The 459,594-nt window shown below is 73.4% G+C and carries 414 protein-coding genes, 4 tRNA genes, 9 pseudogenes and 1 riboswitch (1 of these 428 only partly in view); of the genes and pseudogenes, 247 read left to right on the top strand and 180 right to left on the bottom strand.

The window, feature by feature from the left end; all coding sequences use genetic code 11:
• Together CKY47_RS09985 and mug are read left to right on the top strand one after the other, a co-directional pair.
• Positions 1–729: the final stretch of a bifunctional metallophosphatase/5'-nucleotidase gene (locus tag CKY47_RS09985; RefSeq protein WP_306745403.1), read on the top strand. It extends 1,083 nt beyond the left edge of the window; 729 of the gene's 1,812 nt are visible here — the last part of the coding sequence; its start codon lies beyond the left edge, outside the window; the stop codon is at positions 727–729.
• Positions 726–1,241: a G/U mismatch-specific DNA glycosylase gene (gene mug, locus CKY47_RS09980; RefSeq protein ID WP_306745402.1), complete on the top strand. Its 516-nt coding sequence runs from the start codon at positions 726–728 to the stop codon at positions 1,239–1,241. Before CKY47_RS09985 ends, mug begins: the two co-directional genes overlap by 4 nt.
• Here the strand turns inward: mug and CKY47_RS09975 are convergent.
• The gene (locus CKY47_RS09975; protein WP_306745401.1) at positions 1,218–1,940 is read right to left on the bottom strand and encodes a DUF742 domain-containing protein; all 723 of its coding nucleotides are present in this window, start codon (positions 1,938–1,940) and stop codon (positions 1,218–1,220) included. The two genes, mug and CKY47_RS09975, sit on opposite strands and share 24 nt — an antisense overlap.
• 119 nt (positions 1,941–2,059) lie before the next feature.
• On the opposite strand from CKY47_RS09975, the gene CKY47_RS09970 reads away from it, so the two are divergent.
• The 9 genes from CKY47_RS09970 to CKY47_RS09930 all read left to right on the top strand — a co-directional run bounded on the left by CKY47_RS09970 (position 2,060) and on the right by CKY47_RS09930 (position 15,159).
• Complete coding sequence (locus tag CKY47_RS09970) at positions 2,060–2,281, top strand: RNA-binding S4 domain-containing protein (protein WP_306745400.1); 222 nt, start codon at positions 2,060–2,062, stop codon at positions 2,279–2,281.
• A 716-nt stretch (positions 2,282–2,997) separates the two neighbouring features.
• Complete coding sequence (locus tag CKY47_RS09965) at positions 2,998–4,482, top strand: sugar transferase (protein WP_306745399.1); 1,485 nt, start codon at positions 2,998–3,000, stop codon at positions 4,480–4,482.
• A 1-nt stretch (position 4,483) separates the two neighbouring features.
• A complete protein-coding gene (locus CKY47_RS09960) occupies positions 4,484–5,578 on the top strand; it encodes a Gfo/Idh/MocA family protein (protein WP_306745398.1) in 1,095 nt (364 codons plus the stop codon).
• A 34-nt stretch (positions 5,579–5,612) separates the two neighbouring features.
• On the top strand, positions 5,613–6,614 hold the full coding sequence (locus CKY47_RS09955; protein WP_306745397.1) for an SDR family NAD(P)-dependent oxidoreductase: 1,002 nt from the start codon (positions 5,613–5,615) through the stop codon (positions 6,612–6,614).
• Positions 6,611–7,768, top strand: a complete 1,158-nt coding sequence (locus CKY47_RS09950; protein ID WP_306745396.1) for a DegT/DnrJ/EryC1/StrS family aminotransferase — start codon at positions 6,611–6,613, stop codon at positions 7,766–7,768. The genes CKY47_RS09955 and CKY47_RS09950 overlap by 4 nt, the downstream gene beginning before the upstream one ends.
• A gap of 239 nt (positions 7,769–8,007) precedes the next feature.
• Complete coding sequence (locus CKY47_RS09945) at positions 8,008–12,855, top strand: DUF4082 domain-containing protein (protein ID WP_306745395.1); 4,848 nt, start codon at positions 8,008–8,010, stop codon at positions 12,853–12,855.
• A complete protein-coding gene (locus tag CKY47_RS09940; RefSeq protein WP_306745394.1) occupies positions 12,852–13,511 on the top strand; it encodes a NeuD/PglB/VioB family sugar acetyltransferase in 660 nt (219 codons plus the stop codon). Before CKY47_RS09945 ends, CKY47_RS09940 begins: the two co-directional genes overlap by 4 nt.
• On the top strand, positions 13,508–14,602 hold the full coding sequence (locus CKY47_RS09935) for a DegT/DnrJ/EryC1/StrS family aminotransferase (RefSeq protein WP_371320645.1): 1,095 nt from the start codon (positions 13,508–13,510) through the stop codon (positions 14,600–14,602). Before CKY47_RS09940 ends, CKY47_RS09935 begins: the two co-directional genes overlap by 4 nt.
• Positions 14,599–15,159 carry an acyltransferase gene (locus tag CKY47_RS09930; protein ID WP_306745393.1) on the top strand — a complete coding sequence of 187 codons (561 nt, stop codon included), beginning with the start codon at positions 14,599–14,601 and terminating at the stop codon, positions 15,157–15,159. The genes CKY47_RS09935 and CKY47_RS09930 overlap by 4 nt, the downstream gene beginning before the upstream one ends.
• A 128-nt stretch (positions 15,160–15,287) precedes the next feature.
• Here CKY47_RS09930 and CKY47_RS09925 read toward each other — a convergent pair whose 3' ends face one another.
• Complete coding sequence (locus tag CKY47_RS09925; protein ID WP_306745392.1) at positions 15,288–16,625, bottom strand: O-antigen ligase family protein; 1,338 nt, start codon at positions 16,623–16,625, stop codon at positions 15,288–15,290.
• A 1-nt stretch (position 16,626) separates the two neighbouring features.
• The gene (locus CKY47_RS09920) at positions 16,627–17,754 is read right to left on the bottom strand and encodes a YveK family protein (RefSeq protein WP_306745391.1); all 1,128 of its coding nucleotides are present in this window, start codon (positions 17,752–17,754) and stop codon (positions 16,627–16,629) included.
• A 108-nt stretch (positions 17,755–17,862) separates the two neighbouring features.
• On the opposite strand from CKY47_RS09920, the gene CKY47_RS09915 reads away from it, so the two are divergent.
• Positions 17,863–18,795 (top strand): TolB family protein, encoded by a 933-nt coding sequence (locus CKY47_RS09915; protein WP_306745390.1) that lies wholly within the window; start codon positions 17,863–17,865, stop codon positions 18,793–18,795.
• Between the two features lie 21 nt (positions 18,796–18,816).
• On the opposite strand, the gene CKY47_RS09910 is transcribed toward CKY47_RS09915, so the two are convergent.
• The 3 genes from CKY47_RS09910 to CKY47_RS09900 are packed head-to-tail and all read right to left on the bottom strand — an operon-like array spanning position 18,817 to position 22,507.
• The gene (locus tag CKY47_RS09910; protein WP_306745389.1) at positions 18,817–20,034 is read right to left on the bottom strand and encodes a rhamnosyltransferase WsaF family glycosyltransferase; all 1,218 of its coding nucleotides are present in this window, start codon (positions 20,032–20,034) and stop codon (positions 18,817–18,819) included.
• Positions 20,031–21,473: a lipopolysaccharide biosynthesis protein gene (locus CKY47_RS09905; RefSeq protein WP_306745388.1), complete on the bottom strand. Its 1,443-nt coding sequence runs from the start codon at positions 21,471–21,473 to the stop codon at positions 20,031–20,033. Before CKY47_RS09905 ends, CKY47_RS09910 begins: the two co-directional genes overlap by 4 nt.
• Positions 21,458–22,507: a glycosyltransferase gene (locus tag CKY47_RS09900; protein WP_306745387.1), complete on the bottom strand. Its 1,050-nt coding sequence runs from the start codon at positions 22,505–22,507 to the stop codon at positions 21,458–21,460. The genes CKY47_RS09905 and CKY47_RS09900 overlap by 16 nt, the downstream gene beginning before the upstream one ends.
• Before the next feature lie 83 nt (positions 22,508–22,590).
• Here CKY47_RS09900 and CKY47_RS09895 point away from each other — a divergent pair, with 83 nt between their 5' ends.
• From CKY47_RS09895 to CKY47_RS09885, 3 genes are all read left to right on the top strand, one after another.
• Positions 22,591–23,451 carry a glycosyltransferase gene (locus CKY47_RS09895; protein ID WP_306745386.1) on the top strand — a complete coding sequence of 287 codons (861 nt, stop codon included), beginning with the start codon at positions 22,591–22,593 and terminating at the stop codon, positions 23,449–23,451.
• Positions 23,452–23,486: 35 nt separating this feature from the next.
• A complete protein-coding gene (locus tag CKY47_RS09890) occupies positions 23,487–24,746 on the top strand; it encodes a hypothetical protein (protein WP_306745385.1) in 1,260 nt (419 codons plus the stop codon).
• Between the two features lie 70 nt (positions 24,747–24,816).
• Positions 24,817–26,160, top strand: coding sequence for a YVTN family beta-propeller repeat protein (locus CKY47_RS09885; protein ID WP_306745384.1), 1,344 nt, complete (start codon positions 24,817–24,819; stop codon positions 26,158–26,160).
• A gap of 146 nt (positions 26,161–26,306) precedes the next feature.
• Here the strand turns inward: CKY47_RS09885 and CKY47_RS09880 are convergent, their stop codons facing one another.
• The gene (locus CKY47_RS09880; protein WP_306745383.1) at positions 26,307–27,524 is read right to left on the bottom strand and encodes an MFS transporter; all 1,218 of its coding nucleotides are present in this window, start codon (positions 27,522–27,524) and stop codon (positions 26,307–26,309) included.
• Positions 27,525–27,632: 108 nt separating this feature from the next.
• On the opposite strand from CKY47_RS09880, the gene CKY47_RS09875 reads away from it, so the two are divergent.
• From CKY47_RS09875 to CKY47_RS09860, 4 genes are all read left to right on the top strand, one after another.
• Complete coding sequence (locus CKY47_RS09875; protein ID WP_306745382.1) at positions 27,633–28,415, top strand: WecB/TagA/CpsF family glycosyltransferase; 783 nt, start codon at positions 27,633–27,635, stop codon at positions 28,413–28,415.
• Between the two features lie 2 nt (positions 28,416–28,417).
• Complete coding sequence (locus tag CKY47_RS09870; protein ID WP_306745381.1) at positions 28,418–30,469, top strand: glycosyltransferase; 2,052 nt, start codon at positions 28,418–28,420, stop codon at positions 30,467–30,469.
• Between the two features lie 105 nt (positions 30,470–30,574).
• Entirely contained in the window at positions 30,575–32,197 is a 1,623-nt protein-coding gene (locus CKY47_RS09865) for a serine/threonine-protein kinase (RefSeq protein WP_306745380.1), read from the top strand.
• Positions 32,198–32,215: 18 nt separating this feature from the next.
• Positions 32,216–32,356: a hypothetical protein gene (locus CKY47_RS09860; RefSeq protein ID WP_306745379.1), complete on the top strand. Its 141-nt coding sequence runs from the start codon at positions 32,216–32,218 to the stop codon at positions 32,354–32,356.
• On the opposite strand, the gene CKY47_RS09855 is transcribed toward CKY47_RS09860, so the two are convergent.
• Complete coding sequence (locus CKY47_RS09855) at positions 32,343–33,128, bottom strand: enoyl-CoA hydratase/isomerase family protein (protein WP_306745378.1); 786 nt, start codon at positions 33,126–33,128, stop codon at positions 32,343–32,345. The genes CKY47_RS09860 and CKY47_RS09855 overlap by 14 nt on opposite strands.
• Positions 33,129–33,204: 76 nt before the next feature.
• Between CKY47_RS09855 and CKY47_RS09850 the strand changes: the two genes are divergently transcribed.
• The 4 genes from CKY47_RS09850 (at position 33,205) to CKY47_RS09835 (ending at position 36,311) form a co-directional block, all read left to right on the top strand.
• Positions 33,205–33,672, top strand: a complete 468-nt coding sequence (locus CKY47_RS09850) for a GNAT family N-acetyltransferase (protein ID WP_306745377.1) — start codon at positions 33,205–33,207, stop codon at positions 33,670–33,672.
• A gap of 156 nt (positions 33,673–33,828) precedes the next feature.
• A complete protein-coding gene (locus tag CKY47_RS09845) occupies positions 33,829–34,320 on the top strand; it encodes a LuxR C-terminal-related transcriptional regulator (RefSeq protein ID WP_306745376.1) in 492 nt (163 codons plus the stop codon).
• A 272-nt stretch (positions 34,321–34,592) separates the two neighbouring features.
• Positions 34,593–35,837 (top strand): ABC transporter substrate-binding protein, encoded by a 1,245-nt coding sequence (locus CKY47_RS09840; protein ID WP_306745375.1) that lies wholly within the window; start codon positions 34,593–34,595, stop codon positions 35,835–35,837.
• A gap of 36 nt (positions 35,838–35,873) precedes the next feature.
• Entirely contained in the window at positions 35,874–36,311 is a 438-nt protein-coding gene (locus CKY47_RS09835) for an SRPBCC family protein (RefSeq protein WP_306745374.1), read from the top strand.
• Between the two features lie 78 nt (positions 36,312–36,389).
• Here the strand turns inward: CKY47_RS09835 and CKY47_RS09830 are convergent, their stop codons facing one another.
• Genes CKY47_RS09830 through CKY47_RS09820 form a run of 3 tightly spaced genes read right to left on the bottom strand, consistent with a single transcriptional unit; the run spans position 36,390 to position 41,362 of the window.
• Complete coding sequence (locus tag CKY47_RS09830; protein WP_306745373.1) at positions 36,390–37,967, bottom strand: phytoene desaturase family protein; 1,578 nt, start codon at positions 37,965–37,967, stop codon at positions 36,390–36,392.
• Positions 37,964–39,001 (bottom strand): NAD-dependent epimerase/dehydratase family protein, encoded by a 1,038-nt coding sequence (locus CKY47_RS09825; RefSeq protein WP_306745372.1) that lies wholly within the window; start codon positions 38,999–39,001, stop codon positions 37,964–37,966. The genes CKY47_RS09830 and CKY47_RS09825 overlap by 4 nt, the downstream gene beginning before the upstream one ends.
• A gap of 15 nt (positions 39,002–39,016) precedes the next feature.
• Positions 39,017–41,362 (bottom strand): Tex family protein, encoded by a 2,346-nt coding sequence (locus tag CKY47_RS09820; protein WP_306745371.1) that lies wholly within the window; start codon positions 41,360–41,362, stop codon positions 39,017–39,019.
• Positions 41,363–41,486: 124 nt separating this feature from the next.
• Here CKY47_RS09820 and CKY47_RS09815 point away from each other — a divergent pair, with 124 nt between their 5' ends.
• From CKY47_RS09815 to CKY47_RS09785, 7 genes are all read left to right on the top strand, one after another.
• Positions 41,487–42,371 carry an alpha/beta fold hydrolase gene (locus CKY47_RS09815; protein WP_306745370.1) on the top strand — a complete coding sequence of 295 codons (885 nt, stop codon included), beginning with the start codon at positions 41,487–41,489 and terminating at the stop codon, positions 42,369–42,371.
• Positions 42,372–42,483: 112 nt separating this feature from the next.
• Entirely contained in the window at positions 42,484–43,284 is an 801-nt protein-coding gene (locus CKY47_RS09810; RefSeq protein WP_306745369.1) for an esterase/lipase family protein, read from the top strand.
• Positions 43,285–43,506: 222 nt separating this feature from the next.
• Positions 43,507–44,547, top strand: a complete 1,041-nt coding sequence (locus tag CKY47_RS09805) for a HEAT repeat domain-containing protein (RefSeq protein WP_306745368.1) — start codon at positions 43,507–43,509, stop codon at positions 44,545–44,547.
• Positions 44,548–44,651: 104 nt separating this feature from the next.
• Positions 44,652–45,584 carry a hypothetical protein gene (locus CKY47_RS09800; protein WP_306745367.1) on the top strand — a complete coding sequence of 311 codons (933 nt, stop codon included), beginning with the start codon at positions 44,652–44,654 and terminating at the stop codon, positions 45,582–45,584.
• A gap of 30 nt (positions 45,585–45,614) precedes the next feature.
• Complete coding sequence (locus CKY47_RS09795) at positions 45,615–46,232, top strand: phosphatase PAP2 family protein (RefSeq protein WP_306745366.1); 618 nt, start codon at positions 45,615–45,617, stop codon at positions 46,230–46,232.
• 46 nt (positions 46,233–46,278) lie between these two features.
• Positions 46,279–47,064: an enoyl-CoA hydratase/isomerase family protein gene (locus CKY47_RS09790; RefSeq protein ID WP_306745365.1), complete on the top strand. Its 786-nt coding sequence runs from the start codon at positions 46,279–46,281 to the stop codon at positions 47,062–47,064.
• Between the two features lie 10 nt (positions 47,065–47,074).
• Positions 47,075–47,245 (top strand): hypothetical protein, encoded by a 171-nt coding sequence (locus CKY47_RS09785; protein ID WP_306745364.1) that lies wholly within the window; start codon positions 47,075–47,077, stop codon positions 47,243–47,245.
• A 38-nt stretch (positions 47,246–47,283) separates the two neighbouring features.
• Here CKY47_RS09785 and CKY47_RS09780 read toward each other — a convergent pair whose 3' ends face one another.
• From CKY47_RS09780 to CKY47_RS09770, 3 genes are read right to left on the bottom strand one after another with little or no spacing between them, the layout of a single operon-like run.
• Entirely contained in the window at positions 47,284–47,574 is a 291-nt protein-coding gene (locus tag CKY47_RS09780; protein WP_306745363.1) for a DUF4235 domain-containing protein, read from the bottom strand.
• Positions 47,571–48,245, bottom strand: coding sequence for a DUF3618 domain-containing protein (locus CKY47_RS09775; protein WP_306745362.1), 675 nt, complete (start codon positions 48,243–48,245; stop codon positions 47,571–47,573). The genes CKY47_RS09780 and CKY47_RS09775 overlap by 4 nt, the downstream gene beginning before the upstream one ends.
• On the bottom strand, positions 48,242–48,646 hold the full coding sequence (locus CKY47_RS09770) for a phage holin family protein (RefSeq protein WP_306745361.1): 405 nt from the start codon (positions 48,644–48,646) through the stop codon (positions 48,242–48,244). The genes CKY47_RS09775 and CKY47_RS09770 overlap by 4 nt, the downstream gene beginning before the upstream one ends.
• 82 nt (positions 48,647–48,728) lie before the next feature.
• Between CKY47_RS09770 and CKY47_RS09765 the strand changes: the two genes are divergently transcribed.
• On the top strand, positions 48,729–49,658 hold the full coding sequence (locus CKY47_RS09765; RefSeq protein ID WP_306745360.1) for a YihY/virulence factor BrkB family protein: 930 nt from the start codon (positions 48,729–48,731) through the stop codon (positions 49,656–49,658).
• 98 nt (positions 49,659–49,756) lie between these two features.
• On the opposite strand, the gene trxA is transcribed toward CKY47_RS09765, so the two are convergent.
• Positions 49,757–50,131 carry a thioredoxin gene (trxA, locus tag CKY47_RS09760; protein ID WP_306745359.1) on the bottom strand — a complete coding sequence of 125 codons (375 nt, stop codon included), beginning with the start codon at positions 50,129–50,131 and terminating at the stop codon, positions 49,757–49,759.
• A gap of 145 nt (positions 50,132–50,276) precedes the next feature.
• Between trxA and CKY47_RS09755 the strand changes: the two genes are divergently transcribed.
• The 8 genes from CKY47_RS09755 to CKY47_RS09720 all read left to right on the top strand — a co-directional run bounded on the left by CKY47_RS09755 (position 50,277) and on the right by CKY47_RS09720 (position 57,566).
• On the top strand, positions 50,277–51,179 hold the full coding sequence (locus tag CKY47_RS09755; RefSeq protein WP_371320644.1) for an ABC transporter substrate-binding protein: 903 nt from the start codon (positions 50,277–50,279) through the stop codon (positions 51,177–51,179).
• Complete coding sequence (locus tag CKY47_RS09750) at positions 51,169–52,014, top strand: amino acid ABC transporter permease (protein ID WP_306745358.1); 846 nt, start codon at positions 51,169–51,171, stop codon at positions 52,012–52,014. The genes CKY47_RS09755 and CKY47_RS09750 overlap by 11 nt, the downstream gene beginning before the upstream one ends.
• Positions 52,015–52,028: 14 nt before the next feature.
• Entirely contained in the window at positions 52,029–52,802 is a 774-nt protein-coding gene (locus CKY47_RS09745) for an amino acid ABC transporter ATP-binding protein (protein ID WP_306745357.1), read from the top strand.
• Positions 52,803–52,808: 6 nt separating this feature from the next.
• Positions 52,809–54,551, top strand: a complete 1,743-nt coding sequence (locus tag CKY47_RS09740) for an aminotransferase class V-fold PLP-dependent enzyme (protein WP_306745551.1) — start codon at positions 52,809–52,811, stop codon at positions 54,549–54,551.
• A 150-nt stretch (positions 54,552–54,701) separates the two neighbouring features.
• The gene (locus CKY47_RS09735; RefSeq protein ID WP_306745356.1) at positions 54,702–55,094 is read left to right on the top strand and encodes a pyridoxamine 5'-phosphate oxidase family protein; all 393 of its coding nucleotides are present in this window, start codon (positions 54,702–54,704) and stop codon (positions 55,092–55,094) included.
• Positions 55,091–56,269 (top strand): precorrin-6y C5,15-methyltransferase (decarboxylating) subunit CbiE, encoded by a 1,179-nt coding sequence (cbiE, locus tag CKY47_RS09730; protein ID WP_306745355.1) that lies wholly within the window; start codon positions 55,091–55,093, stop codon positions 56,267–56,269. The genes CKY47_RS09735 and cbiE overlap by 4 nt, the downstream gene beginning before the upstream one ends.
• Complete coding sequence (cobM, locus tag CKY47_RS09725) at positions 56,266–57,009, top strand: precorrin-4 C(11)-methyltransferase (protein ID WP_306745354.1); 744 nt, start codon at positions 56,266–56,268, stop codon at positions 57,007–57,009. Before cbiE ends, cobM begins: the two co-directional genes overlap by 4 nt.
• 14 nt (positions 57,010–57,023) lie before the next feature.
• Positions 57,024–57,566, top strand: coding sequence for a class I SAM-dependent methyltransferase (locus CKY47_RS09720; RefSeq protein ID WP_306745353.1), 543 nt, complete (start codon positions 57,024–57,026; stop codon positions 57,564–57,566).
• A gap of 73 nt (positions 57,567–57,639) precedes the next feature.
• Here the strand turns inward: CKY47_RS09720 and CKY47_RS09715 are convergent, their stop codons facing one another.
• Positions 57,640–58,695, bottom strand: coding sequence for a cobalt-precorrin-5B (C(1))-methyltransferase (locus CKY47_RS09715; protein ID WP_306745352.1), 1,056 nt, complete (start codon positions 58,693–58,695; stop codon positions 57,640–57,642).
• A 20-nt stretch (positions 58,696–58,715) separates the two neighbouring features.
• Between CKY47_RS09715 and CKY47_RS09710 the strand changes: the two genes are divergently transcribed.
• Positions 58,716–59,423, top strand: coding sequence for a cobalt-precorrin-6A reductase (locus tag CKY47_RS09710; protein WP_306745351.1), 708 nt, complete (start codon positions 58,716–58,718; stop codon positions 59,421–59,423).
• Here CKY47_RS09710 and CKY47_RS09705 read toward each other — a convergent pair.
• From CKY47_RS09705 to CKY47_RS09695, 3 genes are read right to left on the bottom strand one after another with little or no spacing between them, the layout of a single operon-like run.
• Positions 59,398–60,867, bottom strand: a complete 1,470-nt coding sequence (locus CKY47_RS09705) for a precorrin-2 C(20)-methyltransferase (RefSeq protein ID WP_306745350.1) — start codon at positions 60,865–60,867, stop codon at positions 59,398–59,400. The genes CKY47_RS09710 and CKY47_RS09705 overlap by 26 nt on opposite strands.
• Entirely contained in the window at positions 60,864–61,490 is a 627-nt protein-coding gene (locus CKY47_RS09700; protein WP_306745349.1) for a precorrin-8X methylmutase, read from the bottom strand. The genes CKY47_RS09705 and CKY47_RS09700 overlap by 4 nt, the downstream gene beginning before the upstream one ends.
• Positions 61,487–62,494: a ferredoxin-like domain-containing protein gene (locus CKY47_RS09695; protein ID WP_306745348.1), complete on the bottom strand. Its 1,008-nt coding sequence runs from the start codon at positions 62,492–62,494 to the stop codon at positions 61,487–61,489. Before CKY47_RS09695 ends, CKY47_RS09700 begins: the two co-directional genes overlap by 4 nt.
• A gap of 8 nt (positions 62,495–62,502) precedes the next feature.
• Positions 62,503–62,636, top strand: a riboswitch (cobalamin riboswitch).
• A 35-nt stretch (positions 62,637–62,671) separates the two neighbouring features.
• Here CKY47_RS09695 and cobN point away from each other — a divergent pair.
• The 6 genes from cobN to CKY47_RS09665 all read left to right on the top strand — a co-directional run bounded on the left by cobN (position 62,672) and on the right by CKY47_RS09665 (position 72,206).
• A complete protein-coding gene (cobN, locus tag CKY47_RS09690) occupies positions 62,672–66,235 on the top strand; it encodes a cobaltochelatase subunit CobN (RefSeq protein ID WP_306745347.1) in 3,564 nt (1,187 codons plus the stop codon).
• A gap of 341 nt (positions 66,236–66,576) precedes the next feature.
• The gene (locus CKY47_RS09685; RefSeq protein WP_306745346.1) at positions 66,577–67,863 is read left to right on the top strand and encodes an ABC transporter substrate-binding protein; all 1,287 of its coding nucleotides are present in this window, start codon (positions 66,577–66,579) and stop codon (positions 67,861–67,863) included.
• The gene (locus tag CKY47_RS09680; RefSeq protein WP_306745345.1) at positions 67,863–68,867 is read left to right on the top strand and encodes a carbohydrate ABC transporter permease; all 1,005 of its coding nucleotides are present in this window, start codon (positions 67,863–67,865) and stop codon (positions 68,865–68,867) included. The genes CKY47_RS09685 and CKY47_RS09680 overlap by 1 nt, the downstream gene beginning before the upstream one ends.
• Positions 68,867–69,745 carry a carbohydrate ABC transporter permease gene (locus tag CKY47_RS09675; RefSeq protein WP_306745344.1) on the top strand — a complete coding sequence of 293 codons (879 nt, stop codon included), beginning with the start codon at positions 68,867–68,869 and terminating at the stop codon, positions 69,743–69,745. Before CKY47_RS09680 ends, CKY47_RS09675 begins: the two co-directional genes overlap by 1 nt.
• 11 nt (positions 69,746–69,756) lie before the next feature.
• Positions 69,757–71,178, top strand: coding sequence for a glycoside hydrolase family 1 protein (locus CKY47_RS09670; protein WP_306745550.1), 1,422 nt, complete (start codon positions 69,757–69,759; stop codon positions 71,176–71,178).
• Positions 71,175–72,206 carry a LacI family DNA-binding transcriptional regulator gene (locus CKY47_RS09665; RefSeq protein ID WP_306745343.1) on the top strand — a complete coding sequence of 344 codons (1,032 nt, stop codon included), beginning with the start codon at positions 71,175–71,177 and terminating at the stop codon, positions 72,204–72,206. The genes CKY47_RS09670 and CKY47_RS09665 overlap by 4 nt, the downstream gene beginning before the upstream one ends.
• Before the next feature lie 452 nt (positions 72,207–72,658).
• Here the strand turns inward: CKY47_RS09665 and CKY47_RS09660 are convergent, their stop codons facing one another.
• Entirely contained in the window at positions 72,659–73,066 is a 408-nt protein-coding gene (locus CKY47_RS09660; RefSeq protein WP_306745342.1) for a LapA family protein, read from the bottom strand.
• Positions 73,067–73,103: 37 nt separating this feature from the next.
• A complete protein-coding gene (locus tag CKY47_RS09655; protein ID WP_306745341.1) occupies positions 73,104–75,848 on the bottom strand; it encodes an nSTAND1 domain-containing NTPase in 2,745 nt (914 codons plus the stop codon).
• Positions 75,849–76,052: 204 nt separating this feature from the next.
• On the opposite strand from CKY47_RS09655, the gene CKY47_RS09650 reads away from it, so the two are divergent.
• Positions 76,053–76,556 carry an AAA family ATPase gene (locus CKY47_RS09650; protein WP_306745340.1) on the top strand — a complete coding sequence of 168 codons (504 nt, stop codon included), beginning with the start codon at positions 76,053–76,055 and terminating at the stop codon, positions 76,554–76,556.
• Here CKY47_RS09650 and CKY47_RS09645 read toward each other — a convergent pair.
• Positions 76,537–77,724 carry an ROK family transcriptional regulator gene (locus CKY47_RS09645; RefSeq protein WP_371320643.1) on the bottom strand — a complete coding sequence of 396 codons (1,188 nt, stop codon included), beginning with the start codon at positions 77,722–77,724 and terminating at the stop codon, positions 76,537–76,539. The genes CKY47_RS09650 and CKY47_RS09645 overlap by 20 nt on opposite strands.
• A 62-nt stretch (positions 77,725–77,786) precedes the next feature.
• Here CKY47_RS09645 and xylA point away from each other — a divergent pair, with 62 nt between their 5' ends.
• A complete protein-coding gene (xylA, locus tag CKY47_RS09640; RefSeq protein WP_306745339.1) occupies positions 77,787–78,926 on the top strand; it encodes a xylose isomerase in 1,140 nt (379 codons plus the stop codon).
• Positions 78,926–80,305 (top strand): xylulokinase, encoded by a 1,380-nt coding sequence (xylB, locus tag CKY47_RS09635; protein WP_306745338.1) that lies wholly within the window; start codon positions 78,926–78,928, stop codon positions 80,303–80,305. The genes xylA and xylB overlap by 1 nt, the downstream gene beginning before the upstream one ends.
• A gap of 33 nt (positions 80,306–80,338) precedes the next feature.
• Here the strand turns inward: xylB and CKY47_RS09630 are convergent, their stop codons facing one another.
• Positions 80,339–81,127 carry a ZIP family metal transporter gene (locus CKY47_RS09630; protein ID WP_306745548.1) on the bottom strand — a complete coding sequence of 263 codons (789 nt, stop codon included), beginning with the start codon at positions 81,125–81,127 and terminating at the stop codon, positions 80,339–80,341.
• Here CKY47_RS09630 and CKY47_RS09625 point away from each other — a divergent pair.
• Entirely contained in the window at positions 81,126–82,133 is a 1,008-nt protein-coding gene (locus CKY47_RS09625) for an NAD-dependent epimerase/dehydratase family protein (protein ID WP_306745337.1), read from the top strand. The genes CKY47_RS09630 and CKY47_RS09625 overlap by 2 nt on opposite strands.
• 224 nt (positions 82,134–82,357) lie before the next feature.
• Here the strand turns inward: CKY47_RS09625 and CKY47_RS09620 are convergent, their stop codons facing one another.
• The gene (locus CKY47_RS09620) at positions 82,358–82,636 is read right to left on the bottom strand and encodes a DUF6480 family protein (RefSeq protein WP_306745336.1); all 279 of its coding nucleotides are present in this window, start codon (positions 82,634–82,636) and stop codon (positions 82,358–82,360) included.
• Positions 82,637–82,697: 61 nt separating this feature from the next.
• Between CKY47_RS09620 and CKY47_RS09615 the strand changes: the two genes are divergently transcribed.
• Genes CKY47_RS09615 through CKY47_RS09600 form a run of 4 tightly spaced genes read left to right on the top strand, consistent with a single transcriptional unit; the run spans position 82,698 to position 84,760 of the window.
• On the top strand, positions 82,698–83,273 hold the full coding sequence (locus CKY47_RS09615) for a nucleotidyltransferase (RefSeq protein WP_306745335.1): 576 nt from the start codon (positions 82,698–82,700) through the stop codon (positions 83,271–83,273).
• Positions 83,270–83,524, top strand: coding sequence for a BON domain-containing protein (locus CKY47_RS09610; protein WP_306745334.1), 255 nt, complete (start codon positions 83,270–83,272; stop codon positions 83,522–83,524). Before CKY47_RS09615 ends, CKY47_RS09610 begins: the two co-directional genes overlap by 4 nt.
• On the top strand, positions 83,521–84,249 hold the full coding sequence (locus tag CKY47_RS09605; RefSeq protein WP_306745333.1) for a metallophosphoesterase family protein: 729 nt from the start codon (positions 83,521–83,523) through the stop codon (positions 84,247–84,249). Before CKY47_RS09610 ends, CKY47_RS09605 begins: the two co-directional genes overlap by 4 nt.
• Before the next feature lie 4 nt (positions 84,250–84,253).
• The gene (locus CKY47_RS09600; protein ID WP_306745332.1) at positions 84,254–84,760 is read left to right on the top strand and encodes a hypothetical protein; all 507 of its coding nucleotides are present in this window, start codon (positions 84,254–84,256) and stop codon (positions 84,758–84,760) included.
• 281 nt (positions 84,761–85,041) lie between these two features.
• On the opposite strand, the gene CKY47_RS09595 is transcribed toward CKY47_RS09600, so the two are convergent.
• Positions 85,042–85,560 (bottom strand): SRPBCC family protein, encoded by a 519-nt coding sequence (locus tag CKY47_RS09595; RefSeq protein ID WP_306745331.1) that lies wholly within the window; start codon positions 85,558–85,560, stop codon positions 85,042–85,044.
• 161 nt (positions 85,561–85,721) lie between these two features.
• On the opposite strand from CKY47_RS09595, the gene CKY47_RS09590 reads away from it, so the two are divergent.
• From CKY47_RS09590 to CKY47_RS09545, 10 genes are read left to right on the top strand one after another with little or no spacing between them, the layout of a single operon-like run.
• On the top strand, positions 85,722–86,237 hold the full coding sequence (locus tag CKY47_RS09590; RefSeq protein ID WP_306745330.1) for a D-glycero-alpha-D-manno-heptose-1,7-bisphosphate 7-phosphatase: 516 nt from the start codon (positions 85,722–85,724) through the stop codon (positions 86,235–86,237).
• On the top strand, positions 86,234–87,226 hold the full coding sequence (locus CKY47_RS09585; RefSeq protein WP_306745329.1) for a glycosyltransferase family 9 protein: 993 nt from the start codon (positions 86,234–86,236) through the stop codon (positions 87,224–87,226). Before CKY47_RS09590 ends, CKY47_RS09585 begins: the two co-directional genes overlap by 4 nt.
• Positions 87,223–88,101 carry a glycosyltransferase gene (locus tag CKY47_RS09580; protein WP_306745328.1) on the top strand — a complete coding sequence of 293 codons (879 nt, stop codon included), beginning with the start codon at positions 87,223–87,225 and terminating at the stop codon, positions 88,099–88,101. Before CKY47_RS09585 ends, CKY47_RS09580 begins: the two co-directional genes overlap by 4 nt.
• Positions 88,098–89,348, top strand: coding sequence for a glycosyltransferase (locus CKY47_RS09575; RefSeq protein WP_306745327.1), 1,251 nt, complete (start codon positions 88,098–88,100; stop codon positions 89,346–89,348). The genes CKY47_RS09580 and CKY47_RS09575 overlap by 4 nt, the downstream gene beginning before the upstream one ends.
• Positions 89,345–89,920 carry a D-sedoheptulose-7-phosphate isomerase gene (locus tag CKY47_RS09570; RefSeq protein ID WP_306745326.1) on the top strand — a complete coding sequence of 192 codons (576 nt, stop codon included), beginning with the start codon at positions 89,345–89,347 and terminating at the stop codon, positions 89,918–89,920. Before CKY47_RS09575 ends, CKY47_RS09570 begins: the two co-directional genes overlap by 4 nt.
• Positions 89,917–91,245: a D-glycero-beta-D-manno-heptose 1-phosphate adenylyltransferase gene (gene rfaE2 / locus CKY47_RS09565; RefSeq protein ID WP_306745325.1), complete on the top strand. Its 1,329-nt coding sequence runs from the start codon at positions 89,917–89,919 to the stop codon at positions 91,243–91,245. Before CKY47_RS09570 ends, rfaE2 begins: the two co-directional genes overlap by 4 nt.
• Entirely contained in the window at positions 91,246–91,929 is a 684-nt protein-coding gene (locus tag CKY47_RS09560) for an SDR family oxidoreductase (RefSeq protein ID WP_306745324.1), read from the top strand.
• A complete protein-coding gene (locus tag CKY47_RS09555) occupies positions 91,920–92,459 on the top strand; it encodes a cytochrome P450 family protein (RefSeq protein WP_306745323.1) in 540 nt (179 codons plus the stop codon). The genes CKY47_RS09560 and CKY47_RS09555 overlap by 10 nt, the downstream gene beginning before the upstream one ends.
• On the top strand, positions 92,423–93,076 hold the full coding sequence (locus CKY47_RS09550; RefSeq protein WP_306745322.1) for a cytochrome P450: 654 nt from the start codon (positions 92,423–92,425) through the stop codon (positions 93,074–93,076). Before CKY47_RS09555 ends, CKY47_RS09550 begins: the two co-directional genes overlap by 37 nt.
• Before the next feature lie 39 nt (positions 93,077–93,115).
• Entirely contained in the window at positions 93,116–93,622 is a 507-nt protein-coding gene (locus tag CKY47_RS09545; protein WP_306745321.1) for a DUF6328 family protein, read from the top strand.
• 45 nt (positions 93,623–93,667) lie between these two features.
• Here CKY47_RS09545 and CKY47_RS09540 read toward each other — a convergent pair whose 3' ends face one another.
• Positions 93,668–94,840 carry a zinc-dependent alcohol dehydrogenase gene (locus CKY47_RS09540; protein ID WP_306745320.1) on the bottom strand — a complete coding sequence of 391 codons (1,173 nt, stop codon included), beginning with the start codon at positions 94,838–94,840 and terminating at the stop codon, positions 93,668–93,670.
• Positions 94,841–94,926: 86 nt separating this feature from the next.
• On the opposite strand from CKY47_RS09540, the gene CKY47_RS09535 reads away from it, so the two are divergent.
• Positions 94,927–95,748 carry an SDR family oxidoreductase gene (locus CKY47_RS09535; protein ID WP_306745319.1) on the top strand — a complete coding sequence of 274 codons (822 nt, stop codon included), beginning with the start codon at positions 94,927–94,929 and terminating at the stop codon, positions 95,746–95,748.
• Here CKY47_RS09535 and CKY47_RS09530 read toward each other — a convergent pair.
• Positions 95,745–96,140, bottom strand: coding sequence for a ChaB family protein (locus CKY47_RS09530; protein WP_306745318.1), 396 nt, complete (start codon positions 96,138–96,140; stop codon positions 95,745–95,747). The genes CKY47_RS09535 and CKY47_RS09530 overlap by 4 nt on opposite strands.
• Positions 96,141–96,200: 60 nt before the next feature.
• Between CKY47_RS09530 and CKY47_RS09525 the strand changes: the two genes are divergently transcribed.
• The gene (locus CKY47_RS09525) at positions 96,201–97,565 is read left to right on the top strand and encodes an aldehyde dehydrogenase family protein (protein ID WP_371320650.1); all 1,365 of its coding nucleotides are present in this window, start codon (positions 96,201–96,203) and stop codon (positions 97,563–97,565) included.
• Here the strand turns inward: CKY47_RS09525 and CKY47_RS09520 are convergent.
• Both CKY47_RS09520 and CKY47_RS09515 read right to left on the bottom strand, forming a co-directional pair.
• The gene (locus CKY47_RS09520; RefSeq protein WP_306745316.1) at positions 97,562–98,164 is read right to left on the bottom strand and encodes a response regulator transcription factor; all 603 of its coding nucleotides are present in this window, start codon (positions 98,162–98,164) and stop codon (positions 97,562–97,564) included. The two genes, CKY47_RS09525 and CKY47_RS09520, sit on opposite strands and share 4 nt — an antisense overlap.
• Positions 98,161–99,288: a sensor histidine kinase gene (locus CKY47_RS09515; protein WP_306745315.1), complete on the bottom strand. Its 1,128-nt coding sequence runs from the start codon at positions 99,286–99,288 to the stop codon at positions 98,161–98,163. Before CKY47_RS09515 ends, CKY47_RS09520 begins: the two co-directional genes overlap by 4 nt.
• A 108-nt stretch (positions 99,289–99,396) precedes the next feature.
• Here CKY47_RS09515 and CKY47_RS09510 point away from each other — a divergent pair, with 108 nt between their 5' ends.
• Both CKY47_RS09510 and CKY47_RS09505 read left to right on the top strand, forming a co-directional pair.
• Positions 99,397–100,308, top strand: a complete 912-nt coding sequence (locus CKY47_RS09510) for an ABC transporter ATP-binding protein (RefSeq protein ID WP_306745314.1) — start codon at positions 99,397–99,399, stop codon at positions 100,306–100,308.
• On the top strand, positions 100,305–101,054 hold the full coding sequence (locus tag CKY47_RS09505; RefSeq protein ID WP_306745313.1) for an ABC transporter permease: 750 nt from the start codon (positions 100,305–100,307) through the stop codon (positions 101,052–101,054). Before CKY47_RS09510 ends, CKY47_RS09505 begins: the two co-directional genes overlap by 4 nt.
• A gap of 166 nt (positions 101,055–101,220) precedes the next feature.
• Here the strand turns inward: CKY47_RS09505 and CKY47_RS09500 are convergent, their stop codons facing one another.
• The 5 genes from CKY47_RS09500 to CKY47_RS09480 are packed head-to-tail and all read right to left on the bottom strand — an operon-like array spanning position 101,221 to position 106,938.
• Positions 101,221–102,504, bottom strand: coding sequence for a UDP-glucose dehydrogenase family protein (locus CKY47_RS09500; RefSeq protein WP_306745312.1), 1,284 nt, complete (start codon positions 102,502–102,504; stop codon positions 101,221–101,223).
• Entirely contained in the window at positions 102,462–103,352 is an 891-nt protein-coding gene (locus CKY47_RS09495; RefSeq protein WP_306745311.1) for a glycosyltransferase family 9 protein, read from the bottom strand. The genes CKY47_RS09500 and CKY47_RS09495 overlap by 43 nt, the downstream gene beginning before the upstream one ends.
• Positions 103,349–104,353, bottom strand: coding sequence for a glycosyltransferase family 2 protein (locus CKY47_RS09490; RefSeq protein ID WP_306745310.1), 1,005 nt, complete (start codon positions 104,351–104,353; stop codon positions 103,349–103,351). Before CKY47_RS09490 ends, CKY47_RS09495 begins: the two co-directional genes overlap by 4 nt.
• Complete coding sequence (locus CKY47_RS09485; protein WP_306745309.1) at positions 104,350–105,963, bottom strand: carbamoyltransferase family protein; 1,614 nt, start codon at positions 105,961–105,963, stop codon at positions 104,350–104,352. Before CKY47_RS09485 ends, CKY47_RS09490 begins: the two co-directional genes overlap by 4 nt.
• Before the next feature lie 45 nt (positions 105,964–106,008).
• Positions 106,009–106,938: an NAD-dependent epimerase/dehydratase family protein gene (locus CKY47_RS09480; protein ID WP_306745308.1), complete on the bottom strand. Its 930-nt coding sequence runs from the start codon at positions 106,936–106,938 to the stop codon at positions 106,009–106,011.
• 216 nt (positions 106,939–107,154) lie between these two features.
• Here CKY47_RS09480 and CKY47_RS09475 point away from each other — a divergent pair, with 216 nt between their 5' ends.
• Positions 107,155–107,973: an aldo/keto reductase gene (locus tag CKY47_RS09475; RefSeq protein ID WP_306745307.1), complete on the top strand. Its 819-nt coding sequence runs from the start codon at positions 107,155–107,157 to the stop codon at positions 107,971–107,973.
• Positions 107,974–108,026: 53 nt separating this feature from the next.
• Here CKY47_RS09475 and CKY47_RS36870 read toward each other — a convergent pair.
• A pseudogene (locus CKY47_RS36870) lies at positions 108,027–108,212 on the bottom strand (DUF2087 domain-containing protein); the annotation flags it as partial.
• A gap of 341 nt (positions 108,213–108,553) precedes the next feature.
• On the opposite strand from CKY47_RS36870, the gene CKY47_RS09470 reads away from it, so the two are divergent.
• A complete protein-coding gene (locus CKY47_RS09470) occupies positions 108,554–109,354 on the top strand; it encodes a hypothetical protein (protein ID WP_306745306.1) in 801 nt (266 codons plus the stop codon).
• A gap of 351 nt (positions 109,355–109,705) precedes the next feature.
• Here CKY47_RS09470 and CKY47_RS09465 read toward each other — a convergent pair whose 3' ends face one another.
• The 3 genes from CKY47_RS09465 to CKY47_RS09455 form a co-directional block, all read right to left on the bottom strand.
• Entirely contained in the window at positions 109,706–110,929 is a 1,224-nt protein-coding gene (locus tag CKY47_RS09465) for an ABC transporter substrate-binding protein (RefSeq protein ID WP_306745305.1), read from the bottom strand.
• An 86-nt stretch (positions 110,930–111,015) separates the two neighbouring features.
• On the bottom strand, positions 111,016–111,234 hold the full coding sequence (locus CKY47_RS09460) for a hypothetical protein (protein WP_306745304.1): 219 nt from the start codon (positions 111,232–111,234) through the stop codon (positions 111,016–111,018).
• A gap of 332 nt (positions 111,235–111,566) precedes the next feature.
• Positions 111,567–112,709, bottom strand: a complete 1,143-nt coding sequence (locus CKY47_RS09455; protein WP_306745303.1) for an epoxide hydrolase family protein — start codon at positions 112,707–112,709, stop codon at positions 111,567–111,569.
• Between the two features lie 63 nt (positions 112,710–112,772).
• Here CKY47_RS09455 and CKY47_RS09450 point away from each other — a divergent pair, with 63 nt between their 5' ends.
• The gene (locus CKY47_RS09450) at positions 112,773–113,732 is read left to right on the top strand and encodes a helix-turn-helix transcriptional regulator (protein WP_306745302.1); all 960 of its coding nucleotides are present in this window, start codon (positions 112,773–112,775) and stop codon (positions 113,730–113,732) included.
• Positions 113,733–113,766: 34 nt separating this feature from the next.
• Here CKY47_RS09450 and CKY47_RS09445 read toward each other — a convergent pair whose 3' ends face one another.
• Positions 113,767–116,127, bottom strand: a complete 2,361-nt coding sequence (locus CKY47_RS09445) for a glycoside hydrolase family 65 protein (RefSeq protein ID WP_306745301.1) — start codon at positions 116,125–116,127, stop codon at positions 113,767–113,769.
• The gene (locus CKY47_RS09440; protein WP_306745300.1) at positions 116,124–116,840 is read right to left on the bottom strand and encodes an HAD family hydrolase; all 717 of its coding nucleotides are present in this window, start codon (positions 116,838–116,840) and stop codon (positions 116,124–116,126) included. The genes CKY47_RS09445 and CKY47_RS09440 overlap by 4 nt, the downstream gene beginning before the upstream one ends.
• Positions 116,841–117,130: 290 nt before the next feature.
• On the opposite strand from CKY47_RS09440, the pseudogene CKY47_RS09435 reads away from it, so the two are divergent.
• Positions 117,131–117,460, top strand: a pseudogene (locus CKY47_RS09435) (NAD(P)/FAD-dependent oxidoreductase); the annotation flags it as partial.
• A gap of 8 nt (positions 117,461–117,468) precedes the next feature.
• On the opposite strand, the gene CKY47_RS09430 reads toward CKY47_RS09435, so the two are convergent.
• From CKY47_RS09430 to CKY47_RS09420, 3 genes are read right to left on the bottom strand one after another with little or no spacing between them, the layout of a single operon-like run.
• Entirely contained in the window at positions 117,469–117,789 is a 321-nt protein-coding gene (locus tag CKY47_RS09430) for a DUF3140 domain-containing protein (protein WP_306745299.1), read from the bottom strand.
• A gap of 60 nt (positions 117,790–117,849) precedes the next feature.
• A complete protein-coding gene (locus CKY47_RS09425; protein ID WP_306745298.1) occupies positions 117,850–118,488 on the bottom strand; it encodes an SRPBCC family protein in 639 nt (212 codons plus the stop codon).
• Entirely contained in the window at positions 118,485–118,832 is a 348-nt protein-coding gene (locus CKY47_RS09420) for an ArsR/SmtB family transcription factor (protein WP_306745297.1), read from the bottom strand. Before CKY47_RS09420 ends, CKY47_RS09425 begins: the two co-directional genes overlap by 4 nt.
• Before the next feature lie 117 nt (positions 118,833–118,949).
• Between CKY47_RS09420 and CKY47_RS09415 the strand changes: the two genes are divergently transcribed.
• The 3 genes from CKY47_RS09415 to CKY47_RS09405 all read left to right on the top strand — a co-directional run bounded on the left by CKY47_RS09415 (position 118,950) and on the right by CKY47_RS09405 (position 121,366).
• Positions 118,950–119,603, top strand: coding sequence for a hypothetical protein (locus CKY47_RS09415; protein ID WP_306745296.1), 654 nt, complete (start codon positions 118,950–118,952; stop codon positions 119,601–119,603).
• Between the two features lie 443 nt (positions 119,604–120,046).
• Entirely contained in the window at positions 120,047–120,796 is a 750-nt protein-coding gene (locus CKY47_RS09410) for an OmpA family protein (protein WP_306745295.1), read from the top strand.
• A 9-nt stretch (positions 120,797–120,805) separates the two neighbouring features.
• Positions 120,806–121,366, top strand: coding sequence for a sunset domain-containing protein (locus CKY47_RS09405; protein ID WP_306745294.1), 561 nt, complete (start codon positions 120,806–120,808; stop codon positions 121,364–121,366).
• Positions 121,367–121,416: 50 nt separating this feature from the next.
• Here the strand turns inward: CKY47_RS09405 and CKY47_RS09400 are convergent, their stop codons facing one another.
• Entirely contained in the window at positions 121,417–122,295 is an 879-nt protein-coding gene (locus tag CKY47_RS09400) for a MerR family transcriptional regulator (protein WP_306745293.1), read from the bottom strand.
• 93 nt (positions 122,296–122,388) lie between these two features.
• On the opposite strand from CKY47_RS09400, the gene CKY47_RS09395 reads away from it, so the two are divergent.
• The 5 genes from CKY47_RS09395 to CKY47_RS09375 all read left to right on the top strand — a co-directional run bounded on the left by CKY47_RS09395 (position 122,389) and on the right by CKY47_RS09375 (position 124,920).
• Positions 122,389–122,796, top strand: a complete 408-nt coding sequence (locus CKY47_RS09395; RefSeq protein WP_306745292.1) for a chemotaxis protein CheB — start codon at positions 122,389–122,391, stop codon at positions 122,794–122,796.
• On the top strand, positions 122,700–123,335 hold the full coding sequence (locus tag CKY47_RS09390; protein ID WP_306745291.1) for a chemotaxis protein CheB: 636 nt from the start codon (positions 122,700–122,702) through the stop codon (positions 123,333–123,335). The genes CKY47_RS09395 and CKY47_RS09390 overlap by 97 nt, the downstream gene beginning before the upstream one ends.
• Positions 123,332–124,060 (top strand): ATP-binding protein, encoded by a 729-nt coding sequence (locus CKY47_RS09385; protein WP_306745290.1) that lies wholly within the window; start codon positions 123,332–123,334, stop codon positions 124,058–124,060. Before CKY47_RS09390 ends, CKY47_RS09385 begins: the two co-directional genes overlap by 4 nt.
• A 219-nt stretch (positions 124,061–124,279) precedes the next feature.
• Positions 124,280–124,543, top strand: coding sequence for a hypothetical protein (locus tag CKY47_RS09380; RefSeq protein WP_306745289.1), 264 nt, complete (start codon positions 124,280–124,282; stop codon positions 124,541–124,543).
• The gene (locus CKY47_RS09375; RefSeq protein WP_306745288.1) at positions 124,540–124,920 is read left to right on the top strand and encodes a nitrogen regulation protein NR(II); all 381 of its coding nucleotides are present in this window, start codon (positions 124,540–124,542) and stop codon (positions 124,918–124,920) included. The genes CKY47_RS09380 and CKY47_RS09375 overlap by 4 nt, the downstream gene beginning before the upstream one ends.
• Here the strand turns inward: CKY47_RS09375 and CKY47_RS09370 are convergent.
• The gene (locus CKY47_RS09370; RefSeq protein ID WP_306745287.1) at positions 124,898–125,884 is read right to left on the bottom strand and encodes a C40 family peptidase; all 987 of its coding nucleotides are present in this window, start codon (positions 125,882–125,884) and stop codon (positions 124,898–124,900) included. The genes CKY47_RS09375 and CKY47_RS09370 overlap by 23 nt on opposite strands.
• 262 nt (positions 125,885–126,146) lie before the next feature.
• Positions 126,147–127,019, bottom strand: coding sequence for a PfkB family carbohydrate kinase (locus tag CKY47_RS09365; RefSeq protein WP_306745286.1), 873 nt, complete (start codon positions 127,017–127,019; stop codon positions 126,147–126,149).
• Between the two features lie 233 nt (positions 127,020–127,252).
• Here CKY47_RS09365 and CKY47_RS09360 point away from each other — a divergent pair, with 233 nt between their 5' ends.
• A complete protein-coding gene (locus CKY47_RS09360; RefSeq protein ID WP_306745285.1) occupies positions 127,253–128,440 on the top strand; it encodes a lytic polysaccharide monooxygenase in 1,188 nt (395 codons plus the stop codon).
• The gene (locus tag CKY47_RS09355) at positions 128,425–128,988 is read left to right on the top strand and encodes a hypothetical protein (RefSeq protein WP_306745284.1); all 564 of its coding nucleotides are present in this window, start codon (positions 128,425–128,427) and stop codon (positions 128,986–128,988) included. The genes CKY47_RS09360 and CKY47_RS09355 overlap by 16 nt, the downstream gene beginning before the upstream one ends.
• An 18-nt stretch (positions 128,989–129,006) precedes the next feature.
• On the opposite strand, the gene CKY47_RS09350 is transcribed toward CKY47_RS09355, so the two are convergent.
• The 4 genes from CKY47_RS09350 to CKY47_RS09335 form a co-directional block, all read right to left on the bottom strand.
• A complete protein-coding gene (locus tag CKY47_RS09350; RefSeq protein WP_306745283.1) occupies positions 129,007–130,050 on the bottom strand; it encodes a LacI family DNA-binding transcriptional regulator in 1,044 nt (347 codons plus the stop codon).
• Between the two features lie 219 nt (positions 130,051–130,269).
• Entirely contained in the window at positions 130,270–131,088 is an 819-nt protein-coding gene (locus CKY47_RS09345; protein ID WP_306745282.1) for a carbohydrate ABC transporter permease, read from the bottom strand.
• Positions 131,085–131,939, bottom strand: coding sequence for a carbohydrate ABC transporter permease (locus CKY47_RS09340; RefSeq protein ID WP_306745281.1), 855 nt, complete (start codon positions 131,937–131,939; stop codon positions 131,085–131,087). The genes CKY47_RS09345 and CKY47_RS09340 overlap by 4 nt, the downstream gene beginning before the upstream one ends.
• Complete coding sequence (locus CKY47_RS09335; protein ID WP_306745280.1) at positions 131,939–133,213, bottom strand: extracellular solute-binding protein; 1,275 nt, start codon at positions 133,211–133,213, stop codon at positions 131,939–131,941. The genes CKY47_RS09340 and CKY47_RS09335 overlap by 1 nt, the downstream gene beginning before the upstream one ends.
• 212 nt (positions 133,214–133,425) lie before the next feature.
• On the opposite strand from CKY47_RS09335, the gene CKY47_RS09330 reads away from it, so the two are divergent.
• Together CKY47_RS09330 and CKY47_RS09325 are read left to right on the top strand one after the other, a co-directional pair.
• The gene (locus CKY47_RS09330; RefSeq protein ID WP_306745279.1) at positions 133,426–134,415 is read left to right on the top strand and encodes a LacI family DNA-binding transcriptional regulator; all 990 of its coding nucleotides are present in this window, start codon (positions 133,426–133,428) and stop codon (positions 134,413–134,415) included.
• Positions 134,409–136,727 carry a beta-xylosidase/alpha-l-arabinosidase gene (locus CKY47_RS09325; protein ID WP_306745278.1) on the top strand — a complete coding sequence of 773 codons (2,319 nt, stop codon included), beginning with the start codon at positions 134,409–134,411 and terminating at the stop codon, positions 136,725–136,727. The genes CKY47_RS09330 and CKY47_RS09325 overlap by 7 nt, the downstream gene beginning before the upstream one ends.
• 157 nt (positions 136,728–136,884) lie before the next feature.
• Here CKY47_RS09325 and CKY47_RS09320 read toward each other — a convergent pair whose 3' ends face one another.
• On the bottom strand, positions 136,885–137,853 hold the full coding sequence (locus CKY47_RS09320) for an acetylxylan esterase (protein ID WP_306745277.1): 969 nt from the start codon (positions 137,851–137,853) through the stop codon (positions 136,885–136,887).
• Between the two features lie 107 nt (positions 137,854–137,960).
• Between CKY47_RS09320 and CKY47_RS09315 the strand changes: the two genes are divergently transcribed.
• The 7 genes from CKY47_RS09315 (at position 137,961) to CKY47_RS09285 (ending at position 145,141) form a co-directional block, all read left to right on the top strand.
• The gene (locus CKY47_RS09315) at positions 137,961–138,983 is read left to right on the top strand and encodes a LacI family DNA-binding transcriptional regulator (RefSeq protein WP_306745276.1); all 1,023 of its coding nucleotides are present in this window, start codon (positions 137,961–137,963) and stop codon (positions 138,981–138,983) included.
• A 268-nt stretch (positions 138,984–139,251) separates the two neighbouring features.
• The gene (locus CKY47_RS09310; RefSeq protein WP_306745275.1) at positions 139,252–140,877 is read left to right on the top strand and encodes a cellulase family glycosylhydrolase; all 1,626 of its coding nucleotides are present in this window, start codon (positions 139,252–139,254) and stop codon (positions 140,875–140,877) included.
• A gap of 9 nt (positions 140,878–140,886) precedes the next feature.
• On the top strand, positions 140,887–141,987 hold the full coding sequence (locus CKY47_RS09305; protein WP_306745274.1) for a cellulose binding domain-containing protein: 1,101 nt from the start codon (positions 140,887–140,889) through the stop codon (positions 141,985–141,987).
• A gap of 158 nt (positions 141,988–142,145) precedes the next feature.
• Positions 142,146–143,009, top strand: coding sequence for a hypothetical protein (locus CKY47_RS09300; protein ID WP_306745273.1), 864 nt, complete (start codon positions 142,146–142,148; stop codon positions 143,007–143,009).
• A 97-nt stretch (positions 143,010–143,106) separates the two neighbouring features.
• Positions 143,107–143,511: a YciI family protein gene (locus tag CKY47_RS09295; protein WP_306745272.1), complete on the top strand. Its 405-nt coding sequence runs from the start codon at positions 143,107–143,109 to the stop codon at positions 143,509–143,511.
• A 14-nt stretch (positions 143,512–143,525) separates the two neighbouring features.
• Positions 143,526–144,725 (top strand): RNA polymerase sigma factor, encoded by a 1,200-nt coding sequence (locus CKY47_RS09290; protein ID WP_306745271.1) that lies wholly within the window; start codon positions 143,526–143,528, stop codon positions 144,723–144,725.
• 11 nt (positions 144,726–144,736) lie between these two features.
• Positions 144,737–145,141 carry a DnaJ family domain-containing protein gene (locus CKY47_RS09285; RefSeq protein WP_306745270.1) on the top strand — a complete coding sequence of 135 codons (405 nt, stop codon included), beginning with the start codon at positions 144,737–144,739 and terminating at the stop codon, positions 145,139–145,141.
• 14 nt (positions 145,142–145,155) lie between these two features.
• Here the strand turns inward: CKY47_RS09285 and CKY47_RS09280 are convergent, their stop codons facing one another.
• Positions 145,156–145,419, bottom strand: coding sequence for a helix-turn-helix domain-containing protein (locus tag CKY47_RS09280; protein ID WP_306745269.1), 264 nt, complete (start codon positions 145,417–145,419; stop codon positions 145,156–145,158).
• Positions 145,420–146,184: 765 nt separating this feature from the next.
• Between CKY47_RS09280 and CKY47_RS09275 the strand changes: the two genes are divergently transcribed.
• The 6 genes from CKY47_RS09275 to CKY47_RS09250 all read left to right on the top strand — a co-directional run bounded on the left by CKY47_RS09275 (position 146,185) and on the right by CKY47_RS09250 (position 153,422).
• A complete protein-coding gene (locus tag CKY47_RS09275; protein WP_306745268.1) occupies positions 146,185–148,176 on the top strand; it encodes a pectinesterase family protein in 1,992 nt (663 codons plus the stop codon).
• Complete coding sequence (locus CKY47_RS09270) at positions 148,173–149,048, top strand: carbohydrate ABC transporter permease (RefSeq protein ID WP_306745267.1); 876 nt, start codon at positions 148,173–148,175, stop codon at positions 149,046–149,048. The genes CKY47_RS09275 and CKY47_RS09270 overlap by 4 nt, the downstream gene beginning before the upstream one ends.
• On the top strand, positions 149,045–149,956 hold the full coding sequence (locus CKY47_RS09265; RefSeq protein WP_306745266.1) for a carbohydrate ABC transporter permease: 912 nt from the start codon (positions 149,045–149,047) through the stop codon (positions 149,954–149,956). The genes CKY47_RS09270 and CKY47_RS09265 overlap by 4 nt, the downstream gene beginning before the upstream one ends.
• Before the next feature lie 8 nt (positions 149,957–149,964).
• On the top strand, positions 149,965–151,251 hold the full coding sequence (locus CKY47_RS09260; protein WP_306745265.1) for an ABC transporter substrate-binding protein: 1,287 nt from the start codon (positions 149,965–149,967) through the stop codon (positions 151,249–151,251).
• A complete protein-coding gene (locus CKY47_RS09255) occupies positions 151,248–152,399 on the top strand; it encodes an enolase C-terminal domain-like protein (RefSeq protein ID WP_306745264.1) in 1,152 nt (383 codons plus the stop codon). The genes CKY47_RS09260 and CKY47_RS09255 overlap by 4 nt, the downstream gene beginning before the upstream one ends.
• 84 nt (positions 152,400–152,483) lie before the next feature.
• On the top strand, positions 152,484–153,422 hold the full coding sequence (locus CKY47_RS09250; RefSeq protein WP_306745263.1) for a pectate lyase family protein: 939 nt from the start codon (positions 152,484–152,486) through the stop codon (positions 153,420–153,422).
• Between the two features lie 101 nt (positions 153,423–153,523).
• On the opposite strand, the gene CKY47_RS09245 is transcribed toward CKY47_RS09250, so the two are convergent.
• The 4 genes from CKY47_RS09245 to CKY47_RS09230 form a co-directional block, all read right to left on the bottom strand.
• Positions 153,524–154,426, bottom strand: a complete 903-nt coding sequence (locus CKY47_RS09245) for an HNH endonuclease signature motif containing protein (RefSeq protein WP_306745262.1) — start codon at positions 154,424–154,426, stop codon at positions 153,524–153,526.
• Positions 154,423–154,653: a hypothetical protein gene (locus tag CKY47_RS09240; protein ID WP_306745261.1), complete on the bottom strand. Its 231-nt coding sequence runs from the start codon at positions 154,651–154,653 to the stop codon at positions 154,423–154,425. Before CKY47_RS09240 ends, CKY47_RS09245 begins: the two co-directional genes overlap by 4 nt.
• Before the next feature lie 150 nt (positions 154,654–154,803).
• Complete coding sequence (locus CKY47_RS09235) at positions 154,804–156,306, bottom strand: ricin-type beta-trefoil lectin domain protein (protein WP_306745260.1); 1,503 nt, start codon at positions 156,304–156,306, stop codon at positions 154,804–154,806.
• A 305-nt stretch (positions 156,307–156,611) separates the two neighbouring features.
• The gene (locus CKY47_RS09230; RefSeq protein ID WP_306745259.1) at positions 156,612–160,550 is read right to left on the bottom strand and encodes a discoidin domain-containing protein; all 3,939 of its coding nucleotides are present in this window, start codon (positions 160,548–160,550) and stop codon (positions 156,612–156,614) included.
• Positions 160,551–160,834: 284 nt separating this feature from the next.
• Here CKY47_RS09230 and CKY47_RS09225 point away from each other — a divergent pair, with 284 nt between their 5' ends.
• Positions 160,835–163,282: a tetratricopeptide repeat protein gene (locus tag CKY47_RS09225; protein ID WP_306745258.1), complete on the top strand. Its 2,448-nt coding sequence runs from the start codon at positions 160,835–160,837 to the stop codon at positions 163,280–163,282.
• Positions 163,283–163,343: 61 nt separating this feature from the next.
• Here the strand turns inward: CKY47_RS09225 and yjfF are convergent, their stop codons facing one another.
• From yjfF to CKY47_RS09205, 4 genes are all read right to left on the bottom strand, one after another.
• Positions 163,344–164,354 carry a galactofuranose ABC transporter, permease protein YjfF gene (yjfF, locus tag CKY47_RS09220; RefSeq protein ID WP_306745257.1) on the bottom strand — a complete coding sequence of 337 codons (1,011 nt, stop codon included), beginning with the start codon at positions 164,352–164,354 and terminating at the stop codon, positions 163,344–163,346.
• Entirely contained in the window at positions 164,351–165,319 is a 969-nt protein-coding gene (locus tag CKY47_RS09215; RefSeq protein WP_306745256.1) for an ABC transporter permease, read from the bottom strand. Before CKY47_RS09215 ends, yjfF begins: the two co-directional genes overlap by 4 nt.
• A complete protein-coding gene (locus CKY47_RS09210; RefSeq protein ID WP_306745547.1) occupies positions 165,316–166,845 on the bottom strand; it encodes a sugar ABC transporter ATP-binding protein in 1,530 nt (509 codons plus the stop codon). Before CKY47_RS09210 ends, CKY47_RS09215 begins: the two co-directional genes overlap by 4 nt.
• A gap of 110 nt (positions 166,846–166,955) precedes the next feature.
• Entirely contained in the window at positions 166,956–167,927 is a 972-nt protein-coding gene (locus CKY47_RS09205; protein ID WP_306745255.1) for an ABC transporter substrate-binding protein, read from the bottom strand.
• A gap of 327 nt (positions 167,928–168,254) precedes the next feature.
• Here CKY47_RS09205 and CKY47_RS09200 point away from each other — a divergent pair, with 327 nt between their 5' ends.
• From CKY47_RS09200 to CKY47_RS09125, 16 genes are all read left to right on the top strand, one after another.
• Positions 168,255–170,546 (top strand): immunoglobulin-like domain-containing protein, encoded by a 2,292-nt coding sequence (locus CKY47_RS09200; RefSeq protein ID WP_306745254.1) that lies wholly within the window; start codon positions 168,255–168,257, stop codon positions 170,544–170,546.
• 94 nt (positions 170,547–170,640) lie between these two features.
• On the top strand, positions 170,641–173,178 hold the full coding sequence (locus CKY47_RS09195; protein WP_306745253.1) for an alpha-L-arabinofuranosidase family protein: 2,538 nt from the start codon (positions 170,641–170,643) through the stop codon (positions 173,176–173,178).
• Positions 173,179–173,300: 122 nt separating this feature from the next.
• The gene (locus tag CKY47_RS09190) at positions 173,301–174,767 is read left to right on the top strand and encodes a family 43 glycosylhydrolase (protein WP_306745252.1); all 1,467 of its coding nucleotides are present in this window, start codon (positions 173,301–173,303) and stop codon (positions 174,765–174,767) included.
• Between the two features lie 154 nt (positions 174,768–174,921).
• Positions 174,922–175,905 (top strand): LacI family DNA-binding transcriptional regulator, encoded by a 984-nt coding sequence (locus CKY47_RS09185; protein ID WP_306745251.1) that lies wholly within the window; start codon positions 174,922–174,924, stop codon positions 175,903–175,905.
• A 291-nt stretch (positions 175,906–176,196) separates the two neighbouring features.
• A complete protein-coding gene (gene araB / locus CKY47_RS09180; RefSeq protein ID WP_306745250.1) occupies positions 176,197–177,867 on the top strand; it encodes a ribulokinase in 1,671 nt (556 codons plus the stop codon).
• Positions 177,864–178,520, top strand: a complete 657-nt coding sequence (locus CKY47_RS09175; protein WP_306745249.1) for an L-ribulose-5-phosphate 4-epimerase — start codon at positions 177,864–177,866, stop codon at positions 178,518–178,520. The genes araB and CKY47_RS09175 overlap by 4 nt, the downstream gene beginning before the upstream one ends.
• 20 nt (positions 178,521–178,540) lie before the next feature.
• On the top strand, positions 178,541–180,049 hold the full coding sequence (araA, locus tag CKY47_RS09170; RefSeq protein WP_306745248.1) for an L-arabinose isomerase: 1,509 nt from the start codon (positions 178,541–178,543) through the stop codon (positions 180,047–180,049).
• Positions 180,050–180,099: 50 nt separating this feature from the next.
• Entirely contained in the window at positions 180,100–181,212 is a 1,113-nt protein-coding gene (gene chvE, locus CKY47_RS09165; RefSeq protein ID WP_306745247.1) for a multiple monosaccharide ABC transporter substrate-binding protein, read from the top strand.
• A gap of 8 nt (positions 181,213–181,220) precedes the next feature.
• Positions 181,221–182,747, top strand: a complete 1,527-nt coding sequence (gene mmsA / locus CKY47_RS09160) for a multiple monosaccharide ABC transporter ATP-binding protein (protein ID WP_306745246.1) — start codon at positions 181,221–181,223, stop codon at positions 182,745–182,747.
• Entirely contained in the window at positions 182,744–183,958 is a 1,215-nt protein-coding gene (gene mmsB / locus CKY47_RS09155) for a multiple monosaccharide ABC transporter permease (protein WP_306745245.1), read from the top strand. The genes mmsA and mmsB overlap by 4 nt, the downstream gene beginning before the upstream one ends.
• A gap of 51 nt (positions 183,959–184,009) precedes the next feature.
• Positions 184,010–185,227, top strand: a complete 1,218-nt coding sequence (locus CKY47_RS09150) for a C39 family peptidase (protein WP_306745244.1) — start codon at positions 184,010–184,012, stop codon at positions 185,225–185,227.
• Between the two features lie 183 nt (positions 185,228–185,410).
• Entirely contained in the window at positions 185,411–186,514 is a 1,104-nt protein-coding gene (locus CKY47_RS09145) for a hypothetical protein (RefSeq protein ID WP_306745243.1), read from the top strand.
• Between the two features lie 135 nt (positions 186,515–186,649).
• Positions 186,650–187,423, top strand: coding sequence for a DeoR/GlpR family DNA-binding transcription regulator (locus CKY47_RS09140; protein WP_306745242.1), 774 nt, complete (start codon positions 186,650–186,652; stop codon positions 187,421–187,423).
• A gap of 700 nt (positions 187,424–188,123) precedes the next feature.
• Positions 188,124–189,422: an ABC transporter substrate-binding protein gene (locus tag CKY47_RS09135; RefSeq protein ID WP_306745241.1), complete on the top strand. Its 1,299-nt coding sequence runs from the start codon at positions 188,124–188,126 to the stop codon at positions 189,420–189,422.
• Complete coding sequence (locus CKY47_RS09130; protein ID WP_306745240.1) at positions 189,419–190,351, top strand: carbohydrate ABC transporter permease; 933 nt, start codon at positions 189,419–189,421, stop codon at positions 190,349–190,351. The genes CKY47_RS09135 and CKY47_RS09130 overlap by 4 nt, the downstream gene beginning before the upstream one ends.
• Entirely contained in the window at positions 190,348–191,163 is an 816-nt protein-coding gene (locus CKY47_RS09125; protein ID WP_306745239.1) for a carbohydrate ABC transporter permease, read from the top strand. Before CKY47_RS09130 ends, CKY47_RS09125 begins: the two co-directional genes overlap by 4 nt.
• Positions 191,164–191,229: 66 nt before the next feature.
• Here the strand turns inward: CKY47_RS09125 and CKY47_RS09120 are convergent, their stop codons facing one another.
• Both CKY47_RS09120 and CKY47_RS09115 read right to left on the bottom strand, forming a co-directional pair.
• The gene (locus CKY47_RS09120) at positions 191,230–193,986 is read right to left on the bottom strand and encodes a GH92 family glycosyl hydrolase (RefSeq protein WP_306745238.1); all 2,757 of its coding nucleotides are present in this window, start codon (positions 193,984–193,986) and stop codon (positions 191,230–191,232) included.
• A 211-nt stretch (positions 193,987–194,197) separates the two neighbouring features.
• Positions 194,198–195,061: a LysR family transcriptional regulator ArgP gene (locus CKY47_RS09115; RefSeq protein ID WP_306745237.1), complete on the bottom strand. Its 864-nt coding sequence runs from the start codon at positions 195,059–195,061 to the stop codon at positions 194,198–194,200.
• Between the two features lie 72 nt (positions 195,062–195,133).
• Between CKY47_RS09115 and CKY47_RS09110 the strand changes: the two genes are divergently transcribed.
• Positions 195,134–195,715, top strand: a complete 582-nt coding sequence (locus CKY47_RS09110; RefSeq protein WP_306745546.1) for a LysE/ArgO family amino acid transporter — start codon at positions 195,134–195,136, stop codon at positions 195,713–195,715.
• Here the strand turns inward: CKY47_RS09110 and CKY47_RS09105 are convergent, their stop codons facing one another.
• Complete coding sequence (locus tag CKY47_RS09105) at positions 195,716–195,856, bottom strand: hypothetical protein (protein WP_306745236.1); 141 nt, start codon at positions 195,854–195,856, stop codon at positions 195,716–195,718.
• Positions 195,857–195,950: 94 nt separating this feature from the next.
• Here CKY47_RS09105 and CKY47_RS09100 point away from each other — a divergent pair, with 94 nt between their 5' ends.
• The gene (locus CKY47_RS09100; protein WP_306745235.1) at positions 195,951–196,334 is read left to right on the top strand and encodes an MmcQ/YjbR family DNA-binding protein; all 384 of its coding nucleotides are present in this window, start codon (positions 195,951–195,953) and stop codon (positions 196,332–196,334) included.
• A gap of 12 nt (positions 196,335–196,346) precedes the next feature.
• On the opposite strand, the gene CKY47_RS09095 is transcribed toward CKY47_RS09100, so the two are convergent.
• The 3 genes from CKY47_RS09095 to CKY47_RS09085 form a co-directional block, all read right to left on the bottom strand.
• Positions 196,347–197,552: a hypothetical protein gene (locus CKY47_RS09095; protein ID WP_306745234.1), complete on the bottom strand. Its 1,206-nt coding sequence runs from the start codon at positions 197,550–197,552 to the stop codon at positions 196,347–196,349.
• Entirely contained in the window at positions 197,552–199,063 is a 1,512-nt protein-coding gene (locus CKY47_RS09090) for an alkaline phosphatase D family protein (RefSeq protein WP_306745233.1), read from the bottom strand. The genes CKY47_RS09095 and CKY47_RS09090 overlap by 1 nt, the downstream gene beginning before the upstream one ends.
• Positions 199,064–199,489: 426 nt before the next feature.
• A complete protein-coding gene (locus CKY47_RS09085) occupies positions 199,490–200,488 on the bottom strand; it encodes a LacI family DNA-binding transcriptional regulator (protein ID WP_306745232.1) in 999 nt (332 codons plus the stop codon).
• A gap of 138 nt (positions 200,489–200,626) precedes the next feature.
• Between CKY47_RS09085 and CKY47_RS09080 the strand changes: the two genes are divergently transcribed.
• Both CKY47_RS09080 and CKY47_RS09075 read left to right on the top strand, forming a co-directional pair.
• Positions 200,627–203,350, top strand: coding sequence for an AbfB domain-containing protein (locus CKY47_RS09080; protein ID WP_306745231.1), 2,724 nt, complete (start codon positions 200,627–200,629; stop codon positions 203,348–203,350).
• A 46-nt stretch (positions 203,351–203,396) separates the two neighbouring features.
• A complete protein-coding gene (locus CKY47_RS09075; protein ID WP_306745230.1) occupies positions 203,397–203,684 on the top strand; it encodes a hypothetical protein in 288 nt (95 codons plus the stop codon).
• A 72-nt stretch (positions 203,685–203,756) separates the two neighbouring features.
• On the opposite strand, the gene CKY47_RS09070 is transcribed toward CKY47_RS09075, so the two are convergent.
• The 3 genes from CKY47_RS09070 to CKY47_RS09060 all read right to left on the bottom strand — a co-directional run bounded on the left by CKY47_RS09070 (position 203,757) and on the right by CKY47_RS09060 (position 206,596).
• Positions 203,757–204,986: a S8 family peptidase gene (locus tag CKY47_RS09070; RefSeq protein WP_306745229.1), complete on the bottom strand. Its 1,230-nt coding sequence runs from the start codon at positions 204,984–204,986 to the stop codon at positions 203,757–203,759.
• A 273-nt stretch (positions 204,987–205,259) separates the two neighbouring features.
• The gene (locus CKY47_RS09065) at positions 205,260–205,694 is read right to left on the bottom strand and encodes a hypothetical protein (RefSeq protein ID WP_306745228.1); all 435 of its coding nucleotides are present in this window, start codon (positions 205,692–205,694) and stop codon (positions 205,260–205,262) included.
• A 290-nt stretch (positions 205,695–205,984) separates the two neighbouring features.
• Complete coding sequence (locus CKY47_RS09060) at positions 205,985–206,596, bottom strand: Pycsar system effector family protein (protein ID WP_306745227.1); 612 nt, start codon at positions 206,594–206,596, stop codon at positions 205,985–205,987.
• Between the two features lie 164 nt (positions 206,597–206,760).
• Between CKY47_RS09060 and CKY47_RS09055 the strand changes: the two genes are divergently transcribed.
• The 3 genes from CKY47_RS09055 to CKY47_RS09045 all read left to right on the top strand — a co-directional run bounded on the left by CKY47_RS09055 (position 206,761) and on the right by CKY47_RS09045 (position 211,124).
• Positions 206,761–207,069: a hypothetical protein gene (locus tag CKY47_RS09055; protein WP_371320642.1), complete on the top strand. Its 309-nt coding sequence runs from the start codon at positions 206,761–206,763 to the stop codon at positions 207,067–207,069.
• Between the two features lie 14 nt (positions 207,070–207,083).
• Entirely contained in the window at positions 207,084–208,898 is a 1,815-nt protein-coding gene (glmS, locus tag CKY47_RS09050; protein ID WP_306745544.1) for a glutamine--fructose-6-phosphate transaminase (isomerizing), read from the top strand.
• Between the two features lie 288 nt (positions 208,899–209,186).
• Positions 209,187–211,124, top strand: a complete 1,938-nt coding sequence (locus CKY47_RS09045) for an MDR family MFS transporter (RefSeq protein WP_371320649.1) — start codon at positions 209,187–209,189, stop codon at positions 211,122–211,124.
• On the opposite strand, the gene CKY47_RS09040 is transcribed toward CKY47_RS09045, so the two are convergent.
• Positions 211,121–212,059, bottom strand: a complete 939-nt coding sequence (locus CKY47_RS09040) for an effector-associated domain 2-containing protein (protein WP_306745225.1) — start codon at positions 212,057–212,059, stop codon at positions 211,121–211,123. The genes CKY47_RS09045 and CKY47_RS09040 overlap by 4 nt on opposite strands.
• Before the next feature lie 117 nt (positions 212,060–212,176).
• Here CKY47_RS09040 and CKY47_RS09035 point away from each other — a divergent pair, with 117 nt between their 5' ends.
• A complete protein-coding gene (locus CKY47_RS09035; RefSeq protein ID WP_306745224.1) occupies positions 212,177–213,448 on the top strand; it encodes a hemolysin family protein in 1,272 nt (423 codons plus the stop codon).
• 85 nt (positions 213,449–213,533) lie between these two features.
• Here CKY47_RS09035 and CKY47_RS09030 read toward each other — a convergent pair whose 3' ends face one another.
• The gene (locus CKY47_RS09030; protein WP_306745223.1) at positions 213,534–214,949 is read right to left on the bottom strand and encodes an aminopeptidase P family protein; all 1,416 of its coding nucleotides are present in this window, start codon (positions 214,947–214,949) and stop codon (positions 213,534–213,536) included.
• 178 nt (positions 214,950–215,127) lie between these two features.
• Here CKY47_RS09030 and CKY47_RS09025 point away from each other — a divergent pair, with 178 nt between their 5' ends.
• From CKY47_RS09025 to CKY47_RS09010, 4 genes are all read left to right on the top strand, one after another.
• Positions 215,128–217,614 (top strand): hypothetical protein, encoded by a 2,487-nt coding sequence (locus tag CKY47_RS09025; protein ID WP_306745222.1) that lies wholly within the window; start codon positions 215,128–215,130, stop codon positions 217,612–217,614.
• Positions 217,615–217,709: 95 nt separating this feature from the next.
• The gene (locus CKY47_RS09020; RefSeq protein ID WP_306745221.1) at positions 217,710–218,084 is read left to right on the top strand and encodes a hypothetical protein; all 375 of its coding nucleotides are present in this window, start codon (positions 217,710–217,712) and stop codon (positions 218,082–218,084) included.
• Positions 218,084–218,500: a hypothetical protein gene (locus CKY47_RS09015; protein ID WP_306745220.1), complete on the top strand. Its 417-nt coding sequence runs from the start codon at positions 218,084–218,086 to the stop codon at positions 218,498–218,500. The genes CKY47_RS09020 and CKY47_RS09015 overlap by 1 nt, the downstream gene beginning before the upstream one ends.
• A gap of 357 nt (positions 218,501–218,857) precedes the next feature.
• Positions 218,858–221,929, top strand: coding sequence for an efflux RND transporter permease subunit (locus CKY47_RS09010; RefSeq protein WP_306745219.1), 3,072 nt, complete (start codon positions 218,858–218,860; stop codon positions 221,927–221,929).
• Between the two features lie 138 nt (positions 221,930–222,067).
• Here the strand turns inward: CKY47_RS09010 and metH are convergent, their stop codons facing one another.
• The 4 genes from metH to CKY47_RS08990 all read right to left on the bottom strand — a co-directional run bounded on the left by metH (position 222,068) and on the right by CKY47_RS08990 (position 228,527).
• On the bottom strand, positions 222,068–225,676 hold the full coding sequence (metH, locus tag CKY47_RS09005) for a methionine synthase (protein WP_306745218.1): 3,609 nt from the start codon (positions 225,674–225,676) through the stop codon (positions 222,068–222,070).
• 99 nt (positions 225,677–225,775) lie between these two features.
• Positions 225,776–226,411, bottom strand: coding sequence for a LutC/YkgG family protein (locus CKY47_RS09000; protein ID WP_306745217.1), 636 nt, complete (start codon positions 226,409–226,411; stop codon positions 225,776–225,778).
• On the bottom strand, positions 226,408–227,802 hold the full coding sequence (locus CKY47_RS08995) for a lactate utilization protein B (RefSeq protein WP_306745216.1): 1,395 nt from the start codon (positions 227,800–227,802) through the stop codon (positions 226,408–226,410). The genes CKY47_RS09000 and CKY47_RS08995 overlap by 4 nt, the downstream gene beginning before the upstream one ends.
• The gene (locus tag CKY47_RS08990; protein ID WP_306745215.1) at positions 227,799–228,527 is read right to left on the bottom strand and encodes a (Fe-S)-binding protein; all 729 of its coding nucleotides are present in this window, start codon (positions 228,525–228,527) and stop codon (positions 227,799–227,801) included. Before CKY47_RS08990 ends, CKY47_RS08995 begins: the two co-directional genes overlap by 4 nt.
• 41 nt (positions 228,528–228,568) lie before the next feature.
• On the opposite strand from CKY47_RS08990, the gene CKY47_RS08985 reads away from it, so the two are divergent.
• Positions 228,569–229,291 (top strand): FadR/GntR family transcriptional regulator, encoded by a 723-nt coding sequence (locus tag CKY47_RS08985; protein ID WP_306745214.1) that lies wholly within the window; start codon positions 228,569–228,571, stop codon positions 229,289–229,291.
• A 52-nt stretch (positions 229,292–229,343) separates the two neighbouring features.
• On the opposite strand, the gene CKY47_RS08980 is transcribed toward CKY47_RS08985, so the two are convergent.
• From CKY47_RS08980 to CKY47_RS08965, 4 genes are all read right to left on the bottom strand, one after another.
• Positions 229,344–229,784, bottom strand: coding sequence for a DoxX family protein (locus tag CKY47_RS08980; protein ID WP_306745213.1), 441 nt, complete (start codon positions 229,782–229,784; stop codon positions 229,344–229,346).
• A gap of 2 nt (positions 229,785–229,786) precedes the next feature.
• Positions 229,787–231,448 carry a peroxidase family protein gene (locus CKY47_RS08975; protein WP_306745212.1) on the bottom strand — a complete coding sequence of 554 codons (1,662 nt, stop codon included), beginning with the start codon at positions 231,446–231,448 and terminating at the stop codon, positions 229,787–229,789.
• Between the two features lie 234 nt (positions 231,449–231,682).
• The gene (locus CKY47_RS08970) at positions 231,683–232,555 is read right to left on the bottom strand and encodes an SDR family NAD(P)-dependent oxidoreductase (RefSeq protein ID WP_306745211.1); all 873 of its coding nucleotides are present in this window, start codon (positions 232,553–232,555) and stop codon (positions 231,683–231,685) included.
• A 96-nt stretch (positions 232,556–232,651) separates the two neighbouring features.
• Entirely contained in the window at positions 232,652–233,710 is a 1,059-nt protein-coding gene (locus CKY47_RS08965) for an AraC family transcriptional regulator (protein WP_306745210.1), read from the bottom strand.
• A gap of 9 nt (positions 233,711–233,719) precedes the next feature.
• On the opposite strand from CKY47_RS08965, the gene CKY47_RS08960 reads away from it, so the two are divergent.
• Both CKY47_RS08960 and CKY47_RS08955 read left to right on the top strand, forming a co-directional pair.
• Positions 233,720–235,267: a flavin-containing monooxygenase gene (locus CKY47_RS08960; RefSeq protein WP_306745209.1), complete on the top strand. Its 1,548-nt coding sequence runs from the start codon at positions 233,720–233,722 to the stop codon at positions 235,265–235,267.
• Positions 235,268–235,325: 58 nt separating this feature from the next.
• Positions 235,326–235,928, top strand: a complete 603-nt coding sequence (locus tag CKY47_RS08955) for a hypothetical protein (protein WP_306745208.1) — start codon at positions 235,326–235,328, stop codon at positions 235,926–235,928.
• 78 nt (positions 235,929–236,006) lie between these two features.
• Here CKY47_RS08955 and CKY47_RS08950 read toward each other — a convergent pair whose 3' ends face one another.
• Both CKY47_RS08950 and CKY47_RS08945 read right to left on the bottom strand, forming a co-directional pair.
• Positions 236,007–236,759 (bottom strand): SDR family NAD(P)-dependent oxidoreductase, encoded by a 753-nt coding sequence (locus CKY47_RS08950; protein ID WP_306745207.1) that lies wholly within the window; start codon positions 236,757–236,759, stop codon positions 236,007–236,009.
• 100 nt (positions 236,760–236,859) lie between these two features.
• Positions 236,860–237,693, bottom strand: a complete 834-nt coding sequence (locus tag CKY47_RS08945) for an alpha/beta hydrolase (RefSeq protein ID WP_306745206.1) — start codon at positions 237,691–237,693, stop codon at positions 236,860–236,862.
• 114 nt (positions 237,694–237,807) lie between these two features.
• On the opposite strand from CKY47_RS08945, the gene CKY47_RS08940 reads away from it, so the two are divergent.
• The 6 genes from CKY47_RS08940 (at position 237,808) to CKY47_RS36865 (ending at position 242,387) form a co-directional block, all read left to right on the top strand.
• Positions 237,808–238,242, top strand: a complete 435-nt coding sequence (locus CKY47_RS08940; RefSeq protein WP_306745205.1) for a DUF2243 domain-containing protein — start codon at positions 237,808–237,810, stop codon at positions 238,240–238,242.
• Entirely contained in the window at positions 238,239–239,591 is a 1,353-nt protein-coding gene (locus tag CKY47_RS08935) for a M20/M25/M40 family metallo-hydrolase (RefSeq protein WP_306745204.1), read from the top strand. The genes CKY47_RS08940 and CKY47_RS08935 overlap by 4 nt, the downstream gene beginning before the upstream one ends.
• A complete protein-coding gene (locus tag CKY47_RS08930) occupies positions 239,584–241,188 on the top strand; it encodes a RecQ family ATP-dependent DNA helicase (RefSeq protein WP_306745203.1) in 1,605 nt (534 codons plus the stop codon). The genes CKY47_RS08935 and CKY47_RS08930 overlap by 8 nt, the downstream gene beginning before the upstream one ends.
• 94 nt (positions 241,189–241,282) lie before the next feature.
• Positions 241,283–241,804 carry a hypothetical protein gene (locus CKY47_RS08925; protein WP_306745202.1) on the top strand — a complete coding sequence of 174 codons (522 nt, stop codon included), beginning with the start codon at positions 241,283–241,285 and terminating at the stop codon, positions 241,802–241,804.
• Entirely contained in the window at positions 241,759–241,956 is a 198-nt protein-coding gene (locus CKY47_RS08920; RefSeq protein WP_371320641.1) for a hypothetical protein, read from the top strand. The genes CKY47_RS08925 and CKY47_RS08920 overlap by 46 nt, the downstream gene beginning before the upstream one ends.
• Positions 241,923–242,387: an FAD-dependent oxidoreductase gene (locus tag CKY47_RS36865; RefSeq protein ID WP_371320640.1), complete on the top strand. Its 465-nt coding sequence runs from the start codon at positions 241,923–241,925 to the stop codon at positions 242,385–242,387. Before CKY47_RS08920 ends, CKY47_RS36865 begins: the two co-directional genes overlap by 34 nt.
• Here CKY47_RS36865 and CKY47_RS08910 read toward each other — a convergent pair.
• Both CKY47_RS08910 and CKY47_RS08905 read right to left on the bottom strand, forming a co-directional pair.
• A complete protein-coding gene (locus tag CKY47_RS08910; protein ID WP_306745199.1) occupies positions 242,332–242,613 on the bottom strand; it encodes a hypothetical protein in 282 nt (93 codons plus the stop codon). The two genes, CKY47_RS36865 and CKY47_RS08910, sit on opposite strands and share 56 nt — an antisense overlap.
• Entirely contained in the window at positions 242,610–242,915 is a 306-nt protein-coding gene (locus CKY47_RS08905; protein WP_306745198.1) for a hypothetical protein, read from the bottom strand. Before CKY47_RS08905 ends, CKY47_RS08910 begins: the two co-directional genes overlap by 4 nt.
• 137 nt (positions 242,916–243,052) lie before the next feature.
• On the opposite strand from CKY47_RS08905, the gene CKY47_RS08900 reads away from it, so the two are divergent.
• A complete protein-coding gene (locus CKY47_RS08900; protein ID WP_306745197.1) occupies positions 243,053–243,562 on the top strand; it encodes an SMI1/KNR4 family protein in 510 nt (169 codons plus the stop codon).
• Between the two features lie 35 nt (positions 243,563–243,597).
• Here the strand turns inward: CKY47_RS08900 and CKY47_RS08895 are convergent, their stop codons facing one another.
• From CKY47_RS08895 to CKY47_RS08885, 3 genes are all read right to left on the bottom strand, one after another.
• Positions 243,598–245,634: a xanthine dehydrogenase family protein molybdopterin-binding subunit gene (locus tag CKY47_RS08895; protein WP_306745196.1), complete on the bottom strand. Its 2,037-nt coding sequence runs from the start codon at positions 245,632–245,634 to the stop codon at positions 243,598–243,600.
• Positions 245,631–246,101, bottom strand: a complete 471-nt coding sequence (locus CKY47_RS08890) for a (2Fe-2S)-binding protein (protein ID WP_306745195.1) — start codon at positions 246,099–246,101, stop codon at positions 245,631–245,633. Before CKY47_RS08890 ends, CKY47_RS08895 begins: the two co-directional genes overlap by 4 nt.
• An 84-nt stretch (positions 246,102–246,185) precedes the next feature.
• Complete coding sequence (locus tag CKY47_RS08885) at positions 246,186–247,265, bottom strand: substrate-binding domain-containing protein (RefSeq protein WP_306745194.1); 1,080 nt, start codon at positions 247,263–247,265, stop codon at positions 246,186–246,188.
• A gap of 117 nt (positions 247,266–247,382) precedes the next feature.
• Here CKY47_RS08885 and CKY47_RS08880 point away from each other — a divergent pair, with 117 nt between their 5' ends.
• Positions 247,383–248,843, top strand: a complete 1,461-nt coding sequence (locus CKY47_RS08880) for a glycoside hydrolase (RefSeq protein WP_306745193.1) — start codon at positions 247,383–247,385, stop codon at positions 248,841–248,843.
• Positions 248,840–250,252 (top strand): BNR repeat-containing protein, encoded by a 1,413-nt coding sequence (locus CKY47_RS08875; protein WP_306745192.1) that lies wholly within the window; start codon positions 248,840–248,842, stop codon positions 250,250–250,252. Before CKY47_RS08880 ends, CKY47_RS08875 begins: the two co-directional genes overlap by 4 nt.
• 40 nt (positions 250,253–250,292) lie before the next feature.
• Here CKY47_RS08875 and CKY47_RS36860 read toward each other — a convergent pair whose 3' ends face one another.
• Positions 250,293–251,060, bottom strand: coding sequence for a transglycosylase SLT domain-containing protein (locus CKY47_RS36860; protein ID WP_371320639.1), 768 nt, complete (start codon positions 251,058–251,060; stop codon positions 250,293–250,295).
• A gap of 520 nt (positions 251,061–251,580) precedes the next feature.
• Between CKY47_RS36860 and CKY47_RS08865 the strand changes: the two genes are divergently transcribed.
• The 9 genes from CKY47_RS08865 (at position 251,581) to CKY47_RS08825 (ending at position 263,401) form a co-directional block, all read left to right on the top strand.
• Positions 251,581–254,316 (top strand): ABC transporter substrate-binding protein, encoded by a 2,736-nt coding sequence (locus tag CKY47_RS08865; protein ID WP_306745191.1) that lies wholly within the window; start codon positions 251,581–251,583, stop codon positions 254,314–254,316.
• A gap of 240 nt (positions 254,317–254,556) precedes the next feature.
• Complete coding sequence (locus CKY47_RS08860) at positions 254,557–255,672, top strand: ROK family protein (protein WP_306745543.1); 1,116 nt, start codon at positions 254,557–254,559, stop codon at positions 255,670–255,672.
• Between the two features lie 271 nt (positions 255,673–255,943).
• Positions 255,944–257,107, top strand: a complete 1,164-nt coding sequence (locus tag CKY47_RS08855; RefSeq protein WP_306745190.1) for an ROK family transcriptional regulator — start codon at positions 255,944–255,946, stop codon at positions 257,105–257,107.
• On the top strand, positions 257,104–258,633 hold the full coding sequence (locus tag CKY47_RS08850; RefSeq protein WP_306745189.1) for a sugar ABC transporter ATP-binding protein: 1,530 nt from the start codon (positions 257,104–257,106) through the stop codon (positions 258,631–258,633). Before CKY47_RS08855 ends, CKY47_RS08850 begins: the two co-directional genes overlap by 4 nt.
• Positions 258,634–258,638: 5 nt before the next feature.
• The gene (locus tag CKY47_RS08845; protein WP_371320648.1) at positions 258,639–259,637 is read left to right on the top strand and encodes an ABC transporter permease; all 999 of its coding nucleotides are present in this window, start codon (positions 258,639–258,641) and stop codon (positions 259,635–259,637) included.
• A 53-nt stretch (positions 259,638–259,690) separates the two neighbouring features.
• A complete protein-coding gene (locus CKY47_RS08840) occupies positions 259,691–260,737 on the top strand; it encodes a substrate-binding domain-containing protein (RefSeq protein WP_306745187.1) in 1,047 nt (348 codons plus the stop codon).
• Positions 260,738–260,771: 34 nt separating this feature from the next.
• Positions 260,772–261,914: a Gfo/Idh/MocA family protein gene (locus CKY47_RS08835; protein ID WP_306745186.1), complete on the top strand. Its 1,143-nt coding sequence runs from the start codon at positions 260,772–260,774 to the stop codon at positions 261,912–261,914.
• Positions 261,911–262,915 (top strand): sugar phosphate isomerase/epimerase family protein, encoded by a 1,005-nt coding sequence (locus CKY47_RS08830; RefSeq protein ID WP_306745185.1) that lies wholly within the window; start codon positions 261,911–261,913, stop codon positions 262,913–262,915. The genes CKY47_RS08835 and CKY47_RS08830 overlap by 4 nt, the downstream gene beginning before the upstream one ends.
• Positions 262,916–263,083: 168 nt before the next feature.
• Positions 263,084–263,401: a hypothetical protein gene (locus CKY47_RS08825; protein ID WP_306745184.1), complete on the top strand. Its 318-nt coding sequence runs from the start codon at positions 263,084–263,086 to the stop codon at positions 263,399–263,401.
• A 42-nt stretch (positions 263,402–263,443) separates the two neighbouring features.
• Here the strand turns inward: CKY47_RS08825 and CKY47_RS08820 are convergent, their stop codons facing one another.
• Positions 263,444–264,445 (bottom strand): protein kinase family protein, encoded by a 1,002-nt coding sequence (locus tag CKY47_RS08820; protein WP_306745183.1) that lies wholly within the window; start codon positions 264,443–264,445, stop codon positions 263,444–263,446.
• Positions 264,446–264,546: 101 nt separating this feature from the next.
• Here CKY47_RS08820 and CKY47_RS08815 point away from each other — a divergent pair, with 101 nt between their 5' ends.
• The gene (locus CKY47_RS08815; protein WP_306745182.1) at positions 264,547–266,061 is read left to right on the top strand and encodes a glycoside hydrolase family 43 protein; all 1,515 of its coding nucleotides are present in this window, start codon (positions 264,547–264,549) and stop codon (positions 266,059–266,061) included.
• Positions 266,062–266,160: 99 nt separating this feature from the next.
• Here CKY47_RS08815 and CKY47_RS08810 read toward each other — a convergent pair whose 3' ends face one another.
• The 4 genes from CKY47_RS08810 to CKY47_RS08795 all read right to left on the bottom strand — a co-directional run bounded on the left by CKY47_RS08810 (position 266,161) and on the right by CKY47_RS08795 (position 268,963).
• A complete protein-coding gene (locus CKY47_RS08810) occupies positions 266,161–266,736 on the bottom strand; it encodes a flavoprotein (RefSeq protein ID WP_306745181.1) in 576 nt (191 codons plus the stop codon).
• 373 nt (positions 266,737–267,109) lie between these two features.
• Positions 267,110–267,676 (bottom strand): NUDIX hydrolase, encoded by a 567-nt coding sequence (locus CKY47_RS08805; RefSeq protein WP_306745180.1) that lies wholly within the window; start codon positions 267,674–267,676, stop codon positions 267,110–267,112.
• Positions 267,669–268,604 carry an NsdA family TPR-like regulatory protein gene (locus tag CKY47_RS08800; RefSeq protein ID WP_306745179.1) on the bottom strand — a complete coding sequence of 312 codons (936 nt, stop codon included), beginning with the start codon at positions 268,602–268,604 and terminating at the stop codon, positions 267,669–267,671. Before CKY47_RS08800 ends, CKY47_RS08805 begins: the two co-directional genes overlap by 8 nt.
• Positions 268,568–268,963 (bottom strand): helix-turn-helix transcriptional regulator, encoded by a 396-nt coding sequence (locus CKY47_RS08795; RefSeq protein ID WP_306745178.1) that lies wholly within the window; start codon positions 268,961–268,963, stop codon positions 268,568–268,570. Before CKY47_RS08795 ends, CKY47_RS08800 begins: the two co-directional genes overlap by 37 nt.
• 133 nt (positions 268,964–269,096) lie before the next feature.
• On the opposite strand from CKY47_RS08795, the gene CKY47_RS08790 reads away from it, so the two are divergent.
• From CKY47_RS08790 to CKY47_RS08770, 5 genes are all read left to right on the top strand, one after another.
• Entirely contained in the window at positions 269,097–269,468 is a 372-nt protein-coding gene (locus tag CKY47_RS08790; RefSeq protein ID WP_306745177.1) for a hypothetical protein, read from the top strand.
• Between the two features lie 397 nt (positions 269,469–269,865).
• On the top strand, positions 269,866–270,273 hold the full coding sequence (locus CKY47_RS08785) for a hypothetical protein (protein ID WP_306745176.1): 408 nt from the start codon (positions 269,866–269,868) through the stop codon (positions 270,271–270,273).
• Positions 270,270–270,896, top strand: a complete 627-nt coding sequence (locus CKY47_RS08780; protein WP_306745175.1) for a 3'-5' exonuclease — start codon at positions 270,270–270,272, stop codon at positions 270,894–270,896. The genes CKY47_RS08785 and CKY47_RS08780 overlap by 4 nt, the downstream gene beginning before the upstream one ends.
• Positions 270,890–271,510, top strand: a complete 621-nt coding sequence (locus tag CKY47_RS08775) for an AAA family ATPase (protein ID WP_306745174.1) — start codon at positions 270,890–270,892, stop codon at positions 271,508–271,510. The genes CKY47_RS08780 and CKY47_RS08775 overlap by 7 nt, the downstream gene beginning before the upstream one ends.
• A 175-nt stretch (positions 271,511–271,685) precedes the next feature.
• The gene (locus CKY47_RS08770; protein ID WP_306745173.1) at positions 271,686–272,411 is read left to right on the top strand and encodes a helix-turn-helix domain-containing protein; all 726 of its coding nucleotides are present in this window, start codon (positions 271,686–271,688) and stop codon (positions 272,409–272,411) included.
• A gap of 3 nt (positions 272,412–272,414) precedes the next feature.
• On the opposite strand, the gene CKY47_RS08765 is transcribed toward CKY47_RS08770, so the two are convergent.
• From CKY47_RS08765 to CKY47_RS08740, 6 genes are read right to left on the bottom strand one after another with little or no spacing between them, the layout of a single operon-like run.
• Positions 272,415–273,587 (bottom strand): cytochrome P450, encoded by a 1,173-nt coding sequence (locus tag CKY47_RS08765; protein ID WP_306745172.1) that lies wholly within the window; start codon positions 273,585–273,587, stop codon positions 272,415–272,417.
• Between the two features lie 59 nt (positions 273,588–273,646).
• Positions 273,647–275,521, bottom strand: coding sequence for a YehQ family protein (locus CKY47_RS08760; RefSeq protein ID WP_306745171.1), 1,875 nt, complete (start codon positions 275,519–275,521; stop codon positions 273,647–273,649).
• The gene (locus CKY47_RS08755) at positions 275,521–276,624 is read right to left on the bottom strand and encodes a VWA domain-containing protein (protein WP_306745170.1); all 1,104 of its coding nucleotides are present in this window, start codon (positions 276,622–276,624) and stop codon (positions 275,521–275,523) included. Before CKY47_RS08755 ends, CKY47_RS08760 begins: the two co-directional genes overlap by 1 nt.
• Positions 276,621–278,930, bottom strand: coding sequence for a DUF5682 family protein (locus tag CKY47_RS08750; RefSeq protein WP_306745169.1), 2,310 nt, complete (start codon positions 278,928–278,930; stop codon positions 276,621–276,623). Before CKY47_RS08750 ends, CKY47_RS08755 begins: the two co-directional genes overlap by 4 nt.
• Complete coding sequence (locus tag CKY47_RS08745) at positions 278,930–280,006, bottom strand: ATP-binding protein (protein WP_306745168.1); 1,077 nt, start codon at positions 280,004–280,006, stop codon at positions 278,930–278,932. Before CKY47_RS08745 ends, CKY47_RS08750 begins: the two co-directional genes overlap by 1 nt.
• A gap of 25 nt (positions 280,007–280,031) precedes the next feature.
• Positions 280,032–283,571 (bottom strand): WGR and DUF4132 domain-containing protein, encoded by a 3,540-nt coding sequence (locus tag CKY47_RS08740; RefSeq protein ID WP_306745167.1) that lies wholly within the window; start codon positions 283,569–283,571, stop codon positions 280,032–280,034.
• Positions 283,572–283,808: 237 nt separating this feature from the next.
• Here CKY47_RS08740 and CKY47_RS08735 point away from each other — a divergent pair, with 237 nt between their 5' ends.
• The gene (locus CKY47_RS08735; protein ID WP_306745166.1) at positions 283,809–284,447 is read left to right on the top strand and encodes a CoA transferase; all 639 of its coding nucleotides are present in this window, start codon (positions 283,809–283,811) and stop codon (positions 284,445–284,447) included.
• 70 nt (positions 284,448–284,517) lie between these two features.
• Entirely contained in the window at positions 284,518–286,122 is a 1,605-nt protein-coding gene (locus tag CKY47_RS08730; protein WP_306745165.1) for a serine/threonine-protein kinase, read from the top strand.
• A 56-nt stretch (positions 286,123–286,178) separates the two neighbouring features.
• Here CKY47_RS08730 and CKY47_RS08725 read toward each other — a convergent pair whose 3' ends face one another.
• Entirely contained in the window at positions 286,179–287,144 is a 966-nt protein-coding gene (locus CKY47_RS08725) for a GNAT family N-acetyltransferase (protein ID WP_306745164.1), read from the bottom strand.
• Positions 287,145–287,184: 40 nt separating this feature from the next.
• Positions 287,185–288,108: a hypothetical protein gene (locus tag CKY47_RS08720; RefSeq protein WP_306745163.1), complete on the bottom strand. Its 924-nt coding sequence runs from the start codon at positions 288,106–288,108 to the stop codon at positions 287,185–287,187.
• Positions 288,109–288,236: 128 nt separating this feature from the next.
• On the opposite strand from CKY47_RS08720, the gene CKY47_RS08715 reads away from it, so the two are divergent.
• Together CKY47_RS08715 and CKY47_RS08710 are read left to right on the top strand one after the other, a co-directional pair.
• The gene (locus tag CKY47_RS08715) at positions 288,237–290,441 is read left to right on the top strand and encodes a M20/M25/M40 family metallo-hydrolase (protein ID WP_306745162.1); all 2,205 of its coding nucleotides are present in this window, start codon (positions 288,237–288,239) and stop codon (positions 290,439–290,441) included.
• Positions 290,442–290,472: 31 nt separating this feature from the next.
• Positions 290,473–291,348, top strand: coding sequence for an NAD-dependent protein deacetylase (locus CKY47_RS08710; protein WP_306745161.1), 876 nt, complete (start codon positions 290,473–290,475; stop codon positions 291,346–291,348).
• Here CKY47_RS08710 and CKY47_RS08705 read toward each other — a convergent pair.
• Entirely contained in the window at positions 291,345–291,974 is a 630-nt protein-coding gene (locus CKY47_RS08705; RefSeq protein ID WP_306745160.1) for a class I SAM-dependent methyltransferase, read from the bottom strand. The two genes, CKY47_RS08710 and CKY47_RS08705, sit on opposite strands and share 4 nt — an antisense overlap.
• A 202-nt stretch (positions 291,975–292,176) precedes the next feature.
• Here CKY47_RS08705 and CKY47_RS08700 point away from each other — a divergent pair, with 202 nt between their 5' ends.
• The 9 genes from CKY47_RS08700 to CKY47_RS08660 are packed head-to-tail and all read left to right on the top strand — an operon-like array spanning position 292,177 to position 301,860.
• A complete protein-coding gene (locus tag CKY47_RS08700; protein WP_306745159.1) occupies positions 292,177–293,001 on the top strand; it encodes a hypothetical protein in 825 nt (274 codons plus the stop codon).
• Positions 292,998–293,945, top strand: a complete 948-nt coding sequence (locus tag CKY47_RS08695; RefSeq protein ID WP_306745158.1) for a polysaccharide deacetylase family protein — start codon at positions 292,998–293,000, stop codon at positions 293,943–293,945. Before CKY47_RS08700 ends, CKY47_RS08695 begins: the two co-directional genes overlap by 4 nt.
• On the top strand, positions 293,942–295,138 hold the full coding sequence (locus CKY47_RS08690) for an O-antigen ligase family protein (protein WP_306745157.1): 1,197 nt from the start codon (positions 293,942–293,944) through the stop codon (positions 295,136–295,138). The genes CKY47_RS08695 and CKY47_RS08690 overlap by 4 nt, the downstream gene beginning before the upstream one ends.
• The gene (locus CKY47_RS08685) at positions 295,128–296,189 is read left to right on the top strand and encodes a glycosyltransferase (protein WP_306745156.1); all 1,062 of its coding nucleotides are present in this window, start codon (positions 295,128–295,130) and stop codon (positions 296,187–296,189) included. The genes CKY47_RS08690 and CKY47_RS08685 overlap by 11 nt, the downstream gene beginning before the upstream one ends.
• Positions 296,186–297,061 (top strand): YveK family protein, encoded by an 876-nt coding sequence (locus tag CKY47_RS08680; RefSeq protein WP_306745155.1) that lies wholly within the window; start codon positions 296,186–296,188, stop codon positions 297,059–297,061. The genes CKY47_RS08685 and CKY47_RS08680 overlap by 4 nt, the downstream gene beginning before the upstream one ends.
• On the top strand, positions 297,058–298,281 hold the full coding sequence (locus tag CKY47_RS08675; protein ID WP_306745154.1) for a glycosyltransferase 87 family protein: 1,224 nt from the start codon (positions 297,058–297,060) through the stop codon (positions 298,279–298,281). Before CKY47_RS08680 ends, CKY47_RS08675 begins: the two co-directional genes overlap by 4 nt.
• Complete coding sequence (locus CKY47_RS08670; protein WP_306745153.1) at positions 298,278–299,675, top strand: oligosaccharide flippase family protein; 1,398 nt, start codon at positions 298,278–298,280, stop codon at positions 299,673–299,675. Before CKY47_RS08675 ends, CKY47_RS08670 begins: the two co-directional genes overlap by 4 nt.
• Before the next feature lie 11 nt (positions 299,676–299,686).
• Positions 299,687–300,763 carry a glycosyltransferase gene (locus CKY47_RS08665; protein WP_306745152.1) on the top strand — a complete coding sequence of 359 codons (1,077 nt, stop codon included), beginning with the start codon at positions 299,687–299,689 and terminating at the stop codon, positions 300,761–300,763.
• A complete protein-coding gene (locus CKY47_RS08660) occupies positions 300,760–301,860 on the top strand; it encodes a glycosyltransferase family 4 protein (RefSeq protein WP_306745151.1) in 1,101 nt (366 codons plus the stop codon). The genes CKY47_RS08665 and CKY47_RS08660 overlap by 4 nt, the downstream gene beginning before the upstream one ends.
• Here the strand turns inward: CKY47_RS08660 and CKY47_RS08655 are convergent.
• Entirely contained in the window at positions 301,827–303,377 is a 1,551-nt protein-coding gene (locus tag CKY47_RS08655; RefSeq protein WP_306745150.1) for a putative glycoside hydrolase family 15 protein, read from the bottom strand. The genes CKY47_RS08660 and CKY47_RS08655 overlap by 34 nt on opposite strands.
• A complete protein-coding gene (locus CKY47_RS08650; protein WP_306745149.1) occupies positions 303,359–304,765 on the bottom strand; it encodes a sugar transferase in 1,407 nt (468 codons plus the stop codon). Before CKY47_RS08650 ends, CKY47_RS08655 begins: the two co-directional genes overlap by 19 nt.
• Positions 304,766–305,107: 342 nt before the next feature.
• On the opposite strand from CKY47_RS08650, the gene CKY47_RS08645 reads away from it, so the two are divergent.
• On the top strand, positions 305,108–305,935 hold the full coding sequence (locus CKY47_RS08645) for a glycosyltransferase (protein ID WP_306745148.1): 828 nt from the start codon (positions 305,108–305,110) through the stop codon (positions 305,933–305,935).
• Positions 305,935–307,245, top strand: coding sequence for an FAD-dependent oxidoreductase (locus tag CKY47_RS08640; protein WP_306745147.1), 1,311 nt, complete (start codon positions 305,935–305,937; stop codon positions 307,243–307,245). Before CKY47_RS08645 ends, CKY47_RS08640 begins: the two co-directional genes overlap by 1 nt.
• Here the strand turns inward: CKY47_RS08640 and wecB are convergent.
• A complete protein-coding gene (wecB, locus tag CKY47_RS08635; RefSeq protein WP_306745146.1) occupies positions 307,163–308,365 on the bottom strand; it encodes a non-hydrolyzing UDP-N-acetylglucosamine 2-epimerase in 1,203 nt (400 codons plus the stop codon). The genes CKY47_RS08640 and wecB overlap by 83 nt on opposite strands.
• A gap of 189 nt (positions 308,366–308,554) precedes the next feature.
• On the opposite strand from wecB, the gene CKY47_RS08630 reads away from it, so the two are divergent.
• Positions 308,555–309,502 (top strand): lysyl oxidase family protein, encoded by a 948-nt coding sequence (locus tag CKY47_RS08630; protein WP_306745145.1) that lies wholly within the window; start codon positions 308,555–308,557, stop codon positions 309,500–309,502.
• A 122-nt stretch (positions 309,503–309,624) separates the two neighbouring features.
• On the top strand, positions 309,625–310,662 hold the full coding sequence (locus tag CKY47_RS08625) for a serine/threonine-protein kinase (RefSeq protein ID WP_306745144.1): 1,038 nt from the start codon (positions 309,625–309,627) through the stop codon (positions 310,660–310,662).
• A gap of 4 nt (positions 310,663–310,666) precedes the next feature.
• Here the strand turns inward: CKY47_RS08625 and CKY47_RS08620 are convergent, their stop codons facing one another.
• A complete protein-coding gene (locus tag CKY47_RS08620; protein ID WP_306745143.1) occupies positions 310,667–311,443 on the bottom strand; it encodes an alpha/beta fold hydrolase in 777 nt (258 codons plus the stop codon).
• An 83-nt stretch (positions 311,444–311,526) separates the two neighbouring features.
• Here CKY47_RS08620 and CKY47_RS08615 point away from each other — a divergent pair, with 83 nt between their 5' ends.
• Together CKY47_RS08615 and CKY47_RS08610 are read left to right on the top strand one after the other, a co-directional pair.
• The gene (locus CKY47_RS08615) at positions 311,527–312,834 is read left to right on the top strand and encodes an aminotransferase-like domain-containing protein (protein ID WP_306745142.1); all 1,308 of its coding nucleotides are present in this window, start codon (positions 311,527–311,529) and stop codon (positions 312,832–312,834) included.
• Between the two features lie 431 nt (positions 312,835–313,265).
• Positions 313,266–313,703: a carboxymuconolactone decarboxylase family protein gene (locus CKY47_RS08610; RefSeq protein WP_306745141.1), complete on the top strand. Its 438-nt coding sequence runs from the start codon at positions 313,266–313,268 to the stop codon at positions 313,701–313,703.
• A gap of 121 nt (positions 313,704–313,824) precedes the next feature.
• On the opposite strand, the gene CKY47_RS08605 is transcribed toward CKY47_RS08610, so the two are convergent.
• A complete protein-coding gene (locus CKY47_RS08605) occupies positions 313,825–315,420 on the bottom strand; it encodes a glycoside hydrolase family 64 protein (protein ID WP_306745140.1) in 1,596 nt (531 codons plus the stop codon).
• A 175-nt stretch (positions 315,421–315,595) separates the two neighbouring features.
• Between CKY47_RS08605 and CKY47_RS08600 the strand changes: the two genes are divergently transcribed.
• On the top strand, positions 315,596–316,801 hold the full coding sequence (locus CKY47_RS08600; protein ID WP_306745139.1) for a cysteine desulfurase-like protein: 1,206 nt from the start codon (positions 315,596–315,598) through the stop codon (positions 316,799–316,801).
• A 185-nt stretch (positions 316,802–316,986) separates the two neighbouring features.
• Here the strand turns inward: CKY47_RS08600 and CKY47_RS08595 are convergent, their stop codons facing one another.
• Positions 316,987–317,457, bottom strand: coding sequence for a MarR family winged helix-turn-helix transcriptional regulator (locus tag CKY47_RS08595; protein WP_306745138.1), 471 nt, complete (start codon positions 317,455–317,457; stop codon positions 316,987–316,989).
• A gap of 63 nt (positions 317,458–317,520) precedes the next feature.
• On the opposite strand from CKY47_RS08595, the gene CKY47_RS08590 reads away from it, so the two are divergent.
• A complete protein-coding gene (locus CKY47_RS08590; RefSeq protein ID WP_306745137.1) occupies positions 317,521–318,525 on the top strand; it encodes a hypothetical protein in 1,005 nt (334 codons plus the stop codon).
• Here the strand turns inward: CKY47_RS08590 and map are convergent.
• A complete protein-coding gene (gene map / locus CKY47_RS08585; RefSeq protein ID WP_306745136.1) occupies positions 318,522–319,343 on the bottom strand; it encodes a type I methionyl aminopeptidase in 822 nt (273 codons plus the stop codon). The two genes, CKY47_RS08590 and map, sit on opposite strands and share 4 nt — an antisense overlap.
• A gap of 87 nt (positions 319,344–319,430) precedes the next feature.
• Here map and CKY47_RS08580 point away from each other — a divergent pair, with 87 nt between their 5' ends.
• On the top strand, positions 319,431–319,700 hold the full coding sequence (locus CKY47_RS08580) for a helix-turn-helix domain-containing protein (RefSeq protein WP_306745135.1): 270 nt from the start codon (positions 319,431–319,433) through the stop codon (positions 319,698–319,700).
• Between the two features lie 74 nt (positions 319,701–319,774).
• Positions 319,775–319,954, top strand: a complete 180-nt coding sequence (locus tag CKY47_RS08575; RefSeq protein WP_306745134.1) for a hypothetical protein — start codon at positions 319,775–319,777, stop codon at positions 319,952–319,954.
• 44 nt (positions 319,955–319,998) lie between these two features.
• Here CKY47_RS08575 and CKY47_RS08570 read toward each other — a convergent pair whose 3' ends face one another.
• From CKY47_RS08570 to CKY47_RS08560, 3 genes are read right to left on the bottom strand one after another with little or no spacing between them, the layout of a single operon-like run.
• Positions 319,999–320,580 (bottom strand): acetoacetate decarboxylase family protein, encoded by a 582-nt coding sequence (locus CKY47_RS08570; protein ID WP_306745133.1) that lies wholly within the window; start codon positions 320,578–320,580, stop codon positions 319,999–320,001.
• 7 nt (positions 320,581–320,587) lie between these two features.
• Positions 320,588–322,255 (bottom strand): FAD-dependent oxidoreductase, encoded by a 1,668-nt coding sequence (locus CKY47_RS08565; RefSeq protein ID WP_306745132.1) that lies wholly within the window; start codon positions 322,253–322,255, stop codon positions 320,588–320,590.
• 5 nt (positions 322,256–322,260) lie between these two features.
• On the bottom strand, positions 322,261–323,655 hold the full coding sequence (locus tag CKY47_RS08560) for a flavin-containing monooxygenase (RefSeq protein ID WP_306745131.1): 1,395 nt from the start codon (positions 323,653–323,655) through the stop codon (positions 322,261–322,263).
• Positions 323,656–323,727: 72 nt separating this feature from the next.
• Here CKY47_RS08560 and CKY47_RS08555 point away from each other — a divergent pair, with 72 nt between their 5' ends.
• Positions 323,728–324,726 carry an AraC family transcriptional regulator gene (locus CKY47_RS08555; RefSeq protein WP_306745130.1) on the top strand — a complete coding sequence of 333 codons (999 nt, stop codon included), beginning with the start codon at positions 323,728–323,730 and terminating at the stop codon, positions 324,724–324,726.
• Positions 324,727–324,943: 217 nt separating this feature from the next.
• On the opposite strand, the gene CKY47_RS08550 is transcribed toward CKY47_RS08555, so the two are convergent.
• Both CKY47_RS08550 and CKY47_RS08545 read right to left on the bottom strand, forming a co-directional pair.
• Complete coding sequence (locus tag CKY47_RS08550) at positions 324,944–328,426, bottom strand: DEAD/DEAH box helicase (RefSeq protein ID WP_306745129.1); 3,483 nt, start codon at positions 328,424–328,426, stop codon at positions 324,944–324,946.
• A gap of 65 nt (positions 328,427–328,491) precedes the next feature.
• Positions 328,492–328,866, bottom strand: a complete 375-nt coding sequence (locus tag CKY47_RS08545; RefSeq protein ID WP_306745128.1) for a hypothetical protein — start codon at positions 328,864–328,866, stop codon at positions 328,492–328,494.
• A 195-nt stretch (positions 328,867–329,061) separates the two neighbouring features.
• Between CKY47_RS08545 and CKY47_RS08540 the strand changes: the two genes are divergently transcribed.
• The 6 genes from CKY47_RS08540 to CKY47_RS08515 are packed head-to-tail and all read left to right on the top strand — an operon-like array spanning position 329,062 to position 334,948.
• The gene (locus CKY47_RS08540; RefSeq protein ID WP_306745127.1) at positions 329,062–329,880 is read left to right on the top strand and encodes an STAS domain-containing protein; all 819 of its coding nucleotides are present in this window, start codon (positions 329,062–329,064) and stop codon (positions 329,878–329,880) included.
• Positions 329,880–330,254 (top strand): STAS domain-containing protein, encoded by a 375-nt coding sequence (locus CKY47_RS08535; protein ID WP_306745126.1) that lies wholly within the window; start codon positions 329,880–329,882, stop codon positions 330,252–330,254. Before CKY47_RS08540 ends, CKY47_RS08535 begins: the two co-directional genes overlap by 1 nt.
• Complete coding sequence (locus tag CKY47_RS08530) at positions 330,251–330,661, top strand: anti-sigma regulatory factor (RefSeq protein ID WP_306745125.1); 411 nt, start codon at positions 330,251–330,253, stop codon at positions 330,659–330,661. The genes CKY47_RS08535 and CKY47_RS08530 overlap by 4 nt, the downstream gene beginning before the upstream one ends.
• The gene (locus tag CKY47_RS08525; RefSeq protein WP_306745124.1) at positions 330,649–331,674 is read left to right on the top strand and encodes a SpoIIE family protein phosphatase; all 1,026 of its coding nucleotides are present in this window, start codon (positions 330,649–330,651) and stop codon (positions 331,672–331,674) included. The genes CKY47_RS08530 and CKY47_RS08525 overlap by 13 nt, the downstream gene beginning before the upstream one ends.
• Entirely contained in the window at positions 331,671–333,398 is a 1,728-nt protein-coding gene (locus tag CKY47_RS08520; RefSeq protein ID WP_306745123.1) for an ATP-binding protein, read from the top strand. The genes CKY47_RS08525 and CKY47_RS08520 overlap by 4 nt, the downstream gene beginning before the upstream one ends.
• Positions 333,395–334,948, top strand: coding sequence for a fused response regulator/phosphatase (locus CKY47_RS08515; RefSeq protein WP_306745122.1), 1,554 nt, complete (start codon positions 333,395–333,397; stop codon positions 334,946–334,948). The genes CKY47_RS08520 and CKY47_RS08515 overlap by 4 nt, the downstream gene beginning before the upstream one ends.
• Here the strand turns inward: CKY47_RS08515 and CKY47_RS08510 are convergent.
• Positions 334,929–337,550, bottom strand: coding sequence for a SpoIIE family protein phosphatase (locus tag CKY47_RS08510; RefSeq protein WP_306745121.1), 2,622 nt, complete (start codon positions 337,548–337,550; stop codon positions 334,929–334,931). The genes CKY47_RS08515 and CKY47_RS08510 overlap by 20 nt on opposite strands.
• A 183-nt stretch (positions 337,551–337,733) precedes the next feature.
• Between CKY47_RS08510 and CKY47_RS08505 the strand changes: the two genes are divergently transcribed.
• Positions 337,734–338,087: an STAS domain-containing protein gene (locus tag CKY47_RS08505; RefSeq protein WP_306745120.1), complete on the top strand. Its 354-nt coding sequence runs from the start codon at positions 337,734–337,736 to the stop codon at positions 338,085–338,087.
• A 104-nt stretch (positions 338,088–338,191) separates the two neighbouring features.
• On the opposite strand, the gene CKY47_RS08500 is transcribed toward CKY47_RS08505, so the two are convergent.
• Entirely contained in the window at positions 338,192–339,289 is a 1,098-nt protein-coding gene (locus tag CKY47_RS08500) for an HAD-IC family P-type ATPase (protein ID WP_306745119.1), read from the bottom strand.
• Between the two features lie 438 nt (positions 339,290–339,727).
• Positions 339,728–340,165, bottom strand: a pseudogene (locus CKY47_RS08495) (P-type ATPase actuator domain-containing protein); the annotation flags it as partial.
• Positions 340,166–340,380: 215 nt separating this feature from the next.
• On the opposite strand from CKY47_RS08495, the gene CKY47_RS08490 reads away from it, so the two are divergent.
• Positions 340,381–342,705, top strand: a complete 2,325-nt coding sequence (locus CKY47_RS08490; protein WP_371320638.1) for a phosphoketolase family protein — start codon at positions 340,381–340,383, stop codon at positions 342,703–342,705.
• Between the two features lies 1 nt (position 342,706).
• Positions 342,707–343,777: an acetate/propionate family kinase gene (locus tag CKY47_RS08485; RefSeq protein ID WP_306745118.1), complete on the top strand. Its 1,071-nt coding sequence runs from the start codon at positions 342,707–342,709 to the stop codon at positions 343,775–343,777.
• On the opposite strand, the gene CKY47_RS36855 is transcribed toward CKY47_RS08485, so the two are convergent.
• The 3 genes from CKY47_RS36855 to CKY47_RS08475 are packed head-to-tail and all read right to left on the bottom strand — an operon-like array spanning position 343,774 to position 345,736.
• Positions 343,774–343,932, bottom strand: coding sequence for a pentapeptide repeat-containing protein (locus CKY47_RS36855; RefSeq protein ID WP_371320637.1), 159 nt, complete (start codon positions 343,930–343,932; stop codon positions 343,774–343,776). The genes CKY47_RS08485 and CKY47_RS36855 overlap by 4 nt on opposite strands.
• Positions 343,929–345,035, bottom strand: coding sequence for a pentapeptide repeat-containing protein (locus CKY47_RS08480; protein WP_306745117.1), 1,107 nt, complete (start codon positions 345,033–345,035; stop codon positions 343,929–343,931). Before CKY47_RS08480 ends, CKY47_RS36855 begins: the two co-directional genes overlap by 4 nt.
• 38 nt (positions 345,036–345,073) lie before the next feature.
• On the bottom strand, positions 345,074–345,736 hold the full coding sequence (locus CKY47_RS08475) for a hypothetical protein (RefSeq protein ID WP_306745116.1): 663 nt from the start codon (positions 345,734–345,736) through the stop codon (positions 345,074–345,076).
• A 135-nt stretch (positions 345,737–345,871) separates the two neighbouring features.
• Between CKY47_RS08475 and CKY47_RS08470 the strand changes: the two genes are divergently transcribed.
• On the top strand, positions 345,872–346,006 hold the full coding sequence (locus CKY47_RS08470) for a hypothetical protein (RefSeq protein ID WP_306745115.1): 135 nt from the start codon (positions 345,872–345,874) through the stop codon (positions 346,004–346,006).
• Between the two features lie 7 nt (positions 346,007–346,013).
• On the opposite strand, the gene CKY47_RS08465 is transcribed toward CKY47_RS08470, so the two are convergent.
• The 3 genes from CKY47_RS08465 to CKY47_RS08455 all read right to left on the bottom strand — a co-directional run bounded on the left by CKY47_RS08465 (position 346,014) and on the right by CKY47_RS08455 (position 348,155).
• Positions 346,014–346,637: a P-loop NTPase family protein gene (locus CKY47_RS08465; protein ID WP_306745114.1), complete on the bottom strand. Its 624-nt coding sequence runs from the start codon at positions 346,635–346,637 to the stop codon at positions 346,014–346,016.
• A gap of 19 nt (positions 346,638–346,656) precedes the next feature.
• The gene (locus CKY47_RS08460; protein WP_306745113.1) at positions 346,657–347,277 is read right to left on the bottom strand and encodes a TetR/AcrR family transcriptional regulator; all 621 of its coding nucleotides are present in this window, start codon (positions 347,275–347,277) and stop codon (positions 346,657–346,659) included.
• Between the two features lie 71 nt (positions 347,278–347,348).
• Entirely contained in the window at positions 347,349–348,155 is an 807-nt protein-coding gene (locus tag CKY47_RS08455; RefSeq protein WP_306745112.1) for a class I SAM-dependent methyltransferase, read from the bottom strand.
• Positions 348,156–348,241: 86 nt separating this feature from the next.
• On the opposite strand from CKY47_RS08455, the gene CKY47_RS08450 reads away from it, so the two are divergent.
• Entirely contained in the window at positions 348,242–348,574 is a 333-nt protein-coding gene (locus tag CKY47_RS08450; protein WP_371320636.1) for a YnfA family protein, read from the top strand.
• 165 nt (positions 348,575–348,739) lie between these two features.
• Here CKY47_RS08450 and CKY47_RS08445 read toward each other — a convergent pair whose 3' ends face one another.
• Positions 348,740–349,741 carry a pirin family protein gene (locus CKY47_RS08445; RefSeq protein WP_306745111.1) on the bottom strand — a complete coding sequence of 334 codons (1,002 nt, stop codon included), beginning with the start codon at positions 349,739–349,741 and terminating at the stop codon, positions 348,740–348,742.
• A gap of 195 nt (positions 349,742–349,936) precedes the next feature.
• On the opposite strand from CKY47_RS08445, the gene CKY47_RS08440 reads away from it, so the two are divergent.
• Both CKY47_RS08440 and CKY47_RS08435 read left to right on the top strand, forming a co-directional pair.
• Positions 349,937–350,173, top strand: coding sequence for a hypothetical protein (locus tag CKY47_RS08440; RefSeq protein WP_306745110.1), 237 nt, complete (start codon positions 349,937–349,939; stop codon positions 350,171–350,173).
• Positions 350,174–350,370: 197 nt separating this feature from the next.
• Positions 350,371–351,435 carry a spore photoproduct lyase family protein gene (locus CKY47_RS08435; protein WP_306745109.1) on the top strand — a complete coding sequence of 355 codons (1,065 nt, stop codon included), beginning with the start codon at positions 350,371–350,373 and terminating at the stop codon, positions 351,433–351,435.
• On the opposite strand, the gene CKY47_RS08430 is transcribed toward CKY47_RS08435, so the two are convergent.
• The gene (locus tag CKY47_RS08430; protein ID WP_306745108.1) at positions 351,423–352,454 is read right to left on the bottom strand and encodes a LacI family DNA-binding transcriptional regulator; all 1,032 of its coding nucleotides are present in this window, start codon (positions 352,452–352,454) and stop codon (positions 351,423–351,425) included. The genes CKY47_RS08435 and CKY47_RS08430 overlap by 13 nt on opposite strands.
• A 115-nt stretch (positions 352,455–352,569) precedes the next feature.
• Between CKY47_RS08430 and CKY47_RS08425 the strand changes: the two genes are divergently transcribed.
• From CKY47_RS08425 to ilvD, 3 genes are all read left to right on the top strand, one after another.
• Positions 352,570–354,510: a discoidin domain-containing protein gene (locus CKY47_RS08425; protein ID WP_306745107.1), complete on the top strand. Its 1,941-nt coding sequence runs from the start codon at positions 352,570–352,572 to the stop codon at positions 354,508–354,510.
• 55 nt (positions 354,511–354,565) lie between these two features.
• Complete coding sequence (locus tag CKY47_RS08420; protein WP_306745106.1) at positions 354,566–355,105, top strand: GNAT family N-acetyltransferase; 540 nt, start codon at positions 354,566–354,568, stop codon at positions 355,103–355,105.
• Positions 355,106–355,177: 72 nt separating this feature from the next.
• Positions 355,178–356,887: a dihydroxy-acid dehydratase gene (ilvD, locus tag CKY47_RS08415; protein WP_306745105.1), complete on the top strand. Its 1,710-nt coding sequence runs from the start codon at positions 355,178–355,180 to the stop codon at positions 356,885–356,887.
• A gap of 24 nt (positions 356,888–356,911) precedes the next feature.
• Here the strand turns inward: ilvD and CKY47_RS08410 are convergent, their stop codons facing one another.
• From CKY47_RS08410 to CKY47_RS08400, 3 genes are all read right to left on the bottom strand, one after another.
• Positions 356,912–357,736 (bottom strand): hypothetical protein, encoded by an 825-nt coding sequence (locus CKY47_RS08410; protein WP_306745104.1) that lies wholly within the window; start codon positions 357,734–357,736, stop codon positions 356,912–356,914.
• On the bottom strand, positions 357,733–358,230 hold the full coding sequence (locus CKY47_RS08405; RefSeq protein WP_306745103.1) for a SigE family RNA polymerase sigma factor: 498 nt from the start codon (positions 358,228–358,230) through the stop codon (positions 357,733–357,735). The genes CKY47_RS08410 and CKY47_RS08405 overlap by 4 nt, the downstream gene beginning before the upstream one ends.
• A gap of 94 nt (positions 358,231–358,324) precedes the next feature.
• A complete protein-coding gene (locus CKY47_RS08400; protein WP_306745102.1) occupies positions 358,325–358,756 on the bottom strand; it encodes a MarR family winged helix-turn-helix transcriptional regulator in 432 nt (143 codons plus the stop codon).
• Positions 358,757–358,786: 30 nt separating this feature from the next.
• Between CKY47_RS08400 and CKY47_RS08395 the strand changes: the two genes are divergently transcribed.
• The 4 genes from CKY47_RS08395 to CKY47_RS08380 are packed head-to-tail and all read left to right on the top strand — an operon-like array spanning position 358,787 to position 362,812.
• Positions 358,787–359,563, top strand: a complete 777-nt coding sequence (locus tag CKY47_RS08395) for a crotonase/enoyl-CoA hydratase family protein (protein ID WP_306745101.1) — start codon at positions 358,787–358,789, stop codon at positions 359,561–359,563.
• Positions 359,560–361,509 (top strand): acetoacetate--CoA ligase, encoded by a 1,950-nt coding sequence (locus CKY47_RS08390; RefSeq protein WP_306745100.1) that lies wholly within the window; start codon positions 359,560–359,562, stop codon positions 361,507–361,509. The genes CKY47_RS08395 and CKY47_RS08390 overlap by 4 nt, the downstream gene beginning before the upstream one ends.
• A complete protein-coding gene (locus CKY47_RS08385; RefSeq protein WP_306745099.1) occupies positions 361,506–362,378 on the top strand; it encodes an amidohydrolase family protein in 873 nt (290 codons plus the stop codon). The genes CKY47_RS08390 and CKY47_RS08385 overlap by 4 nt, the downstream gene beginning before the upstream one ends.
• Entirely contained in the window at positions 362,375–362,812 is a 438-nt protein-coding gene (locus CKY47_RS08380) for a DUF3237 domain-containing protein (protein WP_306745098.1), read from the top strand. Before CKY47_RS08385 ends, CKY47_RS08380 begins: the two co-directional genes overlap by 4 nt.
• Positions 362,813–362,870: 58 nt before the next feature.
• Here the strand turns inward: CKY47_RS08380 and CKY47_RS08375 are convergent, their stop codons facing one another.
• The 3 genes from CKY47_RS08375 to CKY47_RS08365 form a co-directional block, all read right to left on the bottom strand.
• Complete coding sequence (locus CKY47_RS08375; protein WP_306745097.1) at positions 362,871–363,314, bottom strand: hypothetical protein; 444 nt, start codon at positions 363,312–363,314, stop codon at positions 362,871–362,873.
• Between the two features lie 76 nt (positions 363,315–363,390).
• Positions 363,391–364,044 (bottom strand): response regulator, encoded by a 654-nt coding sequence (locus CKY47_RS08370; RefSeq protein WP_306745096.1) that lies wholly within the window; start codon positions 364,042–364,044, stop codon positions 363,391–363,393.
• Positions 364,041–365,132, bottom strand: coding sequence for a sensor histidine kinase (locus tag CKY47_RS08365; protein WP_306745095.1), 1,092 nt, complete (start codon positions 365,130–365,132; stop codon positions 364,041–364,043). The genes CKY47_RS08370 and CKY47_RS08365 overlap by 4 nt, the downstream gene beginning before the upstream one ends.
• 122 nt (positions 365,133–365,254) lie before the next feature.
• Between CKY47_RS08365 and CKY47_RS08360 the strand changes: the two genes are divergently transcribed.
• From CKY47_RS08360 to CKY47_RS08350, 3 genes are all read left to right on the top strand, one after another.
• On the top strand, positions 365,255–365,812 hold the full coding sequence (locus tag CKY47_RS08360; protein ID WP_306745094.1) for a QsdR family transcriptional regulator: 558 nt from the start codon (positions 365,255–365,257) through the stop codon (positions 365,810–365,812).
• A gap of 172 nt (positions 365,813–365,984) precedes the next feature.
• Positions 365,985–367,367, top strand: coding sequence for an alpha/beta hydrolase domain-containing protein (locus tag CKY47_RS08355; protein WP_306745093.1), 1,383 nt, complete (start codon positions 365,985–365,987; stop codon positions 367,365–367,367).
• On the top strand, positions 367,364–368,647 hold the full coding sequence (locus CKY47_RS08350) for a hypothetical protein (protein WP_306745092.1): 1,284 nt from the start codon (positions 367,364–367,366) through the stop codon (positions 368,645–368,647). Before CKY47_RS08355 ends, CKY47_RS08350 begins: the two co-directional genes overlap by 4 nt.
• A gap of 7 nt (positions 368,648–368,654) precedes the next feature.
• Here CKY47_RS08350 and CKY47_RS08345 read toward each other — a convergent pair whose 3' ends face one another.
• Positions 368,655–368,882 (bottom strand): alpha/beta fold hydrolase, encoded by a 228-nt coding sequence (locus CKY47_RS08345; RefSeq protein ID WP_306745091.1) that lies wholly within the window; start codon positions 368,880–368,882, stop codon positions 368,655–368,657.
• A 124-nt stretch (positions 368,883–369,006) separates the two neighbouring features.
• Here CKY47_RS08345 and CKY47_RS08340 point away from each other — a divergent pair, with 124 nt between their 5' ends.
• A complete protein-coding gene (locus tag CKY47_RS08340; RefSeq protein WP_306745090.1) occupies positions 369,007–369,609 on the top strand; it encodes an MSMEG_1061 family FMN-dependent PPOX-type flavoprotein in 603 nt (200 codons plus the stop codon).
• Positions 369,610–369,954: 345 nt separating this feature from the next.
• Here the strand turns inward: CKY47_RS08340 and CKY47_RS08335 are convergent.
• Positions 369,955–370,059, bottom strand: a pseudogene (locus tag CKY47_RS08335) (MarR family transcriptional regulator); the annotation flags it as partial.
• A 143-nt stretch (positions 370,060–370,202) separates the two neighbouring features.
• Between CKY47_RS08335 and CKY47_RS08330 the strand changes: the two are divergent.
• Positions 370,203–370,562: a VOC family protein gene (locus CKY47_RS08330; RefSeq protein WP_306745089.1), complete on the top strand. Its 360-nt coding sequence runs from the start codon at positions 370,203–370,205 to the stop codon at positions 370,560–370,562.
• A gap of 18 nt (positions 370,563–370,580) precedes the next feature.
• Here the strand turns inward: CKY47_RS08330 and CKY47_RS08325 are convergent, their stop codons facing one another.
• Entirely contained in the window at positions 370,581–372,038 is a 1,458-nt protein-coding gene (locus CKY47_RS08325; RefSeq protein WP_306745088.1) for a protein adenylyltransferase SelO, read from the bottom strand.
• A 10-nt stretch (positions 372,039–372,048) separates the two neighbouring features.
• On the bottom strand, positions 372,049–373,050 hold the full coding sequence (locus tag CKY47_RS08320; protein ID WP_306745087.1) for an alpha/beta fold hydrolase: 1,002 nt from the start codon (positions 373,048–373,050) through the stop codon (positions 372,049–372,051).
• 17 nt (positions 373,051–373,067) lie between these two features.
• On the opposite strand from CKY47_RS08320, the gene CKY47_RS08315 reads away from it, so the two are divergent.
• Positions 373,068–374,813, top strand: a complete 1,746-nt coding sequence (locus CKY47_RS08315) for a glycosyltransferase (RefSeq protein WP_306745086.1) — start codon at positions 373,068–373,070, stop codon at positions 374,811–374,813.
• A 47-nt stretch (positions 374,814–374,860) separates the two neighbouring features.
• Positions 374,861–376,330, top strand: a complete 1,470-nt coding sequence (locus tag CKY47_RS08310; protein WP_306745085.1) for an AMP-binding protein — start codon at positions 374,861–374,863, stop codon at positions 376,328–376,330.
• A 308-nt stretch (positions 376,331–376,638) separates the two neighbouring features.
• On the opposite strand, the pseudogene CKY47_RS08305 reads toward CKY47_RS08310, so the two are convergent.
• Positions 376,639–376,812, bottom strand: a pseudogene (locus tag CKY47_RS08305) (MFS transporter); the annotation flags it as partial.
• Positions 376,813–376,853: 41 nt separating this feature from the next.
• Positions 376,854–378,155 (bottom strand): NAD(P)-binding domain-containing protein, encoded by a 1,302-nt coding sequence (locus tag CKY47_RS08300; protein ID WP_306745084.1) that lies wholly within the window; start codon positions 378,153–378,155, stop codon positions 376,854–376,856.
• 96 nt (positions 378,156–378,251) lie between these two features.
• Between CKY47_RS08300 and CKY47_RS08295 the strand changes: the two genes are divergently transcribed.
• Positions 378,252–379,097, top strand: a complete 846-nt coding sequence (locus CKY47_RS08295; protein WP_306745083.1) for a helix-turn-helix domain-containing GNAT family N-acetyltransferase — start codon at positions 378,252–378,254, stop codon at positions 379,095–379,097.
• On the opposite strand, the gene CKY47_RS08290 is transcribed toward CKY47_RS08295, so the two are convergent.
• A complete protein-coding gene (locus CKY47_RS08290) occupies positions 379,057–380,070 on the bottom strand; it encodes a helix-turn-helix transcriptional regulator (protein WP_306745082.1) in 1,014 nt (337 codons plus the stop codon). The two genes, CKY47_RS08295 and CKY47_RS08290, sit on opposite strands and share 41 nt — an antisense overlap.
• A gap of 51 nt (positions 380,071–380,121) precedes the next feature.
• Here CKY47_RS08290 and CKY47_RS08285 point away from each other — a divergent pair, with 51 nt between their 5' ends.
• Together CKY47_RS08285 and CKY47_RS08280 are read left to right on the top strand one after the other, a co-directional pair.
• Positions 380,122–381,258: a winged helix DNA-binding domain-containing protein gene (locus CKY47_RS08285; RefSeq protein ID WP_306745081.1), complete on the top strand. Its 1,137-nt coding sequence runs from the start codon at positions 380,122–380,124 to the stop codon at positions 381,256–381,258.
• A gap of 338 nt (positions 381,259–381,596) precedes the next feature.
• On the top strand, positions 381,597–382,850 hold the full coding sequence (locus CKY47_RS08280; protein WP_306745080.1) for a pectate lyase: 1,254 nt from the start codon (positions 381,597–381,599) through the stop codon (positions 382,848–382,850).
• Positions 382,851–382,933: 83 nt separating this feature from the next.
• Here the strand turns inward: CKY47_RS08280 and CKY47_RS08275 are convergent, their stop codons facing one another.
• Genes CKY47_RS08275 through CKY47_RS08265 form a run of 3 tightly spaced genes read right to left on the bottom strand, consistent with a single transcriptional unit; the run spans position 382,934 to position 386,214 of the window.
• On the bottom strand, positions 382,934–385,312 hold the full coding sequence (locus CKY47_RS08275) for an ATP-binding cassette domain-containing protein (RefSeq protein ID WP_306745079.1): 2,379 nt from the start codon (positions 385,310–385,312) through the stop codon (positions 382,934–382,936).
• Positions 385,313–385,352: 40 nt separating this feature from the next.
• Positions 385,353–385,763: a VOC family protein gene (locus tag CKY47_RS08270; protein WP_306745078.1), complete on the bottom strand. Its 411-nt coding sequence runs from the start codon at positions 385,761–385,763 to the stop codon at positions 385,353–385,355.
• A 10-nt stretch (positions 385,764–385,773) separates the two neighbouring features.
• The gene (locus CKY47_RS08265) at positions 385,774–386,214 is read right to left on the bottom strand and encodes a helix-turn-helix transcriptional regulator (RefSeq protein ID WP_306745077.1); all 441 of its coding nucleotides are present in this window, start codon (positions 386,212–386,214) and stop codon (positions 385,774–385,776) included.
• A 142-nt stretch (positions 386,215–386,356) separates the two neighbouring features.
• On the opposite strand from CKY47_RS08265, the gene CKY47_RS08260 reads away from it, so the two are divergent.
• The 7 genes and pseudogenes from CKY47_RS08260 (at position 386,357) to CKY47_RS08230 (ending at position 394,975) form a co-directional block, all read left to right on the top strand.
• A complete protein-coding gene (locus CKY47_RS08260; RefSeq protein ID WP_306745076.1) occupies positions 386,357–387,859 on the top strand; it encodes an ArnT family glycosyltransferase in 1,503 nt (500 codons plus the stop codon).
• Positions 387,860–387,903: 44 nt separating this feature from the next.
• Entirely contained in the window at positions 387,904–388,443 is a 540-nt protein-coding gene (locus tag CKY47_RS08255) for a VOC family protein (RefSeq protein ID WP_306745075.1), read from the top strand.
• A pseudogene (locus CKY47_RS08250) lies at positions 388,406–389,173 on the top strand (MerR family transcriptional regulator); the annotation flags it as partial. The gene CKY47_RS08255 and the pseudogene CKY47_RS08250, both read left to right, overlap by 38 nt.
• A gap of 282 nt (positions 389,174–389,455) precedes the next feature.
• Positions 389,456–389,629, top strand: coding sequence for a CsbD family protein (locus tag CKY47_RS08245; RefSeq protein ID WP_306745540.1), 174 nt, complete (start codon positions 389,456–389,458; stop codon positions 389,627–389,629).
• Between the two features lie 132 nt (positions 389,630–389,761).
• Positions 389,762–391,186, top strand: coding sequence for a WGR domain-containing protein (locus CKY47_RS08240; protein WP_306745074.1), 1,425 nt, complete (start codon positions 389,762–389,764; stop codon positions 391,184–391,186).
• Positions 391,187–391,272: 86 nt separating this feature from the next.
• Positions 391,273–391,749, top strand: coding sequence for an SRPBCC family protein (locus CKY47_RS08235; protein ID WP_306745073.1), 477 nt, complete (start codon positions 391,273–391,275; stop codon positions 391,747–391,749).
• Positions 391,750–391,837: 88 nt separating this feature from the next.
• Positions 391,838–394,975 carry an AfsR/SARP family transcriptional regulator gene (locus tag CKY47_RS08230; protein ID WP_306745072.1) on the top strand — a complete coding sequence of 1,046 codons (3,138 nt, stop codon included), beginning with the start codon at positions 391,838–391,840 and terminating at the stop codon, positions 394,973–394,975.
• Here the strand turns inward: CKY47_RS08230 and CKY47_RS08225 are convergent.
• The 3 genes from CKY47_RS08225 to CKY47_RS08215 are packed head-to-tail and all read right to left on the bottom strand — an operon-like array spanning position 394,959 to position 397,896.
• Positions 394,959–395,702 (bottom strand): ABC transporter permease, encoded by a 744-nt coding sequence (locus tag CKY47_RS08225; RefSeq protein ID WP_306745071.1) that lies wholly within the window; start codon positions 395,700–395,702, stop codon positions 394,959–394,961. The genes CKY47_RS08230 and CKY47_RS08225 overlap by 17 nt on opposite strands.
• On the bottom strand, positions 395,699–396,664 hold the full coding sequence (locus CKY47_RS08220; RefSeq protein ID WP_306745070.1) for an ATP-binding cassette domain-containing protein: 966 nt from the start codon (positions 396,662–396,664) through the stop codon (positions 395,699–395,701). The genes CKY47_RS08225 and CKY47_RS08220 overlap by 4 nt, the downstream gene beginning before the upstream one ends.
• Positions 396,661–397,896, bottom strand: coding sequence for a cytochrome P450 (locus tag CKY47_RS08215; protein WP_306745069.1), 1,236 nt, complete (start codon positions 397,894–397,896; stop codon positions 396,661–396,663). The genes CKY47_RS08220 and CKY47_RS08215 overlap by 4 nt, the downstream gene beginning before the upstream one ends.
• Positions 397,897–398,113: 217 nt before the next feature.
• On the opposite strand from CKY47_RS08215, the gene CKY47_RS08210 reads away from it, so the two are divergent.
• Together CKY47_RS08210 and CKY47_RS08205 are read left to right on the top strand one after the other, a co-directional pair.
• Positions 398,114–399,337, top strand: a complete 1,224-nt coding sequence (locus CKY47_RS08210) for a PP2C family protein-serine/threonine phosphatase (protein ID WP_306745068.1) — start codon at positions 398,114–398,116, stop codon at positions 399,335–399,337.
• A gap of 90 nt (positions 399,338–399,427) precedes the next feature.
• Positions 399,428–399,823 (top strand): ATP-binding protein, encoded by a 396-nt coding sequence (locus tag CKY47_RS08205; RefSeq protein WP_306745067.1) that lies wholly within the window; start codon positions 399,428–399,430, stop codon positions 399,821–399,823.
• On the opposite strand, the gene CKY47_RS08200 is transcribed toward CKY47_RS08205, so the two are convergent.
• A complete protein-coding gene (locus tag CKY47_RS08200) occupies positions 399,753–400,451 on the bottom strand; it encodes a hypothetical protein (protein ID WP_306745066.1) in 699 nt (232 codons plus the stop codon). The genes CKY47_RS08205 and CKY47_RS08200 overlap by 71 nt on opposite strands.
• A gap of 293 nt (positions 400,452–400,744) precedes the next feature.
• Between CKY47_RS08200 and CKY47_RS08195 the strand changes: the two are divergent.
• From CKY47_RS08195 to CKY47_RS08180, 4 genes and pseudogenes are all read left to right on the top strand, one after another.
• Positions 400,745–401,074: pseudogene (locus tag CKY47_RS08195) on the top strand (universal stress protein); the annotation flags it as partial.
• Positions 401,075–401,242: 168 nt separating this feature from the next.
• On the top strand, positions 401,243–401,716 hold the full coding sequence (locus tag CKY47_RS08190) for a universal stress protein (protein WP_306745539.1): 474 nt from the start codon (positions 401,243–401,245) through the stop codon (positions 401,714–401,716).
• Positions 401,717–401,818: 102 nt separating this feature from the next.
• Positions 401,819–402,226 (top strand): YciI family protein, encoded by a 408-nt coding sequence (locus CKY47_RS08185; RefSeq protein ID WP_306745065.1) that lies wholly within the window; start codon positions 401,819–401,821, stop codon positions 402,224–402,226.
• 23 nt (positions 402,227–402,249) lie between these two features.
• Entirely contained in the window at positions 402,250–403,392 is a 1,143-nt protein-coding gene (locus tag CKY47_RS08180; RefSeq protein ID WP_306745538.1) for an RNA polymerase sigma factor, read from the top strand.
• On the opposite strand, the gene CKY47_RS08175 is transcribed toward CKY47_RS08180, so the two are convergent.
• Positions 403,370–403,987, bottom strand: coding sequence for a helix-turn-helix domain-containing protein (locus tag CKY47_RS08175; RefSeq protein WP_306745064.1), 618 nt, complete (start codon positions 403,985–403,987; stop codon positions 403,370–403,372). The two genes, CKY47_RS08180 and CKY47_RS08175, sit on opposite strands and share 23 nt — an antisense overlap.
• A gap of 84 nt (positions 403,988–404,071) precedes the next feature.
• Between CKY47_RS08175 and CKY47_RS08170 the strand changes: the two genes are divergently transcribed.
• Positions 404,072–404,746, top strand: coding sequence for a class I SAM-dependent methyltransferase (locus CKY47_RS08170; RefSeq protein ID WP_306745063.1), 675 nt, complete (start codon positions 404,072–404,074; stop codon positions 404,744–404,746).
• A 65-nt stretch (positions 404,747–404,811) separates the two neighbouring features.
• On the opposite strand, the gene CKY47_RS08165 is transcribed toward CKY47_RS08170, so the two are convergent.
• Positions 404,812–405,813, bottom strand: coding sequence for an alpha/beta hydrolase (locus CKY47_RS08165; protein ID WP_306745062.1), 1,002 nt, complete (start codon positions 405,811–405,813; stop codon positions 404,812–404,814).
• Positions 405,814–405,830: 17 nt separating this feature from the next.
• Entirely contained in the window at positions 405,831–407,153 is a 1,323-nt protein-coding gene (locus tag CKY47_RS08160) for a cytochrome P450 (protein ID WP_306745061.1), read from the bottom strand.
• A 157-nt stretch (positions 407,154–407,310) separates the two neighbouring features.
• Between CKY47_RS08160 and CKY47_RS08155 the strand changes: the two genes are divergently transcribed.
• Complete coding sequence (locus CKY47_RS08155) at positions 407,311–408,126, top strand: SAM-dependent methyltransferase (protein WP_371320635.1); 816 nt, start codon at positions 407,311–407,313, stop codon at positions 408,124–408,126.
• An 84-nt stretch (positions 408,127–408,210) separates the two neighbouring features.
• Entirely contained in the window at positions 408,211–410,319 is a 2,109-nt protein-coding gene (locus tag CKY47_RS08150; RefSeq protein ID WP_306745060.1) for a putative bifunctional diguanylate cyclase/phosphodiesterase, read from the top strand.
• A gap of 9 nt (positions 410,320–410,328) precedes the next feature.
• Here the strand turns inward: CKY47_RS08150 and CKY47_RS08145 are convergent, their stop codons facing one another.
• Positions 410,329–410,703 (bottom strand): VOC family protein, encoded by a 375-nt coding sequence (locus tag CKY47_RS08145; protein WP_306745059.1) that lies wholly within the window; start codon positions 410,701–410,703, stop codon positions 410,329–410,331.
• Between the two features lie 71 nt (positions 410,704–410,774).
• Here CKY47_RS08145 and CKY47_RS08140 point away from each other — a divergent pair, with 71 nt between their 5' ends.
• On the top strand, positions 410,775–411,221 hold the full coding sequence (locus CKY47_RS08140; protein ID WP_306745058.1) for a MarR family winged helix-turn-helix transcriptional regulator: 447 nt from the start codon (positions 410,775–410,777) through the stop codon (positions 411,219–411,221).
• Positions 411,222–411,261: 40 nt separating this feature from the next.
• Here CKY47_RS08140 and CKY47_RS08135 read toward each other — a convergent pair whose 3' ends face one another.
• Positions 411,262–412,131 carry an AraC family transcriptional regulator gene (locus tag CKY47_RS08135; protein ID WP_306745057.1) on the bottom strand — a complete coding sequence of 290 codons (870 nt, stop codon included), beginning with the start codon at positions 412,129–412,131 and terminating at the stop codon, positions 411,262–411,264.
• Between the two features lie 190 nt (positions 412,132–412,321).
• Between CKY47_RS08135 and CKY47_RS08130 the strand changes: the two genes are divergently transcribed.
• The 3 genes from CKY47_RS08130 to CKY47_RS08120 all read left to right on the top strand — a co-directional run bounded on the left by CKY47_RS08130 (position 412,322) and on the right by CKY47_RS08120 (position 413,917).
• Complete coding sequence (locus CKY47_RS08130) at positions 412,322–412,594, top strand: hypothetical protein (protein WP_306745056.1); 273 nt, start codon at positions 412,322–412,324, stop codon at positions 412,592–412,594.
• Between the two features lie 424 nt (positions 412,595–413,018).
• A complete protein-coding gene (locus CKY47_RS08125; RefSeq protein ID WP_306745055.1) occupies positions 413,019–413,381 on the top strand; it encodes a DUF4231 domain-containing protein in 363 nt (120 codons plus the stop codon).
• Complete coding sequence (locus tag CKY47_RS08120; protein WP_306745054.1) at positions 413,378–413,917, top strand: SLATT domain-containing protein; 540 nt, start codon at positions 413,378–413,380, stop codon at positions 413,915–413,917. Before CKY47_RS08125 ends, CKY47_RS08120 begins: the two co-directional genes overlap by 4 nt.
• 48 nt (positions 413,918–413,965) lie before the next feature.
• On the opposite strand, the gene CKY47_RS08115 is transcribed toward CKY47_RS08120, so the two are convergent.
• Genes CKY47_RS08115 through CKY47_RS08105 form a run of 3 tightly spaced genes read right to left on the bottom strand, consistent with a single transcriptional unit; the run spans position 413,966 to position 418,541 of the window.
• Positions 413,966–415,750 carry an ABC transporter ATP-binding protein gene (locus tag CKY47_RS08115; protein WP_306745053.1) on the bottom strand — a complete coding sequence of 595 codons (1,785 nt, stop codon included), beginning with the start codon at positions 415,748–415,750 and terminating at the stop codon, positions 413,966–413,968.
• Positions 415,735–417,624, bottom strand: a complete 1,890-nt coding sequence (locus CKY47_RS08110) for an ABC transporter ATP-binding protein (protein WP_306745052.1) — start codon at positions 417,622–417,624, stop codon at positions 415,735–415,737. The genes CKY47_RS08115 and CKY47_RS08110 overlap by 16 nt, the downstream gene beginning before the upstream one ends.
• Positions 417,621–418,541, bottom strand: a complete 921-nt coding sequence (locus tag CKY47_RS08105; RefSeq protein ID WP_306745051.1) for a glycosyltransferase — start codon at positions 418,539–418,541, stop codon at positions 417,621–417,623. The genes CKY47_RS08110 and CKY47_RS08105 overlap by 4 nt, the downstream gene beginning before the upstream one ends.
• Before the next feature lie 486 nt (positions 418,542–419,027).
• Between CKY47_RS08105 and CKY47_RS08100 the strand changes: the two genes are divergently transcribed.
• The gene (locus CKY47_RS08100; protein WP_306745050.1) at positions 419,028–419,825 is read left to right on the top strand and encodes a class I SAM-dependent methyltransferase; all 798 of its coding nucleotides are present in this window, start codon (positions 419,028–419,030) and stop codon (positions 419,823–419,825) included.
• Between the two features lie 46 nt (positions 419,826–419,871).
• On the opposite strand, the gene CKY47_RS08095 is transcribed toward CKY47_RS08100, so the two are convergent.
• The 5 genes from CKY47_RS08095 to CKY47_RS08075 form a co-directional block, all read right to left on the bottom strand.
• Complete coding sequence (locus CKY47_RS08095; RefSeq protein WP_306745049.1) at positions 419,872–420,150, bottom strand: hypothetical protein; 279 nt, start codon at positions 420,148–420,150, stop codon at positions 419,872–419,874.
• Between the two features lie 87 nt (positions 420,151–420,237).
• On the bottom strand, positions 420,238–421,068 hold the full coding sequence (locus tag CKY47_RS08090) for an ABC transporter ATP-binding protein (RefSeq protein WP_306745048.1): 831 nt from the start codon (positions 421,066–421,068) through the stop codon (positions 420,238–420,240).
• The gene (locus CKY47_RS08085) at positions 421,065–422,114 is read right to left on the bottom strand and encodes a FecCD family ABC transporter permease (protein WP_306745047.1); all 1,050 of its coding nucleotides are present in this window, start codon (positions 422,112–422,114) and stop codon (positions 421,065–421,067) included. The genes CKY47_RS08090 and CKY47_RS08085 overlap by 4 nt, the downstream gene beginning before the upstream one ends.
• On the bottom strand, positions 422,111–423,154 hold the full coding sequence (locus CKY47_RS08080) for a FecCD family ABC transporter permease (protein ID WP_306745046.1): 1,044 nt from the start codon (positions 423,152–423,154) through the stop codon (positions 422,111–422,113). The genes CKY47_RS08085 and CKY47_RS08080 overlap by 4 nt, the downstream gene beginning before the upstream one ends.
• Positions 423,151–424,200, bottom strand: coding sequence for an iron-siderophore ABC transporter substrate-binding protein (locus tag CKY47_RS08075; RefSeq protein WP_306745045.1), 1,050 nt, complete (start codon positions 424,198–424,200; stop codon positions 423,151–423,153). The genes CKY47_RS08080 and CKY47_RS08075 overlap by 4 nt, the downstream gene beginning before the upstream one ends.
• 322 nt (positions 424,201–424,522) lie before the next feature.
• On the opposite strand from CKY47_RS08075, the gene CKY47_RS08070 reads away from it, so the two are divergent.
• Positions 424,523–425,149 carry a VanZ family protein gene (locus CKY47_RS08070; RefSeq protein WP_306745044.1) on the top strand — a complete coding sequence of 209 codons (627 nt, stop codon included), beginning with the start codon at positions 424,523–424,525 and terminating at the stop codon, positions 425,147–425,149.
• 45 nt (positions 425,150–425,194) lie between these two features.
• On the opposite strand, the gene CKY47_RS08065 is transcribed toward CKY47_RS08070, so the two are convergent.
• The 5 genes from CKY47_RS08065 to rpmB form a co-directional block, all read right to left on the bottom strand.
• On the bottom strand, positions 425,195–427,252 hold the full coding sequence (locus tag CKY47_RS08065; RefSeq protein WP_371320647.1) for a PQQ-dependent sugar dehydrogenase: 2,058 nt from the start codon (positions 427,250–427,252) through the stop codon (positions 425,195–425,197).
• Between the two features lie 479 nt (positions 427,253–427,731).
• The gene (gene rpsR, locus CKY47_RS08060; protein WP_306745042.1) at positions 427,732–427,965 is read right to left on the bottom strand and encodes a 30S ribosomal protein S18; all 234 of its coding nucleotides are present in this window, start codon (positions 427,963–427,965) and stop codon (positions 427,732–427,734) included.
• Between the two features lie 9 nt (positions 427,966–427,974).
• Positions 427,975–428,271, bottom strand: a complete 297-nt coding sequence (rpsN, locus tag CKY47_RS08055) for a 30S ribosomal protein S14 (protein WP_306745041.1) — start codon at positions 428,269–428,271, stop codon at positions 427,975–427,977.
• Positions 428,271–428,438: a 50S ribosomal protein L33 gene (gene rpmG, locus CKY47_RS08050; RefSeq protein WP_053715063.1), complete on the bottom strand. Its 168-nt coding sequence runs from the start codon at positions 428,436–428,438 to the stop codon at positions 428,271–428,273. The genes rpsN and rpmG overlap by 1 nt, the downstream gene beginning before the upstream one ends.
• A complete protein-coding gene (gene rpmB, locus CKY47_RS08045) occupies positions 428,438–428,689 on the bottom strand; it encodes a 50S ribosomal protein L28 (RefSeq protein ID WP_306745040.1) in 252 nt (83 codons plus the stop codon). The genes rpmG and rpmB overlap by 1 nt, the downstream gene beginning before the upstream one ends.
• A 36-nt stretch (positions 428,690–428,725) precedes the next feature.
• On the opposite strand from rpmB, the gene mrf reads away from it, so the two are divergent.
• The 3 genes from mrf to rpmF are packed head-to-tail and all read left to right on the top strand — an operon-like array spanning position 428,726 to position 430,231.
• Entirely contained in the window at positions 428,726–429,820 is a 1,095-nt protein-coding gene (gene mrf / locus CKY47_RS08040; protein ID WP_306745039.1) for a ribosome hibernation factor-recruiting GTPase MRF, read from the top strand.
• Positions 429,817–430,068: a type B 50S ribosomal protein L31 gene (locus tag CKY47_RS08035; RefSeq protein WP_306745038.1), complete on the top strand. Its 252-nt coding sequence runs from the start codon at positions 429,817–429,819 to the stop codon at positions 430,066–430,068. Before mrf ends, CKY47_RS08035 begins: the two co-directional genes overlap by 4 nt.
• A gap of 1 nt (position 430,069) precedes the next feature.
• Positions 430,070–430,231, top strand: a complete 162-nt coding sequence (gene rpmF / locus CKY47_RS08030; protein ID WP_306745037.1) for a 50S ribosomal protein L32 — start codon at positions 430,070–430,072, stop codon at positions 430,229–430,231.
• Between the two features lie 102 nt (positions 430,232–430,333).
• On the opposite strand, the gene CKY47_RS08025 is transcribed toward rpmF, so the two are convergent.
• Entirely contained in the window at positions 430,334–430,984 is a 651-nt protein-coding gene (locus tag CKY47_RS08025; RefSeq protein WP_306745036.1) for a TetR/AcrR family transcriptional regulator, read from the bottom strand.
• A 102-nt stretch (positions 430,985–431,086) separates the two neighbouring features.
• Between CKY47_RS08025 and CKY47_RS08020 the strand changes: the two genes are divergently transcribed.
• Both CKY47_RS08020 and CKY47_RS08015 read left to right on the top strand, forming a co-directional pair.
• The gene (locus CKY47_RS08020) at positions 431,087–432,106 is read left to right on the top strand and encodes a glycoside hydrolase family 113 protein (RefSeq protein WP_306745536.1); all 1,020 of its coding nucleotides are present in this window, start codon (positions 431,087–431,089) and stop codon (positions 432,104–432,106) included.
• A 202-nt stretch (positions 432,107–432,308) separates the two neighbouring features.
• Complete coding sequence (locus tag CKY47_RS08015) at positions 432,309–432,752, top strand: hypothetical protein (RefSeq protein ID WP_306745035.1); 444 nt, start codon at positions 432,309–432,311, stop codon at positions 432,750–432,752.
• Here CKY47_RS08015 and CKY47_RS08010 read toward each other — a convergent pair.
• Positions 432,745–433,314, bottom strand: a complete 570-nt coding sequence (locus CKY47_RS08010; RefSeq protein ID WP_306745034.1) for a GNAT family N-acetyltransferase — start codon at positions 433,312–433,314, stop codon at positions 432,745–432,747. The genes CKY47_RS08015 and CKY47_RS08010 overlap by 8 nt on opposite strands.
• A gap of 590 nt (positions 433,315–433,904) precedes the next feature.
• On the opposite strand from CKY47_RS08010, the gene CKY47_RS08005 reads away from it, so the two are divergent.
• Entirely contained in the window at positions 433,905–434,402 is a 498-nt protein-coding gene (locus CKY47_RS08005) for a DinB family protein (protein WP_306745033.1), read from the top strand.
• Between the two features lie 487 nt (positions 434,403–434,889).
• Here the strand turns inward: CKY47_RS08005 and CKY47_RS08000 are convergent, their stop codons facing one another.
• Positions 434,890–436,665, bottom strand: a complete 1,776-nt coding sequence (locus CKY47_RS08000) for a tetratricopeptide repeat protein (RefSeq protein WP_306745032.1) — start codon at positions 436,663–436,665, stop codon at positions 434,890–434,892.
• 1,728 nt (positions 436,666–438,393) lie between these two features.
• Here CKY47_RS08000 and CKY47_RS07995 point away from each other — a divergent pair.
• Entirely contained in the window at positions 438,394–439,164 is a 771-nt protein-coding gene (locus CKY47_RS07995; protein ID WP_306745031.1) for a GAF and ANTAR domain-containing protein, read from the top strand.
• Between the two features lie 161 nt (positions 439,165–439,325).
• On the opposite strand, the gene CKY47_RS07990 is transcribed toward CKY47_RS07995, so the two are convergent.
• Positions 439,326–440,063 (bottom strand): GAF and ANTAR domain-containing protein, encoded by a 738-nt coding sequence (locus CKY47_RS07990; protein ID WP_306745030.1) that lies wholly within the window; start codon positions 440,061–440,063, stop codon positions 439,326–439,328.
• Positions 440,064–440,374: 311 nt separating this feature from the next.
• Here CKY47_RS07990 and CKY47_RS07985 point away from each other — a divergent pair, with 311 nt between their 5' ends.
• Positions 440,375–440,731: a hypothetical protein gene (locus CKY47_RS07985; RefSeq protein WP_306745029.1), complete on the top strand. Its 357-nt coding sequence runs from the start codon at positions 440,375–440,377 to the stop codon at positions 440,729–440,731.
• A 297-nt stretch (positions 440,732–441,028) separates the two neighbouring features.
• On the opposite strand, the gene CKY47_RS07980 is transcribed toward CKY47_RS07985, so the two are convergent.
• Positions 441,029–441,190 carry a hypothetical protein gene (locus tag CKY47_RS07980; protein ID WP_306745028.1) on the bottom strand — a complete coding sequence of 54 codons (162 nt, stop codon included), beginning with the start codon at positions 441,188–441,190 and terminating at the stop codon, positions 441,029–441,031.
• A gap of 192 nt (positions 441,191–441,382) precedes the next feature.
• Between CKY47_RS07980 and CKY47_RS36850 the strand changes: the two genes are divergently transcribed.
• Both CKY47_RS36850 and CKY47_RS07975 read left to right on the top strand, forming a co-directional pair.
• Entirely contained in the window at positions 441,383–441,784 is a 402-nt protein-coding gene (locus CKY47_RS36850; protein WP_371320634.1) for an N-terminal phage integrase SAM-like domain-containing protein, read from the top strand.
• Entirely contained in the window at positions 441,732–442,604 is an 873-nt protein-coding gene (locus CKY47_RS07975) for a tyrosine-type recombinase/integrase (protein ID WP_306745027.1), read from the top strand. The genes CKY47_RS36850 and CKY47_RS07975 overlap by 53 nt, the downstream gene beginning before the upstream one ends.
• 14 nt (positions 442,605–442,618) lie before the next feature.
• On the opposite strand, the gene CKY47_RS07970 is transcribed toward CKY47_RS07975, so the two are convergent.
• From CKY47_RS07970 to CKY47_RS07955, 4 genes are all read right to left on the bottom strand, one after another.
• Positions 442,619–442,693 (bottom strand) — tRNA-Val (locus CKY47_RS07970).
• A gap of 1 nt (position 442,694) precedes the next feature.
• Positions 442,695–442,766 (bottom strand) — tRNA-Cys (locus CKY47_RS07965).
• A gap of 59 nt (positions 442,767–442,825) precedes the next feature.
• A tRNA-Gly gene (locus CKY47_RS07960) sits at positions 442,826–442,898 on the bottom strand.
• Positions 442,899–443,043: 145 nt separating this feature from the next.
• Positions 443,044–443,469, bottom strand: a complete 426-nt coding sequence (locus tag CKY47_RS07955; protein ID WP_306745026.1) for an SsgA family sporulation/cell division regulator — start codon at positions 443,467–443,469, stop codon at positions 443,044–443,046.
• A 243-nt stretch (positions 443,470–443,712) separates the two neighbouring features.
• Here CKY47_RS07955 and CKY47_RS07950 point away from each other — a divergent pair, with 243 nt between their 5' ends.
• The 4 genes from CKY47_RS07950 to CKY47_RS07935 all read left to right on the top strand — a co-directional run bounded on the left by CKY47_RS07950 (position 443,713) and on the right by CKY47_RS07935 (position 445,755).
• Positions 443,713–444,363, top strand: a complete 651-nt coding sequence (locus tag CKY47_RS07950; protein WP_306745025.1) for an RNA polymerase sigma factor — start codon at positions 443,713–443,715, stop codon at positions 444,361–444,363.
• Positions 444,360–445,178 (top strand): anti-sigma factor, encoded by an 819-nt coding sequence (locus CKY47_RS07945; protein ID WP_306745024.1) that lies wholly within the window; start codon positions 444,360–444,362, stop codon positions 445,176–445,178. The genes CKY47_RS07950 and CKY47_RS07945 overlap by 4 nt, the downstream gene beginning before the upstream one ends.
• A 26-nt stretch (positions 445,179–445,204) precedes the next feature.
• The gene (locus tag CKY47_RS07940; RefSeq protein WP_306745023.1) at positions 445,205–445,633 is read left to right on the top strand and encodes a TIGR02611 family protein; all 429 of its coding nucleotides are present in this window, start codon (positions 445,205–445,207) and stop codon (positions 445,631–445,633) included.
• A gap of 50 nt (positions 445,634–445,683) precedes the next feature.
• Positions 445,684–445,755, top strand: a tRNA-Val gene (locus tag CKY47_RS07935).
• A gap of 116 nt (positions 445,756–445,871) precedes the next feature.
• Here the strand turns inward: CKY47_RS07935 and CKY47_RS07930 are convergent.
• The 3 genes from CKY47_RS07930 to CKY47_RS07920 are packed head-to-tail and all read right to left on the bottom strand — an operon-like array spanning position 445,872 to position 447,494.
• On the bottom strand, positions 445,872–446,393 hold the full coding sequence (locus CKY47_RS07930; protein WP_306745022.1) for a tyrosine-type recombinase/integrase: 522 nt from the start codon (positions 446,391–446,393) through the stop codon (positions 445,872–445,874).
• A gap of 5 nt (positions 446,394–446,398) precedes the next feature.
• The gene (locus tag CKY47_RS07925; RefSeq protein WP_306745021.1) at positions 446,399–446,956 is read right to left on the bottom strand and encodes an integrase core domain-containing protein; all 558 of its coding nucleotides are present in this window, start codon (positions 446,954–446,956) and stop codon (positions 446,399–446,401) included.
• Positions 446,957–447,008: 52 nt separating this feature from the next.
• Complete coding sequence (locus tag CKY47_RS07920) at positions 447,009–447,494, bottom strand: helix-turn-helix domain-containing protein (protein ID WP_306745020.1); 486 nt, start codon at positions 447,492–447,494, stop codon at positions 447,009–447,011.
• A gap of 101 nt (positions 447,495–447,595) precedes the next feature.
• On the opposite strand from CKY47_RS07920, the gene CKY47_RS07915 reads away from it, so the two are divergent.
• Positions 447,596–448,516, top strand: coding sequence for an IS4 family transposase (locus CKY47_RS07915; protein WP_306745019.1), 921 nt, complete (start codon positions 447,596–447,598; stop codon positions 448,514–448,516).
• A gap of 445 nt (positions 448,517–448,961) precedes the next feature.
• On the opposite strand, the gene CKY47_RS07910 is transcribed toward CKY47_RS07915, so the two are convergent.
• From CKY47_RS07910 to CKY47_RS07895, 4 genes and pseudogenes are all read right to left on the bottom strand, one after another.
• On the bottom strand, positions 448,962–451,484 hold the full coding sequence (locus CKY47_RS07910; RefSeq protein WP_306745018.1) for a BsuBI/PstI family type II restriction endonuclease: 2,523 nt from the start codon (positions 451,482–451,484) through the stop codon (positions 448,962–448,964).
• An 83-nt stretch (positions 451,485–451,567) separates the two neighbouring features.
• On the bottom strand, positions 451,568–452,239 hold the full coding sequence (locus CKY47_RS07905; protein WP_306745017.1) for a hypothetical protein: 672 nt from the start codon (positions 452,237–452,239) through the stop codon (positions 451,568–451,570).
• Between the two features lie 222 nt (positions 452,240–452,461).
• Positions 452,462–454,132, bottom strand: coding sequence for an IS1182 family transposase (locus CKY47_RS07900; protein ID WP_306745016.1), 1,671 nt, complete (start codon positions 454,130–454,132; stop codon positions 452,462–452,464).
• Positions 454,133–454,512: 380 nt separating this feature from the next.
• Positions 454,513–455,881, bottom strand: a pseudogene (locus CKY47_RS07895) (ISL3 family transposase); the annotation flags it as partial.
• 84 nt (positions 455,882–455,965) lie between these two features.
• Here CKY47_RS07895 and CKY47_RS07890 point away from each other — a divergent pair.
• From CKY47_RS07890 to CKY47_RS07880, 3 genes are all read left to right on the top strand, one after another.
• The gene (locus CKY47_RS07890) at positions 455,966–456,457 is read left to right on the top strand and encodes a winged helix-turn-helix domain-containing protein (RefSeq protein WP_306745015.1); all 492 of its coding nucleotides are present in this window, start codon (positions 455,966–455,968) and stop codon (positions 456,455–456,457) included.
• Positions 456,436–457,041 (top strand): transposase, encoded by a 606-nt coding sequence (locus CKY47_RS07885; RefSeq protein ID WP_306745014.1) that lies wholly within the window; start codon positions 456,436–456,438, stop codon positions 457,039–457,041. The genes CKY47_RS07890 and CKY47_RS07885 overlap by 22 nt, the downstream gene beginning before the upstream one ends.
• Before the next feature lie 612 nt (positions 457,042–457,653).
• Positions 457,654–458,193, top strand: a complete 540-nt coding sequence (locus tag CKY47_RS07880; protein WP_306745013.1) for a hypothetical protein — start codon at positions 457,654–457,656, stop codon at positions 458,191–458,193.
• Between the two features lie 219 nt (positions 458,194–458,412).
• On the opposite strand, the pseudogene CKY47_RS07875 reads toward CKY47_RS07880, so the two are convergent.
• Together CKY47_RS07875 and CKY47_RS07870 are read right to left on the bottom strand one after the other, a co-directional pair.
• Positions 458,413–458,631: pseudogene (locus tag CKY47_RS07875) on the bottom strand (ISAs1-like element ISMul1 family transposase); the annotation flags it as partial.
• A gap of 168 nt (positions 458,632–458,799) precedes the next feature.
• A partial coding sequence (locus tag CKY47_RS07870) for an integrase core domain-containing protein (protein ID WP_306745012.1) occupies positions 458,800–459,594 on the bottom strand: 795 nt, incomplete at its 5' end.

Raw genomic sequence — 459,594 nt, 5'->3', positions numbered from 1 at the left:
GCGGTCGTCGCGTACGTGAACTCCCGGATCGGCGTGTCGAAGTCGGCCATGTCCGCCGCCACCGCGCGCTACGAGGACACCGCCGCGCTGGGCTTCGTCAACCGCGTGCAGGGCCAGGCGCTGAAGGCGTCCCTGGCCGGGACCCCCGCCGAGGCGCTGCCCGTGCTGTCGCTCGCCTCGCCGTTCAACGAGGCGGCGGCGATCCCGGCGGGCGACGTGTCGGTGCGCGACGTGGCCGGCCTCTACGCGTTCGACAACACCCTGTTCGGGGTAAGGCTCACGGGTGCACAGCTCAAGGACTACCTGGAGCGCTCGGTGAGCTACTTCACGCCGCTGGCCGACCCCGGCCCGCACGCGCCCGACGCGGTGACCAACGCGGACGGCACGCCGGACTACCTCTACGACGTGGCCGCCGGCCTCGACGCGCCGCTGACCTACGACGTCGACCTGGCGCGGCCGGTCGGGCGGCGGGTCACCGGCCTCGCCCACGACGGCACGCCCGTGGCGGCCGACCAGGTGTTCGCCGTCGCGGTGAGCGACTACCGGCGGTCCGGCGGCGGCAACTTCCCGCACATCGCCACCGCGCCCGTGCTGCACGACCGGCAGCTGGAGATCCGGCAGCTGCTGATCGAGTGGGTGCGGGAGCGCGGCGAGATCGACCCGGCGGAGTTCGCCCGCGTGGACTGGCGGCTCGTCGTGGACGGCGTCCCCGTGGAGGTCATCGCGTGACGAAACCGTTGCCGGACGTCATCGCGCCAGGGCTGGACGTGCTGTTCTGCGGCATCAACCCCGGCCTGATGTCGGGGGCCAAGGGACAGCACTTCGCGCGACCGGGCAACCGGTTCTGGCCCGCCCTTCACCTGTCGGGCTTCACGCCGCGCCGGTTCGCGCCGTCCGAGCAGCACGAGCTGGTCGAGCACGGCCTGGGCATCACCAACCTGGTCGACCGGCCCACGGCGAAGGCCGACGAGCTGTCACCCGAGGAGCTGCGCGCCGGCGGGGTGGCGTTGACGGCGCTGGCCGAGCGGTACGCGCCGAAGGTGGTGGCGGTCGTGGGCGTGACGGCCTACCGGGCCGCGTTCGACCGCAGGAAGGCGGTCGTCGGCCCGCAGGACGAGCCGATCGGGCCGGCGCGGCTGTGGGTGCTGCCGAACCCGAGCGGGCTCAACGCGCACTACCGGCTGGCCGACCTGGTCGAGGTGTTCGGGCGGCTGCGCTCAGAGGTGGCGCAGGCCGGCTAGCACGCGTTCCAGCAGCGCCAGGTCCGGGCCGCCGGGCGCGACCGCGTCGTCGTGCACCGCCACCACGCCCATCGAGATCAGGTCGCCGAGCACCACCCGCGCCACGCCGAGCGGCACGGTCAGCAGCGCCGACACCTCTGCCACCGAGCGCGGCCGGGTCGCGCACACCTCCACGATGGACCGCTGCTCCGCGGTGGACTCGCGCATGGCGATGGCGACGCCGTCCTGCTCCAGCGACACCAGCGTCTCCAGCCGCAGGTCGTGGTGGGACGACGTGCGCCCGCCCGTCCACGCGTAGGGGCGGACCAGCGGTCCGGAGAACTCCTCGACCGGTTCCGGCTCGCGCGGCGAGGGCCGGGGTGCCGTCGGGGTGGGCGTGTTGCGGGCCAGGGGGATCGACGGCCGCGCGCGGTCGTCCGGCCTGTCCGGCTCGTCCGGCCTGTCCGGCTCGTCCGATCCGTCGAGGGAGCGCCGCAGGGCCGCCGAGCCGAACCGCGCCCCGGTGGTCCCCACTTCGCCGCGCAGCGACCGCCGCCGCCTCGGCTGCCTGGGCACGTCGACGTCCTGCCCGTCCGTGCCGCGCCGCAGCGCGGGTGAACCGAACCTGGCACCGGTGGTGCCGACCTCGCCGCGTGGGGACCGGCGGCGCTTGCGCTCCCCGCCGCCGGTAGGCTCCGGGTCCGAGCTGGGTGTGCTCACATCGCGGGAACGGTAGCCCTCCAGGCGGCCGGCGCGTGTCGATCGTGTTGCGAGTCCGTGCAATCCTCGTTAACCGGTGCACGTGCGGGCGCACGTGCGCCCTGGGGGATGATGGGACCATGCGCATCCGCGAGGTCGAGATCTCCGACGACATGATCAGGTTGGGGCAGTTCCTCAAGCTGGCGGACCTGGCGGACAACGGTGCGCACGCCCGTGACCTGGTCGAATCCGGTGAGGTCACGGTGAACGGCAGGGTCGAGAACCGCCGCGGCGCGCAGCTCGGGGACGGCGACGTGGTGGCCGTGGGCGGCGAGAAGGTCCGCCTCGTGGCCAACCGGTAGGTCGGAGCGACCGCCGCGGTCGTGCCGTTCCGCCCCGTCCCGGCGGAGGTTCCCGGACGGGGTGGACCGACGCTCACTCGCGTCCCGCGGCGGGGGTGCCCGATCGGGGAATGGCGTGCGCACATCCCTCACGCGGGTGATCGCATGATCCTGTGGCGCGCGAAGTGGCGTCCGTCACCTTGAGCGTCCGCCCGGGTGGGAATTACTTCCGGTCGTCACCAGAAGTGGGGAAGCCGTTGCGCCGAATAGCTGCTTCCGCTCTGTGAATGGGTGATCGCCAACCGCCACGATGCGGTCCCGACACGTGGTCGGAAGGCCCCTTTCGAACACATTCCGGTCGCTGTGCGGAGGTCGCCGAGGAGCCCCTGTAACGGAACGGGGCCGTCTGTCGATGATGGTGGCCGCTCGCGTCAGGCGCGGCGTCGGCCACTGTGGACCGCGGCGGCACCTCGTTCCGGGAAGCCTTTTCCCGAACGGCGGACAGTAACTCGAAGTCACGCCGTGACACTGCTGAGTGTGCGCCGTGTGTCGCACTGTGGAATGAGCAGTCGGCCCATGCTCACCGTGTGTGTAACGCACGCCGGGGCCAAGACGAATCACGGTTTGCCGAGGCGAAAAATCGCCGAGCGCACATTTGCCGTACACCACACGCGGGTCCGTCGGGGATGCCCTGCGAGCGTGCACGTCCGAACCGGCCCAACCGGGGGAGTACCACGATGAGCGAGCAGGTCCAGCCCACGCGACCGAGACCGGTCGTGCGGGTCGGCACCACCACGAACCGCACCACCCATCCCACCGTCAGCGGTTGGGAGCCCGCCTACCGCTACGGCGTGATCGCCGCCGACGTCCTGTGCACCGTGCTGGTCGTCGTGCTGGCGGGCGCCGTGCTGTCCCACTACCACGCCACCTTCGCCCCGCTCCCGCTGATCGCCCTGGAGGCGGTCACGATCGCGGTCGTCGTCGGCTCGCTGTTCCTCAACCGGGTCTGGAACACCACCGTGCTGGGCCAGGGCGCGGAGGAGTTCCGCCGCCTGGGCCGCGGCCTGTTCGGCTCCGTCGTCGCGCTGGGGCTGGGTGCGCTCGCGGCCGGGCTGCCCGGCGCCCGCCTGTGGGTGTTCCTCGTCGGACCGGCGATCGCGCTGGTGGCGTTCCCGGTCCGCTACGCCCTGCGCCGCCCGCTGCACCGCGCCCGCGGCGAGGGCCGCTGCCTGCTGCCGGTGCTCGCCGCGGGCAACGTCGACACCGTCAAGGACCTGATCTCGCGCACCCGCCGCGCGCCCCACCTGGGCTGGCGCGTGGACGCCGTGTGCACAGTGGACGGCCGCGCCGAGATCGGCGTCGAGTTGGAGGGCACCCCCGTCGTCGGCCGGTTCTCCGAACTGGCCGAGCAGGTCCGCCGCGGCGGCTACCGCGTCGTCGCGGTCACCCCGGACGCCTACTGGACGCCCCGCCGGCTCCAGCAGTTGGCCTGGGACCTGGAGGGCACCGGCACCGAGATGGTCGTCGCACCGGCCCTGATGGACTTCGCCGGCCCGCGCCTGCACGTCACCGGCGTGCTCGGCATGCCGCTGCTGCGGGTCTCCGAGCCGTCGTTCACCGGCGCCCGCCGGATGGTCAAGGCCACCGTGGACAAGATCGGCGCGTTCCTCCTGCTGGCGCTGCTCGCGCCGGTGCTGCTGGCCACCGCCGTGGCGATCATGGTCGACACCCGCGGCCCGGTGCTCTACAAGCAGCGCCGCGTCGGCAAGGACGGCGAGCACTTCACGATCCTGAAGTTCCGCACGATGATCACCGACGCCGACGCCCTGCGCGCCGAGCTCCGTTCGGTCAACGAGGGCGCGGGCGTGCTGTTCAAGATGAGGCGCGACCCCCGCGTCACCGCGGTCGGCCGCGTCCTGCGGCGGTACTCGGTGGACGAGCTGCCGCAGCTGTTCAACGTGCTCACCGGCTCGATGTCCCTGGTCGGCCCCCGTCCACCGCTGCCCGAGGAGAGCGCCAGGTACGGCCCCGACATGCGCCGCCGGCTGCTGGTCAAGCCGGGCCTGACGGGTCTGTGGCAGGTCTCCGGCCGCAGTGACCTGTCGTGGGAGGAGTCGGTGCGGCTCGACCTGCGCTACGTGGAGGACTGGTCGCTCGCCCTGGACGCGTTGATCCTGTGGAAGACCTTCCGCGCCGTCTTCGGCGGTCAGGGAGCCTACTGAGATGGTGGCCGAGGGAATGGTGGCCGAGGGAATGGGGAACGAGATGGACCAGCCGATCGGCATCGCCGTCATCGGCGCCGGCTACTGGGGCCCGAACCTGGTGCGCAACGCCCAGGCCACCGCGGGCTTCACGCTGCGCTACCTGTGCGACCTGGACACCGAACGCGCCCGCCGAGTGCTGGGCGACTACTCGACGGTCCGGGTATCGGGTTCGCTCGACGACGTGCTGGCCGACCCGGCGGTCGACGCGGTGGCCATCGCCACCCCCGCGGCCACCCACCTGCCCGTCGCCCTGGCCGCGCTGCGCGCCGGCAAGCACGTGCTGGTGGAGAAGCCGCTGGCGGCGAGCTACGCCGAGGGCCTGGAACTGGTCCGCGAGGCCGAGGACCGGGGCCTGACCCTGATGCTCGACCACACCTTCGTCTACACGCCGGCCGTCCGGCACCTGCGGCAACTGGTGCGCAGCGGCGAGATCGGCACCGTGCAGTACCTCGACTCGGTGCGCATCAACCTCGGCCTCGTGCAGCCCGACGTGGACGTGTTCTGGGACCTCGCGCCGCACGACCTGTCGATCTTCGACGCGATCCTGCCGGAGGACGTGCGCGTCACCCGCGTCTCGGCGCACGGCTCGGACCCGATCGGCGCCGGCCGCGCGTGCGTCGGCCACCTCACGCTCGAGCTGTCCGACGGCGTGCTGGCCCACGTGCACGTGAACTGGCTGTCGCCCACCAAGATCCGCACCATGATCGTCGGCGGCTCCCGCCGCACCATCGTCTGGGACGACCTCAACGCCGTGCAGCGCGTCTCCGTGCACGACCGGGGCGCGGACCGCATCGAGAGCGACGAGGACCGCCGCCAGGCGATCATCTCCTACCGCCGGGGCGACACCGTCGCGCCCGCGCTGCCGGAGAAGGAGGCGCTGCGCGGCGTCATGGCCGAGTTCGCGGCCTCGATCGCGGAGAAGCGCGCACCGCTCACCGACGGCTGGTCCGGCCTGCGGGTGCTGGCCACCCTCGAAGCGGCCTCCGCCAGCCTCGCCGCCGGCGGCGAGTTCGTCGCCGTCGACCGGACCACCGGCCGCCTCGCGGCCGTCTGACCACCCGTCACAGAACCCGGAAGGAACAAGCACCATGTCGGAAGCGGCTCAGCCGATCAGCGGGCAGCGGGCCCTCGTCACCGGAGGGGCGGGCACCATCGGCTCCGCGGTGGTCGACCAGTTGCTCGCCGCCGGGGCCGCCGAGGTGGTCGTTCTCGACAACTTCGTCCGCGGTCGCCGGGAGAACCTGTCCGACGCCACCGCCGCCGCGGGCGACCGGCTCACCGTCGTCGACGGCGACATCAACGACCGAGACCTGGTCGGCCGGCTGAGCCAGGGCACCGACCTGGTGTTCCACCTCGCCGCCATCCGCATCACGCAGTGCGCGGAGGAGCCCCGGCTGGCGCTGGAGGCACTGGTCGACGGCACGTTCACGGTGATCGAGGCCGCGGCCGCGGCGGGCGTGAAGAAGGTGATCGCCTCCTCGTCCGCGTCGGTCTACGGCCTGGCCGAGCAGTTCCCGACCACCGAGCGGCACCACCCGTACAACAACGACACGTTCTACGGCGCGGCCAAGGCGTTCAACGAGGGCATGCTGCGCAGCTTCAAGGCCATGTACGACCTGGACTACGTGGCGCTGCGCTACTTCAACGTCTACGGCCCGCGCATGGACGCCCACGGCAAGTACACCGAGGTGCTGATCCGCTGGATGGAGCGCATCGCCGGCGGCGAGCCGCCGCTGATCTTCGGCGACGGCGCGCAGACCATGGATTTCGTCCACGTGCACGACATCGCCCGCGCGAACGTGCTCGCCGCCAAGGCGCCCGTCACCGACACCGTCTACAACATCGCGAGTGCCCAGGAGACCAGCCTCAAGGAGTTGGCGCGGGCGCTGCTGGCCGCGATGGACTCCGACCTGCCCCTGGAGCACGGCCCGGAGCGCGCGGTCAACGGCGTCACGCGCCGCCTGGCCGACATCTCCGCCGCAGCCCGCGACCTGGGCTGGAAGCCGGAGATCGGCCTCGTCGACGGCCTGCGCGGGCTGGTCCGCTGGTGGGTCGGCCTCGGTGACGAGGCCGCCGAGGCGGTCCGGTGATCCCCGTCATGAAGCCCTGGCTCGGCCAGGAGGAGGCGGACGCCGCGGCGGCGGCCGTGCTCTCCGGCTGGGTCGCGCAGGGCCCGAAGGTGGCCGCGTTCGAGGACGCGTTCGCCCGCCGGGTAGCCGTGCTGCACGCCGTCGCGCTGTCCTCGTGCACCACCGGGCTGCACGTGGCGCTGCACCTGCTCGACGTCGGTCCCGGCGACGAGGTCGTCGTGCCGTCGCTGTCGTTCATCGCCACCGCGAACGCGGTCCGCTACTGCGGCGGCACGCCGGTGTTCGCCGACGTGGAGGAGGAGACCGGCAACCTGTCGGCGGCCACCGTCGGGCCGGTGCTCACCGAGCGCACCAAGGCCGTGATCCTGGTGCACCAGGCGGGAGTGCCCGCGGACGTGGAGGCGCTGCGCGCCCTGTGCGACCCGCGTGGCATCACCGTGGTCGAGGACGCGGCCTGCGCGGCCGGGTCCACCTACCGCGGCGTGCCGGTCGGCGCGGACGCGGCGTTGGCCGCCTGGTCGTTCCACCCGCGCAAGCTGATCACCACCGGCGAGGGCGGCATGCTCACCACGAACCGCGAGGACTGGGCGGTGCGGGGCAGGCGGTTGCGCGAGCACGGCATGAGCGTGAGCGCGGCGGAGCGGCACTCCGGGGGCAAGGCGGTCGTCGAGAGCTACCTGGAGACCGCGTTCAACTACCGCATGACGGACATCCAGGCCGCCGTCGGCCTGGTGCAGCTGACCAAGCTGGACGCGATCGTGCGGCGGCGGCGGGAGCTGGCGGCGCGCTACCACGAGCTGCTCGCCGAGGTGTTCGGCGAGCAGTCGGGCCTGCGCGCGGTGCGCGACCCGGAGCACGGGACCACCAACTACCAGTCGTTCTGGGTGATGCTGCCCGAGGGGACGACACCGGAGCAGCGCAACGAGGTCCTGGCCAGGCTCGCCGCACGGGGGGTGTCGGCACGCCGCGGGATCATGGCCGCCCACCTGGAACCCGCGTACGCGGGACACCCGCACGTCGACCTGCCGGTGACGGAGGTGTTCACCGGCAGGTCGCTGATCCTCCCGCTCTACCACGACCTGACGGCCGCCCAGCAGGACACCGTGGTCGAGGAGCTCCACGCGGCGCTGTCCCTGTCGCCGGTGTCGCGCTAGCAGGATCCGACGACATCCCCGTCCGCGGGCGCCCGCGGACGGGTTGTGTCGCACAGTGGCTACTCCCGGTCACCGCTCGCCGTGGCGGTCGGGTGAGCGGTGGTGCGTCCACTTCCCTTGTGGTGTAACGCGTACCGCGACTCCCGCGACGATCGGAGCAACAGCGCTCCGCTGGTCGATGTAGTGCCGATGCGATCACCCCCGGTGATCGGGCCGCTTTGTTCGAAAGGTGAACCCCCATGACCGCCGATGCGACGCGGGCGAGACCCGCGCTTGCGGTGCACCTGCTGCGACTACTGGTGGTGACCGCCCTCGTGGTGTCGACGGTGGTCGTCGTCTCGGTGCTGCGCGCGCCCGAGGCCGCCGCCGCGCCGTGCGACGCGCCGGTCGTGAACAAGGTGGCTTGCGAGAACACCAGGACGGGCACCCCGGACTGGCAGGTGAACTACCGCGACGACGGCATCCTCGGGTTCACCACGGACATCAGCGTCAACCCCGGCGGCAGGGTCGACTTCAAGATGCTGACGAGCGCGTCGTCCTACTACATCGACATCTACCGGCTCGGCTGGTACCAGGGCGTCGGCGCGCACTTCAAGGAGCGCATCACCCGGAACACCCCGCAGAACCAGGACCCGTGCCTGCGCGGCACGGACGGCAGCGCGCTGATCGACTGCGGCAACTGGCAGACGTCGCTGAGCTGGAACGTGCCGGCCGACGCCGTCTCCGGCCTGTACTACGCGCGGGCGCACCGCGGGGACACCGGCGCGGAGAACGAGATCGTGTTCGTCGTCCGCGACGACTCCAGCACCTCCGAGGTCCTGTTCCAGACCTCGGACTCCACCTGGGTGGCCTACAACCGCTACGGCGGCAACAGCCTGTACTTCGGCGACGGCCCCGGTCAGGGCGGCCAGGCGTACAAGGTGAGCTACAACCGCCCGTACACCGGCGGCGACGGCGACGACAACTTCATCTTCAACGCCGAGTACCCGATGCTGCGCTTCATGGAGGCCAACGGGTACGACGTCAGCTACACCACCGACGTCGACTCGGCGCGCCGCGGGCACCTCATCAAGAACCACGAGGTGTTCATGGCCGTCGGCCACGACGAGTACTGGTCCAACGAGCAGCGCGCCAACGTCGAGGCGGCCCGCGACGCCGGCGTGCACATGGCGTTCCTCACCGGCAACGAGATCTTCTGGAAGCACCGGTGGGAGAAGTCCATCGACTCCTCGCAGACCGACTGGCGCACCATGGCCTGCTACAAGGAGACCAAGGGCACCCAGAACGACAACCTGGCCGACTGGACCGGCACCTGGCGCGACCCGCGCTACAGCCCGCCGCAGGACGGCGGACGGCCCGAGAACGCCCTGCTCGGCAACATCTTCACGGTCAACGGCCGCCGCGAGGACTCCCTCCAGGTGCCGGCCGCGTACGGCAAGATGCGGCTGTGGCGGCACACGTCCCTGCAGAGCATGAGCGCGGGCTCCACCTACACCTTCCAGCCGGGCACCCTCGGCTACGAGTGGAACTCGGTGGAGGACAACGGCTTCCAGCCGCCCGGCGTCGCGCAGCTCTCGCGCACCACGGTCACCATGGACGACGGCCCGTACGTGCTCCAGAACCACGGCGACCTCTACACCCCGGACACCAAGACCCACGCCATCACCTACTACAGGCACCCCAGCGGCGCGCTCGTGTTCGGCGCGGGCACGGTGCAGTGGGCGTGGGGCGTGGACGACGAGCACGCGTTCCTCACCAACACGCCGACGTCCGACATCCGGATGAAGCAGGCCACGGTCAACTTCCTGGCCGACATGGGCGTGCGGGCGACCACCCTCCAGTCGGGCCTGGTGCAGGCGACCGCCAGCGGTGACACCGCCGCGCCCGCGGTGTCGTTCACCTCCGTCCCGCCGGTGTCGTCGGTCGGCACGGCGTACACGTTCTCCGGCACGGTCACCGACAACGGCGGCGGCCAGGTCGGCGGCGTCGAGGTGTCCACCGACGGCGGCACCCGCTGGCACCCGGCGGTGTGGCAGGCCGGGCAGACCTCGTGGAGCTACACCTACGTGCCGAGCCGGTCCGGTCCGGCGAGCCTGCGGGTCCGCGCGGTGGACGACTCGGCGAACCTGTCGAACCCCGTCGTGGCCACGCCGGGCGTCAACGCGCGCACCTGCCCGTGCGGGTTGTTCACGAACGACGACGTGCCGGACACCGTCGACAGCGGCGACCCGTCACCGCTGGAACTGGGCGTGAAGTGGCGCGCGAACAGCGACGGCTACGTGCGCGGCGTGAAGTTCTACAAGGGACCCGGCAACACCGGCACCCACACCGGCACGCTGTGGTCGGCCACCGGCCAGGTGATGGCGACCGGGACGTTCGTCGACGAGACCGCCACCGGCTGGCAGACGCTGGTCTTCGCGCAACCCGTCGCGGTGACCGGCGGCACCACCTACGTCGTGTCCTACTTCGCGCCCAAGGGGCACTACTCCTACGACCTGGAGTACTTCCTCCAGGAGCAGCGCTACCTGGAGCCGCTGACCGGCCTCCGGAACGGCGTCGACGGCGTCAACGGCCTGTTCCGGTTCGGCTCGACGGGCTTCCCGACGCAGTCCCACTGGGGCAGCAACTACTGGGTCGACGTGGTGTGGGCGCCGGACCCCGGCCCCGACCTGCGCGCACCGCTGCTGGTGTCGAACGCCCCGCTGAACGGCGAGGGCACGGTGTCGCTCACCCCGGCCGTCTCCGGCACCTACGACGAGGTCGTCGCACCCGGTTCCGCGCAGTTCACGGTCACCGGCCCGGGCGGCGCGGTGTCCGGTTCGACCGCGCTGTCGGGCGAGGGCAAGACGGTCACGTTCACGCCCGCCCAGGCGCTGGCCCCGAACACCGCCTACACCGCGGCGCTGCGCGTCCGGGACGCGGCGGGCAACCAGACCGTGCAGACGACCTGGACGTTCACCACCGGCTCGCCGCGGCCGACCACGTGCCCGTGCACGGTGTGGGACGACTTCGCCCGGCCCACCACCTACACGGCCGACGACACCACGCCCATCGAGGTGGGCACCAAGGTCCGCTTCAACGGCAAGGGCGAGGTGCTGGGCATCCGCTTCTTCAAGGGCGCGGGCAACACCGGCACGCACACCGGCACCCTGTGGTCGTCCACCGGTCTGATCATGGCCACCGGCACGTTCCAGGACGAGACGGCCGCCGGCTGGCAGAAGCTGACCTTCGCCTCGCCGGTCCAGGTGCAGGCGAACACCACCTACGTCGTGTCGTACTACGCGCCCAACGGCCGCTACTCGGTCACGCCCGGCGGGTTCGCCGGCGCAGGCGCGGGCCACGCGGGCCTGCGCGCGCTCGCCGACGGCGTGGACGGCCCCAACGGCGTCTACCGCTACGGCGCGGGCGGCGGGTTCCCGGAGTCGACCTACAACGCGACGAACTACTGGGTCGACGTCGTCTACCGCAACGGCCTCAACGGCGACACCACCCCGCCGGTGATGACCGACCGCTCCCCTGCCGTCGACGCCACGGGCGTGGCCGCGACGACCCCGCTCACCGCGTCGTTCAACGAGGCCCTCGACCCGGCGTCCGCCCAGATCTTCCTGACCGACCCGCGCGGCGCGAAGCTCACCGGCTCGCTGTCGCTGTCGGGCGACCAGAGGACCGTCACCTGGACGCCGTCGGCGAAGCTCGTCCCGAACACCCGCTACACGGCGAGCGTGCTGATCGCCGACGCCAACGGCAACCCGCTGCCGGACCCGGTGACGTGGTCGTTCACCACGTCGCCGACCGTGATCTGCCCGTGCTCGCTGTTCAGCGGGGCGACCACGCCGACCATCCCGGCGGCGGCCGACAGCGGCACCTACGAGCTGGGCGTCCGGTTCACGCCGACCGCGGGCGGCCAGATCACCGGCGTGAAGTTCTACAAGGGCGCGGGCAACACCGGCACCCACACCGGCACGCTGTGGTCGGCCACCGGCCAGGTGCTGGCGACCGGCACGTTCCAGAACGAGACGGCGGGCGGCTGGCAGACGCTGGTCTTCGCCGCACCGGTCCACGTGTCGGCCGGCGTCACCTACACCGCGTCGTACACCACGACCACCGGCAGGTACTCGGTCGACGCCGGGTACTTCAGCGGGTACTCGGTGGCCTCCGGGCCGCTGAGCGCCCCGGCCTCGGGCGACGGCGGCAACGGCGTCTTCCGCGCGGGCACCGGCCACCCGACGAACTCCTACGCGGGCGGCAACTACTGGGTCGACGTGGTCTACCTGCCCAACGCCGACAACACGCCGCCGGTCGTCAACGGGCGCACGCCGCTCGACGGCGCCACCGGCGTGTCCCGCACCGCGCCGCTGACCGCCACGTTCGACGAACCGGTCGACCTCGGCTCGGCGCAGTTCACCCTGGTCGACTCCGGCGGCGCGAAGCTCGCGGGCGCGCTGACCCTGTCGGCGAACCAGCAGCAGGTCACGTGGACCCCGGCCGCGCCCCTGGGCGGCGGCACGACGTACACGGCGAGCCTGCGCGTCGCGGACGTCTACGGGAACGCCATGACCGTGCCGGCCACCTGGTCGTTCACCACGACGACCGCGGGCGACTGCCCGTGCTCGCTGTTCAGCGCGGCCACCGTGCCGACGGTCCAGTCGGCCGACGAGGGCGACGCCTACGAGCTGGGCGTGCGGTTCGTGCCCTCGGCCAACGGCCAGGTCACCGGCATCCGGTTCTACAAGGGCGCGGGCAACACCGGCACCCACACCGGCACGCTGTGGTCGGCCACCGGCCAGGTGATGGCGACCGGGACGTTCGTCGACGAGACCGCCACCGGCTGGCAGACGCTGGTGTTCGCCCAACCGGTCCTGGTCAACGCGGGCACGAGCTACGTGGCGTCCTACACCGCGCCGAACGGCCACTACTCGGTCGACACCGGGTACTTCATGGGCCACTCGGTGACGGCGCCGCCGCTGAGCGCGCCCGCGACCGCGGAAGGCGTCCCGAACGGGCTCTTCAAGGCCGGCTCGGGCTTCCCGGAGCAGTCCTACGCGGGCGCCAACTACTGGGTCGACGTCGTGTTCACCACCGGATGAGCGCGGTACCCCGGCCACTGCTGCTGGTGGGCGGGGGCGGACTGGCCCGCGAGGTGCTCGCGGCCGTCCGCCTCCTCCCCGAGCGGTGGCGCCCCGTCGGCGCGCTGGACGACGACCCGGCGCGCCACGGCGCGGACCTGGACGGCCTGCCGGTGCTCGGCGGGACGGACCTGGTGCACGAGAGGACCGACGCGGCGGTGCTGGTGTGCGTGGCCAACGCGCACCGGCCCCGCGGCCGGCTGGGCGTGGTGGCCCGGCTCGGCCTGCCGGAGGACCGGTACGCGTCCGTGGTGCACCCGGCGGCCTCCGTGGCCGCCGGCGCGGTGGTGGGACCGGGGACGGTCCTGCTGGCCGGAGCGGTGGTGACGACGCCGCTGCGCCTGGGGGCGCACGTCGTCGCCATGCCGCACGTGCTGGTCACGCACGACGACGAGGTGGGCGACGGCGTCACGTTCGCCGGCCGCGCGTCGCTGGGCGGGTCGGTGCGGGTGGGGGAGTGCGCCTACCTCGGACAGGGCTCGGCGGTCCGGGAAGGCGTGTCGATCGGTGCGGGCGCGGTGGTGGGCATGGGCTCGGTGGTGCTCACGGACGTGCCCGCGGGTGAGGTCTGGGCGGGGAACCCCGCCCGGCGGCTGCGAGAGGGGAACGGTTCGTGATCGACATCCCGCTGGTGGACCTGCGTGCCCAGCACGAGCAGGTCGCCGACGAGGTCGCCGAGGGCTGGGCGGAGGTCCTCGAGACCACCGCGTTCGTCGACGGTCGCCAGGTCGCGGAGTTCGAGGCGGAATTCGCCGCCTACCAGGGCGTCGAGCACTGCGTCGGCGTCGGCAACGGCACCGACGCCCTGGAGTTCGCGCTGCGCGCCCTCGGCGTGGGACCGGGGGACGAGTGCGTGGTGCCCGCCAACACGTTCATCGCCACCGCCGAGGCGGTGGCCCGGACCGGCGCGACGCCGGTGCCGGTGGACTGCGTGGCCGACACCGGCCTCATCGACACCTCGCTGGTGGCCGCCGCCCTGTCGCCGCGCACCAGGGCACTGCTGCCGGTGCACCTCTACGGGCAGGCCGCCGCGGTCGAGGAGCTGAAGCGGTTCGGCGTGCCGATCGTCGAGGACGCGGCGCAGGCGCAGGGCGCGCGGCGGCACGACGTGCCCGTGGGCGGTCTGGGCGACCTGGCGGCGACCAGCTTCTACCCGGGCAAGAACCTCGGCGCGTACGGCGACGGCGGCGCGGTGCTCACCTCCTCCGAGGAGCTCGCGACCGCCGTGCGGCTGCTCGGCCGGCACGGGTCGCCGCGCAAGTACGAGCACCCCGTGCTGGGCTTCAACAGCCGCCTGGACACGCTCCAGGCCGTGGTGCTCTCCGCGAAGCTGCGCCGCCTGGAGGGCTGGAACGACGCCCGCCGCGCCGCCGCCGACCGGTACGCCGCGCTGCTGTCCGGTGTGGACGGTGTCACGCCGCCGGTCGTGCTGGAGGGCAACCTGCCCGTGTGGCACCTGTACGTGGTGCGCGTCGCCGAGCGGGACCGCGTCCTCAAGGCCCTGCACGCGGCCGGCGTCGGCGCGGGCATCCACTACCCGACCCCGGTCCACCTGACCGGCGCGTTCGCCGGCCTGGGCCACGCGTCCGGCGACTTCCCGGTGGCCGAGGCCGTGGCGGGGGAGATCCTGTCGCTGCCGCTGTTCCCGGAGATCACGGCCGCCCAGCAGGAGCGGGTCGTCGAGGCGTTGGCGGAGGCCGTGAAGTGAGCGTCTTCGTTCACCCGAAGGGGTTGTGCGAGAGCGACGACGTGGGCGACGGCACGCGCGTGTGGGCGTTCGCGCACGTGCTGCCGGGCGCCCGCGTCGGCCGCGACTGCAACATCTGCGACGGCGCTTTCGTGGAGGGCCGAGCGGTGCTGGGCGACCGGGTGACGGTGAAGAACGGGACGCTGGTGTTCGACGGCGTGACGTGCGAGGACGAGGTGTTCCTCGGACCCAACGTTCTGTTCACCAACGACCTGCGCCCCCGTGCGGCGATCAAGCGCGGCGGTGACGAGCTGCTGACCACGCTGGTGCGCCGCGGCGCGACGCTCGGCGCGGGCACCGTCGTGGTGTGCGGCGTGGAGGTCGGCGAGCACGCCTTCGCCGCCGCAGGGTCCGTGGTGACGAAGGACGTGCCGGCGCACGCGTTCGTCGCGGGCAACCCGGCCCGCCACAAGGGGTGGGTGTGCGCCTGCGGTCGACGCCTGGACGCCTCGCTCGCGTGCCCGGACTGCGGCACCCGGCACGTCGAGGGCGCCAAGGGGCTCGTCACCGCCCCCTGAACGCGCCGGGTCGGCGCGAAGACCGCGCCGCACCCGGGGTGGTGGGCGGCCCACTCGGCGTGCACCTGCCGACCGGGGGTGGCCGGTGCCCGGTCGCGGTGCGCCCGGGCACCGGCCCTTGCCCCGGTTCACGCGAGGAACGGCCTGCCGTCCGCGCCGCCGACGGGGTCGTCCCCGGCCCGCTCCGCCTGGGCGATGCGCAGGGCCGCGCCGGACAGGCCGATCATGGTGAACACCATGCCGGTCGCCACGCCGAAGCTCAGCAGGTCGAACGTCGCCGACGCGATCCCGCCCACCAGCACCGCGGCCAGCAGGCAGCTCGCCAGGCCGCGCAGGCCTTCGTCCCGGGTCAGGAAACGGGTCCGGAACGTCGCGTAGCAGGCCGCCAGGAACATGCCGATCAGCGCGAACAGCCCCAGGTAGCCGTTCTCGATCAGGGTCAGCAGGAACTGGTTGTCCAGGATCGTGTACTTCGTCGGCAGGAACGTGCCGAACCCGCGGCCCAGCAGCGGGTTCAGGTCGATCTGGTCCGCCGCCGCCTCGTAGTCGGCGGTGCGGGCCTTCACGCTCGGGTCGTCCTCGATGTTGGCGAACATCCCGCGGATCGTGCCGAACAGGCCCGGCACGACGAGGCTCGCGCCGAGGAAGAAGCCCAGGCCGAGCACCGACACGGTGAGCTTGCGCCTGCGCGGCAGCGTGGCCACCAGCACGATGCCCGACACCGCCATGCCCAGGATCGCGGTGCGCGACAGGGCGGTCAGCGCGCCCAGGCCCACCAGCGCCAGGCACAGCCACCAGCGCAGCTGCGGCTCACCGTGGTCGCGCGCGTGGAACACGTAGTGCGCGCCCAGCGGCACCGCCATCGCGCACACCAGGCCGAACTCGATGGGGTGGTTCGTGGTGCCGGTGGGCCGGCGGAAGATCGACCGGCTCTCCATCGCCGAGTACGCGTTCTCCTGCACCCGCAGGCCGGGCAGGCTCACGTACGACGCGAGGTCCACGCCCGCGCCGAACTGCACCAGGCCGACGAACGCGATCATGCCCGAGCAGGCCAGCACCAGCTTGAGCACCCGGTCCAGGCGTTCACGGGTGCGGACGGCGTCGCAGGCGAAGATGGCCACGCTGATGGTCGCCACGATCCGCACCATGCTGCTGTCCGCGACGGTCAGCTCGTCGGTGGGCAGCCAGCGGCGCGTGGCGACGGCGTACGTGGCCAGGTGCATGGCCAGGTAGATCGCGACGGCGGTGCGCAGGGCGTTGCGGCCCTTGCCGATGCCGAGCGTGTCGACCATCTGCGCGGACAACCACAGCACGCCCAGCAGCAGCGCCACCACCAGGGCGGGCGGCAGCGTCATCGGCACGAACGACAGGACCAGCCGGGCCGGCACCACCAGCAGGGCGAGCAGGTAGAGGCAGACGAGCGTGGCGCCGTCCGCGCGTTGGCGCACGCGGGTGAGGGCGGTCATCTCACGGTGAGTCTTCGCGCGTCGGCCAACCGGGCACGCCCGGTGCGCCACCCGGCGGCTTCGGGTTGTCCGGGGTGCCCACGGCGGCGATCTTCACGGTCCGCTCGCTCGCGGTCGGCTGGGGCTTCGGGGGCTGGGGCTTCGGCGGCTGCACCTTGACCGTCTGCTCGCTGGCCGTGGGGGGCCTGCGCACGGGCGGACGCGGCGGCGGGCCCTGCTGCGGTCCCTGCTGGGGTGGTCCCTGCTGGCCCGTCTGGGGCCCGTGCCCCGGTCCCTGCTGCGGCGGCGGTTCGGGGCGGCGCGGCCGGCCGTTCAGCGGCGGCCTGGGGGTGCCGTGCGGGGGATCGTCGTGGGGGCGGGGGTTGTCGGGGCGGAAGTCCGCCGGCTTCGCGCCGGTCGACCGCGGTTCGCCCGGTTCGGCGGACGCCTCCTCCGACCCCTCGTCCTCGTCGTCGACCTCCGCTTCGGCCTCGCGGCGACGCTTGAGCTTGCCCATCACGCTGTCCGAGGCGAACGTCGCCGCCAACGTGAACAGCATCAGCAGCACGAACGCCGCGCCCGCGTACCGGACCTTGCCGCCGATCTGCGCCTCGGCCGTCGTCGGGTTCACGATCACCTGCGAGGTGATGAACGTCGACTCCGGCGCGCTGAGCTTGCGCTGCTGGTCCTCCAGCTCCTTCTGCGCGAAGGTCAGCACCGTGGTGACGAGCTTCTCCGCCTCGTCCGGGGACTCCGCGTCGGTCACCACGAACATGAACGGGCCGTTCACCCCACCGCCCGCGGCGGTGAAGTTCGCCGTCGAGCCCTCGGTGATGCCCAGGTTCTCGCGCGTCTTCGGGTCGGCCAGGATCTGCGCGATGATCTGCGACGTGGTCGAGAGGCTGCCGTCGAACGCCAGCAGCGGGTTGATCTTCACCGCTTCCTCGGGGGAGACGTTCTGGTTGAACGTGCCACCCGCCGCCGGCGAGGTGAACACCATCACACCGGTCGACTCGTAGCGGGTCGGGATCGACACGAACACGCCCGCCGCCAGACCCACGGCCAGGAGCGCCGACGGCAGGGCGATGTACCACCGCCGCCGCAGCACACGCAGCGCGCCCCAGAAGTCCATCCGTTCCCCGATCCGCATTTACCCCGCGTAGAGGTCCGCAAGGTGTTGTTACCCTGAAATCGGCCGACTCGCGGCTTGTCGTTACAGGTGGTGATGGATTTGGGCTCGCGCCGCACCGTGCTCGCCGTGAGCGCCATCGTACTGGTCGCCGTCGCCGGTGCGGTCTACCTGACGGCGGTCGCCCGCGAGGACCGGCCGGTGGCCGCGGCGACGGCCGCGCGGAGCGGCGACCTCCTCTACGTGGAGCTGGCCGACGGGCGGTCGCGGGTCGAGCAGCTGAGCCTGGCCGACCCGTCCGCGCGCTCCACGACCGACCAGGCCTGCCAGCGGTTCTACCGCGCCGCCGGCACGACGGTGTGCCTGAAGCTCGCGGGTCCCGGCCCCACCTACGCGGCCGAGATCAGCCGCGCGGGGGAGGTGGTGCGGACCGTGCCGCTGCCCGGCATCCCGAGCCGCGCCAGAGTGTCCGGGTCCGGTCAGGTGGTGTCCTGGACGTCGTTCGTGACGGGGGACTCGTACTCGGTGCCGGGCGGCTTCTCCACCCGCACCGGGTTCTTCGACCTGCGCAGCGGTGAGGTCGTGGAGTCCCTGGAGGGCTTCGCGGCCGACGTGGAGGGACAGGCCCACACGGCGCAGGACGTCAACTACTGGGGCCTGACGGTCGGCGCCGACGACCGCACGTTCTACGCCACCCTCGCGTCCGGCGGCCTGACCTGGCTGGTGAAGGGCGACCTGGTGGACCGCAGCGCGCGGTCGTTGCGCCGCGACGCGGAGTGCCCGTCGCTGTCCCCGGACGGCACCAGGGTCGCCTACAAGAAGCGCATCGGCCGCCTGGGGCCCTGGGACCTGGCCGTCCTCGACCTGGCCACCGGCACCGAACTCCGCCTCCCGGGCACGGCCGGCGTCGACGACCAGGCCACCTGGCTGGACGCGGACCGCCTGGCCTTCGCCGCGGTCCCGAAGGACGCGAAGCAGGCCGCCGTCCACCTGGTGCCCGCCGACGGCTCGGCCCCGGCCACCGTCCTCGTCCCCGACGCGACCTCCCCCTCCCCCGCCTGACCTGGGCGTTGGACTCCCGGGTCAGACGAGGAGCTCCCGGCGGAGGACCTTGTCCAGGTCGTGGCCGGCCGCGTCCCAGGAACGGCTCGACACGCTGGACGACGCGGTGCGGGCGACGGTCGCGAAATCCGGTAGCGAGACCACTTCGGACAGTGCGCGGGCCAGGTCGTGCGGGGTCGCGGGCGCGTAGCGGACGTGGTCGTTGTCCAGCACCACGCGGTTGTGCGCGGCGTCGTTCACCACCGGCACGCAACCCGCCGCCAGCATCTCGTGCGGCACCAGCGACACGTTCGTCATCGACAGCGTGAGACCGGCGTAGCACCGGTTGTAGATGTCGTTCAACGCGTCCGGGGACACCAGGCCGTGGTCGACGTGGTTCGGGCCGAGCGAGCCGATCTTCTCCCCGTAGGTGTGAATCCGGACATCCGGGTGCCGCTCCGCGAAGATCTCCAGCGCCAGCAACCCGATCTCGATGGCACGCCGGGGCGCCAGCCGGCGCGCGTAGAACACCACGCCGTCCCGCGTCACGCCCTCCCGCAGGTGGTACCGGTCGGCGTCGCAGCCGAACTCGAAGGAGTCGGCGGGCATGCCGACCTCGGTGCGCAGCTTGTCCGCCAGGTACCGCCCAGCGGTGAACCCGTGGAACCCCATCCGGTAGGTGTTCTCGGCCAGCGCGGACAGCCCGCCGACCGGGAAGAACCACGGCTCGTAGTCCTGCACCAGGTAGAACCGCTTGCCCGCGCACGGGTCGTTGAACACCGGGTAGGCCGTCATCCACGCCGTCGCGAACACGGCGTGCGCGTCGTCCATCCCCCCGGTCACGTCGTGCACCGTCCCCCGGAACCCCGGGAACGCCGCCCTGATCACCGGCTCGTGGTCCGCCGCACGGCTGCCGTACACGTCGTACAGGTACAGCCGGTTGGTGTGGCCCAGCGACTGGAGGTGCTCGACCAGCCGGAACATCGTGGTGTGCCCGCCCGACCCCGGCGACGGCGGCGTGCTCACCCAGTTGACCGTCAACGCGCCGTCCGCGGGCACCGACGGCACCTCGACGGGGCGGCGCGCGGAGATGTCGGCCGCGCGCACGTCCTCCAGGCGCACCGGGAACACCTCGGTGTCCGCGCCGAACCGCCGCGCCGCGCGCGCCAGGGCACGAGCACCGAGCTGCCGCACACCGCCGTCGCGCACGATGTGCGAGACCTGGTGCGCGCGGCGCTGCAACTGCTGGACGACCCTCACGCGTTGCTCCTCCTCAGCAGCCCCAGCACCTCGTGGCGCAGGGGGAAGACGACGGCGGCGTAGGCCAGGGACGCGAGCGCGCCGCTCACCAGGAGCCGCCACAGGGGGGCCTCGACCAGCTGCTCCACGCCGAGCGCGACCGCGACCATCACGAGACCGCCGAGCAGGGGGCGCGCCACCGCCGCGCCGAGGACGCGCGCCCGCAGCCCGTAGGGCCGGAACGCCACCAGGTACGCGGGCACGACGACCACGAGCACCACCACGCTCTGCGCCGCCGCCACGCCGCGCAGGCCGCCGACGTGCGCACCCAGCGCCAGCAGCGGCACCAGCGCCGCGAGCCAGACGAGGTGGATGACGAAGATGGCGCGCGACCGGCCCGCGCTGGCCAGGTAGTCGTAGCCCAGTTCCAGCGCCACGCGCAGCGCGCCGAGCACCACCAGCAGCGCCAGCGCCTGCGCGGCGGGCGCCCACCGCTCGCCGTAGACGACCCGGACCAGCGGGTCGGCCAGCACGGCCAGCAGCACGCACGCGGGCACGGTGGCCAGCGCGAGCAGCCGCAGGGCGCGGGCGAACGTCCGCGCGAACAACGCCGGATCATCCCTGACCTGTGAGAACGCCGCCAGTGACACGCTGCGCACCGGCTGCGAGAACGCCGCGACCGGCCAGTTCGCCAGGTTGAACGCGAGCAGGTAGTAGCCGAGCTGCACGGTCCCGAGCACGCCGCCGACCACGATCTGGTCGACGTTGAGCACGCCGAACACGAGCAGGCTCGCCCCGGCCAGCGGCAGGCCGAAGGACAGCAGCTCCCGCGCCTGCCGGGGGTCGAACCCGGGCCGGTACCAGCGCTCGGTGTAGGCGAACATGACGCCGGTCGACACCAGGTTCGTGGCGATCCGCGCCCAGGCCAGGCTCCACGCGCCGAACCCGAGCAGCGCGAGCACCACCGTCACGGTGGTGCCCACGACGAACGCCGAGGTGTCGGCGACGAACTTGTGGTCCTGCCGGAACTCGCGCTGGAGCAGCGCGCCGGGCACCGCCGACACGCCCGCCACCACCAGTGACAGCGACATGAGCTGGATCACGCCGGTGGCCTGCGGCGTGCCCATCGCGCCCGCGAACCACGGCGCGCCGAGCACGCACACCAGGCACAGCAGCGCGCCGGAGGCGATGGACAGCGTGGTGACGGTGGGCGCCAGCTCCTCCACCGGCCGCTCGGTGCGCACCAGGGCGACGCTGACGCCCATCTCGCTGATGCTCATCACGATGTTCATCACCACGAGCGCCACGGCGAACACGCCGAACTGCTCGGGGGCCACCAGCCGGGCGACGAGGACGCCGACGCCCACCTGCCCCAGCCGCTGCACCAGGCTGTTGACCGCGCTCCAGCGGATCGCCGAGGTGACCTTCCGCTCCAGGCCGGCGGTCACTGCCCGCGCCACTTCCAGACCTGCTTGGACACCAGGCCCCGTCCCCGCTTGACCAGGTGGCTGCCGACGAACAGCTGCGTGCGGCTGCACGCGCGCGGCCCGAGCGCGCGCCTGCGCCGCAACGCCCGGTACTCGCCCAGCCGCTCGGCGCCGGGGTCGACGCGACGGGCGAACTCCACCAGCTCGTCCACCGGGATGTCGGCCAGCCGGTCGCGGTCGTAGGCCCGGACGGCCCGCCACAGGGCGTCCTTGGCGATGGACCGGTTCGCCAGCGACTTCAGCCTCGGCGGCAGGTCGGGGTGCTCGCGGAAGAACAGGTCGAACACGGCCTGCCGCTGCTCCAGGTCCGCGAACAGCGACGAGAACCGCGTGCGCATCATCGACTGCTGGTGCACCCGGTAGTACGCGGCGGGCTTGCCGCGCACGTAGCCGATGTCGGAGACGGCCGCGATGCGCATCCACATCTCCAGGTCACCGGCGTGCGGCAGGTCGGCCCGGTAGCCGCCGACCCGCTGCTGCACGGAGGTGCGCACGACCGCCTCCGGGGAGGACAGCACGTTCTGGCCGGTCCGGCAGCGCGCCTCGATCCAGTCCACACCGGACCACACCGTCGTGCCCGCCGGCGGGGTGACGACCTTCGGCAGGCGGTCCTGGTCCCGGTAGTACACGACGCGCCCGTACACCATGCCGACGTTCGGGTTGGCCTCGAAGACCGCGGCCGCGCGGGCCAGGGAGCCCGGCGCCAGCAGGTCGTCCGCGGACAGGAGAACGGTGTAGTCGGCCTTGGCCCACTCCAGCAGGCCCTCGTTGTAGGTGGCGATGTGCCCCTTGTTGACCTGGTGCCTGCGACCTTCGACCCGCGGGTCCCGCGTGAGCTCCGCCACCACCTCGGGCGTGTCGTCGGTGGACGTGTCGTCGATGATCAGCACCCGGACGTCGACGCCGGGCTGGTCGAGGACGCTCCGCACGCAGGACCTGAGGAACCTCGCGTAGTTGTAGCAGGGGATGACGACGTCGACCGCGGGTCGTGTCGAGGGATCAGTCACGTCCTACTCATCGTGCGCGGTCGCGGATCGTTAACGCCCGACCCCGTATCCCGATGTACCGGGCATACGGGAAGGGGTTCTCGATGGACCACGTCGTTCTGACGCGCTTCAACCTGCCGTCCGTGGGCGCCGAGAGCGTCGTGCGGGCGCAGGAGGGCTGGCTGACCAAGCGCGTCGGGCTGTTCGAGCGGTACTGCCTGCCCTCGGTGGCGGCGCAGACCTCGTCGGACTTCCGGTGGCTCATCTACTTCGACCCGGAGAGCCCGCGGTGGCTCAAGGACCGGATCGCCGCGCACGGCGACGCCTACACGCCGGTGTTCCGCACCCGGGTCAGCCGGGAGGAGCTGCTGGAGGACGTCGCCGCGCTGTTCCCGACCAGGGGCGACGAGCTGATCACCACGAACCTGGACAACGACGACGGCCTGGCCGCCGACTTCGTCGAACGCCTCCAGGCGGCGCCGTCGACCGGCCGCCGCACCGCGCTCTACCTGGCGAACGGGCTGGTCAAGAGCCCGAGCGGGTTGTTCTCCCACCACGACCGGGACAACGCGTTCGCCTCGATGCGGGAGAGCTGGGCCGACCCGGTGACGTGCTGGGCGGACTGGCACAACCGGCTGCACCGGCACGCCGAGGTGGTGTCGCTCGGCGGCCCGCCCGGCTGGCTCCAGGTCGTGCACGGCGGCAACGTGAGCAACCGCACGCGCGGCCGGCTGGTGTCGCCCGCGCCGTACCGGCCGCTGTTCGGGTCGGCGCTGGACGACGTTCCGGAACCCGCCGGTCGGGTGGTGGCGCGTGACCGGTTCGTGGGACATCCCTTGCGGGTGGCGCGCGACGGGGCCAGATTCGTGGCCAAGACGGCCGCGCAGCGGCTCCTCGGTCCCGGCGGTTTCGAGAAGGCCAAGCAGGTGCTGGCCGCGCGCGGACGCGCCCGCACCCCCGGCTGAGACCCGCACCCCGACCCGAACAGGACCTCCGAACCATGGCCCTTCCACGCGCCCTCGCGGCGGTCCTCCTCCTGCTGACGGCGGCGTGCACCGCCCGGGCGCAGGTCCCGGACGCCCCCACCGCGGCGCCGCCCGTCGTCGTCCCGTCGGTCGACTACTACGAGAGGTGGGCCAACGGGCCCAACCCGACGGGCGACCCGGGCACGTTCCCGATCAACGTCTGGATGCAGGACCCCTCCGGCGTGGAGAACGGCGAGAAGCTCGGCTACGCCCTCCCGAAGATCGGCGTCGACGTCGGCATCGGGCTGTGGGAGGACGAGTGGTGGTGGCTGCGCCAGGAAGGCCTCCACCAGACCGACTGGCGGGTGTACGTGGACCCGACGCGCGTGGACACGGTGCTGGCCGACACCGCGCACGCGCGCAACTACGTCGGCTACCTGGTGGCCGACGAACCGGACATGAACAAGGTCTACGGCGACGTGTTCAACCCGGAGATGCAGCCGTCGGCGATCCTCAAGGCCGCCGACGCCGTGCGCGCGAAGGACCCGACGCGCCCGACGTACATCAACTTCAGCCCGTGGATGGGCACGCCCACCGGCGAGATCGGCTACGGCTACATCGAGGAGTCGTACGAGGAGGACATGCGCACCTACTGCTCGGCCGCGGACATCGCCTCGGCCGACTACTACGCCTGGACGCACCCGGACCGCAACCACACCGTCGGCGCGTACGCCTACGGCGAGGTCATCGACACCATGCGCAAGTGGTGCGGACCGGACAAGCCGCTGTACGGGTTCGTCGAGACCGGCCACCCGCACACGCACGGCGAGATCATCGACGCCGACCAGTTGGAGTCGGCGGTGTGGAACACCGTCCTGCACGGCGCGACCGGGATCAACTACTTCGCGCACAGCTTCTACACCGAGGGCAGGGGCGAGTACACCAGCATCCTGACCCGCCCCGGGATCACCGCCCGCGTCGCGGCCGTCAACGCCCGGCTCAAGGCGCTCGCGCCCGTGCTCAACGCGCCCAACCTGCCCGGCGTGACGGCCACGAGCGACAACGGCATCCCGGTGGCCGTCCTGCACAAGCAGGTCGACGGGCAGCGGTGGGTGCTCGCGCAGACCGACGGGAACAAGGACAACCCCAAGAGCCGCGCGGCGAAGGTGGAGCTGACCGTGCCGGTGGCGTCGGGCACGGCGACCGTGGAGGGCGAGAACCGGACCGTGCCCATCGTGGACGGCAGGATCGTCGACGACTTCGGCCCGTACTCCGTCCACGTCTACCGCTTCTGACCGGCTAACGGCTCATCCGCGCGCAGCGATCGGGTCAGTGCGGGACCCCGTCGAGGCTCGGAGGCCGACAGTGCTGCCCAGAACCCTGCTCCACGAACGCGTCCACGCGGGCATCCGCAGAACGGCGGCGACCGGTGGCACGTCCGCGCTGGTCGCCGCCCTGCTGCTGGTGCCGTCCGCGCCGGCTTCGGCCGCCCCGAACCGCGTGCTCGGGTACGTCGCCAACAACGGTGGCGGCGTGTCCGTCCTGGACACCGCCACCGACGCGGTCACCAGCACGCTGGGCGACGGCGGAGGTGACTCGCCCTACGGCGTCGGCGTCGCGTTCGACGGCGCGCGCGGGTACGTGACCAACGTGCGCGACGACACGCTGACCGTCATCGACACGCCGACGAACACCGTGGACGCGGCCGTGCCGGTCGGCGACGGCCCGGCCGGTGTCGTGGTGTCACCGGACGGCGGGCACGTCTACGTGTCCAACTACTTCGCGGGCACGGTGTCCGTGGTGGACGCGGCGACGCTGACCACGACCGAGACCATCGCGGTGGGCCCGAACGCGGACGGCGTCGCGATCACGCCGGACGGGTCGCGGCTGTACGTGGCGCACGACGTCGCCGGCCCCGGCACGGTGTCCGTCGTGGACACCGCGACCAACACCGAGGTCGCGGAGATCGCCACCGGCAGCACGCCGACCGCGGTGGCCGTGACGCCGGACGGCGCGAGGCTGCTCGTGGTCAACAAGCTCTCCAACGACGTGGCCGTCGTCGACACCGCGTCGAACGCCGTGCTGGGGACGATCCCGGTGAGCTTCATCCCGCACGGCGTGGCGATCTCGCCGGACGGGGCGCGGGCGTACGTGACCAACAGCGAGGGCCACACCGTGTCGGTGCTGGACGTGGCGGCGATGACGGCGGTGGCCACCGTGCCCGTGGGCAGCAGGCCGATCGCCGTGGCCCTGACGCCGGACGGCGCGCGCGCCTACGTGACGAACTACAACAGCGGCACCGTCTCGGTGCTGGACACGGCGACCCTGGCGGTCGTCAACACCATCACGGTGGGCCGGAACCCGGTGGGCATCGCGATCCACGGCGTGCCGCCCGCGGCCACGAAGCTGGTCGCCGGCCACGCCCGGGTCCAGTTGCGCCTGCTCGGCTTCGGCCTGCGCGGCCTGGACGCGACCCTGACCGAGTCGCACACCGGCAAGCCCGTCGTCGGCAAGCGCGTGGCGTTCCGCACCATCAAGGGCCACCCGCTGTGCACGGCCACCACGAACGCCTCGGGCACCGCGACGTGCGACGCGAACGTTCCCCTCCTGGTCGGCCTGGCCACCCTCCTGCGCGGCTACACCGCCGCCCACGCCGGCGACCAGACCCACGCCCCGTCCCGCTCCCACGGCCACGCCACCCTCCTCTAACCGCGAGTCGTAACCCCGACCCGCGCGAGTCGTGCGTTCGCGCCACGCGAGTCGTACGTTCAGGACCCCCGTGTTCTTCACTCGCGAGTAAGAACTCAAGGGGGCTGGGCTTACGACTCGCCCGGCGCGAACGCACGACTCGCCGGTCAGGCTGGGCGGGCGGTGGTGGTGAGGTAGAGGGAGGTGGCCACGGCGACCACCAGGGACGCGATCGCGGTGTGGACGGCGGTGCCGAAGGCGGCGTACTGGAGCAGGAAGCCGAACGCGACCGAGGAGACCAGGCGGGCCAGGGCCTGGCCGGTCTGGACCACGGCCAGGCCGGAGGCGCGGAGCGATTCCGGGACCAGGGTGGCCACCCGAGCCGAGAGGACGCCGTCCGTCGCCGCGTAGAACAGGCCGTGGCAGACGAGGGCCGCCACGGCGCCCGCGTAGCCGGTACCGGGCGCCAGGAGGAACGCGTACACCGCCAGGAGGGCCACGTGCCCGCCCAGGAAGACCGGCCACCGGCCCACGCGATCGGCCACGCGGCCCAGGGGAGCGGCGGCCAGCAGGAACACCAGCGCGGTGCCCAGCGGCAGCAGGGGCAGCAGGTGGAGCGGGGCGCCGGTCGCCTGCTGCACCAGGATGAACACGAACGCGTCGGACAGCGTCGCCAGGCCCAGCAGGGCCGACGCGACGGCCACCCTGCGGTACCCGGCCTGCCGCAGCAGGCCCAGGCCGGCCCGGATCGACGGACGGGGGCCGGTCGGCGCGGGACGCGGGTTCTCCCGCACGAACGCCACCAGCACGATCAGTCCGATCGCGGCGAAGCAGCCGCTGACCACGAACACCGGCCCCGCGACCGTGCCTAGCCAGTACAGCAGCAGGAACGTCACCAGCGGCCCGAGCAACGCGCCGACCGTGTCCATGCTGCGGTGCAGCCCGAACGCCGCGCCCAGCCGGTCCGGCGGGGTGGCCAGCGAGATCAGCGCGTCCCGGGGCGCGGTCCGCAGGCCCTTGCCCGCGCGGTCGGCGGCCATCGTCGCGCCGATGCCGAACGCGGACGCGCCCACGAGCGGGAAGATGAGCTTCGTCACCGCCGACAGCCCGTAACCGGCCGCCGCGACCGCCTTGTGCCGGTGGGTGCGGTCGGAGACGAGCCCGCCGACGAGCCGCAGCACCGCCGTGGCACCCGTGTACAGACCGTCCAGCACCCCGAACTGCGCGTAGCTCATGTTGAGCGTGAACAGCAGGTAGACCGGCATGAACGCGGTGACCATCTCGGCCGACACGTCGGTCAGCAGGCTCACCGCCCCCAGGGCCACGACGGTGCCGGGGACCTTGCCCCTGACGCGCTCGGAGGGCCGGACGGACGCAACGTACATGCCCCCGATATCGGTCACGGGCGGTGACCGTTACCGCGATCGGACCAGTGGCGGCCCGGCGCCCACCACGGCGGTAACGAGGTCCGCGCCACCGCCGATGACGCGGGTATGCCGGACATCTCGCAGGCCCGCGTCCGCGTGGGCGCCGTCGACGTGTGGGCCGTCAGCGAATCCGGTCTCGCCGACCACGTGGTCGAGGCGTGGCGGCGGTCCGCGGGCGGCGCGATCGTCACGGCCAACGTGGACATCGTGCGCGCCGCGACCCGCAGACCCGAACTGGCCGCGCTGATCGCCGAGTCCGAGGTCGTCGTCGCGGACGGCATGCCCGTCGTGTGGGCCGGTCGCCTCGCGGGCGTCCCGGTGCCCGAACGCGTCACCGGCTCGTCGCTGGTGTTCACCCTCGCCGCCGCCGCGGCCCGGGAGGGCCGCTCGGTCTACCTGCTCGGCGGCAACCCCGGCGTGCCGGAGAAGGCCGCCGACGTGCTCACCGCCCGCCACCCCGGCCTGCGCGTCGCGGGCACGGGCTCACCGCCGTTCGGGTTCGAGCGGGACGACGCCCTGACCGCCGAGACCGTCGCCGGGGTCGTCGAGGCCAAACCGGACCTGGTGATGGTGGGCCTGGGCTTCCCCAAGCAGGAGAACCTGATCCGCCTGCTGCGCGCCGAACTCCCGGACGCCTGGTTCCTCGGCTGCGGTGCGGGCATCCCGATGGCCGCGGGCGAGTTCAAGCGCGCCTCCGGCGTGGTGCAGAAGGTCGGCGCGGAGTGGTTGCACCGCCTCGCCCTCGAACCCCGCCGCCTCGCCAAGCGCTACCTGCGCGACGACCTCCCGTTCGCGTTCCGCCTCCTCGGGGGCGCGCTGCGCACCCGCTTCCGCCGCACGGGGGAGTAGAAGTGCCGCTGGCCGTGGTCGTCGTGACCTACCACAGCGCCGACGTGGTGGGGGACTGCCTCACCTCCGTCGCCACCGCGCTGGAGTCCGTCCCGGACAGTCGGGTCGTGGTGGTGGACAACGCCTCCACCGACGACACGCTCGACGTCGTGCGCCGGGTCGCCCCGCACGCGCGGGTCGTCGCCCGCACCGCCAACGACGGGTTCGCGGCGGGCGTGAACGCCGGGTTCGCCGCCGCGCCGGACTGCGACGTGCTCGTGCTCAACCCGGACATCCGCCTGCACCCGGAGGCGGTCGCGTTCCTGCTGGCCGCCCTCGCGCTGCCCGGCACCGGCATCGCGGTGCCGCGCCTGACCGGGCCCGACGGCGAGCCGCAGCTGTCGTTGCGGCGCGCGCCGAACCCGCTGCGCGCGCTGGGCGAGGCGTTCCTCGGCGGCACCCGCGCCGGCCGGCACGCCCCGCTCGGCGAGCTCGTCGTCGACCCCCGTGCCTACGCCGCGGCCGGATCGGCGGACTGGGCGACCGGCGCCGCGTGGCTGATCTCCCGTGAGGCCCGCGAGGCGACGGGCGTGCTGGAGGAGCGGTACTTCCTGTACTCGGAGGAGACGGAGTACATGCTCCGCGCGGGCGAGCGCGGCTTCGCGATCCGCTACGAGCCCCGCGCGCACGCCGTGCACCTGGGCGGCGAGCAGTCCACGTCGCCCGTGCTGTGGTCGATGGCCACCACGAACCGGGTGCGCATGGTGCGCGAGCGCCGGGGCCGCCCGGCCGCGGTCGCCATGTGGTGCGCGGTGCTGGTCAACGAGCTGCTGCGCGCGCCCCGGCACGCCAAGCACCGCACCGCCGTCGCGGACCTGGTGCGCTGGCGGCGGTGGCCGGCCCGGCCCGGCGAGGGGGACCGGCCCGGCTGGATCTGCTTCTCCGCGCAGGACTGGTGGTACCACAACCGGGCGCACTCGGACTTCCAGCTGATGCGGTCGGTCGCGCGGGACCGCCGGGTGCTGGTGGTCAACAGCATCGGCATGCGCATGCCGACCCGCGGCAACAGCACGCACGTGGCCCGCCGCATCCTGCGGAAGCTGCGCAGCGTCGCGAAGTTCGTGCGCCGCCCCGAGCCGGACTTCTACGTGATGTCGCCGCTGCCGCTGCCGTTCTACGGCTCGCCGTTCCTGCGCGCGGTCAACGCCGTGCTGGTGCGGGCCCAGGTGCGGCTCGTGGCGGCGTTCCTGCGCCTGCGCACGCCGGTGGTCATGGTCACCATCCCGACCGCGTGGGACGTGGTCGCGCCGATGCGCAGGCGGAGCCTGGTGTTCAACCGCTCCGACCGGCACTCCGACTTCCCCGAGGCCGACCGCGGCGCGATCGAGGCGCTGGAGCACCGGCTCCTGGAGCACGCCGACCACGTCGTCTACGTCAGCCACGCCCTCATGGCCGAGGAGGCGCCGCGCACCGGCGAGCGCGCCCACTTCCTGGACCACGGCGTGGACGTCGACCACTTCACCGCGCGGCCCGAGCACGAGTGGCCGGACGACGTGCGGGCGATCCCGGGTCCGCGGATCGGGTTCTTCGGGGCCCTCGACGACTTCGTGGTCGACTTCGACCTGCTCGAACGCCTCGCCGTCGAGCTGCCCGGCGCGTCGCTGGTGCTCATCGGCGACGCGACGCACCCGATGGAGCGCTTCGACGAGCACCCCAACGTCCACTGGCTCGGGTTCCGCCCCTACGACCTGGTCCCGGCCTACGGGTCGGCGTTCGACGTGGCGATCATGCCGTGGCAGGACAACAACTGGATCAAGCACTCGAACCCGATCAAGCTCAAGGAGTACCTCGCGCTGGGCCTGCCGGTGGTCAGCACGGACTTCGCCGAGCTGGCCGGCTACGCCGACCGGGTGCGCGCCGCCCGGTCGCACGCGGAGTTCGTCGACGCCGTGCGCCGCACCCTCGCCGACGGGGGACCGCGGCCGGCCGCGGCGCTGCGCGAGTCGGTGCTGACCCGCTCGTGGCGGTCCCGCGCGGCCGAACTGGTGGCGCTGGCGGAGCAACGCGGCAGGTGAGGGGCCCGAAGCGGCGGGGAGCGCCGGGGTTGCGCCGGTGTGGCGTCGGTATCGAACCGGCCCGTATGGCTGAAGGCCGCCGCGAACGCCTCTAGTGTGGGTGTCGTGCAGCCCCTGCCCCCGAACGCCCCGTCGCGGATCGGCGACTACGCGCTGCTCGCCGCGCTCGGTCGCGGCGCGATGGGGTCCGTGTACCTGGCGCGCTCGCGCGGTGGCCGGCCGATCGCGGTCAAGGTCGCCCGCTCCGAACTGGCCGACAACCCCCAGTTCCGCGAGCGGTTCCGCCGCGAGGTCGAGATGGCCCGCGCGGTCGGCGGCTTCTGGACCGCGACCGTCGTGGACGCCGACCCGGACGCCGAGCACCCGTGGATGGCCACCGAGTACATCCCGGGCATGAGCCTCCAGCAGGCCGTGCAGGACCACGGCCCGCTGCCCGAGCGCGCCGTGCGGCGGCTCGCGGGCGGCCTGGCCGAGGCGCTGGTCGCGATCCACGGCGCGGGCCTCGTGCACCGCGACCTCAAGCCGTCGAACGTGCTGCTGGCCGACGACGGGCCGCGCGTCATCGACTTCGGCATCGCCCGCGCGCTGGAGCACTCCGCGCTGACCGAGGCGGGCATCGTGTTCGGCACGCCCGGCTACCTGTCGCCGGAGCAGGTCGTGGGCAAGCGGATCACGACGCAGAGCGACGTGTTCGCCCTCGGCTCGGTGCTCGTCCACGCGGCGACCGGCAGCGGCCCGTTCGGCGAGGGCGCCACGTCCGCGCTGGTCTACCGGGTCGTGCACCAGGACCCGGACCTGTCGCTGGTGCCGCCGTCGCTGGTGCCGCTGATCCTGCCGTGCCTGGAGCGCGACCCCGAGCGGCGGCCGACGCCGGCGGGGCTGCTGGAGCTGATCGGGCCGCCGTCGGCCGAGCCGTCGTGGCTGCCCTCGCGCATCCGCTCCGTGGTGGAGCAGCGGCACACCGAGCTGAGCATGCTGCCCGCGAAGCCGCCCACCCGCGTCATGGTGGACGAGCCGCCCGCGCCGGCGGCGAAGCCCGCGACCCGCGTCGCGCAGGCGGCGCCCGCCGGCCCCGCCACCCCCGTGGCGCCCTTCGGCCCCGCGACACCGGTCGGCCCCGCCGCACCGGTCGTGCCCGGCAAGCCCGTCGTGCCCGGCAAGCCCGTCGTGCCCGCCACGCGGGTCGCGGCGGCCAAGCAGGACCGCGGTGACGTGCGGCCGACCGGTTCGCGGTTCAGGACGTCCCGGGTGGCCGGGATCAGCTGGGCCGGGGTGAACCTGCTGGCCGCGATCGTCACCGCCGCGGTCGCCGACCCCAAGGCGGGCGCCCCCGACCTGGTCCGGCTGGCCGCGTTCATCGCGTTCGCGCTGTTCGCGGTGACCGCGGTCCGGCTGCTGATCGGCGTGGCCAGCTCCGCGCTGACCCTGGACGTGGGGCCGGACGGCCTCACGCTGTCCAACGGCGCGGAGACCCGGCGCCTGCCCTGGTACGCCATCGCCCGGGTCAAGGTCGAGGCGCACCACGCCCGGCCGTGGCTGGTGGTGTGGCTCGTCGGCGCCGCCAAGCCCCCGGAGACGCTGGGCCGGAGCAGCTTCACCGTGCACAAGGGCGGCCTGCGGGTGTACCCGATCTCGCACGAGCGCTACCGCAAGCGCCGCGACCGGGACGTCGTGGAGCTGCGCTCGGCCCTCGCGTGGTACGGATCGGCCGCCTACGACCCCCGGTGACCCCCCGGGATGCCGGACGTGGAGCAGCCCCCGGCCGCCGAGCCCGACCCCCGCCCCGCCGTGAGGTCGGGCCTGACGCCGCACGAGCCGGCCCTGGACCTGCCGGCGCGGATCGACGGCGCCCGCCGGCTGGAGTCCCGGCGGATCAGCGACCGCTGAACGTCGCCTTGCCCGGTCCGTGGTCGAGGAACGACCGCACGGCGCCGCGCAGGTCCTCGGTGTCGAACAGCTCGGCCGCGATGGACGTGATGTGCTCGTTGGCCTCCACCACGCCGCCGCTCTCGAAGTGCGCCAGCACCCGCTTGGTGGCCGCGTGCGCCCGCGTGGGGCCCGTGGCGAGGGCGTGGGTGAACTCCAGCGCCGCGTCGTCGAAGCCCTCGTCGGGCAGCACCCGGTTGACCACGCCCCACCGCTCCAGCGTGGCCGCGTCGTAGGTGTCGCCGGTCATCACCAGCTCCTTGGCCCGGCCCACGCCCGCCCGCGCGGCCAGCCGCTGCGTGCCGCCCATGGTCGGGGTGAGACCGACGACCTTCTCCACCAGCCCGAACCGCGCCCGTTCGGCGGCCAGCAGGATGTCGCACGCCACGGCCACCTCGAACGCCCACGTCAGGCACAGGCCGTGCGCGGCGAACACGGTCGGGAACGGCAGGGCGGCGATGCGCTCGGGCAGGTCGAGCATCCCGTCGAACAGCGCCTTGGCCCGCGCCCGGGTCTTCTGCGCCGCGAACAGGTTCACGTCCACGCCGCCGCTGACGACCCGGCCCTCGGCCCGGATGAGCAGGGCCCTCGCGGGGCGCTCCTCCAGGTCCTCGACGGCGGCCTCCAGGAGGTCGTGCAACCCGTCGGTGTAGAGGTTCAGCGGAGGGGCGTCGACGGTGAGCACGGCGAGGTCGACCGCGTCCCGCTCCAGGCGGACCTGTTGCGCTGCCACGGGCGTGGACTTTACACGCGTCCGGAATGCGGAAAACCGGGTGTCCGAATGGCCTACCGGGGGTGAAAATCTGTCGGTGACTTCATGGACCGTTCAGCCGGCGTCGGTGGACAGCCCGGTCGCCGTGGCGGTGATCCGGGACTACCTGGCCGACATCATCGCCCGCCACTACGGCCGCCCGGCGACCCCGCAGGAGGTTGACCTGGCCATCTCCGAGGACCCGACCGACGACCTGGCGGTGTTCTTCACCGGTGGGCGCGGGCCGGTGGTCGAGGGGTGCGCCGGATACCGGTTTGTCAACCCCGGTACTGCGGAGTTGAAGCGGGGTTACGTCCGCCCGGAGGCCCGGGGCACCGGCGGGGGAGCGGCGTTGCCGGCCGCCGTGGAGGAGTCCGCCGTCTCGTCCGGCGCCACCTCGATCCGTCTCGACACGCGCGCTGACCTGGTCGAAGCACGTGCGCTGTACGCCCGGCACGGTTACCGGGAGGTTGCGCCGTTCAACCACGACCGCTATGCGGAGCACTGGTTCGAAAAGCGGCTATAGGTGCCATCGGGTTCCCGTATCGTGGGTGTGACGCGTCTCACTTGACACTCATTAAAGCCGGCAGTTGAGTGTGTGGCGATATTGGTGCCGCTGAATGAAATGGGGATCAGTCCAGTGGCCTTCGCCGTTGAGTTGACTTTTCGCGATGCGCGACAGGTGCGGAGATCCATTCATCTCGCGCACCGCGAATACTGGCGCCCGCTCGCCGAGCAGGGCGTGCTCGTCGGGACCGGGCCGTGGGCCGACGGGTCCGGCGTCCTGCTGATCGTGCAGGTGCCGGACGACGCCGCCGCCCGGGACCTGGTGCGCGGTGACCCGTACGTGCGCTCGCAGTCGATCGCCGAGGTGCGCATCCGCCAGTGGCACGTCCTGCTGGGGCTGCCGGAGGGCGAGCGGGTGCCGGGCATCGTCCGCCCGCGCGACGGCCAGACCGCGGACTCGCGCTCCCGCGAGCCGCTGACGCCGCACGAGCACCGGATCGCGCTGATGATGCTGGAGGGCATGACGAACCGGCAGATCGCCGAGCACTTCTCGGTGTCGACCCGGGCCGTGGAGCTCCACATCACCCGCATCTACCGCAAGCTGGACATCGGCCGGCGCGCCCAGTTGGCCGCCGCCATGCCGTGGGGGCAGCGCTCCTACCTGTAGGTCCTGATCGGGTCGGGCGGTCGCGGGCGCGTCCCCGCGACCGCCCGACCCGGCGACCGGGGCCGGCCGGTGCGGCTTCGCGCGAGCGGGTGCGCGACGTCCTGTTCACGCGGCGACAGGGCGTCGCCGTCACCGCACGCGTTGCCGTCATCCACGAACGCGCTCGCTATTGCGCCGTTCGAGTGAACCACGGGTAATTTCGAGCGACATTCCGACCGTTCGGTATGCACAATCACGGGCACCGGTGGTCCGGTCCGCCCACGCTCCCACCGGTGAGCGGCCTGACATTGGAGTCACCGGTGCGCACCCTGATCGCCACTACCGCACTGCTCGGACTGCTCGCCGCCGGTTGCGCCGAGCCCGAGCCCGAGCCGAGAACCGGGCCGGGGGTCACCGGGACGACCATCTCGCTCGGCGTGCTGACCGACCTGACCGGCCCGTTCTCGGCCACGTCGCTGCTCCGCATCAAGGGCTACGAGCTGTTCTTCGGCGAGCTGAACGGGCGCGGCGGCATCTGCGGCCGGAAGGTCGAGCTGAAGCAGCGGGACCACGGCTACGACGTGAACCGGGCGCTGGAGGGGTATTTCGCGCTGGAGCCCGAGGTGCTCGGGTTCGTCGACGTCACCGGCGCGCCGATGACGGAGGCCATCGAGCCGGACCTGATGCAGACCCGGGCCCTGGCCGCGCCGGCGTCGTGGTCGGCGAGCCTGCTCGGCAACCCGCACATGGTCGTCGTCGGCACGACCTACGACCTCGACGTGATCAACGGCCTCGACCACCTCAGGCAGTCCGGTGCGATCGCGCCCGGTGACACCGTCGGCCACGTCCACGTGGACAGCGACTACGGCCGCAACGCCCTGGAGGGCAGCGGGTTCGCCGCCGAGCACTGGGGCATGCGGCTGGTGTCCCGGTCCGTCGCCGAGACGGCCGACGTGTCCGCCCAGATCGCCGAACTGCGCGCGGCCGGCGCGAAGGCCGTGTTCCTCAGCACCTCGCCGCAGCAGACCGCCCTCGCCGTCGCCACCTCCGAGAACCTCGGCTGGAAGGTCCCGTTCCTGGTCAACGCGGTCGGCTACGACCCGATGATCCTGGAGTCCCCGGCCGCCGACGCCGTCGCCGAACGCCTGCTGGTGGTGTCGCCGATCGCCCCCTTCGCCACCGACGCGCCCGGTCCGCGCGACGTCGCGGCGGCGTTCGGGGAGAAGTTCCCCGACGTCGAGCCGACCGGCTCGGTGGACCACGGCTACGTCATCGGCGTCGCGTTCGCCGCGATCCTGGAGAAGGCGTGCGCCGAGCGCGACCTGACCCGCGACGGCGTGCTGCGCGCGTTCGCCGACACCAACGCCGTGGACACCCGCGGCCTCACCGGTCAGCTGCGGTTCTCCCTGGCCGGGCGGCCGTCGAGCACCCAGTCCTACGTCGCCCGGCCCGACCCGGCGACGCCCGGCGGCCTGGCCGTGGTGGCCGACCTGTTCGAGTCGGACCTGGTCGCGCTCAAGGGCACCCGCGCCCGGTAGCGGTTTCCCCACGTCGAGCACGGGAACCCCGGTGGCGTGATCCAGGTGCGCACGGTGGTGCCGACGACGGTGGACAAGGTGTTCTCGGTGCTCGAGGACGGCTGGTCGTACGCGGGCTGGGTGGTGGGTGCCGCCCACATCCGCGAGGTGGACCCGGGGTGGCCGGGGGTGGGTACGCGCATCCACCACAGCGTGGGCGCGTGGCCGGTGGCGGTGAAGGACGTGAGCACCGTGCTGGCCGTCGAACCGGGGCGGGTGCTGGAGCTGGAGGCCCGCCTGTGGCCCCTCGGCGCGGCCCGGGTGCGCTTCGCGCTGACCGAGGTGGCGGACGGCACCGAGATCGTCATGTCCGAGGAAGCCGTCAAGGGGCCGCCCTCGCTGCTGCCGGAGGCCGTGCAGGCCGTGTTCCTCAAGCCCCGCAACCGCGAGACGCTGCGCCGGCTCGCCGACATCGCCGTCCGGCGCCGGGACTGACCCGCCGTCCGGCGCGGGGAACGACCTCGCGCCGGACGACCGCTCCTCCGCCGCACGGGCTCGCGCCCGTGCGGCGTTCTAGTACACGGCCTTGTGCAGGCCGCGGACCAACAGCTGGTAGGCGTCCCCGGCCAGGCCGTTGCGCGCCAACGCCGCCCGCGCCGCGTTCGCCCCCGCCGCGCCGTGCACCCCGCCGCCGGGGTGGGCCGACGCGCCCGCGAGGAACAGCCGGTCCACCGGGGTGTCCGCCCGCCCCAGCCCCGGCACGGGGCGGAACACGAGCTGCTGGTGGATCGCCGCCGTCCCCGAGTTGATCGACCCGCCCACGAGCGCCCGGTTGCGGTCCTCCAGGTCGCCGGGCCCCTGCGCGAAGCGCCCGCGCACCAGGTCGCGGAACCCCGGCGCGTGCTGCTCGATCAGCTGCTCCACCCGGTCCGCCCGCCGCCGGGTCCGCTCGGGCGACCACGACTCGCCGCGCGGCACGTGCGTGTAGGCCCACGCCGTCTCCGTGCCCGCGGGCGACCGGGTCGGGTCCGACGTGGTCATCTGCCCCATGATCACGAACGGCGTGCGGGGCAGCTTGCCGCACGCGATCTCCGTGCTGGCCACCGCCAACCCGTTGAAGTCGCCCCCCAGGTGGACCGTCCCGGCGCCGCGCGCCTCGGGGGCCGTCCACGGGATGGGCCCGTCCAGCGCCCAGTCCACCTTCACCGTCGCGTCGTCCCACTCGAACCGGCCCAGGTCCGACACCAGCCGCGGCGGCAGGTGGTCGGGACCCACCATGTCCAGGTAGAGCGTCGGCGCGGGCACGTCCGCCAGCACCGCCTTGCGCGCCCGCACGAACCCGCCCGACGCGTCGCGCACGCCCAACGCCCGACCGCCGGCCACCACGACCCGCGCCACCGGCCGCGAGCACTCGACGACCCCGCCCAGGCGGTGCACCAGCGCCCGGGTCAGCGACGCGGCCCCGCCCTCGGGCACCGGGTAGCCGACGTCCTGCCCCAGCATCGACAGCAGCCACCCGAACGCGGCGCCGCCGCCCTGGTCCGGCCCGAGGTCGGTGTGCATCGCGTTGCCCGCCATCAGCATCGGCGCGCCCTCACCGCGGAACCGGTCGTCGCCGAACGCCCGCACCGACTGCACGAAGGTCCGCGCGAACCGCAGCGACCCGCCCGCACCCAGCGCGCCCAGCAGCCCGGCCGTGGCCTTCACCGGCGGGAACGGCCTCATCAGCGCCTCGATCAACGAGTCCCGCACCCGCTGCCAGCGCGCGAACTCCTCGCGCCACACCTCGCCGTCGCCGGCCGCGAACGAGTCCACCGACGCGGCCGTGCGGTCCACGTCCCGGGACAGCAGCGCGGCCCGGTCGTCGGGCAGCACGTGCGCCAGCACCTCGGGCGCGTGCCGCCACACCAGCCCGTGCCGCGCCAGGTCCAGGCCGGCGATCACCGGCGACGCCACGCCCAGCGGGTAGAACGCGCTGAACAGGTCGTTCTTGAACCCGGGTTCGATCAGCTCCGCCGTGCGCACCGCCCCGCCGGGCTCGTCGGCGGCCTCCAGCACCAGGACGTCCCACCCGGCGTCGGCCAGCACGTTCGCCGCCACCAGCCCGTTGGGCCCTGCTCCCACGACCACCGCGTCCACGACGTCGCTCAACGCAACCCTCCCTGTCGGCTCGGCCGTCCCCAACCCAGTCTGCGCCACCACGCCCCGTCACGCGGTGCGAGCGGTCCCCACGTGCCGCGCCCGTCGATCATCGCCCGGACGAGCGAGTCCAGCACCTCCCGGGGTGCGTACCGCGGCGCCCAGCCGAGCGCCCGCAGCCGCGTCGTGTCCACAAGGGACACCTGGTCCGCGAGGCGCAGCCAGCCGGGGTGCAGCGGTTGCGCGCCGAACCGCCACGCGGGGCCCGCCACGGCGTGCGCCGCGGCGAACGGCACCGGCACCAGGAACCCGTCGAAGACCTCCGCCAGGTCGCGCGCGTGCAGCGCCGGGTCGGCGGCGACGTTGAACGCGCCGGTCGTCCGTCCGCGCAGCAGCAGCGCCACGACCCCCGCCACGTCCCGCGCGTGCACCACCTGCAACCGCAGCCCGCGCCACAGCGGCACCGGCAGCCACGAACGGCCCAGCAGCGCGGCGGGCACCAGCGGGCTCAGCGTCCACCGCTCGATCTCGCCCGCCGCGTCGTCCTGCACCACCGCGGCCGGTCGGACGACCGTCGTGGACGACCTGCCGGCCACCATCCGCTCCAGCTCCGCCTTGTGCAGGCTGTACGCGCTCCCGGCGACGCCGCCGCGCGGCCAGTCCTCGTCCACCGGGTGGTCGGCGGGGGAGTAGGCGGCGACCGAGGACGCGACGACGAGGTGCGGCACGCCCGCGCGGTCGGCGGCGCGCAGCACGTGCTCGGTGCCGCCGATGTTGGTGCGGCGCATGTCGGGTTCGTCGGTGCGGGGCTGGATCGCCCACGCCAGGTGGACCACGGCGTCGGCGCCGTCGAACGCCCTGGTCAAGGTCTCCTCGGCGCCCGGCGCGCCGATGTCGCACCGGACCCACCGACCGTCGCCGGGCACGCGCCGGGCGACGCCGAGGACGTCGTGCGGTCGGTCGGGATGGGAGTGGTCGTCGTCCCGGAGCTCGCGGCGCAGGGCGGTGCCCACGCTGCCGCTGGCCCCGGTGACGACGACCCTCATGCCGGGCGGGTACCCCTATCGACCGCCGCCAAGCCCCGCGCGCCGCAGCGCTTCGGCCATCGCGCCGTTGGCCGGCGGGCGCTCCGGCTGACGACCGCCGCCACCGCCGCCGCGCCGGCCACCACCGCGCTGACCGCCGCCGCCCCCGCCGCCACCGCCACCGCCGCGCCGACCGTCCTGCTGCTGGTCGCGCGCCGGCTTGCGGCCCGGTTCGTCCTGCAACCGCAGCGACAACCCGATCCGCTTGCGCGGGATGTCGACCTCCAGCACCTTCACCCGCACCACGTCACCGGACTTCACGACGTCGCGCGGGTCCTTCACGTAGGTGTCGGACAGCGCCGAGATGTGCACGAGGCCGTCCTGGTGCACGCCGATGTCGACGAACGCCCCGAACGCGGCCACGTTCGTCACGACGCCCTCCAGCACCATGCCGGGCCTGAGGTCGGCGATCTTCTCCACGCCGTCGGCGAACGTCGCCGTCTTGAACGCCGGGCGCGGGTCGCGACCGGGCTTCTCCAGCTCGCGCAGGATGTCCGTGACGGTGGGCAGGCCGAACGTGTCGTCCACGAAGTCCTGCGGCCGCAACGACTTCAGCACCGCCGTGTTGCCGATCAACTGCTCCGCGCCCGCGCGCTGCTGGATGCGGCGCACCACCGGGTACGCCTCGGGGTGCACGGCGGAGGCGTCGAGCGGGTCGTCGCCGTTGGGGATGCGGAGGAAGCCCGCGCACTGCTCGAACGCCTTCGGGCCGAGCCGCGGCACGTCCTTCAGCGCCTTGCGGGAGCGGAAGGGGCCGTTCGAGTCGCGGTGCAGCACGATGTTCTCGGCCAGGCCGGCCGTGATGCCCGAGACCCGGGTCAGCAGCGGCACGGACGCGGTGTTGAGGTCCACGCCGACCGCGTTCACGCAGTCCTCGACCACCGCGTCCAGCGAGCGCGACAGCTTCGACTCGGCCAGGTCGTGCTGGTACTGGCCCACGCCGATCGACTTCGGGTCGATCTTCACCAGTTCGGCCAGCGGGTCCTGCAACCGGCGCGCGATGGACACCGCGCCGCGCAGCGACACGTCCATGCCGGGCAGCTCGGCCGACGCGAACGCCGACGCCGAGTACACCGACGCGCCCGCCTCCGACACCACGACCTTGGTGAGCGTGAGCTCCGGGTGCCGCTTGAGCAGGTCGCCGGCGAGCTTGTCGGTCTCGCGCGACGCGGTGCCGTTGCCGATGGCGATCAGCTCCACGTCGTGCTTCTTCGCGAGCGCGGCGAGCTTGGCGATCGACTCGTCCCAGCGGTTCGCGGGCACGTGCGGGTGGATCACGTCGGTGGCGACGACCTTGCCCGTCGCGTCGACCACGGCGACCTTCACGCCGGTGCGGAACCCGGGGTCCAGGCCCATGGTGGCGCGGGTGCCCGCGGGCGCGGCCAGCAACAGGTCGCGCAGGTTCGAGGCGAACACCTTCACGGCCTCGTCCTCGGCGAACGCCCGCAGCCGGGCGCGCAGGTCGATGCCCAGGTGCACGAGGATGCGGGTGCGCCAGGCCCAGCGGACCGTGTCGGTCAGCCACTTGTCGGCCGGCCGGCCCCGGTCGTCCACGCCGAAGCGCGCCGCGATGCCCACCTCGTAGCCGGTGGGCTCCTCGTCGTCGCCCGCGTCCAGGACGAGGTCGAGGACCTCCTCCTTCTCACCGCGCAGCAGGGCGAGGATGCGGTGCGAGGGGAGCTTGGCGAACGGTTCGGAGAAGTCGAAGTAGTCGGAGAACTTCGCCCCGTCCTCCTCCTTGCCCTCGCGGACCTTCGACGTGACCCGCCCGCGCGTCCACATGCGCTCGCGCAGTTCGCCGATCAGGTCGCCGTCCTCGCCGAACCGCTCGACCAGGATGGACCGCGCGCCCTGGAGCGCCGCCGCGACGTCGGGGACCTCCTCGGTCACGTACGCCTTGGCCACGACCTGCGGGTCCTGCGTCGGGTCGGCCAGCAGCCCGTCGGCCAGCGGCTCCAGGCCCTGCTCGCGCGCGATCTGCGCCTTCGTCCGCCGCTTCGGCTTGTAGGGCAGGTAGAGGTCCTCCAGGCGGGCCTTGGAGTCGGCGGCCAGGATCGACGCCTCCAGCGCGTCGTCCAGCTTGCCCTGCGACCGGATGGACTCCAGCACGGCCGCCCGGCGATCCTCCAGTTCGCGCAGGTAGCCCAACCGCTCTTCCAGGGTGCGCAGCTGGGCGTCGTCCAGCGCGCCGGTCGCCTCCTTCCGGTAGCGGGCGATGAAGGGCACGGTCGAGCCGCCGTCGAGCAGGTCGACCGCGGCGCTGACCTGCCCGGCCCGCACGCCCAGTTCGTCGGCGATCCTCTGGTGGATGGCTGTGGTCACAGCGAGCCATTGTGCCCTGCCCGGCGAACCACGATCGTGCCCCCCGAGCGGCGGCGCGGGCGCGCCCCGCCCGGCGCCCCACCCGGGACCCGCCCGCCTCCCCGGTCGGGACATACTGACCGGTATGACGACACTCGACCACTGGGGCGGGACGAGCCGGTACGCGGACCTGGACGGTCCGGTGCACTACGTGGACTTCGGCGGCGACGGGCCGCCCGTCGTCCTCGTGCACGGGCTGGGCGGGTCGCACCTGAACTGGTGCCTGCTCGCGCCGCACCTGGTCGGGCGCCACCGGGTGCTCGCCGTCGACCTCGCCGGGTTCGGCCTCACCCACCCCGAGGGCCGTTCCACGACGGTGCCGTCGAACGCCCGTCTGCTCGACCGGTTCGTCGCCGACGTGGTGGGGGAGCCCGTCGCCCTGGTCGGCAACTCGATGGGCGGGATGATCTCCGTCCTGCACGCCGCGCGCCGGCCCGCCGGCGTCACCCACCTGGCCCTGCTGGACCCGGCCGTGCCGCTGCTGGGCGCGCGCCTCGACCCGCAGGTCGCCGCCGCGTTCGCCCTGTACTCGCTGCCCGGCGCGGGGCGCTGGCTGCTGGAGAGGTCGCGGCGGGGCGTGTCGCCGCGCCGCCAGGTCAAGCGCGTGCTCAACCTGGTGTGCGCGAACTCCAAGGTGGTGCCCGAGGAGGTCGTCCTCGCCTCGATGAACCTCATCGAGCAGCGCGAGGAGATCCCCGGCCTGGACGAGGCGTTCCTCGCCGCCGCCCGCTCGGTGGTCCGGGCCAGCGCGGCCGGCCGCCGCTACTACGCGGCGATGAGCAGGGTGAAGGCCCCCGTCTACCTGGCGCACGGCGACCGCGACCGGCTCGTGCCGGTCAAGGCGGCGGAGGCCGCGGCCCGGCGCAACCCGTCCTGGGAGTTCGAGGTGTTCGAGGGGGTCGGTCACGTGCCGCAGCTGGAGATCCCGGAGGTGATCGCCGAGCGGCTGCTCACCCTGACGGCCCGGTAGTGGTCCGGACCGATCGGCGCGCAATCGAGACTGATCGGTACTGGCGATTTCCACGTCGGTGAAACACCATGGTGACCTGGGACACGCTCGACGCGGAGCGGGGGGAGGTGCCGTGGCAGCACTGCCGGACGTGCACGCGGAGCAGGTGGAGCAGCCGATCGCGCCCACCGTGCCGGGGTGGTTGTGGTACCTGACCGAGCCCACCAGGGCCGCGGTGGACATCGGCCAGTTCGCCGCCGCCCGCCCGCTGCTGCGCGCCGCGCCCAGCGGCGACGGGCACACCGTGCTGGTGCTGCCCGGCCTCGGCTTCAACGACGGCGCGACGGTGGCGCTGCGCCGGTTCCTCGCCGGCCTCGGCTACGACGTGCACGGCTGGGGCCTGGGCCTCAACCTCGGCCCGTCGGTGCAGGTCGTGGAGGGCATGCGGGTGCGGCTGCGCGAGCTGGCGGCGCGCGGTCGGGGCAAGGTGAGCGTCGTCGGCTGGTCGCTGGGCGGCATCTTCGCCCGCGAGCTGGCCCGCGAGCACCCCGGCACGATCCGGCAGGTGATCACGCTCGGCAGCCCGTACGCGATGACCGACCTGCGCCAGACCAGGGTCAACCCGGTCTACCGGCTGCTGGCCCGGTTCTACGAGGCGGGCGCGGAGATGCCGCCGCCGGAGCACACCCGGCCGCGCTTCCCGGTGCCCTCTACGTCGGTGTACTCGAAGTCCGACGGGATCGTGGCGTGGCGGGCGTGCGTGTCGCCGGAGGGGCCCAGGGCGGAGAACGTCGCGGTCGCCTCCAGCCACCTCGGCTACGGCTACAACGCCACCGTGCTGTGGGTGGTGGCCGACCGGTTGGCCCAGCGCGCGGGCCGGTGGCGCCCCTTCACGCCCCCACCCGGCATGGCCCGGATGTTCCCGGCGCCCTGACCGCTGCCCTTCCGGTCACGAACGGGTGAACCCGCGACGGGAAAGTCCGCTACCGGACGGCCCGTCGGGGCCGACCCTGCCCCACGTGTGGGATCGCCTGGAACACGCCTACGGACCGGCGGGCGACGTGCCCGGTCTGCTCGCCGAGGTCCGCGACCCCGACCGCGCGGCGGCGGCGGTGCGCGAGCCGGACCACGTCGTGCACTGCGGCGGCGCGCGGGTGTGCCCGCCGCGCCCGCCGCGCTGCTCGGCCTCGCCGAGGACCCGGCCGTCACCGTGCGGCCGGCGGTGGTGGAGGTGGTCGGCGACCTGGGGCACGCCGGGCGCACCGCCGACGCCGTCGACCCGGCGTGGCCGGGGGCGTGGGAACGGGCCGTGCCCAGGCTGACCGCGCTGCTCGCCGACCCGGACGTCGAGGTGCGGCGCGGCGTCACGTACCCGTTGGCGCAGGCCCGGGACGTGTGGCGGGTGCTGGCCGACCGGTTCGCCGGCGAACCGGACCGGGTCGCCCGGCTCGGCCTGGTCGTGGCCGTCGGGCTGCACGACGACCCGGCCGCCCGGGGCTGGTTCGCCGGGCTGCTGGGCCACGACGACCGGGCCGTGCGGATCGCCGCCGTCGTCGGCCTCGTTCGGCTGGGCGAGGAGGTCGACCCCGCGCCGCTGCTCGACCCGGAGCCGGAGGTGTGGGAGGGGACCTGGCGGGCCGCGCCCGACCCGGTGTGGTGGCTGCACCGGGAGGTGCCCGACCCGGGCCTGGTCGCCGCGTGGCTGGCGCACCCGCACGCCGAGGTGCGGCGGGGCGCGCTGTGGGCCTCCGGCGACCTGTCGGCACCGGCGCGGGGGAGCGGGCCGGACCTGCTGCCGCTGGTCGCCGACCGGCTCGCCGACGACGAGCCGGACAACCGCCGGGTCGCGGCCCTGCTGCTCGCCTCGGTCCGCGCGCCGTTCGCCGACGACCTGGCCCTGGCCGCCCGCGACGTCCACCTGCCCGCCGCCGACGCGGCTCACGCCGCCCTCGCGCTGCTCGGCGACGAACGCGCCGTCCCGCTGCTCGTGGACCGCCTCACCGGACCGCGCCTCGGCCTCGCCGTGCGGCGCAGCCGGGTCACGTGGCGGCTGCCGCCCCCGCTGGAGGAGGTGCTCACCGCGCTGTCCGCGCACGCCGGAACACTGGCGCCCGCCGTGCGCGGGCGGCTCGGCGCAACCGCCGATCCGGTGGAAGTCGAGGCGCTCCAGAGGGTTCTCCGATCCTGGCAGAGGTGATCGGAAAACGATCACCCGAATCGCCCCTTGTGCCGGTGACTCCTTCACCGCAGGGTTCCGCAGGGCCCGTTGGCCCCGAACGGGCACCCTGACGGAGGTGGAGCATGACCCCTGCACGCACGTTCGCCGCGGCCCTGGTCGCGGCACTCGCGCTCCCGGTTCTCGCCACGACCCCGGCGCACGCGGTGAGCGACGCGGACCTCGCCCGGTACTGGGCCCCGGTGCACCACCAGGACACCGACTCGTCCGACTACGACGCCGACTACCTGTCCACTGTGGACTACGACGGCGACTGGGACACCCGGAACAACTGGGAGGGCCAGGACGACTCGCCCGCCCGGCTCACCGGCGCCGCCTACTACTCGGTGGTGGAGACCTCGACCCACTGGTTCCTGGTCTACTCCTTCTACCACCCGCGCGACTGGGACGACGTGCCCGACCCGTTCGCGCTGCTCACCCACGAGAACGACATGGAGGGCCTGCTGGCGACCGTCCGCAAGGACGGCTCGACCTACGGGAAGCTCGAAGCCGTCGTCACGGTGGCGCACAGCGACTTCCACTCCTACGTGGCGCCCGGCAGCACCTTCACCTCGGGTCGGGAGTCCGTCGACGGCACCCTGCGCATGCAGGGCACCCGGTTCACCACCCGCCAGGAGGCCAAGGGCCACGGCCTGTACGCGTGGAACGGCGCGGAGTTCCCCGGCGGCGACGGGGTCGTCTACGTGCCGTCCGACACCGGCGAGGTGCCCTCGGGCGGCAACGACCGGTCGGTCGGCTACCGGCTCGTGGACACCTTCGCCCCGGGCGGCCTGTGGGCGCAGCGCTCCAACGCGGCGACGTTCGCGGGTTGGGGCACGTTCCGCGGCGACAACGGCAAGGACGACGCGGCCAACAGCGCGTGGGGCTGGGACGACCGGAACGACGGCTCGGACCTCCAGCGCGGCCTGCTCGCAACCGACCCGGCATACCTCGTTTCGGTGTACTTCGGCAACCGGGGCGAGTTCAGCACGACGTACACGCGCAACGCCTACCGGTAGAACGGCCCCCGCGCCGCTACGCTCCCGATCATGACCGCACGCGTGCCCGCACCGCCCCTGGCCCGACTGGCCACGGAGGTGCTGGCCCCGTGGGTCCTGGTGCTCGGCGTGCCGCTCCTGGTGGCCTGGCAGGCCACCAGGAGCGTGCCGGAGACCCTGCTGTGGGGCGCCGTCGTGGGCCTGACCGGCTCGGTCATCCCCATGGCCGTCGTCGTGCGCGGCGCGCGCCGGGGGCGCTGGAACGGCCACCACGTGACGAACCGCGAGGGCCGGCTGGTCCCGCTCCTGACCTGCATCGCGTCCCTGACCCTGGGCATCGCCGCGCTCGTCCTCGGCGGTGCGCCGCGCACCGTGCTCGGCCTGTCGCTGTCGATGTTCCTCAGCCTGCTGCTCTGCCTGCTCGTCACGTTCGCCCTGCCGGTGGGCGGCACGCGCGGCTGGAAGATCTCCTTCCACGCGGCCGTGGCGGCCGGCGCGGTGGTCGTGCTGGCCATCACCTACGGCCCGTGGGTGCTGCTCGCGTCACCGGCCGTGGCCCTGGTGGCGTGGTCGCGGGTGGCGCTGGGCCACCACACCGTGCCGCAGGTCGTGGTGGGCGCCGTGATGGGCGCGATCGTCGGCGGGATCGCGTTCTGGTCCCTCACGTGAGGGCGCTCACCCCCGACCGCCGCCATCCGCGCCCTACCCTCCGGTGATGACCTTCAGGTTGGAGACGGACGGCCCGATCGCGACGATGACCATCGACCGGCCGGCCAAGCGCAACGCGCTGAGCTACGAGATGTGGTCCGCGCTGCCCGGCCTGATGGCGCGGGTGCGCGACGACGACGCCGTGCGCGTGCTGGTCGTGCGGGGCGGCGAGCACTTCTCCGCCGGTGCCGACATCAGCGAGTTCGGGACGCTGCGCAGCGGCGCCGAGGGGGCCGCCCGCTACGGCGAGGCGGTGCACGCGGGCGCGCGGTCCATCACCGCGCTCGGCAAGCCGACGATCGCCGCCGTCACCGGGTTCTGCATCGGCGGCGGGTGCGAGGTGGCGCTGGCCTGCGACCTGCGGGTCGCGGCGGCGGACGCCCGGTTCGGCATCACGCCCGCCAAGCTGGGCATCGTCTACGGCTTCGCGTCCACCAAGCAGCTGGTGGACGTCGTCGGGCCCGCCTGGGCCAAGCAGATCCTGTTCGCCGGCGAGATCCTCGACGCGGCGACCGCGCTGCGCATCGGCCTGGTCAACGAGGTGCACCCGCCCGACGCGCTGGACGCCCGGGTCGAGGAGCTGGCCGGCACGATCGCCTCGCGCGCCCAGGTCAGCGTGCGGGGCGCGAAGCGGATCGTGGAGCGCATCACCGACGGCGGGGACGAGGACGACGCGGTGCGCGCGCTCTACGACGAGGCCGTGCACAGCGCCGAGTACGCGGAGGGGGTGGCGGCGTTCCTGGAGAAGCGCCCACCCCGGTTCCCGGTGTTCAAGACCCCGTCGGCGGGGTAACTCCCTGCACATGACCGAACCCGAGGACAGGCCCCTCAACCCCGACCCGCCCAAGTCCCCCGGCACGCCGGAACCGCCCGACCTCGACGTGGACCCGGAGCAGTTCCTCGACGAGGACGAGCGGCGCGAACGCGATGACGAGCGGCGTCGCGCGGGAGGAGGGGACGAGCAGCCCGAGTAGGGCGGCCCGTCCCCTCCGGGGACGGCTCCGGGCGGCGCTCAGTCGCCGTCGTACTTGTTCGTGTCGCCGGGCCACTCGCCGGTGAGCTTGTCGTAGCCGGCCGCGCCACCGCGGTCGATCGCGGCCTTGACCAGGCCGAAGATCGCACCCTGGATGGTCGCGGCCAGCAACACCTCGCCCCACCCCCGGTCCTTCTGGGTCGGGGTGGGGGCTTCCGCGGTGCCCGTGACGAGCTTCCACACCTGGCCGAACACCGCGCTGGCCGCGAGACCGCCGAGCACGCCGAACAGCATGCCGAGCGGGCGGTAGAGGAGCTTGTTCACGTTCATCGGCCCCTCCGCATCAGCTTCCAGAGCAGCAGGACGACCGCCGCGGCACCGGCCGCGACCGCCGCCGGGTGCTTGCGCGCCTGCCGAACGCCCTGGTCGACGCGCTGCTGCACGGGCGGGGGCAGCTGCTCGACCGCCTGCGCGGCCTTCTCGCCCACCTGGCCCGCCACCGCGCTCGCCTTCTCGCCGACCTGTCCGGCCACCGCCGTGGCCCTCTCGCCGACCTGCTCGGCCACCGCGGTCGCCTTCTCGGTCACCTGTCCGGCCACGGCCGTGGCCTTTTCGGTCACCTGCTGCGCGACGGCGCTCGCCTTCTCACCCACCTGGCTCGCCGCCTGGCCCGTCTGCGCGCCCGCGGCGCCGGCCTTCTCACCGGCCTTGGCCGCCACCGCGCCCGCGGTCGTCCCGGCCGCCGCGGCCTTCGCACCCGCCTTGTCGGTGGCGTGGCCGACCTTGGCGGTGGCCTTGCCGGCCGCCGCCGCGACCGCCGCGTTGGCCCGCGTCGCGCTCTCCTTCACCTTCTCCACCTTCTCGTGCGCCTTCTCCTTGACCCGCCCGGGCACGTCCGCCTTGTGCGCCAGCGCCTCGACGGTCTCGCCCAGCTCGCGCCGGGTCCGCTCGACATCCGCGCGCAGCTCGTCGGGGTTGTCGGGAACGTCCTTGCCGCTCATCGGTGCGCCCTCTCGCTCACGGTGGCGATGTCCTGCTTCACGCTCGCGATGGCCTCCTCCGGCACCGGTGGGGTGCCCTTCTCGATCTGCTTGCGGCCGACCAGCGCGAGCACACCTGCCACGAGGAGCACGGCCGCCGCGACGATGAACGCCGCGGCCCACGCGGGCAGCACGGTGGCCAACAGCAGGATCAGACCCGCGATGACCGCCCCCAGCCCGAACCAGGCCAGCACGCCGGCCCCGCCGAACAGGCCGGCCCCCGTGCCGACGCGCTTGCCCTTCTCGCGCATCTCGACAGCGGCGAGCCGGATCTCGTCCCGCGCCAGCCTGCTCACCTGCTCGGAGAGCCTGCTCACCAGTTCGGCGGTGGACGGTTCCCGATCGGTGGCGACGTGGTCCATTGGCCGTCTCCTCTCCCAGTCGACCCACGACTACCCAGAACGCGCGTGGTGTACGCACGGGTTTCCGGGGAATCCGGCGCTCATGGCGACGCAAGCACCCGACGCACCCACCAAGCTGCCCAAGCGCTCGTGGGGGGGCGTGCTCAAGCGCACGGTGAAGGAGTTCAGCGACGACAACCTCACCGACTGGGCGGCGGCGCTCACCTACTACGCGGTGCTGTCGCTGTTCCCCGGCATCCTGCTGCTGGTGTCCCTGCTCGGCCTGCTCGGGCCCCAGGCCACGCAGTCCATCGTGGACAGCCTGGACATGCTGGGACCCGGTGAGGCCAAGCAGTTCATCGAGGACGGCATCCAGAACCTCCAGCAGTCGAAGGCCACCGGGCCCCTGGCGATCGTCGGTCTGGTGACCGCGCTGTGGTCGGCGTCCGGGTACGTCGGCGCGTTCATGCGCGCGGCCAACTCGATCTACGACGTCGAGGAGGGCCGGCCGTTCTGGAAGGTCATCCCGCTGCGGCTGGCGCTGACCGTCGGCGTGGTGGTGCTGCTGGCGCTGACCGCGCTCGGCGTCACGCTCACCGGCGGCGTCGCGCGGTGGGTGGGCGACCTGCTCGGCCTGGGCGAGCAGTTCGTGACGGTCTGGGACATCGCCAAGTGGCCCGTGCTGTTCCTGCTCGCCAGCGCCGCGATCGGGCTGCTGTTCTGGGCGTCGCCGAACGTGCGGCAGCCCGGCTTCCTGTGGATCACGCCGGGCGGCCTGCTCACCGTGCTGGTGTGGGTGGGGGCGTCGCTGGGCTTCGCCTTCTACGTGGCGAACTTCAGCTCGTACAACAAGACCTACGGCTCGCTCGCCGGTGTGATCATCTTCCTGGTCTGGCTGTGGATCTCGAACATCGCGCTGCTGCTGGGCGCGGAGTTGGACGCCGAGCTGGAGCGGGGTCGGCGGATGGCGACCGGCGAGTCGTCGGGCGAGGACCCGGTCGCCCCGCCGCGCGACACGCGCGCCATGGACTGACCCGCACGACGACGAGAGGGGTGGGCCCGACCGGGCCCACCCCTCTTCGACGTCCGCGTCACCCGCGAGGTCATCCCCGCGAGGTCACTCCTGTGGCGTCACCCCTGCTGGGCGGCCTTCTGTTCGGCGACCTGCTTGCGCACGTCCTCCATGTCGACCTTGCGCGCCTGGTCGATCAGGTCCTCCAGCGCCGCCTCCGGCAGCGCGCCGGGCTGGGCGTAGAGCACCACGCCGTCGCGCACGATCATCAGCGTCGGGATCGACCGGATCTCGAACGCCGCGGCGAGCTGCTGCTGCGCCTCGGTGTCGACCTTGCCGAACACGATGTCGTCGTGCTTCTCGCTGGACTTCTCGTAGGTCGGGGCGAACTGGCGGCACGGTCCGCACCAGCCGGCCCAGAAGTCGACCAGGACCATCTCGGAGCCGCCGACAACCTCGTCGAAGTTCTCCGCGGTCAGCTCCACGGTGGCCATAGGTCCTCCTCCACGTCGGTTCAGGGGTCGGACCCCTCGTACCCCGGAGAACGATCCGGACACCCGGGACATTCCCTTCAACAAAGTGTGGACCTCTTCAACGGAACGTTGTAGTTTTCGGGCACCCAATCGCAGGAGGTGTCCCGTGCGCAGGACCGCAGCCCTCGCCCTGTCCCTGTTCGCGCTGGTCGCGTGCGGTGCCCCCGCCGAGGAGGCGCCCGCGGGCACGACCGGTGACCTGCCCGACACCGCCGCGGTGGTGCAGGCCGTCACCAAGGACGACGCGCTCGCCGCGACCCTCCCGGAGGGCATCCGGCAGGCCGGGAAGCTGCGCGTCGGGTCCAACGTGCAGAACCCGCCGAACAACTTCTACGCCGCCGACGGCACGACCGCGGTCGGCTCCGAGGTCGACCTGGCCAAGGCCATCGGCGCCAAGCTCGGCCTGACCGTCGAGCACCAGGACATGGCGTTCGGCTCGCTCATCACGAGCCTCCAGGCGGGGCGCATCGACGTGACGATGGCCGCGATGAACGACACGGCCGAGCGGCAGCAGGCGATCGACTTCGTCGACTACTTCACCTCCGGCATCACCATCATGGTGCAGAAGGGCAACCCGCAGGGCGTCAAGGGCCCCGACGACCTGTGCGGGAAGGCGGTCGCGGTCAACCTCGGCTCCAGCCAGGAGACCTACGCCAAGGAGTACCAGTGCCTCTCCGGCGACCCGATCCAGGTGACCGCCACCGACAGCGACACGCAGAACCAGAACCAGCTGCGCACCGGCCGCGTCGCCGCCATCCTCAACGACCTGCCGACCGCGGTCTACGTCGCCAAGACCGCCGGTGACGGCGAGTTCTTCGAGGTCCTGGACCTGGCGCCGATCAACGGCGGCCCGTACGGCATCGGCGTGAACAAGAGCACCCCCGAGCTGACCGCCGCCATCCGGAAGGCGCTCCAGGCCCTCGTCGACGACGGCACCTACGGCAAGATCCTCGCCGCCTGGGACGTCGAGCAGGGCGCGATCGACCAGGTGACCGTCAATGGCCGGTGAGCCCGCGGTGACCCCGGTCCCGACCGACGACGAGCTGGTCGTCGTCCCGCTGCGCCACTGGTGGCGGTGGGTCGGTGGCGCGGTGATCCTGGTGCTGCTCGGCCTGCTGGGCTGGGCGCTGGCCGACGCGAAGATCGACTACGCGGCCGTGCCGGGGTTCTTCACCCACGACATCATGCTGCGCGGCCTGGCCAACACGGTGGTGCTCGCGGTCGTGGCGCAGGCGGGCGCGATCGTGCTCGGCGTCGTCATCGCCCTCATGCGCCGCTCGGCCAACCCCGTGGCCCGCTGGTTCGCCGCCGGGTACGTGTGGCTGTTCCGCGGCCTGCCCGTGCTGCTCCAGATCCTGCTGTGGTTCAACCTGGCCCTGGTGTTCGAGGACATCTCGTTCTTCGGCATCTGGGAGGAGAAGACGAACGTGCTGGTCACGGCGTTCGTCGCGGCCCTGCTCGGGCTCGGGCTCAACGAGAGCGCCTACATGGCCGAGATCGTGCGCGCCGGGCTGAACAGCGTCGACCACGGGCAGGTGGAGGCGGCCAAGGCCATCGGCATGACCCCCGCGACCGCGCTGCGCCGCGTCGTCCTGCCGCAGGCCATGCGGGTCATCATCCCGCCCACCGGCAACAACTTCATCAACATGCTCAAGGGCACGTCGATGGCGTCGGTCATCGGGTTCCTGGAGCTGATCCACGCGGCCAACAACATCGCCTCGCGCAACCTCCAGATCATGGAGACGCTGCTCGCCGCGGCGGCCTGGTACATGGTCGTGGTCAGCGTGGCGAGCGTCGGCCAGCACTACCTGGAGCGCTACTACGGCAAGGGGGTCGCCCGATGAGCGCCGCTCCTCCGGTGAGCACCGCTTCGACGCCCCTGGTCCGGGCGGTGGGCGTGCGGAAGTCGTTCGGCGGGACCGAGGTCCTGAAGGGCGTCGACCTGACCGTGGACCCCGGGCAGGTGGTGTGCCTGCTCGGGCCGTCCGGCGCGGGCAAGTCCACGTTCCTGCGCTGCGTGAACCACCTGGAGACCATCGACGCGGGCCGCATCTGGGTCGCCGGCCAGCCCGTCGGGTTCACCTCGCGCGGCGGGAAGCTGCACGAGCTGCGCGAGCGCGAGGTGGCCCGGCAGCGCCGCGGCATCGGCATGGTGTTCCAGCGGTTCAACCTGTTCCCGCACCGCACGGCGCTGGGGAACGTCGTCGAGGGGCCGGTCCGGGTGCTGCGGAAGCCGCGTCGCGAGGCCGTCGAGGAGGGGCGGGCGCTGCTGGCGCGCGTCGGGCTGGCGGACAAGGCCGACGCCTACCCGCACCAGCTGTCCGGCGGCCAGCAGCAGCGGGTGGCCATCGCGCGGGCCCTGGCGATGCGACCGCGGCTGATGCTGTTCGACGAGCCGACGTCCGCGCTCGACCCCGAGCTGGTGGGCGAGGTGCTCGACGTGATGGTCGACCTGGCCCGCGACGGCATGACGATGATCGTGGTCACGCACGAGATCGGGTTCGCCCGCCAGGTCGCCGACTCCGTGGTGTTCATGGTCGACGGCGCGGTGGTCGAGTCGGGTCCGCCCGCGCAGGTGCTGGATGATCCCCGGCAGCAACGCACGCAGCAGTTCCTCGCGAAGGTGCTCTAGGTGGTCATGCGCATCCCGTCGTCGTACCTGGTCCAGTTCCACGAGCCGGAGGGCTACCTGGACTTCGCCCGGTTCGGGCCGCCGTCGCACGCGGTGGTCGACGCCTCGACCCGGCTGCTGGAGTCGTCCGCCGCGGCCGGCCCGGCCACCGTGGACGACCTGATGCGGCAGGAGCTCCGGGCCAGGGCCGCGGTGGCGCGGCTGTGCCGCAACGACACCGACCACGTGGCGCTGCTGCCGAACACCAGCACCGGGCTGTTCCAGGCCGCGCTCGGCGTCACCGGCGAGGTGCTGGTGTCGGCGGGCGAGTTCCCCGCCAACACCTACCCGTGGACGCGCTCCGGCCGGGCCGCGGTGCGGTGGCTGCCGGCGGGACCGGTGACACCGGAGGCGGTCCGGGAGGCGCTGACCCCGGCCACGACCGCGTTGTCGGTGAGCGCGGTGGACTTCCGGACCGGCTACCGGGCCGACCTGGCCGCGCTGCGCGAGGTCGTCGGCGACCGCCTGCTGGTGGTCGACGGCATCCAGGGCTTCGGGGTGGTCGACGAGCCGTGGGAGGTGGCCGACGTCCTCGTGGTCGGCGGCCAGAAGTGGCTGCGCGCCGGGTGGTCCACCGGGTTCGCGGCCCTGTCCGACCGCGCCCTGGAGCGCCTCGACCCGGTGCTGTCCGGGTGGACGGGCGCCGAGGACGCCGGGCTGTTCGACAACGCGATCCACCCGGTCGCCGAGCACGCCGCGGGCTGGTCGATCACCAACCTGAGCCCGATCGCCGCGGGCGCCCTGGCCACGGCCCTGGAGCTGGTCGAACTGGCCGGCGTCGACCGGATCGACCGGAGGATCGCCGAGCAGTCGGACACCCTGGCCGAGGTGATCCGGTCGGCCGGCGGCGCGGTGGTGTCCGCGACCGACCGGCGGGCGGGCATCACGGCGTTCACGCTGCCCGGCCACCCGCCCTCCGTGGTGGGCGCGGCCCTGGTGGAGGCGGGCGTGACCGCGACCGTGCGGCCCGAGCACGTCCGGGTGTCGCCGCACGTCTCGACCACGCCGGGGACGGTCGCGAGGTTCGCCGACGCGCTGAAGTCCCTGGGCGTCCGCCCGGCGGCGCCCCCGGGGCCCACCCCCGTGCCCGCCCCCCTGGTCGCCGCCACCGCCGGCCCGGCGTCGACGGACGTGCTCAAGGCCCTCGTCCCCACCGTGAACAGCCTGGCCGAGGCCCTGGGCGCGGGCACCGAGGTCGTGCTGCACGACCTCGGCGCCCTGCCCAACTCGATCATCGCCATCGCGGGGGACCTGACCGGTCGCGCCGTCGGCGGCCCGATGACCGACCTGCTGCTCGGCCTCGTCCGCCGGGGCACCACGCAGGACCTCGCCGGCTACGAGACCTACGCGCCCGACGGGCGGGTGCTCAGGTCGTCCACCGTGTTCCTGCGCGACGAGCGCGGGGTGGCGATCGGCTGCCTGTGCGTCAACAGCGACCCGGGCTCGCGCCCCGGCGCCGAACCCGCCGCGCGGCCGGTCGAGGCGTTCCCGGGCGACGTCGACACGCTCCAGCGGATGCTCGTCGAACGCGCCGTCACCGCGGTCGGGGTGCCGGTGGAGCTGATGAAGAAGTCCCACAAGTCGCAGGTCGTGCGCGTCCTGGACGAGGCGGGGCTGTTCCTGATCAGGGACTCCGTCGACTACCTCGCGGGCGTGCTCGGCGTCACCCGGTACACCATCTACAACTACCTGAACGAGACGAGGGGCTGATCACCCTCGTGGACGGCGGCAGGTCGGCCACCGGGACTCCGCGGACCAGCGCGCGCGAACGGCCCCGCCGACCGGGTCTCCCGGCCGGGGGCGGCTGGATCGGCGCGTCACGTTTTCCACCCCGGCGCGGCCGTGCCGCATGATGCACCCATGTTGTCGAGCAGCAGCGACGAGTTCCGCGCCTTCTGGACCGAGCGCCACCTGTGCACGCTCACCACGATCCGGCGGGACGGCACGCCGCACGTCGTGCCGGTGGGCGTCACCCTGGACGTGGGGACCGCCACGGCGCGCGTGATCACCTCCGGCGCCTCGCACAAGGTCCGGCACGTCCTGGCCGCGGGCGAGGCCGGCGCGCCGGTCGCGGTGTGCCAAGTGGACGGTCGCCGCTGGTCGACGCTGGAGGGCCGCGCGGTGGTCCGCCGCGAGCCGGGGGCCGTGCGCGACGCCGAGGAGCGCTACGCCGCCCGCTACCGCGCGCCTCGCCCCAACCCCGGCCGCGTGGTGATCGAGATCGCCGTCACCCGCGTCCTGGGCACGGTGTGAGCGCGCCCGTCACCGTCGTCGGCATCGGCGCGGACGGCTGGGCCGGCCTGCCCGGGGGCGCGCGCCACGAGATCGCCTCGTGCGAGGTGCTCATGGGCAGCACCCGCCAGCTCGACCTCGTGCCCGGCGCGTTCGAGCGGGTGCCGTGGCCGTCACCGCTGCTGCCGGCCCTGCCCGGCCTGCTCGACCGGTACGCGGACCGCCGGGTCTGCGTGCTGGCCAGCGGCGACCCGATGTTCCACGGCATCGGCACCACGCTCGTGCGGCTGCTGGGCGCGGACCGGGTGCGCGTCGTGCCGCACCCGTCGTCGGTGTCGCTGGCCTGCGCCCGGCTCGGCTGGGCGCTCGACGACGTGGCCGTGGTCAGCCTGGTCGGCAGGCCGGCGGCGCTCGTCGTGCCGCACCTGCACCCCGGCCGGCGCGTCCTCGTGCTCGGGTCCACCCCCGCCGAGGTGGCCGCGCTCGCCCCGCGCGCCCGCCTCACCGTGCTGGAGAACCTCGGCGCGCCGGACGAGCGCGTGCACCACGACCCCGCGTCCGCCGGCGCGCTGCACGTCCTGGCCGTCGAGTGCGGTCCGGCGGGGTGCGGTCCGGAGGAGGGGAGCGCGTCGCTCGTCCCCGGCCGCCCCGACGACGCGTTCGAGCACGACGGGCAGCTCACCAAGCGCGAGGTGCGCGCGGTGTCCCTGGCGCTGCTCGCGCCGCGGCCCGGCGAGCTGCTGTGGGACGTCGGCGCGGGCGCGGGCAGCATCGCCGTCGAGTGGTGCCGCACGCACCCGTCCTGCCGGGCCGTCGCGATCGAGAAGCACCCCGAACGGGCCGCGCGCGTCACCCGCAACGCCGTCGCCCTGGGCGTGCCGGGCATCCGGGTGGTCGTCGGCCCGTCGCCCGACGCGCTGGAGGACCTGGCGACCCCGGACGCCGTGTTCGTCGGCGGCGGCCTCACCGCGCCCGGCGTCGTCGAGCGCTGCTGGTCGGCGCTGCGCCCCGGCGGCAGGCTCGTCGCGAACGCCGTCACCCTGGAGTCGGAGGCCGTGCTCACCGCGTGGCGGTCCCGGCTGGGCGGCGAGCTGACCAGGATCGAGGTGAGCCGGGCCGTGCCGATCGGCGGCTTCACCGGCTGGCGCCCCCAGATGCCCGTGACCACGTGGGCCGTGACCAAGGAGATCCCGTGACCGTCCACTTCATCGGCGCCGGCCCCGGCGCGGCGGACCTGCTCACGCTGCGCGCCGCCCGGCTCCTCGCCGAGTCCCCGGTGTGCCTGTACGCGGGCGCGCTCGTGCCCGTCGAGGTGCTGGAGCACTGCCCGCCCGGCGCGCGCCTCGTCGACACCGCCGACCTGGACCTCGACCGGATCGTGCGCGAGCTGTCCGACGCCCACGCCGCCGGGCACGACGTGGCCCGCCTGCACTCGGGCGACCCGTCGCTGTTCAGCGCGGTGGCCGAGCAGATGCGCCGCCTCGACGCCCTCGGCATCCCCTACGACGTCACACCGGGCGTCCCCGCCTTCGCCGCCGCCGCCGCGTCCCTCAAGCGCGAGCTGACCGTGCCGGGCGTGGGCCAGACCGTCGTGCTCACCCGCACGGCCGCCCGCGCCACCCCCATGCCGCCGGGGGAGGACCTGGCGACGCTGGGCGCGTCCCGGGCGACGCTCGTGCTGCACCTGGCCGTGCAGCGGATCACCGAGGTCGTCGCCGAGCTGCTGCCGAACTACGGCCCGGACTGCCCGGTCGCCGTGGTGGCGCGGGCCGCCAGGGAGGACGAGGAGGTGCTGCGCGGCACCCTCGCCGACATCGCGGCGCGGGTCGAGGCCGCCGGGATCAAGCGGACGGCGGTCATCGTCGTGGGCCGCGTCCTGGCGGCGGAGGGCTTCCCCGACAGCCACCTCTACTCGGCCGAGCGGTGCAGGGCGTAGGCGTGGACCGGCACGTGCGCACCGTCGAGGAGCTGCCGGACCTGCTGGACGGCCTGTTCGAGCGGGACGCGGGCGAGGCGCGCTGGGACCGCTTCTACGCCGCCCGCGCCCGTCCCGTGCCGTTCTTCGCCGCGAAGCCGGACGAGAACCCGGTCGCCCGCCTGCCGGACCTGTCCCGGGGCCGCGCGCTCGACCTGGGGTGCGGACCCGGGCGCAACGCCGTCCACCGCGCCCACGAGGCCGCCGCCGACGTGCGGTTCCACGTCGGCGACGTGCTCACGGCCACCTCGGAGGGCCCGTACGACCTGGTCTACGACTCGGGCCTGTTCCACCACCTGCCGCCCCACCGGCGGATCAGCTACCTGGCCCTGCTGGACCGCGTGCTCGCACCCGGCGGGCACGTCGGCCCGGTGGCGTTCGCGGCGGGGGAGAGGGGCTCGGAACGCCCGGACACCGACCTCTGCCGGACCCCGCCCTCGACGGCGGGCCGGCGTACACGGCGGAGTCGCCGCGGGCGGTCTTCGCGGCCTTCGAGGAGGTCGAGCTGCGCCGGATGAACGACGAGCCCGACGACTCGCCGCACTACGGCGAACCGTTCCTGTGGACCGCGCTGTTCCGCCGGTGAGGCGCTCAGGCCCGGCCCACCACGGCGCCCGCCCGGTCGATCACGATCACGTCCACGGTCACCGGCGCGCCCCGCAGCACCTCGTCGGCCGTGGCCTTGGCGCGGACCGCCACCAGGTCGCCCAGCGGCACGCCCGCCGCCTGGGCCAGGTGCAGCGCGCCCAGCGCCGTGTTCGCGCCCCGGATCGCGTCGGCCAGGGCCGGGTCGTCCACCAGCGAGGCCACGAAGCCCAGGTCGACCTGCGAACGGCCCGAGTGCAGGTCCAGGTGGCCGTGTGCCAGCTTCGACAGCTTGCCGATGCCGCCCGCGACCGTCAGCCTCGGCACCGGGTGGCGGCGCAGGTACTTCAGCACCGCGCCCGCGAAGTCGCCCATGTCCAGCAGCGCGTCCTCCGGCAGGCCGTGCACGGCGGCGGCCACCTTCTCCGACGTGCTGCCGGTGCACCCGGCGACGTGGGCGTACCCGGCAGCGCGGGCCACGTCGATGCCGCGCCGGATGCTGTCGATCCACGCCGAGCACGAGTACGGCACCACGACGCCCGTGGTGCCGAGGATCGACAGGCCGCCCAGGATGCCCAGGCGCGGGTTCCACGTCCTGCGCGCCAGCTCCTCGCCGTGCTCGACGGAGATCTCCACGACCACGTCGCCCGTGCCGCCGTGCTCGGCCGCCACCCGCGCCACGTGCTCGGTCATCATCCGCCGGGGCACCGGGTTGATCGCCGGTTCGCCGACCGGCAGCGGCAGGCCCGGTTTGGTGACCGTGCCGACGCCCGGGCCGGCGCGGAACGCGACGCCGCCGCCGGGCGGGCCGGGGCGCACGGTGGCGGAGACCAGCGCGCCGTGCGTCACGTCCGGGTCGTCGCCCGCGTCCTTGACCACCGACGCGGTCGCGACGCCGTCGGACAGGGACTCGCGGGCCAGGGCGAACGTCGGCGTGCGACCCTTGGGCAGCACGATCCCGACCGGGTCGGGGAACTCGCCGGTGAGCAGCGCCGTGTAGGCCGCGGTCGTCGCGGCCGTGGCGCAGGCGCCGGTCGTCCAGCCGTAGCGCAGGGTGCTCACCACGTCAGGATGCAACAGGGATGAGAACGGTGCTGGTACTGGGGGGCACGGGCGAGGCCCGCGCCCTCGCCGCCGCGCTCGCGGGCGCCAGGGTGATCTCCTCGCTCGCGGGCCGGGTGAACGACCCGAAGCTGCCCGGGGGGGAGGTGCGGGTCGGCGGGTTCGGCGGCGTCGACGGGCTCGTCGCCTACCTGCGCGCCGAACGGGTGGACGCCGTCGTGGACGCCACGCACCCGTTCGCCGACCGCATCACGGCCAACGCCGTCGCCGCGACGCGGGAGACCGGTACGCCGTTCCTCGTCCTGCGCCGCCCCGGCTGGCCGCCGCGACCGGGGTGGGAGTACGTGGACAGCGTCGCCGAGGCGGCCCGGCGCGTCGCCGGCCGCACGCCGTTCATCACCACCGGGCGGCAGGAGCTGGCCCACTTCACCCGCGGCGTGGCGCGCACCGTCGACCCGCCCGACCCGCCGGTCCCCGGCGTCACCGTCCTGCTCGACCGCGGGCCGTACGCGGTGGAGGGGGAGCTGGCGCTGATGCGCGAGCACGGCGTGGACGTGCTCGTCACCAAGGACAGCGGCGGCCCGATGACGGCGGCCAAGCTGGAGGCCGCCCGTCACCTGGGCCTGCCGGTCGTGGTCGTGCGCCGCCCGCCCGCGCCGGACGCGCCGTGCGTCGCGACCGTCGCGGAGGCGCTGGACTGGCTCACCCGGGGTACCGGCGCGGGGTGAACACCGTGCCGCGGTCGGTCAGCCTCGTCTGCGTCGAACCGATCAGCAGCAGGCACCGCATGTCCACGGTGGACGGGTCGAGGTCGGCCAGGCGCAGCACCCGCACGTCCTCCTCCGGGCCGCCGACGTCGCGCCCGACCACCACCGGGGTGTCCGGCGAGCGGTGGCGCAGCAGCAGGTCCCGCGCCGCCTCCACCTGCCACGTGCGGCTGCGCGAGGCCGGGTTGTAGATCGCCAGCACGAGGTCCGCCGCCGCGGCGGCCTCCAGCCGCCCCGCGATCACCTCCCACGGCTTGAGCCGGTCCGACAGCGACACCACGCAGTAGTCGTGCCCGAGCGGCGCGCCCACCCGGCTGGCCACCGCGTGCGCCGCCGTCAACCCCGGCAGCACGCGCACCGGCACGTCCGCGAACTGCTCGTCCTCCGCGACCTCCAGCACCGCGCCCGCCATCGCGAACACACCCGGGTCGCCCGAGGACACCACGGCCACCCGCCGCCCCCGCCTGGCCAGGTCCAGCGCGAACGCCGCCCGCTCCGACTCGACCTTGTTGTCCGAGGCGTGCACCCGCTGGCGCGGCGACGCGGTGACCCGGGTCAGGTACGTCACGTACCCGACCAGGTCGTCCGCCTCCACCAGCGCCCGACGCGCCTCCGGCGTCAGCCACTCCGGCCCGGCCGGGCCGAGCCCCACCACGACGACCTCGCCGACGCCCGACGCCGAGACCGACGCCCGCCTCCGGTCGCTCGACGGCAGCAGCGCCAACGAGAAGTACGGCACCGTGTCGGCGTCCACTTCGGACAGAGGGGACGTGCGCTGGCCACCGGTCGTGGCACGCTCCACGTACCACGCCTCGTCCAACCGGCCGGTCTTCTCCAGCGCCTCCCGCACGTTCGGGAACGTCCGCCCCAGCTTCACGATCGCCACCGGGTCGCCGCCCGACAGGTGCTCCACGAGCGCGTCGGCGGGCAGCGTGCCCGGCAGCACGGTCAGCACCTCGTCGCGCTCCACCAGCGGCCGGCCGATCACCGCCGCGCCCGCGCTCACCGACGTCACGCCCGGCACCACCTCGGCCGGGTAGCGGTGCGCCAGGCGCTTGTGCAGGTGCATGTACGAGCCGTAGAAGAACGGGTCGCCCGCCGCCAGCACCACCACGTCGCGGCCCGCGTCCAGGTGCCGCGCGAGGCGTTCCGCGCACTCCTCGTAGAACGCGTCCATCTCGCCCTGGTAGTCGTCGGAGTCCTCGGTCGTGACCGGGTAGACCAGCTGCTCCTCGACCTGGCCCTCGCGCAGGTACGGCTCGGCGACCCGCCGGGCGACGCTGCGCCCGTGCCGCGCGCTGTGGAACACCACCACGTCGGCCTCGCGGATGAGCCGCGCCGCCTTGACCGTCACCAGCTCCGGGTCGCCCGGACCCACGCCGACGCCGTACAGCCTGCCCGTCATTCGTCCTCGCTCGCGATCGCGTTGACCGCCGCGGCGGTCATGGCACTGCCGCCGCGGCGCCCGCGCACGACCAGGTGGTCCAGGCCGAGGTCGTTGTGCGCCAACGCCTCCTTCGACTCGGCCGCCCCGATGAACCCGACCGGCACGCCCAGCACGGCGGCCGGCTTCGGCGCGCCCGCGGCGACCAGGTCGAGCAGGTGGAACAACGCGGTCGGCGCGTTGCCGATGGCGACCACCGCGCCGTCCAGCTTGTCGCCCCACAGCTCCAGCGCGGCGGCGCTGCGGGTGTTGCCCAGTTCCTCGGCCAACCCCGGCACGCGCGGGTCGTTCAGCGTGCACAGCACCTCGTTGCCTGCGGGCAGGCGCTTGCGCGTCACGCCCGCCGCGACCATCTGCGCGTCGCACAGCACCGGCGCACCCGCCAGCAGCGCCTCGCGGGCCGCGCGCACCACGTCCGGCGAGAACGCGACGTCCTCGACCAGGTCGACCATGCCGCAGGCGTGGATCATCCGCACGACGACGCGCGCGACGTCGTCCGGGAACCGGGCCAGGTCGGCCTCGGCGCGGATGGTGGCGAACGAGCGGCGGTAGATCTCCGGCCCGTCCTTGATGTACTCGGTCAACTGATCTCCTCGTACCCGTCGCCGGTCGCGACGAACTCCACGGCGCCACCGGCCGGCCGCCCGCACCGCCGCGAGCAGCCCGACCAGTGCACGCGCCCCGCGTGCGGGGTGCCGATCCAGCGCGCGACGTCCGCGCGCACGTCGGCCAACGACTTCGCGCACCCCGGCCGGCCGGTGCACGCGCTCACCCCGTGCCACGGCGAGTCGGGGGAGGTGAACAGGCCGCGCGTGTCGCCGCCGGCCGGGAGGACCAGGCTGCGCCACGGCGTCAGCCGCACCGGTGTGCCGGCGAGCAGGCGGGCGTCGAGCCGGCCCAGCGGGACGCCCGCCACGACGCGGTCGCCTGCGGGGCCGGGTGTCGCCGGGATCACAGCGGCATCGAGCCGGTCGGCCACCGGGACGCCCAGCGCGGCGGTGATCTTCCGCACACCGCCGTCCACTTCGGACAGCCGCCAGGCGGCGCCGCGCAGCTCCCCGAACAGCCGAGCCGCGCGCACGACGGCCGCCACTGGATCGGTCACGCGGAGCCCGGAATCCCGCCCGGCCAGGAACAACGCGTCACCGACCAGGCCGATGTCACCCGAAAGCCCGCTCACCGCGTGACCCACCGTGATCAGGAAGCGGCCCGGCAGGTCGGCGAGCGACGGTTCGGCCAGCAGCGCGGCGTCGAGCGCGTCCACCAGGTCCTGGTTGTCCTCCAGCGGCGCGGCGACGAGGTTGCGCATCCGCTCGTGCGGCGCCGACGGCAGCAGGCCGGCCTCGCGCAGCCGCGCGCCCAGCTCGTGCTCCGCCCCCGGCGCCAAGCCCCTGATCTGCACGTTCGCCCGCGACGTGAGTTCCAGGAACCCGTCGCCCAGCTCCAGGGCGGCCCGTCGCACCACGTCGAACCGCCCGGCGTCCAGCGTCCCGCCGGGCACGCGGACGCGCGCCAGGCCGCCGTCGGCCGCGACGTGCACGTCGACGGCGCCGGGGCAGGCGTCCGGGCGTTCCCGGTCGGAGGACATGGGATGGATGCTAACCGGCGGGTTAGGGTGGCCCGGAACGGCGAAGCAACAGGAGGAAGCCGGTGCGAATCCGGCGCGGTCCCGCCACTGTGACCGGGTGAAGCCCGGGAGTCAGGAACTCCGCCCAGCCGTCCCCTACGACCTGGGGCGAGGACCCCCGAGGGATGGAGCCCGCACGTGATCCTGCTGCTGTCGACCTCCGACACGGACCTGCTGTCCGCCCGCGCGAGTGGCGCGGACTACCGCTTGGCCAACCCCGCCCGCACCTCCGTGGACGACCTCCCGGCGCTGGTCGAGGACGTCGACCTGGTGGTCGTGCGCATCCTCGGCGGTCGCCGGATGTGGGAGGAGGGCCTGGACCACCTGCTGGCGGGCCCGCGCCCCGTCGTCGTGCTGGGCGGTGAGCAGAACCCCGACGCGCCGCTGATGGAGCTGTCCACGGTGCCCGGCGGCGTGTGCGCCGAGGCCCACGCCTACCTGGCGCACGGCGGCCCGGCGAACCTGGCCGAGCTGCACCGCTTCCTGTCCGACACGGTCCTGCTCACCGGTCACGGGTTCGAGCCGCCCGCGCCCGCGCCGAACTGGGGCGTCCTGGAGCGCCCGGGGAGCGCGAACGACGGGCCGACCGTCGCGGTCCTGTACTACCGGGCGCACCACGTCGCCGGGAACACGGCGTTCGTGCACGCCCTGTGCGACGCGGTCGAGGCCAAGGGCGGCCGTCCGCTGCCGGTGTTCTGCGCCTCGCTGCGGGCCGCCGAGCCGGAGCTGCTCGCCGTGCTCGGCCGGGCCGACGCCCTGGTGGTCACCGTCCTCGCCGCGGGCGGCACCAAGCCCGCCGCCGCGTCGGCCGGCGGTGACGACGACGCGTGGGACGTGGGCGCGCTGGCCGCGCTCGACGTGCCGATCCTCCAGGGCCTGTGCCTCACCTCCAGCCGCGCCGCGTGGGACGGGAACGACGACGGCCTCTCCCCGCTGGACACCGCCACGCAGGTGGCGATCCCGGAGTTCGACGGCCGGATCATCACCGTCCCGTTCTCCTTCAAGGAGGTCGACGAGGACGGCCTGACCGTCTACGTGGCCGACGAGGAGCGCGCCGCGCGGGTCGCGGGCATCGCCGTGCGGCACGGGAAGCTGCGGCACATCCCGAACGCGGACAAGCGCATCGCGATCATGCTGTCGGCGTACCCCACCAAGCACTCGCGCATCGGCAACGCCGTCGGCCTGGACACCCCGGCCAGCACCGTGCGGCTGCTCCGGGCCATGCGCGAGGCCGGGTACGACGTCGGCGACGAGCTGCCCGGCGTGGCGGACCTCGACGGCGACGCGCTGATCCACGCCCTCATCGCGGCCGGCGGGCAGGACGCCGACTGGCTCACCGAGGAGCAGGTCCGGGGCAACCCGGTGCGGCTGCCCGCCGCCCGCTACCGCGAGTGGTACGCCACGCTGCCCGAGGACGCCCGCGCGGGCATGGAGGTCCACTGGGGCGAGGCGCCCGGCACGCTGTTCGTGGACCGCTCGAAGGACCGCGACGGCGAGATCGTGCTGGCCGCGCTGCGCTCGGGCAACGTCGTGGTGATGGTGCAGCCGCCGCGCGGGTTCGGCGAGAACCCCATCGCGATCTACCACGACCCGGACCTGCCGCCCAGCCACCACTACCTGGCCGCCTACCGCTGGCTGGAGGCCGAGTTCCGGGCCGACGCCGTGGTGCACGTGGGCAAGCACGGCAACCTGGAGTGGCTGCCCGGCAAGACCGTCGGCATGTCCGCGGGCTGCGGCCCCGACGCCGCGCTCGGCGACCTGCCCCTGGTCTACCCGTTCCTGGTCAACGACCCGGGCGAGGGCACGCAGGCGAAGCGCCGGGCGCACGCCACCCTGGTGGACCACCTCGTGCCGCCGATGGCCCGCGCGGACAGCTACGGCGACATCGCCCGGCTGGAGCAGCTGCTCGACGAGCACGGGACCATCGCCGCGATGGACCCGGCGAAGCTGCCCGCGATCCGCGCCCAGATCTGGACGCTGCTCCAGGCCGCGAAGCTCGACCACGACCTCGGCCTCACCGAGCGGCCCGCCGACGAGGGCTTCGACGAGCTGATCCTGCACGTCGACGGCTGGCTGTGCGAGATCAAGGACGTGCAGATCCGCGACGGCCTGCACGTGCTGGGCGAGGCCCCGACCGGCGAGGCGCGGGTCGACCTGGTGCTCGCGATCCTCCAGGCCAGGCAGATGTGGGCCGGGCAGGTCGCGGCGCTGCCGGGGCTGCGCGAGGCGCTGGGCCTGGCCGACACGACGCGCGCGAGCACCGACCGCGTGGAGGCCGAGGCGCGGGCCCTGGTGCAGGGCATGGAGGACGCGGGCTGGGACCCGGCCGCCGCCCGCGCGCTCACCGACGTCGAGGACGTGGCGCGCGTGCTGGAGTTCGCCGCGCACGAGGTCGTGCCGCGGCTGGCCCGCACCACCGACGAGATGACCCACGTGCTGCACGCCCTGGCCGGCGGCTACGTGCCCGCCGGTCCCAGCGGGTCGCCGCTGCGCGGCCTGGTCAACGTGCTGCCGACGGGCCGCAACTTCTACTCGGTGGACCCCAAGGCGGTGCCGTCCCGGCTGGCCTGGGAGACCGGGCAGGCCATGGCGGAGTCGCTGCTCGACCGCTACCGGACCGACACGGGGGAGTGGCCGCCCTCGGTCGGCCTGTCCGTGTGGGGCACCAGCGCGATGCGCACCGCGGGTGACGACATCGCCGAGGTGTTGGCCCTGATGGGTGTCCGCCCGGTGTGGGACGACCAGTCCCGCCGCGTGACGGGCCTGGAGGTGGTGCCGCTCGCCGAGCTGGGCCGCCCGCGCATCGACGTCACGGTCCGCATCAGCGGTTTCTTCCGCGACGCCTTCCCGCACGTGGTCGCCCTGCTCGACGACGCCGTGCGCCTGGTCGCCGGGCTCGACGAGCCGGACGAGGACAACTTCGTGCGCGCCCACGCGCAGGCCGACCTGGCCGAGCACCAGGACCCGCGCCGCGCCACGATGCGCATCTTCGGCAGCAAGCCGGGCGCGTACGGCGCGGGCCTGCTGCCGCTCATCGACAGCCGGAACTGGCGCGACGACGCGGACCTCGCCGAGGTGTACGCGGTGTGGGGCGGGTACGCCTACGGCCGCGAGCTGGAGGGCGTGGAGGCGCGCAAGGACATGGAGAGCGCCTACAGGCGCATCGCCGTGGCCGCCAAGAACATCGACACCCGCGAGCACGACATCGCCGACTCCGACGACTACTTCCAGTACCACGGCGGCATGGTCGCGACGGTCCGCGCGCTCACCGGTCGGGCCCCGGCCGCGTACGTGGGCGACAGCACCCGACCGGACGCGGTGCGTACCAGGACGCTGCACGAGGAGACGAACCGGATCTTCCGGGCGCGCGTGGTGAACCCGCGCTGGCTCGCGGCAATGCGCAAGCACGGTTACAAGGGCGCGTTCGAATTGGCCGCGACGGTCGATTACCTGTTCGGTTACGACGCCACCACCGGCGTGGTCGCGGATTGGATGTACGAACAACTCGCGGCCAGTTACGTGCTCGACCCGGAGAACCGGGAGTTCCTGGAGAAGTCGAACCCGTGGGCCCTGCACGGGATCTCGGAACGCCTGCTCGAAGCGGCCGAGCGCCGACTGTGGGAACACCCCGAGCAGGCGACCCTCGACGCCCTGCGGGCGGTTTACCTGGAAACGGAGGGCGAGTTGGAGGGCGGGGACTAGCCTCTCAACCCGCGCGCGCACGACGTGGGCGAGCGGCCCGCATTTCCCGGTGGGGGGTGCGGGCCGCTTTTCCCCTTCTAGGGGTGTGTGAATTCCGGAGCGTCCCGGGTGCGTCACCCGGAGCGCACGGATGAACGGAGTGTGTCCGACCGGTCGACCCGCTGTGCCCGAACGGCCCACTAAGCACACGGCTAGCAGAATCGGTCCAGCGACGCAAATGTCGCAAGGTGTGTAACAGCGCGGACACGAGAGCTTGACACGACTCCGTGTCGCAAACCACACTCCCCCAAAACCTGGGAGCGCTCCCAGAACGTTCACCGCCGATCAACTGAGGAGTTCTCGTGCGCTACCGCAGAGCAGGCTTGGTCAAGGTCCTCGCCTGCACCGCAGTGCTCGCCGCAGCCGCCACGGCCTGCGGTTCGGGCGGTTCCGGCACCACCGCGGACGGCAAGACGGAGCTGACCGTCGCGACGTTCAACGAGTTCGGCTACGAGGACCTCTTCAAGGAGTACGAGGCCGCCAACCCGAACATCAAGATCACCCACCGCAAGACCGGCCAGGGTGCGCCGCACCACCAGAACCTGTTCACCAAGCTGGGCGCCGGCTCCGGTCTCGCCGACATCGAGGCCGTGGAGGAGGGCTACCTCAGCCAGGTCATGGCCAAGTCCGGCCAGTTCGAGAACCTCAAGGAGATCGGCCCGGCCGAGGTCCGCGACGACCGCTGGCTGCAGTGGAAGGTCGACGCCGTCACCACCAAGGACGGCAAGCTGATCGGCTACGGCACCGACATCGGCCCGCTGGCCATGTGCTACCGCAAGGACATGCTGGACGCGGCCGGCCTGCCGTCCGACCCCGAGGGCGTCAAGGCCCTGTTCGCCACCTGGGACTCGTACTTCCAGGCCGGTGACACCTACGTGCAGAAGACCGGCAAGCCGTGGTTCGACTCGGCCGCCCAGATCTTCAACCCGATGCACAACCAGGCCAAGGTCGGCTACTTCGACCGCGACGACAAGCTGTCGATCGAGACCAACGACGACAAGAAGATCTGGGACCAGGTCACCGGCGCCGTCGCGCGCGGCCAGTCGGCGAAGCTCGTCGCGTGGAGCAAGGAGTGGCAGACCGGCTTCAAGGAGTCCGCGTTCGCCACGAAGACCTGCCCGTCCTGGATGCTGGGCGTCATCGAGGGCAACGCCGGCCCGGACCACAAGGGCAAGTGGGCCGTCACGGCCGCCTTCCCCGGCGGCGGCGGCAACTGGGGCGGTTCGTACCTGACCATCCCGAAGCAGGGCAAGAACAAGGCCGAGGCCGTCAAGCTGGCCGCGTGGCTGACCGCGCCGGAGCAGCAGATCAAGGCGTTCGTCGCCAAGGGCACCTTCCCCAGCCAGACCCAGGCCCTGATCTCCCCGGAGCTGCTCAACAAGACCAGCGACTACTTCGGCGGCGAGAAGGTCGGCCTGCTGTTCTCCGAGCAGGCGAACAAGGTCGCCGGCGCCCAGTACAAGGGCCCGCAGGACGGTGAGATCCAGGACAACGTGATCGCGCCGGCCCTCCAGGCCGTCGAGCAGGGCACCTCTGCCGAGGACGGTTGGAAGCAGGCTGTCGAGGGAGCCAAGAAGGCTGCCAAGTAATGACGACCGAGCTCACGGTCACGCGCGGGCGGGGCGCCGAGCCCCGCCCGCCGCGGCGTGCCGACAACGATGACAACACGTCCGGGAAGCTGAGCCTGCGCCACCGGCTCGCGAACCTGGACGTCAAGGTCTCCCCGTACATCTACATCGCCCCGTTCTTCATCCTCTTCGCCGTCGTCGGCCTCTTCCCGCTCCTCTACACGGCCTACGTGTCGCTGTTCGACTGGGAGCTGGGCGCCGACGAGCAGCCCTTCGTGGGGATCGAGAACTACACGACCCTGCTGGCCGACTCGCAGTTCTGGAACGCGATGGTCAACACGCTGAGCATCTTCGTGATGTCCAGCGTGCCGCAGTTGATCATCGCCGTCATGCTGGCCGTGCTGCTCAACACCGCGCTGCGCGCGCGGACCGGGTGGCGGATGGGCGTGCTGCTGCCGTACGTGGCCAGCCTCGTCGCCCTGACCATCATCTTCGGCGACCTGTTCGGCCCCCAGTACGGCCTGATCAACGACGGCCTGGAGCTGTTCGGCCTGGACCGGATCGACTGGCAGTCCGAGCGCTGGTGGAGCCACGCGGCCATCGCCACGATGGTCAACTGGCGCTGGACCGGCTACAACGCCCTCATCGTGCTGGCCGCCATGCAGGCCATCCCGCGCGACGTCTACGAGGCGGCCTGGGTGGACGGCGCGAGCAAGGTGCGCCAGTTCTTCAGCATCACCCTGCCGCTGCTGCGCCCGACCCTGATCTTCGTGGTCGTCACCTCGACCATCGGCGGTCTCCAGATCTTCACCGAGCCCAAGCTGTTCGCCCCCGCCGGGAGCAGCAACGGCGGTGCGACCAACCAGTACCAGACGGTCGTGCTCTACATGTACCAGTCCGGCTTCCAGAGCTTCGACCTCGGCTACGCCTCGGCGATGGCCTGGGTCCTGTTCGTCGTCATCATCGCGATCGCGGGCATCAACTTCCTGCTCACCCGCCGGCTCGCGTCCAGTGGGGAGGCGTGATGGCCACCGTCCTCGACCGGCGCGAATCGGTCAAACCACGACGGTTCAAGAAGGTGAACCTGGCCGACCAGCGGCCCAGCTTCACCGTCTACGGCATCCTGATCGCGTTCATCCTCGGTTCGGCGTTCCCGTTCTACTGGTCCTTCCTGGTCGCCAGCCACGACGACGCGGAGTTCACCGCGACGCCGAGCCTGCTGCCCGGTGGCCGGTTCTTCGAGAACGCGAGCCGCGTGCTCGACTCGATCCCGTTCTGGAAGGCCCTGGGCAACAGCATCCTGGTCTCCGGCACGGTGACCCTGTCGGTGGTCGTCCTCTCCACCCTGGCCGGCTTCGCGTTCGCCAAGCTGCGCTTCAAGGGCCGGGGACCGCTGATGGTCTTCGTGGTCGCCACGCTCGCCGTCCCCACCCAGCTCGGCATCATCCCGCTCTACATGGCGATGGCGGAGTTCGGCTGGTCCGGCACCCTCGGCGCGGTCATCATCCCCAACCTGGTGACCGCGTTCGGCGTGTTCTGGATGCGCCAGTACATCGCCGACGCCGTGCCCGACGAGCTGATCGAGGCGGCCCGCGTGGACGGGTGCAGCATGATCCGCACCTTCTGGCACGTCTGCCTGCCCGCCGTGCGGCCCGCGGCGGCCATGCTCGGCGTCTTCACGTTCATGACGTCGTGGAACGACTTCCTCTGGCCGCTGATCGTGCTCAACGCGGAGAACCCGACGATGCAGGTCGCCCTGGAGAAGCTCCAGAGCGGCTACTACGTCGACAACTCGCTCGTGCTCGCCGGGACCACCATGGCCACGGTTCCGATCTTGATCGTGTTCCTCGTACTCGGGCGGCAGATCGTCGCCGGGATCATGCAGGGTGCTGTGAAGGGGTAGCTGTGGAGTCGATTTCCTTTCCCGAGGGATTCGTGTGGGGCGCCGCGACCGCGGCGTTCCAGATCGAAGGCGCGACCACCGCGGACGGTCGCACCGCGTCCATCTGGGACACGTTCTGCAAGACGCCCGGTGCGGTCGTGGGCGGTGACACCGGCGACCCCGCCGCCGACCACTACAACCGCGTGGACGAGGACGTCCAGCTGATGGTCGACCTCGGCCTCCACGCGTACCGGTTCTCCACCGCGTGGCCGCGGGTGCGCCCCGACGCCGGCCCCGTGAACCAGGCAGGCCTGGACTTCTACTCCCGCCTGGTGGACAAACTGCTCGAAGCGGGCATCGCGCCCTGGCTGACCCTGTACCACTGGGACCTGCCGCAGACCCTGGAGGACGCGGGCGGCTGGGCCAACCGCGACACCGCGTACCGCTTCGCGGAGTACGCCGAGTCCGTCGTCGGCGCCCTGGGCGACCGGGTCGTCAACTGGACCACGCTCAACGAGCCGTGGTGCTCGTCGCTGCTGAGCTACGCGGCCGGCGTCCACGCGCCCGGCCGCCAGGAGCCGGAGGCCGCCGTGGCCGCCGTGCACCACCTGCTGCTGGCCCACGGCCTGGCCACCGCGGCCATCCGCGAGCAGGCGCCGAACGCCAAGGTCGGCATCACGCTCAACATGTACCCGATCATCCCGGCCAACCCCGACGACGAGGCCGACCTCGACGCCGCCCGCCGGCTGGACGGCCTCCAGAACCGGATCTTCCTCGACCCGCTGTTCAAGGGCGAGTACCCGGCCGACATCGTCGCGGACCTGGAGCCTTACGGCTTCTCGAAGCACATCCGCGAGAACGACCTGGAGATCATCTCCGCGCCGCTGGACCAGCTGGGCGTGAACTACTACGCCGAGCACTTCGTGAGCGGCCACCCCGAGCCGGAGAGCGCCGCGGCGGAGCCCGCCGAGCAGGTCCGGACCAACGGCCGTCGCCCGACCGGCTCACCGTGGGTCGGCGCGGAGCACGTCACGTTCCCCAGCCGGGGCCTGCCGCGCACCGACATGGACTGGGAGGTCGAGCCCGACGGCCTGTTCAAGGTGCTCAAGCGGGTGCACGACGACTACCCCAGCATCCCGCTGTACGTGACCGAGAACGGCGCCGCGTACCGGGACTCGATCGAGGACGACGGCTCGATCAACGACCACGAGCGCCGCGACTACATCGACGGCCACCTCCGGGCGGCCCACGCGGCCATCGGGGCGGGCGTCGACCTGCGCGGCTACTTCGCGTGGTCGCTGATGGACAACTTCGAGTGGGCCGAGGGATACGCCAAGCGGTTCGGGATCGTGCATGTCGACTACGTGACGCAGGTCCGCACGCCTAAGATGAGCGCCATGTGGTACTCGCAGGTTGCCCGTGGCAACGCTCTCACGGCGACGGTCGCTCCGTGACCGATGCCGTTGACCCACCCAAGGCGCGACGACCCAACACCCGGCTGGAGGAGGTCGCTCGCGCCGCCGGGGTGTCCAAGTCGACCGTCTCCCGGGTGATCAACGGCGAGCCGTACGTCAGCTCGAAGGCGCGCGAGGCCGTCCACCAGGCCATCGGCAAGCTCGGGTACAGCCCGAACCAGGCGGCCCGGACGCTCGCGGGCAGCCGGGCGAACTGCATCGCCGTGGTCGTGTCCGAACAGGGCAGCAGGGTGCTCGCCGACCCGTTCTTCGCGGGCGTGCTCCGCGGTGTGCACGCGGAACTGGCCGGCAAGCGCGTCCAGCTCGTCCTGATGATGAGCAAAGAGGGCGACGAGCAGGACCTGGTGAACTACCTCTGCGGTGGTCACGTGGACGGCGTGCTGGTGCTGAGCCTGCACGGCCAGGACCCGCTGCCCCGCACGCTCGCCGACGCGGGCCTGCCGACCGTCGTCGGCGGCAGGCCCCTGGGGGCGGGCGGGGTGCCCTACGTCGACTCGGACAACTTCAACGGGGCCATGGAAGCGGCCCGCTACCTGGTCTCCCTGGGGCGCAAGCGCATCGCCACGATCGCGGGCACCCGGGACATGGCGGTGGGCATGGACCGGCTCTCGGGCTGGAAGCGCGGCCTGAGCCAGGCCCGGATGGAGACCGACCTGGTCGCCTACGGGGACTTCACCCCGGAGAGCGGTGCGGTCGCCATGGCCGAGCTGCTGCGGCGGGACCCGACGCTGGACGCGGTCTTCGTCGGGGCCGACATCATGGCGCTGGGCGCGCTGCAGACGCTGCACGCCCACGGTAAGCGCATTCCCGAGGACGTGGCAGTGGTCGGGTTCGACGACCTGGTCATCGCCGCGACCGCCGTGCCCGCGCTGACCACGATCCGCCAGGACGTGGAGCAGCTGGGCCGGACGATGACGTGGCGGCTCATGGCGGAGCTGGCGGGGGAGGAGAACCTGCCGCCCTTCCTGCTCCTGCCCACCTCGATCGTGCAGCGCGCCAGCGCCTGAACCCCGATCCGCCGCGAACCGGCCGGTGACCAGGTCACCGGCCGGTTCGCGTACCCGCGCCCGTTCGGCGGTGTGATCGTCTCAGCGGGCACAACATCACTCGGATGGCCCAGCGGAGAACTATTGCCGACCGACGATCACCCTGGATAACGTCCTGTTCACACATCTGGGAGCGCTCCCAGAGACTCGGTCGCCGGCTTCCCCGTGAAGCGACCGGGGTGTGCACCGGCCCGGGGGAGGCGGTTCCCTCTCGCCCACCGCCTCCCCCAACTCCGCGCGAAGGAGCGCAGCACGATGGCAGACCGGCGCCGCCGTCGTGACCACCGACGACGAGGGCTGGAACGGGAGCACCGCCGCGGGTGGCCCGGTGGGGATCCGGGTTCCAGGCGAGCTGGCAGGGCAGCGACGTCACCCCACCGGGTCCACCCGCACGGCCGGACCCGCTCCCGGGTCTAGTGGAGCCCTCGTTTGGCCTGGCGGCGCAGCTGCATGATCCGGGCTGCGCCGACCAGGCCCACCAGCACCGCGCCGGCGATCGCGCCGAACAGCAGGGCGACCCCCAGGGGCAGCGTCCCGGAGAAGCCCAGGAAGTGGATCGTGACGCCGGTCGGGTTCTGCAGGACGAACACCAGCAGGAAGATCAGCACGACGACCGAGGCGAGCACCGCGACCCACGTGCCGCTGATCCTGGTCCGCCGGATCTTCCCCGGCTGATCCCCACCCGGTTGGCCTCCACCCGGTCGGGTGGGTTCCGGCCGGACGGCCGGGTCGTGCGTGTCCCGCGGCACCGGCACCGCCGGGCCGACCGGGATCGGGGTCGTCGGAGGAGCCTCGGTGCGGTCGTCGCGTGGGGTGGTCACGCCCGGATTATCGACCCGCGACCGCCCGTCCGCACGGTCACTCACACGGCCGGCGGTAGTCCAGCGCCCCGCTGACCGACTCCACGTACTGCGACCACTCCTCGCGCGAGATGTGCGCCTCCACCCGCCCGCAGATGGCCTCCACGGCGACGTCGAAGTCGAACTCCCACGACCGGGTCGTCCCGTCGTCGTTCGAGGTGACCACCTTCGACGGGGTGTCGCCGAACGCCGCCCCGTTGACGCCGGCGGTGCCCCCGCTGATCCGGGCCAGTTCGCGCGGCGCCGCCGTGTCGGCCACGTCCCACAGCATCACCCGGTCGTACTCGCCGACCGTCACCAGCGCCGGCGCGCCCTCGGGGCGGAAGGCCAGCGCGCGGATCGCGTCCGGGTGCACCTTCTGCGACACCCTGCTCCGGGGATCGCCGGGACTGGTGACGTCCCAGATCCGCAGCAGGCCGTTCGCCAGGCCGGCGGCCAGCGTCCCCCGGTCCGGGGACAGCGCCACGGCGGTGACGTCCTGCGCGGTGCGCAGCTCGGTGATCCGGTGGGGTTGCGCGGGGTCGGCCAGGTCGTAGAGCCGGATCACGCCCGCGTCGTCGTAGGTGATCGCGGTGCCGCCGTCCTGGCTGAAGCCCAGGCCGTTCAGCGGCCGGTCGTGCTTCGTCAGGCGCGACCTCTGCCGCGCCTGCTGGCCCTTCGGCGCCGACGGCACCCAGTCCCACAGCGCCACCTCGGCGAGCGGGGACGCGGTGACGATCCGGTCCGCGCCCACCGGGTCGAACGCGATGCGCGACACCGGGCCGCCGAAGACGTGCATGACCTCCGGGTTGATCGCGTCGGTGACGTCCCAGACCTGCCCCACCTGGTCCTGCACGGTGGTGGCGTACGCCCGCGCGCCGCTCTCCACGACCACCGAGGTGACCACGGCGCCCGGCCCCATGCGGTCGGCCAGCCTGCGGTACACGTCGTCGGCCGGGACGGGCACCCGGGCGTTCGGCCGCGGCGTGCCGTCGGGGTCGAGGCCCTGGCCGGACGGGAACGCCGAGCGGGTGACCACGTCGTACGCCCTCGCCGCGTTGGCGGCGAGCACGCCGTTGCGCAGCGCCTCGGTCGGGTTGAGCCGGTAGGCGGTCAGCGCGAGCTGGTCGGCCAGCCCGGGCTTGCTGCCGCGCAGCGCCTGCGACTGGTTGGAGACGGACCAGGCGGCCGAGGAGCGCCACCCCTCGTTGGCCTCGTCCTGCGCCCGGATCGCGAAGAACACCGCCGTGCCCGAGCACATCAACAGCACGGCCAGCAGCGCCACGAGCTGCCGCAGCCTGCGCGTGCGGCGCTGCGCGAGCAGCCGCTCCTGGTCGCGGGCGGCCAGGCCGGCGGCGAGGAAGGCGCGTTCCTGGGTGCTGGTGCACACGCCGTCGCGCTGCGTCCACTCGACCGCCGTGTCCAGCCGCGTGCCCCGGTACAGCGCGTCCGGGTCGCGCCCCAGGGACGCCCAGGTGGCGGCGGCCTCGGTGAGCTGCCGCATGGTGCGCAGGCCGTCGCGGTCCTCGGCGAGCCAGCCGCGCAGCCTCGGCCACGAGCGGATCAGCGCCTCGTGCGCGATCTCCACGCCGTCCCGGTCCAGGGTCAGCAGCCGGGCGTGCGCGAGGCGGTCGAGCACCAGGTCGACGTCCGCGCCGGGGTCCAGCTCGGCGCGCGGCAGCCGCCGCTTGGTGTCCTCGGTGCCGTCGCCCAGGGCGGTGAGCCGCAGGAAGACCTGCCGGGCGAGCGCCCGCCGCGGCTTGTCCAGCGAGGTGAACGTGCGCTCGGCGGTCTGCGCGAGGGCGTGCTGGACGCCGCCCGCCGCCTCGTAGCCGGCCAGGGTCAGCGTCGTGCCGCGCCGCCGCCGCCACGTCTCCAGCAGGGCGTGCGACATCAGCGGCAGCACCCCGGCCTGGCCGGTGGCGTCCGCGACGAGCCGCGACACCAGGGCCGTCTCCACCGTGCACGACGCCTTCACGGCGGGCTGCATGATCACTTGGCGCAGCTCCTCGGGCCCCATCGGCCCGAGCAGCAGCTGCCCGTCGGTCACCGCCTCCACCAGCTCCGGGTGCTGCGCGCAGTGCCCGTAGAAGTCGGCGCGCACCCCCAGCACCACCGTGCAGTCGGCGGTGAGCAGGGCGTCGATGTACGCGGTGCGCCGCGCGACGTCCGGGCAGAGCGTGAACACCTCCTCGAACTGGTCCACGATCAGCAGGTCCACGTCGAGGTCGAGCCGGTCCGCCCGCACGTCTGACCCGCTGGGCGTGACGACCGCCACGCGCCCGGTGAAGCGGGGCACCAGGCCCGCGCGCAGCAGCGAGGACTTGCCCGCGCCGGACGCGCCGAACACCGCCACGAACCGCCGCCGGGTGAGGCGCTTCTCCAGCTCGTCGAGCACGAGGTCGCGGCCGAAGAACCAGTCGGCGTCCTCGGTGCCGTACGCGGCGAGCCCCGCGTAGGGCGGGTGGCCCTCGTCGGGGCCGGGTTCGGGGGAGGGCAGCACCTCGGCGGCGACCCGCCGCCAGCGCTCCTCCCACGCGGCCACGTCCCCGTCGCAGGCGCGCACGTAGGCCAGCGTCACGGCGAGGGTGGGCAGCTTGCGGCCGCCCGCCGCGTCGGACAGCGTCGTGGCGGAGTAGTGGGCGCGTGCGCCCAGCTGCCGGTAGCTGAGCCCACCGGCCCGGTCGCGCAGCGAGCGCAGCTCCGCGGCGAACGTGAGCAGCGGGCTGTCACCGGCGTCCAGCGGTCGCTCTCCACGCGGCACGGGTCACCCCCTGACCAGTACCCCCGGTCCTCGGCGGCGTCCGGGGCGCCGTCCAGGTTCTCAGAACCGCCGGGGCGGTGGGCCCGCTTCGAAGCGTGCATACGGGTGAACGCGGTGCTCCGCGGTTCTCGTCCGTGTCCGGTCGTGTTCACGGTGTGACGAACGCGCCCGACAAGCCCGATTCCTGCGGTTAGGCTCGGTGCCGTGCCCCGCCTGATCGCGCTCAACGGACCGCCGGGCTGCGGCAAGTCCACGCTCGCCCGCCGGTACACCGCGGACCGGCCGGGCGCGCTGGCCCTGGACGTGGACCGGGTCCGCGACCTGATCAGCGGCGACCCGGGCCGGGCGGGCCCGCCGGCCCGCGACATCGCGATCGCCGCCGCCCGCGTGCACCTGCGGTCCGGCCACGACGTCGTGGTGCCGCAGTTCCTGGGGCGGGTGGACTTCCTGGAGCGGCTGGAGGCGCTGGCGGCCGAGGTCGGCGCGTCGTTCCACGAGGTCGTGCTGTTCGCGGAGAAGGAGGACGCGCTGCGCCGGTTCGCCCGGCGCGGCACCGTGCACGAGTCGCCGGAGGTGCTGGCGCGGTTCCACGACCTGCTGGTGGAGGTCGTCGCCGCCCGCCGCCCGGTCGTCGTCGCCTCGGTGGAGGGCGACGTGGAGGGGACCTACCGGGCGCTGCTCGCGGCGCTCACGCCAGCGCGGCCGTGACGTAGGGGTCCGGGTCGGCCAGGATCGCCCGCACCGCACTGCCCGCCGCGCCCCGCACCGCGGCCTCCGCGCCCAGCGACGAGGCGACCACCCGCACCGGGGACCACTCGGCGCTGACCACCCGCCGGTCCAGCTCGGCGCGCAGCGGTCCGCGCAGCCACGGCTCCAGCCGCGCGTAGGTGCCGCCGAGCACCACGGTCGGCAGGTCGAGCAGGTTCACGGTGCCCGCGAGCGCCACGCCCAGCCACTTCGCGGCGGTCCGCACGGCCGCGGTCGCCGCCCTGTCGCCCGCGGCCAGCGCCGCCAGCAGCTCCTCGACCCCCGGCACGCCCGCCGCCCGCACGATCGGGTCCTGCCCGGCCAGGCGTTCCAGGCAGCCGCGCGAGCCGCACCCGCACTCGGGGCCGCGCGGGTCGACCGACAGGTGGCCCAGTTCGCCGCCGAACCCGGACACGCCCTCGAACAGCCGGCCGCCGACCACGATGCCCGCGCCGATGCCGATCTCGCCGGAGATGTGCACGAAGTCGTCCGACACGTCGCCGTGCCACAGCTCGGCGAGTGCCGCCAGGTTCGCCTCGTTGCCCACGAGCACCGGCACGTCCAGGGAGACCCGCCTGGTCAGCTCGCCGCGCACGTCCACCTCGCGCCACCCCAGGTTGGGCGCGACCCTCAGCGTGCCGCCCGCGACCTCGACCAGGCCGGGCACGGCGACCCCGACGCCGCCGATCGGCACGTCCTCCCGGGCCGCCGTGCGCACCGCCGAGGCGACCTTGGCCAGCACCCGGGCGGGGGAGGAGTCGCGGTTGTCGCTGTGCCGCAGCCAGCGGGCGCGCACCCGGCCGGTGAGGTCGACCAGGCAGGTGGCGAGGTAGTCCACGCCGATCTCGACGCCCAGGCCGTGCGGTCCGGTGGGGGACAGGTGCAGGGCGGTGCCGCGCCGGCCGGGTCCGGACCGGGTCTGCGCGCCGCCCTCGGCCACGAGGTCCGCGCCGATCATCCGGTCGACCAGGCTGGACACGGTGGCCTTGGTCAGGCCGGTACGCGCGGCGACGGCGGCGCGGGACGAACCGGGCGCGTCCGCGATGGCGTCGAGCACCAGGGCGGAGTTGTGCCGGCGCACGGTGTGCTGGCTCGCCGGCTGCGGTCGGGGCACTGGCGGTCTGGACACCACTGGATACTAGCCGCAAAGTGGGTTAAGTTTAGGCATCAAACTTATTTGGAGGTGTCCTCGTGTCGGACAAGTTCAGCTTCGGTCTGTGGACGGTCGGCTGGCAGGGGCGTGACCCCTTCGGCCTCGCGAGCCGCCCCGTGCTCGACGCCCCGGTGGCGGTGCGCAAGCTCGCCGAGCTCGGCGCGTGGGGCATCACGTTCCACGACAACGACCTGGTCCCGTTCGGCGCCGACGCTGCCGAGCGCGACAAGCGCGTCTCCGCGTTCCGGGCCGCCCTCGACGAGACCGGCCTGGTCGTGCCCATGGTGACCACCGACCTGTTCACCCACCCGGTGTTCAAGGACGGCGGCTTCACCAGCAACGACCGCGGCGTCCGCCGGTTCGCGCTGCGCAAGGTGCTGCGCAACCTGGAGCTCGCCCACGAGCTGGGCGCCGAGACCATCGTGCTGTGGGGCGGCCGCGAGGGCTCCGAGGTCGACGCGGGCAAGGACGTGCGCGCCGCCCTCGACCGGTACCGCGAGGCGCTCGACACCATCGCCGCCTACTCCGAGGAGCAGGGCTACGGGCTCAAGTTCGCCCTGGAGCCCAAGCCCAACGAGCCGCGCGGCGACATCCTGCTGCCCACCATCGGCCACGCCATCGCGTTCATCAACGAGCTCGAGCACCACGAGCTGTTCGGCGTGAACCCCGAGGTCGGCCACGAGCAGATGGCGGGCCTCAACTTCGTCCACGGCATCGCGCAGGCGCTGTGGCAGGGCAAGCTGTTCCACATCGACCTCAACGGCCAGAAGGGCCCGCGCTACGACCAGGACTTCGTCTTCGGCCACGGCGACCTGCTGTCCGCGTTCTTCCTGGTCGACCTGCTGGAGAACGGCGGCTACGAGGGCCCGCGGCACTTCGACTACAAGCCGCTGCGCACCGAGGACCTCGACGGCGTGTGGGACTCCGCCGCCGCCAACATGCGCACCTACAAGATCCTGCGCGAGCGGGCGGCGGCGTTCCGCGCCGACCCCGAGGTGCAGGAGGCGCTGAAGTACAGCGGCGTCTACGAGCTGGCCGAGCCGACCCTGGCCGAGGGCGAGTCGATCGCCGACTTCATCAAGGCCGACGACATCGACCCGGAGGCCGCCGCCCAGCGCGGGTTCGGCTTCGTCAAGCTCAGCCAGCTGGCGCTCGAACACCTGCTGGGCGCGCGCTGATGGCGCTCGTCGCGGGCGTCGACTCGTCCACCCAGTCGTGCAAGGTGGTGGTGCGGGACGCCGACACCGGCGCCCTCGTGCGCGAGGGGCGTGCGGCGCACCCGGCGGGCACCGAAGTGCACCCGCACGCGTGGTGGGACGCGCTCCAGGCGGCCATCGCGGACGCGGGCGGGCTCGACGACGTCGAGGCGGTGTCGGTCGCCGCGCAGCAGCACGGCATGGTGGTGCTCGACGAGGCCGGCGAGGTCGTCCGCCCGGCGCTGCTGTGGAACGACACCCGGTCGGCGGGCGCGGCGGTCGACCTGACCGCCGAGCTGGGCGGGCCGGCGGCGTGGGCGGAGGCGGTCGGCAGCGTGCCGGTGGCCTCGCTCACCGTCACCAAGCTGCGCTGGCTGGCGACGAACGAGCCGGAGGCGGCCGCCCGCGTGGCGGCCGTCTGCCTGCCGCACGACTGGCTCACCTGGAAGCTGTCCGGGCAGACGTCCCTCGACGCCATCACCACGGACCGCAGCGACGCCAGCGGAACCGGCTACTGGTCACCGTCCACTGAGGACTACCGACCGGACCTGCTCGAACTCGCGCTCGGCCGGGTCGTCGCGCTGCCGCGGGTCCTCGGCCCCGCCGAGCTGACCGCCGGTCGGTTCGGCGCGGGCGCGGGCGACAACGCGGGGGCGGCCCTGGGCGTGCAGGCGCGCCCCGGTGACGTGGTCGTGTCCGTCGGCACGTCCGGCACCGCGTTCGCGCGGTCGTCGCGGCCGATCGCCGACGGCACCGGCACCGTCAACGGGTTCGCCGACGCCGAGGGCGGCCACCTGCCGCTGGTGTGCACGCTCAACGCCTCGCGGGTGCTCGACGCGACGGCCCGCGTGCTCGGGGTGGGCCTGGACGAGTTGTCCGCGCTCGCCCTGGGCGCGCCGGCCGGCGCGGACGGCCTGGCGTTCATCCCCTACCTGGAGGGGGAGCGGACGCCGAACAAGCCGGACTCGACCGGCGCGCTGCACGGCCTGCGGCTCGACACCATGACCCCGGCCCACCTGGCCAGGGCCGCGGTCGAGGGCCTCGTGTGCAGCCTGGCCGACGCCGTCGACGCCCTCGTGGCGCTGGGCACCCCCGTCGAACGGGTGCTGCTCATCGGCGGCGGTGCCCGGTCCGCCGCCGTGCAGCAGGTGGCGGCGGCCGTGTTCGGGTGCCCGGTCGTCGTGCCGTCGCCCGGCGAGTACGTCGCCGACGGCGCCGCCCGCCAGGCGGCGTGGGCGGCGAGCGGCCTCGCCGAGGCCCCGCTGTGGTCGGACCTCGCGTCCACCACCGTGGAGGCCGAGCCGACGCCGTGGGTGCGCGAGCGCTACGCGTCCGCGCGCGACCTCACCGTCGACCGCTGAGATCCGGGGGCGCTCCCGCCGGGGGCGCCCCCGTCACGCGTGGGACAGGGCGAAGGCGGTCAGGAAGCCCGCCACGGTCACCAGGCCCACGAGCAGGTGCGCGTCGTCGAACGCCTCCGGGATCATCGTGTCCGCCACCATCGACAGGATCGCGCCGCCGGCGAACGCGGTGATCCCCGCCAACCACACCGGCGACACCCCCACCGGCAGGCCGTACCCCAGCATCGACGCCAGGCCGCTGACCAGGGCGATCCCCGTCCACAAGCCGAAGACGTAGCGGCGCGAACGGCCTGCCCGGCGCATGCCCGCGGCCGACGACAGGCCCTCCGGCACGTTCGAGATGAACACCGCGGCCACGGTCACCGCGCTCACCCCGCCGCCCGCCAGCAGGCTCGTCCCGATCACCACCGACTCCGGGATGCCGTCGAGCAGCGCGCCCACCGCGATGGCCGTGCCCGACCCGGCCTGCTCCGCCTCCGACGGCTGCCGGCCGTCCGACCGCTTGCGGTGCCGCGCGCCGCGCCTGGCCAGCAGCACGTTCGCCCCGGTGTAGACCAGCGCGCCCAGCGCGGACCCCGCCGTCGTCGGCAGCAGGCCGCCCAGCTCGTGCGCCTCCCCCACCAGCTCGAACGCCACCGCCGACATCAGCACGCCGCTGCCGAACCCCATCACCGCCGCCACCACGCCCCGCGGCACCCGCACCAGGTACCCGACGAGCGCGCCCACCAGCAGCGCCGACCCGGCCAGCAGCCCCCACGCCGCCGCCTCCAACACCGCGCCTCCCCGTGTCGCACCCGGCCCGCGCGGGTACTCGCCGCCCATGAGGATCGTCGTGACCGGCGCCACCGGCAATCTGGGCACCGCCCTGCTCCGCAGGCTCGCGGGCGAAACGGACGTCTCCGTGCACGGCGTCTCGCGCCGGCCACCCCGTGACGAGGACGCCTACCGCGGCGTCGAGTGGACACCGCTCGACCTGAGCCGCGACGGCGCCGAGGAGCCGCTGACCGAGGTGCTGCGCGGAGCGGACGCCGTCGTGCACCTGGCGTGGCGCATCCAGCCGAGCCACGACGAGCGCGCCCTCTACAAGGCGAACGTGGCCGGCAGCGACCGCGTGTTCACCGCCGCCGTGGCCGCGGGCGTGCCGCACCTGGTGCACATGTCGTCGGTCGGGGCCTACTCACCGGCCGCCAAGGACCACACCGTGGACGAGAGCTGGCCGACCGACGGCGTGTCGACGTCCTACTACAGCCGCCAGAAGGCCGCCGTCGAGCACATCCTCGACCAGGTCGAGCGCGACCACCCGACGCTCACCGTCACCCGCGTCCGCCCCGGCCTGGTGCTCCAGCCGCAGGCCGCCGCCGAGATCAAGCGCTACTTCCTCGGCCCGCTCGTGCCGCACGCGCTGTTCCGGCTGAAGACGCCCGTCCTGCCGCTGCCGCGCTCGATGGTCCTCCAGTTCGTGCACGCCGACGACGTGGCCGACGCCGTGGCCAGGGTCGTGGCGGGCCGCCACGGCGGCGCGTTCAACATCGTCTCCGACCCGGTCGTGACGCCGGAGGTGCTGGCCGGCGTCCTGGGCGCGCGACACGTGCCGATCCCGCCGACCGCCCTGCGCACCGCCGCCAAGGTCACCTGGCGCCTCCGCCTCCAGCCCACCTCCCACGGCTGGGTCGACCTGGCGCTCACCGCCCCCCTGCTGGACGCCACCCGTGCCCGCGAAGTCCTCGGCTGGACCCCGGCCCACGACGCCCGCGACGCCCTGCGCCAACTCCTGACCGGCCTGGCCCACAAACAAGGCCTACCGGCCAGCCCCCCTCTCCACCCCTGACCCCACCCGCGAGTCGTAAGTCCCACCCGCGAGTCGTATTCCCAGCCCCCGCGAGTCGTACGGTCGCGACCCCTGAGTTCCACGTTCACGACTCGTGTCGCCCGTTCCCGTCGGTTCCGAACGCAGAACTCGGAGATCCTGGGGTTACGACTCACGGGGCCTGGGCTTACGACTCGCGCGGGTGGGACTTACGACTCGCGGGGCGTGGATGTCGGACTCTCGGGTCAGAAGGTTTTCGACCAGCCCATGATCTCGGCGACGATGAAGGCCAGCACCAGGACGGTCAGGATCGAGACCAGGACCAGGGTGATGACCGGGCCGCGGCGCGACGGCATCGGCTGGGGGTGCGACAGGCCGGACGTCTGACCGGCGTCGGGCGGCGTCTCACCGGGCGGCACCCCGCCACCGGGCTCCAGGCCGGGGGTGCGCTCAGGCTCGGGGTGCGGCGGTGGTGCGCCGCCCGGCGTGCGGGACGTGTCGGGATCGGGCGGTGTGCCAGTCATACCGCCGTGGCTACCCCGCTCCGGCCGTGTGAACCACCACTCCGACGGGTAGTCCACCCGCATGAGCGGTGTCCAAGACGAGTTGCTGCGGACGTTGACCAAGGTGGCCAAGGCCCTGCGTGCGAAGGGCATCCCGTTCGCCCTGGCGGGCGGGTGCGCCGTGTACGCGAGGGGAGGCCCCGCGACCGAGCACGACGTGGACATCCTGGTGCGCGAGGAAGACGCCCAACCCGCGGTGAGCGCGCTCGTGGCGGAGGGCATGAGGGCCGCCACGCCGCCCGAGGACTGGTTGCTCAAGGTGTACGACGGTGACTCGTTGGTGGATCTCCTGTTTCGCCCGAACGAGATTCCGGTGACCGACGAGACGTTGTCCCGCGCCGAGGAGCTGGCGGTCGGTTCCGTGTCGCTGCCGGTGATGCCCGCGACCGAGGTGATGATCAGCAAGCTGCTCGTGCTCGACGGGCACCGGTGCGACTTCAGCGAGCTGCTGCCGTTCGCCCGCGCCCTGCGCGAGCAGATCGACTGGGAGAAGGTCAGGGAGGCGACGAAGCACTCGCCGTACGCCGAGGCGTTCCTGGTGCTCGTCGAACGCCTCGACCTCCTGCACACGACGACGTTGACCGGGAGCACGCGATGACCGCAGAACCCGAGCAGTACCTGTCGGCACGGCTGCGCCGCGCGCTGGCGGAGGACCCGCGCACGACGGAACAGGGTGTGCGGGTGACCGTGCGAGGTGACCACGTGATGCTCTCCGGGACCGTGGCGAGCGCCGATCGGCGCGAGGCCCTGGAGGCGGTGATCCACGACGTGGCACCCGAGTTGACCGTGTTCGACGACGTGAAGGTGGTGTCGGTCGACGCGCCGGCCGGCCGGGAGGAGCTGCGATGATCCGCATCGCCGCGGTGGGGGACGTGCACCTGGGCGAGGACGCGCGCGGCCGCATGAGGCCCGCGCTGGAGCAGTTGGGCGAGTGCGCCGACGTGCTGCTGCTGGCGGGTGACCTGACCCGGCACGGCACCGTCGAGGAGGCGCGGGTGGTGGCCGACGAGTTCACCGACCTGCCCGTGCCCGTGGTGGCCGTGCTGGGCAACCACGACCACCACGACGACAAGCCCGTCGAGGTGACGCGGGTCCTGCGCGACGCGGGCCTGCACGTGTTGGAGGGCGAGACGGCGACGTTCCGGGTGGACGGCCACTCGCTCGGCGTCGCCGGGGTGAAGGGCTTCGGCGGCGGGTTCGCCGGCAAGTGCGGCAGCGCGTTCGGCGAACCCGAGATGAAGGCGTTCATCAACCACACGACCGGCATCGCCGACTCGCTGCGGACTGCGCTGGACAGCCTCGACACCGACGTGAAGGTGGCGCTGACGCACTACGCGCCCGTGCCCGACACGCTGCGCGGCGAGCCGCCGGAGATCTACCCGTTCCTCGGCTCGTACCTGCTGGGCGAGGCGATCGACGCCACCGGCACGACCCTCGCCGTCCACGGCCACGCGCACTTCGGCACCGAGCACGGCATGACGCCGGGCGGCGTGCGGGTGCGGAACGTGGCACAACCCATCCTGCGGCAGGCATACACCGTCTACTGCGTGGAACCCGCCGTGGTGGAGGTGTAGATCGATGGAGGAAACCAGGACCGGAGGTCCGTCCGTGGTGTGGGCGGGTCCCGCCGACGCCCCGGCCGTGGTCGTGCTCGACCCGGCCGGCGTCGGGGTGCACGGCGACCTGCCCGCCACGTGGCGGCCGTTGACGGAGTACCTGCAGGTCATGTGGTGCCGACTGCCCGCGTCCGAGGCCGGCGAGGTGGACGAGGTGCTGCGCGAGTTCGAAGGTCGCGCCGTGCCGGTGCACGTCGTGGCGGGCGCGGCGGCGGGGGCTGAGGTGGGGGAGCTGGTGAAGCGGCACGACGGCCTCATCACCTCCGTCCAGACGTTCGCGGCCCCCGTGCCGCTCGGTCACCCGGAAGTGGTCCTGGAGGTGCTGCGGGAGCTGCTCGAGCACGGGGTGGAGCCGCCCGCGACGCCGACCGGCGACTCGGCGGCGCCGCAGAAGTCCCTGCTGGGTGACCCTGCGTCGACGTTGCGGCAGTCGGTGAGGGCGCTGTTCACTCGCCTGGCCGACAACTGAACGAGTGATGTCATAGGGCCCGCGGACCACCCGGTCCGCGGGCCCTCGACGTACGACGAGACGGCGGGACGCGACGACGAGGGGAGCGGGTACGACGGGGGCGGCACCGGGGGCGCGCGCGACGAGGCCCCGCGGACCGGGTGGTCCGCGGGGCCTCGAACGTCGTCTCGCCGTGCTCCTACCGCCGCACCGGCGCTACGCCACTTCCAGTGGCGGCCTGGGGGAGGGGATCGGCAGGGCCGACCCGCTCCGCCCCCGCGGGGGCGGGACCGCTCGGCCGATCATCGCAGCGGGTCGCCCGGACGGCCGCCGTCGGGCAGGTCGTGGCGCGTCTCCCCGGCCTGCGGGGGGCGTGCGACGTCACCTCGCCAGGCGCCGGTCTCGGCGCCGCGGCCCTCGATGAACTCCTTGAAGCGACCCAGGTCGCCGGACACGCGGTGCTCCACCACGCCCAGCGCGGAGCCGGCCTTCTCGACCAGGGTCTGGGGGTCGTACTGCATCTGCACGTGGACCCGGGTGTGCCGGTCGTCGATGCGGTGGAACGTCACCACGCCGCCCTGCGGCGGGCCGTCCACGGTGTGCCACGCGACCCGCTCGTCCGGGTGCTGCTCGGTGATCTCCGCGTCGAACTCGCGGGTAACGCCACCGATCTTGGTCACCCAGTGGGTGCGGGTGGGGGTCACCTGGGTGATGCTCTCCACACCCTCCATGAACCGCGGGAACGACTCGAACTGCGTCCACTGGTTGTACGCGGTCGTGACCGGGACCTCGACGTCCACGGACTTCTCGATCGTCGTCACTGTACTTGCACCCTCTCGTAGGGAAACGAGTTCGAGCACTGGTTACCCCCCACTCCCGGGTCCCACACATCGCCGGCCGGTACCACCGGTCGAGCGAGTAACGCTGAGTAGCGCTTCTCCGGAAAGCGTTTGGTTCGTTTCCCGCCGGCTAACTCTCCTCTGTGGACCAGTACCCCGACGCGGTTCTGTTCGATCGCGACGGCACGCTCATCGAGGACGTGCCCTACAACGGCGACCCGGCGAAGGTCGAGCCGATGTCCGGCGCGCGCGAAGTCCTGTGCCTGCTCCGGGCGCACGGCGTGCGCACGGGCGTGGTGAGCAACCAGTCCGGTGTCGGACGGGGCCTCATCACCGGCGAGCAGGTCGCCGCGGTCAACGCGCGCGTCGAGGTGCTGCTCGGCCGCTTCGGCACGTGGCAGGTCTGCCCGCACGCACCGGACGACGGGTGCTCGTGCCGCAAACCCTTGCCGGGCATGGTGATCCGGGCCTGTGGAGCGCTGGACGCCCGCCCGGAGCGCACCTACTTCATCGGCGACATCGAGGCGGACGTGAAGGCGGGCCTCGCGGCCGGCGTCACACCGATCATGGTGCCCACCCCCGTGACGCTGGCCGACGAGGTCGACCGCGCGCCGCACACCGCCCGGGACCTTCGCGGCGCGCTGGCGATGATCCTATGAGGACGATCGTGGCCCGGCTCGACAGCGACGGCGACGTGCTGCTCGCGGGGCCGGCGGTCCGGGCCGCCGCGCACGCGGGCGAGGTCGTGCTGCTGTGCGGGCACGCGGGCGCGCAGGCCGCCGAGCTGCTGCCGGGCGTCGACCGGGTCGTGCGCTGGGACTGCCCGTGGATCACCGCCCCCGCGCCCGAGGTGCGCGCGCCGGACATCGAGGGCGTCGTGGCCCTGCTCAAGGGGATCAGGGCCGACGTGGCCCTGATCCTCACCTCGTTCCACCAGAGCCCGCTGCCGCTCGCGCTGCTCCTCAGGCTCGCCGGCGTGCCGAGGATCGTCGCCCGCTCGACCGACTACCCCGGTTCCCTGCTGGACGTCCGGCTGCGCGACGACCCGGACGTCCCCGAGGCCGAACGCGCGCTGGAGGTCGCCCGCGCCGCCGGGTTCGAACTGCCGCCCGGCGACGACGGCCGGCTCGCCGTGACGACCCCGCCCGAGACCCCCGAGGTCGGCCCGTACGTGGTGCTGCACCCCGGCGCGTCCGTGCCCGCCCGCGCCTGGTCGCCCGACCGGTGCGCCCAGGCGGTCGCCGCCCTCGCCGCCGCCGGGCACCGGGTGCTGGTCACCGGCGGCCCCGGCGAGACCGGGCTGACCAGGCACGTCGCCGGCGAGCACGGCGTCGACCTGGGCGGGCGCACGACGTTCGCCGAACTCGCCGGGCTGCTGGCCGGCGCCGACGCCGTCGTGGTCGGCAACACCGGTCCCGCGCACCTGGCCGCCGCCGTCGGCACGCCGGTGGTGTCGCTGTTCTCGCCGGTCGTGCCCGCCGTGCGCTGGGCGCCGCACGGCCCGCACGTCCTGCTGGGCGACCAGCACGCCCCGTGCCGGGGCTCACGCGCTCGCGAGTGCCCGGTCGCCGGGCACCCGTGCCTGGACAGGGTGACGCCCGACCGGGTCGTCGCCGCCGTTTCCGACCTGGTGGGGGTGCGGACGTGAAGATCCTGCTGTGGCACGTGCACGGGTCCTGGACGAACGCGTTCGTCCAGGGCGGGCACGAGTACCTGATAGCCGCCCCGCCCAAGGGCATCGGCCTCGCCGGCCGCGACTGGCCCGCCGCGCGCGAGGTCGACGTCGCGGGCGCGGAGGCCGACGCCGCCGTGATCCAGCGGCCCGAGGAGGTCGGCTGGGTGCCGAGCGGCATCCCGCTCGTCTACCTGGAGCACAACACGCCGAAGCACCCCAACCAGGTGCACCCGCTGAAGGACTGGCCGGGCACGATCGTTCATGTCACGCACTTCAACGACCTCATGTGGGACTGCGGCGACACGCGCACCGTGGTGATCGAGCACGGCGTCGTCGACCCCGGCCACCGCTACACCGGCGACCTGGCCCGCGCGGCCGTCGTGGTCAACGAGCCGGTGCGCCGCGGGCGCGTGGTGGGCACCGACCTGCTGCCGCGGTTCGCCGAGGTCGCGCCGCTGGACGTGTACGGCATGGGCACGGAGAAGCTCGGCGACATGGGTCGCGGCGACCACGACCTCGACTCGCTGCACCGGGAGCTGGCCCGGCGGCGCGCCTACGTCCACCCCGTGCGGTGGACCTCGCTCGGCCTGTCGCTGATCGAGGCCATGCACCTGGGGATGCCGGTGGTGGCGCTGGCCTGCACGGAGGTGGTGCGCGCCGTGCCGCCGGACGCGGGCGTGGTGTCCACGGACGTGGACGAACTCGTGCGAGGCCTGCGGGAGCTGGTCGCGGACCCCGCGCTGGCCGTGCAGCGGGGCAAGCAGGCCAGGGAGTTCGCCCTGGCCCACTACGGGCTCGACGCGTTCCTGCGGGCCTGGGACCGGTTGTTGACAGGAGTGGGCGGATGAGGATCGCGATGGTGTCGGAGCACGCCAACCCCCTGGCCGCCCTGGGCGGTGTCGACGCGGGCGGGCAGAACGTGCACGTCGCCGCGTTGTCGGCGGGCCTGGTCGCGCTCGGGCACGACGTGGAGGTCTACACCCGCCGCGACGACCGGCGGCAGCCCGAGCGGGTGCGCACCGAGCAGGGGTACGACGTGGTGCACGTACCCGCCGGCCCGCCGCGCGCCGTGCCGAAGGACGAGCTGCTGCCGCACATGGGCGAGTTCGCCCGGTTCCTGGGGCAGCGGTGGGCCGCCGGGCGGCCCGACGTCGTGCACGCCCACTTCTGGATGTCCGGCCTGGCCTCGGTGCTCGCCGCGCGCGGGCTCGACGTGCCGGTCGTGCAGACCTACCACGCGCTGGGCACGGTGAAGCGCCGCCACCAGGGCGTCGGCGACACGAGCCCGGCGCAGCGGATCGGCACCGAGCGGATGATCGGCCGCGAGGTCGACCTCATCGCCGCGACCTGCGAGGACGAGGTGGCGGAGCTGGTGCGCATGGGCGTGCACCGGTCGAAGATCACCGTCATCCCGTGCGGGGTGGACCCGGTGCGGTTCCACCCCGAGGGGCCCAAGGCGCCCCGCAACCGGATGCACCGCGTGGTCACCGTCGGCCGGCTCGTGCCGCGCAAGGGCTTCGCCGACCTGATCACCGCGCTGCGCTCGCTGCCCGGCACCGAGCTGGTGGTGGCGGGCGGACCGGCCGACGTCACGTCCGACCCCGAGGCGCGCCGGCTGCTCGCCCACGCCGACCGGATGGGCGTGCGCGACCGGCTGCGGCTGGTCGGCCGGGTGTCGCGCGACGACATGCCCGCGCTGCTGCGCTCGGCCGACGCGGTGGCGTGCGTGCCGTGGTACGAGCCGTTCGGCATCGTGCCGCTGGAGGCCATGGCCTGCGGCGTGCCCGTGGTGGCGACCGCCGTGGGCGGCCTGACCGACACCGTCGTGCACAACGTGACGGGAGTGCTGGTGCCGCCGCGCGAGCCGCTGGCACTGGCCCGCGCGCTGCGCTCGCTGCTGGCCGACCGGGCTCGCCGCGAGGCGTACGGCATCGCGGGCAGCGACCGCGTCGCCGCCCGGTACTGCTGGGACCGCATCTCCGAGAGCGCCGGACGCGTCTACGAGCGGGCGACCGAGGGCCGGACGGGCACGGGCCGGGCAACCACCGGCCGGGCGTCCGCCGGCCGCGCCGTCGTCGTGGGAGGAACCCGATGAGCGTGGAAACGCACCTGGACGGACTCGCCCGGTCGCTGGCCGCGCTGCGCACCCAGGCGCCGAGGCTGACCCGCTGGGGCGGTGTCCTGGCGCGCCGGCTCGGCGACGGCGGGCGCCTGCTCGCCGCGGGCAACGGCGGGTCCGCCGCCGAGGCGCAGCACCTGACCGCCGAACTGGTCGGCCGGTTCCGCGACGACCGGCGGCCGTTCTCCGCCATCGCGCTGTGCGCGGAGACCTCCAGCGTCACCGCGATCGGCAACGACTACGGCTACGACCAGGTGTTCGCCCGGCAGGTCACCGCGCACGCCAGGCCGAACGACGTGGTGGTGCTGCTGTCCACCAGCGGGCGCAGCGCCAACCTGCTGGAGGCCGCCGCGGCGGGTCGGGAGGCGGGCGCCCACGTGTGGGCGATGACGGGGCCCGCGCCGAACCCGCTGGCCGACGCCGTGGACGAGGTGCTGGCGCTGCCCGGCGAGCCGGCGAACGTGCAGGAGGCGCAACTCGTCGCCGTGCACGCGCTGTGCGCGGCGTTCGAGGCCGCGCTGCCCTCCGGCCTGCGGAGCGCGTCGTGAAGCTGGCCGTCGTCGGCGACTGCCTGCTCGACGTGGACCTGGTCGGCACCGCCGAACGGCTCTGCCCGGACGCGCCCGCGCCCGTGCTGGACGTGTCCGACGAGCACGTGCGGCCCGGCGGCGCGGGGCTGGCGGCGGCCCTGGCCGCGCGCGACGGCCTGGACGTGGTGCTGGTCGGCGCGGTCGCCGACGACGCCGACGGGCACCGGTTGCGCGCCGCGCTGACCGACGTGCCCTCGGTGCTCGGCCCGACGGGCGTGGCCACCCCGGTCAAGACGAGGCTGCGCTGCGGCGGGCACTCGATCGCCCGCGTCGACCGGGGCGGCGGCCCAGGCGCGCCCCGCGTCACCGACGAGATGCTGGACGCGGTGCGCTCCGCCGACCTCGTGCTGGTCTCCGACTACGGACGCGGCCTGGTGCGCGACGAGCGGCTGCGCGGCGTGCTGGCGGGCGTGCCCGTGGTGTGGGACCCGCACCCGCGCGGCCCCGAACCGGTGCCCGGCGCGCGGCTCGTGACGCCCAACGCGGCCGAGGCCGCGGGGTTCAGCGGGCACGCCGACGCCGAGGACGCCGCCGCCGCGCTGCGCGGCCGGTGGCGGGCGCGGGCCGTCGTGGTGACGCGCGGCGCGGACGGAGCCCTGCTGCACGGCGGCGGCACCCCGGTGACCGTGCCCGCGCCGCGGGTGGCCGTGGCCGACCCGTGCGGCGCGGGGGACCGGTTCGCGGTGACCGCCGCCGCGCGGCTGATGGCGGGCGCGCCGCTGGACGAGGCGGTGGCGTCCGCGGTGACCGCCGCGGCGGACTTCCTGGCCCGGGGCGGGGCCGCCGGGTTCGCGGCGCGGGCGACCGTCCCGCGGGCGCGGGTCGGCGGCGCGGGGCCGTCGAGCGGCGTGTCCGCGGTGGACGCGGTGCGCGCCCGCGGCGGCGTCGTGGTCGCCACCGGCGGGTGCTTCGACCTGCTGCACGCGGGCCACGTGCGCACCCTGCGCGCCGCCCGGTCGCTGGGCGACTGCCTGGTCGTGTGCCTGAACTCCGACTCGTCGGTGCGCCGCCTCAAGGGCCCGGACCGGCCGGTCACCCTGGAGCAGGACCGGGTCGAGGTGCTGCGCGCGCTGGACTGCGTGGACGACGTGCTGGTGTTCGGGGAGGACACGCCGGAGCGCCTGCTCGCCGAACTCCGGCCGGACGTCTGGGTCAAGGGCGGCGACTACACCGCCGACTCGTTGCCGGAAGCCGACCTGGTGCGCGAGTGGGGCGGGCGCACGGTCGTCGTGCCCTACCACCGGGGTCGGTCGACCACCGAGATGCTGTCGAGGAGGGGCTGAATGCTGGGTCAGGTGCTGGTGACGGGCGGCGCGTCCGGGTTGGGCGCGGCCGTCGTGCACGCGGTGCACGAGTTGGGCGGCACGCCGCTGGTGCTGGACAAGGCCGCGCCGTCGTCGTCCGAGGTCGCCGACTTCGAGTCGGTGGACCTGTCGGACACGCGGGCGGCGGAACGCGCCGTGCGGGCCATCGCCGAGCGCAACGGCGGCCTGCGGGCCGTGGTCACCGCGGCGGGGACCGACGCGTGCGGCAAACTGGAGGACGTGCCCGCGAGCGACTGGGAGCGGGTGGTGATGGTCAACCTGCTCGGCACCGCCGCCGTGGTGCGCGCCGCGCTGCCGCTGCTCGGCGACGGCGGCCGGGTGGTGACCATCGCGTCCACCCTCGGCATCAAGGCGGTCGGCGACGCCACCGCGTACTGCGCCTCCAAGTTCGGCGTCGTCGGGTTCACCCGCGCGCTCGCCGCCGAGACCGCCGGGCGGGTCGGCGTGACGCTGGTGATCCCCGGCGGCATGCGCACGAAGTTCTTCGACGACCGCGAGGAGCAGTACCGGCCGCCGGACGACAGCAAGCTCAACCCGCCCGAGCGGGTGGCCGACGCCATCGTGTTCGCGCTGCGCCAACCCGAGGGCTGCGAGGTCCGCGAACTGGTCGTCGCGCACGCCGAGGAGGGTTCGTGGCCGTAGCGTCCCGGCTGGACACCGGCCGGGCGTTCGCCCGCGTGCTGCTGCCGACGCAGACCGGCGGCGCCATCGTGCGCCGGCCCGCGGCGATGGCGCTCGCGGAGACCGTCCAGGCCGACGCCGGGGCCATCGGCCTCCTGCGGCGGTTCCGGTCCCGCTACGGGCCGGAACCGCTTCGCCTGCGGGTGACCGGGCGCAGCCTCGCGCTGCTGCTCGACCCGGACGACGTGACGCGCCTGCTGGACCGGTCGCCGTCGCCGCTCTCCCCCGCCACGCGGGAGAAGCGGGCGGCGCCGGCGCACTTCCAGCCGCACGGCGTGCTGATCTCGACCGGTGCGGAACGGGCCCGGCTGCGCGCCTTCGACGAGGAGGTGCTGCGGCCCGGGCGCGTCGACGTGCCCGGCATCGTCACCGACGAGGCCGGGCTGCTGCTGCGCCACGTGCACCCCACGGGCGGGCTGACCTGGACGCGTTCGCCAGGGTGTGGTGGCGGATCGTGCTCGGCTCGTTCGCCCGCGAGGACACCGGGCTGACCGACCTGCTCACATCCCCGCGCGGTGACGCGGACTGGGCCTACCCGCACCCCCGGCGCACCCGCCTGCGCGAGCGGTTCGAGCGGCGGCTGCGGGTGCACCTGGAGCGCGGCGAACCCGGCAGCCTCGCGGGCGCCGCGCCCGCCGACGAACTGCCGGGGCAGGTGCCGCACTGGCTGTTCGCGTTCGACGCGGCGGGCACCGTGACCATGCGCGCGCTCGCGGTCGGCGGCTCCGACGCGGCCGGCGTGCAGGAGTCCGCGCGGCTGTGGCCGACCACGCCGATGATCCTGCGCGAGTCGACCGAGCCGACCTCGTGGCACGGCACGTGGCTGCCGGAGCGCACCACGTTCGCCGTGTTCACGCCGTTCTTCCACCGCGACCCCGAGCGCCTGCCGTTCGCCGACCGGTACGCCCCGGGGATCCGGCCCGCGGGCGGACCCGGTCTGGTGCCGTTCAGCGGCGGTCCGGGCGCGTGCCCCGGGCGGGACCTGGTGCTGGTGGCGGCGGGCACGATGCTCGACGCGCTGCGCGAGCACCTGGCCGTGCCCGTGCTCCGCGGGCCGCTGCCCGCGACCCTGGATCACTTCGGATTGTCGTTCACCACCCGTCAGTAGGAGTGGTTAACCTTGTCGGGTGATGGGTACGTGGTCGCCGTGAGTCAGGCAGAGGATTCCCACCAGCGAAGACTCGCCCGCAACCTCAACGAGCTGTTGCAGGAGTTGCGGGTGGCGCAGGCAGGCGTGCAGATCCTGTTCGGGTTCCTGCTGTCCATCGCGTTCACCGACCGGTACGCCCACGCGGACAACTACGTCCGCGTGACTCACCTCGTCACGATCCTGTTCGCCGCCCTGTCGATAGCGCTGCTCACGGCCCCGGCCGCCTGGCACCGCATCCTCTTCCGCCGGGGCAGGCGCGAGGACGTCATCGAGGTCGCGAACCGCTTCGCCATCTGGGGCCTGGCCAACCTGGCGGTCGCCATGACCGGCACCGTGCTGCTGCTCGCCGAGGTCGTCGTCGGCGGCCCGTGGGCGATCGTCCTGGGCGCCTTCGCGGCCCTCCTCTTCGGCACCCTGTGGTTCGCCCTCCCGATCCGGGAGCGCAACCGCGACTCGACCGACGAGGACGACGAGCCCGAGGACGAAGAGGACCGCAGCGAGTGAGTCCCGGTCGCGGGCCCGAGGGGCCCGCGACCGGGACGACGGCCGTCACGGGCGCAGGAGCACCTTGATGGCGTTGTCCTGCTTCTTCTGGAAGATCTCGTACGCGTGCGGCGCCTCCTCCAGCGGCATGTGGTGGGTGGCGAAGGTGTCCACGCCCAGCGGGTCGTCGTCGGTCAGCAGGGGCAGGATCTCCGGCACCCAGCGCCACACGTTGGCCTGGCCCATCCGCAGCTGCACCTGCTTGTCGAACAGGGTCAGCATCGGCAGCGGGTCCGCCATGCCGCCGTACACACCGGACAGCGAGATCGTGCCGCCCCGCCGGACGATCTCGATGGCCAGCCGCAGCGCGTGCAGCCGGTCCACGCCCGCGGTCGTCATGAACCTCGCCGCGATGGCGTCCGGCAGCAGCCCCATCGCCTGGTGGGCGAGCTTCGCCACCGGCGCGCCGTGCGCCTCCATGCCCACCGCGTCGACCACGGCGTCCGGGCCGCGCCCGCCGGTCAGCTCGCGGATGTGGTCGACCAGGTGGCTGTCGCGCACGTTCAGCACGGTCACGCCGTGCGCGCGCGCCCGCTCCATCCGCTCGGGCACCAGGTCGACGCCGATGACGGTGCCGACGCCCCGGTGCTGGGCGATGCGCGTGGCCATGTCGCCGATCGGCCCCAGGCCGAGCACGACCAGCGAGTCCTTCGCGTCCGCGTACTCCACGGCCTGCCACGCGGTGGGCAGCACGTCGGAGAGGTACACGAACCGGTCGTCCGGCGGACCGTCCGGCACCTTGATCGGCAGCGTGTTGCCGAACGGCACCCGCAGGTACTCGGCCTGCCCGCCCGGCACCTGCCCGTACAGCTTGGTGTAGCCGAACAGGGCCGCGCCCGAGCCGTGCTCGCGGACCTGCGTCGTCTCGCACTGCGACTGCAACCCCTGGGCGCACATGAAGCACGTGCCGCACGAGACGTTGAACGGGATCACCACCCGGTCGCCCGGCTTCACCTCGGTCACGTCGGCGCCCACCTGCTCGACCACGCCCATCGGCTCGTGGCCCAGGATGTCGCCGGCGTCGATGAACGGGCCCATCACCTCGTACAGGTGCAGGTCGGAACCGCACAACCCGGTGGAGGTGATCCGCACGATCACGTCGGTGGGGTCCTTCAGGATCGGGTCGGGCACGCTCTCCACGCGCACGTCCCGCTTGCCGTGCCAGGTGACGGCCTTCATGGAAGCTCCTCTCGACCTGATGTGGTCACCCGGAGGCGTTCCCTGCACGGCGTATGGCAAACCCGGACGGGGGTATCCGCGCGGCCATGAACGCACCTCTTCCCCAGGACCGGGCCGGCGCGCCGCTGCGCGCCGTGGTGACCGGCTCCGACTCCGGTATCGGCAAGGCGATCGCGGTGGCCCTCGCGGGCGGCGGCGCGGACGTCGGCATCACGTTCCACGAGGACGCCGAGGGCGCCGAGGACACCGCCGCGCAGGTGCGCGAGCGGGGCGTGCGGGCGGCCGTGCGGCGGCTCGACCTGACCGACCTGCCCACCGCGGCGGCGGTCGTCGACGAGCTGGCCGAGGAGCTGGGCGGCATCGACGTGCTGGTGAACTGCGCCGGCACCGGCAGCTCGCAGAAGGCGCTGGACATGGACTTCGACACGTGGCGCTCGGTGCTGTCGGTCGACCTCGACGGCGCGTTCCTGTGCTCCCGGCGCGCCGCCCGGCGCATGGTCGAGGCCGGTCGGGGCGGCCGGATCATCAACATCACGTCCGTGCACGAGCACCAGCCGAAGGTGGGCGCGGCGCCGTACTGCGCGGCGAAGGCCGGCCTCGGCGCGCTGACGAAGGTGCTGGCGCTGGAGCTGTCCGAGCACGCCATCACGGTGAACTCGGTGGCACCCGGCGAGATCTCCACCCCGATGACCGGCCAGGAGGACGCTGACCCGCGCGAGGAGCCGCGGCCCGGCGTGCCGCTGGGGCGCCCCGGCCACGCGGCGGAGGTCGCGGCGGTGGTGGCCTTCCTGGCCACCCCGGCGGCCGGCTACGTGACCGGGGCGTCGTTCGTGGTGGACGGCGGCATGACGCTGATGGGCCCGCAGGCCAGCCGGCTGCTCGCCGACCACGGGTGGCGCACGCCCTAGGAACGCGCCTTCGCCGTCTTGCGGTCGTTGGCCTTCTGCAGCGCCTCGACCAGCTCCTGCTTGGTCATGGTCGACCGGCCCGGCACGTCCAGCCGCTTGGCCAGCTCGTACAGGTGGGCCTTGCCGGCGTTGGCGTCCACGCCGCCCGCGGTCTTCCCCCGCTTCGGGGTGCCGCGGGCGGCCTGCTCGTCCGAGGGGCCCTTCTCGGCCTTCGGCTCCCAGTGGTCGCCGACCTTCTCGAAGGAGTGCTTGAGCGCGGAGAACGCGGTGCGGTGCGCCCGCTCGCCCTCGCCGTAGGTCTCCACCGCCGAGTCGTGCGCCTTGATCCAGGTCCGCTGCGCCTTCTTCGGCGAGCGGGCGACGGTGCCGGGCAGCTCCCGACGTCCGGGCATGGCTCCTCCTCGCAAGTGGTTTCTCTTGCACCCCACGGGTACCCCGCTCCCATGACGGACATGCGCGTGCCGACCCTCGATGTCCACAGCCCGCTCGACGGCCGGTTGGTCGGCCGCCCGCTCGCCGCGACGGACGAGGACGCCGCCGGGGCCGTGCGCACCGCCCGCGAGGCGCAGCCCGGGTGGGCCGCCACGCCCGCCGCCGACCGGGGCGCCGCGCTCCGGGCCGCCGCGCGCGCCGTGCGGGACGCCGCCGACGACCTGGCCGCCGCCGTGCAGGCCGAGACCGGCCGCCCGTTCGCCTCCGCGCGCGAGGGCGTGCTCGCCGGGGCGTCCACACTGGAGCAGTACGCCGAGCTGGGACCGGTCCACCGGGGACGGTCGCTGCTCGGCGGGCACGACGCCACCGACCTGATGGTGCCCGGACCGCGCGGCGTGGTGGTGGCGCTGACACCGTGGAACGACCCGGTCGCGGTGGCCTGCGGCCTGCTCGGCGCGGCCCTGGTGACCGGCAACGCCGTCGTGCACAAGCCCAGCGAGCGCTGCCCGCACACCGGCGCGCTGCTCGCCGAGCTGATGGTCCAGCACTTCCCGCCCGGCGTGCTGCAGGGCCTCACCGGCGCGGGCGAGCTGGGCGCGGCGCTCGCCGCCTCGCCCGACGTCGACGTCGTCGCCCACGTCGGCGGCACCGCGACCGGCCGGTCCATCGCCGCCGCCTGCGCCGCGACCGGCGCGAAGGCGCTGCTGGAGAACGGCGGCAACGACCCGCTGGTCGTCGACGCGGACGTGGACCCGGCGTGGGCGGCGGCGCAGGCGGCGCTCGGCGGGTTCACCAACGCGGGCCAGCTGTGCACCTCCGTGGAACGCGTGTTCGTGCACCAGGACGTCGCGGAGGCGTTCCTGGAGGCGCTGTGCGACGAGGCCCGTCGCTGGAACGCCGACCCGCAGCCGCTGGTGGACCGCGCGCACCGCGACCACGTGCACGCGCACGTCGCCGAGGCCGTCGCCGACGGCGCGCGACCGCTCGTGGGCGGCGAGGTGCCCGACGGCGACGGCGCGTTCTACCCGGCGACCGTGCTGGCCGGCTGCACGCCCGGCATGCGCGTGATGCGGGAGGAGACGTTCGGGCCGGTGGTCCCGGTGCGCGTGGTGCCGTCGTTCGAGCAGGGCCTCGCGGAGGCGTGCGCGGACGAGCACGGCCTGGCCGCGACCGTGCTGACCGGGTCGATGGCCAACGCGCAGCGGGCGTGGCGGGCGCTGCCCGTGGGCACGGTGAAGGTCAACGCCGTGTTCGGCGGCGCGCCCGGAGGCGCCGCGCAACCCCGCGGCGCCTCCGGCACCGGCTTCGGCTACGGCCCCGAGCTGCTCGACGAGATGACCACGGTCAAGGTCGTGCACCTCGGCCAGGCGCAGCTCAGGGACTAGATCCAGCCCTCGTCCCAGGCCAGCCGGGCCGCCTCGTAGCGGGTGCTCACGCCCAGCTTCGTCATCGCCGACGACAGGTAGTTGCGCACCGTCCCGGACGCCAGGTGCGCCTCGGCGGCGATGGCCGCGACCGTGCCGCCGCCCAGCGCGTGCCGCAGCACGTCCAGCTCGCGCGCGGTGAGCGGGCACGTGCCCTCGGTCAGCGCGGCGGCGGCGATCTCGGAGTCCACGTACCGGCGACCCGCGTGCACGTCCCGCAGGATCGACGCGAGCTGCGCGGCGGGCGTCGTCTTCGGCACGAACCCACGCACACCCGCGCTCAACGCCCGCCGCAGCACACCCGGCCGGGCGTGCCGGGTCACGATCACCACCGCCACGCCGTCCAGCGACCGCACCGCCTCGGCGGCCAGCACCCCGTCCAGGCGGGGCATCTCCAGGTCGAGCACCGCGATGTCCGGCCGGTGCTCGCGCACCGCCGCCACCGCCGCCTCCCCGTCGCTGGCCTGCGCCACGACCGCGATGTCGTCCTCCAGCTCCAGCAGCGCGGCCAGCGCGCCCCGGATCAGGTCCTCGTCGTCGGCGAGCACCACCCGGATCACCGGCCGACCCCCGCTGTGCCGACCAGCTCGAACGCGTCGCCGGCGCTGTCGGCCTCGACCCGACCGCCGACCGCCGCGAACCGCTCCCGCAGGCCCGCCAGCCCGGCGCCCGGCTCGCCCACCTCGTCCGGCCGCACCCCGTCGTTGCGCACCCGCACGCGCGTCCGGCCGTCCTCCACGGTGATCGCCACGTCGCAGCGCCGGGCCCGGCTGTGCCGCAGCACGTTCGTCGTGCCCTCCCGCACCAGCGCGCCGAACAGCGGCTGGAGCGGCGGCGGCACGTCGGCCGCGTTGCCGTCCACGGCCGTCTCGATGCCCGCCGCGCGCAGCACGCCCACCGCGTTCGCGATCTCCAACCCGAGGCTGGCCCGCCGGTAACCCTGCACCACGTCGCGCGTCTCGCGCAGCGCCGTGCGCGCCAGCTCCGCCACCTCGCCCGCGTGCTGCCGCGCAAGGTCGTCGTCGCGGCCGACGAGCCGCTGCGCCAGCTCGCCCTTCAGCGCGATGGCCTGGAGGTGGTGGCCCTGGATGTCGTGCAGGTCGGCGGCGAACCGCAGCCGCTCCTCGGCCACCGCCAGCGCCTCGGCCGTCCGCCTCGCCTGCTCCAGCTGCTGCGCCAGGTCCCAGACCCACAGCTGCGCCAGGTCCGCGAACACCAGCGTCACGATCATGACGACGGCCAGCACCACCGCCGGCGTGCGGTCCTCGCCGCCGAGCACCGCGCCCGCGACGATCGTGGCGACGCCCGCCAGGACCACGACCGGCCACCGGGTCCGCGCCGGCAGCGTCGCCGCGACGTGCGCGATCACCAGGCCGGGCAGCATGGCCCAGCCGATGAGGAACCCGCCGCTGCTCGCCATCACCGACCACGCCGCCAGCGCCACCGCGAACGTCGCCGTGTGCTCCCACAGCCGCGGCTCGCCACGGCCCAGGCCGCTCATCGCCTGGTGCAGGTAGCGGGTGTGCTGCACCACGACGATCACCACGGCCAGCGCCAGCAGCAGGGACTTGACCAGGCCGTGGCGCCCCTGGAGGAGGTCCAGGCCGGTGCCGAGGGCGACGAGCACGCCGCCCGCCACCACCGAGTACCACGTGTAGCGCCGCAGGCGGCGCAGAGCAGTCACGGTGCGAATGTACGAGCCGCCGCACACGGCTGTCTGCTGACATCTGTCACAGGGGTCCGTGCGCCGCGGCACTACTGGCCGGCGGCGACGCCGACGAGCATGGTCGCCATGAGGAACACCGTGATCGACGTGACCGGCCTGCGGTGCCGCTACGGCGACTTCGAAGCCGTCCGGGGGGTCGACTTCGAGGTCGTCCAGGGCGAGCTGTTCGCGCTCCTCGGCACCAACGGGGCGGGCAAGACCACGACCATGGAGGCGCTGGAAGGGCTGCGCGCGCCGTCGGCGGGCACCGTGCGGGTGCTCGGCGGCGACCCGGTCCGCGACCGCGCGGCGCTGCGGCGGCGCACCGGGATCATGCTCCAGGACAGCGGCTTCCCGGCCGACCTGACCCCGGCCGAGCTGGTGGCGATGTGGGGTGCGGTGAGCGGTCGCCGGGCGGGGGAGGACGTGCTGGAGCGCCTCGACCTGGCGCACCGGCGCGACGTGCGGGTCAAGCAGCTCTCCGGCGGCGAGCGCCGCAGGCTCGACCTGGCCCTCGCCGTCCTCGGCCGGCCGGAGCTGCTGTTCCTCGACGAGCCCACCACGGGCCTGGACCCGGAGTCGCGCCGGCGCACGTGGGACGTGGTGCGCGGGCTGCTCGCCGACGGCACGACGGTCGTGCTGACCACCCACTACCTGGAAGAGGCCGAGACCCTCGCGCACCGGCTGGCGATCATGCACGAGGGCGTGGTAGCGGTGTCCGGCACGGTCGAGGAGGTGTTGGCCGCGCACCCGGCGCGGATCGCGTTCGACCTGCCCGGCGACCTCGACGTGGACGTCCTGCCGATGCTGGCGGGCGACGTGCTGCACCGGCCGTCCGGGCGGGTCGAGGTGCGCACCCCGGAACTCCAGGACGACCTGGCCGCGCTGCTGGCGTGGGCGACGTCGACCGGCCTCCGCCTGGGCCGCATCCGCGCCCACCACGCGTCCCTCGAGGACGTCTTCCACACCGCCCGCACGACCGCAGGAGCCTCGGCATGACCCCCACCGCGACCTCCCCGCCGGCCACGATCACCCCGCTCGGCACGATCACCGCACTGGGCGTGGCCGAGCTGAAGCTGCTGCTGCGCAACCGCACCGCCGCCACCCTGGCGTTCCTGCTCCCCCTGGCCGGCGGCGTCTACTTCGCCCTGGTGCTCCCCGGCGACGGCGGCTGGGCGGCGGCCATCACGTTCCAGCTGCTGTTCACCCTCGGGTTCACCGTCTACCTCACGGCGACCACTGCCCTGACCGCCCGCCGACAGGACCTGTACCTCAAGCGGCTGCGCACCGGCGCCGCGTCCGACGCCGTCGTGCTCACCGGGCTCCTGCTGCCGGTCGTCCTGCTGGCCGTGGCGCAGACCGCCCTGCTGCTGGGCATCAGCTTCGCGGCGGGCGCGCCGTGGCCCGAGCGCCCCGGCCTGTTCCTGCTCGCGGTCGGCGGCGGCGCGGCGATGTCGTGCGTGGCCGGCGTGCTGACCAGCGGCGTGACGTCCACGGCGGAGATGGCCCAGCTCACCACGGGCCCCTACTTCATCGCCCTGGTGTTCGGCAGCATGGTCGCCACGGCGGGCGAGGTGGACGACTGGGTCGCCTTCGTGCCGGGCGGGGCCATCGGCCTCCTGGTCCGCGCGGCCTGGGGAGGCCCGACCACGCAGGTCACCCTCGCCGTCCTCTCCCTGGCCCTCTGGACGGCCGCCGCCTACGCCGCCTCGACCCGCCTCTTCCGCTGGGACCCCCGCACCTGACCCCGAACACCCCCGACCCGGCGAGTCGTAAGCCCGAGCCGGGTGAGTCGTACGTTCGGGACCCCTGTGTTCCTCACTCGCCAGTAAAGAACTCAACAGGTTTGAACGTACGACTCGCCAGGCCTCGACGTACGACTCGCCCGGCTCGGGCTTACGACTCGCCGGGTCAGGGGGTGGGGCGGCCCAGGGGGACCAGGTGGAAGCCCGCTTCGGTCACCTTGGCGGGCGGGAGGAGGTTGCGGGTGTCCACGACGGACCTCCCGGTCATGGCGTCCGCCATGACCTCCCAGTCCAGGTCGGCGAACTCCGGCCACTCGGTCAGGATGACCAGGCCGTCGGCGTCCCGGGCGGCCGCCTCGGCCGAGGGCAGCACGCGCACCGGGCCGCAGTCCGCCGACACGCACGGGTCGTAGCCCGTGAGGACGGCCCCCTCCGCGGCGAGGAGGGTGGCGGTGGCCAGGGCGGGGGAGTCGCGCAGGTCGTCCGTGCCCGCCTTGAACGTCAGGCCGAGGAGGGCCAACCTGGCGCCGCGCAGCGGACCGACCGCGTCGCGCACCAGCCCGACCACGCGGTGCGCCTGGGCGTGGTTGGTGTCGATGGTGGCGCGCAGCAGGGGGAAGTCGACGTCCAGCGACTCCGCGGTGGACAGCAGGGCACGGGTGTCCTTCGGGAAGCACGAACCGCCCCAGCCCGGACCGGGGGACAGGAACGCGCCGCCGATCCGGTCGTCGAGCGACATGCCCTCGGTCACGTCGGAGACGTCCGCGCCGACGCGTTCGCACAGCTCGGCCAGGCTGTTCACGTACGACAGCTTCATCGCCAGGAAGCAGTTGCTGGCGTACTTCACCAGCTCGGCGCTCGCGCTGTCGGTCACGATCGCCGGCGCACCGGTCCCCGCGTACAGCTCGGCCACCCGCACCGCCGCCTCGCGCCCCGCCGCCCCGCGCGGACCCGGCGCGCCGACCACGACCCGCTGCGGGCGCAGGAAGTCGTCCACGGCGTGCCCCTCGCGCAGGAACTCCGGGTTGGCCACCACTGGCCGGTCGATCACCGCCGCCACCCGCCCGGTGGTCCCGGCGGGCACGGTCGACTTGATCACGATCACGCAGTCGGGCCCGACGACGCCGCGCGCCTCGTCGAGGACGGCGTCCACGAACGTCAGGTCGGCCGCCCCGTCCGGCCCGGTGGGCGTGGGCACGCACACGAACACGAAGTCCACGTCGGCCAGCGCGGCCCGGTTGCCGAGCACGAACCGCAGCCGCCCCGAGCCCAGCCCCTCGGCGACCAGCTCGGCCAACCGGGGCTCGTGCGCGCCGACCGTGGCCCGCGACAACGCCGACACCTTCGCCTCGTCCACGTCGGCGCACACCACGGTGTGCCCGAGCCGGGCGAAGCAGGTCGCCGTGGTCAACCCGACATAGCCCGCGCCGATGACTCCGATCCTGGCCACGGTCCACCTCCCAGCAGTGCGTGTGCGGCGGACAGGACGTCTCCCACGCCGATCTTCAGCAGCCCGGGGTCGGGCCGGTCGGCGAACGTGTCACCGGTCGTGCCGCGCCACAGCACGCGGTGCGGCCCCGACCGCGGCCCCCACAGGGCGGGCGGCACGGGTCCGAACAGCACGACCGACGGCGTGCGGTAGGCGGTGGCGACGTGCGCCACGCCCGTGTCGCCGCACACCACGAGCTTCGCGCCCGCCACGAGGTCCAGCAGGCCGCCGAGGTCGCCGATCCGGCTGTGCCCCCGGCCCACCGCCCGCACCAGGGCGGCCTCGGCCGGACTGCCGGTCACCACGACGCCCGGCCCCAGCTCCCGGACGACGGCCGCGTACCGGGCGGCGGGCCACCGGCGCGACCCGTGCGACGCGCCGGGGTGCACGACGATCGCCCCGTTGCGCGGGCGCGGGGGCAGGTGCAGGTCGTCGGGGTCGCACGGGATGTCGAACTGGGCGAGCAGCCGGCACCACCGCACCACCTCGTGCTGCCGCTCGGCCCACGGCACGTGCGCGCCGTGCGTGATGAGCCGCTCGGGGCGGGTCGCGCGCAGCAGCTCCGTGCTCTGCGGCCCGCGCCCGTGCAGGTTCACGGCCAGGTCGGGCGACTCGTAGTCGATCGGCACGAGCCCCTCGGTCGGCAGCAGCGCGTCGACCGCGTCGATCCGGGCCACGGCCTCCGCGAGCCACCCCGGCGCGGCCAGCGTGATCTCCGCGTCGGGGTGCGCCCGCCGCAGCCCGCGCAGCGCCGGCACGGCCGTCAGCAGGTCGCCGAGGCCGAGGGCGCGCAGCACGAGGATCCTCACCGCGACACCGCCTTGGACCGGGCGACGGCCGCCAGTGGGTCCGGCCGCACGGGTGCGGCGCCGCGGTGCCGCACCTCGCCCCGCACCCGGTGCAGGCAGGCGGCGGGCGGGATGGCCGCGCTCGTCACGACCATCCGGGCCACCTCGTCGGCGGTGCGCGGACCGGGCGCGATGCGCTCGACGGCGAACTTCGCGGTCAGCCCCGCCCACGCCGTGCCCAGCACGGCGGCGACCACGCGCTTCCCGAGCAGCCCGCACAGGACGGCCAGCAGCCCCGCGCCGGTGGTCACCGCGTGTCGGCGCAGCAGCCCGGGCGCACCGCCGATGCCCTCCCGCCAGCCGGGGCCGAGCAGCCGCCGCATCAGGGCGTCGTCGGCGTTGCCGCGCTGCTGGCGCAGGCTGGCCAGGAAGTCCGACTCGCGCACCGGGTGCACGGTGACCCGCTCGCCGGTGACGATCCGGTAGCCGTGCCGCTGCACGCGCAGCGCCAGTTCGGCGTCCTCCCGGTAGGCGCGCGGGAACCGCTCGTCGAAGCCGCCCGCGTGGGTGAGCGCCGCCCTCCGGTAGGCCATGTCCGCGGTGATCCAGCGCGCCGTGGCCAGCCCGGCCGTGCCGCGCTCCCAGTCGGTGGGCCTGCGGTCCTCGGGCAGCGGCACGCTGATCCGCGCCTGCGACGCCCCTACGTCGAGCCCCAGGTCCTCCAGGTCGGCGACCAGGCGGGCCTTCCAGTCGCGGGCGGGCAGCACGTCGTCGTCCAGGAACGCCACCCACTCGCAGCACGCGGCGCGCCAGCCGGCGTTGCGGGCGGCGGCCGGGCCGCGTCCGCCGGTGCGCAGCAGCCGGGCGCCGTGCGTGGGCGGCAGCGGACCCGGTTCGGGCCGGTCGTCCACCACGATCACCTCGCGCGGCGGCGGGCCCGAGCCGTGCTCCAGCGCGTCCAGCACCCTGGTCAGGCTCGCCCGGCCCATCGTCGGGATGACGACCGCGTAGTCGACGCTCATCGCCGCACCACGAACGGTCCGATGGCCAGCAGGTCGACCGGCGCCGAACCGAAGCACTCCAGCGCGTCGCGCGGGTCGTCGACCATCGGCCGCCCCGCCGTGTTCAGGCTGGTGTTCACCACCACGGGCACGCCGGTGCGCCGGTCGAACTCGGTGAGCACGCGCGCCATCAGCGGCTCGGTCGCCGGGTCCACGGTCTGCACGCGCGCCGTGCCGTCCACGTGCACCACGGCCGGGATGCGGTGCTTCCACTCCTCCGCCACGTCGTGCACGAACAACATGTAGGGGCTGGGGAACGGCCCGCGCGAGAACAGCTCCTCCGCCCGGTCGGCGAGCACCATCGGCGCGATGGGCCGGAACTGCTCGCGGCCCTTGACCTCGTTGAGGCGGGCCAGGTTCTCGGCCCGGCCGGGGTGCGCGAGCAGCGACCGGCGGCCCAGCGCGCGCGGCCCGTACTCGCTGCGCCCCTGGAACCAGGCGACCACCTGGTCGTCGGCCAGCGCCTCGGCCGCGGCGACCGCCACGTCCTCCGGCTCCTCGTAGGTGATCTTGGCGTTGTCCAGGTACTCGCGGATCTCGTCGTCGGTCCACGACCGGCCCAGGTCCGCGCCGGGCATCGGGGCGGCCGGCTCGCCGGAGTCGGCCGCGACCGACAGGGCCGCGCCCAGCGCCGTGCCCGAGTCGCCCGCCGCGGGCTGCACCCACACCTCGTCGAACGGCCCCTCGGCGAAGATGCGGGTGTTGGCCACGCAGTTCAGCGCCACGCCGCCCGCCATCGCCAGCCGCTTCTGCCCGGTGCGCTCGTGCAGCCAGCGCACCAGGTCGAGCAGCACCTCCTCGACCCGCACCTGCACGCTGGCCGCCAGCTCGGCGTGCTCGCGGGTCATCTCCTCGTGCGGCTCGCGCTTCTTGGCCAGCGTGGACCAGTTCAGCGGCATCACCGCGAACCCGCCGTCGTCCGTGGCGTACACGTGCTCGCGCAGCAGGTCGAGGTGCGCGGGCTTGGCGTAGGAGGCCAGCGCCATCACCTTGTACTCGTCGCTGGAGCGCAGGAACCCCAGGTGTTCGGTCAGGTCCTCGTAGAACAGGCCCAGCGAGTGCGGCAGGTGCTGGGCGGCCAGCGTCTCCAACCGGTGCTCCCGGTAGCTGCCCGCCAGGTGCGAGCGGCACTCGCCGCGACCGTCGTTGACCAGCACCGCGCAGTCGCCCGCGAACGGCGCGGCCAGCGCCGCCGACGCGGCGTGCGCCACGTGGTGCGGCACGAACCGCACGATCGCCGGGTCCAGGCCGGGCAGCGCGGTGGCCAGGAAGCGCGGCGCGCGGCGGGCGTACTCGGTGCGCAGGTCCTCCCACGGCACGTCGCTCGGCTCCACCAGGTCCGGGTCGTACGAGTACGCCACCGCGTCCAGGTCCGCCGGCGTGAGGCCGGCGCGCTCCAGGCACCAGCGGGCGGCCTGTTCGGGCTGCTCCCAGGCGGAGAACGGCACGGGCCGCTTGCCGTGCTTCCGCCGTGAGAACCGCTCCTCCTCCGCGGCGGCGACCACCTTCCCGTCGACCACGAGGGCCGCGGCGGGGTCGTGGAAGACCGCGTTGATGCCGAGCACGCGCACGGAGTTCCCCTTTCGTTCCAGTCCGGAGTGGTCGTGGGTGGGGTGCTACCCGACGAGGTGCCGGTCGAACGACCGCCGCAGCCCCTCGTCCAGCGGGATCTCGGGCTGCCAGCCGAGCAGTTCGCGGGCCAGCGTGATGTCGGGGCGGCGGCGGCGCGGGTCGTCGGCCATCGGCTCGACGTGCCGGACCTCGGAGTCGCTGCCGGTGATCGCGATGATCCGGTGGGCCACCTCCAGCACGGTGACCTCCTCCGGGTTGCCCAGGTTCACCGGGCCCGCGTGGTCGGCGTCGGCCATCGAGAGCAAGCCGCGCACCAGGTCGTCCACGTGGCACAGCGACCGGGTCTGCGAGCCGTCGCCGTGCACGGTCAGCGGCTCGCCGGCCAAGGCCTGCCGGAAGAACGTCGGCACCATCCGGCCGTCGTGCGGGCGCATCCGCGAGCCGTAGGTGTTGAAGATCCGCACGATGCCCGCGTCGGTCCCGTGCTCGCGGAGGAACGCGCTGGTCAGCGCTTCACCGAACCGCTTGGCCTCGTCGTAGGTGCTGCGCGGGCCGATCGGGTTGACGTTGCCCCAGTACGTCTCGCGCTGCGGGTGCTCCAGCGGGTCCCCGTACACCTCGCTGGTGGAGGCGACCACGATCCGCGCGCCCTTGCGCTGCGCCAGCTCCAGGGCGTGCAGCGTGCCGAAACCGCCGGTCTTGAGCGTCCCGATCGGATCGCGCAGGTAGTCGGCGGGCGACGCCGGGCACGCCAGGTGCAGGACCAGGTCGACGTCGCCGAGCAGGTCCAGCGGCCGGGCCACGTCCATCACCGCGACGCCCAGGCGCGGGTCGTCGTCGGGCAGGTTGTCCAACGACCCGGTCGAGAAGTCGTCCACGCACACGACCCGCGTGCCGCGCTTGAGCAGCGCCTCGCACACGTGCGACCCGAGGAACCCGGCCCCGCCCGTCACCACCGCGCGTTCGAATGCCATGCGCTTGGCCTACCCGGGAGAAGCGGCGGTAACCACCGGGTTCTCGGACAGCACCCGCAGGTGTCGGCATCGGCGCAGGTGAACGCGGTGCGTGACCGGATCGATCGGCGAGGGCGCCCCGAGCCACAGGTGGTGCGGCGGGTCGACCGCCGTCGCGGTCGGGGTCGACGCCGTCCACCACGTGGGAACGGTCGGCAGCGGGCATCATGGTGCGGCATGAGGACCATCACCCTGAACAACGGCGTCGGGATGCCGCAGCTCGGCTTCGGCGTCTTCCAGGTGTCCACTGAGGACACCCACGCGGCGGTCACCGAGGCCCTGCGGGTCGGCTACCGCAGCATCGACACCGCCGCGGCCTACGGCAACGAGGCGCCGGTCGGCCGTGCCCTGGCCGACTCGGGCATCCCCGCCGACGAGCTGTTCGTCACCACCAAGCTGTGGAACTCCGAGCAGGGCTACGACGAGGCGCTGCGCGCGTTCGACGCCAGTGCCCGCGAACTCGGCCTTGAGCGGGTGGACCTGTACCTCGTGCACTGGCCCGCGCCCGAGCAGGACCGCTACGTCGACAGCTGGCGCGCGCTGGGCACGCTGCTCGCCGACGGCCGGGTGCGCGCGATCGGCGTGTCCAACTTCCAGCCCGCCCACCTGGAGCGGATCGTCGAGGCCACCGGCCAGGTGCCCGCGGTGAACCAGGTGGAGCTGCACCCCTACCTCCAGCAGACCGGGCTGCGCGCGTTCCACGCCGAGCACGGCATCGCCACCGAGGCGTGGAGCCCGCTCGCCAGGGGCGGCGGCCTGCTGGGCGAGCAGGTGATCACCTCCATCGCCGGGAAGCACGGCAGGACGCCCGCGCAGGTGGTCCTGCGGTGGCACGTGCAGCTCGGCAACGTCGTGATCCCCAAGTCGGTCACGCCGAGCCGCATCGCGGAGAACTTCGCCCTGTTCGACTTCGAACTGGACGACGACGACGTGGAGCGGATCTCCACCCTGGACCGCGGCGAGCGCACCGGCCCGGACCCCGACACCTTCGGCTGAGACCGGGGCTCACACCTCGACCGGGCCGCCCGAACGCCAGTACACGCCGTCGCCCGGCTGAGCAGACCCTCGTCCACCAGGTACCGGCGCACGGTCACGTGGTCGACCTCGCCGCCCGCGCACCACCGCCCGAGCACCTCCGCCACCTCGCGCTCGGGGTAACGTCTACCCGGCTCGAACGCCGTGCTCAGCCGTTCGAGCACGGCCCGCCTGCGTCCGCGCTGCGCGGGGAGCTTCACCAGCCGCCCTCCTCGCACGAACGGGTCCTCCGCGACCCGGTTCGCCTGCTCGACCAGGGTGGCCTCCTTGAACAGCTCCTCGCGCAGCCGCAGCCCGGAACCGTCGGTCACGACCAGGCCGGCCGTCCGCAGCCTGCGCAGGCCGTGCTCCACGCGCCGGTCGTCCAGGCCGGTCGCCGCCGCCACGTCGCCCGCCGTGCGCGCGCCCAGCACGAGGGCCGCCGCGACGCGCAGCCGATCGGGCTCGGCCAGCAGTCCCACGAGGAAGTCAGGGGTCACGTCCCGAGTCAACCGGAGAGGGCGACGCGGTGCACGCCCATTTCGGGCGGACCTTATTAGCCGTGCCCACTGATCACCTCTTCCCCCTCGCCTCCGTGGAGCCGGTCTTCGGCATGCCCGTGGAGAACGCCCGCAAGTTCCAGCAGGTCGCCGCGGAGCAGGACCTGGTCATCGACGTGCGGGGCACCAACCCGCACGCGGTGGCGTGGCTGCGCCGCGGCGCGCTGCCCAAACCGGAGGCCGTGAAGGCCAAGACCATCGACGACCTGGACGTGCGGCTGGGCGCCGCGCCGCACCACCGCGGCCTGGTCGGCTACTTCCACCCGGCCTTACCCCCGGCGGACCTCACCGACCGGCTGCTGCGCCGGTTCGACCAGCGGCGCGTCGAGTACGACGCCCTGCGGGACAAGATGGCCGCGTTCGAGCGGCGCGGCGAGTACCTGGTTCGCGGGGGCGTCGTGCACGGCTACGACCGCCGGGGCGCGCTGCGCCCGCTGACCGGCGACCACGACGTGTTCGACATCCGCGCCTCCGGCGGCCGGCCGCTGAGCGGACGCCGCTACGACCGGGCCGTCGCGACGATGATGTCGCTGGACATGGCCGTCACGCACGGCGCGCACATGTACTGGAAGCCCACCACCCGCTCCGACCGCGCGATGTTCGAGTCGATCGCGCGCAGCCCCGACGACAAGCTGCGGTTCCACCCCGACGGCACGATGACCGCCGGCGACTACCGCCGCCGCTTGAACGCCGGGATCAGCGCGATCACCAGACCGGCCAGGGCCGCGCGGCCGTACGCCAGCGTCTCCAGCGTGGGCAGCCCGAGGGGGCCGGTCTCCGCCGCGTCGCTGATGAACAGCTGACCGTAGAGCAGCACCAGCGCCACACCGTAGAGGCGGGCGCGGGTGTGCCGCGACGACGCGAGGACACCAGCCACGCCGGTGCACACGTACAGGGTGTGGTTGGTGCCCTCGTGCATGGGCAGGAACGGCACGCAGGCGAGCACGACCTGGAGCGCGCCGACGACGAACGCGAGGGCCTGGACGCGGCTGAACGACGACGTCGCCGCCTTGGCCGTTCCCCGCTTGTCGCCCGCCGGAGCCTCGTTCCGCATGACGGCGGGTTACCCCGCGGTCGTTCGGCCATCCTCGGCCGTGTCGCGTTACCCCCTTGGTGCTGCCTGGCGTTCCCCCTTGTGGTGCAACGCGGGCGGCTCAGCGCAGCAGCGGCCCGATGGTCGCGGCCGCGTCCGCGCTCGCCCCGGCCGGGTCGCGCTCGCGGGTGAGCACCCGCGCCGCCATGGTGCTGATGGCCTCCGAGATGCGCGGGTACTCCGGGCCGTAGGTGGTGCGGGCGCGCACGGTGGGCAGCTGCTCGACGAACCCCGTCACGTTCGGGTCCCACTGCCAGGCCAGGTCGTCGAGGGTGTCCGTGCGGTTGGGCAGCGCGCCGAGGCCGCCGCCGAACTCGGTGGCGTTGTCCTGTTCCTCGGCGAGCCACGTCAGCAGGTCCCACGCACGGTCGGCCTGCTTGCTGCCGCGCCCGACGACCCACACCTCGCCGCCCAGGGGCGCGGCCGTGCCCGCCCGGCCGCCGGGCAGCGGCGACGCGGCCCAGTCCAGGCCCGCCTGGTTCAGTTCGGGGACCGCCTCCGGGCCGCCGATGAGCATGCCGCAGCGGCCCTGCGCGAACCGCCCGACCGCGTCGGCGGCGGTCCAGGTCAGCGCCTCGGCGGGCGCGCTGCGGTCGGTGTTGACGAGCTGGTCGACGTAGGTGAGGGCGGTGACGCCCGCCGGGTCGCCGACGGACGCGACATCGCCGCCCGCCTGCCACAGGAACGGCAGGAACGTGGTGGTCAGGTCGTCGCCCTCGCCGGGGAAGCACAGGCCGGCGCGGTCCGGCGCGGTCAGCGTCCTCGCGGCCACCCGCAGCTCCTCCCACGTCACCGGCGGCACGGCCACGCCCGCGGCGGCGAACAGCCCGCGGTTGTGGATCAGCGCGGTGGTGGTGGTGCGCAGGGGGACGCCGTAGAACCGGCCGTCGTGGGTGGCGCCCTCGCGCACCGGGTCGAGGAAGCGCTCCTTGAGCGCCCAGTCGTCGAAGCGGGGGGTGAGGTCGGCGAGGGCGTTCCGCGCGGCGAGGCGCGGCACGTCGGCGGTGTCCACGGCGGCGATGTCGGGGAACGTGCCGGCGGTGGTGGCCTCGACCAGCTTGGCCTCGAACTCGTCGGGCGACAGCGAGGTGCGGCGGACCTGGACACCGGGGTGTTCCTGCTGGTAGCGGGCGAGGAGGTGGTCGACGGCCTGGTCGGCCATGGGGGAGTGGTTGAGGTAGTCCCACCAGGTGAGGGTCACCTGTTCCGGCGGGTTGACCTGTTCCGCCGTACACGCTGTGGCGGTGAGCAGTGTGGCGACCGCGAGCAGTGCTCGTCCACGCATTCGCTCCACCCTTCGGGGTAAGCGCCCTGGTCTACGGACTGGAGCCGTCCTACTCCGCTGCGTGAGGCGGTGTCAAGATCGGTGGTTCAGACCTCGCTCCGGGCGGTCGCCCTCGGGCGGGCCGTCCGGTCGGGGGCCGCGACGGGCGGAACCCGCGTCCCGGACCCCGCCGGCTCCCCGGCCCCGGCGGTCCCGGGAGCGGCGGTGGCGGCCTCGGTCGTCCCGGCGGCCCCGGCGGCGTCCACGGGCGTGAGGTCGGCGAGGTAGGTGGCCGCCAACTCGTCGTAGATCGGTGTTGAGCTCACGCCACGGAATCCTGTCCGGCCGGCGGCCCCGGCGCTGCCCCTCTCACTCCTGTGGGTTACATATCCGCGCGTCGCGCCCGCACTAATGCGGAGATCATGTCGTGTTCCGGCACGTGACCTCTGTGGACGGTGTGAGCCCTCCGCGAGACCGGCCCCGGAACGACCCGGAACGCCGGACCGGCCCCGTCCCGGGGGGTTGGGACCGGCGTAACGGGGGTACCCCCGCACACGATGAGGGCGTAGGCGGCCACCGCCCCCCAGGCCGCCGACAAGTCCCGGCCGGGCTCCACCCCCCAGGGTCCGGCCGGGCGCCCCATCCCCCCGTCGACGGGTCAGGAAATGCCGCGGAAGAAGCTGCGGATGTCGTCCGCGAGCAACTGCGGCTCCTCCATCGCGGGGAAGTGACCGCCCTCGGTGAACTCGCTCCAGTGGCCGATCGACCCCGACGGGTCCATCACGCGGCGCACGAGCGGGTCGGTGTCGAACACGGCCCACCCGGACGGCACGCCGGAGGCCGTGAACCAGTCGAGTCCGGAGTGCTCGCCCTCGTAGTAGAACTGCGCGCTCGACGCGCCGCTGCGGGTGAACCAGTACAGGCTGATGTTCGTGAGGAGCTGGTCGCGGTCGACCGACTCGTCCGGTGTCCGGTGGGCGCCGTCGGTCCCGGTCTTGAACTTCTCGGCGATCCAGGCGAGCTGACCGACCGGCGAGTCGGTGAGCGCCGCGCCGATCGTGTCGGGACGGTGGTTCTGCACCTCGAGGTACCCGCGCTCGGCCGCGACCTCCGTGCGCACCGCCTCGATCCGGGCGATCTCGTCGTCGGACAGGTCGTCGGGGCAGGGGAACTCGTCGCCGACGAACCCGAGCAACCGGGGGTCGCAGCCGATGTGCGTGCCGATGACGCGCTCCGGGTGGAGCGCCGCCAGGCGGCCGGTGGTGCCCGCACCGATGTCGGTGCCGTGGGCCGCGAACCTCTCGTGGCCGAGACGCGTCATGATCTCGGCGTAGGCCTCCGCCGTCCGCGCCAGTTCCCAGCCGGTCCCCGACAACGGGGTGGAGAACCCGAAGCCGGGCAGGGACGGGACGACCACGTGGAACTCGTCGGTCAGCAGCGGGAGGAGTCGCTGGTACTCGACGAACGACCCCGGCCAGCCGTGGTTCAGGATCAGCGGGGTGGCCCCCGGGTTCGCCGATCGGGCGTGGACGACGTGGAACGTCTGGCCGTCGACGACCGTCGTGAACTGCTCGTGCTGGTTGAGCTTCTCCTCCTGCGCGCGCCAGTCGAACCCGTCGCGCCAGTACTCGGCGAGCTCCTCCAGGTACACCGGCGGGATGCCGCGGCTGAAGTCGGTGCGATCGTCCCGACCCGGCACGGGGATCGGCCGGCGCGTGCGTGCCAGTCGGTCGCGCAGGTCGTCGACGTCCGCCTGCGAGACGTCGACGCGGAACGGTGCGAGTGCGTTGTCCTCGTTCATGCCACCGACCCTCCCGGACAACGCGGAAGACCTGCTTCCTCGATTGCCGGCACGATCGGGAACGTGGTGGAGACCTCGGCCCGTCTGCTCGGAATGCTGTCGCTGCTCCAGCTCAAGCGGGACTGGACCGGCTCCGAACTCGCCGGCCGGCTCGGGGTGAGCACGAGGACGGTGCGCGCCGACATCGGCAGGCTGCGGTCGCTCGGGTACCCCGTGGACGCGCGCCCCGGCGTCGCGGGCGGCTACCGGCTGGCCGCCGGGACGGCGATGCCCCCGCTGCTGCTCGACGACGACGAGGCCGTCGCCGTCGCGGTCGGCCTCGGTGTGGTCGCGACCCGGAGGCTCGGCGTCGAGGAGACGTCGCTCACCGCGCTCGTGAAGCTGGAGCAGGTGCTGCCCTCGCGCCTGCGCCGGCGCGTGGAGGCGGTGCGCGAGGCGACGAGCGTCGTCCCGGGGGTCGAGCCGCCGCTCGACCTCTCGGCCCTCGGCGCGGTCGCTGCCGCGGTCCGCGGCCGCGAACGGCTCCGGTTCGGGTACACGAAACCCGGCGGCGACGAAGAGGCGCGCCACGCCGAACCGCAACGGCTGGTGACCTGGGGAGCGCTCTGGTACCTGCTCGCGTGGGACCTCGACCGCGACGACTGGCGGGTCTTCCGCGTCGACCGCATGGAACCGCGCACACCGACGGGTGCGCGGTTCCGGCCGCGCGCGGTCCCGGGGGACAACGCCGTCGAGTACGTCGTCGGACGCGTCGGCAAGGGGGCCTGGAAGTACCGCGCCCGGGTGCTCGTGCACGCTCCCGCCGCGGAGGTCGTCGCGAAGATCCCCATCCCGGTCGACGTCGAGGCGGTCGACGAGTCCACGTGCCGCGTCGAGCTGGGTTCCGACGACCCGGACCGGCTCGCGCTGTGGGTGGCACAGCTCGACGTCGACATCGAGGTGATCGACGGGGACGGGCTCGCGGTGGCGTTCGACCGCCTCGCGACGAGGTTCCGCCGCGCGGCCGGTGGCGCGTCCACGTGAACCCGGTGCGCGGTGACGGACTCCCGGACGGGCCCTAACCCCCGCTCGCCCGCTTCCCCGGCGGCACGCGCCGCACGGGGGCCCGGTGCGCCGGGTGGCGGATCTCGGGCGGCTCCGGCACGTCCGGTGTGGACCGCACCACCGGGCCGTCCGGCTCGACCAGCACCGGCTCGCCGTGGTGCGTGATGCGCAGGGCCTCACCGGCGATGACGCGGTACGTGACCTCGCCCGGCCGCACCTCCACCGCGAGCCGCGTGCCCCGGAACGCCATCCGGAACGCCATCCGCTCCAGCCCCGGGGGCAGCCTCGGCGCGAACGACAGCCCGTCGTCGTGGTGGCGCATCCCGCCGAACCCGGCCACCAGACCGATCCACGCGCCCGCCAGCGACGCCATGTGCAGTCCGTTGTGGACGTTGTGGTGCAGGTCGTGCAGGTCGGTGAACGCCGCCTCGGCCAGGTAGTCGTAGGCCAGTTCCAGCGCTCCGATCTCGGCCGCCAGCACCGCCTGCGTGGCCGCGGACAACGACGAGTCGCGCACCGTCCGCGCCTCGTAGTAGGCGAAGTTCCGGGCCTTCTGCGCCGGCGTGAACGCGTCACCGCGCACGTGCATCGCCAGCACCAGGTCCGCCTGCTTCACCACCTGCTTGCGGTACAGGTCGAAGTACGGCCGGTTCAGCAGCAGCGGGTACTCGTCCGGGTCCGTCCCCTCGAAGTCCCACGCGGCGTGCGAGGTGAACCCCTCGGACTGCTCGTGCACGCCCAGCAGGTCGTCGAACGGCACCAGCATCCCGTCCGCCGCGGCGCGCCACGCCGCCAGCTCCTCCGGCGTCACGCCCAGCCGTTCCGCCACGTCCGGGTTCCGCTCGGCCGCCGCCGCGGCCTCCCGCAGGTTCTCCTGGGCGATCAGGTTGGTGTAGACGTTGTTGTCGACCACGGCCGAGTACTCGTCCGGCCCCGTCACGCCGTCGATGCGGAACCCGCCGTGCTGGTCGTGGTGCCCCAACGACCGCCACAGCCGCGCCGTCTCGACCAGGATCTCCGCGCCCGCCTCCCGCTCGAACGCCCGGTCGCCCGTCGCGTGCGCGTACTGCGCCACCGCGTGCGCCACGTCCCCGGACACGTGGAACGCGGCCGTGCCCGCCGGCCAGTACGCCGAGCACTCCGCGCCGTTGATCGACCGCCACGGGAACGCGGCGCCCGCCTGCCCCAGCACCGCCGCCCGCTCCCGGGCCTTGTCCAACGTCGAGTGCCGCCACCGCAGCGCGTCCCGGGCCGCCTCCGGCAGCGTGTGCACCAGCACCGGCAGCACGAACATCTCCGTGTCCCAGAACGCGTGCCCGTCGTAGCCCGGCCCCGTCAGGCCCTTGCCGGGGATCGCCCGGGTCTCGCCGCGCACCGCCGCCTGCATGATGTGGAACAGCGCGAACCGCAACGCCTGCTGGAGCTCGTCGTCGCCCTCGACCTCGATGTCGGCCGCTTCCCAGAAGTCGTCCAGGAACCGCCGCTGCTCGGCCAGCAGACCGTCCCACCCGGTCTGCCGGGCGCCCGCGATCGCCGCCTCCACCTGCGCGCGCAGCGCCGGCACCGAGCGCTTCGCCGACCAGCCGTACCCCAGGTACTTCACCAGCCGCAGCTTCCCGCCCGCCGGCACGTCCACCGCCGCCGTGAACCGCGCCAGGTCGCCCTCGGCGCGGATCTCGGTGCGCAGGCCGTCCTCGGTCACCAGCTCGTGGTCCATCCCCGCCGCCATCCGCAGCTGCGAGTTGCGCGCGTGGTGGGCCAGCACCGCCCGGTAGCCGTCGGCGTGCGCGAACTCCGCCACCAGCGGGTCCTCCAGCGCCGCCGCCACCCGCGGGTCGTCGCTGTCGTGCTCCACCGGCTCGTTGGCCAGCAGGTCGGACTGCACGACCAGCTGCACCGCCTCGTCCGCCTCCACCTCGTACAGGATCGCCGCGACCGCCCGCTGCGTCAGCGACACCAGCCGCTCGGTGCGCACCGTGATCCGCTTGCCCGTCGGCGACTCCCACCGGGTGTGCCGGCGCATCGTGCCGGAGCGGAAGTCCAGCTCGCGCCAGTGCCGGTGCGCCCGGCCGTACCGCATGTCCAGCGGCTCGTCCTCCACCAGCAGCCGGATCACCTTGCCGTCGGTGACGTTCACGACCGTCTGCCCCGCCTCGGGGTAGCCGTAACCCGACTCCCCGTACGGCAGGGAGTGCTCCTCGTAGAACCCGTTCAGGTAGGTGCCGGGCAGGCCGCGCGGCTCACCCTCGTCCAGGGTGCCGCGCATCCCGATGTGCCCGTTGGACAACGCGAAGATCGACTCGGTCCGCCTGAGCTGGTCCACCGACAGCCCGTTCCACCGCAGCCGCCACGGGTGGACCTCCCAGCCGCTCACAGCAGCTCCGCCAGGTCGTCGACCACCACGTCCGCGCCGTGCCGCAGCAGCTCGTCGCGCTGCCCGGCCCGGTCCACGCCCACCACGTGCCCGAAGCCGCCCGCGCGGCCCGCCCGCACGCCCGCCAGCGCGTCCTCGAACACCGCCGCGCGCGCCGGCTCCACGCCCAGCAGCCGCGCGCCCACCAGGAACGAGTCCGGCGCGGGCTTGCCCTTCAACCCGTCGCGCGCGATCACCACGCCGTCCACCCGCGCCTGCACGAACCCGGTCAACCCCGCCGCGTCCAACACCTTCTCCGCGTTCGCCGACGACGTCACCACCCCGATGGCCAGACCCGCCGCCCGCGCCGCCTCCAGGTAGCGCACCGTGCCGGGGTACGGCGTGACCCCCTCGTGCCGGAGGATCGCCTCCAGCAGGTCGTTCTTGAGGTTGCCCACACCGTGCACGGTCGCCGCGTCCGGCGGGTCCTCGGGCGCGCCCTCCGGCAGCGTGATGCCCCGCGAGGCCAGGAACTCGCGCACGCCGTCGTAGCGCGGGCGCCCGTCCACGAACCTCGCGTAATCCGATTCGGTGAACAGCGGCTCGCCGCGCAGGCGCAACAGGTCGTCGAACGTGCGCTTCCACGCGCGGCGGTGCAGGACGGCCGTGCTCGTGAGCACGCCGTCGAGGTCGAAGAGGCAGGCGGTGATCGAGTCCGGCAGTCCCAGGGGCATGTCCCGTGTCTACCCCCTTCCGGTGCGGGGTACCCGTCGGCCCGATCGTTCACCGTTGCGCCGGAGGGACCACCATGGGCACGCCGCGGGTGCTGGTCGTCGGGACGGGCTTCGCGGGCTACCACTGCCTGCGCGCGCTGGAGCGCGCCCTGCCCCCCGACGCCGCCGACCTGGTCGCCGTCAACCCCACCGACTACATGCTCTACGTGCCGCTGCTGCCCGAGGTCGCGGGCGGCAGCCTCGACCCCCGGCGCGTCGCCGTGCCGCTGCGGCCCACGCTGCCGCGCACCCGCCAGGGCAAGCTGGCGGGCCGCAACGTCGCCGCGTCCCTCGGGTTCGGCACCGCCGGGCGGTACCGGCACCGCGACCTGGGGTTCGTGGTCGACCTGGGTGGCGGGCAGGCCGTCGCCGACCCGCTGCACGTGCCGCTCACCGGGCTGCCCGCCAAGGCCGTCGCGAAGGGCTACCACCTGATCGCCATGCCGGGCAACCGGCTGCGGGTGGCCGTCGACTGGCTCACCGACCTGCCGGGTCGCCGCCAGGTCGGCCGGTTCGGCCTGGTCCCGGAGGCGGGCGTGCGGCTGGGGGACGCGGAGCGGGTCCCGTCCCCTTCCCCCTGAGGGCTCCGTCAGGCGGGCTTGAGGGGGTCGTGCCCGATCGACATCAGCCGGTGCCGCCAGTGCGCCTCGCCCGCCGTGGGCTCCAGGTCGTCCCGGCGCTGCTCGCGCACCCGGTCCACGACCTTGCGCATCACCTTCACGTCCTCGGTGGTCAGGTCGGTGCGGCGCTTGCGCAGCACCCGCAGCACGTCCTGCCCGGTGGGCGTGCCGGCCTGGTCGGGCAGCTCCTCGCTCCGCTCGTCGGCGGACCGGGTGCGCAACCAGTCCTCCAGCTCGTTCGAGGTCATGTTCACGACGTGGTGGAACTCGTCCCACAGGGTGTCGGTCATGGCGGCTCGGGTTGCCGCCGGCCCGCCGGCCGAAACCCGGGCCGGGCCGCTGTCACCCCCTCACGGCGCCCCGCCCGCCCGGTCGACGTCGGGCGCGAACTGGGCCTCGGCGACGTCGACGGCGGCGGCGAGGTCCTCCGCCGACGACGACCCGGCCTCCTCCACGACGGCCGTCCACAGCCCGATCGACGAGAGGTTGAACCGCTGCGTCGCCGGCGAGTCGGCCGCCGCGACCGGGTCGTGGTCCTCCCCGACCTCGCCGCCGACGTGGAGCCCCAGGGCGAGCAGGCCGCCGTCCCACCCGGGGCCGACGTACAGCGCGCCCGCGCCGCCCGCCGCCATCTCCGGCGGAACGGTGTGCTCCAGCTCCAGCGTCGTCCGCCCGCCGCCGTCCTCGGGCACCAGGCGGACCTCGACGATCGACGTCTCACCGCCGAACGTCACCCGCAGCCGCCTGGGCGGCTCGCACGCGAGGATGTCCCCGCCGGCGTTGCCCTCCAGCTGGAAGTCACCGCCTTCCCGCAGGTCACCGCTCACCGGCAGGAACCACCGCCGCAGCCGCGCGGGGTCGGTCACCGCGTCCCACACGTCCTCGGCCGTCGCGTCGTAGGTCCGGGTCAGGCGCACGCCGACGACCTGCCCGTCCTCCTTCGCGAGTTCCCGGTGGATCGCCTTGAGGTGCTCGGCGAACTCGATCACTGTCCGTCCTCCTGCTGCAGTCGTCTCTCGCGCTTGCCGCGCGCGAGTTCGGTGGCCAGGGCGTCGAGGTGCCCGCTCCAGAACCGGCGGAACCGGTCGAGCCACTCGTCCACCTCGCGCAGGCCCCGGTCGTCCACCGCGTAGAGGCGCCGGGTGCCCTCCGCGCGGACGCGGGCGAAGCCGTTCTCGCGCAGCACGCGGAGGTGCTGGGAGACCGCCGGCTGCGAGATGCCGAACTCCCGGCGGACCACCTCCGTGACCGCGCCCGAGGGCTGCTCGCCGTCCGCGAGCAGCTCCAGGATGCGGCGACGGACCGGATCGCCCAGTACGTCGAATGCGTGCACGACCAGGAGTTTTAAGTACTTACTTATATAAGTCAAGTCTTAGTACTCGAAAATTGTCGGTGGTCGGTGGCACTATCTCGAACGGATGTTCGGTACGCGTTCGAAGGGAGCTGTGCGATGCGTGTTCGACTCGATCCCCGTCAGTGGCCCGGCCGTGTCATCCCCGAGACCGACGCCGAGATCGACACGGCGGTCGAGGCGTTCTGCCTGCGTGCGACCTGGCCCGATGCGAACCGCGCGGCACTGCGCGGCGTCGTCGAGCCCTGGTTCCACGAGGGGTGGAGCGTCGATGCCCTGCTGGCGGCGGTCGACCGCAGGCCGGACGGCACGAGGCAGGGCAGCCCGAGGAGCCGCGACCAGGTGGCGCACGACTTCCTCCGTGCGCGCCTGCGGTCGTGGTGGCAGGGGGGCGCGCGCAGAGCGCGCCCCCCGGTGGCGGGCATGACCCTGGGCGCGTGGTGGCGCATCAACCGCCGGAACGCCCGCCTGACCCAGCCGAGGCCCGCGCGGCAGCTGAGCGCGGCGGGCACGCTGGCCCGCGAGCAGTCCAGGGAACGCGTCCGGGCCAGGCTGAAGGACCCGGTCGAGCGCTCGCGCGAGCTGGCGAGGCGCAGGCAGGAGGTCCTGGACAGCCTCCTGGTGCCCGGGCAGAAGGCCCCCACCTTCGAGGATTCCCGCAAGCTGCTGGCGGACATCCAGGTCCCGGCCCACCCGGTGTGCAGCAGGTGCGGGTGCAAGCAGGGCAGCATGCCCAAGCCGAAAGCCGCCTGACCAGCACTGACGTGACGACTGCGGACACGATCAGGTGATCATCGGCCTGGATGTGTACGAAATCGGCCCCTCGCCACTCGGTTGAGAGAAGCGGACCCCGAGACCACCACCGACACCGCCCACCACCCGCCCGGCCGCACCACCCGCCCGACCACACCCCGCAGCCCAGCTGCCGCTGCCCGCCGCCGGCCACGCCGCCGCCGGCCACGCGAGCGCAGGTCGCCCACGCGCAGCTCGTCGCGCCGCCCACGTGCCCGCGCCGCCTGCCTGCCCCACCACCCACGTGCTCGCGCGTCCACCCACGCCACGGTGAGACCCCGGCATATGGGTCACCTGGTCAGGTGAATTGCTTCAGCAGGTCATGCGGATACGGGTTTGGCCGGTGGAATCCGCGGCCTGCGTTCGGGTAGTAACGCCCGGTGCTGACATCCCGTCCTTGGCGAGTGTGGCTCGTCGGCGCCCTGGTGGTGCCCGGTCTCCTCGCGGCGTCGGCGGTCGGGGCACGCGCGTGGCAGGTCGGTGGTGTCGAGGGGGCCGCGGCACCTGCGGCAGGGCGGTTCGTCGTCCTGCCGCGCGGTGACGAGGTCGTGCTCAGCGGTGGCGCGACGGACGACGGTGAACGGCTCGCGCTGGTGGACGCGGTCCGCGCCGGCACCGCCTCTGTCCGGGGGACGGACCTGATCACCCCCGGTGGCGAACGGATGCCCGTCGATCGCGACCGGGTGCGGGAGGCGTCGACGGCGTGGAGCGCGGTGGACCTCACCGCGTCGCGGCGCTCGATCACCGCCATGGTGGAGGGCGACGGGGGGTTCCGGTTCGAACCGGGGGCGGCCACCCGGCAGGGGCACGGACCGGTGCTCGTCGACCGCGTCGGACGGCTCCTGCTCGTCGCACCCCGGACCGCGATCGCGCTCGTCGGCCACGCCTCGGCCGAACACCCCGACGCCGAGGCGCCGGCGACCGCCCGCGCCTGCGCGGTGCGCGACCGCTTCGTCGCCCAGGGCGTGCGACCCGACCGGATCGGGCTGTCGGCTTCCGTCGACCCGGTGTCCGAGGGGGCGGAACCCTCCGCACGCCAGGTCGACGTCCTCCTCCGCGACCCCGATCCGCGCTCCACCCCGCAGCAGGTCGCGCTGGACCGGGTGGGACGGCAAGGGCAAGACAGGCAAGAGCAGGCTCGAACAAGCAAGTAGGAGTGGCACGTGGTGTGGTTCTTCACGCAGACGTTCGTCCTGTGCACGGCCGCGTTCATCGCGGGCGCGGCGCTCACCTGGCTGCCACTGCGCGCCGTCATCCGCGACCTGCGCGCGCAGGTCAGGTCGGCGGTCGTGCGGCCGGTGCGAGCCGCGTTGCCGCCCGCGCCGACGGGGGAGCGGGTCGAGGAGTCGGTCGTCCTCCCCGAGCCGGGTGCCCGGCGCGCCGTGGACGAGCCGGACCGGGCGCCGACGGGGGAGTTCGAGGTCAAGGGCAGTTCCAAGTCCAGGATCTTCCACACCGCCGAGTCGCCGTACTTCAAGCGGATGAAGGGCGACGTGGTGTTCCGCTCCGCCGCCGAGGCGGAACGGGCCGGGTACACGCGATGGGCGCCCAAGACGCCCAGGACGCCCAGGACGTCCGGGACCCCTGACGCGGCCAGGAACTCCACGACCGCCAAGTCGGCCAAGACCTCCGGCGTGCAGAGGGCGCCGGGGACGCGCAGGACGCCCGGCGCGTCGAGGACGCGCACGCCCGCCAGGGAGGAGAGCCGCGCGTCGGCCGGATGAGCCGCGGACCGACCCCGGCGGACCCGCGAGCCCCCGATCCCCGGCCGGCTTCAGAGCCGGTTCAACTCGAGGACGACCGCCACCGCCTCGCTCAACGAACCCAACCGGCGCGCACTCGTGGGGACCTCGTCCCACCCCGCCCCGCCGACCAGCACCGCGTGCCCGCGGGAGGTCAGTTCGGCCACCGGCGCCGCTTCGGCGTGCGGACGGGAGTGCGCCCACACGACCACCGAAGCGGGGGACAACAGGGTCACCGCGTCGAGCAGCGCCTCGGCGGGCACCCGCGCACCCAGGTTGCGGGAGGCCAGGTCGCGCTCGGCGAGTGCCGCGGCCAACGCGTCCAGCGGCAGGCTGTGCTGCTCCTCCGGGGCGCACGCCAGCAACGCGGGCAGTCGCCCCCGCACCGGCGCGACCGGGGACGCGCGCAGCACTCCGGCGATCCCGGCGGTCGCCAGGTGCTCGATCTCGACGCCCCGCCCCTGGGCCGCGACGCGCTCGCCGAGGGCGACGAGGAAGGGCACCAGCACCGATTCCCACGCCGCCACCACCCCGTGCCGCTCCACCAGTTCCGCGGCCAGGGTGCTCATCAGGGCCGCGTCCAGACGTGCCGCGGCCCTCGCGAACCCGCGACCTTCCGCCGAGTCGACGGCGATGGCCCGCGGACCGCCACCGGCACGCGGCCGGCCGGGTGGCTGTGCGGCGCCCAGCGCGGAGGCGGCGGCGGCGGCCGGGGCCATGCCCTGGCCGGTGAGTTCGAGCATCCTGCGCAGGCGGGAGACGTCCTCGCCGCTGTACCGGCGGTGCTTGCCCTCCTCACGGGAGGAGGGGCCGAGGCCGTACCGGCGGTCCCAGGTGCGGAGCGTGGTGGGGGAGATCCCCAGCATCCGTGCCACCGCGCCGGGGCTCCACTGCTCCACCGGGCCGCGCATTCGATCACCTTACCCGCGCGCACCGCTTCTGAAACGAAAGCAGCCGTGAGTACGCTGGGCGGAGGTGGGTTATCCACCGATCGAGGTGAGCAGATGCCAACGCGCGACCTGATCGTCGTCGGTGCTTCCGCGGGCGGGGTCGAAGCGCTGCGTTCCTTCACCGCGGGGCTGCCCGCAGACCTGGACGCGGCCGTCGCCGTGGCCCTCCACCTGCCCGCGGGCGGCACGAGCGCCCTGTCGGGAATCCTCGACCGGAGCGGTCCGCTGCCCGCCGTCACGGCCTCCCACGGGATGGCGCTGCGCCCCGGCCGGGTGCACGTCGCCCCGCCCGACCACCACCTGATCGTGATCGACGGGCGGATCCACCTCTCCCACGAACCACAGAGAACGGCCACCGACCCGCCGTGGACGCGCTGTTCCGCTCCGCCGCCGCCACGCACGGCGCGGGCACCATCGGCGTCGTCCTGTCCGGCACCCTGGACGACGGCACCGCGGGCATGATCAGCATCGTCAACCGCGGTGGCCTCGCGCTCGTGCAGGACCCGGAGGAAGCGCTGTTCGACGGGATGCCCGCCAGCGTCCTCCGCAACACCCACGTGGACCACGTGCTGTCGGTGGCGAAGATGGGCGCGCTGCTGCGGGAGTGCGTGGGGCAGGAGGTGCGACGAGGTGACGAACCCCCCGACCTGGCGCGCCGCGAGACAGCCGTCGCCTCTTCAGGCGTCGCCACGCACGCCGACGAGGTGGTCTCGATGGGCCACCCCTCGAACTTCAGTGGCCCCGACTGCCAGGGCAACCTGGTCGAGCCGGACGTCGTGCCCAAGCGGTTCCGGTGCCAGGTGGGCCACGCCTGGACCGCGGAGGCGCTGTTGGACGCCCAGGGCGTCACCTTGGAGAAGGCGCTGCGGACGGCCCTGCGCACCCTGGGGGCGAAGGCGGGCCTGGCCAGGCGGATGCGCCAGGACGCCGTGGAGCGCGGCGCGGAACTACTGGTCCGGCGCTACCAGCGGACCGAGGCGAACGCGGAGGCGGGACCGTGACCACGGTGGCGCTGGAGGTCTCCGAGGTCGACGGCGCCGCCGTGGTCCGCCCCTCGGGCCTGCTCGATTTGACGTCCTACCGGGAGTTGCGGGACAGGCTGCTCAAGTGCGCCGCGGACGGGCCGACCGCGATCGTCGCCCGCCTCGACGACGGGTTCCGGTGCGCCACGCCCGTGTTCATGTCGATCTTCACCACGGTGTGGACGCGGCTGGCCGAGTGGCCCGGCGTGCCCCTGCTGCTGGTCGGCGAATCGACGGGGTACCGCCAGTTCCTGGCGAGCCCCGCGGCCAGCCGCATGGTGCCCGCCTTCACGACCCTGGCGGCCGCGCTGGACGCCGTCGGCGCGCCGCCCGAGCGCAGGCGCGACGAGATCCAGCTGCCCGACTCGCTCGTCGGCGCGCTCGTCGCCCGGCAGTTCGTCCGCGACGCGTGCGCGCGCTGGGGGCTCGGCCACCTGGAGGACAACGCCGTGACCGTGGTGACCGAACTCGTGGAGAACGCGGTGCGGCACGCCGAGTCCGCTCCCGTGGTGCGGCTGGAGTACCGGAGCGGCCGGCTCTCCATCGCGGTGCGGGACGACAGCACCGAACACCCCAGGGAACCGGACTCCCGCACCACACCGCCGACTGGCGTCGGCATCACGATCGTGGCCCGGTTGAGCCGGGTGTGGGGGTGCTCCCCGTGGCCCTCGGGCGGGAAGGTGGTGTGGGCGGTGCTGGGGTGACGCCTGGCACGGACCGCGCCGTGTCGCCGGGTAGCGTTCCCGGCGTGAGCGAGATCGCGGTGCCCGACGAGGACTTCGATCGACCACCTCCAGGTCAACGCCGACGAGTTCAACGCGCTGTTCAACACGATCCTGATCAACGTCACGAGCTTCTTCCGCGACGCGGAGGCGTGGGACTACCTGCGGGACGAGGTGCTGCCGGCCCGGAGGCGACCCGGTGTGGTTCGAGGTGCACCTGAACCCCTGGTCGGCCCGGAGAGCACCGTCATCGGCATCTCGATCGTGTTCGACGACGTGACCACGGCCCGCCGGCTGCTCGACGACCTGGAGTGCGCCAACCAGCAGCTGGAGTCGGCCTACGAGGAACTCCAGTCCACTGTGGAGGAACCGGAGACCGCGAACGAGGAGCTCCAGTCCACCGACGACGAGCTCCGGACGATCAACGACGTGCTCCGGACCGCACCCTTGAGCTGGACCAGGTGAACGAGTTCCCGGAGTCCGTCCTGACGTCGCTGCGGGCCGGTGTGATCGTGCTCGACCCCGAGGTGCGGGTCATCGTGTGGGGTGTGCGGCAGGACGAGGCGCGGGGCGAGCACCTGCTGAACCTCAACATCGGGCTGCCCGTGGCCGAGTTGCGGCCGGTCGTGCGCCCGGCGTTGGGCGACGCCTCGTTCATGACCGGACTGGAGGTCGACGCGGTCGACCGCAAGGGGCGCGACGTGGTCGTGCGCGTGGTGTGCAGTTCGCTGCGCTCCAACGCGGGCGAGCCCAACGGCGCGATCCTGGTGATGGAGCAGAGGGCTGAGCGGGCCCAGAGGACGGGCCCAGAGGACGGGCTCAGCCGACCACGCGGCGGATGACGTCCACCGGTCCGATCGACTCGATGTCCTGGATCTTCACCGGCACGCCCTCGGTGGACGCGTGCACGGCGCGCAGCCCGTCGATCGCCATCGCCACGTGCGTCTGGCCCGAGTAGTAGATGACCAGGTCGCCGGCCCGCACGTCGTTGCGGGCCACCGACCGGCCGATCGTGGCCTGCCCGTAGGTGGTGCGCGGGATCGCGATGCCCACCGAGCGGTAGGCCGCCTGCATCAAGCTGGAGCAGTCCCACGTGTTCGGGCCGTTCGAGCCGAAGACGTACGGCTTGCCGCGCTCGCCGAGCGCGAACGCCAGCGCCTGACCGGCTTGGCCCGGCGGCACGTCGATGCGGCTCATGTCGCCCGCGTTGTTCAGCGCGGCGCGCTGCGCCGGGCTCAGTGCCCGGTACGCCTCGCGGGCCTCGTCGATCTGGCCGTCCAGGGCCGCCTTGCGCTGGTCGATCTCGGCGATCGCCTGGTTCGCGGTGTCGGTGGCCTCGACCGCGCGGCGGGCCGCGTCGTTCGCGCCGTCCACCGCGGCGCCGAGCCCTTCGAGCGCCTCGGCGTTGTCGCCGGCCAGCACGCCGAGCGCGGACATGCGGTTGAGGAAATCCTGCTGCGAGTCGCTGACCAGCAGTGCCGACAACTGGTTGAAGCGGGCCCCCTCGAACGACGCCTCGGTGAGCAGGTCCACTTGGCCGCGCAGCGCCTCCTGGGCCTGCTGCGCCGCCGCGAGGTCGCGGTTGGCCTGGTCCAGCGCGCCCTGGGCGTTGGACAGGTCGTCCTGCGCCCGCAGGTGCTCCTCGTTGAGGGCCTCCGCCTCGTGGGCGAGGTCGGTGTACCTCTTGAGCGCGTCCGCCGCCGGGTCGGCCGCGGCCTGGTGGATGGGCAGGGAACCGACCAGCGCGGCGGCGGCCGTGACCGCCAGGGCCGCGCGGACGGCGCGCAGAGCGGGGTTCGACGCCACGGTCGCGCGATCCTCCTGGAAGCCGGCAATGCCCCGAACGGGTTACACGGGCAAGTCGCGGACAGGTTACGGAACAACCCCGCGCACGTCCACCAGCCCCAGCCCTCACGCGAGTCGTACGTTCAGGCCGGGCGAGTCCAACGCTCAGGCCCCCTGAGTTCTTTACTTGCGAGTGAAGAACACACGGCTCCTGAGCGTTGGACTCGCCCGGCCTGAACGTACGACTCCCGGGGGCTGGACTTACGACTCGCGCGGGGTGGGGTTACGACTCGCGGGTGAGGGTGGTTCGGCCGCCCGGGTGGGTCACGGTCTGGCCCGCGGCCCGGGTGGCCTTGCGGCCCGCTTCCTCCGGGGTGTCGCCCTCCAGGAGGGCCACGGTCAGGGCGGCCACGAACGCGTCGCCGCCGCCGGTGGTGTCCACCACGTGCTCGGCGGTCAGGGGGATCGCCGCGTGACCGTCCCGCCAGACCAGGACGTTCGCCTCGCCGGGGACCTCCAGGGCGGCGGTGGACGGGCCCCGGGCCAGCAGGGCCCGGCCGGCCTCCACGGCGTCGTCGACCGCGGTGATCTCCCGGCCGGTCAGGAGGGCGGCTTCCCGGTGGTCGGCGCGGACCACGTCGGCCGCGGCGAGGAGTTCGTCGGTTCCCGAGTCGGGTACGCCGTCCAGGACGATCAGACCACCGGCCGCGCGGGCGGCGGCCAGGCAGGCGTCCCCCGGTTGCTGCAACTGGAGCACCACGGCGTCGGCGGCGGCCAGGGCGGCCGCCGCGGCGGTGACGTCCGCCGGGGTCAGCAGGCACGCCGGGGGGATGTCCTCCAGGTAGCGGTAGTGGCCGTCGTGCACCACGTCGACCACGAGGGCCGTCCGGGTGGCGGTGCGCCGCACGACCGCGTCCACCGCTACGCCGTCCGCCGACAGCCGCTGCACCAGCAGGTCGCCGTCCCGGTCGTCCCCGACGACGCCGACGAGTGCGGCCGTCGCGCCCAGTCCGACGGCGTTCCGGGCGATGTTGGCGCCCTTGCCGCCGAGCATTTCGCGCCGTTCCGACACCGTCGCCGAACCCCCGGCCGGGGGCACCTCCGGCACCACGAGCACCAGGTCACGGGCTATCTGGCCGACCACCGCGATCCGCATGGTCGATCCGTACCCGGCGGGCGCCAAATGAAACGGATCGTTGACGGGCGGTCACCGGTGGTGCAATCGTGTTTCTGGGAGCGCTCCCAGTCCCGTGCCCACCAGATCACCGTCGATCTGAAGGAGAGACCTTGCGACTCAAGCGCTTTGGGGCGTTGGCCGTTGCCGCGCTCGGCGTCGTCGGCTTCACCAGTGTGTTCGTCCAGAGCGGTACGGCGGTGGCGCACGGGTCGATGACCTTCCCCCCGAGCCGCACCTTCGCCTGCTACGAGGACGGCAGGATCGGTGGTGGCGGCGGCGACCTGAACCCGACCAACCCGGCGTGCGTCGCCGCGGTCCAGATCGGCGGCAAGCAGCCGCTGTGGGACTGGTACGGCAACCTGATCAGCCTGGCCGGCGGCAAGCACCGCGAGATCATCGCCGACGGCGACCTGTGCGGGCCGACCACCAAGTACGACGCCTACAACCTGACCCGCTCCGACTGGCCCACCACGACGCTGCGCGCGGGCGCGCCGATCACGTTCAAGTACAACGCGTGGGCGCCGCACCCCGGCACGTGGGACCAGTACGTCACCAAGGACGGCTTCGACGTCACGCAGCCGCTGAAGTGGTCGGACCTGGAGCCCGTGCCGTTCGACAGCATCACCAACCCGCCGCTGGGCAGCGGCGAGTACTCGTGGAACGGCACCCTGCCGAACAAGTCGGGTCGGCACGTCATCTACTCCATCTGGCAGCGCAGCGACAGCCCCGAGGCCTTCTACAGCTGCTCGGACGTGATCTTCTCCGGCGGCTCCGGCGGTGACACGCAGGCGCCGTCCGCGCCCGGCACGCCCACCGCGAGCGCGTCGTCCACCTCCGTCCAGCTGAGCTGGAGCGCGGCGGCCGACAACGTCGGCGTCAGCTCGTACCAGGTCTTCCGCGAGGCCGGCGCGAACGACGTCCAGGTCGCCACGTCCACGGGCACCAGCGCCTCGGTCACCGGCCTCACCGCGAACACCGCCTACCAGTTCTACGTGGTGGCGCGGGACGCGGCGGGCAACACCTCACCGCCGTCGGCGGTCGTCTCGGTCACCACGACCGGCGGTGGCGGCCAGGAGCCCGGCGCGTGCTCGGTGACATACAGCGTGCCGAGCAGCTGGTCCGGCGGCTTCACCGCGAACGTGTCGGTGAAGAACACCGGCACGAGCGCGGTCAACGGCTGGCAGCTGGCCTGGGACGTCCCGGCGGGCCAGGGTATCTCCCAGGCGTGGTCGGCCGACGTGACCGTGGCGTCCGGCAAGGCGACGGCCAGGGGGGCGAGCTGGAACCAGAACATCCAGCCGGGTCAGACGGTGAGCTTCGGGTTCAACGGGACGTCGCAGGGGACGCCCGCCAACCCGGTCTCGTTCACCCTCGGCGGCGCCGCGTGCGCCACGGCGTGATGTTCGCGCGGTGCGCGGCCCTGGTCGCGCTCCTGGTGGGGTCGGTCGCCTGTTCCCCGGCGGCCGACCCCGCCTCCCCCCTCGGGGCCGGCAACGCCCTGGGACCCCCGCTGGCCACCCCGGAGCAGGTGGCCGAGTGGGTGGAGGAGAAGACCGGGCAGTGCGGCGAACCGGTGCCGCGCTCGATGGAGGAGTTCGCCGAGTTCGTCGGCCCGCTGCGCGCGGAGCTCTACGCGCCGTACGTGGCGGAGTGGGCGACCTGCTCGGCGGGGCCCTACGAGCGGCTCGGGCTGGTGGTTTTCCAGCGCGAGCGGCTGGCCGACTTCCAGCGGGCCTGGCAGGGCGCGAGGTCGAGCGGAGAGGTCTCCGACGACCCGGACTTCGGCTTCGGCAACGGCTTCGCGCTGAGCGGCACGCTCGGCCTGGAGCTGCTGGGGCTGCACACCCTGCGCTGCACACCGGTGGGACCGGACGACGAGGTGGGGCACACGGTGCCCGCCGAGGCGGAGGGGTGCGTGTACGCGCAGCCCCCTGGTCACCACCACTAGGGAAGAGGAGGCGGCTCGTCAGCGTGGCGGGGCGGTGCTCTGACGCACCACCAGCGTGGTGGCAAGCTCGATTCGGCGGTGTTCGGGCTCTTCACCACGTGCCAGCGTGATGGCGAGACGGGTGCCCGCCGCGGCCATGTCCTGCAGCGGCTGTCGGACCGTGGTCAGCGGCGGGCCCACCCATTGCGCCACCGGGAGGTCGTCGAACCCGATGACGCTGAGGTCCTGGGGGATGCGCAGCCCCGCGGCCCGCGCGGCCTCGTACACGCCGAGGGCCTGGAGGTCCGAGCCCGCGAACACCGCGGTCGGCGGGTCCGGCAGGTCGAGCAGCGGCGCGAACTGCGCGCGCCCGGACTCGACGTGGAAGTCGCCGTAGCGCACCAGCCGGGGGTCCACCGCGAGGCCCGCGGTCTCCAGCGCCGCCCGGTAGCCGTCCACGCGCGCCCGGCTGCACAGCACCCGCTCGGGGCCGCCGATCATGGCGATCCGCCGGTGCCCCAGTTCGATCAGGTGACGGGTGGCGGTCAGGCCGCCGTTCCAGTTGGTCGCGCCGATGGACGGCGTCTCCAGCTGGGGCTCGCCGATCGGGTCGACCACCACCACGGGGATGTCCCGGGCGCGCAGCTTCGCCAGCTGCTGCGAGGTCAGGTCGGAGAACACCGAGATCACGGCGAGCGGCTTGCGGGCGATCACGCCCTCCAGCCAGCCGTGGCCGGGGGTCAACCGACCCTGCGACTCGGAGAGCACCAGCGCGAGGCCCTGCTCGGCGGCGACCTGCTCGGCGCCCCGGATGATCTCCAGCGCCCAGGCGCTCTCCAGCTCGTGGAACATCAGCTCCACCAGGTTGGACCGGCGGGAGCGCTCGTCGGAGCGGCGCTGGTAGCCGTGCCTGCGGATGATGGCCTCGACCCGTTCCCGGGTGTGCGGGGCGACGTCCGCCCGGCCGTTCATCACCTTCGAAACTGTCGGTACCGAAACCCCGGCCTCGGCCGCGATGTCCGCGATGGTGATCTTGCCCGAGGCGGTGCCATCCGGAGAGGACGGGTCGGCTTTGGTCGGCATGCAGGCAGTCTACGACAGGGGGATACCGCCGAGACTCCGCAACATGAGGGCTCTGTGAGCGGTGTGGCTCACGTTCACCCTGACGTAATGCCGAAAATGTCGACTGTTACATCGAAACTGTCGGCACGATGATCGACCCTTTGCGCGAAGGTGGGGCGCGGCCGCCGGGAGAGTAGCGGCCACGCCCCTGGATCGCGGGCGGGCGGTTGCCGGAACCGGCTACTTGCCGAAACCGGCGGTCAGACCGCTGAGCAGGAACCGCCTGCCCATCAGGTAGACCGCGAAGATCGGCAGCACGGACAGCGTCACCGCCGCCAGCAGGGCCGGCACGTTGGTGCCGAACTGCCCGCGGAAGTCCCACAGGCCCAGCGTCAGCACGCGCGTCGACTCGGACTGGGTGAGCACCAGCGGGAACAGGAACCCGTTCCAGGCGTTGAGCGCGGTGTAGACCACCACGGTCATGATCGCCGGCCGCGCCAGCGGCAGGACCAGCGACACGAGCACCCGGAACGGCCCGGCGCCGTCGATCGCCTGCGCCTCGTACAGCTCGCGGGGGACGTCCCGCAGGCTGTTGGTCAGCACGAGCGTCGCCACCGGCAGCGCGAACGCCGCCGTCGGCAGGATGATCGCCAGCAGCGTGTCGTACAGGTTCATCCGGGTGATCAGCAGGTAGATCGGGATGATCGTGGCCTGCGCCGGGATCGCCAGGCCGATCAGCAGCAGGGTGAAACCGCGCTGCACGAACCTCCCCGCGCTGCGGGCCACCGCGTAGGCGCACGGCACCGCGACGCACACCACGATCGCCACCGTCGCCGCCGTCACGACCACGTTGTTCAGCAGGTACTGCCCGAACCCGCCGGTGAGCACGGTGACGTAGTTGTCGAGGGTCAGCGCGTCCGGCACCGACCACGCGCTCTTGCCGAGGTACTCGCTGCGCGTGCGCAGCGACACCGTCACCAGGTACAGCAGCGGACCGAGGACGATCGCCAGCCACACCAGGGCGAACAACCCGGCGGGCCAGTTGGGGCGGGACTTCACGAACCCTCCTGCTGACTGCTCATCGAGCGGAACCCGCTCCAGCGCATGACCGCCACCGACAGCGCGGTGCCGAGCACGACCAGCACGACCGCGATGGTGCTCGCGTAACCCATCTCGAACCCGGCGAACCCGGTGATGTACATGTGCAGCGGCAGGATGCGGGTCGCGGTGCCCGGCCCGCCGTTGGTCAGGATCAGCACGGTGTCGAAGGTGGTCAGCGAGCCGACCATCATCAGCACCGACGACGTGACGATCGTGTACCGCAGCTGGGGCAGCGTGATGTTCACGAACTGCCCGAACCGGCCGGCCCCGTCGATCGTCGCCGCCTCGTACAGCGTCGGCGGCACCGCCCGCGCCGCGCCCTGGTAGAGCAGGGTGTGGAACGGGATGTACTGCCAGGAGATCACGAACACCACCGTGTAGATCGCGATGTCCGTGTCGCCCAGGAACTGCGGCCCGCCGACGAACGCGCCGAAGTTCGGGTCGAGCAGCACCTGCCACAGCAGCGCGATGGCCGCCGTGGACAGCAGCAGGGGCAGGAAGAAGATCGAGCTGAGGACCGCCCGCGATCGCTGCTTCCCGGCCGCCCAGACCCCGACCAGCAGTGCGATCGGGGTCTGGACGAGCCAGGAGACGACCATCAGCAGCACGGTCCGCCCCACGGAGGCGGTGGCCTCGCCGTCCTGGACCAACCGGGTCCAGTTGTCGACCCCGTTGGGGGTCGGCGTGCCCAGGCCGTCCCACGCGGTGAAGCTCAGGTACACCACGATGACCATGGGCAGCGCCGCGAACAAGGCGAAGAACGCGAACGCGGGAACGGCGTACCAGCCCGAAGGCCGCTGGGACGACATCAGCGCGCGGCCACCGCGTCGACGAACTGCTGCGGCGAGACCTTGCCGAGGAAGAACTCCTGGAGCTGGGTCAGCATGAACGTGGCGTCGTCCGCGGGCAGGTCCTGGTCCCAGGACAGCTGGAAGTTCTTCGAGTCCAGCACCAGCTCGTAGATGAACGTCGAGTAGTCCGGGTTCGGCGACTTCTTCAGCATCTCCTCCGCGCCCACGACCGGCGGCACGTCACCGGCCTCGACCAGCGCCTGGATGTAGGAGTCCTCGGTCAGCGTGGTGGTGAGGAACTTCTTGGCCGCGTCGAGGTTCTTCGAGTCCGAGGTCGCGGAGTAGAAGTTGCTCACGTTGCCGACGAGGTTCCCCGGGTCGCCCTTGCCGCCCGTGACGGCGGGGAAGGCCACCCAGCCCAGCTTGTCCTGCTTGACGAAGTCCGGGCTCTGGTCCAGCTGGTTGGTGTACTCCCAGGAGCCCATCAGGTGCATCGCGGCCTTGCCCTGGGCCAGGATCGTCGAGGCGCCGCCCGCGTCGTAGCCGACGGAGGCGAAGTTGGTGCCGAACGCGCCCCGGTCGATCAGGTCCTTGAGCTTGGTCATGGACTCGACCACGGCCGGGTCCTTCCAGCCCGCGGGGCCGTTGTCCCGGATGTTCTTGAACACCTCGGGGCCCGCCACGCGGTCGAGCACGTACTCGGCCCACATCAGCTCGGTCCACGCCTGCGAACCGGCCAGCGCGATGGGGGTGACGCCCTGGGCCTTGAAGGTGTCGACCAGGGTGAGCAGTTCGTCCCACGTGGTCGGGGGCTGCGCGCCCGCCGCGGCGAAGACGTCCTTGTTGTAGAACAGCATCACCGGCTGCATGCCGCGCATCGGCACGCCGTAGGTCTTGCCGTCGAGCTTCGCGCCGTCGAGCACGCTCGGGATGAACTTGTCCCGGACCGCCGCGTTCTCGTCCAGCACCGCGGTCAGGTCGGCGACCTTGCCCGCGTCGACGTACTCCTTGAGGTTGCCGCCGCCCCAGTTGAAGAACAGGTCCGGGGCCTGCGGCGACCCGATCGCGACGCGCAGCCGCTGCTTGTACGGGTCGTTGCCGAACGTCTCCAGCGAGGCGTTGCCGCCGCCGGCCTTGAACGAGTCGATCGACTTCTGCTCGATCTTGTTGAGCACCGGGTCCTCCAGTGCCCACACCTTGAGCCCGTTCGCGGGGTCGGCCGGACCGGACGACCCACACGCGGTGCTCACTGCTGCCACGGCGACGAGCCCCATCGCGATGAGGGGACGCATCCATGAACGGCGGGACATGCGACCGCCACCCTTCTGCCACGCTGCGGAATTGTTCGTGGCATCGAAACATTTCGAAACATCCACGACTTGCGGAGAACCTAGACGGGTGTCGAACGCGTGTCAAGCGTCACGCGCTGACCTGTTGAGACGACATTTCCGCACTTCAGAGGCTCGCTCTTGTGTTTCGATCGAGTTTCGATACTATCGGCCGCATGCGTCGAGCCACGTTGGCCACGATTGCCGCAGCAGCGGGGGTGTCGCTCCCGACGGTGTCCAAGGTCCTGAACGGGAAGGACGACGTCGGCGCGGAGACCAGGGCCCGCGTGCGGCAGTTGCTCGCCGAGTACGACTACGTCCCGGTCGGGTCACGCCGTGCCTCCGGGCACATGCTGGTCGACCTCGTGTTCACCGCCCTGGACAGCCCCTGGGCGGTGGAGATCATCCGCGGTGTCGTCGACACCGGCCTGCACGTCGTGGTGTCCTCCACGGACAAGCCGCGCCGGCACACCTCGTGGGCGGCGTCGCTGGTGGAGGCGCGCCGCGCCGGGGCGCTGCTGGTCACCTCGCAGCTGACCGCCGCCGACCGGCGCGTGCTCGCCAACTCGCGCATCCCCGTCGTCGTCATCGACCCCGTGGACCTCCCGCAGCCGAACGTGCCCAGCGTCGGTGCCACCAACTGGGCGGGCGGCCTGTCCGCCACCGAACACCTGCTGCGCCTCGGCCACCGCCGGGTCGGCGTCATCGGCGGACCCGCCGGGATGCTGTGCAGCCGCGCGCGCGTCGACGGCTACCGCGCCGCGCTCGACCGGGCGGGCATCGCGTTCGACCCGGAACTCGTCAGGCACGGCGACTTCAAGCACGAGGGCGGGTTCCGGCGGGCGGCAGAGCTGCTCGCCATGCCCGACCGGCCCACCGCGATCTTCGCGGGCAACGACGAACAGGCGCTCGGCGTGATCGAGGCGGCCCGCGTCGCGGGGCTGTCCGTCCCGCACGACCTGAGCGTGGTCGGGTTCGACGACTTACCGGTGGCGGTGTGGTCCTCGCCCGCCCTCACCACCGTGCGCCAGCCGCTCACCGAGATGGGGCGCCACGCGGGCCGGATGCTCGCCGACCTCATCGCGGGGCGCCCGGTGGAGACCGAGCGCGTCGAACTGGCCACCGAACTCGTCGTCCGATCGTCAACGAAGGAGCCGCCGTGCTGAACCCCTGGGCCGATCCCGGAAAGCCGACCGCGGAGCGCGTCGCCGCCCTGCTGGCCGAGCTGACCCTGGAGGAGAAGCTGGCCCAGCTCGTCGGGGTGTGGGTGGGGATCTCCGAGGGCGAGGAGGTCGCGCCCGCGCAGCACGAGTTCGCCGAGCCGCTGCCGCCGTGGGACGAGCTGACCAAGCCCGGCCTCGGCCAGCTGACCCGCGTCTTCGGCACCGGGCCGGTCGACCCCCTGGTGGGCGCCAAGGTGCTCGCCGAGACCCAGCGCAAGCTCGTCGCCAACACCCGCTTCGGCATCCCCGCCATGGCGCACGAGGAGTGCCTGGCCGGGTTCACCGCGTGGCAGGCGACGGTCTTCCCCGTCCCCCTGTCCTGGGGCGCCTCGTTCGACCCCGAGTCGGTCGAGCGGATGGCGCGCGAGGTCGGCCTGGTGATGCGCGACGTCGGCGTGCACCAGGGCCTGGCCCCGGTGCTCGACGTGACCCGCGACCCGCGGTGGGGGCGCACCGAGGAGACCATCGGCGAGGACCCCTACCTCGTCGGCCTCATCGGCTCCGCCTACACCCGCGGCCTGGAGTCCAGCGGGATCGTGGCCACCCTCAAGCACTTCGCGGGCTACTCGGCCTCCGCAGGCGGGCGCAACCACGCCCCCGTGCACATGGGGCCGCGCGAGTTCGCCGACGTCGTGCTGCCGCCGTTCGAGATGGCCCTGCGCCTCGGCGGCGCCCGGTCGGTCATGCACTCCTACGCCGAGGTCGACGGCGTGCCGCCGGCCGCGGACCCGGCGCTGCTGACCGACCTGCTGCGCGGCCGGTGGGGCTTCGAGGGCGTCGTCGTCGCCGACTACTTCGGCGTGTCGTTCCTGGAGACCGCCCACGGCGTCGCAGGGTCGCCCGGCGAGGCCGCCGCGCTCGCGCTGACCGCGGGCGTGGACGTGGAGCTGCCCAGCGTGCGCTGCTACGGCGAGCCGCTGGCCGAGCTGGTGCGCTCCGGCGTCGTGGACGAGGCGCACGTGGACGTCGCGGTGACCCGGGTGCTCACCCAGAAGTGCGAACTCGGCCTGCTGGACGAGGGCTGGGAGCCCGAGTCGCCCGCCGTGAAGCGCGGCGAGCCGGTCGACCTGGACCCGCCCGCGCTGCGCGACCTCGCCCGCACGATGGCCGAGCGGTCCGTGGTGCTGCTGGACAACGAGGCGGGCGTGCTGCCCCTCGGCGCGTCGGGCGCCGGCGCGTCGCGCATCGCGGTCGTCGGGCCGTGCGCGGACGACGTGCTCGCGCTCATGGGCTGCTACGCGTTCCCGAACCACGTCGGCGTGCAGCACCCGGACGTGGAGCTGGGCGTGGAGATGCCGACCCTGCTGGAGGCGGTGCGCGCGGAGTTCCCGCACGCCACCGTCACCACCGCGCTCGGGTGCGAGGTGTCCGGCGACGACCGGTCCGGCATCGCCGAGGCGGTCGAGGTCGCGCGGGACGCGGACGTGGTGCTCGCCGTGCTCGGCGACCGCGCCGGCCTGTTCGGCCGCGGCACGTCCGGCGAGGGCTGCGACGCCGAGGACCTGTCGCTGCCCGGCGTGCAGGGCGAGCTGCTGGACGCGCTGCTGGAGGCGGGCAAGCCCGTCGTGCTGGTCCTGCTGGCCGGCCGGCCCTACGCGCTGGGCGGCTACCGCCCCGCCGGGGTGGTGCAGGCCTTCTTCCCCGGCGAGGAGGGCTCGGGCGCCGTCGCGGGCGTGCTCAGCGGGCGGGTCAACCCGTCCGGCAAGCTGCCCGTGCAGGTCCCGCGCGGTTCCGGCGGCCAGCCCACCACCTACCTGCACCCGAAGCTGGGCGCGGTGGGCGGCGTCAGCTCCGTGGACCCCACGCCGCTGTACCCGTTCGGCCACGGCCTGTCCTACACCTCGTTCGAGCTGACCGGGTTCGAGTCGGCCGAGGAGCTGCCGTCGGACGGCGAGGTCGAGGTGTCCTGCCTGGTGCGCAACACCGGCGGACGGCGCGGCGCGGAGGTCGTGCAGCTGTACCTGCACGACCCGGTCGCCTCGGTGACGCGGCCCGTGCGCCAGCTCGTCGGGTTCGCCCGGGTCGAGCTGGACGCGGGGGAGGAGCGGCGGGTGGCGTTCCGGCTGCACGCCGACCGCACGTCGTTCACCGGCCGCGACGGCCGCCGCGTCGTGGAGACCGGCGAGGTGTCCCTGCTCGTCGGCTGCTCCAGCACCGACATCCGCTGGGAGCGCACCGTGCGGGTCACCGGCGAGGACCGGTACGTCGGCCACGACCGGGTGCTCGTCACCCCGGTCACCGCGTCGACCCCGTGAACCGACCCCGTGAGCGGGCCGCGGCGGAGCTGGTCGTGGACGTTCGAGACCCCGGGCCGAGCAACCCGGGGTCCCCGGTGCGCAACCGGGTCCACTGACCGGGCTGGGGTGTGGGAGGGCTATGGCGGTGGCCCTCCCACACCCCGCCCACCACGTCTCAGAGGTGGGCGCGCAGGTGCCGCAGCTTGCGCTCGTCGTGCACCCTGGGGGTGGTGTGACCGCTGAACGGGAACACCGCCATCTCCTTCGGCGCGGTGATCTCGTTGTAGGCCGCGTACACCGTCGACGGCGGGCACACCTCGTCCATCAGGCCCACGCTCAGCAGGCACGTCGCGGTGATGCGGCGGGACAGCAGCGCGCCGTCGACGTAGCGCAGGGTGTCCAGCGCCCGCGGGATCAGGTCCACGTGCTGCGCCAGGAAGTTCGAGATCTCCGCGTACGGCTCGGCGCCGGTGATCGTGACGGCCCGCTGGAAGTCGCACAGGAACGGCACGTCGGCCTGGCACACCCGGACCGCCTCGCCGCACAGCGCCGCCGCGGCCAGCGCGAGGCCGCCGCCCTGGCTGCCGCCGGACACCGCGAGCCGCGCCGGGTCCACGCCGTCCAGCCCCGCCGCCACCTCCACCGCCCGCGCCGCGTCCACCATCAGCCGCGTCACGTAGTAGGTCTCGGGGGAGGCGATGCCCCGGGTCATCACGCCGGGGTGCTCGGGGCCGGCGAACCCGGAGTCGGCCGTCGCGCCCAGCGTCCACCGGCCGCCCTGGCCCCGGGTGTCCATCACGAACACCGCGTACCCGGCGGCGGGCAGCAGCGCGTGCTCCGACGGCAGGCCCCGGCCGCCGCCGTAGCCGATGAAGCAGACCACCGTCGGCAGCGGCTCGTCGCCCGCCCCGCCGGGGCGGATGTACCAGCCGCGCACCCGGTCGCCGCCGTAGCCGGAGAACTCGACGTCCCACACCGGCAGCGGGCCGTAGGCGTCCGCCGCGTACGGCGACAGCACCGGCGGCCGGGCGGCGGCGCGCGCCTCCTCCAGCCGGGACTTCCACCACAGGTCCAGGTTGTCCGGTTCGGCGGTGGCGGTCCGGTACTGCGCCAGTTCCCGCTCGGAGAGGTCGAACCAGGGCACGGTGGTCCCCTTTCCAGGTGATCCGTTAAGCGCTTAATTACCCTACCGGGGGAGGGGGGCCGCGCCGCGGTCTAGACTTGATGATCACGTCCAGTGAGGAGGCGCGGGTGCGAGCCAAGCGTCCGACCATCTCGGACATCGCCAAGGCCGCGGGCGTGTCCACGGGGGCGGTGTCCTACGCGCTCAACAACCGGCCGGGCGTCTCCGAGCCCACCCGGCGCCGGATCATGGACATCGCGGACCGCCTCGGCTGGGTGCCCAGCAGCGCCGCGCGCTCGCTGTCCGACGGCCGGGCCAACGCCATCGGCCTGGTCGTGGACCGGCCGGCCCGGGTGATCGGCGTCGAGCCGTACTTCATGCAGCTCATCTCCGGCATCCAGGGCGCGCTCGCGGGCGGGCCGACGGCGCTGCTGCTCCAGGTGACCGACAACTCCGCCGCCGAGCTGGCCGCCTACCGGCGCTGGTGGGGCGAGCGGCGGGTGGACGGCGTGCTGCTGGTCGACCTGGTGGAGAACGACCCCCGGGTGGAGCTGGTGCGGGAGCTGCACCTGCCGGCCGTGGTGCTCGGCGAACCGGTCGTGCCGGACGTGCCGTGCGTGTGGACGGACGACGAGGTCGCCGTGGTCGAGGTGCTGGAGTACCTGGTGGCGCTAGGCCACCGGCGGATCGTGCGGGTCGCCGGACCCACCAGGTTCGTGCACACCCAGGCGAGGTCGCGGGCGTTCACCACGGCCGCCGCGCGGCTCGGCCTGGGCGAGGCGCGGGTCGTGCACGCCGACTACTCGGACGAGGCGGCGGCCCGCGTGACGCGGCGCGTGCTGACGGGCGGCACGCCGCCGACCGCGCTCGTGTTCGACAACGACGTGATGGCGGTGTCGGCCCTCGGCGTGGCGCACGAGCTGAACCTGCCCGTGCCCGACCGGCTCTCGCTGGTGGCGTGGGACGACTCGGCGCTGTGCCGCCTGGTGCGCCCCGCGCTGTCCGCCGTGCGCCGCCCGATCGCCGAGCGGGGCGCCGCCGCCGTCCGCCTGCTGCTCGACGTCGTCGCGGGCGGCGCGACCGACCAGGTGAAGACCTCCGACCCCGAGCTGGTGCCGCGCTCCAGCACCGGCCGGGCCCCCACCACCTGAGACCCGCCACCCGAGACGGCGACACCGTCCGCAGGTTCGGGGCTCGACGGACCGGGGGCGTCCGTAGGACACTGGTGACCCATTTCTGGGAGCGTTCCCAGCAGTGACGGTGGATCGCGCGCAAAAGCGGTCCTGACCTGCGCTTACTTGCGAAACTCCCGGTTGACTCTTAAGCGGTTAATTGCTTTGGTGTGGAGGTCCGCCCCCGGGCGGGTGCGCTGCCCTGCGCTCGCTTCTGTCAGTGTCGACAACCACGCGAGGTACACCCATGCGCAAGCGATTCGCCTTGGTCGGCGCCGCCGTCGCCGCCTTGGTCCTCTCCCTGCTGGCGGTGGTCCCGGCCCAGGCGGCCACGGGCTTCACCGTCAGCAACGGGCGTCTCCTGGACGCCAACGGCAACGACTTCGTCATGCGTGGCGTCAACCACGCGCACACCTGGTACACGAGCAGCACCACCCAGGCGCTGAAGGACATCAAGGCCCTCGGGTCCAACACCGTCCGCGTCGTGCTCAGCTCCGGCGACCGCTGGACGAAGAACGACGCGGCCGACGTCGCCAACGTCGTCTCCCAGTGCAAGGCCAACAGGCTGATCTGCGTGCTGGAGGTGCACGACACCACCGGCTACGGCGAGCAGAGCGGCGCCGTGACCCTGGCCCGCGCGGCCGAGTACTGGCTCAGCGTCAAGAGCGCGCTGGTCGGCCAGGAGAAGTACGTCATCGTCAACATCGGCAACGAGCCGCACGGCAACACCGGCTACCAGAACTGGACCAACGACACCAAGGGCGCCATCCAGGCCCTGCGCAACGGCGGCCTGACCCACACGATCATGGTGGACGCGCCGAACTGGGGCCAGGACTGGGCGTTCACCATGCGCGACAACGCCGCGTCGGTCTTCGCCGCGGACGCGCTGAAGAACACCGTGTTCTCCATCCACATGTACGGCGTGTTCGACACGGCCGCGGAGATCAACGACTACCTCAACCGCTTCGTGACCGCGAAGCTGCCGATCGTCGTGGGCGAGTTCGGCCACGACCACTCCGACGGCAACCCCGACGAGGACACCATCTTCGCCACCACCCAGTCGCTCAAGCTGGGCTACCTGGGCTGGTCGTGGAGCGGCAACGGCGGCGGCGTCGAGTACCTCGACATGGTCACCGGCTTCAACGCCGCGCAGCTGACGTCGTGGGGCCGGCGGATCTTCGACGGCGCCAACGGCATCAAGGCCACCTCGAAGGAGGCCAGCGTCTACGGCGGTGGCGGCGGCCCGACCGACACCACGCCGCCGAGCGCGCCGGGCACCCCGTCGGCGTCCGGCGTCACCTCCACCTCGGCGACCCTGACCTGGTCGGCCGCCACGGACGACGTCGGCGTCACCGGCTACGACGTGGTCCGCGTCAGCGGCTCCACCGAGACGGCGGTGGCGAGCCCGTCCGGCACGAGCACGACCGTCACCGGCCTGTCCGCGGGCACCGCGTACAGGTTCGCCGTCTACGCGCGGGACGCGGCGGGCAACCGCTCCACCCGCTCCGGCACGGTCGACGTCACCACCCGGCCCGGCGGCGGCGACCCGGTCGGGACCTGCGCGGTCACCTACAAGGTCACCGGCCAGTGGCAGGGCGGCTTCCAGGGCGACGTGAAGGTGGCCAACACCGGCACGACCGCGGTCAACGGCTGGACGCTGCGCTGGACGTGGGCCGGCGGCCAGACCGTCACCCAGTCCTGGGGCGCCACCACGACCCAGTCCGGCGCGCAGCTGAGCGCGGCGAACGTGGCGTACAACGCGACGATCCCGGCCGGCGGCTCGGTGAGCTTCGGCTTCATCGGCTCGTGGAACGGGACCAACCCCGCGCCCACGTCGTTCGCCCTCAACGGCGCGACCTGCGCGACCGCCTAGGAGCCCGCGATGTCATCGAGGAACACGGCACCGGGGAACACGGCACTGGCGGCGCTGTTCGCGGCGCTCGCCGCGCTCGTCGGCGTTCTCGTGGCCGCGCCGGGGCAGGCGGCCGTGCGGGCCGCCGCCCCCGTGCGGATCATGGCGCTCGGCGACTCCATCACCGGGTCGCCGGGCTGCTGGCGGGCGCTGCTCGACCGCGACCTGCGGGCCGCCGGGCACGCCGACGTCGACTTCGTGGGCACGCTCGACCCCGACGGCTGCGGGTTCGCCTACGACGGCCAGCACGAGGGCCACGGCGGGGCGCTCGTCACGGCGGTCGCCGACCAGGACCAGCTCGTCGGCTGGCTGGCCGCGAGCAAGCCGGACGTGGTGCTCATGCACTTCGGCACCAACGACGTGTGGAGCGCGCGGTCGACGGCGACCATCCTGGCCGCCTACGGCAAGCTCGTGGACCAGATGCGGGCGGACAACCCGTCGATGAAGGTCCTCGTCGCCAAGATCATCCCCATGGCGGCGAGCGCCTGCGCCGAGTGCCCGCAGCGGGTGGCCGACCTGAACGCGGCGATCCCGGCCTGGGCGGCGGGCAAGTCCACCGCCCGGTCGCCGGTCACCGTCGTGGACCAGTGGACCGGCTTCGCCACCGGCTCCGACACCTACGACGGCGTGCACCCGAACGCCTCGGGTGACCGGAAGATCGCCGACCGGTGGTTCCCCGCCGTGGTGGCCGCCCTGAGGGGCGTCACACCCACGTCCACCACGACCACGACCACGACCACCACGACGACCACCACCCCGCCCCCGGGCGGCGGGTGCGCCGCCGAGGTGAGGGTGGCCAACCAGTGGCCGGGCGGCTTCTCGGCGGAGATCACCGTGCGCAACAGCGGCACGACCGCGACCCGGGGCTGGACGGTGCGGTTCGAGGCGCGCGGCGGCATGTCCGTCACGCAGGGCTGGAACGGCACGTTCAGCCAGACCGGCACCACCGTGACGGTGGGCAACGCGTCCTGGAACGGCGCGCTCCCGGTCGGGGGCACGGCGAAGGCCGGGTTCAACGGCAGCGGCGACGCGTCCGGCTGGACCCCGACCGCCGTCTGCGCGGCGGCCTGACCCGGCGGGCGTCCGCGGTCGTGCCTCCGGGCGCGGCCGCGGACGCCCGTTCGCGGCCCGGGTGATCTTCCCGGGGCGATCCCGGGGTGGAGTACGGTTCCGTGCGCAGGCCCGGCGGTGTTCCCCGGGGTCGTCCTCGGGTGTGCTGGTGGGTGTGGATGCGCTTGCTCAGATCGTGCTACCGGTGGTTCCTCGCCCACGTGCCGGGCGGTCCGGTGCGCGGCCCCGTGGTCGGGCTGGTGGCGCTGTTCGCGATCAACGCGGCCCTGGCGTTCGCCCCCTGGTCCACCGCGACCCGCGTGCTGGTGGGCGTCCTCCCGCTGCTGGCCGCCGGCCTGGCGCTGGTCGCGTACCGGGTGAACTCCGGCGTGCTGGAGCGCCACCGCACGCTGCTGGCCCACTACGCCGACGTGATCTACGACGAGCTCCAGCCCCTCGTGCACATCGTGGCGTGGGAGGAGCGGGCGACGCTCGCCGCCAACGGTGACGCGGAGACCGAGGTGACCGTGACGGCCACACCCGCCGCCGACGGGGTGCGGGTGCTGCGCCTGCGGTTCCAGGCGGGCTGGGACCAGCCGGAGGCCCAGCGGTCGCTGGTGAAGGCGGTGGTGCGCGGCGTCCTCGTCGACGAGCTGCCCGGCGCCCGGTTCGCGGTGTCCACGTCCTGGCGGGAGGACGGCCGGTTCGACCTGGCCGTGCACTTCCAGGAGCCGATCCCGGCGGGCAGCGAGGTCCGGGTCGTGGTGACCCTGTTCTGGCCGGGCAAGTGCGCGCCGCTGATGCGCTTCGGCGAGCCGGACGCGTTCGCCTACCGCTTCGCCGGCAGCGTGCCGCACGTCTCGCTGGCGCTGCGCCTGCCGCGCGGGGTCGACGTGTTCTACGACGCCCTGGGCTTCGACCGGGGCGACCCCGGGTTCGTGCTGGAGTCGGTGCGCTCGCCCGCCGACCGCACCGAGGTCGTGTTCAGCGCGACCGACCTCCAGCCCGACCGGCGGGTGGGCGTGCGGCTCGACGTGGTGTGACCCGAGTCACGTCGGGTGGTGTAGAGAAGCCGTCCGCAGTGCCGTCTCCGGGGTGAGGGCGCCGGAACGGCGCGCCCGCACACAGAGGAGACCGATCATGGCGAAGTTCCTGCTGCTGATGAACTACGGCCCGACCGCCACCTGCGACACCCCCATGGACCGGTGGGCGCCCGGGGACGTCGCCGCGCACATCGGCTACCAGCAGCGGCTCGGCGAGGAGTTGGCCCGCAACGGCGAGCTGGTCGACGCCCAGGGCCTCTCCGGCCCCGAGCTGGCCGCGACCGTCGTGTTCACCGGCGTGGGCGCGCCCGTCGTCACCGACGGCCCGTTCCCGGAGTCCAAGGAGCTGCTGGCCGGCTACTGGCTGGTCGACGCCACGCGGGAGCGGGCACTGGAGATCGCGGCCAGGGCGTCGGCCGCGCCCGGCCCGGACGGCGTGCCGCTCGGCCAGCCCATCGAGGTGCGGGAGTTGATGTCGGCCCCCGCCGCCTCCGACCTGTGAGCCGCGTCGTCCCAGTGAGCCGCGTCGTGGAGGACCTGCTGCGCGAGTGCGCGCCGCGGGTCCTCGGCGCGATCGCCCGCCGGTGCGGCGACTTCGCGCTCGCCGAGGACGCCGTGCAGGAGGCGCTGCTGTCGGCGCACCGGCACTGGCCGGTCGACGGCGTGCCGGACGACCCGCGCGCCTGGCTCGTGCGCGTCGCCGCGCGCAAGGCCACGGACCTGGTGCGCGGTGAGATCGCCCGGCGCAGGCGCGAGGACGCGGTGTCCCGTGAGCCGCCGCCCGGCGAGGCGGCGGACCGCGACGACACGCTCCTCCTGCTGTTCCTGTGCTGCCACCCCGACCTGACGCCCGCGTCCGCCATCGCGCTCACCCTGCGCGCCGTGGGCGGCCTGACGACGGCCGAGGTGGCCCGCGCCTTCCTGGTGCCCGAGGCGACCATGGCGCAACGCATCGGTCGGGCCAAGCAGAAGCTGCGCGGCGCGGAGTTCGCCGTGCCCGGCCCCGACGAGTGGGCCGCCCGGCTGCGCACCGTGCTGCACGTGTTGTACCTCGTCTTCAACGAGGGCTACACCAGCAGCACGGGCGGTTCGCTGCACCGCGTCGAGCTGTCCGGCGAGGCGATCCGGCTCACCCGGGCGGTGCACGCGCGCCTGCCGTCCGACGGCGAGGTCGCGGGCCTGCTCGCGCTGATGCTGCTCACCGACGCCCGCCGCCCGGCGCGCACCGCCCCCGACGGCTCGATCGTGCCGCTGGCCGAGCAGGACCGGTCGACGTGGGACCGGGCCCTGATCGCGGAGGGCGCGGACCTGATCACCGCCGCCGTGGAGCGCGGTCCGATCGGCGAGTACCAGTTGCAGGCCGCCATCGCCGCCCTGCACGACGACGCCCCGCGCGCGGAGGACACCGACTGGCCGCAGATCCTCGGCATGTACACGTTCCTGGAGCGCATCGCGGACAACCCCGTGGTCACGCTGAACCGGGCGGTGGCCGTCGCGATGGTGCACGGACCCGCCGCCGGCCTGGCCCTCGTCGACACCCTGGACGACCGCCTGCCCGGCCACCACCGCCTCGACGCCGTCCGCGCCCACCTGCACGAGATGGCGGGCGACGCGGCGCGTGCCGCCGCGCACTACCGCGCCGCCGCGGCCCGCACCACGAGCCTGCCGGAGCAGCGCTACCTGATGGCCAAGGCCGCCGCCGGACCGCCGGCGTAACCTGGAAGGGGGTGGTCGTGGTGACGGAGCGCAAACCCGCGGGCGTCGGGTTCGAGACCTGGATCGAGCGGCAGATCCGCGAGGCGCAGGAGCGCGGCGAGTTCGAGGGCCTGCGGGGTGCGGGCAAGCCGTTGGCGGGGCTCGACCAGCCGCACGACGAGCTGTGGTGGGTCAAGGAGAAGCTGCGGCGCGAGGAGGGCACGGCGCTGCCGCCGACCCTGCTGCTGCGCAAGGAGGCGGCGGACGCGCGCGAGGCCGCCGGGCGGGCGTCGTCGGAGGCCGAGGTGCGCCGCATCCTCGGCGAGGTCAACGCGAAGATCGAGGACGCGATCCGCAGACCCATGTCCGGCCCGCCGCTCAACCTGATGCCGTTCGACGTGGAGCACGTCGTGGCGGTGTGGAGGGCGTCCCGGTAGTCGGGGCGGCCTGGTCACCCCCGTCTGCGCGTCCACCGGGCCACCGCCGCGGCCTGTTCCAGGTCGCGCGCGGGCGTGTCCAGCACCCGTCCGAGCCACGCCCGCCAGTACGGGCCGGGGATGCGCTTGCCCCGTTCCCACCGGGACACCTCCTCACGGGTGACGCTCGCGTTGCCCGACGCGGCGTGCAGGCGTGCCGCGAGGTCGTGCTGGGTCAACCCGCGACCCCGTCGCAGTTCCGGGATGAGCTTGCTGATCGGCTGCGGTTCGTCCGGCACGGCGACACCTTTCCTCGACGGGGCTCAGGGGCGCGGTCGTCATCCTGGCACCGATCCGTGCGGCCGTTGCGGTGATATCGGGGGAACACCGGGGGGCGGCGAGGGCCGAGGCGAGCGCCGGCGATCCGGGACCTCACCGAGGCGGTCGTCGGCTACCCCGAGGAGATGACCCGCAGTCGGCTGTTCGGCCTCATCGCGCTCATCGGGAACCACCTGCTGGACAACGACTTCGACCACGCCGCCGCCGCCGTCGGCGACCGGGCGCTCGCGCTCGAGGGCGAGGTCGACGCGGTCCGCGTGGCCGGCCGGCTGCGCCCCCGTCGGGCGGCTCGCCGGCGCCTACCTCGGCGAACCCGGCGCCCGGGAGCCGGCCGGTCGGATCGCGGAGTTCGCGACCCCCGCCCGACCCGCGCCGTCCCACCCGCGGCCGTCGAATTCGACTCGAATTCGACGGCCGTTCGACGTCGCCGTTCGAATGGCCGTCGAAACGAATCACGTCGTTGACGCGTGGCGAACATCGACGTAATACTCTGTTCGCACTTCTGGATAGCGTTCACACATATGAATGATCTTGCCGGGGAAAGGCTCCTCGCCATGCGAACCCTCAGTACTGCGCTCGTGCTCTCCTGCGCCTTGGGCGTAATCGTGGCGGCACCGGCGCACGCAAGCCCTGACCTGGGCAGACAAGTTCTGCAAGCCGGTGACGGGTGGGCGTCGAGCGGCACCGGGACGACCGGTGGTTCTCAGGCGACGACAGTGCACACGGTGCGCACGGAAGCGGAATTGCGGGCGGCCCTCGCCGCCCCCGCGCCGCGCCTCATCAAGGTGCGCGGCGTGATCGACCTGCGCGCCGACTGCGCCGACCACGCGGCGGACGGCTACACCCTCGCGGGCTACCTGGCCGAATACGACCCGGCCGTCTGGGGTCGTGAGCGCGAACCCAGCGGCCCGCTGGAAGAGGCCCGTGCCGCGTCCGCGCAGCGGCAGCTGGCGGCGATCGGCATCCCGGTGGGGAGCGACACCACGATCGTCGGCGACGGACGCGGCGCGGGCCTCACCGGCGCCAGCCTGCGCGTGCACAACGCGCAGAACGTGATCATCCGCAACCTCACCTTCCGCGACACCCGCGACTGCTTCCCGCAGTGGGACCCGACCGACGGCGCGGAGGGCAACTGGAACTCGGCCTACGACGCGGTGTCGTTGCAGCGCGCCACCAACGTGTGGGTGGACCACAACACCTTCACCGACCAGCCGTACCCGGACAGCGCCGCGCCGACCTACTTCGGCCGCCCGTACCAGCAGCACGACGGTTCGCTCGACATGACCAACGGCACCGACCTGGTCACCGCGTCGTACAACCTGTTCGAGGACCACGGCAAGACGATGCTCATCGGCTCGTCGAACACCTCGACCACCGACCCGGGCAAGCTGCGCGTGAGCGTGCACCACAACGTCTTCCGCAACGTCGAGGAACGGCTCCCGCGCGTGCGGTTCGGCCAGGTGCACGTCTACAACAACCTCTACGAGCCGGGACCGTCGTTCGTCTACGCGTGGGGCGTGGGCGTGCGATCCGCGCTCCACGTGGAGAACAACTACGTGAAGCTGCGCAACGGCGGCGCGGTCGAAGACCTCATCCACAACTGGGGCGGCACCGCCATCACCGAGACCGGCACGCTGGTCGACGGCCGGCCGGTGGACGTGCTCGACGCGTTCAACGCGGCCAACCCGACGGCCCCGCTCGCCGGTGACGCCGGGTGGACGCCCGTGCTGAACCGCGGCCTCGAACCCGCCTCCCGGATCAAGAACCTCAAGGCCGGGGCCCAGCAGCGCGAGCGGTACCACGTCGCCAAGGGCACCGACTTCGACACCGTGCAGGCCGCGATCGACGCCGCGCCGCCCGGCACCACCATCACCCTCGGCAAGGGCGTGTACCGCGAGGTCGTCCGGGTGCCCACGACCAAGCCCGACCTGCTGCTCAAGGGCTCCACCGGCAACGCGCGGGACGTCGTGATCGACTACGACAACGCCGCCGGCACCACGAAGCCCGACGGCACCACGCACGGCACCACCGGCTCGGCCACCGCCACCATCGAGGCCGACGGGTTCACCGCCCGCGACCTCACCTTCAGCAACTCGTTCGACCGGGCCGCGCACCCCGGGATCACCGCCACCCAGGCCGTCGCCGTGAAGGCCACCGGGGACCGGCAGTACTACGACCGGGTCCGCTTCCTCGGCCACCAGGACACCCTGTACGCCGACACCCGGAACGTCGGCGCGCGGGCCCGCCAGTACTACCGGGGCGGTGAGGTCGTCGGCGACGTCGACTTCATCTTCGGCCGCGCGACCGCCGTGTTCGACCGGATGACGATCCGGGCGCTGGACCGCGGCGGTGACCCCAACGGGTACGTCACGGCCGCCAGCACGCGCCGCGACAACCCCCACGGCTTCCTCATCACCCACTCGCGCGTCGAGAGCGACGCCCCGGCCGGCACCTACCACCTGGGCCGCCCCTGGCACCCCGGCGGCGACCCGGACGCCATCGCCTCGGTCGTCGTCCGCGACACGAAGCTGCCCGCCGCGGTGAAGACCGCGCCGTGGACCGACATGTCCGGCTTCTCCTGGCGCGACGCCCGGTTCGCCGAGTTCCGCAACTCCGGCCCCGGCGCCACGCCCGGCACGGACCGGCCGGTGCTGACGGCGGAGCAGGCCGCGCAGCACACCGTCCGCGCGTACCTCGGCGACTGGAACCCCGCATGAGGACGCGCACGTGGGCGCCCTACGCGCTCATCGCCCCGACGCTGCTGCTGATGGCGGTCTTCCTGGTCTACCCGATCGGGAGCGTCGTCTACTACAGCCTCCAGCGGTACAACGTGACCCAGCCGTGGAAGAACGGGTTCGCGGGGCTCGACAACTTCAAGCAGATGCTGTTCGACGACCCGTTGTTCTGGCAGAGCCTCGCGTTCAGCGCCAAGTGGGTGCTCGTCGAGGTCGGGCTCCAGCTCCTGCTGGGGCTGGTCCTCGCCCTGATCGTCAACGAGACGTTCATCGGGCGCGGCGTGGCCCGCGCGCTCGTGTTCTCGCCGTGGGCGGTCTCGGGCGTGCTGACCACGGGCATCTGGATCCTCCTGCTCAACCCGTCCACCGGCATCTTCCAGGTGCTCTCCGAGTGGGGGATCGGCTCGCCCGGCACGTCGGTGCTCGGCAACCCCGACACGGTGTTCGACGCCCTGGTGGTGACCGAGCTGTGGCGCGGCGTGCCGTTCTTCGCGATCCTGCTGCTCGCCGACCTCCAGAGCATCCCCAAGGACCTCTACGAGGCGGCGTCCGTGGACGGCGCGAGCCGGTGGCGGCGCTTCACCAACGTCACCCTGCCGCACCTCAAGGACGCGATCATCCTGTCGACCCTGCTGCGCGCGGTGTGGGAGTTCAACAACGTGGACCTCATCTACACCCTGACCGGCGGTGGACCCGCGAACCAGACCACGACCCTGCCGCTGTACGTGGCGCGGCAGGCCGTCGACTCGCACAACTTCGGGTACGGCTCGGCGCTCACCGTCGCCGGGTTCCTGATCCTGCTGTTCTTCTCGATCGCCTACCTGCGGTTGTCGAAGTTCGGGAGCCGAGCATGACCGAGACCCTGGGCAAGACCGACACCCTGGTGCGGGAGATCGCCGGCACCACGCACGCCCCGCCGCCACCCACCAGGCGCCGCCGCCGGGCGGTGGCCGAGGAGCCGGGCAAGCCGTGGATGATCCACGTGCCGCTGGTGCTCTACCTGCTGTTCACGCTCATCCCGTTCTACTGGATGCTGGTGTTCGCGGTGCGGCCGGCCGGCTCGACGCAGCTCGTGCCGTGGCCGATCTCGTTCGAGCACTTCGACACGGTGTGGAACGACATCGGGTTCGGCGTGTTCTTCTACAACAGCGTGGTCATGGGCCTCGGCGTGCTGGTGTTCGTGACCGTCCTGTCGGTGATGGGCGGCTACGCGCTGGCCCGCTTCAAGTTCCGCGGCCAGCGGGTCTTCCTGCTGGCGATGCTGTGCAGCCAGTTCATCCCCGGCGCGATGATGCTGATCCCGCTGTTCGTGATCTTCAAGGGCCTCGGGCTGCTCAACAGCATCACCGGCCTGGTCATCGCGGAGGTGGCGTTCCAGCTGCCGCTGTCGCTGATCCTGATGGCCGGCTTCATCCGCAACATCTCCGTGGAGCTGGAAGAAGCCGCGATGGTGGACGGCTGCTCGCGCCTGCGCGCGTTCTTCGCCGTCGTCCTGCCGCAGCTCAAGCCCGCCCTGGTGGCGGTCGGGTCGTTCGCGTTCATCGGCGCCTGGAACAACTTCCTGTTCGCCCTGATGTTCGCGACCAGGCAGGACAAGTTCACCCTGCCGGTCGGCCTGAGCTACACGTTGGGTGAGTTCAACACCGACTTCGGAGCACTCGCCGCCGGTGGCGTGGTCGCGGCCGTACCGGTGGTCCTGGTTTTCGCCGTCGTGCAGCGGTTCCTGGTGCAGGGGCTCAGCGCCGGGGCTGTGAAGGGATAGGGAGCATCATGAGAAAACTGCTGGTCGCCGTGGCCGCCGCCGCGCTGGCGCTGTCCGCCTGCTCGTCCGGGGGAGGTGCGGGGAGCGACGGGAACGTCACCATCACGTTCTGGGACAACAACGGCGGCCCCGCGCGCGAGCCGATCTACAAGGAGCTGATCTCGCGCTTCGAGGCCGCGAACCCGACCATCAAGGTCGAGTACGTCGGCATCCCCAGCGCGTCGGTGCAGCAGAAGTACGACACCGCCATCGCCGGCGGCGAGACGCCCGACGTGGGCGGCGTGACCACCTCCTACCTCGCGCACCTCGTCGGCCAGGAGGCGCTGGCGCCCCTCGACGACCGCATCAACGGCGGGCCGCTCAAGGACAAGCTGCTGCCCTCGCTGGTGGAGACGGTCCGCCAGACCGCGCCGGACGGCAAGCTCTACATCGTCCCGTCGTCGGCCAACATGGACATCATCTGGTACCGCACCGACTGGTTCCAGGACGCCGGCATCGAGCCGCCGAAGACCTGGGACGAGTTCGTCACGGCCGCCGAGAAGCTCACCGACACGGCCGCGAACAAGTACGGCTACACCATCCGCGGCGGCGCCGGCTCGGTGTTCCAGCTGATCACCGAGGCGTACTCGTACTCCGGCGTGGACGACTTCTTCAAGGACGGCCAGAGCACCCTGGGCGACGGGGCCAACGCCGAACTGGTCGACAAGGTCGCCAAGCTCTACAAGAAGGCCACGCCCGAAGCCGACGTCAACAACAGCTTCACCCAGATGATCGCCCAGTTCACCGGCGGCTCGGTCGCGATGATGCACCACAACCTGGGCTCCTACAGCGACGTCACCAAGGCGCTCGGCGACAAGGTCGCCGCGATCCCGCTGCCGGTCGGCCCCGGCGGCAAGCGGACCGTCGTGCCCAACCCGACCGACGGCTTCGCGGTGTTCAACAACAGCGAGAACCAGGACGCGGCGTGGAAGTTCGCCGAGTTCCTGACCTCCGCCGAGTCCAACAGCTACTGGAACGAGAAGGTCGGCCAGATCCCCGCCAACACCGACGTGCGCAGCGCCGAGTGGATCGACAAGGCCGCCCACGTGAAGATGGCGCTCGGCGTCCTGGAGGACCCGGCCACCGTCCTCGTGCCCGCTCCCGTGTACCTGCCGCAGTACTCCTCGATCACCAAGACCGACAGCGAGCCCCAGTACCAGAAGGTGCTCCTCGGCGAGCTGAGCGCCCAGCAGTTCCTGGACGACATGGCGAAGAAGCTGACCGAGGCGCAGAAGGAGTGGGAGGACCGCAAATGATCGAGCGCGTCGAGGTGTCGGTGTTCACGACCACCGCGTTCACCGCGGTGGACCCGCACGGGCACCGGCACCCCAGCGCCGAGCACGAGGTGCGCGAGGCACTGCTGGAGATCACGGACTCCTCCGGTGCGGTCGGCCGCGTGCAGGTGCACCCCGACCAGCTGCGGCCCGCCGTGCTCGACTCGATCGTGAAGCCGGTGCTGCTGGGCGCCGACCCGTGGGACCGGGAGCGGCTGTGGACCGCGATGGCGCGCAAGCAGCGCGGCTCGCACGGCCGCTTCACCGACCGCGCCCTCGGGTACGTCGACACCGCCCTGTGGGACCTGGCGGGCAAGCTCGCCGACCTGCCGGTGTGGAAGCTGCTGGGCGGCGCGCGGTCCCGCGTGCCCGCCTACGCCAGCACGATGTGCGGCGACGAGATCCCCGGCGGGCTGTCCACGCCCGGCGACTACGCCTCGTTCGCCAAGGAGCTGGTCTCGCGCGGCTACCGGGCGATCAAGCTGCACACGTGGATGCCGCCGGTGCCCGGCGCACCGAGCGTGCGGGCCGACATCGCCGCCTGCGAGGCCGTCCGCGACGCCGTGGGACCGGCCGTTGCCCTGATGCTCGACGCCAACCACTGGTACTCGCGCACCGACGCGCTGGAACTGGGGCGGGCGCTGGAGGGCCTGGACTTCTACTGGTTCGAGGAGCCGATGGAGGAGGCGTCGATCAGCTCCTACCGGTGGCTCTCCGAGCAGCTGTCCGTGCCGGTCATCGGGCCCGAGGTGGCCTGGGGCAAGCACCTCAGCCGCGCCGAGTGGATCACGTCCGGGGCGTGCGACATCCTGCGCGCCGGACCCACCGACGTGGGCGGCATCTCGCCGACGGTCAAGGCCGCCCACCTGGCCGAGTCGTTCAACATGGACTGCGAGATCCACGGCGACGGCTCCGCGTCGCTGGCAGTCCTCGGCGGCACCGGCACCGGCCGCTGGTACGAGCGCGGCCTGCTGCACCCGCACCACGACTTCGACCGCGTGCCGCCGCACCGGCTCGCGATCGCCGACCCGCTCGACGACGAGGGGTGCGTGTCCCTCTCGACGGCTCCCGGCCTGGGGGACGAGTTCGACGTCGAGCACATCCGTTCGCACACCCTGGAGAGGTGGTGAGTCCGGTGTAGGTCCTCGGCCGCCGCCACGTGAAGAACCGCCGCCGGTTCCCTTTTCCATCCACAGTCGTATGGAGGAAACCGCATGTCACGCAAGACTTCCCGTGCGCTGCTCGCAGCAGCGGCATTGGCGTCCACCGCCCTCATGGTGGCGCCGTCGGCCAACGCGGCCTCGTTCAACCTGGAGGGCTGGGGCACGCAGTGCGGTGGCACCACCGGTGGTAGCGGTGGCTCCACGGTGGACGTCAGCGACGCGACCGCGTTCACCAACGCGGCCAAGTCCACCACCACCCAGACCATCCGCGTGAACGGCACCATCACGCTGTCGGCCATGACGAAGGTGGCGTCCAACAAGACGATCATCGGCGTCGGCTCGGGCGCCACGATCGCCGGCCACGGCCTCAACATCTCCAAGGTGTCCAACGTCATCGTCCGGAACCTGAACTTCAGGGACTGGAAGGACGACGGCATCCAGGTCGAGACCTCCACCAGGGTCTGGGTCGACCACAACACGCTGCGCAACGGCTACGACGGCGCGATCGACATCAAGCGCGGGTCGGACTGCGTCACCGTGTCGTGGAACAAGATCAGCAGCCACGACAAGACCATGCTGCTCGGCCACAGCGACGACAACGCCAGCCAGGACCGGGGCAAGCTGCGCGTCAGCTACCACCACAACTGGTTCGACGGCACCAACCAGCGCCACCCGCGCGTGCGCTTCGGCAACCCGGTGCACGTCTACAACAACTACTACGGCGGCGTGACCTCGTACGGTGTCGCTTCCACGCTGGAGGCGGGTGTCCTCGTCGAGGGCAACTACTTCGAGAACACCAAGGACCCGTTCCACCGCGGTGAGGGCAGCTCGCCTGCCGCCAACCTCGTGGCGCGGAACAACCACTTCGTGAACTCGGGTTCCGGCGACCAGGGCGGCAGCGTCAAGTCGATCCCGTACTCCTACACGCTCGACAGCGCGAGCAGCGTGAAGTCGACCGTGCAGGGCGGTGCGGGCACCGGCAAGATCTGACGTTCCCGCTCGGTGACGGCGGCCCCCGGACTCCTCGTCCCGGGGGCCGCCCCCTGTCCATGACGACCCGGCCGGAAGGGGTGGATGCCCCAGGCGGCGACTCACGCCGCCACCGCGGGTGGTCGGTGGAGCAGGTTCTGGCGTGGCCTCTGTGCGGGGTGGATGTGGCGGGGTGGGATGAAGGTCGGTGTCCCGCCGGTCGTCGCAACTTGCCGGTGTGTGTGGTGGGTGCGGCAGGGCAGGGCGAGGTTGTCCAGGTCGGTGGTGCCGCCGTCGGCCCGGTGTTGGATGTGGTGGGCGTCGCACCACTGGGGTGGTCGGTGGCAGTCGGGGAAGGCGCAGCCCCGGTCGCGGGCGTGCAGCGCGCGGCGTTGGGCGGTGCTCACGGTCCGCTTGGCGCGGCCGGGGTCGAGCACTTCGGACGCCCCGCCGAGGACGACGGGGAGGACTGTGGCGTCGCAGGCGATGCGGCGGGCTTGGGCGGCGCTGAGGTGGTGGTCGCCGTCGAGCACCGCGTGCCCGACGCCCCGGCGCAGGGTGTCGTGGTCGATGGTGACGCTGATGTGCGGCCGTTCTCCGGCTTCGGTGGGCAGGTCGCCCGACCGCGAAGCCAGTGCGATCAGGTCGGCGAACGCCTCACCGCGCCGTCGTGCCGCGTCGCGGGGGCCGTCCGGGCGTGGTGTGGGGAGTGGTTCGAGCAGTGCGGTGAACCGCGCGCCGGTCTCGGCGGACAGTTCGCCGAAGAATTCGAGTCGTCCGCCGGGCAGGTCGCGCAGGTGCAGTGTGTCGCCGGGGTCGGCGGCGGGTTCGTCCACCTCGTCCACGCGGTCCTGCTCGGCGCGGTCGCGAATCCGGTCGGCGAGCTGCCGCACCGCCTTCGGCTCCACCGATCGCGCGGCCTCGACCAGGATCTCCTCCGACCCGTCCGGCAGACGCAGCGAGATGGCCCGCGCCAGTTCGGTCAGGTGCCCGTCGGAGAGTTCCCCCACCACCGCCCCGGTCACGGGGTGCAGGGGTGGGAGTGGCTGGCCGGTGGGCTGGTGGAGGGCAGGAAGAGGTTCACCTGCGTCGTCCACCGCTTCACCTCCCGCGTGTCGGCGCGCACGGGACGCCGGTACGCATCCGCGTCCAGCCCGCGCCGCAACACCTCGGCCAGCAGCCGCAGCCGCGGTCGACGCAGGTGCAGCGCCCGCGCCGCGGCTTCGGTCTCGGCGATGGCGGCGAACACCATCGTCGGAGAGCAGCGCGGGCGACACGTCCATGAATCCAGGCTATTCGAACACCTGTGCCCATTTCATCACTTGATCAGGTGAAATGCGGGAGCGGAGGCGGCGGGTGTCGCCGGACGTCGTTCCTCCTGGGCACCCGCCGCCCCGTCAGCTCAGCCCCGCCGCCACTTCTGGTTCGCGCCGCCCAGGCACTCCCACTGCTGGAGCGGGGTCCCGGAGCCGCCCCACGACGTCACGTCGACGCACTTGTCGGCCTGCGGGTTGACGAGGTCACCCGCGCCGCTCAGGACGAACTGCTGCGCCGGGTTGCCGGAGCAGCGGGCGAGTTGGATGGCCGCGCCGTTGTCGCGCGAACCCCATGCCACGTCCACGCACAGGCCGAACGCGCGCACCGTGCCGTCACCGGGGAACGTCCAGTTCTGCGCGTTGGTGCCGTTGCAGTCCCACACCTGGAGGCCCTGGCCCTCGACACCGTTGGCGTTCGGCACGTCGATGCACTTGCCCTGGTAGCCGATGATCCGGCTGGTGCTGCCGCCGCCGCCGGTCGTGGTGAGCTGGAGGCCGTGGACGTTCAGGATCTCGTTCACCGGTTGGAACAGCGAGGTGCCGCCGTTCGCACAGGTGCCCGCCGCGCCCGAGGCGACGCCCTGGGCCTGGTTGCCGGCCAGGTAGGAGCCGCCCGAGTCGCCGGGCTGTGCGCAGGCGGTGGTGGAGGTGAGGCCGTGGACCAGTTGGCCGGAGTAGTTGACCGTGACGTTCTTGGCCTGGATCGTGCCGCAGCGCCAGCCCGTCGTCCGACCGGAGCGGCAGACCGACGCGCCGACGCCCGCCTCCTGCGACCCGGCGACCGCGACGCTGCCGCCGGAGTGGTTGTTCACGTACGGGGTGGGCGTCCAGTTGCCGTTGGTGCGCACCCAGGCGTAGTCGTTGTCGGGGAAGGAGGAGCCGGCGAAGGTGCCCTGGCCGAGGTTGTTGAAACCGAGCGTGGGGCTGCCGGTGCCGCCGCAGTGCCCGGCCGTGACGAACCCGCCGCTGTCGACGGAGAAGCCGACGGAGCACAGCGTGTTGCCGTTGATGACGTACTGGTCGCCGCCCCGGATGTCGTGCACCGGACGCGGGGCGTCGGTGACCTCGGCCCGGGCGGTGACGCCGGCCTTCGCCGCGAACGCGCGGGCGGCCTCGGTGGTGCGGGCGTTGACCACGACGGAGTTGGTGGCCGGGTCGACGTACCAGGAGTGCACGTCCGAGGTGGCGGCCGAGCGGTCCAGCCCGGAGCGGTCCAGCGCCGACTTGGCGTCGGCCAGCGCCTTCTCGGACTTCGCCACGGTGACGGGCGTGGCCCCGGCGGCGCGCACGGCCTCGGCGTCGGAGGGGGAGACGACCCCCACCTTGAGCCCGCCGTCGAACCACGCCCCGCCGAACCGGTCGCCCAGGCGCGCCCTCAGCGCCTTCTCGACCGGCACGGACGCCGTCTCGGCGGCCTGGTGAACGGCGGCGTCCGCCGGGTCCCAGCCGAGGTCCCGTTCCAGCGCGACGTGCAGGGCGTCGGCGGGCTGGATGTCGGCGGGCTGGGCGGTGATGGCCTGGGCGGTGGCGGGCATGGTGATGAACGCGACGGCCACCGCCGCCGCGCAACGCTGCGCGATCAGTCTCACGACAACTCCTTGAGCAGGGAGGAGAGATTGTGAGAGCGCTCTCGCGAGAGCTTCGCATTTGGTCCAGACCTCGTCAACAGGAGATCCGAGAGCGTTCTCCGAGACGGTGGGCGTCAGGTGAGGTTCGTCTGCGCCCAGTCGGGCACGCCGCCGAGCCTGGCTGCCGCCACGTCCGGACAGCCCGTCCGAACGGGCTGTCCGACCTCGTGGTCGTGGCCCTCCAGGCCGAGTTCCTCCTCGCACGCGTGACGCGACCCCGCCCCCGGGGCCGGGAACCACCGGGGGCGGGGTCGCCGTACCGGGTGCTACGGGTTGACGTTGATGGTGAACGTGCTCGTGCGGTTGCGGATGTTCTCCACGTTGTCGCTGAACCGCAGGTCGTGGAACGTCACCGAGCCGACCGCCGGGCCCTGGTTGGCCTCGGGCATCTCGTTCGCCCACAGGCCGATGCCGGACTTGGCCTGGAACCGGTCACCGCTCAGCCGCGCCCCGGAGATCGAGACATCGGTCAGGACGGTGTCCTGGATCGGGTTCTCCGGTGTCGACCCGTTGTACTTGGTCTGGAACATGATGCCCGCGTACGTCGGGTCGATGATGTCGACGTCGTTCACCCGGATGCCCCGGAACGGCGTGGAGGCCGAGAACATCCAGATGCCCGGGAACGTCTGCGCGCCCCAGAAGTGACCGCCCGTGCGGACCAGGGTGATCCCGCTGAACGTCGTCGGCTCGGGGCCGAAGCCGTTCATGGGGTAGCCGAAGTCCAGCGAGCTGATCGTGACACCGGAGTAGGTCAGCGTGTCGGCGACGTGGATGTTGCGGAACGTGTTGAGGAAGCCGCCGTAGACGGCCAGGCCCGCCGCGCGCCACGTGGTGAGCGAGGTCAGGTTCTCGTACACGTTGTTCTTCTCGTCCGCGCCGCCCGCGTCGATCGCCGAGAACAGCGCGAAGCTGTCGTCACCGGTCGAGCGCGCCTCGATGTTCTGCACGAGGTTGTCCGTGCTGCCGTTGGTCATGTTGACGCCGTCGGCGAACGTGTTGCGGATGCGCGAGTTCCTGATGGTCGTGAAGTCGGTGTTCGCGCCCCAGTACAGGCACACCACGTGCTCGGCCCAGATGTCGTCGATGGTGATCCGGGAGACGTTCGCGAAGTCGAACACCTTGCCGGGGCCGTCGATGCGGGACGTGTAGTTGCCGAAGAAGCCGAAGCCCCGGAACACCGAGCCGTTGACGGAGGACTCGGCGCGGAAGCCCGCGTCGGTGTTCTCCTGCGTGGTCGGCACGACGAACTTCGTGAACCACGGCCCGGCACCGACCACCTGCACCGGCTTGCCGTACACCTGGAACTTCTGCGCCGTGGTGTACGTGCCGGCCGGCAGGTACACGCCGAGCAGGTTGCCGCTGGTGTCCATGCGGAACCGGTCCAGCGCGTCCTGCACGTCCTGGTGGCCGAAGCCGGTCGGCGTGACGAACCGCGCCGGGTCGGGGTTGGCCTTGGCGACCGCGTTCTCGAAGTTCACGAAGTCGATGGCGTAGTCCGTGCCGTTCGCCGCGTCCTTCTGGAGCTTGATCCTCGTGCCCGCCGGGAAGGTCCCGTCGAGCATGGTGCTCGCCTCGTCGTAGATGTGCCGCGGACCGCCGGCGCTCGGCGAGTTGCCGGGGCTCGCCTCGTTGCCGTACAGCCAGGTGTGGCGCGAGTGCAGGTCGAGCGCCTTGTGGAAGGTGCCGTTGACGTAGACGTTGACGGTGGACGCGATGCCGCCGCCCCCCGCCGAGTCCGGGATGGAGAACCGGGTGACCAGGGTGTTGGTCGGCGCGGTGGTGGTGAACTCGACCGACTGGCCGGTGGCGTTCAGCGTGACCGCGCGCCGGCCGGACGCCTCGCCGGCGAGGTCGCCGATGACGCGGTTAGGGCCGATCCTGGTCGCCCCGCCCGCCGTGACGCCGTCCTCGGCCTCGACGTGCTGCCACGGCACGTTCGCGCCGCGGCCCACGAACAGGGACTGGTCGGTGCGGTTGTTGCCCTGCCGGGCCGCGATCTCGTTGGCGTCCACCGCGACCCGGGTGCGGACGGTGTGGTTGCCGTTCGCGGCCGTCCACGAACCCAGGGCGACCTGCGCGGACTGGCCCGGCTGGAGCACGCCCGCGTAGCTGCCGGTCAGCGTCCGCACGGTGCCGCCGGACCCGTCGAGGAGGGTCAGCGTGACGCCGTGCGCGCCGCCCGCGGTGGCGATCGAGCCGTCGTTGCGCAGGACCGCGGTGAACGCCGTGGCCTGGCCGTCGGACGGGTTGGTGGGCGACCAGCCGACCGAGGCGACCAGGTCCGAGCTGGGCACCGGCGTGACGACCAGTGCGGACGGGTGCAGGCGGGCGTTGTTCGCCTCGTCCTGCTCGACGACCTTCTTCGTCTCGTCGACCTTCGCCGCGTACTGGTAGGAGCCGGAGCCGCGCGGCCCGATGGCGGCCGTCGCGGTCGCCGACGCACCCGCCGCGAGCGCGCCCACCTGGGCGGTGCCGACCGCGTCGGAGCCGAGGAAGAACGTCACGTCGGTGGCCGCGGACGCCGCCGTGCCCGCGTTGCGCACGGTCGCCGACAGGGTGATGGCGCTCGTCTCGACCGGGCTGACCGGGGTGAACGACGTGCCGGTGACAGTCAGGTCCGGGTTGGGCGCGGCGGTGCCGAACACCTGGAACTCGGCGACCTGGCCGCCGGGCGCGCCGGTGTTGGACGCGATGCGCAGCCGCACGTCCGCGACGCGGGCGGTCAGCGGGATGGTCACCGCGTTGCCCGACGCCGGGTCGAACCGGTAGTCGCGCGCCGGCACCAGGTCCGTGAAGCCGGTCGCGCCCTGCTCGCGACCCAGGACCTGGACGTTCTGCGTGCGGGAGCCCCACGCGCTCGACGGGTTCAGCGTGACCGTGACCGAGCTGACGTCCGCGTTGGCGCCGAGCCGCGTGGTGAGCGTGCCCGGGTGGGCCGCGGCCTCCCAGTAGGTGTTCACGTCGTCGTCCACGGCGTTGGCCGCGACGAAGGTGAACGCGTGGGAGTCGGCAGTGGTGGGCTTGCCCTTGGCGAGGTTCGTGCCGGGCGGACCGGGGTTGCCGGGGCGGGTGACGCTCGCGCTCCGCGGCGACTGGTTGCCCGCCGCGTCCTTGGCGACCACCTGGTAGGTGACGGCGAGGCCGTCGGGCTGGGTGTCGGTGTAGGACAGCGCGCTGCCCGCCACGCTGGTGCGCAGCTGACCGTTGGCGTACACGTCGTAGCCGGTGACGCCGACGTCGTCGGTGGCCGCGTTCCAGGTGAGCCTGATCCGCCCGGACTGCGGGGTCGTGCACGCGAGGTTCGTCGGCGCGGTGGGCGCCTGCGTGTCGCCGCCCGACGAGCCGTGCAGCTCGAACTCGGAGATCTGCCCGGCGGGCCAGCCGCTGTTGCCGGTGATCAGCAGCCGCAGGTACCGCGTGGTGGTCGAGGTGAACTCGATGGTCGCGGTGTTGTTCGCGGACGGCTGGAAGGTGTGCTGCGCCGACGGCACGAGGTCGCTGAACGACGTGCCGTCCGCGCTGGTCTGCACGGCCAGCGTCTGCGTGCGCGCGCCCCAGCCGCCCAGCGGGGTCTTGAGCACCACCCGGTCGACCTTCACCGCCGCGCCGAGGTCCGCGCGCAGCCACTGCGGGAAGGCGTTGTTGGCGCTCTCCCAGTAGGTGGCCTGGTTGCCGTCACCGGCGTTGGGCGCCTGGTAGACGTCGGCGTGGCTGCTCGCGGTGTAGGTGGCGGGCAGCAGGGCCTGGGCGTCGACGACCCGGCGGACGTCGACCTCGGCCAGTTGCGCGCCCTCGTCCGCGCTGTTCGCGGTCACCTCGACCTGCACGAAGCGGACCAGCGTCGGGGCGACGTCGAACGTGACCCGGTTCCGCTCGGCGGGGCGGAAGGTGTGCGTGCCGGAGGGCACCAGGGTGGACAGGCCCTTGCCGTCGAGGCTGGTGCGGATGCTGAAGGTCTGGTCGCGCTCGCCGAAGTGCTCCGGCAGGGACAGCGCCACCTGGTCGATCCGGGTGGGTGCGCCGAGGTCGAGGCCGACGGACCGGGGCAGGGAGTCGGTCTGCCAGTAGGTGTTCGCGTCGTCGTCGTTCACCAGCGCGGCGGCGGGCGCGCCCTGGGCGACGGGGGAGATCGGGGTCAACGCGGTGAGGGACAGTGCGAGCAGGGAGGCGGTCAGGCGTGAACGAGCACGTGTCGTCGATGACATCGTCGTGCTGGCCCTTCTCGTCGGGCGGGTGGCCGTGGCAGGGGCGGAATCCCGACCACGCAGGGGTGGCGCGGCACGAACAGGGATTTCCCGGTTGTTGTTAGATCCTTCCGCTTACTTGTCATTTTTTTGCGGATCGAACTCGAAGAGTTGCAGAGGGCTCGGCGGGAAGTCAACGGGTCGGGAATGCCCGGCAAGCAGGTTTGCACCGTCCGGAGCAATCGTGCGGACGCCGTCGTCGCGGCCCGGGGGACCTAAACTCGACCACCTTGGGGAGGTGGCGGGTGAGCGACCCGAAGACGGCGTTCGCGCAAGCCCTGGCGGAGCTGCGCGGACGGGTGCCCGACCGGTCGGACGAGGCGGTGGCGAGGCGCGCGAGCGCGGTCGCCCTGCCGTCGGGGCGGCGGGTGCCGGTCAACGCCCGGCGGCTGGGGGAGTGGGTGGCAGGCCAGTCCGTGCCGCGCGACTTCGACGCCGTGCTGGCCGTGGCGATGGCGACCGGTGGCGTGACCGGGCCGGCCGCGCTGCGCGAGCTGTGGCGAGCCGCCCGACGGGGGTCGGGACGGGGAGGTCCGGAACAGCGGGAGCCCCGCGCCACCAGGGTCGTGGTCGGCCGGCCGCCCAGCGACGCGGCGGCGCTGCGCGACCGGCCGGTGCTGGCGCGGGCCGTGGACGACGCGCTGCGCGCCGAGGACGTCCGGCAGGTGCTGCTGACCGGGCCCGGCGGCGTCGGCAAGTCGCAGCTCGCGACCGCCGTGTTCCACCGGGCGCGGGCCGACGTGCTCGTGTGGGTGGGCGCGCGGACCAGGCAGTCCGTGCTCACCGGGTACGCCCGCGCCTGGCGCGCCCTGGTCGGGGCCGAGGCGGGCGCCGACGACGAGGCGCAGGCCGACCTGTTCCTGGACTGGCTGCGCACCACCACCACGCCCTGGCTGGTCGTGCTGGACGACGTGGACGACCTCGCGGAACCGGCCGGGCTGTGGCCCGCGGGGGACGCCGGGCGCAGCCTCGTCACCACCCGGCGGCGCGACGCGGCGTTGCTGCGCCCGGACGTGCGGGTCGTGCCGGTGGGCATGTTCGACCCCGACGAGGCCGCCGCCTACCTGTCCGCGCGGCTGTCGGTCGACCCCCGGCACAGCCCCGCGGAACTGGTCGCGCTCGCCGACGCGCTCGGCTGCTTCCCGCTGGCGCTGTCCCAGGCCGCCGCGTTCCTCATCGACACCGGCATCGGCGTGCGCGGCTACCTGGACCTGCTGGCCGACCGCCGGCAGCGGGTGGCCGACCTGTTCCCGCCGTCCTCGCCCGCCGACGAGCACGACGACACCGTCGCGGGCACCGTGCGACTGGCCGTCGAACGGGCGTCCACGCTGGCGGCCAACGCGCTCGACGTGCTCGGGCTCGTCGCCGTGCTCTCGCCCGACGGCGTCCCCGAGGCCGTGCTGCTCGACGGCGGGCGCAACCTGCTGGCGCTGCGGGCGCTGCACCGGCTCAACCTCGTCACCCACGTCGGCCGGGTGGAGGCGCACGCGCTCGTGCAGCGGGCGGTGCGCGACCTCGTGCCGGACCCGGCCGCCGTGGCCGCGGCGGCGGCCGACGCCCTCGAACGCGAGTGGGCCTCCGCCGACCCCGACACCGCGGCGGCCCTGCACCGCAACGCCGAGGTGCTGCGCGCCGTCGCGGGGGAGCACCTGTGGGACGGCGGCATGCACCCCGTGCTGCTCCGCCTCGCCCGGCACCTCGCCGCCATCGGCCGGCCCGCCGCCGCCCGCGACGTGGCCGTCGCGCTGCTCGCCCGCGCCGTCGAACCGCGCGACGTCGTCGTCCTGCGCACCGAGGTGGCCAGGTCCACCGGCGACCTCGGTGACACCACGACCGCGCTCGCCGACCTGACCGGGGTGCGCGCGCTGGCCGAACGCGACCTCGGCCGCGGCGACCTCGCGACCCTGTGGGCCCGCGAGCACCACGCCCGGTTCCTGATGGAGACCGGTCGGATCGAGGCCGCGCTGGCCGAGTTCACCGACCTGATCGCCGACGGCGGCCTGCCCGCCGCCCACCCGCTCGTGGTGGAGGCGGAGGACAACCGGGCGCTGTGCCTGGGCCTCGCGGGCGACGTCGACGGCGCCCGGGACGCGGCGACCGCGCTGGTGACCGTGCTGCGGACCGAACTGGGGCCGCGGCACCGGCAGACGCTGCGCGCCCTGGTCGGCCTCGGCCGGTGGATCGGCGAGACCGGTGACGCCCCCGCCGCCGTGGCGACCTACCGGGAAGCCGTCGAAGGACTGGAGGCCGTCGTCGGCCGGGGCGCGCACGACACGTTCATCGCCCGCCACAACCTGGCCTACTGGCGCGCCCTCGCGGGCGACCTGGACACCGCCATCGCCGAGTTCGACGACGCCGCGGCCGACGCGGAGCGCGCCCTGGGCGAGCGGCACCCCACGACCCTCACCTACCGGGGCAACCTGGCGTTCTGGCGCGGGGTGGCGGGCGACCCGCGGGCGGTGGAGCACCTCGCCGCCCTGCGCCGGGTCGTCGAGGACGTGTTCGGCCCCGACCACCCCCGCGTGCTGCGCACCCGGCAGCAGCGGGCGGACCTGCTGCACCGGGCCGGACGGCGGGCCGAGGCGGTCGACGAGCTGCGCGCCGTGCTGGTCGAGATGACGCGGGTGCAGGGGGAGAACCACCCGCGCACCCGCGAGGCCGCCGACCTGCTCGACGGCTGGACCGGGCGGTAGGCACGGCGACGGCGCCGCGCCCCTTCCGCGAGGGCGCGGCGCCGTCGTCCACCCGGCGGGGTCAGGTGCGGCGCACGATCACCCGCTGGAGCGCGATGAAGGCGAGCAGCAGCGCGCCGATCACGATCTTCGTCCACCACGAGGACAGCGTGCCCTCGAAGGAGATCAACGTCTGGATCGTGCCCAGCACCAGCACGCCCACCACCGAGCCGACCACGAACCCGACACCGCCCGACAGCAGGCTGCCGCCCACCACGACCGCCGCGATGGCGTCCAGCTCCATGCCCACCGCGTGCAGGCTGTAACCGGAGAGCATGTAGAGGCTGAACAGCAGACCGGCCAGTGCCGAGCAGAACCCGCTGATCACGTACACGCCGATCTTCACCCGGCCCGTGGCCAGGCCCATCAGCCGCGCCGACGACTCGCTGCCGCCCACCGCGTACACCGTGCGCCCGAACCGCGTCAGGTGCAGCACGTACACCGCCGCCAGCACCGCCGCCAGCGCGATCACCACGCCGTAGGTGATGGTCACCCCGCCCGGCAGCTCGATCGTCCCGGTCGCCAGGTCGCGGAACGTCGCGTCCTTGATGGAGACGGACTCCACGCTGATCACGAAGCACAGACCGCGCGCCAGGAACATGCCCGCCAGCGTCACGATGAACGGCTGCACGCCGAACCGGTGGATCACCCACCCCATCGCCAGGCCCAGCACCGAACCCACGGCCAGCACGGTCAGCACGGTCAGCCACGCCGGCCAGCCGGAGCGGAGCATCGCCGCCGCGATCATCGTGGACAGCGCCACCACCGAGCCCACCGACAGGTCGATGCCGCCGGTCAGGATCACGAACGTCATGCCCACCGCGAGCACGATCAGGAACGCGTTGTCGATGAACAGGTTCGCCACCACCTGCCCGGACGCGAACCCCTCGTAGCGCACCGAGCCGACGCCGAACGTCGCCACGAACACCACGAACGTGGCGATCACCGGCAGGAACCGCGTGGGCACCCCGCCCGGCTTGCGCGTCGTACCGGTGGTCGGCCCGCCCACCGGCGGTGCGGTCGTCGCCGTCATCGCAGAGCCACCCCTCGCCTCACCCGAATCCGAACCGGTGCCTGGAGCAGGCACACCGCGATCACCACGACCGCCTTGAACACCAGCGTGATCTCCGGCGCGATGCCCGCCGTGTACACGGTCGTGGTCAACGTCTGGATGATCAGCGCGCCCAGCAGCGTGCCGGTCAACGAGTACCGGCCGCCGGCCAGCGACGTGCCGCCGATGACCACGGCCAGGATCGCGTCCATCTCGATCCACAGACCGGCGTTGTTGGCGTCCGCCGCGCTCACGTTCGAACTGATCATCAGGCCCGCGATGCCCGCGCACAGCGCCGCGAACACGTAGACCGTCCAGATGATCGTGCGCGCCCGGACGCCCGCGAGCCTGCTGGCCTCGGGGTTCACGCCGACCGACTCGATCAGCATGCCCAGCGCCGTCTTGCGGGTCGTCAGCGCGACCAGGCCCAGCACCGCCAGGCTGATCAGGATCGCGATCGGCAGCACCACGAACCCCGCGCCCACCTGCCGGTAGGAGTCGTCGTTCACGGTGATGATCTGGCCCTCGGTGACCAGCATCGCGATACCGCGACCCGCCGTCATCAGCACCAGCGTCGCGATGATCGGCTGGATGCCCAGCACCGACACCAGGAACCCGTTCCACAGGCCCAGCACCGCGCACAGCACCAGCGCCAACCCCATGCCGACCCACGCGTTGCCGCCCGACGCGATGTGCGTGCACGTCACCGCGCCCGCGATGGCCGCCACCGCGCCCACCGACAGGTCGATGCCGCGGGTCGCGATCACCAGCGTCATGCCCAGCGCGATCAGCAGCGTCGGCGCGCCGTTGCGCAGGATGTCCACGAGGCTGCCGAACAACGCGCCGTCCTGCATGCGCAGCGCGAAGAACGACGGCGTCACCACCACGTTCACCAGCAGCAGCGCCACCAGCGCCAGCGCCGGCCAGAGCAGTCGGTTCTTCGTCACGAGGCCACCGCCTTGTCGATCGGCGTCACGACGACCTCGGCCTCGGCGGGCTCGTCGACCGACCCCGCGATCAGCTCCATCACGTCGTCCACGCCCGCGTCGCCGCCCAGTTCGGCGACCATCTTCCGGTCGCGCATCACGACCACCCGGTCCGCGATGCGGACCACCTCCTCCAACTCGGCGGAGATGAACACGACCGCCATGCCGCCGGCCGCCAGGTCTGCCACCACCTTCTGGATCTGCGCCTTCGCGCCGACGTCGATGCCGCGCGTCGGCTCGTCCAGGATCAACAGCCGGGGCTCGGTCACCAGCCACCGGGCCAGCAGCACCTTCTGCTGGTTGCCGCCGGACAGGGTGCCCACCACCGCGTCCGCGTCGGCGGGCCGGATGTCCAGCATCTCCACGTACTTCGCCACCAGCTCGTCGGCCTGCCTGCGCGGCACCGGCCGGGCCCAGCCGCGGGCCGCCTGGAGCGCCAGCACCAGGTTGTCCCGGATGGTCAGGTCCGCCACCACGCCCTCGGCCTTGCGGTCCTCCGAGGAGAACGCGATGCCCGCCCCGATCGCCGCGCGCGGCCCGGTCAGCCGCAGCGGCGTCCCGTCCACCAGCACCCGGCCCGAGTCGGCCTTGTCCGCGCCGAACAGCAGCCGCGCCACCTCCGTGCGCCCGGAACCGAGCAACCCGGCCAGGCCGACCACCTCGCCCGCGCGCACCTCCAGGTCGAACGGCGCCACCGACCCCTTGCGCCCCAGGCCCTGCGCCACGAGCAGCGGCTCGCCCGGCGTGTTGCCGGACCGGTGCTCGATCTCCTCCAGCACGCCCATCTCGCGCCCCAGCATCGCCGACACCAGGTCGATCCGGCTGAACGAGGCGGTCATGTGCTCACCGACCAGCCGGCCGTTGCGCAGGACCGTCATCCGGTCGGAGATCTCGTACACCTGGTCCAGGAAGTGCGTCACGAACAGCACCGCGACGCCCTCGTCGCGCAGCACCCGGATGATCCGGAACAGCTCCGCCACCTCGTCGGCGTCCAGGCTGGAGGTCGGCTCGTCGAGCACCAGGACCCGGGCGTCCACGGCGACCGCGCGCGCGATGGCCACCAGCTGCTGCACCGCGATCGGGTGACTGCCCAGGACCGAGCCCGGGTCGATGCGCAGCCCGATGCGCGCCAGCAGCTCCGCCGAGCGCCTGCGCATGCCCCTGCCGTCGATCCGGCCGAACTTCCGGGGCTCGCGCCCGAGGAGGATGTTCTCCGCCACGGTCAGGTTCGCGCAGAGGTTCACCTCCTGGTAGACGGTGCTGATCCCGGCCGCCTGCGCCTGCGCGGGTCCGGCGAACGACACCGGTTGCCCCGCGTGGCGGATCTCGCCCGCGGCGAGCGGGTGCACGCCCGTCAGCGCCTTGATGAGCGTGGACTTGCCCGCTCCGTTCTCGCCCATCAGGGCGTGGACCTCGCCGGGGAACAGCCGGAAGTCCACCTCTTGCAGTGCCTTCACACCGGGGAACTCCACCGAGATGCCCCGCATGTCGACGACCGGCTCGGTCACCGGACAACTCCCCTCACACGCTGGGTGCGGTCCCCGCCACCACACCCGGAGGGTGGCGGGGACCGCGGTCTGTGATCAGTGCTCGCGGGTCAGTACTTGCGCTCCGGGAGCGCGGCCTTGGCCTGCTCCGAGGTGAACGTCGTCTCCTCGGTGACCACCCGCGGCGGCACCTCCTCGCCGGCGACGACCTTCTTCGCCAGTTCCATCAGCTGCTTGCCCAGCAGCGGGTTGCACTCGACGATGAAGTTGATCTCGCCGGCGGCCAGCGCGGTCATGCCGTCCTTCACCGCGTCCACCGTGATGATCTTGATGTCCTTGCCGGGCACCTTGCCCGCTGCCTTGATCGCCTCGATCGCACCCAGGCCCATGTCGTCGTTGTGCGCGTAGACCACGTCGATCTGCGGCACCGACTTCAGGAACGCCTCCATGACCTGCTTGCCGCCCGAGCGGGTGAAGTCACCGGTCTGCGTGGCGACGATCTTCAGGTCCGTGCCCGCGATGGCGTCCTCGAAGCCCTTCTTGCGGTCGATCGCCGGCGCCGCGCCCGTCGTGCCCTGGAGCTCGACGACGTTCTTCGCGCCCGCCGCGTTCTCCTTCAGCCACTCGCCGGCCTTCTTGCCCTCCTCGATGAAGTCCGAGCCGAGGAAGGTCTTGTAGAGCGAGGTGTCGTCCGAGTCGACCGCGCGGTCGGTCAGGATCACCGGGATGTTCGCGCGCTTGGCCTCCAGCAGGACGGTGTCCCAGCCGGTCTCCACCACCGGGCTGAAGGCGATGACGTCCACCTTCTGCTGGATGTAGGAGCGGATCGCCTTGATCTGGTTCTCCTGCTTCTGCTGCGCGTCGGAGAACTTCAGGTCGACCCCGGCCGCGGCGGCCTCCTCCTGGATCGACTTGGTGTTCGCGGTGCGCCAACCGCTCTCGGCGCCCACCTGGGCGAAGCCCATGGTGATCTTGCCGTCGTCGGCGCCCGAGGAGCCGGCGTCCCCGGACCCACCGGAGCCGCACGCGGTCAGCGCGGCCAACAGGACCGCGCTGGCGGCGGTCGCGATCTTCTTCAGCACTGGTCTTCCTCCGTGTGTGCCCGAGACACTGGCGGGGCGGCGAACCGCGTGACCGTGGTCACCTGGGCCACAAGGGTGAGCGTTCACAATCGGGACGTCAACCCCCTGGAAACAACAACTTTGCACGCTTGACATGTTCGTCAGAACGGTCGTATGTTAGCGCTCACTTTTGTGACTCAGCGCACGTCAACACCCGGACGTCCTGTTCACCACGCGGCCCCGTGCCGCGCGCAAGACGAGAGCGACGCCCCCATGCTTCCCCTGCGTCCCGTCAGACTCCAGCCCTCGCGGCCCGTCTTCGCGGCCGGTGACCGCCTGACCGATTCAGTGAACCGGTCCGCCACATCCGGCCACCCCGCTCCGGCCGGTCATCCCACTCCGGCCGGCCGGCCGGAGTCGACCCGCCGGACCGCGTTCGCCCGGCGCCGCGCCGCCCTCCCGGTCGCGGCGCTGGTCACCGCGCTGATCGCGGCCGTGGTCGCCCCGGCCGCCTCGGCCGCCGGCGTGACCGACGGACTCGTCCTGCACTACCCCCTCACCGAGACCGCCGGCACCGTCGCGACCGACGCCTCCGGTGGCGGCCGGGCCGCCACCATCGTCGGAGACGCCACGCCCTCCGGCGCCGACGGCCTCCGCCTCGGCGGCGTCGACGGGCACGTCGACCTGCCCGACGACCTGCTGCGCGGCCTGACCGACGTCTCCGTCTCGATCCAGGTCCGGATCGACGCCGACCAGTCCACGCCCTACTTCATCTGGGGCCTCGGCAACTCGTCGGGCAGCACGGGCAACGGCTACCTCTTCACCACGGGCAACGCCTACCGCACCTCCATCGCCACCGGCAACTGGTCCACCGAGCAGACCACCACGGCCGGGCGCGACCTCGCCAGGGGCGTCTGGAAGACGCTCACCTACACGTTGGCCGGCGGCACCGCCGTGCTCTACGAGGACGGTGTCGAAGTCGGCCGCAAGACCGACGTCACCACCACCCCGGCCGCCATCGGCAACGGCACCACGACCGCCAACCACCTCGGCCGTTCGGTCTACAGCGGGGACCGCCGCCTCAAGGGCGCCATCCGCGACTTCCGCCTCTACGACCGCGCGCTCACCCCCGCCGAGGTGCACGAGCTGGGCTTCGTGCCCGACCAGGAGAAGGCCCGCCGAGACCTGGCCGCCCTCGACCTCGGCGACCTGTCCGCCGTCACCGCGAACCTCACCCTGCCGACGACCGGCCCCTACGGCTCGACCATCACCTGGCACAGCGGCGACCCCCGGTACGTGACCGCCACCGGCTCCGTCACCCGCCCCGCGCCCGGCAGCCGCCCGGAAACCGTCACCCTCACCGCGTCGGCGCACGGCCTGGCCCGTGCCTTCACGGTCACCGTCCTTCCCGAGCAGACCGACCGCCAGAAGGTCGACGAGGCCGCCGCCGCGCTGACCGTGTGGAACGCCTCCGACGTCCGCGGCAACCTCACCCTCCCCACCACCGGCCTGCACGGCACCGAGGTGTCCTGGAAGTCGACGAAGAAGAAGGTCGTCACCGAGACCGGCGAGGTCACCCGACCCGCGCACGGCGAGAGCGCCGAACGCGTCACCCTCACCGCGACCGTCGAGAGCGGCCACAAGCAGGCCAAGCGCCGCTTCGACCTCACCGTGACCCCCCTGCCGCAGCCACAGGACTACGAGGGCTACCTCTTCGGCTACTTCACCGGCGAGGGCACCGCGACCGGCGAGCAGGTCTACTTCGCCGCCAGCCGGGGCAACGACGCGCTGAAGTGGGACGAGCTCAACCGGGGCAACCCGGTGCTCACCTCCTCCCAGGGAGACAAGGGCGTCCGCGACCCGTTCATCATCCGCTCACCCGAGGGCGACAGGTTCTTCCTCATCGCCACCGACCTGAAGATGCACGGGAACGGCAACTGGGACCTCGTGCAGCGCAAGGGCAGCCGCCACATCGAGGTGTGGGAATCCACGGACCTCGTGAACTGGTCGCAGCAGCGCCACGTCCAGGTCTCCCCGGAGACCGCGGGCAACACGTGGGCACCCGAGGCGTACTACGACGACAGCATCGGCGCGTACGTCGTCTTCTGGGCGTCGAAGCTCTACGCCGAAGACGACCCGGGGCACACGGGCAACACCTACAACAAGATGCTGTACGCGACCACCCGCGACTTCCGCACCTTCACCGAGCCGCAGGTCTGGGTGGACCCCGGCTACTCGGTGATCGACTCGACCGTGATCAAGCACGGCACGGAGTACTACCGGTTCACCAAGGACGAGCGGAACAACACCTCCTCCACGCCGTGCAGCAAGTTCATCCTGGCCGAGCGGTCCACCGAGCTGCGCGACACCTCCTACGACTTCGTGGCCGACTGCATCGGCAAGGGCTCGATCCGGCAGGGCGAGGGGCCCACGGTCTTCAAGTCCAACACCGAGGACAAGTGGTACCTGTTCATCGACGAGTTCGGCGGACGCGGCTACGTGCCCTTCGAGACCACCGACCTGACCTCCGGGCAGTGGCGGATGTCGACCGACTACCAACTACCCAGCCGTCCCCGGCACGGCACCGTCCTGCCGGTCACCAAGGCGGAGCTGGACCGCGTCCGGGCCGCCTACCCGTGAACCGGCGATCGGACGAGCACCTCAGCCGGTGGCCGGCCCGACCGGGTGGAGCGTGCGCGCGTGATGTGACGGGTCCCCACGAAGGGATTGGGTTGTGAGATCTCGTTCTCTGACACTGCTGCCCGCCGTGCTGGCGGTAGCCCTCGCCGTGCCGGCGCTCAGCCCCGCCTCGGCGGCCGGCGGGGGCGGGTACGCGTTGCCCGGCTTCGCCGCGCAGGCGGCGGCCCGGACCGACTACACCATCGGCATCGACCCGCAGGCCAAGGGCGCCTCGATCGACGACACCATGTACGGCGTCTTCTTCGAGGACATCAACCGGGCCGCCGACGGCGGGCTCTACGCCGAACTGGTGCAGAACCGGTCGTTCGAGTACGACCCGGCCGACAACGCCGGCTACACACCCCTCACCGGCTGGGCGCCGACCGGCGGCACGCTCGACGTGGTCGACGACGACGCGCGGCTCAACGAGCGCAACCGGCGCCACCTCAAGCTCGGCCTGCCCGCCGGGGTCGTCAACGCGGGCTACAACTCCGGCATCAACGTCGAGCGCGACGAGAAGTACGACTTCTCCGCCTGGGCGCGCACCGACCAGGCGGCGGGCACGCCGCTCACCGTCGGCCTCACCGACCCCGCGGGCAAGGAGCTGGCGCCGGGGCTGAAGATCCAGGTGCGCGGCGACGGCTGGACCAAGTACACCGGCACCTTCCGCGCACGCGAGTCGTCCACCACCGGCAGGCTGCTCGTCGCCGGCGGGGGAACGGGCACCCTGCGGCTGGACATGGTCTCGCTCATGCCGCAGGACACCTACAAGGGCCACGGCCTGCGCAAGGACCTCGCCGAGAAGATCGCCGCCCTCAAGCCCGGCTTCGTCCGCTTCCCCGGCGGCTGCCTGGTCAACACCGGCAGCCACTACGGGTACGACGCCTCGACCGGCTACGAGCGCAAGCGCTCGTACCAGTGGAAGGACACCATCGGCCCGGTCGAGGAGCGCGCCACCAACGCCAACTTCTGGGGCTACAACCAGTCCTACGGCCTCGGCTACTACGAGTACTTCCAGTTCGCCGAGGACATCGGCGCCATGCCGCTGCCCGTGGTGCCCGCGCTCGTCACCGGCTGCGGCCAGAACCGCGCCACCGACGACCCGGCGCTGCTCCAGCGGCACATCCAGGACACGCTGGACCTGATCGAGTTCGCCAACGGACCGGCCGACTCGACCTGGGGCCGCAAGCGCGCCGAGATGGGCCACCCGGCGCCGTTCGGGCTGACGCACCTCGGCGTGGGCAACGAGGAGAACCTGCCCGAGGCGTTCTTCGGCAACTTCACGCGGTTCCGGGCGGCGATCGAGGCCAGGTACCCCGAGGTCACCGTGGTGAGCAACTCCGGCCCGGACGACACGGGCGCCACCTTCGACCGGCTCTGGCAGCTCAACCGCGACGCCGGTGTCGAGATGGTCGACGAGCACTACTACAACAGCCCGAGCTGGTTCCTGGAGAACAACGACCGCTACGACTCCTACGACCGCAACGGACCGAAGGTCTTCCTCGGCGAGTACGCCTCGCAGGACAACAGGTTCGCCAACGCCCTCGCCGAGGCCGCCTTCATGACCGGCCTGGAGCGCAACGCCGACGTGGTGAAGCTCGCCTCCTACGCGCCGCTGCTGTCCAACGAGGACTACGTGCAGTGGCGGCCGGACATGATCTGGTTCGACAACGACGCCTCGTGGGGGTCGGCGTCCTACGAGGTGCAGAAGCTGTTCATGAACAACGTGGGCGACCACGTCGTGAAGAGCACGGCCTCCGGCACCCCGTGGAGCCCCGAACCGATCACCGGCGCCATCGGCCTCTCCTCCTGGGCCACCTCGGTCGCCTACGACGACGTGAAGGTCACGGCCGCGGACGGGCGCGAGCTGTTCGCGGACGACTTCTCCGGCGACGCGAGCCGGTGGACCGGCAACGGCACGGGCGACTGGGGCGTGGTGGACGGCGCGTACGTGCAGGCCGACACCGGCGTCACGAACCCCCTGGTCACCGCGGGCGACCCCACCTGGCGCGACTTCACGTTCAGCGTCAAGGCCACCAAGCGCTCCGGCAGCGAGGGCTTCCTGATCCCCTTCGCGGTCAACGGCGGCGGCAACCCGTTCTGGTGGAACCTCGGCGGCTGGAACAACACCCGGTCCGCCGTGGACGGCGGCAACTCCTCGCGCGTCTTCCACTCGGACGACACCACCATCGAGACCGGCCGCACCTACGACCTGCGGGTCGAGGTGCGTGGCCGCACCGTGAAGCTCTTCATCGACGGGCGGAAGTGGGCCGAGTTCGCCGACGACACCAACCGGGCTCCCGAACCCTTCCGCCAGGTGGTCACCCGCGACCAGAAGACCGGCGAGCTGATCCTCAAGGTGGTCAACGCGCAGGCGAACGCCGCCCGCACGAAGGTCGACCTCGGCGCCGGCACCTGGGTCCTGCCCGCTGCGGAGGCGACGGTGCTGGAAGGCCTGCCGGACGACGTGAACACGGAGTTCACCCGGCCCGTGAAGGCGCGCAAGGCCCAGGTGCGGGTCTCGTCCGCCTTCACCCACACCTTCCCGCCCCACTCGGTGACCTTCTTGCGGCTCAAGGACAAACGACGCTGACCGAACCCGCACCGGGATTTTCATGAAGTCCAAGGTATGGAACATCTGTTCGAACGTCATCGACCCGCGAGCATGATCACCACATCGGGTGACCGGCCGGGTGGCGACCGAGAGGAGCCGTCGTGAGTCTCGACCGCAGGTCCCTGTTCCGCGCCGGCGGCGCGCTGGCCGTGGCGGGCACCCTGCCCGCCTCGGCGGCCGCCGCCTCCGCGCGGCAGCAGGAGCGCGTCCCGGCGCAGGCGGCCGACCTGCCCACCCGCAACCCCCTGGTGGAGCAGCGCGCCGACCCGTTCATCACCACGCCCGTGGACGGCATGTACTACCTGACCGGCTCCGTGCCCGAGTACGACCGGGTCGTCGTCCGCGGCGCGTCCACCCTGGACGGCCTGGCCACGGCCCGCGAGCGCACGATCTGGCGACGGCCCGCGTCCGGGAGGATGGGCGGCTACATCTGGGCCCCGGAGCTGCACCGCGTCGACGGGCGGTGGTACGTCTACTTCGCCGCGGGCGACTCCGACGAGCCGTTCCGCATCCGCACCTACGTGCTGGAGTCGGACAAGGCCGACCCGCGAGAGGACGGGTGGGTGCTCAAGGGGCAGGTGGTCACCGCCTGGGACACCTTCACGCTCGACGCGACCACGTTCGAGCACCGGGGCAAGCGGTACTTCCTGTGGGCGCAGAGCGAGCCCGGCATCGCGACCAACAGCAACCTCTACATCGCCGAGATGGCCACGCCGCTGGAGCTCGGGAGCGCACCCGTGCGCATCGCCGTGCCCACCCTGCCCTGGGAGGTCCAGGGCTTCAAGGTGAACGAGGGACCGGCGGTGCTCGTCCGCAACGGCCGGGTGTTCGTGACCTTCTCGGCCAGCGCCACCGACGCCCGCTACTGCATGGGCCTGCTCACCGCCGACGAGAACGCGAACCTGCTCGACGCGCGCTCGTGGACCAAGTCGCCGAACCCGGTCTTCACGACGAACGACGCGACGCGGCAGTACGGCCCCGGGCACAACTCGTTCACCACCGTCGGCGACCAGGACGTGCTGGTCTACCACGCCCGCGACTACCGGGACATCACCGGCGACCCGCTGTTCGACCCGAACCGGCACACCCGCGTGCAGAAGGTGCACTGGAACGACGACGGCACGCCGGGCTTCGGGGTGCCCGTCGGCGAGGGCGGGCCGGTGGTGCGGTTGTCGCCGGTCGACTCGCCCCGGCTGGTCGTGCGGCACCACGACTACCGGCTGCGCGTCGACGGCGACGTGCGCGAGCTCGGCGACTCGCAGTTCCGCCTCGTCGACGGGTTCCTGGGCGCGGGCACGACGGCCGTGCAGTCGGTGAACTTCCCGGACCGGTACGCGCGGGTGGACGGCGCGTCGTTGCGCGTCGACCCGTACGAGGACTCCGACGCCTACGGGCGGACGGCGTCGTTCGTGCGGGTGGCGGGTCTGGCCGGCCGCGACGGCGTGTCGCTGCGGTTGGCCGCGGACCCGGCCCGGTACGTCGCGCACGACGGGGTCGGGCGCCTGGTGCTCACCGCGCCGGGCAACGACCGGGGCGCGCGCGAGCGGGCGACTTTCCGCCTCGGCTGATGCGCGTCCTGACCGCCCGGGGACGGTCTCTGGTGGACAATGGTCAGGAGAGCACCTTCGTGGTGGACAACAGGTGTTATCGCTAACATCGCACGGTGTCGGCATGAGTGGAGATGGGGCAGCAGTGGAGCACAGGACCGCGCGCGATCCCGCGATGACGGACGTCGCCAAGCTCGCCGGGGTCTCGCACCAGACGGTGTCGAGGGTGCTCAACGGCCACCCGAACGTCCGGGAGCAGACCCGGCTGCGGGTGCGCGCGGCCATCGCCGAGCTGGGCTACCGGCCCAACAAGGCGGCCCGCGCGCTGGTCACCGGGCGGTCCCAGCTCATCGGGGTGGTGGCGCAGAACTCGACCCTCTACGGGCCGGCCTCGCTGCTCGCCGCGTTCGAGCAGGCGGCGGCCGTGGCCGGGTTCGCGGTGAGCGTGGGCCGGGTGAACGTGTTGGACCGCAACTCCATCTCCGACGCCGTGGAGCGGCACCGCGACCAGCGCGTCGCGGGGATAGTGGTCATCGCGCCGACCGCGTCGGCCAACGACGCGGTCGGCGCCGTCTCCGCGGGCATCCCGCTGGTCACGGTGGACGGCGACCCGGAGCGCTCGACGCCCCTGGTGACCGTCGACCAGGCGGCCGGGGCGTTCGCGGCGACCACGCACCTGCTGGAGGCGGGGCACCGCACCGTGTGGCACGTGTCGGGGCCGCCGGACTGGTTCGACAGCGCCGGTCGCATAAGGGGTTGGCGCAGCGCGCTGGAGACGGCGGGGCTGGAGGTGCCACCGGTGGTGCCGGCCGACTGGAGCGCCGCGTCCGGGTACCGGGCGGGGCAGATGCTGGCCCGGATGCCCGAGGTCACGGCGATCTTCGCGGCGAACGACCACCTGGCGCTCGGCATCCTGCGCGCGATGAGCGAACGCGGCCGGACGGTGCCGCACGACGTGAGCGTGGTCGGGTTCGACGACGTGCCGGAGGCGGCGTACTTCATCCCGCCGCTGACCACGATCAGACCGGACTTCGACGCGGTGGCGCGGGAGACGCTGGGGCTGCTGCTGGCCCAGGTCGGCGACGGCGAGGTGGGCGCCTCGCAGCGCACGATCGCGCCGTCGCTGGTGACGCGGGACAGCGTCGCACCGCCGCGCTGACCGGATCTCCGACGACCCCCGCGCCCGGTGCTGCCGGACGCGGGGTCCGGAGGTGTCCGAACGTACGACTCGCGGGGCGTGGACGTACGACACGCGGGGCGTGGACGTACGACTCGCGGGGGAGCGGGCGGCTCGCGCGGGGTACGGGTGTCGGTGTGGGGGTCGGTGGGCCTAGGCTGGGTGGTGGGCGGCTGGTCGGGTGGCCGCCGTTGTGCACGCTCACCAAGTCGTTAAGACCACGTTGCGGGCAGGTCTTGACGTCGTGAATGTTAGCGATAACACTCACCAACCATGGCGAGCGAACCGTTGGTGGTGGGTGTCGACTTCGGCACGTTGTCCGGTCGCGCGGTGGTGGTGCGGGTGCGCGACGGGGCCGAGCTGGGCACCGGCGTGCACGACTACCGGCACGGCGTGCTGGACCGGGCGCTGCCCGATGGCACCCCGCTGCCCCCCGAGTGGGCCCTCCAGGTGCCCCAGGACTACGTCGACGTGCTCAAGCACGCGGTCCCGGCCGCCATCGCGGACGCGGGGGTCGACCCGGCCGACGTGATCGGCATCGGCACGGACTTCACGGCCTGCACGATGGTGCCGGTCAAGGCCGACGGCACGCCGCTCAACGAGCTGCCGGAGTTCGCCGGCGAGCCGCACGCCTACGTCAAGTTGTGGAAGCACCACGCGGCGCAGGGGCAGGCCGACCGGATCAACGCCCTGGCGGAGGAGCGCGGCGAGGCGTGGTTGCCCCGCTACGGCGGGTTGATCTCCTCGGAGTGGGAGTTCGCCAAGGGGCTCCAGCTGCTGGAGGAGGCGCCCGGCGTCTACGCGGCGGTCGACCACTGGGTCGAGGCGGCCGACTGGATCGTGTGGCAGCTGTGCGGGCAGTACGTGCGCAACGCGTGCACGGCCGGTTACAAGGGCATCTACCAGGACGGCTACCCCTCGCGGGAGTTCCTGGCGGCGCTGAACCCCGATTTCGCGGGTTTCGTGGCGGACAAGCTCGACCACCCGCTGGGCCGGCTGGGCGACCGCGCGGGCGGCCTGACGGAGGAGGCCGCGGCCTGGACCGGGCTGACGCCGGGCATCGCGGTGGCGGTCGGCAACGTCGACGCGCACGTCACCGCCCCCGCGGCGCAGGCCGTCGGGCCGGGGCAGATGGTCGCGATCATGGGCACCTCGACGTGCCACGTGATGAACGGCGCCGAGCTGCGCGAGGTGCCCGGCATGTGCGGGGTCGTGCCGGGCGGCATCGTGCCGGGCCTGTGGGGCTACGAGTCGGGCCAGAGCGGCGTGGGCGACATCTTCGCCTGGTTCGTGGAGCACAACGTGCCGCCCGCCTACCACGAGCGGGCGCGTGAGCGGGGCATCTCGGTGCACGACCTGCTCACCGAGCTGGCGGCGGAGCAGGCGATCGGCGAGCACGGCCTGATCGCGCTGGACTGGCACAGCGGCAACCGCTCGGTGCTGGTCGACCACGAGCTGTCCGGCCTGGTCGTGGGCCAGACCCTGGCGACCCGCGCCGAGGACACCTACCGGGCGCTGCTGGAGGCGACCGCGTACGGCACGCGGGTGATCGTCGACTCCTACACCGACGCGGGCATCCCGGTGACCGAGCTGGTGATCGCGGGCGGCCTGGTGAAGAACCGGCTGCTGATGCAGATCTACGCCGACGTGCTGGACATGCCGCTGTCCGTGATCGGCTCCGAGCAGGGACCGGCGCTGGGCTCGGCGCTGCACGCGGCCGTGGCGGCGAAGGCGCACGAGGACATCCACGCCGCCGCGCGGGCCATGGGCTCGGTGCGGCGCGGGGTGTTCCGGCCGATCCCGGAGAACGTCGCCGCCTACGAGCGGCTGTTCGTCGAGTACCAGGAGCTGCACGACCACTTCGGGCGCGGCGCGAACGAGGTCATGCACCGCCTCAAGGCACTGCGCCGGGCGGTCAAGGACGCCGAGAAGGGGGAGAAGTGACGACGGCGGTGGAGGACCTCCGGCGCACGGTCGCCGCGCTGCACCGGGAGCTGACCCGCTACGAGCTGGTCATCTGGACCGCGGGCAACGTGTCGGCGCGCGTGCCGGGGCAGGACCTGATGGTGATCAAGCCGTCGGGCGTGTCCTACGACGAGCTGACCCCCGAGGCGATGGTCGTGACCGACCTGCGCGGGAACCTCGTGGAGGGCGACTACGCGCCGTCCTCGGACACCGCCGCGCACGCCTACGTGTACCGGCACATGCCCGAGGTCGGTGGCGTGGTGCACACGCACTCCCCGTACGCGACCGCGTGGGCGGCGCGGGGCGAGCCGATCCCGTGCGTGCTCACGATGATCGCCGACGAGTTCGGCGGTGACATCCCGGTGGGGCCGTTCGCGCTCATCGGCGACGACTCGATCGGCCGCGGCATCGTGGAGACGCTGCGGACCAGCCGGTCCAAGGCGGTGCTGATGAAGGGTCACGGCCCGTTCACCATCGGCAAGGACGCCCGGGCGGCGGTCAAGGCCGCGGTGATGCTGGAGGACGTCGCGCGTACCGTCCACTTCGCACACCAGCTCGGCCGGCCGGAGCCGATCGAGCAGCACCACGTCGACAGCCTGTACGCGCGCTACCAGAACGTCTACGGGCAATGAGCCCACGAGGGGAGCCCCGCATGTCCTCTGCTGCGAAGCCGCAGGTCTGGTTCCTCACCGGGAGCCAGCACCTCTACGGACCGGACACGCTCGACCAGGTCGCCCAGCAGTCGCAGCAGATCCAGCGGATGCTCACCGAGTCGGGGAAGCTCTCGGCCGAGGTGGTGTGGCGACCGGTGCTGACCGACACCGCGGCCATCCGCAACACCATGCTCGCGGCGAACGCCGACCCGACGTGCATCGGCGTCATCGCGTGGATGCACACGTTCTCGCCCGCGAAGATGTGGATCACGGGCCTGGACGTGCTGCGCAAGCCGCTGCTGCACCTGCACACCCAGCTCAACGAGGCGCTGCCCTGGGCGAGCATCGACATGGACTTCATGAACCTCAACCAGGCCGCCCACGGCGACCGCGAGTTCGGGTTCATCCAGACCAGGCTGGGCGTGCCGCGCAAGACGGTCGCCGGCCACGCGAGCGACCCGGTGCTGGCCGAGCGCATCGACGGCTGGATGCGGGCCGCCGCCGGCCACGATCACCTGAACGGGTTGAAGCTCGCCCGCTTCGGCGACAACATGCGTGGCGTCGCGGTCACCGAGGGCGACAAGGTGGAGGCCGAGCTGCGGTTCGGCGTCAGCGTCAACACCTACGGCGTCAACGACCTGGTCGAGGTCGTCGACGCGGTGGCAGACGACGAGGTCGACCTGCTGGTGGCCGACTACGCGGACGCCTACCGGCTCGCCCCGGAGCTGGCCAAGGGCGGGGAGCGGCACGACTCGCTGCGCTACGCGGCCCGCATCGAGGCCGGCCTGCGCCGGTTCCTCACCGACGGCGGGTTCGGCGCGTTCACCACGAACTTCGAGGACCTGGGCGGGCTGCGGCAGCTGCCGGGCCTGGCTGTGCAGCGGCTGATGGCCGACGGCTACGGCTTCGGCGGCGAGGGCGACTGGAAGACGTCGGCGCTGCTGGCCGCGGTCAAGGCGATGGGCGCGGGCACGGGTCGCGGCACGTCGTTCATGGAGGACTACACCTACCACTTCGGCCCCGGCGAGCCGAAGATCCTCGGCGCGCACATGCTGGAGGTGTGCCCGACGATCGCCGCCGACCGGCCGTCGTGCGAGGTGCACCCGCTGGGCATCGGCGGCCGGGAGGACCCGGTGCGGCTGGTGTTCGACGCGAACCCGGGCGACGCCGTCGTGGTCGGCCTGGCCGACCTGGGCGACCGCTTCCGGCTGGTCGCCAACGAGGTCGAGGTCGTCCCGCCGGACGAGCCCCTGCCGAACCTGCCGGTGGCCCGCGCGGTCTGGAAGCCCGCGCCGTCGCTGTCCACGTCGGCCGAGTCGTGGCTGACCGCGGGCGGTCCGCACCACACCGTGATGACGCAGGCCGTCGACGCCGGGACGCTGCGCGACTTCGCGCAGATGGTGAACACCGAGCTGGTCGTCATCGACCGGGAGACGACCACGGCGTCGTTCGGCGACCGCCTGCGCTGGAACCAGGCGTACTTCCGCCTCGCGCAGGGCCTGCACTAGCCCCGCGCTGCACCAGCCCGTTCCGGGCACCACCAAGGGAGAGAGAAACGATGAAGTTTCCGCGGTACGCCGCCATCGCCGCGGCCGCCCTCGTGCTGTCCGCCTGCGGCTCGGCGGAGAAGACCGTCGACCAGCAGAGCGGTTCCACGGACAGCGCGCTGGTCGGCGTGACCATGCCGACCCGCTCGTCCGAGCGCTGGATCCACGACGGCGACAACATCAAGAAGGCGCTGGAGGCCAAGGGCTACCAGGTCGACCTCCAGTACGCCGAGAACGACATCCCGACGCAGGCCAACCAGATCGAGAACCAGATCACGAAGGGCGCGAAGCTGCTGATCGTGGCCTCGATCGACGGCACCGCGATCACCTCGCAGCTCCAGCAGGCCGAGGACGCGAAGATCCCCGTCATCGCGTACGACCGGCTGCTGCGCAACACCGACAGCGTCGACTACTACGCGACGTTCGACAACTTCAAGGTGGGTGTGCAGCAGGCGACGTCGCTGCTCACCGGCCTGAAGGTGATCAACGCCGACGGCAGCCAGGGCACCGCGACCGGCCCGCTGAACATCGAGCTGTTCGCCGGTTCCCCGGACGACAACAACGCCACGTTCTTCTTCAACGGCGCGATGTCCGTCCTCCAGCCGCACATCGACAAGGGCACGCTGGTCGTGAAGAGCGGCCAGACCGACTTCAAGACCGTGTCGATCCTGCGCTGGGACCCGGCGACCGCGCAGCGCCGCATGGAGGACCTGCTGACCTCCACCTACCAGGGCGGCGCCCAGGTGCAGGGCGTGCTCTCCCCGTACGACGGCCTGTCGATCGGCATCCTGTCCGCGCTCAAGAGCAGCGGCTACGGCACCGGCGGCACCGCGTACCCGGTCGTGACCGGTCAGGACGCCGAGGTCGCCTCGGTGAAGTCGATCGTCGCGAACGAGCAGTACTCGACCATCCAGAAGGACACCCGCGAGCTGGCCAAGGCCACCGTGGAGATGGCCGACGCGGTGCTCAAGGGCGGCAAGCCGCAGGTCAACAACGAGAAGGACTACGACAACGGCGTGAAGGTCGTCCCGTCGTACCTGCTCGACTCGATCATCGTCGACAAGAACAACTACAAGCAGGTCCTGGTCGACACCGGCTACTACACCGAAGACCAGCTGAGGTAGATCGGATCATGTCCGACGACATCCTGGTGATGCGCGGCATCACCAAGCGGTTCGCCGGGGTCACCGCGCTGCACGACGTTTCGCTCGCCGTGCGGCGCGGTGAGATCCACGCGATCTGCGGTGAGAACGGCGCCGGCAAGTCGACGCTGATGAAGGTGCTCTCCGGCGTGCACCCGCACGGGTCCTACGAGGGCGAGATCACGTTCGAGGGCGAACCGTGCTCGTTCGGCGGCGTCCGCGACAGCGAGCGGCGCGGCATCGTGATCATCCACCAGGAGCTGGCGCTGTGCGGCCAGCTGTCCGTCGCGGAGAACCTGTTCCTCGGCAACGAGCGGGCCACGCGCGGGTTCGTCGACTGGAACCGCACCAACCACGCGGCGGGCGAGCTGCTCGCCCGCGTGGGCCTGCGGGAGAACCCGACGACGCCGGTGGACGAGCTGGGTGTGGGCAAGCAGCAGCTGGTGGAGATCGCCAAGGCGCTCGCCAAGGACGTGCGCCTGCTGATCCTGGACGAGCCGACCGCGGCGCTGAACGACGACGACTCCGCGCACCTGCTCGACCTGCTCGACGGCCTGCGCGACGAGGGCATCACCTCGGTGATCATCTCGCACAAGCTCAACGAGGTCACCCGCATCGCGGACAGCATCACGATCCTGCGCGACGGCCGCACGATCGAGACGCTGCCCGCGAAGGAGGTGACCGAGGACCGGATCATCGCGGGCATGGTCGGCCGCGACCTGGAGAACCGCTTCCCGCCGCGCACCCCGCAGGTGGGCGACGAGGTGCTGCGGATCGAGGACTGGACCGTGCACAGCCCGTCCCAGCCCGACCGGGTGGTCGTGGACCGCGCGAACCTCGTGCTGCGGCGCGGGGAGATCGTGGGCCTGGCGGGCCTGATGGGCGCGGGGCGCACCGAGCTGGCGATGAGCGTGTTCGGTCGCACGTACGGCGTGGGCGTGTCCGGGCGGGTGCTCAAGGACGGGCGCGAGATCGACACGCGCACCGTCCGCAAGGCCATCCGGCACGGCCTGGCCTACGTCAGCGAGGACCGCAAGCGCTACGGCCTCAACCTCATCGAGGACATCAAGCGCAACGTGTCCGCGGCCGGGCTGGGCAAGCTGGCCACGCGCGGCTGGGTGAACGAGAACGAGGAGTACTCGGTCGCCGAGCGCTTCCGGAAGTCCATGGGCATCCGGGCCCCGGGCGTCGGCACGACGGTGGGCACGCTGTCCGGCGGCAACCAGCAGAAGGTCGTCCTGGCGAAGTGGATGTTCACCGACCCGGACGTGCTGATCCTGGACGAGCCGACCCGCGGCATCGACGTGGGCGCGAAGTACGAGATCTACTCCATCATCAACGAACTGGCCGCCGAGGGGCGCGCGGTGCTGGTCATCTCCTCCGAGCTGCCGGAGCTGCTCGGCCTGTGCGACCGGGTGTACGCCCTGTCCGAGGGCCGCGTCACCGGTGAGCTGACCCGCGCCGAAGCCACCCAGGAACGCCTGATGCAGCACATGACCCAGGGACAGACCTCATGACCGCGAAGACCGCCCCACCGCCGGTGAAGGCGCAGGCAGGACCGCAGCGCCGGTTCACGATCAACATCCGGCAGTCCGGCATCTACGTGGCGTTCGCGTTCATCGTCGCGCTGTTCGCGGTGCTGACCGACGGCGCGCTGCTCCAGCCGCAGAACATCTCGAACATCATCGTCCAGAACTCCTACGTGCTGATCCTGGCGATCGGCATGATCCTGGTGATCATCGGCGGGCACATCGACCTGTCGGCCGGGTCGGTGGTGGCGCTGACGGGCGCGATCTGCGCGGTGCTCACCGTGCAGATGGACGTGCCGTGGCCGTTCGCGGTGCTCATCACGCTGGTCGCCGGGGCGGTGATCGGCGCGGCCCAGGGCTACTGGGTGGCGTTCTTCGGCATCCCGGCGTTCATCGTGACGCTCGCGGGCATGCTGGTGTTCCGGGCGCTGACCCTGACCGTGCTGGGCAACCAGGGCATCGGGCCGTTCCCGGACGAGATCCGGACGCTGGCCAACGGCTTCACCTCGGGCTACCTGGGCAACGTCGGCCTCGGCCCGCTGGGCGGCGCCGACCTGGTCAGCCTCCTCGTCGGCGTGGCGGTGGTGGCCGGGTTCGCGTTCAACCAGTGGCTGCGGCGCAAGGCGCGGCTGGGCTACGGGCAGGTCGTGGACCCGTTCCCGGTGTTCGTGCTGAAGATCGTGCTGGCGGCGGCGGTCGTGCTGGCCGTGGTGGTGCAGCTGGCGCGGTTCCGCAACCTGCCGTGGGTGCTCGTGCTGCTGGCCGTGCTGGTGATGGGCTACTCGGTGATGGCGAACCGGTCGGTGTTCGGCCGGCACGTCTACGCCATCGGCGGCAACCTCCAGGCGGCGACGCTGTCCGGCGTGAAGGTCAAGCAGGTCACGTTCTGGATCTTCGTGAACATGGGCGTGCTGGCGGCGCTGGCGGGCATCATCTTCGCGGGCCGGCTCAACCAGGCCGGTCCGACCGCGGGCGCGTCGTTCGAGCTGGACGCCATCGCGGCGGCGTTCATCGGCGGCGCGGCGGTGCAGGGCGGCGTGGGCAAGGTGGTCGGCGCGATCACCGGCGGCCTCATCATGGGCGTGATCAACAACGGCATGTCGCTCATCGGGTCCCCCAGTGAGCAGGTGATGCTCGTCAAGGGCCTGGTGCTGCTCGCCGCCGTCGCCTACGACGTCTGGACGAAGCGCCGCGCATGACCACCTGGTTGGTTGATTACACGGTGTAGCACCGGCGCGACAATCGCCGACATGACCGCCCCCGGCATCAGGGTCCTGTTGGCCGCCCTCGCCCTCGGTCTCGCCGCGACCCCGGTCGCGGTGGCCGAGGGCGCTCGCGTCGACTACCGCGAATGGCGGTCGGCGCAGCTCCTCGCGGGCGCGCACGAGGGCACCGCGTTCGCGCGCGGCGGTCTCGTCGTGCGGCACCCGGTCGGCGTGCTGGAGCACGGCGGTCGGGCGTACGAGTACGCCCGGTGGACCTCGCCGCGCCGCGCCACCGGGTTCGACGCCACGCAGGCGGTCGCCTCGTGGAACGCCGCCACGCCCGCCGGCACGTGGCTCCAGGTCGAGTTCGGCCGGGTGGGGCCCGGTGACGAGGGCACCTCCTGGTACGTGATGGGCCGGTGGGCGCTCGGCGACGCCGACGTGGCGCGGACGAGCGTGCCCGGCCAGGGCGACGAGCACGGCCACGTCGACGTCGACACGTTCGTCGCGGAGCAGCCGCTGCGCGCCTACCGGCTCCGCGTCACCCTCTACCGGGCCGCCGGGACGACGGCGACCCCGCTGCTGCGGATGGCGGGCGCGATGGCCTCGGCCGTGCCCGACCGGTTCGAGGTGCCCGCGAGCGCGCCGGGCGTCGCGCGGGGGATCGAGCTGCCCGTGCCGCGGTACTCGCAGAACGTGCACGAGGGGCACTACCCCGAGTACGACGGCGGCGGCGAGGCGTGGTGCAGCCCGACGTCGACCACGATGGTCGTGGAGTACCACGGGCGCGGCCCGACCGAGGACGAGCTGTCCTGGGTGGACCCGGGGCACGCCGACCGCGTCGTCGACCACGCCGCCCGCCACACCTACGACCACGACTACCGGGGCGCGGGCAACTGGCCGTTCAACACGGCCTACGCGGCGAGCTTCGGGCTCGAGGCGCACGTCACCCGGCTGCGGTCGCTGTCCGAACTGGAGTCCTGGATCGCCAGGGGCGTCCCGGTGATCACCTCGCAGTCCTTCCGCGAGGACGAGCTGGACGGGGCGGGCTACGGCACGGCGGGCCACATCATGGTCGTCGTCGGGTTCACCGAGGAGGGCGACGTGATCGCCAACGACCCGGCGTCGCCGTCCAACGCGGCCGTGCGCCGGGTCTACGACCGCAGGCAGTTCGAGAACATCTGGCTGCGCACCCTGAGGTACCGCGCGGACGGCACCGTGGCCGGCGGCTCGGGCGGCATCGCCTACCTCGTCACCAAGTGAGACGAGGGCGTCGCCCGTCCCGCCCACGTGACCGGGGGGTTGACGCGGTCGCGCGCGTTCGCTTGACTGGAGCACCGCCTGGGAGCGTTCCCAGGCGATCCCACACCCGGACCGCGAGGAGATCCGCCGCCGCACACGGAAAGCGCTTACCAAGGAGATCGCTCCATGAGATCACTACTCGCCGTGTCAGCGTTGACCGCGGCGCTCCTGACGGTCGGCTCGCCGCAGGCGCAGGCCGCCTGCGGCGACGGGTCGTTCAACGCCGAGGTGACCGGCTCCGGCAGCAGCTGGACCGCGCGCAACGGCAGCCGCACCGTCTACACCGGCAACAGCCTGCGCGCCGCGATGCAGGCCGCCAACGACAGCCTCACCGCGAACCGCACGTCCAAGGAGCGCATCGTCGTCCGGGGTTCCGGCACCATCCCGGCGGGCGAGCGGTACTCGATGCGCAGCTACACCACGCTCGACGTCTGCGGCACCATCAACGTCTCCGGCTCCGGGTCCGGCGACTACGCCCCCGTGTACGCGCGGGGCGTGAGCAACATCGAGGTCCAGAACCTCACCCTGACCGGCACGCCGGTGTACGGCATCTTCATGCGCAACGTCGTGAACGTCGTCATCGGCACCGTGAACATGCGCCTGTCCAGGGGGCTCGGCGTCCGCATCGACAACCGCGGCGACACCAGCCAGCGCAGCCGCAACATCCGCCTCGACTACGCCTACGTGCAGGGCGCCAGCTCGCACGCGGTGGAGACCTACGGCCTCGACGGCCTGACCATCGGCACCGTCGTGGCGCGCAGCGTCGGCGAGTCCGGCCTGCTGCTCAACGACACCATCAACGCCACCGTCGGCACGGTCGACGCCGACAACGCGGGCGCCGGCACCGGCTACGCCGCGTTCCGCACCGCCAACCGCAACGGCCGCGTCGGCGACGGCTACCCGATCAACGTCCGGGTCGGCCAGGTCATCGCCCGCGGCGGCGGCCGGGGCATCTTCTGCGTCTCGGAGAGCGGCGGCCTCCAGATCGACCGGATCGACATCGCCAACACGGGCGGCAACTCGATCCTCATCGAGAACTGCTACAACGTGAACCTCGCCGCGCAGAGCGGCACGGTCACCGGTCCGGGCGACATCCGGCTCGCGGCGCGCTCCGAGTTCCCGGTGACGCGCGACATCGTCGTGCAGAACCTGCGGGTGACGAACTCCGCGATCCGCGAGAGCCCGTGCGGCACCAACACCACGTTCCGCAACAACACGCTGGTCAACAGCAGCCAGAGCGTCTGCTGACCCCCGCCGGCCGGGACGACCGGGACGGCCCGCGTGGACGGGGCCGCCCGCGCGTCCCGGCCGGCGCCGTCGAACCGTTCCGTTCACCCCGACCCATCAGTAATCTGCACTGACCGTGGGGCTGGAGGTGGCCGGGTGAACCGGTACGAGCGGTTGAACGCACTGCTGGAACTGCTGGCCGAGCGGGGCAGGGTCGAGGTCGACGAGGTCGCCGCCGAGCTGGCCGTCTCCGGGGCGACCATCCGCCGCGACCTGGACCACCTGGCGGGGCAGCGGCTGCTCAGCCGGACACGGGGCGGGGCGGTCGCGCACCCGGAGGTCGCCTACGACCTGCCCCAGCGGTACAGGACCGTGCGCCGGGCGGGGGAGAAGCAGCGGATCGGCAAGGCCGCCGCCGAACGCGTGGGCCGCGGCGCGGTGGTCGGCATGAACGGTGGCACGACCACGACCGAGGTGGCGCGGGCGCTGGTCGCGAACGCCGACGCCGACGGGGTGCTCACCGTGGTCACCAACGCGCTGAACATCGCCGGCGAGCTGGCCGTGCGGCCCCGGGTGAAGCTGGTGGTCACGGGCGGCGTGGCCCGGCCGCAGTCCTACGAGCTGGTGAGCCCCCTGGCGGGCAGGATACTCGCCGGGCTGAACCTGGACGTGGTGTTCCTCGGCGTGGACGCGATCGACCCCGACGCGGGCGCGTACGCCGACCACGAGGGTGAGGCCGAGGTGAACCGGATGCTCGCCGAGCGCGCGCACCGCGTGGTCGTGGTGGCCGACTCGTCGAAGATCGGCGCGCGGGCGTTCGCCGAGATCTGCCCCATCGGGCTGGTGCACGTGCTGGTGACGGACACCGGCGCGACCGAGGAGGACGTCCGCCGGTTCGGCGAGCGCGGCGTCGAGGTCGTGCGCGTCTGACGCTCCCCTCCGTTGCGGTCCGATCACGGGACCACCGGACTCCTTGACGCAGTGTTGTGGCGCGGGACACAGTGTGCGCCGATTTCGAGTCGTCTAACCGCCACTCGGGTGACCGGGGCGATGCGTTCCGTGACGGCAGCGGTGAGGGGGAGGACCAGGCCATGACGCGTCCCGGCACCCCCGTGACGACCCGCCCGGCCACCGCCGGACCGGGCCGGTCGGGTCGAGCCGTCCCGCACTCCACCGGAAACGGCACCGGCGGTCGCGCCGGTCCGGTAGCACGACCTGCCGTGGACGACACCGTGCTCGACGACGCCGTGCCCGGCGTCGTCGCCCGCGGCCCCCGCCGTCGGGGGGAGCGCGGCGCGGACACTTCAGGAACCCGAAGTCCCGCGGGACGTGATCATCGCGCGGGTGATCGCCGTGCGGTAGGTGTGCTGCGTGCAGTGCGCCGGCAAGGGCTCCGGCCGGTGGCGGACGTCGCGGTGACGGGTGTCGACGACCCGCCGCCGACGTCCGGTGTGGACGGGAGCCCCACCGCGGCGCGGCAGCCGGCCGAGCGGTCCGCCCGCACCGGGGTGGACACGCCGGCCGGCGCGAACGGCGATCGGGGAACCCTGCTGACCGGCGAGGTAGTCGGCCGTGCCAGCGCCCCGGTCCGCTTGGGAGAGCAGGACGTGGATCGATGGGAGTCACCGTGATGGGCGTTCGGACAAAGGCGTTGCGACACCCTGTTGCCAGGGTCGTGGCGGCGCTGGGAGCAGCAGTCCTCCTCGCTTCCTGCGGGAGCGGAGGGGAAGGGGGCGAGCAGCCCGCCGGTGCGCTCCAAGGCCGGGGCGAAGTCACGTTCGCCACCGGCAAGGACACCTCCGGCAACATGCAGAAGCTCGTCGACCAGTGGAACTCCTCGCACCCGGACGAGAAGGTCCGGATCATCGAGCTGCCGGAGTCCGCCGACGCGCAGCGCCAGCAGATGGTGCAGAACGCGCAGGTGAAGTCCGACGCGTACACGATCCTCAACCTCGACGTGGTGTGGACCGCCGAGTTCGCGGCCAACCGCTGGGTCGTCGAACTGCCCGCCGACCAGTTCGGTGTGGACAAGTTCCTCGAACCGGCCATCAAGACCGCGCAGTACCGCGACAAGCTCTACGCCGCGCCGGCCTACTCCGACGGCGGCCTGCTGTACTACCGCAAGGACCTGCTCGACGCCGCCGGCGCGAAGCCGCCCACGACGTGGGCCGAGCTGATCAGCACCTGCCAGGCGGTCAGGGCGAGCCAGCCCGCGATCGGCTGCTACGCGGGCCAGTTCGAGAAGTACGAGGGCCTCACCGTCAACTTCGACGAGGCCGTGCACTCCGCGGGCGGCGAGGTCGTCGACTCCAGCGGCAAGCCGGTCGTCGACTCGCCCGAGGCCAAGGCGGGCCTCGACGCGCTGGTGACCGCCTTCCAGCAGGGCATCATCCCGGAGAAGGCCATCACCTACAAGGAGGAGGAGGGCCGCCGCGCGTTCCAGGCGGGCGAGCTGCTCTTCCACCGCCAGTGGCCCTACCAGTGGAACCTCGCCGGCAAGACCGACGGCTCCTCGCAGGTCGCGGGCAAGTTCGACGTGGCCCCGCTGCCCGGCCTGAACGGCCCCGGCAGCTCCACCCTCGGCGGCCACAACCTGGCGATCTCCGCGTTCGGCAAGAACCAGGCCACCGCGCTCGACTTCATCAAGTTCTTCGTCGGCGAGGAAGCGCAGCGCTCCAACCTGCTCGCCACGTCGCAGGCGCCGACCCTGGCGAGCCTGTACGACGACGCGGAGCTGATCGCGAAGTTCCCGTACCTGCCGACCCTGAAGGCCTCGATCCTGTCCGCCAAGCCCCGCCCGCAGGCGGTCAGGTACGGCGACGTGACCACGGCCGTCCAGGAGGCCGCGTACGCGGCCCTGACCGGCACGAAGACCAGTGAGCAGGCGCTCAAGGACCTCCAGGCGAAGTTGCAGGAGCTCATCAAGTGACGGCGGTCGCCCGCCGCGCCCGGGGTGCCACCTCGGGCGCGGGGCGACTCGCCGCGGCGCTGCTGTCCCCGACGTTCGTGGTCCTCGGCCTCGTGGTCGGGTACCCGCTGGTGGCGGCGCTGCGGGAGTCGGTGTTCCGGGAGGGCTCGGACCTCGACGAGAGCGGTTTCGTCGTCGAGGGCACCCAGTTCGTCGGCCTCGACAACTACCTCTCCATCTTCGCCGGCGAGTCGGCGACGCGGTTCTGGAACGCGTTCGGCAACACCACGCTGTTCACCGTCGTCACGGTGGCCCTGGAGGTGTTGATCGGCGTCGGCATGGCGCTGGTGATGCACCACGCGATCCGCTTCCGCGGCGTGGTCCGGGCGAGCATCCTCGTGCCGTGGGCGGTGCCGACCGCGGTGTCCGCGCTGCTCTGGAAGTGGATCTTCCAGGCCGACGGCGTGGCCAACGCCGTCATCGGGCAGCAGATCCTGTGGACCACCGAGGGCTGGCAGGCGAAGTTCGCGGTCGTCCTCGCCGACGTGTGGAAGACCGCGCCGTTCGTGGGCCTGCTCGTGCTCGCCGGCCTCCAGATCATCCCGAACGACGTGTACGAGGCCGCACGCGTCGACGGCGCGTCGCCGTGGCGGCAGTTCTGGCGCATCACGCTGCCGCTGGTGAAGCCCGCGCTGCTGGTCGCCGTGCTGTTCCGGGTGCTCGACGCGCTGCGCATGTTCGACCTGCCGTTCGTGCTCATCGGCCAGCGCAAGGAGTCGGTCGAGACGCTGTCCATGGTGGCGTTCGACGAGGCGTCCAGCCTGAGGTTCGGGCCGGCGGCGGCGTACGCGACCGTGCTGTTCCTGTACGTGGCGATCACCGCCCTGGTGTTCGTGCGGTTGCTGGGTGCGGACGTCATCGGCGCCGCACGGGAAAGGGCGCGGAGATGAAGGCCGGGTTGAAGTACGCCGGGCTGGGTCTGATCCTGGTCTACTGCCTGGCGCCGTTCTACTGGATGGCGGTGTCCGCGTTCCGGCGGCCGGCCGACCAGTTCGAGCTGACGCTGCTGCCGTCGCCGTTCTCGCTGGACAACCTCACGGCGGTGTTCGCGCCCGGCGTCGGGTTCGGCCGGTCGCTGCTCAACAGCCTGGTCGTGGCCGGGGTGACGACGATCCTGACGCTGATCATCGGCGTCTCGGCGGCGTACGCCCTGGCGCGCTTGAACTTCCGGTTCAAGAACGCGGTCGCGGCGCTGATCATCGCCACGTCCATGTTCCCCGGCATCTCGCTGCTGGTGCCGCTGCTGGCGCTGTTCACCGACATCGGCTGGATCAACACCTACCAGGCGATGATCGTGCCGAGCCTGTCCTTCGCGCTGCCGCTCGCGGTGTGGAACCTGACCGCGTTCTTCCGGCAGATGCCGGAGGAGCTGGAGCAGGCGGCGATGATCGACGGCTGCACGCGCGGCCAGGCGTTCCGCAAGGTGATCCTGCCGCTGGCCGCGCCGGGCGTGTTCACCACCGCGATCATCACGTTCATCGCGGCGTGGAACGAGTTCATCATCGCGCTGTCGATGGTGAACGACAGCTCGATGCAGACGGCGACGGTGGCCATCTCCCGGTTCACCGGCGCGTACGGGTTCGACCAGCCCTTCGGCACCCAGATGGCGGCCGGCGTGGTCGTCACCGTGCCGCTGGTCGTCATGGTCCTGCTGTTCCAGCGCAGGATCATCGCGGGCCTGACCGCGGGCGGAGTGAAGTAGGCGCCTCGCGGTTACTGCGGCCGGTCGTCACGTGTCGGGAGAGCCGTGGCGACCGGCCACTCACCCCTACGGCACCCGCCATTGCTGCGCCGCGGTGGTGTTGCACGTGTAGAGCTGGAGCTGCACGCCGTTGGCCGGGGAGCTGTCCGGCACGTCCAGGCACTTGCCGGACGCCGGGCTGACCAGCGTCCCGCCCTTCGGCCACCACTGCTGCGCACCCGTCCCGTTGCACGTCCACAGCTGCACCTTCGCGCCGTTCGCCCGCGAACTGCCGCTCACGTCCAGGCAGCGGCCCAGGGCGCGCAGGGTGCCGTCGGGCGCCAGCGTCCACTGCTGCGCCGCCGAGGCGTTGCAGTCCCACAGCCGCACGGGCGCGCCGTCGGTCGGCCCGGCCGGCTCCGCGTCCAGGCACTTCGACGACAGGCCGACGACCGCGCCGGACCGGGCCGGGACCGGCCCCACGTCGAACGACGGCGGCGCGTCGGCCGGCGCCGAACCCCAGTTCGAGGCGGTGGCGCCCAGGGTGAAGTCGAGCGCGCCGCCCCGTGCGACGAACGACGCGGGCAGCCACGGCCTGGTGGACGCCGAGCCGTCCACGCGCAGCGACCGCACGTACCTGTTCGCGTCGGACGCCTGCGGCGCGGTGATGGTGATGGTCGCGCCGTTGCCGCGCCTGACCGTCGTGGACGGGAACTGCGGGCTCGCCACCACCAGGTCGGCCCGGCCGGGGGCCTGCGGGTACAGGCCGAGCGCCGCCCACACCGCCCACGACGACAACTGCCCCAGGTCGTCGTTGCCGACCAGCCCCTCCGGGACGGGGGTGAAGATCGACGTCAACGCGCGGCGCACCACGTCCTGCGTCCGGTGCGGCGCGCCCGCGTAGGCGTAGGCCCACGGCGTGTTGAGCGTGGGTTCGTTGCCCAGGTAGGCGTACGGCTTCTTCGGGCCCGCGTTCAGCTCGGTGAAGAAGGTGTCCAACCTGGACACGACCGCCGCGTCGCCGCCCATCGCGTCGAACAGGCCGCGGTGGTTGTAGGGCACCATCCACGTGTACTGCGCGGCGTTGCCCTCGACGTACTCGTTCTCCTGCACCGGGTTGAACGACGGCCGGCTCAGGTCGGTGTTGCGCGGCTTGAGGTACTTGCCGCCCGACTCGAACAGGTTGCGCCAGTTCTGCGCGCGGCGCAGGAAGCGCTCGGCGGTGGCCGCGTCGCCGAGGCGGGCGGCGAACTGGGAGATCGCGAAGTCGGCGCTGGTGTACTCCAGGGTCGTCGCCGCCGAGCCCCACACGTCGGGCAGACCGGTCGGCACGTAGCCGTAGTCGTCGAACTGGAGCCAGCCGGGTCGTTGGCGGACGTCGCCCACCCCGGCGACCACGCGGCGCAGCGCGTCCGCCGTGTCGAACCCCGTGCCGCCGAACGCGTGCGCGGTGGACACGACGATCGCCATCGGGTCGCCGTTCATGACGCCCGTGCCGCCGTTGGCGACCGTCCACCGGTCGAAGTAGCCGCCCTGCGCGGCCTGGTTGACCGCGGACTGGGCGATGTCGGCCGCCTCCCCGGGCGCCAGGAGCGCGATCAGCGCCACCTGCGAGCGGTAGACGTCCCAGCCGGAGAAGTTCGCGTACTGCGTCCTGGTGGTGGTGTGCACCTGCCGGTCGAAGCCCGTGTACTGCCCGGTGACGTCGCTGAACACGTCCGGGTGCAACAGGGAGTGGTAGAGCGAGGTGTAGAGGGTGCGCAGCTGCGTGGTGGTGCCGCCGGTGACGTCGATCCGGCCGAGCCACCCGTTCCACGCGTCGCTGGCGGCGGTGCGGACCTCGTCGAACGACCTCGTGCCGGTCTCGGCGGCCAGGTTCGCCTTCGCGCCGTCGAGGCTGACGAACGAGATGCCGGCGCGGGCGGTCACGGTGGTGGCGTCGAACGACACGAACGCCGCCGCCGCCATCGGGCGCACGTCCTCGGACGTCGCGCTCGGCGCGGGCACGCCCCGGGTCTGCGCGGTCTTCGGCGAGGGCGGCGCGGGGGTTCCGCTGTCGCCCTCCACCACGAGGTCCTCGCGCACCTGACCGTCCAGCACGGTCGCGGCGGTGGCGAAGGGCCGGTCGAAGGCGACGTGGAAGTGCAGCCGGTACCGGTTGCCCGCGCCGCAGAACCCGCCGCTGTCGGTGTAGCCCGACAGGCTGTCTGCGCCGACGGTGATCGAGCCCGAGGCGGCGTTGAACGCCCGTGCCGCGTCGACGGCGAGCGAGGCGCGCTGCCCGGCGGGGTAGGTGAAGCGGGCGACTCCGGAGCGCTGGTTCGAGGTCAGCTCGGTGCGGATGCCGTTGTCGAACCGCACCGAGTAGTAGCCGGGTGACGCCTGCTCGTTCGCGTGCGAGAACGTCGAGTGCGCGACCGGGGTGGCGCCCGGCGACGGCATGAACGGGACGGTGCCGAAGTCGCTGCACCCGGGGCCGGACAGGTGGGTGAGGCTGAACCCGCGGATGTGGTTGTCGTCGTAGTGGTAGCCGCCGTGCTGGTGGGTGACCGTGTCGGGGCTCCACTGGAGCATGCCGAACGGCGCGACGGCGCCGGGGAAGGTGTTGCCCGCGCCGCCGCCGTGCCCGAAGTCGGGACCGCCGGGCTTGGTGCCGACGAACGCGTTGACGTGCTGGGCGGGGTCGGTGGCGGTGCCGGAGGGGTCGGTGCCCGAGGGGGCGGTGCCGGAGGGGGCGGTGGCGGAGGGGGCGATGGCGGAGGGGGCGGCGGTGCCGGTGGCGGTGATCGGCGTGGCGAGCGCGGTCAGGGTGAGTGCGGCGACTGCCGCGGAGCGGAGACGCATGTGTTCCTCCGACAGGGAGAGGAAGCGCTGACAACGTTGTCAGCGCTCGATTCTCCCGGTGGCCCCCGGTCGTGGAACCGCTGCGCGGGCGAACGCCGTGGGTCCGGCGCCGGCCGCCGGACAGCCGAGACGGAAATTCACCCATATTGATGATTTCAGTGTAGCTCGATACCAATGGTCCCGCCCCCCGTGCGGCCCGGCCCGGTGAAGGTCAGTGCAGTTCGGCGGCAGCGGCACGGAGGACCGCGTCGGCGACGCGGGCCAGGGGCGGCGAGTCGAGCTTCCACTGCTGCCAGTGCAGGGGCACGTCGACCGGCCGGCCGGGGGCGAGGTGCACGAGGCCGCGGTGGCGGGCGATCTGGTGCTCGGTGAGCAGCGCCCAGCCCGCACCGGACACGACGGCGTCCTCGAACACGTGCCCGTCCGGCAGGTGGTGGCGGCGGCCGGCGGCTGCGGGGTGCCCGGTCTCGGCGCGGCAGAAGGCGTCCTGGAGGTCGTCCTTCTCGTCGAAGACGACGACGGGGGCCTCGTGCAGCGGCGTGCCGGCGTCGAGGTGGCGGCGGACGAACCGCTTCGAGGCGACGGCGTGGTAGCGGATGCTCCCGAGCGGGCGGGCGCGGCAGCCCTGCACCGGTCGCGGGGACGAGGTGACGGCGGCCACGACGAGGCCCTGGCGCAGCAGGTCGGCGGTGTGGTCCTGGTCGTCGCGGCGCACGGCCAGCACGAGCCCGTCGTCGGCGGCGAGCTCCTTGACGACGCGCCGGAACCAGGTGGACAGCGAGTCGGCGTTGACCGCGACGGCGATCGGGGTGGGGTCCTCGACGAGGCCGAGCGCGGTGAGGGCGTCGTGGTCGAGCAGGGCCTGCTGGCGGCCGTAGCGGGCGATGACGGCGCCCGACTCGGTGAGCCGGGCGGGTTTGGCGCGCACCACCAGCACGCGGCCGGTGCGCTGCTCCAGCTGCTTGACGCGCTGGCTGACGGCGGAGGGCGTGACGTGCAGGACCTTGGCGGCGGCGTCGAACGTGCCCTCGTCCACCACGGCCAGCAGGGTGCGCACGCATTCCGGATCGAGCATCACGACTGCTAAGGATACGTAAGGAACTTCAGCTGGTCTTGTGACCGCCGGGTTCCTACCGTTCCCGGTGTGATGTACGCGCTGCTCGCCGGGCTCGGCGCCGGACTGTCCCTCATCGTCGTGATCGGCGCCCAGAACGCCCTCGTGCTGCGGCAGGGCGTGCTGCGGCAGCAGGTGCCGGCGGTCGTCGCGATCTGCGCCGGGTCCGACGCCCTGCTCATCGCTCTGGGCGTCGGCGGTGTGGGCGCGGCGCTCACGGCGTGGCCGACCGCGGTGACGGTGGTGCGCTGGGTGGGTGCGGCGTTCCTCGTGGGGTACGGGGTGCTGGCCGCGCGCCGGGTGCTGCGGCCGGCGGCGTTGCAGTCGGGCGGGGCGGCGCCGGCGGCGATCGTGACGTGCCTGGCGCTGACGTGGCTCAACCCGCACGTGTACCTGGACACCGTGCTGCTGCTGGGCACCGCGTCGACCGGGTTCGGCGGTGACCGGTGGTGGTTCGGTGCGGGGGCGATGGCGGCGAGCGCGCTGTGGTTCAGCGTCCTGGGGTTCGGCGCGCGCCGGTTGTCGGGGACGTTCACGCGCCCGGCGGCGTGGCGGGTGCTGGACGCGGCGGTCGCCGTGGTGGTCACGGCGACCGGGATCTCGTTGGTCCTCTGATCAGGTCGGACCGGCGGAGAAGGCGGCGACGTCGCGCACGGACAGGGCGTCGTGCGTGAAGACGGTGACGCCGAGCGGTGAGGGGCAGGTCCGCACCGGCGCCGTCGCCTCCGGGCGGTGCGCGGTGAAGGGCGTGATCATCGCTACTCCGCCGGCGTCGCCGATGTCGGTGGTGCCGACGGCGCCTGCGCGTGTTGGCCGCGCCAACGGGTTTCCGGGGCTATCGTCTGGCCCCATGGCTACCTGGGACGACGTGCGACGGCTCGCCCTCGCGCTGCCCGAGACGGCGGAGCGACCGAGCTACGAGGGTCTGCCCGCGTGGCGCGTGAACGACAAGGCGTTCGCCTGGGACCGGCCGCTGCGCGGGAAGGACCGCGACGTCCTGGGCGACGCGGCGCCGTCCGGCCCCGTCCTCGGGGTGAGCGTCGCGGACGAGGGGGTGAAGCAGGCGCTGGTCGCGGACGACCCGGCGGTCTACTTCACCACCCCGCACTTCGACGGCTACGCCGCCGTGCTCGTCCGCCTCGACGACATCGCGGCGGACGAGCTGGACGAACTGCTCACCGAGGCGTGGCTGTGCCGCGCCCCCAAGCGCCTGGTGCGCGACTTCCGGCGGTGACGCGCGCCGCCGTCACCACGTGCTGTTGACCAGGCCGGTGCCCAGGTAGACCTGGTCGAAGCCGTTGCCGTCGTTGTCGTCGGTGTAGACGACGGTGATCCGCCCCCACGCGTCGACGCCCAGCGCCGGCTCGTCCTGGCGACCGGTGGCGGTGGACACGGTCGTCCGGCGGGGCAGGCGGCCCTCGACCGTGCCGTCCGGGTTGAGGCCCTGCGCCACGACGTCCTGCGCCTGCGCCCACGCGACCACCACGCCGAGCTGGTCGTCGACGCCGACCTGCGGGTCCGCGCCCGGCAGCGCGGTGTCCGACGCCGTCCGCGCCGCGCCCGCCGCGCTGAACGACCGGACGCCCACCGCGGCCGTGCCCGTGTGGTCGGTCTCCCAGGCCACCGCGAAGTCGCCGTTGAAGTTCGCCGCGACCGAGGGGCGGCGCTGTTGCCCGGTGGTCGTGGCGTTCGCGGTCGCCTGGGCGACCTTCACCCCGCCGGTCGGCGTGAGGACCTTGCGCGCGACGTCGAACACCCCGTCGCCGTCGCCGTCCTCGGCCCACGCGACGACCGCGTTGCCCGCCGCGCCCACCGCGACGTCCGGCCGCTGGTGCGTCCCGCCCGCCGCGTGCGCCCGCACCTCGTAGGACTTGGTGGTGATCGACGCGAACCCGGCCACCCGCACCGTGGCGGCGGCGGAGGTCTGCTGGTCCTCCCACGCCACCGCGAACCCGGCGCCGTCCGGGTCGGCGCCCACGGCGGGCGCGCTCTGCTGGCCCGAGGCGTCCGCGTTGGCGACGGCCGACCCGGACACCGCGCCGGTGTTCGACAGCGCCCGCACCTGGATGTTGTAGTAGCCGTTGCCGTCGGCGTCCTCCGCCCACACCACGACCGCGCTGCCGTCGTCGTGCAGGGCCACGTCCGGCTGCACGTGCCGCCAGTTCCCGCTGCCGCCCGCGGACAGCTTCTTCTCGTAGCGGGACGCGCCGTCCTTGAACAGCCGCACCCACACGTCGCTGTGCAGCGGGTCCGCCGGGGTGGCGTCGTCGCGGTCGTCCTCCCACACCACCGCCGTCCAGCCGTCGCGCACCGCGGACACGGCGGCGTTGTCCTGGTCGCCGGTGGCGGTGCTGTTGGCGGCGGACCACGTGACCGCGGCGGACGCGGTGCCCGCGCCGGCCAGGAGCAGCCCGCACACCAGGGCGGGGACCGTCAGCTTCTCCACGTTCATCACGGCGCCTGCAATCCGGGGTTGCCCGCCTCGATCGCGTAGCTCTGCAGCGTGCGGACCGGGTAGTCGCGGGTGGTGACCTTGTCCAGGAAGCGGAAGTCGACGGTCACCTGCGCGGGGGTGGTGCGCGTGCGGACGTAGCCGCGCAGGTTCTTGTAGAACTTGACGTGCGGGTTCAGGCTCGACAGGCCGTTGTCGGCCGCGTTGCCGTCGCCGCCGGAGGTGATCGAGGTCGTGACCAGCTCGGTGCCGACGACCCGGTCCTGCGCGCTGTAGTCGTTCATCAGGTTCGCCGCCCACGAGCGGTGCACGTCACCGGTGAGCACGACGGTGTTGCGCAGGCCCGCCGCGTCCCAGCCCCGCTGGAGCCGGCCCCGGTTGGCGCTGTAGCCGTCCCACGAGTCCATCGACCTCGCGCCGTCGACGGAGGCGAGCTTCTGCGCGAAGAACACCTGCTGGCCCAGGAAGTCCCAGGTGCCGAGCTTCTGCCGCATCCCGTCCAGCAGCCACGCCTCCTGCGCCGCGCCGGTCAGCGTGCGCGTCGGTGCGTCGGCGTCCGCGCACACCTTCGTGCCGTCGCCGCACGCCTGGTCGTCGCGGTGCTGGCGGGTGTCGAGCAGGTGGAACGTCGCCAGGTCGCCCCAGCGCACCCGCCGGTGGAGCTGCATGTCCTCCGCGACCGGCACCTGCGCCGACCGCAGCGGCATGTGCTCGTAGTACGCCTTGTACGCCGCCGCCCGCCGCGCCCTGAAGTCGCCGGCGGGGGAGGAGTCGTTGCGCACCAGCCCGGCGTAGTTGTTCTCGACCTCGTGGTCGTCCCACACCACCAGCCACGGCGCGGCGGCGTGCGCGGCCTGGAGGTCCACGTCCGTCTTGTACTGGGCGTGCCTGACCCGGTAGTCGGCGAGGCCGTCGATCTCCGTCGCAGGCGCGAACCTCCGCACCTTCGTGGTGGTCGCGCCGCCCTCGTAGATGTAGTCGCCCAGGTGCAGGACCAGGTGGGGGTGCTCCTCCGCCATCCGCCGGTAGGCGGTGAAGTAGCCCTCCTCGTAGTGCGAGCAGGAGGCGAACAGCATGGTCAGCTCGGGGCTGGTGCCCACCGCCGGCGCGGTGACGCCGCGGCCCACCGGCGAGATGTGCCCGGCGGCGCGGAACCGGTAGTAGTACTCGCGGCCCGGCTGGAGCCCGGCGACCTCGACGTGCACGCTGTGCGCCCACGCCTGCGTGGCGCCGTACGTGCCGCTGCGGACCACCTGCGTGAACCGCTGGTCGGCGGCCACCTGCCACTCCACGGTGACCGCGGTGCTCGTCATGCCGCCGAGGCCGTCGGCGTCGAGCGGGCTCGGCGCGAGGCGCGTCCAGATCACGAAACCGTCCGCCGCGGGCTCGCCCGAGGCGACGCCCAGCGTGAACGGGTAGGCCAACGCGTTCGCGGTGGCGGGTGCGAGGACACCCACCCCCGCACTGGCTATGCCGCCGGCGATGAGCGTTCGGCGGGTCAACGGGGACATCGGCTCTCCTTCGGTGCAGGGCCGGGAAGATCGCTGCGGTCCCTGCGTACACCGGAAAGGTGAGCGGTGTGTGAATCACGGACAGAATCGGATGGCCGCCACAGCAGCACAAGACGGCACCCCGAACGCACGACCCCCAGGTCCCCAACGTAGAACTCACAAGACCCGGACGTACGACTCGCGGGACCTGGACGTACGACTCGCGGGACCTGGACGTACGACTCGCGGGACCTGGATGTTGGACTCTCGCGCGAGTCGTACGTCCAGGTCCGGCGAGTCCAACGTTCGGGTCCCGCGAGTCGTACGTCGGGGAGCTGTGAGTTCTACGTTCGGGACCGGCGGGCGCCGGGCGCGGCGGTGGCGAACGCCGTGCGCACGGCCTCCGCGTCGGGGGCCTCCACCAGGGCGATCACGCGGCCACCCACGTCACGCGCCACCGGTGCTCTCCCGCACCTGCAACGAGAACGGCGTGCGGACGTGCTCCGGCGGCCGTTGCGGGTCCTCCACGCGCCGGTGCAGCAGGTCCACCGCGGCCCGCGCGACGGCGGCCTTGTCCGGCGCGACGGTGGTGAGGGACGGCAGGCCGTACGCGCCCTCCTCGGTGTTGTCGAAACCGGCGACGGCGACGTCGTGCGGCACGCGGACCCCGCGCTCGGCCGCCGCGCGCACCGCACCGGTGGCGAGCAGGTCGTTGAAGCAGAACACGGCGTCCGGGGGCTCGGGCGCGGACAGCAGCCGCGCCATGGCCTCCGCGCCGTCGCGGCGGTGGTAGTTCAGCGCGGTCGCGACCAGGTCGTCGCGCACCGGCAGGCCCGCGTCGGCCAGCGCCAGCCGGTAGCCCTCCAGGCGCTGCGCCGCGGTGCCGCGGTGCGGGTGCGCGCCGATCGCGGCGATCCTGGTCCGTCCGAGGCCCACCAGGTGCGCCACCGCGGTGCGGGCGGCTTCCACGTTGTCGATGCCCACGTGGTCGATCGGCAGGTCCACGGAGTGCTCGCCGAGCATCACGACGGGGATGCCGGGCGCCAGCTCGCCGAAGTCGCGCGCCTCCAGCGCCTCGGGGCTGACGATCGCGCCGTCGATCATGTGCGGGCCGAGCGCGGCCAGCGTGTCCCGCTCGCCCTCGCGGGTGCCCAGGGTCTGCTCGATCAGGACGTTCCACTCCAGCTCGCGCGCCGCCCGGAGCACGAGCCCGGCCAGCTCCGCGAAGTACGGCACGACCAGTTCGGGCACCACGAGGGCCAGGAAACCGGTGCGGCCCCGGCGCAGGTTGCGCGCGCCGAGGTTGGGCCGGTAGCCGGTGGCCTCCAGCGCCTGCTCGACCCGGCTGCGGTTCTCCGGTTTCACGAACGCGTAGCCGTTGACCACGTTCGACACGGTCTTCACCGACACGCCGGCCAGCGCGGCGACGTCCTTGAGCGTGGCCAAGCGGTGCCTCCGCCTCCGTCGTGGTCTCGGGAACGACCGGAATGGTAGCCGGCCCCCCGATCTCTTTACAACGTTGTACCAACGATGTAAGAACAGAGTGACCCACGTCACCCGCACCCTGTCGACCGTGGAGCGCCGATGCGCAAGCTGCTGTCCGGGCTGACCGGACTCCTCGTCCTGAGCACCCTCGTGCCGGCCGTCCCGGCGGCCGCCTCCGCCGCCGTCTGGCAGCCGAAACCCGCGCCGCTGACCACTCCGTGGACCGGCCAGGTGTCCCCGACCAACGCGCTGCCGGAGTACCCGAGACCGCAGCTGGTGCGGACCGACTGGCTCAACCTCAACGGCGTCTGGGAGTTCGCCGGCGCCCCGGACCTCGACACGCCGCCGATCGGCCGGACGCTCCCCGAAGGTGTGCTGGTGCCTTACCCGATCGAGTCGGCCCTCTCGGGGATCAAGCGGCACGAGGACCACATGTACTACCGCCGCACGTTCACCAGCCCGGCCGGCTGGAACGGCCGCCGGGTGAAGCTGAACTTCGGCGCGGTCACCTGGGAGACCAGGGTCTGGGTCAACGGCACCCGCGTCGGCACGCACACCGGCGGCTTCGACGCGTTCTCGTTCGACGTCACCGACGCCCTGCGCGCCGGCGCCAACGAGGTCGTCGTCGGCGTGCGGTCCACCGTCGACGGCGGCTCCTACCCCATCGGCAAGCAGCGGCGCGACCCCGGCGGCATCTTCTACACCGCGGCATCCGGCATCTGGCAGACGGTGTGGCTGGAACCGGTCGCCGCCGACCACATCACCCGACTGGACACGACACCGGACGTCCCCGCCGGTGTCCTCGACCTGGTCGTGCAGGGCACGGCCGGGCGGCAGGTGCGCGCGGAGGTGCTGACCGGCGGTCGGGTCGTCGGTACGGCCAGTGGCACGACCGGCGCGCACCTGCGGGTCCCCGTCCCGAACGCCCGGCTGTGGTCCCCGGACGACCCGTTCCTCTACGACCTGCGGGTCACCCTCGGGACCGACGTCGTCACCGGCTACTTCGGCATGCGGTCGCTCGGCAAGGCGGTGGTCGGCGGCGTGACGAGGCCGCTGCTCAACGGCCGGTTCGTCTTCCAGCTGGGCACCCTCGACCAGGGCTACTGGCCCGACGGCATCTACACCGCGCCCACCGACGCCGCCCTGCGCTTCGACCTGGAGCGGCAGAAGGCGCTCGGTTTCAACATGGTGCGCAAGCACATCAAGGTCGAACCGGCCCGCTGGTTCTACCACGCCGACCGGCTCGGGCTGATGGTCTGGCAGGACATGCCGTCGCTCGACGCCGTGGACGAGGTGCCGAACGGGCGCGCCCACTTCGAGTCCGAGCTGCGGCGCGTCCTCGACCAGCTCAAGGGCATCACCTCGATCGTGCAGTGGGTGCCGTTCAACGAGGGCTGGGGCGAGTACGACGCCGGCCGCATCGTGGACCTCGTCCGGTCGATCGACGACACCCGGCTGGTCAACCACAACTCCGGCTCGAACTGCTGCGTCTCGGACCCCGACCCGGGCAACGGCGACGTCATCGACGACCACGCCTACCAGATGTCGTCGGCCACGCGGCAGCCCGACGCGAACCGGATCGCCGTGCTCGGCGAGTTCGGCGGCCTCGGGCGCCGCGTCGCCGGCCACGAGTGGCAGCCCGGCGCGGGCTTCGCCTACGGCGACCTGTTTCCCGACGAGACGTCGCTGACCACCCGGTACGTGGAGATCACCAAGGAGGTCGGCCGGTTCGTGCACACCCGCGGCCTGTCCGCGTCGGTCTACACCGAGCCCTACGACGTGGAGAACGAGGTCAACGGGTTCTACACCTACGACCGGCAGGTGCTGAAGGTGACCGAGGCGCGGGTGCGCGAGGTCAACCAGCGGGTCCTGGCCCTCGCCGACGGCACCGAGGTCGGTCGCGGCGAGGCGGTCTCGCTGCGCGTCACCACGCCCGGCTACACCGACCGGCACCTGCGGCACCGGGCCGGTCTGGCCCGCACCGACGTGATCGGCGACGACACCGGCCGCCTGGACGCCACGTTCCGGGTCCGACCGGGCCTGGCCGACGCGGCGTGCCTGTCGTTCGAGTCGCGCAACTTCCCGGGCAGCTTCCTGCGGCACTCCGGGTACCGCGTGCGCTCCGACGCCGACGACGGCACGGCGGGCTTCGCGGGCGACGCGACGTTCTGCGCGCGGTCCGGTCGGGGCGGCACGGCGCTGGAGTCGCGCAACCTGCCCGGCCACTTCGTCCGCCACTACTCCGAAGGGGTGTACCTGGCCCGTTCCGGCGGCCCGAACCCGTGGGACACCGCCGCGAGCTTCGCGGCGGACACCACGTGGGCGGCGGTCGTCCCGCTGTGGCGCAGCGGCGCCGACCTGCCGCTGGACCAGGCGCGGTCGTTCCGCGTCACCACGGCCGGCTTCACCGACCGCTACCTGCGGCACCAGGCCGGCGTCGCGCGCACCGACGTGGTGAACGCCGGGAGCGCGGCGCTGCTCAAGGGCGACGCGACGTTCGTGGTGCGGCGCGGCCTGGCCGACCCGTCGTGCTACTCGTTCGAGTCGCGCAACGTGCCCGGCCAGTACCTGCGGCACCAGGCGTTCCGGGTGCGGATCTCGCCGAGCGAGAACACCGACCTGTACCGGCGGGACGCGACGTTCTGCGCCCAGCCGGGCAACGGCGGCGTGAAGCTCCAGTCGGTCAACGAGCTGGGCGCCTCCGTGCGGCACCACGCGGCGGAGGTGTGGGTCGCGGTCGACGGCGGCGCCCACGCCTACGACACCCCGTCCTCCTACGACGCGGACACCACCTGGGCCGTCACCGCGCCCTGGGCGCCGTAGCAGTCCACAATGGACCCACGCGGTGGTGCTGCTACCGTGTGGGTCCATGAAGGGCCTCGCCGTGCTGGGCACGGTGCTGATCTCGCTGCTCGCGCCGACCGTGATGGTGTACGGCCTGGTGGCCTTCACCCCGACCAGCTGCCCACCCGCCACCACCTGCGCCGCCGGGCAGTGGGCGATGGTCGTGTCGGCGGGCGGCTCCGCCCTGGTCTGGGCGGTCGCCGTCGTCGGCACCTGGGCGGGCGCCCGAGGGCGTCCGCGCGCTTGGGCGCCCTACGTCGGGATGACGTTCGTCTGCGCCCTGCTCCCGCTGTCCGGCACGATCGCCGGGTAGCGGGACGGGGCGACCGGCGAGGTCGCGCCCCGTGACCGCGACGCCGCTCGACGCCGCGGTCACGGCGGGCGGTCACACCGGGATCATGGCCGAGAACAGCAGCAGGTTCGGCGAGCCGACGCCCGGGTTGACGACCACGCCGGGCGTGGCGTTGGCGACCAGCGCCGCCGCCACCTGGACGGCCGAGTCGGCCGGGAAGCGGTGCCGCCACAGCGCCGCCACGCCCGCCGCGTGCGCGGACGCCGTCGAGCCGCTGATGGTCGAGTAGGCGTTGTCCGCCGTGCCCCACGCCGACGTGATGTTCACACCCGGCGCCCACAGGTCGATGCACGGGCCGAAGTTGGAGAAGCTCGCCTTGTTGTCGTTGGCGTCCGTCGCGCCGACCGTGGTGGCCAGGGGCGTCGAGCCGGGGGAGTAGTCGCAGGCGTTGGCGTTCGACGCGCCGGACACCACCGAGTGGTGCACGTTCGCGTTGATGGAGTTGGTGATGGCGTTGTTGAGCGCCAGGTTCGTCGTGCTGCCCAGGGTGATGAGCGCGACCGCCCGCCGACCGCTCGCCGCCGCGTTCTGGGTCAACCAGTCGATGCCCGCGACGACCTGCGAGAACGCGCCGGAGCCCTGGCAGTTGAGCACCCGCACGGACACCAGCGTCACGTCCTTGGCCACGCCGGTCGTCTCGCCGCCGACGGTGCCCGCCATGTGCGTGCCGTGGCCGTTGCAGTCGTTGCCGGGCGGGGTGACGCCGCCGATCGCGTCGTAGCCGGGGACGGCCCGGCCCTCGAACTCCTGGTGCGTGTACCGGATGCCGGTCCCGACGACGTAGGCACGCACCCCGCTCGCCGTGTTGGGGTGGAAGTACTTCGAGTCCAGCGGCAGGGAGCGCTGGTCGATCCGGTCGAGGCCCCAGGAGGGCGGGGACGGCTGGAGGCCGAGCGCCTGCGCCGACGGGCCGGGCGGGGCCGCCGGGGTGGCGGTGTCGCCCTCGGGCAGGCGGACCACGAGGTCCTGCGCCACGTACGCCACGCGCGGGTCGGCCGCGAGCCGGCGGGCGGTGGTCGCGTCGGTGCGCACGGCGAACCCGTCGAGGGCCGCGGTGTAGGTGTGCGTGACGCCTCGGACGCCCCTCACGGCCGACCGGGCCGAGGCCGCGTCGACGCCGTCCTCGAGCACCACGATGTAGCTGCCGGCCACGGCGTCGGGGTGTCCGCTGTAGAGCACCGCACCCTCGGGCGCGGCGTGCGCGGGCGCGGCGACCAGCCCGGCTAAGAGTGACGCGGCCACCGCCGCGTGCCTGATCCTCATGGTTCCTCCAGCGTGCAGGGAGTCGGCCCGGTGCCGACGTCGGAGTCCTTGAACAACAGCACGTGGCGGCGACCACCGACAGGGCCGATCAGAGTTCAACGGCACGCCGCGCGGGGGTGGTCCTTCAGCCGTCGGTGTGGGCGGTGCTGCATCCGGTCGTCGTCGCCAGGGCGAACGGGTGAACGATGGACTCGACGGGTTCCGCGTGCACCGGGTGGCGCAGGGCGCGTGGGAGGACGTCCGCTGGTGACCGCGGGCGGCGCGCGTCCGGGTTCAGTGGTCGGTGGTGTGGCTCTCGACGACCCAGAGGGTGCCGCCGGAGGGCGAGGAGGACTTCGGCGCGGTGTACGGGTTCCACCGGACGACGATGGCCGGTGAGCCGCCGCCGTCCTGCTCGGCCCGGACGACCGCGACGACCGTGCTGCCGAACTGGACGAAGCCCGGCTCGGTGCAGGTGCGGCCCGGCGGGTTGGCGTTGCCGATGATCCTGCGGGAACCGGACACCAGCAGCCGCGGGTCGAGCGTGGCCCGCCAGGTCGCCCGGATGAAGTGCGCGCCGCCCCCGGTACCGGTCGTGTGGACCTGGTCCACCTGCGTGCCGCTGTCCGCCGGCGCCGACGCGCTGCCGTGGCTGTCGATGCCGGTGGTGATGTCCGGCGAGGTGAGCTGGACCGGGTCGGTGAAGCGTGTCCACCCCGGCTTCCACACCGAGGGTGATCGAGGCGACCATGCTCACGGTCGCCAGGGCCGGTGCGGCGCCGACGCCGGCCGCGGTGATGCCCGCCGCGGTGATGGCCGCCGCGCTCATGAGCACGAGGACCGCCGGTAACCGCCGGTTCTCGGACGTTCGCGTGCCGAACACGCGGACCCCCGCGCAGGTTCTCCCCTGCGACGATGATGGTGTCGCCGCGCTCTCGGGGGAAGTGTCCGCGGCGGGGACGACCCGCTTGCCCGCGAACCCGTCTCCTCCCCACCCTCCGGCGGCAGGACCTGCCCGGTCAGGTCAGCAGCAGGACCAGGCGCGCGATGCCGACGAGCAGCGCGGCGACCAGCACGCCGACCGTGACGATCAGCCAGCGCACGGCGCGGCGGACCAGGGCGAACTTCCGCGCGGCGATGCCCGCGATGGTCTGCACGTCGGCGGCGGTGTCCTCGGCTTCGCGGTCGAGGGCCTCGTCGTAGGCGGTGATCAACGTCGAGGGGGTCTTGCCGAGGGAGTGGGGCCAGGAACCGGGGCGACGGTCCGTCAGGTCGGCCGGGTCGAGCCCCCGGGGCAGGGCGACGCGCACCGCGCAGATCAGCGAGTAGGCGCCGGGCAGCCCGGCCAGGCATACCACCAGCAGTTCCAGGCGGGGCAGGTCCGCGGCGATCTGCGAGACCAGCCCGGCCAGCAGCGCCAGCCCGATCACGATCAGGGCGGCCAGGCCGTCACCGCGCCAGAGGTCCTCGCGGCCGCTCGCGTGCACGCGTTGCAGCCAGGACAGCAACCGGGGTGACCGGTCGGCGGCGCGGTCGCCTCCCGCGCGGGCGCGTGGTGGGGCGGTGGGAGGAGCGGTGGGAACAGGGCTGGGGGCGGAGCGCCCCCTGGGGCCCTGTCGGGTGTCGGTCACGAACCCAAAATATCGGGTCCGGCCCGGCTGCCCGCGGGTTCGGTCCGGTTGCTTCGGGATGACGCTCCGTCACCGCGCGCCGTCCGTCGCGGTCCGGGGTGCGCCGTGCCCGAATCCGGGCACGGCATTTGGTCAGGTGGGGCGGCGGTCGTCATGCTGGGTCCGTGGAGGACGGTCGCCGGCCCGACGAGCGGTGGGAACAGCCCCACACGGGAGTGCCGGAGGAGCTGCTGAGGCACGTGGTCCGCACGACCGGCCTGCCGCCCGCCCTGGCGCGGCGGGTCGTGTCCGACGTCATGGGCTACTTCGTGGAGACGGCGGAGGAGTACGTGCTGCGCAGGCACGCCGAACTCCGCCGCGACGGGGTGGCCAACGCGAGGATCTGGGCGTTGTTGCGCGAGGAGTTGGACGTGCGGCCGGTGGCCGCGCCGCCGCTGTCCGAGCGCCAGCTGCGCCGGATCGTCTACGGGTAGAGGGGATGGCTGCGATGTGCGGGATCGTCGGGTACGTGGGGCCGCGGGACGCGGTGCCCGTGCTGCTGGAGGGGCTGCACCGGCTGGAGTACCGGGGGTACGACTCGGCGGGCATCGCCGTCGCGGGCGAGGAGCTCCAGGTCGTCAAGACCGCCGGTCGCGTCGGCGACCTGCGGCGGGCCGTGCCCGAGGGGACCGGCGGCCCGGTGGGCATCGCGCACACCCGGTGGGCCACGCACGGCGAGCCCAGCGACCGCAACGCCCACCCGCACGTGGACTCCGACCGGCGCGTCGCGATCGTCCACAACGGCGTGTTCGAGAACTCCGACCGGCTGCGCAACCGCTTGCGCGCCGAAGGCGTGGAGCTGGCCTCGGACACCGACAGCGAGGTGCTGGCACACCTGGTCGCGCGCAGTTCCGCCGACACCCTCGAAGACGCCGTGCGCGAGGCGCTGTCCCGGGTGGAGGGCACGTACGGGGTGATCGTGATGGACGTCGCCCGGCCCGGTGAGCTGGTCGCCGCGCGGCGCGGCAGCCCCGTCGTCCTCGGCGTCGGCGAGCAGGAGATGCTGATCGCCTCGGACGTCACCGCCCTGGTCCGCTTCACCCAGCAGGTGATCTACCTCGACGACGACGAGATCGCCACGGTCACCGCCGACGGCTACCGCACGTCCACGATGGACGCCCGTTCCACCACCCGCACGCCCACCGCGATCGACGTGCCGACCGCCGAGTACGAGCTGGGCGAGCACCCGGACTTCATGTACAAGGAGATGCGGGAGCAGCCCGACGCGGTGGACCGCTGCCTGCGCGGCCGGCTGGACCACCGGTTCTCGTCCGCCCGCCTGGACGGCGTCGGCCTGACCCCGCAGGACTACCAGCGCATCCGCCGGGTCAAGCTGCTCGGCTGCGGTTCGGCGTACTACGCGGGCCAGGTCGGGGCGCAGCTGGTCGAGGAGCTGGCGCGCATCCCCGCCGACGCCGAGCCCGCGTCCGAGTTCCGCTACCGCAACCCCGTCGTGGACCCCGACACGCTGTACGTCGCCATCAGCCAGTCGGGGGAGACCCTGGACACGCTGGCCGCCGTGCAGGAGCTCAAGCGCAAGGGCGGTCACGTCATCGGCGTGGTCAACGCGGTCGGCAGCACCATCGCCCGCGAGTGCGGGCACGGGATCTTCCTGCACGCCGGGCCCGAGGTGTCGGTGGCGGCGACGAAGTCGTTCACCACGATGGCGGTCGCGCTGGCGATGCTCGCGCTCGACCTCGGCCGGGTGCGCGACCTGTCCATCACCGAGGGACGCCGGCTCGTCACCGGGTTGGGCGAACTCCCGCACACGATCGCGCAGATCTTGGCGACGGAGAACGACATCGCCGAGGTGGCCCGCAGGTACGCCGGCGCCGAGCACATGTTCTTCGTCGGCCGGGTCCGGGGCTGGCCGGTGGCGCGTGAGGGCGCGCAGAAGCTCAAGGAGATCTCCTACGTGCACGCCGAGGCGTACCAGGCGTCCGAGCTCAAGCACGGCCCGCTGGCGTTGATCAACCCGGACATGCCGACCGTCGTGCTGGTGCCCGACGACGAGTTGCTGCCGAAGAACGTCGCCACGATCGAGGAGATCAAGGCACGCGGCGGGCCGGTCATCGCGGTCACCGACGCCGACCTGCCGCCCGGCCTGGCCACCGACGTGATCCGGGTGCCCCGCGCGCACGACGCGTTGAGCCCCATCACCCTGTCGGTCCCGCTCCAGCTGTTCGCCTACCACCTGGCCCGCTCGCTGGGCCGCGACGTGGACCGCCCGCGCAACCTGGCCAAGAGCGTGACCGTCGAATGACCGCGAGTCGTAAGCCCGACCCGGGCGAGTCGTAACCCCAGCCCTCGCGAGTCCAACGTCCAGGACCCCTGTGTTCTTCACGCGCGAGTGAAGAACACAGGGGTCCTGGACGTACGACTCGCGGGTCCCGGATGTACGACTCGCGGGTCCTGGATGTACGACTCGCGGGGGCTGGATGTACGACTCGCGGGGGGGTGGGGATCGCCTTATCGTTCGGCCGGGAGGTCCACTGTGGTCGAACGGGGCGAGGTCGGGCACGGGGCGCGGAACGCCGTCGTCGCGGTGATCATGCTGGGGATGCTGCTCGCCGCCCTCGACCAGACGATCGTGGCGACCGCGCTGCCCACGATCGTGAGCGACCTCGGCGGTGGCGGGCACCTGTCCTGGGTGGTCACGTCCTACCTGCTCGCCGAGACGATCATGACGGCGCTGATCGGCAAGTTCGGCGACCTGTTCGGCCGCAAGAAGGCGTTCCTGTCGAGCGTCGTGCTGTTCATGGCCGGCTCGTTCCTGTGCGGCTGGGCCGACTCGATGACGTGGCTCATCCTCGCCCGCGCCGTGCAGGGCCTGGGCGCGGGCGGCCTGATGGTGACCTCGGCGGCGGTCATCGCGGACGTCGTGCCGCTGTCCGAGCGCGGCAAGTACCAGGGGTTCATCGGCGCCGTGTTCGGCGTGGCCACGGTCGTCGGCCCGCTGCTGGGCGGCCTGTTCGTGGACCACCTGTCGTGGCGGTGGGCGTTCTACGTGAACCTGCCGCTGGGCGTGGTCGTGCTCGCGGTGGGCGCGTTCGCGCTGCCGGGGGTGCGGGCCGGGGCGAAGCCGCGCATCGACTACGCCGGCATCCTGCTCATCGGCCTGGCCGCCACCGGCCTCACGCTCGTCACGTCGTGGGGCGGCGTGGAGTACCCGTGGGCCTCGCCGACGATCCTGTGGATGGCCGCGGGCTCGCTGGTCGCGCTGGCGCTGTTCGTCCTCGTGGAGAACCGCGCCGCGGAACCCGTGCTGCCGATGCGCCTGTTCCGCAACCGCACGTTCACCGTGTGCGTGGTGCTCAGCTTCGTCGTCGGGTTCGCGATGCTCGGCGGCGTCACGTTCCTGCCGACCTACCTCCAGTACGTGCACGGCGCGTCCGCCACCCAGTCCGGCCTGGAGATGCTGCCGCTGGTCGTCGGCCTGCTGTTCGCCTCGGTCACCACCGGCACGGTCATCTCCAAGACCGGGCGCTACCGCGTCTTCCCGCTGGTCGGCAGCGTCATGATGGTCGCCGGCCTGCTGCTGCTGGCCCAGCTCACGCCCTCGACGTCGTTCTGGCAGGCGTCGGTGTTCATGCTCGTGCTCGGCCTGGGCGTGGGCATGTGCATGCCGGTGACGATGGTCGTCGTGCAGAGCACCACCAGCTACGAGGACCTGGGCGTGGCCACGTCCGGCGTGAGCTTCCTGCGCACGCTGGGCAGCTCGTTCGGCGTCGCCGTCTTCGGCACGGTGTACGCCTCGAACCTGCCGGGCAACCTGGCCGCCGCGATACCGCCGGGCGTGGACCCGCGCGCCGCGTCGGACGTGCAGGCCCTGCACGCCCTGCCCGACGTGCTGAAGGCGCCGATCGTGCAGGCGTACAGCGACACCCTGCACACCGTGTTCCTGTCCGCGGCGCCGGTCGCGGCCGTCGCGTTCGTCGTCGCGCTGTTCCTGCGCGAGGTACCCCTGCGCGACACCGCGCGGGCCTCCGCGACCGCCGTGGGCGACAACTTCGCCGAACCGCGCACGTGGGACTCCGGGCACGAGCTGGACAAGCTGGTCGCCCTCGTCGTCAGCCGCGAGCGCCGCGACCCGACCCCGGACGTCCTCGCGTCCTCCGGGGTGCCCCTCACGCACGCCCAGGCGTGGCTGATGGTCCGGGTGTTCCGGCAGAGCGTCGCGCACGGGGCCGCCACGCTCGACCGCCTCGCCGCCGACACCCGCGTCCCACCGGGCGTCTTCGAACCGGTCGCCCGCCAGCTCCAGACCCGCGGCTACCTGATCGAGACCGCCGACCAGTACCGCTTCACGTCCGCCGGCACCGCCGTGTTCGCCGAGCTGGTGGCCTCCTGGCGCCGCTGGCTGCTGTCCAGGCTCGCCGACTGGAACTGCGACGACCCGGAGTTCGCCGCCGCCGTCGACCGGGTGGCCGCCGAGCTGTCCACGACCGGCCGCGCGCTGGCCACCGGGCGCCACGCGGCGCCCGTCTAGGCGCCGGGCCGGCGGTCCGCCATCAGGCTGTCCAGCTCGGCCATCGCCGTGGAGCCCTCGGCGAACATGCGGGCGCACTCGACCAGCCGCTCCACCCCGTTCGGGTAGTCCTGACTGGTCAGCAGGATGCTCATCACGTCGGGACGGTTGGCCGGATGGCGGCCGATCGCGCCCGCGAACGGCAGGAACGTCAGCAGCAGGTCGCGTTCCGCGGGCGTCCGGAAGCCGGGTGTGCCCAGCAGCACGTCCACGATGCGGCTCATCTCCGCGAGGCCGAGCCGGTCGGGGCCGGGGGGACGACGACCGGTGGGCGCGGGGCGGGTGTCGACGGGGCCGGCGGAGCCGTTGCCGAGCGTGCGGCCGTCCACCAGGCGGAGCCAGACGTGGGTGTCGACCTCCTTGACCCGGACCCCCACCCGCTCGAAATCACCCGGTCGGGCGGCCGGGTCGTGGCGGACGACGGAGCGGTAGAACTCGTCGGACACGACCAGCGCCAGCGTGGCGCTGGGGTCGGCGCGCAGGGCCAGCTTGGCGGCCGGCGCGTCGAGGATGCGGTAGGTGAAGATCATCTCCTCGCTGGTCCGGCCGCGGTCGTCGTAGTGCACCTCGCCCGCGTGGACGGCCAACCGCATCCGCAGCCGCGCGCCGTCCGCGTGGACGTGGTTGTGCCTGCGCAATGCGGCGGCGAGGCGTTCCGGCAGCCGCTCGACCAGGTGGTTCTTGGGCACGTCGGCGGGCAGCAGCACCAGCACGGCGTCGCCCGCGTCGTCGACCGACTCGTCGTCCCACGGCAGGCCGCACTCGGCGAACGCCGTCATCAGCACCCGGTACATGCCCTCGCGCGCCGCGCCGCGGTGCGGCGACGTGCGCGTCGGGTCGCCGTAGCCCTCGACGTCCACGACCACGAACGACCGGTGGAGCGCGTCCGACCCCATGTGACCTCCCCGTCATGGTTGTAGCCCAGCGCGGGGCCGGTCGGGCAGTCGTGCCACTCGGAAAGAGCAACGCGCCGGTAGCGTTGTGCCCCCGGGCGATCGGGGTACGGAGTGGGTGTGGACGGGTACGGATTCACCATCGCGCTGGTCGCGGTCCTGGTGCTGCTCAACGCGCTGTTCTCGGGTTCGGAGATGGCGCTGATCTCGCTGCGGGAGGGGCAGCTGCGGGCACTGGAGCGCGAGGGCGGGAAGTCGGGGCACACGCTCGTGCGGCTGGCCCGCGACCCCAACCGGTTCCTCGCGACCATCCAGATCGGCATCACGCTCGCCGGGTTCCTGGCCTCGGCGACCGCCGCCGTGTCGCTGGCCCGGCCGATCACGCCGCTGCTGTCGTTCCTCGGCACCGCGGCGAACGCGGTGGCGATCGCGCTGGTCACGATCGTGCTGACGTTCCTCACCCTGGTGTTCGGCGAACTGGCCCCCAAGCGGCTGGCCATGCAGTACGCCCTGCGCTGGGCGCTGCTGGTGGCCCGGCCGCTGGACTTCCTCTCGACCGTCTCGCGGCCGGTGGTGTGGGCGCTGAGCGCGTCCACGAACGTCGTGGTGCGCGTGCTCGGCGGCAAGCCCGACGCCGAGTCCGAGCAGATGTCGCAGGAGGAGCTGCGGGAGCTGGTGTCGGCGCAGCGCGGCCTGAACGCCGAACAGCGCATGATCATCAACGGTGCGCTGGAGATCGACGAGCGGCGGCTGCGCGAGGTGCTCGTGCCGCGCCGCGCGGTGGTCACCCTGGACGCCGGGTGGGACGTGCCGACGGCGCGGGCAGAGCTGGTCGGCACCGGCCACTCGCGGGCACCCGTCGCGCGCGGCGGGCACCTCGACGACGTGGTGGGCCTGGTGCACCTGCGCGACCTGCTCGACGACGGCGCGACGCTGGTCGACCTGGCCCGCACGCCCCTGGTGTTCCCCGACTCGGTCAAGGTCTCCGACGCGCTGCGCCGCTTCAAGGCCGAGCGGGAGCAGATGGCGCTGGTCGTGGACGAGCACGGCGCCGTCGACGGCATCGTCACGCTGGAGGACCTGCTGGAGGAGATCGTCGGCGAGATCCTCGACGAGACCGACCGCGACGTGATGGCGGTGCGCAACGGCGCGGACGGGTCGATGGTGCTGCCCGGCACGTTCCCCGTGCACGACCTGGTCGACCTGGGCGTGGAGCTGCCCGACGCGCCGGAGGGCGACTACGCCACGATCGCGGGCCTGGTGCTGGTGCTGCTCGGCCGCATCCCGGAGCGGCCCGGCGACCGGGTCGCCGTGTCGAACTGGGGCATCGAGGTGCTCGGCGTGGAGCACCACGCGATCACCCAGGTGCGGCTGCGCAGGCAGCAGCGGTGACGGGGCCCGCCCACCGGGGCGGGCCCTCGCCGCGCCGGCGGACCGGCCGGAACGGGGATCGTGACCGGTCCGGGTGGAGTCCGCACTAGCGACCGGCGGCGGCCACCCAGGCCTCCAGGCCGGCCACGTCGGCCGGCAGCGCCCCGGACAGCAGCCGGTGACCCTCCTCCACCACCACGACGTTCTCCTCCAGCCGCACGCCGATGCCGCGCAGCTCCGGCGGCACGGTCTCGTCGTTCGGGTGGAAGTACAGGCCCGGCTCCACGGCCAGCGCCATGCCGACCTCCAGCTCGCCGTCGTGGTACGCCTCGGCGCGCGAGTTGGCGCAGTCGTGCACGTCCAGGCCGATGAAGTGGCCGACGCCGCACGCGATGTAGCGGCGGTGGTGCTGGCCGTCGGGGTCGAGCGCCTCGTCCACCGACACCGGCAGCAGGCCCCAGTCGTGCAGGCCCTCGGCGAGCACCCGCATGGCCTCGCGGTGGAACTCCCGGTACTCCGCGCCCGGCCTGACCACGGCCAGGGCCGCCGCCGACGCCCGCTCGACCAGCTCGTGCACCTGCCGCTGGGCCGGGCTGAACGCGCCGGACACGGGCAGCGTGCGGGTGATGTCGGCGGTGTAGAGGGTGTCCAGCTCCACGCCCGCGTCGAGCAGCAGCACGGCGTCCTCGGGCACGGGGCCGTCGTTGCGCACCCAGTGCAGCACCGGCGCGTGCGGGCCGGCGGCCACGATCGAGGAGTAGCCGGGGCCGTTGCCCGCGGTGCGGGCGCGCCGGTCGAACGTGCCCTGCAACCAGCGCTCGCCGCCGCCCTTCACCGCCGCCTGGAGCTCGGCGGCGACGTCGGCGAAGCCCAGCACGGTGGCGTCCACCGCCGCCTGGAGCTGGCCGACCTCCCAGTCGTCCTTGATCCGGCGCAGCTCGGCCAGCGTCGTGCGCAGCCCGGCGGTGTGGTCGGCGCCCGCGAGCGCGTCCAGCAGCGGGTCCACGCCCGCGGTCGCGTGCACGGCGGGCAGCCTGCCGCGCAGCGCCGACGGTAGCTCGTGCAGCGGGCGGCAGCGCACCCCGAGGGCCTCGGTCCACTCGGCCAGGCCGGGCACCGGGCCGATCCACAGCTCGCCGTCGCGGGCGTTGGCGAAGAAGTCCGGCTCCTCCGGACCGGCCGGCGGGCGCAGGAACAGCTCCGCCTCGTGGCCCCCGTCCACGGGGTGCATCACCAGCACGGCCCCCTCGGCGGAGCAGCCGGTCAACCACGAGAAGTCGCTGTCGGGCCGGAAGCCGAAGTCGGTGTCGTTGGACCGCACCGGCGCCCAGCCGGCGGCCACGGCGACGCGCGCGCCGGGCAGGGCGGCGCTGAGCCGGGCGCGGTGCGCGGCGGCGGCCTCGGCGGCGCCGGGCGCGACCCGCGCGGCGCGGTCGGCGGGGCCCCAGCCGTGCTGGACGAACTGCCGGAACCCGGAGGCGTCGACGAGCTTGCTCGGGTCGCGGCGGGCGGGTTTGGTCACCGTGGGCAGCCTTTCGGGTCGTGGGTCGCGGCCGGTCGCGATCGGCGGCCGGCCGCTTCCCAGGATGCCCCTCGGGGCCCCGTGCTGCCCCGGCCGGGTGCCCGATCGCCGAAACGGCCTCCCCGCGGCGGCCGATCCGGTAGGCATCGGGGACCAACCGGTCGCGGAAGGTGATCGCATGCGTGCTGAGGACGTGGTCGAGCTGCGGGTGCACGGCGTGTCCGGCACCCCACCGGAGCACGTGCTGGGCGACCCGTTCCCCACGGCGGTGGCGGGCGACGACGTGGCGCGCTTCCTGCGCGCCGCGAAACCCGCCCGCACCCTGCCCGGGGAGCACCCCGTGCGGGAACGGCTGGTCGAGGCGTTCCACTGGGGCCGGTTCACCGCCGGCGGGGCGAGCCGCGCGCTGTGGCTGCTGCTCGTCCCGTTCGCGATCCTCAACCTGGCCCGGTACGCGCTGCTCGGGCCCGGTCGGTTCGCCGAGGCCGTGCTGCGGCTCCTCGGCCTCGTCCTGACCTGCATGTTCGTCACGACCACCGCGTACGTGTCGCTGGAGCTGCTGGTGCGCCAGTGCGCCGCGACGGCGGCCTGCCGGGCCGCCAACCCGTGGCTCGGCGCGTTCGCCGGGTGGCCGTTCGGGGCGATGCTGCTCGTCGGCATGGTCCCGCCGGTGCTGGTGATCGCCGTGCTGTGGTGGTTCGGCCAGCAGACGTTCCTCTACGAGCCGCGCGGCTCCTACCACCGGTGGGAGACGCACGCGGGCAGCCTCGGCGACTACGCGTTCTGGCACACCTCGCCGCGCACGCCCGTGCTGCGCGACGCGCACGTCGCCGCCGCGTGCGCCGTGGTGGGCGTGCTGTACGCGGGCGCGCTGCGCACCGCCCTGCCCGACGGGGCGCTGTCCTGGTCGGTGATCGGGGTCGGCGGTGTCGTGCTGGCGTGGGCGGTGGCCCGCGTGGCGCTGGCCCCGGACCGGCGGGAGGTGGACTCGCGGGCGCTGAAGTGGGCGTCGGTGGCGTACCTGCTGGTCGCGGCGGGCCTGGCCACCGCGTTCCTGTGGCGGCAGCCGACCGGCGGGACCGGCGCGGTGACGCCGCTGGCCGGGTTCGAGGCGGTGACGAACGTGCTGGCGGTGCTCGCGATGGTGCTGCTGGTGGTGCTGCTCGGGGCGTGCGCGCGGCTGCGGCGCGGCGCGCGCGGTCGCGCCCTGATGGCGGTGGACGCGCGGTTCCGACCCCTGTGGCACGGCTACGGCGCGGTGGTCGTCGCGGCGGTCGCGACGACGGTGGCCGTCGGGTTCAGCGGCGGGTTCGCGTACCGGGTCGTGGAGTGGGTGGGCGATCCGGCGCCCGCCGGGCGGCCCGGTCTGGTGCTGAGCACCAGCTACCTGGTCGGCGCGGGGCTGTGGGGCGTGCTGGCCGTCGCGTTCGCGCTGGTCGTGGTGCCGGTGGCGGCGGCGATGGTGCGGCAGGCGTCGACCGCGCTGCTGCTGGCCGCCGGGTCGCTGGCGGCGGCCGCGGGCGTGGTGCTGCGGTGGGCGCCCGTGCCCGAGTGGGCGTTCTGGGTCTCGCTGACGGCGTCCGGGGTGCTGTACGCGCTCGGCCTGGCGTCGTGGGTGCGGCACCCGGTGGGCGCGGCGGTGCGGGAGAGCCTGCTGGGCGACTACCCGGGCCGCCCGGACCGGCCGGGCCTGGGCAAGGTGGCGCTCGGCCGGCGCGTGGCGTCGGCGAAGTACCGGTACCACTGGCTGCTCGGCGCGCTCGCGCTGCTCGGCGGCGTGCTCGTGGTGGCGGCCGGCGGGATCGCGCTGGCCCGGCTCGCGCACCCCGACTGGCGGGCCGCCCCGCCGCCCGGCCTGGCCGCCTGGCTGTCCAGCCGTCCCGCCGAGGACCTGGGAGCGCTGGGCAGCCTCGTGGTGTCCGGCCTCGTGCTGCTCCTCCTGCTGCTGGGCGTGCGGACGTGGCAGGGCGGGAAGATGCGCACCGTCGTCGGCGTCGTGTGGGACCTGGTCGCGTTCTGGCCGCGCGGGGCGCACCCCATCTGCCCGCCGCCCTACGGCGGGCGCGCCACGATCGAGCTGACCTCCCGTGCCGTGCGGCTGGCCGTGCACCACGACGTGGGCGCGGTCGTGCTGTCCGGGCACAGCCAGGGCAGCGTCGTGTGCTTCGCCGCGCTGTCGCTGCTGCGCCGCGAGGCCGAGCGGCCCGACCCGGCCGACGGCGAGCGGTACGTCCGGCAGGCCGACGCCCGGCGCGCCCTGGACCGGGTCGGGCTCGTCACCTACGGCTCGCAGCTCCAGTGGGCCTACTCGCGGATGTTCCCGCACTACCTCGGGCACGCCCGGCTGGCCGACCTGCACCGGGAGCTGGGGGACCGGTGGTGGAACGTGCACCGGCTCACCGACCCGCTCGGCGGCCCGGTGCAGGTGTGGCCCGAGGGGCCCGAGGAGCCGCTGCGCGCCGGCCCGAAGCTGTGGGGCGTGAAGTGCGGCAACGACGTGCGGCTGCGCGACCCCGAGTTCCTCGACCCCGACCCGGACATGGTGGCCTCGCCGATGCGCGGGCACGGCGACTACTACCGCGACCCGGTGTTCGACGAGGTCGTGGCGCGGGTCGCGCAGGCGGTCTCGGACGCGGAGTTCGCACGGGTCACGGCCGGTCCGTGACGGCGGTCGGCCCGTCCGGCGCCGGGGTGTCCGGCCGGCGCGCGGGTGGCAGCGGGTACGTTGCGCGGTAGTCGTCGCGCTCACGGGAAGTCCGGATGATCCAAGCCCTCACCACCGCGCTCGCGGTCCTGGCGCTCGTCGCGGCCCTGTGGTCGCTCGTGCTGGCCATCGCGGACAAGCCGATCACCCTCGCCACCAAGGCCACCCTCGGGCTGGCCGGCGCGGTGGTGCTGCTCGAACTGGGGCTGCTCGCGCAGCTGGTCGTCGGCGTGGTGCGGGTCGTCGGCGCCGACCGGGAGCTGGACACGCCCACGTTCCTCGGCTACCTGCTCACGATGGTCGTCCTGCTGCCGGTCGGGGCGTTCTGGTCGCTGGCCGACCGGAGCCGCTGGGGCGCGGGCGTGCTGGCCGTGGTGCTGTTCAGCGTGCCGGCGATGATCCTGCGCGCGAGCCAGGTGTGGGCCGCCTGATGGGGTCGCTCGCCGAGACCACCCGGTCGGGGCCGGGGCGCCTGCTGATCGCCGTCTACGGCATCTTCGCGCTCGCCGCCTCGGCGCGGTCGGGGGTGCAGCTGGCCACCCGGTTCGGGGACGCGCCGCTGGCCTACCTGCTGTCGGCGCTGGCGGCCGTGGTGTACGTCGTGGCCACGCTGGCGCTGGCCGGGGTCGCGCCGCGGCGGGTCGCCTACCTCGCGTGCGGGGTGGAGCTGGCCGGCGTCGTGCTCGTCGGCGCGTCGAGCCTGCTGCTCCCCGACGCGTTCCCGGACGCCACGGTGTGGTCGGACTTCGGCCGCGGGTACGGGTTCGTGCCGCTCGTCCTGCCGGTGCTCGGCCTGCTGTGGCTGCGGCACACGGACCGCGTCGCCGCGGGGGACCGCGCGGCCTGACGGGATTGTCCCGGCGGTCGGTGTGTGGGGTAATCGATCCGCGGCGGCCACGGTGCGGTGCCCGTCAGCCGTCCGCGGTGGCAACGTGACCACGGGTGTCCGGCAGGGCACGCCGTCGTGGACGCGAGGCCGGAGGAGGGGTCCTCCGGCCTCACCTGTTCGTGAGGAAGATCACCTGGCCGGGTGCGGAGTTCCCTGACGGGGTGTAACCGCAGCTCAGGACACTGGATGGGGTCGCGGCGACCGGCCCGTGCCTGAGCCCGTTCTCAGGTCGGGTGTGCGAGCGTTCGCGCATCCGCCCGCGGGCCCGCGCACCGCCGCGCCGAACCGGTCCGCCCATCAAGGAGATGCCTGAAGATGTCCGTGCTGGCTCGGCTGAGCCTGGCCAACCGAGGTCTCGTCGGGCTGCTCAGCCTCGTCGTCCTCGGTTTCGGCGTGTTGATGCTGCCGTCGATCAAGCAGCAGCTGTTCCCGTCCATCGAGCTGCCCGCCGCGGTGGTCGTCGCGCAGTACCCCGGCGCGTCGCCGGACCTCGTGGACAGCCAGGTCGCCGAGCCGATCCAGTCCGCCGTGCGCGGCGTCGACGGCGTCGAGCAGGTCCTCACCCGCTCCTCCGAGAGCGCCGCGACCGTGCAGGTCATGTTCGTCTACGGCACCGACCTGGACGCCGCCGTCGCGCAGGTGCAGCAGGCCGTGAACCGGCTCCAGCCGCGCCTGCCGGAGGGCGTCGAGCCGACCGTGGCGCAGGGCGGCACCGACGACATCCCGGTCATCGCGCTCGCCGCGACCTCCGGTGACGACGACATCGCCACCGCGGCCCGGCTGCGCGCCGAGGTCGTGCCCGAGCTGGAGGCGATCCCGGGCGTCCGGGAGGCGACCGTCAGCGGCGAGCGGGACCGCACGATCACCGTCACCGTCGACTACGCCCGCCTCGGCGCCGCCCGCGTCGACCCGCAGGCGCTGACCGCCGCGCTCACCTCCGCGGGCGCCGTCGTGCCCGCGGGCACCGTGCCCGACGGCGACAAGACGCTGTCCGTGCAGGTCGGAACCCCCGTGGGCAGCGTCGAAGACCTGCGGAACCTGCCCGTCGGGCCGGTGAAGCTCGGCGACGTCGCCACGGTCGAGTCCGCGCCCGCCCCGGCGACCGCGATCAACCGCACCGACGGCCGGGACACGCTCGGCCTCAGCGTCACCATGACCGCCGACGGCAACGCCGTGGAGATCTCCAACGCGGTGCGCGACAGGCTCGGCGAACTGGGCGAGGCCGCCGGCTCCACGCTGACCGTCGCGTTCGACCAGGGCCCCGAGGTGGAGAAGGCCATCAGCGGCCTGACCACCGAGGGCCTGCTCGGCCTCCTGTTCGCCGTCGTCGTCATCCTGCTGTTCCTGATGTCCCTGCGCTCCACCCTGGTCACCGCGGTGTCGATCCCGCTGTCCGTCGTGGTCGCGCTCATCGCCCTCTACACCGGCGACCTGTCGCTGAACCTGCTCACCCTCGGCGCGCTCACCATCGCGGTCGGCCGGGTGGTGGACGACTCGATCGTGGTGCTGGAGAACATCAAGCGGCACCTCGGGTACGGCGAGGACAAGCAGCGCGCCGTGCTCGACGGCGTCCGCGAGGTGGCGGGCGCGGTGACCGCGTCCACGCTGACCACCGTCGCGGTGTTCCTGCCGATCGCGTTCGTCGGGGGCATCGCGGGCGAGCTGTTCGGCCCGTTCTCGATCACGGTGACCGTGGCGCTGCTGGCGTCCCTGCTGGTGTCGCTGACGATCGTGCCGGTGCTCGCCTTCTGGTTCCTCAGGCGCCCGGCCGTGCCGACCGACCCGGAGGCCGCCGAGCGGGAGCTCCAGGCGGTGCTGGAGAAGGAGAAGCGCAGCCCGTTGCAGCGCGCCTACGTGCCCGTGCTGCGGTTCGCCACCACGCGGCGCTGGGCGACGCTGCTCGTCGCGCTGCTCATCTTCGGCGGCACGCTCGGCCTCGCCGGTTCGCTGGAGACCAACTTCATCGACCAGTCCGGCGGCACGGCCCTCCAGGGCTCGCAGAAGACGGCGCCCGGCACCAGCCTGGCCGCCCGCGACGAGGCCGCGCGCAAGGTCGAGGCCGTGCTCGACGACACCGACGAGGTGGAGACCTACCAGGTCACCATCGGCGGCGGTGGCGGGTTCTTCGGGTTCGGCGGCAGCGGCGACACCACGCTGCGCGCCACCGTGCGCGAGGGCACCGACCTGGAGGCGTTGCAGGACCGGCTCACCGAGCGGATCGAGGGCGTCGAGGGCACCGGGGAGGTGACGTTCGGCGCGGCCGCCGCCGGATTCGGCTCGGACAGCATCGACGTGCTGGTCACCGCGCCCGACGAGGAGGCCCTGCGGGCCGCGACCGACCAGGTGCGGCAGGCCGTGACCGGGACGCCCGGCGTCGGCGAGGTCACCGACGACCTCGGCGTGAGCGCGCCCCGCGTGCAGGTCACCGTGGACCGGGCGGCGGCGTCCGCGCGCGGGTTGAGCGGTCAGGCCGTCGGCCAGTTCGCCGCGCAGGCGCTGCGCGGCGTGCCGGTGACCCGGCTGCCGGTCGACGGCGAGCCGCAGCAGGTCGTGCTGCGCACCGGCACCGCACCCACCGACGTGGACGCGCTGCGCGCCCTGCCGCTGCCCGGCGGCGCCACGCTCGGCCAGGTCGCCTCCGTGTCCGTCGTGGACGGTCCGGTGCAGGTGCGCCGCACCGACGGGGCGCGCAGCACCACCGTGTCCGCCAAGGCGACCGGCTCGGACCTGGGCGCGGTCACCGCGGAGCTGACCTCGCGGCTCGACGCGCTCGACCTGGCGGCCGGCGCGTCGTACTCGATCGGCGGCGTGAGCGCGGACCAGGCGGAGACGTTCGCCGACCTGGGCCTGGCGATGCTCGCGGCCATCGCGATCGTGTTCCTGATCATGGTGGCGACGTTCCGCAGCCTCGTGCAGCCGCTCATCCTGCTGGTGTCGATCCCGTTCGCGGCGACCGGCGCCATCGGGCTGCTGCTGCTCACCGGCACGCCGCTCGGCCTGCCCGCGCTGATCGGCATGCTGATGCTCGTCGGCATCGTGGTGACGAACGCGATCGTGCTGATCGACCTCGTCAACCAGTACCGGCGCGAGGGGATGCCGGTGCGCGAGGCCGTGGTCGAGGGCGGGCGGCGGCGGTTGCGGCCGATCCTGATGACGGCGGCGGCGACGATCTTCGCGCTGCTGCCGATGGCCCTGGGCATCACCGGCGAGGGCGCGTTCATCGGCAAGCCGCTGGCGATCGTCGTGATCGGCGGCCTGATCTCGTCCACGCTGCTGACGCTGGTGCTCGTGCCGACGCTGTACTCGATGGTGGAGGGCCGCAAGGAGCGCCGCGCCGCCAAGCGGGAGCAGCGGCCCGCGGAGGAGCGCGAACCGGTCTCCGCCTGATCGCCTGAGCACGACCCGACGGCCCCGCCCCGGAACACGGGGGCGGGGCCGTCGCGGTGCGGCGGACCAGCAGCCGGCGGGGCTCGTCCGAGGGGGTGCCGCCGGTCCTGCCCGGAAGGGGGACCGCCGGCACACCGGTCAGGCGCCCTGCTCGCGGACCTCCGGCTCGTAGGCCAGGTTCGGGCGGAGCCAGCGCTCCACCTCGTCCACCGGCACGTGCCGCCGCGCCGCGTAGTCCTCCACCTGGTCGCGGCCGATCCGGCCCACGGTGAAGTAGCGCGACCCCGGGTGCGCGAAGATCAGCCCGCTCACGCTCGCCGCCGGCGTCATCGCGAACGAGTCGGTCAGCGCCATGCCGACCTCCTCCGCGCCGAGCAGCGCGAACAGGTCGGCCTTCTCGCTGTGGTCCGGGCTCGCCGGGTAGCCCAGCGCGGGCCGGATGCCGCGGAAGCGCTCGGCGTGCAGGTCCTCCAGCGCCGGTTCGGCGTCCGGCTCGAACCAGTCGCGCCGCGCCCGCAGGTGGACGTGCTCGGCGAACGCCTCGGCCAGCCGGTCGGCCAGCGCCTTCACCATGATCGCCCGGTAGTCGTCCTGCTCGGCCTCGTAGCGCGCGGAGAGCTCGTCGGCGCCGTGGATCGCCACCGCGAACCCGCCCAGGTGGTCGCCGGACGGCGCCACGTAGTCCGCCAGGCAGCGGTTGGGGCGGCCCGACGGCTTCTGCGTCTGCTGGCGCAGCATCGGGAACCGGCACGTGCCCGCCACGATGTCGTCGCCCTCGCTGTGCGCGGGGAAGAAGCCGTACACGCCGCGCGGGCGCAGCGAGCCGTCCGCCACGATCTCGTCCAGCAGGGTGTTCGCGTCGTCGAACAGCTCCTGCGCGGCCGGGTTGGTCTTCAAGATCTTCGGGTACTTGCCCTTCAACTCCCAGGCCAGGAAGAAGAACGTCCAGTCGATCATCTCCCGCAGCTCGGCGAGCGACGGCTCCACGACCTTCACGCCGGTGAACGCGGGCACGGGCAGGTCGTCGAACGACACGACCTCGGGGTTGGCCCGGACCTGCTCCAGGGGGAGCAGCGGCACGCTCAGCCGGTTCTCGTGCTCCTCGCGCAGCCGCTGCTGCTCCACGAGCGTCGCCTCGGCCAGCTCCTCGGCCCGGTCGCGGTCGAGCAGCGCCGACACCACGCCCGCCACCCGCGACGCGTCCAGCACGTGCAGCGTCGGCTGGTCGTACACCGGCGCGATGCGCACCGCGGTGTGCTGGCGGGACGTCGTCGCGCCGCCGATGAGCAGCGGCAGCTTCAGGCCGCGCCGCTGCATCTCCGCCGCCACCGACACCATCTCGTCCAGCGACGGCGTGATCAGGCCGGACAGGCCGACCACGTCCGCGCCCTCGGCGACCGCGGTGTCCAGGATCTTGGCGGCGGGCACCATCACGCCCAGGTCGACCACGTCGTAGTTGTTGCACCCCAGCACGACGCCGACGATGTTCTTGCCGATGTCGTGCACGTCGCCCTTCACGGTGGCCAGCACGACCTTGCCGTTGCCGCGGGTCGTGTCGCCGCCGGCGGCCTCCTTCTCGGCGTCCATGAACGGCTCCAGGTGCGCCACGGCCCGCTTCATCACCCGCGCGGACTTCACCACCTGCGGCAGGAACATCTTGCCGGAGCCGAACAGGTCGCCGACGACCTTCATGCCGTCCATCAGCGGGCCCTCGATCACGTCGAGGGGCCGCTTCGCCTCCAGGCGGGCCTCCTCGGTGTCCTCGACGACGTGGTCGACGATGCCGTGCACCAGCGCGTGCTCCAGCCGCTGCGCCACGGTGCCCTCGCGCCACGCCAGGTCGACGACCTTCCGCTTGCCCTTGGCGGCCACCGTCTCGGCGAACGCGACCAGCCGGTCGGTGGCGTCCTCCCGGCGGTCGAACAGCACGTCCTCGACCAGTTCCAGCAGGTCCGCGGGGATGTCCTGGTAGACGGCGAGCTGACCCGCGTTGACGATGCCCATGTCCAGGCCCCGCCGCACGCCGTGGTACAGGAACGCCGAGTGCATCGCCTCGCGCACGGTGTCGTTGCCGCGGAACGAGAACGACAGGTTCGAGATGCCGCCGCTGATCCGCACGCCCGGACAGCGCTCCTTGATCAGCGGGATCGCGTCGAGGAACGCCTTGGCGTACCCGTTGTGCTCGGCGATGCCGGTGGCGACGGCCAGCACGTTCGGGTCGAAGATGATGTCCTCGGCGGGGAAGCCGACCTCGTCCACCAGCAGGTCGTAGGCGCGGGCGCAGATCTCGACCTTGCGCTCGGTGGTGTCGGCCTGTCCCTTCTCGTCGAACGCCATGACCACGACGCCCGCGCCGAAGTCGCGCACCCGGCGGGCCTGCTCCAGGAACTGCTCCTCGCCCTCCTTGAGGCTGATGGAGTTGACGACGCCCTTGCCCTGCACGCACTTCAGGCCGGCTTCGAGCACGCTCCAGCGGGAGCTGTCCACCATGATCGGCACGCGGGCGATCTCGGGTTCGGTGGCGATCAGGTTGAGGAACGTGGTCATCGCCCGCTCGCTGTCGAGCAGGTCGGCGTCCATGTTGACGTCCAGCAGGTTCGCGCCGCCGCGCACCTGGTCCAGCGCCACGTCCACCGCGCCCTGGAAGTCCTCGCCCTCGACGAGCCGGCGGAACTTCGCCGAGCCGGTCACGTTGGTGCGCTCGCCGATCATCACGAACCCGGTGTCCGGGCCGATCTCGAACGGCTCCAGGCCGCTGAACCGGGTGCGGTCGGGCACCTGCGGGAGCGCGCGCGGCTTCATGCCCCCGACCGCCGCCGCGATCCGCGCGATGTGCTCGGGCGTGGTGCCGCAGCAACCGCCGACGACGTTGACCACGCCGTCCTCGGCGAACCCGTGCAGCAGTTCGGCGGTCTCCTCGGGCGTCTGGTCGTAGCCGCCGAACGCGTTGGGCAGTCCCGCGTTGGGGTGGCTGGCGGTGTAGGTGTTCGCGAGGCGCGCGAGGTCCTGCACGTGGGGGCGCATCTCGGCCGCGCCCAGCGAGCAGTTCACGCCCACCACGAGCGGGTCGGCGTGGGCGATCGAGTTCCAGAACGCCTCGACGGTCTGGCCGGACAGCGTGCGCCCGCTCAGGTCGACGATGGTGACCGAGATCCACAGCGGCAGGTGCGGCGCGACCTTGCGGGCGGCGGCCACGGCGGCCTTGGCGTTGAGCGTGTCGAAGATCGTCTCGACGAGCAGCAGGTCCACGCCGCCCTCGGCGAGCGCGCCGATCTGCTCCTCGTACGTGGCCTGCACCCGGTCGAACGTCACGGTCCGGTACGCGGGGTCCTCCACCTTGGGCGACAGCGACAGCGTGACGTTGAGCGGGCCGACCGAGCCCGCCACGAACCGGCCGCCCACCTCGTCGGCCGCCTGCCGGGCGAGCTGCGCGCCGCGCACGTTCATCTCGCGCACGAGCCCTTCCAGGCCGTAGTCGGCCTGCGCGATGGACGTCGCGGTGAACGTGTTGGTGGTGGTGATGTCCGCGCCCGCGGCCAGGTACCGGCGGTGCACGTCGAGGATGACGTCCGGGCGGGTCAGGTTGAGCAGGTCCGGGTCGCCGGTGACGTCGTGCGAGTGGTCGGGGAGCAGGTCGCCCCGGTAGTCGGCCGGGGTCAGGCCGGCGGCCTGGAGCATCGTCCCCCACGCGCCGTCGAGCACGGCGACGCGCTGGTCGAGCAGTTCCCGCAGGGCCTTTTCCGACACGCTCAGCCTCCCCTTCGTGGGAGGCGCCCTTGTCGTGTCCGGTGGCCGAGCGTGGCGGGCCCTCGCCCGTTGCAGCGCCTCTCGGCCGGCACCGCGATGCTACCGGGAATCGCCGTTCCGGTCAGTTCCGCCCATCATGTGGGAGGCGATGACGACCTCCAGGACGCGCGGTCCGTGCACGCCCTCCACCCGCTCCAGTTCGATGTCGCTGGTCGCGGACGGGCCGCTGACCCACGTCTGGGTGCGCACGCCCGCCAGCCGCGCCACGGCGTCCGGCACACCGGCCACGACCTGCTCCTCGCGCACCACCACCAGGTGGTAGTCGGGCACCAGGGTCAGCGCGCGGGGCCCCTGGTCCGGCGCGTCGTGGTCGAGCACGATCGTGCCGGTCTCGGCGATGGCCACGCGGCACCCGGTGACCACGGCGTCGGCGCGTTCGAGGTCGGCGACGCCCACGGGGCTGCGGGTTGCCGCAGGGGCCCACTCCGGCGGGGTGCCCGGGGCGGCGACGACGGTCCGCGCGCCCCGCTCGCGCAGCGCCTCGGCGACGGTCTCGGCGACCCGGTCGGCGGGCACCACGCGGACCCGCGCCCGGTAGTCGCGCAGGCGCTCGGCGAACAGCGCCAGGTCGACCTCCCGGGTGCCCGCCGCCCGGTAGTCGCGGGGGACCGGGGGTGGTTGACCCGGGCCCTTGGCCCGGCGCACGCGGGCCAGCACCTCGTCACGGGCGCTCATCGGGCCTCCCACCAGTCGCGGAACGTCTCCTCCGGCGGCCGCGGCACGTCCCGCGCGACCGACCAGCCGGGCAGCGGCACGTGCCTGCTCGCCGTGCGGCCGAACTTGCCCAACCGGGTGAACCGCCGCCAGCGGCGCGCGTCGGACATCACCCACGCCAGGGCGCGCATGGCGGTGGACTCGGGCGTCGGGCGCCTGGCCTCCGTCACCCGGCCGCGCAGGTGCACCAGCATCGACGGGATGTCGATCGCCACCGGGCACACGTCGTAGCAGACCCCGCACAGCGAGGACGCGAACGGCAGCGTCGGGTTCTCCACCACGCCCGTGAGCTGGGGCGACAGCACCGCACCGATCGGGCCGGGGTAGGTCGAGCCGTACGCGTGGCCGCCGGTGCGCTCGTAGACCGGGCACGAGTTCAGGCACGCCGAGCAGCGGATGCAGCGCAGCGCGGCGCGCCCGTCCGGGTCGGCCAGGGTGGCGGTGCGGCCGTTGTCGACCAGCACGACGTGGCTGGTCTGCCCCTCGGTGGGACCGGTCCACACGGACGTGTAGGGGTTCATCCGCTCGCCGGTGGACGAGCGGGGCAGCAGCTGGAGGAACACCTCCAGGTCGCGCCACGACGGCAGCAGCTTCTCGATGCCGACCACGCTGATCAGCGTGCGGGGCAGCGTGAGGCACATCCGACCGTTGCCCTCCGACTCGACCACGACCAGCGAGCCGGTGTCCGCGATGCCGAAGTTCGCGCCGGAGACGGCCACGTCGACGGTGAGGAACTTGTGCCGCAGGTGTTTGCGGGCGGCCTCGGCCAGCGCGCGCGGGTCGGCGGTGAGGTCCGGGTCGACACCGGGCATGTGCCGCCGGAAGATCTCCCGGATCTCGGCCCGGCCGCGGTGGATGGCGGGCACCAGGATGTGGCTCGACCGGTCGTTCCCGAGCTGCACGATCAGCTCGGCGAGGTCGGTCTCCACGGCGCGCACGCCGACCGCCGCCAGGGCCTCGTTCAGGCCGATCTCCGCGGTGGCCATCGACTTGACCTTGATGACCTCCTCGGTGCCGGTGGCGAGGACCAGGTCGGTGACGACCCGGTTGGCCTCGTCGGCGTCGCGCGCCCAGTGCACGGTGGTGCCGCGCGCGGTCAGCGCCTCCTCGAACCGGACCAGGTGCTCGTCGAGGTTGGCCAGCACCTCGTCCTTGATCGCCGCGCCGGCCGCGCGCAGCTCCGCCCAGTCGGGCAGCTCGGCCACGACGCCCGCGCGCTTGGCCCGGATCGTGGTGGTCGCCTTGGCCAGGTTGCGGCGCAGCTGGGCGTCCCCGAGCGCGGTGCGCGCGGCCTCCGGGAAGGGCGCGCCGGTCAGGTTGCCGCGTCCGGCGGGCATGCCGAGGAACGTCATCGGGTGTTCTCCAGGACCTGGGCCAGGTGCAGGGGCCGCACGCCGCTGCGCAGCCTGCTCAGGCCGCCGCCGATGTGCATGAGGCACGACACGTCGCCCGCCGTCAGCACGCCCGCCCCGGTGCCGATGACGTTGCTCATCTTGTCGGCCAGCATGGCCGTGGACGTGTCGGCGTTCTTCACCGCGAACGTGCCGCCGAACCCGCAGCAGGTCTCCGCCGCGGGCAGCTCGACCAGGTCGATGCCGTCCACGGCGCGCAGCAGCCGCAGCGGCCGGTCCCCCACCCCGAGGACGCGCAGCGAGTGGCACGTGGGGTGGTGGGTGACGCGGTGCGGGAAGTACGCGCCCACGTCGGTGAGGCCGAGCACGTCCACCAGGAACTCGGACAGCTCGTAGGTGCGCTGCGCGGTCTCCTCGGCGGCCTCGGCCAACCCCCGGTCGCCCTGCCCGCGGGCCACGTCGGCGTGCTGGTGGCGGATCGAGCCCGCGCACGAGCCGGACGGCGCGACGACCACCTCGGCGTCCTCGAACGCCTTCACGTGGTTGCGGATGATCGGCAGCGCCTGGCGGGGGTAGCCGGTGTTGACGTGCATCTGGCCGCAGCACGTCTGCCCCGCCGGGACGACCACCTCGTGGCCCAGCCGCTCCAGCAGCCGGACGGTGGCCTTGCCGACGTCCGGGAACAGCCCGTCGACCAGGCACGTGACGAACAGCGCGACTCTCACCGGGGCGAGTCTAGGCTCCGTGGTCTGACCACACCAGAGCTGTGGTCCGACCACAGGAGGCGCGGGTGTCCGGGTACGCCGAGGTGCTGCGGCACGTGGAGTCCGAACTGGTCTCGGGCCGGCTCGGCGTGGGGGAGCAGCTGCCCGCCGAGCGGCGGCTCGCCGAGGAGCTGGGCGTCAGCCGCCCCACCGTGCGCGAGGCGATCCGGGTGCTCCAGGCGCTGGGCGTCGTGCGCAGCGGCGTCGGCTCGGGACCCGACGCGGGCACCACCGTCATCGCCGACCCGGCGGGCGGCCTCGGCGCGGCCCTGCGGCTGCACCTCGCGACCCGGCGCCTGCCCCTGGGCGACCTCGTGGACACCCGCGTGATGATCGAGAGCCACTCCGTGCGCGCCGCCGCGGGCCGGCCGGACCACCCCGACCTGGTCCGCGCCGCCGGGCTGCTCGACCGCATGGACGACCCGGACCTCGACGCCGACGCGTTCCACCAGCTCGACGCCGACTTCCACGTGTCCCTCACCGCCGCCGCGGGCAACGCGGTCAACACCGCGGTGATGGCCGGGCTGCGCGACGCGATCCACCAGGCCGTGCTCGACGCCGTGCGGGAGCTGCCGGACTGGTCGCGCACCGCCGTCCGGTTGCGCCGCGAGCACCGGGGCATCCTGCGCGCCGTGCGGTCCGGCGACCCCGAGCTGGCCGCGACGAGGGTGACCCGGCACGTCCGCGGCTTCCACCGCGAGTGGGCCCGGCACGCCGGGGGATAGCGCGGCGCGGGTCCGGTCCCCGGGAGGACCGGGGACCGGACCCGCGCGGCCTTCACCCCCTCCTGCGCTCCGACGCCTCCCCGAGCAGCACCAGGGCGGCGCAGACGAGCACCACGTTCTTCAGCACGAACTCGCCGTTCACGGTCAGCAGCAGGGGGTTGCCCCCGATCACCATCAGGGTCGGCGCCCGGACGAAGACCAGGAAGGTCCCCGTCAGGTGGGCCGCCACGACGACCAGCGTCAGCCGCGGCAGCCGCCCGAGCAACAACGCCACCCCCAGCGCGATCTCGAACCACCCCAGCGCGGGCACCAGGACACCCCGGTCCACCCACGGCACGGCGGCTCCGACCAGCTCCGCGACCGGCGAGTCACCGGTCGCCTTGAGCGCTCCGAACCAGACGAACACGACGGCGAGGGACACCCGCAGCGCGGGCGTCGCCCAGCGGCCGAGCTTCCCGTCCACCCCGGTCCGCTCCCCCAGGCGGGCCGACACGATCAGTCGCCCAACGGGTTGAGCAGGTCCGCCTTGCCCTCGAACGCGAACAGCAGCAGGTCGACCATCCGGAACGTGCGCCGGTCAGGACCGAGCACGGGCCGCCACGACGGCTCGCGCACGATGGAGGTCCGGCTGCCCTCCATCGCCCGGTGGAACACCTCGGCCACGATCCGGCCGCCGACCGCCCCGAGCCGACCGCCGTTGAACTCGGCCTCGCGCAGGGTGTAGAACCACAGCGGGGTCGCGGCGGTCACCGCGGCCTTCTGCGCGTCGGTCAGCGACTCCAGGCTCGCGCCCCCGTTGCCGACCAGGACCTGCTCGGCCGTCAGCGGTTCGACGTCCAGGAACCCGGCCATCTGCTGCCCGCTCGCGAGCCGGACCATGTCCGCCCGGGTCAGGTTGCGGAAGGCGAGGTTGCGCTGGATCTCCGTGACCACCGTGCCGCGCCCGCCGAAGGTGCCGGCCGGCAACTGCTTGAGCGGGTCGACCAGCAGCGAGTCGAGCCGCTTGGTCACGTTGCCGCCGCCGGCGGGCGGCGCGAGGTCCGGCCGGTCGGCTTCGGTGAAGTCGTACAGCCGCCGGAAGTCGGCGATCCAGTTGGTGGGCAGCGTGTCGAACCGGCTGTCGAAGGCGGGGTCGTCCAGCTCCGGCAGGCCCGCGCCGGGGTCGAAGTTGCCGGACGTCCCGCTGAACACGAACAGGAAGAACAGCAGGCCCGGGGCGACGCCCCCGGTGCGGAACACCCGGTTCCACTCGTACTCGGACCGGATCATGCTGTGCCCCAACCGGTACGCGGCCACCGAGAACTCCAGCGGCATCGTCGGGTGCAGGCCCACCGGGGGCCGCCCCCGGCGGGGCGCCTCGAAGAAGCGCCTGCCGTTGGCGAACACGTCGTCCACGATCGCCGGGTCCACGACGCGCGGCAGGAAGTCGTGGCGCAGCATCCACTGGTAGTGCCGCACCACCTGCTCGCGCGCCGCCTCGAACAGCCGCCGCCCGGTCAGGCCGCGCAGCGCCACCTCGTCCACGACCCGGTTGTGGAACCTGATGAACGCCAGGTGGGTCTGGGCGACGGCCAGGTTCTCGTCGTTGCGCTCGTCCGGGATCAGCGGGCGCCTGCGGTCCTCCTCGGTCAGGCCGGTCTGCCCCAGCCGCGGCAGGTCGAAGCCCTCCATCGCCTGCCCGAGCTGCTGGTCGCTCCCCGGGACGGGCGAGGTCGTGCCCACCTTGAGCTTCACCCGGTCCGCGGCGTAGAACACCCGGTCGGTGCGGTCGTTCGGGCCGCGGCCGTAGAGCGAGTCGAGGTCCAGCGCCGGTGAGCGGCCCTGGACCAGCTCGCCGAGGTTCACGTCCTCGCCGAGCTGCGACCCGCTGCGGTCCATGGTCAGGTCGTGGTCGACGAACTGGCCGAGGTAGGTGAAGCCCGCCGGGATCGGCGGGTTCGCCGAGTCCTCCTGCGGCGTGCTCGCCGTCATCGCCAGTGCCAGGGCGGCCCTGGTGTCCTCGTCGTGCCGGGCGCCCTCCGGCCCCAGTCGCGAGAACCGGAACCGGCGCAGCTCCTCGACGGTGTCCGGCTGACGGGTCCGCGCCGCGCCGTCCCGGTCGAACTCGAGCACTCCTTCGCCCACGACGAAGAAGCTGTCGGTGCCGTGCTTTTTCATCGATCCCCCCGGATCACGAGATGTCCCCGGCCTGGCCGGGGACGAGGCGGGCGCACCCCCTGTGGCCGCCTCGTACTACACATGTACCAGCCCGCGGGCGTCGGATACGCGGCCTGCCGCACTACCCCGGATGGCCCAGTCCGGGTGACGTGGCGAACGCCGGCTCAGCGTGTTCCCGAGAGAACCTGTGAATCGGCCCACCCCGCCCAGGGCCGACCGCTCAGGGCCGACCGCTCAGGGCCGGGGCGTGGAACCGGTCGGGGCGCGGCGCTGGGCGTTGCGGGCCGTGGACGGGCCGAGGCGGTTCATCACCGCCATGTACGAGGTCGGGAACAGTCGGGCGAGGAGGTCGGGGACGACCGCCGTCCACGCGATCAGCACCCGGCCCTTGCGCTTCTCCACGCCCGCCAGGATCTGCTCGGCGGCCTTGTCCGCCGGGTAGGTGAGGAGCTTGGCGAACCCCGCCTTGCCCGCCTCGGCGTCGGCCTCGCTCGCGGCGGCGGCGACCCGTGCCGTCTCGGCGATCCGCGTCCGGATGCCGCCGGGGTGCACGGAGGTCACGCCGACGCCCCGGTCGGCCAGCTCGTGGCGCAGCGACTCGCTGAACCCGCGCAGCCCGAACTTGCTGGTGGAGTACGCGGTCTGGCCGGGCGGGCCGATCAGGCCGAACAAGCTGGAGACGTTGACGACGTGGCTGCCCGGGGAGGCCAGCAGGGTCGGCAGCAGGAGCCGGGTCAGCGCGACCGGCGCCCGCAGGTTGACGGCCAGCACCCAGTCGAACTCCTCGGCGCTGACCTGGTCGAACGTCCCGCCGAGCCCCACACCCGCGTTGTTGACCAGCAGCGTGACCCGCGGGTGGTCGGCGACGATCCCGGCGGCCACGCCGTCGAGGGCGGCGACGTCCGCCAGGTCCACCACGACGGTGTCGACGTCCACGCCGGTGATGCGGGACGCCACGGCCCCCAACCGCTCGGCGTCGCGGTCGAGCAGCACCAGGTGGCAGCCGCGCCGGGCGAGGCCGTAGGCCACCTGCTCGCCCATGCCACTGGCCGCGCCCGTGACGACGGCCGTGCCGCCGCGGAACGTGAACCTGGGGAGCTGGGACATGCGGCCTCCTCGATCGGGTCCTGGACGTCCAGTGTGCCGCGTGCCGGGTCCCGCGACTTGACCCCGCACGACAGGATCTGGACCTCGCGCGACACGTCAGCCGCCCCGGCGGACGGCGGTCGGGGTGGCGCCGAACCAGCGGCGGCAGCAGCGGCTCAGGGCCGACTGCTCCGACAGGCCCAGCATGCCCGCGACCTGGCCCAGGGGCACGTCGGTCGTGGTCAGGTAGCGCTTGGCGGCGTCCCGGCGCACCGCGTCGAGCACCTCGTGGAACGTCGTGCCCTCGGCTGCCAGGCGGCGTTGCAGGGTGCGGGGGTGCAGGGCCAGCAGGCGGGCCACGGCGGTGATATCGGGTGGCACCGTGCCCAGCGTCCTGGTCAGCACGCCGCGCACCCTGGCCGTCGTGCCGGGGTCGCCGGGGACCTGCTCGGCCAGGAACGCCAGGGCCAGCCGCCATACCCGCTCGTCGCCGCCCGCGAGGGGTTCGCGGGTCAGCGCCCGGGGCATCCGCAACATGGGCGCGTCGCGTCCGGTATGGACGGGCGCGCCGAAGAACTCCTCGTACACGGCCGGGGGAGCGGTCGGCACGTAGGGCAGTTCGACGCCGCGCAGCCGGTAGCGCCCGCCCAGCAGGTACCGGATCGAGCGGTGCAGGAAGCCGAGGCCCAGGTCGGTGGCCTGCACGGACACCGGCACACCCGGCGGCAGGCCGTAGCGCAGCGCCGCGAGGTCCGGCGCGCCGTACGGGTCGTCCACCAGTGACAGGCTCAGCGACCTCGCGTGCACGAACAGGTAGCGCGAGGTGCACTCCAGCGCGTCGGCGACGGTGGGGGAGTGCCGGATGGCCAGCGCGAGCGGGCCGAGCATGCCGAAGTCCTGCCGCGCGGCCACGCGCAGACCGAGGTCCGGGCACCCCAGCGCGTCCGCGGCCACTTCCAGCACGGCGGCCATCACGCGGTCCGAGACCAGCAGGTCGTCCACGTCCAGCGCGGCCGGCGGCAACCCGGCCGCGCGGGCGTAGTCCTCGGCCCGACCACCCAGTTCGGCCACGGTCGCCCGGAAGCCGCGCAGGCCCGCGGAACGGATCACCGACATGTCGTCCAGGGTCAAATAGTTGTCGTCGCGGGTCAAGTCGCACCGGGACGCCTCCAGCACACTGGGACCATGACCGCTCCCGAGCACCTCGACGTCGTGATCGTGGGCGCCGGACTGTCCGGCGTCGGCGCGGCCTACCGGCTGCGCACCGAGTGCCCCGGCAAGTCCGTGGCGATCGTCGAGGCGCGCGACGCCATGGGCGGCACGTGGGACCTGTTCCGCTACCCGGGCGTCCGGTCGGACTCGGACATGTTCACCCTCGGCTACCCGTTCCGGCCGTGGCGGGAGGCGAAGTCGATCGCCGACGGCCCGTCGATCCTGCGCTACATCCGGGAGACGGCCGCCGAGCACGGCATCGACCGCCTGGTCCGCTACGGCACGAAGGTCGTGGCGGCGGACTTCTCCACCGAGACCGACCGGTGGACGCTGACCCTGCGGCGGAGAGGGGCGGACGGAGAGGTCACCGAGAGCACGCTGACCTGCGGTTTCCTCTACTCGTGCGCGGGCTACTACGACTACGACCAGGGCCACGACCCGGTGTTCCCCGGCATCGGGGACTTCGCCGGCCGGGTCGTGCGCCCCCAGTTCTGGCCCGAGGACCTGGACTACGCGGGCAAGCGGGTCGTGGTGATCGGCAGCGGCGCGACCGCCGTGACCCTGGTGCCGTCGATGGCCGGGACCGCCGGCCACGTCACCATGCTCCAGCGCTCGCCCACCTGGATCAGCCCCGTGCCGGGCCGCGACAGGATCGCCGACAAGGTGCGCGAACTGCTGCCCGCCGGCGTGGCGCACCGGCTCGTGCGCGCCAAGAACATCGCGTTCGGCCTGGCGTTCTACCAGTTCTGCCGCCGTTTCCCGAAAGCCGCGCGCAGGCTGCTCACCGGCCTGTCCACGAAGGTGCTCGGCGACGCCGAGGTCGTGCGCGAGCACTTCACGCCCACCTACGACCCGTGGGACCAGCGGCTGTGCGCGATCCCCGACGCCGACCTGTTCCAAGCCGTCACGGCGGGGCGCGCGTCGGTGGTCACCGACCACGTCGACACGTTCGTGCCGGAGGGCGTGCGCCTGAGGTCCGGGCGGGTGCTGGAAGCCGACGTCGTGGTGACCGCGACGGGTCTGCGGCTGCTCGCGTTCGGCGGCATCGAGCCGTCGGTGGACGGGAGGGCGGTGCCGCTGCCGGACCAGTTCCTGTGGCGCGGCGCGATGATCACGAACCTGCCGAACTTCGCCGTCTGCGTCGGGTACACGAACGCCTCCTGGACGTTGCGCGCCGACCTGACCTCGCGCCTGGTGTGCCGCGTGGTCCGGCACATGGACCGGCACGGGTACGCGGCCGTGGTCCCCCGGCCGGGGCGGGCGCTGGAGCGGCGACCGCTGCTGGACCTGGCGTCCGGGTACGTGCAGCGGGCGATCCACGCGTTCCCGCGCCAGGGGCACGTCGGGGCCTGGCGGGTGCGGCAGAACTACGTGCTCGACGCCGTGGCCACGCTGCGCGGCGACCTCGGTCGCGACCTGGTCGGCACGCCGGTCGACCGCGCCGACCCGCTTCGCGGACGCCGGGGCGGACCGCTCGCCACTGCGACGACCGTGCCGGAGGAGCCGACGGGCGGGGCGTGAGCGGGTGCCCGGTCGGAAAGCGCGCGACGAGCGCCACGCCGTTCGGGACACTGCCGGGGTGCACGATCCCGCGCTGTTCACCGATCCCGAGAACTGGACCGGCGGCTTCTACGAGCTGTCGTTGGAGATCGGCGTCCCCGACGACGGGCGTCGTCAACGCGCGCTGACCGCGCTGTGGCGGGCGGCCGCCGTCACCGGCTGCTGCGCCGGCAGGGACCGGGAACCGGCCGACCAGCCCGCGGTGCCCCTCACCGTGGCCTCCCTGGAGGAGTTCGGCCACCTGCGCGGCGTCGCACGACCGCCGCGGGGAGGGCCGGTCGTGTGCGGCTGCTTCTCCACCTGCTTCGAGGACACCGAGGACTGGTTGACGCTGTACCTCCCGCTCGGTGCGTTGGCCCGCGCGGATCGGCGCATCGGCGGTTTCCCGTTCGGCCCGGACGGCGACCCGCGGTCACTGGCCTGGCGCGCTCCGCTGGACACGTGGTTGGTCGGGGTGGCGGACGAGGTGTTCCGCCAGGTCGACTTCCGCATCGGCCTGGTCGGCTTCGAGGTCGACCACACCACCGCGGCCGAACTCGGCGGGGTCGTGCCCGGGCAACGCCGGAACGGGTACCTGCTGCCCGCGGGCGGACGCCTGGAGTACACGCCGGCGAACCGATAGCGCACGGGCACGCCACGGCGCGCACCCGTGCTCCGGGTGGCCCACCCGGCGGTGTCCCGGTCGCGGAGCGGGCGCCCGTCAGCCCAGGGTGACGCCGGTCAGCTCCGCGCACGCCGCGAGCAGGCCGTCCTGGACCGCCTCGTCGTAGGCGGCCGGGTTGGCGCGCAGCTCCTCGCGCCACTTGAAGTAGCGGCCGGTCACCGGCTCGTCGGTGGTCGCCAGCCACACCTGGGTCTCCGCGCCCGAGGGCAGTTCGTCGGTGGCGCCCGGGCCGCCCAGCTTGGTCTTGACCCAGCCGGGGTCGACCGCGTTGCTCGGCACGTCCGGCCAGTGCCGGGCGACCGCGAACGCGAGCACCACGTCGAGCAGCTTCGAGTCCGAGTACGCCTGCATGCCGTCCCACGGCCCGCGCTCGTGCTGGAGGTCCGCCAGGTCGGCGACGCCCTGGGCCTCCAGGCCCGAGGTCAGGTACACCAGTCGCCCCGGGCGGGGCATCAGGGCCGTCAGCAGGTACGGCGCCAGCACGTTGACCTGGAACAGCAGTTCGAGGCCGTCCTCGGTGACGACCCTGGACGGCAGTCCGCCGCCGAGTCCCGCGTTGTGGACCACCACGTCGAAGGGCCCGGCGGCCGCCGCCAGGTCGCGGGTCGAGGCCAGCGACGCGAGGTCGCCGACCAGGACGCCGTCGGCGCCGGGGACGGCGGCCAGCGCACGCGCGGCCCGCTCGTCGTTCCGCGCGTGCAGCACCACGCGGTGCCCGCGGTCCACGAGCGTCGCCGCCGTCTCCCGACCGATACCGTCCGACGACCCCGTCACCAGCACGCTCACCATGCGGGGAGCCTACCTGGGAGCGCTCCCAAGTCGCCGGGCCACCTGGGTGCCGGCCTCATCCGAAGACCTGGAACCGGGGGCGCCGCGCGCTCCTCCGGAACTAGTCCAAGGCGGCGAACAACCGCGCGGCCTCCTCCGGGCGGACCAGGAAGCCCACGTGGCTGCTGTCGAGCGTGCGCACGTCGAACGGGTTGTCCGGCGTGAGCGCGTCGGCCTCCCGGATGAACCGGTCCTGCAACTCCGGCGGCAGCGAGCGGTCGCGGGCCAGGCGCACGTACGTGTGCGGCACCCTGCCCCAGGTCGCCGCCTCGACCCGGTCGGCGCCCACGTCGAGGCCCTCGTCCGGTTCGAGCAGGCCGAGGCTGATCAGCACCTCCGACTCCGTGCCGCCGGCGTCCAGCGCGGTCGTGAGCGCGGCCAGCAGCGCCGGGTCCGACGTGCGCCAGTTCATCCGCAGCGCGCCCAGCGCCACCGGGTCGGCCGCCAGCACGCCCGCCGTGTCGTGCAGCGCGCTCGACGCGTACTCGGGCTGCGCCATGTAGCCGGCCGGCGAGAGGTCCACGCAGCACCAGGCCGACACGTACACGACCCGCGACAGCAGCTCCGGCACCCGGTTCGCGACCGACGTCACGGTGAAACCGCCCCGGCTGTGGCCGGCCAGCACCACCGGCCCGTGCTCGGCGGCCCGCCGCACCACGTCGACCACGTGCGCCACGGCGTCCTCGTGGGAGGCTCCGGCGAGGCCCGTCGGCGCGGTGGCCAGCGCCGCCGCGTCCTGCGAGTGGTAGGCGAGCGGCACGGTGGCCGCGTACCCGTGCCCCGGCAGGTCCACGGCGAGCGCCCGCCGGCCCAGCAGGGCGAGTTCGCGCAGCAGCGGCGCGTAGGAGAACGAGTTGCTGTTGGAGCCGGGGACGAAGACGTACGTGGTGCTCACGTCCCGATCTTGTCAGACGCACGCCGGCCACCCGGTGCCGTGGCGGCCCGGTGGACCCGGCCCGCGTTCCACCCGGCCGTGTTTGACCCGGTCGGGGTTGGCTAACCCGGCCCCATGACGAGGGTGGACCGGGCGTCGCTCGTGCTGGGACTGGGCATCGGTGGCTTCATCGACGGGATCGTGGTGCACCAGCTGCTGGGCTGGCACCACATGCTGTCCGGCTGGTACCCGGACGACCTGCACGTCAACATGATCGGCGACGGCCTGTTCCACCTGCTGTGCCTGCTGCTCGTGCTGACCGGCGTGGTGCTGCTCAACCGCTCCGGACCGCGGCCCGCCCGCGTGCTGTGGGGCGGTGTGCTGGCCGGGTGGGGCGTGTTCAACATCGTCGAGGGTGTCATCGACCACCTCGTGCTCGGCGTGCACCACGTCCGCCACGGACCGCACGAGATGGCCTACGACCTGGGCTTCCTCGTGCTGGGAGCGGCGCTGGTCGCGGCCGGCATGGCGATCGGCAAGGTCCGCCCGGCCAGCGGGGCCCGGCGATGAGCGGGGTCCGCGACTTCCTGGAGGACCGCCGCGACCGGTTCGTGGACGAGCTGGTCGAGTGGTGCCGCATCCCCTCCGTCGCGGGGGCGCCCGAGCACGCCGACGACGTGCGCCGCTCCGCCCGGTGGCTGGCCGACGCGCTGCGGACGGTCGGCTTCCCCGAGGTCGAGCTGTGGCCCGCGGACGCGGTGTTCGCCCGCTGGTGCGCCGCGCCGGGGGCGCCGACCGTGCTGGTCTACAGCCACCACGACGTGCGCCCGCCCGGCGACGCGCCCTGGGAGACGCCGCCGTTCGAGCCCGTCGTGCGCGACGGCGCCGTGCACGCCCGGGGCGCGTCCGACGCGAAGGGACAGGTGCTGAGCCACCTGTGGGGCCTGCGGGCCCACCTGCGCGACCGGGAGGCGCCCGCGGTGAACCTCGTCGTCCTCGTGGAGGGCGAGGAGGAGGTCGGCTCCGCGCACCTGTCCGACCTGCTGGAGGACCCGCGCCTGGCCGCCGACCTCGTCGTGTTCACCGACACCCTGCTGCTGCACGCCGACCACCCGGCCGTGTGCACCAGCGTGCTCGGGACGACGTTGGCGCACCTGGAGATCCGCGGCCCGGCACGCGACGTGCACAGCGGCGCGGTCTCCGGCACCTCGCCCAACCCCGTGCACGAGCTGTGCCGGGTGCTCGCGCTCCTGCACGACGGCAAGGGCCGGGTGGCGCTGCCCGGCTTCTACGACCGGGTGCGCGAACCGTCCGACGCGACCAGGGCCGCCTACGCCGACCTGCCGTTCGACGAGGACGACTGGGTGGAGCGCACCGGGACCCGCGCCATCGCCGGCGAACCCGGTTACAGCGCGCCGGAGGCCCTCTGGGCGCGACCGACCCTGGAGGTGCTGACGTTGCGCGCCGGGGACGTGGACGGGCCGCCGCGCGCCACCATCCCGAGCGTGGCGAGCGCGGACATGAGCATCCGCACCGTCGCCGACCAGACCACCGGCGAGATCGGCGGGCTGCTGGAGCGGTGGCTCGCGGACACCGTGGCCGAGCCGTACGAGCACGAGGTGACGCTGAGCTCGGACACCGCGCAGGAGGCGTACCGCACCCCCGACGACCTGCCCGCCCTGCGCGTGCTCGTGGACGCCGTCGGCGAGGCGTTCGGCCGGCCCGTCGGGATCATGGGCAACGCGGGCGGCGGACCCGCGGACCAGATGGCCGAGCGGCTGGACGCGCCCCTGGTGTTCTTCGGCACCGGGCTGCCCGAGGACCACTGGCACGCCGCCGACGAGCGCGCCCGGGTCGACGTGCTGCTCGCCGGCGCCGCCGCGCTGGCGCACTTCTGGGAAGGACTGGCCGATGGGTGACCGCGCGCGGTTGCGGGAGACCGCGACCGAGGTGTTCGGCTGGTCGTTGCGCGACGAGCAGTTGGACGCGATGACGCACGTGATGGCCGGGCGCGACGTCGTGGTCGTGCTGCCCACCGGCGCCGGGAAGTCCGCGGTCTACCAGGTGCCCGGCGTCCTGCTCGACGGGCTGGTGGTCGTGGTGTCGCCGCTGATCGCGTTGCAGCGCGACCAGGTCGCGGCGCTGCGGGAGAGCGGCGCGCCGCCCGCCGTGCTGGTCAACTCCGGGCAGTCCGAAGTGGACAACAACGCCGCGTGGGACGCCGTGGCCTCCGGCGCGGCGCGGTACCTATTCGTCTCACCCGAGCAGCTGGCGAAGAACGAGGTGCTGGAGCGGATCGGGCGGCCCGCGCTGTTCGTCGTGGACGAGGCGCACTGCGTGTCCGCGTGGGGCCACGACTTCCGGCCCGACTACCTGCGCCTGGCCTCCGCCGCCGAACGCCTCGGCCGGCCGCCCGTGCTCGCCCTCACCGCCACCGCGGGGCCCGCCGTGCGCGAGGACGTCGTGGAGCACCTGGGCATGCGCGACCCGGTCGTGGTGACGCTCGGCTTCGACCGGCCGAACCTGTCGCTGGACGTGCGGATGCACCAGGGCGACGACGAGAAGCGGCGCGCCGTGCGCGACTGGGTCGTCCAGGAACCGGGACCGGGCCTGGTGTACGTCGCGACCCGCAAGGACGCCACGCGCTACGCGGAGGAGCTGCGCGCCAAGGGCGTCGGCGCGGAGCCGTTCCACGCGGGCATGAAGGCGGCCGACCGCGACCGCGTGCAGGACGCGTTCATGAGCGGCCGGGTCGACGTGGTGGCGGCGACCTCGGCGTTCGGCATGGGCATCGACAAACCCGACGTGCGGTTCGTCGCGCACGCCTCCGCACCCGGCTCGCTCGACGCCTACTACCAGGAGATCGGCCGGGCCGGCCGGGACGGGGACCCGGCGCGGGCCGTGCTGTTCTACCGGCCGCAGGACCTCGGGCTCCAGCGCTTCCTCCAGTCCCGGCGCATCGACCGCGACGGCGTCGCCGGGCTGGCCGCGTTCATCGGGGAGCACCCCGGCCTGCGCGTCACCGAGCTGGCCCGGGAGTCGGGGACGTCGCGCCGGCGGATCGCCTCCTGGGTGAACCTGCTGGAGGGCACCGGCGCGGTCGAGGTGGCGAAGGGCCGGTTCCGGCTCGTCGAGGACCCGGCGCGCGCGGCCGACCTGGCGGCGGAGGAGGCGGAGCGGCTCCAGCGGCTCGACAAGTCCCGCATCGAGCTGCTGCGGGCGTACGCCGAGACCAGGGCGTGCCGGCGGCAGCACCTGCTCGGGTACTTCGGCGAGGTGCTGGAGCGGGCGTGCGGCAACTGCGACACGTGCTGGAGCGGCGACGCCGGCACCGGCGTGTCCCTCAACCCCGAGTACCCGGCCCAGTCGCGGGTGCACCACGCCGAGTGGGGCGAGGGCACCGTGGTGCACAGCGAGGCCGACCGGATCACGGTGCTGTTCGGCGAGGTCGGGTACAAGACGCTGTCGCTGGAGGCGGTGCACGCGGCGGACCTCCTGGGCAGGCACCCGGGGTGACCGCCCGTCGTGCGGGGGTCCGCGTGCCGCACTAGCGTCGGGGCGTGGGCGGAGTGGTGGACGGCGTGCGGTTCGACCGCGGCTCCAGATCCTGGTGCCCGCCTACCCGGAGCTGGCCGACGTCGACCTGGACGCGTTGGACCTGCGGCACTTCCGACCCGGCGCGTTCGTCCACCGCGGCGGCCGGCGCGACCCGCTGGCCGACCCGCGCGACGGGCTGCACGCGATCCGCGGCGCGCTGGGGCAGCACGTGCTCGGCGTCCGCGACCTCGTCGCACTGGCCGTGGTCTCGCTGCGGGACCTGGCCGGCCCGGCCCGCGCCATCACGTCCGCGCCAGACCGGACCACGCGCGAGGAGCTGGGCCGGTGGCTGTCCGACGACGCCGTGGACACCGTGCTGCGGCCGTTCCTGGCGGGGGTGTTCCTCGAACGCGAGCTGACCACGTCCTCGCGGTTCTTCCACCTGGTGTGGCGCAGCTTCGCGCGCGGCGGGGCGGCGTTGCCCGCGCTCGGCACGGGCGAGCTGCCCCGGCTGCCGGCGCGCGGGTGGTCGCGGTGCGGCCGGACGGCGTGGAGCTGGCCGGCGGCGATCGGGTCGAGGCCGACCACGTCGTGATCGCCACCGACGGCTCCGCCGCCGACCGGCTGTGGCCCGGCCTGGGCGCGCCGGCGTGGCACGGCGTCACCACGTGGTACTTCCGGCCGCCCGCCCCGCCGCTGCGCGACCCACGCTGGTGGTGGACGGCGACGGCGGCGGCCCGGTCGTGAACACCGCCGTGCTGTCCGAGGGCTCGCGCGCCTACTCGCCGGACGCGCCGCTCGTGCAGGCGTCCGTCCTCGACGAGGCGACCGAGGCGGAGGTCCGGTCGCACCTGGGCGCGCTCTACGGCACGCCCGTCGAGGAGTGGGAGACGCTCGCGCGGTACGACGTCCCGCACGCGCTGCCCGCCGCGAACGCGCCCCACCCGCTGCGCAGGGCGGTCCGCCTGGCGCCCCGCCGGTACGTGTGCGGCGACCACCGCGACACCCCGTCCATCCAGGGCGCGCCGGTGTCCGGTCGCCGTGCGGCCCGCGCTGTGCCGGCGGACCTGGGGTCCGTCAGGTCCCAGGGGATCAGGTCCAGGGGGATCAGGTCCAGGGGGATCAGGTCCAGTAGTCCTTGGCGGGCAGGCGCAGCCACACGTCCGGCGGGCCGGTGACGGGCCGCGCGTCGGTCGGCCGGACGCCCGCGTAGGCCATCGCGTCGTACCGGTACAGGTAGGACAGCAGCACCTGGTCGGCCGGGTCCGTCTCGAACGGCTCGCCGGCGGGGTGCAGGTCCCAGCCCACGATCCCGCCGTCGCGGACGATGCTGCCCTGGTCGCCGCTCTTGGGGTTGGCGTACACGCCGTAGCAGACCGTCCCGGCGGACAGCGCCTTCGTCACCCCGGCATCTGCGGCGCGCAGCCCCGGGGCTGGGTGAGCACGACCCCGCCGGGCACGTCCGTGACGCCGACGACGTCATCCGGCCACGTCCCGGTCGGGTCGTTGCCCTCGTACGGGGTCGCGTCCAGCCGCCGGGCCACCTCGGCCGCGTCGATGCCCGCCACGGCAGCCGGCCCGGTGCCGTCGTCGAAGCGCCCCGGGTCGTCGAGGGTGGCCCTGAGGCGCACGGCCTCGGTCGCCAGGGCGGCTTCCCCGGGCGACAGCCGGTGCGGGCCGTCCGCCCCGCCGTCATCGGCCGCCACGGGTCGGCCCCCGCCGCCAGCAGCGCGCGGGCGTTGTCGGCGCGGTCCTCGTACACCGCGAGCCACAGCGCGGTGCGGCCCTCGTCCAGCCCACCGCTCGTCCCCGGGTGTCGGACCGCCACGGTAGCGTGCCGCCCATGTCCGGTGATCGCGACTTCCCGCCCGCGCTGCACGCCCTCGCGGGCCTCGACCTCGACCCCGGGGAGTACGACTACGAGCCGTACCCGGAGTTCACGTCCGCCGGGGAGACGACCGACCGGCTCCGTTCCTGGACGGGGAACGACGAACTGGACGGCGCGCCGTACCGGGTGTTCGCGCAGGACGGCACGGGTGGTCTCGCGGCGTTGTGGCTGACCCGGCCGGGTGCGCCGCTCGACGGGCAGCCCGTGGTGTTCCTCGGTTCCGAGGGGGCGGTGGGCGTGGTGGCCCGCGACCTGGGCGACTTCCTGTGGCTGATGGCCGACGGCGTGGGACCGATGGAGGCGGTCGAGTTCGGCGCCACCGGGTCCGCGCCGAACGCGGAGCTGCGCGCCGTGGCCGAGGAGTTCGCGCCGGGTCGCGAGCGCACGGCCGCGGCCGTGCTCGCTGCCGCGCGCGCGGAGTTCCCCGACTTCGCGGAGGAATTCCTCGCCTCCTGCCGCCACTGAACCGGGTGTCCGCCCGGTTCCGCTGAAGCCCGGGATCAGCCGACCGGCGCGGTCACCGGCATGCCGGTCACCTCCCGGCCGGACGCGATGGCCACGGCCGCCGCGGCGGGCGGGAACGCCAGTTCGCCCAGGCCGCCGACCGGCGCGTCCGACGGCACGAGCACCACGTCCACGTCGGGCGCGCGGTCGATGCGCGCCCACGCGTAGTCCCGGAACGAGGTCTGCACGACCCGGCCGTCCCGCACGGTCACCTGTGCGCCGAACACCGTGGACACGGCGTCCATCACGCCGCCCTCGACCTGCGCCCGCACACCGGACGGGTGCAGCACCGGCCCGACGTCGACCGCGGCCGTCACCCGGCGCACCCGGTCGCCCTCGGCGTCCGCGACCACCGCGATCACCGAGCCGTAGTCGTCGTGGCACGCCACCCCGCGGGTCAGGCCCGCCGGCACCGAGCCCGCCCGCGCCACCGCCGCGTCCAGCGCCCGCCGCAACCGCGAGTCGGCGGGCAGCAGGCGGCGGCGCAGCTCCACCGGGTCGAGACCGGCCCGCCGCCCGAGGGCGTCGAGGAACACCTCTTCCGCGTACTGGAAGTGCCCGGCGTAGACGGACCGCCAGAACCCGGTGCGCAGCGGCGCGGGTCCCGCGACCACGTCCACCTGCCCCGGCACGGCGTACGGGAACTGGTCGCCGCTGCGCTTGATGACGTCCGGGGTGAAGAACGGCAGCACGGTCAGGCCCCAGGTGGACACGCCGTGGGAGCGCCACGTCGGCACGCCCCCGGCGTCGACCACGGCGGCCAGCCGGTGCACCGACATGGGCCGGTACGAGTCGTGCCGCATGTCGTCCTCGCGGGTCCACAGCACGCTCACCGGCGCGCCCGCGACCCGTGAGCAGGCGATGGCCTCCAGCACGGGGTCCGGCTCGATGCGCCGGCCGAACGCGCCGCCGGTCAGCGCCGTCCCGACCCGCACGGCCGCCGCGTCCAGGCCGAACTGGCGTGCCAGCTGGGTGCGCAGGCCGCCGGGGTCCTGGGTGGGCGCCCACACGTCGATACCGGTGGCGGTCGCGTGCGCGGTGGCGTTCATGGGTTCCATGGGCGCGTGGGCGAGCAGCGGCAGCCGGTAGGTCGCCTCGAACGCCACGGGGCCGGGCGCGGCGGGCACCGGCGGCAGCGCGGCCTCCAGTTCGTCGAGCCAGACCCGGCTGTCGGCGGCCGGCGTGCCGCCGCGCCACGTCACGCGCAGCGCGTCGCGGCCCTTGAGCGCCTCCGGTGTCGTCCGCGCGACGACCGCCACGCCGCCCTGGCCGGAGGTCGCGGGGTCGAGCGCGGTCACCGCGACCACGCCGGGCAGGGCGCGGGCGGCGGTGTCGTCCACGGTGTCGACCAGCGCGCCGATCCACGGCGGTCGCAGCACGACGGCGACCAGCGCGCCGCGCGGCCGGGTGTCGATGCCGTAGCGGGCCCTGCCGGTGACGACGTCCCGGGCGTCCACGCGCCCGGCGCGGGTCCTGCCCAGCAGGCGCCACTCGGCCCGCGGTGTCAGCGCGACCGGCACGGTGGCCGGGTCGAGCGCCGCCGCGTCCCGCACCAGCTCCGCGTACCGCAGCCGTCGCCGCCGGTGGTGCACCGCGCCGTCGCGCGCCGCGCACTCCCCGACCGGCACGCCCCACCGCGCCGCGGCGGCCGCGACCAGCAGGCACCGGGCGGTCGCGGCGGCGGTGCGCATCGGTTGGTGCAGCGAGCGGGCGGAGAACGAGTTGCCGACGGACTGCGACCCGTAGCGGGCCGTGTCGCCGGCGGCCTGCTCGACCCGGACGTCGTCGGGGCCGACGGCCAGCTCCTCGGCGACCAGCAGCGCGACCAGCGTGCGCACGCCCTGCCCGGAGTCCGGTTTCGGCACGGTGGCGGTGATCCGGCCCCGGCCGTCCAGCCGCACGAAGACGTTCGGCGCCAACTCCGCCGGACCTGCCGCCGGACCCGCCGCCGCCGGACCCGCCGTCAGTCCGGGCAGCACCACCGGTGCCGACACCACCAGCACACCGCTCAGGAACGCCCTGCGGTCGATCACCGCGCACCCCGCTTCAGCTCCGCCGCCCGCTTCACGGCCGCCCGCACCCGCGAGTACGTCCCGCACCGGCACACGTTGTCCCGCAACGCCTCGTCGATCGCCGCGTCGTCCGGGTCGGGATCACGCGACAGCAGCGCCACGGTCGACATGATCTGCCCCGGCTGGCAGTACCCGCACTGCGCCACGTCCAGTTCCAGCCACGCCCGCTGCACCGGGTGGTCGCCGTCCTCGGACAGGCCCTCGATCGTGGTGACCCGCCGGCCCCGCACCTCGGAAACCGGCGTCACGCACGGCCGCGCCGCCTCGCCGTCGACCAGGGACGTGCACGCCCCGCACGCGCCGACACCGCACCCGTACTTCGGCCCCAGCACGCCCAGTTGCTCCCGCAGCGCCCACAACAACGGCGTGTCGCCCGGGACGTCCACCTCGCGCCGCTCGCCGTTGACGTGCAACCGGTATCGGCCCACGGTGCCCCCTCGCAGTCGTCGTCCACCCCATCGTGGCGGCACCGGCGCACGAGCACAACGACATGTTCAGCTTGCTGAACGAAACTATTGCGGGGTCCGCCGCGGACCCGCGCCGCACGACTCCCGCACCACCAGGCTCGGCCACAGCGACACCCGGTGCACCGGCCGGTCCAGCGGATCGGCCACCCGGGCGAGCGCCAGTTGCGCCGCCAGCGCGCCCAACCGGTGCTTGCGCGGCCGGACGGCGGTCAGCGGTGGGTCGGACGCGGCGGCCACCTCGTCGTCGTAGGACACCACGGCCAGCTCGCCCGGCACGTCCAGGCCGCGGTCGCGGGCCCGGTCGACCAGCCCGATCGCCTCGCGGTCGGCGTGCACCAGCAGCGCCCGCACGCCCGAGCGCGCGCACCGGTCCAGCACGTCGTCGCACACCGCCGCCCACTGCGCCGACCCGTACGTCGGCACGTCGAACGCCGGCACGTCGGGGGACAGGTCCAGCGAGGCGACCGCCGCCCGCCAGCCGGTGCGGATCGCGTCGTGGTGCGGGCTCGGCCGCGACACCACCAGGCCGACCGCCCGGTGCCCCAACGCCGCCAGGTGCCGCACGGCCAGGCCCGCGCCGAGCGCGTGGTCGGTGACGGCCGCGTCCAGGCCGACGGTGGGCAGCTCGGGCGGCGGCACGCGCTCGATCAGCACCACCGGCACGCTCAACCCGCCCAACCTGCGCATCAGGTCGAGCCCGGCTTGACCGCCGGTGCTCGGCGCCACCAGCAGCGCCTGCACGCCCCGGTCGAGCAACGCCGCCACCTGCCGCCGGTCCTCCGCCGCGTCGTAGCGCGACGCGCGCAGCGCCAGCCTGCCCCCGGCGGCGGCCACGGCGGCCTGCGCGCCCTGGATGACGGCCGGCCAGTAGTACTCCGCCGACGGCGCGACCATGCCGACCAGGACGTGCGCGACGGGCGCCGGTCGCGGCTGCTCGCCGTGGCGCGGCACCGTGATGCCGCCGTGCACGCGGGCCACCAGGCCCCGGTCGGCCAGCGCGGTCACGTCCCGGCGCACCGTCACCGCCGTCACGCCCAGGCGGTCGACCAGGTCCGCGAGCCGGACCACGCCGTGCTCGCGCACCGCCGCCAGGATCAGTTCACGCCGCTGCGCCGCCAACCGCATCTGTCGGTTCCGATCGACTTTGATCGTTCCTGTTCGTTTCGTTGACCTTCGAGTGTGCCACGCGCTGGAGTGGGTCCACACCTCTCCAGCAGGGGGACGGGCGACGAGGAGGTCGCAGTGGTTGTCACTCGCAGGGCGCTGCTCACCGCGGCGGGGGCCGCGCTCACCGGCACGGCGCTCACCGGCACGGCCCGCGCCGACGCCACCATCGGCGTCACCACGACCGGCCAGGGCACCTGGGAGGGCTGGGGCACCTCCCTCGCGTGGTGGGCCAACGCCTTCGGAGACCGGGACGACTTCGCCGACCTGTTCTTCACCACGAAGTCCGTGACCTACGACGGCGCGGCGCTACCAGGTCTGGGCATGACCATCGCCCGCTACAACCTCGGCGCGTCCAGCTGGAACGCCGTCGGCTCCGCGCGCATGGTCGCCTCGCCGAACATCCCGCGCTTCAAGCAGATCGAGGGGTTCTGGCAGGACTGGAACAACGAGGACCCGAACTCCTCGGCGTGGAACTGGGACGCCGACGCCAAGCAGCGCGCCGCACTCGTCAAGGCCACCCAGCGGGGTGCCGCGAGCGAGCTGTTCGCGAACTCGCCGATGTGGTGGATGTGCCTCAACCACAACCCGTCCGGCGCGGCGAACGCCGCCGACGACAACCTCCAGCCGTGGAACCACCGCCAGCACGCCCACCACCTCGCCGTCACCGCCCGCCGCGCCCGCGACCAGTGGGGCGTCGCCTTCCGCAGCGTCGACCCGTTCAACGAGCCGTCCTCCGCCTACTGGCACGCCAACGGCACCCAGGAGGGCTGCCACATCGGCGCGGCCACCCAGCGCAGCGTGCTGGCCCACCTGCGCACCGAGCTGGACCGGCAGGGCCTGACCGGGACGTGGATCTCCGCGTCCGACGAGACGAGCTACGACCTCGCCCGCACGACGTGGAACGGCTTCGACGCCGCCACGAAGGCGTTGGTGCGGCAGGTGAACGTGCACGGCTACCAGGGCACGGGCGGCCGGCGCGACCTGCTGGGCAACGACGTGCGCGCGTCGGGCAAGGTGCTGTGGAACTCCGAGCACGGCGACGGCGACGGCACCGGCCTCCAGACGGCCCGCTGCCTGCTGCTCGACTTCCGCTGGCTCAAGCCGACCGCGTGGTGCTACTGGCAGGTCATGGACCCGACCGCCGGGTGGGGCGCCGTCAAGTACGACGGGAGCACGCTGCGCGCGGGCGCGGTGGAGACCAAGCTCTTCGTGCTCGCCCAGTTCACCCGGCACATCCGGCCGGGGATGCGCGTGCTGGAGACGGGCAGCGACCTGGCCGCGGCGGCGTACGACCAGGCCGCCCGGCGGCTCGTGCTGGTCGCGGCGAACACCGGGGCGGCGCAGGCCCTGACGTTCGACCTGAGCCGGTTCGCGACCGTGCCGAACGGCACCGCCACCCGCTGGTCCACGCTCACCTCCGGGGCCGGCGACCGGTACACCCGCCGCCAGGACGTCGCCGTGCGGGACAAGCGGGTGCGGCTGGCGTTCGCCGCCGGCGCCGTGCAGACCGTCGAGGTCGACGGGGTGGTGGCGTGACGCGCCCCGGGGCGACGCGGGCGGCGGCGCTGGCGGCGGCGCTGGCGCTGACCGCCTCCTTCACCCACCCTCCGGCGGCGCACGCGGCACCCGGCGTCACCCTGCTGTCCGACACCCTGCTGGACGCCTCGGCGCTCTACTTCGTGTCCTACGACGGGCTGGTCAACAACAACGCGTTCCAGGACGCGCTGGTCACGCACGCCGGCTACCAGTACGCCGCCTGGTACACGGCCGGCCGCAACGCCGTGGTCGCGCGGCGGCCCCTCGACGGGGCGTGGGAGAAGGCGGTGCTGCCGCACCGGCTCGGCACCGACGACTCGCACAACGTGATCTCGCTGGGCGTCTCGCCCGCGGACGGCACGCTGCACGTCGCGATGGACACCCACGACTCGCGGCTGTTCTACACGCGCTCGGTGGCCGGCCTGGTCTCGCAGCCGGCCGCGCACCGCTGGTCGCCGTCGGTCTTCGGCGCGGTGCAGCGGACCCTCGGCGGCGTGGAGCTGGGCGACATGACGTACCCGCAGTTCGTGGTCACGCCCGAGGGCGCGCTCCAGTTCAGCTACCGCACGGGCCGGTCGGGCAACGGCGTCAACGAGCTGGCCGAGTACACCGGCGGCACGTGGCGCGCGCTCGGCGCGTGGACCTCGGCCACCGGCGACTACACCGGCCCGAACGGCGTGGTGTCCAGGACTCGCAACGCCTACCTGCACGGCCTGACCTACGACCGGCGCGGCCGGCTGCACGCGGCGTTCACCTGGCGCGAGGGCAACGCGGGCGTGCTGTGCCACCCCGGCGGCCTCACCAACCACGACACGGGCTACGTCCACAGCGACGACCGCGGCCGGACGTGGCGCAACGCGGCCGGGACCGTCGTCGGCACCACCGGCGGGACCCGCGTGTCGGTCGCCTCGCCGGGCCTGGTGGCCGACCCGCTCGACCCGGACCACGGCCTGATGAACCAGGAGGGCCAGGCGGCCGACTCCACCGGCGCGCCGCACGTGGTGATCAGCTACGTGCCCGGCCGGTTCACCCAGTGCGTGTCGGACTACAGCGCCCAGCGCGCCCGGTACGGCCGCACCTTCCACGTCACCCGCGGCCCGACCGGCGCGTGGACGAAGCGCGAGGTCCCGGTGCCGCCGGGCAGCACGCAGCGCACGAAGCTGGTGTTCGACCGGGCGGACAACGCCTACCTGGTGATGCCGCGCGGCCGGATCGTGTCGGCGAGCAGGGCGAGCGGCTGGACCGACTGGGCCCTGGTGTTCGACCGCCCGTCGATGAACGCCTTCGGCGAGGTGAACGTGGACGTCTCCCGGCTCGCCGCGGACGGCGTGCTGTCGGTCCAGTACCAGCAGCGCTCCAGCGGCACGACCCCGTCGGCGATCCGCGTCGCGGACTTCCGGCTGGGGTGAGCGCGGTGCGCCCCGGGGGGCGGGCCGGTGTGGCGCGCCCTCAGTAGCCCAGGTAGCCGTTGCCCGAGGCGATGGAGACCAGGCCCGGGTGGTTGTGGAAGCCGCCGTAGCGCGCGTAGGTGTAGCGGACGCCCGCGATGATGTTGTCCACCGGGGCGTAGATGTCGTCGTAGCCCGCGAGCTTGTAGCTCTGGAACGTGGGGTCGATGCACTGCATCAGGCCCTTGGACGGCGTGCCGCGCACGGCGTTGGAGTCCCAGGTGTTGACGGCGTTCGGGTTGCCGCCGGACTCCTTGATGATGATCGTGTAGATCTCGTCGACGCTGCTCTCGTCGATCCGGGTGCCGTTGGCGGCCAGGATGCCGATGGCCTCCTTGATCCAGCCCTCGACCTGGCGCTGCTTCGGGGGCTTGGCGGCCTCGATGGCGTCCTTGCGGGCCTGCTCCTCGGCGGCCTGCCGAGCGGTCCAGCCGTCCTGCGCGACGCCGCTGGCCTGGTTGAACGTGTTCAACGCGGTCAGGTAGTCCTGGCGGATGATCCGGGCGGTCTCCGAGCCCAGGTCGATCGAGTGCACGGTGGCGGCCTTGCCGGTGTACGTCAGCTGCTTCTGCTCGGGCACGCCGCCCAGGTCCGCACCGCCCGCGACGGGGTTGAACGTGCCGGTGGTCACCGCGTGGGCCGCGGCTCCCGCGCCGGAGAGGACGCCCACGGCCACGGCGACGCCGGCGAGGCGCTTCGGGAGGACCCGTTCCGCCTCGGCCCGGTGCGCGCCCTGGTAGCCGGGCGGCGGCGGGGGGACCTGGAACATGGCGGTCTGCCCACTGCTGTCGTTCTTATGTCGAGCGTGCCGAGCCAACGGTGCAGCCTCCTGCGTCGGGGAATTCCGCACCGGACCCGGCGGGGGAACCAGGTGGTCACGTGCGCGTCGGGGGAGTCGCGCCGTGTCCGTTCGGTGATGGAACCGTGATCTGCGGCCGGAAACGTAACCGCTCGTGATTTGCCGGGGCAAGGATGAGACCGGTGCGCGTGACCGGGGTCACGTTTTTTCGTCACACTGGTTACCGTGTGTCGCATTGACGGCCACACGGTGTCTCAGAAGGGTGACGGCACTGTCGGAGACGTGCGGTGCGGTGTTCGGTTGCGCGGGTGTCTCGTGTGATCCGTGCCATACCCTCCGCGGGCGCCCCCCGCCGGTCCTCGTCCCGAAGTCCGTACCAGTGCGGCGACGTGGGCCGATACCACCCGAACCGGACCGCGTGAACCCCTGTTCCCCCTACAGTCGGGGGGACCGGCGGGGCACGCCGGGGGGACCGTCCACGAGGAGTCAGGTGGTCGAGCGATTATCGTCCGTCGAGGTCATCGACGAACTGGTCAAGCTGTTGCAGGACCTCACCGAGCGCCCGAGGTTCGGCGAGCTGCCGGGCCGCAGGTCCGGCGCACGGGCGGGCGGCGACCGGGGCATCCCGCTGGTCTGCCTGGTCCGCGGCCCCGAGTCGGCCGGCCTGCTGGGCGCCCTGCGCGCCCACCTGCGCGGCGCGCACCCCGGTCGAGTACCGCACGCGCTGCACCGGTTCGAGGACGCCGCCGACGCGCCCGCCGGGCCGGGCCGGGGCGCCGGGTCCGAGGCCCGCACCCTGGAAGCCGTCGGCGCGATCCTGGTGTCCGTGGCGCGCGAGCTGTCCTCCGGCGTCAACGGCCGCTACGGCCGCCACGAGTTCCGCCGCCTCGAACTCGTCTACTGGCTGATGAACCAGCGGGTGGACGGCGCGGACCCGGAGTCGGCGGCCACCCTGCTCACCCGGCTGCGCGAGCGCGACCTGCGCCGGCGCAGCGGTGACGACCTGATGCCGCGCGACGTGCTGGACAGCGCCACCGAGACCGCGCCCTGGTGGGTGCGGCTGGTGCTGCGGCTCGTGCCGTCGTTCCTGTTCCGGGCGAAGCTGCGCGGCGTCGTGCCGGGCAGCGAGTACCGGTGGCTGCTGCGCCAGCCCTACCTCGCCCCGCACGACCCCGGCACGTTCATCGGGTTCGCCGAACGCCTCACCTCGGGCCTGCTGCCCGGCCGCAGCGCCGAACCGCGCGAGGACACCGGCCAACTGGCCAAGCTGCTCGTCAACGCCTTCCTGGAGGACGTGCGCCGCTCCTACCGGCGGTCGCTGTGGCGCATCCGCTCGGCCCGCCGCACCGTGTACCCGGTGGTGCTGCTCGACGGCATCCGCCGCGACAACGGCGGCTACGCCGTGCTCAAGCTCATCAACGACGTCCGCAACGACACCGGCGCGTTCGACCCGCTCGTCATCATCAGCGGCAGCGAGAAGGTGCCGCCGGACGCGGAGAACGCCGCCGAGCGGGAACCGGTGCCCGTCGACCAGGCGAGCCACGCCTACGAGACGTGGGCGCGCAAGCTCGCCACCGACAGCCGCGCCCGCCGCCCCACGGCGTGGTTCCTGCCGCTGCGGGTCCCCCCGGTGCCGATCGTGCCGGGCGAGGTGCCGCCGACGGCGACGCTGTCCGTGCGCCCGGCCCCGGTGTGGTCGCGCACGTCGGTGCTCGCGGTGGTCGTGGTGCTGCTGCTCGCCGCCGTGGGCGCGGTCGGCTACCGGCAGGTGAGCGGGATCGTCGCGGAGAACGACGGCTGGCGGTACCGGCACTGCGGGCTGGAGCGCGACAACCCCGACGCGCACACCCTGGAGCGGCTCGGCGACGACTGCGTGGGCGTCACCACCGGCCTGCTGCCGCTGTTCGGGACGGGCGACCCCGCCGACCTGGCGCGGTTCGACAAGGCGCAGCAGCGGCTCGTCGACCAGAACCGCAAGGTCCTGGAAGCGCACGAGCGCGACCCCGAGCGGCCGTACGCGACCGTCGTGTACGTCTCCGCGATGAGCACCGCCCGCGACGCCCTGGCCAGCAACACCGCGCGGCTGATGGGCGTGGCGGCGCGGCAGGCGCAGCTGCTGGAGCGCACCGGCCCCGACGAGCCGCTGGTCCGGGTGCTGTTCGGCAACGCGGGCGCGAACATGCAGCACGGCGAGGTGGTCGCGAGGACGCTGGGGTCGATGCTGGAGCGCGACAAGAGCATCATCGGCGTGCTCGGCATGGCGCTCAGCCGCAAGACGACCAGGGAGACCATCACCAAGCTCGGCGAGGTCGGCCTGCCGGTGGTCGCGGCGACCCTGTCCGACGACCACATGCGCACCGCGTCCCGGATGTACTTCCAGGTCTCGCCGAACAACGACCGCCAGGCGCGGGTCGTCGCGCGGTACGTGCGGTCCGCGTACCCGGACAAGCGCGGCGTGGTCGTGGTGCACTCCAACGACGAGGAGGACTCGTACGCGAGCAACCTCCGGGAGGACCTGGTGCTCCGGTTCACCGAGCAGGGCGGCCGGGTGCGCGAGGAGCCGTACCGGCCCGCGACCGGCAACGAGGGCTCGGACGCCCGCCGGCTCGGCCAGCAGCTGTGCGGGGTGGCCGAGGACGAGGTGGTGTTCTTCGCGGGCCGCCCGGCGGACTTCGGCAAGCTCATGGACGGGGTGAGCGCGGGTTGCAAGGACCGGCCGCCGGTGCTGCTGGCGGGCGACGACATCGCCCGGTACGCCGCCGACCGGACGTTGCGCAACCAGCACCCCGAGATCCCGTACGACTACGTGTCGTTCGCGATCGGCTCACCGGGCTGCGTCGCGGCCACCGCCATGCACCAGACGCTGCGCGCGGTGTTCGAGGAGGAGTGCGCGGGCGACGCGAACCCGTCGCTGGACGGCCACGCGGCGCTCACCTACGACGCCCTCTACCTGTTCGTGCACGCGATGACGAAGCTCGGCCCGATCCCCGTGTCGCCGGGGCACGTGTGGAAGGAGATCGGCGACATCCGCGGCGACCAGGCGCTGTCGGGGGAGAGCGGCGTCCTCGACTTCGAGGACGGCCAGGTGCCGACGGAGAAGTTCATCGCGGTGCTCCGCGTGGCGGACGGGGCCTCACCGCTGGTGGTCGCCTCGTGCGGCCGGTACTCGGAGCGCAAGGACGTGGACGTGCGCCGGGCCGGGTGGTGCCCCGACGGAGGCCGCTGAGGGGGAGGCCGCTGAGGGGGAGGCCGCTGAGGGGAGGCCGCTGAGGGGGAGGCGGGGTTCGTCGTACCTCCGCCGGCTCGGCCGGCCTGACGCGCGCGCCGCCCCGCGCTGATCGCGGCGCACGTCGGGGACCGGTGGTCGTAGATTGGTGCCGTGAGCGCGACGGGCAGCGGCCAGCAGCCGCGGGTGGTTTCGGGCAGGCAGTCGGAGCTGCTCGGGCTGCTCCGCGACGAGGGTGCGATGTCGCGCGTGGCGCTGGGTGAGCGGTTGGAGCTGCCCCGGGCCAAGCTGACCGCCGAGCTGGCGCGACTGGTCGACGTCGGGCTGGTGCAGGTCGGCGGTCCGGCCGCGTCCCGGGGCGGGCGGCGCTCGACGCTCGTGCACCTGGCCGACGACCTGCGCGTGCTGGGCGTGGACGTGGGCGCGACCTCGGTGACGGTCGCGGTGACCGACGGCCGGTGCGAGGTGCTGGAGAGCCGCAGCGAGGAGTGCGACGTGCGCGGCGGCCCGGCGCAGGTGCTCAGCCGCGTCGCCGAGCTGGCCGACGTCGTCTACGCCAAGGCGGCCGGCACGCTCATCGGCGCCGGCATCGGCCTGCCGGGCCCGGTGAGCTTCCGCGACGGCATGCCGGTCGCGCCGCCGATCATGCCCGGTTGGGACCGCTACCCGGTGCGCGACGAGCTGGCCGGCCGCTGGGGCTGCCCGGTGACGGTGGACAACGACGTGAACGCGATGGCGCTGGGCGAGCGGCACGCGGGCGTGGCCCGGTCGTTGGAGGACCTGATCTTCGTCAAGGTCGGCACCGGCATCGGCTGCGGCATCGTGCTGGGCGGCAAGGTGTACCGGGGCGTGGCCGGCACGGCGGGCGACATCGGGCACATCAGGCTGGACGACTTCGGGCCGGCGTGCGCGTGCGGCGAAGTCGGGTGCCTGGAGGCGTACTTCGGCGGCGCGGCGCTGGCCCGGGACGCCACGACCCTGGCGCGCAGCGGGCGGTCGGTGGCGCTGGCGGGCGCCCTGCACGACAAGGGCGCGCTGACCGCCGAGGACGTCGGCACCGCCGCCGCGGCCGGCGACTTCGCCGCCGCCAACCTGGTCCGCGAGGGCGGGCGCCGGCTCGGCCACGTGGTGGCGTCGCTGGTCAGCTTCCTCAACCCCGGCATGGTCGTCATCGGCGGCGGCGTGTCGAGGCTGGGCCACTCGCTGCTCGCGGAGGTCCGCAGCGCCGTCTACCGCCGCTCCCTGCCCCTGGCGACCGGCAACCTGCCGATCGTGCTGTCGGAGCTGGGCGAGCTGGCCGGCGTGACCGGCGCCGCGTGGTCCGCTACGGACCGCGCCTTCTCCCCGGTGGGCTGATACCCACCAGAGGTCCGAGGTCTGTCGTGCGAACACGTCGCGGCGGGCCGCTCAGCCCTGCCTCCACCACGCGGGAGCGCTCTCACGATTCGGGCAGTGCTCCGATCGCCTCTTCTGTCAGTTCCGTACCGACTTTTGCAACGAATCGACAAAAGTGAGCAGAAGTTCTTGTCAGCGTGCCCGGTTCACTGTCAGGATTCGCCGCAACTCACGGGTGAACGTGAGCTGGACCACCTCCTTTGACCAACCCCTCACCGAAGTGGGAGCCCCGATGCACGCGCAGCCCGAGGCACGGCGCGAGGCGAACCTCGCCCTCCTCCTGCGCACGCTCCGGTCCAGCGGGCCGCTCTCCCGCGCCCAGCTCGCCGCGAGATCGGGTCTTTCCAAGGCGACCGTGTCCCCGCTCCTGACGAAGCTGGAGCACCGCGGCCTCATCGAGACCGCCGGCACCACGACCACCCAGGGCCGGCCCGGCCGGCTCGTGCGGCTGCGCCGCGGCGCGGTGTGCGGGATCGGGCTCGACGTCCACCCCGGCCGGCTCGGCGCGACCGTCACCGACCTGACCGGCGAACTCCACCTGCGCCGCCACGCGACCTGCGACACCACCTCGCCCGACCACGTGCTCGACCGGCTCGCCGACCTGACCCGCACCGCGCTGCGCGACGTCCCCGAGGCCGGCTGGGTCGGCGTCACGGTGGCCGTCCCGGGTCGGGCCGACCCCGCCACCGGCACCGCCACGGCGGTCCGGCTGCGCTGGCGCGGGGTGGCCGTGCTCGACGGGCTCGCCGCCCGCACCGGCCTGCCGCTGGCCAGGTTGGACGTCGACAACGAGGCCAACCTGGCGGCGTTCGCCGAGCACGACGCCGACCCGGTGGACGACCTGGTCTACCTCGGCGGCGGCCGGGACGTGCACGCCGGCGTCATCGCGGGCGGGAGGCTGGTCCGGGGCGCGGCGAACCGCGCGGGCGACGTCGGGCACATGGTCCTCGACCCCCTCGGCGCGCCGTGCGGCTGCGGCAAGCGCGGCTGCTGGGAGACCCAGGTCGGCCTGGACGCGTTCCTGCACGCCGCGGCACCCCGCCACGACCAGGTGCACAACCCGCACCTCCCGCCCGGCGAGCGGATGACGATCCTGCGGACCCGCGCCGAACGCGGCGAGCCGCGCACCCTCGACGCCCTGCACCGCACGGCCGCCGCCCTGGCCACCGGGCTCTCGGTCGTCGCGAGCCTGCTCAACCCGGAGCGCATCGTGCTGGGCGGCTACTTCGCCGCGCTCCAGGACTGGCTGGTGACCCCGCAGCCGTGGGGCGGCACCGCGATCACCGCCTCCGCGCTCGGGTTCACCGCGGGCGGGCGGGGCGCCGCCCTGGCCGCGCTGCGCCGCGTGCTGGACGACCCGACCGTCGTGCCCGTGAAGGAAGGAACCCCCGCATGACCCTGCTCAGGATGACGGGCATCGGCAAGAGCTTCCCCGGCGTGCGGGCCCTGGACGGCGTGGACCTGGAGGTCGCCGAGGGCGAGGTGCACTGCCTGCTCGGCCAGAACGGCGCGGGCAAGTCCACCCTGATCAAGGTCCTCGCCGGCGCGCACCAGCCCGACGAGGGCGAGATCACCTGGCACGGCGCGCGGACGGCCCTGCCGTCACCGGTCGCGGCGCTGCGCCTGGGCGTGGCCACCATGTACCAGGAGCTGGACCTGGTGCCGGGGATCTCGGTGGCGGAGAACGTGTTCCTCGGCCACGAACCGGCCCGCTTCGGCTTCAACCGGACGGGCACGGCGAAGAAGAAGGCCGCCGCCCTGATGGCCCGCCTGGGCCACCCCGAGATCGACCCGGACCGCGAGGTCGGCCTCCTCTCGGCCGCCGGGCAGCAGCTGGTGTCGATGGCCCGCGCCCTGGCGCACGACGCGCGGCTCATCGTGATGGACGAGCCGACCGCCGCGCTGGCCGCCGACGAGGTGGACAACCTGTTCCGCATCGTCGCCGAGCTGACCCGCGACGGCGTCGCCGTCCTCTACATCTCGCACCGCCTGGAGGAGATCCGCCGCATCGGCAACCGGGTCACCGTCCTCAAGGACGGCCGCACGGTCGCCGCGAACCTGCCCGCCGTCACGCCCACCGCCGAGCTGGTCGACCTGATGTCCGGCCGCAAGGTCGACACGGTCTTCCCGCACCGCGACGCGTCCACCGTGGACACCGGCCGCGAGGTGCTGGCGGTGCGCGGGCTCGGCCGGGCGGGCGAGTTCCACGACGTCACGTTCAGCGTGCACGCGGGCGAGGTGCTCGGCATCGCCGGCCTGGTGGGCGCGGGGCGCAGCGAGATCCTGGAGACCGTGTTCGGCGCGCGCAAGCCCGACGCGGGCACGGTGGAGGTCGACGGCGTGCCCATCCGCACGGGCAGCGTGCCCGCCGCGGTGAAGGCGGGCATCGGCCTGGCCCCGGAGGAGCGCAAGGCCCAGGGCCTGCTGCTGGACCTGTCCGTGGCGCACAACGTGACGCTGTCGAGCCTGCCCGCCTACAGCCGGGCCGGGTTCGTCGACCGGGCCCGGGAGCTGCGCGACTCCCGCGCCACCCTGGAGCGCCTGGACCTGCGCCCCGCCGACCCCCGGCGACTGGTCGCCGAGTTCTCCGGCGGCAACCAGCAGAAGGCGGTGGTGGCGCGCTGGCTGGTGCGCGGCTGCCGCGTGCTGCTGCTCGACGAGCCGACCCGCGGCGTGGACGTGGGCGCGCGCGCCGAGCTGTACCGGGTGATCCACGAGCTGGCCGCGTCCGGCGTGGCCGTCGTGCTGGTCTCCAGCGAGGTCGCCGAGGTGCTGGGCCTCGCCGACCGGGTGCTCGTGCTGCGGGACGGCGAGGTCGTCGCCGACCGCCCGGCCGCCGAACTGACCGAATCCGCCGTGCTCGACATCGTGATGGCCGGCAGCGCCCTCGTCGAGGGCGCCGCGACCGAGGAGGCCCTGTGACCGAAGTGCGGGTCCTCGACCCGAAATCCGCCCCGCCCCAGGACCCGCCGAAGCACCGGCGGAACCTCGACCTGCGGCTCACCGGCCTGCTGGGCGTGCTGGTGGTGCTGTGCATCGTCGGCTACGCCACCCGGCCCGACGCGTTCCTCACCGAGGCCAACATCTCCACCATGCTGCGGCTGGCCGCCGCGATCGGCGTGGTCAGCGTCGGCATGACGTTCGTGATCATCAGCGGCGGCATCGACCTGTCCGTCGGGTCGATCGTGGCCCTGTCGAGCGTGTGGATGACGACCGTGGCCACCCAGTCCTACGGCCCGGTGGTGATGGTGCTGTGCGCGCTGCTCGTCGGCCTGGGCTGCGGCCTGGTCAACGGCGTGCTCATCTCCTACGGCAGGATCGTGCCGTTCATCGCCACCCTCGCCATGTACGCCTCGGCGAAGGGCCTGGCCGAACGGCTCTCCGGCCGCCGCACGCAGGTGATCACGGAGACCGGGTTCAGCACCTTCTTCCGGGGTGACGTCCTCGGCATCCCGGTGCTGATCTGGCTGCTGGCCGCGGTGTTCGCGATCGGCTGGGTCGTGCTCAACCGCACCACGTTCGGCCGCCGCACGTTCGCCGTGGGCGGCAACGCCGAAGCCGCCCGCCTGGCCGGCATCGACGTGAAGCGGCACACCGCGCTGGTCTACGGCATCGCGGGCCTGTGCTGCGGCATCGCCGCCCTGATGGTCGTCGCCCGCACCACGTCCGGCGCGTCCACCAACGGCATGTTCTACGAGCTGGACGCCATCGCCGCGGTCGTCATCGGCGGCACGCTGCTCACCGGCGGCCGGGGTTCGCTGATCGGCACGCTGATCGGCGTCCTCATCTTCACCGTGGTGGGCAACATCTTCACCCAGAACAACCTCGACACCGACATCCAGAACATCGCGAAGGGCGTGATCATCGTCGCCGCGGTGCTCCTCCAGCGCACCACCAGCGCCCGCCGCCGCGCGAACGCCACGTGAGCCGTCCGGAAACCCCCGAACCCACCCGACCAACGACGCCCGGGAGTACCTCCATGCCTTCACTCGACCGCCGCCGCTTCCTGTGGGGCACCACCGCCGTCGGCACCGCGGCACTGCTCGCCGGCTGCACCTCCAACGAGTCCGGCAACACCGCGCCCAACGCCGTCGCGGGCAGCTCGGGCGAGAACAGCCAGCCCGGCAAGATGGTCACCATCGGCTTCTCCGCGCCCGCCGCCGACCACGGCTGGATGGCCGCCATGACGAAGAACGCGAAGGCGCAGGCCGACCGGTTCTCCGACGTGACGTTCAAGGCCACCGAGGGCACCAACGACGTCAACCAGCAGATCAGCCAGGTCGAGACGCTGATCAACGACAAGGTCGACGTGCTCGTCGTGCTGCCGTTCGACGGCAAGGCGCTCACCGAGGTCGGCCGCCAGGCGATGGACGCGGGCATCCCGGTCATCAACCTCGACCGCGTCTTCGACACCCCGCTCGCCTACCGGACGTGGATCGGCGGCGACAACTACCGCATGGGCGTCAACGCGGGCGAGTTCATCGCCTCGCAGCTGAAGGCCAAGGGCGTGTCCGACCCGATCATCGGCGAGGTCGCGGGCATCGACTCGCTGCCGCTGACCCAGGAGCGCAGCAAGGGCTTCGGCGACGCCCTCGCCCGCGCCGGCTTCAAGGTCGGCCCGCGCGTCTCGGCGTCGTTCACCTCCGAGTCCGGCGAGCAGCAGACCGCCAACCTGCTCCAGTCGGCGAGCAGGCTCGACGCGCTGTGGAACCACGACGACGACCAGGGCATCGGCGTCATGGCCGCCATCGACAGCGCGAGCCGCACCGAGTTCATCATGGTCGGCGGCGCGGGCTCGCGGAACATGATGGACCTGATCAAGGCCGACAGCGGCGTCATGAAGGCGACCGTGCTCTACAGCCCGTCGATGGCCTCCTCGGGGATCGCGCTGGCCCGCCTGCTGGGGCAGACCAAGGGCATCGGCGACCTGGCCGAGCACGACATCCCCGCCTCGATCACGACCTACTCCGCCGTCGTGACGAAGGAGAACGTCGACCAGTACCTGGACGTCGGCTTCGACTCCTGACGTCGGACACCACCGCTCGCTCGAAAGGCTGCTGATGACGGAAGAGATCGGCGTGGGCATGGTCGGCCACGCGTTCATGGGCGCGGTGCACTCGCACGCCTGGCGAAGCGTCCACCGGTTCTTCGACGTGCCGCTCACGCCCCGGCTCGCCGCCCTCGGTGGACGTGACGCGGTGCGTGCCAAGGAGGCGGCCGACAAGTACGGCTGGGCCGCCGTGGAGACCGACTGGCGCGCGCTGGTCGCCCGGGACGACGTGCAGCTGGTGGACGTGTGCACGCCGGGCGACACGCACGCCGAGATCGCGCTGGCCGCGCTGGCCGCCGGCAAGCACGTGCTGTGCGAGAAGCCGCTGGCCAACTCCGTCGCCGAGGCCGAGGAGATGGCGGCGGCGGCGTCGGCGGCGGCCGAGCGCGGCGTGCGCTCGATGGTGGCGTTCAACTACCGGCGGGTGCCGGCGCTCGCGCTGGCCCGCAGGCTGGTGGCCGAGGGTCGCATCGGCGACGTGCGGCACGTGCGCGCGGTGTACCTCCAGGACTGGCTGTCCGACCCCGAGTCGCCGATGACGTGGCGGCTGCGGCGGGAGAAGGCCGGCTCGGGCGCGCTGGGCGACCTCGGCGCGCACATCGTGGACGCCGCGCAGTTCGTCACCGGCGGCCTGATCACCGGGGTCAGCGCGACGACGGAGACGTTCGTCAAGGAGCGCCCGGACGGCGCGGGCGGGCGCGACGAGGTGACCGTGGACGACGCCGCGGTCTTCCTGGCGCGCTTCGACTCCGGGGCGCTGGGCACGTTCGAGGCGACCCGCTTCGCGCTGGGCCGCAAGAACGCCATGCGGCTGGAGGTCAACGGTTCGCGGGGCAGCCTCGCGTTCGACTTCGAGTCGATGAACGAGCTGTCGGTGTTCTCGTCGGACGACGGCCCGGAGTCCGGCTTCCGCCGCGTGCTCGTCACCGAGGCCGACCACCCCTACGTGGGCGCGTGGTGGCCGCCGGGCCACCTCCTGGGCTACGAGCACACGTTCACCCACGAGGTGGCAGACCTGCTCACCGCCATCAGCGAGGGCGTCGACCCCGCGCCGAGCTTCGCGGACGGCCTGCGGGTGCAGCGCGTGCTGGCGGCGGTGGAGGACAGTGCGGGCCACGGGTCCGCGTGGACCACGATCGGAGACACCCGATGAGCCGTCCGGTCACGCTGTACACCGGCCAGTGGGCCGACCTGCCGTTCGAGGAGGTGTGCCGGCTCGCCGCCGGGTGGGGCTACGACGGGCTGGAGATCGCCTGCTCCGGCGACCACTTCGAGGTGGACGAGGCACTCGCGGACGACGACTACGTGCCCGCGAAGCGCGAGGTGCTCCGGAAGCACGGCCTGGAGGTGTGGACGATCTCCAACCACCTCGTCGGCCAGGCCGTGTGCGACGACCCGATCGACTTCCGCCACCAGGCCATCCTGCCCGCGCGGATCTGGGGCGACGGCGAACCCGAGGGCGTGCGGCGGCGTGCCGCCGCCGAGATGGCGGACACCGCGCGTGCGGCGGCGAAGCTCGGGGTGGACACCGTCGTCGGCTTCACCGGGTCGAAGACGTGGAAGTACGTGGCGATGTTCCCGCCCGTGCCGCAGGCCGTGATCGACGAGGGCTACACCGACTTCGCCGAGCGCTGGAACCCCATCCTCGACGTGTTCGACGAGGTCGGCGTCCGGTTCGCGCACGAGGTGCACCCGTCCGAGATCGCCTACGACTACTGGACGACGAAGAAGGCGCTGGAGGCGGTCGGCAACCGGCCCGCGTTCGGCCTGAACTGGGACCCGTCGCACTTCGTCTGGCAGGACCTGGACCCGGTCGGCTTCATCCTCGACTTCGCCGACCGGATCTACCACGTCGACTGCAAGGACACGAAGAAGCGCTTCGACGGCCGCAACGGCCGCCTCTCGTCCCACCTGGCGTGGGCCGACCCGCGTCGCGGCTGGGACTTCGTCTCGACCGGCCACGGCGACGTGCCGTGGGAGGAGTCGTTCCGCGCGCTGAACGCGATCGGCTACACGGGTCCGATCTCGGTGGAGTGGGAGGACGCCGGCATGGACCGGTTGAGGGGCGCGGAGGAAGCGGTCGACTTCATCCGCAAGCACCTGTTCGACCCGCCCGCGACCTCCTTCGACGCGGCGTTCAGCGCAGAGCGCTGAGCACGCGCGCCCACCGGACCACCGCCCGGTCCGGTGGGCGCGGCCGTGCCCACGTGGCGCGGTCGGGGCGCAGGGGACCGGGTCGGCTGTCGGTCGTTCGACCGGCAGCCCGCGGACGCGCCCGCGGGTACCTTGCGGCCGAACCACAGCACACCCAGGGGGAGCACCATGACGACCACCCGCCGCGTCCTCACCGGGCTGGCCACCGCAGGTCTGCTCGTCTCGGTCCTCGGGGCGGGTTCCGCCACCGCCGCGACCAAGGGCAAGATCTACATCTCCAACAACTGCGGCAGGGCGGTCTCCACCACGATCCACCGCACCGACGGCTCGATGATCGCGGGCACCGCGGCCGCCCCGGCGGGCAGCTACTACGGCTACCCGGTCCACCCCGGGACCTACCAGGTCCGCGTGCCCGCCGGCGTCCGGAACGTGCAGATCCTCGACCTCGGCTCCAGGGCCCACTCGGCCGTCGTCAGGGCCTGCTGACCCCTGCCGGGGGGCGCTCCGGGCCGGCCGGCCCGGAGCGGCTCACCACGCGGCGCCGGGGTACTCCGCGTGCACGTCACCGTCGAACAGCCGCCAGTAGAAGGCGTTCACCCTCGCCGCGACGGGCGCGTGCCGGGTCAGGATCGCGGCCACGTGCGGGGGCACGTCGTCCGGCACGCCGTCGGTCGCGCACCGGAGCACGTACTCGTCGCGCGCGGCGGGGACGCGCTCCGCCGGCACCCCGCACACCGCGGTCACCAGCCAGTTGACGAGGCGCGTGGCGGCGTAGTCGACGTCGTGGCCGGCGTTGCGGCGGACGAAGTCGCGTTCGGCGGCCGACAGGTCGAAGTCCGGCGACGTGGCCAGCCCGAAGTCGGTGAGGAAGACCCGCCCACCGTCGGTGCGCATGTTGCCGAGGTGCCCGTCCATGTGCAGCAGCCGCCGGTCGCGCAGGAAGGTCGTGATCCGCAGCAACTGCCGCTCGACCTCCTCGGCCCGGCCGGCCGGGTCCTCGTCCAGCAGGACGGACACCGGGTGCGCGACGTGCTCGAAGAACAGCACGAGGCTCGCCGGTGCGCGGGCCAGCGCCTCCAGGCGGGCGCGCACGGCCGGGCTGCCGTCCAGCGCGGCGACCACCGCCTCCGCGTCGGCGTGCTCGGCCGCGACGGGCGGCCGGCCGGGCAGCACCCGCCAGTGGTGCAGCAGCGGGAACGCGTCGGCGTCGCCGGACAGGACCGCGTCGGTGACGATCCGGTTCGCGGCCAGTTCGCGCCAGGCGTTGAACCCCGGGCTGACGACGCCGTACTGGCAGAACGTCGGCAGGTCGAACAGGTTCGCCGTCGAGCGCGGGTGGGCGAGTTCCCGGTCGGTCAGCGGGACGCGCTTGGCGAACACCGGCGTGCCGTCGACGTCGAGCACCGCCGTGCCGCCGCCCACGCCCGCGGTCACGCGCCCGCCCTCCAGGAGCGCGGCGAGGTCGGCGTCGTCCCACGACGCGAGCAGCGCCGAGAGCCTCCGGTGGTGGGCACGCCTGGTGGCCGTCATCGGCCCAGCATGCCGGCGGCGGCCGGTCCCTTGACCGGTCCAGCCCGCGCACCTAGGGTCGAAACGATCGCTGTTGTCGCGAAAATTTCGGGGGTCCTTCGGTGCGCCACCCCAACCCGATCCTGCCCGGCTGCCACCCGGACCCGTCGATCTGCCGCGTCGGCGACGACTACTACCTGGTCACGTCGACCTTCGCGTACTTCCCCGGCCTGCCCGTGCACCACAGCCGGGACCTGGTGTCGTGGCGGCTCGTCGGGCACGTGCTCGACCGCCCCTCCCAGCTCCCCCTGCACGGCATCGGCCCCTCCAAGGGCCTCTACGCGCCGACCATCCGCCACCACGACGGCGTCTTCCACGTCGTCTGCACGCTCGTCGACGGCCACGGCCCGAGCGGCAACTTCCTGGTCACCGCCACCGACCCGGCCGGACCGTGGTCCGAACCGCGGTGGCTCGACGTGGACGGCTTCGACCCGTCGCTGTTCTTCGACGACGACGGCCGCACGTGGCTGCACGGCTGCCGCGAGGTCCCGTCGGACCGACGCGGGCGGACCGAGGTGTGGCTGCGCGAGCTGCGCGACGGGGGACTCGGCCCCGAAACCGTGATCTGGACGGGTTCCACGCCCGACGCGGTATGGGCCGAGGGACCCCACCTGTACAAGGTGGATGGTCACTACGTGCTGGTGTGCGCCGAGGGCGGCACGGACGTCGACCACGCCGTCGTGGCCGCCCGGTCCCGCTCGATCACCGGCCCGTACGAGGGGCACCCGCGCAACCCCGTGCTCACGCACCGGGAGCACGGCCGCGACCACCCGATCACCGGCACAGGCCACGCCGACCTCGTCACCACCCCCGACGGCGACTGGTGGGCCGTGCTGCTGGCCATGCGCCCCTACGGCGGCTACTTCTACAACCTCGGGCGCGAGACGTTCCTCGCGCCCGTGCGGTGGGTGGACGGCTGGCCGGAGATGGACCCGGTGGAGGAGACCGTCGAGGCGCCCGCCCTGGAACCGCACCCGTGGCCGGACGTCCCCGCGCGCGACGACTTCGACGCGGGCGCCCTGGACCCGTCCTGGTTCGCGCTGCGCACGCCCGACGAGCCGTTCTGGTCGTTCGACCGCCCCGGCCACCTGCGCCTGCCGCTGAGGCCGGAGCAGGTGACCGACCTGGTCACGCCGAGCCTGGTGTGCAAGCCCCAGCGGCACCGCGACTTCGCGTTCGAGTGCGCCCTGGACTTCGAGCCCGGCGCGGCGCACGAGTCGGCCGGCCTGGTCGTGCTCCAGGACAACGACAACCACCTGCGCCTCACCCGCGACGGCGACGTGCTGCACCTCGTGCGACGCCTGAAGGGCGTCGACGAGGTGCTGGCGACGACCCCCGTCACCGGGCCGCTGCTGTGGCTGGCCTTCCACGCCCGGGGCCAGGACCACCAGGCCCGGTACGCCACCGGACCCGATGCCTGGCGCGATCTCGGCGACCCGGTCGACGGGCGTCCGCTGAGCACGCCGGTGACGGGTGGTTTCACGGGTGTGCACCTGGGGCTCTACGCGAGCGCCAACGGCCGGGAGAGCACGGCGGTCGCCGACTTCGACTGGGCCGAGTACCGCGAACTCAGGTGACCGCGACCCTTGCACCGGTGGGAATGGCGCCGGGGCGTCGCGGCAGGCGGTGCCTGGCTTCTCGTCCGGGCGAGTCCGGTGATGGGGGAGGCCGGCCGGTCACGTCGCCTCATCCCGTGCCGGGGAACCGGCAGGTTTGTCGCGGGTGTCGGCGAGCCGGGCGAACGTGGTGGTGATCTGCTCCCGGTGGAAGGTGGCGAGGCCATCGGGCGATCGGGTGGTCACCTGGTCGGGGTCCATGAACGCCACGTGCATGGCGGTCAGCGCCGCCACGCTCGCGGTGTAGGCCGGGTGGTCGCGTAGCAGTTGCTTGACGCAGGGAACGACCAGGATCGGCACGTCGGTGGCCAGTAGTTCGTTGAGCAGGCCGAGGGCGAGGTTGTCGCTGATGCCGTGCGCCCACTTGTTGATGGTGTTGAAGGTCGCCGGTGCGACGAGCAGCGCGTCGGCGCGGGGGAGCGGGTCGCGCTGTCCGGGCAGGCCGGGCTGGGATCTGACCGGTGTTCCCGTCCGGTCGGCCACGTCGTCGAGGTTCACCCATGAGGCTGCCGTGGGGGTGGCGATCACGCACACCCGCCAGTCGGCGGCGTGGAGGGACTCGATCAGCCGGTCGATGCCGAGGACGGGGGGTGCGGCTGTGACGACCAGGTAGACCGTGCGGCCGGTGCCGTTCATGCGAGCACGCCGATCCGCTGGGCCAGGCTGCGCAGGCCGGGTGTTCTCCTGTGCTGCTCGCGTGCCATGAGTTCCCGCACCAGCGTTCGTCCGGCCCGGTGCGTGCGCAGCAGTTGCGGGCGACGCGTTCGGTCTCCAGCAGGTGGATCACAGCCAGCGGGTCCTCGCCGGGTTGTGCGTGCGCCCAGGCGTTGTCCAGGTGGAACCGTCCGACCTTGATCCTCGACGTCGTCACCGCGCACCCCTGTACGTCGTCCCAGCGCGACGACGCGGAGACCTCCACAGGGCGACTCGGTTTCATCACACATACAGCGGCCGGTGCGGGTCGTTGATCGGGTGTCGGTGACGGGATGTCCGTCTCGTAGTTGCCGGATCATCCGGAAGGGTCTGCTTGGTGATCGGCTCTGGTGGTTATGAGGTAGACGGCCAGTGCGGTCAGTGACGGGCCGTCGGTGATGTGCCCGGCTGCGATCAGGTCGGGCAGGTCGGCTGTCGGGACCCACTCGACCCGACTGGCTTCGGCGGTATCGGGCGCACCCACCAGGGTCGCGGATGTGACCAGGTAGACGCGGTATCGCTGGGTGCTGATGCCGGTCATGGGGCTGTAAGTGACCAGGGGCGTGACCGTGTCGGATTGGTACCCGGTCTCTTCACGGACCTCGCGGACGACGGCGGTGACGGGGTCTTCGCCATCGTCGGACCAGCCTGCGGGGATTTCCCACCCCCAGGTGTCGGTGGTGAAGCGGTGTCGCCACAGCAGCAGGACACGGTCGTAATCGACTACCACCGCCCCGACGGAGGCACGGGGGAAGCGAAGGACGTGGTGCTCGAAGCGCGGACCGCCGGGAATTTCGACGTCGTCGAGGTCGACGTTGACCCACTCGGAGGCGTAGACCCTGTGGGTGCCCCGGACCATCCACTGTGCCGGACTCTCAGTCACGCGTCGCCTCCTGGAGCCGGGCGTCCAAGCCCCGCGTGTTCGCGGAGCCGGTGGAGCGGATTACGTGGACCCGGATGGCTTCCGCCCGGGTCAGGATGGGGTCGACCATGGTCTTGTCGGCCCAGTCCAGCGCGCTGATGGCCACCCGTGCCGCCTCGTCCGGTTCGTTGTCGTGGAGATGGCATTCCGCCAGATCCAGTGCGAGCAGTGCCCTGCCTTTGACGTCAGTGGCGGCGCGTCGTTCGAGCGCGGAACGCAGCAGCGGCGCGGCGTGTTCCGTCCGGCGCAGCAGGAGGTGGGTGGTGCCCGCCATGCCGTCCAGTCGGGCCGCGTCGAAGAAATCGGTTCCGGTGGGCGGGTCACTGATGGCCTGGGTGTGGTGGTGGGCGTCGTCGAGCGCCTTGAGACCGGCCTGCGTGTCGCCCAGCGCGGCCGTGGCCCGCGCCAGTAGGGCGCTGATCCACGCCCGGCGCCGCGGGCTGGACGCCGTGCCTTCGCGATCGGCGCGGACCAGCAACTCGACCGCTGCGCGGTGGTCACCCTTGAAGAACGGGCCGAGCGAGTGGACCGCGAGGACCCAGGCCGCGAGATCGGGGGACTCCGCTTCGCGGGCCGCCGACCCGGCCACGTCGAAGTACCGGCACGCGTCGTCGTGGCGGTTGAGGTCGAGGAGCAGGTGGCCTGCGACGCCCGTCAGCACTCCCAGCAAGACCGCCACACGACGGTGTACCTGCTGCGGCTGGGGATGTGCGAGCACGTCGTTGAGCCGAGTGATCTGGCCGGACACCGATGGCCACAGAACGCCCGGAGGGATAACCGGATACTGCTGGGCGTACCCGTAGGCGGCGCGTTCCATGTGATCCAGTGCTATGCCGTCGATGCCGGATCGTGTCAAGGCATCCGCCAGAACCCAGGGATCGACGTCCATCGAGAGCGGGGGAGACAGTACCTCCTGGGCCTGACCTGTTCTGGGGGATACCCGACGCTGTTTGCCGTGATTTGGGGAGTCGATTCCCGGCGGAGTCTTTCCTGCTCGCTTTTGCTCTCTTCCCGGAGTGTTACCAAAGCCCCCTCTGCGTCCAAGGCGCGGTCGATGGCCTTGACGATCTCCATGGAGGGGAGGTTGTGGTCGGCACGTTCGGCCAGTGAGACGTATTGCCTGGTGTAGCCGATCTTCTGGGCCAGTTGTGGTTGGCTGAGGCCGGCTTGGGTGCGGCGTCGGCGGATCTCGCGGGCGAGTCGGACACCGGCGGGTTCGGTGGTGTCGGGGTGTTCGTCGTCGCTCATGTCGCCTCCGCCCGCGCCAGGGGGGCAAATAGGGGGCAAATACCGCGTGTCGTGGTTTGCGTTGTTCCCTGATCGTACCGGTCGTGGTTGGAATGCGTGTGCACCGATTCCGGTGTTTCGAAAGGGGTGGATGGTGGATGCTGACCATGGCGGGGCGCGGGCCCGGTCGGGTGTGCGGTTGCTCGGTGACGTGGAAGTGGCGGGGTTGCGGTCGGAGTTGCGGGAGGTGGTGGAGTACCGGGAGTCGGGGTTGAGCCTGAACTGGATCGTCGGGTGCCCGTTGGACTGCGGGTACTGCGTGCGGCACCTGTTCGGCAACTTCGGCATGAAGGTGCCGCGTGCGCTGCTGCCGGACGAGGACGCGGTCCGGGCGCTGGTGGGACACCGGTTCTTCCGGCCGCACGTGACGCCGGTCCAGTTGCTCAACCGGGCGACCGACCCGATGCTGCCCGCGGTGAAGCCGCACCTGTTCCGCGTGCTGCGCCTGCTCGACGAGCAGGGTTGACCAACCACGTGCTGGTGATCACCCGGTGGCGGGTGGAGCCGGAGGACTGCGCGGTGCTGGACGCGTTGCGGAACCTGAGGGTGACCTTGTTGGTCACCCATTCGGGGATCGAGGACGAGCGGGTCGAGCCGGTGGACTCGGGCATCGCTGCACGATCGCTGGAGACGGCGTTCGCGCACGCGGAGCGGTTTCGGGTGGTGTTGTACTGGCGGCCGATCGTGCCCGGCCTCAACGACTCCGACGCCCACGTCGCACGCGGTCTGGAGTTGGGCCGGCACGCGCACGCGGCGGTGTTCACCGGCCTGTTCTACCGCGACGAGATCCGCGCCTACTACCGCGACCACGGCCTGCCGAACCCTACGAGGACCAGGCGCGGCGCAAGATCCTCCCCGAGGCGTTGGAGACCCGCATCCTGCTGGCCGCGGCCGGACGACCGGCGGGGGATGCGGTGTTGTTCCGCAAGACCTCCTGCGCGGTGGCCTACGCCCACCGGATGCCGGACTACAACGGGCACGTCGGCATCCGGGAACTGTGCGACATCTGTCCCGCAGCCCAACTGGACCGCTGCGACGCCGCGCGGACACCACCCGACCCGGGTGCGGTCGCGGCGATGGCGGCGGGGTTGGGCGGCAGGCTGGTCGCGGTCACCGACCGGGCCGTGGTCGTCGACGGCCTGGACGAGCGACACCGGTACTTCATGCAGCACGGGCTCGGGTTCCAGGTGCACGACGCGACCAAGCCCCACCACCCGCACCGGCACGGCCGCGCCGACCTCGGCTGGCCCACCACCCTGGAGGCGTCATGACCACCCCACCCACAACGCTGCCGGACGCTCTGCTCGGCCGTCCGCTGGTGGTGGTCGACGTCGAGGGCAACGGCGGACAACCGCCACGCATCGTGGAGATCGCCGTGCTCCCGGTCGACGACCGCCCGGTCACCGGGCGGGACCTGCGGACCTGGCTGGTGCGCCCCGCCGAGCCGATCACCGTCCACGCCCGCCGCGTCCACGGCATCGCCGACGAGGACGTCGAGGGCAGGCCGTTGTGGCACGGGGTGGCGGGGGAGGTGGCGCCGCTGCTGGAAGGCCGGACGTTGCTCGCGCACAATGCCACCACCGAGTACCGGGTCCTCGGCGCACACCTGCCCACGTGGCGACCGCCGATGGTGCTCGACACGCTGCGGTTGGCCCGTCACGTCTGGCCCGGCCTGCCCGGCTACGGCCTGGACACCCTCACCGCCCACGCCGCCCTGGACACCGCCGACGTCGCCGGGCGGCACCCGCACCGCGCCGGCTACGACACCTGGTGCGTCTGGCAACTGTTCCGGGCACTGCTCGCCGACAGCGGCCTGGACTGGGACGGCCTCGTGCGCGCCGCGGCGCTGAAGGACTTCCTGCCCGCCGACGAGCCGGAGGAGGGGCTGTGGTGACCTCGGAGGTCGAGAAGCCGGTCGTGGTGGCGGTGACGGGCACGCACTCCACCGGCAAGTCCACCTTCCTCGCCCGGCTGGCCCACGAGCTGCGCCGCGCGCACCTCCAGGTCTGCACGGTGGCGGACCTGGGGGAGCAGGCACAGCGGGTCGGGTTGCCGATCCTGCGCAACCACACCTGGGCCTCCACCCTGTGGATCATCACCCGGGGCATCAGCGACGAGCTGGAGGCGTGGCTGCACGGCGACGTCGTCCTGGTCGACCGCGCCGTCCCCGACGCCCTGGGCTACTACCGCGCCGCCCTCGCCGACCGGGGCGAACACCCCGACCCCGCGGTGCACGCCCGCCTGGAAGGCGTGGTCCGCGACCACAGCGTCCACTACGACCTGCTCTACCGCACCACCCTCGACCCCGACATCCCCCTGGGCACCGACAAGCACCGCGACCCCGACGCCGACTTCCGCCGCCTGGCCGACCACCACGTCGGACAAGTACTCCACGACCTGCGCCTGCCGCACCGGCTGCTGCCCGCCGACGGCCACGACCACGCCCTCGAAGACACCCTCGGCTTCGTCCTCGACCGACTCGCCCACACCACGGCGGCCCAGCCGTGACACCCGACGCCCGGCCGGCGCACACCCACACGCGCGACGGGACACCCCTCCGCCCGCTCGCGGGCGACCGATTCCGGCCCGCCTTACCGGCTCGTGTCACACCGAACCGGACCAGAGCCCGATCACCGCCGCCGACGACCGCGTCGCAGCACCCGAGCACAACCGAGGAACGTCCATGGACACCGATGAGAAGACCACGCCGCCGCGGCTGAGCACCGCTCGCAGCCGCGAACTCGGCGAAGAACTGCGCCGCATCCGCCACCGTGCCCGCCTGTCCTCCGCTGTCGTCGCCGAAAGCCTGGGCTGGTCGCTGGGCAAACTCAGCAAACTCGAAACCGGCACCCGCAGCACCAGCCCTTGGGAAATCGCCACCCTCATCGGCCGCTGCGCCGCCGCCATCACCACCTACGAACCGCTCACCGTCCCCGCCCTCGCGCAGACCCGCACCTACGCCCGGGCCCTGATCGGCGCGGAAGACCTGGCCGACGCCCGCATCGCGAGGCAGGAGGTGCTACGGCCCGACGGCGGTCCCACCACCGTCTTCTACATCCACGATGCTGCCCTGCGCCTGGTCGTCGGCGACCGCGCCGTCATGCGCGACCAGTTGCTCCACCTGACGCTGCCGGCCGGTCAACCCAACGTCACCGCCCACGTCATCCCGCTCACCGCACCAGCCCACCCCGCCCTGCTCCACCACACCACGCTGCTGACCTTCGATCCACCCACACGCCCTCTCGCCTACAGCGAGAACGGCACCACCACCGTCTTCCACGACAACCTCGCCGAGGTCGAGCACTGCCGGCGCCGGATGCGCGAACTGCACGCACGGGCACTCCCGGCCGCTCAGTCCCGTGAAGTCGTCGCCCACTGGGCCGACGCCTACGACAAGAGGACCCGATGACCGCTACCAGGTGACCGGCAGGGCGCGCAGGCCGTAGATCGGCGCGTCGAACGTGAACTCGACGTCCTCGAACGGCACGGCCAGGCGCAGGCCGGGCAGGTCGGTGACGAGGGCGCGCAGCGCGACCCGCATCTCCAGCCGCGCCAGGAGGTGGCCGATGCACTGGTGCACGCCGGTGCCGAACGCCAGGTGCCGCTTCGCCCGGCGGCGGCGGAGGTCGAGGTGGTCGGGGTCGGGGAACTCGGCCGGGTCGCGGTTCGCGGCGAACAGCGAGGCGATGACGCCGTCACCCGGGCCGAGCCGCCGGTCCGCCACCTCGGTGTCCGCCCTGACGGCCCGCACCACGCCCTGGTGCACGGGGCTCAGGTAGCGCAGCAGCTCCTCGACCGCGTTGTCCACCAGGCGCGGGTCGGCGACCAGCGCCTCCCACCGGCTGCGGTCGCGCAGCAGGGCGAGCACGGACAGGGCGATCGAGTTCGCGGTGGTCTCGTGCCCGCCCACCAGCAGCAGGACGGTCATGCCGACGGCTTCCTCGTCGGTGAGGGTCGGGTCGGCGACCAGGCGGCTGACGAGGTCGTCACGCGGCCCGGCGCGGCGGGTCCGGACGAGGTCGGCGAGGTAGGCGTGCAGCTCGTCCAGCGCCGCCTGCACCTGCTCGGCGGCCAGCGCCCGGTTCAGGTGGGCGCGGCTGCGGGTGGAGAAGAACTCCTGGTCCGCCACCGGGACGCCGAGCAGCAGGCAGATCACGTCGGACGGGACGGGCAGGGCGAAGCCGGTCACCAGGTCGGCGGGGCGCGGGCCGGTGCGCAGTCCGGTGAGGCGGTCGCGGGTGATGCGCTCGACGTGCGGCTCCAGCGCGGCCATCCGGCGCACGGTGAACTCGCCGGTCAGCATCCGCCGGTACCGGGTGTGCTCGGGCGGGTCGGTGACCAGGAAGCTGCCGGGCGCGGCCTTGCGGTCCACCACCGGCCGCAGTTGCGGGAAGCCCGGCGTGCCCGGGTCCGAGCCGAAGCGCTCGTGGTCGCGCAGGACGGCCCGCACGTCGGCGTACCTGGTCAGCAGGTGCGACCGCTGGCCGTGGCGCAGCGACACCGGGCACGCGGGGGAGGTGTCGCGCAGTTCGGCGAACGGCGCGGGCGGGTCGAACCCGGGGTGGCGCGGGAACGGGTAGTCCACGTGATCGACCTTAGCCCCGCCGGACCGACGTGGGCGGCGGCGAGCCGCCGGTGCCGGGGTCAGCGGCGTTCGGCGGTGATCATGAGCCGGAGGTGGGCGGGGTGCCAGGTGGCCGGGGTCGGGTCGTCGGCGAACGCGGTCAGCAGGTCGGCGGCGGTGCGCAGGCCCAGGCGGCGCAGGGCGTCGGCGGTGGCGCGGGCCCGGTCGCGCAGGGGTGGTGCCAGGTGGCGCAGGCCGCGGTGGGCCGCTTCCGCGCACACCGCCAGGGCCGAGTCCACTGTGGACGTCAGCGGGTCGGGGGTCGGGGGTTCGCCGGTGCGCAGGGACGTGGCCCCGGTCGCCAGGTCGGGGACCACCAGGCCGGTGGGGGTGAGCACGGCGATCGGGTCGATCACCAGGCCGCCGCGGAACCGGCGCAGCTCGCCGCTCACGTGCGTCGCGGTCGGCAGGGCCCCGGCCAGGGCGTCCAGCGCGGCCGGGCAGTGGGGGCGGTGGGTGGCGGAGATGGTGGCGGTGGCGCCCGCGCCGTCGGTGACCAGGGCGTCCAGGCGTTGCGCGCCGGGGTGGTAGGCGATCCGCTCCACCCCGGCCACGCGCACCACCCGCACCAGCTCGGCGGCGACCCTGGGGCGGACGACGCGCGGCGGCAGGGCGTCCCACTCGTCGCCGGCGGCGGTCAGGTCGCGGACGACGAGGCTGTCCGGCAGCGATTCCCAGGAGCGGCCCAGCGGGGTGACCGACGTGGTCGACGCCCGCGCGCCCACCCGGACCAGGCGGCCCGCGCTGCGGGTGGCGGACTCCGAGACCACGGTCGACGCGGCCAGGTCGGCCAGCGACGCGCCGCTCAGCCTGCGCCCGGCCAGGTCGTGGCCCGTCGGGCGCTCCCCCTCGCCGACCGGCCAGTGGTGCCGCCGCACCAGCACCGTGCCGCCGTCGGCGAAGAACACCTCGACCGTGCGGTCCTCGGCGGTGGCGTGCACGCGGCAGCCCAGCGCGGTCAGGCGGACGCGCCGCAACGGCGTCTCGGCGGCCTCCTCGGTGCCGAGCACCTGCGAACGAGGGCCGGTCGCGCGCGCACGGGCGTGCAGCTCGGTCAGCAGTCCGGCCACGTGCGCCGGGTCGTGGTGCGCGCTGCGCGCCCGGTACGCCCGCAACGCGCCCGCCAGCTCCTCCACCGCCAGCGCCGGCCAGTGCAGGCGCGCGGTCACCAGGTCCGCCCGCGCGCGGTCCAGGGCGGCCTCGAACACCGGGTTCGCGGTGGCCGCGCCGTCGAGCAGCAGCACGTCCGCCAGGCCGAGCACCGCGTCCATGCCGCCGGCCGCGTCGTCCGCCGAGCCGCCGACGTCGAACCGCACCACGTCGTCGGTCAGCCCGCGCTCGTCGGCCTCGCGGAACGCCCACACCGCGAGCGCCGCCCACTGGTCGCGGCCGGCCGCCGCCGCGTCCGTGTGCACGTACCCGAGTTCGCCGGGCACCAGGAACCGCACCGTGCACGACGGCAGCTCGGCCGTCGCCACCGGGTCGGCGGCCGTGGGCCTGGTCAGCCGCACGGGCAGCCCGGCGCGGTGGACGCGGCGGGCCGCGGTCAGCACCCGGTCGCCGAGCAGGTCGCGCAGCCGGTCGTCGGTGATGGCGCCGGGCGACCACGGGCTGAACGCCGCCTCGCCGTGCTCCCGCTGGTAGGCCAGCACGACCGCCACCCGGTGCCGGCACACGCCCGCCGCGCCGCACGTGCACGACGCCCGGTCCAGCCCGGCGCCCGGTGGGAGCGCGACCTCGACGCCGTCGGCGAACCGGCCCGTCACCGTGCCGCCCTCGACGCCCAGCACCGGCCCGGCGCCCGCGTCCAGTTCCTTGGTCGCCCGTTTCACCAGGCCGCGGTTGGCCAGGGAGGCCAGCGCGTCCGCGGTGAGCGCGAGCAGGTCGGCGCGCATCAGCCCATCCTCTCCGCGACGAACTCGACCAGCTGCCCCGGTGTCATCGCGCCGACGTGCGCGCCGACGTTCGCCAGCCGCTGGGCGAGGTCGCGGTCGTAGACGGGGTTCGCGTCCTCGTCCAGCGCGGCCAGCCCCAGCACCTGCGTGCCCTGCTCCACGAGCCCGCGCACGGTCCGCACCAGGTGGTGCGCGTCGCCGCCCTCGAAGAAGTCGGTGACCACCGCGACGATCGCCCGCCGCGGGTTGTCCACCAGGCCCGCCGCGTACTCGACCGCGCGGGCGATGTCCGTGCCGCCGCCCAGCTGCACCTTCATCAGCAGCTCGACCGGGTCCGTCACGTCCGACGTCAGGTCGACGACGTTCGTGTCGAACGCGACCAGGTGCGTCGTGAGCCCCGGCAGGCCCCACAGGCACGCCGCGGTCACCGCCGAGTGGATCACCGAGCCGGCCATCGACCCCGACTGGTCCACGACCAGGACCAGTTGCCGGCGGTCGACGTGCCGCCGGGTGCGCGAGGTGAACCGCGGGCGTTCGATCAGCAGCCGGCGCTCGTCCGGCTGGTAGTGGGCGAGGTTGGCGCGGACCGTGCCCCGGAAGTCGAAGTTGCGCGACAGCCTGTGGTTGCTCGGCCGGCGCGACCGGGTGCCGGTGAACGACTGCCGCACCTCGCGGGCCAGCCTGCGCACCAGGTCGCGCACCACGGCCTCCACGATGCGCCGCGCCATCGCCAGCACGTCGGGGTTCATCAGGTGCTTGGTCCGCAGCACCGCGCGCAGCAGCGCCGCGTTCGGCTCGATCCGCTCCAGCACGCCCGGGTCGGTCACCACCTCGGTGATGTCGTACCGCTCGACCGCGTCGCGCTCCAGCCGCTCCACGGTCTCCTTGGGGAACAGGCGGTGCACGTCGTCCAGCCAGTCGACCGTGGTCAGCACCGAGTCCCCGGTGCCGCCGGTGCGCACGCCCCGCTCCACCAGGTCGGGGTCGCGCCCGTAGAGCCACTCCAGCGCCGCGTCGCGCCGCGCGGCGTCACCGGCCAGCCGCCCGGTTGCCGCCGACGCGGGTTCACCGAGGATCAACCGCCACCGCTCCAGGTCGCTCACGCCAACCCCTCCCGCACGAGCACCGCGTCCACCTTCGCCTCCAGCGCGCGGGCCTCCGCGACCAGCAGCGGATCGACCGACGTGCGCACCAGCGCCCGCGCCGAACCGCCGGAACCGCGGCGGGCCAGGAGCACCGAGGCGATCGCCTCCCGCTCCGCGGGCGGGAAGTGCGCGAACGCCTGCCGCAGCGCCGGGAGCGCGACCAGGAAGTCTTCTTCGGACAGTTCGCCGACGACCTCGTCCAGCGCGCCGACCACGGCCTCGTCCGTGAGGACCTCCTGGCGCGCGACGGCGAACAGGCCCGCGAGCCAGTCGCCCAGCGTCGAGGGGGCCGCCACGTCCCGCACCACGGCCACGTGGTCCGGCGGTGGGCCGTCGAGCGACCAGGCGAAGCCGAACGCCGCGCCGCGCAGGTCCGGCGGAGCGCCGGCGGTCGCGGCCACCCGCCGCATCACGGCGACCGCCCGCGCCCGGTCGACCTCCAGCGCGCCGGCCGCGTGCACCAGGGCGTCGCGCGTGCCCACGAGTGCCCGCAGCCTGGCCGGATCGGCCGGGGCCGGACCGCCGCGCACGCCCTCCGCCAGCCACAGCGCCCTGGTGACCGCCGCGTCCAGGACACCGCCCAGGACGGGGCTGCCGGCCGAGCCCAGCAGCCAGTCGTGCCGCCACAGGCCCAGCACGTCGGTCAGCACCGCGCCCAGCGCGCCCAGGTCGGCCGCTCGGGCGACCTCGAGGGTCAGGGTGTCGGTCACGGTCGAGGAGAGGGTGTCGACGCCGCAGAGGGCCGCGTCGAACAGGAGCCCGGCCAACGCGGCCACGCCCGCGTGCGGCACCCGGTCGTGCAAGGCGGCGGCCGCGGCCTCGGCGAGCGTCGCCCCGTGCGCGGCGGCCTCCACCAGCGCCGGCAGCCGGGTGTCGACGGGTTCGAGGTGCCACCGCTCGGCGGCCACCGGGTCACCGCCGCCGGACGGGCCGGACCGCCGGTGGAAACCGGGTACGCCGAGCACCCGCAACCGGTGCAGGACGCGGCTGCGGGTCAGGTCGCGAGGATCGGTCAGGTCCAGCGACACGCGGCCCGCACCGTCCAGGCCGAGCCGCGACAGCTCCGCGCCGACGTCGCCCACCAGCGGCGGGGTGGGGGTCGTCGGGTGCAGGCGGCCGACGCGGTCGCCGCTGAGCGCGGCCACCACCTCCACCACCGCCGGGTGGGTGCCCACCGCCAGCGGCCCGCGCGCCGACCACGGCGGCGGCTGCGCCAGGTCCTCCGAGACCAGCGCGCTCACCAGGCCGTCCAGCACGTCCACCCGCGAGGGGTGCGCGTGGCCGCGCAGCCGGGCCAGGCCCTCGGCCTGCGTGCGGGCGGCGATCAGGTCGGCGGTGGACACCGGCTGCCGCCGCTGCCGCAGCCGCGCCACCACCGACTCGACCAGCGCCGTCGCCGCGCCCGCCGCCCCGTCGGTCCACAGCCGGTGGTAGTACTCCGGTGACGGCATCCCCGACTGGTAGCCGGTGAACGCGTCCAGCCGCTGGTGCGAGTACGGCACCAGGTAGCTCGCCCCGCGCGCGCCCGGCGGGGGAGCGGGCACCTCGGGCCACGCGTCGCCGCCGGTCCGGACCAGCTCCCGCAGTGCCGGGGTGTGGAACCCGCCGGTCACCACGACCACCGGCCGGTCGCCCGCGTCCGCCACCGCCGCGCGCACCCACGCCGCCATGTGCGCCTCGCGCGCCGCGTCGTCGTGCCCGACCTCCACGGCACCGACCTCCACGTCGCCGTTCAGGGGTCCGCCGATCCGGGTGTCGCCGATCCGGGTGGCACCGCGCACCAGGTCGAAGTAGGCCGTCAGCCGCTCGGCGAGCCCCTCCGGGTCGGCGACCTCCACCAGGTGGTCCCACAGCGCGTCCACGTTGTCCACGGCGAACTCGCGGCACAGCCGGTCGACGACCTCCGCGTACCGCAGCTCGGCGTCGGCGTACCGGTTGCCGCGCTCGGCGAACGCCGGGTGCCACGCGGGCAGGTCGATGAACGACACCCGCGCGCCGACCTCCCGGCCGGTGGTCAGCGCCAGCCACTCCGGCGAGTAGTCGCAGAACGGCGTCCACGACGCGTGCGACCGGTCGCCGTCGCGCAGGTAGGTGAAGATCGCGATCGGCAGCTCGTGGCCGAGCAGCAGCTCGTCGAGCCGGCCGTTCACGTCCGCCGGTCCCTCGACGAGCACGTGCGCGGGTCGCAGCTCCCGGATCGTCGACGCCACCAGCCGCGCGCACGCCGGGCTGTGGTGCCGGACGCCGACGAAGACGGCGCCCATCAGCCCGGCAGCAGGTGGCGTGCCCGGTGCAGGGCCTGCCACTGCTCACCCGTGCGTCGCGGCACCTGCTGCTCCAGGTAGCGCCGCAGCCGGGCCAGGTCGTCCGCGTTGTCCTTGGCCGCGGTCCCGGCCAGGCACTCCACGACGTCCGCGGGCGACCCGGCCTCGCCGCGCAGGTACCAGCCGCGCAAACCCACCGCGTGCGCCACCGACACCGCCTCGGCCGTGCTCATCACCGTGGACAGCCGGTCCGCCGGCTGCCCCGCGCCGCGCAGGTCGCGGAACGTGCGCACCAGCACCTCCAGCACGTCGCGGCGCGGCGGCACGCCCACCCCGGACCGCTCCAGCAGCCTCGTCGACTCCTGCTCGACCAGTTCCAGCTCGGTGCGGAAGTCGGCGATCGGGAAGACGGTCTCGAAGTTGAACCGCCGCTTGAGCGCGGCGCTCATCTCGTTGACGCCCCGGTCGCGGGTGTTGGCGGTGGCGATGACGGTGAACCCGTCGCGGGCGAACACCATGCCGTCCGGGCCGGGCAGCTCGGGGATCGCGACGACGCGCTCGGACAGCAGCGACAGCAGGCTGTCCTGCACCTCCAGCGGGCAGCGGGTGATCTCCTCGAACCGCACCACCTTGCCCTCGGCCATGCCGCGCAGCATCGGCGCGGGCACCAGGGACCGCGACGACGGCCCCTCGGACACCAGCAGCGCGTAGTTCCACGAGTACTTGACCTGGTCCTCGGTGGTCGCCGCGCCGCCCTGGATGGTCAACGTCGACTCGCCGCTCACCGCCGCCGCGATCAGCTCGGAGAGCAGCGACTTCGCGGTGCCCGGCTCGCCCACCAGCATCAGGCCGCGGCTGGTGGCGAGGGTGACCAGCGACCGGTCGATCAACGACGGGTCGCCGACGAACTTCCGGCTGATCCCGGCGCGCTCGTCGCCCACGATGAACCGCCGCGCCGCGACCAGGCTCAGCGCCCACCCCGGCGGGCGCGGCGCCGTGTCGTCCTCGCGCAGCCGGGCCAACTCGTCGGCGAACCGCACCTCGGCGGGCGGTCGCTGGAGCTGCGGGTCGGTCATGCTCGTCTCCCGGTGGTGAGGTGCATCAGCTGGTCAGGGCGGTGAACTCGGCCAGCACCTCGGACGCCGTCACCGGGTCCAGCTCGCCGAACGTGCGACCGCCGTGCGGCCTCCAGCCGGGGCCCGACGCGTCGGTCACCCAGATGTCGGTGAGCTTCTGCTCCGGGAACTCGTGCGGGATGCCGACCGCGATGCCGGGGTCCAGGTTCACCACGACCGAACCGCCGTCGGCGAGCGGGCGGGTGATCCAGCACTCGACGCCCGCGTCCTGCGGCTGCCCACGCTCCCAACCGCGCTTGGTCAGGCCCAGCAGGCGGCCCACCGGCACGACCGCCCCCTCGAAGCGCTCCAGCTTCGCCGCGCGCCGCTCGGCCCCGTCCAGCGCGTGCACCGGACGGCCGAGCTGGGGGAACGGCTGGAGGATCTCGTAGTCGGCGAACACCTCGGACCACGCCGCCCGGTCGTCGCCCAGGTGCAGGGGGTGCGCCACACCGACCCGGGCGTCGTCGGGCAGTTCGAACGCGTCGTCCGCGACGTCGGCCAGGGTGCGGTCCTCGGCCACCCGGAACGACGCGCCGCCGTCGGTCACCCACACCAGCCGCCGCACGATGTGCCACAGCAGCGGGTGGCCCGCGAGCAGGGTGCGGAACTCGGCGGCGCTCCACCGGCGGCCCAGCACCATCGCCAGCTCCAGCCGGGCGATCTGGTCGGCGGCGACCGAGCGCACGTCCTTCTTCAGCGCGCCGAACCGCTTGTGCTCGGCGACGGCGCGCTCCGGGTCGTCCTTCGCGCCCGGCTTGGGCAGGTCCTTGCGCCGCTTGCCGTCCTCGTCCAGCACGTACGGCTTGAGCTGCTCGTCGAACCCGACGGTGAACCGGCGCGGCCCGTAGTCGACGACCAGCGTGGCCGCCTCGTCCAGGCCGAAGTCCGGCACGAGCCGGTCGGCCAGCTGCTCCGGGGCCAGGTCCAGCGCCGCCGCCACGGACGCGATCTTCTCCTGCGCGCGCTGCTTGAGACCCTTGAACTTCGCCTTCTGCGCGATGCCGTTCAGCGACACCAGCGCCAGGTCGGTGCCGATCGCGGCCAGCACGTCCAGGCCCGCGACGGCCCGCTGGTGCTGCGCCTCGCCAGGCCACGCCCGGATCAGCGGCGTGAGCACGCGCACCGTCTCGTCGTCGCCGAACAGGCCCTGGGCCGTCATCGCCCACGAGTCCTTCGACGGCATCCCGGCGGCCTGCCACAACCGGAACAGCTCCCGGCCGAACGCGGCCAGCGACGCCGGCTCGCACAGCTCGCGCACCACCTCGAGACCGGGGTACGGCTCGTCCGGCGTGGACAGCGCCAGCATCGTCAGCACGTGGCCGACGGATTCGGCGGGCAGCGCGCGCCCGGTGCCGCGCACCACGACCTGGGGGAGCAGCGCCGGGTCGGCCCAGTCGCCGGGCACAGGCACCTTGGCGGGCAGCGCGGCGAACGGGTCGGCGGTCAGCAGCTGCCCGATCGCCCGCTCCGCCTCCGGCCCGTGCTCGCGCGCCGCCTCGCGCGCCTGGTCGGGCACGAGTCGCAGCACGGCCTCCGCGGCGCGCCGGAGCGGACCGGTCGGCCCCACCGCGGCGGGCAGCAGGAACCGGGCGGCGTGCGCCGGGTGCCGCCGCACCCACGCCACCGCGCCGGCGCGCGCGGACTTCAGCCGCGACGCCCAGTCCGCGACCCGCTCGGCCACCTCGGTCGAGACGAGCGGCCCCAGCAGGGGACCGGCGCTCGCCGGGTGGAACGACGCGATGTGCAGCACGGGGCCGATCGCCCGCTCCCCGAACCGCACCACCAGCGCCTTGGCCAGCTGTTCGGCCTCCCACGACTGGGGCGGTCGCCACGCGTCGACCAGCGGGGTCACCAGCTCCTCCGGCCCGTGGAGGAAGAACCCGGCCTGCGTGTGCCAGGGCAGCGTGCCCTCCTCGAACGCCCGCGCGGCCGACGACCAGCCGCCGGGCATGTCGGGGAGGTGCCGGGGCAGGCCGGCCGCGACCCACGCCTCCCGCTCGCCCGGCGCCCACTCGACCGCGCGGTGCGCGGGCGCGGCGAGCCCGGTGACCACGACGGGCTCCACCGGCGCGCGCTCGACCGTCCACGGCGGACTGACGAGCAGTTCGGGCAGGCCGTCGACCGCGTCGTCGAGCCGGTCGGCGGCGGCGGCGCGCAGCTCCTCCACGGCGGCGCGGCCGACCGGGGACAGCTCGACCTGCTCGGGCAGCCCGGGGTGGCGCTGGAGGTGTGCCTTGAGCAGCAGGCGGGCGGCGGGCCCGGACGCCTCGGACAGCAGCCGCAGCGCGCGCACCGGGAAGCGCCGCGCCATCTCCTGCACGGCGGGCTGCACGCCCTTCTCGGCCACCCTGGCCAGCAGCAGCGCGAACGCCTCGTCCGTGGGCAGCTGGACGAACGCGTCCAGCAGCAGCTTGCGCAGGTCGGACCTCGGGTCGTGGTCGAGCAGCGTGGCCAGCGCGGGCGCCGCGGCGGGACCCACGCCGTCGAGCACCGAGTGCAGCGTGCGGTCCCGGCCCAGGCGCCAGGACGCCCAGTCCTGCTCCACGACCTGCTGGAGCTGCTCCGGTCTGCCGATCGAGTGCAGCAGCCGCAACCAGTCGTGGGCGTGACCGCGGGTGGTGACGTCCTCGCACACGCGGTCGACCCAGTCGCGTCGGTGCGGCACGAGGTAGGCGACGGCGAACCGGGCCACCGGGTCGCCCAGGTACTCCTCCAGCGCCTGCTCCACGTCCTCGACCCGCTCCGCCGCGGCGATCAGCTCCCGCACCCGCGCGCCGACCACGCCGCCCGACACGGAGTCCGGGTACCGGCCGGTGCGCGGCGCCTGGAACCGGAGCACGCGCGGCGTCTCCCGGCGGCCGGCGCTCGTCCAGTGCAACTCCACCCGGCACAGCTCCACCACGGCCCGCGCCGCGAACGGCAGGCCGTGCTCGACCACCCACGCGTCGGCGAACGCCTCCACCACGGGCGCCATCGGGATGCCCTCGCCCACCAGGAGCCGCGCGACCACGCCCGCGCCGAGCGGCGTGGCCGCGCCGGCCAGGTGGGCGAGGGCGGCGTCGACGAGTTCCCGCTCGCTGTCCCGCTCCTCCAGCGCCGCCCGCGACTTGGGCGGCAACGCGGCGAGCGCGTCCCGCACGGTCCCGACCGCCTTCGGCCTCGGCGACGCCCCCCGGCGCACCACGCCGTCGCGCCGCGGGTGCACGCCCGCCCACCACGACCGCGGCAGGACGAACGAGTCCTCGTCCGGCAGCCCGCCGGCGGCCTCGACGGACGACTCCGCGCCGGGCAGCTGCCCGGCCGTGCCCGGCAGCTGCCCGGTGACCTCGCGGTAGCCCTTCTTCTCCTTCTCCCGCACCAGCTTCGCGACGTGCGCCGCCGCGGCGTCCTCGGTGCCGAAGGACTTCTCCTTCGCCTGGCCCCCGGCCCCGAGCCGCCCGTACCGGACGGTCACCGCCGTCCCGTTCCGGCCGACCTCCCAGAACTTGGCGGAGCCGCCCTCGACGAGTTCCCACCTGCGCACGTCACACCCCCTGCTTGATCGAGTCGTGGCGGACACTACGACGGGGGTACGACAATCCCCGTTCCCGCGCACGCGGAATGGTGCCGCGGGCCACGCTGCGGCTTCACTGTGGACGGCTCCCGGCGGCGGCGCGGAGGACGGGGTCGAGTACCGCGGAGCAGGTGACGTGCTGCCCGAGCGGCTGCCGGTGCGCGACCCGACCCGCACCACCGCGACCGGCCGCTGCGCACGCTCGGCGTGCCCGACGACCGCGACGCGCCGACCCCACCCGGAGCCCGCTGGTCGAGACGCGCCGCACGACCGCCGACCGCCGCGCCCTGCCACCGGTCGACCTCCCCGCGACTGCCCGAGGAGCCGGACGCGCACGCGGACACCGGGACGGGCCGGCGCTCGACCCCGCCGGCCTCGACGACCCGCGACCGGCGGGCGTGCGACGACCTCCTCGACCGGGCGGACGTCGTGGTCACCGGCTACCGCCCCGGCGCCCTGGACCGCCACGGCCTGGCGCCCGACGCGCTGCCGGCGAGGCGGCCGGACCTGGTCGTCGCCCGGTCGGCCCGGGGCCACGAGGGGGGTGGCGGCGGCGTGCCGGGCGCGCTGCCCGCGCAGGCGCCCGACCACGACCCCGTCGCCCCACGGCCCGCTGCGGCACGCCGCACCACCCGTGCACCACCCGTGCACCACGCGGGCGCGCCCGCAGGCTGGGAACGCGGGCCGACGCGGTGGGGTCCGGCCGCCCCGACCTGGCGTTGGGGCGACAGCCCGGAATCCGCTGTGGACGTGGTGCCCGCCACCGCGCGGAACGGTGTGTTGATCACGTGCCGACTCCTCCCGCGTGGTGAGCGGACAAACCCCTACTGGAAGTGTTACGACTGAGACACACGTTCGAGGGGTCACCTCATCGGGTACCCCCGGCGCTGACGTGCGCGCGACGTTGGGAGCACCGGTGGAGGACCGCACGATCGCAGGTCGGTACAAGCTGACCGAGCGGATCGGCTCGGGTGGGATGGGCGTGGTGTGGCGCGCGGAGGACGTCCGGCTGCGCCGCGTCGTGGCGGTCAAGGAGCTGCTGGCCCGCACCGGGTTCGACCAGGAGTCGGTGGACCGCGCCGTGCGCGAGGGCCGGATCGCCGCCCGCCTCCAGCACGCCAACGTGATCGCCCTCTACGACGTCGTCGAGCACGACGGGCACCCGTGGCTGGTCATGGAGTACCTGCCGTCGCGCAGCCTGGCCACCGTGATGAGCGAGCGCGGCAAGCTGCCGGCCGAGGAGGTCGCGCGGATCGGCGCGCAGCTCGCGTCCGGCCTGGCCGCCGCGCACGCCGCCGGCGTCGTGCACCGCGACGTGAAGCCCGGCAACGTGCTGGTCACCGAGTTCGGCACGGTCAAGGTGACCGACTTCGGCACGTCGCGCGCGGCCGACGAGGTGACCGTGACCGCGTCCGGGATGCTGGTCGGCACACCCGCCTACCTGTCGCCGGAGGTGGCCCGCGGCGGGAAGGGCGAGTTCCCCGCCGACGTGTTCGCGCTCGGCGCGACCCTGTACGCCGCGGTGGAGGGCGAACCGCCGTTCGGCCTGGACGGCAACACCATCGCCCTGCTGCACCGGGTCGCCGACGGCCGGTTCCCGCCGCCGGCGAACGCCGGTCCGCTGGCCCCGGTGCTGATGCGCCTGCTCGACTCGGACCCGGCCACCCGGCCGACCATGGCCGAGACCGCGCGGATGCTCCAGGAGGTGAGGTTCGACGGCGCCCCGGTACCGGTTCCGGCGAAGGCCCCGGCGGCGACCGCGATCATGACGAGCCTGCCGGACCCCGAACCGACACCCGAACCCGAGCCGTCGTCCCCCGCGCCGGCGGCGCGGACCACGCCCCCGCCCCGCCCCGCCGCCCCGCCGCAGACCGCCCCGCCGCCCCCCGCGTCGCGCCCGAACCCGCCACCGGCGGACCCCGCGCCCCGATCCGGGGACGAGGACCGCGGCGGCAACCGCAAGGCGCTGCTCGGGCTCGCGGGCGTGCTGCTGGTCGTGGCCGTGGCCGGGCTGCTGGTGTGGCTGCTCAACCGGGACGGGGAGGAGTCGCCGGCCGCGCAGCCGGGCACCACGACCACACCCGCCACCCAGGACGACCGGCCGCCCGCCGACCAGCCGCAGGGCACCACCGAGGAGCAGCGGGAACCGACCGCGACGACGACCACGACCACCCAGGCGGAGGCGACGACCACCACCTCCGACGCGCCCGCGCCCACCCCCGCCACGCCCGACCAGGCGATCAGCGACTACTACGGCCAGATGCCCGGCAACCTCCAGGGCCTGTTCGCCCGCCTGAGCGACAACTTCAAGGCGTCCCGGGGCCTGACCTACGCCGGCTACGAGGACTTCTGGAACGACTTCTCCGAGGTCGAGGCGAGCAACGTGCAGGTGACCGGCCCGAACACGGTGGCCGCGACCATCACCTACACGCGGCCCGGCGGCGGCCGGGAGCAGGAGAACCACGTCTACACGCTGGTGCAGGCCAACGGCCAGTGGCTGATCGACAGCCAGTCGCCGTGACCGGCGCGGCGACCGCGCCGCCCGCGCCGAGGTGATCGGGGGTCGGCGGAGGTCCGCTACGCGCGGACGTCCTGAGCGGTCGGGAGCGTCGCCCGCCACACGTCGATCACCAGGACCGGCCGCATGCCGGCCGACTCGTACAGGCCCTGCGCGGGCGTCGGGTTGTTCGAGTCGACGTGCAGGAGCGTGCCCCCGAGGCCCGCCGCCGCGTGCCGGTGGAACGCGTGCCGCAGCAGGTGCCCGGCCACGCCGCGCCCCCGTGCCGCCGGCACCACGCCCAGGTGGCCGACGTACCCGGAACCCTCGTCGCGGAACTGGTCGGTGCACTCCAGGAACCCGGCGGGCGCGCCGTCCAGCTCGGCGAGCCACACCTCCCCCCAGTCGGAGGTCGACTTCCCCTCCAGCTTCTCGTGCCACGCCTCGTAGGTCGTCGGCGTGAACCCGAACTGCCCGGCGAACGAGGCGTTCCACACCGCGTGCACGGCGCGCCGCACGTCCTCGTCCAGCGCCTGCCGCAGCACCAGCCCGGCGACCGGCGCGGGCGGCGGCACGTCGCCGGCGTGGTCGACCCGCATCCGCCGGAACGTGGTGGCGTGCGCGAACCCCAGGGCGGTCACGGTGGCGCGCAGCGCCTCGTCGTCCCGGTGGACGCCCTGGTCGACGCGCACCTCGGCGTGCCCGGCCTCCCGGCCGACCTCCCGCGCCCGGTCGAGCGCCCGCGCGAACAGCCAGTCGACGACCGCCGGGTCCGCCGACACCACGTCCACGTCGACCTCGCCGCCGTCGCGCGCGTCGGCGGTGCCGTAGCCGACCGGCGCGCCCGCGGCGTCGAACACCAGCCACGCGTCGCGCTCGGGCCGGCGACCGGGCCTGCCCAGCTCGTCGCGGACATCGGCGAGCGTGCAGTCGGCGAACCCCGCCACGGCCGTCGTGTACGCCCTGACCAGGGTGAGGACCGCCTCCGCGTCGTCGATCGTCGCCGGCCGGGAGACGAGGCCGGCGGGAAGGGTGTCGGTGACCACGGCGGCATCGTGCGCCGCGGTCACCGCCGGTGTCGACCGGTTAATCGTCCGGCCACCGCCAGCCCACGCAGAACGTGCCGGGGCCGAAGCCCAGCGCCACGGCGTGCGTGTAGCCGTCCGGCGTCACCGGCATCCGCCGGTGGTGCTCGGGGTCCGAGTGCTCGGGCGTCATCGTGTAGTGGTGGCACGACACCGGCAGCTCGGCCGGGTCGAACCGCACCTCCACCACGTAGTCGTGGATCGGCGCGCGGAACTTGCGGCAGTAGGTGTCGTCACCGCGCGGGTACGGCGGGCCGACCATGTCCGTGCCGTGCTCGACGACGATCGTCTCGCCGCGCGCCAGCGGCCGGTCGAACAGCAGTTCCGCCGCGACCACGCCGGTCCGCTCGTCCCGCGCGACCCGGCCCAGCCGGCACGACCGCAGCGGCACGATCGACGGCGCCGGGCCGTTCTCCGTGGTGTCCTGGACGGTGAGCCAGCGGTCCACGCCGTCCCGGTTGGCGCGCAGCACCTGGCGGGTGCGCACGGTGCGCAGGCCCCGGTCCGCCGCGACCTCCACCTGCACGTGCAGCGAGATGCGGGTCAGCGCCTCGTCGGTGTCGGTGTCGACGCGCGACAGCAGCGGCCCCAGCCGCGCCCGCGCCGGCCACATCTCCTCCAGCGACGGCCCGTGGAACGGACGCTTGGTCCGCCCACGGGCCCGGGGCGCGCCGAGCAGCGCGGTCAGCGACCCCGGCGGCACGTCCAGCACCTCCTCCAGGTGCCGCACGGCCACCAGCGACCCGCGGCGCTCCGGCCTGCGGCGACCCGACTGCCAGTAGCTCAGCGCGGCCACGCTGATCGTGGTGCCGCGGTGGCGCAGCCGCTCCTGGATGCGGTCCAGGCCCAGGCCGCGGGCGGTGATCGCGGCCCGCAGCGCGGTCGCGAACGGGTCCTCCCGCACGACGTCGTCCCGGATGTCCATCGAACCTCCTCCGTCGCCGGACCACCGGCTGACGCTACGCGGTGACCGCGTCCGCCGGAAGCGTCCGGATGCGGGGCCGCGAACGTTCCCCCGTGCTTCGTGGACGACGGCCGGCTTAAGGTCACCGGATGATCGAGGACGCCCGTTCCCGCTGGTCGCCGGTGCTGCTCGCGGTGCTCGCCGCGGTGGCCGCGCTGGCCGTGCTGGCGTTCCGCCCGCCCGCGCCCGTCGCCGACGCCCCGGCGGACGCGTTCGCCGCCGGCCGGGCCGAGGAGCACCTGCGGGAGATCGCGCAGCGACCCCACCCGATCGGTTCGGCGGACAACGAACGGGTCCGCGACCACCTCGTGCGCACGGCCCGCGACCTGGGCGCCGAGGTGACCGTGGAGTCCGACGACGTGGTCCACCGGTGGCGGGACGTGGAGCGCGTGGCGACCGCGCACAACGTGGTGGCGCGGGTGCGCGGCTCCGACCCGGCGCTGAGCGGCGGCAAGGCGTTGCTGCTGGTCGCGCACCACGACTCGGTGCCGACCGGTCCCGGCGCGGCCGACGACGGCGCGGCGGTCGCGGCGATGCTGGAGACCCTGCGGGCGCTGACGACCTCCGGCGTGCGCAACGACGTGGTGTTCCTGTTCACCGACGGCGAGGAGGCGGGGACGCTCGGCGCGGAGGCGTTCGTGCGGCGCCACGGCGTCGGGGAGTACGGCGCGGTGCTCAACTGGGAGGCGCGGGGCAGCGGCGGCCCGGTGTGGATGTTCCAGACCGGGCCCGGCAACGGCCCGCTGGTGGACGCGTTCGCCGGGGCGTCGAGCAGGCCGATCGCGAACTCGCTGGCCTACGAGGTGTACCGGCGGATGCCGAACTACAGCGACTTCTCGGTGTTCCTGGACGCGGGCGCACGAGGGCTGAACAGCGCGTTCATCGAACACGTGCACGACTACCACTCGCCCTACGACGACCTGGAGCGGCTGGACCGGGGCAGCCTCCAGCACCACGGCGAGACGATGGTCGGCCTGGTGCGGGCGCTGGGCGACCGCGACCTGCGGACCGTGGACGGCTCGTCGGCGGTGTACTTCGACCTGTTCTCCCGCGTGCTGGTGCACTACCCGGTGTGGTTCGCGGTGGTGCTCGCCCTGCTGACCGCGCTGGGCCTGGGCGTGGTGCTGTTCGTCCGCAGGGGACGGTCGGCGTGGCGGCGGGTGCTGTTCGCGGCGGCGGTGTCGGCCGGCGCGGTCGTGGTGGCGGGCGGCGCGGCGTTCGGGGTGTGGGCGCTGGTCGCCGCAGTGCGACCGGAGCTGGGCTTCCTCGCGCTGTCCGAGCCGTACGAGCGGGGCTGGTTCGTCGCCGGGTTCCTGCTCCTCGGCCTGACCGCCCTGCTGGCGGCGGTGCGCCCGCTGCGGCGCTGCACGCGGACCGAGGCGCTCGCCGGGGCGCTCGTCCTGACCGCCGTGCTGCTGGTCGCGTCGGCGCTGCTCGTGCCGGGGGCGAGCTTCCTGTTCCAGTGGCCGCTGCTGCTGGGCCTGCCCGCGCTGTGGTCCCCGCGGCTGTTCGTGCTGCCGCCGCTGGCCGCCGCGGTGGTCCACCCGCCCCTGGTGGGCACCCTCCTGGTGGCCCTGGGCATGCCGCTGGCCGCCGCCGGCGTGGTGTTCGCGCTGCTGGCGGGCGTCCTCCTGTTCCCGCTGCTGATCGACCTGCCCCGGCTCTCGGCGCCGGTGGCGGCGGCGCTCGCGGTGGCCCTGGTGGCGGTCGGCGTCGTGCGCGTCGACTTCACCGAGGCCGAGCAGCGCCCGAACTCGCTGATCTACCTCCAGGACGACGAGACGGGGGAGTCGTCGTGGCTCTCCGCCGACCCGCGACCCGACGAGTGGACGTCGAGGGTCCTCGGTGACGACCCCGAGCGCGTGACGCTGACCGACGAGTACCCGATGCTCACCACCGGGCTGATGCGCGCCGACGCCCCCGACCTGGACCTGCCGGCCCCCACCGCCGAGGTGCTCGGCAGCACGACGGGCGAGCGGCGCACCGTCACGTTCCGGGTCACCCCGACCCCGTCCGCGTGGCGCACCCAGGTCACCCTCCCGGCGGGCGACTGCCGCGCCGGCGACCTGGACCTGGGCGCCCGCGTCCTGGAGCTGTACGGCTCCGCACCGCGCGACCTCGTCTGCGAGCTCGACCCGGGCGCACCCCTCACGGTCGTCCTGGCCGACCACTCGACCGGCCTCCCGCCCCGGGCCGCGGTCCTGGTCGGGCCGCGTCCCGGCGACACCATGCCGGTCCAGTCCGGCAACCGGGCGTTCGACGCGGCCCTGGTGCGGGCGGTGTTCCGGCTGTAGGCACGCGTCCGCGCCACGTAACCTGGGTGGCATGCGGACGCGGCCGACCCTGAGCTGGACGTCCACCGGTGCGCCGCTGCCGCGCACCACGAGCCTGGAAGACGTCGTGCGGGTCGTCGGCGCGGGCCGCGTGCTGGTGCTCAGCGGCGCGGGGCTGTCGACCGAGTCCGGCATCCCCGACTACCGGGGCGCCGGCGGCAGCCTGCGCAAGCACACCCCGATGACCTACGACGAGTTCACCGGCAGCGTCGAGGGCAGGCGCCGCTACTGGGCGCGCAGCCACCTCGGGTGGCGCACCATCGCCCGCGCCGCGCCCAACGCCGGTCACCGCGCCGTGGCGCGGCTGGTGGCCCGGGGGCACCTGTCGGGCGTCATCACGCAGAACGTCGACGGCCTGCACCAGGCGGCCGGCACGCCCGACGTGGTCGAACTGCACGGCGGCCTCGACCGGGTCGTCTGCCTGTCGTGCCGGCGCACGAGCCCCCGCGAGGAGCTGGACCGCAGGCTGCGCGCCGCCAACCCGGCGTTCGGCGGCGCCGCCACCGGGGTCAACCCCGACGGCGACGTGGACCTCCCGGACGACCAGGTGCGCGGGTTCCGGCCGGTGGACTGCGCCGACTGCGGCGGCGTGCTCAAGCCCGACGTGGTGTTCTTCGGCGAGAACGTGCCCCGCGCGCGCGTCGACGAGTGCTACCGGCGGGTGGACGACGCCGACGCCCTGCTCGTGCTGGGGTCCTCGCTGACCGTCATGTCCGGCCTGCGGTTCGTCCGGCGGGCGGCGGGCGACGGGAAGCCGGTGCTGATCGTCAACCGGGGCGAGACCAGGGGCGACGCCTGCGCGACCACCCGCGTCGACCTGCCCCTGGGTCCCGCCCTCACCTCGCTGGTCGAGCGCCTGGGGGCCTAAGCCCGCCGCAGCCGGAGCACGTTGTCGCGGCGCGTGCCGTGCTGGTCGCCGTGCGAGACCTCCCGCTCGACGGCCTCGTCCACCTCGACCACCCACCCGTCACCGAGGTCGAGGGCGGTCAGCACCTCGGCGTTGGTGGGGAAGTGGTGCTCGAACGGCGGCTCGGTGATGAACGACGGCCAGCCCGCGTGCCCGACGACCAGCAGCACGCCGCCCGGCGCGACGGCCGCCGCCGCGCGGGCCAGGATGCCGTCGCGCTCGCCCTCCGCCGCCCACTGCGAGTGCAGGAACTGCGCCGACACCAGGTCGAACTCCCCGTCCGGGAACGACCGCGACAGGTCGTGCCGCTGCCAGTCCACCAGGTCCGCCACGCCGGCCTCGGCCGCCGCCGCCCCGGCGCGGGCCAGGGCCACCCCCGACACGTCGACCCCCGTCACCCGCCACCCCCGCGAGGCGAGCCACAGGGCGTCGCCGCCCTCGCCGCACCCGAGGTCCAGCGCTGTGCCGGGGTCGAGGTGGCCGACCTCGCGCACCAGCAGCTCGTTCGGCTTGCCCGTCCACGCCCGCCCGGTCTCCTGTCCGCGTTCGCGGTAGAGGTCATCCCAGTTCTGCTCCGCCGTCGTCATACCGCCATCGTGCGAGAGCACTCGGCAGGGTGACAACAAAAGTTGCCGGTTCGGCAACACGGCCCAGCGATCTCGTTGCGTAGTCAGGGTTATCCCTCGATCGAGTAACGCCCTATCGCTCGAACGAGACGCCGGTCGTCCGGCTCTACGCTGCCCCACCGTCGCCGGGATCACGCCCGCGCACGGTGCAGGGAAGAGTCGCGTGACTGGTTACCTCGAACTCGCCGCGTCCGCGGTGATGTACGCGCTGGGCATCGTCGCCCAGTCCGTCGCCTCCCGCCGCGCCGACGACACGACGAGCGGGCTCGGGCTGCTGGCCCGGCTCCTGCGCGACCGCCTGTACCTGCTCGGCTTCGGCGGTCAGGTGGCCGGGTTCGCGCTCGCGTTCCTCGCCCGCGCCGAGCTGCCGCTGTACCTCGTGCAGGCCGGGTCGTCGTGCGCGGTCGGGCTGGCCACCGCCTTCGGCGTCCTCGCGCTCGGCTGGCGCGTGCGGTCCGTCGAGGTCGCCGTGCTCGTCGTGATGGCCGCCGGGCTCGTGCTGCTGGTCGCCGCGGCCACCCCGTCGACCGCGCACGACGTGCCGACCGGCCCCGGGCTGCTGCTGTTCGGGCTGCCCGTCCTCGCGCTGGTCCTGGTGCAGCGGTGGGTGGCGGGCGTCGTTCCGCTCGCCGCGCTGGCCGGCCTCGCGTTCGCCGTCGTGGCGATCACCAGCCGCACGATCGCCGACGGGCCCCTGCCCGCCCTCGTGTTCCACCCGCTGGCCTGGCTGACCCTGTTCGCGGCCCTGGTCGGCCAGTCCTACCTCGTCCTCGCCCTGCGCCGCGGCCCGGCGACCCCCACCGCCGCCACCATGGACGCCACCACCGTCGTGATCACCTCCGTCGTCGGCATCGCCGCGCTCGGCGACCGCATCACGCCCGGCCGCGAGTGGTGGGTCGCGGTGGGCGTCGCGCTCGTCGTGTCCGGCGTCCTGCTGCTCGGCTCCGCCGACCGGGTCGCCCGCACACCCGCGCGGGCGGCGGCATGAGCACCGCCAGCGTCTCGCTCGACCTGGACAACCTCTGGGCCTACCTCAAGACGCACGGCGACCCGGCGTGGGAGGGCCGCCCGAGCTTCCTGCCCACCGCCGTGCCCCGCCTGCTGGAGGTCTTCGGCGAGCACGGCCTGACCACGACCGTGTTCGTGGTCGGCGCGGACGCCGAGCGCGAGGACGGCGCGCGCGCCGTGGCCGACATCGCGGCGGCCGGGCACGAGGTCGCCAACCACTCGTACGGCCACGAGCCGTGGCTGCACCGCTACTCCCGCGTCGAGCTGGAGGCCGAGCTGGTCCGCACCGAGGACGCGATCACCGCCGCCGGCGCGCCGCGCCCCACCGGGTTCCGCGGCCCCGGCTACAGCGTCACCCCCACCCTGCTCGGGCTCCTCGCCGAGCGCGGCTACCACTACGACGCCAGCACCCTGCCCACCTGGATCGGACCGCTGGCCCGCGCCTACCACAACCGCACCGCGCCCGACGGCGGCGCGGACGACCTGTTCGGCGGCTTCGGCCGGGTCCGCGCGCCCAACACCGCCTACCGCTGGCGCGTCGGCCCCGGCCTGGTCGAGCTGCCGGTCACCACGATGCCGCTGCTGCGCGTGCCGATCCACGGCTCGTACCTGCTCCAGCTGCACCAGGTCTCGCCCCGCTTGGCCCGCGGGTACTTCCGGACCGCGCTGCGGCTGTGCCGGGCGCGCGGGGTGCAGCCCTCGCTGCTGCTGCACCCCACGGACGTGCTGGGCGCGGCCGAGGCCCCCGGCATGGGGTTCTTCCCCGGCATGGCGGTGCCCGGCGCGCGCAAGGTCGCGTTCCTCGGCTGGGTGCTCGGCGCGCTGCGGGCGCACTTCGACGTCGTGGGCACCGGCGAGCACGTCCGCCGCCTGGGCGCCGGCCTGCGCGACCGCGACGTGGACCTGCCGGTGCGCCCGGCATGACCCCGCCGGACCTGAGCGGGTTGCTGCGCTTCTCCGCGTGCGCGACGGTCTTCGCCGCGCCGCTGGAGGGCTACCTGCTCCAGGTGCACGGCCAGCTCGCCAAGGTGGTGCCCGCGCTGCTCGTGACGACCTGGGCGGTGGTGCGCGCGCGACAGCGCCGGGCGCCCGAACCCCACCCGGTGCACGCCGTGCTCGGCCTGTTCGCGGTGGTGCTCCTCGCGTCCTCGGCGCTGCACGCGGGAGGTGCGTACACGCTGGAGTACGCGCTGCGCTGGCTGCCGTTCCTGCTGGTCACGGTCGTGCTGATCGACGTGGTCGCGCGGGAGTTGCCGATCCGGGCCGTCCTCGCCGCCGCGGTGGCCGGCGCGGTCGTCGCGGCCGGCGGCGCGCTGCACAGCATCGTGGTGCTCGGCGAGACCCGCGCCACCGGGCCGCTGGAGGACCCGAACGACCTCGCCTACTTCCTGGTCGCCGCCCTGCCGCTGCTCGTCGCCCTGCGCGCGCCGGGACGCGCCCGCACCGCCGCGCTGGCCGTCGCCGCCACCACGCTCGCGGCCGGTGCGGCGGCGACGTTCTCGCGCGGCGGGGGACTGGCGCTCACCGCCGCCGTCGCGTGGCTGCTCGCCCGGCGGGCGCTGCCGCTCAAGGCCCTCGCGGTCGCGGCCGGCGCGCTGGTCGCGGTCGGCGCGGTCGCGGTGCTGCTCTTCGGGCCCGAGCTGGACCGGGCCCTCCGGGAGAAGACCCACGTCGCGGGCACCAACGTCGACACCCGCGAGCTGCGCTGGCAGGCCGCCGCCCGGATGCTCGCCGAACACCCCGGCCTCGGCGTCGGCCCCGGCGGGTTCCGCGCCGGCTACCCGGCGGCCTCGCGCAACGCCGAGATCGACGAGCAGTCCCCGGTCGCGCACAACATGTACCTGGAGGTCGCGGCCGAACTGGGCCTGCCCGGGTTCGCCCTGTTCGCCGCGCTCCTCGCGCTGACCGCCGTCACGGGCGAGCGCGTCCTGCGCGCCACCGCCGACCCGCTGCCGGTCGTCGCCGTCCAGGCGTCCCTGATCGCGGTCGTGGTCGCCTCGACCTTCCTGTCCCAGCAGTACTACCTGCCGTTGTGGTCGCTGGTGGCGGTCGTCGCCGCGGCCCACCTGCGTCTGAGGAGAACGAGCGACGTTGCGTGTGCTCCACGTGATCAGTGAGATGGGGACCGGGGGCGCCGAAGCCCTGGTCGCCGGGATGGCCCGCGCCGGCGGGGAGTTCGGCTGGCACTCGGCCGTGGCCAGCGGCGGCGGGCACCGGGCGGAGGCGCTGCGCGCGCTCGGCGTGCCCACGTTCACCGTGCCGGTGGCCCGGCGCAAGGCGACCGGCGTGCTGCGCGCCACCACCGCGGCCAAGGCCGCCGTCCGCAGCTTCCGACCCGAGGTGGTGCTGGCGCACAACGTGTCGGCGAGCCTCGTCGCCCGGCTCGCCGTGCTGCCGCGCAGGGTGCCGCTGCTGACCGTGTTCCACGGCGTCGCCGACGCCGACTACGAGGGCGCGGCCCGCATCCTGCGCCGCACCTCGCGCACGGTGGTCGCGGTCGCCGACGCCACCGCCGAACGGCTGCGCGCCGCGGGCGTCACCGACCCGGTGGTCATCCCGAACGCGGTGTTCCCGCAGCGCGAGCGGGTCGACCGCGACGCGGTCCGCGCGGTGCACGGCGTCGGCCCGGACGTGCCGGTCGCGTTGTGCCCGGCCCGGCTCGTCCCGCAGAAGCGGCACGACGTACTGCTGGAGGCGTGGGCGCGACTGGGCGGCGACGCCGTGCTGTGGCTCGCCGGCGACGGCCCGCTGCGGCCCGACCTGGCGCACCTCGCCGCCGACCTCGGCGTCGCGGACCGGGTGGCGTTCCTCGGCAACCGCTGCGACGTGCCCGACCTGCTCGCCGCCGCCGACCTCACCGTCCTCACCAGCGACTGGGAGGGCATGCCGGTCGCGGTGCTGGAATCGCTCACGGCGGGCCGCCCGGTGGTGGCGACCGACGTCGACGGCGTGCGCCAGGCACTCGCCGGCGGCGGCGGTGTCGTCGTGCCCCGCCGCGACCCGGCCGCCACGGCGGAGGCGCTGCGCTCGCTGCTGTTCGACGAGCGGGCCCGGTCGGCGCTCGGCCAGGCGGGCCGCGCGTCGGTGCGCCGCGCCCACGACCCGGCCCTGCTCATGCGGTCCTACGACGAACTGCTGCGCACCGCGGTCGGCGGGGAGCGCGCGTGAAGCGGCAACCGGTGAAACGGCACCTGGTCACGAGCCTCGGGGCGGCGCTGCTGGTCGCCGCCGCCGTGCTGCTGGCCGTCGAGGTGCGCGGCGAGGAGTACGAGAGCCGCGTCGGGCTGCTCGCCGGACCCGCGGCGGCCGAACCGGGCACGGCCGGGTTCGGCGAGGTGGTCGCGCTGTCGCTGCCCGCGCTGGTGGAGCTGGCGCGCAGCCCGTCCGTGCTGAGCGCGACCGCCGACGAGCTGGGCACCACCACGGAGGAGTTGGCGGGCCGGGTGTCGGTCGAGCTGGTGCCCACCTCGGGCCTGGCCCGCCTGTCCGTGCGCGCGCCGACCGCCGAGCAGGCCGCGCTGGCCGCCGGGCGGATCGCGCGGGCCGTGGTGGACGTCGACCTGCTCGCCCCGGCCGCCCGGCTGCGGCTGCTCGACCGACCGGAGACCACCCGCGTGGCCCCGGACCGGACGCTGGCGTCCGGGCTCGCCCTGGTCGCCGCCGTCGTCGCGGGCCTCGGCACGTGGGCCGCCCGGCACCTGCGCCGCACGCGCCCCCGCGACCAGGTCCGGGCCGCGCTGGCCTCGGGGGGCGTGCGGCACCCGGTGACCGTGCTGGACGACGACGACCCCGACCTGGTGGAGCGGCTGACCGTGCTGTGCGCGGCGTCCGCGCGGCCCGCCCGCGTCGTCGCCGTCGTGCCGGACCTGACCGACCGGGCCGAGGAGCTGGCCGCCGCCCTGCCCGACAAGACCTCCGAGCCCGCCGACGGCGACGCGGTCGTCGCGGTCGTGCCGGGCGGCGGTCGGCAGGAGGAGCTGGCCGCCGTGGTCGGGTCGCTGCCCGCCGGCGCCACCGTCGTCGCGGTGGTGCTGTCGTGACGACGGTGGCGCACGCCCGGCGCACCCGGTTGCTCGCGGCGGCGGTCGCGCTGGTCGGCGCGCTCGCCGCGTGGCGGGCGCTGCTGCCCGCGTGGCGGGTGCCGACGCCGACCCGGGCGAACCTGCCCGAGGAGCGGATGCAGGACTTCCGCGACGCGCTGTACTTCCCGATCCGCGAGTTCCTCGACGGCGGCAACCCGTACCACCCGGCGGTGATGTTCGCGCACTGGCCGGTGCGGCAGAACTTCAACCTCTACCAGCCGTACCACCTGCTGCTGCACGCCCCGTTCGCGTTGCCCGGCTACCGGGTGGGCGCGGTGGCGTTCGCCCTGGCGTCCCTGGTGCTGCTGCTGGCGCTGGCCGTCCTCGCGGCGGGCCGGCTGCGCCCGCACGTGCCGCTCGCCCTGGGCACGGCGGTGGTCGCGGCCCTGCTGCTGCTCAGCCAGGTCGGCAAGGCGCAGCTGTACGTGGGTCAGGTCAACCCGCTGATCGCGGTCGGCGCGGCCGGCGCGCTGCTGGCCCGCGACCGGCACCCGCGCTGGGCGGCGGCGGCGCTCGCGCTGGCGTGGCTCAAGCCCCAGTTCGGCCTGCCGCTGGCACTGCTGCTGTTCGCGCGCGGGTCGCGCCGGGTGGCGCTGACCGGCACGGCCGTCGCGGCGGTGGCGTCCCTGGTGGTGCTGGCACCCCTGGTGGTGCGCGACGGCGTCGGGTCCTTCCTGGACGCCGTCGCGGCGAACCTGGAGCACGCCGGCGCCACCGCGTACGGCGCGGTGGACTCGATGACGGCGCAACGCGTGGACGTCGCCGCCGTGGTCCACCGCGTCACCGGGTGGCTGCCGCCGGGCGCGGAGGGCCTGGTGCTGGTCGGCGTGCTCGTGGTGAGCGCGGTGTCGGCGCGGCGCCTCGACCGCGCGGGGGCGGTCGAGGTCGCGGACCTGCTCACCTGCCTGGCCGTGGTGGTCTGCGCGGTGCACCAGCCCGGTGACGTGCTGATCGCCGTGCCGTCGGCGGCGGCGGTCGCCGCCCTGTGGTGGCGCGGGCGGGACCGGTGGCTCGGGTGGGCGCTGCTCGCGGTCGCGGTGCCGTTCGCGCACCTGCACTTCGTGAGCACGGCGGCCCGGGACGTCCTCGGTCCGCGCGTGGACGTGACGGTCGACGGCGTGGCGCTGGTCGCCGCCTGGGTCCTGGTCGTGGTCGCCGCACGGTCCGCGCGGACGTGACCGGGCACGTCGCCGTGCGCGGCTCGCTGTGGCTGTTCCTGGTCAACCTGCTCGGCAAGGGCAGCCAGATGGCCGTGACGCTCGTGCTCGCCGCGTTCCTCACCTCCGAGGGGCTCGGCCTGGTGGCGCTCGCGGTGGCCCTGGTGAACATCGGCCAGGTCGTGCAGTCCATGGGCGTGTACGACGTGGTGAGCCGCACCGGGCTCGACCCGCGACGGGTGGCCGGCACGCTGCTGGTGCTCAGCGCGGGCACCGGGCTGGTGCTCGCGGTGGGCCTGGTGCTGGCGGCCGACGCCGTCGCCGACGTGCTGGACGCCCCGGTCGCGACGCTGGTGCGGCCGGCCGCGCTGAGCCTGCCGTTCTCGGCCGTGGCGGGTGTGCAGATGGGGCTGCTGCACCGCGAGCTGGACTTCCGGCGGCGGCTGCTGCCCGACGCCGGCTCGGCCGTGCTCGGCGCGGCCGTCACGATCGCGCTCGCCGCGGCCGGGGCGGGGCCGCACTCGCTGGTCGTCGGCCTGCTGTGCACGGCGGTCGCGCAACCGGTGCTGGGCGTCGTCGTCGGCGTGCGGGTGCGCCCGCTGTGGGACGCCGCCGCCGCGCGGGAGGCGCTGGCCTGGATCGCGGTCGTGGGTCCCGGCGCGCTGGTGGCCGTGCTGCTGATCAACCTGGACTACCTGGCCGTCGCCCGCGTGCTGGGCGCGGAGGCGGTCGGCGTGTACTCGCTGGCGTACCGGATCGCCTGGGTGCCCTACATCCTGGTCGCGGTGGTCCTCGGCGGCGTCCTGCTGCCGCTGTGCGCGCGGTACCTGCGCGAGGGGCGTGACCTGTCCGAAGTGGTCGGTCGGTTCACACTGGCCGTGCTGGTGCTCACCGGCGGGCTGTACGCGGTGACCGCCGTGCTGGCCGACCGGGTCGTGGTGTTCGGCGACCGCTGGGCGGGCGCGGCGCTCCCGCTGGCCCTGCTGTGCCTCTACGGCCTGGGCATCGGTCTGCTGCACGTCTGGTACCAGGTGCTCAAGGCTGCCGGCCACGCCCGCCGCTACCTGGCGCTGGAGGTGACGCACCTCGGCGTGCTCGTCACCGGGCTGGCGCTGTTCACCCGGTACGGCGTCGTCGCGGTGGCCCTCGTGCAGGCGGTGTCGGCGTGGGCGCTGGTGCCGGTGACGTGGCGCGCCCTGGCCCGGCGCGGCCTGGCCCCGCCGATCCGGTCGGTGCTGCGCGGCGCGGCCGGGGTGCTCGCGGCGGCCGGCTGCTGCGCGGTGGTCGCGCACGCCGCCGGTGACGTGTTCGGACCGCCCGGGTCGGTGCCCGGCGCGCTCGTGGAGGGGGTGTTGCTGGTGGCGGTGTGCGGCGCGGTCGTGGTGCTGACGAACAGGGAGGTGCTGCGGCGGTGAGGGTCGTGCACGTGAGCCAACCCGTGACGGCCGGCGTCGCCGCGGTGGTGCTGGAGCTGGCGGTGGCGCAGTGCTCGGCGGGGTGGGCGGTGGCGGTGGTGTGCCCGCCGGGGCCGCTCGCCGACCGAGCCCGGGCAGCGGGGGTCGACGTGCGCGAGTGGCGTGCCGTCCGCGGTCCCGGGCCGTCCGCGGTCGCGGAGTGGGTGCGGTTGCGGGCGCTGCTGCGCCGCCTCGACCCGGACGTCGTGCACCTGCACAGCTCCAAGGCGGGCCTGGTGGGGCGGCTCGTGCTGCGCGGGCGGCGGCCGACGCTGTTCCAGCCGCACCTGTGGTCGTTCCAGACCGCCACCGGGCTCGTCGGGCGGCTGTCGCTGGCCTGGGAGCGGTGGGCGGCGCGCTGGACGCACCAGCTGGTGTGCGTGAGCGACGACGAGCTGCGCACCGGGCGGGACGCGGGGGTCGGCGGGCCGGCCGAGGTCGTGTGCAACGGCGTCGACACCGAGCGGCTGCACCCGGCCGACCGCAGGGCCGCGCGGCTGCGGCTGGGGCTGCCCGAGGCGCCCACGGCGGTGTGCGTCGGCAGGCTCGCACCGCTGAAGGGGCAGGACCAGCTGCTCGCGGCGTGGCCCGCCGTGCGCGCGGCCGTGCCCGGCGCGCGGCTCGTGCTCGTGGGCGACGGGCCGATGGGGCGGCGGTGGCGCTCCGGGTGCGCCGACCCGTCCGTGCGGTGGTGGGGGCACGCCGACGCGGTGGCCGACTTCTACGCGGCGGCGGACGTCGTCGTGGTGCCGTCACGGGCCGAGGGGATGGCGCTGGTGCCGCTGGAGGCGATGGCGTGCGGCCGGTCCGTGGTCGCGTTCGACGTGAGCGGGGTGCGGCAGGGCGTCGGCGACGCGGGCGCGGTGCTGCCCGCCGGGGACGTCCCCGCGCTGGCCGCCGCCGTCGCGCGCCGGTTGGCGGACCCGGCCCTCGCCCGCCGCGAGGGCGTGCGGGGGCGGCGGCGGGTCGAGCTGCTGTTCGACCGGCGGCAGGTGGCGGAGCAGGTGGCGACGGTGGTGGAGAAGATCGCGCCGGGAGGTGGCCGGTGAGGCCGTTGCGGGTCGCGTACGTGCTCACCCAGGACAGCGGCGGGCCGGTCGACGTGACCGTGCGGCTGGCCCGGGCGCTGCTGGACTCCGGCGAGGCGGAGGTGCGGGTGTTCGGGCCGGTGCCCCGGCGCGGCGCCGAGGTGCTGCACGGGCACCACGAGCCGGTCGAGGTCGCGGCGAAGGGCGACCTGCGGGCCGGGCGGCGTGCGCGGGCGGTGGTGGCGGCGTGGCGGCCCGACGTGGTGCACGCGCAGGACCGGCGGGCCGGGCTCGTCGGCGCCGGGCTGCGGCTGAGCCACCGGGTGGTGCAGACCTACCACGGCGTGCCCGACGACGTGGGCGAGGAGTGGTTCCGGGGCGTGCCCGGGGCGGTCGCGCCGTCGGCGTACACGCGGACCGTGCTGGCGGCGGACGCGCTCGTCGCGCGGGCCGTGCACCGGACCGTCGTGCCCGCACCGGCGATGGGCCGCTTCCTGAGCTCCCGGCTGCGCGTGCCGGGGGTGCGGTTGGCGCACATCGACAACTGCGTGGAGCCGGCGCACGTGCACCCGCCGGCGGGGCCGGTGCGGCGGCTGGTGTTCGTCGGGTTGCTGGTGGAGCGCAAGGGGTTGACCACGCTGCTGGACGCCCTGGCGCTGCCCGGCGTGATGCCCGCCGACGCCACGCTGACCGTGGTCGGCGACGGCCCGCAGCGCGCCCTGGCCGAGCGGTCTGCGCGGGCGCTGGGCGACCGCGTCCGGTTCCTGGGCTTCCGCCCGGACGTGCCGGAGCTGCTGCGGCACCACGACGCCCTGGTGCTGCCGTCCACGATGGAACAGCAGCCGCTGGTGGTGGCCGAGGCGATGGCGGCGGGCAAGCCGGTGGTGGCCACCGACACGGGCGGGGTGGCCGACATGCTGGGCGGCGCGGGCCACCTGGCCGTGCCGGGGGACGTGGCCGACCTGGCCGCCCGCCTGCGCGCGGTGTTCGCCGACCGCGACCCGGCCCGCACCGGCCGCCTGCTGGCCGAGCGGGCGGGGGAGCGCTTCACCCCGCGCGCCTGCGCCCGCCGCCACCTGGACCTCTACCGGTCGCTGACCGGGCGGCCGACGACCTGATACCTCGCCGCAGGCGGTGGTGCTCCCGGCACCACCGGGGCCGGTGGCGTGGCGGTGGTCGTCGGGCCGGCCGGCGTGGTGGGTTCCGGCGCGGCGGGTTCGGACGCGGTGGGGTCCGGTGTGGTGGGTTCCGGCGTGGTCGGCGTGGTGGTCGGTCGCTGGGTGGTCGTCCCGGGTGTGGTGATGGCGGTCGTGGTCGGGGTGAACGTGGTCGGCGTGGGCGTCGTGGCCGGAGCGGACGTGTCCTGCCCCGAGGGCTTGACCAGCACCACCGCGTCACCGGCCGCCAGTTCGATCGTGCTCGGCACCGGCCGGTCCGTGTCCACGTTCAGGTATCCCTCCGGCGGGTTGACCTCGGCGGTCGTGGCGGTCGGGTTGACGGCCACGTACCCGCCCGTGAACCGGCGGTCCCAGGCCCCGTTGAGCAGGCGGTTCGCGGTCTCCGTCGCCTCGCCCAGCGGGACCTCCTGGTACGGCGACCAGTCCGGGTGGCGGTAGTCCGCCGTGGACGCCCCGTTCCAGCACGTGTGCGGGCTCGCGAGCAGCGCCGCCGTGGCGTAGCCGACCCGCTCCTCGCGCGCGCCCTTCACGTGCGTGACCAGCAGCAGCCACGACTCGCCGAGAGCGGCCTGGGCGCGCAGCTCCTTGAACTCGTTGCCCTTGAACGTGAGCAGCTCGCCGGTGCCGCTGTCGCGCAGCCCGAAGTTCTCCTCCATCGCCCCGTCGTACCGGGAGTGCGCCGACCACCGACCGGCCGTCAGGTGCGACTCGGACACGTTCGGGATGAGCATCTTCCCGGCCTTGTGCAGCGCCTCGCCCGCCGTCGACAGGAACGCGTCGAGGCCCTCGCGGATCACCCGGTCGGTCTCGACGGCGGTCGTGGTGCCCTTCAGCAGGGCGGTCGAGTAGTACCTCAGCGAGGCGAAGTCGTTGTCCGCCAGCACGCCGTCCCACCCCTCGCGCACCACCTCGGCGGTGACGGCGTCCGTCCACGCCTTCTGGTAGGCCGGGTCCCACACCGTCATCTGCCAGTGCTTCGGGTAGCCGTTCCACTCGATGCGCGCGTCGGTGGTGTCGACCGCGAACCAGTGCGGTTGGTCGCGCTGGGTCTTCACGTACCCGAGCCCGCTGGGCAGCAACGGCGCGTCGACGTCGCCGATCACCGCGCCGGGGTAGTTGCGGGTGCTGGACAAGTCCTTGTAGACCAGCACCTTCACCTTCGGGTTGAGCCTCTTGAGCCGGCGCAGCGCCAGGGTCTCGGTCGCGTTGAGCACCACCAGGTCGTAGTGCAGCGCGGCGAACCTGATCTCCATCGAGGACGGCGGCTCGCCGATGCCGTACCACCAGGCGCACGGCGCGAGCGGTTTCGGCGGCGGCGCCAGCACGTCACCCGGCACCTCGCCGCGCGTGCCGGGTTGGCCCGTGGCGGACCCGAACGTGCAAGCCGCCGAGGTCAGCAGCAGGAGCGCGGAGCACAGCAGGCCCATGATCCGCGAGGTCAGCGATCCCTTCGGCACAACAGCTCACCCACCGTCTGCAACAGGATTTTGACGTCCAGCCACAACGACCAGTTGGCTATGTAGTAGTTGTCGTAGCGCGACCTGTCGACAATAGAGGTGTCCCCCCTCAAACCGTGCACCTGCGCGAGCCCGGTCAATCCCGTGGGAACGCGGTGACGGGCCCAGTATAGCTCGTGGATCGCGGAGAACTCGCGCACGAAACCCGGCCTCTCGGGGCGTGGTCCGACGATGGACATGTCGCCCCGGATGATGTTCCACAGTTGTGGCAGTTCGTCCAGGGAACTGCGACGCAGGAATCGTCCGACTGGTCCGACCCGGCGGTCTCCGACAACCGACCAGGTGACTTGGGAATCGTCGTTGCCGTTCATCCTCACGCTGCGCAGCTTGTAAAGCACGAACGGGTGGTCATCCATGCCGACGCGGACCTGGCGGAAGATCACCGGCCGCCCGCTCTCCAGCAGCACCGCGAGCGCGCACGCCGCGATGACCGGCGACAGCACGACCAGCGCCACCGCCGCCAGCAGCACGTCCATCGTGCGCTTGACCCACCAGGTGGGCCTGCTGGTCGGCGCGGTGCCCAGGCGCATCAGCGGGTAGCTGCGCAGCCGCTCGATGTCGGGCCCGTCCTGGTGGAGCTCGAACATCCGGGGCACGACGAGCGTGGTGCAGCCGAGCCGGTGCGCGGCGATGGCGGAGTCGACCACGTACGACTCGCGGGTCCGGGAGAACGCGAGGACCACGGTGCCCACCCCGAGCCGGGTGATCGCGTCGGCGAGGTCCTCGTCGAGCAGTGCCACGGGCAGCGCGGCCCGGTCGAGCACGGGTTCGGGGTCGATGAACCCGACCGGGCGCAGGCCGAACTCGGGATGCGCCAGCATCGAGCCGACCAGGTCCACGCCGACCTTGTCCGTGCCCACCACGATGGTCCGGTCGCACCGGTCGAACCGCCGCCGGGCCCAGCGGCCGAAGGCGAACACCGCCAGCCGGGCCGGTTCGCTCAGCGCGGCGAACGCGAGCACCGACCACTGCGCGGCCCGGGTGTCGGCCGGCGGTGCGCCCGCGACCAGGTCGAGGCACGTGACCAGGGCGAACGCCAGCGCCGTCGCCCCCGCCGAGCGCGGCAGGTCGTGGAACCAGGACAGCCACAGCCGCCGCCGGTACAGCCTGCACGCGCCGCGCGCGCCCAGCAGCGCCACGGCCACCAGCGCGGTCGCCCGCCACCCCGGCGGTTGCCGGGCGCACACCAGCGCCACGACGCCCGCGTCGACCGCGACCAGCAGCACGGCCACCGCGTTCACCCGTCGGAGCGCGTCCCGCCACGACACCTCGCGGGGCCTCGGGTGCCGCCACCGCGACACCGGCGGCGAGGTGGTCGCCGAGCCCACGCCGTTCACCTCGGACCGCCCTTGCCGCGCCCCGAGGGCGTCCCGTCCACGCCACACCACATCGGACGACGTCCTCTCCACCATGAAGTCGATAATTGTCACCCGTCCGAGAACGTCCGAACGGGGAATTCTGCTTACTCGGTGCATATTCGGTGCTGACTGTCGGGGTTAATTCACTCTTTCGGTCAACGCTGTTCCCCTTACTGGTGATCATCGCGGGTGTGTAACCCGTTAAATTCGCCCTGCTGTGCCACCGTGGGGACTCGGGGTGGGTGAATCCCGCCGGCGTGCGCAGGCGAATAATTCTGGCCCGCCATCCGTGATCCAGTGAAATGGGGCCTCTTGATCGTCGACGAAGGCGGCGTGCGCGGCACGTCGGAACAGGGCGGACCAGCCTTTTCCGACGACGAGCGCACCCGTGCCCGAGCCCACGTCGTGCTGCCCGCCTACAACGAGGCGGTCTCGCTCCCGCCCCTGCTGACCCGGCTCGCGGAGGTCGCCCGCACCGAGCGGCTCACCGCCTGGGTCGTCGACGACGGGTCCTCCGACACCACCGCCGACGTCGCCAAGGCCGGCGTGCCCGGCCTGGACGTCCGGCTCGTCCGACACGACGTCAACCTCGGCCTCGGCCAGGCCGTCCAGTCCGGACTGCGCGCCGTGCTGGCCGAGGCCGACGAGGCCGACGTCGTGGTCGTGATGGACGCCGACGACACCCACGACCCGGCCCTGATCCGGCGGATGGAGCGCGAGCTCGCGGCCGGCGCGGACGTCGTGATCTGCTCCCGGTTCGTCGCGGGCGGCGACGACACGACCGCGCCCGCCGCGCGCCGGCTGCTCTCGCGCGGCGCCGCCGTGCTGTTCCGCCGGGTGCTGCGGGTCGAGGGCGTCCGCGACTTCACCAGCGGCTTCCGCGCCTACCGGGTGAGCCTGCTCGCGCGGGCCGCCGACCACTGGGGCGAGCGCCTGATCGAGGAGCGCGGCTTCGCCTGCATGGTGGAACTGCTGCTCAAGCTGCGCCACTGCCGCCCGGTCGTCACCGAGGTGCCGCTCGTGCTGCGCTACGACCGCAAGGGCGGTCCGAGCAAGATCCGGATCGCGCGGACGGTCGGTCAGTACCTGAAGCTGCTGGTCCGCGACCGGCTCTCGCCCGCGCCGTACCGGGCGCTGTGATGGCGGCCCGGGGTGTGGGCGGCCTGCACGTGGCGGTGGTCGGCGGCGGCATCTGCGGACTGGCCACCGCGCACCGCCTGGTGCGGGCCGGCGCCCGCGTCACCCTGCTGGAGGGCAGCGACCAGCTCGGCGGGCTGGGCACGTTCTTCCCGTGGCGCGACCGGTGGGTGGAGCGCTTCTACCACTGCGTGATGCCGTCCGACGACCACCTGCTCGGCCTGCTCGGCGAACTGGGCCTGCGCGACGCCGTCGCGTGGCGGCGCACCCGGATGGGCATGGTCGTCAACGGGCGCGGCTACCCGTTCAACAACGCCTGGGACCTGCTCAGGTTCACCCCGTTGGGGCTGCCCGACCGGGTGAGGTTCGGCGTCGTGTCGCTCCTGCTGCGCCGGCTCGGCCAGGGCAAGGACCTGGACGGCACGCGCACCGAGGACTGGCTGCGCGGCCTGTACGGCGACCGGGTGTGGGAGCTGCTGCTCGCGCCCCTGTTCGGTGCGAAGTTCGGCGCGCGCTTCGGCGACGTGCCCGCCCTGTACCTGTGGCAGCGGCTCGGGCGCGACGGGGCCGTGGCGGTGCGGGGGTACCCCGCCGGCGGCTACCGGGCGGTGATCGACGCGCTGCGGGCGTCGATCGAGGCCGGTGGCGGCGAGGTGCGGCTGGACGCGCCCGTGCGGCGGATCGGCGTGGGCGACGGCGTGCGGCTGGAGCTGGCGGGGGACGTGGTGACCGCCGACCGCGCGGTGTCCACGCTGCCCCTGCCGCTGCTGCGGCAGCTCGCCGACGACGACCTGGCCGCGCGCCTGCCCGACGTCGAGCTGCCCTACCAGGGCGTGGTCAACGCGCTGTTCTTCCTCAAGCGCCCCCTGTCCGGGCACTACTGGACGCCCGTGGTCGGCTCCGGCACGGAGTTCGACGGCGTGGTCGAGATGACGCCGCTCGCGGGCGTGGAGCCCTACGGCGGGCGGCACCTGGTGTACGCCATGCACTACACCGACCGCGGGTCGGCGCTGTTCCGCGAGGACGACGCCGCGATCGCCTCGCGCTGGACCTCGCAGCTGCTCGGCCTGCACCCCGACCTCAACCGGGCCGACGTGGACGACGTGCGCGTGTTCAAGGCCCCGTACGTCGAGCCGGTGCACCCCCTGGGCTACCTGGCGCGCAAGCCCCCGGTGGTGGTCGCCGGCACCCCGCTGGTGCTGGCGACCACCGCCCACGTCTACCCGGACGTCACGAGCTGGAATTCGAGTGTGGGACTCGCGAACCACGTGGTCGGGACGCTGGTGGGGGAACCACAACCCGTTCCGGGGTGAGCACGGGCGGCTCGCCGCGGACCAGCTGCCGCAGCGCGTCGGCGATCACAGCGGACGGCGAGCCGCTGCCGTACGGGGAGGGGATGCGCCCCAGGCGCTCCCGGTGGCCGGGCACGTCGTCCAGCCAGCGCAGCACCTCGGTGCGCACCCGTTGGCCCGGCGGCACGAGGGTGCCGAACGTGCCCTCGATCTCCGGGCGCTCGGTGCTGCGCCGGACCACGACCACCGGTCGCTTGAGGACGCTGACCTCCTCCTGGATGCCGCCCGAGTCGGAGACGACGACGGCGGCGCACCGGGCCAGCGCCAGGAACGCCGGGTACGCCTGCGGCTCGACCACCTTCAGGTTCGCCAGCAGGCCGGTCAGGCCGAAGCCCGCCACGCGCTTGGCCGTGCGCGGGTGCAGCGGCAGGACCACCGGCAGCGGCAGCCTGCTCAGCTCGCGCAGGATCGTCTCCAGGTTCGCCGGGTCGTCCACGTTCTCCGGCCGGTGGATCGTGGCCAGCACGTACCCGTCCTGGCGCAGCTCGTGCGAGGCCAGCACCACGGCCTCCTCGTCGTGGTGCGGCAACGCGGTCGCCAGCGCCTCGACCACCGTGTTCCCGGTGATCGCGATGCGCTCGTCCGGCACGCCCTCGTGCAGCAGGTTGGCGCGGTTCAGCTCGGTCGGCGCGCAGCACAGGTCGGCGAGGTGGTCGATCGCCACCCGGTTGTGCTCCTCGGGCATCGCCCGGTCGTAGCTGCGCAGGCCCGCCTCGACGTGCACCAGCGGCACGTCGTTGGCGTTGGCGGCCAGCGCGCCGGCGAGCGCGGACGTCGTGTCGCCCTGCACGACCACCGCCGTGGTCGGGTGCTCGGCCAGCAACTCGTCCACCGCCGCCACGGCCGAGCCGAGCTGCGTGCCGCGCCGCGCGCCGCCGACCGCCAGCTCGTGGAACCGGCCCGGGCTGCCGATGTCGCGGCGGATGCGGTGGTACATCGCGGTGTCGTAGTGCTGTCCCGTGTAGACGACGGTCGCGCGGGCGCCGATCACGCGGATCAGGGGCGCCAGCTTGATCAGCTCCGGCCTCGTGCCGCACACCATCGTCACCGTGCCGAGAGCTCTTGCGTCGATCGGACCCACCTCCGGTTCGCGGACGTCTGCGCGCGCACCCGGCGCGCGAACGCGGAGAAGGTTAGGGTCCCGGTGGCCGATTTTCCTTGCGGCTCAATCGATCGAGTGAACTTCCGCTGCGTGATTCGGTTTCCGACCGGGTACCTCATTAGGTTCCGGGTGGACCATTCGGTGCACTCGGAACCACTGGGAGAGATCGTGCGCAGGTATGCGGCCCTGTCCGCCACGGCGGTGCTGGTGGCGGCGGTCGTGGGGCCGTCGAACGCGCAGGCCGTGGACTCGGTCCTGCTGCCCGACCTGAGACAGGCGCCCGTCGGCTGCCCGGGGGGTTTCTCCGGCGACCCGGCGCGGTGCGCGGACTGGGACGTGTGCGTGGTCGCCGACCCGGACGCCCCGAACGGGGAGTGCCTGGGGCACGGCGAACCCGGTCGCGCCGTGCGGCTCAGGTTCACCACATCGGCGGACAACATCGGGGACGGCCCGTTGCTGATCTACGGCAGTCGCGGTAGTGCGGCGGAACCGACGATGACCGCGCGACAGGCGTTCCAGTCCGCTGTGGACGGATCGATCCCCGGCTCGTACGCCGCGGCGCAGCACCGCGTGCCCGCGACCCTCTACTACGAGCCCGCGCCGGCCCACACGCACTGGCACCTGCTCGGCTTCGAGCACTTCCAGCTCCGCACCCCCGCCGGCGACGCCGTCGTGGTCGACCGCAAGACCGGCTTCTGCCTGGGCGACCGCTACGAGGTCGGCGACGAGCCGGCGCGGCGCCCGGTCGGCCGGACCACCCCGGAGGGCAGGCTGGCCGGCTACCTGCGGCTGAACCGCTGCGGTCACCACGCGCCGGAGGCGCTGGAGGTCGCCGAGGGCATCTCGGTGGGCTACGGCGACGACTACAAGCACACCGTCGACTTCCAGTGGCTCGACCTGACCGGCGTGCCGTCGGGTACCTACGACGTGGTCAACGTGGTCAACAGCGACCGCACGCTGGTGGAGAAGTCGTACGACAACAACGCCTCGTCCGTGGCGATCACCCTGCGCTGGCCGGGTGGCGCCGAGCGGGCCCCCGCCGAGATCACCGCTCCACCGCTGGTCACGGTCGTGCGCAGCTGTCCTGGCCAGGAGCGCTGTGCTCACCGAGGGTGACCGTCGGTGGTCACCGTGATCACGGTCGGGTGTCGGTGAACGGCCCGGGGTGGCGTTCCGGTTTGCCCGCCGGGACACCGGGAACCCCGGCGCGACCGCACCGCGACGGGAAGGGCGAAGCCGTGTCGCTGTCCACCGAGGACCGGGTGCTCGCCGGTCGGTACCGGTTGGCGGGCAAGCTCGGCACCGGTGGCATGGCCGAGGTGCACCGTGGGTGGGACCTGCTGCTGCGCCGCTACGTCGCGGTGAAGCTGTTCGACGCGCAGGACGACGCGGCCGGCGGGGTCGCGAGCACCCGGTTCGACCACGAGGTGCGGACGATGGCCGCCCTGTCGCACCCCGGCCTGGTGTCGGTGTACGACGCGGGCATGTGCGGGCGCACCTCGTACGTGGTGCTCCAGCTGGTCGAGGGCTGCACGCTGCGCGACCGGCTGGCCAAGGGCCCGGTGCCGACGGGGCAGGTGAGGCGGATGGGCGCCCGGCTGGCCGACGCGCTGGCGCACGTGCACGAGCGCGGTGTCGTGCACCGGGACGTCAAGCCGTCGAACATCCTGCTCGACGCGTCCGGCGCGCCCCACCTCGCCGACTTCGGCCTGGCCCGCTCGGCCTGGTCGACGCAGCTCACGAACCACGGGCAGGTCATCGGCACGGCCTCCTACCTGGCGCCGGAGCAGGTGCGGGGCGAGGAGGTCGGGCCGCCCGCCGACGTCTACGCGCTCGGGCTGGTGCTGCTGGAGTGCCTGACCGGGCGGCGCGAGTACCAGGGCAACCGGGTGGAGGCGGCGGTCGCGAGGCTGCGCCGGCCCCCCGTCGTGCCGCCGAACCTGCCTCCCGACGTGCACCGCCTGCTCACCGCGATGACGTCGCTGTCGCCGCACCGCCGGCCGACGGCGGCCCAGTGCGTGGCCCAGCTGCGCAGGCGGCCCCGACCCGCCGCGCACCCCGCCGAGGCGCGCACGGACGTCCTGCCGGCCGTGCCGAAGGCGCGCACCAAGCTGATGATCGCCGGTGCGGCGGTGGTGTGCCTGGTGGGTGGGGCGTGGGCGGTGGCGGACCGGGTCGAGGGACCCGGCGGGCAGCGGGTGGACCGGCAGGTCGGCCGCGAACCGGTCGAGCCCGGCGCCCCGGTGCCGATCGACGCCATCCGCGCCACGCGGTAGCGCGTCAGCGGTCGGGCAGGCCGGCCAGGAACTCCTCGACGACCCGGTTGAACAGCGCCGGTTGTTCGAGGTTGGGCAGGTGCCCCGCGCGCGGGACCACGGCGAGCGCCGAGCCGGGCACGGTCCCGTGCAGCCGGCGGGCCGTGGCGACCGGGGTGAACTCGTCCTCCTCACCGACGACGACCAGGACGGGCACCCGCGCCGAGGCCAGCGAGGGCGTGTAGTCCGGTCGGGCGGCCCGGCCGCGCAGGGCCGCCGCCGCGCCCGCGGGTGGCGCGCCGCGCATCATCCGCCGCACGTGGTCGGCCACGTCCGGCTGCTCGACCGCCGTCCTCGGGGAGATCATCCTCCGCATCAGCTCCTCGGCGTACGGACCGATGCCCTCGCGCTCGACGCGGTCGGCCGTCTCGTGCCTGGCCCGTGCGGCGGCCGGTTCGTCGGCTTCGTGGGTGGTGTCGGCGAGCACCAGTGCCCGCACGCGCTCCGGGTGCGATCGGTGCAATTCCATGGTGATCTGGCCGCCCATCGACAGGCCCCATACCACCGCCCGGTCGATCGCGAGGCGGTCGAGCAGCGCGACCAGGTCGTCGGCGAAGGCGGGCAGCGGCGTGGTGCCCGACGCGCCCGCCGCTTCGCCGTACCCGCGCAGGTCGGGGACGACGACCCGGTACCTGTCGCGGAAGTGGTCGAGCTGCGGCCACCACATCGAGCGGTCGAACGGGTGTCCGTGGACCAGCAGCAGCGGCGGGCCGTCGCCCTCGTCGTCGTACGCGTTCACCATGTGCGCCCCCTTTGACGAGGAGCCTAGGAAACGCGATCATCGCGGTGCAATCAAAACAATGCTCTCGGTGCAATGAGGTGCGCGTGGACCACCGGGTGATCGCCGACCGGATCGCCGCCGACATCGCGGCGGGCAGGCTCGAGCCGGGTGACCGGTTGCCGCCCCAGCGGCGCTTCGCCCGACGGCACGGCATCGCCGCGTCCACCGCCGCCCGCGTCTACGGCGAGCTGGCCCGGCGCGGCCTGACCACCGGTGAGGTCGGGCGCGGCACGTTCGTCCGCAGCGCCCGACCGGCCGAGCCCGCGCTCCCCGAACCGGGCGGGGCGCGCGTCGACCTGGAGTTCAACTTCTGCCTGCTGCCCGACCAGACCGAGCTGCTCGCGCCCGCCCTGCGCGGTCTCGTCGACGACGGCCTGGTCGCCGCGACGACCCCGGTCGGCGTCGCCGGGACCCCCGAGGTGCGGGCCGCGACCGCCGCGCTGCTGGCGCGGGGAGGCTGGGCGCCCGACCCGCGACAGGTGCTGTTCACCGGCAACGGTCGCCAGGCCATCGCCGCCGCCGTGGCCGCACTCGTGCCGGTGGGCGGGCGCCTCGGCGTGGAGGCGGTCACGTACCCCGTGGTGAAGGCCCTCGCGGCCCGCTTGGGCATCACGCTCGTGCCGCTGGCCGTGGACGACGCGGGTGTCCTGCCGGACGCGCTGCGGGCGGCCGACGTGCGCGCCGCCTACCTCCAGCCGGTCCTGCACAACCCGCTCGGCACGACCGTGCCGCCGGCTCGGCGCGCCGAGCTGGCCGAGGTCGTGCGCGACCTGGACGTGCAGGTGGTCGAGGACGCCGTCTACGCGTTCCTGGGCCCCGACCTGCCGCCGCTCGCGCCGGAGCGCACCACCGTCGTCGACAGCCTGTCCAAGCGGTTGGCGCCGGGCCTGACCCTGGGGTTCGTCGTGCCGCCCGGGCACCTGGTGGACCGGGTGGCCGCCACCGCGCGCTCCGGCGGTTGGGCGGCGGGGCACTTCGCGCTGGCCGCGGCGGGCCGCTGGCTGGCGGACGGGACCGTGCGCGCCGTCGTGGACCGCAAGCGCGCGCTCGCCCGGGAGCGCCAGCTCCTCGCCCGCACCCACCTGGCCGGCTTCGAGGTGCGGGGCGACCCCGGCGCGTTCCACTGCTGGTGGCGCCTGCCGGAGGGGTGGCGGGCCGAGACGTTCACCGCCGCCGCGAGCCGGCGGGGGATCGCGATCACCCCCGCCGCCGCGTTCGCCGTCGTGCCGGGGCACGCCCCGAACGCGGTGCGCCTGGCCCTGGCCTCCACCGACGAGGACACCCTCGTCCCCGCCCTGACCACCCTGGCCGCGCTCGCCCGCGGCGCCCCGGAGGACGAGTTCCCCGACTGACCCGCGTGTCGTGCGTTCGCGCCCGGCGTGTCGTGCGTTCGCGCACCGCGTGTCGTGCGTTCGCGGCTCGGGTGGTCAGGCCGGCGTCGCGGAGGTGAAGCGCTCCCACGCCCGTTGCTGCTGCCCGGGGTCGGCGTCGGCCTGCTCGGGCAGTCCAGGCGCAGGTGCCGGTCGCCGAACGGCGCGTCCAGGTAGGCGCAGTGGTGGGGGTTCGCGGGGTCCTCGTGGACGCGCGGTCGGAAGTGGCGGCACGTCACGCAGGTGCGCTGCGGCGGGATGTCGCCGTTGAGCTGGAGCGTGCGGATCAGCTTGACCAGCAGGAGCAGCATGGCCGCCTGCTCCGCGTCGTCGAAGCTCTCGACGGCCCGGCTCAGGAAGTCGGGCCACGCGCTCGTGCGGTCCGCCACGGCCTCACCGGCCTCGGTGAGGCGGTGGCGAACTCGCCCGCCGCCCTCACGATGATGTGGGCGGGCTTCGGCGCCCTCGGCGGCGGGTGCCTGGGGGCGAAGCTGGGCGAGCAGGTCGCCGTCCTCGTGGCCGACCGCAACAGCTGCGAGTACTGCCTGGCCGCCCACACCGCCCTGGGGCGCAAGGCGGGCGTGTCCGCGGAGGACATGGGCCAGGCCCGGGCCGGCCACTCGCACGACCCGCGCACCGCCGCCGCGCTCGGCTTCGCGGCCAAGCTCGTCGAGGACCGCGCGCAGGTGACCGACGCCGACGTGGAAGCGCTGCGCGCCGCCGGTTTCGACGACGAGGAGGTCGTGGAGCTGGTGGCGCACGTCGCGCTCAACCTCTTCACGAACTACGTCGACGTCGCGCTGTCCGTGCCGCTGGACTTCCCGAGGGTCGCCCTGCGCAAGGCCGGCTGACCCCGGGAGTCCAACGCTCGGGAGCCCTGGGTTCTTCACTCGCGAGCGAAGAACCCAGGGCTCCCGGAGGTACGACCCTCGAGTCCTGGGTGTCGGACTCTCGTCGGTGGAGCGCCTCGGATCAGGCGCGGCGCCACTTCTGGTTCGCGCCGCCGACGCAGTCCCACATGTGCAGGACCGCGCCGTTGGCCGGGTTCCACTCCGCGATGTCCACGCACTTGCCCGCCTGCGGGTTCACCAGGTCGCCCGCGGCGGTCAGGACGAACTGCTGCGCCGGGTTGCCGGAGCACGTGGCGAGCTGCACGGCCGCGCCGTTGGCCGTCGAACCCCACGCCACGTCCACGCACTTGTCGTTCCGCGTGCGGATCGTGCCGCCGGTGAACTCGAACGCCTGGCCGGCGCCGCCCGTGCAGTCCCGCACGGCCAGGCGCTGCCCGTCGGCGAAGTTCCCGTTCGGCACGTCGACGCACTTGCCGTGCCAGTCGCTGACGATGCCGCCGCCGGCGGGCGGGGGAGTGGTGCCGCCGCCACCGGTGAACGGGTTCAGCGTGATCCCGGCCGAGCGCGGATCGCCGTCGTGCACCAGGGACTCCTGCGCCTGCACGTCGTCGAACGCGAACCCGTACGCCTCGCCGTCCACCATGTTCCGGTGCACCAGCCGCGAGTAGTGGTTGGTGATCGCGCCCTGGTAGAAGTCGGCGGGCCCGCCGCCGGGCTGGGTGTCGATCCGGCCGAGCGTGGAGCGGTGCAGCGCGGCGCACAGGGTGCGGGCGATCGGGCCGACCACCTGGTCGTTGGGCGCGTGCAGCGCGCCGTCGCAGCCCCACACGTCCGCCGTGGACGGCTTCGCGAACGACGCCACCCGCTGCCCGGCGGTGTTCGTGAAGTCCATGGTGGTGCCGGAGGTGCGGCCGAAGTACTTCACGTCCGGGCGGTCGCCGAACGGCTGCACGGTGAGCGTCCTGGACGTGTACGCGTTCCACGCCTGCGTGATGTACGAGTCGAGGTAGTTGCGGTCGAACAGGCCCACGTCGGCGGCCTTGCCCGGCGCGAGCACCCGCAGCACCGTGCCGTCCGGGCGGGACATGACCGACCCGCCCCAGCCCCCCTGGCCGCGGATGCCGCTGATGATGGCGTCCCGCCCGCCGGGCTTGAGCTCACCGGTCTTCCTGGTGGCGCCGCTCGCGCCGGTCACCGACACCGCGTGCGGCACGGCGAACATGTCCACCTGGGAGCTGTTGAGCCACAGGCCGTCGTCGTTGTAGGTGAACTCGCTCCAGTCGAACAGGATGCCGCTGTTCGGGTCGCCGGACGCCCACGGCGCGGGCTGCACCAGGCCGTCGGGCGTGAGGGAGAACCTCAGCTTCTCGCCGAACGACATGTAGACGCGGCCGGAGATGAACCGGGGTACGCGCAGCGTGACGCTGCCGCCGGGGCCGGGGCCCGCGATGGACACGTCCGGCGCGGGCGTGGGCGGGTTGCCGCCCGGCGACCACGGCGTGAACCCGCCGGCCTGGTTGACGTACCCGAGCCGGCCGGCGCGGATGTCGGTGCCCAGGACGTACAGGTGCACGGCCTCGGGGCGGCCGCTGTCGTTGGTGACGGTCAGCGGCAGCAGGTCGGGGCCGATCGCCTGTGCCGGTGCGATCGCGATCGCCGCCGACGCGGTCGCCGCCAGAGCGGCGAGCGCGCTCAACCACTTCGTCCGAGTGCGCATGTGACTCCTCGTGCAGGGGGCAGTCGGCAGACCCCGGCCGGTTCAGGGCGGCCGGGCGGTCTCCGCTCCCGCGGTCGCGGACAACTGGTCCAGACCGCTTCGTGAGAGCGCTTCCATGGTTGTGCGCAGAAGCGAGCCCTGTCAATACCGGGAGGCGCCGTGCAGAGTGGACGGCATGACCTACGACGTCGACGCCGTGCGTGCCCGGTTCCCCTCGCTCGCCGCCGGAACCGCCCACTTCGACGGCCCCGGCGGGTCCCAGGTGCCCGCCGCCGTGGCCGACGCGGTGCGCACCGCCATGACCTCCCCGCTGTCCGTGCGCGGCACGGTCACCGACGCCGAACGCGCGTCCGACGTGATCGTGCGCGAGGCGCGTCGGGCACTGGCCGACCTGGTGGGCGCGTCGCCCTCGGGGATCGTCTTCGGACGCTCGATGACGCAGCTGACCTACGACTTCGCCCGCACGCTGGCCAAGGGGTGGGGCCCCGGTGACGAGGTCGTGGTGACGCGCCTGGACCACGACGCCAACGTGCGGCCCTGGGTGCAGGCGGCCGAGGCCGTCGGCGCGCGCGCCCGGTTCGCCGCGTTCGACCCGCGCACCGGCGAGCTGACGCCCGACGACGTGGCCGCCGTGCTGTCGCCGCGCACCCGGCTGGTCGCGGTGACCGGCGCGTCCAACCTGATCGGCACCCGGCCCGACCTCAAGGCGATCGGCGCGCTGGCGCACGACGGCGACGCGCTGTTCGCCGTGGACGGTGTGCACCTGGCCGCACACGCGTTCGTCGACGTCGAGGAGATCGGCGCGGACCTCTTCACCTGCTCGCCGTACAAGTTCTTCGGCCCGCACATCGGCGTGCTGGCGGCGCGCCCGGAGCTGCTGGAGGGCCTGCGGCCGGACAAGCTGCTGCCGTCGACGGACGCCGTGCCCGAGCGGTTCGAGTTCGGCACGCTGCCCTACGAGCTGCTGGCCGGCTGCACGGCGGCGGTCGACGTGATCGCCGGGCTCGTGCCGTCCGAAGGGGACCGTCGCACCAGGATCGCCCGGTCGTTCACCGCGGCGGAGGCCCACGAGGAGCGGCTGCGGACGGCCGTGGAGGACGGGCTGGCCGCGCTGCCGGGCGTGACCGTCCACTCGCGCGCCGGGCGTCGCACGCCCACGCTGCTCGTCACGTTCGCCGACCGGTCCGCGGCCGACGCCCACCACTTCCTGGCCGGGCTGGGCGTCAACGCGCCCGCCGGGTCGTTCTACGCGATCGAGGCGTCCCGGTGGCTCGGCCTGGGCGACGGGGGAGGGCTGCGCGTCGGCCTGGCCCCGTACTCGTCCGACGACGACGTGGCCCGCCTGCTCGACGGCCTCGGCCGGTTCCTGCGAACGGCCTAGTCCGCCGTCCACGGGTCCACCTCCCACGGGCCGAACGGTGCGACGTCCCGCGACCCGGGTGGCAGGCGGGCGGTCGCGCCGGACCGCATCGCCATCGGCAGGGCCGCCGAGCGCCCCGCCGGGGTGGAGCGGTTCGCCGCCTGCGAACCGGGCTGGTGGCGGACGCGGTCGTGACCGCGCGGGTGTCAGGGGGTGCGGGCCGCCGCGGCGATCAGGGTGATCAGCTGGTGCCGGAAGTGGTCGTAGTCGTCCACCGCGCCCAGCAGCGACTCGGACTCCTGCTCCTCGCGGCGGGCCGAGGCCAGGACCTCGCGCCCGGCCTCGGTGATCTCGACCAGCACGCGGCGGCGGTCGCGGACGTCGGCGGCGCGGGCCACGTGGCCCGCGCGGTCCAGGCGCTCGATGGTGCGGCTCATGGTCTGGTCGGTCACCTTGCACAGACCCGCCAGCTGGCGCTGCGCGAGCGGGCCGTCGGCGAGGTGGTGCAGCGCGATCAGGCCCGCGTGGGTCAGGCCGAGACCGGCCAGCACCTCGTCGAACCGGCTCTCCACCACCCGCGCGGCCACCGACAGCAGTCGGCCGGTCGGCCAGGAGGCGACGTCGGCGCGCACCCGGTCTGTCCGGTGCGCCACCTCCCGCTCGTCGCCTCTGCCCATCAGGCCATCTTCGCAGAGTGCGTGCGGACAGGTGATTGTTCAGCTTGCTGAACATTTGGCATGATGACCGGCGTGCTGGACGACGTGCGCGGACGGACCCGCCTGCCGCTGATCGGGGTGGCCGCGAGCGCGGTCCTCACCGGTGTGGTGTGGCTGCTCGGGCAACGGCTGCACGGCGTCGACCTGCTGCCCGACCAGGGCGCCTCCTGGTACTACTGGAAGCTCCCCGACCCGACGTTCCGGACGCGCGCGTCGGCGTGGCTCGGGTACGCCGCGCACCAGGTCGTGTCGTGGGGCCTCATCCACCACGCGCAGACCCGCGTGCGCCGGTACACGACCGGCCTCCACCCGGTGAACGTCGTCGCGCTCGCCGCCAACGCCGGCTTCATCGGCCTGCACGCCGCGCAGACGCAGGTGTTCTACGACGGCCTCGCGCAGGACGTGTCGATCTTCAGCTCCCAGGGTTCGGTCGTGCTGCTGCTGGTGGCCGTGCTGCTGATGGAGAACCGCAGGCGCGGCCTGTTCTTCGGGCGGCGGGCGCCGATCTCGGCCGACGTCGTGGCGTTCGCGCGGCGCTACCACGGCTACCTGTTCAGCTGGGCCGTCGTCTACACGTTCTGGTACCACCCGGTGGAGAGCAGCAGCGGTCACCTGGTCGGGTTCTTCTACATGTTCCTGCTGTTGTTCCAGAGCAGCCTGATGTTCACCGCGGCCCACACGAACAGGTGGTGGACGCTCGGGCTGGAGGTCATGGTCGCCGTGCACGGCGCGCTGGTGGCCGTGATGAACTCCGGGCCGGGCGGCGCCTGGCCGATGTTCCTGTTCGGGTTCGTCGGCGTCTTCGTGATCACCCAGATGCACGGCGTGGGCCTGAGCGCGGCGACCCGGTGGTGGATCGCCGGCTCGGTCGTCGTGGCGGCGGCGTGCGTGTACTCGTGGCGGGGGTTCGGGAAGGTCGACGAGGTGGTGCGCATCCCGGCGATCGAGTACCTGCTCGTGGCGGTGCTGGCCCTGCTGGTCTGGGCGCCGCTGCGGCTGGTCCGCGCCGGCGCCCGTCGACGGGGCTAGGGGTTGTCCGCGGCCGGCCGGCCGGCGGCGGTCCGCGTCGCGGGGACCTCCGCCTCGCGCCGGGTGAGCACCAGGGGGCCGTCCTCGGTGATGGCGACCGTGTGCTCGGAGTGGGCGGTGCGCGAGCCGTCGGCGGACCGGATGGTCCAGCCGTCGGGGTCGTAGGCGATGCGGTCGGTCGTGCGCGCGAACCAGGGTTCGAGGGCGAGGGTCAGCCCCGGCCGGAGCTTCATGCCGCGGCCCGCCTGGCCCTTGTTGGGGACGTGGAGGTCCTCGTGCATGGTGCGGCCGATGCCGTGGCCGCCGAACTCGGTGTTGACCGGGTAGCCGTACTCGCGGGCCACCGCCCAGATGGCCGCCGAGATGTCGCCCAGGCGGTTGCCGGGGCGTGCCGCCTCGATCGCCGCCTCCAGCGCTTCCTCGGTGGCGCGGATGATCCGCAGGTCCTCCTCGGCGGGGGTGCCGACGACGACCGTGCGCGCCGAGTCGGCGGCCCAGCCGTCGATGCTGACCGCGATGTCCGCGCTGAGCACGTCCCCGTCGCGCAGGGTGTAGTCGTGGGGGAGGCCGTGCAGGACGGCGTCGTTGACGGACAGGCAGATGACGTTGCGGAACGGGCCGCGCCCGAAGGACGGCGCGTAGTCCCAGTAGCACGACTCCGCCCCGCGCCGCTCGATCATGCCGCGGACGTGGTGCTCCAGGTCCATCAGGTTGACGCCCACGTCGGCGAGCCGGCCGACCTCGGTGAGCACCTCGGCGACGAAACGCCCGGTCGTGTGCATGAGTCGGATCTCGTCGGGCGTCTTGAGCTCGATCACGAACTACCTCGCGTCACAAGGGTTGGTATAGTTATACCGAAACCGTAGCACTTGCCGGTATAACTATACCAACCCTATCCTGGGCGCATGGTCCGCCAACCGCTCACGCCCGAGCAGGTCGAAGCCGGCAGGCGCCTGGGCGCCCTGCTGCGCCAGGCGCGCGCGGGACGCGAACTGGCGGAAGTCGCGCACGCGGCCGGCATCTCGCCGGAGACGCTGCGCAAGATCGAGACCGGGCGGCTGCCGTCCCCCGGGTTCGGCACGATCGTCTGCCTGGGCGAGGCGCTCGGCATGCCGGTCGAGGAGTTGGCGGCCACCTGGCGCGGCGGCGACGTGCGGCTGGAAGCCGCCTCCTAGCCGCTGTCGCGACACCCCCGCCGCTGCCACACTGGGCCTGCCCGCGTTCTCACCGGATCGGGGAAGGAAGCGTCATGACACGCCTCTCACGGTTGCTGCCGGTCCTCGCGCTCGCGCTCGGGGCACTGGCACTCGCCCCACCCGCCACCGCCACCCCGTCCGCCGACGGCGCCCCGTCGACGGACGGCTACACCTGGAGCAACTCGGTCGGGACCGGCGACATCGGCACGAACGGCTACACCTGGAGCAACTGAGCCGGCGGTCGGCCACCGACGGGTTGCGCCACCGACGGGGTCGGCTACCGGCGACGGGGGCCGAAGCGCAGCCGCAGGCCGCTCACCCCGACGCTCGCCGCGGGGCGGTGCGGCGCCAGCCACCCCAGTGGTCCGTCGGGCCGGATGTCCCAGGTGACGCGCGCCGGCGTGACGCGGGCCGTCGCGCGCAGCGGGGTCCGCGCCACCCCGCCGCCCAGGAACTGCCACGTCGAGGCGCCCGCCGGCAACCGCAGGCCCGCGCGACCGGGTGAGCAGGACACCGAGGCGATCGGACCGTCGGCCGTCTCCGCGTCGAACCGCGTCGGGAACGCGGCCATCTCCTTCGGGATGCCCCACAGCTCCCGCCCGCCCGCGCGGGACGCCTCGCTGTCCACCCAGATGTGCGTGATCGACACACCGAGCCGGCGCACCAGCACGGCCGCCAGCAGTTCCCGGTACGCCATGCCCGGCGGCGCGTACTCGACGAACGCCGTGCCGACCACCGCGCGCCCGCCCACCACCAGCGGCGGCACGGGGAGGGCCGGCAGCGCCGAGGCGGGCACCAGCCACGTCGTCACGCACGCGCGGCCGTGCAGCACCCACGGTTCCGGCGGGTAGTCCACCATCACGTCCTCATCTCCGGGGGTCGACATCTCCGGGGGCCGGCGCGCCGGGGGCGTCGTCCGGCACCACGGGCGAGACCGGCGGCACGGGCGCCAGCCGCACGTACCCCTCGCCGATCGCGGGCCGCGGGTCGGGCTCGCCCACGTTGGGCCACAGCGCCATCGCCCGCTCGGCGAGCGCGGTGATGGTCAGCGCCGGGTTCACGCCGAGGTTGGCCGGGATCGTCGACCCGTCCACCACGTGCAGCCCGGGATGACCGTACAGCCGGTGGTAGGGGTCGACCACACCCGTGGACGGCGCGTCGCCGATCACGCACCCACCGATCAGGTGACCGGTCAACGGCACGTCCGCCAGGTCGGCCCACGAGCCGCGCGCGACCCCGCCGACCCGGGCCGCGACCCGCCGCGCCACCTCGTGCCCCACCGGCAGCCACGTCGGGTTCGGCTCGCCCTCGCCCTGCCGGGTCGTCACCCGCCGCCCGAGCGGGCCGCGCCGCTCCACCGTGGTCAGCGAGTTGTCCAGGCCCTGCATGACGAGCAGCGCGATCGTCCGCTCCGACCACTGGCGCGGGTCGTGCAGCCGGCCCTGGTCGCGCCACCCGCGCGCCAGCTCCGCCAGGCCGCGCCGCAGCCGCCGCGGACCGCCGTCCACGAGCACGGTCATCAGCAGCCCCATCAGGTTGCTGCCCCGCCCGTAGCGGACCGGTTCCACGTGCGTGTCCGCGTCCGGGTGGAACGACGACGTGATCGCCACGCCGACCGAGTGGTCCACTTCGGACGACCGGACGCGCACGCCCAGCACGGCCTCGGAGTTGGTGCGGCACAGCGCCCCCAGGCGCGGCGAGATCCCCGGCAGGCTCGTGCGCCGCAACCGGTGCAACAGCCGCTGCGTGCCCAGCGACGCCGCCGCGAACACCACCTGCCGGGCGGTGAACCGCCGTCGCCGCCACGAGCCGGTGCGCCGCGCCGTCACCTCGTACCCGTCGCCGCGCGGCCGCACGTCCACCACCGCGGTCAGCGGGTGCACCACCGCGCCCGCCAGTTCCGCCAGGTGCAGGTAGTTCTTGACCAGCGTGTTCTTCGCGCCCACCCGGCAGCCGACCATGCACTGGCCGCAGTGCGTGCACGGCGACCGCGTCGGCCCGAGCCCGCCGAAGAACGGGTCGCCCGGCGGCCCGAAGTGCACGCCCACGCGCGAGCGCCGGTACGTGCCGCCGACGCCCATGTCCCGGGCCACGTCCCGCAGCACGCGGTCGGCGGCCGACGTGCGCGGGTTCGGCACCACGCCGAGCATCCGGGACGCCTGGTCGTAGTGCGGCGCCAGCTCGGCCCGCCAGTCGGTGACGTGCGCCCACTGCCGGTCCCGGTAGAACGCCTCCGGCGGTTCCCACAGCGTGTTGGCGTACACCAGGGACCCGCCGCCGACGCCCGCGCCGCTGAGCACCAGCACGTCGCGCAGCAGGTCGACCCGCTGGATGCCGAAGCAGCGCAGCCACGGCGCGAACAGGTACCGCCGCAGCTGCCACGAGGTGCGCGCGAAGTCCTCGTCGGAGAACCGCCGCCCGGCCTCCAGCACGCCCACCCGGTAGCCCTTCTCGGTCAGCCGCAACGCCGAGGTGGCGCCGCCGAACCCCGAGCCGATCACCAGCACGTCGTAGTCGGGCCCCTCGTCGCCCACCGCGCTCACCCTCCCACCGGTCGCAGGTCGGCGAGGTCGGCCCGCGCGGTGCGCAGCCGGTACTCGGCCACCTGGCCGGGCCAGTTCGTGGTCACCCGCTCGCCGTCGCGGTACCAGTTGCGGCACAGGGTCCACACGCTGTGCCGCAACCGCCGCTGCACCTCCGCGTCGAACGCCTCCGCCACCTCGCGGCGCACCTCCACCGGCCGCCCGCCGAAGTGCCGCAGCACCCGCACCACGTACCGGATCTGCGCCTCGACCATGGTGAGCACCGAGTTGCCGCCGAGGTTCGTGTTCGGCCCGTAGAGCAGGAACAGGTTCGGGAACCCCGGCACGGTGATGCCCAGGTGCGCCCGCGCGCCGCCCGCCCACTCGTCGGACAGCAGCCGCCCGCCGGCGCCCCGGACCTCCATCGGCGCCAGGAAGTCCGTCGCCGCGAACCCCGTGCCGTAGACCAGCACGTCCGCCTCGTGCACCACCCCGTCGGCGGTGCGCACCCCGCCCTCGACCAGACCGGTCACCCGCTCGGTCACCACGTCCACGTCGGGCGAGGTCAGCGCCGGGTACCAGTCGTTGGAGAACAGCAGCCGCCGGCAGCCCGCCGGCGTGCCGGGCGCGAGCCTGGCCCGCAGCACGGGATCGCGCACCCGCCGGAACCGGTGCAGCGCGGTCGCCGCCTCCACGACCGACCGCGACCACGGGCCGCGGGTCAGCGCGAACGTCAACGCCTCGCCCGCCACCCACGTGCCGAGCCGGCCCACCCGTCCGCCGAGCAGCGGGGCCGACCGCGTGACCGCGTCCGGTTTCGGCAGCACGTGCGGCGCGGTCCGCTGGAACACCACCACGCGCGCGGCGACGCGCCGCAGGTGCGGCACGAACTGCACCGCGCTCGCGCCTGTGCCGATGACCGCGACCCGCCGCCCGGCCAGGTCCACGTCGTGCCTCCAGCGCGCGCTGTGGAAGGCGGGGCCGCCGAACCGGCCGGGCAGGTCGGGCACCGCCGGGCGCGACAGCTGGCCGACCGCGCTGATCAGCACGTCGGCCTCGACGACCGACCCGTCCACCAGCCGCACCCGCCACCCGCCGGGGCCGTGGGACGCGCCCGCGACCTCGCACCCGGTCCGGACGAGGTCGCGCACCGGTGCGGCCAGGCGGCGCAGGTGGGCCAGGATGTCCGGCTGCCGGGCGTACCGGCGCGGCCAGGACCGCTGCCGCGCGAAGGAGAACGAGTACAGCGACGAGGGCACGTCGCACGCCGCGCCCGGGTAGGTGTTGTCCCGCCACACCCCGCCCACGTCGTCGGCGCGCTCCAGCACGACGACGTCGCCGACACCCGCGCGCCGCAGCGCGAGCGCCATCCCGATCCCGCTGAACCCGGCGCCGACGACGACCACCCGCATGATCCCCGACGCTAGGGAGAACCCCCCGGACGCACCAGGACATCACGGGCCGCGTAGTTGACAATCGTGGCCATGGCCCAACCGTGGGACTTCCGCCGCGGTGTCGCGGGCACGGCCCTGCTGGTGCGCTTCGGCGGTGATCGCGGCGTGCCGGCGGACCGGCTGCTCGCGGGCAGCGGCCTGACCGCCGCGCACCTCGCCGAACCGGGCGCGGAGGTCGAGGCGCGCCAGGAGCTGCGGGTGGTGCGCAACCTCGTGGAGGTGCTGCCGGACAGCGGCGTCGCGGTCGGCCGCCGGTACCGCGCCACGACGTTCGGCGTGCTCGGGTTCGCGTTCCTCAGCTGCGCCACCGTGCACGACGCCGTCGACACCGCGCTGCGCTACCTCGACCTGAGCTTCGCGTTCACCGACCCGGAGGCGTCGGTCGAGGACGACCGGGTCGTCATCACCCTGGACGACCGGTCGCTGCCCGTCGACGTCGCCCGGTTCCTCGCCGAGCGCGACCTCGCCGCGATCCACACCGTGATCGACGACCTGCTGCCCGGCGGCGTCCCGGTGCTGGGTGTGGGCTTCCGCTTCGCCGAGCCCGCCGACACCTCGGGCTACGACTTCGGCGTGCGGCCGGTGTTCGGCGCGGAACGCACCGCCTCGTCGTTCGACGCCGCGTTCCTCGGCCGCGCCCTGCCGCTGGCGAGCCCGGAGGCGAGCGCGGCGTGCCAGGCGCAGTGCCGCGACCTCGCCGGTCGCCGCCGGGACCGGGACGGCACCGCGCGGACCGTGCGGGCCAGGCTGGAGCGGTCGCCCGCGTCACCCGTCGAGGTCGCCGCGGAACTGGCGGTCAGCCCGCGCACCCTGCGCCGCAGGCTCGCCGCGTCGGGCACCAGCTTCCACGAGCTGCTCGACGAGGCCCGCGCGGCGCGCGCCGACGTGCTGCTGACCACGACCGCGCTGTCCGTCGAGCGCATCGCCGAGGAGCTGGGCTACGCCGAGTCGGCGAGCTTCATCCACGCGTTCCGGCGCTGGCGCGGCACCACCCCCGGCGACTACGGCCGCCGCCGGCGGGCGGTGTAGCGCGGCGGACGCGGCGGTGGTCGACGGCGTGGCCGCGCACCGGGCTCCTCGGCCGGTTCCGGCGCGTCCGCCACCTCCCTCGGGGAAGCGGTGAAGCACCCGGCCGGCCGGAAGAACACCTTGCCGGAGCACAGCACCGGGTACACGGGTTCGCCCCGGCTCTCCGTGCCGGGGCTCGTCACCACGACCGCCGCGCCGGTGTCGACCCCCGCGCGGGTCAGAGCTTGCCGAGTCCCCGGGAACGGCGGGGGCGCGGCGGTTCCGGCGACTCCTCCGGCGGGGTGATCGCGCTGTACGCGGCCAGCCAGCCGGTCGCCCGGTGGTCGCCCCGGCGGGTGAAGACCGCCACGCCCGCCTCCGGGCTGTCGTCGTCGGAGTCGGGGTAGGCCAGGGTCGACGCGGACGTCGTGGGCGGGGTGCAGGAGCGGCCCCGCCAGGCGACGGCCGTGCCGCCCGTGCCGCCGGTCACCGTCGCCTCGGTGGCGTGCGCGGCCAGGGTGCAGGTCGTGGTGCGCTCGCGCAGCAGCGCGGTGTAGCCCGCGTGGTCGAGGACGCAGCCCGCGGGGGAGCGGCCCGGTGGCCAGTCCGGCGAGCGGACGCCGCGCGCCACCGCCGTGCGGAACAGGTCGGGCACCACCTCGCGCAGGTGCGGCCTGGTCGCCATCTCCTCGCACATCCACAGCAGCCGGCCCGCGCCGCGCGCCGGGGCCAGCGAGCGCCACCGGACGCGGTGGTCCAGGTCGGCGGCCACGATCGCGATCCAGGGGTGCACGGTGCCCAGCACGCCCTGCGCCGCCAGCCACGCCAGGAACCTCGGCGCCTGCTCGAACACCGCGTGCAGCGACACCAACGGGATGCCGCCCGCGACCCGCCGGGTCGGCCGGGAGGCGTCGAACAGGTGCGGCGACCGCGACACCAGCAGCAGCGCCGCCCACGCCAGGTCGCCGGGCGCGGTGGTGGTCTGCGAGCCCAGGCCCTTGACCGAGGTGGTGTTCGTGATCCGCGACGTCCTGCCGCCCGCCTTGATCACCGTCGCCACGGCCGGGCGCACCGCCTCCGGCACCGGGATGCCCGCCAGGTCCCGCACCGCCACCGACAGCACCAGGCTCAGCGCCAGCTCGGCCGAGTCCGCGTCGCGCGGCACGGGCAGCAGGCCCAGCGTGCGGCGCAGCCGGTGCCCGGTGTGCGTGGACACCATCATCCGCGCGGTCAGCCGGCCCAGCTCGGTGATCGCCAACCGGCCGTCGACCGAGGTCAGGTGGCCCTCGTCCACCAGGAACCGCACGGCCTCCTGCACCGGCTCGGCGTCGTCGTCGCCCTGCGCGTGCGCCAGCGTCTCCACCCACCACGCCCGCGCGTCGTCCACGGTCTGGATGCGGCCCTGGAGCACCTCGGCCAGCACGTGGTCGGGCAGCGACTCGCGGATGCGCGAGTACACCGAGTACCCGGCCACCAGCCTGGTCTGCCAGTCGGCGCGCTGCGTCTCGTCGACGACCAGGTACGACCAGCCCTCGGTCTCCCCGGCGCCGATCCGCCCGGCGCGGCCGAACATCTGGAGCACCGTGGAGGTGTCCATCGGCTCACCGCCGATCGACACGTCCCGCACCACGACCGCCCGCGCGGGCAGGTTCACGCCCGCCGCCACCGTCGAGGTCGCCACCAGCACGTCCGCCTCACGGCCCCGGAACGCCCGCTCGGCCGCGTGCTTGTGCTCGTAGTCCGCGTAGTGCAGCCGCACGCCCACCTCGGCGCACACCTTCGTCAGGCCGTCGATGTCGTCCGCGGCCACGGTGTGCACGGGCGCGCCCCGGTCGGCGGCGATCGCCATGGCGGTGGACCGGACGTTGCGCTTGGAGCCGCAGAACACCAGCACGCTGCCGCCCTCGGTGGTGTGCCGGTGCGTCAGGTCGAGCACGACCTGCTCGCGCAGCCGGTTGTTCGCGGCGAACCCGGACGCGGCCGGGATGGTCGGCAGCTGCCACGTCACCCGCGACGGCCGCCACGTCGTGGCCACCAGCTCGGCTTCCAGCCACTCGGCCACCTCGGCCGCGTTCGACACGGTCGCCGACAGGCCGACGATGCGCACCGGCGAGTCCGCGCCGCGCACCCGGGCCAGCAGCGCCTCCAGCAGGGCCCCGCGCCCGGGGCTCCCCAGCAGGTGGATCTCGTCCACGACCAGGCAGCCGACCTCGCCCAGCGCGGCCTGGAGCGAACCGGCCCGGCAGATCGCCTCGAACTTCTCCGTCGTCGCCACCCACAGGTCGGCGGCCTTGACCGCCTCCACGTCCACCGCGTACTCGCCGGAGAGGCGCTCGACCCGCAGGCCCTGCGACCGCCACGTCTCCAGCTCGCGGTCCAGCTCGTCGGTCAGCGAGCGCTGCGGCACGAGCCAGGCGGCCTTGCGGCCCTCCTCCAGGATGGCCTTGAGCACCGCGAGCATGCCCATCGCCGTCTTGCCCGCCCCGGTCGGCGCGGTGATCAGCAGGTGGGAGTCGCCGTCCACCAGGTGGGGCGCGGCCTGCGCCTGCGCCGGGTTGAGCACCGGGAACGGCAGGAACCTGATCCAGTCGGCGGGCACCGCGCCGTCCACCGGCACCGGGTCGGGCGCCTCGCCCGCCGGTTCGTGCAGGTCCCACAGCACCTCGAACGCCAGCCGCGCGGCCCGCGCCGCCTCCCCGGTCACGGGCTCGCACCGCTCCGGCACCACGCCGCCGACCTCGGACAGCCAGGCGGACGCCGACCCGGTCGTCACGTCCTCCTGCTCCAACCAGTGCCGGACCGCGCGGAACGGCACGCCGGCGTCGGCCAGGCGGGCGCGCAGGTCGTCGAACTCGGGCCGGTCGGGCAGCACGACCCGGGTGTCCACGCCGGGTGGCACGTCGGGCAGGTCCATCGCCGGGTCGACGGTCTTGACCCACCACACCGGCCGGCGGATCTCCGCCGCCGTCGTCGGCAGCACGGGCAGCTCGCCCGAGCGGGCGGTGGGCGCCTCGTCCGAGCCGCTGAGGATCGACCGGATGCGGGCCGCCATGGCGACGGTCGACACCCGCCGGGCGGGTCGCGCCGGTTCCGCCTCGGCGACGACCTCCCCGGCCGCCGCGGGGGCCGGCAGGGCGGTGTCCTGCCCTGCCGTGTCCCGACCTGCCGCGCCGCGGGCGGCCTCGGCCTCCTCCCGCGCCCGCGCCGCGAAGTCGACGTTCGGCAGTTCGGCGTCGTCCGGCGGCCCGTCCTCGACCACCGGGACCGCCCGCCGGGGCCTCGGCGGCCCCGGCTCGACCACCAGCGGCTCGACCACCGGCGGCTCGACCGCCGGAGGCCCGATCAGCGGGGGCTGCCCGGCCGCGGGGTGCGGCCGGGCGCGCGTGCTGCGGGCCAGGGCTTCGAGCTGCGCGTCCTCCGCCAGGCGGCGCGTCACGGCCTCCGGCCGCAGCTCGCCCAGCACCGACTTCTGCGCCAGCTTCAGCTCGCGCAGCGTGAACGTCGCGGGGCAGGCGGGGCACGCCACGGCCGCCTGCAACTGCTGCCGCCCCCGGTCGGGGTGGGCGCGGTAGAGGCCGTGCAGCTCGCCCTCGCAGCGCGGGCAACGGCGGTCGACCGGCACGGGCGAGAGCTGCCACCCCGGCTCGGCGTACCGGGCGATGGCGGGCTCCGGCCGGACACCCCACCGGGCCTGCACGACCCCGGGGACCGACGTGTCCACCGCGCTCTCCACCCACCGCCTCCGTCCCGGCCCCTCGGCCGCCAGGCGATGCTATGCGAGAACGCTCAGCCGCCGCCGGACGCCACCAGCACCGGGACGTGCTGCTCGGCCGCCGTCAGCGAACCGTGCTGCCCGACCAACCCGCTCGACGTCGGTTCCGCCCGCGTCCGGACCAGGCCGTCGCCACCGCCTCGGCCCACGCCCGGTCGCCCAGCACCGGCCGTGATCGGCGGGCCGGACAGCGACGAGAGGAACGGCGCGTCGGCCGGGTGATCGCGCAGCAGCTCCCGGCCGAGCCCGTCGACGAGCAGCACGCACACGCGGGCCGGGCCGGCCAGGCCCAGGACGTCCACCGCCCCCGGCACGCCCAGGCCGGCCGGCGGCGAGGGCACCACGTCGGACAGCGAGCCGGCCCCGTACCGGGGCACCACCGGGTCCACGACCGACACCCTGGGCCGAACGGTCCCGCGACCGGTCCCGCACGACCGGTCCCGCACGACCGGTCCCCGCAGGGCCGGTCCGGGGCTGTCGGAAGAGTCACGTGCTGAGCCGGCCGGGCTCCCGGTCTACTGTCTCGAAGGGAGCAGGCTCACTAGGAGGCACGAGTGGTAGGGGAAGCTGGGCACGCACACCGCTTGACGGGGTTGCTGCGCGACAACGCGGACGCCCTGGTGGAGCGGTGGGTCGCGACCGTGGCGTCGACCGTGCGCGGTCGGGCGACCGGCGCGGAGCTGGAGCGCGACTTCCGGGAATTCCTGGCCGCGTTGCTGCCCGTCGCGGATGCCGACGGGCGCGACGTGACCTCCGCTCGGTTCGCCGAACTGCGGTCGGTGCTGGAGGAGATGTCGCGGTCGCGGGCCCGCGCCGGCTACACGCCCGCGGAGACCGCGTCGAGCGTGTTCGCGCTCAAGCGCGTGGTGTTCGAGCTCGCCGGCAACGACGACGACCCGGAGCTGTTCAAGCAGCTCCTGGCGTTCTCGGAGCTGCTCGACGCGTTCGGCCTCATCACGTTCGAGACCTACGCCCGCGCCCGCGAGGAGATCATCAAGGAGCAGTCGGAGCAGCTCCTGGAGCTGACCACGCCGGTGGTCAAGCTGTGGGAGGGCGTGCTGGCCGTGCCGCTGGTGGGCACGCTGGACTCGGCGCGCACCCAGGTCGTCATGGAGAAGCTGCTGGAGACGCTGGTCGAGACCGGCTCCGAGCAGGCGATCATCGACATCACCGGCGTGCTCGCGGTGGACACCCAGGTCGCGCAGCACCTGCTCAAGACCGTGGTCGCGGCCCGCCTGATGGGCGCGGAGTGCACCATCTCGGGCATCCGGCCGCAGATCGCCCAGACGATCGTGGAGCTGGGCATCGAGTTCGGCGACATCACCACCAAGGCGTCACTGGCCGACGCGCTGCGCCACGCCCTGCGCAAGGAGGGCGCGGACATCGTGCGGGTGAACCGCTGATGGAACGCGTGCCGATCCTCCAGATCGAGGGCATCCTGCTGGTGTCCATCCAGATCGACCTCCAGGACCAGAGCGTGCTCGCGCTCCAGGAGGACCTGGCGGAGCGGATCTCCGGCAGCGGCGCCCACGGCGTGGTGATCGACATCTCGGCGGTGGAGATCGTGGACTCCTTCATCGGCCGGATGTTCGCCACCATCGCCTCGCTGTCGAAGCTGTTCGACGCCGACACCGTCGTGGTCGGGATGCGGCCCGCCGTGGCGATCACGCTGGTCGAGCTGGGCCTCACGCTGGGTGGCGTGCGCACCGCGCTCAACCTCGAACGGGGCATGAAGATCCTGCGCGAGCTGGGCGAACGGCGAAGAGGGCGCCTGTGACCGCCGCCGGCGGTGCGGAGGTCCTGCCCATCGCCGGTGACGACGACGTGGTGCGGGTGCGGCAGGTCGTGCGCGGGTACGCCCAGCGCGTGAAGCTCTCGCTCGTGGACCAGACCAAGCTGGTCACCGCGACCAGCGAGCTGGCCCGGAACACGTTGATCTACGGCGGGGGCGGCACGGCCCGCGTCGAGGTCGTCGACGACGGCCGCCGCCAGGGCGTGCGGGCGTCGTTCGAGGACCAGGGGCCGGGCATCCCGGACCTCGCGCTGGCCCTCGCCGACGGCTGGAGCAGCGGCACGGGCATGGGCCTGGGCCTGAGCGGCTCGCGGCGGCTGGTGGACGAGTTCGACCTCGACACCGAGGTCGGGCGCGGCACCACGGTGACGGTGGTGAAGTGGAAGAGGTGAGCACCTGCCTGCCGATGACCGAGGACGTCGCCTGGCTGCGGGTCGACGAGGCGGCCGAGGTGGGCCGCGTCCGGCGGGCCGCGACCGGCCTCGCCGAGCGGCTGGCGTTCCCCGGCTCGCGGGTCGCCGAGATCGGCCTGGCGGTCACCGAGATCGGCACGAACCTGCTCAAGCACGCCGTCGAGGGCCAGGTGCTGCTGCGCTCGGTGCGCGGTGAGCACCGCGCCGCCGTCGAGGTGCTGGCGATCGACCGCGGCCCGGGCATCGTCGACATCGGGTTGGCCATGTCCGACGGCCAGTCCACCACCGGCACCCTCGGCCTCGGCCTGGGCGCGGTGGCCAGGGCGGCCGACGGGTTCGCGCTGTCCTCGACCCGCGACCGGGGCACCGTGCTGACCGCCCGGTTCCGGTCGCACCGCCGCGAAGCCGACCTCGACGACGGCACGACCGCCGGCCTGACCAGGCCGCTCGGCAGCGAGGAGGTGTGCGGCGACGCCTACGCCGTGCGCCGTGCGCCGGGACGGCTCACGCTGATGATGTGCGACGGCTCCGGTCACGGCCCGCTGGCGGCCTCGGCCTCGCGGGAGGCCGTGCGGACGTTCTGCGCCCTGCCGGGCGGCGGCCCGCCCGAGGAGGCCGTGGCCCGCATCCACGAGGCCCTGCGCGGCACCCGCGGCGGCGCGCTGGCGGTCGCCGACCTCGACCTCGTCGCCCGCCGGGTCCGCTTCTCCGGGGTCGGCAACATCGGCGCCTCGGTGATCGCCGACGGCCGCAAGCGCGGCATGGTCTCCGTGCCGGGCGTGGCCGGTTTCCAGGCGCGGACCATCAAGGCGTTCGACTACGACCTGCCGCCGGGCGCGCTGGTCGTGCTGCACTCCGACGGCCTGACCGAGCGATGGCAGCCCGACGACGACCTCGCCGAGCAGCCGCCGCTGGTGGTCGCGGCCAGGCTCCTGCGGGACGCGGGCGTGCGCCGCGACGACGCGGGCGTGCTCGTGGCGGTGGCGAGGTGACCGCGCCGCTGGTGCTGTTCCACGCCGGCGTCCAGCGGGAGGCCGACGTCTTCCCGCTGCGCCAGCACGGTCGGGACGCCGCCGCCGTCGTCGGCATGGACGGGCAGAACCAGATCCGGGTCGCCACGACCCTGAGCGACCTCGCCCGCGAGCTGGTCCGCGTGCCCGGACCGACCACGGTCACGTTCCTGCTGCGCCGCGACCCGTCGCCCGCCCTGCTGGTCCGCGTCCACACCACCGACACCTCGGGACCGGGCTGGGCCACCGCGCGCCGGCTGATGGACGAGGTCGTCGTCGACGGGGGCGCGGTCACCGTGGTCAAGTCGCTGCCCGCCAGCCACGTGCCGCCGACGGCGGAGGAGGTGGCGCGGCTGCGCCGCCGGGCGACCACCGCCGCGGACCCGACCGACTCGGTCGACGAGCTGCGCGCCCAGAACCAGGACCTGGTGCAGACACTGGAGGACCTGGAGGCCAAGCAGCGCGAGCTGATCCGCCTCAACGAGGAGCTGGAAGAGACCAACCAGGGCATCATCGCCCTGCACAAGGAGCTGTCCGACGAGCTGGAGCAGACCAACCAGGGCGTCGTCGCGCTCTACGCCGAGCTGGAGGAGAAGACCACCCAGCTGCGCGAGGCGGGCGAGGCGCGCACCCGGTTCTGGTCGAACATCAGCCACGAGCTGCGGTCGCCGGTGAACTCCGTGGTGGGCCTGGCCCGCCTGCTGGCCGACCCGGACGGCGACCCGCTGACCGACGAGCAGCGCCACCAGGTCGGGCTGATCAACGAAGCGGGCTCGACCCTGCTCGCCCTGATCAACGAGCTGCTGGACACCGCCAAGGCCGAGTCGGGCAGCCTGCGGCCCCGGTTCGCGCCGGTCGACCTGCCGCTGCTGCTGGCCCGGCTGCACGGCACGGTCGACGCCCTGGCGCGCGGCGCCGACGTGGAGCTGGTCGTGGACCACCAGGAAGGGCTGCCCGCCCTGGTCACCGACGAGGTGATGCTGCTGCGGGTGCTGCGGAACCTGCTGTCCAACGCGCTGAAGTTCACCGAGCGCGGCAGCGTGCGCCTCGACGTGCGCGTCGAGGGGACGCACCTGCGGTTCGTCGTCTCGGACACCGGGATCGGCATCCCGCCCACCGAGCAGGCCAGGGTGTTCGAGGACTTCTACCAGGTGCCGGGCCGGCTCCAGATCGGCGCGGGCGGCACAGGTCTCGGCCTGCCCTACGCGCGGCGGCTGGCGGTCATCCTCGGCGGCGACCTCGTCCTGCGCAGCACGCCCGGCGAGGGCACGGAGGTGACCGTGACCCTGCCGTTGCAGGAACCCGACGACACGACCACGGCCGCGCTCGCGCTCGTCGTCGTGCCCGACGACGTCGTGCGGGCCCTCGTGGTGGCCGCGCTGGAAGGGCTGGCCGAGTCCGTGGTGGAGGTGGTCGACGGCCGCGAGGCGCTGGTGGTCGCCCGTCGCGACCGACCGGACCTGGTGGTGCTGGCGGTGGACGTGCCGCACGTCGGAGGCACGGAGATCCTGTCGGTGCTGCGCGGCGCGGACGAGTCGCGGTCGGTGCCGGTGCTCGTGGTGAGCCAGGACATGGACAGCGGGTTGGAGCGCACCGCCGCGACCCTCGGTGCGGTGGTCGTGCCGGTCGCCGGGATCGCACCGGGCTCGGTGCGCGAATCGGTGCGCGGCGCCCGTGCCGCGGCCCGGAGCAGGGAGGCCCGATGACCCCGCCCGCGGAGGGGGCCCGCATCCTCGTCGTGGACGACACCGTGACCAGCCGCTACGTGCGCGTGAGCTGGCTGCGCCGCGGTGGGCACCACGTGTCGGAGGCCGTGACCGGCGGCGAGGCGCTGGCCAAGCTCGGCGAGCACGAGTTCGACCTCGTGCTGCTCGACGTGGACCTGCCCGACATGAGCGGCTACGACGTCGCCGAGCGGATCAAGAGCGACCCGCGCACGGCGGCCGTGCCCGTGGTGCACGTCTCGGCGGCGTTCCGCGAGACCGAGGACCGCATCACCGGCCTCAACCGGGGCGCCGACGCCTACCTGACCGAGCCGATCGAGCCGCGCGAGCTGCTGGCCACGGTCGAGGCGGCGCTGCGCTACTACCGGGCCCGCGCGCTGGCCGAGCGGCTGGCCGACCGGCTCGCCAAGCTCACCTCGGCCACGCTCCGCATCAACTCGACCACCACGTTCCACGCGCTGGCCGAGGCCGCCGCCGAGGGCGCGGCGTCGGTGGCGGGCACGCCCGCGACCGTCCTGCTCTCACCGCCGGGCGGCCCGCTGCTGGTCGGCAGCACGGGGGCCGCCGTGCGCAGCGAACCCGCGTCGCTGCTCGACGGGATGCCCGCGCACACCTCCACCGTGCTCGACCCGCCGTGGGAGCCGGGCGTCCCGGCGTCGGTGGTGGTGGCCCGGGGCAACCCGCGCAGCGCCCCGATCCGGGTGGCCGTGCCGCCCGGGGCCGTCGCCACCGAGGAGGACCGCAACCTGGTCCTCCAGCTGGCCCAGACGACCGCGCTGGCCGCCGAGGGCCTGCGCGCCTACGCCGAGGAGCACACGCTCGCACTGACGCTCCAGAACAGCCTGCTGCCGCGCCGGCTGCCCACGCTGCCCGCCCTGCCGATGACCGCCCGGTACGAGCCGGCGTCCGCGCACGCCGAGATCGGCGGCGACTTCTACGAGGTCACCGAGCTGGGCGACCGGCTGCTGATCGCGATCGGCGACGTCACCGGCCACTCGCTGGCCGCGGCGCTCGTCATGGGCGAGGTGCGGCACGCCCTGCGCGCCTACGCCGTGCACGAGACCGACCCGGTGGAGATCCTGCGCCGCATCGACGCGATGATCGGGAAGTTCCACGGCGTCCGCGGGCTCACCACCATGTGCCTGATGGTGGTCGACCCCGCCGAGGAGACGGTGCTGGTGGCCAACGGCGGCCACATCCCGCCGCTGGTCGCCGACGCCTCCGGCACCCGCTACCTGGACGTGCGGGGCCCGCTGCTCGGCATCGGCCTCGCCCGCCCGCCCGCGACCGAGTTCGCCCTGCCGGTGGGCTCGGTGGTGCTGCTCACCACCGACGGCCTGGTCGAGCACTCCGGCGCGGACCTGGACGAGGGCATGGAGCGGCTGCGGACGGCGGTGGCGCACGACGACGACATGGACGTGCTGTGCGACCGCCTGCTGGCCGATTTCGGGCAGGACAAGAAGGACGACATCGCGCTGTTCGCGTTCCGCCGGGACCGCCTGGTGCCGAAGGTCACGCCGAGCGGATCGTGAGGCCGGGCGTGCCCGACAGCCCGGACAGCGCGACGATCCGGTCGGGCGCGGACCCGGCGCGCAGCGTCCACGTCATCGGCAGGCCGGCCCGTCGCGCGGTCTGGGCGGCGGTGAGCAGCAGCGCCACGCCGGAGCTGCTGAGGTAGTCCACGGCGGTCAGGTCGAGCTCCAGGCGGCGGGTGCGCGCCGCCGCCAGCAGGTCGGCCCGGACCGCGTCGGCCCCCGCGCCGTCGAGGTCGCCGGTCAGCCGCAGCACGTGCGCCCCGCCCCCACCCGGGAGCGCGGCGGGCGGCTCGGCCGCGGCGGGGCGCGGGGCGAGCGGCACGCGGAAGTCGACCACCGTCCCGTGCGGGCCGCGGTCGAACACCGCGTCGGCGGCCAACTCGCGGATGATGTCGATTCCCCTGCCGCGGTTGCCCTTGTCGACGGGCACCGGCCGCCAGCGGCCCCGGTCGCGGACCACCACGTGCACGTCGCCGTCCGCCGTGCGCTCCAGCTCGTAGTCGAAGTCGCCCGGCCCGTCGGGGTAGGCGTGGTCGACGGCGTTGGCGGCGGCCTCGCCCAGCGCGAGTTGGAGGTCGCACAGCACGTCCACCGACAGGCCGGCCAGCGCGGCCCACGCGCGCACCTCCTGGCGCATCCCGCCCAACGCCTCGGGCACGGCGGGCACCCCGCGCCCGAGCAGCGGCCCCGGGGTGCGGCGCAGCACGACCAGCGCCACGTCGTCGGCCTGCCCGTCGGAGAGCAGCGCGGACACCACCTCGTCGGCCAGCTTGTCGGGCGGCGAGGCGTGCGACTTCCCCACCACCTCGGCCAACCGGGCCAGGCCCGCGTCGAGCACGTCGGCCCGCCGCTCCACCAGGCCGTCGGTGTAGAGCACGGCGGACCCGCCCACCGGCAGCCGCACGGCGTGGTCGCGGTACGGCATGCCGTCGTCCGCGCCCAGCACGGCCCCCGCGTCGCCGGTGACGAAAGACGCGCCGTCGGGCGAGACCAGCAGCACGGGCGGGTGCCCGGCCGAGGCCCAGCACAGCTGCCCGGTGCTCCAGTCGACCGTCACGCAGGCGCACGTGCTGCCGACCGCGCCGGGCGTGCGACGGGCGAACGCGTCGAGCCGGTCCAGGGCCGCGGCGGGGGAGTGGCGGTCGAGCAGGTAGCCGGCGAGGGCGCTGCGCAGCTGGCCCATCACGGCCGCCGCCGTCGGGCCCTTGCCGACGACGTCCCCGACGGACACCGCGACGACCGTGTCGCTCACCGGCAGCACCTCGTACCAGTCGCCGCCGATCTGGCCGTGCGCCGCCGCGGGCAGGTAGCGGGCCGACACGGCGAACCGGGCCAGCTTCGGCAGCTCCGGGGGCAGCAGGCTGCGCTGGAGGGTCTCGGCGATCTCGCGCTCCCGCTGGAGCAGCAGCTCCCGCTCGGCCTCCGCGCGCCGGCGCTCGGTGACGTCGCGGCCGATCGCCTGCACCCCGTGCGGCGTGCCCTGGACGCTCAGCTCGACCGGGACGGTGGTGCCGTCGGCGCGGCGCAGCTCCCACACGTCGGTGACGGCGGGCGCGGTCGAGCCGACGAGGGCGGCGAGCCGGTGCGCGGCCCCGTCCTCCACCAGGTCGGTGAGCGGCGTGCCCACCAGGCCCGCGCGGTCGACGCCGAGCAGCGCGCAGGCAGCCGGGTTGACGTCGACGAACCGCAGGTCGCGGTCGACGGTCCAGATGGCGTCGGTGGCGCGTTCCACGAGCCGCCGGTAGCGCTCCTCGCCCGCGCGCACGGCCCGGTCGGCGTGCGTGCGCTGCACCGACTCCCAGCAGCGGTTCACCACCACCGACACCAGTTCCACCTCGGCGTCGGTCCAGCGGCGCGGCACCGCCTGGTGCACGGCCATCGCCGCGACGAACCGGCCGCCGCGCAGCAGCGGCAGGCAGATCACCGCGCGGATGCCGGTGACCAGGTAGGCGTCCAGGTCCTCCAGGCGCGGGTCGGTGGCGCTGTCGTGCACCACCCACGGTTCGCCCGACCGCATCGCGCGCAGCGCGCCCGCGCCGAACGCCGACATCGCGAACCGGCCCGGCAGCGGCGGCAGGCCGTTCGCGTAGTCGCCGCTCATCACGAAGTGGTCCTCGTCGGCCTCGGCCTCCGCGTAGGCGCACCGGTTCACGCCCAGGTGCTCGCCGAGCAGGCGGGTCGCCGCGGTCATCACGACCTCGGCGTCGTCCAACCGCTGGAGTTCGCGGTCCAGCTCGCGCAGGAACCGCTCGCGCTCCTCGCGCAGGCGGGCGTCGGTGACGTCGACCAGCACGCCGCGCAGCAGCCGTTCGCCGACGCGCACCCGGTCCTGCACCCACCGCACCCGGCCGTCCGCGACCACCCGGTAGACCAGCTCGAAGTCCTCTTCACGCGACCAGCGCTCGTGGGCCACCCACGCGCGGTCGTCGGGGTGCACGACGGTGTCCCAGTCGTCCGGCGGGCCGCCGAGCAGCACGTCGGCGTACCGCGAGGCGAACGTGAGGCGGCGGGTCGCGCGATCACCCTCCCAGACCACGACCGGCAGGTCGCCGACCAGGCCGGACAGGTCGCCGGGCTCCGGTCCGCTCGCTCGCGGCATGGGTCGCTCCTCGGGGGGTGGGGGCACCCAGGCTAGCCGGGCCGTGGAGCGTGCACCGATCGCCATCGGGGAGGGGGTCTGCACGCGGCCCGCGCGGTGTGATCTTCTGGTGCCAGGCGGTGCCGTTGAGCCCACAGCGCACACGCGGTCGACTCCTGCCCCGAAGTGACGAAACGGACACCGATGTCTCCCGAAGCATTCGAGACCACGACCCGGCGCGACGCCGACGGAGCCACCGTCGTGCTCACCGCGCGCGGCCAGCTCGACATCGCCACCGTGCACCTCCTGCGCGCCCCCGTGACGGCCGCCGTGGGCGACGGCGACGGCACCGTGGTCGTGGACCTGAGCGACGTGGACTTCTTCGCGTCGGTCGGCATCGACGTGCTGCTGCGGGCGCACGAGGCCACCCGCCGGGGCGGGGGCACGCTGCGCGTCGTCGTGCCGCGCCTGATCCGCCGCACCCTGACCTCCGTGGGCCTGGCCCAGGTGCTGGACCTCCACGACACCCTCACCGACGCCCTGGCCACGACCTCCTGACCCCGAGAGCCCAACCCCAGGCCCCGCGAGTCGTACGTCCAGACCGCGCGAGTCGTACGTCCAAGCCGCGCGAGTCCAACGTCCAGGGCCCGTGAGTTCTACATTCAGGCGTACCGACCCGTCGGTACGAACGTAGAACTCACGGAACCTGAACGTACGACTCGCGCGGTCTGGACGTACGACTCGCGAGGCTTGGACGTACGACTCGCGCGGGGCGTCCACCACCGGCCCTCCAGAAGTGACGGGACGCCGTGCGCCACGTGCGGGTACCAGGGCGCCGACGCCGCCGACGACCACAGCGCACCGGACACCGCCCCGACCACGAGCACCGCCGCCGCGCACAGCAGGGTGAACGCGCCCAGGCCGACCACCACCCCCGCGGGCACGGCGAGCCGCAGCACGCGCCCCAGGAAACCCGGCACGTACCGGCGGGGGTTCGGGCCGAGCGCCAGCACGAATCCCGGCACGCCGATCGTGGCCGCCGAGATCAGCGTCAGCTGGATCGGGGCCAGCGGGTAGGCGAGCGACGTCGCGAGCACCACCAGCGCCAGGACCAGCGAGTACGCGTTCTTGACCAGGAACAGGACGGCGGCGCGCTCGATGTCCGCGATCACCCGCCGCCCCTCGGCGACCACGTCCGGCAGGTGCGCGAACCGGCTGTCCAGCAGCACGAGCTGCGCCACCGCCCTGGTCGCCGCCGCGCCGTTGCCCATGGCCACGCCGATGTCGGCGTCCTTGAGCGCCATGGCGTCGTTGACGCCGTCACCGGTCATCGCCACCACGTGCCCGCGCCGCTGGAGCGCGGCGACCACGGCCCGCTTCTGCTGCGGCGTGACGCGTCCGAACACCACCGAGCCCTCCAGCACGTCGGCCAGCGCGTCCGGGTCCTCGGGCAGGGTCCGCGCGTCCACCGCCTGGGCGGGGTCGGTGATGCCGGGCAGCCCGACTGCCACCGCGACCGCGCCGACCGTGCGCGGGGCGTCCCCGGGGATCACGCGCAGCCGCACGCCCTGCTCGGCGAAGTACCGCAGCGTGCCGGCCGCGTCGTCGCGGACGCGTTCGGCGAGCACGACCAGCGCCCGCGCGGTCGCACCGGCCGGGAGGACGCCGTCGCGGGCGGGGGGAGGGCGCGTGCGCCAGCACGAGCACGCGCCTGCCGCCGGAGGCGATGTCGGCGGCCTGGTCGAGCAGCGGGGAGCCACCGTCCGGGAACACCACCTCGGGTGCGCCGAGCACCCACGTGCCGTGCCCGTCCGCGTCCACCGAGGACCACTTGCGGGCCGAGGAGAACGGAACTCCGCCCGTGCGCCGCCACGTGCCGCCCGGGAAGGAGTCGGCCAGCGCGTGGGCGGTCGCGTTGGCGTCCGGGGCCGACGCGCACAGCGCCAGTGCCTCGTCGACCTCGTCGACGTCGTCCGGGGAGTCGGGCACCACCCGGTCGAACACGATGTCGCCGTGCGTGAGCGTGCCGGTCTTGTCCAGGCACACCACGTCCACCCGGGCCAGCACCTCGACCGCGGGCAGCTCCCGCACCGGGGTCCGCCTGCGCGCCGGGGAGACCGCGGCGAGCATGAACGCGAGGCTGGTCGGCAGTACCAGCCCTTCGGGCACCATGCCGACCAGCGCCGCCACCGCACCGGTCACGGCCTCCTGCCACGAACCGGTGTCCGGGCTGCGGAACTGGCTCCACAGCAGCAGCGGTCCCCACTACGACCATGACCAGGGCGATCCACCGCAGCAACCCGGTTGGTGCCGGTGACGAGCTCGGACCGGACCGCGCTGAACCGACGGGCCTCGGCGGTGAGCCTGGCCGCGTGAGCCTGGTCGCCCACGCCGGTCGCGCGGGCGCGGCCCGTCCCGGCCACCACGACCGACCCGGACCGCACGTCGTCGCCCGCGGCCTTGAGCACCGGGTCGGACTCCCCGGTCAGCAACGACTCGTCGACCTCCAACCTGTCCGAGGCGACCACCGCGCCGTCCGCGACCACCTGGTCGCCGGCGCGCAGTTCCAGCAGGTCGTCGGCGACCACCGCACCCACGTCGACCTCGGCGACCGCGCCGTCGCGGACCACCCGGGCGCGCGGCGCGGTGCTGCGACTGGTCGCGAGACACGACCGCGTTCACCCGCCCGGCGGCCACCCGCTCGGCCACCTCCGCCGACGTCAGCCCGTCGTTCCCGCCGTTCACGTCCACCCCGGCCATCGGCCACCTCCGCGGCCGACATCGTCCACCGGGCGCGCGGACCGCGCCGCCCGAGTTTCGGTCCGGTGTGATCGCGACTAGCGTCGAGCGCATGCCGTCCACGCAAGACGACCTCATCCTGCTGGACGCCTACTGGCGTGCGGCCAACTACCTGTCGGTCGGGCAGATCTACCTGCTCGACAACCCCTTGCTGCGCGAACCGCTCCTGCCCGAGCACGTCAAGCCGAGGCTGCTCGGCCACTGGGGCACCACCCCCGGCCTGAACCTGGTCTACGCGCACGTGAACCGGGTGATCAGGCAGCGCGACCTCAACGCCCTCTACGTCACCGGTCCGGGCCACGGCGGGCCGGGGCTGGTGGCCAACGCCTACCTGGAGGGCACCTACAGCGAGGTGTACTCGCACATCGGCGAGGACGTGGACGGCCTGCGCGCGCTGTTCCGCCAGTTCTCCTTCCCCGGCGGCATCCCCAGCCACGTCGCCCCCGAGACGCCCGGTTCGATCCACGAGGGCGGGGAGCTGGGGTACGCGCTGCTGCACGCCTACGGCGCGGTGTTCGACAACCCCGACCTGCTCTCGGTGTGCGTGGTCGGCGACGGCGAGGCGGAGACCGGGCCGCTGGCCGCCAGCTGGCACTCCAACAAGTTCCTCGACCCGCGGCGCGACGGCGTCGTGCTGCCGGTCCTGCACCTCAACGGCTACAAGATCGCCAACCCGACGGTGCTGGCGCGCATCCCGGACGACGAGCTGGCCTCGTTGATGCGCGGGTACGGGCACCGGCCGCACTTCGTCGTCGGCGACGAGCCGAAGGCCGTCCACGAGCAGTTGGCGTCCACTCTGGACACCGTGCTGGACGAGATCGCCGAGTGCAAGGAGAGCCGCACCCGCCCGGCGTGGCCGATGATCGTGCTGCGCACGCCCAAGGGCTGGACCGGACCGCGTGAGGTCGACGGCGTCCGCGTCGAGGGCACGTTCCACGCGCACCAGGTGCCGCTGTCGAACACCCGCAAGGACGCCGCGCACCGGGCGCAGCTGGAGGAGTGGATGCGCTCCTACCGGCCCGAGGAGCTGTTCGACGAGTCCGGCCGGCTGGTCGCGGAACTGCGCGCGCTCGCGCCCGTCGGCGACCGGCGGATGAGCGCCAACCCGCACACGAACGGCGGCCGGCTGCTGCGCGACCTGCGGATGCCCGACTTCCGCGACCACGCCGTCACCGTCGAGCGGCCCGCGGTCGAAAGCAGCGAGGCCACGCGGGTGCTGGGCGAGTTCCTCCGCGAGGTCACCCGCCGCAACCCGGCGAACTTCCTGGTCATGGGCCCGGACGAGGTGGCCTCCAACCGCCTCCAGGCGCTGTTCGACGTCACCGGCCGGTCGTGGAACGCGATCACCGAACCGGGTGACGACCACCTCGCCCCGGACGGCCGGGTGTTCGAGGTGCTGTCCGAGCACCTGTGCCAGGGCTGGCTGGAGGGCTACCTGCTGACCGGCAGGCACGGCCTGTTCACCAGCTACGAGGCGTTCATCCACATCGTCGACTCGATGCTCAACCAGCACGCCAAGTGGCTCAAGACGACCCGCGACATCCCGTGGCGCGCGCCGATCGCCTCGCTCAACTACCTGCTGTCCTCGCACGTGTGGCGACAGGACCACAACGGCTTCTCCCACCAGGACCCGGGTTTCCTCGACCACGTGGTGAACAAGAAGGCCGAGATCGTCCGCGTCTACCTGCCGCCGGACACCAACACCCTGCTCTCGGTCGCCGACCACTGCCTGCGCAGCAGGCACTACGTGAACGTGATCGTCGCCGGGAAGCAGCCCGCGCTGACCTACCTGACGATGGACGAGGCCATCGCGCACTGCGCGCGCGGCCTGGGCGTCTGGGACTGGGCGGGCACCACCGACGGCGAACCGGACGTGGTCCTGGCGTGCGCGGGCGACATCCCGACGCTGGAGACGCTGGCCGCGGCCGAGCTGCTGCGCGAGCACCTGCCGGAGCTGAAGGTGCGCGTGGTCAACGTGGTCGACCTGATGCGCCTGCAACCCGACACCGAGCACCCGCACGGGCTGTCGGACCGCGCGTTCGACGCGCTGTTCACCACGGACAAGCCCGTGGTCTTCGCGTTCCACGGCTACCCGTGGCTCATCCACCGCCTGACCTACCGACGCACCAACCACCGCAACCTGCACGTGCGCGGCTACAAGGAGGAGGGCACGACCACCACGCCGTTCGACATGGTGATGCTCAACGACCTCGACCGCTTCCACCTGGTGATGGACGTGATCGACCGCGTGCCGTCGCTGGGCGGTGCTGCGGCGGTGCTGCGGCAGCGCATGGTCGACGCGAGGCTGGCGGCGCGCGACTACACGCGTGAGCACGGTGAGGACGACCCGGCCATCGCCGGCTGGACGTGGGGCTGACGTGCGGGTCCTGGTCGTCAACGCGGGCTCGTCGAGCCTGAAGCTGCGCCTGCTCGGCCCCGGTGACGAGGTCGAGCAGGCCGCGGACGTCCCACCGGTCGCCGCCGGGGTGGCCGACGTGCTGCGGGACTGGCCCGTCCCGGACGCCGTGGGCCACCGCGTCGTGCACGGCGGCACGCGGTTCACCGCCCCGGTGGTGGTGGACCCGGAGGTGCGGCGGGAGCTGGAGGACCTGACCGCCCTCGCGCCCCTGCACCAGCCGAAGTCGCTGGCGGGCCTGGCCGCGGTGGGGGAGCTGTACCCCGACGTGCCCGCCGTGGCGTGCTTCGACACCGCGTTCCACACCACCATCCCGGCCGCCGCGTCGACCTACGCCGTGCCCCGCGAGTGGCGTGAGCGGTACGCGATCCGCCGCTACGGCTTCCACGGCCTGTCGCACGCCTACAGCGCCCGACGGGCGGCCGAGTGGCTGCGGCCGGGGCTGCGCCTGGTGACGTGCCACCTGGGCGCGGGCGCCTCGCTGGCCGCCGTCGCCGACGGCCGGTGCGTGGACACGACGATGGGCTTCACCCCGTTGGAGGGCCTGGTGATGGCGACCCGGTCCGGCACCGTCGACCCGGGGTTGGTGCTGTGGCTGGAGGAGCACGAGAAGCTGTCGCCGCACGAGGTCGCGACCGCCTTGGAGGAGCGTTCGGGCCTCACCGCCCTGGCGGGCACCGGCGACCTGCGCGAGATCGACGCCGCCGCGTCCGCCGGCGACCCGGACGCGGTGCTCGCCCTCGACGTGTACGTGCACCGGCTGGTGGCGGGGGTGGCCGCGATGACGGCGTCGTTGGGCGGGTTGGACGCCCTGGTGTTCACCGGCGGGGTGGGGGAGGGGTCGGCGACCGTGCGCCGGATGGCCGCCTCGCGGCTGGCCTTCCTCGGGGTGGCGATCGACGAGGAGCGCAACGCCTCGGTCGACGGGGACGCCGAGTTGACCGCCGCCTCGGCGTTCACGCAGACGTTGGTGATCGGGGCGCGGGAGGACGTGGAGATCGCGCGCGGGGTGCGTTCGGCCCTGCGGTCCTAGACCACCGGCAATCCGACAGCACCGGTGAGATCCACGTCGGCCGAGTCGACACCGTCGAGGTGAGCGCCTGTCAGGTCTGCGCCGGAGAAGTTCCCGTCGACGAGAACGGCGTGCGCCAAGTCCGCACCGCGCAGTACCGCGCCGGACGCCCTCACGTCGGTGAGCGTGGCCCGGTCAGGGTGGCCCCGGTCAGGTTCGCGCCGTTGAGCCCGCCCTCGCGCGAGTGCGCGCCGCGAAGATCGGCTCCCGTCAGGTCGGCGCCGTCGAACCAGGTGTCGTTCAAGAACGTATTGGAGAGGTCGGCGCCGGTCAGCGTCGCGTTCCGGAGGTTCTCGTCGTTCATGCTGGTCCCCGTCATCCGTGCCCCGGTGAGGTCGGTGCCACCCAGGTCTGCGTTGTCCAGGAGCGCGGCCGACAGCACCAGGCCTGCCAGGCACGTGCCGCTCAGGTCGTCCCCCTGCTCCCGGCGGTTCGCCTTGACCTCCCAGCCGGTGACCACGTTGACCGCGGCCTGGATGTCGGCGGGCGGAGAGGGAGGGCACGGGCCGGTGCCGGGCCGGCGGGCGTGGTCGCGGACGAAGGTGGACAGCAGGGTGCTGATGGTCCCGGCGTCGCGGGGTGAGTCGATGGCGATGCGCTCCAGCGCGTAGATGCCACCCAGGCGCAGGTCGCGGCCGGTGTCGCCGGGTGTGCCGAGCAGTTGCACCGCCTGCGTGTAGCGGTTGGTGATCTGCCCCTCGGCGGTGATGCCGATCTGGTCGCGGGTGGCCTTGAGCGACAACGCGGTGAACACCAGGGCCAGGACGGCGGTCGGACTGGTGACCGCGGACGTGATCCGGGCCCAGTCGACGGGTGGTCGCGCCCGTTCGACGGACTCGGGCGCACTCCCGTTCACGAGCCGTGCGCCGTCCCGCGCCGTGGCTCGCGCGACCACCGCGAGCAGCGCCACCACGAGGACCGGGCCGCACGCGTAGAGCAGTTGGCCGAGCGGGTTGCCCGGGTAGGGGTACTCGTGGCGGCCGTCGAGGTCCGGTTCGGCCGACCACAGCAGCATTACCCACCCCAGGCCCCAGGGTGGTCCTCCGAACGCGATGCCGCTCTCCGTCGGCAGGTGGCTGTTGCTGAACAGTTCGTGCTCGACGTCCCAGTGCCAGAGCAGCAGTTGGTCGATCGCCAGCGCCGTGCCCAGCAGTGCGGCGACCACCCGCGTCCGTCGACCCGTGCGGACGCTCGCCAGGACCTGTTCCGTGAACTTCACGACGGTGTGATCGTCCGGATGCGCCGGAACCGTACGGCTCAGTCGCCGATCGGGCGACCGCCGCCGCGCAGCAGCGGGTTGCGGCGGACGAGGTGCAGGGCGTAGCCCAGCATGGCCAGCGATCCGCCCGCGCCCGCGTAGACCAGGACCACCAGGGGTGTGGGCAGGCCGACCAGCGTGCTCAGCACCACCGACAGGGTCGTCGTGCCCAGGGCCGTGCCGCCGAGCAGGCCCGAGGCCAGGTGGTAGGCCGGGCGGGAGTGCAGGTTGGTCCGCCACGGGTTGCGGCCGCGCACCCAGCTCTCCCAGTGCAGCACGTCGCCCGCCGGCAGGACCGAGCCGGACGGCAGGGGTCCGGTGGTCGCGAGCAGGGCGTTCACCTTCTTCTCCAGCTCCCACAGGAACCAGCGCGCCCGGCCCAGCCGCTGCACCTCGCCGTACCAGACGAACCACACGAACACGAGCAGCACCGGGGACAGCGCGAGGATGCCGGTGCGCAGCGGCACGTTCGACCAGCTCGCCAGCAGCCCGGTGTAGATCACCGCGATGGCGGCGAGCCCGTACGTCATCACGGTCTGCTGCGTCGACACGGCCGCCACCAGCTCGGCCCGGATCGCGTTGTACTCGCCCAGCATGAACGCCAGGCGCGCCTGCGGCCGCTCCACGAACGGCTCGGGGTGGGACTTCCGGAAGAACGGCACGGCAGACCCCCAGGAGAACGACGTCGTCCCTGTCCACGTCCAGCGTAGGGCGTTCGGGCCGGTCGGTGGGGCGCCTGCGGAACTCCCCTGCCGGAACCGCTGTCAACGCCTGGGGGCGCGCCGGCCGTCGGCGTCATGGTCCCGGGCGCCCACGTCGCCGGCCGGGCCCTGATCGCCCGTCACGGGCGCGAGCAGCTCCCCGGTACGGGTCGGGTCGCCCTCGACCTCGGCGACGTCCGGCAGTTCCCCGACGACCAGGCGAAGCCGTAGCGGTCGGTCATCTCCTCCACGATGCGCAGGCTGCGCAGGTACCAGCCGGTGGCCTCGTCCACGTGGCCGAGTGCCGGCTGGTGATCAGCACCTGGTGGCGGGAGTCGCCGGGCAACAGCGGCACGACCTGGGACGCGTCGGACACGTTGTCCGCCAGCACGAGCGTGCGGGGGCGGTCGGCCAGCCGGGAGCGCCACAGGCGGGCGCGGTCGTCGACCTCGGGCGGGATGTGCCCGCTCGCCACGCCCAGCGCGCCCAACAGGCCGGCCAGCGCGGTGGACGGCGTGATCCGCTGGGTCGGCTGGTCGTAGCCGCGCAGGTTCGTCATCAGCACCCCACCGGGGAACCAGCCCGCGGCCACCGCCCGGTGCGCCGCCCGCACGGCCAGGGCCGTCTCGCCCACGCCGGGCAGGCCGCCGACCGACCACACGAGCACGGCGGACGGCGCCCCCGGTTCCAGCGCGGCCACCAGGCGGGCCAGCTCGCGCTCCCGCCCCACGAACACGGCGGGCGGGGGCAGGCCGGCCACGGCCGTCGGCCGGGTCTCCGGGACGAACGCCGCGCTGCCCACCTGCACGACGTCACCCAGGACCTGCCCGTCGACCACGTTGCGCACGGCGTCCTCGGTCACCTCACCAGGTGTACTACACCTACCGCGGCGCGATGCCGTTCAGCACGGTCTCGACGAGCGCGTCCACGTACCCCGGCGGCACCTCGACGGGGGTGGACGGCGAGCGGTACAGGCGCGGCAGCACCAGTTCGTGGCACGCGCCGACGACGAGGGTGGCCACCGCGTCCACGTCGGCGACCGCCGCGACCCGGCCGCGGTCCCGCTCGACGCGCAGGCGGGCGGCGAGTTCGTCGTGCAGGCCGCGCCCGCCGGCCAGCGGGTCGGGCAGCGCGTCGAACCGGGCGAAGACCTCCGGCTGCCCCACCAGGCCGGCGAACGCGGGCAGGATCGCCGCGTGCACGTCGAGCGCGTGCACGACGAACGCGCGCAGGTCCTCGGCGAGCGTGCCGCCGGCGGCGGGCGGCCCGAGCCGTTCGCCGACCGAGCGGACGTGCTCGTGCAGGGCGAGCGCGAGCAGTTCCTCCTTGTCGGCGAAGTGGTTGTAGAGCACGCCGACGGCGACCGCCGCGGCGCGCGCGATGTCCCGGACGGTGAGCCCGGCGGTGCCGCGTTCGGCGATGAGGGCGGCGGCCGACGTGATCAGGTGGTCGCGCAGGCTCACGCCGCCGTCACGCAGCGCTGCCGCTCGTCGAGGTGCCATCGCGCTGCATCGTAGGCTCCGGCGCCGGCACGGCCGCACCTCGCACCCGTGCCCCACACCGCACCCGCGCCTCACACCCGTGCCGTGACCAGCCACGCGGTGCCGCGCAGCCGCACGCCGCCCGGTCCTGCGTGCGGCCGCAGGGACTCGGCCACCGCGCGCTCCGCCCGTTCCGCGGCGGCCGCGTCGTCGTCGCGCAGCGCGTGCCGCACGGGTCCCCAGCCCATCAGGAACGCCGTCGCGTCGGCCACGTCCCGCCCCCACACCTGTGGCGCCTCCGCCGCCGCGGCCCGCACGTCGCGGAACCCGGCCGCGCGCAACACCCGGTCGACGTCGTCCGGGTCCGCCATCGACAGCGGCCCGTGGCCCGGCGCGGGGTCCCAGCCGAGCGCGGCGACCACGTCGCCGAGGTCGCCGAGGTCGCGCATCGCCAGGAACGCCAGCCGCCCTCCGGGCCGCAGCGCCCGCGCGACGTTGCCGAACGCGGCCACCGGGTCGGCGAAGAACATCACCCCGAACCGGCTCAGCGCCACGTCGAACGCGCCCACCGGGAACGGGTGCACCTGGGCGTCGCCCTGCTCGAAGACGACGTCGCCGACGCCCTCCGCGACGGCGGAGAGCCGGGCGCGGGCCAGCATCGGCGCGGACAGGTCGATGCCGACGGCCCCGGCGCCCCGTGCCGCGGCCAGCCGTGTGACCTGGCCGTTCCCGCAGCCGATGTCGAGCACGCGGTCGTGCGGCCCGATGCCCGCCGCGTCGAGCAGCACCTCGTTGAACCCGCTGTTGACCTCGTCGTAGCGGGCCTGGTGCTCGGCCCAGTGCCGTCCTTCGTAGCCGTTCCACGCCTCGGCCTGGTGGGTGTTGACGACCTCGTGCACGGGTGCCCCCTTGTTGTGAACGTATGTTCATGAACAACTGTTCATAACGTCGGTGGGTGCTGTCAAGGGGCAGTAGGGTCGCGATCATGTCGGTGGTTCGCTCGTTGGTGTTGTTCGTGCTGGCCGCGCTGGCGGAGATCGGCGGCGCCTGGCTGGTGTGGCAGGGCGTCCGCGAGCACCGGGGGCTGCTGTGGATCGGCGCGGGCGTCGTGTCGCTCGGCCTCTACGGGTTCGTGGCGACCCTCCAGCCCGACGCGCACTTCGGGCGCATCCTGGCCGCGTACGGCGGGGTGTTCGTGGCCGGGTCGCTGGCCTGGGCGGTGGCGGTGGACAAGTTCCGCCCCGACCGCTGGGACTACCTGGGGGCGGCGATCTGCCTGGTCGGCGTGGCCGTGATCATGTACGCCCCGCGCGGATGACGCGCGTCGGGGCGCGGGAGGCCACGCGCGCCTCCTGCGGGGCGGCGGTGGTCGTCCGACCCGGTCGCGCGCCGAGGAGGTGCGCCCGGGCGCGCGGACGCCCGGGCGGGTGCTCCGGAAGCCGCTGCGGGGCGTGGAGGACGGCGAGCCGGCGCCCGCCCCGGTTCAGGTGGCCGTCGCCGGCGCGTCGGCGGGACGTCCCGGGTGGGGTGCCGGGTTGGGGCGCGGGCGCAGCCTGCCCGTCGGCATCGGCGGCGCGGGCAGCCGGTCACCCGGGTAGCCGACGACCTCGCCGAACCGGTCCGAACCGCGCTGCCACGCCTCGCGGTGGGCCGCGACCTCCTCGTGGCTGCGCCCCACGAAGTTCCACCACATGACCAGTTCCTCGCCGAACGGCTCGCCGCCCAGCAGGACCGCGCGGGCCGGGGCGTCGCCCGGGTTGGCCAGGACCAGCGACGCCGCACCGGTCCCGACGTACCCCAGGTCGCCGCGCGCGACCGCGGTGCCGGCGACCTCGACGCCGCCCAGGTCGACCAGCACGCCGTGCTCGTGCGCCGGGTCGACGTCCAGCGCCAGCCGCGCACCGGGCTCCAGGACGACCTCCGCGCCCAGCAGCGGCGTGAACGTGCGCACGGGGGACGTGCGGCCGAGCAGCGTGCCGAGGAACAGGCGGACCACCGCGCCGTCCACCGCGACCGGCTCGGGCGCGTGGTGCTGGAAGTCGCGCGGCACGTCGCGGTGCGCGTCGGGCAGGGCGATCCACAGCTGCACGCCGTGCAGCACGGTCGTCGCCGGCGTGGACACCTCCGAGTGGCAGATGCCGCGGCCCGCCGTCATCAGGTTCAGCTCGCCCGGCCGCACCAGGGCGTGCACGCCGAGGCTGTCGCGGTGCTCGACCTCGCCGCTGAACAGCCAGCTCGCCGTCTGGAGGCCGGTGTGCGGGTGCGGCGCGACGTCCATGCCGCCGCTGACCGACACGTCGTCGGGGCCGTAGTGGTCGGCGAAGCACCACGCCCCGATCATCGTCCGGGACCGCTGGGGGAGCGTGCGGCGCACGGTCATCGCGCGCGGGCCGCCCAGGGGGACCTCCCGGGCCCCGAGCACCTCGACCCCGCCGGACGTGGTGGCGCACACCAGCTCGGCGGGGTCGGCTTCGACGTTGCTCATGCGGTGGACACCATGCGGCCCATGGTAAGGGTCACCGGGCGCGCCGGTACCCCTCCCACGTCACCTTCGCGACGGGCGGGCCGTCGTCCGCGCCCCGGTCGGCGACAGTCGGCGACAGTCGACGAGAGTGGGTGACAGTGGGTTGGGGATGGACGTCGATCGGAATTGTCGGTGGTCGTCGATACGTTGCGCACCATGGAGCCCACCGACGCCCACGGCACCCACGACGCCCACTCGATCCCCGACGCCGCCGACGAGCCCCGCGCGCCCGGTTCGTCCCCGTCGGCCTTCGACCTCCACGGCGTCCGGGAGCGCCCGATCGCGCCGTGGCCGTGCGCGCGCCCGTCCCGCCGGCCCGAGCCGGCCGGACCCGCGGGTCGTGCGCCGGGGCGGTCGCGCCCCGGTCGCGGGCGTTCGGGGCCGGGGCGGTGAGGTCCGCCGACACGCCGCCGCCCGCCCGCGGCGGCCGTCCCGCCCCGCGCGTCGGCTGACCCGGCCGCCCGTTCGAGGGCTGCCGGTCGGGTTGCCTGCCGGGGCTGTCGGGCGGGGTGTCGGTCGTCACCGGCGTGGTCGGTCACACCGGGGTCGCCCGTCGTGCCGGCTGTCGGTCCCATCCGGACACTGGAGGCGTGACCGTCGAACCGCTCCTGCGCCCCACGCGCATCTACGTCGAGCCCGCCGCCGCCGAACTGCCCCGCGGTCGGGCCGTGCTGGACCGGTTCCCCGACGCCGAGCGGGTCGAGGTGGCGAGCCACTGGCAGATCCCCGAGCTGCACGGTGACGAGGCCAACGTGCGCCGGTGGGTGCGGATCAAGCGGGAGGCGCTCGTCCTGGGCGTGAAGAAGTCGCTGTCGGCGCGTCCCAACGGCCGGTCGGCGCACTTCATCGCGCCCTCCACCGCGAACGGCTGCGCGATGGCGTGCGCGTACTGCTACGTGCCGCGCCGCAAGGGCTACTCGAACCCGATCACGGTGTTCGCCAACATCGACCAGATCACCGGCTACCTGGCCCGGCACGTGCGGCGGCAGGGTCCGATGACGTCACCGGACCAGGTGGACGACGCGGCGTGGGTCTACGACATCGGCGAGAACTCGGATTGCGCGGTCGACGCCCTGGTCAGCGACAACGTGCGGGACCTGGTCGAGCTGTTCGGCTCGCTGCCCACGGCCAAGGCGTCCTTCGCGACCAAGCACGTCAACCGCGAGCTGCTCACCTGGGACCCGAAGGGCCGCACCCGCGTCCGCTTCTCCCTGATGCCCGAGCGCACCGCGAAGCTGCTCGACATCCGGACCAGCCCGATGGCCGACCGCCTCGCCGCGCTGGACGACTTCGTCGCCGCCGGGTACGAGGTGCACGTCAACCTCAGCCCGGTGGTCGTCCACGACGGCTGGCTGGAGGACTGGCGCGAACTGCTCGTGTCGCTGGGCGACGCCACCACCCCCGCCACCCGCGCCCAACTCGCCGCCGAGATCATCATGCTGACCCACAACCGCGCGCTGCACGAGGTCAACCTGGGCTGGCACCCGAAGGCCGAGGAGCTGCTGTGGCGGCCGGACCTCCAGGAGGGCAAGCGCAGCGAGGGCGGTGGCGTCAACGTCCGCTACCGCGCCGGTCTCAAGCGCCGACTGCTGGACGAGCTGCTGGACCTCGTCGCCGAGCACGCCCCCTACCTGCGCGTCCGCTACGCCTTCTGACCCCTGGGAGTCCAACCCCCAGGACTCTCGCGGGGTGGGGCGGTGGAGCCGCGGGGGACCAGGGTGGTCGAGAGTTCCAGGTGGAGGGCTTCGGGGCGGTCGCCGTCGAGGACCCTCATCAGCTGGGTCACGGCCATGCGGCCCATCTCGCGGAGCGGTTGGCGGACCGTGGTCAGGGCGGGGCGGGTGGCCCGGCTGAGGTCGATGTCGTCGAACCCGGCGATCGACAGGTCCTCCGGCACGCGCAGGCCGCGGTCCAGGGCGGCGTGCAGGGCGCCCACGGCGAGCTTGTCGTTGAAGCAGACGATCGCGGTCGGGCGCGTCGGACCGTCCAGGAGGGCCCCGGCGGCGCGCAGGCCCTCCGCGGTGGTCGGCTCCACGTGGTGGACCCGGTGCGGTGCCGGCAGGACGCCCACGCGGGCGAGGGCGGCGTGGTGGCCCGCCGTGCGCGCGTCGCCCGCCAGCCACTCCTCGGGGCCGGCGATCACGCCGATGTCCCGGTGCCCCAGGTCGACCAGGTGGGCGGTCAGGGCGCGGGCGCCGGAGAAGTGCGCGGCCGACACGGCGGCGACGTCCGGCGGCGGGGGCGTGCGGGGGTCCACCACGACGAACGGGAAACCGGTCCGCGCCAGCGCCACCAGCTCCTCGCCGTCCTCGGGCGGCAGGACGAGGATCGCCGCCGCGGTCCCGGGGTCGTCGGGCAGGGCGGAGAGGGCGTCGGTGTGCTGGGACGACTCGCCCGCGTCGAGCAGCACCCGCGCGCCGCGCAGGCGCAGCGCCTCGGCGATCGACGACACGATCAGGCCGAAGTAGTCGGTGAGCTGGTAGGGGCACCGCACGGCGACCGCGCGCGGGCCGACCTCGCGGGTCTTGCGCCGCTCGACGGCCTGGAGCACCAGCTCGCGGGTCCGCGGTGACACGTTGACGTGGTCGTTGAGCACGCGCGACACCGTGGCGATCGAGACGCCGGTCTCCGCGGCGATGTCGCGGACCCTGGTGCGCCGCCGGTCGGTCTCCACCTGGTCACCATACCCGTGACCTGCCTCTTGACGTCGAACCGGCCAACCGTGTTCCATCCCGGAACACGATGTTCCATCCTGATTGACGTCTTGTTACACACCGAGGTGGGTGGCTATGAGGAGAACCGTCGCGGCGGTCGGGGTCGCGGTCGCGCTGACCGCGTCCGCGGTCACGTCCGGCCAGGCGTCCGGGGAGGCGACCGGCCAGGCGTCCGGCCCGCGTCCCGGCGAGGTGGCGGCGCGGGTGTGGGTCACCACGCCCGACCGCGCCGAGCTGCTCGCCGAACGGCCGCGCGTCGCGTTCGGCACGACGCCGTCGACCCACCCGACGATCGTGGTGGACCCCGACCGCACCTACCAGGCCGTCGACGGCTTCGGCGCGTCCATCACCGACTCGTCGGCCGCCGTGCTGCACGGCCTCGCGCCCGACGTGCGCGCGAAGACCATGCGCGACCTGTTCGACCCGGTGCACGGCATCGGCGTCAGCTTCCTGCGGCAGCCGGTCGGCTCCTCGGACTTCACCGCCGAGGCCGAGCACTACACCTACGACGACGTGCCGCCCGGTCGGACCGACTTCGCCCTGCGCCACTTCAGCATCGCGCACGACGAGGCCGTCATCCTGCCGCTGCTGCGCGAGGCCAAGCGCCTCAACCCGCGGCTGAAGGTCATGGCGACCCCGTGGAGCCCGCCCGCGTGGATGAAGACCACCGACTCGCTGGTCGGCGGGCGCCTCCAGGACGACCCGCGGGTCTACGACGCCTACGCGCGCTACCTGGTGAAGTTCGTCCAGGCGTACACCGCCGCCGGCGTGCCGATCGACTTCCTGTCCGTGCAGAACGAACCGCAGAACCGCACGCCCGACGCCTACCCCGGCACGGACATGCCGGTCGCGCAGCAGCTCCGGGTGGTCGAGGCGCTCGGCCCGAAGCTGCGGTCGGCCAGCCCGCGCACCGCGATCCTCGGCTACGACCACAACTGGGCGACCCACCCGAACGACGCCGCGAACACCCCGCCCGGTGCGAGCCCGGAGACCGACTACCCGTACCGGCTGCTGAGCAGCAGGGCCGCCCGCTGGATCGCCGGCACCGCGTACCACTGCTACTACGGCGACCCGGGCGCCCAGGCCGCGCTGCACGACGCGTTCCCCGACAAGGGCATCTGGTTCACCGAGTGCTCAGGCTCGAAGGGCGCGCAGGACCCGCCCGCCAAGGTCTTCCGCGACACGCTCACCTGGCACGCCCGCAACGTCGTGCTCGGCACCACCCGCAACTGGGCGCGCTCGGCGGTCAACTGGAACATCGCCCTGGACAGCACCGGCGGCCCGCACAACGGCGGCTGCGCCACGTGCACCGGCCTGGTCACGGTCCAGCCGGACGGCAGCGTCACCACCGACGCCGAGTACTACACGATCGGTCACCTGTCGAAGTTCGTGAAGCCGGGCGCGAAGCGGATCGCCAGCACGTCGTTCGGCACGACCGGGTGGAACGGCCAGGTCATGGACGTGGCGTTCCGCAACCCCGACGGCTCCACCGCCCTGGTCGTGCACAACGAGAACGACGACCCGCGCACGTTCGCGGTCGAGGTCGGCGAGCGCACGTTCGAGTACACCCTGCCGGGCGGCGCGCTGGCGACCTTCACGTGGCCGCGCAGCCCCGCGCTGACGAGCAGGTTCGACTTCGTGCCGCTGACCGGGGCCACCGCCACCGCCTCGCCCGGCGTGGACGCCCGCCTCGCCGTGGACGACGACGCCTCCACCCGCTGGAGCACCGGCGCGGCCCAGGCCCCGGGCCAGTACCTCCAGGTGGACCTCGGGGAGCGGGAGCGGTTCCGCCGGGTGGCGGTCGACAGCGGCGGCAACCTCGGCGACTTCGCCCGCGGCTACCGGCTGTCGGTCAGCGACGACGGCACGAGGTGGCGCACGCTCGCCACCGGCGTCGGCACCGGGCAGCTGACGACCGTCGACGTGCCCACCACCCGTGCCAGGCACCTGCGCGTCACCGCGACCGAGGCGTCCGGCAGCTGGTGGAGCGTCGCCGACGTCCGCCTGTACCGCTGACCCCGCACCGGGTGCGGTGCGGCGATCACCGCACCCGGTGTGCCAGTCTGGCGGGATGACGGACGTGCGGATCGTGCACCTGAGCGAGCCGGTGTTCCGCGCGCTCGTGGACGGCGACCTGGCCGCGGCGAACGCGCTGAGCCCGGTGCCGCTGACGCCGCCCTTCGCGGGCGAGGAGTGGCGGGGCGTGTGGCGGATGCGCCTGGCCCAGGCCGAGGAGGACCCGTCGAGCGCCGCGTGGACCACCGGCGTCATCTGGGACGAGGAGTCGCGCACCCCCGTCGGTCGGGCCGGCTACCACGGTCCGCCGGACGAGGACGGCGTGGTGGAGATCGGCTACGCCGTCGCGCCGGAGCACCGCCGCCGCGGCTACGCCCGCGCCGCCCTCGAAGCCCTGCTGCGGCGGGCCGCCGAGGAACCGCTGGTGCGCACGGTGCGGGTGGCCATCAGACCCGACAACGAGCCGTCCTACCTGCTCGCCGACCAGTACGGGTTCGTCGAGGTCGGCGAGCAGTGGGACGAGGAGGACGGCCTGGAGGTCGTCTACGAGCGGCCCGCCCACCTGCCCGCCACGCCCTCCCCGGACCAGGGCTGACGGTCCGTCGGCGCGGGCCGCCGGAGGAGCCCGGCCGGTGCGCCGGCCGCGCCGGGGCGTTAGGTTCCCGGCATGGACCAGACCCGGCGCCAGGCGCCCGACATCAAGCCGCGCAGCCGCGACGTCACCGACGGCCTGGAGCGCACCGCCGCGCGCGGCATGCTGCGGGCGGTCGGGATGGGGGACGAGGACTGGGTCAAGCCCCAGGTCGGCGTCGCCTCCTCGTGGAACGAGATCACGCCGTGCAACCTGCCGCTCGACCGGCTGGCCAAGGCGAGCAAGGACGGCGTGCACGCGGCGGGCGGCTACCCGCTGGAGTTCGGCACGATCTCGGTGTCCGACGGCATCTCCATGGGCCACGAGGGCATGCACTTCTCCCTGGTGTCGCGCGAGGTCATCGCGGACAGCGTGGAGACGGTCGTGCAGGCCGAGCGGCTGGACGGCACGGTGCTGCTGGCCGGCTGCGACAAGTCGTTGCCCGGCATGCTGATGGCCGCCGCCCGGCTGGACCTGGCGAGCGTGTTCCTCTACGCCGGGTCGATCCTGCCCGGCCGGGTCACGCTGTCCGACGGCACCGACCGCGAGGTCACCATCATCGACGCGTTCGAGGCGGTGGGCGCGTGCTCGCGCGGCCTGATGAGCCGCGAGGACGTCGACCGGATCGAACGGGCCATCTGCCCCGGTGAGGGGGCGTGCGGCGGCATGTACACGGCGAACACCATGGCGAGCGCGGCCGAGGCGCTGGGCATGTCGCTGCCCGGCAGCGCGGCGCCGCCCGCGACGGACCGGCGGCGCGACGCGTTCGCCCGGCGCTCCGGGCAGGCCGTGGTGGAGATGCTGCGCCGCGGGATCACCGCCCGGCAGGTGATGACCCGGGAGGCGTTCGAGAACGCGATCGCCGTGGTGATGGCGTTCGGCGGTTCCACGAACGCGGTCCTGCACCTGCTGGCCATCGCGCACGAGGCCGAGGTGGAGCTGTCCCTGGACGACTTCACCCGGATCGGCGCGAAGGTGCCGCACCTGGCCGACGTGAAGCCGTTCGGGCGGCACGTGATGACCGACGTCGACCGCATCGGCGGCGTGCCCGTGGTGATGAAGGCGCTGCTGGACGCGGACCTGCTGCACGGCGACTGCCTGACCGTCACCGGGCGCACGGTCGCCGAGAACCTGGCCGACATCGCCCCGCCCGACCCCGACGGCAGCGTGCTGCGCGCGATGTCGTCCCCGATCCACCGCACCGGCGGCATCACGGTCCTGCACGGGTCGCTCGCGCCGGAGGGCGCGGTGGTGAAGTCCGCCGGGTTCGACTCGGACGTCTTCACCGGCACCGCGCGGGTCTTCGACCGGGAGCGCGCCGCGATGGACGCCCTGGAGGACGGCACGATCACCGCGGGCGACGTCGTGGTCATCCGCTACGAGGGTCCCAAGGGCGGTCCGGGGATGCGCGAGATGCTCGCCATCACCGCGGCCATCAAGGGCGCCGGGCTGGGCAAGGACGTCCTGCTGCTCACCGACGGCCGGTTCTCCGGCGGCACGACCGGCCTGTGCGTCGGCCACGTCGCCCCGGAGGCCGCGGACGGCGGGCCGATCGCGTTCGTCCGCGACGGCGACCGGATCACCCTGAACGTCGCCGACGGCACCCTGGACCTGGAGGTGGAGCCGGCCGAGCTGGCCGTCCGCCGCCAGGACTGGGCGCCGCTGCCCGCCCGCTACCGGCGCGGCGTGCTGGCGAAGTACGCGAAGCTGGTCGGCTCGGCGTCGCGCGGCGCCGTCTGCGGGTGATCCGCGGACGGCGCCGGCGCGGCGTCACCAGAGGTCGGAGGTGACGATCCCGGCCATCCGCTCGACGGTCAGCGGGGGGACGTCGGCGAGCTGGGCGCCGAGTCCCTTGGGGTCGGTCACGTTGCTGACGTGCAGGATGAGCGCGACGCCGTCGGGGCGGACCAGGTTGACCATCTGGGTCACGCCCGTCGGGGAGCCCTGCAACGCGGTCCGCTGGGTGGTCAGCGAGGAGCCGTCGGGCAGCGTGCTGGTCGTGCAGTCGGAGCCGGGGATGCCGTCGCACCGGGCTTCACCCCGCATGCCGGGATACACGATCAGGTGGAAGCCGCCGGTGATGCCGTCGGCGGTCAGCGTGCCGACGATCGACGCGCCCACCTGCGTCCCGGCCGCGGAGGTGGACGCCGAGGTCGACGTCGGGGCCGGCGGCGGCGTGGACCACGCCCCGGCGGTCGGCGCCGCGGGAGCGGTCATCACCACGGCGCCCGGCCCGGCCTCGGTCACGGTGAACGTCGCCGTGCCGCCGAGGACGGCCCGGAGCCGCGCGGCCAGTTCCTCCGGGGTGCCGGGAGGTGCGGGCGGCGTGGACGCGGTCGTCGGGAGGTCGGCGGTGGGGACGTCGGTCGTGGACGAGGCCGCGACCTGCGTGCCGGGCCGGTCGTCCGGCACCAGCAGCGCGGTCCCGGCCGCCGCCCCGGCGACCACGACGACCGCGGCGGCCACCAGCGCCAGCCTGGGCGCGGTGCGCGACTTCGCGGGTGACGTGGACTCGAAGGCGCGTTCGGCGGTCACGGCGTCGGCTCGCCGCTCCAGCTCGGCGAAGGCGTCGTGCAACACGCGGAGGTCGCTCATGTCGTCTCCTGGTAGGCGTGGCGGTCGGCGGCGAGGTCGATCCGCAGGGTGGCGAGGGCCCGGGAGATCTGGCTGCGCACCGTGGTCGCCCGGCAGCCCAGTTCCGCCGCGATCTCGGCGTCCGGCAACCCGGCGTAGTAGCGCAGCACCACGGCCGCGCGCTGCTTGCGCGGCAGGGCGGCGAGGCGGCCGATCATCGCGTCCCGCTCGGCCCGCTCGTCCGCGCCGTCGCCCAGCTGCCCCACGTCGGGCCCGACGTCGGCGCGGGGTGTCGTGCGGGCCAGCCGCCGGCGCCAGGACAGGTACTCGTTGACGACCATCCGCCGCACGTAGGCGTGCGGCTGGTCCATCCGCGAGATCCGGTCCCACCGCTCGAACGCCCGGCTCAGCACGTCGCTCACCAGGTCCTCGGCCAGCCAGGGTTGGCAGGTCAGCACCGTGGCGAACCGCATCAGCGCCGGACGACGCCCGGCCACGTACTCACCGAACTCCATCGGCGCACTCCCGATCCGCGACTCGGCTTGTGATCACGCCCCTCAACGGCGCAGCCGGTCGATCCGTTGCACGCCGCGGGAGAAGAGGCCCGCGTCACCCCTGGAGCGCCGCCCGGCACGAGTTGAGCGAGTCGCGCAGGCTCCGCCGGGCGGCTCCGTCCAGGCCCGCGACCATGCGCTCCTCCAGTGCGGCGACGGCGGGCGCGACCTCGGCCAGCGCGGCCCGCCCCGGCGCGGTCAGGTCGATCAGCCGGCGGCGGCCGTGGTCGGGGTCGGGTCGGCGGCTGATCAGGCCGCGGTTCTCCAGCGCCGTGATGATGTCGGCCATGGCCTGCGGCGTGACGAACGAGTTGCGGGCCAGGTCGGCGGTGGTCATGCCCTCGCGGCGCTCCAGCACGGTCAGCGCGGTGTAGGTGGACGTGGTGAGGCCGTGCGGGCGCAGCACCTCGTCGAGGTTGGCCCGCACCGCGAGTTCCACCTGCTTGACGGCGTACAGCAGCGACGGTTCCACCGGCACATCCTCCATGATGACAGGTTTCCTGTTAACGTCGAGCGCATGACGCTCCCGCCCACGGTGCAGGTGGAGGACCGCGGCGAGATCGCCGTGCTGCGACTGGCGCGCGCGGCCAAGCGCAACGCCCTCGACGACGCCACCGTGCACGGCCTCGGCGAGTTCTTCGCCGACCCGCCGGCGGGCGTCCGCGCCGTCGTGCTCGACGCCGAGGGCGACCACTTCTCCGCCGGGCTCGACCTCGACAGCCTCGCCGGCGTCGACGCGTTCGCCGCCGTGGCGCACTCCCGCGCGTGGCACCGCGCGTTCGACCGGGTGGAGCGCGGCACCGTGCCGGTGGTGGCGGTGCTGCGCGGCGCCGTCATCGGCGGCGGGCTCGAACTGGCCTGCGCCGCGCACGTCCGCGTCGCCGAGCCGTCCGCGTTCTACGCCCTGCCCGAGGGGCAGCGCGGCCTGTTCACCGGCGGCGGCGCGTCGGTGCGCCTGCCCCGGCTGGTCGGCGTGGCGCGGATGGCGGACATGATGCTCACCGGCCGCGTCCTCGACGCCGCCGAGGGCCAGGCGCTCGGCCTGTCCCAGTACCTCGTGGACGCGGGCGAGGGCCTGGACCGCGCGCTCGGACTGGCCGGGAAGATCGCCGCGGCCTCGCCGATCACCACGTTCGCCGTGCTCCAGGCCCTGCCGCGGATCGCCGAGGCCGCGCCCGACCAGGGCTACCTGCTGGAGGCGCTGATGGCCGCCGTCGCCTCCGGCAGCGACGAGGCGCAGCGGCGGATGACCGAGTTCCTGACCGGGCGCGGACCCAAGGTGGAGCCGTCATGACCCCCGAACCGCTGTGGACGCCACCCGCGGACGTCCGCGAGACCACCCGCATCGGCCGCTTCGCCGACTGGCTGGAGCGGACGCGCGGCCTGCGCTTCGACGACTACGCCGCACTGCACCGGTGGTCGGTGACCGACCTCGACGGATTCTGGTCGGCGGTCGTCGAGCACTTCGGCATCACCTTCACCACGCTGCCGCGCGCCGTGCTGGGTCGTCGGGAGATGCCGGGCGCGGAGTGGTTCCCGGGCGCCGAGCTGAACTACGCGCGGCACGCCCTGCGCAACCCCTTCCACGACCAGGTGGCGGTCGTCGCCCACTCCCAGACCCGGCCGCCGGTCGAGCTGACGTGGGCGGAGCTGCGCGACCGGGTCGCCCGCGCCCGCGCCGGGCTGGTGCGCCTGGGCGTCGGCCGGGGCGACCGGGTCGTCGCGTTCGCGCCCAACATCCCGGAGACGCTGATCGCCTTCCTCGCCACCGCGAGCCTCGGCGCGGTGTGGGCGTCCTGCGCGCCGGAGTTCGGCGCGCGCAGCGTCGTGGACCGGTTCGCCCAGGTCGAACCGGCCGTGCTGCTCGCCGTGCCGGGGTACGTCCACGGCGGGAGGCACGTCGACCGCCGCGACGCCGTCGCCGCCCTCCGCGCGGGCTTACCGGGCCTGCGCCACGTCGTGGAGATCCCCTACGGCGACGGCGCGATCCCCGGCGCGGTCGGCTGGGCCGAGCTCCTCGCCGGGCGCGGCCCCCTCGACTTCGAGCCCGTCCCGTTCGCCCACCCGCTGTACGTGCTGTTCTCCTCCGGCACGACCGGCAAGCCCAAGGCGATTGTGCACGGCCACGGCGGCATCACCGTCGAGCACAGCAAGAACCACGCGCTGTCCTGGGACCTCGGCCCCGGCGACCGGTTCCAGTGGTTCACCACCACCGCGTGGATGCTGTGGAACTCCCTGGTGTCCGGCCTGCTGGTCGGCGCGTCGGTGGTGCTGGTCGACGGCAACCCCGTGCACCCCGACCCCGGGTGGCAGTGGCGGCTGGCCGACGAGACCGGCGCGACGACCATGGGCGCCTCGCCCGGCTGGCTCATGGCGTGCCGGGCGAAAGGGCTGCGGCCGGGGGAGGAGCTGGAGCTGCGCGGGCTGCGGCAGATCGGCGTGGCCGGCAGCCCGCTGCCCGCGGAGGCGTACCACTGGGTGCGCGGGCAGTTCGGCGACCGCGTGCTGCTCAACAACGGCAGCGGCGGCACCGACATCTGCACCGCCATGGTGCAGGGCAGCGCGTGGCAGCCGGTGTGGGCGGGCGAGATCTCCGGACCCACGCTGGGCGTGGACTGCGCCGCGTTCGACGTGCGCGGCAGACCGGTCGTCGGCGAACTCGGCGAACTGGTGATCACCCGGCCCGTGCCGAGCATGCCGGTGCGGTTCTGGGGCGACGCCGAACCGACCGACCCCGCGTCCCGCTACCACCGCACCTACTTCGACGCCTACCCCGGCGTGTGGCGGCACGGCGACTGGGCGCGGTTCCGCGAGACGGGGAGCTGCGTCATCACCGGGCGCAGCGACGCCACCCTCAACCGCGGCGGCGTCCGGCTCGGCACCGCCGAGTTCTACGCGGTGGTCGAGGAGCTGCCGGAGGTGGACGACAGCCTCGTGGTCCACCTGGAGGACCCGGCGGGCGGCAGCGGGGAGCTGCTGCTGTTCGTCCAGCTCGCGGACGGCGCGGTGCTGGACGACGCGCTGCGCGCCCGGGTCGCCGACGTGCTGCGCACGGCGCTGTCGCCCCGGCACGTGCCCGACCGGATCACCGCCGTGCCCGCCGTGCCCCGCAACCGCACGGGCAAGAAGCTGGAGCTGCCGGTGAAGAAGATCCTGCTCGGCGCGGCGGTGGACGACGTCGCCGGCCGCGACGCGCTCGCCGACCCGACCTCGCTGGACGTCTTCGAGGAGCTGTCGTGAACATCGCCGAACTGGACGCGATCGACTTCCACGTGCACGTGGAGCAGGACGCGCACGGGCACTTCGCGCTCGACCGGGAACTCCTCGACGCCTCCGCCCGGTACTTCAGGTCCGACCAGGACCGCACGCCCACCGTCGAGGCCATCGCGGCGCACTACCGCGCGCGCCGCACCGCCGCCGTGGTGTTCACCGTCGACGCCACCACCGCCCTCGGCCACCCCGCCCTGTCCAGCGAGGAGGTCGCCGACGCCGCCGCCGCGCACGCCGACGTGCTGATCCCGTTCGGCTCGGTCGACCCGCACGACGCCGGCGCGGTGCGGCGCATCCGGTCGCTGGTGCGGGACCACGGCGTGCGCGGCTTCAAGTTCCACCCGAGCCTCCAGGCGTTCGAGCCGGACGACCGCGCGCACTACCCGCTGTACGAGGCGATCGCGGAGGCCGGCGTGCCCGCGCTGTTCCACACCGGGCAGACCGGCATCGGCGCGGGCCTGCCCGGCGGGCGCGGCATCAAGCTGCGGTACAGCGACCCGATGCTGCTCGACGACGTGGCCGCGGACTTCCCGGAGCTGACCGTCGTGCTCGCGCACCCGTCGGTGCCGTGGCAGGACGCCGCCATCTCCATCGCCACGCACAAGGCGAACGTCCACATCGACCTGTCCGGCTGGTCGCCGAAGTACTTCCCGCCGCAGCTGGTGCGCGCGGTCGGCGGGCTGCTGAAGCACAAGGTGCTGTTCGGTTCCGACTACCCGGTCCTCACGCCGGACCGGTGGCGCGCCGACTTCGACGTCCTGGACGTCAAGCCCGAGGTCCGCCCGCTGGTGCTCAAGGAGAACGCCGTCCGCCTGCTCGGCCTGGGAGGCCTCCGATGACGGAACCGGCCCTGGAACTCGTCGCCCGCCTGCGGGTCCTGATCGGCGAGCCGGTCGACGCGGGTCCCGTTCCCGGCGGCAGGCGGCACGTCATCCCCATCACCGGCGGCAGCGCCGACGGCCCGCTGATCACCGGTGAGGTCCTGCCGATCGGCGCGGACTGGAGCCTGGTGCGCGCCGACGGGGTGCCCGAGGTGAGCGCGAGGTACCTGGTGCGGACCGGGGACGGCACGATCCTCACCGTCACCAACCACGGCACGATCACCGTCGACGGCGGCGTTCCGCGCGGCCTCACCACCCCGCGCGTCGAAGCCCCGGCAGGTCCGCACGCCTGGCTCGACGACGCCGTCCTGGTCGGCACCCTGGGCCCGCTCCTGGACGACGGCCGGCCGGTGGGCGTCTCCCTCGCGTTCCACCGCGCGGTGCTCCGCTGAGCGGTGATCGGCACGCGGGTGTCGGCGATGCCCGCACCCCGCGCGCCGAGGCGACCGCCTAGCAGGTGTACTCGTGGCGTCGGCGCAGCATGGCCGCCAGCATCGCGGGGACCATCAGCACGTGGCCGGCCGTCATCAGCGCCGTCCCGGACAGCGCGCCGCCCCAGTGGAACGGCAGCAGGACCACGAACGGCACGTACATCGCGGCGCACATCTCGACGACGCCGGGCCACGCGTGGCGGCGCACGCGCATCCACAGCGCCATGCCCAGCGACATGTTCGTGGCCATCACCAGCACGTGCGCGGTGACCACGTCGTCCAGGCCCGGCCAGGCGGACGACCAGACCGGTCCCAGCGCGACCATGCCGACCACCATGGCCACGACCATCTCCAGGAAGTGGCGGGCGAAGCGCAGCGCACCCCCCGGCCGCTGCCCCCCTCCGGCGTCCACGACTGCTCCTCCACCGCGGTCCTCCACGGGGTCCTCCACGGGATTCGTCATGGTGGAGATGGTCGTCCGGCGGGGCGGCGCGGTCAGGTGCCGGAAGTCACGCGCGAGGTCACGTGACCAGCGGACGTCAGAGCAGGCCGAGTTCGCGCGCCCGCAGCGCGGCCTGGGTGCGGTCGCGCACCCGGAGCTTGGACAGCACGCTCGTGACCAGGTTCTTCACGGTCCCCTCGGCCAGGAACAGGCTGCCGGCGATCTCGCGGTTGCTGAGCCCGCCGGCCAGCAGCCGCACGACCTCCAGCTCGCGCTCCGACAGCGGCACGGGCAGGGGGCGCGGCGGCGCGTCGTCCTCGCTCGGCAGCCGGGCGATCCTGGCCACCAGCTTGGCCGCGACCGACGGTTGCAGCACCGACTCGCCGCGCCGGGCCGCCACCAGCGCCTCGACCAGCCGCGCCGAGGACACGTCCTTGAGCAGGTAGCCGACCGCGCCCGCGCGCAGCGCCGCGAACACGTCCGCGTCGTCGTCGAACGTGGTCAGCGCCAGCACCCGCACGCCGGGCTGCTCGACCCGCAGCCGGCCGGTGGCCGCGATCCCGTCCAGCACCGCCATCCGCAGGTCCATCAGCACCACGTCCGGCCGCAGCTCGGCGCACCGCCGCACGGCCTGCTCACCGTCACCGGCCTCGCCGACCACCTCGATGCCCGGCTGCACCTCCAGCAGCGTCGCCAGCGCCTCCCGGAACAGGGCCTGGTCGTCGACGATCAGCACGCGGACGGACGTCATCCCGGCACCTCCACCGTCAGCGTCGACCCGCGCCCGGCGGCCGAGTCGAGGGACACCCGCCCGCCGAGGCCCGCCACCCGCTCGCGCAGCCCGACGAGGCCGAACCCGCCGCCGCCCTCGTGCCCGCCGCGGCCGTCGTCGCGCACCTCCAGCCGGACCAGGTCGTCCCGGCCGTAGTCGAGCACGACGGTCGCCGCCGTCGCGCCCGCGTGCTTGCGGACGTTGGTCAGACCCTCCTGGGCCGCCCGGAACAGCGACTCCCCGACCTCGGCGCGAACCTCGCGCGCCGCGCCGCGCACCTCCAGCCCGGTCGGCACGCCCGCCTCCCCGGTCGCGTCCGCCAGCGACCGCAGCGCGTCCACCAGCGGTCGCGGCTCCCGCAGGGCGGAGACCGAGCGGCGCACCTCCGCCAGCGCCGCCTTCGACTGGTCCTGCGCCTTCGCCAGCATCGCGTCCAGGCGGGCCGGGTCGGCGGTGCCGATCACCGCACGCGCCGCCTGGAGCAGCATCTGCACGACGGTCAGGTGGTGGCCCAGCCCGTCGTGGATGTCGCGCGCGACCCGGTTGCGCTCCTGGGTGGTGGCGAGCTGCTCGGCCTGGGCGGCGTACCCGCGCAGCCGCTCGTGCGCCCGCGCCAACTCCGCCCTGGCCCGCTGCTCGCGCACCAGCAGCTCGGTCACGACGAGGGCGAACGCGCACGCGGCGAACGTGCCCAGGCCCTCGCGCAGCCCGGCGCGCCACTCCATCGGCGCGTGCACCAGCGGCACGAGCACGGCCACCGCGACGGCGGCGGGCAGCGGCAGCAGCAGCCTGCTCTGCGAGACCAGCACCACCAGCAGCAGGATGCCCCCGACCGTCGCGCCGGACAGGGCGAACACCAGGAAGCCCAGCGGCAGCTGGACGGCGACGTAGGCGACCGCGAACGCCCTCCGCCGGCCGAGCACCCCGTGGAACCCGACGATGGACAGCACGACGTAGAGCAGCCCGAGGAGCAGGGTGGGCACGAGGTGGGTCTCGTAGCTGCCGGAGCCGCCGAGCGGCAGCGTCGCGTACGCCACGACGGCCAGGATGCTCAGCGCCCACTGCACGCGCCCACTGTGCTGGAGGCCGAACGGCGTGGTCAACCGGGTGCGGGACGGCCATGATGCGGGGTGGGCCGGGCGCGTGGTCCGGCGGGAACGGGTTGGCGGTGGCGGACAGCACGCGGCGCGTGGTGAGCAGGGAGCAGGTCGTGCACGGCGCCTGCCGGTTCTTCCTGCGGCACGGCGAGGTCGACATGGACGGCGTGGCGCGCAGCCTCGCCATCAGCAGGGCGACGCTCTACCGCGTCGTGCACAGCCGGGACGGGCTGCTCGGCGACGTGCTGTGGCGGCTCGGTGAGCGGCAGCTCGCCCAGGCGCGACTGCGGCGGCGCAACGGCGGCGTCGAGGGCGTCCTGGAGATCACGCGGCACTTCGTGGACCGGCTGCGCGGAGCGGCGCCGTTCCGGGCGTTCCTGCGCGGCGAGCCGGAGACGGCCGCGCGGGTGCTGTTCAACGGGAGCGGCGCGGTGCACCGGCGGGCCGTGTCGGCGCAGAAGCAGATCCTGCTGGAGGTGCCGGGGGAGTGGTGCGCCGGTCCGCTCGACCAGGTCGCGTTCCTGTACGTGCGCATCGTCGAGTCGGCGATCTACGCCGAGCTGCTGGGCGGCCACCCGCTCGACCCGGACCTGGCCGAACGGGCTGCCCGCAGCGTGCTGCTGCCGCGCCGGCCGACCGCAACCGGGTAGCCGCCGTCGAGCGACCGCAGCCGGGTGGCCGCCGTCGGGCGATCACCGTCGGGCGACAGCCGGGCGACCGCCGCTGAGACAGCCGTCTCACGATCGCGGGCGGCGCTGGTGACCCCGGTGACCGGCCGGTTACGTTCGGCGACGACCATCCCCCACTGTCGAGGGAGTCGGTATGCGGTTCTCGCCGCGCGGCCTCGTGCCGCTCGTCATCGCCTTCGGAGTCCTGCTCCCGGGCGCCCACGCAGGGGCCGCCGCCCCGCCGGACCGGGCGCCACAGCTCGTCGGGCCGCTACCGGGCACGGTGCCCGGCGACCGGCTCGCGGAGCGCGTCGAGGACACCTACCCGTTCTTCTCCACGCCGGTCGACCTCGCCGCCGCCGGGTACGTCGAGCAGGAGTTCCACCTCTCCGGCGCCGCGGACGGCTACGCGGTCGACGGCACGAGGGTGGCCACCGGCGTGCCCTACACGACCCGGGTGGTGGTGCGGCGGCCCGCGCACGCCCGTCACTTCAGCGGCACCACCCTGGTCGAGTGGCAGAACGTCACCGCCGGGTACGACCTGGACGCGCTGTGGAACGCCGAGTCCGTGCTGCGGGCCGGTCACGCCTGGGTCGGCGTGTCGGCGCAGCGCGTCGGCGTCGACCGGCTCCGCGGCTGGAGCCCGGCCCGCTACGGCGCCCTGGACGTGACCGGCGGTGGCCGGTTCACCGCCGACGAGCTGTCCTACGACGTCTTCACCCAGGCCGGCCGCGCCGCCCTGGCGGGCCGGGCGCGGGACGGCGGCCCGTCGGGCGGCACCCTGTTGGGCGGGCTGCGCACCCGGACGCTGCTGGCCATCGGCGCGTCGCAGTCCGCGGGCCGGATGACGGTGCTCTACGACCGCGTCCTGCCGCAGCAGGAGCCGGTCTTCGACGGCTACGCCTTCGTCGTCGGCCCCGCGCCCACGCGGGTCGGCGCCGAACCCGTCTTCCAGGTGCTGTCCGAGACCGACGTGACCAGCCCGCGCCGACCCGCCGACACCGACCGGTTCCGCCGCTGGGAGGTGGCGGGCGGCGCGCACTCCGGCCACGAGGGTCAGGTCTACCGCGAGCCGATCTCCGAGCGCGACCTGGGCGGCGCACCCACCTACGCCTGCGACCGGCCGCCGTTCAGCCGGGTCCCCGTCCACCACGTCACCGCGGCGGCCTACGAGCACCTGCGGCGCTGGGTCGAGCACGGCACGCCGCCGCCCGCGGCCCGGCCGCTGGAGTTCGAGCCGGACGGCGTGACCAGGAAGCGCGACGCGCTCGGCCTGGCGCTGGGCGGCATCCGGCTGTCCCAGGTCGCCGTGCCGACCGCGCTGAACACCGGCGACAACTCCGGCGAGACGTTCTGCCGGCTGTTCGGCACGCACGTCCCGTTCGACCGGGCGACCCTCGACCGGCTCTACCCGGAGCACGCCGGCTACGTGGCGCGCGTCGTGTCCGCCGACGTCGCCAACGTCCGCGCCGGGCACCTGCTGCCCGCCGACGCGAAGCGGAACCTGCGCGACGCCCTGGCCGGGTGGTCGCGATGAGGGCGCTGGTGATCGCGCTGGCCCTGGTGCTGACCGCACCCGTCGCCCCGGCGCACGCGACGTCCGAACCGCCGGCGCCGGTGGTCTTCGTGCACGGCCAGCAGGGCTCGGCGCAGCAGTGGCAGTCCAACGCCAAGCGGTTCTCCACCAACGGCTACCCCGACCGGCTGCTGCACGCCTTCGAGTACGACACGGGCATCCCCACCAACGACCACGCCGTCGCGGGCCTGGAGGCGTTCCTCGCCGACGTGCGGGCGCGCACCGGCGCGGCCACCGTGGACGTCGTCGCCCACTCGCGCGGCACGATGGTGCTGCACGCCTACCTGGCCGACCCGGCGCGCGCGGCGGGCGTCCGCCGGTACGTCAACGTCGACGGCCGGTCGGCCGCCGCGCCGCCCGGCGGCGTGCCCACCCTGGCGCTGTGGGGCAGCCTGCAACCCGAGGGGGCCATCGGCGGCGCGACGAACGTGTACCTGACCACGTTGGGGCACACCGAGACCACCACGTCCGCAGAGGGGTTCGCGCACGTCCACCGGTTCCTGCGGGGACGGGCCGCCGCCACGACGCTCGTGCTGCCGCAGCTCCCGTCGGCGGTCTCGATCGCCGGCCGCGCCACGTACTTCCCGCAGAACGACGGCGCGACCGGCCTGCTGAACGCGTGGGAGGTGGACCCGGCGACCGGCGCGCGCCGAGGCGGTCCGCACCACTCCGTGCGCACCGCCGCCGACGGGTCGTTCGGCCCGCTGCGCGTCAACGGCGCGAGGCACTACGAGCTGGAGCTGGTCCGCGACGGCGAACTGGTCAACCACTTCTACTTCGAGCCGTTCGAGCGGTCGGACCGGTTCCTGCGGTTGCAGGTCTCCCGCCCCGGCGGGATCGGCGACCAGGTCGACCGGTGCCCGACGCACACCGCGCTCACCGTCGTGCGCAACCGCGAGTGGTGGGCCGACCAGCAGCCCGCCGACACCGACCGGCTGGAGCTCGACGGCGTCGACGTGCTCGGTCCGGCCGTCGCGCCGCGCCGGCGCCAGGTCCTCGCGGCGTTCGTGTTCGACGACGGGTGCGACCTGACCTCGACCCCGGGAGCCGTGCCGCCGCCGTTCGGCACGCTGCCGTTCCTGACCGCGACCGACACCCACCTGCCCGCCGCGGGCGGGGTGCGCGTCACCCAGGTCGCGCGCGGCACGGGAGGGCGGTCGCGCACGATCGCGGTGCGCGCCTGGCCGTCCGACCGGCACGCGGTCACCGTGCAGTTCAAGGACTACCTGGACCTGCGCTGACCCTCGCTCACGGGTGGCGGCGGACGTGGTCGAGGACCGCGTCCGCCACCACGCGGTGCACGACGGCGGGCAACGAGTGCCCGAGGCCGTCGACCACGGGCAGCACGGCGTCCGGCAGCAGGCCGACGAGGTGCCGGCCGGAACCCGGCGGGTGGAACAGGTCCTCGGTGCCCCGCACGACCGGGGTCGGCGCGGTCACCCCGCGCAGGTCGTCCGCGCCGCGCGGCAGCGGCACCTCCTCCGGTGTTGGTCAACGACGTGCCAACCGCGGACTGTGATCTCCGACCCGACGCGTCGCCGCTGCTCCGAACGCGTGATTGGGTGGGGGCCTCACCACGATCGCGCGTTCGGAGACCTCCATGAGCACGTCCCGGCCAGGCTGGAGCGACAGCGCCCTCGGCACCCCGATCCGCGACGAGGTCGAGCTGCGCGAACTGGTCGAGCACCCGCACCCGGTCATGCGGGACAAGGGGATCGCCGCCGTCGACGAGCAGTCGCGGCGCTTCCTCGAAGCCGCCACGTTCTACCTGCTGGCCACGACCGCCGCCGACGGCAGCGTGGACGTCTCCCCGCGGGGCGACCCGGCCGGCAGCGTCCTGGTGCTGGACGAGCGCACGATCGCGTTCCCCGACCGGCCCGGCAACCGCCGCGCGGACAGCCTGCGCAACCTCCTCCAGCACCCGCGCGCGGGCATGGTGTTCATCGTCCCCGGCCGGCACGACGTGCTGCGCGTCAACGGTCGCGCGACCCCGGTGCGCGACGCCCCGTTCGCGCACCGCTTCGGCGACCCCGCGCCCCCCGTGGCCGTGGTCCTGGAGGTCGAGGAGCTGTTCGTGCACTGCGGCCAGGCGCTGCGCCGGTCCTCCGCCTGGGACCCCGGCGGCTGGCCCGCCGAGGACGCCCTGCCGAACGTCGCCGAGCTGTTCGAGTCGCAGCAGACCTGGTTGCGCGCCCGGGCGTGACGCCCGCGCCCGGTGGTCCCCGGCGCGACCGGTCGAACCCGCGGGCGGCACCGGGCGTCCACGTCGCGATGGCAGGCCCCGTCGGGCCGGCCGGAGGTGCGGGCGACGCGGGTCGGCCGGCGTCGCCGAGGGCGGCCGCGCAGCCGTTGCGGACCGCCGGCGGGCAGGGCGTGGAACATGCGGCGCTCCACCTCGGCGACGGCGCGGCCGGCCCGGGCGAGCAGGCGGGCGCCCTCGTCGGTGAGGAGGGTGGGCAGGGCGCGCCCCTGCGGCGCGGTGGGTCGGCAGGCCGCGGTCCTGGAGCCCCTGGAGGACCCCGTGCATGGACTGCCGGGTGACGAAGGCGCCGCGGGCGAGTTCGGCGGCGGACAGGCCGGGGCGCCGGCCCAGCAGCTCCAGGCAGGCGTACTGCGGCACGCTCAGCCCCAGCGGGCGCAGGGCCGCCTCCATCGCGCCCCGCAGGGCGGCGGCCTGCTTGAGGACGCAGCCGACGGACGAGTCGAGGTCCACGTGCTCTGCCCCATGTCAGGAGTCTGACATGCAGTCGGTGGTGTCAGGAACCTGACATCGACGAAGGAGCACCCACGGCCACCGTGACCGGACCCGACTTCATCGCCCTCCGGGTGCGCGACCTGGAGGCGTCGGCCGCGTTCTACGAGGAACGCCTCGGGCTGCGCCGCGCCCCCGCCGGTCCGCCGGGAGCCGTCGTCTTCGGCGCCACCCCGGTCGCCTCCGCGGTGCGCACCCCGCTCCCCGGAGTCGACCTGGACGCCGTCGCCCCGCGGCCCGGCGCGGGGGTGGCGCTCTGGCTGCGCGCCGACGACGCCCAGCAGTTGCACGACGACCTCGCCGAGGCAGGCGTGACGATCCTGGCGGCGCCCGCGGACAGCCCGTTCGGGCGGACCTTCACCTTCGCCGACCCGGACGGGTACGCCGTCACGATCCACTCCTGACGGACCGCCGCCGCGACGTCAGGTGCCGCAGAACGTCCGGTAGTCGGGGTCCTCCGGACCGGGGGCCGCGTACCGGTCGAGCCCGGGGCGTTCGTCGTACGGGGCGGTCACCGCGTCCAGCAACCGCTCCAGCGGGGCGAGGTCGCCCCCCTCGCCCGCGGCGAGGGCCTCCTCGACCAGGTGGTTGCGCGGGACGTAGACGGGGTTGACCCGGTCCATCGCGTCGGCGTCCGGGGCCAGCGCCCGCCACCGGGCGAGCCAGCCGTCGATCCCCGCGAGGTCGAGGAACACCTCGCGGGCGCGTTCGACGTCACCGCGCGCGGCGTCGCCGAGGCGGCGGTAGAACGACGTGTGGTCGACGCGGTTGTCGCGCAGCAGCACGAGCAGGTCGTCCACCAGCGGCGAGGCGACCGCGTCGTCGAGCCCCTCGGCCAGGCCGAGCTTGGCGCGCATCCCGGCCGACCAGGCGGCCCCGTACCTCGGGCGGAACGCGCCGAGCGCCTCCACCGCCGACGCGATCGCCCGGTCCTGGTCGTCGTCGACCAGCGGGAGGAGCGCCTCGGCGAGCCGCGCCAGGTTCCACTCGGCCACCACGGGCTGGTTGCCGTAGGCGTAGCGCCCGGCGTGGTCGATGGAGCTGTAGACCGCGGTCGGGTCGAACGCCCCCAGGAACGCGCACGGCCCGTAGTCGATGGTCTCACCGGAGATCGTCGTGTTGTCGGTGTTCATCACGCCGTGGACGAAGCCCACGAGCATCCACCGCGCCACCAGCGACGCCTGCGCGGCGACGACCGCCTCGAACAGGGCCAGGTAGGGGTTCGCGGCCCGCGCGGCGGCGGGGTGGTGCCGGGCGATGGCGTGGTCGGCCAGCCTGCGCAGCAGGTCCACGTCGTCCGTCGCCCGCGCGTACTGGAACGTGCCGACCCGCAGGTGGCTGCTCGCGACCCGGGCCAGCACCGCGCCGGGCAGCACCGTCTCGCGCCGCACCGGCCGCCCGGTCGCGACCACGGCCAGCGAACGGGTCGTCGGGATGCCCAGCGCGTGCATCGCCGCGCTCACGACGTGCTCGCGCAGCATCGGCCCGACCGCCGCCAGCCCGTCGCCGCCCCGGGAGAACGGCGTGCGCCCGGACCCCTTGAGGTGCAGGTCGCGCGGGTGGCCGTCGACGTGGGCGAGCTCGCCGAGCAGCAGGGCCCGGCCGTCGCCCAGCCGGGGGGAGTAGTGGCCGAACTGGTGCCCGGCGTAGGCCTGCGCCACCGGCGTGGCGCCGTCCGGGACGTGGTTGCCCACCAGCAGGCGCACCCCCTCGGGGCCGCGCAACCAGGCGGGGTCCAGCCCGACCTCGGCGGCCAGCCGTTCGTCGAGCACGAGCAGGCGCGGCGCGGGCGCCTCGTCCGCCTGACGGGGGAGGGCCAACTCGGGGAGCGTGCGGGCGAACTCGTCACCCAGGACGACGGTCGGCGGTGCGGTGCTCATCCCACCAAAATTACGTGACGCGCGGAGCGGTTCGGGACAGGCCGGATTCCGCGAAGATCCCGTCGAGCACCGCCGCGAACGCGCCGGGGTCCACCAGCGGCCCCAGGTGGTCCAGCCCCGGGACCTCGCGCGACCGGCCGTCGGGCAGGTCCGCGCAGGCCGCCCGGAGCGGTTCCCCGGCCACCACGGTCGACTCGCTCCCGCGCAGGAGGAACGTGGGGCACGCCACCCGGGGCAGCGCCTCCCGCCACGGGCACGAGATCGCCGTCCGGAACAGGTGCGCCTCCACCGCCGGCGCGCAGCGCAGCCTCACCCGGCCGTCCGGCTCGACGGCCAGACCGGAGTCGACGTAGTCGACGAGGACCTCGGGCGCGAGCCGGGACAGCGGTGGCCGGGCGGAGTAGCGGGCCAGCACGTCGGCGCGGGACGGGAACACCGGGCGCCGCCGGGCCGCCGCCTCGGCGAACGCCGGGTCGTGGCGGGTCGCGAGCACCGGTTCGAAGCAGACCAGCAGGTCGAACGTGCCGGGCGCCCGGGCCTCCGCCAGCAGCAGGGCGGTCCCGCCCAGCGAGTGCCCCACGCCGATCAGCGGTCCGGAGCCCCGGTCGCGGGCCGCGGCGAGCACGTCGTCGGCGAACACGCCCCAGTCCGCGTCCTCGGCCAGGGGCGGCGCGCAACCGTGGCCGCGGAGGTCCGGGGCGATCGCGCGCAGCGGTGTGCGCAACTCCTCGACACACGAACGCCACGTGAGACCGGTGAAACCGGCCGCATGGCAGAACAATGCCGTCCGAATGGTCGACGCGGGATTTTCCGTCTTTTCCGGGCGATAGTGGGACCAGGGCTTGTACCGGGGATCGGCGGTGCCGGCGACGTCGTCCACGGGTTCCCTTCGGAATTCCGATTCACGGGCTGGCGCACGCGCCGGAACGTGCTTACGCTCCGGCACGATCCGTGCGCGCCGATCCCACCACAGTGGAATGGCCCGCGCACTCCGGAAGTCCGGAGTGATCATTTCCCGAAGGGTGCAGCGTGAACCCGACCCCGGTACCGGGCCTGGTCTCGGTCGTGATGTTGGTCAGGAACCGCCTGGAGTACACCCGCAGGGCTCTGGCGTCCCTCGCGAACGCCTCCGGGGACCTCGAGGTGGTCGTGGTCGACAACGGCTCGCGCGACGGCACCGCCGAGCACCTGGCCGGGCTCGACCACCCGCACCCCCTGACGGTCCTGCGCCACGAGGACGACCGCGGCGGCAGCGAGCGCCGCAACGTCGGCGCGGCGGCGGCGCGCGGCGAGTTCCTGCTCTTCCTCGACAACGACGTGCTGGTCGACGAGCCGCACGCGGTCGAGGCGCTCGCCGCCGAGCTGACCGCCGACCCCGGCCTGGGCGCGGTGTCGCCGCTGCTGCTCTACCCCGGCGGGTCCGGGCTGGTGCAGTGCGCGGGCGGAGGCGCCACCACCGACGGGCGCATCGGCGCGGTCGGGCGCGGCCGACCCGTCGGAGCCGAGCACCGGGCGCACCGGGACCAGGTCTGGGCGCCCACCGCCGCGCTGATGGTCCGGCACAGCTCGTTCCGCCGGGTCGGCGGGTTCGACGAGTCGTTCGACCCCGTCTCGCTGTGCGAGGACGTCGACCTGTGCTGCCGGTTGCGCGCCGCCGGCGAGCGCCTGCGCTACGTCGGCTCGGTGGCGGTGCGGCACTTCGAGGGCACCACGTTCAACCACGTCGGCCACGACAAGCTGCCCGTCTGGAAGCGCCACACCCGCGTGCTGCGCGCCCGCTGGGCCGAGGTCTTCGCCGCCGGACCGGCGCACACGGCCGAGGACCTGGCGTGGGTGCCGGTCGAGAAGGACTACTCCGACCTGGACCGGCCCAGGGTGGCGGTGCTCGCCGACCCCGGGTCGGCCGACCTCAGCTTCTTCGCCAGCGACGGCGCGCTGGCCACCGCGCGGCCCGCCGACGTGCGGGTCCTCCTGGTCGGCGGGGCCGGCACGCCGGACGTGGGCGCGGTGCCCGGCGTGCGCGTCGTCGGCGTGGCCGACCCCGACGTGCGCGCCCTGCTGCCCGCCGCACGCGCGCACGGCGCGCCCTGGGCGTTGCGCGACGGGACGCGGCTGGTGGAGGCGGTGCCGGCGGAGGGCGTCGTGGTGCGCGCCCCGGACACCGGCGCGGTGCTGACCGCGCTGCGCCGGGGACTGCGCGTGCTGCTCGGCAAGCAGGCCGTGGACGACCTCCCGCGCCTGGTCGAGGCGGCGCGGCAGGCGCCCGGCCGGTGCTCGGTGGACCTGCCCTGGGCGCACCACCCCGAGCTGATCGCGCTCGGCAAGGCGGTCACCGACGGCGGGGCGCCGCGAGGTTTCGCGGTGCGGCTGGACCAGCCCTCGCCGGCCGACCGCGACGTCGTCGCCGACCTCGGCCCGGACGTGCTGGACGCGGTCGAACGGGTGCTCGGCGTGCCCGTCACCGCGGTCCGGACCCTGGAGGCGACCCCGCACCGGGTGCGGGCTCGGGCGGTCGCCGGCGGCCTGACCGGGACGGTCGAGGTGGGCCGGGGCGACCCCCGGTTCCGCGTCTCCGTCACGGGCGAGGCGGGCGAGCGGGCCGCGGACCTCGTCGCACCGCCGGTGAGCGGCGCGTACGTCGACTTCGTCGGCGCGCTGCGCGGCGGCCCCGCGCCGTCCACCGGCCTGGACGCGGTCGGCGGGCTGTTCGACGTGGTGCGGGCGTGGTGCGTCGAGGTGGCCGCGCTGCCCGTCGCGGGGGGATCGGGTCGTTGACGCGCCCACCCGGGACGCGGGTGGGCCGGAGCAGGGGGAGCAGTCGGATGAACCTGGTCGACGCGCTGCGCGCCGGAGCCGCCGCCGGCGGGTGGCTGGACCGCCCGGCCTACGAGGTGGACGGTGCGCTGCTGACGCACGCCGAGGTCTACGACGGGGCGGCCCGGGTGGCCGGCGCCCTGGTCCGCGAGGGCGTGCGGCCCGGTGACCGGGTCGTGCTCCTGCTCGACGACGGGACGGACCTCGTCCTGGCGTTCCTGGGCGCCGTGCACGCCGGCGCGGTGGCCGTGCCGGTCAACCACCGCCTGCACCGCGACGAGCTGCGCCGGGCGCTGGCGTCCGCGCGTCCCGCGCTGGTCGTGCACCGGCCGGGCGACGTGCCGCCGGTGACCGGGTGCCCGGTGACGACCTTCGCCGGCCTGGCCGGCGCGGAGCCGGCGCCGGTCGTGCCGCGGGCCGACGACGACCAGGTGTACGCGACGTTCACCTCGGGCACGACCGGCGTGCCCCGGCTGTGCCCGCAGCTGCACGGCGACCCGGCCGTGCACCACCGCACGTTCGCCGTGCCCGCGCTGGGGCTGGGGCCCGACGACGTCGTGCACTCGGTGTCGAAGGCGTACTTCGCCTACGGCTTGGGCAACTCCCTGTTGTTCCCGCTCATGAGCGGCAGCCACGTGGTGCTCAACCCGGAACCGCCGCGGGTGGACGACGTGCTGGCCATCGTGGACAAGTACGACGTGACCGCGCTGTTCGCCGTGCCGACGTTCTACGGCAGGCTCGTCGCGCACCCCGGCAGCGAGCTGCTGGCGAAGCTGCGCGTCGCCGCCACCGGGGGCGAGGTGCTCTCCGAGGCGCTGGAGGGGCGGCTGATGGGGGTGCTGGGCGACCGGCTGCTCAACGGCATCGGGACCACCGAGGTCGGGCAGGCGTTCACCCACAACACCCGCGCCGCGCGGCGGGTCGGCACGGTGGGGCGCGCGCTGCCGCCGTTCGAGGTGCGCGTGGTGGACGACGCGGGCACGCCGGTCGAGCCGGACGTGGTGGGCCGGTTGCAGGTGCGCGGGCCGACGGTGACCCTCGGCCTGGACGAGGACGGCCGACCCCGCCGCACCCGGGACTGGTACGCCACCGGCGACACGGCCTCGGTCGACGTGGACGGCTTCGTGCGCGTCACCGGCCGGCTGGACGACGTCGAGAACGTCGGCGGGATCAAGCTCCACCCGCTGGAGGTCGAGCACCTGCTGGCCGGCCACCCGCTGGTCCGCGAGGCGGCGGTGTGCGCGGTGACCGACGACGACGGCGGTCCCGCCCGGCTGCGCGCCTACGTGGTGCGGGCCGACGTGCCCGCGGGGGAGGAGCCGGTCGGCGACGCCGAGCTGGCCGCCGCCCTCACCGCCCTGGCCCGCGCGCACCTGACGGCCTACAAGGTGCCGCGCTCGGTGGTGTTCGTGCCGTCGCTGCCCCGCACCGGGTCCGGCAAGCTGCGCCGCCACGTGGTGCGCGGGTGGCGCGCCTGAGCCGTCGGAATCATCCCGCGCAATTCACGCCGCGGCGCGGGACGAATATTTCGCAACGTTACGACAATCGTTGACAACTCCGCGGAGCCGGTCGAACACTGACCGCACCCGCCGGCCTCGACGAGGAGGAAGCGTGGGTGTGGAGAATTCCGCCGGTCCCTCACGTAGTGGCACGGCCCGCGGCCACCGCGCACCCCCGGCTTCCTCCCGGTTCCGGGGCGCCCGCTAGTCGAGGAATGCGCAGGACACACGCGTCGGCGATCACCGCCGGCGTCGTTGCGCACGCCTTCACCGCCACCCCGATAACACGGCAGGCGCGGGCCCAGTGCGTGCGCGGGGATGGTGACCAGTCCGAACAGCCCGGCGAGGACGAGGTAGGTGCCGCGCCAGTCGAGGTGCTGCGCGATGCCGGCGGTGAGCGGGGCGAACACCGTGCCGGCCAGCCCGCCGACCAGGGTCACGGCGGTGAGCGCCCGGACGCGGCGGGCCGCCGGACCCCGGGGCCGGACCCCGGGGCCGGACCTCAGGGCCGCGCGCCCGGCGCGGTCAGCGTCAGCTCCGTGACGGCCGGGGCGCAGCACCCGCCGGACCCCTCCGACCCGTCGGTCTCGTCGAAGACGCCGGAACCGCCGCACACGCCCGTCTCGGGCAGCACGAGTTCGACCTTCGCCGCGCCCTCGTGGTCGCCGGCGATCTCGGCCGCGGTGCTGCGGACCTGCTCGTACCCGGTCAGGGCGAGGAACGTGGGCGCACGGCCGTAGCTCTTCATGCCGACCAGGTACACGCCGGGCTCGGGGTGGCGCAACTCCGCCGCGCCGTGCGGGTACACCGTGCCGCAGGAGTGCACGTTCGGGTCGACCAGCGGGGCGAGCCCCGTGGGCGCCTGGAGCACCGGGTCGAGGTCGAGCCGGACCTCCGAGAGCCACGAGTGGTCGGGGCGGAACCCGGTCAGCGCCACGACCTCGTCGACCGGCGCCAGCCGGCGGCCCTCCTGGGACACCAGCACCACGCGGTCGCCGTCGCGCTCCACGACCGCCGTGCGGAAACCGGTCACGACCTCCACGTGCCCGGCCCGCGCCGCGTCCCGCGCCCGGAGTCCCAGCGCGCCGCGCGCCGGCAGCTGGTCGGCCTCGCCGCCGCCGAACACCGCGTCGACCGCGCCCCGGCGCAGCAGCCACGTGACGTGCGTGCCGGGGAGTCCCGCGAGCGCCACCAGCGCGGTGAGCGCCGAGTGCCCGCTGCCCGCCACCGCGACCCGCTTGCCGGCGTACCGCCCGGCCTCGGCGACCACGTCCGGGACCCGGTAGGCGATCCGCTCGGCCGCCGCGCGCTCGCCGACCGCCGGCAGGCCGTCGCCGCCGAGCGGGTTGGGGGTGCCCCAGGTGCCGGAGGCGTCCACCACGGCACGGGCCGCGATGCGCTCTTCGCCGTCGGCCGTCTCCACGTGCACGGTCAGCGGCTCGCGGTCGCGCCCGTCGTCCACCACCCGGTCGCGCCCCCGGCGGGCGACCCCGACCACCCGCGCGCCGTACCGCACGTGCCCGCCCAGGGCGTCGGCCAGCGGCGCGAGGTACTCCGACACCCACTCGGCCCCGGTGGGGCACGCCTCGCCGTCCGGCGCGCTCCCCAGCAGCCGCCGGGCCGCCGGGTCGACCAGCTCGGACCACCCCGAGAACAGCCGCACGTGGTTCCACCGCGCCACCGCCGCACCGGCCTGCGCGCCCGCCTCCAGCACCAGCGGCCGCACGCCGCGCTCCAGCAGGTGGGCCGCCGCCGCCAACCCGATCGGCCCCGCACCCACCACGACCACCGGAAGCTCGCTCACGAGCCACTCCTTTCATCGTCCATCGTCGATTGAACCGACCCGAATGTATCGAAGATACTCGATGGACACAACGGCGCCTGTCGATAGACTGGGGCCATGACGACGACGATGCCCGCACCCGGCCTGGCACCGGAGGACGCGACGACCTACGCCGAGTGGTTCGCCTGCCTGGCCGACCCGACCCGCGTCCGGCTGCTGCACACCGTCGCCACGCGGCCCGGCGAGATCACCGTGGGCGCGCTCACCGAGGCCCTGGGCATCAGCCAGTCCACCTGCTCGCACCACCTGCGCAAGCTCGCCGACGTCGGGTTCGTGCGGCTGCGCAAGGAGGGCACCGCCACGCTGGTCTCGGTCAACCCGGCCTGCTGCACCGGCCTGCCGCACGCCGCCGACGCCGTGATGGGCACGATCGTCACCCGCCCGTGCTGCCCGACCGACCTGCCCGCCGACGTCACCGTGCGCGCCATGACCGACGACGACTGGGCCGACGTGCGCCGCATCTACGGCGAGGGCATCGCCACCCGCAACGCCACCTTCGAGACCGAGACGCCCAGCCGCCGCACCCTGGAGGCGAAGTGGCTGCCGGAGCACCGCTGGGTCGCCGAGGTCGACGGCCGCGTCGCCGGCTGGGCCGCCGCCACCCCGGTCTCCGCCCGCGAGTGCTACTCCGGCGTCGCCGAGACCTCGGTCTACGTCGGCGACGGCGTCCGCGGCCGCGGTGTGGGCAAGTCGTTGCTGCACAAGCAGGTCACCGCCGCCGACGAGGCCGGCCTGTGGACGTTGCAGACCGCGATCTTCCCGGAGAACCGGGCCAGCATCGCCCTGCACCACTCCGCGGGCTTCCGCACCGTCGGCGTCCGCGAGCGCATCGCCCGGCACCACGGCGTGTGGCGCGACACCGTCATGCTCGAACGCCGCGCCGGGGCGGACCCCCGGTGCTAGGCCGCGCTCCCCAGCGCGCCGCGGCGTCCGCGTAGCGGCGCGCCAGGCGGGCGAACGCGTCCCTCAGCTCGACCGGCCCGACGACCTCCAGGTCGGCGTCGAACCTGCCGACGGCGGCGGCCAGGCCGGCCCACGACCACGAACCCAGGACGAGCCGGCAGCGGTCCGGGCCCAGCGCCTCCACCAGCCCGTCGTCGGCGTGGCGGGACACGACCGCGGCGGGCAGGTCGAGGATCACCTCGCCGCGGCACGGCCAGTCGCCGTCGGCCGAGCCCCGGAACGCGGCGGCCACGAAGGCGGCCACGTCGCCACCCGGCAGCTCGCGCGGCGTGAAGCGGGGGCCCGTGGGGGTGCGCGGCGTGATCCGGTCGGCGCGGAAGGTGCGCCAGTCGTCGCGGTCGAGGTCCCAGGCGACCAGGTACCAGCGCCCGCCCCGGACGACGAGGTGGTGGGGCTGCACGCGGCGCGGCGGGGCCGGTTCGCCGTCGCCGGCCCCCGACGCGTGGTCGAAGCGCAGCACCTCGCGGGCGTGGACGGCGGCGCTGATCGCCGTGAGCACGCCGCTGTCGACAGGGGGGCTCGCGGCCCGCCCCACCGCGGTGACCCGGAGCGTGTCGATGCGGTGGCGCAACCGGGCGGGCATGACCTGCCGGACCGTGGTCGACGCGCGTGCCGCGGCCTCCTCGACGCCCGCGCCGGAGCTGCTCGCGGTCCGGAGCGCGACGGCGAGGGCGACGGCCTGCTCGTCGTCGAACAGCAGCGGCGGCAGGTCCGCGCCCGCGCCGAGCCGGTAGCCCCCGTCCGGGCCCTTCGCGGCCGCGATCGGGTAGCCCAGCCCGCGCAGGCGGTCGACGTCGCGGCGCACGGTGCGCGGGCTGACGCCCAGCCGCTCGGCCAGCAGCGCGCCCGGCCAGTCCCGGCGCGCCTGGAGCAGCGACAGCAGGGACAGCAACCGGGCTGAGGTCTTCGGCACGACACCGATGCTGTCACGAATAGCGGACAGTTCCCGACCGCATCGGCTGCGATGCTCGTCCTCCGCGACATCGAAGGGAACGCCGCCACCGTGACCGTCCTGGACACCCGCGCGCTCAACCGCGCGACGCTCGCCCGGCAACTGCTGCTCGACCGCGCCGACGTGCCGGTGGTCGACGCCGTCGCCCACCTGTGCGGCCTCCAGGCGCAGGAACCGCAGGAACCGTTCGTCGGGCTCTGGTCGCGGCTGCGCGCGTTCGACCCGGCGGCGCTCTCGGACCTGCTGACCGGGCGGGCCGTGGTCCGCACGCACCTCATGCGCCGCACCGTGCACCTGCTCACCGCCGAGGACGTCCTGGCCTGGCGCTCCCGCCACGACGCCATGCTGCGCCAGCGGGTCGTCGGCACCTACCGCCGTGAGCTGGAGGGCATCGACTTCGACGCCCTCGCGGCGGCGGGCCGGGCCGTGCTGGCCGACGGCGAGCCCCGCACCGCGGCGGAACTCGTGCGGGCGGTCGCCGACCGGTGGCCGACGACGCCGCCGCGGCCCCTGGGCGAGCTGCTGGTCGCCGCGTTGGTCCCGGTGGCCCAGGTGCCGCCGCGCGGGCTGTGGCGCGCGAAGGGCGGCGTGCGCAACGCCCCGCTCGCCACCTGGCTGGGCCGCGAGGTCGACCCTCCGGCCCCCGGGGGCGACGACCCGGTCGGCCGGGTGCTGGTGCGGCGCTACCTGGCCGCGTACGGCCCCGCGGCGACGGCCGACCTGCGCGCCTGGTCCGGCCTGGCCGGGCTGCCCGCCGCCGTGGCCGCGCTGCGCGGGGAGCTGGTCGCCTTCCGCGACGAGCGGGGCCGCGAACTCCTGGACCTCCCCGACGCCCCGCGCCCCGACCCGGACACCCCGGCGCCCGTGCGCTACCTGCCCGCGTTCGACAACGCGATCCTCGGCTACGACGACCGCACCCGGATCATCGACACCGCCCACCGGGGCCTGTCGGTCGCCGGCGAACGCGTCGTCCTGGTGGACGGCAGGGTCGCCGCGACCTGGCGGGTCGAGGGGGACGCGGTGGTCGTCACGCCGCTGCGCGCCCTCTCCCGGGCGGACCGCGACGCCGTGGCCGAGGAGGGGCGCGCGCTGGCGTCGTTCCTCACCGACCACGACGGCGACCGGGTGCGCGTCGCCGACCCCGCCTGAGGCCGCGCGGGTTCCGGTTTTGTTCACGAATGTGACCGATGCGCCCTGGATTCTGTTCACAAATATGATTCGACCGCATTGACCTCGTCGTTCGATTGCGTTCGACAGGTGTTCCGGCGAACGCCCGAAAACCGCCGTTGACCAGGTGCTTCCGTCCCGTCTAGCATTCGAAGGGAAGGTGGTTGTCGCCTTTTTCCCTCCTGCGCGAACGAGGTTGTAAAAGCCTGCCTCGACGCCTCGGGAAAGTCAGAAGCGGAGTTGTGATGAGAACACCGGATCGACCTTCGACGACGCGGGTTGCCCGGCGGGGTGGGCCGCGGCGGTGGCACCTGAGCCTGGTGGCCGCCGCGGGTGCGACGGTGCTGGCCGCCGCCCTCGCGGCCTGGCCGAGCGCGGCGCCCGCCCAGGCCGCCGTCGGCGCGGGCACCTACACGATCACCAACGCGGCCGGCGGCCACTGCCTCGACGCGCCCGGCGGGTCCGCGGGCGCGCAGCTCCGGCAGGCGGCGTGCACCGGCGGCGCCGGCCAGCAGTGGACGCTGGCGTCGGTCGGCGGCGGCTTCCGGATCACCTCGGTCGGGAGCGGGCTGTGCGTCGGCGTGCGGGACGCGTCCACGTCGGCCGGCAAGGTGATCGAGCAGGCGGCGTGCGGCAGCGCGGGCCAGACCTGGTCGCTGACCCAGAGCGGCAGCAACTACCGCGTGGTGGACACCAACGGCGGCAAGTGCATGAACCTGAAGGACAACTCCACCGCCGCCGGCGCGCTGGTGCAGACCAACTCCTGCGACAGCGCCGCCACCAAGCAGTGGGTCTTCACCCCGTCGGGCGGCGGGAACCCCACCACGACCACCACCGGCACGACCACGACCACGCGCACGACGACCACGACCACCACGTCGCAGCAGCCGGGCGGCGGTGACGGCAGCGGCCCGTGGCCGAGCGACACCGGCAGCGTGCACCAGACGACGACGAAGAACGCCGGCACGTTCTTCGACGGCGGCATGAAGCGCTACTACGGCATCGGCGACGGCGGTCAGGGCGAGGGCCAGGACCCGATGTTCACCGTGGCCAACGGTGGCACGATCCAGAACGTCATCATCGACGCCCCGGCCGGCGACGGCATCCACTGCGAGGGCTCCTGCACCATCCGCAACGTCTGGTGGAACGACGTGGGCGAGGACGCGGCGACGTTCAAGGCCTCCAGCTCCTCGGCCACCTACCTCGTCGACGGCGGCGGCGCGAAGTCCGCGTCGGACAAGGTGTTCCAGCACAACGGCGGGGGCACCCTCACGATCCGCAACTTCCAGGTGCACAGCGCCGGCAAGTTCTACCGGGCGTGCGGCAACTGCGCCACCTCGTACCAGCGCCACGTGGTGATGGACGGCATCACCGCCCGCTCCACCAAGGTGCTGGCCGGCATCAACACCAACTGGGGCGACACCGCCCGCTTCTCGCGGATCACGGTCTACGGCAGCACGACCATCTGCGAGAAGTACCAGGGCGTGCCCAAGGGCAGCGAGCCCAAGAAGATCGGCGAGGGCGCCGACGGCAAGAACTGCTTCTACTCGCCGTCCGACATCACCCAGCGGTAGTCCTCCTCCGACCCGCGGGTGCGCCCCGTCCCACCGGTGACCGGGTCACCGGTGGGACGGGGCACGTCGACGTCGCGCCCCGGTCAGGCGCCGACGTAGGCCGCCAGGTGCTCGCCGGTGAGGGTGGACCGGGCGGCGACGAGGTCGGCGGGCGTGCCCTCGAAGACGATTCGGCCGCCGTCGTGACCGGCGCCCGGACCCAGGTCGATGATCCAGTCGGCGTGCGCCATGACCGCCTGGTGGTGCTCGATGACGATGACCGACTTGCCGGAGTCGACGAGCCGGTCGAGCAGGCCGAGCAGCTGTTCGACGTCGGCGAGGTGCAGGCCGGTCGTCGGCTCGTCGAGGACGTAGACGCCGCCCTTCTCGCCCATGTGGGTGGCCAGCTTGAGCCGCTGCCGCTCGCCGCCGGACAGCGTGGTGAGCGGCTGGCCGAGGCCGAGGTAGCCGAGCCCGACGGCGGCGAGCCGGGTGAGGACGGCGTGCGCGGCCGGCGTGCGCGCCTCGCCCGAGCCGAAGAACGCCTCGGCCTCGGTCACCGGCATCGCCAGCACCTCGCTGATGTCGCGCCCGCCGAACCGGTACTCCAGCACCTCGGCCTGGAACCGCTTCCCCTCGCACACCTCGCAGGGGGTGGCGACGCCCGCCATCATGCCCAGGTCGGTGTAGACGACGCCGGCGCCGTTGCAGTTGACGCACGCGCCCTCGGAGTTGGCGCTGAACAGCGCCGGCTTCACGCCGTTGGCCTTGGCGAACGCCTTGCGGATCGGGTCGAGCAGACCGGTGTACGTCGCCGGGTTGCTCCGCCTCGACCCCCGGATCGCGCCCTGGTCGACCGACACCACGCCCGCGCCGGCGGGGATGGAGCCGTGGATCAGCGAGCTCTTGCCGGAGCCCGCGACGCCGGTGACGACGCAGAGCACGCCGAGCGGGACGTCGACGTCCACCTTCCGCAGGTTGTGGGTGTCGGCGCCGCGGATCTCCAGCGCGCCGGTGGGCTCGCGCACCACGTCCTTGAGGGTGGCCCGGTCGTCCAGGTGCCGCCCGGTCGTGGTCCCGGAGGCCCGCAGGCCCTCCACGGTGCCCTCGAAGCAGATGGTGCCGCCCGCCGCGCCCGCCCCGGGACCGAGGTCCACGACGTGGTCGGCGATCGCGATCACCTCCGGCTTGTGCTCGACCACGAGCACCGTGTTGCCCTTGTCGCGCAACCGCAGCAGCAGGTCGTTCATCCGCTGGATGTCGTGCGGGTGCAGGCCGACGGTGGGCTCGTCGAACACGTAGGTGACGTCGGTGAGCGACGAGCCGAGGTGGCGGATCATCTTGACGCGCTGCGCCTCGCCACCGGACAGCGTGCCCGCCGGCCGGTCGAGCGAGAGGTAGCCGAGCCCGATCGCGGTGAACGAGTCGAGGGTGCGCCGCAGCGTGCCCAGCAGCGGCGCGACGGACGGCTCGTCGAGCCCGCGGACCCACTCGGCGAGGTCGCTGATCTGCATCGCGCACGCGTCGGCGATGTTGATGCCGGAGATCTTCGACGACCGCGCCTCCGCGCTGAGCCGGGTGCCGTCGCACTCCGGGCAGGTGGTGAAGGTGGCCACCCGCTCCACGAAGGCGCGGACGTGCGGCTGGGCTGACTCGACGTCCTTGGACAGGAAGGACTTCCGCACCGTCGGGACCAGGCCGGCGTACGTCACGTTGACGCCGTCGACCTTGATCTTGGTCGGCTCCTTGTGCAGCAGGTCGTCCAACTGCCTCCTGGTGAACTCCCTGATCGGCTTGTCGGGGTCGAAGAAGCCGCAGCCGCGGAAGATGCGGCCGTACCAGCCGTCCATGCTGTAGCCGGGGATCGTGACCGCGCCCTCGTTGAGCGACTTGTCCTCGTCGTACAGCCGGGTCAGGTCGATGTCGTCGATCGAGCCCCGGCCCTCGCAGCGCGAGCACATGCCGCCGACGACCTTGAAGTCGCGCCGCTCCTTCGTGGTCCGCCCGCCCCGCTCCAGGGTGACCGCGCCCGCCCCGCTGATCGAGGCGACGTTGAAGGAGAACGCCTGGGGCGAGCCGATGTGCGGCTGCCCGAGCCGGCTGAACAGGATGCGCAGCACCGCGTTGGCGTCGGTGGCGGTGCCGACCGTGGAGCGGACGTCGCCGCCCATCCGCTCCTGGTCGACGATGATGGCCGTGGTCAGCCCGTCGAGCACGTCGACCTCGGGCCGTGCGAGCGTCGGCATGAAGCCCTGCACGAAGGCGCTGTAGGTCTCGTTGATCATCCGCTGCGACTCGGCGGCGATCGTGCCGAAGACCAGCGAGCTCTTGCCCGAGCCCGAGACCCCGGTGAACACCGTCAGCCGGCGCTTGGGGATCTCGACGCTGACGTCCTTGAGGTTGTTCACGCGCGCGCCGTGCACCCTGATCAGGTCGTGGCTGTCGGCGGCGTGCGGCTCGGGCGACCCCGTGCCCCTGCTCATCGTGTCTCCCTCTCGGTTCCGGCCCCGTCCGCGGGACGGCTCAGCGCACTTCCTGGATGCGGATCAGGTTGCCCGCGGGATCGCGGAAGGCGCAGTCGCGCACCCCGTACGGCTGCGCGGTGGGTTCCTGGACGACCTCGGCGTCACCGGCCTGGAGCCGCGCGAACGTGCCGTCGAGGTCCCCGGTGGCCAGGTTGATGCCGGCGTACGTGCCCTTGGCCATCATCTCGACGACGGTGCGCCGCTCGTCCTCGGTGACCCCGGGGTCCGCGGCGGGCGGGTGCAGGACGATGGACGTGCCCGGCTGGTTCGGCGGACCGACCGTGATCCAGCGCATCCCGTTGTAGCCCACGTCGTTGCGGACCTCGAAGCCGAGGGTGTCCCGGTAGAACGCCAGGGCCGCGTCCGGGTCGTCCTGGGGGAGGTAGGTCTGGTGAATGGTGAGATCCATGGCGGTCACACTAGGTGCGGCCCGGGGACCGCGCTTCTCGATTCCTGACCGGTCTGGTGACCTGTTTCGACACGCACGCCGGCATGCCCTCGGTGGCCCCCGCCGCCTGCTCGCGGTAGGTGCTGGGCGGCATGCCCACCAGCTCGGCGAACCGGGTGCTGAAGGTGCCCGGCGACGAGCAGCCGACCGCGAAGCAGACCTCGGTGACGCTCAGGTCGCCGCGGCGCAGCAGCGTCATCGCGCGCTCGATCCGCCGCGTCATCAGGTAGCCGTACGGCGACTCCCCGTAGGCGAGCCGGAACTGGCGGCTCAGGTGCCCGGCGGACATGTTCGCGCCGCGGGCGAGCGCCTCGACGTCCAGCGGCTGCGCGTACTCCCGGTCGATCCGGTCGCGGACCCGGCGCAGGCGCGCGAGGTCCCGCAGGCGCGCGGGGACGGGTTTGCTGCTCACCCGCGTGATCGTACGTCGCGCCACCGACACCGGAGGGCGGATCAGGGGGGTGGCCCCACCGCACTCCCTGGTGCGCGCCCCATCGTGGCGGCGCCCCCGGCGGCCTAGTTTCGAGTCCTCGCACTCACTGGGGGAATCGACGATGGTCTTGGTCTCAGGTGTCGGCGCGCCGCGGTTGTCGCGCTGGGTCGTGGGCGTGCCGGTGGCGGTGGTGGCGGTGCTGGTGGCCTTCGCCGGCGGCTACGGCTACCACGGTGACGAGCTGTACTTCCTCGCCGCCGGGCGGCACCTGGCGTGGGGGTACCCGGACCAGCCGCCGCTGACGCCGTTCCTGGCGGCGCTGGCGGACGCGGTCGCGCCGGACTCCCTGGTGGCGCTGCGGGTCCCGGCCGCGGTGGCCGCCGGCGGGACGGTGCTGTTCGTCGGGCTCCTCGCCCGGGAGATGGGCGGTGGGCGGCGGGCGCAGCTCGTCGCGGTCCTCGGCGCCGCGCTGTCCGGGCCGGTGCTGGTGCCCGGCCACATGCTGCACACCACGACGATCGACATCTGCCTGTCCGCCGCGCTCGCCTGGCTCGTCGCGCGCGTGGTGCGCACCGGTGACCGGCGGCTGCTGCTCGTCGCCGGCGCGGTGCTCGGCGCGGGGCTGCTGAACAAGTACCAGATCGCGGTGGTGGCGGCCGGCGCGGTCGTCGGCCTGGTCCTGGTCGGACCCCGGTCGGTGCTGCGCGGGCCGTGGCCGGCCGCCGGTGCGCTGCTGGCGCTGCTGCTGTGGTCGCCCAACCTGCTGTGGCAGTTCGCGCACGGCTGGCCGCAGCTGGAGATGGCCGCGGTCATCAGCGGGAACGGCGGCAACGGCGCACGGGTGGCGTTCCTGCCCGCGCAGCTGCTCTACGTCGGTCCGCTGCTCGTGCCGCTGTGGGTGGCGGGCCTGGTGCGGCTGCTGCGCTCGCCCGACGCCCGACCGTTCCGGTTCCTGGGCGTGGCGTGGGTGCTCCTGGTGGTGGTGTTCGTCCTCGCCGCCGGGTCGCCGATGTACCTGTTCGGCGCGTACCCGGCGCTGCTCGCCGCCGGCGGCCTGGCGGTGGACGGCTGGCTGGCCCGCGGCGCCCGCGCCCGCGGGCTCGTCGTGGGCACGTCGCTGATCGCGTCGGCCGCGTTCATCGTGCCGCTCGCGCTGCCCGTGGTGCCGGTGGACCGACTCGACGACATCCCGGTGGTGGAGCTGAACGGGCTCACCGCCGAGCAGTTCGGCTGGCCCGAGCTGGCCAGGACCGTGGCCGAGGTCCACCGGTCCCTGCCCGCGCCCGGGAACACCGCGGTGGTGACCGAGAACTTCGGCGAGGCGGCCGCCCTGGAGCGCTACGGCCGCGACCTGGGCCTGCCGACCGTCCACAGCGGCTACCGGGGCTACGGCTACTGGGGCCACCCGCCCGACACGGCGACGGCGGCGCTGATCGTCCGCCCGGGCACCAGGCCGGGGCCGCCCGGGTGGGCCCGCGACGCGTGCCGCGACCTCCGCGTGGTCGCCACCACCCGCAACGACCGGGGCATCGACAACAAGGAGCAGGACGGCCGGGTGTGGCTGTGCGAGGGGATCGCCGAACCGTGGGCCGACCTCTGGCCCCGCGTCCGCCACCTGGACTGAACCGGCTTGACCCTCACGCCGCGTGAGGCCGGAAGGTGGGGCCCGTGAGCGACTACTACAACGCCTTCGAGATCAGCCCCGTGCCCACGCCCGGCCCGGACGCGGTGCCGCCGGAGCCGTTCCGCGGCATCTACGGGATGCCCGCTTTCGTGACGATCCCCACGGACGACCTGGCCGCGTCGGTGGACTTCTGGGTCCGCGGGCTCGGGTTCTTCGAGCTGTTCGGCATCCCCGGCACGCTCGTGCACCTGCGCCGGTGGGCGTTCCAGGACGTGCTCCTCGTCTCGGCCGCGGACGTCCCCGCGCGGGCGCCGGCGCTGGGCGTCAGCTTCGCGTGCGTGCTCGGCCAGGTCGACCCCCTCGTCGAGGCGTGCCGCGCGCTGCGACCGGCCTCGGTGGACGGTCCGCGGGACACCCCCTGGAACACCCGCGACGTGGAGGTGATCACCCCGGAGAACGCGCGGGTCGTCTTCACCGCGGCGAAGCCCTTCGACCCGGCGAGCCCCGAGGCGCGGAACCTCGAAGCCATGGGGATCACGCCACCGGATGCGGACCGGGGTGACAATGGGGAGCATGCCCGATGACGCCGACGCCGACGGCCTGACCGTCGGCCAGGTCTCGGCGCGCCTGGACGTGACGGTCCGCGCGCTGCACCACTGGGACGAGATCGGCCTGGCGCGACCGTCGCTGCGCACGGCCGCCGGGTACCGGCTCTACACCGCCGGCGACCTGGAACGCCTGCACCGCGTCGTCGTCTACCGCGAGCTGGGGCTCGGCCTGGACAGGATCGGGGCCGTCCTGGACGACTCGACCGCCGACGTGCCGGCCGCGCTGCGCGCGCAGCGCACCCAGGTGACCGAGCGGATCGACCGCCTCCGGCGGCTCGGCGACGGACTGGACCGGATGATCGGGGCCCACGAGCGCGGCCTGCTGCTGACCGCCGAGCAGCAGGCCGCGGTCTTCGGCCCCCGGTGGGACCCGGACTGGCCCGCCCAGGCCCGCCGGCGCTACGGGGACACGGCGCAGTGGCAGCAGTACGCCGAGCGCTCGGCCTCCCGGGGGGCGGAGGAGTGGCGGGCCGTCGCCGACGCCGTCACCGACCTCGACCGCGCCCTCGCGGACGCCATGGACGCGGGCGTCGCCCCCGGCAGCCCGGAGGCGGACCGGCTCGTCGAGCGGCACCGCGAGGTCTTCGCCTCGTTCTTCCCCCTCACCAGGCGGATGCAGGTCTGCCTGGTGAGGGGGTACGAGGCCGATCCGGCGTTCGCCGCCCACTACGACGGCATCCGCGCCGGCCTGGCCACGTGGTTCCGCCGGATCGTCGACGCCGGCGCGCGCGCCCACGGCATCGACCCCGACACCGCGACGTGGGAGCAGGGCGCACGTCCGGGACCTCCCCGGCGACCGGACCGTCCAACGCCACCGGCACGTGGTCGCGCTCCGCGAGCAGTTCCCGGCGCCCACGACGTCCCCCTCCGACAACCCCGAGGCCCGGGACGCCGTGAACCGCGCCCGCCGTCGATCACCCAGGGCGACGGGACGGCTCTCACGCCCGTCGACCGGTTTCACCCCGGCCGAGGGGGGTATGTCCCCACCATGGGTGCAGACGACAAGTTCGAAGCGAAGGCAGACGAGCTCAAGGGCAAGGGCAAGGAAGCGCTCGGCGAGGCCACCGACGACCCCGACCTGGAGGCCGAGGGCAAGGGCGACCAGGTCAAGGGCAACCTGAAGCAGGCCGGCGAGAAGGTCAAGGACGTGTTCAAGAGCTGATCGCGGCGGCTGTCGAGGGGCCCCGGGCGGATCGACGCCCAGGGCCCCCTCGCCGCGTCCGCGTGCCGACCGGGATTGTCGGTGCCCCCCGGTAGCGTGCCGCCAAGATCACGCGAAGAGGGGGCCGGACCCATGTCTGCGACGACGTACCTGGAACTGTCCGAGACGGGCGGTGGCGCGCACAAGTTCTACGAGGTGCGGGTCGACGACACCGAGGTCACCATCACCTACGGGCGCATCGGGGAGCAGGGACAGGTCCGGAGCGCGACGTTCGCCGACCACGCCAAGGCGTTGAAGGCGGCCGAGAAGAAGATCGGCGAGAAGGTGCGCAAGGGCTACGCCCCCGCCGTCAAGGGCGCGCGCGGGCGCCGGGCGGTGAGCCGGCGGCAGATCGTGAGCACCCGCTCGACGGCCCACCAGGCCCCGGTGCTGTGGCGGTTCGCGTCCGGCGCCCCCGCGTTCGGCATCTTCATCGGCGAGGACCACGCCTGGGTCGGCAACGAGAAGGGCGACGTCTACACCCTCACCCACGACGGCCGCGTCACCGGCAGGTTCGGGCTGCCGGACGCCGTCAAGTGCATCGTGGCCGACGACTTCTGGATCTACGCCGGGTGCGACGACGGCCAGGTGTACGACCTCGGCGCCAAGGTGCCCCGGGTCGCCTACGAGATCGCGGACGACGTCGACATCTACTGGCTCGACATCCACGACGGCGTGCTCGGCGTGTCCGACCGGCAGGGCCGGGTGACGGTGGTGGACCACGAGGACGAGTTCCAGTGGTCGTGCCCCGCCACCGGCGACAGCGCCTGGATGGTCCGCTGCGCGCCGGAAGGCGTCTTCCACGGCCACTCCCGGGGCGTCACCCACTACACCGGCAGGGGGCACCGGGCGTGGCACGCCGACACGGTCGGCGAGGTGCTGTTCGGCTGGCAGGAGCGCACCGAGGTCTTCGCGGGCACCAGTCGGGGCCGGGTGCACAGGTTCGCCAAGTCGGACGGCCGCGAGACGGCCGTCTACCGCTGTGACGCGCCCGTGTTCTCCTGCGCCACCTCGCCCGGCGGCGAGTTCGTCTTCGCCGGCGACAACCAGTCCTCCGTGTACTGCTTCGCCGCCGACGGCACGAGGCTGTGGAAGCTGGCCACCGGGTGCGGCTCGGCGTTCTCCATGCAGTACCGCGACGAACGGCTCTACCTGGTGACGACGGACGGTTCGCTGGCCTGCCTGGACGCGAGCCCGGCCGCCGTGCACGCGGCCGAGCAGGGGCAGCTCCCGCCCCGCCAGGACATCAAGGCGGGCAGCATCGACCGCGTGGAGGCGACCGCCGAGGTGGAGGTCGTCACGCACGCGGCGCCGGGCGACGGCGTGGTGGTCGAGTGCGTGCGGGAGGGCGGCCGGGTCAGGGTGCGCGTGGTCTCGGACGGCTACGACCGCACGTGGGGCGTGCAGTTCCCGAAGAACATCAGGGTGCCCGGCGCCCGCTACCTGGTGTCGGAGGTCCTCACCTCGGCCGGCGGCTCGTTCTACCGCACGAGGGGCGAGATCAAGCGCCTCCGCTGACACCGCCGGTCCGCCGGGTCGCGCCCACCGCCCCCACCGGGGCGAAATCCCGGCGCCGCGCGGTACCGACCGCCTAGGATCGCGCCATGCCACGGACCGACACGGGTTCCCGCGTCATCGCCGCCCCGCCGGGACGGGTGTACGCCGCCCTCGTCGACCCGGCCGCGCTCGAAACCTGGCTGCCGCCCGAGGGGATGACCGGCAGGTTCGACCGGTTCGACGCGCGTCCCGGAGGTTCCTACCGGCTGGTCCTGACCTACGCGGACGCCTCGGCGGCGCCCGGCAAGGCCACTGCCGACTCCGACGTCGTCGAGGCGCGGTTCGTCGACGTCGTCCCCGGCGTGCGCGTGGTGCAGGCGGTCGAGTTCGAGTCCGCCGACCCCGCCTACGCCGGCACGATGACCATGACCTGGGAGGTCACCCCCGCGGGCGCCGGCACGCGGGTGGAGATCCGGGCCGACGACGTGCCCGACGGCATCTCCGCCGAGGACCACGCGGCCGGGCTGGCGTCGTCGTTGGCGAACCTCGCCGCGTACCTCGAAGCAGGTTCCGCGGGCGCCTAGCGGGCTGGGCGCGGTGCCCGACCCGGGGCGCCGTTCCCCTTTCGGCACTGGTTGGCGGCCTGTCCGACGGCTGCGGCATCATGGGCCGATGCGCATCGGGGTGCTGGGACCGTTCGAGGTCCACGCGGACGACGGCACCCCGGTGGACGTGCCGGGTGCCCGGTTGCGGGCGCTCCTGATGGCCCTCGCGCTCGACCCCGGCCGGGTGGTCCGGAAGGCGGCGCTGATCGACTGGATCTGGGGCGAGCACCCGCCGACCGACGCGGCGAACGCCTTGCAGCGCCTCGCCTCCCGGCTCCGCCGGGCCCTCCCGGGCGGCGTGGTCGACGGGCAGGCCGGCGGTTACCGACTGCTGGTGGAACCCGACTCCGTCGACGCCGTCCGGTTCGAGCGCCTCGTCGGCCGGGCGCGCGGCGTCGAGGGCGGGCACCGGGCGAAGCTGCTCCGGGAAGCCCTCGACACCTGGCGCGGCGCGGCCGCGCAGGACGTCGGACTCCGGGACAGCGAGGCGTTCGACGCGGCGGTCACCCGGCTCGAAGCGCTGCGCCTGACCGCGCTGGAGGACCGGTTCGAAGCCGAGATCACCCTCGGCGGGGGCGCGGAACCGGTCGCCGAGCTGACCGACCTGGTGGCCGCCCACCCGGCCCGGGAACGGCTCGTCGCCGCGCTCATGCGCGCCCTCGGCGCGGCCGGTCGGGGCAACGAGGCGCTGGCCGCGTACCAGCGCGCGCGGGAGGCCCTCGCCGACTCGCTGGGCGCGGACCCCTCGCCGGAGCTGTCCGCGCTGCACGTCGCCCTGCTGCGCGGCGAGCTGGGACGGCCCGAGGAGGACCGCAGGACCAACCTGCGCGCCGAGCTGACCAGCTTCGTCGGCAAGGACGACGACGTCGCCGCCGTCCGCGGACTCGTCACCGGGCACCGGCTCACCACCCTCATCGGACCGGGCGGCTCGGGGAAGACCAGGCTGGCCGCGGAAACGGTGCGCACGCTGCTCGGCGACCTGCCCGACGGCGCCTGGCTGGTCGAACTCGCCCCCCTCGGCGCGGGCGGCGAGGTGGCGCACGCGACGCTCGCCGCCCTCGGCCTGCGTGACGCGCTCCTCGGCGGACCGCCGGACGCGGAGCCGGTGGAACGGGTGGTCGCCGCCATCCGCGACCGCGAGGTGCTGCTGGTCCTCGACAACTGCGAGCACGTGATCGACTCGGCGGCGGAGTTCGCCCACCGGGTGCTGGGGGAGTGCCGGCGGCTGCGCGTCCTCGCCACGAGCCGGGAACCGCTCGGCATCACCGGCGAGGCGCTGTGGCAGGTCGCGCCGCTCGCCCTGCCCGACGAGGACGCCGACCCGGGCGCGGTCGAGTCGTCCCCGGCCGTCCTGCTGCTGCGCGACCGGGCCGGCGCGGTGCGCAAGGACCTCGCGGTCGACGCCCGCACGTCGTCGACCATGGCGCGCGTCTGCCGGGCGCTGGACGGGATGCCGCTGGCCATCGAACTCGCCGCCGCCAGGCTGCGCACCATGTCGCTGGACCAGCTCGCCGACCGGCTCGACGACCGGTTCCGCCTGCTGACCGGCGGCAGCCGCACCGCGTTGCCGAGGCACCGGACGCTGCGCGCGGTGATCGACTGGAGCTGGGAGCTGCTCACCGACGCCGAACGGGTGGTCCTGCGCAGGCTCTCGGTGTTCGCCGGCGGCGCGAACCTGGAGGCGGCCGAACGGGTCTGCTCGGGCGACGGGGTCGAGCCGGGGGAGGTGCTCGAACTGCTGACCGCGTTGACCGAGAAGTCGCTCGTGGTCACCGCGGGCGACCGGGCGCCGCGCTACCGGATGCTCGGCACCGTCAAGGAGTACGCCGGGGACCGGCTCGCGGAGGCGGGGGAGTCGGACTCGGCCCGCCACGCGCACCTCGCGCACTTCACCGAACTCGTCGAGACCGCCGAGCCGCACCTCCGCCGCGCCGAGCAGGTGGAGTGGCTCGCCGTGCTGGAGGCCGAGCACGACAACATCGCGGCGGCGATGCGCGGTGCGCTCGCGGCCGGCGAGGCGCAGGGGGCGATGCGGCTCGCCGCCGCCGCGAGCTGGTACTGGTGGCTCGGCGGGCACAAGGCCGAGGCCCACGAGCTGCTCGTCGCGGCGACCGGGACGCCCGGCGAGGCGACCGACGAGGTCCGGGCGCGGGCGTACGGGTTCCTGGCGATGTTCATGACCGCCGGGCGCAACGACCAGTACCAGGCGGAGGAGTGGATCAGGGAGGCGCACCGGTTCAGCGGGGACGACCGCGGCGGGCACCCGGTGCTGGCGTTCATCGCCCCGCTGGAGCGCCTGCTGCACGGGCCGGACGCGTTCGTGGCCGGGTTCGAACCGCTGCTCGCCCACGAGGACCCCTGGGTGCGCGCCGTCGGCCGGCTGCAACTCGGCAAGATGCGCATCCTGCTCGGCCGGGACGAGGAGAACGCCGACGCCTACCTGGAGGCCGCGCTCGCCGAGTTCCGGGCGATCGGGGAGCGGTGGGGCACCGCGTTCGCCCTGACGGAGCTGGCGAACCGGATCGCCATGCGCGGCGAGTTCGCGGCGGCGTGCGAGCACTACGAGCAGGCGATCGCGGTCGTCACCGAGGTCGGCGCCTTCGACGACGTCGTGGCGATGCGGCCCCGGCAGGCCCAGTTGTACTGGCTCGCGGGGGACGAGGAGGCCGGCGCGGCGGCCATGGCGGAGGCCCAGCGGTACGCGGAGCAGGTCGCCTGGCCGGACGCGCTGGCCGAACTGGCCCTGGCGAAGGCGGAACTGGCGCGCTGGCGCGGCGACGCCGGGCAGGCGCGCCGGCAGCTCGACGTCGCGACGGCCCTGCTGGGCGACAAGGCCGGGCGGTCCTCCGTCCACGCGGTGGCGCAGGACCTGCTCGGCTACCTCGCCGAGGACGTCGACGAGTCCCTGGCGCACCGCGCCGCGGCCTTCGAGACCGTCGCCGGGACGGAGCAGGCGCCCCTGATCGCGCAGGTGCTCGTCGGCCTCGCGGACCTCGCGCTGCGCCGGGAACAGCCCGAGCAGGCCGCGCGGCTGCTCGCGGCGGGCGACGGCGTGCGCGGCCGGCCGGACCGCTGCCACCCCGACGCCACCCGGATCGAGCGGGAAGCGCGGAGCCGCCTCGGTGACGCGCGGTTCACCGAGGCGACCCTGGAGGGCGCGCGGGCGAGCTGGCGGGAGCTGGCCGCGGTCACGCTCGCGCGGTGAACTTCGCGCGCGCCCACGCGTAGCCGACGACGGAGATCCCGACGCACCAGGCGACCGCGGCGATCGTGTGGCCGCTCGACGGCGTGCCGTCGAAGAACCCGCGCACGCTCTCGATGATCGGCGTGAAGGGCTGGTACCGCGCGAACTCCCGGACGCCGGGCCCCATCCTGTCGGCCGGCACGATCGCGCTGCTGAAGAACGGCAGCATGATCAGCGGCACGGTGGCGAACCCCGCGGACTCCACCGACTTCGCGGCCAACCCCAGGGCGACGGTCAGCCAGGCGACCGCGAAGCTCGTCAGCACCAGCAGGCCGGTCAGGGCGAGCCAGTGGGGGAACGTCGCCTGCGGGCTGAACCCCATCAGGAAGGCCACGCCGACGATCACCGCCAGGGCGAGCACGGTGCGCACCACGGTGGAGACGACGTGCCCGGTCAGCACCGCGCCGCGCGAGACGTCCATGACCTTGAACCGGTTGATGACGCCCTTCGTCATGTCCGAGCTGACCGCGACCGCGGTGGCGCCGAGGCCGTACCCGAGGGTCATCATCAGCATCCCCGGCGTCGCGTAGTCGACGTAGTCGACGCCGACGTCGAACGCGCCGCCGAAGACGTACACGAACATCAGCATCATGATCACCGGCAGGAAGACGGCGTTGAACAGCGTGACCGGGTTCCGCAGGGTGTGCTTGAGGTTGCGGCGCAGCATGATCGCCGAATCGGTGCTCATCGGACCGGGGCCTCCGTCCCGACGCGGGCGGTCCCCGTGCTCGGGTGACCGGTGAGGGCGAGGAAGACGTCGTCGAGGTCCGGCATGTGCACGGTGAGCTCCTCGACGTCGATCGCGTGCTCGTCGAGCCGGTCCAGCAGGACCCGCAACGACCTCGCCCGGCCGTCGCTGGGCACCCGCAGGACCAGGCCGTCCTCGTCGGGGGCGGAACCGGCGACGGCCCGCGCCGCCGCGCCCAGCCGCCCGGCGTCGGCGAACCGGAGCCGTACGTGACCGCCGGGGACCTGCCGCTTCAGCTCCTCGGGGGTTCCCTGGGCGACCAGTCCGCCCTGGTCGAGCACGGCGACCCGGTCGGCGAGCTGGTCGGCCTCCTCCAGGTACTGGGTGGTGAGGAAGACGGTCGTGCCCTCGGCCACCAGCTCGCGGACGATGCCCCACATCGTCCGTCGGCTGCGCGGGTCCAGGCCCGTCGTCGGCTCGTCCAGGAAGATGATCCGGGGCCTGCCGACCAGCGTCATCGCCAGGTCCAGCTTGCGGCGCATGCCGCCGGAGTAGGTCGAGGCCGACCTGCCCGCCGACTCCTCCAGGTCGAACCGCCGGAGCAGGTGCTCCACGACCCGCCCGCCCTCGCCGCGCGGCAGGTGGTGCAGGTCCGCCATCAGCCGGAGGTTCTCCCGGCCGGTCAGCAGTTCGTCCACGGACGCGGACTGGCCGGTGACCCCGATCGCCGCGCGCACCGCCTTGGTCTCCGTCGCGATGTCGTGCCCGGCGACGCGCACCGTCCCGGCGTCGGCGGTCGACAACGTGGTCAGCACGTTCACCGCCGTCGTCTTGCCCGCCCCGTTCGGGCCGAGCAGGGAGAACACCGTGCCCTCGCGGACGTCCAGGTCGATGCCGTCGAGCACCACCTCGTCCCCGTAGGACTTCCGCAACCCGGAAGCCAGGATCGCCGAGTTCGTCACGCCGACACCTCCCGCGCGTCCGACCAGGTGACCGGCAGCTCGTGGACGCCGTAGATGTTCATGTCGCTCTTGAGCCTCACCTCGCCGGCCGGGACGGCGAGCGCGAGGTCGGGGAACCGGCGCAGCAGCGCCTCGAACCCGACGCGCATCTCGACGCGGGCGAGCTGCTGGCCCAGGCACTGGTGGACGCCGTGGCCGAACGCCAGGTGACCGCGGGCCTTGCGGCGGACGTCCAGCCTGTCGGGGTCCTCGAACCGCTCGGGGTCGCGGTTGGCGGCCAGCAGCGAGACGACGACGGTCGACCCGGCGGTGATCGTCTCGCCGCCCAGCTCGACGTCCTCGGTGGCGTAGCGGTAGAAGACGTCGGCGATGGACAGGTAGCGCGTCAGCTCCTCGACGGCGTCGGGCAGCAGGGCGGCGTCGGCGCGCACCGCGGCGAGCTGCCCGGGGTGCTCCAGGAGCGCGAACGTGCCCAGCGCCAGCATGTTCGCGGTGGTCTCGTGACCCGCGAGCAGCAGCAGGAAGGCGATGCCGGTCAGCTCCTCGACGGTGACGTCGGCGTTGCGGGCCACGTCGGACAGGAGGTCGTCGTCGGGCGCGGCGCGCTTGCGCGTGACCAGTTCGGCCAGGTAGGAGGTCAGGCTGCCGTACGCGGCCATCTTCTCCTCCAGCGTCACGTCCCTCTCCAGGAACGTGGCGGAATCGCCCTGGAAGCCCGCCCGGTCCGCGTAGGGCACGCCGAGCAGCTCGCAGATCACCAGCGAGGGCACGGGCAGCGCGAACTCCTTCACCAGGTCGACCGGCGGCGTGAGGCGGGCCAGCTCGTCCAGCTGCCGTTCGACGACCTCGACGACGCGCTCTTCGAGCTGCTTCATGCGCTTGACGGTGAAGGCCCCGGTGAGCATCCGCCGCAACCGGGTGTGGTCCGGCGGGTCCATCGAGATGAACAGGCCCGGCACCTGCGGGGACGGCTCGGTCGCGACCGGCATGCCGGGGGTCTCGTACGGCACGTGCAGGACGCCGAGGTCCTGGCGGGAGCTGAACCGGGTGTCGGCCATGAGCTGCCGGACCGCGGCGTAGCCGGTGACGAGCCAGCCCTCGTGGCCGTCGGGGAAGAGCATGGGGCTGACGGGGCGGGCCTCGCGCAGCCGCGTGATCGCGCCGGGCGGGTCGAACGGGCCCGCGTCGCGGTCCACGGGCAGGCCGTGCGGGACGGGGACGGGCTGGGGCATCGGATGTCCTCTCGCGGGGTCGTGCGACCACGATCAGCGGTGGACCTGACACGGACCTGTCACGGCCCTGACACCCGCCCACGTCGGGTCCGAACCATGGCGTTCCACTCCCGGTGCGGGGCGCGGACCACCTGTTGTCGACGCGGGGTGGCGCCGCGGGCGCGGTCGGCGTCGGCGGGGTGGGGGAATCGCGGCCGGGGTCGCCTACCCTTCGTGCGTGCCCGAAGAAGATCGCAGCTGGCAGTCGGTGCTCGTACAGGTCGTCAACCGGTCGCACCTGGCGACGGCGGAGGACCTGCCGGGCATCATCGACGACGCCGCGGCGCTGGTCGGGGTCGTGGCGGAGCTGTACCTGGCCGATCTGGGGCAGCGGGAGCTGCACCCGGTCAGGCCGCGGGGCGGTGCGTCGATGTCGGTGGACGCGACGGTGGCCGGGCGGGCGTTCACCCGGTCGGAGATCGTCGTCTCCGGCGGCGAGGGCGGGTCGCCGTGTTTGTGGGTGCCGCTGTTGGACAGCACCGAGCGCCTCGGCGTGGTGCGGTTCACCCTGCCCGAGGGTGCCGACCCGCAGGACACGGTGCTGCGCTCCCGCTGCTGGGCGCTGTCGGGCCAGATGGCCCACCTCGTGCTGAGCAAGCAGCTCTACAGCGACCTGTTCCACCGCGTGCGCCGCACCCGGCCGCTGTCGGTGGCCTCCGAGCTGCTGTGGCAGCTGCTGCCGCCGAAGGTGTTCGCCACCGACCGGGTGGTGATCGTCGCGGCGATGGAGCCCTACGACCAGGTCGGCGGGGACGGGTTCGACTACGCCGTGGACGACGGCCGCGCCTACGTGGCGATCTTCGACGCGATGGGCCACGACCTGCACGCCGGCCTGACCACCTCGATCGCGCTGGCCGCGACCCGCAACGCCCGCCGCGCCGGCGCGGACCTCGTCGCCACCGCCGCGCTGGCCGACGAGACGATCACCGCGCACCGCCCGGCCGACTCGTTCTCGTACGCCACGGCGTTCCTCGCGCGGCTGGACCTGCACACCGGCGAGCTGGGCTACCTCAACGCCGGGCACCCGCCGCCGGTGGTGATCCGCGGCGGCCGGGTGGTGCGGGTGCTCGACGCGCAGGGCACCACCCCGCTGGGGCTGGGGCACCTGGGAGGGGGCAAGCCGGTCGTGCTGACCGAGCAGCTCCAGCCCGGCGACCGGGTGCTGTTCTACAGCGACGGCGTCATCGAGGCCCGCGACCCCGACGGTGAGCAGTTCGGCCTGGACCGGCTGGTCGACCTGACCGAACGCCACGAGGCCGGCGGCCTGCCCGCGGCGGAGACGCTGCGCCGCGTCGTGCGCGCCGTGCTCGACCACCAGGACGGGCGGCTCCAGGACGACGCCACCCTCCTGCTGCTGGAGTGGACCACCACGGACCAGTCCGCCCTGCTGCCCACGCTGTGACCCGGCCGGGGAGGTTTGGCGCGGGTGCACCGGGTAACCACTGGCGGCCGCACCGACGCGGCACCGCGACAGCGAGCACCCGGGAGGCCCGTGGACACCGAGACCCGTGAGCCGGGCGGCGAGTTCGGCTTCTCGCCGCAGGAGGCTCCGCCCCTGGGCCGGCTGCGGCAGTGGGTGCGGAGCCGGCTGGCCGACGCGTGCCCCGACCTGCTCTGCGACGTCGAGCTGGTGATCACCGAACTGGTTTCCAACGCCTACGACCACGCGGGCGGGCTGCTCGCCGTGCGCCTGTCCCGCCGACCCGACGGCGCCGTGCGGGTCGAGGTCGACGACGCCGCACCCGCCGGTGTGCTCCGGCTCGGCGCGTCGACGCGGGGGGAGGCCCGCGGGCGCGGACTGGTCATGGTCGACAACCTCAGCCGGACGTGGGGCGTGTGGCGGAGGGGTGATCGCAAGGTCGTGTGGGCCACCGTGCCGGCCGCCTGAGGCCGGCGTCGGGATGTTGGTGCCCGTCGAGCCGAATAGCCCGCGCGCCGGCGGGGTAGTTGGACGGTGCCGGTACTGCGCAGTGCACGGAAGGGCCACCCCGGTGGCCCGGCCAGTTCGACGCGGTGATGTTGAACAACCAGCACCCGTACCGGTCTGGTGGCGCGGTGCGGGCCGAAGGCTGATGTCCCTCCGGTCCGCACCGCGCCTTGCGGGCAGGGTCACGCCGCCGGTCACCGCCCGGTCGTGGGACGCCCTCCGGCAGCAGGTCCTCGACCGCGCGGCGCGGCGTGGGCGGCACCGGTGAGCCGAACCCGACGCGGAGCACGCTCTGCGGGACGACGGCCCCGCCGATCGAGTGGCGCGGCTCCTGGCGCACCGACCGCACCTCGACCGCCTGGGACAGGAACGACGCCGCCAGGCCGAGGTCGGTGGCCGTGAGCAGGACGCGTTGCAGGGCCTGCCCGGCCTGGAGCCCGGCGAGCGGGCCGTCGGTGAACGAGCACAGCACGACGACCAGCGGGTCGGGCTCGTAGTCCTTGCCGGGGACGCGCTCGACACCCCCGAAGTCGCGCAACGCCCACTCGTCCTGCGGCGCCGGTCGCACCCCGGCCGAGGCGGGCGGCACGCCGTCCGCGCCGCGCGGCCCCGTCCACGCGGCCGGCTCGGCCCGCCGCCGGGTCCTCGGCCTGCACGCGGTGCGCCTCGGCCACGAGCGCCTGCAACCGGGCGCGTTCCCCGCGGTCGGTCACGGCGTGCAGCCAGGAGCGCTCGCGTTCGGCCGCCCGGACCAGCGCGTGCCGGTGCGCGGTGGGGACCGGGGCGGCGCGGAACGGCCTGCGGTCGGTCCGCCGCCTCGGCACGGCCGCGGCCAGCCGGCGGGTCTCGTCGTCGAAGTCGCGCAGCCCACCGTGGCGGACGATGGCCAGCGCGCCGGGGGAGGGCCGTCCGCACACGGCCATCGGTCCCTGGTGGACGAGGACCAAAGGCCGGTGTCCCGGTCCGGCCGCGTCCCCAGGGGCGATCGGGAGGGGCGAGCGTGATCGCCGGCGGCGGACTGCGGAGGAACCTGCGATGAGTGCCCCGATCGTGGTCGGAGTGGACGGCTCGGCCTCGGCTTCGGCCGCCACCGGGTGGGCGGCCTCGGAAGCCGTGCGCCACGGCGTGCCGCTCCCGCTCGTGCACGCCCACCTCCCGCCCACCCGCGGTTACCCCGGACCCCCGGCCCCGTCACAGGGCGGCCGGAGGGACGCCGGGCGGGAACCCCGTGCCCGTCGGGTGTCGTCGCGCGGTGATGGGGACGGCCGGCTGTCCTCCGACCGGGTGGTCCGACCGGCCGGGGCGTCCTGCCCGCCCCACCCGGTGGCAGGTTGTGGTACCGGGACCGCCGGAGATCATCGAACTCGACGAGGTGGAGTCATGAGCACTGGTCCGATCGTGGTCGGCATCGACGGCACCCCCGCGGGCGACCGCGCGCTGCGGTGGGCGATGGACGAGGCGGTGTGGCGGCGGGTGCCGCTGCACGTCGTCAACGCCTACGCCTACGAGCCCCTGGCCGACTGGACGATGACGACCGAGCGGAACGCCGTCGCGCGCGCGGAGGCCCTGATCGACCGCGCGGTGCGCGCGGCCTCGGAGGGGCGTTCGGAGCTGCCCGAGATCGTCCGGGTGCCGGTGCGCGGCCCGGCCGCCGAGGCGCTGGAGAACCTGGCGCGGGACGCGGCGATGCTGGTCGTCGCCTCGCGCAGCGGCAGCGGGGTGCGGCAGGTCGTGCTCGGCAGCACCAGCATGCACTGCGTGCGGCACGCCACCGTGCCGGTCGTCGTGCTCCCCGCCGGCCACGTCGAGCACCCCGACGAGCCGGTCACCGCCGAGGGGACCACGCGGAAGTAGTCCGAGATCCCGGCCGGTGGTGTCGAGAACCCGCGGCCGGCTCCGTCCCCCGGGTGAAGCGCGACCACAATGGCGGTCGCACCGGCACCGAGGAGAACCACGATGGCCAAGTACCTGCTGCTCAAGCACTACCGCGGCGCACCGGCGGCGGTCAACGACGTGCCGATGGACCAGTGGACGCCCCAGGAGATCACGGACCACGTGCAGTACATGCGGGACTTCGCGGCCCGGCTGGAGGAGACCGGCGAGTTCGTCGACGGTCAGGCGCTCGCCCCCGAGGGCATGTTCGTCCGGTACGACGGCGAGGGCCGCCCGCCGGTCACCGACGGTCCGTTCGCCGAGACCAAGGACCTCATCGCCGGGTGGATGGTGATCGACGTCGACAGCCGGGAGCGCGCCGTCGAGCTGGCCGGTGAGCTGTCGGCCGCGCCCGGCGCGGGCGGGAAGCCGATCCACGAGTGGCTGGAGGTGCGCCCGTTCCTGGCGGCCCCGCCCACCATCACCGAGTGAGCTCACCGGACGGGCGGGGGCCGGTGGACGAGGCCCTGCTCCGGAGCCTCACACCGGGTGTGCTCGGCGTCCTCGTCCGCCGCGGGGCCGACTTCGCGGCGGCCGAGGACGCCGTGCAGGACGCGCTGGTCGAGGCGGTCCGCGTGTGGCCCGCCGACCCGCCGCGCGACCCCAAGGGCTGGCTGGTCACCGTGGCGTGGCGCCGGTTCCTCGACGCGACCCGCGCGGACGCCGCCCGCCGCCGGCGAGAGGAGGCCGTCGAGGAGCCGGAGCACGGCCCCGTGCCCGCGGTGGACGACACGCTCCGGCTGTACTTCCTGTGCGCCCACCCGTCCCTGACGCCGTCGTCGGCGGTCGCGCTCACGCTGCGCGCCGTCGGCGGGCTGACCACCCGCCAGATCGCCGCGGCCTACCTGGTGCCCGAGGCGACGGTGGCGCAGCGCATCAGCCGGGCCAAGCGCACCGTCTCCGGCGTGCGGTTCGACCAGCCCGGCGACGTCGCCACCGTGCTGCGCGTCCTCTACCTGGTCTTCAACGAGGGCTACTCCGGCGACGTCGACCTGGCCGCCGAGGCGATCCGGCTCACCCGGCAGCTGGCGACCGCCGTCGACCACCCCGAGGTGGCGGGGCTGCTCGCCCTCATGCTGCTCCACCACGCCCGGCGCGCCGGGCGGACCGCACCGGACGGCAGCCTGGTGCCGCTCGCCGAGCAGGACCGCGGCCGGTGGGACACCGCGCTGATCGCGGAGGGCGTCGCGATCCTCCAGGCGGCCCTCGCCCGCGACCGGCTGGGCGAGTTCCAGGCCCAGGCCGCCATCGCGGCGCTGCACGCCGACGCGCCCACCGCCGAGGAGACCGACTGGGTGCAGGTCGTCGAGTGGTACGACGAGCTGGCGCGCCTGACCGACAACCCGGTCGTCCGGCTCAACCGCGCGGTGGCGGTGGGGGAGGCGGACGGACCCCGGGCCGGCCTGGCGGCGCTCGCGGCGCTGGACGACTCGCTGCCCCGCCACACCGCGGCGGCGGCGTACCTCCACGAGCGGGACGGCGACCGGGCGACGGCGGCGCGCCTGTACGCCGAGGCGGCCCACAAGGCGCCCAACCTGGCCGAACGCGACCACCTGACGCGCCAGGCCGCCCGGCTCAACGCCCGTCCGGACCGCTGACGCCGGTCGTGTCGCGCCGGGCCGCGACGCGGACGTGCGCGCGTTCGCCCTGCCTGCCGACGAGGCTCAGGAACTCGACCGGGCCCGCGCTGGTGGCCCCGAACCAGTGCGGTGTGCGGGTGTCGAACTCGGCAGCCTCCCCCGCGTCGAGGACCAGGTCGTGCTCACCGAGGACCAGGCGGAGCCTCCCGTTGAGGACGTAGGCCCAGTCGAAACCCTCGTGGCTGCGCAGGTCCGGCTGGGCGTCGTCCCTCCCCGCGGGGAGGACGAACTTGTAGGCCTGGATGCCGCCGGGGCGGCGGGTCAGGGGCAGGACCGTGGAGCCGTCCTCGCAGGCCAGCGGTCGCAGGTGGACGCGGGGGTCTCCCGTCGGCGGCGCGTCGACCAGCTCGTCGAGCGTGACGCCGTGGACGCGCGCCAGCGGCAGGAGCTGTTCCAGGGTGGGGCGGCGCAGCCCCGCCTCCAGCCGGGACAGGGTGCTGACCGAGATGCCCGTCTGCTCCGCGAGGGCGGTGAGCGTGGTCTCCCGCCGGAGCCGGAGGCCCTTCAACCGCGGTCCGACGGCGTCCAGCACGCGATCGACGAGTTCGTCCACCCCTCCATTTTGCCATTCGGCAACGTGGTTTGCGCGTCGGGCGAGCCGCCCGCACGATCGTGGTGGACGACCGAGGAGGAGCCGATGACGCACGACTTCGACGAGGACTACTGGGAGGGGCACTGGCGGCGGGTGCCCCGGGACGGGCGCGGGAAGGCGGTCGAGCCGAACCCGCACCTCGTCCGCGAGGTCGGCGACCTGCCCCCCGGCACGGCGCTGGAGGCGGGGTGCGGTGAGGGGACCGAGGCGATCTGGCTGGCCTCACGCGGGTGGCGGGTGACGGCCGCCGACATCTCCGCCGACGTCCTGGCCCGCGCCGCCGCGCGGGACACCGGTTCCCGGGACGCCCCGACGTGGGTCCGGGCCGACCTGACCACCTGGCAACCGGACGCGCGCTTCGACCTGGTGACCACGCACTACGCCCACCCGGCCACGTCGCAGTCGGAGTTCCACGACCGGATCGCCGGGTGGGTGGCCCCCGGCGGCACCCTGCTCATCGTGGGGCACGCGCACGTCGAGGCGCACGCCCACAGCGGGCACGGGCACACCGCAGGGCACGGGCACACCGGGCGCGAACACGCAGGGGGGCACCCGCCGCCCGCCGAGGCGTCCGCCACCGCCGCCGGCATCACCGCCCGCCTGGACCCGGACGACTGGGAGGTCGTCACCGCCGAGGAGCGCACCCGGACACTCACCGCGCCCGATGGTCGGGCCGTGCCCCTGCACGACGTCGTCGTGCGCGCGACGCGACGCCGCTGACCGGCCGGCCGTCCACAGAGGAGGGAGGTGGCAGGGGGCGGTCCCCTGTCACGCCCCCGCCGGGATCAGCCGATCCCCTTCGTCCACTCGACGACCGCCCGGTGGTAGTCCGGCGCGTTCGCGGAGAAGTTGAGCGAGTGCCCGTAACCGGGGACGACGTGCGTGCGCAACCGGGCCTCGGGCGCGTAGAACCGCCCCTCCGACACCCGCAGCGCCTCGGCCGACGAGCAGTCCGCGCCCAGCGGCGGGCCGCAGAAGTTCCCGTCGTCCCCGCCCATGACGAGCATGACCGGCACGGTGATCCGCCGCGACACCGGGATCAGGCTGCCGATCAGCACCGTGCCCACCGTCTCCGTCGCCGTGACGACGTCCTTGGTGGCCTCGTCGAAGGCGATCGCCCCCGGCTCCGTCGCGCCGGGCCGGTGGAACGACGAGTAGCGCGTCCCGGCGACGGTCGTCAGGTAGCCGAGCCCGCCCTCCTCGACGTCGCGGTCGAGCAGGCTCGGGATCAGCGTGCTGAACACGGGCACGGCGCCCGGCAGGTTGATCTGGTGGGTGAGCCCGGTGATCACGACCCCGTCCACGTCGCGGTACGCCACCGCCTCCGTCGTGGCGATCGCCGACCCGATCGAGTGACCGACGAGCACCACCCGCTCGAACCTCGGCCGCAGCGACCGCACCACCTCGTGGACCGCCTTGGCCTGCGCGGACACCGTCACCAGCCCGCTGAGCGGCTTGGAGCTGCGCCCGCTGCCGAGTCGGTCGACGGCCACCGTGGCGATGCCGGCCCGGTTCACGGCCAGCCGGTACGACCGGCTCTCGGGGGCGTAGCCGATGTCCCAGTACGCGCTGTTGTACGTGCCGCCGGGCACCAGCACCTGCACCGTCGTCGCACCGCGGGGCACGCACAGCCGGCCGTGCATCGACTGCCTCGGCTGGCCGACGCCCACCGGGACCTCCACGTCCTCGCACGTGGTCGGCGCCGCACCGGCCGTGCCGGGGGTGAGACCGACGCCGACGGTGAGCAGCAGGACGGCGCCGAATCGGCGGAAACGCGACCAACCCACGGAGAACGACCTCCAGTTCAGTTCCGGGGGACCGCCGTCATCAGCATCCCGCTGGGATACGCGGCGGACGTGAACTTCACGCGCACGGGCTTGCCGGGCACGGGCACCAGCCGCCACCGCGCCGCGACGGTGGCGGCGACGACGAGGATCTCGGTGCGGGCGAACAGGTGCCCGACGCACTGGCGCGCGCCGAGTCCGAACGGGACGAACGCACCCCTCGGGATCGTCGCGGCGCGTTCGGGCGACCAGCGGTCGGGGTCGAAGCGGTGCGGGTCCTCGAACGACGCCGGGTCGTGGTGCAGGGCGTGCGGGCTGAAGATCACCTCGGCGCCCTCGGGCAGCACCACGCCGCCCAGCTCGACCGGGGCCAGGGCACGTCGCATGAGGAACCAGACCGGGTACTTCCGCAGCACCTCGTCGACCACCTGGTTGAGGTACGTCAGCTTCCGGGTGTCGGCGAAGGTGGGGGTGCGACCGCCCAGCACCTCGTCCACCTCGTCGTGCACCCGGCGTTCGACCGCCGGGTGCGCGGCCAACTCGTGGAAGGTCCAGGCCAGGGCCAGCGCGGTGGTCTCGATGCCGCCGACGAGCAGCGTCATGACCTCGTCGTGGACCTGCTCGTCGGACATGCCGGCGCCGGTGTCCGCGTCCTGGGCCATCAGCAGCATCGACAGCAGGTCGCCGCGGTCCGCGCCGTCCTCCCGCCACCCGCGCACGACGTCGAGCACGATCCGGCGCAGGCGTCGGATGGCCCCGTCGAACTCGCGGTTGCCCCGCAGGGGCAGCTTCTCCACGAACGAGGGCGACACGGCGCGGACCATGCCGTGCTTGAGCACGGTGAAGATGGATCGGCGCACCTCCTCGACCGCGCGCTCGCCCATCTCGGTGGAGAACAGCGCTTCACCCACGACGGTGACGGCCAGCGCCTGGGCGTCCTCCTCGACCGCGCGCACCTCGCCGGGGCGCCACGTCGCGGCCAGCCCGGCCGCCGCGCGCGCCATGGTCCCCGCGTGCAGGGCGAGGCGCTCACCGCTGAACGCGGGCCGCACCATCCGCCGCTGCCGGCGGTGGAACACGCCGTTCGACGTGGCGAGGCCGTTGCCGAAGATCGGCTGGAACTTGTCGAACAACGCACCCTTGCGGAATGAGGAACCCTTGGTGACCAGCAGTTCGTGAACAAGGCGAGGATTCGTCACGAAATAGGTGCGCATCGTTCCGAGATCGACCCGCACGATGTCGCCCCAATTCCGCAATGATGCGGTGAACGCGTACCGCCGGCGCAGCATCGGCATGGTGTGGCCGAGCACGGGAAGGCGACCCGGAGCCACCGGGACAGGCATGTCAGCTCCTAGCCGGATTTCGGGGATGGGTTACAGTAGAAGCCGTTCGGGTGAGGGTGACAGAGCCCGATCGAGTGGTCTCGCCCACCCCGACGATGCAATTGACGCCATCCGCCGGTCGCTAGGATGATGCCTCTTACGAAGTGGGGTGTGTGCGGTGGTCCAACGGGAGTGGATTCCCCGGAGCGTCGACGTGTCCGTTCCGAGCATGGCGCGCACGTACGATTTCCTGCTCGGCGGCGCGCACAACTTCGCGGTGGACCGCGAACTCGCCGTGCACGTCGAGCGCGTCATGCCGGACGCGCGTTCGGCGGCCCGCGTGAACAGGGCCTTCCTCGGTCGGGCCGTCCGCTACATGACGGACCAGGGGATCAGGCAGTTCCTCGACATCGGTTCCGGCATCCCGACCGTGGCCAACGTGCACGAGGTCGCCCAGGCCGAGGACCCGGGGTGCCGGGTCGTGTACGTGGACAAGGACCCGATCGCGGTGGCCCACAGCGAGTTGATGCTCGCCGACGACGACCGCGCGACCATCGTGCACGCCGACATGCGCGATCCCGAGTCGGTCCTGGGGCACCCGGAGACCCGGGGGTTGCTCGACTTCGACCAGCCCATCGGCCTGCTGGTGCTGATGATGCTGCACTGGGTGCCGGACGGGGACGACCCGTGGGCGCTGATGGCGCGCTACCGCGACGCGCTGGCCCCCGGCAGCCACCTGGCGATCACCCACGTGACCGCGGACGGCCAGGACGAGCGCCTCGCCGAGGTGACCGGCCTGATCCGGGAGAGCCGCAGCGCCGACAACCTCACCGAGCGCCCGCACGACCAGGTGGTCCGGCTGTTCGGCGACTTCGAGCTGGTGGAGCCCGGTGTGGTGGGGTGCGCCGCGTGGCGGCCCAGCCGGCGGGGCGACATGTCCGACACCCCGGAGATGAACATGGTGATCTACGGCGGGGTCGCCCGGAAGCCCTGACGCCGTCGCCGCGTCCGCTCCCGGCTCCCCGCTCCTGTCGTCCCGCTCTCCGTCGAGGTCCCGATCGAAGCAGGTCTGTCACCGATGTCGCAGCCGGGTTCCGCACCCGATCCCCGACCGGGCGCCCACGCGCGGGAGCTCCTCGCGCGCAAGTGGGCGTACCTGCTCAGCGGCGCCGAGGTGATCCCGCTCAGCTCGGCGGACCTGGACCGGGAACTGGGCGAGCAGGTCGACGCCCTGTGCGAGGCCATCACCCGCGAGCCGTTCGACACCGCCGCGGTCGAACGGGTCGGCGAGCACGTCGTCTCGCTCGGGTACGTCGGCGAGGAGGGCCTGCGCTGCACCGCCGAGGCCCTCGGCAAGGGGCTCCCGGCGCTGCCCGAGCTCCAGCCGCCCGCCGCGCACGCGGACCGCGTCGCGCTCGCGATCGGCGCGCTGGCCACCGGTTTCCTGGTCGCGAACCGGCGGACCGTGTTCGAGCAGCAGGAACGGATGCAGCTGTCGCTGCTCAAGGCCGTGCGCGACGCCAAGTGGAACCTCAAGGAGAGCCAGGCGCGGTTCGACGAGGTGGTCACGTCGTCGTCGAGCGGCATCGCGATCGTCGCCCTGGACGGGCGGCTCGTGCGGGTCAACGGCGCGATCTGCGACATCCTCGACCTCACCCCGGCCGAACTCGCCGACAAGGCCTTGTTCGACCTCGTCCACCCGGAGACGGTGGACGTGCTGCGCGGCGCCATGCGGGCCGTGGTGGAGGGCGGGCGGGACCGGGTCCGGCAGTCGCAGCGGTTGCTGCGCAGGAACGGCGACGTCGCCCGGATCTCGCTGACCGCGTCGCTGCTGCGCGACGCCGGGGGCGCGCCGGGCCACTTCGTCGTGGTCGTCGAGGACGGCACCGAGTTGGTGCTGCTCCAGAGCGAGCTGAACCGGCAGGCGCTGCACGACGTGCTCACCGGCCTGCCGAACCGGCAGTTCTTCGGCAGCCACCTGGAGAGCGCGGTGCGGCGGGCCGACCCGGTGCACGGCGTGACGCTGCTGCACCTCGACCTCGACGCGTTCGGCATGGTGTGCGACAGCTTCGGGTGGCGCACCGGCGAACGACTGCTCGTGCACGTGGCGCAGCGGCTGAAGTCCTTGCTGGCGCTGGAGAAGGCGATGGTCGCCCGGTTCGACGGCGACGAGTTCGGCATCCTCGTGGAGAACACGGCGACCACCCCGGACGTCGCCACCATCACGGCCGCCGTCAACCGGGAGCTGGCCGAACCCCTGTACGTCGACGACATCGGCCTGGCGGTGTCCGCGTCGATCGGCGTGGTGCGCGGCACGTCCCGGGAGCAGGACCACGCCGAACTGCTGCGCGCGGCCGACCAGGCGCTGCGGCGCGCGAAGGCCGGGCGGCGCGGGCAGTGGATGCTGTTCGACCCGGAGCAGGACGCGGCGGACCGGTCGGCGCACGCGCTGGCCCTCGGCATGCCGGGCGCGTGGGAGCAGGGCGAGGTCGAGGTCCGCTACCGCCCGGTGGTGCGGCTGGCCGACGGCGCCGTCGCGGGCGCGGAGGCGGTGCTGCACTGGGCGCGGCCGGGGGAGCCCGTGCCGCACGAGCGGTGCGTGGAGCTGGCCGAGGGAACGGGTTTCATCCTGCCGCTGGGGGAGTGGCTGCTCCAAGCAGCCGCCGGCCAGGTCCGGTGGTGGCGGCAGCGCGCCGCCTCGGTGCCCCCGTTGACGATCGCCCTGACCGAGCACCAGGCGTCCGACGCGGACCTCGTGTCGCGCGTGGTGCGGGTCCTGGAGCGCACCGGCCTGCCGGCGGACCGGCTGGTGGTCGGCGTGCCGGTGGGCGTGGTGACGGTGCCCGAGGCGGCGGACAACCTCGGCGTGCTGGCGGAGATGGGCGTGCGCACGGCGTTGGAGGACTTCGCCCTGGGGCCGGACGACCTGGCCGCCGCGCAGGACTTCGGCGTCCGCGCGGTCCGCGTGGCCAGGCGCCTGGTGGACCTGCGGACCAGGGCGGGGGCCGGGTACGCGACCGCCCTGGTCCCCGTGCTGCGCGACGCCGGCATCACCGTCGTGGTCGACGGCGTGGCGACGGAGGAGCAGGCGACGTGGTGGCGGGACGTCGGCGCGGACCTGGCGACCGGTCCGCACTTCGGCCCGGACGACCCCCCCGACGCCTTCCGGTCGCGCTCCACCCCCTGAGCGGCCCGGTCAGGCCGGCCGGGCGGTGAAGAACTCGTAGCTGTGGCCGTCGGGATCGCCGACGTACACGCCCCGCCCGCCCGCGAGGGTGTTGATCCGCCGGTCCCACCCGTTGCCGGGCCCGGACCCGTAGCGGATGCCGGGGTCCTCGGCCAGCACCCCCAGCAGGGCGTCGAAGGTGCCGTCGTCGACCAGGAAGCCGTAGTGGCCGGGCAGCACCGGCCCGCGGTCGTCGAAGTCGAGGGTCAGCGCGTCGCCGACCCGCACGGGCGCGAACGGTCCGGCGGGGGGCTCCACCCGCAGTCCGAGCAACCGGGCGAAGAAGCGCGCCGAAGCGCGCCGGTCCGTCGAGCGGACGACCACGTGGTCCAGGACGACACCCATTGCCGCTCCAATCATATGCGATTCGCACACATATTAGATGCGATCCGCACACGATGGCTAGGCTGGTCCACGTGACGACGAGCCCGGACGGCGGCCCGGCCCTGTTCCGCCTGGTCAGGTACTGGTCGCGGCGCTGGCCGCGCGGCGCGGCAGCCCACGGCGCCGACGACCCCCCGACCGCGCAGCACGTCCTGGTCGTCACCACCGCCGCGGCCCTGGCCGCCAAGGGCTCCGCCCCCACCGTCGGCGACCTGGCCACCGCCCTGGGCCTGGACCAGTCCGGCGCGAGCCGCATGGTCACCGCCGCCCACCGCGACGGCTACCTGGAACGCCACCGCGACACCGCCGACGCCCGCACCACCCGCGTCCGGCCCACGCCCGGGGGCCTCGCCCTGGTGGCCGCCGCGGAGGAGTGGCAGCGCGCCAGGTTCGCCGAGCTGACCGCGACGTGGAGCCACCAGGACCGCACCCGCTTCGCCGGCTACCTGACCCGCCTGGCCGACCAGCTCCGCGCCTGACCCGTCGCCGCCCGGCGGAGGGAGGCGACGGGCACGGCCGTCACGCCGGTTCGACGGGCAGCCACAGCTCGCAGGTCGCGGTGCTGAAGTCCTCGGCGCGGTCGAGGACCGCGACGATCGACGGACCCGGCCGCAGGCGCCACGGGTTGGCGGGGAACCAGTCCGTCGCGGTCGCCGCCCAGGTCCTCTGCAACTCCTGCGGGTGGGGCCCGGCGCTGCGGAAGACAGCCCACCGGCCGGCCGGCACCCCGATGGCGTCGAGGTCGTCCGGGACGGGCGCGTCCGCGGAGACGGCGACCCCGTGCAGGTAGGTCAGCTCACTGCCCTCGGAGTTGTCGGGGTCGAGGTCGTCGCAGACCTGGAGCAGACCGGCGGGCTCGGCGTCACCGAGCGCCTTGAGCCGCAGGTGCTCCTCCGGGGGCAGGGCGGCGACGTGCCGCTGGATGTGCGGGTTGACGCCGTGGTGGACGAGCGGGACGCGGGCGGCGTGCCCGATGAGCCGGAACGCGGGTCGGTCGACGAGACGGGTGTCCACGGGGGTGTTCCCTTCGACGGTCAGGCGGAACCTGAGCTGCGGTTGCGAGCGAAGGGGGCCACCGTCCCGGCGGACGTCCCGGGGACCGACGCCGTGGACGGACCGGAACGCCCGACCGAACGCCTCGGTCGAGCCGTAGCCGTACCGCACGGCGATGCCCAGCAGGTCGTCCTCACCCCGCACCACGTCACCGGCGGCCACGGTCATCCGCCGCCGGCGCACGTACTCCGACAGCGGCATGCCCGCCAACGACGAGAACATCCGGCGCAGGTGGTACTCGGTCGTGCCGAGCGTCCTGGCGAGCGCGCCGACGTCGAACTCGTCGGTGAGCCGCTCCTCGACCAGGTCGACGAGCCGGTTGAGCGCCGGGACCACGGGGCCTCCTTCGACCTCGACCCTGCCGGACGCCGCCCCGGTCCCGCCCGACCTTCGCGGACCGATCCGGTCATCCGACCGCGCACCCGCTCGCGGCCTGTCCACGGCGGCACGACGGCGCGCACGATAGCGTGGAGGCCACGGTGGTCGGCGCGCACGGGTCAGCGCCGCGTCGCGCTCCGGAGGTGTCGTGCACGACCTGCCCCGCAGTCGGCCGGTGAAGGACCGCCCCGGCAAGGCCGCCTGGTTCGGCCCCCTCTCGTTCGGGTTGGCACTGCTGAGCTGGCTGGTCCCGGTCGGGAGCCCCGGGGTCGCGGCGGTCGCCGTCACCCTCGGCCTGCTGTCCACCGCGACCGACCGGGTCTACCGGCTCGACTGGACCGCCGTCGCGGGCTGGGTCGTCGGCGGGGCCCAGCTCGCGTTCTCGCTCCTGCTGCTGGTCATGGAGTTGACGGGCCACTGACACCGGATCGGGCGGAAGCCGGCACCGCGCCGCCGGGTCGCCGTAGCCTGTCCGCGGGGGAGGGCGTTCCGCGGACGGGGGTGGTCGTGGTCGATCCGCAGGGGCGTCCGCGCGACCGCGCGCGCCGGTCCCCGAGCACCCCGGCCGGGAGCCGACGCCGCGCGGCACAGGAGCACCCTCGCCTTCCCCTCCCGATCACCGGACGACAGGACGGGACCGCCGGAGGACCGGCGCCGGGACCGCGCGGAGCCCCGGTACGAGCGCGACGCGCTGAAGACCTTCCGCCGGGCTGTCGAGACGTGCGATCGCGAGGTCGGGCCGGTCCGCGTCGGCGGGCGGCCCGGACGAGGACGAGCGGCGCCGGTCCGCGCCCGACCCGGCCCACCGACCCACCCGCCCGTCCCGACGACCGGACGGAGAGCGCGTGCCGACGGAGAAGAGAACGCCGACCGACGACGACCGGCCCGCCCTGTTCCACATGGCCGACGCGATGTCGCAGCGCGGTCAGCGGGCCTACCTGCACGCGCTGGGTGCCCGCCTGGTGCTCGCCGTCCTCGCGGCGGTGTTCGGCGTGTTCGCCCTCAAGGCCGGCGAGGTCGACGTCGCCGCCGTGGGCACGGGTGTGTCACTGCTGGTCATGCTGCTGGTCGAGTTGCACTTCCGCGGCAGCTCGCCGGAGGCCACGTGGTACGACGGCCGGGCTCTGGCCGAGTCGGCGAAGAGCATGGGCTGGCGCTACGCCGTCGGCGGCTCGCCCTTCCTCCTCGGCGGGACGAACGCGAGGTGACCCTGCGCTTCGTCGGCGAGGTGGCCGCGCTGCTCAAGGACGGCCCGAACAGCGGCATCACGCTGCCCGGCCGCCCCACCATCAGCCCCGCCATGCGCGACCTGCGCGCGGCGGACCTGGCGACGCGCAGGAACACCTGCGTCGAGCGCCGCATCCGGGACCAGGAGGCCTGGTACGCGCGCAAGTCCGACGACAACGGCCGCAAGGCGCGACGGGCGCAGCAGGTCCTCTACGCGTTCGCCACCGCGGGCATCGTCGCCGCGTTCGCCCGGGCCTTCGGCGTCATCGGCTTCGACCTGGCGGGGGTCGCGGGCGTGCTGATCGCCGCCGCGGCGGCGTGGTCGGGCACGAAGCAGTACTCCACGCTGGCCCGCGCCTACGCCTACGCCTCCCAGGAACTCGGCATCGTCAAGGAGCGGCTGGAGCTGCCGGTGACCGACGAGACCACCTGGGCGGCGGAGGTCGCCGACGCGGAGGAGGCGATCAGCCGCGAGCACACCATGTGGCGGGCGTCGCGCACCCGTGCCGCGTCCTGACCACGCGACGGCCCACGGCGGCGCCCACCGGGACGCCCACCGGGACGCTCAGCCGTACGCCTTCGCCTGGAGCGCGAACAGCTCCGCGTACAGACCCCCGGCGGCGGTGAGCGCCGCGTGGCCGCCCGTCTCCACCACCCGGCCGTCCTCGACCACGACGATCAGGTCGGCGGAGCGCACCGTGGAGAACCGGTGGGACACGAAGACGGTGATCCCGCCGGTCCGGGCCGCGACCCGCTTCGCGTGCTCGGCGTACCGCTGGAACAGGGCGTGCTCCGCCTCGGGGTCCAACGCCGACGTCGGCTCGTCGAGGACCAGGAGCAGGGGCTCCTCGCGCATCAGCGCCCGGCCGAGCGCCAGCTTCTGCCACTGGCCCCCGGACAGCTCCACGCCGTCCGCGTAGCTCTTGCCGAGGTGGGTGCGCAGGCCGTCGGGCAGGCCGGCCGGCACACCGGCGGCGTCCGCGCGGTCCAGCGCCGCGAGCACGGCCTGTTCCGACGACGCCCTGGGCAGGTCTCCCAGGCCGACCACCCGCTGGACCGGGAACTCGTACCGGACGAAGTCCTGGAACCCGGCGGCGATCCGCGCGCGCCACTCGTCGACCGGCATGCCGTGCAGGTCCGCACCGTCGACCAGGACCCGGCCCTCGGAAGGCCGGTAGAACCCGCAGAGCAGCTTGACCAGGGTCGACTTGCCGGCGCCGTTCCCGCCGACGACCGCGACGGTGGCCCCGGCGGGGAGGTGCAGGTCCACCCGGTGCAGCACGGGGGCGTCGGTGCCGGGATAGGTGAACGCCACGCCGTCGAGCGTGATCCCGTCGTGCAGCCGCCGCGGCGGCGAACCGCGGCGCGGAGCCGGGTCGTCCGCCACCACCGACGCGGTGACCTCGGTGAGGCGCCGGTACGCGCCCGCCATCCGCTGGAGGTCCTGGAGGAGGGAGACGGCCGTGGCGACCTGCTGGTTGACCTGGGCGGCGAGCACGATCACCAGCACGACGTCGCCGACGCCGCGCCGCCCGGCCATCGCGTCGCGCACCACGAGCAGCACGCCCGCGACGTACGCGACCGCGAAGACGACCTGCCCCGCCGCGCGCAGGCACGTCGCGGTGAGCTGCGCGCGCCACAGGCCCCGCGTCGCCTCCGCCCACAGCCGGCCGTGCCGGGCGCGCAGCTCGCCCTGGACCCGGGACACCCGCAGTTCGCCGGCCAGGCGGGCGGACGTGGCCAGGTGGAACAGGTTGAGCGCCGCCCTGGTCGGCTCGGCGGTCGCCGTCCTGGCCCGGTCGAGCACCCGCTCGGCCGCGCGTCCGGCGAGCAGGGGCGGCACCGCCGCGACGGGCAGCAACAGCAGCAGCGGGTTCTGCCCGGCCAGCAGGACCGCCGTGAGCACCACGGCGAGGAGCAGGCCGACACCGTTGAGCAGCGCCTCCAGCCCGGTCCGGAACTGCCGGCCCTCCTGCCGCAGCACGGTCCACGTGTCGGCGTGCTCGGCCCGCTCGTGGTGCTCGATGCCGGCCGAACCGTTCGACACCTCGACCACCCGCTCGTCGAAGTCCAGCTCGGCCAGCTCGGAGAGTTCGTAGTAGGCCAGGTGGGCGAAGTGCGAGAACGCCAGCACCGCCACCGCCAGCACGGCGACGGCCACCCCGGCGAGCACCGCGCGTCCCGGCGCGCCCGCGACGACCTCGCGGGTCATCCACCCGAGCGCGGCGGCCAGCAGCGGCGCGGCGACGGCGCCGGCCGCCATCAGGACCACCGCCACCGCCGTCTTGCGCGGGTCCGACCGCCACGCCGTGGCGATCATGGTCCGCGCGCCGGTCAGCAGGACCCCCACCGGACCGACCCCTCCACCGCGTCGACGAACCGGTCCGCCTGGAGCCGGAACAGCTCCGCGTAGCGCCCGCCGCGGGCCAGCAGCTCCGCGTGGCCGCCCTGCTCGGTGACCCGGCCGTGCTCCAGGACGACGATCACGTCGGCGTGCCGCACGGTCGAGAACCGGTGGGAGATCAGCAGGGTGGTGGCGCCCTCGGCGAGGTCGGCGAACTCCTCGAAGAAACCGGCCTCCGCGCGCACGTCCAGGCTCGCCGTCGGTTCGTCCAGCACCACGACCCGCGCGCCGTGGCGCAGCGCGAACAGCGCCCGCGCGAGCGCGACGCGCTGCCACTGGCCGCCGGACAGCTCCGCGCCGCCGGTGAGGTGCCGCGCCAGCGGCGTGTCCAGCCCCTTCGGGAGGCGGGCCACGGCCTCCGTCAGGCCGACCGAGTCGACGACCTCGCGGATCGTCGCCCGGTCGTCCAGCGCGTCGACGGCGCCGAGCCCGACGTTGTCCGCGACCGACGACTCGTACCGCACGAAGTCCTGGAAGATCACGCCGATCCTGGCCCGCCACTCGTCGACCGGGAACGCGCGGATGTCGACGCCGTCCAGCGTGATCCGGCCGGAGGTCGGCTCGTAGAGCCTGGCGAGCAGCTTGACCAGGGTGGTCTTGCCCGCGCCGTTCACGCCGACGACCGCCGTGCGGCGGCCGATCGGGATCGTCAGGTCCAGGCCGTCGAAGACCGCCCGTCGCCGACCGGGGTAGCGGAAGCCCACCCGCTCGAACCGGATGGCGCCCACCGGCTCGGGCACGGCCCGCCGCGGCGCGGGGTCGGGGGCCTCGTCGTGCGCGTCGACGTGCTCTGCGAACCGTCGCACCGCGTCGTGCGCCCGCATGCCGATCGCGGTCGGCAGGTCCGCCTCCGGGTAGTGCTCGGCCAGCCGCAGCAGGCTCAGCGTCGCCGTCGCGACGAGGACGAACCCGGTGAGCGTCATCCCGTGCGCCGTCGCGCCGAGCGCCGCGAACACCGCGCCGGTGACCGCGAGGCCCACGACCGCGAGCCGGACGAACGGCCACAGGTAGATGGCGCGGCGCTCGGCCCAGAGGGGCGCGAGGAAGCGGAGGTGGGCGTCCCGCAGGCGCCCCCGCAGCCAGCCGGCGAGGCCGAAGACCCGGATCTCCTTGCCGGCGGCGGCTCCGCCGGTCAGCTCGCGCAGGTAGTCGATCTCGCGCTGCTCGGCGGCGAGCAGGGACCGGCTCCTCGCGTACCGGCGCAGCCCGCCGCGCTGGCCGTGGCGGAACAGCAGCACGGTGACGACCAGCGCCGCCGCCGCGGGCCACGAGAACACCACCCCCACCGCCACCGCCTGACCGGTCAGCTCGGTGTACCGCGCGATCAGCGCGAGCAGGCCGGTGGCCGCCCGGCCGGGGCTCTGGACCCCGAACTCCACCTCCCGCGCGGCGGTCCGGAGCGCGTCGAGGGCCCGCTGGTCCTCCAGCGGGCCGAGGCCGGGGCCGCGCAGCGACGCGGCCATCAGCTCGTCGAACACCAGGCCGTCGACGCGGCGCGTCGTCAACTCGCCCAGGGCCCGCTCGACCGGGGAGAGCAGCTGCCTGGCGACGAACGCGCCGGCCGCGACGCCGAACACCGCCACCAGCGAGTCCCAGGCGCCGGAGTCCACCCCGGCGTCCACGGCCGCCGGGACCCGCCCGAGCACCATCGCCGTCGCCACGGTGAACACCACCGGCAGGCAGCCCAGCAGCAGGTTCACCCCCACCGAGGCGGCGACCAGCGGACCTCCGGCGCGGGGGAGCAGCCGGGCGATGTCCCGTCGTGCGGCCCACTGCTCGCGCGCGGCGCGCACCCAGGAGCGGTTCCCGATGCCGGTCATCCCCCCGACGACCCCGCCCGTGCCAGGTGCTCGCCGCACCGGGGCAGACCGCGTTCCGCGACGACGTCGTTGAACGCGGAGAAGCGGATCGGGGGTTCCTCGACCAGCAGCCGGATGATCGGGGTCCGGTACTTGTCCACGATGTAGCGGTAGTTCTCCAGGGCGGACCTGCTGTTCTCGCCGTGGTCCTTCTCGTGCGGGTAGTGGATGGAGGCGGCTTCCCGGAGCACGCCGAACCGGGCGCCGTCGCGGTGCAGCCGGTAGGCGAGGTCGAGGTCCTCCCCGCCCCACTGCCGGAACGCCTCGTCGTACATGCCGACCGAGCGCACCTGCTCCGTGCGCGCGGACGCGTGGCAGGTCCAGTACATCAACCAGGGGGCCGGGAGGTGGCCGAAGTCGTCGGAGTGCCGGGCGTAGAACGGTTCGCGCACGTCCGGCCACGACCCCGTCCGGGCCAGGTGCGCGGTGGTCGAGTCGACGTCGTCGACGTCCACGACCTCGCGGATGAGCCGGGCGTCCTCGTTGTCGAGGTTGAAGCAGTACACGTACCCGTTCAACGCCAACGGTTCCGCGGCGGCCTCGTGGGCGGCCACGTGCGCGCTCAGGCTCGCCGAGTGCAGCAGCACGCCGGAGTCGACGAAGACGCAGACCTCACCGCGGGCGTGCCGGATGCCGACGTTGCGCGCCCGCGCGACCCGGTAGCCCTCGTCGGGCTGGTGGAAGTACCGGAGGTCGAGGCGGTCCTCGAAGCCCCGCACCGCCGCTTCCGTGCCGTCGTCGGAGCCGTCGTCGACGACCAGCACCTCGAACCGGTCACGCGGCAGGTCCTGCCTGGCGAGCGCGCCGAGCGTGAGTTCCAGTAATCGCCTCCTGTTGTAGGTCGGGATGATCACGGTGCAGCGCAACGAGCTACCCACGAAAGCTCTCCTTCGGAGGTGCCGGCCGGCCGAGGCGACGAGGGAGATCCGCTCTCGGGGCGATTCCGGGCGATCACCGCGCAAGTCTGCCGACGCGCGTGAGCGCCGGTCAACACCGCGCACGAAGTCCCGGCAACGTCGGCCGTCTCATTTCGGAGGCCGGGTGGACCCGTCGACAACGGCCCGTGAGGTGGTCGCCGTCGAGCCGTGATCGCCCGTTCCGCGGTATCGCGACAGCGTGCTTTCCCGTTCACGCGGTGGCCGTGGCGGGCGGTGGTGTCCCCATCGCGTCCCCACCGACTCGCCGAGCCGAGCCGGTGTCCTCTTCGGACGGACACGCCGCGGGGTGGCGCGGTCGGACCTCCAGGGCCCAGCGCACGGACGGCGTCGCAGGGCTCGACCCACAGCCCGTCGGGGACCGCCGTGTCGGGACCCCGCGTTCGCGGGTTGTCGCCTCCTCGACCGACCGGGACACAGGGTGACCACGTGGAACAGGACGCGCGGTCACGACTGGCCTCGTCGTTCGGCGCGGCGGCGGGCGCCTACGCCGAGCACCGCCCGGACTACGCGCGGGCCGCGGTGCGCTGGGCGCTGGAACCCTCGCCCGGCACGCGGGTGCTGGACCTGTGTGCGGGAACCGGCACGCTGGTCGGACTGGGCGTCGACGTCGTCGCGGTCGAGCCGGACCCGGCCATGCTCGCCGAACTGCGCCGCGCCCTGCCGGCCGTCCGCGCCCTGCGGGGCAGCGCCGAGGCGATCCCGCTGCCGGACGCGTCCGTGGACGCCGTGCCGGCCGGGAACGCCCTGCACTGGTTCGACCTGGCCGCGGCGGGCCCCGAGATGGCCAGGGTCCTCGCCCCGGGCGGCGTCCTCGCCGGCCTGTGGAACGTCCTGGACGACCGGGTCGACCGGGTCGCCGGACTCGAACGGGTCGGCCCGCGCGACACGCTCGGCCGTTGGCGTGCCGCGACGGCCGGTCTGCACCTCCCCGACACCGGCAGGGCCGGGCCGGTCGCCGTGACGGCCCGGTTCGGCTCGCCGGAGCAGGCCGAGTTCCCGCACGAGCAGCGCCGGACCGCCGACTCCCTGGTCGCGACCCTGGCGACGCCCGCCGGGGTCCTGGTCCTCCCGGAACCGGAACGGGAGGCCGCGGTGGGCCGGGTCCGCGCTTTCCTCGCGAGCAGGCCGGAAACCGCCGTCGGCGACTTCACCCTGCCGATGCTGACCGGCGTGCTGCGCGTCCGACGGCTCGGCGGACAGCGGTCCGGCACGACGGAGGTCTGACGTGACGGAGGTCCGACGCAGGCGTGATCCGGCGGGGCGAGGACGCTCAGGCGTCGCCGCGCATCGAGCGGCGGATCTCCTCCAGCTTGTCGAGCCCCGCCTGCCGGCGCGCTTCGAACCGGTCCTCGACCGACTGGGCCTCCGGGGTGGCGCGGGCGAGCTCCTCGGCCCCGATGCCGGTGGCGACCCGGTTCTCGATGCGGTCGCGGACGTGCTCGAAGGTGGGCACCCCGTCCTCGCCGTAGTCGCCGGCCGGCACCGCGTGCCGGGGCGCGTCGTCCGCGACGATCTCGGCGTCGACCACTGGTTCCCGCTCCGCGTCCACTGCCCAGCTCCGTTCGTCCGCCTCAGCCCGGTCCGTCTGCCTCGGTTCGGCTCGTCGCACCTCCTCCGACACTACCCGGACCAGGCGTCACCGCGCCGGTTCCGGGCCGTCGGCGGTGACACGGGTGTGGTGCTTGCCCATCGGGAGCACGAGCGGTTTGCCGGACACGGGGTCGACGATGACCCGGCAGTCGAGCCCGAAGGCGGCGCGCACGCCCTCGGCGGTGAGGACCTCCTCGGCCGTCCCCGCCGCGTGCAGACCACCGCCGGCCAGCGCGATGAGGTGGTCCGCGTAGCGCGCCGCCAGGTTGAGGTCGTGCAGCACCATGACGATGGTCGTGCCGCGCGACCGGTTGAGGTCGGTCAGCAGGTCCAGCACCTCGATCTGGTGACTCACGTCCAGGAACGTCGTGGGCTCGTCCAGCAGCAGCAGGTCGGTCCGCTGCGCCAGCACCATCGCGATCCACACCCGCTGCCGCTGACCGCCGGACAGCTCGTCGACGGCCCGGTCGGCCAGGTCCACCGTCGCGGTCGCCTCCAGCGCCGCCGCCACGGCCTCGTCGTCCTCCTTGCTCCAGCGCGACAGGACGCCCTGGTGCGGGTGGCGGCCCCGGCCGACGAGCTCGGTGACCGTGATGCCCTCCGGGGCCAGCGGGGACTGGGGCAGCAGGCCCATCGTGCGGGCCAGTTCCTTGGCGGGCATGCGGTGCACGAGCTTGCCGTCGAGCAGCACGCGGCCGGACTTCGGCGCGAGCAGCCGGGACATCGAGCGCAGCAGCGTCGACTTGCCGCAGGCGTTCGCGCCGACGATCACCGTGATCCCGCCGGGCGGCACCACCAGGTCCAGCGAGGTGATGACCGCCCGGTCGCCGTAGCCGATGGTCAACTCCTCCACCGCGAGCGTGTGGGTGGTGGTCACAGCGAGCCTCCGGCGCGGTTGGTGCGGATGATGAGGTAGATCAGGTACGGCGCACCGAGCACGCCGGTGACGACGCCGACGGGGTACCGCGCGCCCAGCAGGAACTGGCCGGCGAAATCGCCCACGAGCACCAGCAGCGCGCCGACCAGCGCCGCCGGGAGCATCAGCGACCCGCTCGGCCCCACCAGCCTGGCGGCGATCGGCCCGGACAGGAACGCGACGAACGCGATCGGCCCGGTGGCCGCCGTCGCGAACGAGATCAGCCCGACCGCGCAGACGATCACGACGATCCGGGTGACGTCGAGGCGCACGCCGAGCGCCGAGGCCGCGTCGTCGCCGAGCTGCATGGCGGCCAGCCGCCGGGTCTGGGCCAGCAGCAGCGGGGCGAGGACGACCACGGCGCACAGGACCGGCACGACGTCCGACCAGGCGGCGCCGTTGAGGCTGCCGGTGAGCCACCGCAACGCCTGCTGGAGGTCCCACTGGCCGGCACCGCTGAGCACCCAGTTGATCACGCTGTCCAGCACCGCGGCGATGCCGATGCCGATCAGGATCAGCCGGGTGCCGGCGACCCCGTCCCGGTAGGAGAGCAGGTAGATCAGCAGCGCGACGCCGAGCCCCGCGACGATGGCGGCCACCTCGACGACGGCGCCGGACAGCGAGAGCGTGACGATCGCGAACGCGGCGGCGGCGCTGGCGCCCGCGCTGACGCCGATGACGTCCGGGCTGGCCAGCGGGTTGCGCAACATGCTCTGGAAGGTCACGCCACCGAGGCCGAAGGCGAGCCCGACGAGCGCCGCCAGCACCGTGCGCGGCAACCGCAGGCGCCCGACCGTGAACGACGCGCCGGGCACCTGCTCCCCGAGGATCACGGCGAGCACGTCACCCGGCGGGTAGAACCGCTGGCCGACCATGAGCGACACCGCCATGGCCACCAGGACGAGCGTCGCGAGCACCGCGATCACGGCGCGGCGGCGCCGGGCCTGGCGGACCCTCGTCCGGACCACGAGGTCGACGGTCGAGGGGGCGGGGGGAGTGGCGTTCACAGCGCGCGGACCTTCTGCCGGCGGACGATCCAGATGAAGAACGGCGCCCCGACGAGCGCGGTGATGATGCCGACGTCGATCTCCTCCGGCCGGGCCACGAGGCGGCCGACGACGTCGGCGGTGGTCAGCAGCACCGCGCCGCCCAGGGCGGAGAACGGCAGCAGTCGGCGGTGGTCCACCCCGACCAGCAGCCGGCACAGGTGCGGCACGACCAGGCCGACGAACCCGATGGGGCCCGCCGCCGCGGTCGCCGCGCCGCACAGCACGACCGCGCCGGCCGAGGCGCCGAGGCGGATGAGCGCGACCCGCTCGCCGAGCCCGGCGGCCAGGTCGTCGCCCAGCGCCAAGGAGTTCAACCCGCGCGCGGTGACCACGCACACGACCGCGCCGACGACCAGGAACGGCAGCACCTGCGTGATCCGGTCGAAGGAGCCGCCGCCGACGCCGCCGACCTGCCAGGACCGGAAGGTGGACGCGATGTCGCCGCGCGCCAGCACCACCGCGCTGATCAGCGACACCAGCGCGGCCGAGGTGACCGCGCCCGCGAGGGCGAGCTTGAGCGGTGTGGGGCCGCCGCGGCCCAGCGACCCGACGGCGTAGACGAACACCGCGGCCACCGCCGCGCCGAGGATGGCCACCCACACGTGGGAGGTGGGGTTGGCCAGCCCGAACGAGACCATGCCGGTCACCACGGCCAGCGAGGCGCCCATGTTCACGCCGAGGATGCCGGGATCGGCCAGCGGGTTGCGGGTCACGCCCTGCATGACCGCCCCGGCCAGGCCCAGCGCCGCCCCGACCAGCGCGGCCAGGAGCGTGCGGGGGACGCGCTGCGCGACGGCGGCCCGGGCGAGGGTGTCCTGCGCGCCGCGCACGCCCGCGAGGACGTCGGACGCCGAGACGTCGCGCGCGCCGAGCACCACCGAGGCGATCATGGCCGCGAACAGGGCGGCCAGCACGACCAGCAGCCACGACGCCCGGACACGCCCCGGGTGCCGCGCGGTGGCGGCACCCGGGGTCGTCCGGTCGGTCGTCGCGGTCACTTGACCTTGTCTGCGGCGGCCGCGAGCTGGCCGGCGTACTGGTCCAGCACCCACGACACCGACATGGGCGTCGGGTTGGCGGCCGTGCCGGCGGGGCCGGAGCCGGACAGCATCACGACCGAGCCGTTGGCGACCGCGCGCATCTTGGACAGCAGCGGGTTGGCGGCCAGGGCGCGGCCCACCTCCTCGTCGCCGTACCCGACGACGATGTCCACGTCGTCGAACGCGTCGATCTGCTCCGTGCTCTGCCGCAGCGAGAACTTGTCGGTGGCCGCCGACGCCCGGGCGATGCTGCCCGGCGTGGTCAGGCCGAGGTCCTCGAAGAACATCGCGCGGGTGTCGTGCGTGGTGTAGAAGCCGACCTGGCTGAGGTCCGTGGTGTCGAAGTGCGTCATGAACATCGTCGACTTGCCCTGGAGCTGCGGGTACTTCGCCTTGACGTCGTCGATCCGCTTCTCGATGTCGGAGATCAGCTTGTCGCCGTCGGCGGACCGGCCGATCGCCTTGCTGCTCAGCCTGATGCTGTCGCGCCACGGCGTCGCCCACGCCGTCTTCGGGTAGGCCACCACGGGGGCGATCGCGCTCAGCGTGGTGTAGTCCTCCTGCGTGAGGCCGGAGTACGGGGCCAGGATGACGTCGGGCTTGGTGTCGGCCACCGCCTCGAAGTCGATGCCGTCGGTCTCGTCGAACAGCACCGGCGTCGGGGCCTTCAGCTCCTGGAGCTTCTCGGACACCCAGGGCAGCATGCCGTCGGTGTCGTCGTCGCCGAAGTTGGCCTTGGCCATCCCCACCGGCACGATGCCCAGCGCGAGCGGCACCTCGTGGTTGGCCCACGCGACGGTGGCGATCCGCTCGGGCTTCCCGGGGATCGTGGTCGACCCGAGCGCGTGCTCGACGGTGACCGGGAACGAGTCCCCGGCGGCGGCGGACGGACCGGGTGCGGCCTCGTCACCGCCGGTCCCGCTCGTGGACGAACAGGCGCCGAGGACCATCACGGCGGCGGAGGCGACGGCGACGGCCCCGACCCGCAGGCGGCGTGAGCGCACGGGACAACCCCTTTCATCGAGGCAAGGCACCGGTGCCGGTGCCGCACACGGAGCGCCTCGGGGGCGCGGGACCCGGTTCGGAACCCCGAAGTGTGTTTAGCCTGGCCTAACCTAACTGGCGGCCGATGGCCCCGGAAGATCCGCCCGGTGTGATCTGGACCCCGTTCGACGGACGCGGGGCCGGCCGCCCGGCGACCGGGGATTCCGCGTATCGCGGGCGTATCCGCGACCGCATACGCCCCCGCAACCGCGCCCGGTCCTCAATGGGGGCGTGAACCGGAGTCCTTCCCCCTCGGCAGCGTCCCGCCACACGCGCCGGGTCGTGCTCGTCGGCCTGGCGGTCCTCGGCCTGGCGGGGGCGGCGTTCGCCGTGCGGCGGCCGCTCCTGATGTCCGCTCCGAGGTGCTTCGCCGGGCGGTGGCACGGCTGCTTCGACACGGAGAACGGCGTGGTGCTCATGACGCTGGTCTCGCTGCCGCCGGCCGCGCTGGTGGCGTGGGCCCTGGCGCGCCGCCGCCGCGCCGCGGGCGTCGCGTCGGCGTGGCGGCTGTCGCTGGCCGAGGTGGGCATGGTCCACGGGACGGTGCCGTTCGTGTGGATGACCATGATGCCGGGGCCGGGGGCCGGCGCCGTCCCCGGCCGGGTGAGCCTGGTCCCGCTGCGGGACCTGCTCACGATGGGACCGCTCGGGATCGGCGGCAACCTGCTGGTCTTCGCGGCGCTGGGGTTCTTCGCCCCGATCCGGTTCGCGGCGCTCGCCTCCGCGCCGCGGGTCCTGGCACTCGGGGCGGGGTGCTCGGTCCTGGTCGAGACCGCGCAGTACGCGCTGCGGCTCGACCGGGTGTCCTCGGTGGACGACGTGCTGGTCAACGCCGCCGGCGCCGTCTTGGCCGCGCTGGCGTCGCGCCACTGGTGGCGCACCCGGGTCCGCGACGACGCCCCGCCGTGATCGGGAGGACCGCGGGGCGGGCGGAACACCCGCCCCGCGGCCGGCTCACCGCCCGAGCTCGACCTTGAGGATGCTCTCGTTGCTGTTGTTCGCGACGCTGTCCTTGTCGCCGCGGGTGCTGGTGGTCAGCCACAAGCCGCCGTCGGCGGACGGTTCCGCGGTGCGCAGCCGCCCGTAGGTGCCGTTGAGGTACTGCTGGACGTCGCCCAGGCCGTCGTCGGTGATCTCCGCCCGGTACAGCCGTGCCCCGCGCAGGCAGGCGAGGTAGAGGGCGTCGCGGACCACGGCGATGCCGCTGCACGAGGCCTCGGCGACGGGGTAGGTGCGCTCGGGTGCGATGAAGCCGGGTTCGTCGCAGCGCCCGGTGGTGCCCTCGCAGGCGGGCCAGCCGTAGTTGCCGCCCCGGACGATCAGGTTGGTCTCGTCCATGACGGAGTTGCCGAACTCCTGCTCCCACAGCCTGCCCCGCGAGTCGAAGGCGAGGCCCTGGGGGTTGCGGTGGCCGTAGCTCCACACCGGGGTGCCGAACGGGTTGTCGCCGGGGACCGTGCCGTCGCGGTTGACGCGCAGGACCTTGCCGGCGAGGTTGTCGAGGTCCTGGGCCCAGGTGCCGTTCTGACCGTCGCCGGTGGCGACGTAGAGCTTGCCGTCCGGACCGAACCGCAGCCGGCCGCCGTTGTGGTACTTGTTGCGCGGGATGCCGGTGAGCAGCACCTGCGGGGTGCCCGTGAGCACGCCGCCGGTGTAGCGGATGCGCACCACCCGGTTGTCGGTCGGGCTGGTGTGCATGACGTACACCCACGGGTCGGCCGTGAAGTCGGCCGCCACGGCGATGCCCAGGACACCGCCCTCGCCGTCGGTCCCCGCCACGCCCGGCACGCGTCCGAGGCTGGTCTTCGCCCCGGTCGCGGGGTCGAGGCGGACGATGTCGAAGGCGTCGCGGCGGCCGTAGAGCACCTGCCCGTCGGGCAGGGTGGCCAGGCCCCAGGGCAGGTCGGTGTCGGTGGCGACCCTGGTGATCGAGCACAGCGCCGTGGCGCAGGCGGCGCCCGTGGTGACCGTGACGGGGGCGCTCGGGGTGGAGCGGTTGGCCTGCGCGTCGCGCGCCCGCACCCGGTACTCGTAGCGGGTGTTCGCGGCCAGGCCGCTGTCGGTGAACGAGGTGGTCGCCGCGCCGGTGGTGGAGCCGACCTGGGTGCCGTCGCGCAGGATTTCGTAGCCCGTGACGCCGACGTTGTCGGTGGCCGGCGACCAGCGCACCGCGACCGTGGTGCCCGACGCGGTCGCCGTCACGCCGGTGGGGGTGGTCGGCGGCACGGTGTCGGCCTGGCACTGCGGCACGGTGATGGTGACCGTGGGGCCGGCCTGGGAGACGTTGCCGGCCGCGTCGCGCGCGTTGACGTACAGCCCCCAGGTGGCCCCCGGCACGACGGTCAGGTCGACCGACCGCGCCGTGCCCGGCACCGAGGTCATGAGCTGCCCGTCGTGGTAGACGTCGTAGAACGCCACGCCGACGTCGTCGGTCGAGGCGGACCACGACAGCGTCACCGAGGAGCAGGTGAGGTTCGAGGTCCGGGGGGCGGCGGGCGCGGTCGGCGGCGTGGTGTCGGCGCCGAGCCGGACCAGTCGCCACTGCTGGTTGGTGCCGCCGGTGTCGGGCCACTGGACGATCCGCGCCCCGTCGGCGGTGGAGGAGTCGAGCACGTCGACCGCCTTGCCGCCGGCGCGGTTGAGCAGGCGCACGTGGCCGCCGTCGGAGTCGGCGAGGCGGAACTGCTGGCTCGTGCGGTTGGCGTCGGTGTTCTGCACCAGGCCGGTGCGGTCGGCGGTGGAGGGGAAGTCCAGCACCTTGCCGCTGTGGCGCGACCTCAGCCGGTAGTAGCCGCCGCCCGAGTCGACGAACTGCCACTGCTGCCACGCCCCGTCGTTGCGGGTGTACTGCGAGATCCGCGCGCCGTCGTTCGTGGCGCGCCCGTACACGTCCAGCACCTTGCCGCTGTTGCGGTTGACCAGCACGTAGGAGGCGTTGGTGTCCACGGTGGCGGCCGACGCGACGGGTGCCGGGACCACGACACCGAGACCCGACAGCGCCACGGCGAACACCGCTCCGAGTCGCCGGCGGGCCACGGTGCTCCTCCTGGTCGCGGAGGGTTTTCGCATGGTTGTCCTCTCACGCAATGCAGGGCGAATTGACTTGTTATCGCTAACAAACAATTCGTTTCCTGTGTCGTCGGCGGCGGCGGAGGTGCGCCGGGTCGCGCAGACCGGTGGTCATCCGTGGAGGTGGCCGCCCAGGGCGGAACGGGTGCGACGCGGGCTCTGTCCGTGCCGGCGAAACCATGCTCCGCCTCCTTGCGGACAGGATGGTGGTGCTCGGTGCCGGATGCCGGGTCGGCGCGACTGGGAGCGCTCCCAGGGGACGGTAGCGCACGTTTTCCGCCACCGACAAGACCGCTGGGCGGGTACCACCGCCCAGTTAGCGATAACACTCCGTATTCCCGTGCGGTCGCGTGGACCGCCCACGTGGCCTTTCCGGGAGGGGCGGGTGTGCTCCGCTCGGCCCGCGGAGCACACCCGGTCGGTCAACGCCCTTGGCTGGGGTAGGGGAGCAGGGCCATCTCGCGGGCGTTCTTGATGGCGGTGGCGACCTGGCGCTGTTGCTGCGGGGTCAGGCCGGTGACGCGGCGGGAGCGGATCTTGCCGCGGTCGGAGATGAACTTCCGCAGCAGCGCGGTGTCCTTCCAGTCCACGTCGGCGATGCCCTCCTTGTGCAGCAGGTTGGCGCGGCGCTTGGCGGGGCGTTCGGGGCGGGGCACGGTCTCCTCCTACCAGCTGGACTTGCTGACGCCGGGCAGCTCGCCGCGGTGCGCCATTTCGCGGAGTCGGATGCGGGACAGGCCGAACGCGCGGTTGAAGGCCCGGGGGCGGCCGTCCACGGCGTCGCGGTTGCGCAGCCTCGTGGGACTGGCGTCGCGCGGCAGCCGCTGGAGCGCGGCCAGCGCCTCGTCGCGGCGGTCCGGGTCGAGCCGGATGAGCTCCTTCAGCTCGCGCCGCCGCTCGGCGTGGCGGGCGACGACCTCGCGCCGCTGCCGGTCCTTGGCGATCTTGGACTTCTTGGCCATCAGCGCTCCTCCTTGAAGTCGACGTGGCGGCGCACGACGGGGTCGAACTTCCGCAGCACGAGCCGGTCGGGGTCGTTGCGGCGGTTCTTGCGGGTGACGTAGGTGTACCCGGTGCCCGCGGTGGACCGCATCTTGATGATGGGTCGGACGTCGGTGGACTTGGCCATCAGACCTTCACCCCCTGGCGGCGCAGCTCGGCGACCACGGACTCGACGCCGCGCCGGTCCACGGTCTTGATGCCCTTGGTGGACACCGTGAGCACGACGAACCGGTTCTCCGAGGGCAGCCAGTACCTCCGGCGCTGCGTGTTGGGCAGCCAGCGGCGGGACGTGCGCCGGTTGCTGTGCGAGACCTGCTTGCCGAAGCCGGGTTTGCGCCCGGTGACCTGGCAGTGCCGTGAGGACACACCAGCCTCCATTTCGAAACGACAATCGTTTCCGTTAGGCTAGCCCACATGCGGACAGAAGTCGTACTGGTGGCCGGCCTGGCGGACCACGACGTGGCGGAGGAGCTCTGGCGCGCCTGCCCCGGATCGGTTCTCGTGCGCCACGACCTGCGCGACCTCGCCGGTGGCGTGGTGCGCCGGTGGGTGGACGGCGAGCTGACCGTGCTGGAACTCGCGCACGGCTGCGTCTCCTGCACCCTGCGGCTGGACCTGCTGCCCCTGCTGGAGCGGCTCGGCGGCCGGGTGGTGGTCCACCTGGACCCCGCGCTGGAGCCGGAAGCCGTCTGCTTCGCCCTGCGCGAGGTCGACGTGCGGGTGGAGGCCGTGGTCACCGTGGTGGACCGCGCAGCCTGGCTGGCCGACGCCACGGGTGAGGACGCGCTGGCGGACCGCGGCCTGGCCGCCGCCGAGGCCGACGACCGGACGGTGGCGCAGGTCGTCGTGGGGCAGGCCGAGTTCGCCGACGCCCTGGTGCTGACCGGCGTCGGGACCGACCCGGTCCTCGACGCCGTGCTCGACCGGCTCAACCCCCGCGCGCCGCGCCGCGACCGGCACGCGCTCGACGCGGCGGAACTGCTGGCCGCCGTGCCCGACGACGCGCGCAGGGGACGCTTCGACGACGGCTTCGGGGCGCTGCTGCACGGGCAGCCGCCGCTGGAACCGGCGCACGGCGTGGCGGTCGTCCACTTCGTCGAACGGCGCCCGTTCCACCCGATGCGCCTGCACGAGGCGCTCGACGTCCTGTTCGACGGCGTCGTGCGCACGCGTGGCCGGGTGTGGGTCGCCAGCCAACCGGACACCGCCCTGTGGCTGGAATCGGCGGGCGGCGGCCTGAGCGTGGGCAACCTCGGGCCGTGGCTCGCCGCCGTGGACGACTGGTCGGGGTTCCCGGTCGAGCGCCGGGCCGCCGCCTCGGCGACGTGGGACCCGGTTCACGGCGACCGGTCGCAGGAACTGGTCGTCATCACGGCCTCGGCGTCACCGGAGGAGATCACGGCGGCACTGCGCGAGGCGCTGGTGACCGACGAAGAACTGGCGCTCGCCGACGAGTTGGAGTTCGCCGACCCGTTCGCCGAGTGGCACGACGAGATGGAGGAAGCGTGAAGCAGGGCATCCACCCCGACTACCACCCGGTGGTCTTCCGGGACCAGTCCACGGGCAAGGCGTTCCTGACCCGGTCCACGGCCACGTCGGACCGCACCGTCGAGTGGGAGGACGGCAACACCTACCCGCTCATCACCGTGGACGTCACCTCGGACTCCCACCCCTTCTGGACCGGCAACCAGCGGGTGATGGACACCGCCGGCCGGGTCGAGAAGTTCAACCGCCGCTACGGGACGAGGAACCGCTGACATGGCCGTCCCCAAGCGCAGGACCTCCCGCAGCAACACCCGCCACCGCCGTGCGCAGTGGAAGGCCGACGTGCCCGACCTGGTCCCGGTCACCACCCTGGACGGCCGCAAGCTGACCGTGCCCCGACGGCTCGTCGCCGCCTACCGCAGGGGTCTGCTCTGACCCACCCCGGAGGGGTGCGGGACCGATCGCTCCGGTCCGACGTGACACGGCCCCGCCCGGTGGGTGGGGCCGTGTCGTGCTCGGGCGTCCGCGGGGTCGCGGTTACCGGGGCGGGTGTCGTCGTGCTCGTGCCCCGGCCGCGTCGAGCGCGGGCGCGAGCGGTGCGAGCGTGGCGCGGAGCAGGTCGGGCAGCGAGCCGGACGGCACGACGAGCCCGCCGGCCACGGGGGTGGTCCCCGCTCGCACCCAGTGGTGGAGCGCGACGCGGACCGCGGCGGCCACGCTCGCCGCGAGCACGCGAGGGGTGTGGGGGTCGGTGTCGCCGAGGCGTCGGGTGATCGCGTCGGCGAGGGGGTCCTCGATCGCGCCGGCGGTGTCGACGAACACGTCGCGCAGCGCGGGACGGGCGGTGATCAGCAGCAGCGCTTCGCGGTGCCGCTCTCCCGGGTCGGTGTACTGCTCCACGATCGCGTCGACCACGGCGCGGGCGAGCCCGACGTCGGCGGGGCGTGCGGTCACCGCCGCGGCGACCCGTGCTTCCCGCTCGGCGGTGACGGCGGCGACGATCGCCTGTTCGCGGCTGGAGAAGTAGTTGTTGTAGGTCCTCGGCGAGACGCCGGCCGCTTCGGCGATGTCGTCGACGCGCACGTTCTCCGGCCCGCGCGTCAGAGCCAGCCGCAGGGCCGCCTCGCGCAACGCCTTCCTGGTGGCCTGCTTCTTCTGCTCGCGCAACCCCGTCCGCCCTGTCCTCACCGCCCCAGCATGCCAACCGATGTGCGTGCACGCAAACTTGCGTGCACGCACTTTTTCGGTCTAGCCTCGGCGCCCTCGCATCCCGACAGGAAGGGCGGACCCATGCGTGCCAAGGGCATCGCGTACGACACCGGCTTCGTGGTCGACGGCCGGATCTCCCGCGAAAGCTTCGAACCCCGCTTGGTTCGGCGGGAGCTGGCCATCATCCGGGACGACCTGCACTGCAACGCCGTGCACGTCGTGGGCGGCGATCCGGAGCGGCTGGAACTGGCGGCGCGCCACGCCGCCGAACTCGGGCTGGAGGTCTGGTTCTCGCCCTACCCGATCGACCTGACGACCACGCAGGCCCTGTCGTTGTTCGCCGACTGCGCGCGGCGGGCGGAAGGGCTCCGGGAGGCGGGAGCCGACGTCGTGTTCGTCACCGGCGTCGAGCTGAGCATCATGAACCGGGGCTTCCTCCCCGGCGACGACCTGGCGCAGCGGGTCGACCTGCTCCTGAGCCGCCCCGAGGGTCTGGCCGAGCGGATCGTCGAGGCGAGCGCCCGCCTCGACGACTTCCTCCGCGAGGCCGTCGCCGCGGTCCGCGAGCGCTTCCGGGGCAGGATCACCTACGCCTGCATCCCGTTCGAGCGGGTCGACTGGACGCGCTTCGACATCGTCTCGGTCGAACTCATCCGCTCCGCCGAGGTCGCCGACCGGTACCGGGAAGCCGTGCGAACCCTCGTGGCACAGGGGAAACCGGTCGCGATCACCGGTTTCGGCACCGCGACCTGGCGCGGCTCGGGCGACGTGGCGCCGCGCAGCATGGAGATCGTCGAGCACGACGAGGCCGGTCGCCCGGTCCGGGTGAGGGGCGACTACGTCCGCGACGAGGCCGGTCAGGCCCGCTACCTGCGCGAATTGCTCGACATCTTCGACGCCGAAGGCGTGGACAGCGCCTTCGCGTACCTCTTCGCGCTCTACAGCCACCCGCACCGCCCCGACGACCCACGCCGTGACCTCGACCTCGCCAGCCTCGGCGTCGTCAAGGTGCTCGAAGGTCGCAACGGCGATACCTACCCCGACGTGCCCTGGGAACCCAAGGCCGCCTTCACCGCACTGGCCGACCACTACCGCGGCTGACCGGGGCAGGGCGGGCGGCTCGGCTCACCCGCGCCGCCGTCCACCGTCCGTCGACCGGATCACCGCCCGTACGGTCGGACCGGCGCAAGAATTTCGTTTCGGGGACGTTCGTCCCGCGTCCGTTCGGCTTACTGCCAAATCCCGGTCCCCGTGCGAAAGTGAGTGCCGAGATTCCGTTTTCCGTCACCCCAGGAGTGGAACGATGACGTCGAAGGTGCTGTTACGCCTGGCCGGAGTCCTCGGTGCCGCGCTGTTGTCCGCCACAGTGGCCGCGGTTCCCGCGCAGGCCGCCCTCGATGCCGGTCAACCCGTGGACATCCAGCTTCGCGGCTACTCGTCCACCGGGGCGGAGACGCAGGTGGGACGCATGACCGGCACCGTCCGGTTCGACAACGGCAACTCGCTCTTCCGGTTGGACGTCACGGTGGAACGGCAGTCGAGCTACGTCGACAGCAAAGTCCGCATCGACGTGAACGGCTCGTCGCACGAGCACGTCTACCAATCCGGCGTCATCGCTCGTGATTTCCCGTACGGCGGAACGGTGCACAACGTCCAGTTGACCTTGGAAGGCCTGTACTACGACGGCGCGACCAATAGGACGAAGACGGTCACGCGCAGCGCATTCTACGACAACCCGTTCAACTGACGGCGGCGCGGACCCGACCGGACGGGGTGACCGGGGACCGCACGCCGAACCACTGCTCGGCGCCGTACGCCTCGAACCTCTCGACCTCGGTGAACCCCAGCTTCGCCGCGAGGCGCATCGCGCGGTCGTTGGCGGTCCGGGTGCAGAGCGCCACCTGCTCGCCGGGGAACGCGCCGGCGAACCAGCCGAGCGCCGCCGCGCACGCCTCGGCGGCGTACCCGCGCCCCCACGCCTCCGGCAGGAGCAGGTAGCCGAGCCAGGCCTCCCCGGCGTCCGGGCGGGAGGGACCGGGACGCTCCGGGGCGCGCCGGTCGAACGTGACGATGCCGATCACCGCCCCGTCGAGGTCGACCACGAAGAAGCCGGGGCGCCGGCCGGGCACCTCGGGCATCGTGCGCTCGAGTTCGTCGCGGGGGCGGGCACCACCGATGTAGGTGCCCACCTCCGGTGAGGCGAACAGTTCGACGAGCGCCGCGCGGTCCCGGGCCTCGGACTGGCGGAGCACGAGCCGCTCGGTCCTGATCGGGTCAGCCGGCCAGGCGGCGGGGCCGGGTTCGGTCATGGCGGAAACGTATCCCACGTCGTGCGGCAACCCGGTGACGCCACGCTCGCCGGTCCCGCGTCCCGCGCTTCGCACCGCCTCGCGGAGGACAGGACCGCGGACGTCCGCGCAGGACGTCGGCGATTCCTCGTGGGTGGCACGGTCGCGGATCACGATCGCGCCCCGGACCGCCCGCCCGACGCCGGTGAACGCGTTGTCCGCGGGTCCACCAGTGCCCGCAGCACCGTGCCGACGACCAGGTCGTCCTCGGCCGAGCACGTCGCGCGGCCCACGAACGGCGCGGCGCCCGCGCCGCCGACGCGCAGGGTCGACTCGACCCCGGAGTCCCTCCCACCGAGGCCCTGGCCACCGCGACGATCCCCGCGGTGGCGGGCAGCCCCACCGCGTGCACCCGTCGCTCGGCCTTCCTGTCGACGGCCGACCCGCGCCAGAAGGAGACGGCCGACGGCGTCATGGACAGCGTGACCCCGAGACCGGTCCACGCCATCGCCCGCACGCCGTCCTCGACCACGAAGCCGATTCCGCCCCACAGCCGATTCCACCCCACACGCGCTCGTCGTCCCGGGACGACGGTCTGGGAGGCTTCGCACATGTCCACCGATCCGGCGGCGTCCGCCGAGGCCGTAGTCGACCAGCCACTGCGAGTCCAGTTCGAGGCGTTCCTCGACGAGCACCGCGGCGCGCTCGACCGCTGCCTGGACGGGCTGACCGAGGAGCAGGCCCGCCGATCGCTGGTGTCCTCCCGGACCACGCTGCTGGGCCTGGTGAAGCACGCGGCCTTCGTCGAGAAGGTCTGGTTCGACGAAGCCGTGACCTGCCGCCCGCGCGCCGAGATCGGCATTCCCGCGACACCGGACGAGTCGTTCGTCCTCGACGACGCCGACACCATCGCCACCGTCCGGCGAGCACATCGCGCGGCCTGCGAGGCGTCCCGCCGCGCGACGTCATCGCTGGGACTGGACGACCTGGTCCACGGCAACCGACGCGGACCGCTCCCGCTGCGCTGGGTGTACCTCCACGTGCTGCGCGAACTCGCCCGGCACTGCGGACACGCGGACATCCTGCGCGAGCAGCTCCTCGACGAGTAGCGCGCCGCGTCCGCCGGAAGGTCCTTCCGCGCCCGTGTGCGGATCTCCGATCCGCCACGCCCACGGGCGACGTGCCGGCCGAGGACGTACAGGACGAGTGCCGGTCCGGCGCCTTGAACGCCGCCGACCAGCACTCGACGCACCCGGTCGTAGGCGCCGACCCGGCTCACCGGGGCGGCCGACGCGATCACCGCGCCGCCCGCGGAGTGTGGTCGTCGCGGCCTGGCTCCCGTCGGCCGTCATCGGGTCGGGGTGGTCGGCTGGTGCGGTGACGATCGGCCACATCGCGAGCCGAATGGCGGTGCCGTCCACGATCCCAGCCGACCGGGCTTCCGACGAGTTGGTGCCAGTGGCAACACCACCACGCGGGGCGGCGCGACGGATGGGGACCGCGCGTCGCGCACCTGCACGTGCCGCGTACCCGCCGCCGGGGACGCGCGCTTCCGCCGATGAGCCACTGGTGGGGCGGCAGGGCGGGGTCCGCGCATCAGTGCCGGGGCTCGCCGGCGTCTTCGACCGGGGCGATCCCGGGTTCGGCGTCCAGGTCGTCGAGCCGGCGCTGCACGCGGTCGGCGTCGGTGTGGCGGCCCTGGTGCCGGTACAGCGCCACCGCTTCCCGCCACGCGGACGCGGCCTGGTCGGGTCGGCCCAGCGCCACGAGCGGGTCGCCCGACCGGTCCAGGGTCAGTGTCGTCTGCCAGGTGTCGCCACGTGCGCGGGACAGGGCCAAGGCGCGGTGGTAGTGGTCCACGGCTTCCCTCCAGTGGCCCGCGCGGTGGGCGATGTAGCCCAGGCTGTCGAGCGTGTCCACCTCGCCGTCGACGTCGTGGTGCTCCCGGGTGAGGCGCAGCGCCGTTCCGCAGTGGGCTCGCGCCGCGTCGAGTTCGCCCAGTCCCGCGTGGTACCAGCCCGTCTGGTTGAGGGCGCGGGCCAGCCAGAACTGCTCACCGTGGACGCGGAACAGGTCGGAAGCCCGAACCGCGTGCTCCAACGCGCGGCGGTCGTCTCCCCGCCTGGCCCAGGTCCGTGCGAGCTCGCGATGGATGTGAGCCTGCTGGACGGGCATGCCTCCGGCCAGTTCCAGCGCCCGCTCCAGGTGCTCGGCCGCGTGGTCGTAGTGCCCCAGCACGTTGCAGGCGCGTCCCAGGAAGCGGTGGGCGCGGGAGCGTGCCACGGGTTCGGGCAGGTGTTCCGCAGCGGTCACCGCGAGCCGCCACGTGGCCGGTTCCGCGTACTGGTGCCCCCGTCGGCGGTGGTGGTCGTTCAGGACCCAAGCGAGGTGCCGGACCACCCGGTGCAGGTCCTGCTCGGCAGCGGTCCGCTGCACCGCCGGCAGGTTGCCGTGTTCGAGGTCGAGCCACGCCGCGGCGGTCGCGGCACCCGACGGGTGGAGCGCCACCACGCCCGGTTCCGGTTCGACGTGAGGGCGATGGGGGTTGATCAACCGGTCCGCTTCGTGCGCGGTGCGCGTGTAGAACGCGAGAACACGGCGCAGCGCGACCTCCCGCGCAGCGCGGGGCAGTCTTCGTCCGGCAGTGGCCGCGGCGTGGTCGCGGATCAGGTCGTGCATCGAGTACCGCCCACCCGGGAGACGGTCCACGAGGGACACGTCCTCCAGGGCGTTGAGTTCCGCACGCGTCCGCTCCGGGGACCAGCCGGTCAGGCAGACCGCGGCGGCGAGTCCGATGTCGGGGCCGGGTGCGATGCCGAGCAGCGCGAACAGGCGGCACTGCGGGCCGGTGAGGTGGTGCACCGACCAGGACAGCACCGTCGTGGGACTCGCGGTGCGGTCCCCGCCGTGCAAGGCGTCCGGACCCGCTTCGCGCAGTTCGGTGACGATGTCCGCCAACGGGAGCCGCGGGTGGCTGCGGGCGAAGGCGCCCACCACACCCAGCGCCGGCGGAAGCCCGCCGCACAGCCCGACCAGGTCGGCGACCGCCCGGCCGTCCTCCGCCGCCCGCCGTGCGCCCGCCGACGCGCTCAGCAGGTCGTGCGACTCGGCCCCGGGCAGGGCGTCCAGGTGCAGCGGGTGGGCGCCGTGCCGTGCGAGCAGTCCCGTGAGCCGGCGTCGGCTGGTGACCAGCACCGTGCAGGCCCCGCCACCGGGCAGCAGGAGAGCTACCTGGTCGGTGGAGGCGGCGTTGTCCAGGAGGATCAACATCCTGCGTTCCGCGACCAGGCTGCGGAACAGCGCGGCCTGGGCGTCCACGTCCGCCGGGAGCCTGTCCGGGACCGCACCCATCGCGTCGAGGAACCCGCGCACCGCCGGGGGGGGGCTTCCACCGGTGTGCCCTCGGGACCGAACCCCCGGAGGTCCAGGAACGACTGTCCGTCCGGGAGCCGGTCGAGGTGCCGGTTCGCCCACACCAGTGCCGGCCACGTCTTGCCCATGCCCCCCGTGCCCCCGATGGCCGCGACGGCCACCGTCGGCGTCCCCGGCGGGTGGTCGGCGGCAGCGGTCAGGGCGCGATCCGATTCGGCCAACTCGCGATCACGTCCGACGAACGGCTCCGGCGCGGCGGGTAGTCGGCGTGGCACGACCGATCCGACCCGTGACGGGACGGAGACGTGGACCCCGCCGTGCACCACGCCGGCCTGGACCACGGTGCCCGGGGTCCCGGACACGGCGTCGACCACGCGCGGCCCGTGGTTCCGGTCGGCGGACACGTGCCCGTCGGACCTCCCCGGATCGGGCACCTCCCCCGGGGTTCGCTGCTTCGCCGCATGCGCCACCCCAACCGCCCACACGTCCTGCCGCAACGCACAACTGCGGACAACTCCGGTACGCGACCCGACGAACACGACCGGGACGCCGCACCCGATCGCCCTCCGCGGGTGTGGTCCGGGAGGCGGTTCGTCGCCGCCCCCGACCTCGGTGGTCGTTTGTGCCCGGAGTCCATCGCCGGTCGGTCGGGTGCTGTCGCCTGCGTCGGCGTTCTCCGCCGGCTTCGTGGTGCCCGTCCCCGTAGTGGTCCTGACCTGTTCGGACCACATTCCGGTCGCACTCCTGGTCGCACTTCCGGGGGCTTTCCGCACGGGTTGCCGGTATCGGACCAGGCGGAACCGATACCGTGCCGCGAGGGCCACCGCCATCCGCGACGGCCCGGTGAGGCGGGTGCTCCGCGGCGGAACGAGGGGTCCGGTTCGGCGGCCGGCGAGCGGAGGAAGGCCGACCAGGTCGTCGTGGTGCGCTGGGCCACCGGGTCGATTCCGGTGTCCTCGAGGATCTGCCGGAGGGTGGCGGAGGCGACTCCGGTATCGAGCACGGGGAGTTCGCCGCGATGCGGTGGTAGCCCCGGGGGAGGTCCTCCCGTGCCAGGCGCAGCACCGTCTCCGGACGCACCGGCCCCGGAGCCGACGAAGCGTGACGGCCGGAAGTCGGTGCGGCAGTGTCGTAGGAGACGCCCGGTCGCCGGGAGAGAACCGCCGACGGGCACTCCCCACGGGGTTGTCCCGAGCCCTGCCCGGTCGACGACCAGCCCGCCTCCGGCCGCTCGGAGCAGGACCACGAGTTCGTCTTCACCGGTGCCGACAGCGGACTGCGTGGCCACTCTGTCGATGCGCAGGCAGCACGGTCCCCCGACCTGCGCACGAGCTGATCGGTGACAGCCGATACCAGGCCGGTCACTCGCGTGCGCCTGGACGGACTGGGTTGCGGAAAATCCCACGCCGCGTCTTCTCCGACCGCGCCCATCCTGCCCATCGGCCAGAGCGACCTGGTCAGGGCCGAGGGGCGCACGTCGTCAGCAGGGTGAAAGGCCCATCGGGCACGCGATCGGAGGGAGACGGAGTCGCTCGTTCGACGGACCCTTTCCATCGCAACCCCGCCGAGGTAATCGTCTTCTACGGGTTTCGCGGGACACGCCGGCGGGCGAGTAGGCTCCGGTGTTCAGGCAGGCCGACGGTCGGAGTGGTCGACGACGGCGTCCCAGGGCGAGTCCCCGGTGCCATGCTCCGCCGGAGTGGCTCCTTCGAGGACGGTGGCGGGGGTATGGGGACCAGCGGGGGACCGGGCGAGGCCCGGCAAGGCCGGGCCGGGACGTCGGGCATGGCCGTGGGGTCCGAGGAGTCGGGCGAGCTCGCGTCGCGGTTGGGCGATCTGGCGCGCTACCTGCAAGACCAGAAGGGCGTGGAGGACACGCTGCAGGGCATCGTCGACGCGGCGGTGGACACCGTGCCCGGCGCGCGGTACGCGGGGTTGTCGGTGGTGCGGGGCCGCGGGTCCATGAGCACGGTCGCCGCCTCCGACGACGACCTGGTCGGGAAGGTCGACCAAGCCCAGATCGACTTCGGGCAGGGACCGTGCCTGGACGCGCTCTACGACAGGAACACCGTGTCGCTGCCGGACATGGCCCAGGAACGGCGATGGCCCGAGTTCGCCACCCGTGCCGCTGAGCTGGGTGTGGGCAGCATGCTGTCGTTCCAGCTCTACATCACCAGTGACGACCTGGGGGCGCTCAACCTCTACTCCCACGACACGAACGCCTTCACCGACCAGTCCGAGCAGGTGGGCCTGCTGTTCGCCGCGCACGCGGCGGTGGCGATGGCGGATGCCCAGAAGATCGCCGGCCTGTCCCACGCGATCGACAACCGCGACCTGATCGGCCAGGCCAAAGGCATCCTGATGGAACGCCACAGGCTCACTGGCGACCAGGCGTTCAACGTCCTCGTCCGGGCCAGCCAGCAGACCAACACCAAACTCGTCCACGTCGCCGCGTACCTGGTGGGCAGCGGCGAGTTGATCACCGAGCCGCGGCGTTGAAGCAACGCCGACCCCGACCGGGTGAGCGGCTCGTTTCCGCAGGGCCCCCCGGGGAACCCGGCGTGCGGGTCGCGTCTCCCTGTTAGACGACCGCTGAACGGGGTAGTCCCGCACAGGCGCCCACCGCGCCGCGGGGTGGTGGGCGCTCAGGCCTCCGGGTTTCAGACCGCGTGATCCGGAGGCCGCCTCGCCGATCCGGTCGGGTCAGCGCTCGCCGCGGCGATCACCCGCTGCGCGACCAGGCGCAGCTTGACGTTCTCGTGCTGGGACCGCTGCACCAGCGTGGCGTAGGCGGCGTCGGCTGTGATGCCGCGGGTGGCCATCAGGATGCCCTTGGCCTGCTCGATGACGCCACGTCCGGCCAGTGCCCCTGTGAGCTGCTCGACGGTCCGGTCACTGTGCAGGCGCCGCAGAACGCCGCGCAGCACCCCCTGGGCCGCGGCGACGTAGAGGACCAGGAGGTGTTCGTCCAGGTCGTCGAAGACCTCGGGCGCGCGGCTGAAGCAGTTGACCGACCCGACCCTGTCCGGGGCGACCACCAGCGGAGCCGAGAGCACGCTGCCCACGCCCGCGTCGCGCGCGGCGCCGGCGAAGGCCGGCCACACGGGGCCGGCGTCGGCGACGGCGATGTGCACCGCCTCCCCGCGACGGGCGGCGTGAAGGCAGGGGCCGTCGTCGGCGGCGTACTGCTCCAGGTCCAGGGCCAGTAGGGCTCGCTCGGTGATCGCGACGGTCCGCGGGCTGGTACCGGTCAGCAGGGTCACCGAGACGACGTCGGCGTGGGGGACCGCCCGGACGGCCTGGTGGCACAGGTGCCGGATCACCTCGTCGAGGTCGGCGGCCTGGTCGGCGGCGTCCACGAGCGCGGTCACCGCCCCGGTCACGTCCGTCAACGCCACCGACTCCCCGGTCGTGGGCCGTGCGGGGCGCGATGCCGTTGCGCTGTGCCGTTGTCGCCGCATGCCCCGTGTCCTCCACCCGCGTCCGCGTACCTACTGCCTGCTCACGCGGGTGCCCTGGCCGGTCGGGGTCCACACCTGTGGCGGATGCCGGCCCGTGGGCGCGGCGCAGGACGCCGTGCCCGATTCGGTCAAGGCGGCTGCCCCGGCGCTCGCCCCGATCCGCGTCTGTCGTGCACTGACCTTTCCTGCTCGATCTCCTACCGGTCGATCTCCTGCGATTGATCCTCCGTGCCGGCACAGTGGATGTCGTGGCAGGTGAGCCGGATCGTGAACAACGGGAAATCGACGCCGAGGTTGCTGTGTCCGCAGCGGACGAGCACCAGCCCGGAATGCCACGACCTCGGTCTTCGTGGCACGGTGAAGCCATCGAGCGCGAGTACGACCACAAGGCGCGTGCGCGGACGATGAGCCCCGCGGAGCGTGAGTGGTTGGCCGATGAGCGCGACGCGGTGGCCGAAGATCGTGACCGCCTGGCCGACGAGCGTGACTGGAGGGCGCTCGAGCGCGACCAAATGGCGGACGAGCGTGATCGGCTGGCGGACGAGCGTGATCGGCTGGCGGATCAACGGGAAATCGACGCCGAGACCAAGCGGAGCCACGAGTAGGAGCCGGTTCCACGTAGCTGCTCGGGCGACTTGTTCACCCAGGCCAGTACGGCGACCAGGACGCGAAGGTGCAGTAGTCGGCGGCGCGGCGTCGTAGCGGATGGACAGCTGCCAGTGGTCGACCAGCCCCGTGAGGGTGGGTTCGCGACCCGGCGGTGACGGCCGAGTCACCATGAGGACTCGATGCCTTACGGGTGCTGCGCGTGACGGCACCCCGGTCGCGTCGCCACCGGCGGAGGTGGCCGCCGTCGTGAGTCTCGTCCGAGTGGCGGGCCCGATGCGGTGCGGGCCACCACGTCAGCGGATGCGCGGAACCGCTCGGAGCACGGGTTTGAGCGCCTGGTCGTCGCGCAGGTTCGCCGAGCAGACGCGGACCCGGAGCGGTAATCCGGCCCAGTCGGTACCGGCATGGGTCTTCTCCCCGAGCTCGCCGCGGCCGACCGGGTTCGGACCGGTCATGTCGCCACCTCCTGCGCCGGACCGAGGCGACATCCGAGGTCGCCGCGACCGGTCCACCTCGCCTCGCGCTCCGAGTTCACCCGACACAGCCGGGCCGCCGTGGGGTCGAACGGCGCTGGTGACGCTCGACCTCGGTGATCCGGACCAGGGTGCACCGGTGTGCAGGGCGTGAAGAGCGGTCACCGTGCGGGCATGGGTGACCACAGGCGGATCGACATCTCGTGCGTGCGGAGCGTCCATATCCGCTGCCCGAACACGGGTGATCGTCGAGTGGATGGAGTGGTCGATGGCCTGGGTGGACGTGGAGTCGGATCAGCGTCGGGGACATTCGTGGACCCGGCGTTGGGGCAGACGACGTTGGGGGAGTGGGTGCCGGTGTGGCGTGAAGCGCATGATGTGCGGCCGTCGACGGCGGCGAAGTACGAGTCGCACCTGCGCAACCACGTGCTGCCGAGGTTCGGTGATGTCGCGTTGCGGGAGATCTCGCGGATGACGGTGAAGGGTTGGGTCAAGCAGGTGCGCCGGTCGTGCCCCACGCACGGTGCTCGACGCGGTGACCGTGCTGTCGATGCTCCTGGGCGAGGCGGTCGATGAGGGGTTGATCGGGGCGAACCCGTGCCGCCGTCTCCGGCTCGACGATGGCGAGGCGGATGAGCGTCCTCGTGCTTCGGCGTGGCAGGTGCGGGACATGGTCCGGCGGTGTTCGGGTGGGGACGCGGTGTTGGTGGTCACGGCGGCGTACACGGGGCTGCGCTGGGGCGAGCCGGCCGGTCTGGGGTGGGAACGGGTCGACCTGGCCCGCGGCACGATCACGGTGGATGCGAAGAAGGGCGCGTTGCACGAGGTCGACGGCCGCCTGGTGCTCGGCCCGCCCAAGACGAAGGTCAGCGCGCGGACGGTGCACCTGCCGCCGTTCCTGGTGGACCGGCTGACCTTCCACCGCTCGGAGCGGGACCACGAGTTCGTCCTCACCGGTGCGACCGGCGGTCTGCACCGCCGGTCGAACTTCCGGCACCGGGTCTGGCTGCCGCTGGTCGAGGGCGATCCGGTGAGGTGCTGGGCACCGATCCTCCCCGGAATGCACTTCCATGACCTACGTCACACGCACAAGACGTGGCTGATCGAGGACGGCGTTCCGGAAGTCGTCCAGTACAAGCGGCCGGGCCACCGGTATCGAGGGGTGCAGGGCATCTACTCGCATGTGACGCACGTCATGGTCAACGGGATGCCGGACGGTCTCCAGGCCCGCTGGGAGCGGTCCGTGGCCGTTGTGGGAGCGGGAACGGCTGCCACATACGGTGGGGGAGCGGTGACCGCATACGGTGAAGATGATCACATCAAGATCGTTTGCTCCCATTTTGCTCCCACCGACGCAGAACGGCCGGTTGATGTAGATCATCAACCGGCCGTCTGACCTGCGTATATCGATGGTGGACGATACAGGGATTGAACCTGTGACCCCTACCGTGTCAAGGTAGTGCTCTCCCGCTGAGCTAATCGTCCGAGGCGGAGACGGGAATCGAACCCGTGTACAGGGCTTTGCAGGCCCTTGCCTAAGCCACTCGGCCACTCCGCCAGCGATTCCCGAATACTAGCACCCGGGAGTCTGGCCTGAGCCCAAGGGGCCCTCTGCCGAGCGGATGACGAGACTCGAACTCGCGACCCTCACCTTGGCAAGGTGATGCGCTACCAACTGCGCTACATCCGCATGCTCCGAAGGATTCTTGGGACTTTACCCTTTTGGGGCTTGCCGTCCCGGTCTTCCTCGGTGCGAGAGGAACTTTATTACATGCCCCGCCGCGGAATCAAATCGGGGGGTGCCAGACCCCCTGGCGGGCCCGCTACCTGCGCTTCTACGTCAGATCGGTCGAGATCAGGTGGGTCAGTGCCTCGTCCACGTCGACCCACAGGTGTTCGTTGCCGGGCACGACCACGTCATAGGTGCGGTCGAGGAAGTCGGCCAGCTCCTGCGCGGACGCCTCGAACATGGCGTGGCCGGACGGGGAACTCAGTTCGATCACCACGACCTCGGGGTCGTCGGCCGCCGGGCGGATCCGGACGTCACCGTCCCCGGCGTCGGCGATCAGGCCGTCGGCCAGGAGGTCGCGGGCGTAAACCCACTCCACCCACCCGGCTCGGCCCGTGCGGAACGCGGCCACCACCGCGTACGGGTCCTTCGTGTCGTAGCGGAGTTCGACCTGGACCGGCACGGCCGGAGTCCTCGGTGCCAGGAGGTCGAACACGGCTGTTGAACGGAGTGTCACGTGGTCATTGCGCATCGTCGTTACCCTCTTCTCCCTTCCCGGCCAATGGAACGACCGAGCTCTCTACTTGTGACGTGTATGTGGCGAGGAACGCTCGACTCCTGAAGGTTTATCACCCGTTCGGGTCTACACCGTTCCGCTGGGCGACCACCTCGATGCGTTCCGTGTCCGGTCCGATCCCACCGGGCCCATCTTGCTGGGTTTAACCTGAACCCGGTACCGGCTGTTGCGCGAATGTTGGACGTGAGGACCTCTCTGGTGGCTGACGCACCCGCCCCGGCGCCACGCCGCGAACCCGACCGACCGCCTCCCGACGCGGAGCTCGTCGAACGGGTCTCGGCAGGCGACCGCGCGGCGTTCGGTGAACTCTACGACCGCTACGCCAAACCAGCGTACTCACTGGCCAGGCGCATCTGCGTCGACCCCGGCCTGGCCGAGGACGTCGTCCAGGAGGCGTTCCTCGCCCTGTGGCGCAACCCCTCCGGCTACGACCGCGCGCGCGGCGGCTTCGGCACCTGGCTGATGACCGTCGTGCACCACCGCGCGGTGGACGCCGTGCGCAGGGAGAACACGCAGCGCAAGCGGAACGTGCCGCTCACCGACGAGGTGTCCGAGCACAACGTCCCGTCCTCCGCCGGAGCCGACCAGGACGCCCTGACGGGCGTCGTCGGTGCCGAGGTGCGCGAGGCGTTGCAGCGGCTTCCCGAGGACCAGCGGCAGGTCATCGCGCTGGCCTACCTCGGCGGCTACACGCAGATAGAGGTCGCGGCACTCACCGGCATCCCCCTGGGCACGGTGAAATCGCGCACGTTCGCGGCCATCAGGAGGCTGCGGACGACGTTGCACGCGGTGTGGGCAGGGGAGACCGGCGGCGACACGCCGGGCAGGACGACGGGAGCACGACGGTGACCGGGGAGCAGAGGGACGACCGGTGCCCCCAGGAGGAGCTCGCGGTCGGGTTCGCGATGCACGCGCTCGAACCGGACGAGGAGGCGCGACTGCGCGCCCACCTGCCGGAGTGCGCCCGCTGCCGGGAAACCGTCCGCTCGGCCGAGGAGGTGACCGCCGCCCTGGGCTCGTCGGTCCGCCAGTACGACCCGCCGGACCGCCTGCGCACCAGGCTGATGGCCGCCATCGAGGACGCCCCCCAGGAGCAGGTGCGCCGGGCCCCCGTCCACCGGGTCGCGCAGCAGGTCGTCGAACCCGTTCCGCTGGAGCCGCGTCGACACCGGCGTGCCGGGTGGGCCCGCAAGGCGCTCGCCGCCGCGGCCGTCCTCGTGGCGGTGGTCGGGATCGGCGTCGTCGGGGTGCGGCTCAACCAGCTCGGCGACCAGGTGGCGGCCCAGGAAGCGCGCGCCGACCGGCTGGAGCGGGCCCTGGACCTGGCCGCCGACCCGTCGGCGAACCGGGCCGTGCTGCGCACGCCGTCCGGTGAAGCGGTGGCGGTCCTCGTGTCGACCGAGGACTCGGCCGCCCTGATGCCGATGCACCTGACGTCCAACGACACGACGAACCAGGTCTACGTGGTGTGGGGGGCCAGCACGCCGGCCCCTGTGGCGTTGGCCACGTTCGACCTCGGCGGCGACACCTCGGACGTGCAGGTGCTGGCGTGGTCACCGGACGCGCACAAGCACAGCCTCTTCGCGCTCTCCCTGGAACAGGGGCGCTCGATGCCCCCGGAGCCGAGCGACGTCCTGGCGTCCGGCCAGGTCGGGCCCGCGTGAGGCGTGCCATGGGCGATGATGTGCGCATGACCACGGAACAGCGCGAGAACACCCCAGAGGAAGCGGGGCGCCGCCACCGGTTCCGCCGCAACCCCGCGCTGAACATGGGCTACCGCATCGGCGTGGGCGTCGTCGGAGGGCTGGTGCTGGTCGCCGGCATCGTGATGATCCCGTACCCCGGTCCGGGCTGGCTCGTCGTGTTCGCGGGACTCGCGATCCTGTCGACCGAGTTCGAGTGGGCGGGGCGCGTCCTGAAGTTCGCCAAGCGCTACTACGACGCCTGGGTCGAGTGGCTGAAGCGGCAGAACGTCCTCGTGAAGGCCCTCGTCCTGGCCGCCACCGGTCTGGTGGTCGCGGTCACGTGTTGGCTGCTCGGCGCGTTCGCCCTGGTCGGAGGCTGGTTCGGACTCGACTGGGCCTGGTTGGAGAGCCCGATTTTTGGTTCGCGGGGATGATGTTGTAAGGTATGGGCACACCGCGAGAGCGGGGGACGAAAACAGAACACGGGCGTTTAGCTCAGCGGGAGAGCGCTTCGTTCACACCGAAGAGGTCACTGGTTCGATCCCAGTATCGCCCACAGTGTGTTTGTGCAGGTCAACGGCTCGTAGACGATCTTCGTCTGCGGGCCGTTGATCGTTGCGGGGAGCAAATTGGGAGCAAAAGATCTTGAACACACTTGCTGCTCCGAAGAGGTCAGAGGGGTTTGCTCCCATTCTGCTCCCAGCGGGCCTGGAGTCCTTCGAGCATGGCGTCGATCATCGGGCGGGTGACGTGGGAGTAGACGCCCATGACGCCGCGGAACTTGTGCCCGATGCGCTTGTGCTGGAGGACCTCGGGGACGCCGTCCTCGATGAGCCAGGTCTTGTGGGTGTGGCGCAGGTCGTGGAAGTGCATGTGCGGCTTGATCGGCGGCCGGCCCGACTTCGAGTCACCTTCCACGGCGGGTAGCCAGACCCGGCGGCGGAAGTTGGATCGGCGGTGCAGGCCGCCGTCGACGCCGGTGAACACGAACCGTGCGGTCGGCTTCTCGCACCGCAGTTCGACGAGCAGTTCGGCGAGGAACTTCGGTAGATGCACGGTTCGTACGCTGACCGGTGTCTTGGGCGGGCCGAGTTCGAGCTTGCCGTGCAGCTCGTGCAGCGCGCCGTCCTTAGCGTCGATGCGGATCTCGTGCTTGTCCAGGTCCACCCTGTGCTTGCCGAAAATAGCATCCATGCAGGTCAGGCAGCGTGATGGTATTCGTTGAGGATGCCGCCCAGTCGTTGCCGTTGGCGGATGTCAAGCTGGCTGAGCGCTGCTTGGTCGGTGGTCGGTGGTGGCAGCGCGTGTAGTGGTCGGGCGTTGGCGATGCCTTGGTGAGGTCTGTGGGTGTTGTAGAACTGCTCGTAGTCGCGCAGTGCGTGGAGCAGGTGCCGTTGGTTCCAGATCAGCGTTCGGTCGAGGAGTTCTCGACGGCAGGTCCGGATCCAGCGTTCCATGATCGCGTTCATGCGCGGGATGCGGACTCCGCTGAGGACGACCTGGATGCCGGCGTCGGCGAGGACGGTGTCGAACAGGACGGGGAACTTGCCGTCGCGGTCTCGGATCAGGAACCGTGCGGTGCTGCCCGCGTCGTCGAGGTCCATGGCGAGGTTTCTGGCGGCCTGGGTGACCCAGGCCGCGGTCGGGTGCGCGGTGGCGCCGAGGATCCGGATCCTGCGGCTGGCGTGCTCGATCACCGCGAGCACGTACAGACGGGTGCCGCTCAACGTGGAGGTCTCGAAGAAGTCGCAGGCCATCAGGGCGTCGGCTTGGGAGCGGAGGAAGGCCGACCAGGTCGTCGAGGTGCGTTCAGGTGCCGGATCGATGCCGGCGTCCTTGAGGATGCCAGACGGTGGAGGCTGCGATCTTGATGCCGAGCACGAGGAGTTCGCCGTGGATGCGGCGGTACCCCCAGGCGGAGGTCTCGCGTGCCAGGCGCAGCACCAGTAGCCGGATCGAGCGGATGGTTCGTGGTCGGCCGGGCCGCTTGGGACGGGATCTGGCTGCGTGGCGGCGGGCGGGGAGGTCGCGGTGCCATCGCAGCACTGTCTCCGGACGGACCAGCAGTCGGAGCCGACGAAGGGTGTCGACGGGAAGTCGGTGCAGCAGTGCCGCGAGGAACGCTCGATCGCCGGGAGAGAACCGCGGACGGGCGTTACCCAGTTGACGTTCCAGGATCGTGATTTGGTGCCGCAGCGCCAGGATCTCCACGTCCTTGTCCCGATCGCTCATGGGCAGCAGGCGCAGCAAGGCGAACGCGTTGGTCACGCCGAGGTAGGCCAGTCGGAGCAGCACAGCCGGTCATCATGCCGCGTCGCCCGACGAGCCCGTGGAACACCAGCATCCTTGCGGGCCTTCCCGAGCCCGTGTCCTGAGTGCGCTTCTGACCTGCATGGATGGAGTTATCGGCAGGCACAACCACCACGCCGCCTGACCTGCACGGACGACATTTTCGGCAAGCACAGGGGCCGACCACGCGTGGGTCGTGGTATCGGACCTGGCGGGTGTTGGCGGTGGACGGCACGACCTTCGACGCGCCGGACACGCCGGAGAACATGGAGCGGTTCGGCCGGCCGGGTAGTGGCCGGGCGGCGGCTCGTGGGGATCGGGTGGCGTTTCCGCAGGTGCGGGTGGTGGCGGTGGCCGAGTGCGGCACTCACGCGATCACCGCGGCCACGCTGGGTTCGATCACGGTGGCGGAGGCCACGCTGGCCCGGGACCTGTTTCCCGGTCTGGGTCGGGGCGAGTTGTTGATCGCCGACCGTGGGTTCGCCGGGCTGCCGTTGTGGCGGGCGGCGTCGGCGAACGGGGCGGACCTGTTGTGGCGGGTGCGGTCCAACATCGTGCTGCCCGTGCGCGAGGAGCTGCCGGACGGGTCATACCTGTCGGAGATCGTGGCCACCGACGACCACTACCGCCGTAAGGATCCGGTGACGGTGCGGGTGGTCGAGTACACACTGGACGATCCCGCCCGTCCCGAACACGACGCGCCCTACCGGTTGATCACCACGATCCTCGACCATCACAAGGCCCCTGCACGCGAGTTGGCGGCGTTGTACTGCCAACGCTGGGAGATCGAGACCGCGCTGGACGAACTCAAGACCCACCAACGCGGCCCCGGGCAGGTGCTGCGCTCCCGCTCGCCCGACGGTGTCGAGCAGGAGGTCTGGGCGCACCTGCTGGTGCACCACGCGATCCGGTCGCTGATGCACACAGCCGCCGTCGGCGCCGGCCTGGACCCCGACCGGCTCTCGTTCATCCGCAGCCTGCGCCTGGCCCGCCGCCAGACCACCGCCCAGGCAGCCTTTTCCCCCTGACCGATTAGCCCACGCCCTACTCGACGGGGTCCACGAGATCCTGGCCCGCCTCCTGCCTCGACGGCGACGGCGCAGCAACCCCCGCGTGGTCAAGCGCAAGATGTCGAACTATAAGCTCAAACGCGCCAAGCACCGGACCTGGCCACAGCCCACCCGCCACCCCGCCGAGACAGTCCGGATCGCACCGCACTACCGCACCGTCTCCGCCAACAAGCAGCGCAAACCACTCTAAGTCACTGGTATTGCTACTAAGACAGCACGGCGAGGCTCCAGTTAGGGCATCGGATCTTGGTGACTGCTGTCCTACCGGGAGCCTCGCCCGTCCGCAGCCACCTGTTCAGCCTGTGCCGTGACCTGCATCGTCACAATTATAAGGGCACACTTACGGCAATCTACAGGCAGCCAAATTTTTTGCTCCGACAGCCCGCCTTGCTCTCGATCATATTCAGTACGGGCCTAGGAATCGTTCACCGTTGAAATGGATCATGTGTGTCGGTGCATCGGCACACCAGACTTCGGTCTCCCAAGCGATGTTTTTGAGTTCTTTGCGCATCTCGACGCGACTGGGGAAACAGGAGACAAAGACAAGGCCTGCTGTACTGCCCGCGAAGAGCGTTTGAAGCTCGCCGTGTCGCTTCGCGTCAACCGGGCCGTGATTGGATGCAGCCTCCATGAGGACGAGCCAGTTCTTGTCCGGAAGATAGACTACGAGGTCTGGCATCTTGCCGTGCTTGTCGAATGCCAGGCCGAGGTCGGCAAAAGCTTCCTTCTCGAAGCGTAGCATCTTTTTTTTGGCGTCACCGATGTAAAGCGCTTTACCGCCGGGAGTGAATCGCGGGCAGAAGTTCTCTATCATCTCGCGGAGGAGTTCATTCTGTCCGCCAGGGCTAAGCTTCAACTCCATCCCCCCGGGCCACGTCAGGGGGATCAGGTTCATCGCTCGATCTGCTGCATACGTTGCTTGTAGGCCCGGCAACTCAGCGAGATAGCCCTCGAGTTCGGCCTCGAATTGCTCTGTTCCGAATAGGCGGATCAAAGCGATAGCTCGATCGGTCAATTGATAGCACCATTTCGGGGAATTGACCGGCCTCAATGGGTTATCGGGGTTCTGTTGAATCAAATATGCCGGCTCGGCGAATTGGTGAAGCGTCCGCCTTCGAATCGTTTCCCGCGTATTTGGCTTGTAATCTTTCCCGTGGTGCTGCCGAAGGAAGTCCATTATATCGACCGTGCGCAGAATTGGGTTAGTTGCTTCGGGCCACGGCTGGCCAGGACGGAGGTTGGCCAAAGCGAGTAGAACAAGGGATGACCGTTCGTTACTGCGTTCAGCATCAAAATTGAGCGCTTTCAACAGCTGACTAGCCTGGGCCACCGAATCGCCCTGGACCTTACCCACGTCGCCGTCTCCTGCTACGTCTTGTTGCTCGATACCCAATACGACTTGCTCGACCAGTTGATCCAGCTCATGCTGTTTCGGCCACTTTTTACCCTCGAGCATTGCGCCCAGGCGTACAAGAGTTTCGTGATCTGGGTATCGCATGTTACGTAGGTCTGTGGCGTTCACCTGCGTATGTCCGCTGAACTGGCGGAAGTAGAGATCGAGCTTCTCCGAATTGAGCCATGCGGTCAGTCCTATGGCAAGAAGAGGGCTGATGCCATGATTCTGTGAATGGATGACGTTAAGGTGATTTTCGAACCCGACCATGGAAGTTGGGGAGTCTTCCGCCCGAAAAACGCAAGCTACAACGCGTCGAGCCTCTTCCTTGGAACTGAGGCGCTTGACGAGGACGTAGTAACCGCGTGGCAAAAGAAGCTTCTCTGTAGCTGCGTTATGAGCGATAGCGTTATTCTTCTTGAAATCCTGCAAAGGCCAGTTGATGCAACCCTGCTTGAAATGTTGGGGGTAAATAAGCGGTACGGTTCCGGTTTTCGGCTGCGCGTGTAGGTATTCGGTTGCGCGAAAGTCGACAACGCGACCTGTGGAGGCGCTGAGCTGAAGGTCTTGAAGGGTTACTGGCAGCTTTGCGACGAAGCTGCTGATAGTGTCATCGTCACCGTCGGTGGGAATACGGAGAAATTTCTCCGGATCACCTGGGTGTACGACTTCTTCGTAGGGTACGCTCCTTTCGTAAATAGCATCGTCGTATCCTCGACCGGTTGCGATCTTTACTTTCTCTGGCCGGTGGCCACCCGTTGCGCTAAAGATGACCGTTTCTTGCAGAACGGCAGAGTCTGCGAAGAGTGTGCCGCGCTCGTGAAAAACGCAGATTGTGTCGATCCCGACCATTCTCAGAAGTTCTTTGCGGAAGTCTCGGAAATATGTGCCGTTGCAGAAGCTTCGAGGCGTGATGGCAACGAGCTGGCCGTTTGGAGCGAGGAGTCGGCTGGCCAATGCTACAAAAGCGGCGTACAAATTGGGTACCTCAACACCCAACATCGCCAGACTGTGACGGGCGCTCGAGCTGCGTGTGAGCTTGCCGTAAGGAGGGTTCTGGATGACTACGTCGTAGCGCGTGTCGCCACTAAAAGCGGAAAGGCTGCCACCTGCATGTGCCGTTCCCCAGTTAATGAAGTCGTCGTTCACTAGATTGAATGTAAGTTCTACACCGTGATCGGAAGCGGTATTTCTGCAATCGTCGAGAGTCTCATGCAAGGTGGCAACAAGGGTTTCGTCGACCTCTACAGCCGTTACAGCGATCTTGAGGTCTGGGCGCTCACGGATGACGCGGGCGACCAACGCCGCAGTGAGTACTCCGGCACCTGCTCCCGGATCAAGGACGGAGATCGTACTGACCTGATCGAGCCGCGGTTGTGCTGCGATCAGCTCTGCAACCTTGCGTGGAGTGAAGAACTGACCGAGTTGCCTGCGGCTCGTGGCAGACAGATCAGCACTAGCTTGCCGCCTACGAGCCTCGACCCTGGCGAGTAGGCCATCAGAAGATCCTGGAACGTCGACGCTGATGGTCATCCGCAGAGCATATCCGCTTGGGGAAGGTGAGGAACGTGCGGCCTAGGTCATGTCCGGGGTCGTTGGTCGGGATGTCCGGGTTTCTAGTGGATGTTGGCCGTGGTGAATGGGCTGATCTTGAGTGGGTGATAAGGAGCGTGTGCGGTGCCAAAAGTCGGCCGCATGGCTTGACCTGCGGTTAGGCTGCTGTGGGTTCGTATTCGTTGATGAGGCCGCCGAGGACCGGTCGGTGACCCGGCCTTGCGATCGGCTGGTCCGGCAGTGGTGGGGTGAGTTGCAGTGCTTGGTGTGGTCGGCGGTGGTTGTAGTGGGCCGCGTAGCACACGGCGAACCGTTGAGGCGGCCACCCGGTGGCCGAGCTTGAGCAGCTCACCCTCGATTCTGCGGTAGCCCCAGCCCGCGTTCTCCCGGGCCATGCGTTCGATCAGCGCCACGGTGGTGTCGTCGAGCGGCGGTCGGCCGGTGCGGTTCGGGTAGGTCCGCTTCTTCGCGATCAGGCGCCGGTGCCATCGCAGGATGGTTCCCGGTGTCACCAACCTGTGCTCGCGCAGTGACCGGAGGAGTCGGCGAACCAGCGCGGCGAGCACCGCGCGATCGGCCCAGTCCAACCGCGGATCTGGGTTGGTGCGGCGCAGTACGGCGACCTCGTGCCGCAGTACCAGCAGTTCGACGTCCTTGGCCGCGGAGGACCGGCCGAGCAGGACCAGCCAGTCACTGAGCCGGACGAAGATCAGGTACAGCAGTCGTAACGCCACACCTCACGATTATGCCCGGGAGGTCCAGCGTGCGCGATCGTCGCAGCTCAGCATCCCAGTGCAGAGTTCTGACACCCCACAGGCTATAGAGGCAAGTTTGTCTGCGACCTCAAGCGACATCTGACCAGCTTGTCATACGCTCGACCAGTCAACCAGAGACCCTGGCAACCAATCATGCCGCATCTCAGCTTGACTCTGTCGGTGATCTTGGTCGCTGCTGTGTCAGCTGGCGGCTCGCCAGGAATGCAGGCGCGGGATGTCCTGCTGATCGAGGTAGTCCTGGAAGGCCGTGGATGGTCGTGCGGGCGCGCTTGTGCCGGGAGGTTGCCGGCTGAGGCGTTCGATGTTGACCGCGATGGCGGTGAGCACGTGCTGTAGGTGGGTTTTGCTCTGTCCTCGGTAGCGGCAGCGGCGCATGCCATGACCGTGGGTGAACTCGAAAATGGTCCCCTCGATGCCGGAACACACCGCGTAGCGCTTGTGCCAGGCCGGTTCCTGTCGTTCGGCGCGGTTGGGCAGCTGCAGTTCGAGCAGTTCCTTCGGAGGGAAGCCCACGCTGCGCGAGGAAGCACGGGAGGTCGTGCACTGGGTTCGGACCGGGCAGGGTTGGCACTGGCCCTTGGTGAAGCGGGCCACGATCAGCGGGGCCGCGGTCGGCGAGGATGTCGGGTAGGGGCCGTGCCAACCCTTGCTGACCTGTCCCTGCGGGCAGGTGACCTGGCGGCGGTCGAAGTCGATACGGAAGTCGTCGCGGGCGAAGCCCTCGCCCTTGCGGTGCTGGTGGGTGGGGTTTGCAGGCAGCGGTCCGACAACGGTGACCTGGTGTTCGCGTTCGGCCCGCTCCAGGTGGACCAGGGAGGTGTAGCCGCCGTCGACCAGATGCCGGTCCGGGCGTAGGCCGCGGTGTTGCAGTCTGGTGTGGATGCCGGGCAGGACTCCGGCGTCGGAGCTGGTGGCGGGCATGGTGGCCACGTCGGTGATCACGTTAGGGCTGTCGCCGGAGCAGGTCTCGGTCACGTGCGCGAGGAACCCCTGCCAGCGGGTGACCTGCCCACGACGCGCGTAGCGCACCGTCGGGTCGTGGGGCGAGACGATCCGAAGCGCAGACGGCGGCAGACCGCTGCCCTGCTCGTCCTCACGCCATCGCAGGCGGCCCGTGGTGTCCACGTAGTAGTTCTGCACCAGCACCTGCCGCAGAGCCTGGACCTGGAAGACGTCCAGCAGACCGGGATGGTTACGGCTGAGGTGTTCGAGCAGGCGGTGGGCGTCCGCCCCGGTGGCGTTGATCCTGGTCTTGGGCCGGGTCGGGTTCTTGCCCAAGCGCACGGGGCGGCCGTAGCGGCGGCCCCAGTCTTCCTCGACCAGGCCGTGCAGCGCGTGGTCGGCGACGCGGGCGAGTTCCTCCAGGGCCGCACGCACCGCCTCTGTCACCAATTCGAGGCGGGTCAGGTCGCGCACGGCGGCCAGGACGTGGGTGGAGTCGGTGCGTTGGGTGGTGCGTTCGCGGACCAGTCCGACGTCTTTCAGACGGGCCAGGGCGACATCCAGCAGGTGGTCCGCCCGGCCGGCCCGCAGGAGGCGGTCGCGGAAGTCGCCGAGCACGCTGTGGTGGAAGCCGGGGTCGTCGAGTTCGAGGCCGAGGGCGTACTTGAAGTCGATGCGGCAGCGCACGGCCTCGGCGGCACCGCGGTCGGACAGGCCCAGCAGGAACTGCAGCACGCTCACCGTGGCCAACTGGGCAGGGGAGAGCCCGGGACGTCCGTTACGCGAGTAGCAGTCGGCGAAGTCCTCGTCCCTCCACAGGCCGTCGAGGTGGTCACGCACCCACATCGCCGTCGTACCACCGGGATTGCTGGCTCGCGCCATCCGCGCGGTGAGCTCCGGAACCTCCACCGCAAACCTGGGACCGACCGGTAACGACATCTGACCCCCTCAGGGAGCATTGCGACTTCACCGACTCCCTGAAGCCTCGCTGTTACCTACCGGTCACCCCCCACGACACACCGACCGTTCCAAGATCACCGACAGAGTCAAGCTCAGACCGAGCATCGCTTGGCTGGGGCATCCGCATGTAAGGGCTCTGCGCCATCCCGTCGACCTGGCGTAGCCCTATCACGCCCGTTAAGGAGCTGCGGCATGCCACGTAGCTGAGTCGGACGGTGCCAAGCTCGCAGGCCCTCGACGGGAGTGATAGCCCTCGTAGAGGTCGACGGGATGGGGGTCTGTCAAACGAGCGGCTTTGACCCGTAGTCGGTGGTGACGCTGGGTATCTGTCAGGGTAGGAGGATGCGGTGGCGGAGGAGGTCGAATCCGGCGCGTCCGTGCATCTGTCTCATGATCCTTTTGGTGCGGGTGTTGCCGCCTTCGGTGCGGCCGTTGTGGTAGGGCAGGGTGAGGGCGGCGTCCACAGCGGACCGGTCGATCTCCAGACCGTTGGTGAGACTGCGCAAGTACGGTAAGTCGGCGGCGCGGGCCTGCGCGATCCACTCGGTGAGTTTCGCGTCGTTGCCCGCGGCGGGTGTCAGCAGGGCGGCGAAGCCGCGCACCAGGCTGACGAGTGCGGTCATCTCCGGGCAGGCCGCGGTAATCTTTCCAACAACTCCGTGTCCTTCGGGCGCAGGTTGTCGGGTTTGGTGAGCAGGAGGCTGCTCGCGTGGCGGGAGGTGGTGACGGGGCGCTCGCCTTCGGCGCGACCCTGGTTGAGATAGCGAACCAGCAGGTTGGCACTGCCGGTGTAACCCGACTCGCGGATCTCCGCGAGCAGGCGGGTGACCGGGACCGCGGGATCGGCCGCGCGGCGGGCGCGCAGATGCTCGCGGTAGGGGTCGACCAGCGTCGGGCGGTAGGTCGGGCGATGCGCGTGGTGTGCGGTTCGGGCATGCGGGCGTAGCGTTTGACGGTGTTCAGGGCCACGCCCAGGCGCCGTGCGCAGTCGAGCAGGCCGACCCCTTGATCGAGCAGCTCGTGGACCTTGTTCCAGCGCTCGCGGACGGTCAGCTCGTGCACCCCGCCGGGGCGGGACGGGTTGACCGTGGCCCAACATCCGGCGTGCGCGCGGACCTCGACCAGGACCTTGTCGCAGAGATTTCGCCACAGGTGCCATCGGTCGCTGACCTGCACCGCGTCGGGCAGGGCACGTCGGACGGCCTCGGCGTAGGTGGCCGAGCCGTCGCGGCACACGACCTCGACACCGGGATGCCCGCGCAGCCACGATTCCAGGGTGGCCGCGTCGCGGCCGGGCAGGACCGCGACACGTCGACCGGTCTCGGCGTCGACGACGATCGTGGCATAGCGGCGCCGCCGACGCAGGGCGAAGTCGTCCACGCCGATCACCCGCGGAACCGTCAACCCGGGCAGCGGCAGGCGCCATAGGTGGCGCATCGCCGTGCTGCGGGAGGCGGGCATGGCGAGAAGGTCGATCAGGCGCGCGGCCGCCCTACCGCACAACTCCCGCGCCACCTGGGATATCTGCCGCACGAGCCGCACCGTGCGACGCTGATGGCGCTCCACCAGGCCGGGAACCTGCTCTCGAAACGTCTGCCGCGGGCAACCCCGAGCCGCGTAGACCAGCCGCCGGGCACGCAGGTGCACGACGACCCGACGGCCGTCGACCGGCACGTCCTTGAGCGTCCGATGGTGATACAGATCTTGAAAGACCAGGGTTGATCGTGTGGTTCTCGGCGTGTCCTGAGGGGTTGTGATCGATGGGTGGTCTACGCAGGGGTGATGAGGTACGCGGATGGTGGTGGTCTGTCCGAGCGGGGCAGGGCCAAACGCGAGCAGGTCCGGTTACAGGCGGCGGAGTGGTTCGCCCAGGACGTGGCGGCTGCGGAGATCGCCCGTCGGCTGAGGGTGTCGACCAACGCGGTCTACACGTGGCGGCGTCGATGGCGTGTCGGAGGCGAGGCCGGGTTGGCGTCGAAAGGGCCGGGCGGGTCGTCGTGCCGGCTGGACCAGCGGCGATTGGACCGGCTGGCCGAAGCCTTGGAGCGCGGTCCCGCCGCATACGGGTTCGGTGAGGACCAGCGCTGGACCCTGGCGCGGGTTTCCGATCTGATCGCCCGGCTGTTCCGCACCCGCTACACGCTGCGCGGGGTGTCCTATCTGTTGCACCGCATGGGTTTCTCCCCGCAGGTGCCCGCCCACCGGGCGATCGGGCGCGACGAGGAGGCGATCGCCACCTGGCGGAAGGAGGCATGGCCGGCGGGAAAACGGTAGCGGCGCGGCGGGGCGCCTGGGTGTGCTTCGAGGATGAGGCCGGTCAGACGTTGCGCCCGCCGAAGAGCCGGACCTGGGGTCGACGCGGACGGACTCCGATCGTGGCGGTGTCGGGCAAGGGCTCGGGCCGGGTCTCGATCGCCGGACTGGTCTGCGTCCGACCCGGGCACCGGTCCCGGTTGATCTACCGCACGGTGGTCCACCGCGGCCGCAAGGGTGAACGGCGCAGCTTCGCCGAGACCGACTACGCCGCCCTGCTCGACGCCGCCCACCAACAGCTCGACGGCCCCATCGTGCTCATCTGGGACAATTTGAACACCCACACCAGCCACGCGATGCGCGCCCTGGTCGCGGCCCGGGACTGGCTGCACGTCATCCGATTACCGCCCTACGCCCCCGAACTCAACCCGACCGAGCACGTCTGGTCACACCTCAAGCGCGGCCTGGGAAATCTCGTCGTCCACGGCGTCGACCACCTGGTCTCCATCGTGAAGAACCGACTCAAGCGGATGCAGTACCGGCCCGAGCTGATCGACGCCTTCTTCGCCCACACCGGGCTGGACCTCGAGCTCGAACCGCCGTAATGCCAGCTTTTCAAGATCTGTACTGCTGCAGCGCTGGTGGAGATCATGGTCGGACAAGCCCCCACCCGATGACCTGCAGCAACTACTCGACACCCTCGCATAAGGACAGGGCGTCAACCTCTACATACCTCCATGAAGTTAACAAACTACCGGTAGCCCTCGACCCGACCGGCCTCCAACGCGGCCACCACCCGCAACCGCAGCACCTCACGCTCCGCAGGCGACAACCGATGCGCACCCCCGACCTCGATCACGATCGATCAACCTACCGGAAGGCGATCACTTTCGGCTCAAATAAGCGCTGTGCGTACCGAAAATATCGTTCGTACTGGTCAGGTGGCTTGGCGGTGCGTGAGGGACCGGTTCCCGATCGGGATTCGTTGCGCCACCTGGGTTCGCTGGCACCGCGGCAACTTCCTGACCAGGGAGAGATCGACACACTCGTCGAAAAGATCCTCGATGTGGTATACACGTCTGAGTGAACAACATCCGCGTTGGAGTTTGTGAGGTGCTGGTGTTCCTCCCGGCGCTCGACATGGGCGCAGGACGTACATTCGACGCTACCTCGACGATCATTGCGGCTGTCAAAGCCGCAGGCCTGGGCAGGCACCCATGAACTTCGTGACAGGGGGTGTGCCTGATGCGTTCATTCAACAGGCGATCGAAATCCGAAAAGATCGAGATCGGCGCTACCGAAACATCTACAAGGAAGAAGTCAGTGATCTCAGATGGGTGGGTGAAATCGGCGAGATTTGCTTCGATAAATGGTTGAAAATTAACACCACTCTGCCCGTGAAGTGGATCACGGAGGATGTCGCAGGGAGTGCCGACTTTCTCATCGGTGACACTTCTGTAGGAATGAAGACTGTAAAGAGAAAAGGTCCTGTCGGACCTGGGTTCACTGCGCAGATTACGGCCAGGCATGCCGAGGAGCCGGTCGACCACTTCTTCTTTGCTTCTTACATATATCCAAGGAAGGAACTGCAACTTCTGGGCGGAATAACCAGGGCAGACTTCCTCGGGGCGGCCATATACCATGGTGCGGGATCAAGAGTCCATTCGCATTACACAGTGCGAAAGGGGCATGAGATTTACAATATTGAGATAGAAGAATTGACCCCCCCTTTGAAATGGATTTCTTCCTTGGGGTAAGTTTAGTGCATTGCATATTTTGATACGATGGTGGCACTTGTCAGCCGAACTGTAGGGCAGAGCTGGGGACCAAATTGGTCCCCAGCTCTGCCCCGTATTCGCGAGTAAGGCGGTGTCATGCTGCCGAGATGGCGATAGGTGCCGCTCTGACCTGGGATGATGACGTTTGCGACGACGTAATCAGTCCCGGGAGAGGCAGGGTGGCGTCAAAGTCCTGTTTCAGGATGTCAGGAGCAGTTCGACGGGTCGGTTGAAGTCGCGTGCGTGGTGTCGTAGGGCGGCGGCGATGTTGGTGTGACCGGTCAGTCGGAGTAGGCCGATGGCGGTGTTGCGCAGGGTGGCCATGACTTGTGGGGCGGAGCCGGTGTGGATCCGGCTGCAGTCCTCGTCGAAGTCGACGTCGCGGATCCAGTGCAAGCGGTTCTCGATCGTCCAGTGAAGTGATCTCAACGAGTTTCAGGTGAGTCGTCCGTGTTCGAAGTGGGTGAGTACGAGGGCGGCTTTGACGATGTCGCCGATTTTATTGAGCCGAAAGTGTTCGATTGCCTACATGTCGGCGTAGCGGACGTGCGGGGCTGTGCTTGCCGAAAATGTCGTCCGTGCAGGTCAGGCGGCATGATGGTATTCGTTGAGGATGCCGCCGAGTCGTTGCCGTCGGCGGATGTCGAGTCGGGTGACCGCTGCTTGATCGGTAAGGGCTGGCGGCAGCGTGCGTAGTGGTCGGGCGTTGTGGATGCCTTGGTGGGGTCGGTGGGTGTTGTGGAAGCGCTCGTACTCGCGCAGGGCATGCAGCAGGTGCTGCCGGTTCCAGATGAGAGTGCGGTCGAGGAGTTCGCGGCGGCAGCTGTGGATCCAGCGTTCCATGATCGCGTTCATGCGCGGGATGCGGACTCCGCTGAGGACGACCTGGGTGCCGGCGTCGGCGAGGACGGCGTCGAATGGTGCCGGGTACTTCCCGTCGCGGTCGCGGATCAGGAACCGCGTGTGTCGGCCCTCGTCGTCGAGGTCCATGGCGAGGTTTCTGGCGGCTTGGGTGACCCAGGATGTGGTGGGGTGTGCGGTGGCGCCGAGGACTCGGATCCTGCGGCTGGTGTGCTCGATGACCGCGAGCACGTGGAGGCGGGTGCCGTTCAGGGTGGTGGTCTCGAAGAAGTCGCAGGCCGGTAGTGCGTCGGCTTGTGAGCGGAGGAAGGCCGGCCGGGTCGTCGTGGTGCGTTCGGGTGTCGGTTCGATCCCGGCGTCCTTGAGGATCTGCCAGACGGTGGACGCGGCGATCTTGATGCCGAGGACGAGGAGTTCGCCGTGGATGCGTCGGTAGCCCCAGGTGGGGTTCTCGCGTGCCGGGCGCAGCACCAGGAGGCGGATCGAGCGGATGGTTCGTGGTCGGCCGGGCTGCTTGGG

The sequence above is a fragment of the Saccharothrix longispora genome (genome assembly GCF_030852425.1).
In the GTDB taxonomy this organism is placed as follows: domain Bacteria; phylum Actinomycetota; class Actinomycetes; order Mycobacteriales; family Pseudonocardiaceae; genus Actinosynnema; species Actinosynnema longispora.
The sequence above is the reverse complement of the archived record's forward strand: the minus strand, read 5'-3'. Positions and strand labels throughout refer to the sequence as shown.

Bases quoted from the DNA above. Each gene is read 5' to 3' on its own strand.
- CKY47_RS09070 (WP_306745229.1), bottom strand. From the start codon at position 204,986: ATGAGGATCAGGCACGCGGCGGTGGCCGCGTCACTCTTAGCCGGGCTG.
- CKY47_RS09230 (WP_306745259.1), bottom strand. From the start codon at position 160,550: ATGTCATCGACGACACGTGCTCGTTCACGCCTGACCGCCTCCCTGCTC.
- CKY47_RS08570 (WP_306745133.1), bottom strand. From the start codon at position 320,580: ATGGTGGACTACCCGCCGGAACCGTGGGTGCTGCACGGCCGCGCGTGC.
- CKY47_RS08970 (WP_306745211.1), bottom strand. From the start codon at position 232,555: ATGTCCCAGCTCCCCAGGTTCACGTTCCGCGGCGGCACGGCCGTCGTC.
- CKY47_RS09465 (WP_306745305.1), bottom strand. From the start codon at position 110,929: ATGCGTGGACGAGCACTGCTCGCGGTCGCCACACTGCTCACCGCCACA.
- CKY47_RS08490 (WP_371320638.1), top strand. From the start codon at position 340,381: ATGCCGTCCACGCAAGACGACCTCATCCTGCTGGACGCCTACTGGCGT.
- CKY47_RS08190 (WP_306745539.1), top strand. From the start codon at position 401,243: ATGAGCACTGGTCCGATCGTGGTCGGCATCGACGGCACCCCCGCGGGC.
- CKY47_RS08010 (WP_306745034.1), bottom strand. From the start codon at position 433,314: ATGACCGAACCCGGCCCCGCCGCCTGGCCGGCTGACCCGATCAGGACC.
- CKY47_RS09100 (WP_306745235.1), top strand. From the start codon at position 195,951: ATGGCTACCTGGGACGACGTGCGACGGCTCGCCCTCGCGCTGCCCGAG.
- CKY47_RS08005 (WP_306745033.1), top strand. From the start codon at position 433,905: ATGTCCACCGATCCGGCGGCGTCCGCCGAGGCCGTAGTCGACCAGCCA.
- CKY47_RS09955 (WP_306745397.1), top strand. From the start codon at position 5,613: ATGTCGGAAGCGGCTCAGCCGATCAGCGGGCAGCGGGCCCTCGTCACC.
- CKY47_RS09795 (WP_306745366.1), top strand. From the start codon at position 45,615: ATGACCGCACGCGTGCCCGCACCGCCCCTGGCCCGACTGGCCACGGAG.
- CKY47_RS09575 (WP_306745327.1), top strand. From the start codon at position 88,098: ATGAGGATCGCGATGGTGTCGGAGCACGCCAACCCCCTGGCCGCCCTG.
- CKY47_RS09010 (WP_306745219.1), top strand. From the start codon at position 218,858: ATGTCCGTGCTGGCTCGGCTGAGCCTGGCCAACCGAGGTCTCGTCGGG.
- CKY47_RS08425 (WP_306745107.1), top strand. From the start codon at position 352,570: ATGAGGAGAACCGTCGCGGCGGTCGGGGTCGCGGTCGCGCTGACCGCG.
- CKY47_RS09785 (WP_306745364.1), top strand. From the start codon at position 47,075: ATGACCGAACCCGAGGACAGGCCCCTCAACCCCGACCCGCCCAAGTCC.
- CKY47_RS08380 (WP_306745098.1), top strand. From the start codon at position 362,375: ATGACGGAACCGGCCCTGGAACTCGTCGCCCGCCTGCGGGTCCTGATC.
- CKY47_RS09780 (WP_306745363.1), bottom strand. From the start codon at position 47,574: ATGAACGTGAACAAGCTCCTCTACCGCCCGCTCGGCATGCTGTTCGGC.
- CKY47_RS08885 (WP_306745194.1), bottom strand. From the start codon at position 247,265: ATGCGGTTGGCGGCGCAGCGGCGTGAACTGATCCTGGCGGCGGTGCGC.
- CKY47_RS08760 (WP_306745171.1), bottom strand. From the start codon at position 275,521: ATGCGCGCCGACCTGCTCGCGCTCACCGCGGACGCGCTGGCCTCCCTG.
- CKY47_RS08860 (WP_306745543.1), top strand. From the start codon at position 254,557: ATGTCGCGCGTGGCGCTGGGTGAGCGGTTGGAGCTGCCCCGGGCCAAG.
- CKY47_RS09510 (WP_306745314.1), top strand. From the start codon at position 99,397: ATGAGGAACACCGTGATCGACGTGACCGGCCTGCGGTGCCGCTACGGC.
- CKY47_RS07980 (WP_306745028.1), bottom strand. From the start codon at position 441,190: ATGACCGGTCCGAACCCGGTCGGCCGCGGCGAGCTCGGGGAGAAGACC.
- CKY47_RS36850 (WP_371320634.1), top strand. From the start codon at position 441,383: ATGGGTGACCACAGGCGGATCGACATCTCGTGCGTGCGGAGCGTCCAT.
- CKY47_RS09360 (WP_306745285.1), top strand. From the start codon at position 127,253: ATGACCTTCCCCCCGAGCCGCACCTTCGCCTGCTACGAGGACGGCAGG.
- CKY47_RS08310 (WP_306745085.1), top strand. From the start codon at position 374,861: ATGAACCTGGTCGACGCGCTGCGCGCCGGAGCCGCCGCCGGCGGGTGG.
- CKY47_RS08460 (WP_306745113.1), bottom strand. From the start codon at position 347,277: ATGGCACCTCGACGAGCGGCAGCGCTGCGTGACGGCGGCGTGAGCCTG.
- CKY47_RS09265 (WP_306745266.1), top strand. From the start codon at position 149,045: ATGACCGAGACCCTGGGCAAGACCGACACCCTGGTGCGGGAGATCGCC.
- CKY47_RS08800 (WP_306745179.1), bottom strand. From the start codon at position 268,604: ATGGACGTCGATCCCTGGGTTCTGGCGGATGCCTTGACACGATCCGGC.
- CKY47_RS08015 (WP_306745035.1), top strand. From the start codon at position 432,309: ATGACGTCGAAGGTGCTGTTACGCCTGGCCGGAGTCCTCGGTGCCGCG.
- CKY47_RS09045 (WP_371320649.1), top strand. From the start codon at position 209,187: ATGCTGGGGATGCTGCTCGCCGCCCTCGACCAGACGATCGTGGCGACC.
- CKY47_RS09020 (WP_306745221.1), top strand. From the start codon at position 217,710: ATGATCCAAGCCCTCACCACCGCGCTCGCGGTCCTGGCGCTCGTCGCG.
- CKY47_RS08295 (WP_306745083.1), top strand. From the start codon at position 378,252: ATGACGACGACGATGCCCGCACCCGGCCTGGCACCGGAGGACGCGACG.
- CKY47_RS09705 (WP_306745350.1), bottom strand. From the start codon at position 60,867: ATGACGGGCAGGCTGTACGGCGTCGGCGTGGGTCCGGGCGACCCGGAG.
- rpmF (WP_306745037.1), top strand. From the start codon at position 430,070: ATGGCCGTCCCCAAGCGCAGGACCTCCCGCAGCAACACCCGCCACCGC.
- araA (WP_306745248.1), top strand. From the start codon at position 178,541: ATGTCCTCTGCTGCGAAGCCGCAGGTCTGGTTCCTCACCGGGAGCCAG.
- CKY47_RS09750 (WP_306745358.1), top strand. From the start codon at position 51,169: ATGGCCGGTGAGCCCGCGGTGACCCCGGTCCCGACCGACGACGAGCTG.
- CKY47_RS08810 (WP_306745181.1), bottom strand. From the start codon at position 266,736: ATGAACGGCACCGGCCGCACGGTCTACCTGGTCGTCACAGCCGCACCC.
- CKY47_RS08605 (WP_306745140.1), bottom strand. From the start codon at position 315,420: ATGCGCACTCGGACGAAGTGGTTGAGCGCGCTCGCCGCTCTGGCGGCG.
- CKY47_RS08930 (WP_306745203.1), top strand. From the start codon at position 239,584: ATGGGTGACCGCGCGCGGTTGCGGGAGACCGCGACCGAGGTGTTCGGC.
- rpmB (WP_306745040.1), bottom strand. From the start codon at position 428,689: ATGGAGGCTGGTGTGTCCTCACGGCACTGCCAGGTCACCGGGCGCAAA.
- CKY47_RS08370 (WP_306745096.1), bottom strand. From the start codon at position 364,044: ATGACGTCCGTCCGCGTGCTGATCGTCGACGACCAGGCCCTGTTCCGG.
- CKY47_RS09295 (WP_306745272.1), top strand. From the start codon at position 143,107: ATGGCGAAGTTCCTGCTGCTGATGAACTACGGCCCGACCGCCACCTGC.
- CKY47_RS08595 (WP_306745138.1), bottom strand. From the start codon at position 317,457: ATGGGCAGAGGCGACGAGCGGGAGGTGGCGCACCGGACAGACCGGGTG.
- CKY47_RS08230 (WP_306745072.1), top strand. From the start codon at position 391,838: ATGCGCATCGGGGTGCTGGGACCGTTCGAGGTCCACGCGGACGACGGC.
- CKY47_RS09625 (WP_306745337.1), top strand. From the start codon at position 81,126: ATGAGGATCGTCGTGACCGGCGCCACCGGCAATCTGGGCACCGCCCTG.
- CKY47_RS09895 (WP_306745386.1), top strand. From the start codon at position 22,591: ATGGACCACGTCGTTCTGACGCGCTTCAACCTGCCGTCCGTGGGCGCC.
- CKY47_RS08020 (WP_306745536.1), top strand. From the start codon at position 431,087: ATGCGTGCCAAGGGCATCGCGTACGACACCGGCTTCGTGGTCGACGGC.
- rpmG (WP_053715063.1), bottom strand. From the start codon at position 428,438: ATGGCCAAGTCCACCGACGTCCGACCCATCATCAAGATGCGGTCCACC.
- CKY47_RS09740 (WP_306745551.1), top strand. From the start codon at position 52,809: ATGCGCATCCCGTCGTCGTACCTGGTCCAGTTCCACGAGCCGGAGGGC.
- CKY47_RS08750 (WP_306745169.1), bottom strand. From the start codon at position 278,930: ATGGGCGCCGTCTTCGTCGGCGTCCGGCACCACAGCCCGGCGTGCGCG.
- CKY47_RS09890 (WP_306745385.1), top strand. From the start codon at position 23,487: ATGGCCCTTCCACGCGCCCTCGCGGCGGTCCTCCTCCTGCTGACGGCG.
- CKY47_RS08820 (WP_306745183.1), bottom strand. From the start codon at position 264,445: ATGACGGCCACCAGGCGTGCCCACCACCGGAGGCTCTCGGCGCTGCTC.
- mmsA (WP_306745246.1), top strand. From the start codon at position 181,221: ATGTCCGACGACATCCTGGTGATGCGCGGCATCACCAAGCGGTTCGCC.
- ilvD (WP_306745105.1), top strand. From the start codon at position 355,178: ATGGACCAGACCCGGCGCCAGGCGCCCGACATCAAGCCGCGCAGCCGC.
- trxA (WP_306745359.1), bottom strand. From the start codon at position 50,131: ATGGCCACCGTGGAGCTGACCGCGGAGAACTTCGACGAGGTTGTCGGC.
- CKY47_RS08340 (WP_306745090.1), top strand. From the start codon at position 369,007: ATGAGCACGTCCCGGCCAGGCTGGAGCGACAGCGCCCTCGGCACCCCG.
- CKY47_RS08940 (WP_306745205.1), top strand. From the start codon at position 237,808: ATGACGAGGGTGGACCGGGCGTCGCTCGTGCTGGGACTGGGCATCGGT.
- CKY47_RS08560 (WP_306745131.1), bottom strand. From the start codon at position 323,655: ATGCGGGTGGTCGTCGTCGGCGCCGGGTTCAGCGGGATCGGGATGGCG.
- CKY47_RS09775 (WP_306745362.1), bottom strand. From the start codon at position 48,245: ATGAGCGGCAAGGACGTTCCCGACAACCCCGACGAGCTGCGCGCGGAT.
- CKY47_RS08745 (WP_306745168.1), bottom strand. From the start codon at position 280,006: ATGACCGACCCGCAGCTCCAGCGACCGCCCGCCGAGGTGCGGTTCGCC.
- xylB (WP_306745338.1), top strand. From the start codon at position 78,926: ATGGCGCTCGTCGCGGGCGTCGACTCGTCCACCCAGTCGTGCAAGGTG.
- CKY47_RS08850 (WP_306745189.1), top strand. From the start codon at position 257,104: ATGACCCTGCTCAGGATGACGGGCATCGGCAAGAGCTTCCCCGGCGTG.
- CKY47_RS08855 (WP_306745190.1), top strand. From the start codon at position 255,944: ATGCACGCGCAGCCCGAGGCACGGCGCGAGGCGAACCTCGCCCTCCTC.
- CKY47_RS08900 (WP_306745197.1), top strand. From the start codon at position 243,053: ATGTCCGGTGATCGCGACTTCCCGCCCGCGCTGCACGCCCTCGCGGGC.
- mmsB (WP_306745245.1), top strand. From the start codon at position 182,744: ATGACCGCGAAGACCGCCCCACCGCCGGTGAAGGCGCAGGCAGGACCG.
- CKY47_RS08720 (WP_306745163.1), bottom strand. From the start codon at position 288,108: ATGGACATCCGGGACGACGTCGTGCGGGAGGACCCGTTCGCGACCGCG.
- CKY47_RS08715 (WP_306745162.1), top strand. From the start codon at position 288,237: ATGATCGAGGACGCCCGTTCCCGCTGGTCGCCGGTGCTGCTCGCGGTG.
- CKY47_RS09600 (WP_306745332.1), top strand. From the start codon at position 84,254: ATGGAGGAAACCAGGACCGGAGGTCCGTCCGTGGTGTGGGCGGGTCCC.
- CKY47_RS09150 (WP_306745244.1), top strand. From the start codon at position 184,010: ATGACCGCCCCCGGCATCAGGGTCCTGTTGGCCGCCCTCGCCCTCGGT.
- CKY47_RS09695 (WP_306745348.1), bottom strand. From the start codon at position 62,494: ATGTCCTCCGACCGGGAACGCCCGGACGCCTGCCCCGGCGCCGTCGAC.
- CKY47_RS08450 (WP_371320636.1), top strand. From the start codon at position 348,242: ATGTCGGTGGTTCGCTCGTTGGTGTTGTTCGTGCTGGCCGCGCTGGCG.
- CKY47_RS09620 (WP_306745336.1), bottom strand. From the start codon at position 82,636: ATGACTGGCACACCGCCCGATCCCGACACGTCCCGCACGCCGGGCGGC.
- CKY47_RS09110 (WP_306745546.1), top strand. From the start codon at position 195,134: ATGTACGCGCTGCTCGCCGGGCTCGGCGCCGGACTGTCCCTCATCGTC.
- CKY47_RS09585 (WP_306745329.1), top strand. From the start codon at position 86,234: ATGAGGACGATCGTGGCCCGGCTCGACAGCGACGGCGACGTGCTGCTC.
- CKY47_RS09475 (WP_306745307.1), top strand. From the start codon at position 107,155: ATGAGGACCATCACCCTGAACAACGGCGTCGGGATGCCGCAGCTCGGC.
- CKY47_RS09675 (WP_306745344.1), top strand. From the start codon at position 68,867: ATGGCCACCGTCCTCGACCGGCGCGAATCGGTCAAACCACGACGGTTC.
- CKY47_RS08590 (WP_306745137.1), top strand. From the start codon at position 317,521: ATGACCGGCGTGCTGGACGACGTGCGCGGACGGACCCGCCTGCCGCTG.
- CKY47_RS09075 (WP_306745230.1), top strand. From the start codon at position 203,397: ATGAAGGGCCTCGCCGTGCTGGGCACGGTGCTGATCTCGCTGCTCGCG.
- CKY47_RS08150 (WP_306745060.1), top strand. From the start codon at position 408,211: ATGTCGCAGCCGGGTTCCGCACCCGATCCCCGACCGGGCGCCCACGCG.
- CKY47_RS09090 (WP_306745233.1), bottom strand. From the start codon at position 199,063: ATGTCCCCGTTGACCCGCCGAACGCTCATCGCCGGCGGCATAGCCAGT.
- CKY47_RS08400 (WP_306745102.1), bottom strand. From the start codon at position 358,756: ATGGAGGATGTGCCGGTGGAACCGTCGCTGCTGTACGCCGTCAAGCAG.
- CKY47_RS08840 (WP_306745187.1), top strand. From the start codon at position 259,691: ATGCCTTCACTCGACCGCCGCCGCTTCCTGTGGGGCACCACCGCCGTC.
- CKY47_RS08690 (WP_306745157.1), top strand. From the start codon at position 293,942: ATGACCCCGCCGGACCTGAGCGGGTTGCTGCGCTTCTCCGCGTGCGCG.
- CKY47_RS09210 (WP_306745547.1), bottom strand. From the start codon at position 166,845: ATGCGGGGCATCTCGGTGGAGTTCCCCGGTGTGAAGGCACTGCAAGAG.
- CKY47_RS08215 (WP_306745069.1), bottom strand. From the start codon at position 397,896: ATGCCCCAGCCCGTCCCCGTCCCGCACGGCCTGCCCGTGGACCGCGAC.
- CKY47_RS09610 (WP_306745334.1), top strand. From the start codon at position 83,270: ATGACCGCAGAACCCGAGCAGTACCTGTCGGCACGGCTGCGCCGCGCG.
- CKY47_RS09240 (WP_306745261.1), bottom strand. From the start codon at position 154,653: ATGGTGTTCGCCGCCATCGCCGAGACCGAAGCCGCGGCGCGGGCGCTG.
- CKY47_RS08575 (WP_306745134.1), top strand. From the start codon at position 319,775: ATGACACGCCTCTCACGGTTGCTGCCGGTCCTCGCGCTCGCGCTCGGG.
- CKY47_RS08225 (WP_306745071.1), bottom strand. From the start codon at position 395,702: ATGAGCACCGATTCGGCGATCATGCTGCGCCGCAACCTCAAGCACACC.
- CKY47_RS09430 (WP_306745299.1), bottom strand. From the start codon at position 117,789: ATGACCGACACCCTGTGGGACGAGTTCCACCACGTCGTGAACATGACC.
- CKY47_RS09095 (WP_306745234.1), bottom strand. From the start codon at position 197,552: ATGAACGTGGAGAAGCTGACGGTCCCCGCCCTGGTGTGCGGGCTGCTC.
- CKY47_RS09710 (WP_306745351.1), top strand. From the start codon at position 58,716: ATGAGAACGGTGCTGGTACTGGGGGGCACGGGCGAGGCCCGCGCCCTC.
- CKY47_RS08695 (WP_306745158.1), top strand. From the start codon at position 292,998: ATGAGCACCGCCAGCGTCTCGCTCGACCTGGACAACCTCTGGGCCTAC.
- CKY47_RS08420 (WP_306745106.1), top strand. From the start codon at position 354,566: ATGACGGACGTGCGGATCGTGCACCTGAGCGAGCCGGTGTTCCGCGCG.
- CKY47_RS09255 (WP_306745264.1), top strand. From the start codon at position 151,248: ATGATCGAGCGCGTCGAGGTGTCGGTGTTCACGACCACCGCGTTCACC.
- CKY47_RS09735 (WP_306745356.1), top strand. From the start codon at position 54,702: ATGTTGTCGAGCAGCAGCGACGAGTTCCGCGCCTTCTGGACCGAGCGC.
- CKY47_RS08830 (WP_306745185.1), top strand. From the start codon at position 261,911: ATGAGCCGTCCGGTCACGCTGTACACCGGCCAGTGGGCCGACCTGCCG.
- araB (WP_306745250.1), top strand. From the start codon at position 176,197: ATGGCGAGCGAACCGTTGGTGGTGGGTGTCGACTTCGGCACGTTGTCC.
- CKY47_RS09940 (WP_306745394.1), top strand. From the start codon at position 12,852: ATGAGCGCGGTACCCCGGCCACTGCTGCTGGTGGGCGGGGGCGGACTG.
- CKY47_RS09300 (WP_306745273.1), top strand. From the start codon at position 142,146: ATGCGCTTGCTCAGATCGTGCTACCGGTGGTTCCTCGCCCACGTGCCG.
- CKY47_RS08245 (WP_306745540.1), top strand. From the start codon at position 389,456: ATGGGTGCAGACGACAAGTTCGAAGCGAAGGCAGACGAGCTCAAGGGC.
- mrf (WP_306745039.1), top strand. From the start codon at position 428,726: ATGCGGACAGAAGTCGTACTGGTGGCCGGCCTGGCGGACCACGACGTG.
- CKY47_RS07955 (WP_306745026.1), bottom strand. From the start codon at position 443,469: ATGCGCAATGACCACGTGACACTCCGTTCAACAGCCGTGTTCGACCTC.
- CKY47_RS08795 (WP_306745178.1), bottom strand. From the start codon at position 268,963: ATGAGCGACGACGAACACCCCGACACCACCGAACCCGCCGGTGTCCGA.
- CKY47_RS07925 (WP_306745021.1), bottom strand. From the start codon at position 446,956: ATGGCCTGCGACTTCTTCGAGACCTCCACGTTGAGCGGCACCCGTCTG.
- CKY47_RS08170 (WP_306745063.1), top strand. From the start codon at position 404,072: ATGACGCACGACTTCGACGAGGACTACTGGGAGGGGCACTGGCGGCGG.
- CKY47_RS08935 (WP_306745204.1), top strand. From the start codon at position 238,239: ATGAGCGGGGTCCGCGACTTCCTGGAGGACCGCCGCGACCGGTTCGTG.
- CKY47_RS07995 (WP_306745031.1), top strand. From the start codon at position 438,394: ATGGGGACCAGCGGGGGACCGGGCGAGGCCCGGCAAGGCCGGGCCGGG.
- CKY47_RS08110 (WP_306745052.1), bottom strand. From the start codon at position 417,624: ATGACCGGCATCGGGAACCGCTCCTGGGTGCGCGCCGCGCGCGAGCAG.
- CKY47_RS09455 (WP_306745303.1), bottom strand. From the start codon at position 112,709: ATGAACGAGGACAACGCACTCGCACCGTTCCGCGTCGACGTCTCGCAG.
- glmS (WP_306745544.1), top strand. From the start codon at position 207,084: ATGTGCGGGATCGTCGGGTACGTGGGGCCGCGGGACGCGGTGCCCGTG.
- CKY47_RS09490 (WP_306745310.1), bottom strand. From the start codon at position 104,353: ATGAGCGTCGACTACGCGGTCGTCATCCCGACGATGGGCCGGGCGAGC.
- CKY47_RS36860 (WP_371320639.1), bottom strand. From the start codon at position 251,060: ATGTTCCAGGTCCCCCCGCCGCCGCCCGGCTACCAGGGCGCGCACCGG.
- CKY47_RS09925 (WP_306745392.1), bottom strand. From the start codon at position 16,625: ATGACCGCCCTCACCCGCGTGCGCCAACGCGCGGACGGCGCCACGCTC.
- CKY47_RS08240 (WP_306745074.1), top strand. From the start codon at position 389,762: ATGTCTGCGACGACGTACCTGGAACTGTCCGAGACGGGCGGTGGCGCG.
- CKY47_RS09120 (WP_306745238.1), bottom strand. From the start codon at position 193,986: ATGCGTCTCCGCTCCGCGGCAGTCGCCGCACTCACCCTGACCGCGCTC.
- CKY47_RS09570 (WP_306745326.1), top strand. From the start codon at position 89,345: ATGAGCGTGGAAACGCACCTGGACGGACTCGCCCGGTCGCTGGCCGCG.
- CKY47_RS09400 (WP_306745293.1), bottom strand. From the start codon at position 122,295: ATGCGCGGCCCGGTGGAGCAGTGGAGCCCCGGCGCGGTGGCACGGATG.
- CKY47_RS09800 (WP_306745367.1), top strand. From the start codon at position 44,652: ATGACCCCTGCACGCACGTTCGCCGCGGCCCTGGTCGCGGCACTCGCG.
- CKY47_RS09125 (WP_306745239.1), top strand. From the start codon at position 190,348: ATGAAGGCCGGGTTGAAGTACGCCGGGCTGGGTCTGATCCTGGTCTAC.
- CKY47_RS08160 (WP_306745061.1), bottom strand. From the start codon at position 407,153: ATGCCTGTCCCGGTGGCTCCGGGTCGCCTTCCCGTGCTCGGCCACACC.
- CKY47_RS09025 (WP_306745222.1), top strand. From the start codon at position 215,128: ATGCGTGCTGAGGACGTGGTCGAGCTGCGGGTGCACGGCGTGTCCGGC.
- CKY47_RS08835 (WP_306745186.1), top strand. From the start codon at position 260,772: ATGACGGAAGAGATCGGCGTGGGCATGGTCGGCCACGCGTTCATGGGC.
- CKY47_RS09440 (WP_306745300.1), bottom strand. From the start codon at position 116,840: ATGCCCCTGGGACTGCCGGACTCGATCACCGCCTGCCTCTTCGACCTC.
- CKY47_RS07880 (WP_306745013.1), top strand. From the start codon at position 457,654: ATGAACTTCGTGACAGGGGGTGTGCCTGATGCGTTCATTCAACAGGCG.
- CKY47_RS09395 (WP_306745292.1), top strand. From the start codon at position 122,389: ATGCCAACGCGCGACCTGATCGTCGTCGGTGCTTCCGCGGGCGGGGTC.
- CKY47_RS07910 (WP_306745018.1), bottom strand. From the start codon at position 451,484: ATGACCATCAGCGTCGACGTTCCAGGATCTTCTGATGGCCTACTCGCC.
- chvE (WP_306745247.1), top strand. From the start codon at position 180,100: ATGAAGTTTCCGCGGTACGCCGCCATCGCCGCGGCCGCCCTCGTGCTG.
- CKY47_RS09560 (WP_306745324.1), top strand. From the start codon at position 91,246: ATGCTGGGTCAGGTGCTGGTGACGGGCGGCGCGTCCGGGTTGGGCGCG.
- CKY47_RS08580 (WP_306745135.1), top strand. From the start codon at position 319,431: ATGGTCCGCCAACCGCTCACGCCCGAGCAGGTCGAAGCCGGCAGGCGC.
- CKY47_RS08440 (WP_306745110.1), top strand. From the start codon at position 349,937: ATGGAGCCCACCGACGCCCACGGCACCCACGACGCCCACTCGATCCCC.
- CKY47_RS09330 (WP_306745279.1), top strand. From the start codon at position 133,426: ATGCGTCGAGCCACGTTGGCCACGATTGCCGCAGCAGCGGGGGTGTCG.
- CKY47_RS08950 (WP_306745207.1), bottom strand. From the start codon at position 236,759: ATGGTGAGCGTGCTGGTGACGGGGTCGTCGGACGGTATCGGTCGGGAG.
- CKY47_RS08535 (WP_306745126.1), top strand. From the start codon at position 329,880: ATGGAACGCGTGCCGATCCTCCAGATCGAGGGCATCCTGCTGGTGTCC.
- CKY47_RS08960 (WP_306745209.1), top strand. From the start codon at position 233,720: ATGACCGCTCCCGAGCACCTCGACGTCGTGATCGTGGGCGCCGGACTG.
- CKY47_RS08320 (WP_306745087.1), bottom strand. From the start codon at position 373,050: ATGATCACTCCGGACTTCCGGAGTGCGCGGGCCATTCCACTGTGGTGG.
- CKY47_RS09945 (WP_306745395.1), top strand. From the start codon at position 8,008: ATGACCGCCGATGCGACGCGGGCGAGACCCGCGCTTGCGGTGCACCTG.
- CKY47_RS08510 (WP_306745121.1), bottom strand. From the start codon at position 337,550: ATGCCGCGAGCGAGCGGACCGGAGCCCGGCGACCTGTCCGGCCTGGTC.
- CKY47_RS09920 (WP_306745391.1), bottom strand. From the start codon at position 17,754: ATGCGGATCGGGGAACGGATGGACTTCTGGGGCGCGCTGCGTGTGCTG.
- CKY47_RS08270 (WP_306745078.1), bottom strand. From the start codon at position 385,763: ATGGATCTCACCATTCACCAGACCTACCTCCCCCAGGACGACCCGGAC.
- CKY47_RS08395 (WP_306745101.1), top strand. From the start codon at position 358,787: ATGACGCTCCCGCCCACGGTGCAGGTGGAGGACCGCGGCGAGATCGCC.
- CKY47_RS08405 (WP_306745103.1), bottom strand. From the start codon at position 358,230: ATGGAGTTCGGTGAGTACGTGGCCGGGCGTCGTCCGGCGCTGATGCGG.
- CKY47_RS09790 (WP_306745365.1), top strand. From the start codon at position 46,279: ATGACCTTCAGGTTGGAGACGGACGGCCCGATCGCGACGATGACCATC.
- CKY47_RS08145 (WP_306745059.1), bottom strand. From the start codon at position 410,703: ATGGGTGTCGTCCTGGACCACGTGGTCGTCCGCTCGACGGACCGGCGC.
- CKY47_RS07890 (WP_306745015.1), top strand. From the start codon at position 455,966: ATGAGGTACGCGGATGGTGGTGGTCTGTCCGAGCGGGGCAGGGCCAAA.
- CKY47_RS08285 (WP_306745081.1), top strand. From the start codon at position 380,122: ATGCTCGTCCTCCGCGACATCGAAGGGAACGCCGCCACCGTGACCGTC.
- CKY47_RS08770 (WP_306745173.1), top strand. From the start codon at position 271,686: ATGGACACCGATGAGAAGACCACGCCGCCGCGGCTGAGCACCGCTCGC.
- CKY47_RS08515 (WP_306745122.1), top strand. From the start codon at position 333,395: ATGACCCCGCCCGCGGAGGGGGCCCGCATCCTCGTCGTGGACGACACC.
- CKY47_RS08410 (WP_306745104.1), bottom strand. From the start codon at position 357,736: ATGAGCGACCTCCGCGTGTTGCACGACGCCTTCGCCGAGCTGGAGCGG.
- CKY47_RS09335 (WP_306745280.1), bottom strand. From the start codon at position 133,213: ATGCGTCCCCTCATCGCGATGGGGCTCGTCGCCGTGGCAGCAGTGAGC.
- CKY47_RS07915 (WP_306745019.1), top strand. From the start codon at position 447,596: ATGGAGTTATCGGCAGGCACAACCACCACGCCGCCTGACCTGCACGGA.
- CKY47_RS09605 (WP_306745333.1), top strand. From the start codon at position 83,521: ATGATCCGCATCGCCGCGGTGGGGGACGTGCACCTGGGCGAGGACGCG.
- CKY47_RS09530 (WP_306745318.1), bottom strand. From the start codon at position 96,140: ATGCCCGGACGTCGGGAGCTGCCCGGCACCGTCGCCCGCTCGCCGAAG.
- CKY47_RS08555 (WP_306745130.1), top strand. From the start codon at position 323,728: ATGGCCCAACCGTGGGACTTCCGCCGCGGTGTCGCGGGCACGGCCCTG.
- CKY47_RS08350 (WP_306745092.1), top strand. From the start codon at position 367,364: ATGAGGGCGCTGGTGATCGCGCTGGCCCTGGTGCTGACCGCACCCGTC.
- CKY47_RS09040 (WP_306745225.1), bottom strand. From the start codon at position 212,059: ATGGGGTCGGACGCGCTCCACCGGTCGTTCGTGGTCGTGGACGTCGAG.
- CKY47_RS09875 (WP_306745382.1), top strand. From the start codon at position 27,633: ATGCCGGACATCTCGCAGGCCCGCGTCCGCGTGGGCGCCGTCGACGTG.
- CKY47_RS09340 (WP_306745281.1), bottom strand. From the start codon at position 131,939: ATGTCGTCCCAGCGGCCTTCGGGCTGGTACGCCGTTCCCGCGTTCGCG.
- CKY47_RS09965 (WP_306745399.1), top strand. From the start codon at position 2,998: ATGAGCGAGCAGGTCCAGCCCACGCGACCGAGACCGGTCGTGCGGGTC.
- CKY47_RS09185 (WP_306745251.1), top strand. From the start codon at position 174,922: ATGACGGACGTCGCCAAGCTCGCCGGGGTCTCGCACCAGACGGTGTCG.
- CKY47_RS08825 (WP_306745184.1), top strand. From the start codon at position 263,084: ATGACGACCACCCGCCGCGTCCTCACCGGGCTGGCCACCGCAGGTCTG.
- CKY47_RS08355 (WP_306745093.1), top strand. From the start codon at position 365,985: ATGCGGTTCTCGCCGCGCGGCCTCGTGCCGCTCGTCATCGCCTTCGGA.
- CKY47_RS09880 (WP_306745383.1), bottom strand. From the start codon at position 27,524: ATGTACGTTGCGTCCGTCCGGCCCTCCGAGCGCGTCAGGGGCAAGGTC.
- CKY47_RS09015 (WP_306745220.1), top strand. From the start codon at position 218,084: ATGGGGTCGCTCGCCGAGACCACCCGGTCGGGGCCGGGGCGCCTGCTG.
- CKY47_RS09310 (WP_306745275.1), top strand. From the start codon at position 139,252: ATGCGCAAGCGATTCGCCTTGGTCGGCGCCGCCGTCGCCGCCTTGGTC.
- CKY47_RS08375 (WP_306745097.1), bottom strand. From the start codon at position 363,314: ATGACGAATCCCGTGGAGGACCCCGTGGAGGACCGCGGTGGAGGAGCA.
- CKY47_RS09270 (WP_306745267.1), top strand. From the start codon at position 148,173: ATGAGGACGCGCACGTGGGCGCCCTACGCGCTCATCGCCCCGACGCTG.
- CKY47_RS08600 (WP_306745139.1), top strand. From the start codon at position 315,596: ATGACCTACGACGTCGACGCCGTGCGTGCCCGGTTCCCCTCGCTCGCC.
- CKY47_RS08620 (WP_306745143.1), bottom strand. From the start codon at position 311,443: ATGGTGAACGCGTACGACGACGAGGGCGACGGCCCGCCGCTGCTGCTG.
- CKY47_RS09970 (WP_306745400.1), top strand. From the start codon at position 2,060: ATGCGCATCCGCGAGGTCGAGATCTCCGACGACATGATCAGGTTGGGG.
- CKY47_RS08390 (WP_306745100.1), top strand. From the start codon at position 359,560: ATGACCCCCGAACCGCTGTGGACGCCACCCGCGGACGTCCGCGAGACC.
- CKY47_RS07930 (WP_306745022.1), bottom strand. From the start codon at position 446,393: ATGGATGCTATTTTCGGCAAGCACAGGGTGGACCTGGACAAGCACGAG.
- CKY47_RS08640 (WP_306745147.1), top strand. From the start codon at position 305,935: ATGGCGGCCCGGGGTGTGGGCGGCCTGCACGTGGCGGTGGTCGGCGGC.
- CKY47_RS08185 (WP_306745065.1), top strand. From the start codon at position 401,819: ATGGCCAAGTACCTGCTGCTCAAGCACTACCGCGGCGCACCGGCGGCG.
- CKY47_RS09080 (WP_306745231.1), top strand. From the start codon at position 200,627: ATGCGCAAGCTGCTGTCCGGGCTGACCGGACTCCTCGTCCTGAGCACC.
- CKY47_RS09260 (WP_306745265.1), top strand. From the start codon at position 149,965: ATGAGAAAACTGCTGGTCGCCGTGGCCGCCGCCGCGCTGGCGCTGTCC.
- CKY47_RS08235 (WP_306745073.1), top strand. From the start codon at position 391,273: ATGCCACGGACCGACACGGGTTCCCGCGTCATCGCCGCCCCGCCGGGA.
- CKY47_RS08710 (WP_306745161.1), top strand. From the start codon at position 290,473: ATGCGGACGCGGCCGACCCTGAGCTGGACGTCCACCGGTGCGCCGCTG.
- CKY47_RS09135 (WP_306745241.1), top strand. From the start codon at position 188,124: ATGGGCGTTCGGACAAAGGCGTTGCGACACCCTGTTGCCAGGGTCGTG.
- CKY47_RS08705 (WP_306745160.1), bottom strand. From the start codon at position 291,974: ATGACGACGGCGGAGCAGAACTGGGATGACCTCTACCGCGAACGCGGA.
- CKY47_RS08470 (WP_306745115.1), top strand. From the start codon at position 345,872: ATGGTCCCGGGCGCCCACGTCGCCGGCCGGGCCCTGATCGCCCGTCAC.
- CKY47_RS08975 (WP_306745212.1), bottom strand. From the start codon at position 231,448: ATGAAAAAGCACGGCACCGACAGCTTCTTCGTCGTGGGCGAAGGAGTG.
- CKY47_RS09630 (WP_306745548.1), bottom strand. From the start codon at position 81,127: ATGGGCGGCGAGTACCCGCGCGGGCCGGGTGCGACACGGGGAGGCGCG.
- CKY47_RS09525 (WP_371320650.1), top strand. From the start codon at position 96,201: ATGCGCGTGCCGACCCTCGATGTCCACAGCCCGCTCGACGGCCGGTTG.
- CKY47_RS09000 (WP_306745217.1), bottom strand. From the start codon at position 226,411: ATGAGCGCCCGTGACGAGGTGCTGGCCCGCGTGCGCCGGGCCAAGGGC.
- CKY47_RS09365 (WP_306745286.1), bottom strand. From the start codon at position 127,019: ATGCGGATCGCGGTGGTCGGCCAGATAGCCCGTGACCTGGTGCTCGTG.
- CKY47_RS08780 (WP_306745175.1), top strand. From the start codon at position 270,270: ATGACCACCCCACCCACAACGCTGCCGGACGCTCTGCTCGGCCGTCCG.
- rpsN (WP_306745041.1), bottom strand. From the start codon at position 428,271: ATGGCCAAGAAGTCCAAGATCGCCAAGGACCGGCAGCGGCGCGAGGTC.
- CKY47_RS09615 (WP_306745335.1), top strand. From the start codon at position 82,698: ATGAGCGGTGTCCAAGACGAGTTGCTGCGGACGTTGACCAAGGTGGCC.
- CKY47_RS07940 (WP_306745023.1), top strand. From the start codon at position 445,205: ATGACCACGGAACAGCGCGAGAACACCCCAGAGGAAGCGGGGCGCCGC.
- CKY47_RS09250 (WP_306745263.1), top strand. From the start codon at position 152,484: ATGTCACGCAAGACTTCCCGTGCGCTGCTCGCAGCAGCGGCATTGGCG.
- CKY47_RS09815 (WP_306745370.1), top strand. From the start codon at position 41,487: ATGACGACACTCGACCACTGGGGCGGGACGAGCCGGTACGCGGACCTG.
- CKY47_RS09505 (WP_306745313.1), top strand. From the start codon at position 100,305: ATGACCCCCACCGCGACCTCCCCGCCGGCCACGATCACCCCGCTCGGC.
- CKY47_RS07885 (WP_306745014.1), top strand. From the start codon at position 456,436: ATGGCCGGCGGGAAAACGGTAGCGGCGCGGCGGGGCGCCTGGGTGTGC.
- CKY47_RS09680 (WP_306745345.1), top strand. From the start codon at position 67,863: ATGACGACCGAGCTCACGGTCACGCGCGGGCGGGGCGCCGAGCCCCGC.
- CKY47_RS08260 (WP_306745076.1), top strand. From the start codon at position 386,357: ATGGTCTTGGTCTCAGGTGTCGGCGCGCCGCGGTTGTCGCGCTGGGTC.
- CKY47_RS09765 (WP_306745360.1), top strand. From the start codon at position 48,729: ATGGCGACGCAAGCACCCGACGCACCCACCAAGCTGCCCAAGCGCTCG.
- CKY47_RS09960 (WP_306745398.1), top strand. From the start codon at position 4,484: ATGGTGGCCGAGGGAATGGTGGCCGAGGGAATGGGGAACGAGATGGAC.
- CKY47_RS08275 (WP_306745079.1), bottom strand. From the start codon at position 385,312: ATGAGCAGGGGCACGGGGTCGCCCGAGCCGCACGCCGCCGACAGCCAC.
- yjfF (WP_306745257.1), bottom strand. From the start codon at position 164,354: ATGACGGCGACGACCGCACCGCCGGTGGGCGGGCCGACCACCGGTACG.
- CKY47_RS08505 (WP_306745120.1), top strand. From the start codon at position 337,734: ATGTCTCCCGAAGCATTCGAGACCACGACCCGGCGCGACGCCGACGGA.
- CKY47_RS09535 (WP_306745319.1), top strand. From the start codon at position 94,927: ATGAACGCACCTCTTCCCCAGGACCGGGCCGGCGCGCCGCTGCGCGCC.
- CKY47_RS09480 (WP_306745308.1), bottom strand. From the start codon at position 106,938: ATGGCATTCGAACGCGCGGTGGTGACGGGCGGGGCCGGGTTCCTCGGG.
- CKY47_RS09415 (WP_306745296.1), top strand. From the start codon at position 118,950: ATGCGTGTTCGACTCGATCCCCGTCAGTGGCCCGGCCGTGTCATCCCC.
- CKY47_RS09105 (WP_306745236.1), bottom strand. From the start codon at position 195,856: ATGATCACGCCCTTCACCGCGCACCGCCCGGAGGCGACGGCGCCGGTG.
- CKY47_RS08325 (WP_306745088.1), bottom strand. From the start codon at position 372,038: ATGAGCACCGCACCGCCGACCGTCGTCCTGGGTGACGAGTTCGCCCGC.
- CKY47_RS09540 (WP_306745320.1), bottom strand. From the start codon at position 94,840: ATGAAGGCCGTCACCTGGCACGGCAAGCGGGACGTGCGCGTGGAGAGC.
- CKY47_RS09825 (WP_306745372.1), bottom strand. From the start codon at position 39,001: ATGAGGGTCGTCGTCACCGGGGCCAGCGGCAGCGTGGGCACCGCCCTG.
- CKY47_RS08445 (WP_306745111.1), bottom strand. From the start codon at position 349,741: ATGAGCAACGTCGAAGCCGACCCCGCCGAGCTGGTGTGCGCCACCACG.
- CKY47_RS09770 (WP_306745361.1), bottom strand. From the start codon at position 48,646: ATGGACCACGTCGCCACCGATCGGGAACCGTCCACCGCCGAACTGGTG.
- CKY47_RS09305 (WP_306745274.1), top strand. From the start codon at position 140,887: ATGTCATCGAGGAACACGGCACCGGGGAACACGGCACTGGCGGCGCTG.
- CKY47_RS08995 (WP_306745216.1), bottom strand. From the start codon at position 227,802: ATGACGTTCCTCGGCATGCCCGCCGGACGCGGCAACCTGACCGGCGCG.
- CKY47_RS09350 (WP_306745283.1), bottom strand. From the start codon at position 130,050: ATGCCGACCAAAGCCGACCCGTCCTCTCCGGATGGCACCGCCTCGGGC.
- CKY47_RS09115 (WP_306745237.1), bottom strand. From the start codon at position 195,061: ATGCTCGATCCGGAATGCGTGCGCACCCTGCTGGCCGTGGTGGACGAG.